Consider the following 461,373-nt stretch of genomic DNA (forward strand, 5'->3'; position numbering starts at 1 on the left):
GATGTGAGATCTCTTCCCCGTCAAGATGAATGGTGCCCGTGGTGGGGGCGTCGAGACCCGCCAGCAGGCCCAGCAGGGTGGATTTGCCCGAGCCGGAGGCGCCCATGATGGCTACGAACTCGCCTTCCTGGATATCCAACTCGATGCCGCGCAGGATCTGGACGCGGTGCGTTCCGGTGTCGATGGACTTGGTCACGCCGCGGAGGGAGAGGATGGATTTTGCCATGCTTGCAGGTACTTCCCTTATGATTGCAGTTGAGGGCCTTTCATTCTTGAAAATCCGATCTGGGATGCGCTTCCATTGGAGAATCTACTGGGTAGCAGTGGTGTTGTGTGTGGCTGCCTGTTCGAAGCCGGAGGCCAAACCGGAGCCCGCGGCCGGTCCCGCGCCAGCCGCTGCGGCCCAGCCCGCGGCGCAGCCCGTCGAGACCGACACACGGCCTGTGATCGTGGCCTTCGGCGATAGTCTCACTGCCGGATATGGCCTGGAGCCTGGGCTCAGCTACGCCGATTTCCTGCAGAAGCAGCTCGACGCCAAAGGGTACCGCTACCGGGTGGTGAACCAGGGCATCAGCGGCGATACGACGGATGGCGGGGTCACGCGGGTCGCTGAGGCTCTGCGGCTGAAGCCGGCCGTGGTGATTCTGGAACTGGGCGCCAACGACGGGCTGCGCGGGCTTCCGGTGGAGTCGACCGGAGCGAACCTGACCGAGATGGTGGATTCGTTCCAGAAGGCCGGAGCGAAGGTCGTTCTGTGCGGCATGACGCTGCCCCGCAACTACGGGCAGGATTACATCCGGAACTTTGAGAAAGTGTTCCAAGAGCTCACCAGGACCAGGAAGCTGACGACGATCCCCTTCTTTCTGGATGGTGTGGCGACCAGGCCGGAACTGATGCAGAGAGACGGGATGCACCCCACGGCGAAGGGAACTGAGAAGGTGGCGGGGACGGTGATGAAGTATCTCGAGCCGTTGCTGAGGAAGTAGGGCCGGTGGTTGAGGCCGGCCCTGAGTCGGACTAGCGGTTGAGAGTGGCCGCCGGATGCGGGTTGATCTCATCGCGAGACACCTTGCCGTCACGGATGGTGATGATGCGGTGGGCGTACTCGGCGATGTCGCGCTCGTGGGTGACCAGGACAATGGTGTTGCCCTGGGAGTGGAGCCGCTCGAACAGCGCCATGATTTCCACGCTGGTGGCGGAGTCCAGGTTGCCCGTAGGTTCGTCGGCAAGCAGGATCGAGGGGTCGTTAACCAGTGCGCGGGCGATGGCGACGCGCTGGCGCTGACCGCCGGAGAGCTCGTTCGGCTTGTGGTACATGCGCCGTTCCAGGTCAGTGATGCGCAGGGCGTGCTTGGCGCGCTCCAGCCGCTCTTCGGCCGGGATGCCGGAGTAGATGAGCGGCAGTTCGACGTTGTGCAGCGCGGTGGCGCGCGGCAGCAGGTTGAACGTCTGGAAGACGAAGCCGATTTCCTTGTTGCGGATGCGGGCGAGTTCGTCGTCCGACATATCGCTCACCAGGTTGCCGTTGATGTAATAGTCGCCCTTGCTGGGTGTGTCGAGGCAGCCGATTAGATTCATCAGTGTGGACTTGCCGGAGCCGGAAGGTCCCATGATGGCGACGTACTCGCCGCGCTTGATCTCGACATCGCAACCCGAAACAGCGTGGATCTCCTGGTCGCCCATGACATAGGTTTTCCAGAGGTCATACGTCCGGATAACGATGTTGTTCTGCTTCAGCTCCGCGCCGCGGGCATTCTTTTCCTTGATGATCGCACTAGCCATTGGGATCTCGTTCCTTCTTTGTTCCGTTCGGCGCTCCGGCCTGCTTTAGGTATCGGCCTTAACTGGAGCTTTGTTGTCGACCTTCACCTTCGCCTGGTTGCGCAGGGTCCGGATGATCTTGTAGCTGCCGGTGATGATCTCTTCGCCATCTTTCAGTCCGCTGAGCACCTCGATGTCGGTTGCGCCGGTGATGCCGGTCTTCACCTCGCGGAACTCGGCGGCGCCGTTTTTGACGACGAACACCCCCTGCAGCTCTTCCTTCATCTTTTTCTGCTTATCAGGATCGGCGTTGGTTGCGGCCTGAACGTTACCCGGTTTCGCTTCGGGTTCGAGATCGCCACGCTGGCGCACGGTGAGCGCCTGGATCGGAATAGCCAATGCTTTCTGTCTGGTAGCGGTGATTACCTTGGCCGTACAGGACAAGCCGGGACGGATTTCCGTGGGCGGATTGTCGAGGGCGATCACCACCTTGAAGTCCTTCGCCTCCTGGCTGGAGACGGCGCTCTGGCTGGCGGCGAGGCCGGTGGAGCGCAGAATCGCGGTGTTGCCGATCTCGATCACGTGGCCCTTGAACGTCTGGTTCGGGATGGCGTCGATTGTCACATCGGCCAGTTGTTCCAGCTTCACGTTCACGATGTCGGTCTCGTCCACCTTGACCTCGGCCGTGATGAGACTCATGTCGGCGATGGTCATGATGAGCGAAGCAGCCGAATTCTGGACGCCGGGCACCACGGTTTCGCCAACCCGGACAGGCAGGTTGGTGACGATTCCGTCGATGGGCGTCACGGCATTGTGCTTCTGCAGGACGTCGGAGAAGCGGCTGAGGGTGGCGCGCGACTGGGTGACACGGCGCTGGCTGCCGGACAATTGGGCGGCGGTCTGCTCGCGTTGCGCCTTCATCTGGCTGAGCTTGGCCTCGGATTCCCGCAAGGTCGCGGCGGCCGAGTCGTAGGCGGCCTTCTTGGAGTCGAACTCCTGCTTGGCCACCAGCTTCTCGTTGAAGAGTTGGCGGGCGCGCTCGTAGTCCAGGCGCGCACGTTCCAGTTCGGACTTGGAACGGTCGATGCCGGCTTGTGAGGTCCGCAGGTTCTCGTCCATGGCCTTCAGGCCAGCTTCCGAGGCGGAAGAATCAGCGAGCGCGGAGTTCAATCCAGCCTGCTGGGCCTGGACATCCGCTTGAGCCTGCACGGCTTCCAGGCGTGCCAACACCTGGTCGCGGTGAACCCGGTCGCCTTCCTTCACGTTAATGTCGACAATCCGGCCCATTACGTTTGCGCCAATATTGACGTAGTTCTTGGGCTTGATTTCGCCCGACGCAGTCACCAGACTCGTCAGGTCCTGTTTTGCCGCCTTGCCGGTTTGCACGGAAACGATACCGCGCTGACTCATCTTGACGCTGGCAATCGTGCCGCCGCCGACCACGAGAACGGCACCCACTCCTATGATCCATTTCCACTTGCTCTTCACGAGTTCACAGCTCCTGTCGAATAAAGACGCTAACCGTCGCCAATTTGTTCTCTTCTTTAATGCCCGAGGTGACTTTGTTGGTGTACGGCTTGGCGCCCGATAGTTCTCGCGTCAGCCGGTTTGCGGTCACTAACATTATAGACGGGCCGGACGGTGCGAATATTCCGGTCTTGCGCGGATCCTGCAGAAATTCCTTGGCGGGCACCCGGCACTGGCAGTACCGGTATTGATGCGATTGAAGTGCCCCAGGATAGACCTTACATTGGAAGGGCGGTGGCGGCTGCGGCCCGTTGGGAGTGTTTCATACGCTCGGAGGAGTCCGGGTCCCCCCACCGCATTTTTGTCCGCCAGCCCTAAGCATTTCCCTGATTCCTAAAGTAAGTAATCCATAGGACCGATAGGACTCTTGTGAAGGCAGTGGAGCATCCCGAAGTTCTGGCCGAAGCCGCGGCGGGGCTCAGTCATCAGTTGCAGGCTCACCTGCAATGGATGGCGGAGCTGCTGGCGCCGCATCTCGCCGGGCTCGAGCGTAAGTTCCTGGTCCAATTGAAGAAACAGAAGCTGGACCCCAGTCAGAGGGAGTCGCTGGCTTCGATCACGCCGGGTGCGGCGGCGCAATGCCTGGCAGCGGGTGAGCCGCTGAGCCGCTTCCTGGAAAAGGTTCAATACCGAGGGCGAAGACTGGCCAAATTGGGCCTTACGCCCTCGTCGGTTGTTTCGGCCCTGGGTGAGTATGACAAACTGCTCAGCGCCGAACTCCAGAAACGGTGTGCCGATCAGGCCGCCAACCTGGGTTGGGTCCGCAATCAACTCCACTTCCTGGTGATCCTCAGCCTCAACAGCGCCTTCTACCAGGTGCGCGAGGGCGAGAGCCAGGCGTTCTACGAACTCTTTCGGGTTGAAGTGGAATCACGCACCCTGGACGAGATGCTGCCGCGGTTCCTGGCGGCCCTCTTGACCTATACGGGCGCCGACGAAGGACGCCTCTACCTGCTGGAGGACGGCCAGGAGAGCTGGATCTCCCGAGGGACCCTGCCGGGCGAGCCGCAGATCGTCTCTCTGTGCACCACTCCTAAGGTCAGGCGGGACTTGGCGCGGCCGCGCTGCATCGAGATTGGGACCGACACGAAGCCGATGGTGCTGGACAAGAAGTGGCACCGGTCGTTTCACACCTGCTGGTCGGTGCCTTTGCGAGCGGATGGGAAACTGCGTGGTGTGCTGCAGTTCGCTTTCCGGAAATCCTACGAATGGATGCCGCGGGAGGTGGAACTCCTCTCGGCGGCGGCGGAACGCTGCTGGCTGGCAGCCGAGAAGGCGCGCCTGCTGGAAGATCTCGCGCGGCGCGAGGAGCAGGTCCGGCGATTGGCTGAGCACATGGTGGAAGTGGAAGAGTCGGAACGGCGGCGCATCAGCCGCGAGCTGCATGACGAGGCCGGCCAATCCCTGCTTTGCGTGCGGCTCCAGTTGGAAATGATCGAGCAGGAACTGCCGCCGGAGTTCGAACCCTGGCGGAAGCGCATGGGCGAAGTGCGCGAGATGACGGAGCACACGATCATTGAGATCCGCCGTCTGATTGCCGCCCTGAGTCCGGCGATTCTCGACCAGATGGGATTGGCCCCGGCGCTGCGTCAGTTGATCGGGCGCTTCCGCAATCTTCACTCGGCGGAGGTAAGGTTGCAATTACCTCGGAGACTGGACCTCCCTAAGAAGATGTCCATCATCCTCTACCGGCTGGTCCAGGAGATTTTCAACAACATCGCTAAGTATTCTCTGGCCACTCGCGTAAACCTTTCCGTGGATTCCGCCGATGGATGTCTGAGAATGCAAGTCGAGGACGATGGTATCGGCTTCGACGTGGAAGAGGCTTTCTCCCGCCGGGATTGCTTCGGTTTATCGGGCCTTAGAGAGCGAGTTGCTCTGCTGGGAGGCGCCCTGGAAGTGCGCAGCCTCCGCAAGGCGAAAACCGCAGAATCGGCCGGTTGGTCGGACCTCAACCAGCGACGGGAAAAAGCACATAGCGGAAGGATCGGCATCGACCGGAGCGGGACGATGATCCGCGTGGTCCTTCCCCTGCCACCACGAAATGATGGGGCGGAGCGGTCGAAACGAACAGTGCAAGTTGGTTAGCCGGCCATGGCCCCCGCGAAATGCGGTGAGGCCGGACCGAACTTAAAAGGCTCTTGGAGTTGACTTATGGCGAAGATCCGCATCTTGTTGGCCGACGATCATACCCTCTTCCGTCAGGGCATCCGGCAGCTCATCTCGAACGAACCTGACATGGAAGTCATCGGGGAAGCCGCCAATGGCAGCGACGCTGTGGACAAAGCGGCGGAGTTGCGCCCGGACCTCGTCCTGATGGATATCGGCATGCCTGGCTTGAGCAGTTTCGAAGCGACTCGCCAGATGAAGAAGAACCGGCCGGAAACCAAGGTCTTAATCCTCACCATGTATGACGACGAGGACTACCTTGTCGAAGGCATGGAAGTTGGGGCAAACGGTTATGTCCTGAAGGACAGCCCGGCCAACCAGCTTACGTCCGCCATTCGCGACGTTTGCCGCGGCGGCAGCTACCTCAGCCCGAGGATGCTGTCCCAGCTCGTCGACGACTTCCGGTCCCGCATCAAGTCGGCCAACCGCCTGCCGCGGTTCGCCACGCTCACCACGCGTGAACGCGAAGTGCTGAAGTTGCTGGCGGAAGGCAACTCTGTGAAGGAGATCGCGTGCGATCTCAACCTCAGCGTCAAGACTGTGGAAGCCCACAAGTTCAACCTGATGCGGAAGCTGGACATCCACAACAAGGCCCAACTGGTCCAATACGCCATTCAGAAGAAGATCATCAAAATCCCCAATCTGGCCTGAGGGGAGGAGGGAATACCGCGGGGTAACCCCTGCGGTGTTCAGCAGGCACAGCGGCGCACCTGCGCCGTCACCCGCGCCTTTGCGGATTCCGGGCATCGAGGAGATGTACAATCGACTTCGAGCCGGTACCGCGAAGCGCGGGCTTTTTTTATGAACAGAAGAGAACTCATTTCCATGACCGCCGCGGCCGTCGCGGCACCCTCCCTCCAAGCGCAATCAGGCTCCAAACGCCTGCCCATCCGTAAGGCTGTCCTGCTTGGGATGCTGCCCAAGTCGCTGACCATCGCAGATAAATTCGCCCTCGCCAAGGATTGCGGATTTGAAGCGATGGAGTGCGGCACCGAGGACAACCAGGCCACGGCGGAGGAGATCAAGGCGGCCAGCGACAAGGTCAAGCTGCCGATCCACTCCGTCATGAATAGGGATCACTGGCAGTATCCGCTGTCCAGCCCGGATCCGACCGTGGTCGCCAAGAGCGTAAAAGGCATGGAGACCAGCATCGCCAACGCCAAACTGTGGGGCGCCCAGACGGTCTTGCTGGTGCCGGCCGTGGTCAATCCCGAAGTCAGCTACAAACAGGCCTGGGATCGCTCCACCGCGGAGATCAAGAAGATGATCCCGCTCGCCGCCAAGAGCAAGGTGATCATCGCGATTGAAGAGGTCTGGAACAAATTCCTGCTCAGCCCGATCGAGTTTGCCAACTACGTCGACCAGTTCAAGAGTCCCTGGGTGAAAGCCTACTTCGATGTGGGTAATGTCGTCCTCTACGGCTACCCGCAGGATTGGATCCGCACGCTGGGCCCGCGTATCGCCAAGCTCCACCTGAAGGATTTCAAGTTCGCAAAGCGGCAGGCCGAGTTTGTCAATCTGCGCGACGGTGAGATCAACTGGAAAGAGATCTACAAGGCTCTGGAAGAGATCGGCTACAAGGGTGATGCGACCGTCGAGCTTTCGGGCGGTGACGCCGATTACCTGAAGGATGTCAGTAAGCGCGTGGACATGATTCTGGAAAGCGCATGAAGAAATTCCTTCTTGGGATTCTCGCCGGGCTCGTGATCGCCGTGGTCACGGGCATCGTCCTGACGTTCGCGGCGGTGAAGTTCGCTCGCAGGCCTCCGGAACCGCCGAAAGAGGCCTGGCTCTCTCTCCGCTTGGAGGGTGATCTGCCTGAGGCGCCGGAGGTGGGTGCGCCCATTCCGGCGTTGGAAGACAAATCTCCCATGACGGTGGCCGAAGTGTGGAGCGTCCTGCGCCGCGCCGCGCGCGATCCCAAGATCAAGGGTGTTCTGTTCAAGCCGCGCGGTCTCACCGTCGGCTGGGGCAAGATCGAAGAGATCCGGCAGGGGCTCGAGCTGGTGCGGAAGGCGGGGAAACCGGTCTACGCCTGGCTCGCGTCCCCTGGCACCAAGGAATACTATGCGGCTACGGCGGCGGACCGGATCTTCCTCTCGCCAGAGGACTTAGTCGACCTGAAGGGCCTGCGTATCGAGGCTGCCTACTACAAAGGCACGCTCGATAAGCTGGGCGTCGAGGTCGAGGTTGAGCACATCGGCAAATACAAGGACGCCGGCGACAGCTACTCCCGCACCTCGATGAGCCCGGAGACGAAGGAATCGCTCAACGCGGTTCTGGATGAGCTCTTCTTCCGGCTGTGCTCCACCATTGGACAGTCGCGCCACATGACTCCGGAGCAGGTGCGCGCCCTGTTGGATGACGGCCCGTTCCTGGCGCCGAATGCCAAGAGCCGCGGGCTGGTGGACGAGCTGAACTACGAGTCGACCGTCCAGCAGCAATTGGCTTCGGCCGCCCATTTGAGTGAAAGCCAATCGATCGCCGCCCGGGACTATCTGAAAACCATGCCTGAGCTGGGCGGCCGGAAGACGAAGAACATCGCTTACCTGGTGGCGCAGGGCGATATCGTGCGCGGACCCATCGCCAGCCTGCTGGGCGACGAGCGCGGCATCAATCCCCAAACGATGGGCCGGCAGCTCCGCCAGATCGGGAACGATCCGACGATTCGCGGCGTGATCCTGCGCATCGATTCGCCAGGCGGGGACGCGATTGCGTCCGACGAGATCCTGGATGAAGTGAAGAAGCTTTCCAGGAAGAAGCCGATGGTCATCTCGATGTCCGACTTGGCGGCCTCCGGCGGTTACTACATCGCCATGAGCGGCGATCCGGTGGTGGCCTATCCGGGTACACTGACCGGTTCGATTGGGGTGATCTACGGTAAGGTCAATCTGAAAGGGCTCTACACGAAGATCGGGGTGTCGAAGGAGATCCTGAAGCGGGGGCGCTTTGCCGATATCGATTCCGATTTCCAGTCGCTGACTCCGGAAGGCCGCGCGAAGCTGCGCGAGTCGCTGCAGTTTATCTATGACGGATTCCTCAAGAAAGTCGGTGAGGGGCGCCATAAGAAACCGTCCGAGATTGACCCGGTGGCCCAGGGGCGAGTCTGGCTGGGCGTGCACGCCCAGCAGAAGGGGTTGGTCGACGAACTTGGCGGTCTCGATAAAGCAATCGCACTACTGAAAAAGAAGGCTGACTTGGCGGAGACGGATGGAATCCGGCTGGTGCCCTTCCCGGCCCGCCGTACCTGGTGGGATGAGCTCTTCACCAAACGAGACGCTTCCGGGCATGGGTGGGGCGGCGGCGAAGGCGAGGCTTCCATGCTGTTACGCCAGTTGCCTGTTGGGGTTGCACCCTGGCTGCAGGGTGGCGTACTCCGCGTGATGCCGTTCAGCCTGCAAATCCGTTAGCCGGCTATCCAACAGAAACAAAAAGACCGCGGCACGGGAAACCGGCCGCGGTCTTTATTGTACTCGTCAGTATCTTAGAAGGCGTGGCTGGAGTTGATGCCGCTGCTTTGCAGCACGACGGCCATTTTCTCGAGGGCGGACTTGTGGATCTGGGAAACGCGGCTCTCGTTGATGCCGAGGACGCCGCCGATCTCCTTCATCGTCATCTCGTTGGTGTAATAGAGGACGACGACCTTCTTGTACCGCTCCGGCAGGACGGCCATGGCGATTTCCAGCTTTTCCTTCATCTGCTCACGTGCGCACATGGAGTCAGGTTGAGTTTCGGGCTTGCTGGGGAATTCGGGGGCGGGCAGGTCTTCATTCTCAGGAGCGCGGGTGGAGGCGGAAACGAGGCCGACGTTGCGAAGGTCGAGAGCCATCTGCCGCCAGCGGGAGACTTCGACGCCCATCTTGGCGGCGAGTTCATCTTCCGTGGGTTGGCGCTGCAGGGTGGCGCAGAGGTCGCGAGTGATCTGTTCCACTTGCTTGTGGCGGCGGCGGAGGTCGCGGGAGGCCCAGTCTAACTGGCGAAGGCTATCCAGGATTGCACCCTTGATCCGGTGCTTGGCGTAGCTGGAGAACACGACCTTCTTCTCGGGGTTGTATTTGGTGGCTGCATCGAACAGCCCGAGAATCCCGGCATGCACCAGGTCGTCGAGTTCCACATGGACGGGCAGGCTCTCGTGAACGCGAACCGCAATCGCCTTCACTAGAGGAAGATGTTCCATTACTACACGATCCCGCCGCTCTTGCCGCGATTCCCTGATCAGGACAGGTCTCGCGGATCTTCTCCTCACGGGTTCGGGGCCGGAATCTTTCGCCAAAACCACAGCAGTCGCTCTTGCAGCCATGACCTTCTCCTTCACCTTCTCGCCAAAAATCGGTCCCACTTGAGCCTCTCTTTTGGAAGCCTTTTCGTGTTTTTTCTGGACCTTCGGGCACGTCCGGTTTCGGATGTCATCGCCCGACATACTTACATATGCAATCGGGCGACCACTCTGGCTGCTACTCAGGGATTCACTGCAGTTCCCCTGATTATCGGCTGCAAACCCAAGATTCCTTAGGCTCTCGCGAAATTCCGCCGCCTCACCCTCGAAGAGCGCCGTTGGACGCCCTGCGCTGGAATGAGACGCACCCGATTTCGCTCTGGCCTGCCTGGATGCCAACACGACCGTTGATGCCCTCAACATGAAACAGCCAGTTCCATTCCGGAACAAATATCCCGTCTACAGACCGAGGAATATTCGCTACTACCTCGACCTGTGGCCGATCGTACCGTGTTTCTGAGGATTTCCCACTAGACGACACCCCTCAGGGTGACACCCAGAATGTACTTATATGGAACTAGGGAGGGATCGGGCGGAAATGAGGAGATGCCTTAGCCGAGCTCGTCGCGGCGGACGACCACCCAGCTTCTGATCGCGAACACACCCAATAGAATCAATATGATCAGCCGGAGCTGCCCATCGAGCGTGAACCATGCGGCTACCCCAATAGTGCCATAGGCGGCTAGGGCCCACTTAAAGCGTTTGCGGATGGGTATCATTCTTAAATCACCTTAATTGTCTCATTAAGTGTCACTGACGTCAGATCGTCTCAATCTGTCACACCCGGTAGCACCTAATGCTCTCATCTGGGCATGTTGTACGTAAAAACGAGTTGGAGCCGGATCTCGGTGCCCGTGAACTCCGCCGGCAGGGGCGGGAAGGGGTTTGAGGCGCTGATGCCAGCAACCGCCGCCCGATCTAGCGCTTCCGTACCAGAAGGGAACGCAATGACTAGTTTCGGTACACCACCAACCCTATTGATTGAGAACTGTATGGCCGTCCGGCCCTGCCGCCCGAGCCGTGCACTCTCCGGGAGCACCGCCTGCCAGTTCCTCTTCACCGCGGCCAGCACCTGAATCAGGTAAGGCCTGAAGTCGACGCCCTTGGGATCGCTAAGTAACTCCAGGCTACTGCCGTGGCGGCCGGGCGTTGGATTCTGGATACGGCCCTCGCTCAGGCTCCCCAGGCCGCCGCCCCCGATATCCCCTACCATGACACCGTGTCCACCGCCGCCCTGGGCGACTGCCCGGATCGCCTCTTCCACTCCGGTCTTGGGCGGCGCGATGGCGACTCGGCCCACTCCCTGTGTGGCGCTGGTGCCCGGTTGGGGTCCGCCTACTCTTTCGAACGGATTGGTCTTTGGAGGCTCGGCTGCCGGGGGCGGAGTGGTGGGCAGCTTCGGCGTGAGGCCGGCCGGGACGTTTGGCGGAGCCTGTTGTTCCGCGACTTCAATCTTTGGAGCCTCGACCGCCTGCGGGCGCGGCACGGGAGCGGCGGCCGGCCCCGGCGGAGGGGTGAACGGCTTTCCCGGCGGAGTGCTCTGCGGCTGGATGATCGCTTTCTTTGGCATCAGCGCGGCCATGTCCACTTCGGTGGCCGGCTTCTTGTGCTGCTCTTCCTTTTGAGTGACCTTGAACTCGGGCAGGTTCCTGGGCGCGATCAACGGGGTGGAGCGCCGGACGTCGACGTGGACTTCCGCACCGCTATGGAACCGCATCGCACCGCCCGGTGCGTTCAAAGCAAAGAGGATCACCGCCAACTGGTAGAGCACGGCCCCGCACGCGGCCAGGCGGCGGCGCCGGGTTTGCTCCTGGTCACCGTAGTCCAGAAGCAGTTCTAGCTGCTCCTGGTCGCCGTGCCAGTACCGTTGGAATGACTCGAGCATGGAATCGGGAAAGAACGGGCTCTTATGAGATAGACGTGGAAGCGAGCGATCGGGCTACTACAACGCCGTGTTCTTCGATCTTTGCCTCAATCATTCGAGCCAGTTCCAGGGCCAGGGTCGCGGCTTCGCCATCCACGTCCGGCTTGGCCCGGGTCACGATGCAGTCGAGGAAGGAAGCAAACTGACGCTTGAGCGGCTCCTGCTTGGTGACCAACTGCGGCATCAGCTTCACCTGCCGGTTGTCGTCGACACCTATGGCGAAACACTCCTGTTTCGCATAGTCTACGGACACATACTGCCTGGGCTGGAAGAACCGCATCTTGCGGACCCGCTCAGTGGAGACCCGTGAGGCCGTGAGGTTGGCGATGCAGCCGCTGGGGAACTCCAGGCGCACGTTGGCGATATCCGCCTTGCCGGAGAGGACGGGGATGCCGGCGGCACGGATTTCGCTGGGCATGGTGCCGGTCATGGCCAGCAGGATATCCAGATCGTGGATCATCAAGTCCAGAACGACGTCGACATCGAGGCTGCGCGGGGAAAACACGCTGAGGCGGTGGATCTCGAAGAACAGGGGCACGGTCACCAGGGCCCTGGCGGCCGCGACCGCAGGATTAAACCGTTCCAGGTGACCCACTTGCAGGATACGTCCGCGCTGCCTGGCGGTCACGATCATCTGATGGGCCTCTTCCAGGGAAGAGGCGATGGGCTTCTCGACCAGGACGTCGAGTCCGGAGTCGAGCAACTGGCAGGCGACCTTGCAGTGGGCTGAGGTGGGAACGGCGACAATGGCGGCCTGGGCATGACCCGCCAGATCCTGTAGGGAGTCGTAGGCGCGGCAGCCGAACTCCCTGGCCGCGGCCTGGGCGCGCTCCGGATCGAGGTCGTAGACTCCGGCCAGCTCCACGTGGGACTCGCGAATGACACGCAAGTGATTCTTTCCAAACGCTCCTGCGCCGGCGACGGCGACAAGGACTGCTGGTTCGCTCATGATTCCTCCGGCGGGTAGCCGACGATCGAGATGTCGTGCTGGGCGGCCAGGGCGAGCATCTCGTCCTTGTCCAGCAGCAGGGTTCGGCCGGCGTCCACGGCGAGAGCGGTGGTTCCGGTCTCGGCCATGGTGAGAATGGTGCCCGGCCCGGCCACGGGCACGTCGAACAGGAGATGTTTGCGGCGGTTGGACGCCTTGACCAGCCGCAGCGGGCGGCCATTCACCAGCGACGCCGCCCGGCGCAGCATGGCATCCGTGCCTTCCATGGCCTCCACGGCAACGCAGGCGCGTTCCGAGATGGCGACGCTCTGGCCGATGTCGAAGCCGGAGACAGCGCCCGCGACACGACGGCCGTAGTGGATGTCTTTCCGTTCGTCTTCGGTCAGTTTCCGCCTGGAGATCTGGCCTTCGGCGGCCAGCAGCGGTTTCAGCAGCAGGGTGGAATCCGCCAGAGTGATCCCCTCTTTCTCCAGCTCCTTCTGGACGCCGCCGATCAGGGCATCGGTATTCCGGGAAGGCAGGGAGAACAGGAGTTTGGCCAGCCGCCAGTCGGGCCGCAAGGTGCTGAAAAGAGAGGTGTGCCGCACCTGCCCGGCCATAATGACCTGAGTGATCTTCTCCTTCTGGAGGATGTCGATCAACTTACCGAGTTCGGCGATGGTGATCCAGTAGCAGCGGTCGGCCAGGGCTTCCACTTCCGGAGGGGCGTTGTCCTTCAGGGCAATCACCACCACCTCGTGTCCCAGTTGGCGGGCCGTTTGCAGGGCGAGGATGGGAAAGCGGCTGGAGCCGGCGATGAGACCGTATCTCACTTGATGAAACCACGCTTGGCGGTCCGGATGAACTCAGTCAACTCGTCCACCTCGGCACAGGGCGCGACTTCCGCCTGGATCTGTTCCAACGCCTGCGAAGTGTTCAACTTATCGCTGACGAGCAACCGGAAGGCCTTGTGCAGCCCGGCGATGGAATCCGCCGGGAAGCCGCGCCGCTGCAGCCCGATCTTGTTCTCGCCGTAGACTTTCGACTGCCGCGGAGTCACCGTCTGCGAATAGGGCAGGACGTCCTGGGTGACCACGCTATAGCCGCCGGTGAACGAGTGCCGACCGATGCGGCAGAACTGGTGGACACCGGAGAACGCCTCGACGATGGCCCAGTCGCCGATGCTCACATGCCCGGCGAGCGTAACCGCATTGCCCAGTATGATATGGCTGCCGATCTGGGCATCGTGGGCGATGTGCGTGTAGGCCATCAGCAGGTTGTCGTCGCCGATGGTGGTCAGTGAACCGCCACCTTCCGTACCGCGGTGGATGGTGACGAACTCGCGGATCTTGTTGCGCGAGCCGATGCGGGTCTCGGTCCGTTCGCCGTGGTACTTCAGATCCTGGGACGCGACCCCGACGCTGCCGTACGGATAGAAGATGTTATCTTCCCCGATCCAGGTTGGTCCCTCTATATAGAGGTTGGCCATGAGCCGGGTGCGGGCTCCGATTTCGACTTCGGCGCCGATCACGCAGAACGGGCCGATGTCGGCGTCCGGGTGGATCCGAGCCGCGGGATCGATGATCGCGGTCGGGTGAATCGCCATGGAATTACGCCTGTGGTGCTGCGGCGCTGCCGGGCCGGTCGATTACCTTACACATGACGATCGCCTCGGCGACCACCTGGCCGTCAACGGTCGCGGTGCCCTGCATCTTGACGACAGTGGACTTGCGCTTCAGAGTCTTCAACTCCAGGCGCAGCGTGTCGCCGGGCAGCACGGGTTTGCGGAACTTGGCCTCTTCAATGGACGCGAAGAGGACGAGCTTGGACTTGCGGTCGGGCAGATCCTTGAGGACCAGCGTGCCGCCTACCTGGGCCATGGCTTCGATGATGAGCACGCCGGGCATGACCGGAAAGTCCGGAAAATGACCGAGGAAGAACGGCTCGTTGGCGGTGACGTTTTTGATGCCGACGATATAGTCTTCACCAAATTCGACGATCCGGTCCACCAGCAACATGGGGTAGCGGTGGGGCAGGACGTCGCGGATGTCGATGTTTTCTAGGACTGCCATCGGAAACAGTTATTCTAACAAACGATGGACTCAATCCTTCCTCACGCACTGGCGCAACAGCCCGCAATCGTCAATTTTCTCAAAGACTTGGTGGAGTGTGAGTCGCCCAGCGACGATGCCGCCGCCGTCAACCGATTTGTGGACCTAGTGGCGGCGCGAGTCGAGGGACTGGCCCGCGTCAAGACCTTTCCCGGCGGCCGGTTCGGCCGTAACCTATTGTTGACATTTGATTTGCCGGGGCCGAGGAAGAAGAAGCCGGGGCGTATCCTGGGGGTCGGTCACAGCGATACGGTGTGGCCGCTGGGCAGCTTAAAGTCGATGCCGTGGCGGGAAGCCGACGGCCGTTTGTGGGGGCCCGGGGTCTTGGATATGAAATCCGGACTGGCCTTCTTTCTTTCGGCCATGAAGCTGTTGCAGGCCCTGGACCTGCCGGTTTCCCGCCAAGTCGCGCTGTGGATCGTCTCCGATGAGGAGGTGGGCAGTGAAGTCTCCCGCCCCCTGACCGAGAACCTGGCGAAAGAGAGCTCCGCTGTATTGGTGGCGGAGCCGGGCACTGGACTGGCCGGTAAACTCAAGACGGCGCGCAAGGGCGTCGGCGACTATACGGTTGCAGTCCGCGGCATGGCGTCGCATGCCGGAGTCGATTTCGCCGCGGGCGCCAGCGCGATTGTGGAACTGGCCCGGCAGATCGAAAAGATAGCCGGATTCACGAACCTGGCCAAAGGGCTGACGGTGAACCCGGGCGTGATCGCCGGTGGCACGCGGACGAACGTCATTGCCGCGGAGGCGCGGGTCGAGGTGGACATACGCATCGCGAAGATGGCGGATTATGCCGGGCTGGACCGCAAGTTCCGTGGCTTGAAACCGGTCGACAAGCGCTGCAGCCTGGAGGTCACCGGCGGGTTGAACCGTCCGCCCATGGAGCGGACGAAGGGCGTGGCGGCGCTGTACAAGGCAGCCTCCGAGCTGGCCGGCAAGTATTTAGGCCTGAAGCTGGAAGAGTCAGCCACGGGCGGCGGATCTGACGGCAACTTTACGGCCGGGTTGGGCGTCCCTACCCTCGATGGCATCGGCGGGGTTGGGGAAGGAGCGCATGCGGCGAACGAGAGCATCCTGGTGGACCGGATTGCCGATCGAACAGCACTGCTCGCCCTTCTCGTCCGGCATTTGGGACAATAAGAAGATCACGGTTCACGCATGGTAGTCACCGGAATCTATTACGCATTATTTCTGACGGGGGCCGGAGCCCTGCTCGGCTACTTCACGAAGGGTTGGGCGGGCATCCCGTTCTATATTCTGGCCGTGTTCTGCCTATGGTTCTTCCGTGATCCTGAACGGCAGGTGCCGCCGGGTCCGGTGGCCGTCTCGCCGGGCGACGGCAAGGTGGTGCTGATCCGGCGCGGGCCCGACTCGACGCGCGTGAGCATCTTCCTGAATGTGTTCGACGTTCACGTGAACCGGGCGCCGATCGCCGGCAAAGTGATTGACGTTCACTACAAGGCGGGCAAGTTCCTGGTGGCGAGCAAAGAAGAAGCTTCCGTTGATAACGAGATGAACACCATCACGATCGACGGCAGCGTGGGCGGGCAGCGCACTCTGGTGACGTTTTCGCAGATTGCGGGGCTGATTGCCCGCCGCATTGTGTGCACGAAGAAGCCCGGCGATTTTGTGACCGCCGGTGAGCGCGTGGGTCTCATCAAGTTCGGCTCGCGCGTCGATGTGACATTTGGACCCGAATGGGAGATCGATGTGCGTGAAGGCCAGCGCGTCGCCGCCGGCTCCAGCGTGCTGGCTCACATCGGTGCCGGTAGGAACAAACCATGACTCCGCGCTTGTCTCTTCGAGAAAGACTGATCGATCCCAATTCTCCGGACCGCCGGCCGCGGCGCGCGGCTTACGCGCTGCCAACTCTGTTTACGGCAGGGAACCTCTTTATGGGTTACCTGGCGATTCTGAAGGCTGTGGAAGGCGCACTCTGGGCCGCGGCGGGCAACTATGGCCCGAATCGCGCATGGGAGACGGCCGCCATGGTGATTGGACTTTCGGTGTTTTTTGATGGGTTGGACGGCCGCATCGCGCGGCTGACGAACACCACCAGCGATTTTGGCCGCGAGTTGGATTCGCTGGCCGACGTCATCAGCTTCGGCATTGCCCCGGCTGTCCTTGCGTTTGTGTGGGGGTTCCAGTTTCTCGATCCGTATACCCCGCCGGAGATCCGCAAGTATGTGATGCAGGCCGGCTACTTCATTCTGTTCATGTTCGTGTGCTGCGGCTCGATGCGGCTGGCGCGCTTCAACATCACGGTGAATCCGGTTCCGCGCAATCCCGGCCGTCCGGACCGTAAGTATTTCGTCGGCCTCCCCATCCCGGCCGCAGCCGGAATGGTGGCCGCGGTGATCTATGCTGTCGATTCGGTTCCTCTGCGCGGCTGGCCCATCATTACCGCCTGGGCCGCGTTGATGGCCCTGCTCGCGTTCCTCATGGTGAGTACCTGGCGCTATCGCAGCTTCAAGGACTTCAGCTTGGTGAGCCCGCGCAGTCCCAAGAGCGTCATCGTGCTCTGCATGGTGATCTATCTGTTCTGGAACTTCTCGAAACCCGCGCTGCTGGTATTGGCCACAGTTTACGTGACCAGCGGCATTCTGGTGCGGCTGGGCGGTCTGATCCGGCGCTGGTTCAAACCCTCGCCTCCGCCCGCGCAACCCGAACATCAGGCCAGTTAGGTGACATCCATGACCAAGCCCAAGTGGCTTCTGCTGGGCGGCGAGACGCTGCTCGGCAAGGAGATTCGTGAACTCGTCGAGGAAGGCAAGCTCCCGGTGACTTTGAGCCTGGCCAGCGCCCACCCCGATGACATTGTGCTGGCGCCGGGCGAGGAAGATCTCCTCGTGATGCAGCCATTGGACAAGAATACGATCGAAGATGCGGACGTCGTGCTGCTGGCCGGCACGATGGAAGCGCACAAAAGGGCCCTGGCTCTCGCCCACGCGCTGCCGCAACGGCCCGCGATTGTCGACGCCGTGTGCGATTTCGAAGACCTGCCCGAGTCCGTCCTGCGGGCTCCTATTCTGGAAAAAGAACCGGTTGTGGCGCAGGAGTATTCGATCCACGGGTTGGCGCATCCGGCCGCCATTGCCCTGGCCCGGCTGATGTCGCTGCTGCATACGCAGCGCCCACTGCGGAGCTCCGTGGTGACCATCCTTGAACCCGCCAGCGAGCGTGGCAAGGAAGGCGTCGATGAACTGCACCAGCAGACCCTGACGCTATTCAACTTCCAGCAGATGCCGCGCAAGCTTTTCGATGCCCAGGTGAGCTTCAATCTTCTGCCCCGGTTGGGCGCTGAGGCGCAAGTGAGCCTGGAAGTGGCGGAGCACCGCATTGAGCGTCACCTGGCTTCCCTGTTGGGCCCGCTGGCCGTACCGCTGCCTTCGATGCGGGTGGTGCAGGCGCCGGTCTTTCACGGCTACTGCCTGAACATCTGGCTGGAGTTCGAATCGCGACCGAGTGTAGACGAGATTAGCGGCTGGTTGAAGGATGCTGGTTTGGATGTTCGCGGCGCCGATCTGGAGCCGGGCTCCAACATGGGCGTAGCCGGGCAGAGCGGCATCACTGTGAGCGACATCGTGGAAGATCGCGGCAATGCCCGTGGAATCTGGCTCTGGCTGGCGCTGGACAACATGCGGACGCGCGCTGAGACGGCTTTGCTCACGGCGGGTCTATTGTCCCGCAAGGAGGCTCGATGAGGCCTGCGCTGCTGGTGTTGGCTGCCGTGTTGGGCCTGGGAGGCTGCGGGTATCACGTGGGCGGCCACAGCGATCTGCTGCCGGCCACGCTGCAGTCCATTGCGATTCCGGCGTTCGGCAATACCACTACGCGCTACAAACTCACTGAGCAGTTGCCGGGTGCGATCGGCCGGGAGTTCCTTTCCCGCACGCGCTATCGCGTGATTCCCACTGTGGATCAGGCCGATGCCGTGTTGACCGGCGCGGTCGTGAACTTCTACACGGCCCCGACCATTTTCGACCAGAAGACCGGACGCGCGGCCGGCATTCAGGTGTCGGTGATCATGAATATTTCGCTCACTGAACGCAAGACCGGCAAGGTGATTTACAAGCGCGACAACATGGAGGTCCGCCAGCGGTATGAAGTGGCGACCGACCAGTTGCAGTACTTCGACGAGAGCGCGGTGGCGTTGCAGCGCCTGAGCCAGGAAGTGGCGCGGCAGGTGGTGAGTAGTGTGCTGGAGGCTTTCTAGCCAGGTATGACGCCGGACCAGTTCCTACGCACATTGTCGAAGCAGGAGCCGGAGCCCGTCTATCTGTTCGTGGGTCCGGAAGGCTACCGGCGGGCGCCGTGCCGCAAGGCGCTGCTCGAAAAGGTGCTTAGCGAAGAGGATCGCGAAGAGGGTTATGCCCGTCACGATCTGGACGAGTTGTCGATCAATGAAGTCCTGGACGATGCCCGCTCGATGTCGCTGTTTGCGCGTAACCGGGTGATCTGGGTGGCGTCGGCGGAATCGGCACTGCCGCGCGGGCGGGCCGCGGCCAGCGAAGAAGAGGAAGGCTCCGGCAAGTCGGCCGTCGGGCCCGAAGCGCTCGCGGCCTATTGCAAGGATCCGACGCCCGGGGTCGTGGTGGTTTTCGACGCCCGCAAGTGGGACTTCGACGGCGAGGACAAGACGAAGATGGACCGTCTGGCGAAGTACTACGGAGCAATTCGCGCCGTGGTGGAGTTCGCCAAGTTCACGCCGCAGGACGCGCGCGCCTTCGTGCAGTCGCATGCGGCGGAACGCGGGCTGCGATTGGGTTCGAACGAGATCGACCTGCTGGTGGAAGCCACGGCGGCTGACGCGTCGCGCCTCGCGAACGAAGTGGAGAAGTTGGCCCTGTTCGCCGAGGTGAACGGCGGCAAGGTGACGGCAGCCGATATCGCCAACATGGTGCCCAATGCACAGGAGACCACGGTGTTCAACCTGGTCAATGCGTTAGCGCGCCGCAGCCGTGTGGAGGCGATGCAACTGCTGGACACGCTGGTGCGCGAAGGCGAGTATCTGCCGCTGGCCTTGACGTTCCTGGGCGGCATCTTCCGCCTGGCGCTGGCTGCGCGCGAACAGGGGCTGCGTTCCTCCAGCGAAGTCCAGAGTTTCTTCCAGCGGCAGGGCACTCCGATGTGGCGGTCGCGCGCGGATCAGATCCACACGGCCAGTTCCAAGTTCACGAAAGAGAAGCTGGAAGAGGCGATCCAACTGGTCTTCCGCGCCGATCGCGACATGAAGAGTTCGCGTGTCGACGACCGCATCGTGATGGAAGACTTCGTGCTTCGCCTCACGCGTTAGACGCCCGGGTGTTTGTACGGAGCCCGGTAGGCGCGCGCCAGCAGCTTGTTGGCCGCTGGATCGTTCAGCAGTTTCCCGGACGCCATATCCCACTGCAAGGTGCGGCCCGTCTTGTACGAAATCATGCCCAACTGCACCGTGGCGGTGGAGCGGAAGGCTTCCTCAGGTGAGACGGAGGGCTGCGTGCCGGCGCGTACGGCCTTGACCCATTCGGAGACGTGCCGCTGGCTGAGTTCATTGGCGGACTTGACCTCGGTCACGCGCCGCTCGGCGTTCCTGCCCTTGGGCATCACGATCCAACGGCCGTCAGTGACGAAGATGGTCTCTTTCTCGCCGTAGAAGGTCACGCCGTTGTAGAATTCAGGATCGCGTTCCACCGCGCCCCACAGGCGGTGGCGCCACACCACCGGGCATTTGTCGAACTCGAAGTGGGCCGTGAGTGTATCCGGCGTGGTGATGCGGCCCTTGTACTCGTAGAGCCCGCCCACCGCGGTGATGCGCTTGGGCATGGACTCCGCCAGCATTTTGCGCGTGGCGTCGATCAGGTGGATGCCCCAGTCAACCATGTGGCCGTTGCCCGTAGTCTCCTCCAGGCGCCAGGACTTGTGGCCGATGTTGGGGGAGTACGGCAGCTTGGGCGCGGGCCCGCACCAGAGGTCCCAATCGAGAGTGGCCGGCGGATCCTGCGGCTTGTTGTCGAGCGGCTGGGCGGTGTAGTGGATATTGACGTCCACCTGGATGATGGGGCCGGGCGCTCCGGAGGCGATGTAGTCCTTGACTGACTGATAGGCCTCGCTCTGGCGGCGCTGGAAACCGATCTGGACGATGTTGCCGGCCTTTTTCCAGGCGTTGACCATCGCGCGGCCCTCCCGGATGTCGTAGGCCAGGGGCTTCTCGCAATATATGGGCAGCTTCCGTTCGCAGGCGGCGATGAACGGCAGGGCATGCCAGTGCGGAGGCGTGGCGATGAGCAGTCCGTCCAGGCCGTCCATGGCGAGCAAGTCCTTATAGTGCTTGAAGCCTTTCGGCTTGGAGCCCTGCTGCTTCTCGATGGCGGCGCTCATTTCGTCGAGGTGGGCGGAATCGACGTCGCAGAGGCCGATGAACTCGACTCCGCCGGCCGCAATGGCCGCGGTGGAATCGACTCCACCGAACCAGCCGCAGCCGATCAGGCCGAGCTTCAGCTTCTTCTCCTGCGCCAACGCGTTGGACGCAGCGGCAGCCGCACCCAGAAACTCACGGCGGTTGATGATGGTCATGGCCACTCCTGAAACAGCTAACATATCACCGTGCGGGACTACATACTGTCGCTGCCTGAACGGATTCTCCGTTCGGCCACGGCGCTGGCCGGCGGGTTAGTGAATCAACTCGGCGAGGCGGCGCTGCCCGTTGCCCTGCGCCGCACGCGGCTGTACCGGTCTCTCGTGGAAGCGACGCTGCGGTTTTTCATCGAACAGGTTGGCGAGGTGGAAGGTGTGTTTCCCGTGGAAGGGAAGCTTGCCGAGGATTTCCTGATGAGGCGCACGGCGGGCAACGGGATCGAACTGATCGGAATTCTCACGTTTCGCGCTTCACCGGTTTGGGTGCTGGCGGCGCTGGCGGATCTGAGCGGTGCGGGCCGAAGCCTGATTGCTGAAATTGCGGAGAGCCTGAAGCAGGAGGGACTCATCCGTCCGGAGACCCATCCGCACTCGATGGACCAGGTTCTGGACGCGCTGGAGGATACGGCCGGCCGCGCGGCGGAGACGCTGAACACTCCGCCACTGGATACCGCGAGCCTGCGCAAGGAATGGGCAGCCCTGCAGCAGAGTGCGCGCGGGTTGGCGCCCACGCGGTTTCCAGGGATCGACCTGCTGGAGCGCAATTGGCGCGACCTGCGGTCGACGGCGCAAAGGGAGCGGCGAGGAGTGTTTGAGCTCTCGGCCCTGCTGGCTCTGGATGCGGTCACGCGATTGCCCTCGAACATGGCCTGGCTGGGACGTAGTTCCCTGGTGGCTGCCCGGACGACTGGCGGAATGGTGGCCGAGAATATCCTGGAGCACTACAGCGACACGCTGGAGTCGATTCGAACCCAGGGGGTGGCGCAGTGGTGGATGCTGCAGTTCCGGCCCTACCTGCGGGCTGCGGCGGGCCAGTTCTCTACGGGCAAAAGCTCATGGACTCAACGAGTTCTGCAGGGTCGAAAAAAGGCCCGGTCCCGGCTTTAGGTCTGGGGACCGGGCTGCGTTCGGAAAATCGAGATTCTATTTCCCGCGGCGGCGAGCCGACCATGCCAGGACCGCGAGCCCTGCGGCGACCAAGCCGTATGTGGACGGCTCAGGAATCGGGTTCGGCGGCGGAATCACCGGCGGTGGTTCCACGGGCGGCGGATTCACCGGTGGCGGCTCGACCGGGGGTGGCCCGACTGGAGGAGGCGTCACAGGCGGCGGCCCTACCGGCGGTGTGAGCGGCGGGGGTGTCACCGGAGGCGGCGTCACCGGAGGCGGATTGACCGGAGGCGGATTCACAGGTGGCGGCGTCACCGGCGGAGGATTCACCGGAGGTGGGTTCACTGGTGGTGGATTCACCGGCGGCGGGTTGACCGGAGGTGGATTCACTGGTGGCGGATTGACTGGCGGCGGGTTGACCGGCGGCGGATTCACTGGAGGTGGATTCACCGGGGGCGGATTGACAGGTGGAGGGTTCACCGGCGGTGTCGTCGGCGGAGGGGTCACCGGCGGCGGCGTGACCGGTGGAGGCGTCACGGGCGGCGGCGTCACAGGTGGCGGTGGAATCACCGGCGGTGTGGTGGGCGGCGGAACCGTGCCCGGCGGAGGCGGAACAAACCAGCCGCAGCAAGGCACGGGTGGGATGATGAAACCTCCGCCGGTGGGACCGGTCGGATAGGGACCGGGCGGATAGAAGTCGGGTGGCACAGCGCCGGGCGGGACACCGGCGGGCGTCTCCGAGGGCGGGGCCATTTCCGGCGGCGGTCCGGGATAGGGCATGGTCAGGGCCAGGATCGGCAATTCGGGCGTATTCAGGACGTCTTCCGGCGGCTCCAGGAGACTGAATTGCGTCTGTGGGGCGTCGATCAGGCGGTTGCCGCAGCGGCTGCGGATATAGTTGGTGCCGTCAGTGATCACGCGTTCGCCGGCTGCGATGGTGAGCTTCTTCCTGGTCCAGTAGATCTTGCCGTTCAGGCGGTAGGAGACGTAGGCGAGGCGCGGCTCGTGCAACGTGGTGACCAACGCCCGTTCGAAATCGAAGCCGCGGTAGTGCGCCGCGACGAGGGGGTCGCGCTGGGCGGCGGAGAGAACCTCCTCCGGTGTCTCCACGCCGCCAGGCACAACGGAGTAGGGGAACACCAGGCGATCAGGGATTTCCTGCCGCTGCGTCCACATCTGCTCCAAGAGCGAGAAACCGCCGGGATTGAGAGCTGAAACAGCGTCCGGGTCATGGCGCTGCTGCAGCGTCAGGCTTCCGGCAACAACTACTATGGCGACGGCCAACAGGATGACCAGTGGCCGGGCACTGGCCCAGTCCCTCTGGCGCCTGCGGGGCCTCCGCGGTAGTACTTTTGAGTTCACTCCGTACTCTCGTTTCTTCCGGCCTACGTCCGCGTGCCCAGAAGGGCGGCGGCGTTGACTCTGTCGTGAGAACTCTGTCCCCCTCGACTGGAACCAGAGTAACGGTGGGGCCCAGTGAAAGAAAGACCTTATGGTACTGGAGAAAGGCGGTAAGTACCTGCGTGACCAATGTGGCGCGCGGCTCTTTGGATCGTGCGTAAGTTATTGTTGGGAAATGCCCTTAGCTTCCGTGATGAGGTAGCGCCGACCGGCCGTGAGGGCATGGTACTCTTCCGTTAACCCATTTGGCCATAGGACCTGAAGCCTATCCACCTTCTCGCGGCGGCCTAGTCCAAGAGTTAGCACCATCTCTGATTGGGATAGGTAGCTGGATCCTGACTTTACGGTACGCGAGCCCCTCAGATCGCCCGCTTCGAACTTCACCAGGGCGCCTATGGCGTCGCGGTTCGACTTGGTTCCGGTGAGTTTGATGCGGACCCAACGATTGCCGGTCGACTGTTCGTTGCGGTAGAGGTAGGCGGGCCCGTTGTTGGTGGTGATGAGCACGTCCTGGGCGCCGTCGTTGTGGATATCGCCGAAGGCGGCTCCGCGGGCGACTTTGGGGATGGAGAACTCGGGGCCGATCAGGCTGGCCACATCACGGAAGCTGCCGTTGCCTTCATTCAGGAAGAGGTGGGGCGACTGGGCGTAAGTGACGTCGTGGCGCGCTCTGGAGATAGTCTCGTCGATGTGGCCGTTCACCACCAGCAGGTCGAGTTGCCCGTCGAGGTTGGCGTCGAAGAAGAAGCAGCCGAAGCCGAGGGAGCGGCGCGTCGCCAGCCCCATGTTGGTTTTGGGGGCCTGGTCGACGAAGGCGCCGGACTTGGTGGCCCGGTAGAGGCCCAGCATCTCATTGTCGAAATTGGTGACGACGATCGAAGCCAGGCCGGAATCTTCCAGGTAGGCGACATCCACACCCATACCGGCACGGGCGCGGCCGTCTTCACTGAATGCGAGTCCGGCTTTGACGCCGACCTCACTGAAGGTGCCGTTGCGCTGATTCCGATAGAGTTTATTGGGCTGAGTGTCGTTGGCGACGAAGAGGTCGGGCCAACCGTCGTTGTCATAAGACAGCGCGGCGACGCCCAGCGATTTGGAGGAGGTATCGAGCAGGCCGGCTTTGGCGGTGACGTCCTCAAAGGTGCCGTCGCCGCGATTGCGGAAGAGCCAGCAGGTGGCGCCCCTGTAGGCCTCGGGCGTGCAGTAGGACTTCTGCTTGCCGTCGAACGAGCAGAAGACGTCGCTGCTCTCAGACCACCGCACATAGTTCGTCACGAAGAGGTCGAGGTGGCCGTCGCGGTCGTAGTCGAACCACATGGCCGAGGTGGAGAAGCCATCATGACCGCCGAGTCCGGACCGGGCGGTGACATCGACAAAGGAGCCGCGGCCAGTGTTCTGGAAGAGGCGGCTCTGGCCGACGCAGGTGATGTAGAGGTCGGCGAAGCCGTCGTTGTTGAAATCGCCGACGGCGACACCCAACCCGTAGAGTTCCACGTCGAGGCCGGCGGCACGGGTGACGTCGGTGAACGTGCCGTTGCGGTTGTTGCGATAGAGCTTGAGGGTGGACCGGCGGCGCTTGTGGCCGGGCCAGTCCATGGAATTGACCAGCAGAATGTCCTGCCAGCCGTCGTTGTCGTAGTCGAGGAAGGCGCAGCCCGGGCCCATGGTCTCCGGTAGATACTTTTTGCCGAAGGCGCCGGAGTTGTGGACAAAGTCGATGCCCGCGGCCCGGGTTACATCGCGCAGGCGGAAGCCGGGGTCCGGATTGTTAGTGGGCGGGGCCATGGCGGCCAGGGCGCCCAGGAAATCGCGCCGTCGCACGCCTTTTTCACTCCGGTCCAGGGGGTTCCGGAAGAGCCACGAGGCCCTTGCGGATGGCATAGACCACGAGATCCGCCGTGCGGTGGATGCCGAGCGCCTGCATGAGGTTGGCGCGGTGGACGCTTACGGTGTTCACACTGAGTCCAAGGATGCCGGCGATCTCCTTGTTCGATTTGCCCTGCACGATGTAGCGCAGCACTTCGCGTTCGCGCTGGGTGAGTTTGCTTTCCTCGCTGGCCGGTTCCTGCGTCGGCAGGTTCAAACCCGGCGCGACCACGGTGCGGCCGGCCGCCACCTCCTTGATGGCGTAGGGGAGATCGACCTCTAGGGCGTTCTTCAGCAGGTAGCCGCGCGCACCGGCCGCGAAGGCGTTGCGCACGTACGTATCTTCGGAATACATCGAGAGGATGAGGATTCCGGTGTTGGGCAACTGCTTGAGAATCTGGGCCGTGGCCTGAATTCCATCGAGCTCCGGCATGGCCAGATCCATCACGATGACCGCGGGCTTCAGCCGCAGCGCCATTTCGATGGCCTGCGGGCCGTTGGCCGCCTCACCCACAACCTGCACGGCTTCGTCGTCTTCCAGCATGCGCCGGAAGCCTTTCCGCACCAGGGAATGATCGTCGGCGAGCAAAACTGTGATCGCCTCACTCATGCACACCTCCCGCGGGCAGCGGTACAACCAGCTTCACACGGGTTCCGCCCTCTGCCGGCCGTTGAAACTCGATCTGCCCGCCCAACAGCTCGGCGCGTTCGCGCATGCCGATGAGCCCAAGGCCCTTGCGGGCGGGCTTGCCTTCCAGTCCGGCGCCGTGATCCTCCACATCCAGGCAGAGAGTGGCGGGCGAATAAGCCACCTTCACCCAAGCCTCGGTTGTTCCGGAGTGGCGCACGATGTTGTTCAAGGACTCCTGCAAGATCCGGTAAACGTGGATCGCGACGGTGTCCCCGATCCACGGGCCTATGCCGATCTTCTCATAGTGGACCTGAAAGCCGGTCTGTTTCTCGAACTGGCGGAGATACCACTCGATACTGTTCTCCAGGCCGTAGTCGTCGAGGACGGGCGGATGGAGCATTTGTGACATGCTGCGGACGCGCTCCAGGGTCTGGTTAGCGATCTCCCGCACCTCATGGATGTCCTCGCGCTGCCTGGAGGCTTCCGGCAGTTTCTTCTCGACACGCTGCAGCATGACGCCGACCGCGGTCAACACCTGTCCGAACTCGTCGTGCAGCTCACGGGCGAGGTTGCGGAAGACATCTTCCTGGACGGAGATGACCTGGCCAGCCAGTTCCTTACGCTCTTCCGATAGGCGCGTGAGCTGCGCGAAGACACGCCGGTCATGGCGGATCACCAGGGCACTGGTGATGGAGATCGCCGCCACAACGGCGGCCAACAACATGTAGAGGTTCTTCTCCACGCGCCCGTAGATGGCCGTGATCTGTTGGACGGCCGCGCCTTCCGCCTCGCTGTTCTGGACGAGGAGCCGGGCGATGACGGTGGTCATCGTGGAGCGCTCGGACTCCAGCCGGGTGCGGATGAGCGCGCGCGCCTCGTTCGTCTGGTCTTGCCCGGCGACGGTCCAGAGATGGTCCACCTCGCCCCAGAACCGCGAAAACGTGCTGTTGAGCATCTCCTGCTGGGCGGGTGTGCGGGTGGCGGGCATCAACTGCGCCTCAACGGAGAGGGCGTCCTGCAGGTCGCCGCGCATGCGGTCGAACTCCGGTTTGTAGCCCGTAATGGGATAGGGTTCGGTACCTTCCGCCATGTCGCGCAGGGCCAGGCCGAGCTGGGTCAGATTGTTCTGGATGCGAATGAGTTGCAGGGAATCGCGGCGGCTGCGATCGACGCTGTCGGACTCCAGGCGGCGCAAGCCGTCCAATTGCTTCAGGGTGAAGATGGAAAAGACCGCCACTGCCCCCAGCGTGACGCCGAGGCCGACCAATTGAATGACAGTGGGTGTCCGCGCCGGCATATCGCTATCCTAGTGTATGTGAGCGAAGCAAACCCCCTGCTGGGCATACGTCTGCCCCTCCCATTCGATGAAGTTCGACCGGAGCATGTGAAGCCGGCGATCGAGGCACTCATCCAACAGGCGCGCGCCCAATTGGACGATCTGGCGTCCTTGCCGGGACCCCGGACCTACGAGAATACGATGGCCGCACTGGATATGGCGGCTGAGCCGCTGGATGTGGCGGTGAGCGTGGTGCGCCACCTGGAGGGCGTGGTGATGACCGCGGAGTTGCGGGCGGCCTGGAACGAAGTCCAGCCCGAGGTGAGCGCGTTCTACTCCTCCATCCCCCTGCACGAGGGTTTGTGGAAGGCCCTGCAGGCCTATGCCGCGACAGAGGATGCAAAGCAGTTGCAGGGTGTGAAGGCTCGCTTCCTGAAGAAGACCGTGGAAGCGTTCCGGCGTCATGGCGCGGAGTTGGATGAGGAGGGCAAGCGCAAGCTGGAGGCCCTGGACATCGAACTGGCCGTCATCACCACGAAGTTCGCCCAGAACGTGCTGGATGCGACGGCGGCCTACGAGTATTTCATTGAAGACGAGGCACTGCTGGCCGGATTGCCGGCCTCGGCCGTAGCGGGGGCGCGTCAGGCGGCCGAAGCACGTGGGAAGCAGGGCTGGCGGTTCTCGCTACAGGCACCCAGCTATCTGGCCGTGATGACCTATCTCGATGCCCGCGAGATTCGCGAGAAGTTCTATCGTGCCTACAGCCGCAGGGCCGCGGAACCGAACAGCGAGCTCATCGCGAAGATCCTGGATCTGCGCCGGGCCAAGGCGCGCCTGCTGGGCTTCTCCACCTTTGCCGACTTCAATCTGGTGGAGCGCATGGCGAAGAACGGGGCCACGGCGCAGGCGTTCGTCCGGGATCTGCGCTCGAAGACCGAGACCGCCTTCCATCATGAGAACGACGCGCTGCTTGCGTTTGCCAGGGAACTCTCCGGCGGGGCGTTGACAGCGCTGGAACCGTGGGATGTCGCCTATTACTCAGAGAAGCAGCGGGCGTCCCAGTACGCTTTTGAGGAAGAGGATCTGCGGCCGTACTTCCCGTTGGAGAAGGTGGTCGCGGGCATGTTCGATGTGGTGCACCGGCTGTACGGCATCACTGTCGTTGAAGGGCCGAAGGTTCCGGTGTGGCACCCCGAGGTGAAGTATTACGAGATCCGCGACGAGGACGGTTCTCTGCTGGGCTCGTTCTATGCCGACTGGTTCCCACGCGACACCAAACGCGGCGGAGCCTGGATGGATGCCTTCATGACCGGCAGTTGGGCGGGCAGCGAGTGGCGCCCGCACATCGGGTTGATGTGTGGCAACGTGACGCCCCCGCTGGGAGATGCTCCGGCGCTGTTGACGCACCGCGAGGTCGAGACGGTGTTCCACGAGTTCGGCCACCTGCTGCATCACAGCCTGAGCCGCGTGGAGGTGAAGAGCCTCTCCGGCACCAACGTGGCCTGGGACTTTGTCGAACTGCCCAGCCAGATCATGGAGAACTGGTGCTGGGAGCGCGAGTCGCTGGACATGTTCGCACGCCACTGGCAGACGGGTGAGACGATTCCCGACGAGTTGCTGCAGAAGATGCGCGCGGCCCGCACCTTCCGGGCGGCCAATGCACAGATGCGCCAACTTGGCTTTGCCACAGTGGACCTGGCGCTCCATATCGACTTCAAGCCTGAGACGGATGGCGATCCGGTAAAGTACGGCAACCGGCTGCTGGCCGCGTTCGCGCCGGCGCCGTTCCCCGAGGACTATGCCATGCTGGCCGGGTTCACGCACCTGTTTGCGGATCCGACCGGCTATGGAGCGGGCTACTACAGCTACAAGTGGGCGGAGGTGCTCGATGCCGATGCGTTCACCCGCTTCAAGCACGAGGGCCTGTTCTCCCGGGAGACGGGCCGTTCGTTCCGCGACAATATCCTCTCGCGTGGCGACAGTGAAGATCCGGCGGTCCTGTTCCGCGGCTTCATGGGCCGCGATCCGGACCCTGGCGCCCTGCTGACGAGGCTGGGGCTCGTATGACCTTTGAGGTCAGGATCATCAATCTCGAGGACGGCCGGGTCGAACAGGGCATGTTCGACACCGTGCCCACCCTTGAGCAGGCCGTAAAGGTAGTCGGCCTGATGCGCGAGTTTCTCTCGACGATGCCGGCGCAGTTCCGGGGTCCGCTGCCTTTCCTGAAGCGCGGGTCGGTGGAGCTGGAATGGGCCTCGGCCACTGGGGCGGTTGCCTTCGCCACACTCTATGAGTCGGGTCAGGCGGCTACGCTTGCTGTGATGGCCTGCGACCCGAAGGGCGAAGCCGGCCAGGGTGTGCTGGGCGGGCTGCAGCAGAGCCTCGGCCTGGGACCGGAGGAGTTCGCGCCGACGGACGGGCCGCTGATGGTGGTTGCCGCGCTGCCGGGCGCTCCAGAGTGGCAGCCCATGCTGCACCTGCTCAATACTTCGCTGGCCGCGGTCTATTTTGCCGCCGTCCTGAAGGACCAGGCCTAACTTCCGATATCGGTGGTGACTTTCCAACTGCCGTCCCGTTGCCTGCGCCAGACGGTGAGATAGCGGCCCTCGTGTTTCACGAGTTCGCCTTGGTCGTCCCGGAAGCTGATCTGGCTGACGCCATAGGTGAAGCCGAGCGTGCCGTCCATTGAAGCTTCAGCGTGGATCGGTTGCCAGCGGATGGAAAACTCCTTGCGCGCGAACATCCCGGAGTAGAACTCGCGCAGTGCGGCTTTGCCGACAATCTCAGTGGGCCGCTGGTTCAACCGGGCGTCGTCGGCGAAGAAGCTCATCCAGCCGTCGAGCCCCCGGGCGAGGGTGGCGGAGTCGAAGGCCCGATCGGCCTCCATCAGTTGCTGGGGCACATCGGCCGCCAGCAGCGGCGCCGCACACAACAACAGGGAGAGAACAATAAACTTCATGACTACCTCTGACGTTTCAGGTTGGCGGATGTCACAGCCAGCCGCGCTGCCGGGCAATGCGCGCCGCATCCACGCGGTTGGCGGCGCCCAGCTTGCTGATGGCCTCGGACAGATAGTTGCGTACAGTGCCCTCGGACAGGCTGAGTTTGAGCGCAATGTCGGCGGACGAACTACCTTCCCCGGCCAGGCGCAGCACCTGCCGTTCGCGTTCGGTGAGTAGATCCTGCTCAGTCCACGCCTCCGCGGCCAGATCGGGGTCGATGGAGCGGCCCCCTGCGTATACGCGGCGGATGGCCGCGGCCAGCGTCGCGGCCGGCGAGTCCTTCAAGAGGTATCCGCTGACACCGGCCTCAAGAGCGCGGCGCAGGTAGCCAGGCCGTGCAAAGGTCGTCAGGATGATCACCTTCGCGGCACGCTTCTGCCGGCGGATCTCGGCGGCGAGCTCGAGCCCGGTCATATTGGGCATTTCGATATCGGACAACACCACGTCGGGCTGAGCCGTCTCGAGCAGCGACAGGGCCTCGGCGCCATCGCGCGCCTGCCCGGTGACTTCCAGATCATGCTCAGTGGAGAGCAGCGCAGCCAGTGCGCCTAGCACCATGGCCTGGTCTTCGGCGATGAGAATCCGGATGCTCAAACGGCCTCCAGGGGCAATCGGAGCAGTAGGCGCATACCGCTGGATCCGTCGTGTTCCAGGGTGCCGCCCAACGCCTCGACGCGTTCGCGCATGCCGCTGAGTCCGGCTCCTTCGTTGGCCGTGCCGCCCTGCCCGTCGTCGGCGATCTCCAGTTCGTATTGACGCGGGCCCCGGCGCAGAGCCATGCGGCAGCGCGTGGCCCGGGCGTGACGAACAACGTTCGTGCAGGCTTCGCGAATGGCCAATGCCAGCACACCTTCCTGCGCGGCGGGCAGGGGGCCGCTGCCCAGATCGCACTCCAGTTCGATCCCTGCGGAGCGCAGCGCCTGCCGCGCGCTCTCCACCTCAGCCATCAGGCCCGCCGACCGGTAACCCCGAACTGCCGCGCGCACCTCAGCCAGCGCTTCCCGTGAAATCCGCTCGACGTCCCGGATCTCGGCGATCGCCCGTTTCGTATCGTTCTCGGCCAACCGCGAAGCCAGTTCGGACTTCAGCACGATGACCGATAATGTGTGCCCCAGTAGGTCGTGCAGATCGCGGGCGATGCGTTCCCGTTCGGCGATCTGGGCCATCCGCGCCAACTCTCCCTGGGTCTGCATCAGGCGCAGCGTCAGGCGCCGCCGCTGGGTGTAGTGCATCACCATCAGTCCGACCAGTGGGGTGAAGATGGCGGGAGCCGCCCATCTTTGCCAGTGCATTCCGAGCAAGGTGACGGTTGCCAGTTCGATGGCCATCACGATGCCCAGCCCCATCCAGCCTTTGCGCGGCTCTCCTAATTCCGGCGTGAATGAGGCGGCGTAGACGAAGAACACCAACGCCGCGGAATTCTCCTTCGCGAACACAATGGCCAACAGGCAGAAGACTCCGATGATTGCCGGCAGTTGCCAGCCGCGCACCCAGAAGCCGCGGAAGTAGGCAGCCAGGAAGACCGCATAAGCCGACAGGGTGGTGACCCAATCCCACAAGCCATTGCCGCGAAACGCCGGAGTCAGGAGGAATGGCAGCGAGTACACCAGCCACAAGTAGGGCATCCAGCCCTCCGGAGAATCCGGCGGCAGAAACGGCGCTTTGAGAGACCTGGGCATATTTGTTATTGGCGCTGGCGGCGCCACGCTCCGGCAGTCAAAGCCAGGAACAGCAGGGCAAATCCCAGCAGGACCACCAGATGCCACTCAACGGGCCATGTGGCGCGTCTGCCCACGATTGTACGACCGATCTGCAGCGCATGATAGGTGGGCAGGAAAATGGCCGCCTGCTGCATCTGCGCGGGCAGGAAGTCGATGGGGAGCCAGAGGCCGGAGCAGATCGCCATGGGCATGCTGATCAGGTTGACCACCGCCGGCGTGGCACTGGCGCTGGTGAGAGTACCCACCAGCAGGCCCATGCCGCACAAAGGAATGCTGGCGACCAGGACGCAGACGGCTAGCTGCAGCCACTGAGTAGCGCTGAGGCCAACGTGCCCCAGATACTGGGCCAGCAGCCCGAGCAGCAGCAGAATCGTGAGCGAGAAGGCCATGGCGGCGGCAATCTTGGATACGAAGTACGAGCCCAGCGGCATGGGGCTAGCCCGTTTCACCTCTAACCAGCCCAAATTGCGCTCCGTAGAGAGGGTGACGGCGACACCCCACATCGATGCAGCGAGCGCCCCGAACACGGCGTAGCCGACGAGAATCGACTGCGCCAGGCTCACCGGCGGGACGCGGCCGGTGTTCATGAGGATGCCGAAAAACAGATAGAACAGCGGCGGCAGCAGCAGCGTGGGTACGGCGAAGCGCGGCGTGCGCAGCAGGGATAGAAATTGGAACTTGGCTTCCAGCCAGTAGGTATTCATTGGGCCACCTCCGTCAATGCAAGAAACGCTTCTTCCAGGCCGGCGCCCTGGATTTCCACTTCACGAACCCGGGGATCGGCTGTGAGCAGCCTGTGGAGCACGGTGTCGCTGTCGACCGCGGTAAGGGTGACGCGTCCGCCGGCGCGGGTCACTGATTGCACTCCTTCCAAAGCCCGCAACCGGTCGTCTGCCAGCTCCGTGATGCAGGAGATGCGGCGGGCGCAGATGGAGCGCTTGATCTCGGCCGGAGACCCCTCGGCGATGCGGCGGCCCTTGTCGATCACAGCCACATGGTCCGCCAGCACGTCGGCTTCCTCCAGATAGTGGGTCGTCAACAGCACGCTGCCTCCGCCTGCAACAAAGTGGCGAATGTGCTTCCACAGGCCGCGGCGGCTGTCCACATCCAGGCCGACTGTCGGTTCGTCCAGCAGCAGCAGGTCCGGCCGGCCGCAAATGGCGAGGGCGAACAATACCCGTTGCCGCTGACCGCCGGAGAGCGAGCCGTACATGCGCCGCTCCAGGCCCTCCAGCCCAGCCGCCCGGATCGCTTCGCCGGCCGGCAGGGGCTTGGGGTAATAGCTGGAGAAGAGCTCGATGTGCTCGGCCACACGCAGCGTTTCGGGTACCTGTCCAGCCTGTAGCATGGCGCCGGTACGCAAACGGCCGGCGCACTGGCGGGGGTCGTGGCCGAAGACGCGTGCCGCGCCCTCGTCAGCCGAAGTCAGGCCCAGCAGCAGCTTGGTGGCGGTGGTCTTGCCTGCGCCGTTCCGTCCCAGCAGCGCCAGCAGTTGTCCCTGTTCGATTTGGAGATCGAAGCCATCCAGCGCCGTTACCGGGCCGAATCGCTTCCTGATGTTCCGCAGTTCCGCAATGATCATGACCCATCGTGCGGCGTCCCGCGTGTCCCGGCCAGTGCCGAGTGTCACCCCCGGCAGGTGACAAATGTCAGAACGCAATAAGGGCCGGAGCGTTGGCCCCGGCCCTTTCCCTGTCAGTCTTCGCTGCCTAGAACGAGTAGCGCAGGCTGAACTGCAACTGGCGTTGGCTGTCCGCCTTGCTGGTGATCATGCCGAAGGTGGAACTCGTTGGCGTATAGTCCGCGCCGTTCCAGTTCGGGTGATTCAGCCAGCTGAAGGCTTCGCCGCGCAGCAGCACCCGGTGGCGCTCGTTGATCTGGAAGGTCTTGAAGATGCCGAGATTCCAGTTCTGCACACCCGGGTTGTAGATGATGTCACGGTTGGACTGCGTGGTGAACGTGCCCTGGGTGGGCTTGGTGAACATGGCCGCACCGCCGGTGGTGGTGGCGCGGAACCAGTAGATCTTGTCGCCCGAGTTGAGACGGATGCCCTTCTGGTCGTTAGGTAGGATGGGATCACCATTGACGTCCCAGATCTGCGAACCGCTGCCGCTGCCGACGCCGGCGATGTCGTCGCCGGTGGCGACCGTGTTCGGAGTGCCGGTCTGGAACTGGGTGACGCCGCTGATCTGCCAACCGCCCGCGATGCCCTTCACCAGACCCCGGCTGTTCTTGAAGAACGGCAGGGCGTAGATGTAGTTGATCACGGCCAGGTGGCGGGTATCGTTGGTGCAGGGGCCCCACAGGTTGTGGGCATCATAAGTGTTCGGAACGATGTCGCGCTGGGCGCTGCCGTCGTCCATGCACTTTGAATACGTGTAGGCCAGGCCGAAGCTGAGCCCATTGGCGAAGCGCCGGTTCACGTTGATCTGGGCGCTGTTGTAGGTCATGTTGGCGTCGTTGAACGTCTCACGGATCGCGCCATAACCGAGATAGGGCCGCTTGGCGTTGATGTTCACGCTGGTGTTGGTGTAGAGGGAGTTGAGCGGAGCCTGGTTGATGTTCTTCTCCCGCTGGCCGAAGTTGGACCGGCGGCCGACGTAGGCGAGCTCAAGGACCGTGTTGAAGCCGACTTCCCGCTCGTAGTTGACGTTCCACGTGTAGCTCTGAGGCATGTGGAACTCCTTGGCCTGGGTGGTGACGCTGAGCGGGAAACTTGCCGCCGTACCACCGCCAGGGCTATCCACCGAACCGTAGGACACAGAGGCCATCGGCTGCAGCGGCGGGTTGCCGCCCAGGAAGACCGAGTCGCTCACACCCAGTGGCGTGACGAACTTGCCGGCGCCCGCGCGCAGAACCTGCTTGGAGGAGATCTGGTAGGCCATGCCGAGGCGGGGCTGGAAGTTGAGGTAATCGATGTTCGAGTAGTAACGGGGCTCCTGGCCGCCGCGGAACAGATAGTCGTAGGCGGAGTTGCCGGCGATGTTCACACGACCCTTGGCCGCGTCCGGCCAGCCGTTGCCTGGGATCACGATGCCGTTGTAGAGATCGCCGGTGCCGGCTACGGGATTGCCGCTGGCATCGATCGTGACGGCCTTCGAGGTGTCGTAATACTTCGGGTCGAAGATCGTCATGTTGTTCCACAGCGAGTAGTAAGGCTGGATGATCGAATGGCGGATGCCGTACTCGATCTTCAACTTCGCGTTGACCTTCCAGCTGTCCTGGACGAACCACTCCACCATGTGGTGGCGATACGGCGTGAAGCTGCGCTGTCCAATCTCGGCGTAGGTGTCGAAGAGGCCCAGGGCCGCGTTGCCCAATGCGAGGCCGCTACCGCCTGTGCGGGTGTGGGTGAAGACGAAACGGCCATTCTGATTGTCGGTGCCTCCGGGGACGCCGTTCACGTTGATCTGGTCGTAGTCGTTCTGGCCGGAGCGTTCAAACATGAAGCCGGCTTTCAGGATGTGGTTGCCGCGAATGTTCGTGATGTTGTTGCTGATGGTGTAGATAGGGCCGGTCGATTGCGAGGGATAGGGGCTGCCCGTATAAGTGGAGAAGCCGGTCATATCGATGGCTGGCAGCTTGTTGGGGCGGTCTTTCCCATTCGGATAGATGTAGGCATAGTTGATGCCGTAGGTCGTCCGGTTGAAGGAGGGCACGTCCTCCATCGCCAGATACACCTGGTCTCGGCTGGCGGTGACCTGGAACTCGTTGACCAGCGTGGGGCTGAGGGTGCGTGTCCAGTTGATCGAAGAAGTCTGGTTGGGGCGCGTGGTGGTCTTTTTCGTCAACAGCAGGTTTGTGCCCCAAGGATCCGTATCGACGTAGTGGAACAGCAGGGCGCGGAACTTGATCGAGTCCTTTGAAGTTGGCAGATAGTCGAGGCTCATGCTGTCCTTGCGCTGCTCCGTGGTGGCCAGGGCGACGCTGTAGAAGTTGGTGCTCGTGCCGACATCGTAATTGGGCAGCGGGAAGACTTGCAGCAGGCCCATGCCGTTGGCGCTCTGCCGGCTCTTGGGGATGATGTTCCCCGCGAACGGGGCACCGTTGGTGGGGTCATTGATCACACCGACGGTTTTGTAGTTGTAAAACACGTTCGATGAAAGCAGTTCGCTGAAGTCGCCGCCACGCATTGCTGCTGTCGGGACGGTCTTGGAACCCGCGCTGTCGCGATGGTGGGTAACCCATTCCTGCGACCAGACGAAGAACAGCTTGCTTTTGTCTTCGTTCCACTTTTTCGGGATGTAGACCGGGCCGCTCAGATTGTAGCCGTACTGGTTGTAGTGGATCGATGGCGCGAAATTCGTGGAGGCGCTGCGGTTGCGGCTCCAGGTGTTGGCGTCGAATGCCTGGTTGCGGACGTACTCATAAAGCGTGCCGTGAAACTGGTTGGTGCCGCTCTTGCTGACCACGCGCACCTGGCCGCCCGCTCCGCGGCCGTACTCAGCCGAGTAGGAGGCCGTGAGGATCTGGACCTCTGCAGTCATGTCGAGATCGGCGGAACCGATGGAAGTGCCGTTCGAACGGGTGCGGACGGCGGGCGCGCCGTCGTACATGATGGCGACATCCTGTGTGCGCGAACCGTTGATCGAGAGGCCCGCCTGGCTCATGCCATAGCTGAAGCTCGACAGCATGCTGCCGCTGCGGACACCCGGTTTCAACAGGGCCAGGAAGATCGGGTTGCGGCCGTTGAGCTGCAGATCGCTCAACTGCTTGCCTTCGATCAGCCGGCCTACCGCGCCGGACTCTGTCTGCAGGGCTGCGGCCGTGGCGGAAACTTCCACAACTTCTGTAGCCGAGCCTACTTGCAGCGTTACGTCGAAACTGGCCGGCAGGCTGGCGTCGATCTTGTTGTCCTTGGACTCATACTTCTTGAAACCCGCCAGTTCGATAGTCAGTGTGTACATACCTGACGGAATAGTCGGGACTACAAAGTTACCTGATTCGTTCGTTTTCGACTCGCGGGTCAAGCCATTAGCTTGATTCTTGAGTACAACTTTCGCGTTAGGAACAACCGCGGATGATGGATCTCTGACAACTCCACTTGCTGTCGAGTTGTCTGACTGGGGGAATGCACATTGAAGCAGGGTGCAGAGGAGTATGGACGCCATCGCTCCTGAACGTACTCTGTTCATTCTAAACCTCCTGAAGCTAGGGCTCCCTAGCTGTTAGGATTATACATTCGCCACTTATTTCCACAAGATGCGGTCTCCCTGTAGTTCTTTCGTTATGTGTGTAGTTTGTAATAGAAGCCACTGTGGAACCTGCTGAAAACATTCAGTGGATGCCTTCTTTTGGTTAGCAGGGATTTGCATTATTAACAGATGGCAAACATTCATAGCAAAGATTTGATGTGGGCTTACAATCGGGGTGAGCGATTTGTAGGAAACTTCAAACAAGACAGCGTAGGCGGGAGCACGCGCCGCCCCGGTTGAGCGAGATGGGAGTTGCTCGCCTCCGGAATGTAATGCGTGCTACTGAGAGGTCTGCCCAGCGGATCTTGGAAGGGAATCGAGGAACTTGAGGAGGTACGATCCGCACCTTACGTGTGGGGAGTGCTCACCGAGGTTGGAAAGAACGGCGGAGAGTGTGCCTCAACTGCCGCCTAAGGGCTGGCCGGTAAGAGTTAGTGCTACAGATGCCCGGCCTCCAGAAGACGAATTGAAGCAATCGCGGACTGGAGTCTTGTTCATACCGTAGCAACCGGCCAACAAAAAGGGCCGGAGCGTTGGCTCCGGCCCTTTTCGCAACAACTGAACGGTGCGCTTAGAAGCTGTACCGCAGGCTGATCTGCATGTTGCGGCGGTCATCGGTCTTGCCGGTGATCTTGCCGAACGTGCCGCTGGTCGGGTTGTAATCAGCACCGCCCCAGTTGGGGTGGTTGATGAAGTTGAAGCCTTCCGCGCGGATGAGGAAGCTCTGCTTCTCCGTGATGGCGAACGACTTGAACACGCCGATGTTCCAGAACTGGATACCGGGGTTGTAGATGAGGCTGCGGAAGTTGCCGGAGACGAACGTCTTGTCGCCGGGCTTGGCGAAGGCCAGCAGATTGCCGGCGGCGTCGCGTTTGCCGTTGAACCAATAGTTCGGATCACCGGCGTTGGCCATGAATGCCTTCTCACCGTTGCCGAGCTGCGGGTTGCCAGTGACGTTCCAGATTTGGCTGCCGGAACCAGGGCCGACGCCTGCGAAGTCGTCGCCGGTGGCAACGGTGTTCGGGGTACCGGTCTGGAACTGGGTGACGCCGCTGATCTTCCAGCCGCCCGCGATGGTCTTGAGGGCGCGGCCGGAGTTCTTGAAGAACGGCAGGTCGTAGATGTAGTTGAGCACCCAGACGTGGCGGGTGTCGTTCGTGCAGGGGCCCCAGAGATTGTGGGCGTCGTAAGCGTTGGGCACGATGTCGCGCTGCGCGCTGCCGTCGTCCATGCACTTGGAGAGCGTGTAGCCCAAGCCGTAGCTGAGGCCATTGCTGAAGCGGCGGTTGACGCCAATCTGAAGACTGTTGTACTTCATGTTGGCATCGTTGAAGGTCTCGCGGATGGGGCCGTAGCCGAGGTACGGACGGAGGGCGTTGACGTTGATGCCCACGTTGTTCTGAACAGCGCCCAGGGCGGCCTGGTTGATGTTCTTTTCACGCTGGCCAAACAGACCACGACGGCCGACGTAAGAAACGTCGAGAACCGTGTTGAAGCCGATTTCGCGCTCCACGGTCAGGTTCCACGTGTAGGACTGAGGCATATGGAACACCTTGGCCTGCGTCGTGACGCTGATCGGGAAGCTCGCCAGGGAGCCGCCGCCCGGGTTGTCCACCAGGCCGGTGGGAATCGAGGCGATGGGCTGCAGCGGGGGGTTGCCACCGAGGAACACCGAGTCGCTGACGCCGAGGCGCGTCGTATACTTGCCGGCGCCGCCGCGGATCACGGTCTTGGGGTTCAGCGAGTAAGCGACACCAATGCGGGGCTGGAAGTTGCCGTAGTCGATATTGGAGTAGTACTTCGGCTCCTGACCGCCACGGAACAGGTATTGCAGCGACGCGTCGGTCGCGGCGGGCACACGGCCCTTGGCGGAATCCGGCCAGCTGCTGCCCGGAATCACGATGCCGTTGTAGGGATCGCCGCTGCCGGCAATCGGGTTGCCCGTCCTCAGATCGACAGTGACAGCCTTCGACTTGTCGTAGTACTTGGGGTCGAACACCGTCATGTTGCCCCACAGTGAGGAGTAGGGGATCACGATGGTGTGGCGGACGCCCAACTCGATCTTCAACTTGTCGGTGGCTTTCCAGGAATCCTGGACGAACCATTCGTACATGTTGCCGCGGTAGGGAGTGAAGCTGCGGGTGCCGATTTCAGCGTAGTTGTTGAACAGGCCGAGAGCCGCGTCGCCGAGGCCCACGCCGGAGCCGCCGGAACGGGTATTGCTGAACTCGAAGCGGCCATTCTGATTGTTGGTTCCGCCAGGGACGCCGTTGACGTTGATCTGGTCGTAATCGTTCTGACCCGCACGTTCAAACGCGAAGCCCGCTTTGATGGTGTGGTTGTTCAGAATCTTCGTGATGTTGTTGCTGATCGAGTAGATCGGGCCCGTGGAGTTCGAGGGGTACGGGGTACCGGTGTACTCGCTGAAGCCAGGGATGGCCACGGCGGGCAGCTTGTTGGGACGGTCCTTGCCGGCGGGGTAGACGTACGGATAGTTGATGCCGTAGGTCGTACGGTTGAAGGCCGGCGTGTCCGTCATGCGGATGAACACCTGGTCGCGGCTGGCCGTGATCAGGGTTTCGTTGATCAGCGTCGGGCTGAAGCTATGCGTCCAGTTCAGCGAAGACGTCTGGTTGGGACGATCGAAGGTCTGCTGGGCCAGTGCGAAGCCCGTGGGGAAGGGGGAGACATCCAGGTAGTGGAAGAGCATTCCACGGAACTTGATGGAGTCCTTCTGGGTAGGCAGGAAGTCGATCCCGATGCTGTCCTTGCGCTGGTCGGTGGGGTGGCCGCCGACGCCATACCAGTTGTTGGCGCCCTGGGGCACCGCGAGGTTGGCGGCCGGGAACACCGCGAGCAGCGCCATGCCGTTCGCGCTCTGCCGGTTCTTGGGGACGATGTTGCCGGCAAATGGAGCGTTGCCGTTGGCGGGGTCCTTAACGATCTGTGCGGAGCCGAAGAAGGCCGTGGGCACCAGCAGTTCGCTGAAGTCGCCAGCCTTCATCTTAGCGGTCGGCACAACCTTCAGGGTTGTGTCTTCGCGGCGATGCTTGGTCCATTCTTGCGACCAGGTGAAGAACAGCTTGCTGCGGTCCTTATTCAGTTTTCCGGGGACGAAGACCGGTCCGCTGGTGTTGTAACCAAACTGGTTGAAGCGCAGCGGCGCCACGACGTTCGTGGAGGGGTTGCGATTCCGGGACCAGGTGTTGGCATCGATGGCGGAGTTGCGGAAGTACTCGTAGGCGGAACCATGGAACTGGCTGGTGCCGCTCTTGCTGACAACGCGGATCTGGCCGCCGGCCGCACGGCCATATTCGGCGGTGAACGACGCGGTCATGATCTGCACTTCAGCGGTCGTGTCGAGATCGGCGGAACCGATGGACGTGCCGTTCGAGCGGGTGCGGACAGCGACAGCGCCATCATAAGTGATGAGGTTGTCCTGGGTACGCGAACCGTTGATCGAAAGGCCGGCTTGATCCATACCGTAGCTGAAGCCACCCAGGTTAGTGCCGCGCACGCCGGGTTTCAACAGAGCCAGGAAGATGGGGTTGCGGCCATTCAACTGGAGATCCGCCAGTTGTCTGCCTTCCACGATGCGGCCGACAGCGCCGGATTCCGTCTGCAGAGCAGCCGCCGTGGCGGTTACTTCGACGACTTCCGAAGCCTGGCCAACTTGCAGCGCCACATCAAAGCTGGCGGGCAGGTTGGGGTCGACCTTGTTGTCCTTGGATTCATACTTCTTGAAACCGGCCGCCTCGACGGTGAGGGTGTACATGCCGGAAGGGATGGTCGGGATGACGAAGTTGCCGGACTCGTTAGTCTTGACTTCACGAGTCAGGCCGTTGGCTTGGTTCTTGAGGGTGATCTTGGCGTTAGGTACTACTGCCGAAGATGGGTCGCGGACAACACCGTTTGCGGTGGAGTTGTCCGATTGTGCGAATGCGCCCAAACTGAGAACGCAAAGAAGCAGTGTCACCACTGCCACAGAACGCACATGGTTCATAAAGCTAACCTCCAGAAGACGAAATTGAAGCTTGCTAAGTATATCCTTTGGAACTGTCATATAAGGGGAGTGCAATCGCTACCATATCCAAAGATAGATATCAAAGGATATGTCTGAATCTGTAACTCAAATCGGAATTGACCGTTTCATTCTTCTGGCGGAGTCCTGCCAGACGCCGCCTGCCGCACGCCAGGAAGCCGCTTTCGCTGAATCGTGGCACGTGCTGCGATCTGGCTCGAAATCTGGACACATGTGAACCGCTTCCAATCTAGGCTTTGCCGTGTCGCTTGACTTTCGCTGCGCCGCTGGCATACCTTAGCGATTTCCCAGCCACTCCACGAGAACGCCATGAGCAACCTGGAGAATCCTAAAAACGTGATCGTGGACGAGTACCTCGAATCGAGCTTGGACAGCGTCGATTCCAGCGAGGAACGGGCCAAGGTCGCCGCCGAGCAAGTTGGCTTGCCGGAGGACGACGCATATCAGGTTGGTTACGCTGTCAGGGAAGCCATGGTCAACGCAATCGTCCATGGCAACCGTTACAGCGCAAACAAGCGTGTGCACTTCGTACTAAGCCGTACGGAATCCTCCATCCAGGTTCTGATTGAGGACGAGGGAACGGGCTTCCTGCCCGAACGCCAGGCCGATCCGCTGGCGGAAGAGAACTTGCTTAGCCAATCAGGCCGCGGCATCATGATCATCCGTTCCTTTGTGGACGAGTTCGTGATTGAGAAGGCGGAGCACGGCGGTACCCGGGTTGTGCTCCGGAAAACGATTCCTCCGGGAACTTAATTGCTGTTTGGGACTCCAATTGACGAGGGGGTATTAGAGAAGTGAGTGTAAAACTGACCACGCGCCAGGTTGGTGATGTAACTGTCATCGACGCCGCCGGCCGCATTACGTTGGGTGAGGGATCCTCCACCTTCCGTGACTCCATCAAGGATCTGACGACCAAGGGGCACAAGAAGGTGCTGCTCAACCTCGCCGATGTGAGCTACATCGACAGCTCCGGAATCGGTGAGCTGGTGAGCGGCTTCACGACCGTCTCCAACGCCGGTGGCAACCTGAAGCTGCTGAATCTGACCAAACGAATCCACGATCTTCTGCAGATCACCAAGTTGTACACGATTTTCGAAGTGTTCGACGACGAAGCAAAGGGACTGGCGAGCTTTAATTAGCCAAGGCACAGGCCCTCGCTGAGCCGAATCCGGCAATGCCTGCCGCCAAGATCCGCAGTGTCATCATCGCCGAGGAGCTCGCGCTGTTTCGCGACGGCATCGCCGCGCTGTGCGAGCTCTCCGGCCGTTTTCACGTGGTAGGCTGCACCTCGGACGGCGAGCAGGCCTGGAAGCTGCTCGAAGAGAAAACCCCCGACGTCGTCCTTGTTGACCTTCAGATTCCCCAGCTCCATTCCCTCGAAATTGCAAAGCGGCTGACTGAGCCGGGTGACGGCATGCGCCCGGTACCGACTCGTTGCGTGATCCTGGCAATGCGCCGCGACCGCAAGACCGTGCTTGAGGTGCTGCGAGCCGGCGCGCAGGGTTATCTGCTGAAAACGAGCACCGGTGCCCAACTCGTCGATTGCCTCGAACAGGTCATTGAAGGGGGCATTTATGTCTCCCCCGCGGTGGATGTTCAAAGCCTGTTCGCACCCGAAAAACGTGGCATGGTGGAGGACCCCATCTCACGCCTGAGCGCCAGGGAGTTTCAGGTCTTCTCCCTTCTCGTGGAAGGGGTTCGCGCCAAAGAAATTGCGGCGCGGCTCCAGCTGAGTCCCAAAACCGTGGATACCTATCGGTCTAATCTGATGAAAAAATTAGACATCCACGACATTCCGGGCTTGGTCAAGTTTGCCATTCAGCATCAGATCATCCCCGCCTGACCTGAACTGCAGGTTCCGTTGGAAGGTGGAGCCCGGCGGGTTTGGACCTGCGTGCTAAAATAAGAGTTTTGCTTACTGGAGTAATCTGTGGACCGCGTCACCAGACATGATTTGAAGACCGACAAGTTCGTTGAGGAAGTCGGTCAAACTGTACATTACGTTGATGAGCACCGCTCCGAGATGATCCGCTACGGCGGCATCGCCTTGGCCGTCATTGTGCTCGCGGCAGGTGGCTGGTTCTTTTACCAGAGCCGCAAGGCGGAACGCCAGGTTGCCCTGATGCACGCGGTGGAAACCTACAACGCGCCCATCATGCCCACTCCCAGGGATGGCGTCAAGTCGTTCACTGTGCAGGCGGATAAGGACAAGGCCCTGAGCCAGGAACTGAACGATCTGGCCACGAAATACTCCGGTTCTGAAGAGGCTGCCGCCGCAGTCTACATGCTCGGCTTGAATGCCGCTGACGCCGCCAAACTCGACGAAGCAGAACGCTACCTGAAGCGCGCGTCTGAAGAGGGCGGCGCCGAGTACGGTTCCCTGGCTAAGTTGTCACTGGCCCAGTTGTACGCCGGCACCGGCAAGCAGGCTGATGCCGAGAAACTGCTGCGCGGGCTCATCGAGAACCCCACCATGTTCGTCGCCAAGGATCAGGCGACCCTGGTGCTGGCCCGCATCATCGCGAAAACCAAGCCGGAAGAAGCCAAGAAGCTGCTGGAGCCCCTGCGTACCGTAAATGGCCCGATCAGCCGCATTGCCATTCAGGCGATCGCCGAAATCTCTTCGGGGAAGTAAGCTGGAAGGGTGAGCCTGGAACGGCTAAGGTACCCGATTGACGCCCTGAGGGGCCGCAAGTATCCCGAAGCGCCGCATCGCTACCGCAACGAGTTCCAGCGCGACCGCGACCGCATTGTCCATGCCCGCGCCTTTCGCCGCCTAGAGGACAAAACCCAGGTCTTCGGCGAACGGCTCAGCGATCATTTTCGCAATCGCCTCACACATACGATCGAAGTCTCCCAGATCGCCCGTACCCTTGCTGTTTCCCTGGGCTTGGCAGAGGACTTTACAGAGGCTCTCGCCCTCGCCCACGACATCGGCCATCCCCCCTTTGCCCATGCCGGAGAAGAGGCCCTGGATCGCTGCATGCGCGCGTTTGGCGACTCCTTCGATCACAACGTCCACGCCCTCCACATCGTAGAGAGCTTCGAAGTCCGGTATGCCCGGTTCCCCGGTCTCAACCTGACCTTCGAGGTACGGGAAGGCATGGTGAAACACTCCCGCGACTTCGCCCCTGGCGAACGTGTTGAGTTCGACGAATACCTGCCCGGCCTGCGGCCGCCCCTCGAGGCGCAACTCATTGATCTGGCTGACGAAGTTGCCTATAACAGTGCCGATCTCGATGACGGGTTCTCGGCCGGTCTCTTCAACATGGAGGAGATCGGCGCCGCCCTGCCGCACTACGCCGAACTGGCAGCGGAAATCCTATACCAGTTTCCCGGCGCACCGGAGAAAGTACGGTTTCAGGAGGTCCTGCGCCGCCTCATCGACCTGCTGGTGTCGGGTCTCATTGAGGGGACTGCACAGTCTGTGCAGTCGAGCGGCGTTGATTCCGTCGAGGATGTTCGCCGCTACCCTCATCGCCTGGTCACCATGACGCAGGCCGCCGCTGACACCAATCGCGGGCTCAAGACGTTCCTTTACGGCCACGTATACTCTTCCCCGGCGCTGGTGGAAGAACGAGTCCGCGCCTGCGAAGGCATTGAGCGAATGTTCCGGTTCTTCCTCGATCATCCCGATGAGATGCCGGATGGCCATGCCGAGCGCATCGGCCTGATGCCAGCGCACCGCGTCGTCTGCGACTACATCGCCGGCATGACCGATGGGTTCTTCCGCCGTACCGCGGCCCGCCTGCTGGCCTGAGGCTCTGGGGCCGCCCCCGCGCGGGCGGCCAGGCTGCCGTCCGTTTACACTCCGTTTACCTGACTGCGCTATTCCTCATACTAGGCGCCCTGCTGTGCCGCCGCTTCCGATCCGATGAGCAAAATCCTGGTAGTCGACGACGATCCGAATATCCGAGAGCTGGTCAGGATCTTCCTGGAGCCGGAAGGCCTCGATGTCTTCGAAGCCTGTGATGGCTACGATGCCCTCGCCCGGCTCGAAACCGTCAAGGCCGACATGGTCATCCTGGATGTCATGATGCCCAACATGGATGGTTGGGAGCTATGCCGCCGCCTGCGCCTGGCTGGCGACTTTCCCCTGCTGATCATCACGGCCAAGGGCGAAACCAGCCAGAAGGTGAAGGGCTTTCAGCTGGGCACCGACGACTACCTTGTGAAACCCTTCGAACCCGTGGAACTCGTGGCCCGTGTCAAGGCTCTACTGAAGCGCTACCGGGTGGCCAGTTCCCAGACGGTGCAGGTCGGCGGCCTGACCATGGATCGCAAGACCCACGAGGCAGCGATCGCGGGCCGGCCGCTCAACCTACCGCTGAAGGAATTCGAACTTCTGTTCGAGCTGGCGAGCTACGCGGGCAAGACGCTTTCCCGGTCGAAGCTCATCGAGGATATCTGGGGCTACGACTTCGAGGGCAATGAACGCACCCTCGATGTTCACATCAACCGCCTCCGGGAACGCTTTCCCGAAGCCCAGGCGCCCTTCCGCATCAAGACCATCCGAGGACTCGGCTACCGCCTGGAGGCAGCCTGATGAGAAACCGGCTGGCATTCCGCCATTGGTTTCGCGCCTTCGCTTCCCTGGCGTTCTTCGCCCTCGTTCTGTGCCTGGCCTTCTACATCACCGCCTTCGTCTATGCCCGCACCGGCTGGAAGCCTCACGCCGTGCTGGCCCTGCTGGTCAATGCCTTCCTCGGAATCATCCTCATGGTCGCCTTGGTGGCCATCGCCGGCACCGTGATTCACAGGCGCCACCGGACGAAGAATCCCCTCTCCGTCATTACAGAAGCGCTCGAGCGAATCGCCACGGGCGATTTCACTACCCGGCTGGACGAGAACCTGCGCTCGCACGGAGTGGTGGGCGAGCTGGTGCAGAGCGTGAACCACATGGCCACTCGTCTCGACGAGATGGAAAAGCTGCGTCAGGAGTTTGTCTCAAATGTGTCGCACGAAATTCAGTCGCCCCTCACCTCCATCCGGGGCTTTGCGGCTGCCCTGCAGCGGGATAATGTGAGCCTGGAGGACCGTCTCCACTACCTCGAGATCATCGAAGCGGAGAGCCTCCGGCTGTCCAGGTTGAGTGAGAACCTGCTCAAGCTCGCGTCCCTCGACTCGGAACAGACCCGGCTGGCCCCCACGACCTACCGGCTCGATGTGCAGCTCCGGAACCTGATTCTGGCCTGCGAAACCCAATGGACCGCCAAGGACATTGAGATGGAGGTAGCGCTCGACGAGGCCGCCATCTCGGCCGACGAAGACCTGCTCAGCCAGGTCTGGATCAACCTGATCCACAACAGCATCAAGTTCACCCCGCCCGGAGGCACCATTCACGTCGGCCTGCACCGGAAAGGCGATCGCTGGGAGGTGAGTGTTGCCGATACCGGGATCGGCATCGCCGAAGAAGACCTGCCGCGGATCTTCGAGCGGTTCTACAAAGCCGATCCTTCGCGCCGCCACTCCGCCGGAGGCAATGGACTGGGCCTCGCCATCGCCCAGCGCGTCGTCGAGATCCACAGCGGAGCGATCGCGGTGCGCAGCCAGCCCGGCGCGGGCGCGGAATTCACCGTCAGTCTGCCTGCCGTGTAACATCCCGGCCTTGTTTAAATTCAGTTTATGCGCCGCCGCTAATCTGGTTCGCGGAGACCAAACATGCTGCATCGACCAGGCGCACACCATCCAAACCGCTTCGCCGCGCCATCCGAAAATGAACCACCTGTCCAGCTCTCGACTCTTCCGTGGAAACGCCTGCTCGCTTACTTGCAGCCCTATCGGGGACGCATGGCCGTAGCCATCCTCGCGCTGCTGGGTTCGTCCGCGCTGGGGCTCGCTTTCCCCATGGTGATCGTCCGCCTGCTCGACTCCGCCACACGCACCCACAGCCTCTCTTCCCTCAACGGACTGGCCCTGCTGCTGCTGGGCATCTTCCTCACCCAGGCCGCGCTGTCGTTCCTCCAGTCCATCATGCTGGCCGTCATCGGCGAGAACATCGTCTGCGACCTGCGCACCACCCTATACACCCACCTGCACCGCCAGTCACTCGACTTCTACTCGGGACGGCGTGTCGGCGAAATCGTATCCCGACTCTCCAGTGACGTGACGCAGATGCGCACCGTTCTGACAAGCAACATCACCTCCCTGCTCAGCCAGAGCGTGTCCCTCATCGGAGCGCTTGTCATCGTTCTCTCCATCAACATTCAGCTCTCACTGTTCATCCTGGCGCTGGTTCCGCCGCTGGTCCTGCTCGTGGCGTTCTTTGGACGCCGGATCCAGAAGTCCAGCACGGGCCTCCAGGATCACCTCGCCGACGCCACCACCGTCGCGGAAGAGGCTCTGCAGGGCATCCGCGTCGTGAAGAGCTTCGGCCAGGAGCAGCACGAGACCACCCGTTACGGGGCAGCCGCCCGGAAGGCGCTCTCGGCCTCCCTGCGCATGGCCTTCCTTCACTCTTCCTTCTCCTCGGTGATGATGTTCCTGGGCTTCGGCACCATCTCCGCCATCATGTGGTACGGCGGGCGCGAAGTGATCGCCGGACGCCTCTCCCTCGCTATGATCAACGGCTTCCTGATGTACGGCATCATGATCGCCGGCAGTCTCGGCGGCCTCGCCGGTCTCTACGCCCAGTTCCGTGCGGCCATCGGCGGTGTCCAGCGTGTCTTTGAAATCCTCGACCTCCATCCCACCGTGCAGGACACGCCGGGCGCCGTAACCCTCACCGGCACGCAGGGCCACCTCCGCTTCGACAACGTGACGTTCCACTACGAACCCAATGTGCCGGTCATCAAGGGCATTATGCTCGATATCCAACCGGGCGAGATCCTGGCTCTGGTCGGCCCCAGCGGAGCAGGCAAGAGCACGCTGTTCAACCTCATCCCGCGCTTCTACGATCCAGCCGGCGGCAGCGTCCAGCTCGATGGCCGCGACCTGCGCTCCGTCACCCAGCACAGCCTGCGCGAACAGATGGCCCTGGTACCGCAGGAGACCATGCTCTTTGGCGGGACCATCCGCGAGAACATTCTGTACGGACGGCTGGGCGCCACGGAAGAGCAGATGATCGCGGCGGCCCGCTCCGCCAACGCCCACGATTTCATCATGGAGTTCCCCCAGCAGTACGAAACGGTGGTCGGCGAACGCGGAGCCAAACTCAGCGGCGGCCAGCGCCAACGCATCGCCGTGGCCCGTGCCCTTCTCAAGAACCCCCGCATCCTGCTGTTGGACGAGGCAACCAGCTCGCTCGACAACGACTCGGAAGGCCTCGTGCAGCAGGCGCTCAATCACCTGATGCAGGGGCGCACCACCGTGATCATCGCCCATCGCCTCAGCACCATCAAGGTGGCCCATCGCATCGCCGTCATGGACGGCGGCCGCATCGTGGAGCTAGGCACCCACCGCGAACTCATGGCCCTCGATGGTCTGTACGCCCACCTCTACTCGATGCAGTTTCCGGACAGTTCCGTGGCCACCCCGCCCCATCACTCAGAAGTCCGCAGGATGCCGCCAGCCAGCATTCTGGCCCCCGCCGCAGCCGATTAAAGGCGGCAGCCCGGCTTCTCGCAGGATCTTACCCTTGAAAACCCACAAGATTCTGCTTCAGGTGCTCGACCGATCGCGTCCCCGCCAGAATCGCCCCGTCAAAGGGTGTCGCCTGGATGGCCGCGAAACACTCACGGATCGCCTGGTTCCGGTCCTCCGCCTGCAGCAGTTCCCCTTCCGCGAATGGGCGGTTGGTGAACAGCAGACGCCCGGTTTCCCGAGCCCGTGCAATCGCCGGCCGCATCGCCTGGTTCCGCCGGTTGTAAGGAATCTGCAGGATCTGGAACAACTCGTTCGTGCAGGCGATCTCCACCGACTCCAGATCCTTCACGCTGGCGCCCACCACCTTGACCCCTGCTGCCTTGGCCGCTTCCAGGGCCTTGATCGTGCCGGGCGCCCGCAGCACCTCCGGAGTGCTCCGGTGCACCTGCAGGATGTCGATCCGCCCCAGCCGCCGGAAACTCTCTTCCAGGCTCGCCATCAGCGCATCGTAGCTGTGGTCGAGCACTGTCTGGTTTGTCTCGAAGTCCCAGGACTCTCCGAACTTCGTGGCCACCACCAGCGAATCGCGCTGCTCCGCCGTCAACTGCATCAGAAACGCGCCGAACCTGGGTTCGCTCCACGCGTACGAGGGTGCTGTGTCGAAGATCCGGACCCCGGCTTCATACGCACCGTTCAGGAACTCCTCCGCCTGTTCATCGTCCGGCACGGGCGATGGTTTGAAGCCCCAGGCCCGGCCGATCTCCAGCAAGCCCAGCCCGAACTGCAACCCTGTCCACGGCACACTCATTCGGCCGTATGCTCCAGCAGATTCGAGACTTCCGCTTTCCTTACGCCATACACGCGTTTCAGCACGCGGCACAGCTCCTCGGCAAAGCGCTGCGGGTGTTCGCTCTCGTCCAGATCGACTTCGATCTTGATGTAGACATCGATGTTCTTCATCATTCGGATGGTACGATAAATCGGACGGATGGAACGCGTAACCTGCCATTTGTGCGAGTCGCGGCCCCCGCGCCGGTCCTGCCCCGCCTTGATGAAAGACATCTGCGCGGTCTGCTGTGGGACTGAGCGGGAGCAGACGATCGACTGCCCCCTGGATTGCGAGTATCTGCGTGAGGCGCGCAGCCACGAGAAACCGCCTGAGGTCGATCCCAAGACTCTGCCCCACCCTGAGATCGAACTCACCGATAAGTTCATGGAAGAGCAGCAGCCCCTGGCCATCGTCACCGGCCGCCTGCTGCTGGTTTCCGCCCTGGAAACCCCTGGCGCCAACGACTTTGACATGCGCGACGCCCTCGACGCCCTGGTCCGCACCTACAAGATCGCCGATAGCGGCCTAGTCTACGAGACCCGGCCCGTCAACGGCATCGCTGCCGCCTTGTCTGACCGGTTCCAGCGCGAAGTCCACGAATTCCGCGAACACGTAGCCGAGCGTGGCGGCTCGCATACCGTCCGCGACAAGGATCTGCTGGGCGTGCTGGTCTTCTGGCAGCGCACCGAATGGCAGACGAACAATGGGCGCCGCAAGAGCCGCGCTTTCATCGAGTCGCTCTACGGCCTGCTGCCCCCACCCCCGGAGGAAGCGCAAGCTTGAAAGCCCGTCTTGTCGAGTCCGTTGAAATCGCGCCGGAGGTCCGCCACTTCACCTTCGCCGTCGATCTGTTGGAAACGCTGGACTTCACCCCCGGACAGTTCGTCAGCTTCAGCCGCGACGTCCTGGGTAAGTCCATTACCCGGGCCTATTCCATCGCCTCGGCGCCCTCCGGCAACCGCTTCGAATTGTGCCTGAATCGTGTCCAGGACGGCCGCCTCTCGCCGTGGCTGTTCGAGATGAAGCCGGACGACACCATTGAGATGAGCGGCCCGCTCGGCTACTTCGTACCGAAAGCCCCGCTGCGCGACGCCGTCTTTGTCGCCACCGGAACCGGCGTGGCTCCGTTTCGTTCGTTCCTCCGCTGGCCGCCCGTCTTCGCCGCTTCCACCAGCCTGGCGCTTCTCTTTGGAACCCGCTCGGAAGAGGGCATCCTGTACCGCCGGGAGTTCGAGGAACTTACCGCCAACCGGCCTGGATTCCGTTACTTGCCGACGCTTACACGCCCCGGGACGGGCTGGGCTGGCCGCGCCGGCCGCGTCCAGGCGCATCTGGATGAAGCGCTGGGCGGGCGGAATGACATTGATGTCTACGTTTGCGGCCTCAAGGCCATGGTCGACGATGTCCGCACCCTCCTCAAATCGAAAGGATTTGACCGGAAGCAGATCATCGTCGAGAAATACGATTAAAATCAATCTCATGGAATCCCCTGCAACCAGGTGGGCGATGCTGCTGACCGGTGCGGCCATCGTCTTCGGAGTCACGGTCGCAATCGGTCTGCGTCTGCTGCCTGAGCCGCGTTCGGAAACCGACTACCTCGTCGTTGGATCCATCGCCACTTTTGTGTCCCTGGGCGTCCTCTTCGCGGTCCTCATCGCGACCTGGGTTAAGTCCCCTGAAATCTTCTTCAAGCGCCGCAAAAAGGAGCCAGACGACCTCCAACCGCCGGCCGACTCCACTCCCGACGCCTAATCTTTACTTTGTTGATAGGCTTTGTGGCCATATGCTAGCCTGAGGCTAGTTCCTGCATGAGCACCATCCACATCGTCGGAGCCGGACCCGGTCGCGCCGACCTCCTCACGGTCCGCGCTGCCCGCATCCTTGCCCGCGCCGACGCCGTGCTCTACGACCGGTTGGTTTCCCGCGAAGTTCTCGAACTGATCAGCCCCGCCGCGGAACTCCATGATGTCGGAAAGGCAGAGGGCCGCCAGGAAGAGATCCAGGGCCACATTCTGGACCTGCTGGAAGACTGCGGCCGCCGCCACGAAACCGTGGTCCGCCTGAAGGGCGGCGACCCCATGGTCTTCGGCCGGGGTGGAGAGGAATGGCGCTGGCTGGTCGCCCGCGGTTGGAACGTGGAAGTCACGCCCGGCCTCAGTTCCGCCATCTCTGTCCCCGAACTGGCTGGAATTCCAGTCACTTACCGCGGCATCGCCGGCGGCTTCGCGGTCGTCACCGGACACCGCCACCCCGCCGCGTGTCAGGAGTGGGCGGCCTATGCCCATGTCGACACCCTGGTCGTGCTGATGGGTGTCGGGCGCCGCGCTGAGATCGCGGACTGCCTCATTGCCGCCGGACGCGACGGCGATACTCCGGTCGCTTTTGTGGAGAATGGCTCCACGGCCAGGCAGCGGGTCGTGGTGACAACGCTGCGCGAGGCCGGTACCTGCGAGGTCAATTCTCCCGCCGTGATGGTGATTGGAGAAGTGGTGAACCTGCGCGGCCAGCTAATTCAACCGGCGCACTTCAACGCGGCCGTAGATCTCACGAGTCTGCTGCAGGTTGGCGAAGCTCACACCCGGCAGTCTTGCTGACGCCGTACCAGCCGCCACGCCCCACCTCAGCGCATCCATGGCTTCCTTGCCATCGTGTGCAGCCCAGGCGTAGGCTGCGGCCAGCGCATCGCCCGCGCCGATAGGACACAGCGCGTCGATCCGCGGCGGCACCGCCTCCCAGATGGACCCATCCTCGAACGCGCCCAGCGCACCACGCGCACCCAGGGACAGAATCACGTTCTTCGCGCCCATGCCCCGGATCCGCTCAGCAGCTTCCTGGAAGTGGTTGCGCGTCAGCAAAGCGCGATTCAGCAACCGCTCCGCTTCCGGTTGATTCGGAGTCACTACGGTCGGTCCCTGCTCCAGCGCCGCTTCCACCGCTTCGCCATCCGTGTCCAGCAGCGTCTTCACGCCCAACTTCGAAGCTGCTTGGATCAGCCTCGCATAAAATTCAGCAGGCACCCCGGGCGGCACGCTGCCGCACAGCAGCAGCCAGGTCGCCTCTTTCATCCTGTGCCGCACGGTCTTTTCCAGCCTGGACAACTCCGGCTGGCTCAGCGCCGGACCGTGTTCATTCAATTTGATCGCCAGACCGTTCTTATCCGCGATCGTGAAATTCGTCCGGATCTCGTGCCGTACCCGCACGAACTCGCACGGAAACTCGGCCTGGCTCAGGAACCCTTCCAGTAGCTTGCCCGACTTGCCGCCACAGATCGCAATGGCCAGCGTCGGCCCACCATAGCTGTGGATCACGCTGGACGCGTTAATGCCTCGGCCTCCGGCCGATTCCCGGGTCGACAGGATGTAGGCCCGGTCTTCGAAGACCAGGCGATCGACGGCAACGTTGCGGTCTATAGCTGGATTCGCGGTGAGGGTGAGGATCAAACCATCAGTTTATCGGAGTCTGACATCCGGATGCTACGCTAACTATTTGAGGAATCACCCCCAGTTCACTGCCTACGCCGCTCTTGCGTCCGTATGCTTTTTCTGGGGCACCACCTACCTCGGCATCCGCATGGCGCTGGAGACTTTTCCGCCCGCCTTGCTGGTCGCCGTGCGCTTCACCCTCTCCGGCTCCATCCTGCTCATCGGAGCCCTGTTCATGGGCGCGCACATCCCGCGCGGCCGCGAACTGGCCCGCAGCGCCGGCAACGGGATCCTGCTGGTAGGCCTGGGCACCGGCGGCCTGGTTTGGGCCGAAACGATGATCCCCAGCGGCCTCGCCGCCCTCATCATCACCATTTCGCCCTTCTGGATGGTCGGTCTCGACGCCCTGATGCCGCCCCGCACGCCGCTGCACGGGCCTACCCTCGCCGGTATGGCCATCGGCTTAGGCGGAGCCGCGCTACTGGTCGGGCCCGGCGCCATGGCCGGCGGAGCCGCGGGCCAGCATCTCATCCTGGGCTTCTGCATCCTCCAGGTCGGCTGCCTGTCGTGGTCTTTGGGTTCGATGCTGCAGCGCCGCCAGGAGACCAAGGCTCATCCCATCGTGTCCGGAGGCGTACAGCAACTCGCCGCCGGCTTAGCCTTCATCCCGGTGGCTTTGTTCCTGCAAGGACCCGTGCACTGGTCGACCCGAGGGATCTCGGCCACACTCTACCTGGTGACCTTCGGGTCCATCATCGGCTACTCCAGCTACGTGTTCGCGCTCGACCGCCTACCCGTCGCGATGGTCTCGCTTTACAACTATTTGAATCCGCTGGTGGCCGTCTTCCTGGGTTGGGTCTTTTACCGCGAGTCCTTCGGCCTCCGTGAAGCCGCGGCGATGCTCATCATTTTCACAGGCGTGGCAGTAGTGAAACACGCCGAGGCGCGGCGCAGGAAACTGGCTTAGGCTTTCCGGTTCTGGCCGAACTTGGCACACAATGCGCCGCCGACGGAACACAGCACGGTGAGCAGGAAGAACTGCAGAATCAGCGTGAACACGATGGACAAGCCGAAGGTGGCCGGATCGTTCATCACCTTTTGAAGTTGGTTTGCGGCGTCGGGCGACAGGCCCAACCCGGCGGCGCTGTCCTTGTAGGCCTTCATGAGCTCATCGCTGCCGGCCAGGGCCGCCATGCCCAGCGTGAAGAATACGGTCGTGATGACAAAGGTGAACACGCCGGTGATCCAGCCCATCCGCGCGCCATTGGCGACCGTGATGCCCGCGCCGGTTCTACGCCGGTAGAGAAACACCGCGTAGTATCCGCCGCCACACAAAACAAGCGGCATCATGATCGGCCCCGCAACCACTGCGGAAAGCGTCATCAGCAGCTGAACGATGGCCGCCGCCAGAAACCCGACGCGCACGGCAATCCCGTTGTGAAAGTTGATTTCAGCCGGGCCTGTGGGCGCAAGCGGAACGACAATCTCGGGCTGGACAGCAGGCGCTTCTTCGGCCTGGACCTCGCCAGCAGCCGGTTCCGGCGCTTCCGCCACACCGATGTCGTCTCGCAGCGGGCGGCCACAGCGGTGACAAAATTGAGATTCCGGCAGGAGCTTCGCTCCGCAGGTGCAGTAGCCTTCCACATTATCAGTGTCCCGTAGTATCGATAGCAGCCGCAAGGCGGGCTTTATACTGAGGCTAGGCCCGGCCCATGCCGGGGCTCAATCCCTGGGAATGGAGAGTTGATGGCTGGACATACGATCCTGGTTCTGAATAGCCCAACAGCCCGGCATCTGACGCTGCTGGACCGCCTGCCGCCCGGTTGCCGCATCGTGGCCGGCGACAGCGCCGAAGCGTTCGTCAATGCCACTCCGGAGGCCGACATCCTGCTGGTCGGGGCGGTCAGCCGTGAGCTCGTCGAACAGGTCTGGTCCATGGCGCCGCGCGTCCAGTGGGTTCATTCCTTGTGGGCCGGCCTCGAGACCCTGCTCTTCCCGGCTCTCATCGAGAGCGACGTCAGCCTCACCAATGGCCGCGGCGTCTTTGCCCGCTCCCTGGGCGAGTTCGCCATCGCCGGCATGCTCTGGTTCGCCAAGGATATCCGCCGTATGCGGCGCCAGCAGCGGGAACGCCGCTGGGAGAAGTTCACCATCACGGAACTCCATGGCGCATCGCTCGGCATCATCGGCCACGGTTCCATCGGCCGCGCTGTCGCTTCCCTCGCCAACGCCTTCGGCATGCACGTTCACGGTATCGGCCGCCGTCACACCCGCGAGGAGTTCGAAAACATCCTCCAACGGTCTGACTATCTGCTGGTCGGGGCGCCGCTGACACCCGACACCCGCGGCATGATCGGCGAAACCGAGCTGCGCATGATGCAGCCGGAATCCGTGCTCATCAATCTGGGTCGCGGACCCGTCATTGAAGAACCCGCCCTGCTCCACGCCCTGCGCGAAAACTGGATCCGCGGCGCTGTCCTCGACGTGTTCGACGAGGAGCCGCTCCCCGAGGACCACCCGCTCTGGGCACTGGACAATGTCCTGCTCTCCCCGCACTGCTCCGACAACACAGCCACCTGGCTCAACGATGCGATGGAGCTCTTCCTCGAGAACTACACACTCTTTGCCCAAGGCGAACCATTGAAGAACATCAGCGACAAGAAGGCGGGCTACTGATGTCCGCCATCACCATCGACGACATCCGCGCGGCCTCGGCCCGCATCGCGCCGATCGCGCAGAAGACCCCCATCTGGACCTCGCGCAGCTTCGACGAGCGCGCTGGAGCCGAGGTCTTCTTCAAGTGCGAGAACCTCCAGAAAGGCGGCGCCTTCAAGATCCGCGGCGCGGCCAACTTCCTCTATTCGATGACGCCCGAGCAGCGCGCCAAGGGCGTGGTGGGCTTCTCGTCCGGCAACCATGCCCAGGCCGTGGCCATCGCCGCCCGCATCCTGGGCGTGCAGGCCACGCTCATCATGCCCGACGATGCGCCCAAGTCCAAACTGGCGGCCACGCGAGCCAATGGCGCCACCGTCATCACCTACGACCGTCTCAAGGAATCCCGCGAAGCCATCGGCCGCAGAATCTCCGAGGAGACCGGAGCCATGCTCGTGCCGCCCTTCGATCACCCCTGGATCGTCGCCGGAGCCGGCACATGCGCCCTGGAGATCATGGAGCAGGTCCCGTCGCTGGACGCCCTGGTCGTCTGTCTCGGAGGCGGCGGCCTCCTGTCCGGCTCCGCGGTAGCCGCCAAGGCGATCAACCCCTCCATTCGCGTCTTCGGAGTGGAGCCCGAGTTGGGCAACGACTACTGGCTGTCGCGCCGTGAAGGCAAACCCGTGGAAATCTCTTCGCCCCTCACCATCGCCGACGGCCTGCGCACCACCAAGCCCGGAGCGTTGAACTTCCCCATCATCCAGGAGCTGGTGGAAGACGTCCTCCTCGTCACGGAAGACGAGATCAAGGAGACCACGAAGTTCGTGATGACGAGAATGAAGCTGGTAGTGGAACCCAGCGGCGTAGTGGGCGCCTCGGCCGTCCTCCACAAGAAGCTGCCCCCCGGCCTGAACCGAGTAGCCGTGATCCTCAGCGGCGGTAATGTAGATCTGGAGGTGCTCGCCACGTTATGAAAGTCCGTCCCCCGGTGACGGCCGCCGTCCGCTTCCGCGAAAAGGCCGCCGAACTCAAGGAGCTTCCACTCGACCAGGTCTTCACCACCATCCACGACACCAATCTCTGGGGCGCGGAAGAGTCCGTCTCTGGGCTAGGCTCGGAGGATTCGGCTACACTGCGCTTGCGCACCGAACTCCCTAAGCTTCTGGCGGAGCTTCGAGCCGGGACCTTCCTCGACATCCCCTGCGGCGACTTCGGCTGGCTCAGCAAAGCCGACCTGCCCGTCCAGCGCTATATCGGAGCGGATCTTGTCGAAACCCTCGTCCAGGCCAACCGCACAAAGTTTGCCGGCCAGCCCGGCAGGGAGTTCTACAAACTCGACCTGTGCAGCGACCCGCTCCCGCAAGTCGACGTCGTCTTCTGCCGCGACTGCCTGGTTCACCTCTCGCTCGCGAACATCCGGCACGCCATCGACAACCTCAAGCGCAGCGGCTCCACCTGGCTGCTAACCACCACGTTTCTGGAATGCGAGCGCAACGAGGACATTCAGAACGGCGACTGGCGCATGTTGAATTTCGAGGTGGCCCCTTTCCATTGGCCGGCTCCGGCCAGGTTTCTTGTGGAAGGTTGCACGGAGGCAGGCGGCGGCTACGAGGACAAGGCGCTCGGTCTCTGGAAACTGGCCGATCTCCAAAGCGCCTGACGGCATCGATCGGTAGACACACGAAAGGGCCGGTCCTGGAACCGGCCCTGACAAACCAACGTGTATCGATCTACTTCTTCTTTGCGGGCGCCGCGGCCGGGGCCCCACCCATCGCCTTGTCGATCACGGCATACAGCCCGTCACCTTCAAAGATCGCCTTCAGTGACTCATCATAGACGAGGTCTGACCGGACGATGCCCTGCGCATCCACCACCAGCAGCGTAGGCAGGTTGATGCTCGGATTCTGCGGAGTGATCTTCAGCATCGCCGCCGTCGCCTGGCCGAAGTCGAACAGCACCGGATTCGTCACCTTGTACTTGGCAATGTAGGCCGAGACGCGCGTCGGATCGTCTGGCGGATTCACGATGGATAGCACGGCAATCTTGTCGCCATACTTCGCCTTCACCCGCTCCAGCGTCCGCGACAGCGTCTGGCAGTGCGGACAATCGGTCTTCATGATGTCGATCAGCAGTACCTTGCCGCGGAAATCGAGCACGTCGTAGTACTTGCCCGTCGCATCGGCGAGCGTGAAGCTGGCCACCCGCTTGCCGCTCAAAGGCCCGGCGAGGGCGCTCACCGCGAGCACGAAGAAGAGTAGAAGTTTTTTCATGTGTTATTCCTGGGCCAGCCTCGGCAGGCTCTCCTCATAGGGTGGACGTGCGACGCCCTTTTCTGTGATGATCCCCGTCACATATCGATTCGGAGTCACGTCAAAGGCCGGATTCTCAACCTGCGTATTCTCGGGCGCCACCGGCACGCCGAACACTTCCGTCACTTCCGTCGAAGGCCGCTGTTCAATTGGAATCTGGTCGCCGTGGTCCAAGGTCAGGTCCAGTGTCGAGATCGGGGCCGCCACATAGAACGGGACGCCGTTCTCCTTCGCCAGCACCGCCACGCCGTAGGTGCCCACCTTGTTCGCCACGTCGCCGTTGCGCGCGATGCGGTCGGCGCCCACCACGACACAGCCGATGCGGCCGCTCTTCAGGAAGTGGCCCGCCATGTTGTCCGTGATCAGCTTCACCGGGATGTTGTCCTGCTGCAACTCCCACACCGTCAGCCGCGCGCCCTGCAGGAACGGCCGCGTCTCGTCGGCGAAGACGTCGATGTTCTTGCCCGCGTTCACCGCCGCCCGGATCACACCCAGCGCCGTGCCGAAGCCCGCTGTTGCCAGCGCACCGGCATTGCAGTGCGTCAGCACCGTCTTCCCGTCCGGAACCAGCGGAGCCCCATGCGCGCCAATCGCCTCGTTGATCGCGATGTCCTCGAGGTAGACCAGCTTCGCCTCTTTCACCATCGCCTCGCGCAGCGCCTCGATCGGCTGGCCCTGCATCGATGTGTAGAGCTTCTTCATCCGGTCAATCGCCCAGAACAGATTCACAGCCGTGGGCCGCGTCGCCGCCAGGGTCGAGCAGATGACTTCGAACTCAGCGTCCAACTGCGCCGGATCGGCTTTGAGCACGCCCAGGGCGACACCCATGGCCGCCGCCACGCCAATCGCCGGAGCGCCGCGGATCACCATCGTCTTGATGGCGTGCGCCATCTCTTCGTACGTGGTGCAGGTGACAAACTCCTCCACCCTCGGCAGCCGCGTCTGGTCAATCATCACCACGCCGGCATCGGTCCATTGAATGGTCTCGACCATTAGGAGAACAGTTCCTTCCTTTGAAGCAGGAATCCCGCGAAAAACGTAAGGTTGTAGGTGGCATGGACGAGAGTCGACGCAGCCGTCGAGCCCGTGCGTTGCCGCGTGTAACCAAAAACTGAGGATGCGAGCACCAGCAGCGCGATGTGCTGCCAGGTCCACGAATACTGCGGCCCGTGCAGCAGCGCGAACGGCAGGCTGCTCAGCACAATCCCCGCGGCCACCCCAAAGGTCCGCACCATCAGCGGCTGCAGGAACCCACGGAAGATCAGCTCTTCCGCCAGCGGACCCAGGGTGGTGGCAAAGAATCCCACAAGCAGGATCGACATCCGCCCATGCAGCAGCTTCTCAATCGAATTGTCGGTGACGGGAGTGTTCAACACCTGGCCCAGCACGGCAACCATGACTACCAGCAGCGGACCGGCAAGAATCGTGAGACCCATGCGCGGCCAGGGGACTTTCCACCCCAGCGAACGCCAGAAGGGTTCGTCGTACCGCGTCTTCAGCAGCAGGATCAGCACTCCAAACCACAGCGCGTAAGCCACAAACTGCAGCGTGATCGCCTTCACCGCATCGCTGGGCGGAGCGGAGGCCAGCGAAAACAAGCCCTTGCTCAGCAGCGCAGACAGAAAGAGACACGGCACGGCCAGAGTGAATATCAGCGCTGCGTCGATCCACGACCAGAACGGATGCTTGGGGCGCGGGCCGTCTTCCGCGAAAATGGAGCCCGGCTGCGTCATGACTGCTTCTCGATCAACAGCGCAGCCAGCAGAGGGATCATGATCTCGTGATGCCCCGTAATGGCATACCCTTGCCCGCCTCTTTGCGCGTGCGGCCGGCTCACGACGTTGACGCGCGGCCGGTAGTGCTGCAGAAAATCGAAGTTCGCCGTCGTGAACTCGCCCAGCGGATAACCGAGGTTCCGCACCACCGAAACGGCTTTCAGGAACACTTCGGGCAGCACCACCGCGCTGCCGATGTTCAGGTACGCGCCGCCGTCATTCAGCGTCCGTACCAGTGAACAGAACAGCCGGAAGTCGTGATGCGTGGCCGCCCCGATCGCGGCTCCATCCGCCGCCGGATGGGTATGCGGAGTGTCCGTTCCCACGGCCACATGCACCGTCACGGGAATCGACCGCTTCCACGCCTGGTACAGCAGGCACGCATCGGCATATTGCGATTTGACGATATGTTCCAGGTGCGCGCCCAGCGCCTCGCCCATCCCAATGCCCTGCTCGGCCGCCGCCCGGATTGCCAGGTTCATCTCGCGGCCGGTCTCTTCAGCCGACCCGAACCGCCCGTCCGGCAGCACGTCTTCCACCTCTTCCGACGTGCACCCGGCAATGCCGATTTCGAAGTCATGAATCGACGCCGCGCCATTCATGACGATGCCGCTCACAAAGCCACGATCCATCAAATCAATGAAAACAGGCGCCAGGCCGCACTTGATGACGTGCCCGCCAATACCCCACAGGATGCCGCGTTCGCGCACCCGCGCCTGTTCCAGCGCCGCCACGACACCGCGTAGCGAGTCTGCTGCCAGCAGCTTCGGCAACCGGTCCAACCAGGCGTTCAGCCCGCTGCCCGCCATGTGCGGCACGGCCATATGCTCGTGGCGCACCTTGCCGCCGCGCGCTTCAATCGGTACGGTGGAAAGTCCTTGGAACTCTAAGGGTTGGTGGCTGTATTTCGTCAATTCGGGTACTTCAACCAGCTTTGCCGTTTTTCAGCACTTTTTCAAGCGCTCGCGCCGTGTGGCTACGGCGGTTCTTCACCACCTGCTCCGGAGTCCCCGTCGCCACAATCGTCCCGCCCTTTTCGCCGCCCTCCGGACCCAGATCGATGATCCAGTCGGCCGACTTGATCACATCCGTATGGTGTTCAATGACCAGCACCGTATTGCCCAGGTCGACGAGCTGGTTCAACACATCCAGCAGCCGCCGGACGTCCTCGAAGTGCAGCCCTGTCGTCGGTTCGTCCAGGATGTACAGCGTTTTGCCCGTCTGCCGCCGGGACAGCTCCCGGCCCAGCTTGATGCGCTGCGCCTCGCCGCCCGACAGCGTGGTCGAGCTCTGGCCCAGGTGCAGATACCCTAGACCGACATCCACCAGCGTCTGCAGCTTTTGCTTGATCTGCGGGATGTTCTGCAGCAGCACCAGCGCGTCTTCCACCGTCGTTTCCAGCAGATCGGCGATGGACACGCCGTTGAACTTCACCTGCAGCGTCTCGGAGTTATACCTCCGCCCGCGGCACACATCGCAGGGCACAAACACGTCCGGCAGGAAGTTCATCTCGATCCGCTTCATACCGTCGCCCTGGCAGGCTTCGCAGCGCCCGCCCTTGACGTTGAAGCTGAACCGGCCCGGCTTGTACCCGCGTTCCCGCGATTCCGGCAGCATGGCGAAGATTTCGCGAATCGGCGTGAACACACCCGTGTACGTCGCAGGATTCGAGCGCGGCGACCGTCCGATGGGCGACTGGTCGATCTCCACCACCTTGTCGATATGCGCCAGCCCTTCCAGCTTGTCGTAGTTCCCCGGCTTCGCCTTGCTGTTGTACAGGAACTGCGAGATCGACCGGTACAGCAGGTCGTGGATCAGCGTCGACTTCCCGCTGCCGCTCACGCCCGTGATCACCATCAGCGTGCCCAGCGGAAACTCGACGTCGAGTTCCTTCAGGTTGTGCTCGCGCGCCCCGCGCAGCACCAGCTTGTTGCCATTGCCCGGCCGCCGGAACTCGGGAATCTCCACCGCCCGCTTACCACTCATGTACTGCCCGGTGAGCGAATCCTTGTTGGCCGCGATCTGCTTCGGAGTCCCCGCCGCCACCAGATATCCGCCCAGCCGGCCAGCGCCGGGACCCAGGTCGATCACATAGTCGGCCCGCTCGATCGTCTCCTGGTCGTGCTCCACCACCAGCACCGTGTTGCCAAGATCCCGCAGCCGGCCCAGCGTATCCAGCAGCTTCTCGTTGTCCCGCGGATGCAGCCCGATGGACGGCTCGTCCAGTACATACAAGACGCCGCGCAGTTTCGACCCGATCTGCGTGGCCAGCCGGATCCGCTGCGCCTCGCCGCCCGACAGCGTCGCAGCCGACCGCTCCAGCGACAGGTAGTCCAGCCCCACGGCGGTCAGGAACTCCAGACGGTTCCGGATCTCTTCCACGATCCGCGCGCCAATCTGCTCTTCCCTGGGCGTCAACACCCATTCCCGGGCCGCCGGCAGCGCCCGCGCAATCGGCATGCCGGTGAACTCGGCGATCCCCATGCCCTTCACCCGCACAGCCAGGCTCGAAGGCCGCAACCGCTGGCCGTGGCAGGTTGCGCACGGCGTAGCCGACATGTACTCCATCAGGTACTCGCGGTAGCCCTCGCTGTAATCCTCAAAGGCCCGCTCCAGGATCTTGATGATGCCCGGGAAGCCGGTTGCTCCGTAGAGCAGCGCCTGCTGGTTCTTCGGCGTCAACTCGTCGAAGGGCTTCGTGATATTGATCTTAAGCTTCTTCGCGGCCTCGCTCACCGATTGCTGCATCAGCGCCGAACTGCCGCCCGGGCCGAGTCCGCCGTCGAACAGCGGCTTCGACGAATCCACAATCACCTTGATGGGGTCGAAGCTCCACGAACTGCCCAGCCCGTGACAGGTCTCGCACGCGCCATAGGGGCTGTTGAACGAGAACGAGCGAGGCTCGATCTCGGGCACCGATTCTCCGCAGTCCGGACAGGCCATCTTCTGCGAATAAAGCCGTTCGCTCTCACCCGATGGACCGTTCACCACCACCACCGTCACCAGCCCGTTCGCCAGCTTGGTGGCCGTCTCGATGGATGCCTCCAGCCGCTTCTCCAAACCGGGCTTCAGCAGCAGACGGTCGACCACCACTTCGATCGTGTGATTCTTCCGTTTGTCCAGTGCGATCTCTTCGTCCAGCGACCGCAGAACGCCGTCGATCCGCGCCCGAACGAACCCAGCCCGGGCGTACTTCTCCAGTTCTTTCTTGTACTCGCCCTTCCGGCCGCGAGCCACCGGAGCCAGGATCATAATCCGGTCGTCCTGCCGCAGCGCCAGGATGTTCTCGAGGATCTGCTGCGTCGTCTGCTTGGAAATCGGGATCCCGCAGTTCGGGCAGTGCGGCACACCGATCGAAGACCACAGCAGGCGCAGGTAGTCGTAGATCTCGGTGATCGTCCCGACAGTAGACCGGGGGCTGCGATTGGTCGTCTTCTGCTCGATGGAGATGGCCGGGCTCAGCCCGTCGATGGAATCCACCTCAGGCCGTTCCATCTGGTCCAAGAATTGGCGAGCATACGGCGAAAGTGTCTCGACGTACCTCCGCTGTCCCTCGGCATAGATCGTGTCGAAGGCCAGCGAAGATTTGCCGGAACCGCTCAGTCCGGTAATCACCGTCAGCGTGTTACGGGGAATCTCGACGCTGATGTTCTTCAGATTGTGCATCCGCGCCCCATGCACGGTTATGCTCTTGATCATTGCGGAGTCTTACTATTGTCCCGCATACGGCCGGTCTGCTGTTCGAACTTCCTTTTGGCCCAATTGAGCAGCCGCCGGATGGGAGGGAAGTAGTCGGCGAGGATCACCAGGCCCGGGATCAGGAACACCCACCCCGGCATAATGGGCAGGATCAGCCCGAGAATGCCAAGCAGGACTAATCCAAACCCGGAGAGGATGCGCAGGAGTTTGGCCAAGGAAGCAGTTTCAGTTTAGCATCCACCTGTCGAAAGATCGCCGAATTGGAATAAGTTTGCATCCGCCGCGGCTCAATGCGCGCGCGGCAAAACATACAACCACACCGCCACGAAGTGGCATGCGCTGCCCGCCAGCACGAACAGGTGCCACACGGCGTGGGCGTACTTCCGGCGCCAGGTATAGAACACGACGCCCAGCGTGTACGACAAGCCTCCGGCCAGCAACCAGAGGAACCCGCCCCACGGCAGCGCCGCCAGCAGCGGCTTGATCGCCACCACTGCCACCCAGCCCATCAGCAGGTAGACCGAGGTGGAGAGGATCTCCATCCTGCCGGTGAAGAAGCATTTGAACCCGATGCCCAGCACCGCCAGGCCCCAAACCACGCCAAACAAAGCCCAGCCCCAGGGCCCGCGCAGTGTGACCAGCAGAAACGGCGTGTAGGTCCCCGCGATGAGCAGGTAAATCGAGATGTGGTCGAAAACGCGGAAGATCCGCTTGGCCCGGCCGTTGGTCAGCGCGTGGTAGAGGGTGGAAGACAGGTAAAGCAGAATCAGGCTGGAGCCGTACACGGCGCAGGCCACCACCTGCCGCCCGGTGCCGCGGCTCGCCGCCGCCGCCACCATCATTACGAGAGCCGCCACACTCAGCAGGGCGCCCAGCCCGTGCGTCAGGCTGTTGGCGATCTCCTCGCCTGCCGTGAGAACCGCGTCCTCTCCTGTTCGAGAGATGCTTGCCTCCCCGGGGCCTCACGCCCCTGTCTCTATCATCCCTCTCCTGAGGCCCTCGGGAACCGGTTCTCCCCTCGGGGAGCACTCATATCGCCTGTTTCTTCCACCGGCCCCGCCGGAACACCATCACCCCCACCACCGCGAGGACAGATTCCGCGGCCGGCACTGCCCAAAACGCGCCTACCGCGCCGAATTGCAGGTGGATCGCCAGGAACCACGCCAGGGGGATCTGAAACATCCAGTAGCAGGCCAGATTCACGATCGTCGGGGTTACGGTGTCGCCTGCCCCATTCAGCGCCTGGACCATGACCATTCCGTACGCATAGAACACGTATCCGTAGCTGATGATGCGCAGGCACTGCGCCCCATATCGCACCACGTCCGGCTCTGTGGAAAAGAATCGGATCATCGGTTCCGGGAAGAGGATGCAGGCCAGGCCCACCAACCCCAGGAAACACATGTTGTAGAGCCCGGTACGCCACACAGCCTGCTCCGCCCGGTCCGGTTCGCGGGCCCCCAGGTTCTGGCCCACCAGGGTCGCTGCCGCATTGGCCAGGCCCCACGATGGCAAGAGTGTGAAGACGATCACCCGGATGGCGATCGTATACCCGGCCAGCGCCGCGCTGCCCGACTTCGCGATCACCGTCACCAGCCCCACCCAGCTTGCATGGGCAATGAGGAACTGCAGCATGCCCGTGGCGGAGATCCGCGACAGGCGCCGCAGAATCGCGAAGTCCACTCGCACCTGCGCCCAGGTCACCGCGACCCGGCCGCGCCCGCGGAAGAGCACGATCAACTGCAGCACGACGCCGAACGACCGGCTGATGGACGTCGCCACCGAAGCGCCCGTGATGCCCAACTCCGGAAATGGGCCCAGCCCGTAAATCAGGCAGGGATCCAGCACCATGTTCAACAGGTTCGCCGCCCACAGCACGCGCATCGCGATAGCCGCATCGCCCGCTCCGCGGAAGATTGCGTTCATCAGGAACAGCAGCATGATGCTTGGCGAAGAGCCCAGCATGATCGCTGTGTAACGGTGCGTCGACTCCACCACGATCGGCTCTCCGCCAATCAGGCGCAGCAGGTTGCTGGAATAGAGGATGCCCGGCACCGCCGTGAGCAGGGACAGAAACAGCCCCAGAATGATCGCCTGGACGGCCGCCACCGCCGCGCCATCCGGATCCTTCTCTCCGGTCCGCCGGGCGACCATGGCCGTGGTGGCCATGCCCACCCCCATCGCCACGGCATACAGCACGGTGAGCATCGTCTCAGTGAGACCGACACCCGCCACGGCATGCTCGCCCAGCCGCGCCACCCAGAAGATGTTCACGATGCCGAAGAGCGACTCCATGCACATCTCCAGCACCATGGGCACGGCCAGAAGGAGAATAGCGCGCGAAAGCGGCTCGCTGGTATAGTCGCGCTCCGCGCCGGCTACGGCGTCGCGGATGTCACGCCACAGCGAATTGGACCCCTGGGCCATCCTTCCAGTCTACCGGCCGGGCACCGCGAAAATACTACATCTCGGTAAATTGCCAGGTCATCTCTTACTTCATCAGGAGTTCGGCCCACAGAAGCCCCTGCGCTCAGGCGTGCCCGCCGTCAGGTCCACGACCGCTCCGGCAACGAACGTCATTTCCATGAGGAGACCCGCGACATGCATCGGTTCCACTGGCTCGATACGCTGTTCCGGGACCTCCGCCATGCCGCGCGTGGCCTCCGGCGCCGGCCGGCGTTTGTCGCCACGGCGCTTGCCTCCCTGGCTCTGGGCATCGGCGTAAATAGCGCCATCTTCAGCGTGGTGGACGCGGCCCTTCTCCAACCCCTGCCCATTCCGGACTCCGGCCGCCTGGTGATGGTCAAGGAGTTCAAAGGCTCGGAAAGCTCAGGCGGCAACCCGCGGCGTCTGCACGACTGGGCCACCCAGGTGGACGCCTTCTCGGCCGCGGCCGCCTTCTACGGTGAAACGGGCATCTGGCAATCGAACGGCGGCCCGGTGCGCCTGCAGCTGGTGCGGACCTTCGGCGACATCTTCCCGGTGCTGTCGGTCACTCCGGCCCTGGGCCGGGCGTTCACACCCGACGAATCCAAGGGCTTGGGCGCTCCGGTCGCCCTGCTGAGCGATGCCGCCTGGCGCCGCCACTTCAGCGCGGATCGCAAAATGCTAAACCGCTCTATCACACTGAGCGGTACGCAGTTCACCATCATCGGCGTGATGCCGCCCGGCCTCCAGTACCCGGAAGATGCCGACTTCTGGGCGCCCGGTCCGGTTGACGTGCAGAATGCCAGCCGGCAGGCGGGTTTCCTCGATACCATTGGCCGCCTGAAGGCCGGAGTATCGCTGCAACTCGCACAAAGTACGGTAGATGTTGTATCGGAACGGCTTCGTCAACAATATCCTGCCACCGACAAGGATCTACACGCCCGAGTCGTGTTTCTCCAGGATGAAGTGGCCGGTGAAGCGCGAACCCCCTTGCTGGTCCTTCTGGGCGCCGCAGGATTCGTCCTGCTGCTCACCTGCGTCAATCTGGCGAACCTGCTGCTGGCCCGGGCGGGGGAACGCGCCCGCGAAGCTTCCATCCGGGCCGCCCTGGGCGCCGGCCGCGCCGGCCTGGTCAGGCTCTTCCTGTTGGAAAGCGGACTACTCGCGGTCGCCGGAGCCGGCCTGTCCCTGCTGGCTGCCATGTTCGGTATCGATATCCTCAAAACCCTGCTGCCCCAGGACTTGCCGCGCCTCGCCGGCGCCTCCCTCGATGCTCGCGTCCTCGCCTTCACCGCCCTGCTGGCCCTGACCTGCGCCCTGTTCTTTGGACTCGCTCCGGCCTGGCGCGCCTCGCGCATCAACTTCGCCGCCGGCCTGAAGGAAGGCGGACCCGGCGGCGCCGCCGTGCGCCGCGACTCCTGGTTCCGCGGCCTGCTGGTTGTGGTGCAGGTGAGCCTGTCCGTCATCCTGGTTGTGGGCGCGGCCCTGCTGACCATCACCTTCCGCGAACTGCGCCAGACACCCCTCGGTTTCCGGCCCGATCACGTCCTCACCGTGATGGTCGAACAGCCTTGGAACACCGCCAAGCCGGAGATCGACCGCTTCCAGAACGCGCTGCTGGAAAGGTTTCGCGCGCTGCCCGGCGTCCGCATTGCCGGCTTTGCAGACCGCCTGCCCCTGGAGGGCGGATCCCAGACCGGCCCCGTCCAGATCCAGGGCCGCACCCTGCCGCCCACCCTCGCCTCGGCTCCGGCCGGCCATCGCGCCTATGGCGGAGATTACTTTCAGGCCATGAACATCCCCCTGCTGCAGGGCTCCTGGCCGGCCCGCAAAGACCAGGTGCTGATCAACCGCACCTTTGCCGCGCGCTACCTGGCGGGTGTCGATCCCATCGGTCAACACGTCACGTTCGACCGCAAGAACCCGAAGTGGCTGGAAGTGGCCGGTGTGGTCGGCGATATCCGCAAGAACGTGGAGAAAAGCCCCGACGCCGAGGTCTATGCCGACATGTCCACCGTCTACTGGCCCATGGCGCGCTATGCCCTGCGCGCTCAAGGGGATCCGGCGGCATTGGCGAGGGCCGTCCGCGGTCAGATCTACGCTGTCGATCTGTCCTTCATCCCTTCGGCCATCCGGACGATGGACGAGGGCATCGACCGCTCGGTCGCCAGCCAGCGGACCCGGGCTTCGCTCATCGGCGGATTCGCCCTGGCCGCCCTGCTGCTGGCTTGTGTAGGCATTTACGGGCTGCTGGCCGGCGAAGTCGCCCAGCGCCGGCAGGAGTTCGGGCTGCGCATCGCGCTGGGCGCGCGGCCGGCGGATATCTTTTCGCTTACCATGTGGCGCGGCCTGCGGCTGGCCGTGATCGGGCTGGTGCTAGGGCTGGGCGGAGCCTACGCCCTCAGCGGGGCACTGAGTTCCATGCTCTACGGTGTGCAACCCGGGAACCCCCTGGTCTACGCGGCTGGCTGCGGCGCCGCCCTGGCTGCGGCTACCCTCGCCTGCCTATTGCCCGCGCGCCGGGCGGTCCGCACCGACCCCATTTCTTCGCTGCGTCACGAATAGGACCAGAGCGCTCGCTACAATGGAGATTCCTCCATTTCCTATGCGCATCGCTCTCTGCCAGATCAATAACACCGTCGGTGATCTTGCTGGCAACTCGGCGCTGATCCAGCGCTTCGCCCGCCAGGCCGCCGAGGCGGGCGCCGAATTGGCTGTCTTTCCGGAACTCGCCCTCACCGGCTACCCGCCTCGCGATCTGGTGGAGAAGCCTTCCTTTCTCGAACGCACCGCCGAAGCGCTGACGGAACTCGTCGACGCCACACGCCATCTGCCGCTGGGCCTCATCGTCGGCTATGTCGGCCGTGCCCCGGCCGGTTCCGCGCGCCGCGCCACCAACTCGGCTGCCCTCATCGAAGGCGGCCGCGTCCTCTTCCGGCAGACCAAGATGCTGCTGCCCACCTACGACGTCTTCGACGAGTGGCGCAATTTTCAGCCGGCCGAGAAGCAGGAAATCGTTGAGTTCCGCGGCACGCGCATCGCCCTCACCATCTGTGAGGACGCCTGGAACGACAAGCAGTTCTGGGAGCGGCCGCTTTATAAGAACGATCCCGTCGAGGCGCTGGTCCGCCAGGGTGCGCAGATCGTCATCTCGATCAACGGCTCGCCCTACGACACCGCCAAACGCGCGGTGCGCCGCCAGATGTTCTCCGCCATGGCCCTGCGCTACGGCCTGCCGCACGTCTACGTAAACATGGTGGGCGGCAATGATCAACTGGTCTTCGACGGCTCCAGCTTTGCGATGGACTCCGCCGGCGCCGTGATCTCCTCGCTGAAGTCGTTCGAGGAAGACATGGTCCTCTTTGAAAGCGAGGGCTGCACCGGCGAACTCCACGATACGCACCCCAGCGAGACCAGCGCGGTCTACGACGCCCTGGTGCTGGGCACGCGCGACTATCTGCGCAAGTGCGGTTTTAAAGGAGTCCTGCTGGGCCTCAGCGGCGGCATCGACTCCACGCTGGTGGCCTGCGTCGCCGCCGATGCCGTGGGTAAGGAGAACGTCGTGGGTGTGGGCATGCCCGGCCCGTACTCCTCCGATCACAGCGTGAAGGACGCCCGCGACCTCGCCGAAAACCTCGGCATCCGCTTCGAGATGGCGCCCATCACCAGCGCCTACGACGAGGTGCTGCGTTCGCTCGATCCCATCTTCCAGGGCGCACGCCGCGACGTGACGGAAGAGAACGTCCAGGCCCGCCTCCGCGGCCTGACGCTGATGGCGCTTTCGAACAAGTGGGGCGCGCTGGTGCTGACGACGGGCAACAAGAGCGAGATCGCTGTAGGCTACTGCACGCTCTATGGCGACATGTGCGGCGGCTTGGCCGTGATCAGCGACGTCCCCAAAACGATGGTCTACGAGCTGTGCCGCGAAGTGAACCGGCGCAAGGGGCCCGTAATCCCGGAGAGCGTCTTTACCAAGCCGCCTTCGGCCGAACTGCGGCCCGACCAGAAGGACTCCGATTCGCTGCCCGAATACGATGTGCTCGACCGCATTCTCAAGGCCTATGTCGAGGAGTTGAAGCCGCCCGCGCTCATCGCCTCCGAACAGAACGTGCCGATGGAGCTGGTGCGCGACATCGTCAACAAAGTCGACCGCAACGAGTACAAACGCCAGCAGGCCGCGCCCGGCTTGAGGGTCACGTCAAAAGCCTTCGGCATCGGGCGCCGGTTCCCCATCGCACAGAGGTTTTTCGAATGAGAATGCCCATCCGCATCGCCGTGTTCGCAGGTGCGCTGGCCGCCGCCGGAGCGCTGATCTCGCAGACCGGTGATCCGCGCCGCGTGGGCCCCACCATGAATGGCGGCTTCCTGCTGAACACCGGCTGGCTGCTGAAGCCCGCGGGCCGCCAGGTGCCGCTCCAGACGCTGCCCATGGCCTCGGCACTGTCGCCCAGCGGCAAATTTCTCGTCATCCTGCAGGCCGGCGCGCAGCCGCCTTCGGTGAGCCTGCATGACCCCGCCACGCTGGCTGAACTCGATCGCCTCGCGCTGCCCGACGCCTGGCTGGGCCTCAGCTTCGCGCCCGTGGGCGATGTCTTTTATGTGAGCGGCGGCTCCACCGCCACGGTGTTCGAGATCGGCATCAGCCCGACGGCGAAGCTCGAGATGCGGCGCCAGTTCGCGCTGGTGCCCGAGGACAAACGGAAGGCGACAGATCTGATCGGCGATGTCACGCTCTCGCCGAATGGCCGGCTCATCTACGCCGCCGCGGTGCTGCGCAACTCGATCTTCGTGATCAACCCGCAGTCCGGCATGGTGATCGAGGAGTGGAAGACGGGCCAACGCCCCTACCGCATTCTGTTCCACTCCGACGGCGCCTCTTTCTACGTCTCGGGTTGGGGCGACGGCTCCATTTATCATCACAACGCGACCAGCGGCGAGATCCTGGCGCGCTACCCTGTTGGCCCGCAGCCCATGGACATGGTGTGGCGCGACAAGGCTCCGGAGGTCGAGCAGGGCGAGGCGCCGCCACAGTTCAAATCGCGCCTCTTCGTGGCCCTGGCCGGCGCGAACAACGTGGCCGTCTTCGGAGTCACTGAGAACAAGACCATGTTCCGCGTGGATTCCATCTACGCCGCCCTGGCGCCCAACAACCAGCCCATCGGCATGACGCCCAGTGCGCTCGCTCTTTCCGAGGACGAGGATAGGCTGTACATCGTCTGCTCAGACGCCAACGTCGTGGCGCAGGTGGCCATCGCCGGCAAACGCGGCATGGTGGAAGGTCTTATCCCAACGGGTGCGTACCCCACCTCGGCGCGCGTGTTGAAAGACCGGAATCTGCTGGTGTTGAACGGACGCGCCCCGCGCGGCGGCGGCAGCGCTTCGATCATGCCCGACCCCACGCCCGAGCAGATGGAAGCCTACGGCAAGACGGCGCTCGAGTCCTCCGCCTATCACGTGCAGGATGAGTTCCGGAACCCGCTGCCCATGGGCCACGCGCTGTTCCGCAACGAGACGGTGAAGCCGCCCATCCAGCATGTGATCTACGTGCTGAAAGAGGGCCGGACCTATGACGAGATCCTGGGCGACGTCGACGGCGGCAAGGGCAATCCGGCCAACGCCGTCTTTGGGGAAGACGTAACACCGAACCATCACAAGCTGGCGCGAGAGTACGCGCTGCTGGACAACTTCTATGTCACCGGCGACAGCGCCGCGGCGGGCTTGAGTTGGAGCACCGCCGCGCTGGCTCCGCCATTCCTGCAATTGCTGGGACCCGGCGCCGATGCGGGCCGCCGCAAACTGGACGCGTTGGAGGGCGGCGAACGCGCGGCCCAGCCGCCGGCCGGCTATCTGTGGTCGAACGCCATGCAACGGCGTCTCTCGGTCCGCAACTACGGCATGTCGGTTACGAACATCGAGCCGGCGCCCGCCAGTGGGGTCCAGGTTTCCGCCGTGAAGGAGCCTTCGCTGATGCAGGCCACCAACAAGGCCTATCGCGGCGCCGATGCCCGCTACCGCGACACCGAGCGAGTCAAGGTCTTCCTGAAGGATCTCGCCGAGGCGGAGACCACGAGCACCCTGCCGGAGTTGATGATCCTGCGTTTGAACAACGACCGCACCGCCGGCTCGGCTTCGAAGCTGCCCACGCCCAAGGCCGCCGTGGCCGACAACGACGCCGCGCTGGGTCAACTGGTGGCGGCCGTGAGCCGCAGCCGCTTCTGGGCGTCCACCGTGATCTTCGTGGTCGAGACCTCAACGCAGGGTGGCCCGGATCATATCGATCCGCACCGCGCTCCGGCGTTCGTCATCTCGCCCTATACGCGCAACCGCGGCATCGATTCGACGATGTATAACTCCATGTCCGTGCTGCGCTCCATTGAGGCCGTACTGGGCATGGTTCCAATGACCATGCACGACGCGGGCGGACCGGTGATGCGCGCTCCCTTCCTGGCGTCGCCGGATACCGCGGCCTACGGAGCCGTCGGGCCCAGGCAGAACCTGGAAGAGCGCAACCCCTAGCCGTTTCGGAAGTATCGATGCCGCACACCTACCTCGTCTTCGTCTGGCACATGCACCAGCCCTTCTACAAGGATCTGGCCACGGGCGAATACCAGTTGCCGTGGACGCGCATGCATGCGTTGAAGGACTACTACGGCATGGTGGAGATGCTGGAGGAGTTCCCGTCGATCCGCCAGACATTCAACCTGGTGCCGTCGATGATGGTGCAGATCGAGGAGTACGCCAAGGGCGAGGCGCTGGACCCGTTCCTGCATCGCGCGCTCAAGCCGGCCGAGGAGCTGACGGACAGCGAGCAGGAGTTCATCCTCAAGTATTTCTTCCAGGCCAACCCGTCGCGCATGGTCTACCGTTATAGCCGCTACGGCGAGCTCTACGATGCGTGGCGCGCGGCCGAAGGCAATGTGGAGCGCCTGCGGCGCAGCCTGGGCGCTCCGGGCATGCGCGACCTGCAGGTGCTGTCGCAGCTGGCCTGGTTCGACGAGATCTTCCAGGAGAACGATCCCGAGGTCCGGCAACTGAACGAGAAAGGCCGCGACTTCACATTGGAAGACCAGGCCCTGATGGGCCGCAAGCAGTTGGAGATCATCGGCCACGTGCTGCCGGCTTACCGGCGCATGGCGCTGAAGGGCCAGGTGGAGCTCTCCGTCACGCCCTACTATCACCCCATCCTGCCGCTGCTGTGCGATTCGAACATCGCGCTGCAGTCGCACCCCGGAGTGCCGCTGCCGCGGCGCTTCCAATATCCCGGCGACGCGCGCCTGCAGGTTCATAAGGCTCTCGATTACGCCGAAGAGAAGCTCGGTTTCCGCCCGCAGGGCATGTGGCCGTCCGAAGGCTCAGTCTCCGACGAAGTGCTGGCCCTCGCCTACGACGAAGGTGTCCGCTGGATGGCCACCGACAACGGCGTGCTGGGCGCGACCCTGAGTTCGCTGGCCGGGGTCCGCGAGACCTACCGGCCCTATGTCTGGAAGCAGGATGGCCGCGAGATGCGGATGATCTTCCGCGACCACTTCCTCAGCGACCTGATTGGCTTCGTCTATTCGCGCATGGACGCCCGCGCGGCCGCGCATCACTTCCTGGACCGCATCCGCGAGAATGCCCGCGTGCTGCACAACGAGGGGCGTGACGCGATGGTGCCGGTCATCCTCGACGGCGAGAACGCGTGGGAGCACTTCGATCACAATGGCCGGCCCTTCCTGAAAGAGCTCTACCGGCTGATCTCGGAGGATCCCGGCCTCTCCGCCGTCACGGTGAGTGAAGCGCTGGAGCGGATTCCAGCCACCGAATTGCCACGCATCCACCCGGGCTCGTGGATCAATGCGAACTACGACATCTGGATCGGCGCCGAGGAAGACAACCAGGCCTGGGAGTATCTGCTGGATGCGCGCCAGACCTACGACCGCGTAGTCAACGGCCCGGAGGGCGCCGCTCTCAGTGAGGCCGGCAAGGCGATGGCGCTGGAAGAGTTGCTGATCGCCGAGGGCAGCGACTGGTGCTGGTGGTATGGTCCGCAGCACCATTCCGAGAACCGCCCCGAGTTCGACAAGTTGTTCCGCGACCACCTGGCGCACGTTTACCGGGCCTTGGAACTGTCGCCGCCGGAGCATCTGTCGCGCACGATCCTGCGCATCGCCACGCCTGCCTATCAGCAGCCGCCCAGCGGCCTGATCTCCCCGCGCATCGACGGCGAAATCTCGTCTTACTTCGAGTGGATGGGCTCCGGCATCTACAGCCCGGATCACCGCCAGGGGGCCATGCACGGGCGCGACAACGCCGTGCGCGAGGTCCGTTATGGAAGCGACGGGCAAAAACTGTTCCTGCGTGTGGATCTCGAGCAGCAGAAGCCGGGCGCGCTGGCCGGGCTGGAGGTCCGTGTCATTGTGAAGTCGGTTCGCCATGAGAGTGAACTCCACGCCACGCTGCTGGAGAACGGCGCAAAGGGCACCGTGGTCAGGTCGACGCGCAAACGGACCCTGGGCGCTGAAGTATCCTGTGCCTATTCGCAGATTTTTGAGATGAGTGTGGACCTGCTGAGCATGGGCGGCCGGTCCGCCGAGATGATCCAGTTGCAGATGTCGCTCTGGCGCGACGGGCTGCCGCTGGAAGCCGCACCGGCGCAGGGCTGGCTGGAATTAGTTCCTTCCGAGCCGTCTGACTGGGAGTAACCTTCAATCCGTTTGCCGTCTGGAAAGTGAGGAGCCCGATGAGATTTTCCGCTCTCGTTGCGTTGGCGTGCGCGCCGGTTTGGGGCCAGGCGATCACACCGCGCCTGCCGGAAGCGCTGGATGCCCAGTTGAAGCGCATTTTCCTGAAGGACGACTTCAGCGCGAAGACGTTCCGCCAGGCCCGCTGGGTGGAGAGCGGAGCCGCCTACACCACGCTGGAAGGGGGTGGCGGCGAGGACGACAGCAAGACCGGGCCCCGGGACATTGTGCGCTACGACACCGCGACCGGGGAACGCAGCATCCTGGTGGCGGCCACCGCCCTGAAGCCCGCTCCGGATGCCGCGCCGCTCTCGATTCGCGACTACACCTGGTCGGCCGACGGTCAGCGGCTGCTCATCTTTACCAACACCAAGCGCGTCTGGCGGCAGAATACACGGGGCGACTATTGGGTGTGGGAGCGGGCCAGCGGAGCGCTGCGGAAGCTGGGCGGCGCCGTGGCTCCGTCGTCGTTGATGTTCGCGAAGTTCTCGCCCGACGGCGGGCGCGTCGCCTATGTCCACAACAACAACATCTATGTGGAGGACCTGCGCACCAGCGCGGCGACACAATTGACGTCGGATGGTTCGGCCACGACGATCAACGGCACGTCGGATTGGGTCTATGAGGAAGAGTTCGCCGTGCGCGACGGCTTCCGCTGGAGCCCGGATGGCAAGTCGATCGCCTACTGGCAGTTCGACACCACCGGCGTCGGCGAGTTCACGCTGATCAACAACACCGACGGGCTATACCCGCGGCTGATCCGCATCCCTTATCCCAAGTCCGGCACAAAGAACTCGGCCGTGCGTGTGGGCGTGGTGCCCGCCAAGGGCGGCGCAACGAAATGGATGGATGTGCCCGGCGATTCACGCGAGCAGTACATCGCCCGCGTGGAGTGGAGCCCTGATTCGAAGCAGGTGGCCCTGCAGCACCTGAACCGGCAGCAGAACCGCAACGACCTGCTGCTGGCCGATGCGGCGACGGGCAAGACCGAGCGGGCCTTTCGGGATGAGGACCAGGCCTGGGTGGATGTCGTTGACGATTTTCACTGGGTGGATGGCGGCGGGCAGTTCACGTGGCTGAGCGAGCGCGGCGGTTGGCGGCAGGCGTGGATCGTGTCGCGCGATGGGCAGTCGAGCCGGGCCGTGACTCCGGTGGGCGCCGACGTGGTGCGTTTCCTGCGGCTGGATGACCAGGAGCAGTGGATCTACTACATCGCCTCGCCCGACAACGCCACGCAGCGCTATCTGTGGCGGATGCGGCTGAACGGGCAAGGCAAGCCGGAGCGCCTGACGCCGGCCAATCAGCCCGGCACGCATAGTTACTCCATCGCGCCGAACGGCCGCTGGGCGTTCCATACGTGGTCTTCCTTCGACCGGCCGCCGCTGACGGAGCTGGTCAGCCTGCCCGAGCATAAGGCGGTACGCACATTGGAGGACAACGCGGAGTTGCGGCAGGCCGTCGCGCCCACGCTGGAGAACCGCTCGGAGTTCTTCGAGGTGAAGGGCGCCAACGGAGTCGCGATGAACGGCTGGATGATCAAGCCGCGCGGGTTCGACGCGTCGAAGAAGTATCCCGTGCTGGTGCACGTGTATGGCGAGCCGGCCGGCACCACCGTGAATGACGCCTGGAGCGGGAGCCGCGAGATGTTCCACCGCGCGCTGGCGGAGGCGGGCTACGTCGTCGTGAGCTTCGACAACCGGGGTACGCCGGCGCCCAAGGGGCGTGATTGGCGCAAGGTGGTCTACGGCGAGGTGGGTGTGGCGTCGTCGGAAGACCAGACCGCGGCGTTGCGCGCCCTGATGGCCGAGCGGCGCTACTTGGATCCCGAACGGACCGCCGTGTGGGGCTGGAGCGGCGGAGGTTCGAACACGCTGAACCTGATGTTCCGTTCGCCGGATGTCTACAAGACGGGCATGTCCGTGGCGCCGGTGCCCGACCAGGAGCTCTACGACACCATCTACCAGGAACGCTACATGGGTGTGCCGCAGACGAACAAGGCGGGCTACGACCGGGGGTCGCCCATCCGTTTCGCCGAAGGGCTGAAGGGGAACCTGCTGATCGTCCACGGGACGGGCGACGACAACGTGCACTATCAGGGGTTGGAGCGGCTCATCAACCGGCTGGTGGAGTTGGGGAAGCCGTTCGACATGATGGCCTACCCGAACCGGTCACACGCGATTTCGGAAGGCGAAGGTACGTCGTACCACATCTACGGCCTGCTGGCCCGGTATCTGTGGCAGCACGTGCCGGCGGGCGGCAAGTAGGCGGGTGCGTTGACGGTCCTCACCGCGCAGCGAACCGCGACTGGCAAGGAGCGGGCCACGGACGCCAGCGCATCTTCAATGGAGTCCCCACGACCGTGCCGGCCGCCAAACCGAAGGAACCCGCAAATTGAGCCGCGAATGTAAATGAGCGGATAGCCGCCGACAAGCCCCCCACCGGCACTCTCACGACCCTTCGCCAGCGTACCCTTCAGCGGGGCGGAGGAGCGTCAACAGAGCTTGGTTTTGCATCGCCGGTGCCACGATGGCATGGATCGCCTTCGCGGATGCCTTCCCGTTGGAGGCTCTCTGCGGCGTGGAAGAAGGTCCTGTCGCCGGCCTACCCGCCAATTCGCTGGTTGCTAATACGCGCCGTCTTCCATCAGGCGACGGATCTCCCCAGCGTCCCGGGTGCGGCCGAGCGCGAGCATGAGCTTGATGCGGGCTTTCGCCGGGTTCAGGGTGCCGGCCAGTAGGACTCCGCGTTGGCGCAGATCGTGGCCGCTTCCGCTATAGGCGTAGGTGTCGAGGATTCTGCCGTGGGCGCAGCGCGAGGCGACGACAACCGGGAGTCCCCCATCCAATGCCCGCTGGATGCCGGGCACTGCGGCAGGCGGTACGTTGCCTCGGCCGGTTCCCTCGATCACCAGGCCCTGGGCGCCTTGTTCGCGCGCGTAGTCGACGAAGCGGCTGTCCGCGCCGGCATACATGGTGACGATGTCCACGCGGGTCTCCCAGGCAGGAGTCGCGATGGTGGGGCGTATGGCCAGTTGGCGCCCGAACAGGACGCGGTCGTCGTCGACCATTCCCAGCGGGCCGAAGAGCGGGCTCTGGAACGTATCCAGCTGCTGCGTACTGGTTTTGGTCACCTCGGACGCGGCGTGAATCATCTGGTTCAGCACCACGAAGACACCCTGATTGCGGGCCTGCGGTTGGAGGACCGTGCGCTGCGCGGCGCGCAGATTCGCCGGACCGTCGTAGCCGAGCTCCGAACTGTTCCGGATGGCGCCGACAAAGGCCACGGGCTTCGGGCTGGTATGGCGCAGGTCCAGCAGGTAGGCGGTCTCTTCCAGGGTGTCCGTGCCGTGCGTGACGACGATGCCGTCGATCTCCGGACGGGCGATTTGCTGGGCGATCAGCTCGGACAATGCCCACATGCGGTCCGGTGTCATGTGCGGCCCGGGAAAGCGCCCGAAGTCGATCACTTCCAGGTCGGCGAAGGTGCGGAGACCAGGATCGTAGGCCAGGATCTCTTCGCCGCTGAGAGCCGGCACCGCCCCGCCGGTTGCGGGGTCGAAGCGCATGGAGATGGTCCCACCTGTGAAGACAAACAGAACGCGTGGCATTACTGTTTATTGTGGAGGAGAAGCGGAGAAGGCTGCGAGGCTGCTGCTGGCGGGCACTCTGTTCCTCCGTGGGAGGAGAATGACGCTGAGATGTCTGAACTCAACGCCGAACTCACGGCTCTGTTCCGGAAAGCCCTGTTTGACGAGTACCCGGAATGGCTCACGTATCTGAAGGATCCGCCCCAGGGTGCGGCGAATGAGACGCTCGAAGTCGAGATCCCTCAAGCCGGCACCGGCCGGGCCCTGCTTCTGATGACAGGCGGCGAGGAGATTACGCTTGGCTTCGATGCCTGGCACACGCACCTTGGCCCGTTCCTGGGGCTGAGCATCGAGGAGTCGGTGGAAGACGCGATGATGATGATCCGCGCCTTCGTGAACGAAGAAACGGTTGTCGCCATCAGCTACCTGGATGGAGTGTGGCAAGAATCTAGCTTCCACTACCGCGTCGCGCCGGGCGAACGAAACCCGCTCTGGATCACCAAGGTCTTTTCGTGGCGGCAAACCTACGATGCGGCAGTTGAACCCGCGTGAGTCGTGGGCGGGTGACTTCCTTCCTTGGGCCAACGGGTTCGCAGGCACAGGCGCGCCGGCGGAGTTGTGCCGCCGGGCACCCATGCTGATTTGAGAGGATCAGCGGCTGATCGCGCCGAGACTGACGCCGGCTGCGGCTACGGCTCCGCCCACCACAGCCAGTCCGATCTTTGTGCCGTGGCTGATGCCCGAGGCCGCTTTGGCCGTTGTGGACGATCCCGCGGCTCCTTCCAGGCGCGTGGCCTGCGTCACATCCAGGATTTGATGGTCGGAACCTTGTTTTGGCATGCCCGCCACGCTGATGCGATGACCGACATCCCCGGCCAGATTCCTGCCAACCAACTCCACCTGGACGTTCGTCACTTCATCGGTGAGAAAGAACCGGTCACCGCGCTTCTCCAGCTTGCCGGTCACTTTTGAAAGGGGATCCGCGGCAGGAGCCGGCTCAAACGACAGTGCGGCGCCAGGATTGACGCGCGCTAACAGGATGCCTTCTTGATTGGAAACAGAAACCACTCCGTTGGTAGCTCCGACCGCCACCTGGCCCTGCCTCACTTCCACTTTGGCTTGCGCACCCGCGGCCGGTGCTACGGTGTAGCCCGCAGCCTGTACACGGTAGCCCGCTCCGGCTGAGATTGCCGCCTGGCCAGACTGCAGCACCAACCGGTCTGCATAGACTTCGGCCAGGCTGGCTGGTCCCAGCGAGCCACGCATGCCGTTTTGCAGCACGATGCGGCCCGGCGTTTCCGCGGTCTTGACGACCGATCCGCTGGAAAGCGGTGCGATGCCCGCCGCCAACGCGTGGTCTACGTCCATGCTGCCCTGTGAGATCGCCTGCCCGATCACCGCCTCCGCCGCCTGTGCGCCCAGCGCCAGAAGCAGCGTCATCCCGATCGATCCAAATGCTTGTTTCCCGTTCACTTTCTCGAGCCTTCCTACACAAAGAGGTGGATTTCCGCGAAAGATTTTCTCAGCCGCGCCCACTACACATATCGGCGAGCTATGAACAAAGTGAGTCGATTTGCGCCGTTCTTGCTGCTGCTGGTGTTTGCGGCGGCCGCGGAGCTACATGTCCAGCGCGCCTGGGCGGAGTGGCAGTGGCGGCGGGCCCACTCCTCTCGAGCGGCGGAGCAATCCTGCCACTTCGTGGACGGGAATCCTGATTGCTGGCGGGCCGCTGCTCGGCTCCGCGAACAGGAGGGCGGCGACGCGCTGCCGTTGTGGCTGCGCAGCCTGGAGCTCGACCCGCGCAACGCCGAGGCGGCCATCGCTTCAGCATTGCCTTTGGAATCAGCGGGAAAGGCGCCAGAAGCGGAGAGCCTGCTGCTGCGTGGCGCGGAGCTGAACCATCTCTGGCAGCCTCGTTGGAGCCTGGCCCTGTTCTACGCGCGGCAAGGGAGGAGACCGGAGTTTTGGCGCTGGACCAGCGAGGCCTTTGACCGTTCGTATTGGGACCACACGGCGATGTTCCGGCAGTGCTCGGCTCAGGGTGGGACGGCCGCCTTCCTGTTGCGGGAAATCCTGCCGGCCCGGCTCGATCTGCGGCTGGCCCTGCTGAGCTATCAGGCCAGTCAACCGGCGGACGGCCAGCTTCGCCCGGTGGCGGAGGCGGTGGTGGAATGCGCACGGCCGGACGAGGCGGGCGAGGCGCTTCCCGTGTTGGTCGATGCGATCGGCGGACTGGCCGGATCGGGCCGGCCCGAGGATGCGTTCCGCGTCTGGATGTCCATGTGCCGAAAGAACCTGGTTCGGTATGCAGCGCCGACGGTGGACGCTCCGGTGACGAATCCGGAGCTGCGGGCCCCGTTTCTCGGCAGCGGGTTCGACTGGCAGGCGCCGGCGGCCAACGGTATCTCGAGCCTCGTGTTGACCGGCGGACATGGCATGCGATTTACCTTGACGGGCTCACAGCCGCGGGAGACCGTCCTACTACAGCAGTGGTTGTTCCTGCGCGGGGGCAGGACCTGGTGCCTGACTGTGGACGCGCGCACGCAAGGCATTGATTCGGCGGACTCGGCGCTGTATTGGCGGATCCTTGACGCCGAAACGTCGCTGCCTTACGAAGCCGACAGGGTGCCTCTCCATGGGGACGAGTGGGCGACCACGCGGCTCCGCTATCGGGGTCCGCCAGGTGACAGGCTGGTGCGGCTGGCCCTGGTGGCGGCATGCAGGCCGGGCCGCATCCGGATGCAGGGCGACGTCTCGTTGCGGCGCGTGGAGCTGCGAGCGGAGCCCCAGCCATGAGTACAGCCCTATTCCTTTGTTTGGCTTGGGGGATCCTCACGCTATGGGTGCGCGACCGGTGGGCGGTGGCGTCGTTCCAGAGCTTGGCCTTGCTGCTGGCGGCGGCCTGTCTTGTCGACGCGTGGAAGGCCGGCCGGCAACCGCGTTGGCATCCGCTGCTTTGGCCGTTGGCGGCGGTGCCCTGCTGGGGGCTCTGTCAGCTGGCCGCCGGTTGGAGCGTGGATCCATGGAATACGTCGGAAGCCGTACTGATCTGGACCGGACACCTGGCCGTGGCGTTCGTAGCCGTACAATTGGCCGGCGAAACGCGGCGCTTCCGGTTACTCTTTGCGGTCTTCGGGACCGTGCTGGCCCTGGAGGCAATGCTGCAGTGCTGGACTGCCGGCGGCACGGTATTCTGGCTGTTCGACAGCGGCTACACCGAGCGCGTCTTTGGACCCTTTGTCTATCACAACAAGTTTGCACAGTTTGTCGAACTGGTCCTGCCGGTAGTCCTGTTTCAGTCGCTGAAGGATCGCAATCGGGCGCCGCTATGGTTTGCAGCGGCGGCCCTGTTGTTCGGCGGGATCCTGGCGAGCGCCTCGCGGTCGGGCCTGTTGATGGGTTTGTTGGAATTGGGTTTGTTGTTGGCTACGGCTTACATCTCCGGCACCGCACGTGGCAAGGTGCTGGTTTGGTCCGGTGTTTCGCTGGCTTTGCTGGCGGTAGCAGGGGGGCTTCTGGCTGGTTGGTCGGGGATGCTGGAGCGGGTGACCGGACTGGATCCGCGGATGGACTTAAGGCTGCCCATCTGGAAGTCGACGCTGGCGATGATTCGTGAGCGGCCGGCCACCGGATTTGGCCTCGGCAGTTTTCCGATTGCTTATCCCGCCTATGCCGATATGGATATCGGGTTGATCGTGAACACGGCGCATCAGGACTGGCTGCAATGGGCCGCCGAAGGCGGAGTGCCCATGCTGCTGGCGATGCTCTGGTTCACAGGGATGGCGGCGCCGCGGCTGCTGCGGTCGCTGTGGGGCGTCGGCGCCCTGGTGGTGCTCGTGCACGGGTTGATGGACTATCCCATGCATCAGAATCCGGCCTTCGCCTCGCTGCTGATTGCCGTGGTTGTGCTGGCCGTCACCTCCAATGATTAGAAGGGGTTGCGGATATGCTGTCGATTCCGGTTTCGGCCTGGGTGGCGCGCGTTCTCAGGCTATGCTGCCCGCAGTGCGGCGGGCTTGATATCCGCAGGATGCACCGCAGGGGCGTCCTGGATCAGGTCTTCACCGCCCTGGGCGGCCGGCCCTACCGCTGCCGGGACTGTGACCGCCACTTCCACGGGTGGCCATCTATCCGCGCCCTATCACCCCAAACCAGCGTGCGCTTCTCTCAGTAAGCACCTTCACCGGTGAGGACCACCTTGACGGTTCGGCACAGGATGTAGAGGTCCAGCCAGACCGACCAGTTCCGGACGTAGTACTCAACGTAGCCCAGGCGTTGGGCGTAGGTTGTGTTGTTGCGGCCGGAGACCTGCCACAGCCCGGTGAGGCCAGGGCGGGTCCTCTTATACAGTTGATAGCAAGCGCCATAGCGAGGCATCTCGTGCTCAAGAATGGGGCGCGGGCCCACCAGGCTCATCTCTCCGCGGATGACGTTCCAAAGTTGAGGAAGTTCGTCGAGGCTGGTGCGGCGGAGCCAGCGGCCCATCCAGGTGATGCGGGGGTCGTTCCTTAGTTTGCTTTCCCGTTCATATTCGGCCCGGAGTTCCGGTGACTGGTCCAGATGTTGACGCAGGACCTCGGTCGCGCCGACCACCATGGTGCGGAATTTCCAGGCGCGGAAGCGGCGGCCATTCTCACCGATCCTTGGGCTGGCGTAGAAGACCGGGCCCGAGGAACCGAGACAGATGGCCACCACGACCAGGACGAGCAAGGGAAGTATCAGAAGCCCGCCGCCTATGGCCAGAGTCAGGTCGCAGATGCGCTTAAAGAGACGAGGGGCCGGGCACATCAGGCGGTGGCTGACTTCGACCCCGAGCACGCCGGCCAGATCCCGGGTGGCGGCGTCGAGGCTGGAGATGCCAAATAGGCCCGGCAGAATCAGGACGTGCCGGTACGGCCAGAGGTAGCGCTCAATGAGGGCGGTCAGTTCCGAGCCCGAAGCCTGGGGCATGGCCAGGATGGCGTAGGTTGCTCCGGTTTCGGCGGCGAGGGCCGGAGCCAACTCCAGCCCGCCTGTGATCTGCGACGGAACATCGGTTGAGGCCCCTGGGGCCGCATCGAGCACGGCTACCACCTTGAAGCCGAGAGACGGCCGGTTGGCGAGGGCGACAGCCAGGTTTCGGCCTGCATCACCGGAGCCGAGGATCACCGCGCGAGCGCCCAGGCAGCCCGCCTTACCCAGCAGGTAGCGCGCCAACTGACGCAGCAAGGGACTGACCAACATGGTGAGGATCCAGGCCAGCAGCAAGGCCAGGCGGGAGTACGAGACCGCATCGCGCTGGAAGAAGGTTGCCGCGGCCAGGCACAGAAACGTGAACGTGGCCGCCTGGCAGAGGCCGCGCAGTTCGGCGACCGGATTGAGCCCGCGGGCAGGGTACATTCCGGCCATTCCAAGTGAGAGCGGGTGCAGCAGCGCCATGGGGATGAGCTTCAGGTAGAAGCCTAAGTCGTAGGGGCCGGCGATCCAGTAGCGGAGCAGGATGGCCAGGCTGGCCGCGGACAGGATCGCTGCGATGTCGAGCAGGATCATGGCGCAGTCGGCGGCCCAGAGAGAATCGGGGCGCCGCGCGGCGGCCGGCCGGTCGAAGGCGAGGATGGTGCTGCTCATGAGCCCACCTGCAGCGGGCCGCATTCCTCCTCCGGCGCGTGTGTTGCCGAGTGGAACACCTGGAGAAAGTTGTCCCGGAAGGACTGGATGCTGAAGCGGAGGGCGTTGCGGCGGATGTGGTGCGAATCCCAGCGGGCCGTACGAGCCTCAAAGCGGCCAACGGTTTCGCGGAGCGACTCCGCCGTCGGCTGGCGGAAGAAGAGTCCTGTTTGCTCGTCGACGACGATATCGAGCGCTCCGCCGCGGCCGTAACAGATGGCCGGTGTTCCACACGCCTGCGCTTCGGCCAGGACGATTCCAAAGTCCTCTTCGGCCGCAAACACGAACGCACGGGCATGTTGCATCAACTGCCGCAGCGATGACCGGGGCACCGGTCCCAACAGTTCCACGTTGGTGGGTGCAGCCCGGCGATAGCGGTCCAGATCCGGACCATCACCAGCAACCAGCAGGCGGCGTCCGGGCATTTGACGAAAGGCATCGAGCAGCAGGCCGATGCGCTTATAGGGGACCAGGCGGGAAGCCGTGAAGTAATAACTGCGCTTATCGTCCGAGAGGGTGTAGTACTCCGTATCCACTGGGGGGTAGACAACAACGGAATCGCGGCTATAGACACGCCGGATGCGGCCGGCGATGAAGTTGGAGTTGGCGACGAAGCGGTCGACTCCATGGGCCGTGCGGACGTCCCAGAGGCGGAGGTAGTGCAGGATGCCGATGGCGGCCGCTCGACGAATCCCGTGGGTGAGGCCGGCCTCGCGGAGGTATTCGTGCTGAAGGTCCCAGGCGTAGCGCAGCGGAGTGTGGCAGTAGCAGATGTGAATTTGACCGGGGGCGCTCAGGACGCCCTTCGCCACGGCGTGCGAGCTGGAAAGGATGACGTCATAGCCGGAGAGGTCGATGGTCTCCACAGCCATAGGCATGAGCGGCAGATAGTGGCGAACCAGGCGGCGGGCCCAGGGCAGGTTCTGGATGAATGTCGTGGTGGGCGTCTTTCCGGCGAGGAAGGCGCGCTGTGCGTCGGGTATGAAGTCGGCGACAAAGTGGAGGTCCGCCTGTGGGAATAGGGCGATGAGCTGCTCGACTACGCGTTCCGAGCCGGCGTAGCCGACTGACCAGTCGTGCACGATGGCGACCTTCACGGGTGGACCTCAGCAGACAGCCGCGCGGGCTGCTCGATCGCCGTCAGTTCCCGATAGAGCGCGGCATAAGCGCCGATGGTGCCGGAGACGGGGAACCGGCGGGCGATGGCGGCATGCGCCTGAAGAGCAAGCCGGGTCCGCCGGGATTCATCCTGCGCGAGGAGCCGGATCGACTCGGCGGCGGCGGCCAGATCTCCTGGCGCGAATAGAACCCCATTCACTCCGTCCTCTACGACATCGACATTGCCCATCACTCGCGAGACGACGGGGATGACTCCGTGGGCCATTGCCTCAAGCAAGGCGAGCGACATTCCCTCCCAGCGGGCAGTGGAGAGGAAGAGCGAGGCTACGGAGAGTTCCTGGCGGCAGTCCGGCAAGGTGCCCAGCAGCCGGACTTCGGAGTTCAGGCCCCGGCGGCGGATCTCGGCTTCGACCGCGGGGCGCAGGGGGCCGTCGCCCACAATGCGTAGTTGAAAACCGGCGTGACCCATGCGGCGGGCGCAAAGGTCGGCCACCCGGATCAGGGCCAGCGGGTTCTTCTGCGGCTCCAGGCGGTTGATGGCGACGATGCGGAGCGGGCCACCCGTGGCGCGGGCGGGCGGAGCCTGCGGGCACAGTACACCATTGGGAACAACGCTGAGACGGCCGCGGAGCAGCGGGACTCCGATTCCAATACGGGCGGCCTCAGATGCAGAAACGGCGATCCCGGCTGTGGTGAACGGAGCGAGCAGGTTTTCGATGCCCCGGTGGATCAGGCCCGAGCAGCCGCGCGGATAGTAGCCATGGAACGTGTGGAGGCATGGCCTGCCAAGCCAGACAGCAAGCAGGCGGGCGTAGAGGCCGCCGCCAAAGCCGTGGGCATGGATCAGATGGATGGACGCCTGCCCGGCGAAGCGAACGAGACTGGTGAGGACCTGGGGGTGGAAGCTCCGTCTGGGGATGGCGATCAGCGACCCGGCGCCGAGCAACGTGCGCCAGCGGTCCCAATAGGGCGGGTCCGCCGGGCAGGCGACGTAGTGACGAAGATCCGGTGGGCTGCCGGCGATCAACTGCCGAATCACTTCCGGGCCGCCGCCGGTATCGGCACGGGCCGTGATGTGGAGGATGTTCAGCGGCTCATTGAGCGGCGGCATGAGGAACTCCGTAGAGCAATTCGAGGTGGCGGACGCTCTGCTCGATGGCCAGCGGCGTCTTCTTCAAGCTGGCCACGCGCTGTGCGGGGCCTTCTGCGACGACGAACTCACGCAGTTGCAGGATCCGGGCGGCCCACTCCGCCGGAGTACGGTCCAGGGATAGCACCTCGTTCGAGTGGGGGAATAAGTTGGCTTCGCGTGTGATCGTGCCGGAGAAAACGCAGGGCAAGCCGGCGGCCTGCGCTTCGATGAGTGCCAGCGGTAGCCCTTCGTGCAGGGATGGGAAGAGAAAGCAGTCCATGACGTTGGTGAGAAGTTCGGGCACATCGGGCCGGCTGCGTAAGATAGTGGTCCGGTTCGCCAGGCCATACCTGGCGATCGCGGATTCGACAGCCGTGCGCAGTTTCCCGTCGCCCACAAAGAGGAAGTGGCAGCGAGGGTCGAGGTCTCTCAAGCTGGCCGCGATCTGGAGCAGGAAGCTGTGGTTTTTCTGGGGCTCCATCCTGCCCACATGGCCGATGACCCATCGATCGGAAGGAATACCCAGCTCCGCGCGCAGGGAGGGGTTTGAACGGGCGCAGTCGAAACGATCGAAGTCGAAACCGTAGGGCAGGATCTGGAAGCGCGAGTCGCGGCGCCAGGCGGGGCCGAAGAGAGAGGGCGCGGCGAGCTCGCTGCAGGACAGTCCGCGCGTGGCGTGGAGGCGAATGAGGCGGCGCATCACGGCGCGGTATGTGAAGCGTGGCAGGTTGGGGAGGCTGTCGTTGCCGGAGGTGTCGTTGTGGCAATGCGCGATGCGCGCCGGAATGCCCAGTGAGCGGGCGACGGCGAGGATGACCCCGCTGATCTGATGTTCGTGGCTATGGATCACGTCGAACGGGCCGGCCTGCTGAAGACAGCGCGCCAAGGCGAGCGGATAGGCCGGCGAAAGCTTCGAGCAGCCGATGCGCACCATCCGGCAGCCGCGGTCCAGCAGTTCACGATCGTAGTCGGCCTCGTGTTCGGCATGGACGCAGAAGGTGAACTCGAAGCGGCGCGGGTCCAGGCGGCGCACGACATTCATGAGCCAGGTTTCTATGCCGGCGCGGCGCATGCAGCCGACGACTTGGGCGATGGCTATGGGCCGCATTGCGTTTTAGGCGGGTTGACGGAGCAGATCCCAGGAGTTGCGGAAGACGCGTTTAACGGCGTTTTCCGACCACCACAAGCGCAGGGCTGCTTGCGCGGCAGGCGCCGGCAGGGCGAGCAGCAGCCGCCAGGCCTGACGCTGTACTGACGAAGGCAAGGCGGAGAGGTAATCCGCCGCACCGGGTTCCCGGGTGAAGAGCCGGTGGGCCAATTGGAGATGGGCGGACTCAATGTCGCGCCAGGGCGCACTATCCGGCAGGAAGCCATGCTGCGCCAGGACAAAGGCACGGCGATCGGCCCAGAGCTGTTCGAGGAACTCGAAGTTGCTCTCCAGGGCGGCCAGCGTGCAGGGGCCGCTGAGGCCGGTCAGGTTGGCGCCATGAATACGGTAGAGCGAAAGCGGCCAGTGGATAGCGGACACGGGCGCCAGCAGGGCGGCGCGGTCCTGGGCAATCTTGTCGGCGCAGCGCCGGAAGTGGACAGGCAGGGGGAAGATGCGGCGCGCCACTTCAGCATGGAAGGTGAGGCCCGAACAGGGCGGCAGGCCAGGTTCGCGGCCGGACAGGATCGAGGGTGCAAGCCAGCCGGAATCGAGACGCCGCGGGTGGATAGGCTTCAGCAATTGTCCGCCGGCATGGACGGCGCGAACCAGGTGGGTAACCATCCCCACCTGCTGAGTGACATAGAAGCGGTCGACGACGGCTTGCAGACGGCCAGGCAGCCACTCGTCATCGGAGTCCAACAGTGCGACGAGCTCGCCGCGCACGCCGCCGAATGCTGTGTTTAAGGCCGATGCCATACCCGCATTGGCCTGGGTGACGAGCCGAATGCGCGCATGCCGGCTTGCATAGGCGGCGATGATCGCCCGTGAGTCGTCGCTGGAACCGTCGTCGCAGACGATGGCCTCCCAGTGCGGATATGTCTGCGCGAGCAAGCTCTCCAGGGCACGGCCCAGCCAGCGCTCGTAGTTGTGATTGGCCACCAGCACGGACACCAAGGGCCGGGCGTGCAGGCGCGAAACGGTGAACGGATTCATCTGTAACATCCAAGACCGAGGGGCCCGGAGGCCGCTCTGGAAGGTAGTGGTTTGAGGAGGAGATTTCGCTCCGGGAAGTTACGGAATCAGAAGTTCGAGTCAGCCTTCACGAGTTCCTTATGGGTCCCATAGGAGTTCCTGATGACTTCCTAACGCGTTGCAGGACAGTATGAAAGGGTGCTTTGCAGTGGACGGGACAAGTCAAACGATGGGCTGCTGCGAATGGAGAAGGTTGGTTCGTTCATGAGTCCCTCATGAGAGGAATGAATCGACACCATTGATAGCTCTCATAAAAAGTCTCGATTTGTCACAGGGGTGGAAAGCCGACATACTCACTAAAACCCGGTTGATTCCTGTCTTTCGCGCGGCCACGACCTACCGCCGCGGTGGCACCCGGGACAGCGCACGGCTTCATCTCCCTCGTCAGGAATGCCGGTGTGGCATCGATCCGCAAGCACATCAAGAAACAACATAGCCATGCGTAACTACGGAATTCTCTGCTCACTGACTCTCTGCCTGAGCACCTATGCCTTCGCTCAAGACCAAGGCGCTCAAGCCCCGACAACGCCTCCGGCAGCGGCGCCGGCGGATGCACCACCGCCCACGGCGTGGACCTACAAGGGGTTCAGCGCAAGCGGTTATGTGGACGTTTACTACAACCAGAATGAGAACAACCCCTCCTCGCGCTTCTCGCAGGTTCAGGCGTTGAACATCACTGCGAACAAGTTCAGCTTGAACAGCGCGACAGCATCTTTCAGTTATGATGCGAATCCGATCGGATTCCGTGTGGATGTCGGCGACGGGCGGACGTACGATTCGTTCTACCTGAGCGAGCCAAAGCACACTGACTGGTCCCGGCACCTGCTGAATGCCTATGTCACCTTGAAGCCGAAGGGCTGGAAAGGCGTCACGGTGGACTTCGGAAAGTTCGTTACTTCGGCAGGCGCTGAGGTGACGGAGAGTCACCTGAATTGGAATTATTCGCGTTCGCTGCTGTTCGCGTTCGGCCCCTACTATCACACGGGCCTTCGGGTGACGGTGCCGGTGACACCGACGTGGTCGGTGGGCGGACAGGCCGTGACTGGCTGGAACCTGATGCGCGATAACAACTCGGGCAAGACGTACGGCTTTACCAGCCTAAATACCCTCAAGAAGGTGGTAGTTGCCAACAACTACTACACCGGGCCGGAGAACAACAACACGAACAAGGGTTGGCGGAATTTCTACGATCTGGCCGTGACGGTGACGGCGACGGACAAGATTTCGGCCTACTACAACCTGGACATCGGCAACAGCAAGTACGCAGGTGGCGGTTCGGGCACGTTCTGGGGCATGGCGTCGGCCGCGCGGTTTGCACTGACGAAGCACCTCGCTGTGTCGCCTCGCATTGAGTATTACAGCGACAAGGACGGTTTCTGGACGGGCACTCCGCAGGCGTTCAAGGAGTTCACTGGCACTGGGGAATGGAAGTTCAACGAGAGCTTTATCGCGAGGATCGAGTACCGCAGGGACTGGTCGGATCAACCGTTCTTCCAGGTGGGGCAGATCCCCGGGGCGTCGAAGCATCAGACGATGATCACGGCTGGATTCATGATGGTGCTGAAGCCGGGTATGTTCAGCTTCTCGAAGTAAGCAGCCTGATACCTACGTGCGAGCGCCGGTGATATAGGCCGGCGGACAGGGCTCCCGTCCCAGAGGGAGCCCTGTTTCTTGTGGGGAAGCCCAGTGTGGGCTGGCCGGCCATTTGGCGCTGCATTTGTAGCGAGTCTTACGTGAGACAGCGCCGTGAGGCTTCTGTTTGGCGTCAGACCGCGAGCCAGGACAGTTAGCGAACCAACATTGAGGGCGGTTTGCCTGAGCCCTCCTGAACCGGATGGAAGCGGTTTTTTGCCGCTTTGTTCCAATTACTATGGAACAGAATGCGAATTGGGTCATGCTGCTCGATAGTGTTGTGCGTACTGGTGTGCGGATTCCCGGTTGCCGCTGAGCCGGGGTCGAAGGGTTCGTCCCGCTCTTCCCTCTTGCCGTTAGCGTTTGAGCCTGAGCCCCACCAGGTGGGCGGAGCCTCCGGATTCGTCACGCGCGCGGGTGAACAGGTGATTCGGGTTTCCGGTTGGGAGCTGGAGATCAATTCAGGGGTGAAGGAGCCCGTTCGCATCCAGTTTGCAGGCGCCCGGCGGACGGCACGGCCTGAAGCGCTGCAGCCTCTGCCCGGCAAAGTGAACTACCTGTTGGGGGTGGATCGAGCGAAGTGGCGCACGAATGTGCCCACCTGGCAACGCGTCCGTTATCGCGACGTGTATCCGGGCATCGATCTCGAATACTACGGAAACCAGCGAAACGTCGAGTACGATCTGGTGCTGCAGCCCGGGGCGGATCCGAAACAACTGCGGATTCGGGTTGATGGGGCTTCGTCGACGCGGGTGTCCAAATCAGGCGACCTGCTGATCGGGACAGAGCACGGCGAGATGGTCCAGCACCGTCCGGTGGTCTACCAGGAATATGGCGGAGCGAGAAGGCCGGTGAAGGCGGAGTACCGGCGTGTGGCCAACCACGAGTATGCATTTGCGGTGAGTGACTATGATGCGCGCCGGAAGCTGGTCATCGACCCCGTGGTGACCTTCACGGCGTCGTTCGGCACGTCGGGCGCGACGCCCGTGGCTGTGGGGCGGGATGCGCAGGGGAATGCGTATCTTTCAGGGAACACGAGCTCGAGCTCATTCCCGCTGACGCCCGGAGCCTACCAGACGGTTTCCGGTTTTCGACTCACCGGCTTCGTCACCAAGCTGAACCCGGGCGGGGATGTGATGCTGTATTCCACCTACGTGAGCGGGCGCATAGACGGGATGGCTGTGGATGCGGCCGGACACGCGTACGTGACGGGCAGGCTCCAGGATCGATCCGCGCCGGGCTATGCCGGCTGCGGCCCGGAGCCGAACGGATTCGTGGTGAAGTTGGGCCGGCGCGGGGATTCGGCGGAGTATGCGTCCTGTCTTCCGGAAATGACGCCCACCGCCATCGCGTTGGACGAAACAGGGGCCGCGTATGTGGCCGGCTCTACCACCTCGCCGCGACTGGCTGTGACGCCGGGTGCGGCGCAAGCGCGATCCGGGAATGGGGCGACCCTGGGGTCGGATGGATTTGCCGGGAAGCTGAAAGCGGACGGTCAGCAGTTCGAGTACCTGACGTATCTCGGCGGAAGTGCCGATGACGCGATCCAGGCCATTGCCGTCGACAAAGCCGGGCAAGCTTACGTGACAGGCTGGACCAAGTCGCCTGACTTTCCCGTGGCGCAGGCCCGGCAGTGGGAACCTGGCGGCGGGGTGTTGATGCGAAGCGAGGATGCCGCTGCCAACTGGCGGAGAGCGGAGAGCGGCTTGCCGGTGGCACCGTCGCTCCTGGTAGCTCACCCTAACGCGGCGGGTGTGGTGCTGGCGGTTCTCCAGGATCCCGGCGACGGAATCTACCGGTTGTATAAGACGGTGGATGGCGGTGCGGCCTGGTTTCCGTATGCGCCCATTCCGGTCCAGCCGGCGGCCGTTCTCTTCGACACCAAGGACGATTCCATCCTCTATCTGGTTGCCGCGGGCACACTCTACAGAACCACGAACGGCGGCGCGAACTGGCAGCCGATCCGGCTGCCGAACTCGAGTGCGGACGTGAGCCTGACAGCCGGCCGGCAGGGCTCTACTCTTTACTTCCTGGCGCTGGGTACGCTGTGGCGCAGCCGGGACGCCGGAGATACGTGGTCCGCCCTGAATGCCCTGGGGCATGGCGTGAATCAGGTGGCGGTGGATGCGGTGAACGAGCAGGGTTTGTACGTGCTTGGCGGCGACACTTTGCTCAAGAGCGCAGATAGCGGTACGACCTGGGCTGAGGTTGGCAAGGATGCGCGCATCGCGGGTTCAAAGCTGCTGGTTGCGGCCGGAAATCCATCGATCCTTTACGCGTCCGGCGCGTCGACTTACCTCAGTGAGGACGGCGGGAAGAACTGGACACTGGCGCTGAATGCCGGGGTTTCCGCCATCGACTCAGGGGATCCTCATACGGCGTACCAGATCACCTCGCAGGGCCTCTACCGGATCCGGTTCGAGGGGGGCGCGGCCACTTCGAGCCTTGTGCTGTCCGGCAAGATACGGTCGCTGCAAATGGACGCAGGCACTTCGTCCCGTGTGTATGTATCGGCGCCGCCCGCATGGGATGCGTTTCTGACCAAGATCAACTCTGACGGCTCGGCTTGGGTTTATTCCACCTATTTCGGAGGGACCGGGTTCGATGTGGGCCGGTCGCTGGCCGTGGATGTGGATGGGAACGTGACGATGGTTGGCTCGACAAACTCGACGAACCTGCCTACGACCGAATCCGGGCCGCAGAGAATTTTCGGCGGTGCTCTTTCTGCGTGGAGCGAGGCGGGCGCTGACCTTGGTGCGGGCGCGGCTCCGGATGCGTTCGTGGCGCAGTTTGACAGCTCAGGCCAGACTCTGCGGTTCGGCACGTATCTGGGTGGGACGCTGCAGGAGGACGGCCTGGGTGTCACGATGGACTGGCAAGGCACGATCTACGCGATGGGCACGGCGCGATCAGCGGAGTTCCCTTTCAGCGCGGATAGTGCAAAGCCACGCGGAGAGCCCGGACTGGCCGGGAGCATCGCCGGGACATTCCTGGCGCGTATCGACGGATCGGAACCAGCGATGGACTACCGCGGGTACTTCGAGAACTTTGCATCGGCTCTTGCCGTGGATGCGGCGGATCAGGTGCTGTTGGCCAGCTTGACACGGACCTTCGAACAGGGCCAGGCCACGTCCGCGGAGGACCTCGAGTTCAAGATCATTCGATTCGGAGAGAGCCTGGTGCGGCCCCAGGTGGCCACCGGCGGTCTGGTGGATCCATTTACGCAGCGGACAGGGCGAGCGGTGCCGGGCTCAGTGCAATGGCTTTCCGGATCGCATCTGGCGTCCGGTACGGCCGAGGCGGCCGGTACACCACTGCCGCTGGAACTGTTGGGAACCCGTGTGCTGATAGATGGGCGGCCGGCTCCGCTGCTGAAGGTGGGTCCGGAGAGGATCGAGTTCCAGGTGCCGTACGAGACGCCGGCGGACACGGTGGTCGAAATCGTAGTGCGCACTGCGGAGGGCGACAGCCTGCCGGCGGCGTTGCGGATCCTGAAAGCGGCGCCGAACGTCCGGGTGGATCTGGAGACGGCGCGCGCGGTGGCGACGAACGAGGACGGCAGCGTGAATGGGCCGGAACATCCCGCGGCGGCAGGGTCGGTTGTGACGGTGTCTCTGACGGGTGTGGGGCCGCTGGAGAATGGTCCGGTGACGGGTGAGGCGGCGGCGGGCAAAGCACGGGCTGTGTTGCCGTCCAGTGTGAGGATCGGCAAGAAGGATGGAGCGGTGGTGTACCTGGGCGCGGCTCCCGGGCAGGTGGGCGTGGGGCAGGCGGAGATCCGGATTCCGATGCTGGTTTCCAGCGAGTACCCGATGGTGTTGACGGTGGGCGGTGTGGCCGGCAACCGTTGTCTGATTTCGGTGGTGGCGCAATGAAGACGTCGAGCGTTCTGGGGGCGGCCTGGCTGGCGGCCACGATGGCGGCGGGTATGCTGCCGGGCCAGCAGGAGGCGCAGTTCCATTACTTCCTGGGAAAAGATCCGGCGCAATGGCGGCGCGGAGAGACGCTGAGATTGAGGAACCGGGACCGGATCCGGGCGGCCTCCCTGAGTTACTCCACCTTCCTCGGTGGCGGGTCGAACGAGCACGCGTCGGCCGTGGTGACCGATGACCAGGGGAACATCTACATGACCGGCTACACCATGTCGGCCGACTTTCCGGTAACGGAAGACGCCTATCAGGGTTCGCTGGGCTATAGCGGTTACAGCACGGACGCGTTTGTCGCCAAGTTCGATGCGAATGGCCGGCTGGTGTACTGCACGTTTCTGGGCGGCGCCTCCGATGACAAGGCCAACGCGATCGCTGTGGACCGGTATGGCAATGCGTACATCACGGGGAGCACGATTTCGCGGGATTTTCCCACGACGGAAGGCGCGATTGTCACAACATTGGGGACTGCCGCCGGCGCGGCAGCCGGGGTCTTCGTCACGAAGCTGAATGCCGCGGGCAACTCGATACTCTACTCGACGCTGTTGGCCCGCGGGGTTGCCTCAGACAGCGGCAACGCGATCGCCGTGGACGCGGCGGGCTACGCATTGGTGGCCGGCAAGACTTCGGCCGTTCAGCTTCGCGTGACAACCGGCGCGATGGCGGCCTTGGGTACGGGCAGCGGTTTCCTGGTGAAGCTGAATCCGGCGGGCTCACGTTTTGTCTTCGTCACTTCCATGTCGAGGCTGACCGATCAGGTCAATGCCTTGACGACGGACCGGGACGGGAATGTGTATGTCACGGGCAGCACCAATGACCTCGAGCCGCGCGACGGCGGCGCCCAGAGATCGAATGCCGGGCGGACCCTGTTTCTCACCTCGGACGCCGGAGCGCACTGGGCGCTGCCCGGGCCCGGACTGGAGGACATGCGTGTGGCGAGCGTGACTTTTGATCCGCGGAATGCCGCAGTGGTCTATGCTGCCGGGACCAGGGGGCTGTTCCGCAGCACCGATGGCGGCGGCTCGTGGTCCCTTTTCTATAGCGGAGAGAATATTGCGAAGGTTGTGCTGGATCCCAGCGACTCAAGCCATATGGTGGTCTTTGCATTTACTTCCGTAGTGTTCCGGTATACCCAGCTGAGCAGCAGGGACGGTGGCCTGAGTTGGACGTCTCAGGTGACGAACTTCGGAGACATGGTGTGCGACCCGGCGGATGCCCGGAGGTGCTCAGCAGGGGGCAGCGCGGGCTTCTACTTCAGCGCGGACGGCGGCGACACGTGGGGGATGACGACGATCGTTGGCGAAAACAACTTCTCCGCTCCGGTGATCGATCGGGGCAACCCCGGCACATTGTATTCGACGAACAACCACGGAGTTTGGCGCAGCCAGAACTTCGGCGTAACGTGGTCCTCAGTGAACCGTGCAGTCCCGATCGCCGGGCTGGTGGTCCACCCTGACGGCAATGGTGTGCTGTACGGGGCTTATGCCTCTTTCCTGCTGAAGAGCGTGGATGGCGGAGTGAACTGGACACAGATCGGCTATGCCCTGAGTTCGAGATTGTTCTTCGATCCGGTGGATCGCAGGACCCTTTACCAGGCGGGTTCGCAAGGGCTGCTTCGCAGTACGGACGATGGCAGGAGTTTTGAAGCGGTGGCCTCCCAGCCGCTGAATTCCAATGTCTTCGGGCTGGAGTTCGCACCCAACCAACCCGGCGTCTGGTTTGCCCTGAGCGGTGCCGCCACCGACGCCTTCCTCACCAAGGTGAGCGCTGACGGAAGTACTCAGTTGTTCTCCACTTACTTCGGCGGCGCCAGCGCCGACACCGCCAACCGGATCGCCTTGGATGGGAGTGGCAATATCTACATCGCGGGTTCCACGAATTCGAGCGATTTGAATGGGGCAGTGAATGCGTATGGCGGCGGCCGGGGCGATGCCTTTGTGGCGAAGTTCAGCGCCGACGGATCGCGACTGCTTTATTCACGGCTGGTGGGCGGGCAGGACTTTGAAAGCGGGTTGGGCCTGGCTGTGGATGCGGCGGGGCGCGCGGTGCTGACCGGCGCCACCTACTCGGCCGACTTTCCCCGGACCGTGGACGCCCTGCCTGGCGCGGCGTCCGGCCTCTATTCCATCGGCTACTACCTGCAACTGGATCCGGATGGAGCCGTGGTCTCCGCGTCCTATCTGGGCGGACCGAACGAGGACAGCGCCACGGCGGCGGCGATCTCCACCAGTGGCAAGGTGTGTATTGTCGGTGACACCAACTCGCCCGAGATGGCCACGACACCGGGCGCGGCGCAGCCGGTGCGGAACGGATTCGCCGACACGTTTTTGATGATCCTGGATCTGGTGCGGTGAAGGCGCGGAGAGTCTCGCGGGCAAAGTCATTGCCAAAAGCAACTACTTTCAGGTAGCCTGTTGTCGATGGCCAACGGCGCTATATCGAGCACGCAGGCAGACCAGATTGCCGTGGTCCGCGACTTCAATCGTTTCTATACGGCGCGATTGGGGTTGCTGCGGAAACGGCACCTGGACGGAGAGTTTTCGCTGACGGAGGCCCGGATCCTTTACGAGATCGGGACCACTCCGCGGACTACCGCCGCGACGTTGCGTGGCAGGCTGGGGCTCGATGCCGGCTACCTCAGCCGCTTGCTCGCGCTGCTGACGAAGCGGAAGCTGATCCGTCAAACGGCGTCCAGGGAAGATGGGCGCGAGAAGCTGCTCACGCTGGCAGCAGCGGGTGAGGCGGCGGTGGCCCGGCTCAATGAACAATCCTCGCTCCAGATCAGCGACCTGCTCGCGGGCCTCGGCGCCGAAGAGCGCGGACTGCTGGTGCAGTCGTTGTCCAAGGTTCGCTCGCTTCTCAGCCAGAGCGACGAAGAGCCCGTGCAGGTGGTACGGCTGACGGAGTCCAGTGAGGATGCGATCGGCCTGCTGCACGAGTATTACGAAGCCGTCCATGTGGTGCGGCGCGACACTCCACGGAGCATTGAGAAGATGATCCATGGCGCCTCGTCGGGCCTCTGGCTGGCGTATCTCGAAGGCGAGGCGGTCGGCTGTGTAGCGCTGAAGAGTCTGCCTTCCATTGCCTCCGCCGTCGAATGCAAACGGCTTTACGTGCGGCCTTCGGCGCGCGGACGCCACATCGCCGAAAAGCTGTTGGATGCGCAGGAGGAGTTTGCCCGTAGCCAGGGCCTGCAATGGATCTACCTGGACAGCTATGACGACCTCAAGGCGGCCATCGCCCTATACCGGAAACGGGGCTACGTCGCCTGCGAGCGCTACAACGACAATCCGCAGGCAACGGTGTTTCTCCGGAAGTACATCGGGGCTGGCCGGTAGCCATCGCCGTGATGCCCACCGGGCTGAGGGCACATCGAATCTGGCGGGGTGGTGGGCGGTGAGGGACTTGAACCCCCGACTTCCTGCTTGTAAGGGATCAGCGCCCCTTCCAATGGCTCCTTGACATACGTCTGAATCTCAATATTTACAATAACTTGGGGAATCTGCTTCTTCGCTCGAGACAACCCAAGTGGAATCAACAGGTCGAGTTTTGGCGCAGTTCTGACACAGCGAGGTCGGTCAGATCGTTCCGATGGAACTCGTCCTGGGTATTGAGGGTCCAGGCGTGGAACTTCACTCGATGCGCGACCGGAGCTCGCGCGGTCCGAACAGTCCAAGAGACGGTGGGTTCGAGCGGGTTGGGGAAGCTCTGCGGCTGGGATATCCCGAACTACTTGTCTCCAAGCGACGGCTCCGGCAGGTAGAGTCCATCCAGTTGGTTCGAGAACGACGGGAGACCGAGACTCAGAATCTCGGATTCTCGTCGCGCCCCTTTGTTCTCTGTGGGCTGCCGGTGAAGCGCCCTCCCACGGGGTGCCTCCTCCATGAGCGCCGCAATGGACGGTTCGTCCTCCAGGTGACCGGGCATCCGAGCTATGGATTGCCCTGGGGGCAGGACCGACTGATTCCCATCTTCTTGGCGACCCTCGCGATTCGACAAAAGTCACCACGGATCCAATTCAGTAGCGCAGCGCAGATGCTTGACGCCTTCGGGCTTCAGCAAGGGGGCTCACAGTACCGCCGGCTAATTGCCTCATTCCAGAGGATCTTTGGTGCAACGATCTTCTTCGGCACAGACACGCAACTTGAACGTACAGCCGTCGTCCACTGCGCCCGGTTCAACTTCATGACTGAGGCGAGGATCTGGTACTCGAGGTACTCCAATGAGCAGCTGCTGCCTGGGGACTGCCAGAACGTGATCCTGCTGAGCGATCAGTTCTATCGAGAGATTCTGGACCACCCGATTCCCACAGATCTAGACGCAGCCAAAGCTCTGTCTTCCTGTCCGGCGGCTCTGGACCTGTTCATGTGGCTTTCCTATCGCTGCTTTACGGCAACGCGGCAAGAATGGATACCTCTTTTCGGGCGCTTCGGTCTGGCGAGCCAGTTGGGGAGTGCCGAATACGCGCGGCCGCGCAAGTTCAGGGAGAAGTTGGAGGGCTGGCTCGGAATTGTTCGAGCGATGTGGCCGATGTGTCCGGCGGTCATTGACGAGCATGGGACGGGACTGATGCTGGATCGTGCATATGCGGTTTCGCCGAAAGATCAAGCGCGGCCTGCGTGAGGTCTACTAGGCTTGTGAGGCCCAAGAGTCCTGAATTATGACATAGGTCAGTTGCCTATCGGGTTTCGGCATTGAACCGCAGTGCTTCCCGGGGACCGTGAAACCGGCCGCCCCTCATCCGCACTGCATCGAAGCGGCCAATCTCCGTGCAGGTCGGGGGTAACTTTTCCTTCGCGTGACGGCCCCTATTACTCTCGGTTTGCCTTCAGCCCGTATGCACGAAGCAGGCGGTGTAGGTACTTCACGTTGATGCCGAGTCGAGCCGCTGCCTGCGTGTAGTTTCCTGAAGCAGCTTCCATGGCACTTGTGAGTAGCTGCCGTTTTGACTGCAAGACGCCGGAGTGGTAACCGGTGGCGGCCATGATCCCGGCCGGTATCACGCCGGCAATCTCGTCCGGCAGATCTTCGAACTCGATCCAGTCGCTCTGTCCGAGCACGACCGCGCGCTCAACCGTGTTCTGGAGTTCACGGACATTGCCCGGCCATGTGTACTGAAGGAGAGCGGCGCGCGCGGCGGATGAGAAGCCTCTGATGAGACGCCCCGCCTTGCGGGCGAAGCGCTCGAGAAAGAGATCGGCCAGAACCAGAATATCCTTCTCCCTGTCGCGGAGCGCAGGCATTCGCAGCGCCACCACATTCAGTCGGTAATACAGGTCATCACGGAACTTTCCCTGTTCTACGAGTTCTGCGAGATCGCGATTGGTAGCGGCCACCAAACGAAAATCGACTTTGATTGGCCTCGACCCTCCGACTCTCTCGAGCTCCTTTTCCTGCAGCGCACGAAGGAGTTTGGACTGCGAGGGAGCCGGCAGTTCGCCGATTTCGTCTAGGAACAGCGTTCCACCGTCCGCAAGCTCCAGTTTCCCGCGTTTCTGCGAGATCGCGCCCGTGAAAGCACCACGTTCGTGGCCAAATAGTTCACTTTCCAGTAAGTTCTCGGCAATGGCGGCGCAATTGACGGCCACCCAGGCCTCCTTCCGGCGCGGGCTGTTCGCATGGATCGCCCGTGCAGCCAGTTCCTTGCCCGTGCCGCTCTCCCCCAACAGCAGCACTGTCGCATCGGATGGCGCAGCTCTCAGGATTGAGTCATAGATCTTCCGCATCTTCGGGCTGTCGCCAGTCATGTTCAAGGTCTGCCCAAGATCGGAACGCAGCCGACGAACTTCACTATCGAGCCGTTCAATCCGGAGCGCACTCTCCAGGGGTTGCGAGGCCATGCCCGCGATCGCCGCCAGCAGGGTCACCTCTGCTTGGCCGAATAGGCAGGAAGGGTCGGAAGTCTCCAGGTAGATCAAGCCGAGCGGGCGTCCCGCGATGAGCAGCGGCGCGGCAGCGATGGAGGCTATGCGCGTGGAGCGAATGCTTGCCGCGCCATCGAGTCGTGGATCTGAACCCGGAGCACCGGCGAAGGCGCATTTGTCATCCATCACCATGCGGATCAACGTACGACTTACGCGAATGTCAGCGGGCTCAGTCCCCCCTATGCCACGTTCCCAGCCATAGCTGGCGACAGGGGTCTCAGTGCCCGGGTCAAGAAGCAGAATCGCCGCGCGTTCAGGCGGCAGTAAGGACATGATTGATTCCAGCAATTGCCGCTGCAGCCCGTTGAGGCTCCGCCACGAATTCAGGGAAAGGCCAATTCTGGTCAGCAATTGGACACTCTGCTCAGCCGTGATAAGCGGCGTCGCTGTCGACCTGCCGCCCGTTTCCGCGACCGGGAGACGGATGGTGGCGAGCAGGTCCTGTCCTTCTTCGTCGATTGATACCCGGTCGGGCCCCTCGGTTTCCCCCCCCAGAAATAGAAACGCACTATCTCCGATCGATAGGTGGTCGCCAGCGACAAGTGCTCTCGCCATTATCCTTTCGCCATTGACGAAAGTTCCATTTGCACTGCTCAGATCTTCGACAATCCAGATCGAATCCTGGAAGCGCAAAAGGCAGTGCTGACGCGAGACGAGCAGATCTTCCAATTTGATGTGGTTCGACCCATCTCTGCCGAGTTGCACGAGCGGGATCGGCAGCGGCACCACGATTCCCTTCATGGGGCCCTGAATTCCAACCAGTCTGTCGTTCATCTAGATTGATTCCTACAAAAGATTAGGTTGAAAACCAACCGCTTTGAGTTATACTCATCAAACCTCGGGCTGCATGATCTCCCTGATTCAGACATTTCGAAGGTTAACACTGCGCATCGGCACTCGCACAGAGACCGCAGTGGACAGCCCGGTCTGTCGTGATCCGGCTGCGGCCGTCGAGGTGGAAGCCCTGGGTAAATGGGGCAATTTCGTCATTCGGGAGCAAATCGCGCAGGGCGCTTTTGGGCAAGTATATCGCGCATGGGATCCAGCGCTAGCCCGGGAAGTGGCGTTGAAGCTCTACCCGACAGTTGACAACACGCTCAGCTCAGAAGTCGTAGAGGAGGGCCGTATGTTGGCGCGACTGCGGCATCAGAACATCGCCACAGTCTACGGCGCGGCTATTCAAGACGGTCGTGTCGGACTTTGGATGGAGCTCATCAAGGGGCAGTCGCTGGCCGAACTGCTTGCCTCACAAGGACCGATGAGTTCCAGGGAAGCCGCAGTTATTGGAACTGACCTATGTCACGCATTGGCGACGGTTCACGCTGTGGGCCTGTTGCATCGTGACATTAAGGCTCAGAACCTGATGAGAGAAAGTGGCGGACGTATTGTCCTGATCGACTTCGGCCTCGGCGAGGACAGGAAGAAGGCGGACTTCAAGGGACAGGCCGAACTTGCCGGCACACCCTTCTATATGGCCCCAGAGCTCTTCGACGGGGAGCGCGCGAGTGTGCGCTCGGAGGTCTATTCCGTCGGCGTTCTGCTCTTCCATCTGGTATCTGGCCGTTTCCCGATTGAAGCTGACAACATCGACGAACTGCGGAACGCCCAACGGCTGCAGCTCGTTCAGGATCTGGCGGAGCTTCGGCCTGAGCTGCCCGCGGCGTTCGTATCACTGGTCCGGCGCGCAACGGCTCTTGATCCTACGGACCGATTTTCCAGTGTGGCTGAGCTCGCGCGACCTCTTCGAGACCTGCTCTCCGGTGAGAATCGTTTCGAGGCGGGACGTCTGCTGACCCGCCGAACCGCGATCCTCACAGCTGCCGCGGTCACGTCGGCGCTCGCCGGGATCACAGTTTGGCGTTCAAAATGGCAGGGAAGTCCGTTTCGCACCAACCCCGGCGAGGCCCTCCTGATCAGCCCAATAGAGAACCTAACGGGCGACGCAGAACTCGATGGATTCGGAACCGCGCTGCATCAGTTCGTTTCACAGTCCGGGTTCTTCAATCTCCTGGGGGCCGACGAGATCAACAGTTCCATTGAGCGGATGGACCGGACCAAATCAGAATCTTCTCATCCCGATGTTGCGCGGGAACTAGCGCTGCGCAACGGTGCCCATATCATCGTATTCGGAAACCTGTCCCGGATTGGAGATGAGTTTGCGCTCATGCTTCGGGTGGAGAAGCTCGGCGAAGACCCGAATGCTGTTGAATCGAAACGCGACACGCGCTGGAATGCGTCGGGGAAACGGGAATTGTTCGGGGTGATCCGGGACGCGGGCAATTGGATCCGCTCCGAGTGTGGTGAAGGCGCGGATAGCATTGCCGAACGGGAGCGCGCACCGGAGGATGTCACAACCAGTTCCTGGCAAGCGCTCAAGCTCTTCGGCGTGGCGGAGAGCCTCAAGATGGCAGACAGAGGAGAGGACGCGATTGGGATTCTGAAGCAGGCCGTGCAATTTGATCCAGAGTTCACTTTGGCATACATGCGAATTGGAGACATCCGCCTGGGTCAAGGCAACTATGATGAAGGTGAACAGTGGTGGGCGAAGGCGGTGGGCATTCTCGGGCGGCGCAGGCTTTCTGAGCGCGAGGATTTCCGCATCAAAGCAATGCTGGCTGGAGATTCCACGCAATATGCCGAGTGCGAACGCATTTATCGTGCCTATGTGGTTCGATTTCCAAACGACTGGTATGCCCATTGGCGGCATGGCAGCGTCCTGGATCACTTCGACTCCAGCAAGGAGGCCGCAGAGGAACTGAAGACCGCTGACCGGCTGCGCCCCAATACCTGGCGGATTCACGCTCAGCTCTGCGCTACCTATCTTGCCAATAGTGATTTCGGCTCGGCCATGTCTGCAGCCCAGACGCTCAGGAAGCTGAAGCAGCCGGAATGGGCTAAGTTGTATGAAGCGCCATGCGCTCTTCTCCGGGGAGACATCCCGGCGGCGGAGCGGCTATACCTGGAACTTTACCGGTCCGAGGCAGCACAACGTTTGGCCGTAGCGCCTATCCTGTTGGCAAGCTTCTATACCGAACTTGGCCGCCTCGAAGAGGCCATCCTGGTTCTGGACGAGAGCTTGAAGCGCGATCAAGGAGCCGTCGGGGTATCTGATATAGCCGCGCGAATGCTCTGCAAAGCCTGGATCGAACAATCCGCTGGGCGTTCCGGCGATGCCGTTCTCACGCTCCAGGCCGCGCTCGCCCGATCGGATTCCGCCGACACGCGCTTCAACGCAGGACTCCTGTACGCCCGACTCGGCCACATTTCCGAGGCTGAACGGCTGAAAGGCACTTTCAACCCCGCACACAGATTCCAGATCAACGCGGTTGCTCCGCATCGTCTGGCTGGGGAAATTGCATTGGCACGTGGAGCCTTCGAGCGGGCCTACAGCAGTTTCGAGGCCGCGGCCGCCCACGAACCGCCCGCACATCACAAAGAGCCGCTGGCGCGCGCTTATGCAAAGGCCGGCCGTTGGGGGCGAAGTATGGCTCTTTACGATTCGATGCTGAGCCGGCCCGGCAGAATCTGCCGTTACCTGGATCAGGAAGCGCCAGGCCTCTGGATGGATAGTACTTTGCAGCACGCTTGTGTTGCCGCAGAGGCGGGAAGTATTGAGGCTGCTCGCAAATCCGTTGGTCGTTATCGTGCGGTGCGTGGAAATAAGACCACAGTTTTGACCGATCAGCTGGCCCAACGACGAGCCGAAGAATTGATTCAATCTGACACAGAAAGGTTGCGATGATGAGTGACATAACAATAACTGGAAGCGACGCAGGCGGATCTGGCATCGATTCCTCCGCCAAGGCGGCGTTCCTATTGGCGCTGCTCGCAGATCCAGATGCCCTAAATGATCTAAAAATTCGATCAAAGTCCCAGGATGACACCCTTATGTCCGGAGCGTATATTTTCCAGGCATACAAGGGAACCCTCCCTCAAGACTGGGAGGAAAGTTATTATAATATCGCATTTGACGAAGTTAAGCTACTGTGGCTTGCAGTCCTTAACAAGCCCGGCCTTGTAGATGCGCTCGTCACCCTCTCAGGCGCGATTACCGGCTGTAACACGCGACCAGTCTGCAAGATGCTTGTGCGTGATTGTATTGTCCCAATGCTTGTAGGAGCCGGATTTGACTCCAAGATAAAAGAGGTCTACTATAATCGGGTTGAGCTGGCACATGGTCCATATCCCACAACAATCCGATCAAAATAACTGCATTGGCATAATGTCTTTGGTTCTGTAGGTAGCGCAGCCTACTTGCTCTAGCGATGACATTGGTCACTAGTAGTGTGAGGCGGGGCATCTGGGACGGGGTCAAGGAAAGTCAGCTACCTTGCCTATCGTGGCAATAATCTAAGGCAGCAACTCGTGCGGATCCTATTCTCCCTGGATGCCCTCCGCCAATTATTCCGTTTTCTTTCGGAGTCTTGATTACGCCACCAAGCCCCCAATCCTTTGATGGCGCAACCTACACCCACACTCTTAACCTCAATAGACTCGCGAACCTCGAATGGGGGTCAGACGGACGGGGGAGAGACGTGCTCCCTACAATTAGGCTTCGGCGCCGTTTTGTTTTCGCACCGGGATCGCGCCCGCACCACACCCAAGTAGGCCAAGACTTGCCTGTGGGAGGTGTGCCCTGCCTCGGACAGCCGTGCCGCAATCATGAAGTTAGTTGGGTTGGCGAGTTTGCGCGATCTCGACTGCACGTGGATGGCAGCGCTGGGTTGGACGACTGGCTTGCGCCTTGTGTGCGTCCCTGCGCGGTTGCGACTCGTCGAGACAAGCCTAAGTTGCGAAATTATGAGAGGACTTAGGCAAGGCATATCCGTCTGGAACGAAGTAGAAGGAATCTAGCCTTTGGCCTTTCTCCATGGGATTCTGGTAAGGGTCAGTAATGTATCGACCTCTTGATGTATCTCGGGTCGGAGGCGAGTCAATGTTCTTAGAAGACCAATATCCATCGCTGTCGAGCCTCGTGAAATGATATACACTCATTCCCTTTAGATACAGGGCGATATAATGACCGCGCCCAGAAGGGCGCATATCAACATCCCACGGGATAAGCTTGAATTCTTTCAAGCCACACTTATAACGCTCACCGGCATCACCCTGTTTACACTTGGAAGCGATGGAGCCTATCGGATTGATACTTCTATTTATCTTTAGGTTGAGAGCATAAACAAAGCAATTCGCACGGGGAAAACCTTTCCACTCGTCCGGCTCAAAATCAGGCGCACCGACAACGCTTTTCGGATATTCCGGCGAAAGAAGTCCTAGCAAGTCGACTCTCGTCGCTTTCAGGGATGTAAATATCTCCGACGGGGCCGAATGCAGGATGGCGCTTTCAAGGCCTGCCGCGATCCGGATGGTATCATCCTCGCTGGATAGGAATCCGAAGCGCAGGATGTAGGATTTTTGACCAAAATGGATCTTCAGTCCGTTATAGCCAAGACTCTTGCATCCACGGATCGGGGTACGGGCATACGAAGGCACACAGTTCGACAGTCGGAGTATTTCCTCCAGCCGAGAAAGATTGCCTTGTGACAGCTCCCACGAGACACCTGAGTAGAGGTTTTTGTCGAGTAATGCAGCGGTCCCTTTTTTCATAGTCAAATATCTTAGCACGATTTCTCTGTGCCATCGCAGGAAAATCAAGTAAAACCTCAAGTACTTGGTGCGTGCGCGTGCGACCTCCGAAGAAGAGCCTGTCTCGTATCTGATCGCGGCGTTTGGATAAAGCGACCACAGGGGCTTTGCGGGAGTATCCGCTCGAGCATCACTGGTATCTGTTTAGATACCACCACACTCGCCTTATGACCTGTAGCAGATTGAAAACAAACTGAAAGCGATTCGGCGCATCACCTGCACCAGTTGCTCCTGTAATCGGAGGGCCGAAGGTGATTGGATCTGCCCAATCGCAGGGCCGGTGCCAGTTCGGTACTGTGCCCAACACTCCTCCGATTGCCGGGACCACAACGGTACCCGAATCCGAACGCAGGAGCTGACGTCATGTTCAAACTGCTGTCCATTTCTGTGCTGACTCTCGTGCTGCCACTCGCGGCTCAACCCCGAGGTTCAGTAAACAACGGAAAGACAGGGACCAACCCAAACTGCAAAGGAAGAGACGTGTGCATTGATGCCGCCACGGGTGCCAGTTTCGGCGAGTCAATATTTCGGCGATACGACAACGTCACGATTCTTCTTTATAACAAGAACCCATTTTGTTGCACCTACAGACTCTCACAAAGTACTAAGGTCATCGGTGAATCAACTGCCCCGGACTTCCTCCGAACCTTCTTCCCAGTGGTCGCCAAAGAGGACGACAAGAAAGAGGCCACCGCTAGTCTCAACACCCTGAGAACGGAGATGCTGGAGGTGAAAGAACTACAAAGAGATGACCCCGGCAAGGCGCAGAAGTTGTTGAACCTCTATAAAGACACGACAGAACGACTGGAGGCAGCCAGCAGAGACGCATTCACCAACATGGAGAAGGCGGACGATGCAATGAGGACCTACACCGATCAGTTGGCGCTCCTTCGGCGACCTGATCTCGGGCAAACCGCAGCGACCTGCTCAGCGCGGATCGTGCAGAGGATGGCCGCCCATAACCTTTTGCCCCAATGCTCTCCTAACGTTCAGCCAGCTCCGCCGGTTGTGGACCTCCAAGTGAGCTGCGACAAATTGAACTCTGCTGTACGTGACATTGACTCAAACTATGGGCGTCTTAACAGCGAAATCAAGCAGTTACTAGGAGGCCCTGCAGTAACATCGCAACCAGAACAGACTGCTACCATTCGTGCGCTTACCGGATGGCAAGCGAAACTACCTAACGACCTCGCCGAAAGAAAGGCGGCGGCAGAGAAGCTACTAAAAGCGCTTGAGCGCACTCTAGCTAACTACAAAAAGGCGCATTCTGAGATGGTTGCCAATAGTCAGATCTTTGCCGCCTTTCTCAGCGACGAGACCTCGTTCGCCCAGGAGGCGACGATCTCACGCGACGACACCCATGGCCGGATGGTAACCGTCACTCTCGAGGTTGCCGCACCCGACGACAAAGGCAAGCTGGGCGACCTAACCAAGAAGCTGACGCTCAACATCCAGATGGGCTACCAAGTGATGACAGTGTCCGCCGGACTCGCCGGCTCGCCCATGAAGAAGGCCCAGTATAACGCCGTCACCACCACCGTCAAGGACGCCAATGGCCAATCCACTACCACGAACACCGTCGGCATTCAGTCGAATTCGCCCCGGCTGCTTCCCATGATTCAACTCAACGCCGACCTCTTCGATTTCTCGTCGCGTCGGTTGCCCGTGTCTCTCAACGCCAGTCTCGGGCTGACTGGCAAGGTCGACAACCAGGGCACCGATGTCGAGTTCCTTCTCGGTCCCTCGCTCGGATTTCTCGGAAATCAGCTCTTCGTCACTGTCGGCGCCTATGGCGGCCGCCAGCAGGTCCTCCAGGGCGGTCTGAGTGCCGGCAGCATAATCCCATCCACGACGGTACCGGTTGCCAAGAACCTCCAATGGGGTCTCGGCTGGTCCCTGACCTGGAAGATCAAGTAACCGCGGAACCTTTCCCTAACTCCACCACGAGGCCACATGCTCCGCGACTCTCGCTTTCACATCGCGGGCTGCGCATCCGCCCTGCCCCGGACCGCGGTCCCCAATGCCGTTCTCGCTCGCGAACTTGAAACCGATGAAGATTGGATCGAGTCGCGATGCGGAATCCGCAACCGATATCGCACCTCTCCTGAGGAGACAACGCTCTCCCTGGCTGTCAGCGCCGGCCGAGCTCTCCTTGACGAGCAGCCGGACTTCTGGCCGGATCTGCTGCTCTGCAGCACGTTCACGCCGGAGCACCTTCTTTGCCCGACGGCCCCAGCCATTGCGGAACAGCTCCGCCTGGGGCCCATCGGGGCCTTCGACCTCAACGCGGCCTGCACCGGAGCCGCGTTCGGGTTCCTAACGGCCTTCGGCTTTCTCGCCTCCGGACTGGCCAGCAAGGTCCTCCTGGTCGCGAGCGATACGCCCACCAAGTACCTGGCCCAAGATGATCGGAGCACGCGGATCCTGATGGGCGATGGAGCCGCGGCCGTAGCCCTGGAGCAAGGCGGCGCCGCCGGCTCCCGTGTGCTGAGCTGGCTGACCGGCAGCGATGGTTCAGGCGCTCAAAACTTCTTTGTGCCCCACGGTGGCTCCCGCTACCCGCAATCCATTCAGCATGGCGCGACCCGGAGTTTGGCGGTCCAGATGGACGGAAGGGCCATCTTCCGTTTTGCCGTCAGCGCGGGTGCTGCGATGCTGAAACGGCTCTGTGAGCTGGCTGGCGTCACCCCTGCAGAGGTGACCTGGGTGATTCCGCATCAAGCGAACCTGCGCATTCTCGACGCGCTCCAGCAGCAGTCCGGCATCCCACCCGACCGGTGGGTGATCAATATCGGGGCCGTGGGCAACACGGCCTCAGCGTCAATCCCAATCGCCCTGGCCGAGTGTATGGCCAGCGGGCAATTCCGTAAGGGCGATCTCGTTTTGATCGCTGGATTCGGAGCCGGTCTCACCTGGGCCGGCTTCCTACTGGAGTGGTGAGAGGAACAACTCGATGGTTCAGAAACAGACACAAGCCCGCACTGCGCGCGCTCCCTGGCGCAAGGCCGCGTTTGCCGCGATCTCCCTGCTTTACTTGTCGCTAATCTACGGCGCTCCAGCCCTCCTATTGAGTCTGCTACTTCGTGCCTGGCCGGGATCATTCTGGCGGTTGGGGTGTGCTTTCGCTGGTCCCGTCCTCTATAGTGTCGGATTCCTCGTAACGGCCGGCTGCTTGAGCCTGTACCACCAGCCCGCGATCGTGCCGGGGCGCTTCCCTCGCGACACCGCCCATCCAGTCTATTTCCACAGGCGGCTCTACGGACTCTGTTGGACCACATTGTTCTACTGCAAACCGGTCTATTCGCTCTGCCTGGCCGTACCCTTACTGAAACGACTGATGTTCCGCCTGTTCGGTTATCGCGGGGGCATGAACTTCACCGTGTATCCCGATAGCTGGATTCGAGATCTGCCGCTATTGCGTTTCGGCGACGGCGTCTATATCTCGAACCGCGCCACCTTGGGCACGAACATCGCACTGGCCAGCGGCCACATCCTGGTCGACCGCATCGAACTGGAGGACGGCGCGATGGTGGGCCACCTCGCCATGCTCGCCCCTGGAGTGCGGCTGGGCCGGCGAGCCGAGATTGCAGTTGGCTGTGCCATCGGAATTGGCTCCGTCATTGGCGACGGCGCCAAGGTGCTTCCGACCTGCACCGTCGAGCACGGTGTTGTGATGTCGGCTCGCGCCGTTGCGGGCACGATGAGCTACCTAGGCAACAAAGCCTTCATCGGGCAGGGTGTGCAACTGGCACCTGGCACGTTGCTGACACGTCGAAGCATCGTTACCAGCAGGCACGATGCTGACGCCTACATCTCTTCCACAACTCGAATTAGCGGCACGCTCGCTTCCGCGGAGGCTCTCGATGACGAATAGTGCGTTGTGTTCGGAACTGGGATCCGAGGAGGAGCCGATGCTCACTTTGACGGGCGAGCTGTTACGGCCAGACGAACTGTGGCGATTCTGCAGGGAGGCGGCTTCCGCGGAAAGCCTATCCATTGAACTGAGCCCCGCCGCCTGGTCTCGCATCGAAGCGGCGGGTGCGTTCGTCGACCGGTTAGTGGAGTCCGGTGAACGCATTTATGGCGTGAATACCGGCGTGGGCTTTCTACGGAACGTTGTCATTGATCGAGACCGGCTGTCGGAACTGCAGAAGAATCTGATCCGGTCGCATTGCTGTGGCGTGGGTGAGGAGCTGCCCCGTGCGCTCGTCCTAGCCATGTGGGTCATCGTACTGAACTCGGCTTGTCGCGGGCACCGGGGGCTGCGGCGACCAACGGTGGAGGCGGCGTTGAAACTACTACAGCATGGGATCTTGGGGTGCGTGCCAGCGCGCGGCAGCGTCGGCGCTTCCGGTGATCTGGCTCCTTCCGCGCACGCGGCCCTCGCCTTGATCGGGGAAGGGCCATGCACCGTGGTGCGTCAAGGAGAGACCCTTCGAATCCCGGCTGCACAGGCCCTCGCCGAAGAAGGCTTGCTACCTGCGGACCTCCAACCAAAGGAGGGACTCAGCCTCATGAACGGTACGCAGATGACGACGGCTATGGCGGTGTCCGTCTGGTCTGAGGCGAAGAATCTGCTGGAGACTGCCAATCTGGCGACGGCGCTCTCTCTCCTTGGTGTCAAGGGATTCCCATCCGTGTCGCCAGAGGAGCTATTGATTGCCCACGGCCACCCAGGAACCTTGGAGTGTGGGCGGATGATTCGGGAGTGGCTCCACGATCCCGTACGCCCGATTCACGAGCCGGATCATCAGCAGGATCCCTACTGCCTCCGCTGCGCGCCGCAAGTTCATGGCGCAGTCCTCGAAGAAGTGGAAGCTACGGAGACGATCCTGGTGAGGGAGTTGAACTCCTCGGCCGACAACCCCTTGGTCTTCGCAGATCTCGGCAAGGTAGCGCATGGCGGGAACTTCCATGCAATCCAGCCGGCACGCGTCTGTGATCGCCTGGCCTCAGCGCTGACGACGCTGGCCGCGATCTCGGAGCGACGCGTCAATCTTGCAATGAATGGCGACCGCACCGGCCTGCCGCATTTCCTGATCTCTGAGGGTGGACTGAACTCGGGCTTAATGATGGTGCAAACCACCGCGGCGGCTCTCGTAAGCGAGTGCCGGTCATTGAGCTTCCCTGCCAGCACAGACAGCATCCCCACGAACTGCGACCAGGAAGACCATGTGTCTATGGGACCCATTGCGGCGTTGAAGGCAATGCGAGTTGCTGAAAATGTCCGGTACGTGCTGGCCATAGAGCTCCTCACCGCCATCCAGGCGATCGACCTGCGGAAGGTGGAACATCTGCCGCCACGGACCGCGGCCGCCCACCGGATGCTGCGCGAATGTGCGGACTTTTTGGCTCAGGATCGGGTGAACTCGCACGACATCGAGGCCATTGCAGCCCTAATAGAGTCAGGCAAACTCTCTCGGTGCTAACGGGATCAGTGACGCTCCGGGGGCTGCATCAAAACCACGGCAATACCCATAAGAGCCCACCTAAGTCCAACCAGGTGACCGAGTGTTTATGCGCCTGATCCGGTTATTTTCACGCAGTGCAGGAGAGGCTGCGAAGTAGAATGAGCAGCACTGCATCTTGGCGGAGCTTGGCACTCTTGAATTGGGGTTGGCCCGCCGAATCGGAGTCTCCCGGACTCACTGGGCAGTGGAGCAATGGCGATTCCGGAGAGCGGCCCTCAAAAGCTGCCAACAGTCGGAGTCTGATAGACGGAAACTCACAGATTCGTTGGCGTCTTCCGGCGCTATTCCCATTCCAGACCGAATTGCAGGTTTGTGCCACAGGATCGAGTTCCATTTGCGTTGTGACACAGTGAACTACCGGATCCAGTGGTGGCAGAGGCATGTAGAAGGGCCAACTCGTCTGGAATCCGATCTTTGGGGTCGGAATCTGCAAGCGTCGATTGTTTGACCTCCTGCTATGAGGGCATGCGGTCGCGGGCAGGATTCCATGATCGACTGCACGGACAAAGCGAGGTCGGTTCGCGCGCCGTATTGCATTTATTCTATTGGCTTTACCCGCGGCTCTCATAGCATCAAAGCCACGGTCCAGAGCTTTTCTGTTGTCACAGTTGTAACGAGCAACGGCTGACAAACTGGCCCAAGCACCGTGTTTTTGAGGGGTTTTGACACAGTCCTGCTGTGCCCGGGAGAGAGCCTCGAACGACTAACAGGTGTAGAATCAACCAGTTATGGTGGGCGGTGAGGGACTTGAACCCCCGACTTCCTGCTTGTAAGGCAGGCGCTCTAACCAGCTGAGCTAACCGCCCGCAACTTTTATCTTACCGCGTACGGGCCCGGCGGCCAATCAGTTGCCGATGTAGCGGGAATACAGGCTGCGGGCCAGGCCTGGATCCTGCGTCCCCTTGATGATCGCCCGTCCGTCCGGGAAAATCGTCATCTCATACGGCTGCACGACAAAGCGGAGTGCGAAGCCGTTCGACCGGACCTGCCCCAACGGCGACAGGCTGGCGGCAAGCGCATCGAGGTCCAGCGGGCGGCGGCGGTCGTGGATCTGCACCGCGTTGCGGCCGCAGAGGCTGATGGGTACACGGTCTTCGCCGTGCAGATGGCGGCAGGTGCGCGCTCCTCCGCACGCGGGACAGGCGGGATCCGCTGAGGGCATGGCTACCTGGCGGATGACACCGGTCCAGGCATCGAAGGTCGAGATGCGGGGCTCCACTTCCTGGCCGCAGAGCAGGCGCAGGGCCAGCGAGACCTGCCAGGACGCCACCAGACTTGTGATGGTATTCAGCACACCGGCGGTGTCGCAGGTGGGTTGGGCTCCGCTGGGCGGTTCCGGGTAGATGCACTCGAAACAGGCGGATCGACCGGGCAGGATCGGCATGGCGAGGCCATAGGTCCCCACGGCTCCACCATAAATCCACGGTATGGCGCGGTCGACGGCGTAGTCGTTGAGCAGATACCGGGTTTCGAAGTTGTCGGTACCGTCCAGGATGAGCGAGGCGGGCTGCAACAGGTCGTGGATGTTGCCCGCGGTCAGGTCGTCCACCAGGGCCTCGGCTCGGACGCCGGAGTTGATCCGGCCAATGGCACGGGCGGCGGCCACCGCTTTGGGTAGAGCTTCGCGGGCATCGGCTTCCTCATAGAGCCATTGGCGCTGCAGGTTGCTGAGTTCGACGAAGTCGCGGTCAACCAGCAGGATGCGGCCGACGCCAGCGCGGGCCAGGGCGCCGGCGTGGAAGGCGCCCAGCGCTCCACAGCCGACGACGGCAACACAGGCGTCGAGCAGAAGCTGTTGGCCTGGTGCGCCGATGCCGGGCAAAAGGATCTGGCGGCTGTAGCGGTCGCGCTCGGAATCAGTCATCAGTCAAAATCGTAGCAACCAAGGCTGTTAAGATGACAGTGTGTGACTCAGCCTAGGCTCTGGACGGCATTGCTGACGTGTCTGTTGGCGGGTGCGGCTCCAATGTGGGGCGGTGAAGACCTGTCGCCTTTTTACGGCAAAACGATTGAGTCGATCCGGTTCGAGCCTGAGAAACAACCTCTTTCCAACGAACAACTTGCGCTGTTGATTGGGCTGAAGGCCGGCGACACGCTGGCCGAACTGCCACTCAGCAAGGCCATTGAACGGCTGTGGACGAGCGGCCGCTACGTTGATATTGTGGCCGAAGGCGAGGCGAAGGGCGCCGGAGTTGAGCTTACCTTCGTCACAACCTGGGCCTCCTTCGTCAGCCGCGTGACCGTTGAGGGTGTGCCCGAACCGCCCAATCCGGCTCAGTTGACCAACGCCACAAAGCTGGGTCTCGGCGACCCCTTCGAGGACAGCTTGCTGCCGGGCGCGGAGAGCAGCCTCCAGGATGTGCTGCGCAACAACGGCTTCTACACCGCGACGATCCGGCATGAGACCAGCTCGCGGCCCGAGACGGAGGAGACCGACATCCGGTTCTACATCCAGCCGGGTCCTCGCGCCAAACTGACCAGGCCGGTCTTTGAAGGTGAGCCGGCGATGAGCGAAAAAAAGCTTATCCGGCTGACGAACTTCCAGCGCTGGTACGGCTTGCGCGGCTGGAAAGACATGGACGGCCGGCGGGTGCAGCGCGCGGTGGAGAAGATGCGCGACGCGTATCTGAAGACAGAGCACCTGGAAGCCACCATCCGCATCGCCTCGGTAGACTACGATCCAAAATCCATCACCGTCACGCCGCACTTCCTGATTCATGCGGGCCCCAGCGTGTTCGTGAAGACGGAGGGAGCGAAGATTTCCAAGGGCCAGTTGCGCAGACTGCTGCCGATCTATCAGGAGCGCACGGTGGACCGCGAATTGCTTCTGGAAGGACAGATGAATCTGGAGCGCTACTTCGAGGCCCAGGGCTTCTACGACGCGAAGGTCACATACTCGCTGGCCGACCCGACGCCCGAAGGCGCGCAAACCATCCAGTTCCGCATCCAGAAGGGCCCACGGTACCGCCTGGTTCACTTGGATGTCGGCGGCAACAAGTACTTCGACCAACAGACCATCCGCGAGCGTCTGGGGATGATCCCAGCCCGTTTTCCGCGCTACCGCCGCGGCCAGTTCAGCCAGCAACTGATGGAACAGGATGAAGCCTCGATCCTGGATCTCTATCGCTCGAACGGCTTCCGCGATGCGGAAGTGAAGTCGGTCGTGGAACGCGGCTTCAAGGGGAAAGCGACTGACCTGGGCGTGACCCTGGCGATCACCGAAGGCGCCCAGTGGTTCGTCACGGACCTGGAATTGACTGGCGTCGATCTTCAACTTCTGGACGTCATCAAGGCATTTCTCGCCTCCACACCGGGGCAGCCCTACTCCGTGGCGAGCGTAGCCGCCGATCGGGACAACGTTCTCAATTGGTACTTCAACAACGGCTACCCGGACGCCACCTTCGACGCGTCGGTGGTGGTGGCCGACGAACCCAATCGAATCATCTTGAAATACGCCGTGACGGAAGGCCGCCGCAATTTTGTGCGCGACATCCTGGTCAGCGGCTTGAAGGCCACACGCCCGGACCTCGTGAACCATCGGTTGGCGGTGGCGCCAGGGCAGCCGCTGTCGCAGGGCAGCATCGTCGAGACACAGCGGCGGTTGTACGATCTCGGTATCTTCGCCAAGGTCGACGTCGCCGTTCAGAACCCGGACGGCCGTGAGCGCGACAAGTATGTCCTGCTGCAGGTGGAAGAGGCCAAGAAGTACTCGCTGAATCTCGGCTTCGGCGCCGAGTTCGGGCGCATCGGCGGCGGCAGCAATAGTTTCGATTCGCCGGCCGGAGCTTCCGGCTTCTCACCGCGAGGGCAGATCGGCCTGACGCGCTCGAACATCTTCGGGCTGGCGCATACCGCCAGCGCCACCATCCGAGTGTCCAGCATCCAGCAGCGCCTGTTGGCCAGCTACCTGGCTCCGCAGTTCCTGGGAAACGAGAATTTCAATCTCACCTTCAGTTCGCTGGTTGACCGTTCGCGTGACGTGCGCACCTACACTTCAAACCGTTCGGAGAGCTCGGTTCAGTTGGGCCAGAAGGTGAGCCGCGGCATTACGATGCAGTATCGTGCGACGGCGCGCTTTGTCTTCATCGACAGGAATTCCCTGAAGATTGACCCGACCCTGATTCCCATCTACTCTCAGCCGGTGAAGACGATCGCCGCCTCCGCTTCCTTCATCCAGGACCATCGTGACGATCCGCTGGACGCGCGCCGCGGCTTCTACAACACGCTGGACGCGGGCTATGCCGTGCCGTTCTCCGGAACAAGCACCAACTACTTCCGCCTGGTGGCGAAGAATTCGACCTACCATCCGCTGCGCCGTGAAGTCGTGATCGCCCGGACCACCTCGTTCGGCTGGCTGCACAACCTGGACAATGAACCCGTGCCGCTGCCCGAAAACTTCTATGCCGGCGGCGCCTCCACCCATCGCGGCTTCCCTGATAACCAGGCCGGCCCGCGCGATCTGGTTACCGGCTACCCCATCGGCGGGGCGGCTTTCCTGTTCTTCCAGCACGAACTGCGCTTCCCGCTGGTTGGCACCAATCTGACCGGCGTGCTCTTCCACGACATGGGCAACGTGTTCTCGTCCTTCGATAACATCTCGTTCCGCTACCGTCAGAAGAACCAGCAGGATTTCGACTACACAGTGCAGGCGATGGGCTTCGGCTTCCGCATCAAAACGCCGGTGGGCCCCCTGCGGCTGGATTTGGCCTATGCTCCGAACACTCCGCGATTCGTGGGTTTCGTGGGCAGCCGCGACGATCTGATCAACGGCACGGGGCAATATAACGTGCCGCAACGGGTGAGCCGCTTCCAGTGGCATTTCTCCATCGGGCAGGCCTTCTAACGCCATGCTGAGACGCGCGCTAACGATACTGGTGCTGGCCGGCAGCCTGCGGGCTGAAAAGGTCGTGCTCGACCGCGTGGCGGCGGCGGCCGGGCAGCAGGTAGTGACGCTCAGCGCCATCCGGCGGCACCTGCGCATCCTGGCGCTGGTCGACAACAGCCCGCTGGAAGATACACCCGAGGCGCGCCGCAAAGCGGCCGACCGGCTCATCGACCAGGCGCTCATCCATCGCGAAATCGAGCTCAGCCGGTATGCCGCGCCCACGCGAGCTGAAGCCGAGGCGCGCATCCAGGATTTCATCAAGCAGCGCAACGTGACACAGCAGCAGTATGAGGCCCTGCTGGCTCGCTACGGTTTCAACGAGGACGACTTCACGGCGGAAGTGCTGTGGCGTATCAGTGTGACGCGCTTCATCGACTTCCGGTTCTCACCGGGCGTCCAGATCTCCGACGACGAGATCAAGAAATACTACACCAGCGAATTCGTGCCGCAGTTCCGTCGGCGGGCCCCCGACGCGCCCACACCACCGCTGGACGACGTGCGCGATCAGGTTGCCCAGGTGCTGATGCTCCGCAAGACCAACTTAGCTGTGGATCAGTGGCTGGCACAGATGCGGGCGACCGTGAAGGTGCGTTACTTCGACGCCGTGCTGGGCGCGGAGGCGAGTAAATGAGCCGGCGCCTGAAGTGGATCCTGGCGACGGTGGTGCTGCTCCTGGCCGGGCTGTCCGCAGGAATCGTGCTCGTATTGCGCAGCGATTGGCTGCGTGAGAAGCTGCGGGCTTCCATCGTCGAGGAGGTGGAGCGCGCGTCAGGCGGCCAGGCGACCCTGAAGTCATTCGACTTTGATTGGGGTACGATGACCGCCCGTACCGGTGAGTTCACCCTGCGCGGGAAAGAAGCGCAGGAGCAGGCTCCTCTCTTCCAGGCCGACCGGATTCAGCTGGGTCTCACCGTCCTTTCGTGGATTGGACGCGACGTCCGGCTAAACGACCTGACGGTGGAGAAGCCGCGCATCCACATCTATGTGGCCCAGGATGGCACCACGAACCTGCCCGAGCCCAAGCTGAAGAAGACCGGCGGCAATGCCGTCCAGGATCTCATCGCCCTCAAGATCGGCAAGCTGAACGTACGCGATGGGTTGTTGGAGTTCGACTCCAAGGCCATTCCCTTCTCTGTGGTGGCGGAAGGATTGAATGCGACCCTGACCTACGACATGGTGAAGCCGCGCTACAAGGCCGCAATTTCGGCCCGCGCGCTGCGCCTGCCGGATGGCCTGGCTCCGCAGTTGGAAGCGACCGCTCTGCTGGAGGCCAACCAACTGGAGATCGAACGGGCACGGTTGAGCCTGGGCGACTCCTGGCTGGAAGCATCCGGGCCGCTCAAGGACTTCAAGAACCTCTCGGGTGATCTGAAGTTCAAAGGGTCCGTGCTGATGCGGGACATACCCGGCAGCCCCGTCCAGGAAGGCTTTGCTGTGGCCGAAGGTACGGCGCTCTTCGGCCCCGATCGCACCCCCTTGGTACAAGGCACTATCCGGCTGGAACAGGCCGGCTACACGGCGAAGGGCGTCAGGCTGAGAAACGTCAGCGCGGCGTCGAAGTTTGAACTCACTCCGTCGCTGTTGATCCTCACCGGACTGGGTGTCAGAAGCCCTTACGGTGCCTGGAATGGCGCCGGAGAACTGCGCGACTGGAAGCTCTTCCATCTGAAGGGAGACTTGACGGCGGTAGCGCTGGATCTGGTGCAGGCCGCGGTTCTGGACCAGCCCTATGCCTGGGACGGCAGCTTGCGCGGACCGGTCGAGGTGTCGGGAGAGATCACCTCCGCCGGCGTCGCCCATTTATTGGCGAAGGTGGCATTGGATGTCGCGCCGAAGGAGGGCGACCTGCCGGTTTCGGGCCGCATCGAGGCCGCGTGGAATCAGGATAGCGGCAAGTTGGACCTGGGCGCCTCACACCTCGAAACGCAATCGGCTCGAGTGAACTTCCAGGGGACGTTGGGCGAGCGGTTGGAAGTGGGTTTGTTCGCATCCCGGCTGCACGATCTGGATCCCGTCATCGGGCTGCTGCTCAGGGAAGACGGTTACCGGTTGCCCATCAGTCTGGAAGATGGCGAAGCACGCGTGAATGCGGTGGTGAGCGGCGACCTGAAGGATCCGCGCCTTCAGGGCCACGTTTCGATGACGAATGCTGTCTACGAGTCCGTCCTGTTCCAGCGCGTCGCCGCCGAGTTCCAGCTTTCCCGCGGCCGTCTGGAACTGACCGCGATGGAGCTGCGGCGCAACGAGGCGGCCACCAGCGGCCATCTGGCGCTCGGCCTGAAGAATTGGGTGCCCGGCTCGGACAGTGTGCTCGATGGCGCCTTTGACCTGAAAAACGCCAAATTGATTGACCTGTTGCAGGTCGCCAAAATCACCGCGCCCATCCAGGGCGGGCTGGCCGGTGCGGTCACCCTGGGCGGAACCCTGGGCCAACCCGTGGGGTCGTTGAACTTCACGTTGACCGGGGTCGACTGGCAGGAAGAGAAGTTCGACCGCATCGCCGGCAATCTCCAGCTGAAACCGGGCGGCGCGCTGCAGGGCGCGGCGGACCTCGACCAGATGCACTTGTCCCTGGCCGGCCAGTATCAGCACCCCAACGGCAATTTCCGGGCCGGTGAACTGAACCTGACGATGCAGTCCAGTGGGCTGCAACTCCGCGACTCGGAACGGGCGATGACGATCCGGCCCGGTCTGGACGGCGACGTCAAGGCTGAGTTGCGCACCCGCGTCAGCATTGAGGACGGAACGCCGCTCCTGCGTGCCCTCGACGGCGCGCTGGCCATTCGCGGGCTCCGCATCGGAGGCCGCCAGCTCGGCGAACTGCTAGTGAACGGCACCACTTCCAGTGGACAACTGACTGTCACGGCCAGCCTCAATCTGCCCGGCAGCAAAGTGGAAGGAGATGCGACCATACAGCTCTCCGGCGACTATGCGTCGAAGGGCACATTCCGCTCCCCACGCCTGCCGTTCCGCCTTATCAAGGATCTCACCTCCAGTTCGGCCGACCCGTCAAAGGACGAGCCCTGGCCGGCGCGTGGTTTCATCGAAGGATCCGTCGCCTGGCAGGCGCCGCTGACCGACCCGCGCAAGGGCTCGGCCGTCATTACAGTGAAGACCCTGCAGGTGCGCCCACGCGACGCCCAGCCATTGGAAACGCAGGTCGACACTAACGATATGACACTGCGGAACGACGGCCCGCTGGTGATCGAGGTGGATGCGAACTCGGCCCGTTTCAAGTCGGCCAAGGTGACCGCGCTGGACACCAGCCTGGCGCTCTCCGGGGCGTATCTTTTCCCGGCTAAGAATCCGTGGAACCTGAACGTCAAGGGCTCGGCGAACCTGGCGATTCTGGGCAGCTTCCGGCCCGATCTCATATCCACCGGCGTGGCGGAGATTGACGCCTCCGTGCGTGGCACGGCCGCCGATCCCCAGTTGAGCGGCCGCATGACCATCCAAAAGGCCTCATTCTTCCTCAAGGATCTGCCCAACGGGATTGAGAATGCGAGCGGCACCGTCTACTTCGAGAAGAATCGCGCCAACATCGAACAGCTCACCGGCCAGACCGGCGGCGGCAAGTTCTCTGTAAACGGGTTTCTCGGCGTGTCGGGCCAGGAGCTCACCTACCGCCTGCAGGCCAACGCTTCCAACATTCGCGTGCGCTACCCCGAAGGCGTGAGCACGACTCTGGACGCGGCATTGACGCTGACCGGTTCGACCTTCCGCAGCCTGCTGGCCGGCTCGATCACTATCCAGCGCTCCGGCTTCAGCAGCGGCAGCGATCTGGCGAGCATGGTCGGCGGCTCCGGCAACCCCATTCCGTCGGCGGCTTCGCAACACGAGTTCCTGCGCAACCTGCAGTTCGATGTACGCATCCGCACGACGCCTGACGCTGTCTTCCAGAGCAGCTACACCCAGGATCTGCAGACTGAGGCGGATTTGCGGCTGCGGGGCAGCCCGGCGAAGCCCATCCTTCTGGGCAGCGTGAAATCCAGCCAGGGCGGCATCCAGTTCTTCGGCAACCGCTACACCGTCTCACGCGGTGAGATCCTCTTTTACAACACGGCCGTCGTCCAGCCGCAAATCGACCTGGACCTGGAAACGAGGGTCCGCGGCATCACGGTCTACATCAACGTCAACGGCCCGTTGAGCCGCCTGAACTTCACATACCGGTCCGAACCGCCGCTGCAGTCGTCCGAAATTGTGGCGCTGCTCACCGTCGGCCGCCAGCCCGAATCCACTTCCAGTTCCGTCACTGCCTCCCAGAGCATCCGCAATCAGAACGTGATGGAGAACACGCCGAACTCCCTGCTGGGCGGAGCCTTGAGCGCCGGAGTCTCCAGCCGCGTCGAGCGCTTCTTCGGCTCCAGCCGGATCCGCATCGATCCCAACTTCACCGGAGTGGAAAACCTCCCACAGGCGCGCCTCTCCGTCGAACAGTCCATTTCGCGCGACATCACGCTCACCTACATCACGAACCTCAGCCGGTCGCAGCAGCAGATCGTACGCGTCGAGTGGGATTTGAACAAACAGTGGTCCGTTGTCGCGGTCAAGGATGAAAACGGCACCTTTGCCATGGACTTCCTCTACCGCAAGAGGTTTAAGTAAGCCAGATGCGCCTGCGAGCCAGCCAGAACAAGCTCAAAATCGAGCACAGCATTATCGATGGTCTGCGGCCTGTGCTTGAGCGCCTGCTCGTCCACGACGACATCCGCAGCATCATCCCGGGCGTGATCAAGCCCGTACGGGATGCGCGCGGCGCTGTGAAGATCCGCGTGACCGTGCCGACGCAGAATGGCTGGAAGGCGATCGCGCTTTCGGCCGGCGCCCGGCAGGAGCTTTTCGTGAGTACGGCGATCCCGCAGGAGGAGTTGGAGAGGCGCATCGCCGCCGCCCTGGTCGAGTAGCCTCCTTGGCTCGGTTTCCGGCTCACTGTAAGCTGGTAGAGCTATGAGTAATCCCATCGTCCCCTTCACGCTGGAAGGCGCGTCCGTCCTGCACCAGACGTTTCACGTTCGTTGGGACGAGTGGCGCGCCCTGGACGGGCAGTCGCGGACCGCCATTGTGCACGAGTGGTCCGAATGGCTGACCATGCAGGAGGGTGCCGAGGGTGGCGAGCAGTCGGCCGCCTACGCGCTGCTGGGGCACAAGGGCGACCTGATGCTGCTCCACTACCGCGCGGATTTTGTCGGGCTGCTGGAAGCGCAGTCGCAAGTCCAGCACCTGCGGCTCAGCGAGTTTCTCGACGTCTCGAACTCCTACCTCAGCATTGTGGAACTGGGCCTCTACGAGTCGACACGCAAGATTCACGACGATCTCAACGAGCGCGGCATCGAGCCGGGCAGCCCCGAGTGGGAATCGGCCTCGGCCGAAGTTCTCGACCGCCAGCGCCGCGCCATGGCCGGCCGCCTGGCGCCCGAAATCCCCGAATCGCGCTATCTCTGCTTCTACCCGATGGACCGCAAACGCGGCGAAGACAAGAACTGGTACCAAGTGCCGTTCGCCGACCGTCAGAAGATGATGCACGAGCACGGCATGATCGGCCGCAAATACGGCGGCGTGGTGAAACAGGTGATTTCCGGCTCCATCGGCCTCGACAACTGGGAATGGGCCGTCGACCTGTTCGCGGACTCCCCCGTGCCCTTCAAGCAGTTGATCTACGAGATGCGCTTCGACGAAGTCAGCGCGGTGTATGCCCTGTTCGGCGAATTCTGCATCGGCCTGCGCGTGCCGTCCGAGAAGTTCGGCTCTTTCATGAAGGGCGAGATTCGAAACGCCGTAGAATAGGGTTCCACTGCCATCCGGTGCCCCGCGGCGCCGCGCCGTCCAGCACCCGGAAGAACGACCAGTCGCCCATCCAGATCGCCTGCTCCTGCCGGCTGAAGGCGCCGAACAACTCGCTACGATCGGTCAAACCCTGCCGCTGAAGCTCGCGGATGACCCGCTGTGTCCGTGACAGCCCGTCGGTGGTCCAGGGGTACTCTTCACAAAGGCGGGCCAGTGCCGGAGCCAGGAACGGCAACGCCGCATTCGGCACCAGGAATGGCTCCAGGTCGGCGGGATCAGCCGACCGGAAGGCTCTCCAGGCGGCTGACGCGAGGCCCAGTTGTGCCGCCGAGACGGCCCTGCGGGCAGGAAAGAGTTCAGCGAACCGGGCCCGGCTCATGCGGCCCAGGTAGTCGTCCGCCTGGATCAGCCGCAGATTGGCGGTGTCCGGGGCCTGTGTTTGGAACCAGTCGAGAATCTGGATGAGCTGGAGCTGGTCGTACAGGTCGTGTTCGAACCAGAGAACGACCTCCTCGAACTCCGCGTACCGGGCCAAAAGACCGTCACGGGCGTGGAAGTCGGCCAGCACCCGCTCCACGGGCCGCCCGGATTCGGCTGACAGGAATTGGGCGCGCACTTCAGAAAGTTCGGGGAGTGGAAGCTCTGGCGGGACGGGTCCTTCGTGCAGGACATCACGCCAGGGAAGAACCGTGTCACCCGGAAACAGTTCCTGGAACGAACCAACGACACTGTCTCCGTTGGTGATGTGGAGCCTCACGGTTCCTCCCCTGGCTAACTTGTTATTCGCTGACGGACGCCTTCTTGATGGCGTCCAGCTTGGGGAAGTTGGCGTCGAGATACTCGTTGCCATACATCCGCACCCGGCCCTGGTCGGGACCATTGCCGTGCGGCGCGCCCTCGCCGTAGCCGGAGTACAGCTGCTCGACGATGTCCATGCCCTCGGTGACCTTTCCGAATGGAGCGAAGCCCATGCCGTCCAGGCGCGGATTGTCGCCCAGATTGATGAAGACCTGCGTGGTGCGGGTGTTGGGACCGGCCGTGGCGAAGGTGATGGTGCCCTTCGTGTTGGAGGCGCTCACCGGATCGTCCTTGATGCTCGCGGTGGGAATCGACTTGGCTGCCTGCGGATCGGCGGCAAGACCGAACTGGACCACAAAGCCGGGCAGGACGCGGAAGAACTTGGCCCCGTCGAAGTAGCCGGAGGTGACGAGTGAGTGGAACCGCTCCACGCCGAGGGGAGCCCATTCCTTGTTCACCTGGATGACAAAGTCACCCTTGGTGGTTTCGAATTTTACGTTGAATGTGTCTTGCATGGGACACCTTCATTGTCGCACTGGCGCGTATCCGGCGCGCCGGCGGGTCTACAATAGCGGCGTGCGGACCCTTCTGTTTCTGGCCATTTTTGCCGCGGCTCTGCCTGCCCAGACCGCGCGGGTCGTTTTGGAGACCGAATTGGGCTCCATCGAGGTCCAGCTGGACTTGAAGAACGCGCCCGTCACCAGCGCCAACTTCCTCAAGTATGTCGATGCCGGCGCCTACGATGGCGGAGTTTTTCACCGCACGGTCCGGCTGGACAACCAGCCGCGCAATAGGATCCGCATTGAGGTGATCCAGGGCGGCATCCAGCCTGGCCGCCGGGGTCCGGACGCGGATCCGATCCCCCTCGAGCGCACAAACAAGTCCGGTTTGAAGCACGTCGACGGCACCATCTCCATGGCGCGCGACCGCCCGGATACCGCCACCTCCGATTTCTTCGTCTGCATCGGAGACCAGCCCGCCCTCGACTTCGGCGGCATGCGCAACCCCGACGGCCAGGGCTTCGCCGCCTTCGGCCGCGTCGTTTCAGGCATGGACGTCGTTCGCAAGATTCAACAGGCGCCGGCCGAGGGGCAGACCCTCAAACCGCCCGTGAAGATCCTGCGCGTGCGGCGCGCCGCCCCATGAATGTGTACAAACTCGTAAGGAATAAGCCGGTTGCTACAATGGTAGTGTGCAGCCGTGGTTCCCTCGATCTTTTCAATGCCTGAAGGATTACAACGCAAGTAAGTTTGTGTCCGACCTGATCGCCGGTGTGACGGTCGGTTTAGTGGCTCTACCCCTGGCCATGGCGTTCTCCATCGCCTCGGGATTATCGCCGCAGGCAGGCATTTACTGCGCGGTCGTGACCGGATTCCTCATCTCCCTGCTGGGCGGATCCAACACCCAAATTGGTGGTCCCACCGGCGCGTTCGTTGTCGTCGTGGCCGGCATCGTCGGCAAGTACGGGGTGGACGGACTGTTCACCTGCACCATGATGGCTGGAGTCCTGCTCGTCATCCTCGGCGTCACCGGCATGGGCACGGCGGTGAAGTTCATCCCCCGCCCGATTGTCGTAGGCTTCACCAACGGCATCGCCCTGCTGATTGCCAGCACTCAGATCAAGGATTTCTTCGGGCTGAAACTCGACAAGGTCCCTGGCGAGTTCATCGAGAAGATGGAGGCGTTGGCCACCCACGCCAGCACGTTCTCAGTGGAAGAGACCGCCATCGGCGTGATCTCCCTCTGCGTGATTCTGCTCTTCGTCAAGTTTGTACCCAAGGTCCCCGGCACCATCGTTGCGCTCTTCGGAGCGACGGTTGCCGTCACATTCCTGAATCTGAATGTGGAGACGATTGGTACCCGTTTCGGCGGAATCCCCAGCGGCCTGCCGACCCTGCACATTCCGGAATTCCACTGGAAGTATGTGCGGCAACTCCTGAGCCCCGCGATCACCGTCGCCATGCTCGGTTCCATTGAGAGCCTGCTCTCCGCCGTCGTGGCGGACCGTATGACGAAGGACAAGCACAATCCGAACACGGAACTGTTCGCGCAGGGCGTGGCCAACATCATCTCGCCGCTCTTCGGCGGCCTGCCGGCCACGGGCGCCATCGCCCGCACCGCCACCAGTATCCGCAGCGGCGCGAAAACTCCCGTTGCGGGCATGATCCACGCCCTCACCCTGCTGATGGTGCTGCTGGTGGCGGCGCCGCTGGCCAAGAACATTCCGCTGGCCGCCCTGGCCGCGATCCTGTTCATCGTTGCCTACAACATGGGCGAGTGGGGCGAGATCCCGGAGATCCTGAAGCTCGGCAAACGGGACGTCTCGGTTTGGGCCCTGACTTTCCTGCTCACCGTGTTCGCCGATCTGACCGTCGCCGTCGAGTTTGGCATGATCCTCGCCGCGCTGGTCTTCATCAGCCGCGTGGCGCTCACCACCACGGTGTCGAAGGTCACCGCCGACTACCTCAAACAGGGCTGGCAGCACATCCTCCAGGACAAGGAAATCCCATCCTATGCCGCGATCTTCCGCATCCACGGACCCTTCCTGTTTGGTAGCACCGACAAGCTGGACGAGGTCACCTCGCCCATCGAGGATCTCCCGCCAGTCGTCATCCTGCGCCTGCGCAATATGACCGCCATCGACGCTACCGGACTGCAGGCATTGGAGATGTTCGCCGACAAGCTGAAGGACAGCGGCCGTGTGCTGATTCTCTGCGGCGCCCCCTGGCAACCCCAGCGGATGATCAAGCGCGCGGAGTTCGAACGCCACGTCGGGGAAGAAAACATCTGCGAGAACGTCGAAACGGCGCTTACTCGTGCCGAGGCCGTTTACCGGACTCTACCTGCGTCGGCTCAGCGGAATTTGGCGTAGCCGAGATGGCCGTGAAGCCGGAGCCCCGGATGGGCGCCGGGCAGCAGTCCTGACGGCACGGGTCGGCACTGGGTAGCCCGGCGGCGCGCTCGGCGACCAGTTCCCGAATCATTCCAATGAATTGCGGATGTGTGCCCACGGTGGCCGCCCGCACCATCTTTAAGCCCAGTTCGCCGGCCCGCGCCTTTGCCTCGTAATCGAGATCGTAGATCACCTCCATGTGATCGGAGATGAACCCGATGGGCGCGACGACGACGCTCTCCGTTCCGGACGCCTTCTCCTCATTGAGAGCCTCCAGGATGTCGGGCCCGAGCCAGGGCTGGTGCGGAGCTCCGCTGCGACTTTGATAAACGAGCCGGTAATCGGGGTTGCCCGCCTGCTCCGCGACAAGCCTGGCCGCTTCCTCCAACTGCGCGACGTACTTCGATGTCCGCGCCATCTCCATCGGAATCGAATGAGCCGTGAACAAAACCCGCGATCCCGGCAACTGGTCGAGGGCCGTCCTCAAATTCTCCGCGTTCGGCCCAATGAAGCCCGGCTGGTTGTTGAAGTGGCGCAGCTTATCGCAAAGGGGGGCCTTGTCACCCACGGCCTGGCGCGCCCGCTCGATATCTTCCATATACTGCCGGCACGCCGAATACGAACTGTACGCCGACGTAATGAAGACGATGGCCCGCTGGATGCCATCCTCCGCCATCTGGCGCATCGTATCTTCCAGCATCGGGTGCCAGTTCCGATTGCCCCAATAAATCGGAAGCTGCGGCCCATGCGCGTCGAGTTCGGTACGCAATGCGGCAATCAGCGCCCGGCACTGGTCATTGATCGGACTGCGCCCGCCGAACTGGTAGTAGTGCTCAGCCACCTGCAGCAGCCGCGGCCGGGGTACATTCCGGCCGCGCAGGACGTTCTCCAGAAATGGCATAACGTCTTCCGGCTTTTCAGGACCGCCGAAGCTGAGCACGAGAATGGCGTCGTAGTGGGGCATCGCTCTCTTAGGATGCCTGAGAGTCAGGCCCGGTGCACTGGTTGTGCGACAATGCGTGTTTTCTCCCCATGCACAGAAGAACCTTTCTTTCCCTCACTCCGGCGATAGCTGCATTCGCGCAAGGGCGGCCCAACCTGACCGAACTCTATGGCAGCGCGGCGGCCCGCCTCATCGCAGCCGCTCAGGCCGACGATGGCGGCTGGAAGAAGATGATGTACCTCTGTGACCGCATTGGGAACCGCTTGGCCGGATCCTCTTCGCTGAACCGCGCCGTCGAGTGGAGCGCCGCCGAGATGAAGCGCGAAGGGCTCCAGAACGTGAAGACCCCGCTCGTGAAAGTCCCCCACTGGGTGCGCGGGGAAGAGAGTGCCTGGATGGTCGAGCCGCTGGAGTCGAAGATCGTCATGCTCGGCCTGGGCGGCAGCGTCGCCACTCCGCCGGAAGGCATCACGGCCGAGGTTGTCGTGGTTTCCACCTTCGAGGAACTGGAGCAACTCGGCGCCGAAAAGGTTCGCGGCAAGATCGTCCTCTACAACGAAGCCTGGCAGGGCTACGGGCGGTCAGTGGCCTATCGCGCCGCCGGAGCCTCCCGCGCGGCGAAACTGGGCGCGGTGGCCGCCCTCGTCCGCAGCGTCACCCCAGTGAGCCTGCGCTCCCCGCACACCGGCCAAATGATCTATACGGAAGGCGTCGAGAAGATTCCAACGGCTGCGGTCACCATCGAAGACGCGCTCCGTATGCACCGCCTCTACCAGCAGGGCGTGAAGATTCGCGTCCGGCTCAAAATGGAGGCCAAGACTCTGGCCGACGCCGACTCCGCCAACATCATCGGCGAGATTCCCGGGCGCGAGAAACCGGAAGAGATCGTCGTGATGGGTGGCCACATCGACTCCTGGGACGTCGGCCAGGGCGCGCAGGACGATGGCAGCGGCTGCGTGGCGTGCTGGCAGGCCATTATGCTCGCTCACCAGTTGGGTTTGAAACCCCGCCGCACCCTGCGCGTCTGCCTCTGGACCAACGAGGAAAACGGCACGCGCGGCGGCCAGGCTTACCGCGAATGGGCCGGCGCCACCGTGAAGAACCACGTGGCGGCCGTCGAGATGGACGGCGGAGCCGAGAAACCAGCCGGCTTCGGCCTCTCCATCCAGGGCGCCAGTGAGGAAGTGATGGTCCGTGCGATGGAGCGCATGCAGCAGATCGGAGCCCTGCTCAAGCCTGTGGGCGCCGACAATATGATCCGCGGCGGCGGCGGAGCCGACATCGGTCCCATCATGCGCGACGGCGTGCCCGGCATCGCCCACCGCTCCTCTGGGCAGCGCTACTTCGAGTGGCATCACACCGATGCCGACACGCTCGACAAAATCGATCCTCAGGAATTCCGGCAGAACATCGCGGCCCTGGCCGTCGTCGGCTACGTCCTGGCCGACATGCCGGAAAAGCTCACCGACTAGTCCGGGAATAAACGCCGAATTAGCATCGCCTCCGCGGCAGTGTACTATTCGTACAGTTGGGAGCGGCCGTTATGGCAGTCGCGGGCAGAGACCCGTTTGCCGGCCGCCTTCCCAGGCTGTACTGACCGTACGCATAGGAGGAATACACCCGTGGCAGATGGAAAGCCTGACCCGATTGATGCCGCCAACCAGGTAATCGTTCTGGCCTTCGACCTGGTCGATGCCGAGCTACCGAAACTCCCCAGCCAACTTGCGCAGGCCCTGCAGAGCCCGCCTGTGCAGGATGCGATCAAGAAGACCCTGCTCGACTTCGCCAAGGGCAAGCAGGCTTCCGGCGGCGTGGCCCTCAAGCCCGCTGACGGACAGAAACTCCTGGAAGCACTCGGGACCGGCGTCAAGGATGCCGCCACCGCAGACCTGCTCGACCAGATCAAGAAGACCTCCGAGTACAAAAAGCTGGAAGCCAGCGTCGAGGGCTTCAAAACAGCCGCCGGGTCTTCGACACTGGGCGTCTGGGTCGACAAGAACAAGAAGATCCTGTATGTCGTCGGCGCTGCCCTGATCGTCGGCACCGCCAGCGTCCTCTACATCACCAAGACCGGCGGCCCCATGGTCAACATGGCCCTCGATCCGCTCCAGGGCAAGGAGTTCGAGGTTCTCCAGATCGGCTCCCTGAACCTGAAAGCCGGCCTCTGGAAGTTCCAGCCGGATGCCCGCATCCTGGGCGCGCGCATCTCCGCCGGCAAGAAGTGGGAGAAGGTCAGCGTCGACCTCAAGATCGGAGTGCTGGCCAAGGCTCAGTTGGTGCAGGAGATCGAAGGCTCGGCTGTGGTGAAGTCGGGTCCGGTCAGCGTCACCCTGTCCGGCAACGGCAAGCCGCAGACGCATGAGGTGAACCTGGGGCTGAAGGTGGGCTATGACGGCACCATCGGCAACGGTAAGTTCAACATCGGGGTCGGCGCGATGTACCAGGACAAGGCGTTGAGCGGAACCCTGGGCGCGAGCTACCAGATGAAGAACGCCACCCTCGGCCTGCAGGGCAATGTAGGGCCCCAAAAGGGCGGCGGCGTCCAGTATGGCGGGCTGCTCACTCTGACCATTCCGCTCTAATCGCGCGCGGGCTCGCAACGGCCGGCGGGTCGCAAATCGGATATGATGATCGGCGACATGCTGAAAAACATCCTGGTTTCCCTCGTCCTGCTGGCCGTGCCCGCCTTCTGCGCCGACGACGCGGCCAAGGCCGTGGAAGCGGCTGAGCGCGCCTGGGCCAAAGGCGTAACCACCAACGATTACGCCCTGCTCGAGAAGACGCTCGGCGACGATCTCACCTACACCCACTCCACCGGAGCCGTCGATACCAAGGCCACCTACATCGGCAAGCTGAAGACCGGCGAAGCGAAGTATGTGAAGGTCGACCACGACCAGCTCAAGGTCCAGGTCCTGTCCAAGGACACGGCCATCACCATCTGCCGCGCACAGGTTCTGACCATCTCCGCCGGCAAGGAAAACCCGGCTCACCTCTCGTTCCTGCACATCTTCCAGAAGCGCGGCGCCAATTGGCAACTGGTCGCCCACCAGAGCGCGAAACTGCCCAACTAGCAGCTACTCGTAGTGCAGCGCTTCGATCGGATCGAGTTTCGAGGCCTTGATCGCCGGCACCAGCCCGGCGATCAGGCCCACCACCAGCAGCACGCCCGTTGAGATGAGAATCGACGAACCGCTGATGTGGAGATAGATATCGCCTGCCCCCGTGGTGTCCTTGAAAGCCGGCCCCAGGAAGGGCATCGACCCGATCACTTTCGTGGCTATGATCCCCAGGCTGATCCCCAGCGCGCCGCCCGCCGCCACAATCAGGCAAGCCTCCACCAGAAACTGCTTCAGCACCATCGACCGTAGTCCGCCCAGCGCCTTGATCATGCCGATCTCCCGCGTCCGGTCGATCACCGAGGCGAGCATGATGTTCGCCAACCCCACGCCCCCGATCGCCAGCGTCAATGCTCCGACAAAGCCCAGCAGCAGTTGGACCGCCAGCGACATACCCGTGACGATGGACATGAACTTGGAGAACGCGAGAATCTCCACGGCCTTCTCATCGGTCGGCGAGAATCGATGGATCTCGGCCAGTTTGGCGCGGACCATCTTGATCGCCCGTTCCCGCGAATCCGGAGTGGCCGGCTTCCAGACCAGGAACCACGGGTACTTCGTATCCCCGAAAACATTGAAGCTGTCGTACGGAATGAAGATGCACTGATTGTCGCTGCGGTTGTAGTTCGCAATCTGTAGCTTGTTGTCCATCACCCCGATCACTGTGAAGTGGATGCCGTTCAGGATCACGTCCTCATTCACGGCCGGAGCCCCGCCGAACAGCTCGGTCGCGACCTTGGCCCCGAGAATCGCCACGCGGTACTGATGCTGCCGGTCGTCTTCGTTCAGCCAGCGCCCGTCGGTGATCTTGATGTTGCGGACGATATCGTACTCGGGCCAGACCGCGCGAATCGAAACTTCTTTCTCCCGCCCGCGATACTGAGCCTTCACCCCATTGCGCATGATCTCCGGCGACAGGTTCTCCACCAGCGGGACAGCCTCTTTCACCGCGGCCGCGTCGGACAGCTCCAGCCGCACCCGCCGGCCCGTCCTCATCCCGCCTGCCTGCTCGCTCGTCTGTCCGCCCATGGTCAGCACGAGGTCCTGGCCCACCGCCTGGAACGCCTTGACCAGCGCCTGCTCAAACCCCTTGCCGTAGCTGATGAGAATCACAAAGCAGGTGACACCCCACGCCAGGCTCAGCGTCGTAAACATCGTCCGCTGGCGATGGAAGCGCAAAGCGGCCCAGGCTTCTGTGAAGATGAATCGCCAAGTCATGGCTTACCTCTCGTGGCGGAGCGCTTCCACCGGAGTCATCGCAGCCGCCCGCCGCGCCGGCGGCAGGGACGATCCCACGGCCACCAGGCCCAGCGACAGGGTGGCGAAAGCCAGCACGCGCCAGTGAATCGGGAGCCCCGAGAACATCGCCGGCATGGGCAGGGAATTCACCAGGCTCGAAAGCCCCCACACCAGCAGCAGGCCGCCCACTCCGCTCAGGATGGCCAGGAACAGGCCCTCCAGGAAGAAATCCAGCAGGATGCGCTGGCTGGTCGCGCCCAGGGCCTTTTTGAGGCCGATCTCGTTCGTGCGTTCCGACACCGCCATCATCATCGTGTTCATGACGCCGACCCCGCCCAACGACAGCGTGACCAGCGAGACCACGGCCAGGAAGATCTCTCCAGCGTTGAAGATGGAATCGAACATCTGGGCGCTCTCAATCGAGTCGAAGATCCGCAGGGCGCCCTTGTCGGTGGGTTCGAATTTGTACAACCGGCCCAGTGTGCCGCGCACCTGCGCCTGCGCCTCTTCCCAACGCGCCACATCCATGGGGCGATAGAGGAACCCGTCCACACGGCCCTCCGCGTAGACCTGCCGGTTCGGCGGCATGTCGCGCAACAACGCACTCGTCGGGATGAGGATCTTGTCGTTGTCCCAGCCGTCGTACGAGCTGTTCTGGTCCTTCTCGCTCATCACCCCAATCACTTCGTACGGATAGTCGTTCAGGTAGAAGCGCTCACCCAGCGGCGCCTTGTTCTTCTCGAACAGTTGCTTGCGGACGCTGGAGCCCAGCACCGCCACCCTGCGGCCATCGTCGACATCCGCCTGGCCGACGGTCCTGCCGATTTCCACCGGTAGATTGCGCAGCTTGAGGTAGTCGGGATTCACGCCCAGCGAAAGGAATCGGCCGGAGTTGGTCGTCGTGCGGGCCGGCACCTGGTAGGTCTTGTGCTCCGCCGAGAGCACCTGGACCGAAGGGCAATTCTGGCGCAGGATGTCCAGATCCCGCTGGTACAGCGATATGCGGCGTCCGGCGCGCTGTCCGCCGGCCTGCTCCTCGGTCACTCCGCCATACACAAAGACAATGTTGTCGCCGATCTGAGCCATATTCTTGCGCTGGCCCTGGCGGAAGCCGTCGCCCAACGCGGACATCAGCACCAGCGAGGCGATGCCCCATGCAATGCCAAAGAGGGTGAGAAAGCTGCGCAGCTTGTTGCGCCGCAGGTTGGCGAAAGTCTGTGCCGCAAGATCGGCCAGAAACTCGCCCGGATGCATCGTCCGGCCGGCTCGCCGCCGCTGCGGTTTCGCCTTCGCCCTGTCGAGGGCCGCCTGCACTTCCGGTTCAAGTACTGCGCTCACAGCCGATTCTGCCTTCCTGTCTTTCATACGTGCGGCGGGGCAGCGTTGTTCCCGGTGAGGGCGAAGAATTATTCAGACGTGTACGTCCGCAATTCAGCCGCCGCCGCCCTTGATGCGGCAACCCGCCGTTCTGGGAGAATGAGGTCTATGCCTCTTCAGGGACAGGACGAGCCCCCTTCCACCGGGCTCGTATTTGACTCCGCCTTCCAGTTGCACGATCCCGGACCCGCCCATCCCGAGTCGCCCGATCGCTACCGCGCTTTGAAGAAAGCCCTCCAACAGGGAGAACTGGCCGGCCGCCTCAAGCACCTGCCCGCCCGGATGGTCGAGGAAGAGGATCTGCTGCTCTGCCATACCCGCGCTTACCTCTCCACCGTGAGGCACGACATCGCACGGCACTCGCCGGCCCTCAGCACCGGCGATACCGGCCTGTGTGAGAAGTCGCTCGACGTGGCCATGCTGGCCGTCGGCGCGGCCTTCGCCGCCGTCGATGCGGTGATGCTGGGCCAGGTGTCCAACGCTTTCGCCGCGGTACGGCCGCCCGGCCACCACGCCACGGCCTCGCGCGGCATGGGCTTCTGCATCTTCAACAACGTGGCCCTCGCCGCTCGCCATGCGCGCAAGGTCCACGGCGTCGACCGCGTACTGATCGTTGACTGGGACGTACACCATGGCAACGGCACGCAGGATATCTTCTATCAGGATCCCAGCGTCTTCTTCTTCAGCACGCACCAGACCCCCTGGTATCCGGGCACGGGCGCCTTTGATGAGGTCGGCAGCGGTTCCGGCAAAGGGACCACAATGAACTGCCCGTTCCATGCCGGCGCGGGCCATGCGGAGATCGTTGGAGCCTTCCGCCGCAAACTGGTGCCCGCCATGGCAGCCTACAAGCCCGACCTCGTGCTCATCTCCGCCGGCTTCGATTCGCGGAAAGGCGATCCGCTTGGCCGCTTCCTGCTCAAGGACGACGACTTTCGAGAACTCACCGCGATCACCATGGAAGTCGCCGCCGAATCCGCACACGGACGTGTAGTCAGCCTGCTGGAGGGCGGTTACAGCCTGGCCGGACTCGCGGCGGCCGTGACGGCGCACGTGGAAGCCCTGTTGGGATTGGGGTAGGTCCAAAAACAAAAGAGCCGGCCACTGTTTGGCGCAGTGGCCGGCGGCTAGAAGAAGATGAGGCGGAGTGGGCCCCTATCTAGGAGAATATACGGAAAAGAGCGGTAAAGTACTACTCAACATCCCCATCTTACGCGCTCCCTGTCGGGAGTGCAAACAAAAAATGCGCAAAATGTTTTAGTGTGCGCAAGGGCCGAAAAAAGGCCCGCCTCCCTGTTATGGGGAAGCGGGCCGGAGGAGCGGTGTACGCAGCTATGACTACTGAGCGTGCACCTTGCTAACAGAAAATTCAGACGTCGCGCCGTGGCACACTGAGCAGCTCTCGCCGAGAGCCGTGGTGTTGGCCTGCGTGTGCGACCACGCTGCCGTCGTGTTGTGGCACGAGTTGCAGGCGTTGGCCGTCGGCGGCGCCGGGTTCACCGGAGCCAGCCCGTTCTTTACGTTCTGCAGCCCGTCGTCGAGAGCGGGGATCTGCGAGTTGTTCACATGGCACTGGGCGCAATCGCGGATGTTGCCCGGATAGCGAACCTTCTCAGCATGGAACGTATGGATCATGTTGGTCAGGTTGTAGCTCTCCGCCGTCGTACCCACCGTGAGGGTCGGATTGTGGCAGAAAGTGCACATCGCGGCTTCGTTGCGGTTGCCGCCATGGAACTCGAGCGAGTAGTGGCACCGGTTGCAGGTGGCGCTGGTCACCACCGTGCGGCGCGGCGTGGCCGTGCCTCCGCTCAGCGAGGCATAGAACACTTTGTTCATGCCGTAGTCGCGGATCGAGCGCTGCTTCTGCGTGCCGGCCAGGACGATCGTCGTGCGATAGCCTTCAATGCCGAACTGCCAGCTACCCGTAGGATCGGCGGTGGCCGGAATCGTGGCGGCAAAGGTCCAGTTATACGTGCCGTTGGATCCGACAGCCTTCAGCCCGTCCTCACGCACATAGGTGGCAATGTCCGTTGCCGGCCCGCCCATGTAGAGCCGCAGATTGTTCAGGGTGCTGGCTTCCACCGGATTGCCCTGCTTGTCTTTTACCGTGAAGGTGAGGGTGGGGTGCTTGCCGGGCGCTACATCCTTGGCGCCCTCGATCGTGAAAACTACGCCGGGAATCAGCGAGGACTCCACGGGGATCATGTGCGCACCCGTGATGGAGGCATCGAAGTCGATCTCGCCCTTTTGGGTGTGGCAGGTCGCACACTGGTTGTCGCTGAACTGCGGCAGCCCGACGTGGTTCTCGCCCGTGGCGAAATTCACGTTGTCGTGGCAGGACCCGCAAGCCGCGCGCGACGGCTTCGTCGACCAATTGTCCGCCTGGGTGGCGCCGGTCACGGTCTTCGGCTCGTGGCAGACCTTGCAAGCCATCGCCGGAGCCGGGAAGCCAACATCGGAGTAATCCTGGCTCGCAACCTTGTAAGGAGTGCCCGCCTTCACACTAGGCAGATTCGCCGCGTAGTGAATCTTGTGAATGAAGACCTTCATGTCCACCGGATTGCCCGTCGCGGAATCCGTCGTCTGCGGGGTGTGGCACATGTTGCAGACTTCCACGCTACGCCGTGAACCGCCATGCAGCCCCAGGGGATCGTGGCAACGGTTGCAGCTCGCCGTCCGGATGACGTCGCGAACCTTGGTCACCGCGCCGCCCGCCGGCACAAAGCTATACGTGGCATCGGAGTAGAACCGGCCCATCTCAAATTCGTCCAGATTGCGCGAGCCGTAGGCGCCCACAGTATGGGTCAGAGTGCGATCCGCTGAAGCCGGAACCTTGTTGGCGAAGGTGTAGGTATACTCACCATCCGCAACCGGCGTCCACGTGCCGTTACTTTCACCCGTGGCTTGGGTGAACGTGCCCGCCGCGCCCGTGCGGCTGCGCGTGATGTAAGAGATGTACTGCGACTGATCAGCCGGAATGTAGCCGGATAGGAAGCTGACGCTCACCGTGCCCGGTGTGACCAGCCCCGCGCGGTCCAGCCCGGCGCCCTTGGAGTCGGTCAATTTGACCCAGGCCTTCAGCGTGCCGTCAGCAGCCAGCTCCGCCTTGGTGATGGCCACGTTGAATCCGGGCCGGACGAAGTTCACCATGGCCTGATCGGCATAAAAGGCCTTGTCGGTGGGGCGGAGCGCTTGAGGACGATCCGCGGATAGGGCGGCGGCGACGAGGACTACGCTGCCCAGGGAAAAGATGATCTTCTTGCGAGAGTTTGAAAGCATACTAAGCTTCCCTTCCGCTAAACGTTCCAGGAAAAGGAAAGTATCAGCCGTAGGGCAGTTTATCATAATAAGGTCTGAAAAGGCGATAGAAAACCATTAAGACTCATTCGTACTGTCCAGGTTCTCCACACCCCCATCGACTGATCGTAGTGTTCTGCTACAGCGCCTATGTCTCTGAAAACAAAAAGCCCGCAGTCTCCGTGAGGAGCTGCGGGCCTTTTGAGGCTCGATTTTGAGCGGCTACTGTTTAGTAGTCCATCTCGGGGCCGTGACCGCCGCCGGGAGCCGGGGCAGCCTTCTTTTCGGGAATCTCGCAGATCAGGGCTTCGGTCGTCAGCATCAGGCCGCTGACGGAAGCCGCGTTCTGCAGAGCGGTGCGCGTGACCTTAGCCGGGTCGATGACGCCGGCTTCCACCAGATCCTGGTACTCACCGGTGGCGGCGTTGAAGCCGTAGTTCACATCGCTGACCGAGTTGATCTTGCCAACCACGATCGCGCCTTCAAAACCGGCGTTGCCGGTGATCTGGCGGACGGGCTCTTCCGTCGCCCGGCGGATGATGTTGATGCCGATCTGCTCGTCACCGTCACCCTTCAGGCCGTCCAGAACCTTACCGGCGCGGAGCAGAGCCACGCCGCCGCCGGCGACGATGCCCTCTTCCACAGCGGCGCGCGTGGCGTGGAGTGCGTCCTCGACACGGGCCTTCTTTTCCTTCATTTCGGTCTCAGTGGCCGCGCCGACCTTGATCACGGCAACGCCGCCGGCGAGCTTCGCCAGGCGTTCCTGGAGCTTCTCGCGGTCGTAGTCGGACGTGGTCTCTTCGATCTGCGCACGCAGCTGCTTGATCCGGCCTTCGATGCTCTTCTGGTCGCCGGCGCCGTCAACGATGGTCGTGTTGTCCTTGTCCACGGTGATGCGCTTCGCACGGCCGAGGTCTTCCAGACGAACGCCTTCCAGCTTGATGCCGGTCTCTTCCATGATCGCCTTGCCGCCCGTGAGGATCGCGATGTCCTCGAGCATCGCCTTGCGGCGATCGCCGAAGCCAGGGGCCTTCACAGCGCAGACGTTCAGGGTGCCGCGGAGCTTGTTCACCACCAGGGTGGCCAGCGCTTCGCCTTCCACTTCCTCGGCAATGATGATCAGCGGACGGCCGCCGCGGGCAATCTGCTCGAGAACGGGCAGCAGGTCCTTCATGTTGCTGATCTTCTTCTCGTGGATCAGGATGAACGGATCCTCGAGGACAGCTTCCATGCGGTCCGGGTCGGTGATGAAGTAGGGCGAGAGGTAGCCGCGGTCGAACTGCATGCCGTCCACGGTGAGCAGTTCCGTGTGCATGGTCTTCGACTCTTCAACGGTGATGACACCGTCCTTGCCGACCTTCTGCATCGCTTCCGCGATCTTTTCGCCGATTTCCGTGTCGCCGTTCGCCGAGATCGTGCCCACCTGGGCAATCATCGCGCCGGAGATGGGCTTGGCCTGCGCCAGCACCTGACCGACAACCGCTTCCACAGCCTTTTCGATGCCGCGCTTGAGAGCCATCGGGTTCGCGCCGGCCGCAACGGCCTTCACGCCTTCCCGGAAAATCGACTGGGCCAGGATCGTCGCCGTCGTCGTGCCGTCACCGGCCACGTCCGACGTCTTCGACGCCACTTCGCGCACCATCTGCGCGCCCATGTTCTCCAGCGGATCCTTGAGCTCGATCTCCTTCGCGACGGTCACGCCGTCCTTGGTGATCGTCGGACCGCCGAACTTCTTCTCCAGGACCACGTTACGGCCCTTCGGACCGAGCGTCACCTTGACTGCGTCGGCCAACTGGTTAACGCCGCGCAGGATCGCCTGGCGCGCATTCTCGCTATATACAACCTGTTTCGCTGCCATTCTTCAATCTCCTTGTAGGGTTACCCTGTGGATCCAGCTTGACTTGCGAACCGCTTACGCGGTCACCGCGACCGGGTCGAGAATGCCCAGTACTTCGTCTTCGCGAAGGATCAGATATTCCTGGCCGTCAATCTTGATGTCGCTTCCGGAGTACTTGCCAAAGAGGATCCGGTCGCCGACCTTCACGTCCAACGGCACAACAGTGCCGTCTTCCAGACGCTTGCCACGGCCCGCTGCCATGACTTCCGCTTCCTGAGGCTTTTCTTTGGCCGAGTCCGGGATGATGATCCCGTTCAGTACCGTTTCCTGATTCTCGATCCGGCGCACAACCAGCCGGTCATAGAGGGGACGGATTTGCATAGCTCTCAAAACCTCCGTTGGTTTCGACTCAATAGGGAGTATTGGATTTGCCGATCCGAGGTGGATCGATCACCGAGACTATTATTAGCACAATCCGCCGAAGAGTGACAATAACTTTGTGTAAATATATGAAAACAAATGAAATAAAATTGCATCGTCACCTAGTAAAAACGTTGATCGAGCTCATAACGCGAAGGGATCGGAAGAAAATCTGAGCGCTATGGACTCATATCTGGAGATTGGCCCCCTGCCCGTTTCCACCGCCCCCTAAATGCTATGCTGAAGGCATGCTCCGGCGGGCCCGCTGGCTGATCCTGCTCGCCATCTTCTCCATCATTGGCGTCGTCTCCTCCATCTTCATAACTCAGCGGAAGGTCAATCGCAAAAAGCGCCCCCACATCTCCGCGCCCCTCCCTGCCAATACCGCCTTCGATTCCCCCACCTGGGAATGGGAGAAAACCTCCGGCGACAAAACCCGCCTCAAGATCCGCTCCAAACACATGCAGCAGATCAAGGATCCACCGGCCATCCTCTTCGAGGACCTCGAGATGGAGATCCACGACAAAACCGGAGCCAAGTACGATCTCGTCAAGAGCAAGCGCGCCTCGCTCGACCAGCAGGGCGGCCTCATGTACTCCGAAGGCGACGTGGAGATCACCACCAACCTCGGCGTCGACGGTGCTCCCTCCGGCCGCCTCCTCAAGATCAGGACCTCCGGCGTCACCCTGGACGTGAAGTCCTCCAAGGTCAGCACCGAACGCGCCGCGTCCTTCGAGTTCGACCAGGGGAACGGCGAATGTGTCGGGGCCACCTACGATCCCTCAAACCGCGTCCTCTTCATGAAGTCCGAGGTAAAACTAGACTGGCGCGGCAAGGATGAGAAGAAGCCGCCCATGCACCTCGAGTCCGGCACCCTCACTTATAACGAGGTGACCACTGAGATCTTCCTCTCCCCCTACGCCAAGCTCCAGCGCGCCGGCTTTACCCTCGACGCGAAGGACACCGTCGTCATTCTCAAACACGGCCTGCTCGATCACGTCGAGGCCAAGTCCGCCGTGGGCCGCGACCAGATGCCCGCCCGGCTCGTCGAGTACCAGGCCGACTTCCTGAACATGTTCTTCACGCCCAAGGCGGAGATCCAGAAGCTCGACGCGTCGGAGCACGCCAAGCTCGTCTCCACCACCCCCGCCGGCAAGACCACCGTCACCGCCAACCGGTTCGACATGGACTTCGATGTGCCGGGCGAGGAGAGCAAGAACAAGGAGGATGGCAGCACGTTGAAGCACGTGCTCGCGCGCGGCCAGTCCCGCGTCGAATCCCAGGCCGCGCAGAAGCCCGGCGCACCGCCCAAAGGTGCTCGCATCCTCTCCAGCGAAGCCATCGAACTCAATATGCGGCCCGGCGGCAAGGAGATCGACAAGGTGGTGACCCTCGCTCCCGGCCAGGTGGAGTTCCTCGCCGCCAAGAAGGGCGACCGCCACCGCATCATGAACGGCGAGCGCATCTGGATCGACTACGGGGCCGACAACGCCATCGAGAAGTTCCGCTCCGTCAAGGTGAACACGCGCACCGAGTCCGATCCCAAACCGAACGACAAACTGAAGAAACCCGTCATCACCCTGACGAAGAGCCAGGACCTCCAGGCCGAGTTTGATCCCAAGACCGGCCAGATGTCCCGCCTCGAGCAGTGGAACAATTTCGAATACGAAGAAGGAACCCGCCGCGCCACCGCCGACAAGGCCTTCATGGACTCCGACAAGGAGCTCATCACCCTCACCGGACGCGGCCGCATGTGGGACGAGACCGGCTCCACCTCCGCCGACGAGATCCTGCTCGACCAGAAAACCGGCGACATGACCGCCACGGGCAACGTCTCCTCCACCCGCCAGCCGGACAAGAAGGACACCAGCGAGGGCATGCTCTCGTCCAAGGAGCCTCTCCAGGCCCGCGCCGCCAAAATGACCACGCAGGAGAAGAATCAGAAGATCCACTACTCCGGCAACGCCATCATGTGGCAGGCCAGCAGCCGCCTCCAGGCGCGCGAGATCTTCATCGACAAGACCGCCAAGACCCTCGAAGCCACCGGCGACGTCATCAGTGAACTGCCGGACCAGCGCGACAAACCCGAAGCCGCGCCCGCCGCCGGCGCCAGGAAGAAGAAGGCCAATGTCTTCACTGTGGTCAAGGCTCCGGCGATGGTCTACAACGACAAGACGAAACTCGCCACCTACACCGGCGGAGTCGTCCTCGACCGCCCCGACCTCAACGTCAAATCCAGCCAGCTCCGTGCCTGGTTCGAAGTCGAACCCAGCAAGGACGGCGGCGACGAGACCAAGCTCGACCACATGTTCGCTGACGGTAAGGTCGAGATGGTGCAGCGGAGTCCGGGCCGCTCCCGCACCGGCAACGGTGAACATGCCGAGTACTACCTCGACGAAGACAAGATCATCCTGAATGGCGGATCCCCGGTCGTCGTCGACTCCAAGAAGGGCACCACCCGCGGCAACGAGATCATCTGGTACTCCCGCCAGGACAAGCTGACCGTCGACAACACCGGCTCCGGCCAATCCGTCAGCCGCGTCAACCGCGCCGAAAAGAAGAAGTAATGGCTCCGCGCGGGTGCCCATCCGTCAATGGGATGAGTCTTTTGGCGGACCTTCGTGGATAATACAGGTAGTGGGCAATAACGGAAACGGCGACCTGCGCCGCACGCTTCGCACCGAAGAGATCTCGAAGACCTACCGTGGCCGCCGGGTCGTTGATAGTGTCTCGGTATCGGTCGAAATGGGCGAAGTCGTAGGCCTGCTGGGACCCAACGGCGCCGGCAAAACCACCTCGTTCTACATGATTGTTGGCTTGGTGAGCCCAGACTCCGGCCGCATCTACCTGGAAAATCAGGAGATCACCCCCCTGGCCATGTATGAGCGGGCGCGCGTCGGCATCAGCTACCTGCCGCAGGAACCCTCGGTCTTCCGCAAGCTCTCCGTCGAAGAGAACCTGCTCGCCATCCTCGAAACCCTGCCCATCTCCGGCCGCGAACGGCGCGAGCGCCTCGAACTCCTGCTGGAGCAGATGGGCCTTGAGCATGTCCGCAAGAACAAGGGCTACATGCTCTCCGGTGGTGAGCGCCGCCGCGTCGAAATCGCACGCTCCCTCGCCATCAATCCACAATTTCTACTGCTCGATGAACCGTTTTCAGGCATCGATCCCATTCAGGTTCTCGAACTCCAGCGCATCATCTCCGATCTCAGGACGAACGGAATCGGCATCCTGATTACTGACCATAACGTGCGGGAAACGCTGGCCGTCACTGACCGTGCCTACATCATCAACAACGGCCGCATCTTCCGCGCCGGCACCCCCTCTGCCCTCGCCATGGATCCCGACGTCCGCCGCATCTACCTCGGCGAAGGTTTTGAACTCGGCTCGTAGCGGTCCGCCCTACCGGGCGAAAAGGCTGGACTTGCCGGGTCTCTGCGCTATGATGAGGTTCAGATGAGCCTGCTCTCTCCGAGACTTCAGCTCGCGGTCAAGCAGAAACAGATCCTCACTCCTGGGCTTGTCCAGATGGTGACGGTACTCCAGTTGAACCGGCTGGAGCTGCGTGAAATGATCGCCCAGGAAATCGCCGAAAACCCCGTGTTGGAAGACACAGGGGAGATCGGGGAAGACCTGACCCCTGCCGAAGTGCAGTCGCTGCTGGAACTGGAACGCGATCCGGCCCCCTCCGACGCGGCCGTGCTCCAGGTGACCAAGGACGCCGCCGCCGCCACCTACGAAGGCGACTCCGACGGCTTCGACGCGCCTGAAAGCGCCGAACCGGCCGCCCAGGCCGCCTCCGACTACGACACGCAGGTCTCCACCGACGCCGCCCAGGCCGTCGATCCCTTCGAACAGATCGACTTTGGCAACTACTTCGACGAGTGGATGGACCCGGGCTTCCGTTCGCCCGCCTCCGAGGATTCCGACAAACCCTCGTTCGAAACGTTTCTCTCCTCGCCCGTCACCCTGACTGAGCACCTGCGCCAGCAACTGGCTCTGCTCGTCATGGATCCCGAAGTCCGTGATGCGGCCGACGCCATCATCGGAAATCTTGACGACACAGGCTACCTTTGCATCTCGCTGGACGAAATCGCCGAGACTGAAGGCTACACGATGGACAACCTCGAGGCTGCCCTCGAGGAGGTTCAGTGCCTGGAGCCCGCCGGCATCGCCGCCCGCTCGCTGCAGGAGTGCCTGCTGCTCCAGATCGAAAGCCGCAACGGCAAGGACGGCGTCGCCTGGCAGATCGTTAAGGACCACCTGAAACTGGTCGAGTCCAAGAGCGTCAAGGAACTCGCCCGCCTCCTGGGCCGGCCCATGGAGCACATCCAGATCGCGCTCGAGGTCATCCGCCACCTCGATCCGAAGCCCGGCATCCGCTACTCGGGTCCCGGCGCCCGCCAGGTCGAACCGGATGTCTATATCTTTAAGGATGGCGACGACTACGTCATCCAGATCAGCGACGAGGACCTGCCCCAACTCCGGTTGAACGGCGGCTACCGCCGTCTGCTCGACCGCGAGCAGGAACCCGATAAGGATACGCGCAATTACATCAAGGAGCGCTTCCAGTCGGCCCTGCAGCTCATCCGCAACATCGAACAACGCAAGCAGACCATCCTGAAGGTCTGCCAAAGCATCGTACGCCGCCAGGGCGAGTTCCTCGAAGAAGGAATCGACGAGCTGCGGCCCATGATGATCAAGGACGTCGCCGAAGAGATCGGCGTCCATCCCTCGACGGTCAGCCGCGCGGTTGCCGGCAAGTACGCCCACACCCCGCAAGGTGTCTTTGAACTGCGATTCTTCTTTTCAGAGGCAGTGCAGGGACCTTCGGGCGGCGGCATCCCGCTACAAACCTTGAAGCGCATGGTGAAGAAAATGATTGAGGAAGAAGACTCCGCCAAACCTCTCACCGACGACCAGATTGCCGCCAAGCTCCAGGCCCAGGGCATCCAGGTCACGCGCCGCACGGTGGCCAAATACCGCGAGGATATGAAGATTCCCTCCACCCACCATCGCCGGGTCCGGAACTAAGCTACAGTTTCTTCCTCCCGCGATCGATGAATGGGCGAAGGAGAAAGGCACGGCCATGAAAATCACTTTTACTGGCAAGCAGGACAAGCTGAATCCGTCGCAGGAGCGTAAGCTCGCTATGGCGTTCTCACGGCTCTCCAAGCTTTTGGAACGCCGTGGAGAGAAGGAAGCTCAAGTCATCTTGAGCGTCCAGCGCCATCTGCAGCACGCGGAGGTACGTGTCAACTTCTATGACCACACGCTGGTCGGCGCCGGTGCGGCGACCGATCAGTTCGCGGCCACCATGGAAGCTGTAGACAAGGTCGAGAAACAGGCCTTGAAGAATCGCGAGAAGTGGCGCGACACCAAGCGCGACGGCACCAAGCGCACCGCGGCCGAGATCGCTGAGCCGCTCGTCGCCGTACCCGCCGCCAAGCCCGCGAAAGCCAGCAAGGCCAAGCCGGTGAAGTCCAAGCCCGCCAAGGTAGTGAAGGCCAACGGCAAATCCAGCGGCAAGCCAATGACCGTGGACGAGGCGATGATCGCCATGGAAGAGGATCGCGACTACATGGTTTTTCGCGATTGCGAGACCGACAAGGTGAGTGTGCTCATACGCCGCCGCGACGGGAAGGTGGATTTGGTCGAGGCCTAGGCCTTAGAAACAAGGGGTTAAGTAAGGACGAGTGGGAGAGCAACCGAAGCGGGATCAACAGCCCGAACTGGTGATCATCACCGGTCTCAGCGGCTCGGGTAAGGGGACTGTCCTCAAAACGCTGGAGGATCACGGCTACTATTCCGTCGACAATCTCCCCCTCGGCCTCATACCCAAATTTGCGGAACTCACGCGCGACTCGCCCAACATCCGGCGCGCCGCGCTCGTCGTCGACATCCGGGAACGCGAGCAACTGGAGCAGTTCCCGGATGTCTTCGCCAAAATCCGGCGCAGCATCTCCACGCGCCTCATCTTCCTCGACGCCGATGACGATTCTCTCGTCCGGCGCTACAGCGAGACCCGCCGCCCCCACCCGCTAGGCGGCGACCGCAGCGTCCTGCGCAACGTGCGCTCCGAACGCCGCACGCTCGAACCCATCCGAGCCCTGGCCGATCACGTCATCAATACCACCGAACTCAACGTCCACCAGCTCAGGAAGCGCATCATCGAGAACTTCGGAGCCTCGGACGAAGCCAAGCTCCGCGTCTATGTGATGAGCTTCGGCTTTCGCCACGGCGTCCCGCCGGAAAGCGATCTGGTCTTCGACGTCCGGTTTCTGCCGAACCCCAACTACATCCCGGAGTTCAAGAATCTCACCGGCAAGAACGCCGGAGTCGCCCGCTATATCCGCAGCTTTCCCCAGACGGTGGAGTTCATGGAGCGTATCTCCAGCCTCCTGCTCTACCTGATGCCGCACTACACGGCGGAGGGCAAGAGTTACCTGACGATCTCGATCGGTTGTACAGGAGGCCAGCACCGGTCGGTGATGATGGCTGAGGAGATCAACAAGCGTCTGGCCAAGGCGGGTTACGCCACCAAAGTCGCCCACCGCGACATCGAGAAGCACTGACCCCACCCGGAGCCGCTCCACAAACGGAGCCGCCCGGCAAACGGAGCCGCGAACGTCAGTGAGCGGATACCCAACCGAACTACCCCAACCCAATCCGCAACCGGAAAGCCCTACCCCGCCGCCGCCAAACTAACTTCCCCCGCCACCCCGTCCACCTCCACCCCGTGCACCTTCGGAGTCCCGCAGAAGTCAGTAGCCATCTTCCTGACTGCCAGGGCCAGCGCGCTCTCGCCCGTCAGTCCCAACTGTCCCGCCGCCTGCAAGCTAAAGTAATCGTTCGGCAGAATCCACGACAGGTGCATCTTCAACGCCGCCGATATCGCATCCGGCTGCAGCGGATCCCGCTTCGACGTCCGGTTCAATGCGACATGCAGCGAAGCCGGTTCGACCCCCGCCGCGTACAACAGCTCCGTATTTCGATGTAGCGTGTTCAGGCTGGCCAGTTCCGGAGTCGTCACCACCACAACATCATCCATCAGCGCCGCGGCCGCCAGCGTCTCCGGAGCGGCGGTGCATGGTAGATCCACCACCACCCAGTCGAAACACTGCCGCGCCATCTGCAGCAACGAACGCAGCTCTTCCTCCGGCACCGAATCCGTCTCCGGAATCGCCGGGGCCGGCAGCATGCTGATGCCATTGAATTGAATGGCTTCGCTAAAACAACGCGCACCCGCCGGCAGCGCCGCTACCGCGTCCACTACGTCGAACGGATGCACCATCGCCTCGGCCCAACCCGAAGTCGTACCCGAAAGCAAATTCAAATCGATCGACAACACCCGCCGCCCGCTCATCCTCCGCAACGCGAAGGCGGCCTGGGTAGCAAGGGTCGTGGCGCCTGAGCCGGGCTTACTACTCGTAAAACCCACAACCCGGGCGCCACACTGGAGAAAACTCTCTGAGTTTCGTGGAGCACGGCTCTCCACACGCTGCGCCACTTCGCGAAAGGAGAATTCGTCGAAGGGCAGATGCAGGTAGTCAAAAGCGCCGCCGCGCAGCAGGTCGATCACCGCATCCGGCTGGTGCCGCATCGCACACGCCACCACCGGCCCGCGGAACTCCATCTGGTGCAGGGTCTGCAGCAATTTCATCGAGGCGGGCAGATCGTCGCACTGCAGGTACAGGCAATCCGGCTGGAAATGCGCCAGCGTCAGTCTCAACCGCTCCGCACCCGGATAGGATGCAAGGACAGTGACGACCTCGAATCCTACCTCCTCTAAAAATCGGGCGCGAAGTTCCGAGGCCATCGCCGCATGCGGAGCAACCACGACAACTCGCAAAGGACCGGCACTCATGCAGGAGTTATCGCACGTTCCTGGCCAAGTGGCCCTATCTCCAGATGGATGTAAGTTATTGATTTATATGTATAGTACTCGCCGCAGGCAGGATCTAGACACGGGCAGTGTGGACAGAATGTCCCGCCTTCAGGACACGCATGTCCTTGCAGTACTTGGGGCTTGGCCGATCCATCCGCCCCGCTCTTGTGGAAAACGGTTGATACAATAAGGTCAGATTACGCCCATGCTGGCAACCAACACCATTGCGGAAGAGATCCTGGACCTGAAGCGCGACCGCAAGGCAATCCTCCTCGCGCATCACTACCAGGAGTCCGAGATCCAGGAACTGGCCGACTCCATCGGCGATAGCCTGGAACTCGCCCGGAAAGCTCAGCAGTTCGAAGGCGACGTCATCGTCTTCTGCGGCGTCTGGTTCATGGCGGAGACCGCGAAGGTCCTCAACCCGGACCGCATCGTCGTCGTGCCTGACCGTGAGGCCGGCTGCAGTCTGGTCGACTCCTGCCCCGCCGATCAGCTCAAGGCCTGGAAACACCGCCATCCGGACCATGCCATCGTCAGCTACATCAACACCTCCGTCGAGGTGAAGGCCGAGAGCGACATCCTCTGCACCTCGCGCAACGCCGTCCAGGTGGTCAATTCGATCCCGGCCGGCCAGCCCATCCTCTTCCTGCCCGACATCAACCTCGGCAACTACGTGAAGCAGCAGACCGGCCGCGAGAACATGAAGATCTGGCAGGGCGCCTGCATCGTCCACGCCACCTTCCCCGCGCGCCGTGTCACCTCCGCCAAGGCGGAGCACCCCACCGCGCTCGTCGCCGCCCACCCCGAGTGCCCGGCCGACGTCCTCCGCCTGGCCGATTTCATTGGCTCTACTTCGGCCATCATCGACTGGTGCGTCAAACACCCGCACAACGAATTCATCATCATGACCGAGAGCGGCGTCCGCCACTCGCTCGAACGCCTTGCGCCGGAAAAGACTTTCCACTTCGTGGCCAACGAGCAGTGCAACTGCAGCGAATGCCCGTACATGAAGCGCAATACCCTCGAGAAACTGCGCGACTGCCTGCGCGACCTCACCCCGCGCGTGGAACTCACCGCCGAACTGATGGATCGCGCCCGGCGCCCCGTCGAACGCATGCTCGCCCTGCGCTAAGCGAAAGGGACCCCTGATGACGCCCGCGTCCACACCTCTCATCGATACCTTCGGGCGCGTCCACGACAACCTGCGCATCAGCGTCACAGACCGCTGCAACATCCGCTGCTTCTACTGCATGCCCGAGGACGGCGTCCAGTTCATGCAGCGCTCCGAGATCCTCACCTTCGAGGAAATCGAGCACTTCGCCCGCGTCGCCGTTTCCCTGGGCGTCAATAAGATCCGCATTACCGGCGGTGAACCCCTGGTCCGCAAGGATCTTCCAGTTCTCGTAGAGAAACTCACCGCCATCGAAGGCGTCAAGGACATCGCCCTCACCACCAACGGCGTCCTGCTGGCCGAACAGGCCGAGGCCCTCTACGCCGCCGGGCTGCGCCGCTTGAACGTCCACCTCGACACCCTCGATCGCGAGCGCTTCCACCAGATCACGCGCCGCGACGACCTGCCGCGCGTCCTGGCCGGCATCGACCGCGCCCAGCAGTTGGGCTTCGGACCCATCAAAATCAATGCCGTCGCCGTCAAGAATCTGGTCGAGCCCGACATCGTGCCCCTCGCCCGCTTCGGTCGCGAGCGTGGCATCGAGATCCGCTACATCGAATTCATGCCCCTGGACGCCCAGGGCCTGTGGGACCACCGCAAGGTGCTCCTCACCGACGAGATGATCGGCCTGCTGGAAGCCGGCATCGGGCCGCTGGAAGTCATGCCGGACCCCGACCCCCGCGCTCCGGCGCTCGAGTATCGCTGGAAAGATGGCGGCGGCGCCATCGGCTTCATCGCCTCCGTCAGCCGCCCCTTCTGCCTCAACTGCAACCGTCTCCGCATTACCTCGGATGGAAAGCTGCGATACTGCCTGTTTGCGATTGAAGAGACTGACGTGAAGGGCCTGTTGCGCGGAAACGCCGGAGACGATGCCATCCGGCAGGTCATCCGGGACGTGGTGTGGGCCAAGTGGCAGGGCCACGAGATCAACACCGCGAAGTTCGTCGCTCCGCCTCGGCCCATGTATTCCATCGGCGGGTAGTAATGTTTCAACGATCTTTGCCTTATCTGGCCGGGCTCCTCGCCTGCGGGCTATTCCTGGCCTTGGGCCTCATCTTCCTCCCCTATCCGGGCGCACAGTACGACGAGACGCTCTTCGTCATGTCGATCCACAGCCCGCAATATGTCGAGTACGCCATGAAGTTCGGCGCCGTGAAGGTGCCCATCATGCTCATGACGTACATCGGCTCGCTCAAGGCCGCCATCTACGCCCCAATCCTGTACTTCTTCGGCGCCGGCAACGCCACCCTCCGCATCCCCGTGCTGCTCATGGGCGGAGCCTCCGTCTTCCTGCTCTACCTCATCCTCAAACGGCTCAGCGGCTGGAAGACCGCCTTCCTCCTCGCCCTCCTGCTCGCGACCGACGCGCTCTTCCTGCTCACCGATGTCTTCGATTGGGGACCCGTCGCGCTCCAGCACATCCTCTTCACCGGAGCTGTCTACTGCTTCGTGCGCTTCAGCACCGATCAACGCCGCCGCTGGCTGTTCATCGGCTCCCTCTGCGCCGGCCTCGCCCTCTGGGACAAAGCACTCTTCATCTGGCTGCTGGGCGGATTCTCCGTCGCGCTGCTGGCTGTCTTCCCGCGACAACTCCTCGCCCTGGCGAAGAATCGCCGCCATCTCGCCGCCGTCGTGCTCGGCTTTGTCCTCGGCGCCGCGCCGTTCCTCTACTACAACAAGATCCACAAGCTGCGCACCATCACCGCCAATACCGAGATGGACGAGCAGCACCCGCTCGACAAGCTCGTCATGCTCGACCGCACCCTCGACGGCAGCGGTCTCATGGGCTACATTGTGCGGGAAGACCCCGAAGGCGCGGTCCTCAACCTCAAGTCGTGGGAGAAGATCCCGCTCTTCCTCAACGGCAAACTCGGCAACCCGCGCAATAGCCTGCAGCACATCCTGCTCGTCCTGGCGCTGTTCATCGCGCCCGTCCTCTGCTGGAGCGGTCCCAATCGCAAAGCCGCCCTGTTATTCGTGCTCGGCGGGCTTTTCACCTACATCCTCATGCTGCTCACGAAGAGTGCCGGAGGCTCCGCCCACCACACCGTCCTCCTGTGGCCCATCCCGCAGATCCTGGCCGGGCTGATGGTCGGTGAGATCTATCGCCGCTGGCCGCGCCGCGGCTTCCGCATCGCCTCCGCCATCGTCCTCCTCTGCGTCGTCTCGAACCTGACCGTCCTCAACACCTATCTCGCCCACTTCATCGCCTGCGGACCCACCGTCATCTGGAGCGACGCCATCCGCCCGCTCGTCGCCGAGATCGGCAGCCGCCCCGGCAAGCTCTTCTTCGGCACGGATTGGGGCATCACCCAGCAGGTGGAGTTCTATGGCAACGGCAAAATCGGCTTCCATCGCACCAGCGACGCCATCGTCATCGGCCTGCCTGAGCCGCTGAACGTCCAGCACCTCGAAGGCTATATGGCCGACCCCTCCACCGTCTTCGTCACCCACACCGAAGGCCACGAAGCCTTCGTCGGAGTCCGTAAAAAACTGCTCGATTTCGCCGCCGAACGCGGCTATCGCGACGAGCTCTACAAAGTGATCAGCGACCGCCACGGCGTGCCCATCTTCGAGATCCATGAATTCCGAAAATGAGCCTGTCGAGGTTCCAATCACCGATGTCTTCGACCTCCACCCCTTCGCACCCCGGGATGTGAAGGCGGCCGTCGAAGCCTATCTCGAAGAGGCGCACGCCCGCGGCTTCACCGCCTTGCGCATCATCCACGGCCGCGGCATCGGCGTGCAGCGTGAGATGGTCCGCAAGACCCTGGCGCGCACACCCTATGTGTTGGAGTTTCGCGACGCGCCCGAAGGCGCCGGCGGCTGGGGCGCTACGCTCGTAACGCTGCGGCAGCCCTGACCAGCAGCCACGCACCCGCCACCACCAGCAGCGGAGCCGACAGCACCCCCGGCAGCATCCTCTGGAAGTAAAGAGAACCCGCAATGTGCACGCAGCCGTTCAGCAGCAGGATCAGCCCATAGGGCAACGAGGCCCATTGAATCCACCGTGCCCCGCGGAACGCCGCCCGTGAGGCGATCAGCAGCAGCACCACCGCCGCAATCAATCCGGCCAGCCACTCCCCAAATTCGTAGGTGGGCAGCCACTGGATCAGCAGCACGTCCCGCAGCATCATCACGAAGGGATTGTAGAAACCGAGAAAATCGTGCACGGCCTCATCCGCCACGTGCACCGCCAGCACCAGCGTCAGTGCGACCCAAGCCATCGCATGACGCCGTACCACTGAGTTCATTGCAAAGGCCTTTCGACGAGATTCTACCGCGCCTTCACCACCCCAGCATCTTCCTCAGGAACTCGATCGCCGCCGGACCATCCACCCGGTGCGGCCCGTTGAAGAACGCAATCCTCGTCTGCTCGCCGAGGCCGGCCTCTTCGTAGAACCGCCTCACCTTGGCATACTCATACGCTACCCACTCGTCTTTCCCCACACCGTCGCGATGCCCCCGCTCCACCAGGAACGCCCGCGGAGCCATTATCATCGCCAGCTCCGCATGGCTCGCCACATGCCCCATGTTCCACTCGAGAATCTCGTACTCCTTCGTGAACATGTAGCTGTAGCGCTCGTCCACCGTGGTCAGCTTCCTGATCCACTCGTTGAAGTCCCCGCCGCACACCACCACGCGATACCGCTCATCGAACACCGGTACGCGCAGCGCCGTCTTGCCGCCGTAGCTCAACCCATAGAACCCCAGCCGCGTGGCATCCACCTCGGGCAGCGTCACCAGCCAGTCCGTCAGCGTCTCATACTGCGCCCGGATCAACGAGTACAGCGACAGGCCCAGCGGATTGGCCAGCCGCGCCAGATGCCGGAACTCGCCGACCGTCGGATTCTGCGCCGAGTACACAATGAAGCCAAGATCCGCCAACTGTGCCCCCAGATTGCGATACACCTCCAACCCGCGGCCTTCCTTCTGCCCGAAGTACACATCCGCCAGCCCGTTCAACCCATGCTGCACCACCACCAGGGGCCGCTTCTCGCCGGGCTTCAGGTCCTTCGGCACCAGCAGGTAGCCCGAGCCAAATACCTCGGGCCGCACATCGAACTGAATCGAGTACGCCACCCACTGCCCGCCATCCTGATGGAACGCGCGCCGCACATTCGAAGCGCTCGCCGGACCCGGCAGCCGCCCGATCACTTCATCCAGAAATTTCTCGGCGACCTTCTTCGGCCCCGCGTCCTTCCACAACGCCGCCCGGACATTCTCTGAAGCCGCCACCAGCCGTTGCGTGTAGTCCACCAGTTCCCAAACCTGCTGCCGCATGTGGATCTCCGGCTCCATGTTATCGGGCAGCACAGCGGCCACAGGCAGTTGCCCCGCCCGGGCGCCCAGCAGCGCGGCGAATTCCGCATCGCCGAAGTCGCGCAGCAGTCCGAACACATTGCGGTAGATCGGCTGCTGCCACAGCGCCGGCGATTCGATCGAGAAGCCGCGCGCCTCGATCTTCGCGATCCTTGCATCCAACACGCCCGCGAACACCGCCTCCGCCGCGCCCTCTCCCTCTCCGTACACCGCAATCGGCATCGCCGGCTGCTTCGAGGCGAACCAGTCCACCGCCGCCAGCGCCTTCTCCACCTCATACCCGTAGATATGGCGGCCCACGGGGAACGCCATGCGGTAGATCCACTCCCGGTGCGGCTGCTCCGTCTGCAAACCCAGCGCCGGATTCCCGCTATAGGTCGATTTCGTATCGATGAGAACCGGAGCCAGCACCTCGCAGCCGGCCGCCGCCAGTGCCCGGGCCCGCGTGACATTGTCAGACAGCACGACAACCCGCATCCGGGCGCCGGTCTTCGGCTGATAGTAGAGCCCCTCCGCCGTCACCCCGTCCAGCACCGGCCAGCGCGCCGCGAAGACACGGTAAACCGCCGTCTCTCCGCGCAGCCGCAGGTCCGGCTCCTGGAAGGGCACCCGCTCATCCACCGCGCCGATCATCCGCCGCAGCTTCTCGGGCGTTGGCTTGCGCCCCGCAGCCGATTCTGCCGTCAGCTTCTGCAGATAGCGCGTCATGCCCGCCACCATCTCCTCTACCGGCGCCGGCGCGGACGCAGGCCCTTGCGCCGCGGCGGTGGCGGCCAGGACGAACCACAGATACACGGTCTTCATTTGGTCTCCGGAGGAAGGATCCTGCCCACCAGATCCTGAAACGGCGCGAAGCCGTGCAGCGGCGCAAAGATGGGATCGACCCGCAGCATGATCAGCCACGGCTCGTGCTCGGCCGTAGCCTCCACCAGCAGCCGGCAGGCCTCGTCATGCTGCCCCAGGCCCAGATGGATCAGCGCCCGGTCATAGGCGGACACATAAGAATCCGCCGAAAGGGCCGCCAGCGACTCCAGGATCTGTGTCGCCTTCTCCACATGGCCCAGCCGGCCTTGGACGTAGCCTTGCGTCGCCAGCAGCCTTGGATCGCCGGCCGCCAGCGGCTCCGCCAGTTCCAGTGACCGCAGCGCTTCATCCCCGCGCCCCAGCGCGAGCAGGGCGTACGCCATCAGCCGGTGCGCGCCATAGAACGACGAGTTCAACTCAATCGCTCGCCGGTAGTGCTCCAGCGCCGCTTCATAATCGCCCGAGAAGTACTCGGTCATGCCCGTGGCCGCGCTCAGCATCACTGAGGCCGGATCCAGCAGCGCCGCGGCCCCCAGGTGGGCTCGCGCTTCCAGAAACCGGCCCTGCGGATTCATCACCGTCGCCGCGTAGAAGAGCCGCGCCTGCACCAGGCTGGGATTCAGTTCCAGCGCCCGTTCGTAATCCACTTCGGCCTCGACCCAGTTCCACAGCAGGGCGGCGTTCAGGAAGCCCCGCCACAGGTGGCCCGCGGCGAGGTCGGGGCTCAGCGTCAACGCCCGGTAGATCACCAGCCCTGCATCCGTCATCACCACCGAGGGCGAAATATTGCCGAAGAGCGCCAACTGGAGAATCGAGCCGCCCACCGCCGCATACGCCGCGGCAAACTGCGGATCCAGGTGAATCGCCCGCTGGAAACACTCGATGCTTCGCCGCAAGTGCGCGGGGGTCATGCGGTTGGCGAAATGACGTCCCTCCAGCAGCAGTTGGTAGGCGTCGCCGGTAATGATGTGCGGCGCGTTCGGGTCTGCCTTGGCCGGGGGTGGCAGTGCGGGAGGCCCGCCCGTCGCAAACGTCGGCGCGTAGGTGCCCTCCTGCAAATTGATCCGTACGAAATCGCTTTTGCCTTCGCTCTCGTAATACTCATTGAGCTTCCGGCGCAGACGGCGGGCCTCGACGCGAACAATCGAGTCGATTCGAGGGTCAAAGTCGTCCGGCCGGTCGAATACTGCCATGCCGACCGTATACTCTTTCAGCGCCTCGCTGTCCCCATCCAGAGCCCGTTCCACCACGAAACGCAGAAACCGGCGCATCCGCTCCGACTGCCGGAACGGCTTCGACTTATCGATCTTCGCCAGTGCTGCTTCGACGCTATCCCTTTGCATTCCTTGGGCTTCCCCTGCCGGATTCCCCGATTGTAGCGCGAGACTTCTCACCGTGAGATCACCACTTCTCACTCTGCCCGCCACCCCGCTGTCGTGCATTCTGGACATGCACAGGAGGAATCAGTAATGACCACCACGCAAACTACCAGGCTGACCGGAGAGCACGAACTGATCCTCCGCGCACAAAATGGCGACCGCACCGCGTTCGACGAGTTGACGAAAGAGTACTGGCCGCGCATGCTGCGCACCGCCCTCCGCGTCGTTCGCAGCCCCGAAGATGCCGAGGACGCCACTCAGCAGGCCTTTGTCGCCGCCTTCACCAAACTCGACCGTTTCCGCGGCGACGCGTCCTTCTCCACCTGGATCACGCGCATCACCCTCAACGAGTCCCTGACGCTGCTGCGCCGCCGCAAGCACGACTTCCGGCCCATTGAGGACGTGCCTGACAACAACGGCGAGCCCCTTCGGATCGAACTGCCCGACACCACCAGCAACCCGGAAGAGCTCTACCTGCGCGACGAGACCTCGAACCTCATCCAGATGAGCCTGCGCGCCGTAAAACCGGCCTACCGCAAGGCCATGAAACTGCGCCTCAGTGAGGATCTCAGCATCGAAGAGATCGCCGGACGCCTCAAGATCCCGGTCAACACCATCAAGGTGCACCTCTACCGCGGCCGCCAGGCCATGAAGAACTTCCTCGAAGAGCGGATGACCCTGCCGCAAGCGGCCTGATTCACGCCGCTGGGCGGATTTCCTGCGAACAAAGGGCGGCAGTCCCGAAGAGCTGCCGCCCGCTTCTTTACCAACGACCGGACTAGACCGACGGTTCTTTCCGCGGGCCGCCCGGATTGTTCTTGCCGTCGCCCTCGAACCCTTCCCGCGTCGCGGCCTTCTTGCCCCGCTTCTGCGTGCTGGGATCGAACAGCTTCATCTCGCCCGTCCGCCAGCTCTCACAGCCCAGCATCACCGAGACCATGATCTGGTGCGCCAGTTCCGGTCCAAGCACCGGGGTCTGCCTCGTCCGCATGCACGAGAAGAAGTTGTCGCTATGCCGCCGCGCCATGTCGCGCACAGCCGTCGGGAAGTCGAAGGTCTTGACCTCCGTGGGCCGGTTCAGGGCCTTGGCGATGCGCTCCGGAGTCACGGTGACCTTGTCGTTCTCCACCAGGATGGTGCCCGAGTGGCCGTAAACCACCTCTGGCAGGTACTTGTTGGCCGACATGTTCGCCATCGAGCCGGCCACCACGATCATGAACTTGCCGTACTCGGCCATGATCCCCAGCGTATCCGGTACTTCGCGGTCTTTCTGTACATAGATGCCGCCCGCGCCCGACACCCGCGTCGGGAACTGCGCGCCCATCGCAAACAACATCGGACCCACGCGGTGATAGAACAGATCCGACGCGATGCCGTTCGAATACTCCCAATACTTGCGCCACCGGAAGAACCGCTCGGCGCTGAACGGCCGCTTCTTGGCGGAGCCCAGCCAGCGCGTCCAGTCGATGTTCTCGGGCGTGGCTTCCTCGTCGACGTAGTAGTTCCACTCACCCACAATCGAGTTGCGGCTGTAAGTCGTCTGGCCCCAGAGGACCTCGCCGATCGCGCCTTCCCCGATCAACTCCTTCACCTTGTGCCACCGCGCGTCGGACAGGAACTGGCTGCCCACCTGCAAAACACGCTTGTACTTCGCCGCCGCCGCAATCACCTGCGCCGACTCATCCACCGTCAGCGTGATCGGCTTCTGCAGGTACACGTCCTTGCCCGCCGCAAACGCGTCGATCGCCATCTGCGCATGCCAGTGGTCCGGCGTCGCTATCAGCACGCAATCCACGTCATCGCGCTTCAGCACGTCGCGGTAGTCCACCACGATGTTCTTGGCGTCGATCTTCGAAATCGCCTGCGCGCGCTCGCGGTGACGCTTGTAAACATCCGAGATCGCGGTGATCTCGATATCTTTATCGGCCTCGGCCTGCCGCGCGAACGCCCGCAGGTGCCCCGTACCCATGATGCCGACACCGATCATGCCGACGCGGATACGGTCGTTGGCGCCCAGCGTGCGCGAAGCGCTCTTGGCCGTGATTCCGGGCTTGATGTTCTTCTCTGCGCGCGCCGTCATGGCCGACGCGGCAGCCGCCGCGGTAGCCAGGAACGCACGGCGCGAATTCAATCGATCCTCGGGCATTTCAGAAGTCCTCTCACTCTAGGTTTCCACGCGCCGGGTTTCGGCGTTCCACTTCAATCGGCGGCCGCTCCGCAGGGAGTCCAGGGTCATGCACAGTACGATCGCGGTCGCCAGTCCGGCTTCCACGGGCGCATTCGGGTCCTTACGGCTCTTCGTGCATTCCAGGAAATTGCGGATGTGCTGGCGCGTGGCCGGCACGAAGGAACCCGGTTGGATGTCTTCCTTCACCGCCTTCAACTCTAATCCTGTCTGTTCCGGGAACAACCGGAAGCCTTCCCGGCCTACATCCAGTCTCGCCTTGGAGCCATGGAACTGCTTCATCTGATCCAGCGACGTGGAGTATCGCATGGCCTTGTACCCTAGCGTGAAGGTGGCCATGTAATTCTCAGGGTACTCGATGATGATGCTGGCCGTCTCCGGGATCTCCGCCCCAGCCAGGTTCACCCGCCCGCCCGAACATGTCACCGCCGCCGGATGCTTCGAATTCATGAACCACTGGATCGCATCCACCACATGCGCCGCCTGGCCAATCAGCAGCCCGCCGGAGTAATCCCAGTAGTAATACCAGTTGAAGAACCGCTGCGAGCTCATCTCGCGCGCCGGCGCCGTGCCCAGCCACTGTTTCCAGTCCAGCGGACCCTGCAGCGTCGCGCTGCTCAGGCCGTCCTGCCGGTTCAGCCACCACGACGTCACCAGCCGCACATCGCCCAGCACGCCGGAGTTCGCCACATTCCTCGCTTCGATGAACAAGGGGGAGCTGCGCCGCTGCATGCCCACCTGCACCACTCGCTTCGTGCGCCGCACGGCGTCCACAATCTCGAAGCCTTCGTCGATCTTGTGGCACAGCGGCTTCTCAACGTACACGTCCTTGCCCGCGTTGACGGCATCGATCACCATCCGCGCATGCCAGTGGTCCGGCGTCGCCACAATCACCGCATCCAGCGACTTGTCCTCCAGCATCCGCCGGTAGTCGCTATACCCCGTCGCGCCCGTGTTCGCCGCCTTCAGGCCCGCCTCGAGATTCGGCTGGTAGACATCGCACACCGCCGCCATCTCGGCGCCCACTTCCTTGAACTCCGCCGTCAGCAGCCGCCCGCGCCCGCCGCTGCCGATAATCCCGGCGCGCACGCGGTCGTTCGCGCCCATCGCCGCGCTGGAGGCGGCGGCCGTACCCGCCGTGAGGACAAAGCTTCTGCGATTCATCGTGCTGCCAGTCTATGTGACTAGACGATAGGGAGGAAGCCTCTAGTTACCCGCCAAAACAAAACGGCGGCCAGGGAACGCCCCAGCCGCCGTCTTATTCAACCCGTTCGAACCCCTTACCGCTGGTTCGCCTTCAGGATCTTCTTCCGCAGGCGGATCGACTTCGGCGTCACTTCCACCCACTCGTCTTCGTTGATGAACTCAATCGCCTGCTCCAGGTTCAGCAGCCGCGGCGGCACCAGGCGGATCGCTTCATCCGCGCTCGACGACCGCATGTTCGTCAGCTTCTTCTCCTTGACGATGTTCACCACCAGGTCGTCCGTGCGCGAATTCTCGCCCACCAGCATGCCCTCATACACGTCGGTGCCCGGCGCGATGAACATCTCGCCGCGCTCCTGCAGGTTGAAGATCGCATAGCCCGTCGTCGAACCCGCGCGGTCGGCCACCAGCGCGCCCGTCGGACGCATCGGGATGTCGCCCTGCCACTCCATGTAGCCCTGGAACAACGAGTTCATGATCGCCGTACCCTTGGTGTCGGTCAGCATCTCGCTGCGCAGCCCGATCAAGCCTCGCGACGGCACCTGGAACTCCAGCCGCACGCGGCCAGACCCGTGGTTGACCATCTTGGACATCTTGCCCTTGCGCATGCCCATCTTCTCAATCACCACGCCCACATACTGCTCGGGCACGTCGACCACGAGCAACTCCAGCGGCTCATGGACCTTGCCGTCGATCTCCTTGGTCAGGATCTGCGGCTTGCCCACCATCAGCTCAAACCCTTCACGGCGCATCATCTCGATCAGGATCGCCAGCTGCAGCTCGCCGCGGCCCATCACCTGGAACGCGTCCGGACCGCCTTCCACCTTCAACGAGACGTTCGTCAGCAGTTCCTTGTCCAGGCGGTCGCGCAGGTTCCGCGACGTCACCCACTGGCCTTCCCGGCCCGCGAATGGTGAAGTGTTGATCGTGAACACCATGCCGATCGTCGGCTCGTCGATGCGGATCTTCGGCATCGCCTTCGGCGTGTCCGGATGGCTCACCGTCTCACCAATCGTGATACCTTCGACACCCGAGATCGCCAGAATGTCGCCCGGCGTCGCCACCGTCTCGTCCACGCGCTTCAGCCCCTCGAAGGAGTACATGCGCGTAATCTTCGTCTTGTGCACCTGCCCGTCCAGGCGGCACACGCTCACTTCATCGCCCTGGCGCAGCGTGCCCTGGAAGACACGGCCAATGGCAATGCGCCCCAGATAGTCCGAGTAGTCGAGATTCGCCACCTGGAACTGCAGAATCCCGTCGGGATCCCCCTCCGGCGGCGGAATGTACTTCACAATCGCCTCGAACAACGGCTCCAGCGTCTCGGAAGGATCCTCCGGCGATAGCTTCGCGATGCCGTCGCGCGCGATCGTGTACACGATCGGGAACTCCAACTGCTCTTCCGCCGCATCCAGGTCGATGAACAGGTCGAATACCTCGTTCAGCACTTCCTGGATACGCGCGTCCGGACGGTCGATCTTGTTGATGACGACGATGGGCGTCAGGCCCTGCTCCAGCGCCTTCGACAACACATAGCGCGTCTGCGGCAGCGGACCCTCGCTGGCATCCACCAGCAGCATCACGCCGTCCACCAGTTTCAGTGCACGCTCCACCTCGCCTCCGAAATCGGAGTGGCCCGGAGTGTCGACAATGTTGATCTTGACGCCGTGATACCGGACGCCGGTGGTCTTCGACAGAATGGTAATGCCGCGTTCGCGTTCCAGCTCGTTGGAGTCCATCGCGCGGTCTTGAACCGTCTCGTTGCTGCGATAGATGCCGCTCTGCTTGAACATGGAGTCCACCAGCGTCGTCTTGCCATGGTCGACGTGCGCAATGATGGCGATATTGCGAAGATTTGGGTTCGAAACGTTCATTGGGAAATCGGAAGGGGAACTTTCATTGTCCCATGTATCCCCCTCTTCGCGCTCGGAATCGCACGACAGGTGTGGTTCTCCCTGGCCTGTCCTACGATCCACCATTGAAATCAATCACTTGCCGCCCGCCTGCCCGCTTCTTCTCCACCCCTTCCAGAGAAATTAGGACCAGATGCTAAACTATTAAGAGTCATGCCGCAAGCCACTGGGCTCCCCACGGTCGTTATCGTGGGTCGTCCCAACGTGGGTAAATCCACTCTCTTCAACGCGATTCTCGGTCAACGCAAGTCGATCACCGGCGACGAGCCCGGCATCACGCGCGACCGCATCATCGGCGACGCCGTTCACTTCAACCGCCCGTTCCAGCTCATCGACACCGGCGGCATCGTGCCGGAAGACGCCGAGTGGATCCCCGCCCAGATTCTCAAACAGGCCCGCGTCGCCCTCGACGTGGCCGACCAGATCATCTTCCTCATCGACGGCCGCACCGAAATCACCTCGGCCGATCGCGACCTCGCCCAGATCCTCCGCCGCCTCGGCAAGCCCGTCACCCTGGCCGTCAACAAGATCGACGTGGCCAAGCGCGAGTCGCTCACCACCGCCTTCTTCGAGCTCGGCTTCAAGGACGTCATGTCCGTCTCCGCCGAACACCGCCTCGGCCTCGAGGAACTGCTCGATCACGTCACCCGCGACTTCACTGAAGTGGAGCCCGTCGACCCCGAAGAGCAGGCCGGCAAACTCCGCCCCATCCGCGTCTCCATCATCGGCCGCCCCAACGTGGGCAAGTCCACGCTGCTCAACGCCATGGTCGGCGGCGAACGCGCCATCGTCTCACCCATCGCCGGCACCACCCGCGATTCCGTCGACGAACACACCATCATCGAAGGCCGCGAATACGTCTTCGTCGACACCGCCGGCATCCGCCGCAAGGGCAAGACGCATCTCATGGCCGAGAAGCTCAGCGTCGTCATGGCCCGCCGCAACATCCGCATGGCCCACATCGCCCTGCTGGTCATCGACGCCACGGAAGGCCCCGTCGGCAGCGACGCCACCATCGGCGGCTATGCCCACGAGGAAGGCCGCGCCCTCGTCATCTGCGTCAACAAGTGGGATCTCCTGCCGGAGAACAAGCGCAAGGAGTTCGAACAGAACATCCGCGACGAGTTCAAGTTCCTCGACTACGCGCCCATCGTCTTCCTCTCCGCCAAGGAGAAGAAGGGTATCAACAGCCTCTTCCGCCACATCGCCACCGTCTACGAGAACTTCGACAAGCGCGTCTCCACCGGAGAACTCAACCGCTTCGTCGACATGCTCAAGCTCGAGCGCGACCGCCGCATCTTCTTCATGACGCAGCCTTCCGTGCGTCCGCCCACGTTCGTGCTCTTCATGGATCGCGGCGAGCCTCTCCACTTCTCCACGGAACGCCAGGTCATCAACCGCATCCGCAAGAAGTTCGGCTTCGACGGCACGCCCATCGTACTCAAGATCAAAGCGCGCCGCGGCCCGAAAGACGCCCGCGCTTAGTCTTTCACGGCCTCTCGCCCTACCACCCAGTGGATGTGGTCGAACTCCCGCATCCTGATCTGCTGCTTCAGCCCGTCGAACTTCAGCAGGTCCGTGTCTTTCTTCAACTGCTCACACGCCTCCGCGGAGAGTTCCACCCGATAGTGGTCCGCCCGGTCGCGATACGAGTAGGTGAGATACCGAGCCTCCCCCGATGCCTCCAGCAGGCACTGCCAGAAGCTGCGCCTGCGCAGGAACCGCCGCGGCTCCGCTGCTTCCCTTGGTACATCAATGCGCGATGTCGCGCTCGCCAGCGTCGCCTTCCGGCAGCACGCGGCATCCAGGCGCCGGCGCGGCTCCGGCTTCGGCAGCAGCGCTACCGCGGCCTCTGCATCGGCCTCGTCACAGACCCAACCTTCCCACCGGAACCGGGAGGCTCCGCTCACCAGTGTCCCGCGCTTCAGAATCTCTCTCACCCGCGTGGCATCGGTACCCGAAGCAGTCGCGACGTGCTGCATCAGCTCCGCGAACGGCAGGTCCTGCACCACCACCGGCGTCAGCGCGACATACTCCGCCGCCTCACTCGAGAGCTTCACACGAACCTGCTGCGGCAACGCCATACTCCCAGTCTACTGCCCCATTTTGAGTCACAATCGGAGGCAGTGACTCCCATCGAACGCGTCCGTGCCGAACTCGCGCGCTATCAGCATCTCCTGCTCACCTTCGAAGCCGGGCTCGACTCCTCCGGCGGCGTCGAACTCGTCATCCGCCTCAAGACCGAAGTGCCCGGCGCTCACGTCTATCACGCCCCCATCCACCCGCGCGACATCCAGCACGCACAGTTCCCCTGGACCTTTCAGAAGTACCTCTACGATTGCCTCCACGACTACCTTTGCGAAATGTTCATCTCCAATCCGCAGGAACGGGAGCCGCGCGCATGACCGCCGCCGGTCACCTGCTCGCCGCCGGCATCGGCGCTCAAGGTCCCATTCTCTTTTCCCGCTTCATGGAAGTCGCGCTCTACCATCCCGAACACGGCTACTACCGCCGCGCCCGCCGGGAACAGGGCGCCGATCCCTTCGGCATGCACGGCGACTTCTATACCGCCACACAGCTCCAACCCGTCTTCGGCCGCCTCATTGCCGCGCAGTGCGCGCACTGGCAACAGCAGCTCGGCGCCGGCGAAGCATTCCATGTCGTGGAATGGGGCGCCGGCCGTGGTGAGATGGCCGAGCACCTGAGCTCCTTCCGCTACAGCGCCGTCGATGTCGATGGCGGTGAAGTCCCCGCGGCCTTTGAAGGCGTCATCTTCTGCAACGAGCTCTTCGATGCCTTGCCCGTTGAAGCCGTCCGCGTGTGCCGTCGTGAGGCGCGCATGATGCGCGTCGGCCTCAGTGACGGCAGGTTCGTATGGGTCGAAGGGGAGCCCCTCACAGGTCCATGGTTGCCCTATGCCGTGAATCTGTGTGCCCGCATAGCCGAAATCAGGGAAGAAGAAGAGGTGTGGCTCGAACTGCCCGTGGGCCTCGAATCACTGCTCGCGCGCATGACCCGGCCGCTCACGCGCGGCTTCGTCCTCGCCATCGACTACGGCTACACCGAGCGTGAGATCATCCGCTTCCCGCGCGGCACGCTCATGGCCTATCGCCGTCACCAGGCGCTCGACGATGTGCTGCTCAATCCCGGTGAACAGGACATCACCGCGCATGTGCCCTTCACTCATTTGGAGCACTGCGCGCAAGCCCTGGGCCTCCTCACCACGCCCCTCCGCTCACTCACTCAACTGCTCATGTCCGCCGGTGAAGCAGACCAGTTCGCCGGGGCTCTCGCAGCCCCCGATGATGCGGCCGCGCTGCGCCTGCGCATGCAGCTCAAGAGCCTGTTATTCGGGCTCGGCGAGACCTTTCGATGTCTGGTGATGGAGAAGAGAAGCGGGTAGGAAGGAAGCCGGGCGGGCCCTGAAACACCGACGGCCCCGGTTGCCCGGGGCCGCTTCGTTGATCCCTGTTGCCGCGTTCGTTGGAACGCTGCGTTCTTACTTCTTCTTCGCGGCCTTCTTGGCGGCTTTCTTTACGGCCTTCTTGGCCGCTTTCTTGGTTGCGTTCTTCATTGATCGATTCTCCGTGACATCAGATTTTGCGATCGCATGCGATCGCATTGTGATCTCTTTATAAACTTGGTCTCTTCCCAAAGTCAAGGAAAAAAGTGTCCTTACGGCCCTTCGCGTGCAACTCCATCATCATGCCTCTACGATTGAAACAATCGCGCGCGGAAACGTTCCTGCTGCCATGCTTGTGGAAACCATCCGCGCATCGATAGCATCATTGTTGTCATGCGCCGCGAAGCTGCTCTCTTATGCTCCTGCGCACTCCTCGCGCTCGCTGGTTGCTCCAGGCACAAACACACTGCGCGCACGCCGGCCGCGCCCGCTCCAGGCTGGTCCGAGATCGGCATCGCCAGCTGGTACGGCAATCCCTATCACGGCCGTCCCACCTCCAGCGGCGAGATCTATGACATGGAGCAGATGACCGCCGCGCATCGCACCCTGCCCTTCGGCGCCATCGTGCGCGTCACCAATCTCACCAACAACAAGAAGATCGAGGTACGCATCAACGATCGCGGTCCCTTCGCCGCCGGACGCATCGTCGACATCTCCCGCGCCGCCGCGCGCAACATCAACATGATCGGCCCGGGCACCGCGCGCGTCCGCCTCGAACTCCTCTCGTACGCAGGCACACCCACCACCTCCGCCACCTACACCGTGCAGGTGGGCCGCTTCTTCTCTGAACACGAAGGCGCCAGGCTGCGTAAGAACCTCATGAAGAAATACCAATCCGTCGACCTCATCGAACGGCCCGCCACGCCCGGCAGCTACCTCCTCCGCGTCGGCCGCACCAGCACGCAGGACGAAGCCCAGGTCATCGCTGACGAGATCAGCAAGGATGTCGGCATCGGCTACGTCGTGCGCCTGGAACTGCGGACCCATCAGTAGAGAGTGCCTTCTCGCTTGGCCGTCCCCGCGTAGAATAATAGATGCCTCGCAATCTAGCGAAGAGATTTCCCGCTGTGCGGACACTACCTCTATGAGGTCGTATGCCAGCTCAGCTCGAACAGCACTTTGGGACACCAGACTGGATGACAGTGGATTCGTCACAGAAGACTTATGAGTTAGTAGGCCAGTCTGCGCGCCTGCGCCAGGTCCTGAGGCTCGCGGCCAAGCTCGGTAAAGGTCATTGGCCCGTCCTGTTGCTCGGCGAGACCGGCACCGGCAAGGAGCTGGTCGCCCGCACCATTCACCGCAACTCACCCAGCGGCCCCTTCGTCACCATCGACTGCTCGGCCATGGTCGGCCCGCTCATGGAGAGCGAACTCTTCGGCCACGCCAAAGGCGCCTTCACCGGCGCTCATACGCAGAAGATCGGCCTCATCGAACAGGCCGATGGCGGCACCGCGTTCTTCGACGAAATTGGAGAACTGCCGCTCGACCTCCAGTCCAAGCTCCTGCGCGTCCTTCAGGAAAAGGAGTTCCGCCCCGTCGGCTCCCTGCAGGTGCGCAAGTCCAGCTTCCGCATCGTCGCCGCCACCAATCGCGATCTGGCTGAAGAAGTACACAAAGGCACCTTCCGCCAGGATCTCTACTACCGCCTCAATGTCGTCACCCTGCGCCTCGCACCCCTGCGCGAACGCAAGGACGATCTGCCCTCCCTCATCGCTCACTTCCTCGAGAACTACGGCAGCGGCCATCGCCTCAGCGGTGAACTGCTGGAGCTCATGATGTCCTACGACTGGCCGGGCAATGTGCGCGAGCTGGAGAACTGTATCCAGCACATGGTGGCCGTCAACAGCGGCCCGCTGCTGCACGGTGGCGATGCGCCCTCCAATCTCCTCAACTTCGCGCAGAAGCGCCGCTTCGCCGCCGCTGGTCAATCACCCGCCGGCAACCTTGCTTACCTGCCCGCCCACGGTGCCGGCAGCCCCGCCCCTTCACCGGAGTCCACCTTCGTCATGCCCGTGCTGCCTCTCTCCGAGATGGAGAAGCGCGCCATCATTCAGGCGCTGCAGTACACTAAGGGCGATCGCGTCATGGCCGCTCACCTGCTCGGCATCGGCCGCACCACTCTCTACCGCAAGCTGAAGGAATACGGGATCCAGGATTGAACATCGCTCTCGACGCCACCTACAGCCTGGGAGAGAACCTGTCTGGTGTCGGCGTCTATAGCCGCGAGATCCTCTTCGGCCTCGCGGCCAGTCATCCGCAACAGCGCTTCGCCTGGTGCTACCGTCTCCACCGCTATCTGCGCGGCCGCCGCGAAGCCCTGCCCCTCAACGTGGCGGCCCGCCCTCTCCTCGACACGCTCCCGCTCTTCCGCAACGGCCTCTTCCACGGTCTCAACCAGCGCCTGCCCCACCGCTCCGCCGGCCCGGCCGTCTGCACCTTTCACGATCTCTTTGTTCTCACCTCGGACTACTCTTCCCCCGACTTTCGCGCCCGCTTCGCCGGACAGGCCCGCCACGCCGCCCAACGTGCCGATCTCATCATCTGTGTCTCGCGCTTCACCGCCAATCAGGTGCGCGACTTGTTGGGCGTTCCCGAAGCCCGCCTGCGCGTCATCCCCCACGGCACACACCTTCCACCCGCTGCCCCCGCCGCCCGGCGCGGCCCCGTCATCCTCCACGTCGGTGCCGTTCAACTGCGAAAGAACCTCCTGCGCCTCGTCTCCGCCTTTGAACGCAACGCGCCGCCGCCCTGGCAGTTGGTACTCGCCGGCTCGGATGGCTATGGCGCTGCCGCCATTCATGAGCGCATTGCCGCCAGCCCCGCTCGCGATCGCATCTCCGTCACCGGTTGGGTCGACAACCAGCGTCTCGACGCGCTCTACGCTTCGGCCGCCATCTTCGCGTTTCCCTCGCTCGACGAAGGCTTCGGCATTCCGGTCCTGGAGGCCATGGCCCACGGCCTGCCCGTCATCTCGTCCAATCGCTCCGCTCTGCCGGAAGCTTGCGGAGACGCGGCTCTCCTGGTGGATCCCACACAGGAAGAGGAGATCGGCCTCGCCCTGCGCCGCCTCATCCAGGACGAGGACCTGCGGAATATGTTGGTTCGTTTGGGGCACTCGCGCGCCGCGGAGTTCTCATGGCAGCGCGCTGTGGACCTTACCTGGAAGGTCTATCAGGAGTTGCGTGCGTAGGCAGGAGTTATGCGGGTAGGGCGCCTGGCCGGCCGCTCAGCGGCCGTCTTCGTCCACGGCGATCTTCAAGGCTCGCAGAAACTTCTGGTCCTGCGAAGTCCACTTCAAACGGGCCGTGTTCTCGTTCTTGCCCGTACTCGTGTACTCTTCCTCGAAATCGGTTTCCAGCCGTGTTTCCAGTACCGCACCGTCATCTTCCTCACCGTCCGCTTCATCGCGCTTGTTAAACCCGATGGTCGCTTCCAGTACCAGGAACACGTCGTACCCCGCTCGCTTGATTTCGCCAATCGCCGCGGCGATCCGATCCGAGTCGGAGAGTGACTCGTTGATCGCATTGCCGAGCTCCTGCATCAGGTCTTTCAGTCGATCGTCCAAGGTAAGCCTCGTGTGCGGCCACTTTCAGAATACCATCCGGATGCATTCGCGGCTCCGGACCGCTTCCATTCCCTTTATCGGCCGTTTCCCGCCCCCGCTTGAGTCATCCCACCCACGGGATCCCGTTTCGCCCGCCTGATACTATGTGTAGGGACCCGCGCCGTCCAACTCGAGTAATGTTCAAAAAGTTCCTGCAAGCCTTCCTGCCCGGCATCGTCAAACCCCTCCACTCGCTGTGGAACGAGATCCTCGGCTTCCTGTTCATCGCCATCGCGGTCCTCATGATCCGCGCTCTCTGGCGCGGCTACACCGAGATCGGTCTCGGGTTTGCCCACATGGTCAAGTTCGCCCTCGGCGCCTTCTTCTTCGCCGTCATGCTCGGCTTCGGCATCCATGCCTTCTGGCGCGCCCGCCGCATCTCGAAATCCTGAACCCTGCCCGCCCGAAAACAGAAAGAGCGCCCGGCCACCTGGCCCTGACGCTCTTGTCATCCATCCTGCCTAAGCGGATCTACTGCTTCTCCGGCGCCGGCGTTGTCGACGCACCCTGGGCCGTCGACTTCACACCCGTCACCCGCTCCAGTTCCGCCACCTGCTTCCGCACCGACTCCACATCCGGAGCGTTCGGAGCAAAGCTCAAATACCCCTTCATCTGCTCCAGCGCCCCCGGATAGTCGCCTTTGTCCGCCAGGATCGCGCCCAACAACTGCGCCGACCTGGGATTGCGGTGGTCCGGATCCAGCTTCACCGCTTCCCGCGCGCTCTTTTCCGCCTCGTCCATCTTCTTCAGGTTGTACTTGGCGGCGGCGTTGATGAACCACGCCTGCGAGTAGGAATACGGGTCCAGCTTCAGGACCGTGTCGCTACGGCTCGCAATCAGGCCCCAGTCCTTGCTCGACAGCGATAGCTGCATCAGTTGCAGATGCGGCTTCACGAACTTCGCATCCGCCCCAACCGACTGCTCCCATGCCTTTTGCGCTTCGTCCGCCTTCTTCTGGCCCATTAGGCTGTTGCCCAGCTCAAACCAGGCCAGGGCGTACTTCGGATAGATCTCCACTGCCTTCTGCAGTTGAACTTCGGCTTCCGGATACTTCTTCTTCTTCACCAGGTCCAGGCCCTTTTCGTACGCCTTCTTCGCGTCCTTCGGAGCCAGGCCCGTCGTCGCACTGAAGACGAAGCCTTCCACGTTGGCCATTCTGTGCAGCACCAGCGTCCCCACTTCCGGGTTGTCCAGCAGCCGCCGGCCCGAGAGTTGGATCACGTCGCTGCGGAACCCCGGCAGGTCCGCCTTGAACTCGCAGCCCATCATCTCTCGCTCCGTCATGCCATTCCGGCCCATGCCCGGAGCGCTCGACTTCGACACCGAGCCTGTGCTGAACGGTTCGTTCGGGTTGCCGATGCTCGCGTCCGCGAACACCCCCTGGTTTTGTCCCAGACTGATGCTGAAACGCCCCTTCATGTCTGCGTAGCCCTGCGGACGCGGCTGCCCATTGCACACCAGCAGCATCACTACGGGCTCCGGCGGCGCCGAGCCGTCATCCATCATCAGGCGGCCGCTTAGATAGATTGGCCGCTGGATGTCCATCATCGACGGGGTCGTGTTCTGCTGGCCGGTGGTGCCTGTCGAGGTGCCCGTCGAAGGACGGGTTGGCGTGGTTGGCGTACCCGACCCGCCGCCCGCGGAACCGCCGCCGCCGGTGGATCCACCACCACCTCCGCCGCCTGCCGGTGTCTGCGCGAACGCGCCAAACGCTCCACAGGCTGCCAAAACACCCACCATTGCGGCCTTGGTCCACCCGGCCGGAAGCATTTGTTTAGGACTCATATCACCCTCCGCTGGTGTAACTGAGCTCAGAGTGTAGGTATTATGGCACAGGAACCCTCCGGCAGCGCTCCTCGATTTGTTCCCCTTCTTCGCCTCTCCTTCAGCAGTTCCTGAATCCCCGCCACCAGCCGGCCCCACCACCCGCCTGCTCCACGGCTCACCAGCGCCGGCGCTCTCGCCCGTCCGGTCTTTACTGAACTATGATGATTACTAGAGACGCAAAAACCACATGAATCGCACCTTTTTATCCATTTCCGCCCTGGGCCTGCTTGTTGTGGCTCTCACAGGCTGCTCTGACTCAGCTCCGCCGCCCAAGCAGGCCGAAGTCGCCAAAAAGCCTGTCGAACCGGTCTCCGGTCAATCCGGACTGTTTCAGATGTTTCAGATCGCCCGCCCTTGGGCCTCCGACGTCATGATTCTCAAGCTGGAAAACGGCGACATCCCCGAAGCCAAGGCCCAGCCCGGCAAGTACGGCCTCTGGCGAGCCACCTTCGTATCTCCGTCCAAGAAGACCAAACGCGAGTATTCCTTCGCCGTGTCCGACTCTGACGGCGGCGTCATCAAAGGCGCCCGCGCCGGAGCCGAATCCCCTTACTCCGTCAGCCCGCTCGTCCACCCCATCGCCATCCAGGACGTGCACACCGACACGACCGCCGCGCTCGAAACTGCACTCAAGGAAGTAGCCAAGGATAAGGTGATGTCGAAAGCCCTGGCCGACAACAAGGATCTACCAGTCCAGTACATTCTTGACTGGACCGGCACCAATCCCAAGCCCTACTGGCGCGTTGTCTTCGGAGCCTCGGTCTCGCAGAGCCTGTTTTCCATCCTGATCGACGCCGGCACCGGCGAGTTCGTCAAGAAAATGCACTAAACGCCGCGGCTTCGTTTCTTCACAGGTGCGGGTGGAGCCGGCTCCACTCGCACTACCCGCATCAGCATGTTCTTCTGCTCCGGCTCCACCGGCCGCATGTTGCGCGTAATCTCCACATTCAACGACGCCACAAACTGCTCGATCTGTGTCTGCATCGCCGACATCTTCTCGCGCATGTTCAGGATGATCTCGACCCCCGCCAGATTCACACCCAGCTCCCGGGTCAGCTCCAGAATCACTTCCAGCCGCACCAGGTCGTCGTCCGTGTACAACCGTGTGTTCCCGTCGGAACGCGACGGCTTCAGCAGGCCTTCCCGTTCATACATCCGCAGGGTCTGCGGATGTACGCCGTACTTATCGGCGACGGCTGAGATCATGTAAGCGGCTTTGGATCGTTGCTTCGACACTTCTCACACCTTCGACCACAGCTCCGACCGCGGATCCCGCGGGTCCAGCCTGGATAGCTCCTTCAACAACTCGCGCGTCTTCTCATCGCGAATGTCCGGCGCTTGAATGGAAATCTCCACAATCTGGTCGCCGCGCGAGTTCTTTCTAGAATTGTAAACGCCCTTCTCGCGCAAACGGAACTTCTGCCCATTTTGTGTGCCCTGCGGGATCTTCAGCAGCGCCCGCCCATCCACAGTGGGCACCTCGATCTTCGCCCCCAGCCCCGCTTCCCACACCGTCACCGGCAGCACAATCGACACATCGTCGCCCTCTCGCGAGAACACCGGATGCGGCTCTACCCGCACCGTGATGTATAGATCGCCCGCCGCCGCACCCATCGTGCCCGAATTGCCCTTGCCGCCCACCCGCAGCCGCGAACCCGTCGCCGCGCCCGGAGGGATCCTCACTTCCACTGACTCGCTCTTCTGCGACCGCCCCTCGCCATGGCACACCGGACACGCATTCCTCAGCCGGCCCGTACCCTGGCACTGCGGGCACGTCAGCGAGAACTTCATCGCCCCCGCCATCTGGTTCACATTGCCCGTACCCTGGCATTGCGGACACGTCACCGACGCTCCGCCGCCCTGGCCCGACCCGTGACACGCCCCGCACTGGTCCAGGCGCGTAATGTTCAGGCGGACCTGTGTCCCCTTGATCGCCTGCCAGAAATCGATGCCCAGCGAGTACTCGAGATCGCTGCCCTTCTCCGCCGGCGCATGCTGCTGCTCCCCGCGCTTGTTCCCAAAGAACTGGCTGAACAGGTCCGAGAAACTGCCGCCGCCGAAGCCGCCCGCACCCGGCCCGCCAGCCGCGCCGGCTCCCGCATTCCCCGCTTCCGTGAAATCGAAGCCGCCGAAGCCAAACCCGGCGTTGGCGCCCGGTTGCGGACCCCCGCCCGGATAGCCGTTCTCCGAATAGAACCCATACTGGTCGAACATCTTGCGCTTCTTCGCGTCCGACAGAATATCGTACGACTCCTGCACCTGCTTGAAGCGCTCTTCCGCCGCCTTGTCGCCTGGATTCAGATCCGGATGGTATTTGCGGGCGAGGCGACGGTACGCCTTGCGGACTTCATCCGCCGATGCGTCCCGTTTGACTCCGAGTGTTTGATAGTAATCTTTCGTCGAAGGCATTCTTCACCCGCCTCATTTCAGGAAAGCCCCTCCATGACGGAGGGGCTCCCAGTTCCATCAGACTCAGGCGTGCTTAGGCGCCCGGCTTCTTATCGTCGACGTCCACGAACTCGGCATCCACCACATCGTCTTTCTTCGACTCCGTGTGGCCCGCCGAAGCACCAGGACCGGCGGCGTCGCCACCCTGAGGAGGCTGTTGCGCGCCCGCTGCCTTGTACATCGCCTCGGCCAGCTTGTGGCTGGACGTCAGCAGCTTCTCCTGCGCGGCCTTCATGGCCTCCAGGTTGCCGCCTTCCACCGCCTTCTTCGCTTCCGCGATCGCCTCTTCCACGGCCTTCGCGTCCGCTTCCGAAACCTTATCGCGATGATCCTTCAGCGTCTTCTCGGCGCTGTAGACCGCACTGTCGAGATGGTTCTTCACCTCGATCTCTTCCCGCCGCTTCTCGTCTTCCGCCTTGTGCGAATCGGCGTCCCGAGCCATCTTCTCAACCTCTTCCTTCGACAGTCCGGAGGAAGACGTGATCGTGATCTTCTGCTCGTTGCTCGTCGCCCGGTCCTTCGCCGTCACATGCAGAATGCCGTTCGCGTCGATGTCGAACGTCACTTCCACCTGCGGCACCCCGCGCGGAGCCGGCGGAATCCCCACCAGCTGGAACACACCCAGCATCCGGTTGTCCCGCGCCAGCGAACGCTCACCCTGGTAAACCTTGATCTCCACGCTCGTCTGGCTGTCGCTCGCCGTCGAGAAGACCTCAGACTTGCGCGTCGGAATCGTCGTGTTGCGCTCAATCAGCTTCGTGAACACGCCGCCCAGGGTCTCAATGCCCAGCGACAGCGGAGTCACGTCCAGCAGCAGCACATCCTTCACTTCGCCGCCCAGCACGCCGCCCTGCACCGCCGCACCCACCGCGACAACTTCATCCGGATTGACGGTCTTGTTCGGATCCTTGCCGAACAGCTCCTTCACGATCTGCGTCACTCGCGGGATACGCGTCGAGCCGCCCACCATCACCACTTCGTCGATCTGCGACGTGGACATGCCGGCATCCGTCAAAGCCTGCTTGCACGGACCCACCGAACGCTGCAGGATGTCTTCGATCATCTGCTCGAACCGCGCACGCGTCAGCGTCTTGACCAGGTGCTTCGGCCCGGTCTGCGGATCGCCGTAGATGAACGGCAGGTTGATCTCCGTCTCCATCGCCGAAGACAGCTCGATTTTGGCCTTCTCCGCCGATTCCTTCAGGCGCTGCAACGCCATCCGGTCCTTCGAGAGATCGACCGACTCTTCCTTCTTGAACTCCTCGATGAGCCAGTCCACCAGCCGCTGGTCGATGTTGTCGCCGCCCAGGTGCGTATCGCCATTCGTCGACTTCACTTCCACCACGCCGTCGCCCACTTCGAGGATCGAAATGTCGAACGTGCCGCCGCCGAAGTCGTAAACCGCGATCCGCTCTTCCTTCTTCTTGTCCAGCCCGTACGCCAGCGCGGCCGCCGTCGGCTCATTAATGATACGCAGCACTTCCAGGCCGGCCACCTGGCCCGCATCCTTCGTCGCCTGGCGCTGGGCATCGTTGAAGTACGCGGGCACCGTGATCACGGCCTGCTTCACCGTCTCGCCCAGGTAAGCCTCGGCGGCTTCCTTCAGCTTCGTCAGGATCATCGCCGAAATCTCCGGCGCCGACATCTTCTTGCCGCCCGACTCCACACGCGCATCGCCCGAATCGCCGCGTACCACGTGATACGGCACCAGCTTCATCTCTTGCGAGACTTCGTCAAAACGCCGACCCATGAACCGCTTGATCGAGTAAATGGTATTTTCAGGATTGGTGACAGCCTGGCGCTTGGCCACCTGTCCAACTAACCGGTCGCCCGACTTCGCGAAACCGACCACGGAGGGGGTTGTCCGCCCACCCTCCTGGTTCGGGATCACAACCGGTTGCCCGCCTTCCATGACCGCCACTACAGAGTTGGTGGTCCCAAGGTCGATGCCAATGATTTTGCTCATGTCGCTCCCATCCTTCCAGGGTTTAAATCTCGCGGCGTTCCAGGCGTCCATCCGCTCGCCTTTACTGCGCCTGTTCGTATTATGTAAGTTTAGTGTGTTGCTGTCAAGTTCTATTGCAGCGCAAAACTTGACCATCGCCGCCGCAGCCGACCTAACGCCCCTCGAATCTGCTCTTTCCGCTCAATCCTCCACTCCCGTCACCTGGTCCTTCGGTTCCTCCGGCCTCTTAGCCCGCCAAATCCGCGCCGGAGCCCCATTTGACCTCTATCTCTCTGCAAATGAAGCCTTTGTCCAGGATTTAGCGAAATCAGACCTGCTACTGCCCGGCTCAGTCCGCACCTACGCCACCGGCCGCCTCGGCCTCTGGTCGCTCTCCGGTCACATCAGGACGCTCAAGGACCTCACCCTCCCCGAAGTCCGCCACATCGCACTGCCCAACCCTCAACACGCCCCCTATGGAGCCGCCGCCCGCGAGCTCCTGGAGAAGGCCGGCCTTTGGAAACAGCTCCAGTCCAAGATCGTCCTGGCCGAAAACGTCCGCCAGGCCTACGAGTTCGGCCGCACCGGCAACGCCGACGCCGTCCTCACCTCCTGGACCCTCCTCCACGATCAGGGCGGCCTCCTCCTCAATGACAAGGACCACGCCCCCATCCGCCAATCCGGAGGAGTCGTCAAAGGAGCCAAAAACACGAAAGCGGCCCAAGCCTTTCTGGACTTCCTACTAAGTCCCGCCGGCCAAAAAATCCTCCTCCGCTTCGGCCTAACCCCAGCCGCCGCCACCCCGCCATTACCGCCCCACCACCCCTAAACCCCCCAGCGCCGTCCCCCCAGCGCCGTCAAAGTTCCCCCCAAGCATTCCCCCCGGCATCGCCGGGGGCCCGCCGCAACCCGCCAAAGGCCCGCAGGCCAATCGACACCCCCACCCCAAGCTCACCGCCCCAGCGCCGTAACCCCTCCCCCCCCAGCATTACCCCCGGCGCCAGCCGGGGGCCCGCCGCAACCCGCCAAACTCCACCAGGACGACCGACATCTCGCAACCTCAAAGCCCCCACCTCCGCCAACCCTCCCCCCCACCCCCACAAAAAATCCACCTCACCCCCTAACACCGCGTTGAAAACACGGTCCAATGGGCAGATGAAAGAAAGTGATGGCGCAGCCATCCAGCGGGTTCTCGCTGGTGACGGCGACGGGTTCCAAGTACTCGTCGAACGCTACAGCCATGCCCTCTTTCGTCTGGCGTACCGCATGACCGGCAATGAAGCGGACGCCGATGACGTAGTCCAGGAGACATTCTTGAGAGCCTATCGCAGCCTCGCCAATTACGACGGTCGAGCCGCCTTCAGCACCTGGCTCTATCGCATCGCCTCCAACTACACCCTGGACCGCATCGCTGCCACCAAACGCCGCGCCGAAATCCTCCACCCCCTCGACCAGAAACCCGAAGGCGAGGAAGACGGCCGCGCCTGGCAGCCCGTCGAGCAGGCCCCCGGCCCCGATCGCCTCCTGCTCAGCGGAGAAATTCAGGTCCGCCTCGCGGCAGCCATGGAAGAGCTCACCCCCCAGGAACGCACAGCCTTCACGCTCCGCCACTTCGAGGACCTCTCCATCGAGGAAATCGGCGCCGCCCTCCAACTGGGCTCCAACGCCACTCGCAACAGCATCTTCCGCGCAGTCCAGAAACTGCGCCGCAACCTGGCCGGCTGGGCCGGAGTCGCATCATGACGCATCTGACTGAAGAACAACTCGTCCTCTACTACCTGGGTGAATCCGAAGATCTCAAGGATGCCCGCGCCCATCTCGATGACTGTGCCGCCTGCCGCGCCGATCTTGCCGCCGTGCAGCGCACCCTCAACCTGATGAACACCTGGGAAACCCCCGAGCGCGGCCCCGAATACGGCACCCAGGTCTGGAATCAGCTCCGCCCGCGCCTGGGCCTCCGCGCTCGCTTCTTCTCCTTCCAGTGGTTCAGCTGGGCCCGCGCCGCCTCCACCGCCGCCGTCGCCCTGCTCGTCATCGGAGCCTACTTCCTCGGTCGCGTCTCCCCCCGGCCCACCCCGGGGCCCCGCACCGTCGCCCACAACCAGTTGACCGATGGCGCCGACCGTATGCTCCTCGTCAGCGTCGGCGACCACCTCGAACAGTCCCAGCGCGTACTCCTCGAACTGGCCAACACCGGCACCGACGAACTCCCCATGGAGCGCGACTCCGCTGAACAGCTTCTGCTCGACAACCGTCTCATGCGCCAGTCGCTCCAACGCGCCGGCGATCGCAACATGGCCTCCGTCCTCGAAAAACTGGAACGCTTCCTCACAGAAGCCGCCAACGCCAGGCCGGAAGAGCTCCCCGAAATCCAACGCCGCATGGCCGACGAAGGAGTACTGTTCCAGCTCCGTGTCGCCAACGCGAAAATCCGCGAACGGCAGCGCAAATTCTTGCCTACCGCCAGCAATTAGCCGGAGCCCCCGCCGGCATGCGGCCCGGTCTTTCCATTAACGAACTGATTACACGAAGGGATGAACTACCTATGAGTCCGAAACGCTATTGCTCCGTCCTGGCGCTGCTGCTCTGCGCCGCCGTCCCGGGACGCGCCCAATCCCCCGCCTCTGCCACAAGCTCCATCGACGCCATTGAGGCCAAGGCCCCGCGCGGCGAAGCCAGCGCCCCACTGGAACAGATAAAGGCCAAAGCCGCCGCCATGGCCTACGCCTTCGATGCCATGGAAGCCAAATCCCTGGCCGCCGACCCTGCCCAACTCGAAAACCTCAAGGCGCTCTCCGGCATGGACGCCATGGGTAGCAAACTACAGGACCTGGCCGAGCGCTTCCAGTACAGCGGTGACTTTGCCGCCGCCAAAGCCTTTAGCCCCATGGCCAAGATGATGCCGATGGGCGACGGCTTCTACGCCATGGGCATGGCTCAGGCCGCAGCCAGCAGCTCCAACTTCAATCAGAACATGAAGAACGCCAAACTCGATCGTGCCTACTCCCAGGCCCAGCGCGCCCTCGACCAGCGCAAGTGGGAAGAAGCCGTCAACGAGTTCCGCACCGCTTCCAACGACCCCGCCCGCGCCGACGCCTGCCTCTACTGGATTGCCTACGCCCAGGGCAAGCTCGGCCATCGCGACGAAGCCCTTGGCACCCTCGGCGAACTCAAAAAGGCCCATCCCAACAGCCGCTGGAACAATGACGCCCGCGCCCTCGAAGTCGAACTCCGCCAGGCCTCCGGCCAGTCCGTCTCGCCCGACCTCGGCGACGACGAGATCAAGCTGATGGCCATCAACGGCCTCATGCACAGCGACCCGGAACGCGCTCTCCCCATCCTCCAGAAGATCCTCACCGGCAGCGCCAGCCCGAGGCTCAAAGAGCGCGCCCTCTTCGTCCTCAGCCAGAGCGACTCGCCCAAGGCCCGCGAAATCTCACTCCAACTCGCCAAGGGCGCCGGCAACCCCGACATCCAGCGCATGGCCATCCGCAATCTGGCCATCCGCGGCGGCGCCGACAACCTCAAGGTGCTCTCTGAGGTCTACGCCTCCAGCCCCGACCTCTCCGTCCGCCGCGAAGTCCTTCGCAGCTACATGATCAGCGGAGCCAAGGATCAGATCGCCGCCGCGGCCAAGGGCGAGAAAGACGCCACCCTGCGCCGCGAAGCCATCCGCCAACTGGGCGCCCTGGGCGACCAGAAGCTGCTCGGTGAACTCTACGGCCTGGAAAGCGATGCCCCCATGCGCGGCGAGATCCTCAGCTCCCTCATGGTCTCCGGAGCCACCGGCAAGCTCATCGAACTCGCCAACACCGAGAAGGATCCCACCGCCCGCCGCAAGGCCATCCAGCTTCTGGGCGTGATGGATCGCGAAAAGACCGGCCCGGCCCTGCTCGAGCTCTACAACAAGGAGTCCGAGAAGGATCTCAAGAAGAAGATCGTCTCCGCCCTCTTCACCCAGGGCAATGTGAAGCCCCTCATCGACCTGGCCCGTGCGGAGAAAGACCCCGAGTTGAAGCGCGAAGCGGTCCGCATGCTCTCGATGATGAAGTCCAAGGAAGCGTCCGACTACATGCTCGAGGTGCTGAACCAGTGAAACCCTTCATCCTCCTCTTAGCCACCCTGCCGCTGCTGGCCCAGCAGCCCCGGATCGTCAACGCCAAGTTCGAGAACAAGGCATCCTCTAACCTGAAGGCGGACGTGGATGCCGCCACGGCCCGAGGCGGCCCGCTCTGGATCGGCTGGTCTGTCCCGCAGGTCGCCGGAGCCGGCAACTCCTGCTGCAGCACCTCCCGCGACGGCCAGGTCATCACCCAGGGCTGCGCGCTGGAACCGAACACCAACGTGACGCAGGTCTCTTCCGGCCCCATCCATCTGGAAGGCGCCAGCCACTCGGCCATCCTGCTGCGCGTGGAAGGCGGCACCCTCGACAAGGTGCGCCTCTTCGGCTCCGACTGCAGCCTGGATGCCGGCGGCCTGCCCGTCGTCTGGCTGACCGGAGTGAAGCCCGCCGATAGCGTCAACTTCCTCGCGGCCTACACCAGGCAGCACTTCGAGGAGCACCGCAAAGGCGGAGCCATCGCGGCCATAGCCGTGCACGACGACCCCCAGGCCGACCGCGTCCTGAACGAATTCGTCCAGCCCAGCCAGCCCGAGGAGCTCCGCCGCAGCACGGTCTTCTGGCTCGGCAACACGAGAGGCAAATCCGGCTTCGAGACCCTGCAGCGCCTCCTGAAAGACGACCCCAGCCCAGGGGTGAAGGAGCAGGTGGTCTTCGCCCTGACATTGACGAAGGACCCGCGCGGCATGGACACCATCATCCAGGCCGCGAAATCGGATCCCAACCCGGAAGTCCGCTCGAAAGCGCTCTTCTGGATGGCGCAAAAGGCGGGTCGCAAGGCCTTGGGCCCCATCACCAGCGCGGTCGAAAACGACCCCGACACCAAGGTAAAGCGCCAGGCCGTCTTCGCCCTGACGCAGATGCCCTCCAACGAAGGCGTTCCGGCCCTGATCGAGGTAGCAAAGAACAACAAGAACCAGGCCGTCCGCAAGCAGGCCTTCTTCTGGCTGGGCCAGAGCAAGGACGAACGCGCCACCCGCTTCCTGGAGCAGGTCCTGACGGCCAAGCAGTAGCCGCACCACGAACTGGGATCCTCGATGCTAGGGGAGGATCCCAGTCCCAGAGCGTAAGCGACGGGCTAAGCGGAAACCCAGTCCCAGAGCGTAAGCGACGGGCTAAGCGGAACCCCAGTCCCAGAGCGTAAGCGACGGGCTAAGCGGAAGCCCAGTCCCAGAGCGTAAGCGACGGGCTAAGCGGAACCCCAGTCCCAGAGCGTGAGCGACGGGCTAAGCGGAACCCCAGTCCCAGAGCGTAAGCGACGGGCTAAGCGGAACCCCAGTCCCAGAGCGTGAGCGACGGGCTAAGCGGAAACCCAGTCGCAGAGCGTAAGTGACGGGCTAAGCGGAAGCCCAGTCCCAGAGCGTAAGCGACGGGCTAAGCGGAAACCCAGTCGCAGAGCGTAAGTGACGGGCTAAGCGGAAGCCCAGTCCCAGAGCGTAAGCGACGGGCTAAGCGGAAATCCAGTCCCAGAGCGTAAGCGACGGGCTGCCCGCCAATAGGCAGAGAGAAACCGCTACTCCACCACACTGCAATCCCGTGATTTGGTTTTTGACTTGGCACACGTACGGAACCTACTACGAGGGTCCACCGCCTCTGAAAACCTGGAGGCAAGCAGCTACGCTCGACCCTCCCTACGTGATGGACGGACCCAGGCGCCGGATTGTGCTGGAAGCCGTAAAAGAAGGTTGCGCCACAAGAGGCTGGGAACTGACCGCGGTGCATGTTCGAACCAACCATGTCCACGCGATGGTGGCAGGTACAGCCGAGGCACTCGGAATGCTACGCGATCTAAAGGGAGTGGCGACACGCAATCTCCGGGCCGCCGGGCTAGGCGCGGAGCGCATCTGGGCGCACCGCGGAAGCTACCGCCGTGTACCGGAAGAGGCCATGAGACAGCAAATCATCAACTACATCATGGAAGGCCAAGGGGAAGCCATGGAAGTCTGGGTAAGCGACGGGCCAGCCCGGCCAATCCCCAGTCCCGGAGCGTAAGCGACGGGCTAAGCCCGGCCCCGCGCGCCCTACCCAAGTCGCCCTAAGCATCGAACGCGAGAAGCGCTCACACTCCCCCTGGCCGGCTCCGCCCCTCACTCATACCGGATCGAGCGCACCGCATCCATGCCCGCCGCCCGTCGCGCCGGCAGCAGCACCGCCGCCATCGCCACACCGAACAGCAGCACCGAAACGCCCGCGAACGTCAGCCCGTCCCGCGCACTCACTCCATACAGAAAGGCCGTCGCCACCCGGCTGACGGAATACGCCAGCCCCAGTCCAATCACCAGCCCCACACCCACCAGCCAGGCGCCCTGGCGCACCAGCATCCGCAGCACATCGCCCGGCCGGGCGCCGATCGCCAGGCGAATGCCAATCTCCCTCGTCCGCTGCCGCACGGAATAGCTCATCACTCCATACAGGCCCACCGCCGCCAGCGCGAGCGCAATCCCGCCAAAAACGCCGAACAGCGCGCCGCACACGCGCGGCAGCAGCAGCGCCCGGTCCACGTGGTCGGCCATGGTCTCCACCTCATAAACCGGCAGGGCCGGATCCATCTCGCGCAGCAGGCCGCGAACCGGCTCCGCCAGCCCGGTGGCCGCGCCGTCGCTCTTCACGCTCAGCACCACGCCCGCCATGCCCCAGAAGTAGGAGTACTCTTTCTCCAACGACACAAAGATCTGCGGCCGCGGCTTCTCCGCCAGCGTTCTCGACTTTGCGTTCCGGGTGATGCCGATCACCTGGTGCGGCATACCCTCCCAGTTCACCGTATGGCCCACCGGATCCACGCCTGGGAAGACTCGCTCCGCCAGCGCCTCGTTCACAATAGCCGCCGGCAGCCCGGCCGGCTCGCTACGCGCGAAGTCCCGGCCACGCGTCAGTCCGATCCCCAGCGTGCCGAAGTACTGCGACGTCACTCCATAGATATCCGCCAGCACCGCAGCCCGCTCACCAGGCTGGGACACGCCAACCGCATTCGGAGCCAGGCTCAGCGGCGGCGTATCCACCAGCCCGGCGGACCTCACATGCGGTAGCGCCCGCACCCCCTCCAACACCCTGCCAAACAGGACCTCCGCCCGCTCATTCGTGTAGCCCGCAGCGCGCGGATCGAAGCTCACCAGCAGCACGTCCTTCGGGTCCATCCCCAGCGGAACCGAGGCCGCATTGCGCAGGCTCCGCAGAAACAACCCCGAGGCCACCAGCAACACCAGGGACAAGGCCACCTGCGCCACCACCAGGCTGTTCTTCAATCCAAAGCGGCGCAGCGCCGCAAAACCAGACCCGTCGCCCTTCAGCGCGAAGCTCAACCCGGCGCGCGTGCCCTTCAGGGCCGGAGCCAATCCAAACACCAGCGCCGTGACGATCGCCAGCGCCGCCGTAAACAGCAGCACCCGCCCATCCAGCGTGAGATCCAGGGCAATCGGATACGGCACGCTGCTCTGCAACCGGCCCAGCGTGTTCGTCGCCAGCCAGGCCAGCACGGCGCCCAGCAAAGCGCCCGCCATCGAGAGGAAGAGGCTCTCCGTCAGCAACTGCCGCACCAGCCTCGACCGGCCGGCCCCGATCGCCAACCGGATGCCGAACTCCTGCTGCCGCGCCGCCGCGCGCGCCAACAACAGATTGGCCACATTTGCGCACGCCACCAGCAGCACCAGCGCCACCACCACCATCAGCGTGCTCAACAACGATTTCGCCTGGGGCAGGCCCATTGCCAGCGCATCCGCCGCTTCCAGCCGCAACCGCCGCTTCTCCCGCCCTCTGGGATACGCCTCATCCAGGCGGCCCGCCACTGCCTGCAGCGCGGCCTCGGCGCTCGCGGGCGACAACCCTTCTTTCAACCGGGCCGTCACATACAGCCAGCGCTGATTCCGATCCTGCTCCAACCGCCCCCGAGCGCCCTGCTGCAACTGCGGCACCGCTTGCTCATGCAGCCCAAGTGGGATCCAGAAGTCCGTCACCAGCCCCCGGATATGGCCCGAGAAACGCGGCGGCGCCACACCCACCACCACATAGCCCTGCCCGCCCAACCGGATCGTCCTGCCCACAATCCCCCGGTCTGCTCCGAACCGCCGCTTCCAGATCGAGTCCGAGATCACCACCACGGCGGAGTGGAACTCTTCGGTCGTGAAGCCACGGCCCAACGGCGGTTCCGCGCCCAGCACAGGGAAGTAGTTCGTGGTCACCAGTTGGCCCCACAGCCGCTCCGCGTCATCCTGCGCGTTCAGCGACCGCGGCACGGCCGGATACGCCGCCGCGACATCTTCAAAGGACGTCACCTGCCGCCGATAGTCTTCATAGTCCGGATAAGACAGGCGCGCCGCCCCGCTCGGTTGATGCAGCGAGACCAGGCGGGCCGGAGCCCGCACTGGCAAACCACCCAGCAGGATCGCCTTCACCAGGCTGAACACCGTCGTGTTGGCGCCGATCCCCAGCGCCAGCGAGACAATCGCCGCGGCCGCAAAACCCGGGCTGCGCCGGAACGCCCGGCCGCAGTAGCGGACATCCCGAGCGAGATCTTCCACCCACCCGAACTGCCAGGCCGCCCGAGTCTCCTCTTTCGCGCGGGCACCGGATCCGAACTCGCGCCGAGCCCGGGCCAGGGCCTCTGCCCGCACCAGGCCGCCCGCCTCCAACTCATCCGCTCGTGTCTCGATGTGGAACTCGATCTCCTCATCCAGTTCCCTGTCGAATTGGCCGCGCCGCAGCAGGTAGGAAAGCCTGTTCAGCAATTCACTTTTGAGCGACATGGAGTACTCCTCACGCCGACTTCATGACTAATTGGATGGCCCGCACCAGCCGGTCAAACTCGCCCGCCTCCCGCTCCAGTTGCTTGGCCCCCTCGGTAGTCAACTGGTAGAAGCGTGCCTTCCGGTTGTTCTCCGAAACACCCCACTCCGCTGTCAGCCAGCCCTTGACCACCATCCGGTTCAAGGCCGGATACAGCGAGCCCTCTTCCACTACCAGGCCTTCCCTGGAAGCTTCCTTGATCCGCTTAGCGATCGCATAGCCGTGCAGCGGACCACGCGTCAGAGTCCGCAGCACCATCATGTAGAGCGTGCCGGGCAGCAGTTCCGGATATTCCGGTTGTTTCATGCGATTCTTCCCTTGTCCAAGCTATGCATAGCATGGAACAGGGAGACGGGCAAGGAAAATTTGAGTTGTGGCGGGCGGAAATCGAGACTGAGTCTGGGCGGAAGTCCGCGTGGGTTCCGCTACAGCCCCAACTCCCACGTCTCCGAAATCATCGATTGCCCGAAGCTCTCATGCGCCTCCTGGCCCACCTTCTGATACCCGGCCTTGGCGTAAATATGCCTGGCCGCCAATAAAACATTGTTGGTCCAGAGCGTGATCTTGGTATACCCGGCCTGCCGCGCAAACTTCGTGCACTCATCCACCAGCCGCTGTCCCAACCCCAACCCGCGCGCCGACGGCTCGATCAACAACAGCCGCAGCTTCGCCACGCCCACCTGTTCCGGATCCTGCACCAGAAACACCGACCCCACGGTCTCCCCAGCCCGCTCCGCAATCCAACAGCGCTCTTTCTTGGGTTGGAAGTGGTCGATGAAGTCCGCCGCGATGCGCGCCACCAGCGCCTCGAACCGCTCGTCCCACCCATACTCCTGCGCGTACAGCACCCCATGCCGGTGCACCACCCAGCCCATATCGCCGGGCTGATGATTCCGCAACAAATAGGGCTCTTTCTGTTCCGGCACCGATTCCAGCACGGCCTCGATGTTTCGCATCGAATCCACCAGCAGCCGCTGCTTCTGCTCATTCAACCGGCTCAACATCGTGCCCACCTCGGCGTTTGCCAGAAACGTCAGGTTGGTGAACTCCGTCCGCCCGGCCGGCGTCAGCCGCAGATGACTTGCCCGGCCATCCTCCTCCGAGGTCATCCGCTCAATCATGCCGGCCTTGTCCAGTTTGACCAGCAGCCGGCTCAGATACCCCGGATCCATCCTCAGCTCCCGCCCGATTTCGGTCGCCGTCGGGCTCTCCCGGTTCGCGACCTCGTACAGAATTCGAACCTCGGTCAACGAAAATTTACTCTTCAGTAGACCTTGTTGGAGCGTGCCAATTTCGCGCGTGTAAAACCGGTTAAACCGACGGACGGCCGCCACGCGATGATCCAGAATCGACGGTGTACGCATAGCTAAAATTATTTGACAGTGTCAATTATATTACTTGCTTCTGTCAAGTAAATAGCCGTCGCGAATCTCCACGAGGCTGCAGGGGCTTGAAATATCAGCCCTGAACTCGATATGGTTATAGGTGTTTCCTCTCTTCCTATGAAAGCCAGCAACAGCCAGTGGAAAGACCACCTCGTCGGCAAGATTGAGCCGGGCTTGGCGAGCGAGATTGACGCCTTCGACAGCGAGATCGCCCTCAAGAAGCAGGGCAAGATGGAAGACAAGGTCTTCGCCGAGACGCGCCTGCGCCGCGGAGCCTATGGTCAGCGCTACGACAATGGCCAGCGCCACGACGGTTTGGAAAGCCGCAGACTCGCCTACGCCAACCCCAACACCAAGGGCCCCACCACCCTCTGGGACGCGCCCGGCATGCAGCGCATCAAGATCCCCTTCGGCGGCCTGAATGCCACGCAACTCGAAGTAATGGCGGAACTTGCGGAAGAGTACTCAGACGGCATCGCGCACGTCACCACACGCCAGGACATCCAGCTCCACTTCATCCATATTGAGGACACGCCGGCCATCATGCGGCGGCTGGGCGCGGCCGGCATCACTACCCGCGAAGCCTGCGGCAACACCGTCCGCAACGTCACCGCCTGCCCCCTCAGCGGCGTCTGCCGCGACCAGGCCTTCGACGTCACCCCCTACGCCAAAGCCGCGGCCTATTTCCTTCTGGGTCATCCGGATACGCAGGATTTCGGCCGCAAGTTCAAGATCGCCTTCTCCGGTTGCGGCGACAATCCCTGCGCCCTGGTCCGCATTCACGACCTGGGCTGCGTGGCCAAGGTCAAAGACGGTCAGCGTGGCTTCGAAGTCTATGTAGGCGGAGGACTTGGCACCGTTCCCTACGTCGCCAAGCTGTACACTGATTTCCTGCCCCAGGAAGAACTGCTGCCCCTGGCCCAGGCCATGACGCGCGTCTTTGCGCGCCTCGGCGAGAAGAAGAACCGCAACACGGCGCGCATGAAGTTCCTGGTCGTGAAGCTCGGCCTGGACGAGTTCAAGCGCCTGGTGGAGGAGGAGCGCAAGCTGCTAACTCCCGATCCCCGTTGGACTTCCTACCTCGACGGCATCGAGAACGAGCAGGAGACGCCGCTCCGCGATCCGGGCCTGCTGCAGATCGAAAACGCCCAGCCGGAAGACTTCCGCGCGTGGCGCGAAACCAACGTCTATGCCCAGCGCCAGGCGGGCTATGCCACTGTTACCGTGGCACTTCCGCTCGGCGACCTGACGGCCGACCAGCTCCGCGCCCTGGCCGACATCGCCCGCAACTACGTCAACGAAACCGTCCGCACAACGGTGGAGCAGAACATCGTCCTGCGCTGGGTGAGCGAGAGCGATCTGCCCTCTGTTTACAATGACTTGAAGGCAGTCGGCCTGCATCATGCCGGCGCCGGCACCATCACCGACACGGTTGCGTGCCCCGGCACCGACACCTGCAAACTGGGCATCTCCTCCTCGCGCGGCCTGGCCGGCGAACTGCGGATGCACATGGCCGAGAACGGAGCCGCCGGCAACGAGGCGATCAAGAACCTCCGGATTAAGGTCAGCGGCTGCTTTAACTCCTGTGGACAGCACCACATAGCGGACCTGGGCTTCTACGGAGTCAGCCGCAACAAGGGCGGTTTCGCGGCCCCCCACTTCCAGGTGGTCCTGGGTGGACAGTGGACCGAAAACGCCGGCTCCTACGGCCTGGCGATCGGCGCGGTCCCCTCCAAGCGGGTGCCCGAAGCGGCCGACCGCATCCTCGCCCGCTATACCAAGGAGCGCACGGAAGGCGAGAGTTTTCAGGCATTTATCCGCCGCATCGGCAAGGCCGAGTGCAAGAAGATGTTGGAAGACCTGATGGTGATGCCGCTGCACAGCGAGGACACTTCGCTCTATTCGGACTGGCATGACCCGAGGGAATACACCACCGGCGACATGGGCATCGGCGAGTGCGCCGGCGAGGTAGTCTCCCCGCTCGAGTTCCAGATGACGGCCAGCGAACGCGAGGTCTTCGAAGCCCAACTGGCCTTTGAAGCCGGCGACATTCCCAAGGCTTCGAAACTGGCTTACGATTCCATGGCGCGCGCCGCCACGGCCCTGCTCGTGTGGCACAAGTCGTTCTATATCAACAGCCCGGACGGGGTGGTGGAGGCTTTCCGCAAGGAGTTCCACGACACCCAGTTGTTCTTCGATCCGTTCGCGGGCGGCAAGTTCGCCCACTACTACTTCCACGCCCACGAGCTGCTGGGCCAGGAGCGGACCGCCGAGTCGGCCCACCGCCTGATCGAGGAAGCGCAGTTGTTCATCGAAGCCTGCCATAGCTGCGTGGGCCGCATGACAGCCGCTCCGGTGAAGGGATAACCAGATGGAGCACGTAAACATCAAGATTTTCGCCGAGCCCGGCGCCCAGATCTCCCTGGATGAAGCCATTCCCGTGTTTCACCGCTGGATTCAGAAGCGCGACCTGCCGGAATTGCTGATCGACGTGACGGATTATTCGCATGTGATCGCAGGGCCGGGCGTACTGCTGATCGGGCACGAGGCGAACTACAGTTTGGACAATGCCCGCAACGAGTTAGGTGTTCTCTACAACCGTAAAGCCAAGGTCGAGGGCGACAGCCTGAAGCAGGCCTACGACGCGGCGCTGACGGCTGCTCAGCGCCTGGAGCAGGAGTTCGACGGCAAGCTGAAGTTCCGCCACGACGAAGTGGAAGTGACGCTCAACGACAGGATGCTCCACCCCAACACGGAAGCGGGCTGGAATGCAGTCCGCGGCGAGTTGGAGCAGTTCTTCGACGGCCTGTTCGAGGCCGGGCACTACAGCGTCCAGCGACCCACCGATCCGCGCGAACGGCTGTGGGTTCGAGCTCGCCGAACCAATTGATTTTACTGGGCTTACAATGCGCTGGGGCTTGCGCCGCGGCGTTGATCGGGGCTGAAGTACAACCTGCCGGGATGCACGGAGACGGCCACCATGCTTGCCAGTCCAGCCATACTGCCGCCCTTGCGCGGCCAACACCTTCTGGCTTTGATCGGCCATACGCCGCTGGTGCGCCTGGACCAGTCGACGGCCGATTTGCCGGGCATCGAGATCTGGCTGAAGCTCGAATTCGTCAATCCAGGCGGCTCCGTTAAGGATAGGCCGGCCCGCAATATCATCCTGGATGGCGAGCGGACTGGTCGCCTGAATCCGGATAAGATCATCCTGGATGCAACCAGCGGGAATACCGGCATCGCCTACGCCATGATCGGTGCGGCGCGGGGCTACAAAGTGAAACTGTGCCTGCCCGCGAACGCCAGTGAAGAGCGGAAACGCATCCTGAATGTCCTGGGCGCCGAGCTGGTGCTGACCGATCCGGGCGAGGGCTCGGACGGCGCGTTCCGCAAGGTTCGCGAGCTGTATGCTGCTGATCCTGAACGGTATTTCTATGCCGACCAGTACAACAACGACGCCAACTGGAAGGCCCATTTCCACACCACGGCGCCCGAGATCATGGAGCAGACCCACGGCCGATTGACCCACTTCGTCGCCCTGCTCGGCACGACCGGGACCTTCACCGGCACGTCCAGAAGGCTCAAGCGCGACCTGCCGCATGTGGAGTGCTGGTCGGCCCAACCAGCGACTCCGTTTCATGGCGTGGAAGGCACGAAGCACCTGCCTTCCGCGATCGTGCCGGGCATCTATGACGAAACCGTAGCGGATGGCAACCTGTGGATTGAGACCGAGGACGCTTACGCGATGGCGCGCAAGATGGCTCGGGAAGAAGGCCTGCTACTGGGCATCTCGGCCGCCGGTAACATTGTGGCAGCACGCAAGTTAGGCCAGCGCCTGGTGCAAGAAGGCAAACGCGGCGTGATCGTGACCATAGCCTGTGACGGCGCTTCGAAGTATCTAAGCGACGGCTTCTGGAACGAAAATGATTAAATGCCGCGAGTACCGTTCCAGGAGCTGCACGAGACGCTCACCCGGGTCCTGCTGAATCAGGGGTTCACGCCGGAGCGAGCCGAGCTGTGCGCCCGCATCTTCGCCGAGACGACCCGGGATGGCGTGTACACGCACGGCCTGAATCGCTTCCCCCGCTTTATCAATAACATACGAGATGGGATCGTGCGCGTGCACGAATCGCCGGAACGCCTGAGTGCGTTCGGCGTGCTGGAGCGTTGGAGCGGCCGGCGCGGTCCGGGGATCCTGAATGCCTATGCCTCGATGGGCCGCGCGATCGAGATCGCACGCGAGCACGGGGTCGGCTGTGTCGCGCTATCTCAAACAAATCATTGGATGAGGGCTGGGACGTACGGCTGGCAGGCCGCCGAAGCTGGCATGATTGGGCTGTGCTGGACGAACACCATGCCGAACCTGCCGCCCTGGGGCAGCAAGGTCCGGAAGCTGGGCAACAACCCGCTGGTGATCGCCGTGCCGAGAGCCGGCGGGCATGTGGTGCTGGACATGGCGATGTCCCAGTTTTCCTATGGCACGCTCGCAGCTTATAGAAAACGCAATGAGTTACTGCCCGTGGACGGCGGCTTCGATAGCGAGGGCCAGTTGACGAGGGACCCGGCGGCGATCGAGCAGTCCTGGCGTCCGCTCCCGATCGGGTATTGGAAGGGATCGGGCCTGTCGATGGTGTTGGACCTGATGGCGGCCCTGTTATCGGGCGGCCTGGCGACGCACCAGATCAGCGACAGCATGGACAGGGAGACAGGCATCTCCCAGGTTTTCTTAGCCTTACACCCCGGAGGCCTAGCCGCGGCGGAAGAGCTGACGAGGATGGCCGACGGCGTAGTGGAGTCGCTGCGAATGGGCGAAGAGGGCGCCGTCCGGTATCCCGGGGAGCAGACCTTACGCATCCGGGAGGAGAACCTGAAGCTTGGGGTGCCGGTGGAGGAGGATGTGTGGGCCGCCGTTCGGGCGCTGGACGCCGCTTGATTCATATGCATCAGGCATGCATACTGATGCATATGAGAACCACTCTGATCATTGATGATCACCTGTTGGAGCGCGCCCGGGAGCTGACCGGTATTGAGGAAAAGACCGCCCTGGTGCGGGCTGGCCTGGAGGCACTGATCGCGCGTGAAGCCGGCAGGCGGCTCGCAGCGCTCGGGGGATCTCAACCCAAACTGGCCAGTATTCCGCGGCGGCGTTCCTCATAATGGTCCTGGTTGATACGTCGGTGTGGATTCAGCACCTCCGCGCCGGCGAACCCAAACTATCAGCGTTGCTGGCCGACGGGCTCGTGGTCATGCATCCGTTCGTGCTTGGCGAATTGGCGTGTGGAAACCTCAAGGATCGGGCAACGATCCTCTCCAGCCTGGGCTCCCTACCAGCGGCGCAACTGGCAACGCACGCGGAAGTGCTTTGGTTAATTGAAGATAGCAAGCTCTCCGGCCGGGGGCTCGGGTGGACCGATGTTCATCTCCTGGCTTCATCGCTGCTTTCACCTTGCGAGTTCTGGACGTTGGACAAGCGGCTCTTTGCTGCTGCCTCGGAGTTGGGTCTGACCCGCTAAGAGCGCCTAAGCATTCGTCAAAACAAAAAGGCCCACCGGCTGCGGGAGCCGGCGGGCCTTTTCTCTTTGTGGGTCTGGGTTTACTGGTTTTCCGGGGCCGCTTCGCGCATCTTGATGGTCATCTTTTTGCGCATGTTGTCGCCGCTGAAGTCGTTCAGCTTGTAGTCGGCTGGGACTTCGAAGAGCGAGCGGGGCTGCTCGCCTCTTACGATGTTCGTCAGCTTGTAGGTCGTTTCGCCGTTGCGCGGGTCGGAGTGTTTGCGGAGGACGTCGAAGCCGAGGTCGGGGGAACTCCAGCGCTCGGTCACCATCTCCAGGGGGCGTTCGTTGCCGATCTGGCCGGCCGAGATCGTGACGGTGGTGCGGATGCCTATGCATTCCACACCTTCCACCACCTGCTTGCCCAACTCTTCTGTTTTCACATTGTTGCCAGTATCCGGGCGGGCCGTGGCCAGGCCATCGACGCGGCGTTCGAAGGTCATGAGGGCCGGGCCCTCGGCGGCGGCATCGCTGGTGATCATGGCTCCGGAGACACCCGCTCCACTCGCGGCGCTGCCGGACTCAAAGTGGACCGTGGTGGAGGCTTCGTGAGTGCGCATCATCTTGCCCATCGCCATCCCCATCTTCGGAATGCTCATTTTCGTGGCGACCTTCTCCGCGGAATTGAGCGTATAGGATTCTCCACTCACGGGATCCATGATGTTGATGAAGGTCATGCTCTTGTTTTCCGGGACCCACATGGCGTTGGCGGCCATGGTGGTCTCTGTCCGGGTGCGGCCTTCGCTGTCGCGGTACTGCTTGCTGGACTGCCTGCTGGTGATGCGGTTGCCGTCAGCGAGTGTCTGCACGCTTTCCGTCACGGCTTCGGCTGAGTAGGGTGCGCCCTTCATCGCCTTATCGGCCAGGAACTGGGTGGCCACCAGCGGCCCTGGGCCGTTCATGACGAAGACATGGTCACTGGTGGGTGCGGCCATGGCGACGCCGCCCACGACGGCTTGCGGTTCGTCTGAAGTGAGAACCAGGTCGACGCTGGCGGACGGTTGCCTGTGTTTCACTTCCTGGGCGAAGGCGAGCGTAGCGGCTGCCGCTGCCAGGATGATGAGTTTGCTGTTCATGGTCACCTCTTCTATTTTCTGAAAATTCGGCCGTCGCAACGGCGCGGCTGGTACGAGAGCTGGTTAACGAATGAAGCGGATGGCGCGGGCTACGCCGTCATCGCCGATGAAGACCTGAGCGGGGACCGCATTGGATTCGGCCACAATGCCGAACTGGGCGGCGGTCTCATTGCTGACGCGGATGCGGACGACCTGGCCGCGTGTGGAGACGGGCAGTCCGGTGTAGAAATACCAGGGCGTCAACGGGCGGACCGTGCCGGAAACGGGCTGTTCTTCGGCGGGCTCCGGAGTCTGGCGGACCCGTGGAGGACGGGCGTATGCGGCGGTGGCGCGGGTGACGGCCGGAGTGGGCGCAGGCTGCGAGATTTCGCGGTCGGTGCCGATCTCGGGGGCGCGCGGCTGGGCGGGTTCCGGATCGGTCACGGCGACGAGGGGCGGCTGATGCTGCACCGCTTTGCGCGGCATACCCAGCCAGATTCCGATGATGAGGGCTGCGGCGGCCGCGGCCGGCCACCATGTGGAGATGCGGCGGCGGCGGGCCCGGGACCGGAGTTCGGCGCGGAGCGCGTCGCGGACGTGGGCCGACGCCTGGGCTCCGCTGGTTTCGCCGGCCAGCGTCTTGAGCGCGGTTTGCAGGTTGTCGTTTTCGCCACTCATGCCGGGCATCCTTTCTCTGAAATTCATGCGCCGCACCGTTCCTGGCTGAGCCGTTCGAGCAGGAGTCCGCGGGCCCGGTGGAGGCGGGAGCGGACCGTGCCTACGGCGACGCCGAGCAGTTCAGCGACGGCGGAATAACTCATCTCTTCCATGTCACAGAGGACGACGGCCTCGCGGTAGTGGGCCGGCATGGCGGCCAGGGCCTGGCGGACGCGCTCGATCTGTTCGGAGCGGGCCAGGCCGTCGAGGGGGTCGTGTTCCGTGATCATGGAATCTTCTTCCAACTCCTCCATGGGTTTCGCGCCGAGCTGGCGGAAGAGCAGGTTGCGCGCCATGCCATAGAGATAACTGCCCAGCGGACCAGCGGCTGGATCGTAGCCGCGGGCTCCGCGGATGAGGCCGAGAAAGACCTCCTGGACGATGTCGTCGGCCAATTCGCGCGAGCTGGACATGCGCAAGGCATAACGGAAAATGCGCGGCTGATAGCGCTCATAGAGCAACTCGAAGGCGAGGTCTTCACCGGCCTGCAGCCGGCGCAAGAGCGAAGCTTCATTCAAAGTGCTGGAAGGGCTCAGCAACGTGTCTCCGTTTGGAATTGCGGCTGGCTGGGTGGATAGTTCCAATTTCTTTTCGCGCGGTGGACGGGCACCCCTAGGATAGACGGGGTTGGGGTGGGTTTCGATGGGGTAGCAGTGGTTGGGGCCTTTCGGGTGGGGGACGTTCACGCTCTGTCAACCTGGGGGCGCTCCTTCGTTGGGGTTTGACGTTGTCTTGTGACAGAGATGAACGTCCCCATGCGGTGGCGTCCCATGACAGGGGCACCGCGCTGGGGGATTACAATGATTGTTTATGGCTGCTGTCGCACCCGCCCTGGGCACTCCTGAACAGATCGCGAAATATGAGCCGGTGATCGGGCTCGAGGTTCACGTTCAACTTGGTACCAATACCAAGATCTTCTGCTCCTGCCCGAATGAGTTCGGCTCGGCGCCGAATACCAATGTGTGCCCGGTTTGCCTGGGCATGCCGGGGGCGCTGCCGGTGCTCAACCACCACGCTGTCGAGCTGGCCATCCAGGCGTCGTATGCGCTGCACTGCGAGGTTCGCAATAAGTCGATCTTCGCGCGGAAGAATTACTTCTACCCGGATCTGCCCAAGGGCTACCAGATCTCGCAGTTCGATAAGCCGCTGTCCGAGTTCGGCTGGGTCGACATCGTGCTGGAAGACGGGTCGGCCAAGCGGATCGGGATCACGCGCATCCACATGGAAGACGACGCCGGGAAGAATACGCATGACGGGTATAAAGACAGCGATACCTACTCGTATGTCGATTTGAACCGGTGCGGGTCGCCGCTGACCGAGATCGTGAGCGAGCCGGATATGCGGAGCTCGGAAGAGGCATTCCAGTATCTGACGGAGTTGAAGCTGGCGCTGCAGTTTGTCGGGGTGTCGAGCTGTGACATGGAGAAGGGCCACCTGCGCTGCGACGCCAATGTGAGCGTGCGGCTGAAGGGGACTGAGCCGTTCGGGACGAAGGTCGAGATCAAGAACCTGAACTCGTTCCGGTTCCTGCGGCAGGCGATCGATTTCGAGATTGCGCGGCAGGTGGGGGTGCTGGAGTCGGGCGGCCGGATTCTCCAGGAGACGCGGCTGTATAACGCCGACCTGGGGGAGACGTTCGGGATGCGCAGCAAGGAACAGGCGCACGATTACCGGTATTTCCCTGAGCCGGACCTGGTGCCGCTGCAGATCAGTGAAGAGTGGAAGGCGCGGGTGAAGGCGGCCATGCCGGAGCTGCCGGCGAACATGCGGAAGCGGTTCATCCAGGATTACGGCCTGAAGAAGTATGACGCCGAGGTGTTGACGGCGACGCGGGCGGTGGCTGAGTTCTACGAGGCGGCGGCAGCCGCTTCCGGTGATCCCAAGCTGGCGGCGAACTGGGTGACCAGCGATCTGTTTGGGCTGCTGAAGGCCGATGGGAAAGAAATTGAAGAATCGCCGGTGACGGGTGAGCGGCTGGGCGAACTGGTGGCGCTGGTGGCCAAAGGTGAGCTGACGGGTAAGCTGGCCAAGGAAGTTCTGCCGAAGATGTTCACGACGGGGGATTCCGCGCGGGCCATCATGGAGCGCGAGGGTCTGAAGGCGATGAACGATACGGGCGAGATTGAGCGGATCATCGACCAGATTGTGGCCGCGAATCCGAAGCAGGTGGAGCAGTATAAGGGCGGCAAGACGACGGTGATCGGGTTCTTCGTGGGCCAGGTGATGAAGGCGTCGCGGGGGCAGGCGAATCCGGCTACCGTGACGGAGATTTTGTCGAAGAAGCTGGCCTGAGGGGGTTGAGAGGAGCCTTCCGGTGACTCCCCCGCTCCTTTTAGTCGCGGCTCTGTTACTTTGCGGCGGATTTGGCGGTGGTGAAGTGGGTCCAGGCTAAGCGGGCGAAGGCGGCTATGGCGCGCTCGCGGGTGTCCTGGGAGAGCGGCGAGTCCATGACGAAGACCGCGATCGCCAGGTGCTGGCCGTTGGGGAGTGTAATGAGGCCTACATCGTTGGTGGCCACCGTGACTCCGTTCACCGTGTATGAGGTCCCGGTTTTGTGGGCGACTACCGTACCCGGCGGCAGGTTGCCCTTCAGGCGTTTCAGGCCGGTTTCGGTTTCTGTCATCCACTGCATGAGCAGGGCGCGGCTGGACTTCGAGAGGCCCTGGCCCTGTTGGAAGAGTTTCAACAGGCGGACCATTGCTTCCGGCTGAGCCCAGTTGCGGTATTGGACCTGGTTGTCACCGCCGATGGATTTTTCCGTGTCCACCACCTTGATGCCCTGAATGCCCAGGCGCTTGAGCATGGCCTGGACCTTGGAGGGCCCGCCGACGACTCGCAACAGGACGTCCGAGGCTGAGCCATCACTTTCCGAGACCGCGTAGCGGAGCAGCTCGCGGAGCGGCATGTTGAAACCGCCATCGGGGTGCATGTCGCGGATGGGGCTGCGCTGGCGGCCGCCGACGAGGTCGGACTTTTCCACCCGGATTGTCTGGTCGAGGCGGAGTTTGCCCTGGTCCACCAATTGGAGCGCGGCCATGGCGATGGGGAACTTGTAGACGCTCTGCATGGGAAAACGGTCGGCCGGATGGAAGTCGAGGCGTGCTCCGGTTTCGACGACTTCGGCGGACATGCCGATCTTTCCCTCTGTTTGCCGGGTAATGTGCTCGAAGTCAGAGGGACTCTGCAGCATTAGCAGGAACAGCAGCAAACCCATGTGCATCACTCGCGAGAGTAGCATGGGGCAAGTGACTAGTCGAATTCTAGTACTGCTACTTGCCGCGGCGGCGGGCGCGCAGACGATGCCGGAGATCCGGTGGTCGTTTGGGCCGGCTCCGGTGGTGCTGGGCGGGGTGGCGAGCATTCGGGCCGGGAAGGATCAGATCTACGTTCAGGGTGCGGAGCTGGGGCGGTTCCTGGAGGCGAGCGGAAATCCGCCCACGGGGCACGAGTTGGCGGTGGTGGGGCCGGCGGACCTGCACTGGTTCGCGGTGCTTGGACGGGAGGACCGGATTGGCGTGGAGGAGTTGCGGAAGGCGATCGTGGATGGGACCGACGCGGCGAACCTGATCCGGGCGCGGCAGGGGCGGGCGACGCTGGATGTGCTGGGATACCGCGAGCGGCCGCGGTTTGATGCGGAGCGGCAGGTGCTGGGCTGGAGCCTGGATTCGGCGGAGAGCGGCGGGCGGGCGGTGGTCAACCGGTTTGTGTACTTTATGGGGCGGGATGCCGTGATCGGCGTGGAGATGGTGACGGAACGGGCTGGAGCCGAGGCGGCGCAAAGGGAGTTCGACTCGTGGGTGACGGAGTTCCGGTTCGCGGCCGGGCACGAGCCGGCGCCTCCCACGGACTGGGGGCTGTGGGTGGTGTTGGGCGTGTCGGGGTTGTCGGCGGCGGTATTGATGTGGAGATGGAGGCGGAGACGGGCGTGACCGGGGGCGTCGTTTGAAGGCAGCCCGGCCAATTTACCCAGATTTGTAACCCGTTTGGGCTTGGGCGGCGTCAACTTCAGTACGGCCGCTGCGTGCTTTCCGCCGCGGAGGGTCTGAGGAGGTTTTCCAGAATGTCAGTTTTTTCCACCCGCAAGGCCTTCGGACGCCTGGCCATGATCGTGTTGGTTGGCGCGCTTGCCGCCCCGCTCACGTTTGCCGATACGGCCTGTGACGCCACGTCCCTGAAGGGCGCCTTTTCCTTCCGCCTGAGCGGGACGAATTTTGATAGCCAGGGGTATCTGTACTTCCACAACGTGGTGGGCCGGCTGGTGAGCGACGGTACCGGCGCCCTGACCGGTAGCGACACGTATAACTACGACGGCCAGATCTTCCGGCAGACGCTGACGGGTTCTTATACGGTCAGCGACGACTGCACCGGCACGATTACGATCACCGGCGCTTCGTCGGGCACGAGCCACTTCGACATCGTCATCAACAACAACGGGTTGGAAGCGGATATCGTGCAGACCGATTCCGGGGTTTCGCTGAGCGGCAGCATGAAGATGCAGAAGCCGCCGGTGGCGGCCACCACGACCACGACGCCCACGACCCCGACGGATCCCGCCGCGCAGAACAAGAGGTAGCTTTCCCGGCACTCGCGCGGCGCCGGGCGGGCGCGGTTTGTCCCCGTATGGTCCAGGCTCATGAGCCATACTGGAAGCTCATCCATGCGAGTTTTAGTCACTGGCGGGGCCGGCTTTATCGGCTCCCACCTCTGTTCCCGGCTGCTGCGCGGCGGTCACGCGGCCGCTATTCTCGACGACCTCAACGACTACTATGACCCGGCGCTGAAGCAGCGCAATCTGGAAGAGGTGCGGGCCTGCGGGCCGGTGCTGTTCCAGGCCGGGGAGATCTGCGATCTGGCGGCGGTCGAGCGGCTGATGGGCGAATTCCGGCCGGAGGCGGTGGTCCACCTGGCGGCCCGGGTGGGCGTGCGGCCTTCGTTGACTGAGCCTTTGCTGTACCAGCGAGTGAATGTAGAAGGCACGGCGGTGGTGCTGGAGTGCGCGCGGCGGTGCGGTGTCGAACGTTTCATCTTTGCGTCGTCGAGTTCGGTGTACGGGACGGCCAACCGAGTGCCTTTCTCGGAAGACGACACGCTGCTGCGGCCGATGTCACCTTACGCGGCTACCAAGATCGCGGGCGAAGCGTTGTGCCACTCCTACGCGCACCTTTACGGGCTGAAGACGACGTGCCTGCGGTTCTTTACCGTCTATGGACCCCGGCAGCGGCCCGACCTGGCGATCCGGCGGTTTGTGGAGAACATCTCGGCGGGGCGGCCGATACCTGTATTTGGCGATGGCGGCACGGGGCGCGACTACACGTATGTCGATGACATTGTCGACGGGATTGTGCGGGCGCTGGGTCACGATCACGGGTTCGAGATCTACAACCTGGGGAACTCGCAGCCGGTGCTGCTGCGGGACATGATTGCGACGTTGGAGCGCGTGCTGGGGCGTGAGGCCTTGATCGACCGGCAGCCGATGCAGCCGGGGGACATGCTGGTGACGTGCGCGTCGATTGAAAAGGCGCGGCGCGACCTGGGGTATGAGCCGGCGACGACGTTTGAGGCAGGGATTCGGGCTACGGCCGAGTGGTTGTGCGGCGCTTCAGCATCGTGAGCACGGGCGGAACAAAGCGGCCTGAGGATTGCAGGTAGGCGTCGTAGCCGCGCAGGCTGCTTCTGAGCAGCGCCTCTTCCTGGGCAGCTTTCCGCAACACGAACCCGATCAAGGGAAGCACCAGGAGTACGCCCCAGGAGTTGAGGGCGAGCTCATAGCCCGCTACCAGCAGGATGTCGCCGAGGTAGATGGGGTGGCGGACGTAGCGGTAGAGGCCCTGGGCGACGAGTTCCTGTTGGGGCAGGACCGTGGCCGATTCCACATCCGACCAATTGCGGCCGAGCTGGAAGCGGGCGGCTACGGCGACCGCGAGTCCCATGGTAAAGAGGCAGAGGCCGGCGGCCTGGAGCGGGAAGGGATCCGCCGCGATGGGCAGGATCTCGGGCAGGAAGCACTGAAGCAGCAGCCCGGCGAGGACCGCGATCTTGACCGCCTTGATCAGGCGGAAGGGTGGGCGGGGTCCGCTGCCGGCGTGGCGTTTGAGCACTTCCCACACCAGTTTGTGGGCCACCATGCCCGTCAGGAGGTAAGCCCGCAGCAGCATTATTTCTCGGGGCCGCCGAGCTCTTCCACCGTGACGCTGCTGGGCGCGGCCTGGCTCATGCGGCCGAGGCGGGTGGCGATGGCGTCGCCCACCATGCCGATGAGCAGGATCTGGAGGGCGGAGACGAAGGCGAGCAGGGCCGAGGCGGAGATGTTGGGCTGGTGCGTGAGGTCGATGGACATCTTCACGATGCCGTAGACGAGGCAGAGCAGGACGATGGGCAGGAAGACGCGCAGGGGCCGGAAGAGCATGGCGGTGCGGAGGATGAGCACGAGGAAGCTGGCCGCGTCCCAGGGCACGATTTTGGATTTGCCTTTGCGGGGCAGGTAGTCGATGGGCAGGTAGACGACGGAGTACTTGTCGCAGTGCATCGCCAGCGTGATGGTGGTGGTGAAGCTGAACTGGTTGGGGAGGATGCCGAAGTACTGGGCGGCGATTTCGCGGCGGAAGGCGCGGAGGCCGCTGTTGAGGTCGGGGATCTTTGAGGTGGAGAGGTAGTTGGCCAGGCGGTTGAGGACCCACTTGGCGGGGCGGCGGACGAGGGGGATGTTGACGTTGGCTCCGGTGCGGGCGCCCACGGCCATGTCGGCGCGTTCGAGCATGCGGAGGAGCTCGGGGATATAGACGGCGGGGTAAGTGCCGTCGGCATCGATGATGACGATGAACGAGTGTTTGGCGGCGACGATGCCGGTTTTGAGGGCGGCGCCGTAGCCGCGGTTGCTGCGATGGCGCAGGACGCGGGCTCCGGTGGTGGCGGCGGCTTCGGCGGAACCGTCGGAGGAGCCGTCGTCGACCACCAGGATTTCGCCTTCGATCGCGTTGTGTGCAAGCACCGCGCGGATCTCTTCCACCACAGCGCGGATCCCGTTGACCTCGTTGTAGCAGGGGATGATGACTGTTGCCGGATTCGCCATGACTCAGGTTCGGACAAACTGCAAAAACAGCCAGAACTGGCTGGCCAGCGGCCGGATTTCCCCCTTCATGAGGCGGGCCCAGACGTAGGAGGGCCTCAGGTAGTAAGACAGGTAAGCCTTGCGCGTCATGGCCTTGAGTTCCGGCAGGGTAAAGCGGCCTTCGATGGCCTCGGGGAAGAGGGAGCCGTCGCTGAAGCGGATGTTGGGGTCGTTCTTCACCTGCTCATAGAGGCGGGTGCCGGGGTAGGGCGCGGCGATGTGGAAGAGGGCGTATGTGGGACTGAGGCGTTTGGCGAGGCTGACGATGTTGCCCATCTCGTCCTTGCCGGATTCGGGGAAGCCCATGATGAAGAAACAGGCGGTCTCGATGCCGGCCTGGTGGATGAGGCGCATGCCCTTTTCGATCTGGGGCATGGTGATGCCTTTGTCGACGATGCGCAGCACCTCTTCGCTGCCGGCTTCGACGCCGGTGTGGATGAGGCGGCAGCCGGCCTTCTTCATGAGGGCCAGCAGTTCTTCGTCGACGAGGTCGAGGCGGGTCTGGCAGCACCAGGTGAAGTCGAGCTTCTTCTCGATCAGGATCTTGCAGAACTCGACCACCTGCTTGCGCAGGACAGTGAACTCGAGATCCATGAAGTAGGCGGTTTTGATGCCGAAGTTCTTTACGCCGTACTCGACTTCGGCCACCAGGCGTTCGACGCTCTTCTTGCGGACGCCGACGCCGTAGGTCTTGAGCAGGCAGAAGGTGCACTTGGAGGCGCAGCCGCGGGACATCTCGAAGAGGGTGAAATTGCCGCCCAGCATCTCGTAGTGGTACTGGTGCATGGGGAGCAGGTGGAAGGCCGGCATGGGGAGCTGTTCCATCTGCACGGGCTTCTGGTCCTGGTTGTGGACGACCTTGCCGCCGTCGCGCCAGGTGATGCCGCGGACCTCGCTGAAGGGCAGGCCGGCGCAGAGCTCGCGGACCGTGGTTTCGGGTTCACCGCGGAGGACGGCGCGGGCGCGGGTCTCTTCCAGCATCTCCTCGGGTTTGACGGTGCCGTGGCTGCCCATCACATAGACTTCGGGCACGACGGCGTTGAGGGCGTGGACAGTTTTGAGGAAGGGGTGGATGTCCAGATGGGGGCACTGCCAGCGATCGAGGCTGGTGGAGGTGATGAACACCTTGTCGTAGCCTTTGGCCCGGGCGGCCACTTCCTGCGGGCCGAGCTGTTCGGCGTTGGCGTCGAGGATGGCGACTTCGATGCCGTCCTGCTCGAGGATGGCGCCGCAGTAGGCGAGATCGAGCGGGGTCCAGGTACGGTTGTAGATCCGGCCCTTCTTCTGGACCAGGTCGACCTGGAATGGATTGACGAGCAAGACCTTCACGGACGCCTCCCTGCGCTCAGGGCCGAGACTTCCGGCCGGACTTGTCTAAGAACTTTCCGCACGCGCCAGATGCCCTTGATGTCATCCCAGGCGGTACGGAGGATTTTCACACGGCTGTCGTCGTCCTCGTTCCACTCCACCGGGATGTCGGCGATGCGGAGGCCCTGCTTTTCAGCGAGGGTGAGCATCTCGGTGTCGAAGAACCAGGATTCGTCGCGGACCTGCGGCACGATGGCCTGGACGGCGGCGCGGCTCATGGCTTTGAAGCCGCACTGGGCGTCGCTGAACTGCGTGCCGAGAGCGGTGCGGACGAGGAGATTGTAGATGCGCGAGACGGTCTCGCGGAAGAAAGAGCGGCGAGTCCGGGAGTCCGGCAGCAGGCGGGAGCCGGTGGCGACGTCGTAGCCGTGTTTCAGGATGGAGTCGATGAGCAGGTTCAAATAGCGGAGTTCGGTACTGAGGTCGACATCCATGTAGCAGACGGCGTCGGCGTCGCTCTGCATCCAGCACTGGCGGAGGGCGCGTCCGCGGCCCTTCTGGCGCAGGCTCATGCAACGGACGTCGGAGTGAGCGTCACAGAGTTCGCGGGCGACCACGCCGGTGCCGTCGATGGAGCCATTGTCGACAATGACGATGCGCCAGTCGTAGTCGAGGTTCGCCTGCAGATAGGCGCGGACGGTGGACACGCTGCGCGCCAGGACATGCGCCTCGTTGAGGACAGGAATGACGATGTCGACGCGGGCTGAACTCATCCCGCCACCTGGCCGGCCAGCAGGGATTGACGGATGCGTTCGAGGGTTTCGTCCAGGCCGATTTGCGGGCGGCAGCCGGTGAGGGCGACCACCTTGCTGATGTCGGGGACGCGGCGGGCGATGTCCTCGAAGCCGTGCTCGTAGGCCTGCGTGTAAGGGACGTACTCGATTTCGGACCGGGAGCCGGTGATGGCGAGGACGCGCTGGGCGAGTTCGGTGATCGAGATCTCGACGATGTTGCCGAGGTTGATGACCTGGCCGACGGCGGCGTCGATGGTGATGAGGCGGGTGAGCCACTCGACGACATCGTTGACGTCGGTGAATGAGCGGGACTGCTGGCCGTTGCCGAACACCTGGAGGGGCTGGCTCCTGAGCGCCTGTTTGACGAAGCGCGGGACGACCATGCCGTACTCGCCGGTTTGGCGGGGTCCGATGGTGTTGAAGAGACGGGTGACGACGGTGGGTACACCGAATTCCCGCCAGAAGGCGAGGGCGAGGAACTCGTCGATGATCTTGCTGGCGGCATAGCTCCAGCGGCCTTTGCTGGTGGGGCCGAGGACGAGGTCGTCGTCTTCGGCGAAAGGAGCGTGCTCGCTCTTGCCGTAGACCTCGGAGGTCGACGTGAGCAGGACCTTGGTTTTGTTGGCCGCGGCGGCGCGCAGGACGGCCTGGGTGCCGTCGATGTTGTTGCCGATGGTCTCGACGGGGCTCCTGATGATGTTGAAGACGCCGACGGTGGCGGCCAGGTGGAAGACGGCATCGGCGGAGGCGACGAGTTCACCGAGCGCGGCGCACTGGAGTACGGACGACTCGACAAAGCGGAAGCGGCTCTCATCGAGCAGGTGCGCGATGTTGAGGCGCGACCCGCTGGAGAGGTCGTCCAGCGCCGTTACCGTGTGTCCCGCGGCCAGTAGTTTCTCGGAGAGATGCGAGCCTATAAAGCCCGCACCGCCGGTGATGAGATAGTTTGCCATTCTTCCCTGGTTCCGTATCTTCTTCGACGGGCTTCCGCGATGAAGGCGAAGTACCGCTCGAAGTGCGCTGGCCGGGTCCATTGCCGGACAAACGCCTCATATCCACGAGCTCCCAAATCCGCGCTGAGGCCGGGGCTGGAGCCCATTCTGCGAACCGCGGCCAGCAGTTCCTCGTTGTCGCGATAGATCATGCCGCCGCCGGAATCGGCTACGACCTCCGGCAGGGCGCCCAGGTCCCTGACAATGACGGGCCGCTGGCGCGCGAAGGATTCGATGATGATGATGCCGAAGGTCTCATACGTCACGGAAGGCACGATGGTGGCGACGGCGTGCGCGTAGAGTCCGGCGAGTTGCTCTTGTGACTGGCAGCCGACGAAGCGGATGCGCGGGTTGGCGGCCGCCTGGGCGCGGAGCTGCGCCTCTTCGGCTCCGGTGCCGGCGACGATGAGATCCCAGTCGCGCACCTTGGCCCAGGCGTCGATCAGGGTGTGGAGGCCCTTGATGCGCTCCAGGCGTCCGACGAAGAGGAAGTAAGGACGTTCCTGCGGACGGGGCGAGGGGGTTTGCCAGTCGGCGTCCTGGCGCTCCATGAAATAGGGGAGGTGCTCGACCGGGTAAGGAAAGCCGCGATCGGCGTGCATCTGCCCACAGAAGCGGCTGGGGCTGAGGAACTGGTCGACGTGGCGGGCGGCCTTTTCGAGATAGCCGGTGTAGCGCCAGAGCTGGGGCGGACGGTGGCCGCGGACGGTGCACTTCAGGCAGTCGGCCGATTCGCAGGCGTGGGAGTCGAACTTCCACAGGACGTGCATGGGGCAGACGAGCCAGTGTTCGTGGGCGGTGTAGAGCTTGACGAAGTCTTTGCCGGCGGGGTCGAGTTCGAGGACTCCGGGCCCCAGCAGCGAGATGTTGTGGTAGTGGACGACGTCGAAGGGCTTCGATTTGGCGATATCGTTCAGCCGCTTCATCGTCAGCAACGGGCGGCCGGTCTGGTGCGTCACCAGGGGGGAGAGCCAGCCGAACGGGCTGCGGAGTTCGTGGCGGGTGACGTTGGGATGTTCGGCCCAGCGGACCTCGGGTTCAGCCGGGTGTTGCAGATGATACGAGTCGACACAATGGACGACATCCACCGTATGACCGGCGTCACCAAGGGCATGTGCCATGCGGTGCAGGTACACCGCATCGCCTCCGAAGCTATAGGGCGGGTAAAAGGTCGTGAAATAGAGGAACTTCAAGGCGCAAGTCCCCCCGATGACCACGATCTTGAACCCACCGACTGAGCCGCCAGCCTTCCGAGGGAAGGCCGGAGAACAGGCACCAGCACGGCCTCCTCCAATACAAACCTGTTACGGTTGAATCCAGTATTTTAGCATGTGGCTCAAGGGATTCTTACGCGCGGCGTCGCTTTGGGTACCATACCAGCATTAAAAATACTACAGATGTAAATGCGAGGGCGAAGGGGAGCCAAAAGGACTGGGTGGCCCAGCCCATGTAGCGGAGGCGGTCGAGCCAGGCGAGGCTCGGTCCGTTGGTGAGGATGGCGAGCGGGGCTTTGAGGGCGTGCAGTTCGTAGGACGCGGCGATGGACCAGCTATGGGCGGCGCTGAGGGCGAGGAGGGTCCAGGCGAGCCAGCGGGGCCAGGTCTGGAGGACCTGGAGGCTGAGGAGGAGCAGTCCGGGGACGACGGGCACGAGGTAGCGCATGCCGGTATTCCACTGGAGCCAGGAGTATTGATTGGCCGCGCAGAAGAGGACGAAGGCCGCGAAGTAGGCGTAGATCCACTTGGCCAGGACGGCCGGGACGCGCCATTTTCCGGACTGGACGAAGGGGGCGGCGCAGGCGAGCAGCAGCAGGGGGCAATAGGCAAAGAGGCCGAAGGACGGGTGGAAGAAGTTCGCCCAGGCGAGGTCGGGAGAGGGCCAACTGAAGCCGCGGTAACCCTGCGACGTGGGTCCGGTGGGCGGCATGTAGTGCTGGGAGGGCAGCAGGGGGTTGCCGAAGGAAAGTGCCTGGTAGGCGGCGAGGCCAAGGACTCCGGGCAGGGTGCCTAGTGTAAAGGGGATGGCCGATTGCCAGCGCGTGGTGAGCAGGTAGAGGCCGGCGATGCCGGCGAGCAGGAGTCCGGTGAAGTCGCAGAGCACGGCGTAACCGCTGAGGAGGCCGGCGAGCAGCAGGCGGTTGCGGGTCCAGGTTCGATTCCAGAGTAAGAGCGCCACGAAGAGGCCCAGGTGGCCGACCAGCAGGTTGTGGTTGAGGTAGAGGGTGCGGAAGAAGACGGGCGTGCCGAAGGCGAGGGTGAGGGCGGCGGTGGCGGCGTATGTGGTCTCGATGCCGGCTTCCGCCAGCCGGCGCGCGAGCAGGGCGGCGGCCAGGGCGGAGACGGGCGCCATGACTCCGGCGACGGTGAGGAAGGCGGCGACGAGGAGGTAAGCGAGCAGGCCCTGGCGGGCGGCGATCACCTCCGCCTTTTCATCGGTCCGGATGCGCGGGGTGGGCAGGTGTTTTTCCCACTCGATGGCCTGATGCAGGAGGGGCCGGCCGAGCAGAAGGGGCAAGGCTCCGGCGATGGAGGCGCCCGGATTGTTGTTGATGTAGGCGCCGCCGTGCGGTCCGCGAAAGATGTCCTCGATGAAGCCGTCAAAGCGGGCCACATTGAGTGTGCCTTCCTCAGCGAGGGAGAGGGCTGGAAACTGCTCGCGGATGATCCAGGGGGCCCAATAGACCGTGTAGACGATCCAGCAGGTGAAGAAGATCCGCCAGGCGAGGGCCTTCGGGGTCATGGCCGGTTAGTCCTCAACCACGAACTCTTCGAACGCGCGGCGGTGCTGCTGCCAGCGATCGAGATCGACGCGGCCGGCGGGGTCGATGCACTCGGCGGCGGCGTAGGCCATGGCCAGGGTGTGGTGGGTGTTGTCGTGGGCGAAGAGGCCCTGGCGGCCGAGGGTCAGGATGCCGTCGAGCTGGCTGACCCATTCGTCCAACGGGTCGAAGTGGCGGCGGAAGCCGGTTTCGTAGACGGGGTAGGCCTGGCCGAGGCGGCGGGCGGTGGTGCCCAGGACGCGGCCTTCATAGGGGATGCCGGCTTGGCGGAGGGCATCCAGGACCAGCTTCTGCAGATCCGTGTCGGAGGCTTGCCAGACGGGATCGGCGGGATCGCAGGGGAGTTCGGCGCAGAGGACGGTGGTGGCGGCGGGGCCGTGGAGGCCGTAGTTCTTGGGTTCGGAGAGGCGGGTGATGGCGATGTGGGCGGCGGGGAAGTAGTGGGCGTCGTACTCAGTGAACTGCGGGGTGTCGAGGGTGACGTAGATGAGGATCATGGCGCGATAGCGCAGGGCGCCACCGGCGGTGAGGATCGCCCCTGGCGCGGCTGGCTGCAGCATGCGGGCGAGTTGGGGGATGGGGATGGTGGAGAGGACGAGACCGGGCTCCAGGGTGCGTTCGCCGGCAGCGTCGCGCACCTCGACGGCGGCGCGGCTGTTGCCCTGGAGGGCGATGCCGGTGACGGAGGTGTTGAGGAGGATTTGCGCTCCGGCCTGTTCCGCGGCGGCGGCGTAGGCTTCACTGATCTGACCGAAGCCCTGGCGGGGGTAGTAGAAGCGGCCCTTTTTCGACGGCGCGAGCACCTTGCGGACCATCTTGGTGAGGGAACCGGCGGAGACGCGGCGGCGGGCCTGCTCGGCGTCGAGGCGCTGGGGGTCCATGCCCCAGATTTTGACGGCGTAGGGGAAGTAGAAGTCGTGGCAGATGGTGGGGCCGAGTCCGGCGGCCAGGACGGAGGCGAAGTTCTCCGGGCCGTGGGGGGTGGGTTTCCAGAGGGCGTCGCGGAGGACTCCGGCGGCAAAGGCGGGCGGCGCGTGGAGGACGAGGTCAGCGGGCTTGAGGGGGAAGTGGAGCCAGCGTCCGCAGAGGTGGATGCGGCCGTGGCGCGGGCGGTCGAGGAGGTCGTCGCCGAGGAAGTTGCGGATGTCGGACAGGATGCCGGGGTCGCAGGAGGGGTGCAGGCGATGGCTGCCGAAGTCGACGCGCTGGCCATCGACGGTGAGGCTGCCGGCGTTGCCGCCGACGGCGGGGCCGCGTTCGACGACGGTGACGGCGAAGCCCCGGCGGGCCAGTTGCCAGGCGGCGCCCAGGCCGGCGGGTCCGCCGCCCAAGACGATGACGGAGGTCCGGCGGGTAGACAAATCAGACATCCCGACTATTGTCGCGCGGCGGCGGTATGTGTCCCCTGCGGCGCCGATGAATTTTCTGGCCGAGTTTGCGAGATTATTACGCAACTACCAGTAAAAGGAGTCCTGCAATGCCGTCCCCATGGAAACCTCTCAGCGCGGTGGTCTTTCTCTGCGCGATGTCTCTGCCCCAGTTGTTGGCCGCCGACGTGCCTCTGAAGGTGTTCTGGCGGCGCGACAGCAAAACGACGAGCGCAGAGTCCGGAGACCCGAAGCAACCCGGGTTCCTGATTCTGGTGCCGACGGATAAAGGGGCGAAACTCTCGGTAGTGCCCGGGCAACTACGGGCGACGCTCATGTTCCCCAAGGCGAACCGCCGGCAGCTCGACGGCCGCCCGGTGCAGGTGCGCCTGGTGAACAAGAACGCCATCATCTCCACCACGCACTTCCAGATCGATCTCACTCCCGAGGATGAGCTCGAGATTGACGAGTATCTGGACACCCTCCCCGAGGGGCACCGATTTGAACCCGCTTTGGAGATCCGAGGCTTCAAGGTCGGGGAAGCTCCTTCCACGGCGGCTGTCATTGTCCCGACGATGCTTGACTTGGAGATCGACAGCAAAGCGACAGACACGGAAGAGGATTCCGTTGTCTTCCGCGCCATCTATCTGCCCAACGAGCTTCGGATTCACATTGTAGAGCCGGGCTTATGGGCTACCAAGCCGGTGGTCGACCCTCCGCCGATGAAGCCGTGCCAGATTGCGCTGAACCCGAAGACCGATACCTTGACCTTCCACTTCCTGAATCGCCTGAATCTCACCAACGTTCTGCAAAGCAAGGAAGTGGAGGATAAAGGCCTGCAGTTCGAGTTCACTCCTCCACAGGCACCGAAGACGTCATCCGAAATGAGTTCCATGCAGTCGAAGAACCGCACGGGAGACCTCAGTTCGAAAGAGAAGGCCGAGTACCGGATGTTGCAGCGCCTGCCCCTGGAACGGCGCACCACCCGGGACGATAGCGGGCGGCCGGCGGCTGGCCAACCGGTGACGAAGTATGCGGCCGTTGCCCGGCCCAGGGAGTTGCCGGCCCCTGCGAAACCCTATAACCGCCGGTTCAGCTACTTTGCTCCGGCGAGCAACCGCGAGATGCCGCTTTACCTTTCTGGCAGTTTTACACACAGTTCCACTGCTGCCGGAAAGTCCAAGGACATTGCCAACTTCGAGGTCAGCTTCAATCCCGACAGCAAGATCTGGAACGGCCTGAACTTCCTCCATCTCGGATCGTTCACCAGCATCGCTCCGTCCCTGTACGCCAAGATGAACACCAACGGTGTCGTGAACGACGAAAACGTCTTCCGTTACCAGCTCCCAATCCGCCTCGATTACTACAAGCCGGCGTGCTGCCAAAAGGACGACGACGGCCTGGACAAGATCTTCCACCTCTCCACACTCCGCCGGATCTCCTGGTACACGGGCTTCCTCGGCGAAGCAACGCGCATCACCAACAAACGCACCTACGGCGGCGTCTCCGAGTTCCGTTTCTTCTTCAGCAAGGTCAAGTCGGACGACTTCTCTTACACACTGCAGCCCTTGCTCGGCTACGAGGTGGGCCGGTATCGCGAGCAGACCTCGAACACCTTCACCGAAGCCGATGCGACTGGCGTGATCAAGGGTGCCGACGGCAAGCCCGTCTCTGAGATTCAACTGGTCGAACGGAGGGGCACGTTCTCGCGCCTGCACGGCTCGGTGCACTCAACGCTCACCATCGCTTCGAAGTCCTCGCTGAACATCAACTACGACATGTTCCGGCTGCTGCGGCCGGAGAGCTACTTCGATGACAAGGCCAGCGCCGCCGGGTACTTCACGCCTTACAAGAGCGGAACGCTGCCTGCCACCTATGCCGCGGTCGACACCACGTATTCGTTCATCGCGGCAGGACGGTTGGAAAAGGGGACGCGGCGCTACCTGGAGATCACCTACAACCAGGAGTTCACGAAGTTCTTTGATGTGAAGTTCTCGTATACGCGCGGGGAACTGGCTCCGGCGTTCCAGTTTGTGAACAAGTTCGAGGTCGGTCTTGCCCTCAAGATTCTGGGCAAGGATTCGGCCAATCCACGCTAAAGCAGGTGAGCCGCCGGGTGAGGATGCTGCATGCCCCGCCAATTCCCGTAGAATTGGACCAAGGAGATCCTATCGATGACAACTCGTTCCATCCTGGCCGCTACGACGGCCCTGGCGCTCTCCGCATTCACCCTGGCCGGGGCTCAGGGCGATCGGAAGGCCGCCACCGCGGAAGTCAAAGACGCGCAAGGCAAGGTAGTTGCCACCGCGAAGTTCAAGCAGGTGAAGGGCGGCGTGCAGCTCGCCGTCAAGGCCACCGGACTGCCGGCTGGATCCCATGCGATCCACGTCCACACGGTGGGCAAGTGCGAAGGCCCCGGCTTCACGACGGCCGGCGGCCACTTCAATCCGGCTCACAAACAGCACGGCATTATGAACCCCGAAGGCCACCACGCTGGCGATATGCCCAATTTCACCATCAACGCCAAGGGCGCGGGTACGTTCAAGACCATCATCCAAGGCATCACGCTGGTAGGGGACGGCGAGACCTCGCTGTTCCATGCGGGCGGCACGGCCCTGGTCATCCATGAGAAGGCAGACGACATGAAGAGCGATCCGGCGGGCAATGCCGGTGCGCGGCTGGCTTGTGGCGTAGTTCAGTAGTTTGTATTCCGGGGCCGTGCTTACGGGCGCGGCCCCGCGTTTCTCCTGCCTGCCTGGTACTCCTTCCCGCTTGTCTCCCACCGGGCCCGCTCCGCCGCCCGTCCCTACAGAATTCGACTCCCTTCGGAGCGGCTTCGAAATCACCCTTGAGGGTCCATTCCATCAGCCAGCGGCGGCGCGAACGCGGTGGTGCGGCTTTTGTCGCGGGCTGCCAGGTTGACGCGCTGGCCGCTTGGCCCGGTGCGGTGATCTGTTGCATTCTGGGCGTGACCCCTCGCGCATGGAACTCAAACAGATCGCCTCCTTCGTTGCTGTCGCGGAACGGCTGAGCTTCGTGCGTGCGGCTGAGGCGCTGCATCTCTCGCAACCCGCGCTCTCGGCGCAGATTCAGCAACTGGAGGAGGATCTCGGGGTGCGGCTGCTGGAGCGGAACCGGCGGGTAGTGCGGCTGACGGACGCGGGGTCTGTCTTCCTGCTGGAAGCGCGCGACCTGCTGGCTCGGGCCCAGGCGGCGGGCGACCGGGCGCGCAAAGCCGCCCACGGCGAGGTGGGCCGGCTGCGCATCGCGTTTGTCTTCTCCGCCGCGCTGGAAGTGGTGCCGCAGATCGTGGCCGAGTTCCGGAAGAAGCATCCCGGCGTGCGCCTGGATCTGGTGAACCTGCGCACGGTGAACCAGGTGCAAGGGCTGCTGGATGAGTCGCTGGATATCGGTTTCCTGCGGCTGCCGACGTCGCACCCGCAGCTCAAAATCACGATTATTCATCGGGAGCCGTTTGCGGCGATCCTGCCGCCCGGGCATCCGCTGGGCGCGGTGCGGCGGTTCTCCCTGGCGCGGCTGCGGGACGAGCCGTTCGTGTCGTATGGGCGGGAGTGGGCTCCGGGGTACTTCGACGCCACGATGCGCATGTGCGCGCAGGCCGGGTTCAGCCCGCATGTCGTGCAGGAGACCAGCGAGATGTACACGGCCATTGCGCTGACGGCGGTGGGCGTCGGAGTGGCGATTGTGCCGCGGTCGGTGCTCTCGGCGCATGCGCACAACGTGGTGGTGCGGCCGCTGCCTCCGTCGCTGGGCGTTTCGGAGATCGGGGTGGCGACGCGCGCGGCCGAGCCGTCCGCGCTGGTGCGCGCCTTCGTGGAACTGGCCCAGGCTCACGGCGGGTTGGGCGGCTCCGGTCAGTAATCGAAGATTTCGATCACAGAGTGCCAATCATACGATTGGACAACATACAGAGTGGGGCCCTTTACTGGAAGTAGAGGACGGAAGGCTCTCTCCCGCATGCCAGCCCCAGAGTTCACATTGACGGTGTTCCTGATCTCGATCGCAGCCGGTCTCATCGGCGCCCTGACGGGGCTGGGCGGCGGCATTGTCGTAACCCCGGCCCTCACGCTGCTGCTGGGCGTGGACCTGCGTTACGCCATCGGCGCCAGCCTGGTTTCCGTCATCGCGACGTCGTCGGGCGCGGCAGCGGCCTATGTGCGCGACGGGCTGTCCAACATCCGGATCGCGATGTTCCTGGAGATCGCCACGACCATCGGAGCGATCTGCGGAGCGCTGCTGGCGGGCAGGACACCGACGCAGGCATTGGCGCTGCTGTTTGGCGTGGTGCTGCTGCACTCGGCCTGGCAGGTGACCCGGATTCAGGGCGACCACGCGTCGACGGCGGCTCCGGACTCCTTCTCGGCGCGCCTGCGCCTGGGCGGCGTCTATCACGCCAGGGAAGGCTCCATCTCCTATGAGGTGGGCCGCGCCAAACTGGGCTTCGCGCTGATGTACGTGGCCGGGGCGCTCTCGGGGCTGCTGGGGATCGGCTCGGGCGCTTTGAAGGTCATCGCGATGGACCGGATCATGGGGATTCCGTTCAAGGTCTCCACGGCGACCAGCAGCTTCATGATCGGCGTCACGGCGGTGGCCAGTGCGGCCATCTACCTGAAGCGCGGGTACATTCAGCCGGCGATCGCCCTGCCGGTGATGCTGGGCGTGTTGAGCGGATCCCTGTTGGGCGCGCGTTTGCTGCCGCGCCTGCCGGTGCTCACGTTGCGCCGGATCTTCGCCGTCGTTGTCGCGGTGATCGCCCTGGAAATGATTCGCAGCGCCCTGTCGGGGAGGATTTAAGCCATGGCCCCTTCTGACCACAAACTCCAACAGATCATCTCCACCACCCTGCGCGGAGGCGTCATCGTGGCGGCCGCCGTCGGGCTGACCGGTGGAGCGCTTTACCTGTTCTCGCAGCCGCCGGTGCCGACGTTTGCGGTTTTCGGGGGCTCGGGCACGCCGTATGCCTCCCCTACGCAGGTGATGCGGCTGGCGTTCGCGGCGCATGGGGAAGGGCTGCAGGCGCGCGGCCTGGCGATCGCGCAGTTGGGGATCCTCTGCCTGCTGCTCACACCCATCCTGCGGGTGGCGTTTTCCATCGTCGGTTTCGCGCTGGAGCGGGACTGGGCCTACGTGATGATCACGGCGGCTGTGCTGCTGGCGCTGACCGGCAGCATCCTGCTGCGCTAACGGCCGTCAGGCGACGCGCCGGAACCAGGCTTTCACGTGGCGGGCCGCGGCCAGTTTGCGGCCTTCCTCCTCGCCGATGATGCGCAGGGCGGTGTCCAGGCCGTCGGCCTCGAGACCCGTTTTGGCCAGGACCGAAACCAGCCAGACCTGCTCCACCAGTTGGCCCGTGCGGGCGTCGCGGATGTGGCGGCGGCCGGTGTCACCGGCGGTGGAGACGGCGGAGTTCTTCAGCTTGAAGGTCTGCTGGGCGGCCTCGATCATGACGTGCCAGGCGCCTTCGCCGACGACGATGTCGCCACTGAGGGCGACCATCGAATGGGGACAGCCGTGGGCGCGCAGGACGCGCAGCATCTCGTCGCCGGCGTAGCCTTTGCCGATCGCTCCTAAATCCAGCTTCATGTTGGGTTTACGTAGGGTGACGGTGCGGGTTTTGGCGTCCAGCTCGACATCGCGGAAGGTGGACGAGCGGGTGCGGTCGCCGATGGTGATGTCGAAGGCTCCGTGGGTGGCGACGGCGAGGCTTTGGGCGGCTTCGATATTGCGGAAGAGGTCGACGGAGACCTGGGCGCTGCCGGCGCGGCAGAGACGGTTTAGCTCGCTGTCGGGCTTGTAGTCAGAGAGGGTCGCGTCGAGTTCGCGGAGCCGGCCGAAGGCGGCGCGCAGGGCGTGGTCGGCCCGGTCCCGTTCGCGGGTTTCGATGACCACGCGAACGAGGGTGCCCATGGAGGGCTCCACGAGCTCGAAGCGTTCGGGTTTACGGATCGACTTCTACTCCATTGTTCCAGAAGGAGTTCATCTCGACCACCGAGGGCACCTTCAGGGGCCGCACCAGGCGGAAGCCGAGCCACTGGGCATCGGTGAGGTACCAGATGCTCTTGGGGAGTTGAGGATCCTGCTGTTTCCAACTGGCGTCGGAGGCGACGCGGGCTCCGCAGCGGAGGCTGGACGCGGGGTCGTTCCAGGAGCCGCCGCGGGCGACCTGCGGGTAGGAGGTCTTGGACTTCACCCAGGGATTGACGGCATCGCCGGCCGGGTAAGGGGCGTATGCGTCAAGGGTCCACTCCATGACGTTGCCCAGCATGTCATAGAGCCCCCAGGCATTAGGCTTCTTCGTGCCCACCAGTTGATACTTGCCGTTGGCGTTGGCGTCGTACCAGGCCGAGGCGGCGAGATCGACCGGGGCGTTGCCGGCGCGGCAGGCGTACTCCCACTCTGCTTCGGTAGGCAGGCGGTAGAACTGGCCGGTTTTGGCGCTGAGCCACTGGGCGTACTTGTTGGCCGCGTGCTGGGTCATGCTGATGGCCGGAAAGCCGTTCAGGCCCATGCCGAAGCTCATTTCGACGTAGGGCCGGGTCGGGTGGGACACGGCGTCGACGTCCGGCATTTTGCCCTCGACATGGGAGAACTGGAAGAGACGGTACTCGTCCCAGGTGACTTCGCGGGCGGCCATCCAGAAGGGATCGAGCCGGACCTTGTGCTGGGGGCCCTCGTCCTTCTGGCGGCCGGCTTCCCCCGCGGGGGTACCCATGGTGAATTCGCCGCCCGGGATGGGGACCATCTCGAAGCTGACATCGGTGCCGGGGATGGTGGATTTGTAGGGCTTCATGTCGGAAGCCTTCTTTTCCTTGGTCCCGGAGGCGATGCGGCGCTGCAGGCCCTGGACGAGTTTGAGGTCGTCGGCGGGCGGTTTGGCCGGGGCCGCTGTTTGGGCGGCCGCCGGCAGAGCTAATAGAAAGAAGAACTTACGCAATTTCCGCATGGTTCGGGCTAAATGAACTTGGTCTTGCCCGGCAGCGGCAGCGGCGGAACGGCGAGGCTGCCCTTCCAGTCGATGGTGTCGGGGACAAGGCGTTCCTGGGAGTTGAGAGCCTGTTCCCAGGTGATCTGCTGGCCGGTGTAGGCGGCCATGCGGCCCATCATGGCGAGCAGCGTGGAGGTGGCCATGCGCTTGCCGTCGTTGATCGGCTGGCCCTTGCGGATGGAGGCGAACAGCACGTCGTGCTCGTGCTGGTACATGTCGTTCTTCTGGCCTTCAAAGCTCCAGGGATTCTGGCCTTCGATGCGCGGATTGGGGCCGCGGCCGATGGTGCAGGTACCCTTGGTGCCGAGGATGTAGTCGGAGTTCTCGTTGTAGCAGTTCTCGGTCTGGCGGTTGGCTACGAAGGCACGGACGCCGTTGGGATACAGGTAGTTGACGGCGAAGTGGTCGTAGATATTGCCGCCGTTGGCGGGGATCTGGCGGCCGCCGACAGCCACGCAACTGATGGGGGGCTGGTCCTTCATGGCCCAGGCCACCTTGTCGACGCTATGCACGGCCTGTTCCACCAGGCTGTCGCCGCAGAGCCACTGGAAGTTGTACCAGTTACGGATCTGCCATTCCGTGTCGCTCATGCCGGCCGGGCGGGTGCTCTCGGGGGGCATGGGCTTGACGGGGCTGGTGTAGTAGGTGGCGTAGTAGGCGACGATGTCACCGATGGCGCCGCTACCGATCTTGTCGAACGTCTCCGCAATGTAGTTGGAATAACGCCAGCAGAAGCCGGCGACGAGCGAGACGTTCTTCTTGGTGGCGATGTCGACGGTCTCCAGGACGTGGCGGACGCCGGGTCCGTCGGTGGCCACGGGCTTCTCGCAGAAGACGTGCTTGCCGGCCTCGATGGCGTAGCGCAGGTGCTGCGGGCGGAAGCCGGGCGGTGTGGCCAGCAGGACCACGTCCACGCCGCTGTCGATCACCTTCTGGAAGGCGTCGAGGCCGATGAATTTCTTATCGCTGGCGACCTTGATCTTGGGGCCGGCCGCACGTTGGAGGCGGGCCAGGCTCTTGTCGATCGTATCCATGTCGATGTCGGCAACGGCCGTCAGTTCGGCGTAGTCGTCAGCCTTGAGGGCCTGGGCGGCTGCACCGCTGCCACGGCCGCCTGCACCGACGAGTCCAACCTTGATTGCATTCGCGCTCTGCGCGGCGGAAAGTATGGCGGGGAAACCCACGGCGCCGGCTTTTAGGAAGCCGCGGCGGCCGGGCAGCCCCTCAGCTGATTGGTTCATGTGGCTATTTTACAGCCGCAGGCGCAGGACGGTAGAGAAGTAAATCTAATAAGAACCAAGTAGTGTGATTTAGATATTGGCAAACGGATCCGTTTACCCTAGACTGGCTTAGGTTTGCTAGCTTCAGGTTCTATACTCCTTAATCCGGTAAGTATGATTGTGCGCGGCATGGTGCTCACCGCGGCCATGACGGCTGCGTGGGGCGCTGATGGCGCCCTGGCGGCGGCTGGAGCGATGGCTCCAGGGTCGGCCGGACTGGTGGTGACGCAGGCCCGGGCGGGCCACGGCGAACGGCTCTACCTGCTGGAATGGACGGGCCGGGGGCGTGTCCTGAGCGACGGATTCGCGGCGGCGGCCGATCCGGACGTATCTTTCGACGGAAAGCGCATTTTATTTGCGGGCCGGCGCGCGGCGGGCGAGCCCTGGCAGGTGTTCGAAATGAACGCGGACGGCGGCGGCGTGCGGCAGATCAGCCACGAGAAGGGCGGGTGCCGCCAGCCGGTGTATCAGTCGCGGATCTTTTCGCTGGATATTCCCGAGCCCTGGCCGCAGGTGGCGTTTGTATGCGGCGGGGCCCTGTATTCGTCGAAGCTGGACGGCTCGGATGTCCAGCGGCTGACGTATGCGGGGCAGAGCGACACGGGTCCGGCGATGCTGCCGGAAGGCCGGATGATCTACTCGTCGGGCGGCCGGCTGTTTGGAATCAACCTGGACGGGACGGATTACGCGTTGTTCACCGGTGGGCTGAATGCGCGCACGGCGGCGGCGGTGGGCCGGAAAGTCGTGTTTGTGGAAGCGGCCGGGCAGTTGTCGATGGTCACGCAGGAGCGGCCGCTCCACTCCCATTCCGCGCTGACGGCGGCGGCCGACGGCGTGTTCGCAGCCCCCGCGGCGTTGGGCGAAGGCTCCGTGGTGGTGGCGAAGAAGGGCCCGGCGGGCTGGGGGCTCTGGCGGCTGGAGCTGGCGACGCGGAAGCAGACTCCGCTGTACGACAGTCCGGAGTTTGATGAGCTCCAGGCGAAGGTGGTGGGTCCGCATGAGCAGCCGGATGGGCGCGGCACGGTGGTGGAGACCGAGGCGCCGAGCGGCCATTTGTACTGCCTCAGCGTATATACCAGCGACCGGCCGGCCGCGGCGGGCTCGATCCGGAAGGTCCGGGTTTTGACGGGACCCGAGGCGGCTCCGGTGCGGCTGGGCGAGTTGGCGGTGGAGGCGGACGGGTCGTTCCACCTCGAAATTCCGGCCAACACGAAAGTGAAGCTGCAGACGCTGGATGCGGCTGGGCAGGTGATGCGCAGCAGCGGCTGGGTGTGGGTGCGGAACAAGGAAAACCGGGGCTGCATCGGCTGCCACGAGGATCCCGAACTCGCGCCGGAGAACGTGGAAGCGCAGGCCGTGATCAAAAAGCCCGTGCGGTTGGGATTGGGGGACAAGAAATGAAGCTCGGCCGGCTGGTGATTCTGATGGCGGCGACCGTGTGGGCGGCCGACGAAGGCACGCTGCCGGTATTCACGGACATCACCAAGGCGGCGGGCATCACGTTCCGGCACAGCTACGGCGACCACCACCTGGACAACATCGTGGAAGGCACGGGCGCCGGCGCCTGTTTCTTCGACTACAACAACGACGGCTTCCAGGACATCTACTTCGTCACCGGCGTGTGGACCAAGAGCGTCAGCGACAACGAGGGCCGCGAGCTGCGCGGCAAGCTGTCGGGCAAGCTCTACAGGAACAACGGCAACGGCACGTTTACCGATGTGACGGCGCAGGCGGGCGTGGCCAGCATGACCTTCGGGTCGGGCTGTTCGGCCGCGGATTACGACAATGATGGCCGGGTCGACCTCTACCTGCTGAACTACGGCGCGAATACGCTGTATCACAACAACGGCGACGGAACGTTCACCGATGTCTCCGAGAAGTCCGGTCTGGCGGATCCGCGCTGGAGCGTGTCGGCCGTGTGGCTCGACTACAACAACGACGGCTGGCTGGATGTCTTCGTCGGAAACTACCTGCACTATGACGACGGCAAGTTCCGCGACTTCTATCCGGCCCAGGGGTATCCGGGGCCGCTCAGCTATAGCGGGCAGGCGAATGCGCTCTACCGGAACAATGGCGACGGCACCTTCACGGAAGTGACGAAGGAAGCCGGCGTCTACAAGCCCAACGGGCGGGCGATGAGCGTCACCGGGGCCGACTTCAACAACGACGGCTTCCTCGACATCTTCGTGGCGAACGACGCCATGGAGAACTACTTCTTCGAAAACACCGGCAAAGGCACGTTCGTGGAGAAGGCCCTGGACCTCGACATTGCCTACAGCGAGCACGGGCAGGGCGTGTCGTCGATGGGCCCGTTCTTTGGCGATGTGAACCGTGACGGCTGGCTGGACATCTTCGTGCCGAACCTGAACTACGTCAGCCTGTTCGTCTACAACCCGAAGGAAAAGCACTTCGACAACCAGGCAAATGCGGCCGGCCTGTCCGCGATGCTGGGGCAGTATGCGGGCTGGGGTTCGGTGGTCTTCGACTACGACCACGACGGCTGGCCGGACCTGTTCACGGTGCATGGCAATGCGCACCACGAGTACGTCCAGGAAGACACGCTGGTGCGGAACAGGCATGACGGCACGTTTGAGGACGTGTCGCGGCGCTCGGGCAGCTATTTCAACGAAAAATACGTGGGCCGCGGTGCGGCGTGGGCGGATATCGACAACGACGGCGACATCGACCTGCTGGTGGTGAACCTGAACGACGCGGCGAAGCTGCTGCGGAATGACGGCGGCAATGCAAAGCCCTGGCTGATGGTGGATGCGCGGCTGAAGTTCCCCACCGGGTCGCGCACCGCGATTGGCGCGCGCGTGACCGTGACGGCCGCCGGGCTGAAGATGATCGACGACGTGAATCCGGTGCGGGGCTACCTGTCGCAGGGCGATGCGCGGCTGCACTTCGGGCTGGCCGGCGCGAAGGAAGCCGACACGGTGGAGATCCGCTGGCCGGACGGTCAGGTGGAGCGGCTGGAACACGTGAAGGCCAACCAGATTCTGAAGCTGGAACACGCGGCCACGGCAAAGGCGGCACGCTGAGCGATGAGACCACGGACCATTGCGGTGTTGGCGGCCGGGCTGGTGGCCCTGCTCGGCATGGGCGGCGCGGCTCCGAAGAAGCCGGTGTATGTGGGCGCGCGGGCCTGTGGCCAGTGCCACGACGGCGCCGGCATGGGCAACCAGTACAGCAAGTGGCTCACGACGAAGCACTCCAAGGCCTATGCGGTGCTGTCGCTGCCGGAGTCGGTGGAGATCACCAAGCGCAGCGGCCTGCGCGGGCAGCCGTGGAAAGAGCCCATCTGCCTGGGGTGCCATTCGACGGCCTCGACGGCGGAAGACTGGGAAAAGGACGACGCGTTCCGGCCGGAAGACGGGCTGCAGTGCGAGTCGTGCCACGGTCCGGGCAGCGAGTACATGAGCGAAGAGGTGATGCGCAACCGGGCCGAAGCGATGAAGGCCGGGCTGCGGCTGCCCAACGAGGATACCTGCCTGGGCTGCCATATGGAGAAGGGGTCGCACACGGCGGTGAACCCGAACTCGACCGTGGACATCAAGCAGGCGATTCCACGCATTGCGCATCCGCTGATGAAGCCGTCGCAGTTGCGCGCCGCGCCGGCTCCGCGGGGCGGCGATTTCATCGGCTCATCGGCGTGCGGCGCGTGCCACAAGGGTCCGGAGTCCGGCCATCAATGGGACGTGTGGCGGCGCAGCGATCATGCGCGGGCCTGGGCTGTGCTGTCGACGGCGGATGGGCGGCGGATCGCGGATGAGATGAAGGTGACGGGCGATCCGCAGTTGAGCAAGCAGTGCCTGGGCTGCCATGCGGTGGGCGCTGAAGCCAATGAGGGCGTGGGCTGCGAAGCGTGTCACGGCGCGGGCAAGAAGTACGCGACCGAGGCCGTGATGAAGGACCCGGCGGCGGCGAAGGCCGCGGGCTTGCGGATTCCGTCCACTACGGGCTGCAATCACTGCCATCGGGAGACACATGGCAAGACCTTCGACGCGGCCAAGGCGTGGACGAAGATCGCGCACCCCACGAAGGTGCCGCCGCCTCCGGCCGAGATCCGGTACAAGACCCCGCTGAACCTGACGTTCCGGCCGCATACGGCGGAGCTCTGGGTGACCTGCGAGTCCGGCAACGTGGTGGCGATTGTCGACACGGTGTCACGGCAGAAGCAGGCGGAGATCGTGGTGGGCAATGCGCCCACGGATGTGGCGTTTACTCCGGACGGCAAGCGGGCGTTCGTTTCGAATCGCGAAAGCGACACGGTGAGCGTCATCGATACCGAGACGCGCAAGGTGACGTCGACGCTGAAGGTGGGCGACGAGCCGCATGGCGTGCTGACCGATGCCCAGGGGCGGCGTCTGTACGTGTTGAACACTTCGTCGAACGACATCTGGGTGTTTGACGTGGCCACGCTGCAGTTTGTGAAGACGCTCTCGGGTGGCGTCGGGCCGTGGTCGCTGGCCTTGTCTCCGAATGGCAAGTCCATCGCGGTCACCAGCACGTTCTCGAACCTGACGGGCTTCCGCAAGCCGCTGAAGTCGGAGATCACGCTGATCGACACAGAGCGGGCCGCCGTCGTCGATCGCCCCATGGTGCCCGGTACGAATTTGATGGCGGGCATCGCGTGGCATCCCAGCGGCCGCTTTGCCCTGGCCACGATGAACCGGACGAAGAACCTGGTTCCGATGACGCGCCTGATGCAGGGTTGGACCATTACGAACGGGCTGGCCGTGCTCTGGGCGGACGGCACGGTGGACCAGGTGATGCTGGACCAGCCGGGCTCCGGCTTCTCGGATGCGACCGATGTGGCCATCACGAACGATGGGCGCTACGCGCTGGTGACGAGCTCGGGCACAGACCGTGTGGCGGTGGTCGACTGCGCCAAACTCGAGCGGATGCTGAAGGCGGCCACGCCGAAAGACCGCGAGACCGTGATCCCGAATCATCTGGGCAAGTCAGCCGAATTCCTGGCCGGGTTTGTACCCACGTCGACCAGTCCGCGCGGTGTGACGATGGGGCCGGACGGGCGGTATGCCTATGTGGCCGGATCCCTGGACGATGAGTTGACGGTGATCGATCTCAAGACACTGCAGCCGGCCGGCCGCATCAGCCTGGGCGGGCCGAAAGAGATCACACTGCAGCGCAAGGGCGAGCGGCTGTTCCACAACGCGAAGATCTCGTTCCGGCAGCAGTTCGCGTGTCACAGTTGCCATCCGGACGGGCACGTGGACGGGCTGGCATACGACATCGAGGCGGATGGCATCGGCGTGAGTCCGGTGGACAACCGGACGCTGCGCGGCATCTACGACACGGCTCCGTTCAAGTGGGAAGGCACGAATGCCACGCTGCGGCGGCAGTGCGGTCCGCGGCTCTCAGTGTTCTTCACGCGCACTCTCCCGTTCACGAACGAGGAGCTGGATGCGCTGGATTACTACATCACGACGATCCAGCGGCCGCCCAACCGCCACCACACACCGGGTGAGCCGTACACACCCGCGCAGAAGCGCGGCAAGGCGATCTTTGAACGGGGTACGGCCAACGACGGGCGCGTGATCCCCCTGGAGAACCGCTGCGTGACCTGTCACATGCCGCCCTACTACACCAGCCGCAAGAAGTTCGATGTCGGGACCAAGCAGGCGCTGGACCGGCAGGGCACCTTCGACGTGCCGCACCTCAACAACATCTATGATTCGGCCCCGTACCTGCACAACGGCATGGCCAACACGCTGGAAGAGATCTGGACCGTGTTCAACCCTTACGACAAGCACGGCGTGACCAATGACATGACCAAGGATCAGCTCAACGATCTGATTGAGTTCGTGAAGACACTATGAAGTACCTACTCGCAGCAGCAATGTTGGCGGCGTGCGCCGCTCCGGCGCAGACGGTGGGCAGCGGGAGCAAGCTGCCTTTCGTATACACGAAGTGGAAGCAGTTCACCACGGAGAATGGTCTGCCGAATGACCATATCTTCGCGGTGAAGTCGGACGGGCCGCGCATCTGGCTGGGCACGGAGAACGGCCTGGCCCTGATCGACAAAGCTTCGGGCAAGGTGAAGAGCTGGACTGAGAAGGACGGCCTGCCGTGGCGTGTTGTGACGGGCATCGATGTCGACAAAAAGACGGGCGATGTTTGGCTGGCGCTGTTCGGCGGCGGCCTGGCGCGCTTCAGCGGCGGCCGCTTTGAACACTGGCACCAGATGAACAGCGGCCTGGTGAACGACGTGGCGTACGGCGTGGCAGTGGAGAACGACAACGTGTGGGTGGCGACGACGGCCGGCGCGTCGCGCTACAACACAGTGACCCGCGAGTGGTCTGTGTTCACTGAGAAGAACGCGCCGATGGAAGAGATCTGGAACTACGGTGTGAACTACCGGGACGGCAAAGTCCACCTGGCCGTGTGGGGCAGCGGTGTCCTGGAATACGATGTGGCCACCGGCCGTTGGAAGGATTACCTGGATCCGGATGGGGAGATGGAGATCGACCTCTACCGCGACGACGGCATTGTGCACGTCATCACGACGCAGGCCAACTACATCGACAAGGTCCTGTGGGTGTCGACGTATTTTGGCGTGTGCCGCTACGACGGGCGCAACTGGCGCGGATACTACAACAAGGACTCCGGCAATCCCAGCGACTTCAATAACAACCTGAAGGCGCGCAGCGGGAACGAAGCTTGGTTCGCCACCGACAAGGGCGTGGGCGCCATCATGGACGCTGCCACGAACACCTGGGTCGCCTACACCCGCGATCCCAAATCGAAGACCGGCAAGGCCGTGGTGACGCGCGACAAGACCGTTCTGGAAACGGTGGAGATGGGTCTCAACCTGACGCACAACTACATCCTGGCCATCGACGTGGAAGACAACGACGTATTCATCGCCACATCGAAGGGTTTGGCCTGGGGCGTCGGAGATGGATACTATGGCGGGTTGCGCGAGCGGCCCAAGGCTTTGGCTTCGAACGGGAGGGCGTCGAAATGAAGCGCCTGCTGCTGGCAATGGTGTGTCTGTTCGCGGCGATGGGGCAGGAAGCGAAGAAGGCGGCCCCGGCCGCTGATCCGGAGACGCAGGAGGTGCTGCGCCGCATCAACGGGTTGACCCCCTATGAAGTGCCGGACCTGAAGCTGCGAACCGAGCAGAACTACGCCCACACGTCGACCGACGTGGAACCCTTCGGCTCCGTGAAACCGTATAAGGAGCATTTCCTGGTCCAGATGGAGTACACAGGCCCTGGGCGAGCCGCGCCGGAGCCTGTCGGCTTGAAGAGCGTGCGCATCGGCTTCATCGGGCCCATTGAGTCCACGGTGTCCATTGCCACGGGCGGCAAGAGCCACGAGGAAGTGCTGGGCAAGATGATGCTGAAGGGCGCCCAGTTGGCCGTGGAACAGGCCAACGCGAAGGGCGGGTATCTGAAGGGGAAGATCCCGTTTGAGCTGGCCGTGGCGAATGACAACGGGTTATGGGGCTCCACCGGCAATGAAGTGGTGAAGATGGCGTACGAAAACCCGGTCTGGGCGATCCTGGGCACCATCGATAGTGCGAACTCCCACATTGCGATCCGCGTGGCGCTGAAGGCCGAAGTGGTGATGATCAACACCGGCGACACGGATCCGACGTTCATCGAGACGAACATCCCGTGGGTGGCGCGCAACATCGGCGACGACCGGCAACAGGGCTACCTGCTGGTGGATTACATGATCCGCAAGATGGGCTACAAGCGCATCGGGATCATCCGGTCGAGCAATCGCTATGGACGCTTCGGCGTGCGCGAGATCAAGGACAGTTCCCGCCGGTTGGGCCATCCGGTCGCGATCGAGATGGCGTACAAAGTCGGCGGCGACGATTTCTCGCTGCAACTGGACCGCATCCAGGAGATGAACGTCGACGCCATTGTCCATTGGGGCGATGCGCGGGAGAGCGCCCTGATCCTGAACCAGATGCGGGCGCGCGGCATGAAGCAGCCTTACTTCTGTTCCGACCGCAGCGTGTCGCCGGAGTTCGAGAAAGCAGCTGGCGCGAATGCGGAAGGCGTGATCTGCGGCTATCCCTGGGATCCCGATCGCAAGGACCCCAAGCTGGACGAGTTCCGCAAGGCCTTCAAGGCGCGCTTCCAGGTGGATGCGGAGACCTATGCCGCGCATGCCTACGACGGAATGAATATGCTGATCTGGGCCGTGCAGCAGGGCGGCCTGAACCGGGCGAAGATCAGGGACCTGATCGCGACACGGTCGAAGCCGTGGCCGGGCGTGACGGGCGCCATCCCGTTGAGCGCGGTGATGGACGATGCGGGCGAGGTGTTTCTGGCTCGCTTCGGCCAGGGACGTTGGAAGTATGAGTCGCGGGAGTCGTTGCAGATTCCACGCGGCTTTGTGCCGGTGCGGGACCGGACGAGCCGGGGCCTGGAGACAGCGAGCCGATAACTATGACCCGCGGAAGAGACACCTGGAGCCGCCGCGCCTTTCTGGCGTTGGGCGGCGCTGCGTGTCTCTCCGCGCAGGATCCATACCTCGACAAGCGGTCGACGCCGCTGCAGTATGAAGGGCCGGGCCGGGAGAGCGGCGGGAAGCGCGGTGTCGAGGTGGTGCGCATCGGCTTCTTCGGTCCCAGCGAAGCGGCGCACCCGAAGGCGGGGTCCATCTGGATGGGCGCGATGCTGGCGCTGGAAGATGCGAATCGCGCGGGCGGCTATCACGGGAAGCCGTTCGAACTGGTGGAGCGCTGGTCGGACGATGTGTGGCGCAGCGGCGCGTCGGCGGTGGTCCGGTTGGCATACACCGATGAGGTTTGGGCGATCCTCGGCGGCATCGATGGAGCGACGACTCATCTGGCGGAACAGGTGGTGACCAAGGCGCTGCTGCCGCTGGTCGATCCGGTGAGTACGGACCAGACCGTGAATCACGCCAACATCCCGTGGATGTTCTCGTGCGCGCCCGGTGATCCCTCGATTGCGGCCTACCTGGCCGGGCAGTTGCCGGAAGGCGATTTCACGGTGGTGGCGGGCACCGATCACGATTCCAGGAATCTGGCGAAGGAGTTTCTCAAGGCGGCGGCGGGGATGCACCGGCTGCCGGCACAGCGGCACGACATCGGCGCGGGGCCCCTGCAGTTGCCGCCGCTGGATGGCGCGGCCTGCGTGATCCTCGCTCCGCCGGCAGACACCGCGGCAGTGATGGCGGCGGCGCCTGCGGGCATGCGGCTGCTGGCGGGGCCGGCGGCGCGCAGCCGGGGTTTTTCGTCGGAGCGCCACGTGGTGACTCCGAGACTGCATACGGCGGACAACGCCCGGATCCAGCGGCTGGTGAGCCGCTTCGGGCGGCCCGCCGACGATTTTTCACTACTCGCCTACGACGCGGCCCAGTTCGTCGTCGAGGCCATCCGCGAAGCCGGACTCAACCGCGCCTTGATTCGCGACCGGCTTGCGCCCCACTTTGGCCCCCGGGGCCGGAGAATCCAGGAGGTTTCCTCATGACACTCGACGACGCCCTGGCCGAGATCGCCAGCGCCACGACCATCGAAAAGAAGAAGATCACGAACCACAATGTGCTGAACGAGGCGTACGCGTATGCCAAGCCGAGCTCGTTCTCGCGCGGCCTCCGCCTGGACTTCGGCAACATCGCGGTGCTGCTGATTTCCGGTACGGCCAGCATCGACGAGTACGGCAAAACCGTACACGTGGGCGACTTCCGCGCGCAGCAGCGGCGGACGTATCAGAACATCACGGGACTGCTGGAGAGCGAGGGCGCCACCTGGAAAGACATCGTGCGGACCACGTGCTACCTGCGCGACATGGAGCGCGACTACGAGGCCTTCAACGAAGAGCGGACGGCGTTTTTCGCGGAGCAGGGTCTCGATCCGCTGCCGGCCTCGACGGGCATCCAGGCGATTCTGTGCCGTTCGGACCTGCTCATCGAGATCGAGGCGATTGCGGTGTTCCGCAAGCCCTCGGCCGAGTAGAGGCTCTACCCAGGATCGGGGAAGGGATCGTGCCCGCGGTGGTCCCGCTGGCGCGACAATGGAGAGGTGCGCAATGTTGCTTTCTTCTCCCTCCTGGTCTCCGCCCTTGGGCTGATTCCGGCTGCTCCGGCTCAGGACTGGCGTCCGCTGTTGAATGGCAAGAACCTGGACGGCTGGCAGGCCCGCGGTGAGGGCGTCTGGACCGTCATGCCGGACGGTTCCCTGCTGGGCCAGCGGCGGCACGACAAGCCCGACGATCCGTTTGGCAAGCCGTGGCCCATCGACAGCAAGCAGTATGAATCGTGGCTCTACCGTCAGGCGTGGCTCTACACGACGGCGGCCTATGGCCAGTTCGACCTGCACGTCGAGTATTTCCTGCCGGCGCGGACCAATAGCGGCATCTCGATTCGGGACGTGTCGCGGGCGCACTATGCCATCGGCGACGCGGGCAAGGCCGATCCGCCCCTGCAGACGACGCTGAAGGGTACGCCGGCGCACATTGGCTATGAGATCCAGCTCATCGATGGCGATGCGGACAAGTACTCGACCGGCAGCATCTACACGTTCGTCGCGGCGAAGAAGGGCGTGCAGAAGCGCGACGAGTGGAACTCGATGGATATCGAGTCGCGCACAAACCTGATCCGGGTAAAGGTGAACGGCGAGGTGGTAGCCGAGTATGCGGGCGATCCGGCGCGATCAAAGACGGGCCCCATCGGCCTCCAACTGCACGACCAGTTCACGTTCGTGATGTTCCGGAATATCCGGATTCGCGAGATCAAGTAGGCCTCCCGCGGCAGCCGAAACCGAGGCAGCCACAACGAACCACGACCGTCAGGGACTGTGAAAAAATCCCCTTTCGCGAAAATGGGCAAAATTGAGAGTGAGAATGGCCTCGCCAGAGGCCCTAGGAGCGATCGCAGCGGGCTGCCCAGTGGTTTGCGTACTCCCCTGCGGGGGGCTTGATTGCGCGTTTTTGATTTTTTCACAGTCCCGTCAGGGAGTGGTCCCCACCCCGTTGCGAACCGCGACTGGGAAGGAGCGGGCCACGGTCGTTCGGGCACCTTCAATCGAGTCGCACCACAGCCCTCCGTGCCGCCAAAGCGGAGTAACCCGCAAATTGAGCCGCGACCGTCAGGGAGCGGAGGAGCCACCGAAAGGCTCCACTCAAATCAGCAGCGCAACCCTTTGCCGGGGCGTCTTCAACGGACCACTGACAGGTTGCCGCCAGCCGGACCCACTCAGGCCCTGCTCCCCCTCCACTGAATTCCTAATCTTTGATCTCTCTTGCTTCCCGGTTCTCCACGGGCAGGGGCCCGGCCAGTAAGCGGCATCGTGCTGCCGCGGGCCCACGTCGAGATATTGTTCCCGCAACGATACACCAGAAAATGCCTGGGTTGGCTAAAGGTGCCCAACGCCCTGCGGGGTCGTTTGCGGACGAGGTGGTACGTCCGAACCCCGCGCGCCAGTTCCGGCCGCCCCCTGCTTCCGGCTCGATCGGGAACGGCCGCGACGTCACGCAAAGCCTGCTAGATGAAGCCGCGATAGCGTTCCGCCGCGCGTTCGCCGAAGGGCTCCAGGCTGATCCACCGTGGTGCTTCGACGCAAGCGCGGCCTTGGCTTCCTGCCCCAACTGGTAGATGTGCTCTTCGAGGTCCTTGATTCGCTGGAATGCGACGACTTCCCCCGCGCCAGTTCACCCAGTCCAGCGCGCACTGCGCCGCGCAGCCACTTCAGCCTCGCCTGATTCTCCCGATTCCGCTGCTCCGTCAGGCGTAGAGCTTCGCACACCACGTCGCTGGCGTGGCCATAGCGCCCGGAATCCACCTCGGGCGCGATGAGCCGGTTGAGGTGGCCGGCGAGATTGATGTTTCTGGTTGGCATCGGCCCGCACTCGTCATCCCGCTAGTACAGGCAAAGATTGCCAATCGCGAGGCAGCCGGCGAATAGGGGATCATGCGTCCTTTCAAAGCCACAGTGGGTGCCCAATGCGTCTTCGGGGCCGCCGTTGCTGCAGATGCACCGTTGCAGGCGGAACTCAAGGGTACGCCAGGGCCCATTGGCTATGGGATCCAACCGGGCAGCAGGGAGAAGGCGGCGCAGGTTGGGTGGGCGGAAACGAGTTGGCTCGCCGCGCGAGTTTGGACATAGCCAATGGCATCGGCCGGTATCCGGCGGCGCACAGGTCACAAGCACGAATCTCGATCAATGGACGCTGGAGATCGGCCGGATCCCCGTGCACTATTCTCAGTGCTGCCGCAGATTGCGCGCGCACAAAGCATGCGGCAGTTGGAGCCATGGTACTACCGGAGCGGAGGCGTCAGATGTTTTGGCGACCCAATTCGTACAACCGGTGGATTCCAAGACTCGCGCTGGGATGGGTCAGTCCTCGTGGCATCCAGCCGCACGTCCAGCCCTTCACCTGAGGCCCGCACCAAAGCGCGTTCAGCACCCCATCATCCGGCAGTCCCTCCACCGCGATACACTCGAACTGAAATTGGAAATTGCCGTATGCCTCAACCCCAGAAGTCCACCAAAAAGGCCGCCCGCAGCAGGAACGGCGGCGGAGGGGAAATTGAGTTGAGTGCCAACAAACCCTCGGACGACTTTCTGCTGACGAGGATTCCACCGGATTTTGACGTTGCTCCTATCGGCTCCTGCGACGGCCACGCCCTCTTCGGCGCGGAGCGCAGAGGTCTCTTCCACTTCGTCTCCTATCAGTCCGGAACTGGCCTGTCTCAGTATCATGTGCCTCACTTCCGGATTGCCGATGCAATTAGCGCGGCGGCCGAGAGCTCCGAAGAGGCGCTGAACTTCCCGCTGGCTGAAGGACTGGAACTTCTTGCCCGCCGGGGCGAGCCGTTTGGTTTGCTCAACGGGGAGATCTGCTTTCTCCTGAACGGTGCCTCTGGCGCGGTTCTGGCTCGGCGCATGACGGAAGCGGCCCAGCTTTTGAAATCCGCCAGGAAGCGAGTGATCCGTGAGAATGACATGTACGTCGTTGCTCGAGCGATAACCCAGGCCGGCAATCCCGTATCATCCCGCGCCCGTCTCCTCATGGACGGCATCGCTTTCGAGCGATCGCTGCTCCGCCGCCTTTCCGCCAAGTCCTTTGGCCTCTATTCAGCTTTCTGCACGCACCGCGATTTCCGTTGCGCATTGGGAAAGAAATCCTGCCTCAAGGAGATGCTGAAGGTTCACTTCGATTACTACGCCGCCGAACCAGCCGCCGAAGACTTCGTGAAATTGGTGCTGGCCGTTCAGGACGACTTCATCGGCTGCCGTATCTGGCAACCGGGTGCCCACCTGCCCATGGCTGAGGCCGTCAGCGCCCTGGCGTCTGCCTTGTCAAAGCTGGACGAGAGCCAACGCACCCAAATGGTCCTGTTGAACGGAATGCACGGAGGGAGTGTCTTTCTTCACCTGGGAGTGCTGCTGAGGATGATCTCATTTGCCGATTACGCCGACTTCCTCACTGCCCCCTATCAGCCCGATTCCGAAGAGGAGCAGTGGATTCGCAGCTCGACCTGTTATACAGAGCTCTTCGGAGAGGCCAGTCGCGTCTGACGTTCACTCGCGACGAAATTCCACGGTTCTGCGGCCAGTGCCGGCTCAACGATGCCGGCCGCGCGTTCGTTTCAGATCACGAGAACACACATTGGGGGACCATTCCACATGTCGATCACGGTAGTTAACATCAAATTGGAAGATTGGGACGCGACAGACATCCACTGCCCTGCCTGCGGCGCAGGTGTCTCCCGGATCGATTCAGGACTTGAGCCCTGCGAACACGTCGACTTTGTCTCTTTTCCGATGGGAGACCTGGAGTACATCCGGAAGGAACTGGAACCAGTCGTAGAAGAATGGCGGGAGGTCGCGGAACGAAGAGACAGGGAGTTCGTGCTGGCCGATGTCCTCTCCCGGAAACTGGAGGGGGCGACGTCCTTCATCTTCGCCATCACCTGGGAGGGCCTGTTCGACGCTCTTTGGATCGGCTTCACTTTGGGCCATATCGAGCCGGATGAGGATTCTGAGGACGACGATGAATCTTCAATCGAGGCCGCCGATGGAGCCACTGGCATCGTAGACAGTCGTCCGAAACTTAAACCAAGAATGCCGCAGGTCAGTGCAGCGAAGGCTCCGCGTAAGCGCGTCGAATCGAGAGACTAATAGTTCAGACCAATGCACCGGGGTCGGCAAAGGTGCCCCAGTCCCCGCCTACCTCTCGGACGCACATCAGTTGCTCACCTTGGCGCCCGTCGTTTCGGCGCCTGCTCCTAGCTGCACGCCTTCCCGGAGTGGGCGCGACGGCTAGAGCTAAATCATCGTTCTAAAGCTCTATTATTTCGTCAAATTGTGGATACTACCCTATAGAGTTTTTCGCTGTAGCCCGATATCCAAATGGCCCTCATTCCATGAACTTCTACGACACCCTCGCTGAAACCAGAAAAGACTCCTCTGAGTTGCGCGCCAGCGTTGAACGCGTGGCTGAGTTGTTGGACAGACCCGATACCACAACAGTCAGCCGGCCCGGCATTCTCCTGGGCAAAATCCAAAGCGGAAAGACCCGCGGCTTCCTCGGCATCATCGCTCGCGCCTTCGATCGCGGCTTCGACATGTCCATCATCCTGACCAAAGGGACGAAATCCCTGGCCCAGCAGACCGTCGCTCGACTCAACCAGGACTACCGGCAGTTCATCCAGGCCGACCAGATGAAGGTATTCGACATCATGAACATGCCTGCAAACCTAGCGGGCTATGAGTTGCGGCAGAAACTGATCATCGTCGTCAAGAAAGAGGACGACAACCTTCGCAGGTTGCTGGAGGCCTTCCGGACCACTTATCCCAACTGGAAGGACAAACGCGTACTGATTGTGGACGACGAGGCCGACTACGCCTCCGTCACCTTCCGCAAAAAGAACGGCAACACCGGGCCGGGCGTCGTGGCCGCCATGATCGATGAGTTGCAGCGGCTCGTCCCTAAATCCGACTACCTTCAGGTCACCGCGACACCCTACGCCCTCTACCTCCAACCTGAGGACGAAATCGTCTCCGCTTCGGGCGAGCAGATCTTCCTCCCAAAACGTCCGGCATTCACGGAACTTCTCCCAGTCCATCCGGCCTATGTGGGTGGCGAGTATTACTTTGAACTCGCGCAAGATCCCGAATCTCCGGCCTATTACTTCTACCGCCCCGTCCCTGATCGCGAGCGCGAAGCCCTCAAGCGCCCCGACGGCCGCCGGATGAACCTCAAGGATGTTCTCACCCAGAACAGCACGGAGGTTATCCGCGAAGCCTTCATGACCTTCCTGGTGGGTGGCGCCATTCGCCGGTGGCAGGAGAAAGCGGCGGGAAAACCGGAGCCAAAATACAGCTTTCTCTTCCATACCGAAACCAGCATGAAGTCGCACCAGTGGCAGGAGTCCGTCCTCAGCGCCATCAATAAGGACTTCACCGAGGAAGCGAGTCAGGACTCATCCCTGTTCAACCGGATTCTCAATTTGGCAATGGATGATCTACGCCGCTCGCTGGAGCTCGAAAGCCTGCCCATCCCACCCCAAGAGGTTGTTAAGGAGGACATCCGGAAAGCTCTGATGGAAGGCTCAGTCGTCATCTCGCGGGTGAACTCTGAGAACGATGTGGATCAGTTGCTGGATGAAGAAGGTCAGTTGAAGCTGCGTACGCCATTCAACGTCTTCATCGGCGGCCAGATTCTCGATCGCGGCATCACGATCGCCAATCTGATCGGCTTCTACTATGGGCGCAGCCCGAAGCGCCTCCAGCAGGACACGGTTCTGCAGCATTGCCGTATGTATGGCGCCCGGCCTAAGCCGGACCTGCCCGTAACGCGATTCTACGCTCCGCAACTGGTCTACGAAGCCATGTGTAAGATTCACCAGTTCGATACCGGTCTTCGCGAAGCATTTGAATCTGGAGCGCACGACAAAGGCGTCTATTTCATACAACGCGACCCCAAGGGCCGCGTGATCCCCTGCTCACCCAACAAGTTGGGATTCTCTGACCTGAATGCCGTCCGTCCCGGAAGCAGGATCCTCTCATCAGGCTTTGAGACCGTGGCCAGGACTGCCGGAGAGAGAAAGCTCCGACAACTGGATGCAAGCTTGGATGCGTTGTGTCCAGCCGATGGCGCCCCTGTAACCGTCAGCTCTGAGGAGGCCATCGAAATCCTCAATCGCTGCTACGATCTCCTTGACCCGTCCTCCTATCCGGAATCCGAACGCACGGACTATGCGGCCGCCATCCATCACTTCGCCCGCCTTTGCCGTACAGACATCGATCGGGACCGAGTCAGAATCCTCGCTTGGCGCAACCGCAGCTTGGTCCGCATCCGCGAATCGGGACGCTTTTCGAACGCGCCCGACACGAAACAACAGCAGGACCTGGCTCATGCTCTCGCCCAGGACGCCCCTGTAATGCTCCTCTTCCGTCAGGACGGGACACTGGAACTGGGCTGGAAGGGCCTGCCATTCTGGTGGCCAGTCATCATCACGCCGCTGAACTCCGCGCCCGTGATTTTCGCCGACGCCGAACGCTCGGACATTCCCGCTGTCCCCACGGATACTCAGCGTCGGCCCAGAAAGCGCGCCCAGACGAAAAAGCGTGGGGCAAAGCGCAAGCGGGCCTGAACCCAATCCAGGCAATGCGCCATCTTTCCTGCTTACCCTTCCGGTGCACCTCGGTGAGGAATCAGGATGCATCCGGATACTGCTGCCTAAGCGGCAAACGGTACAATGCCGTTTACAGATTAAGAGAACGTGAAAGTGACCAAGTCGCTGGTGCCGCGCCCACCAATCGTGCGCTCCACCAGCTGTGTCTGGAGTTTCAGCTACCCTGTGCCGATCAAAAAATCCGACCTCTACTCCTCCCTTTGGGCCTCATGTGATGAACTGCGCGGCGGAATGGATGCCAGCCAGTACAAGGACTACGTCCTTTTCATGCTGTTCATCAAGTACATCAGCGACAAGTACGGCAACAGTACCGACTTTGCGCCTCCGGTCATCATCCCAAAGGGAGCCAGCTTCCAGGACATGATCGCCCTCAAGGGCAAGAGCGACATCGGCGACAAGATCAACACCCAGGTCATCCAGCGGCTGATCAACGCCAACACTCGGCTCGCCCGCACCGACTTTCCTGACTTCAACGACCCCAACAAGCTCGGCGAGGGCAAAGCGATGGTGGAGCGCCTCACGAACCTCATCGGCATCTTTCAAAAACCTGAGCTCGATTTCTCGCAGAATCGCGCCGATCACGACGACATCCTCGGTGACGCCTACGAGTACCTCATGCGGCACTTCGCCACCGAAAGCGGTAAGAGCAAGGGACAGTTCTACACGCCCGCCGAAGTAAGCCGGGTCATCGCCAAGGTCATCGGCATCTCGCCTCAAAATACAAAGGCATCCACCACCGCCTATGACCCCACCTGCGGCTCTGGTTCGCTGCTGCTGAAAGTCGCAGCCGAGGCCGGCAAACGCATTACCCTCGAAGGGCAGGAGAAGGACGTGACCACCGCCGGTCTGGCGCGCATGAACATGATCCTGCACGACTTCCCCACGGCAACGATCCTCCCTGGCAACACGTTGGCCGCGCCCAAGTTCAAAGTCGGCCAGTGGCTGAGTACCTACGACTATGTCGTTGCCAATCCACCCTTCTCCGATAAAACATGGACCACCGGGCTCACCCCGTCCGAGGACCCCTACGAGCGTTTCGAGTGGGGCGTTCCTCCTGCCAAGCAAGGCGACTATGCCTACCTGCTGCATATCATCCGTTCCATGCGTAGCGCGGGCAAAGGCGCCTGCATCCTGCCGCATGGCGTTCTCTTTCGCGGCAATGCCGAAGCGACCATTCGCAAGGAACTCGTGATGTCCGGCTACTTGAAGGGCATCATCGGTCTGCCCGCCAATCTCTTCTATGGCACCGGCATCCCGGCCTGCATCGTGGTACTCGACAAGCAGAACGCCGTGGGCCGCAAGGGCGTGTTCATGATCGACGCCTCCAAGGGCTTCATCAAGGATGGCAACAAGAACCGGCTGCGCGAGCAGGATATCCACCGCATCGTCGACACCTTCACTAAACTGACCGAGGTGCCGGGCTACGCGCGCATGGTGCCGGTCGGCGAGATCTCCGACCCGAGGAACGATTTCAACCTCAACCTTCCTCGCTACATCGACAGCACCGAACCCGAAGACCTGCAGGACATCGATGGGCACCTGCGCGGCGGCATTCCGGATCGCGATCTGGACGCGCTTGGCGCTTACTGGAAGGTCTTGCCCACCGTGCGAGCCGAGTTGTTCGAATCCGCCGACCGGGCGGGTTACTCCGCGCTCAAGCTGCCGATCGCTGAGGTGAAATCCGCCATTCTGGGCCACGCCGAATTCACTGCCTTTCAGCGGAGAGCGACCCAGGTCTTCAGCGGCTGGCGCAAGGCGACGACTCCGAGTCTGACCGGGTTCCGCCAGAACGGGCACCCCAAGGCGCTGATCACGACTATTGCAGAGGACCTTTTGGAACGGTTCCGGAAGGCGCCGCTCCTCGATGCCTACGACCTGTACCAGCACCTGATGGACTATTGGGCAGGGACCATGCAGGACGACGCCTACCTGATCGCCGCCGAAGGCTGGCTGAAGGGGGCCCAGCCTCGGGAGATTATCCAGATTGAGAATAGGGACAAGAAACTCATCTGGCCGGAGGCGCACGACTACTTGAAAGGCAGGCGCCGCTTCAAGTCGGACCTCGTACCCGCCTCGATTCTCGTCGACCGCTACTTTGTGGCCGAGCGGGATGCCATCGAAGCACTCGACAGTCAACTCGCCACGCTCGAGCAGCAACTCGACGAGATGCGCGAGGAGAATAGCGGAGAGGATGGGTTGTTGGCCGAGGTGATTGAGGGTGAGGGGGATAAGCAGAAGATTGCCCCCAAGGTGGTAAAGGCTCGGCTCAAGGAGATCGACGAAGACCCTCTCTACTCGGAGGAGCGAGCAGCGCTCGAAGCCTATACGGAACTGCTGGAGCAGCAGGCCGAGCGGAAGGCCCGACGCAAGGCCGCGCAGGAGGATCTCGATAGGAAGATTGACGCCAAGTATCCTAAGCTCACTGAGGCCGAAATTAAGACCCTCGTGGTGGACGACAAGTGGATGGCCCGGCTGTCTGCCGCTGTGCAGGGTGAATTGGACCGAGTTTCTCAGACGCTCACTGGACGGATCCGCCAGTTGGCTGAACGGTATGCCTCCCCCCTGCCGAAGCTTTGTGAAGAGGTCGAGGCGCTCTCGGCGCGAGTCGAGGAGCACATCAAGCGCATGGGGGCATCACGGCAATGACGCCGGGATTCAAGCAGACCAACGCGGGATCTGTGCCAGAGCAATGGGATGTCCAGCGTTTATCGTCACTTGTTGCCAACGGGCCCAAGAACGGTTATTCGGGCCGATGTTCAAAGGACGCCAGAGGTACCCCAACGCTCAGCCTTGGGGCGACATCATCTGGAAGCTTGGTTTTGAACGACGAGACAATCAAATACCTTGAGGAGACAATCGACGCGAGTTCGGATTTGTTTCTGCTACAAGGTGACGTGCTAGTCCAACGCGCCAACACCACAGACCTTGTCGGCACAACAGCTGTTTTCGACGGCCCATCTGGTATCTATGTTTACCCAGACTTAATGATGCGGATGCGGTTTCGCGAGTTAGCAACTGCCCATTGGTTCTGGCGGTATGCGTCTGGCGCAGATGGTAGACGTTACTTCATGGGTATTGCCGCCGGCTCCTCCGGGAGTATGCCCAAGATCACCGGAGATAACTTGCGTCGGATGCCGTTGCCAGTTCCACCCCTTGCGGAGCAACGCGCCGTCGCGAAGGCGCTTGCCGACGTGGATGCGCTGCTTGCCGGACTGGACGGGCTCCTCGCTAAGAAACGTGACCTCAAACAGGCCGCCATGCAGCAACTCCTGACTGGTCAGACCCGGCTGCCGGGGTTCCGCCGCAAATGGGCGGTCAAAACACTCGAAGAAATCGCCGAATGTCTTGATGATCTTCGCGTGCCGCTCAACGAGGCCCAACGGTCGCGGATGAGAGGAGATTACCCATACTGTGGTGCCAACGGAGTGCTGGACTACATCGACAGATACATCATCGACGACGACATAATCCTAATGGCCGAGGACGGTGGCTACTTCGACGAATACAAGACGCGTCCAATTGCCTATCGTTTGAAGGGTAAGTGTTGGGTTAACAATCATGCGCACATTTTGAAGGCTAAGCTCGGATTTGACCAAGTGTTCGTGTACTACTCGCTTGTTCACAAGAACATCCTTCCCTTCCTTGCAAACGGAACACGCGCAAAACTGAATAAATCAGAAATGAAGAAGATTGAAATCGAAACCCCGGGTGAGGAGTCAGAGCAAGCCGCCATCGCCAACATCCTCTCCGACATGGACGCCGAGATTTTCGCGCTGGAAGCCCGCCGCGAAAAAACCCGCCTCCTCAAGCAAGCCATGATGCAGGAACTCCTCACCGGCAAAACACGCCTCGTCCCCACCGGAGAGCCCGATGCCTGATACGCCGCGCTCCGAGCGCACCACGCAGAACCGCGTCGTCGACCTGTTCACCAACCCGGCCCGGCCCGACTACCTCGGCTTCCGCTACCTCGGCGACTGGAAGAAGCGCGACAACAACCGCGCCGTCGAAACCGCCCTCCTCCGCGACAACCTGACCGCCCGCGGCTACTCGCCCGCCCACATCTCCGCTGCCCTCCATAAACTCGAAGCCGCCGCCGACTCCACCGGCATCACGCCGTACGAGGCGAACCTCCGCACCTACCAGCTCCTGCGCTACGGCGTGCCCGTCCAGATCGCCATGGGCCAGGCCCACGAAACTGTACATCTCATCGACTGGGCGCACCCGGAAAACAACGACTTCGCCCTGGCCGAAGAGGTGACGCTCAAAGGTGGTTACGAACGCCGGCCGGACATTGTCCTCTACCTGAACGGCCTCGCCATCGTCGTCATCGAGCTCAAGCGCAGTTCCGTGGAACTGGCCGACGGCGTGCGCCAACTCATCACCAATCAGGAAGAAATCTTCAACCAGAACTTCTTCAGTACGGTGCAACTCCTGCTGGCCGGCAGCGACTCGAAAGGGCTCCGTTATGGCACCACCGGCACACAGGAACAGTTCTTTGTTCAATGGAAAGACGAAGCGCCCACCGGCGCCGCCCCTGTCGCCGGGGCGCTGCTCGACCGGCCTCTCGCTCAACTCTGCAACAAGGTCCGGCTGCTCGACCTCGTCTACAACTTCATCATCTTCGATGCCGGCCGCAAGAAAGTGCCGCGGCCTCATCAGTTCTTCGGCGTGAAAGCCGCCCAAGCACGCATCGCGAAGCGCGAAGGCGGTGTCATCTGGCACACACAGGGCAGCGGCAAGAGCATCCTGATGGTGCTCATCGCCAAATGGCTGCTGGAGCACGATCCGCACGCCCGCATCCTGGTTATCACCGACCGCGACGAACTCGACAAGCAGATCGAGGGCGTGATGAAGAACGCCGGGGTCATCGGCGCCGAGTCGCCTTCTCCACGTATCACCTCGCGCGCCCAGATGGTGGAGAAACTCGCGGCAGCTACCCCGCGTCTTCTGTGCGCGCTCATCCACAAGTTCGACGTAGCCGATCTCACCGGCGAACGTCCCCGCGTCGACGGCCAGTTCTACGTCTTCGTGGACGAATGCCACCGCACCCAGGGCGGCGACATGAACAAGCAAATGAAGCGCTGGCTGCAGAACGCCATCTTCATCGGCTTCACCGGTACGCCCCTGCTGCGCAAGGACAAACTCCTCACCCGGGACGTTTTCGGAACGTATATCCACACCTACAAGTTCCACGAGGGCGTGGCCGACGGCGTCATTCTCGATCTCAAGTATGAGCCGCGCGATGTACCGCAGCGGCTCACCGCCCCGGCTGCCATCGACGCCTGGTTCGAGAAGAAGACGCAGGGTCTCAATAAGTTCAAGAAGGCCGTCTTGCGCAAACGCTGGGCCACGCTGGAGGAGTTGATGAGCGCCAGCGAGCGCAAGCAGCGCATCATCGCCGACATCATCCAGGACTTCAGCCTCAAGCCGCGCTTGAACAACGACCGTGGCACCGCCATCCTGGTCGCTGCCTCCATCTACGACGCCTGTCACTACTTCCGCTTGCTACAGGAAACAAACTTCCGTCCATACTGCGGGCTCATCACCTCCTACGAGCCCAACCACAACGCAATCTCGCGCGAGCCGGCACAGAGTGACGAACGCTATAAGTTCGACACCTACACCCGTCACGTCCTCAAAAGAGGCCAGACGACCACGCAGTACGAAGACGGGATCAAACGCCGCTTCCTCAAGGAACCGGCGAACATGAAGCTGCTGATCGTCGTCAGCAAGTTGCTCACCGGCTTCGATGCGCCCAGTTGCACCTACATCTACCTCGACAACGAACTCCACGACCATAGCCTGTTCCAGGCGATCTGCCGCACCAATCGCCTGGATGGCGACGACAAGGACTACGGCCATATCGTGGATTACAAGGAGCTGCTCGAAGACGTCCAGCAGGCCATCGCCGTTTACAGCTCCGACGAACTGGACATCGACGATGGTGGCGGCGGTGATAACAACGTCCACCTCAAGGACTGGCGGGTAGAAGGCAAGAAGAAACTGGACGAGGCGCGCGAGAGCTTATGTTACCTCTGTGAACCGGTAGCTCTGCCGCGTGAGGTGGAGCAGTACCTGCATTATTTCTGCGGTGACGCCGCCAACCCGAACGCGCTGGATGAGACCGAGGCTCTTCGTGTCTCCTTCTACAAGACCGTTTCCAGTTTCGTGCGCGCGTTTGCGTCTGTCGCGCAGGATCTCGCGGAAGTGGGCTACTCCGCTGCCGAGGCAGCGGCCCTGCAGGGCGAGGTCGAGTTTTATGCGGAGATCCGTTCCGCCATCAAGATGCACGCGGAGGAAGAGCTCGACATCAAGCCCTATGAGGCGGACATGCGCCACCTCCTCAACACCTACATTCAAGCCGACCCGGCGACCACCCTCGGCGAACTGGGCGAGATGTCCCTGATGGAGCTCATCGTCAAGACGGGCATCCACGACGCCATTGCCCAAAAGTTGAACCAGAAGGGCAAGCTCTCCAGGAACGCCATCGCCGAAGGCATCATCAACAACATCCGCAAGACCGTCATCCGCGGCCAACTGACTGATCCTCGGTTTTACGAACAGATGTCCAAGCTGCTGGAGGACCTAATCAAACAGAGTCGCGAGGATACCAGGGAGTATGAGGAGTTCCTTCGGCAGGCCGAGGCGCTGGTCCGGCGATTGGCTGCGAATCAATCCGACGACGGCGTGCCCCCGGCGCTGCGAGGCCATCGCGAAGCAATCGTGATCTTCAACAACCTGCCGCAAATCCTAGCCGCTGGAAGACCGGACTCCGCCGATGAGTCCGAGCCCGGCCCGGATGACGAAACGGAGCGCGCCACCCTGGCGCTCGAAATCGACCGTGTGATACGTGAGCACGCGCCCGCGGGCTGGAAGGGCGATCAGGCGAAAGAGGCGCAGGTGAAGAATGCGCTGTTCCCAGCAATGAAACGGAACCGCGAGGCCACACTCGCACTCTTCGAGCTCATTAAGAACCAGCCGGGCTACTGATGCCAGAGACCATTCAGATCGGCGAGATCAACATTGCCGTGACGCGCAAGGATATCCGAAATGTCCACCTGTCGGTACACCCGCCCAACGGCCGCGTAACCATGGTTGCTCCGACGGCCACGCGCCCCGAGGTAGCCCGCGCGTATGCCCTGTCCAAGCTCGGCTGGATTCGCGCCCAGCAGGCGCAACTCCGTGCGCAGGCCAGGGAAACGCCGCGGGCCTTCGTCGAGCGGGAGAGCCACTACCTCTGGGGCAGGCGCCATCTGCTCTCGGTCCGGGAGGTAGACGCGAAGCCCTCCATCCGCCTCGATCACCGCAGGATCACGCTCACGGTGCGGCCAGGGACGAACGTGCAGAAGCGCGAAGCAATCATGCACGACTGGCACAAGTCGCTCCTCCATGCCGCGCTCCCCGAAATGATTCAGAAGTGGGAATCGAAGCTAGGTGTCAAAGTAGCAGCCTATTTCCTCCAGCGCATGAAGACCAAGTGGGGCAGTTGCAACCACCGCGCCGGGAACATCCGCCTGAACACCGAACTGGTGAAGAAGCCCAAGGACCTGCTGGAGTATGTGGTGGTCCACGAGATGATTCACCTTCTCGAACCTACCCACAGCGAGAGATTCCTCAAGCTGATAAACAAGCACTATCCGGGATGGCGGGAAGCCAGAGCGGAACTGAACGAGCTGCCTCTGTCAGCGGAGGTTTGGAGAGAATAGCGTGAACTCGAGTGTCTCGGGCCACAAGACCATCTAAGCTGAATTCAGCCCGCCGATTCGCCCTCATCTTGAACTGCCAAAAAATCTTTCATAGTTGCCTCCCGGTGTACCTCTCAGCAATCAACGATGGCTTTGAGGTGGTTATCGATCACCGTCATCGATGTTCCTGCCAGTTCGCCGATCCGGTCCGCGTGCAACCCGCCCACGGATTCAGTCGCCCGTTCGAATCAGACCATTCTGATTCGAGCCTCCTGTGCCATCAAACCATTCAGAGTTTCCGGATAGTTGCCGACCGGCCGATTCGGACTAGTAAGAACTGCTTCCAAGTTCCTGTCCGCGGCCGGGCGTGATAGTTCTCCCCAAAAACCCCGGGGCGAAGAAAAAGCGGTAACCGCCGGCCAAAGTATCTTTATCGTTTATTTCCATTGCCTTACGGAGCCGCTCACCCTCCACGCCCAGTCCGTGCATGTATCATCCCCCCGGAGCGCGAACTATGACGAGAGACGACGCCCGATTCGATGCGATGGCCGCTGCTGCCCTCGCTCGCAACATCCGGATTGCGGATGACCAACTCAGCCTCACTGCCGCCGCCGAGGCCGGCGTGTGTTCCTACGAAGACCCCGCCCGTTTCCACGGCTCCTATTGCGATGTGCTCCAGGAGTTCCAGCCCCACTCCCTCCACGAACACATCGTCGCCAACTCGCTCGCCGCTAACCTCTGGAGCCAGCGGCGCTATCGCGGCGTCGAAAGCGGCCTCCTCGATTCCTGCCTCCGCGAAGCATCGGTTACAGCCGCACCCGGGGAGTCCGGTGCCACCCCAGCCCGGCGGCTCTACCAGGCCTTCCGGCCCCTGTCGCCCGCTGAACTCACCACCCTGGCTACGCTGGATCAGCTCCACGACGCCCTCCACCGCTCTACCCGCGCCAATGCCGATCGCCTTGCCAAGGCGCGCCGCCGCCGCGAAGCCGCCGCCAAAAAGGAAGCGGCCCAGGGACGCTAGCCATGTCAGCCAGCACTGCTCCAGCCACCCTCTCTCCGCGCCGCCTGGCCGCCAACCGCGACAACGCCCGCCACTCGACAGGACCTCGCACCGAAGCCGGTAAGCGCATCTCGTCGCAGAACGCCCGCAAGGCGCCGCCCTGCCCCATCGACTTCAACCTGCCCAGGCCGTTCGCCGTCGAGTGGTTCCAGGAGGCGCTCCGCCGCACCGCCGCCTGCCCGTGTGAACACGCCCGGCTCCTGCTGATCAACCGCTGCATGCTGCAGGCACACGAGATCCGCTGGCGCGCCCTCGAACGGACCCTGTTCGACACCGCCTGCGCCGAAGCCGGCGGCGACCACGAGGAAGCCGCCCGCTTCATCGCCCATCAGCCGTCCTTCGTCAAGGGGCTCAAGACCTACTACCACTGGATCGCCCGCCGCATCCTGCACGTCGAACGGCAACTCGCCGCCATCGCCGGCTCAGCCACCGCCCCCGCTACGGTCAAGGTCATGGCCGCGGGTTCTTCCTTCGAGGCCACGGCCGTCCAGCCGGATGGCTCCTTCGTCATCTCCTGGAATCGAACCCACCTCAGCGGCGCTCCGCGGCCGGTTCCACCTGTACCGCCCGTCCCCGCCGTCGGGCCTGTGCGGCCCGTAGCCCCCATTCGCGGGCGCTACCGCCTGTATCCCCACTGTCCGTCCGGCCCGCTCCACCTCTCCACTGGCCTGCGGCCTCTCGCTGCCTCCAGGCAAAGCGAAGCCGCGCCCAGCATCGTGCGGCGCGGCGAAAATCGAACCCAACTGCCTATCTTGATTCGCGAAACGGAAACGGCGGTCGTGGATCGTGCGTCCTCCCGCCCCATCGAACCCAACGCCGCGTCGAACGGCATCAGGACAACGGATGTCCCCAAGGAAAACGAAGCCGTGCCAGCCTGCCGTGGATCCCCGTCACACTCAGTTCGATAACGGACGAGATGCCGCCGGAACCCGGCTGTTAGTGGGCCTGCTGCTTGAGCAGGACGTCCTCGATCTCGACGATCTTCTTCTTCACCCAGGCCGCTTCCGGCCACTGCTTGGCGGCCTCGCGATACGATTCGCCGGCGTCGTAGAGCAGGCCGGCCTTTTCCAGGGCGGCGGCGCGGGCGACCACGGCCACGGGATCGGTGCCCGGGGCGGAGGCGAGCAGCGGTTCCAGCTCGTGGCGCTTGTCGTCAGGCAGGGCCTTGATGCGGTCCGCCAGCGTACCCTTGGGGGCGGCGGCGGCGCTGCCGCGGGTCATCATCACTCCGTAGTGCTGCTGGCTGGCGACCGAGAGCTTCTGGACTTCCGGCAGATAGCAGGCGGCCACGGTCTTGCGGCCCACCAGTTCACCAGACTTCACCTGGACCTGCGATTCCGTGAGGGCGGCTTCGCCGTTGGCCGACAGGGCGGCGGAGTACTTCTCGGGACAGAACAGGAAGGCGGCCGAGGCGGAGCCGGCCTTCAATACGTCACCGGCAAACAGGATCTCGCCCGGCTTCACGGCTGCCGCTGGAGCCTTGCCGCGCGACACCGTGGCTCCGGCGCCCATCACCAGGCCCACGGGTTGTGTTTTTCTCACCTGGGCCGGCAGCACCGGCAACAGCAGTGCCAATGATGCCCATGCCAAACGACTGCCTTGCATCTCAAACCTCCGCAACGGTGTAGATCGACTGTTCCACGCTTTTGCCCCGCACCGGAACCTGGCCCAGGCGCCGCGCCTCGACGGAGCCTTTCACTCGGTCCCATGTGGCCGCACTCATGAGAATGCGGGTTTGGAACTCCTTGTTCAAGCCCTCGAGCCGGGCGGCCAGATTGACGGTGTCACCCAGAGCCGTGTAATCCATCTTATCGCCTGAGCCCACGTTGCCGACGATGGCGTCGCCGGTGTGGATGCCGGCGCCGGTGCGGAACTCCAGCGGCTGGCCGACCATCTCCACCGCGCAACGGACGGCCCGCAGGGCGTGGTCGCCCAGGGCGGCGCCTTCCGCATCGCTGAAAATGGCCATGATTCCGTCACCGATGAACTTGTTCACCTGCCCGCCGTGGCGGACGATGCAGGCGGTCATCACGGCGAAGTACTCGTTGAGACGGGCGACCACGGTTTCCGGTTCCTGCGTATCGCACCAGGCCGTAAAGCCGCGGATGTCCGTAAACAGGATGGTGACCGCCTCGCGGCGTCCGCTGAGGGCGATTTTCCCGGAGGCGTCCAGCGCCTCGGCCACCTGTTTTCCAACGAAGACCCGCACGGCGTTGCGGAAGGTGTCGCGGCCGCGGGCCGCGAAGAAGTAGCCGTAAACCAGCGAGAGCAGGCCGGAGATGAGCAGCGGCAGCAGGATTTCCGAGGGGGCGACCAGCAGGCCGCGGCCAAACAGCAGGAAGCCGATGCTGGTGCTCAAGGCGGCCAGCAGGACCAGGTAGCCGAAGAGGGGCCAGCCGGCGACCAACAGGGTGACCAGCGCGGCGCCCAGGCTGACGGCGGCGGTGAGCGTCACCTTGACCGGCTCGCTGAGGGGCACGATGTGGCGGCCGCTCAACAGCGTCCAGACCGCGTTGGCGTGGATCTCGACACCCGCCGTGTTGGCGGGCGTGCCGGCGCGGAAGGCGTAAAACGGTGTCGCGTGCCGGTCCGTAATGAGGTCCGGGCCCAGCAGGACGGCCTTGCCGCTCACCCAATCCCGCAACTGCTGCTTGCGGCCCGCGCGGGCCGCATCGATGAAGTCGCAGAGCGAAACACGCGGGAACGTGCCCGCCGGGCCGACATAGTGGATCAGCATGTTGTGCTGGGGATAGCTGACCGGGCGGCCCAGAAAGCGCTCCGAGACGGCCAGCGACATGCTGCGGGAGCCCTCGGCTTCCGCGAGTTCAATCGAGCGGATGAAATCGTCCTCGTCGGCGCGCAGGTTCACATAGGCCATCTGGCCCATCGCCGCGGCGGCCATATTCATCGGCACCGGCCACTTCCTCTGCTGGGATAGCGTGGAAGCGGCATATCCGCACATCACCGGCATGCGGGTGGAGGTCGAAATCACGGCCTGCGCCATGCGTTCGTCGAAGCCGGCGGCCCACTGGTTGACGGGAATGGGGAAAGCGACGTCGAGACCCAGGACCTTGGCGCCGGCATCGGCTGCCGCCTCGATGGCTGCTTCGTAGTAGCCGTGCCAGAGCAGCAGGGGTTCCGGGAAGCGGTCGAGCGACTTCTGGTCGACTACGATCAGGACAATGTCCTTGGGCTGCTCGGGCTGGGCGGCGACGAAGTAGAGATCGCCGGATTTCAGGTGCAGCAGCCGGATGATGCGGGTTTCGCCCAGGGCGAAGGCGAAGACGGTCGCGGCCATCGCGATGAATAGAACCGCTGAAATCAACCGCCACTTGCCGCCCGGCACGCCACCCTTCCTTTCGACTCAAACCCAGTTTAGACGAAGTGCCCGCAGGCTCCAGCCATGGTATAAGCTCAAGCCCATGAGGTCACTTTTCCTGCTCTTCGCGGCTCCGGTCTTGTTCGCCCAGCCGGATCAGAGGTTCGCTGAACTGAAGGATCTGAAGCTGGAGGGCGGGCAGACGCTGGCGTCGTGCAAGGTGGGCTATCGGACCTACGGCAAGCTGAACGCCGCCGGCACGAACGCGATCTTATGGCCGACGTGGTTCTCGGGCAAGAGCTCCGATCTGGCCGGGTTCATCGGAGCGGGCCGGATGGTGGATCCGGGCCGGTTCTACGTGATCACGGTGGACGCGCTGGGCAATGGAGTGAGTTGCTCGCCGTCGAACGCCGGAGGCGCGTTTCCCGCCATCACCATCGGCGATATGGTGAATGCGGAGTACCGGCTGCTGACCGAGCACCTCGGGGTGAAGAGCCTGCATGCGGTGATGGGCATCTCGATGGGCGGCATGCAGACGTTTGAGTGGATGGTGGCGTATCCGTCCTTCCTGCGGCGGGCGGTGCCCATCGTCGGGTCGGCCAAACTGACCTCAGCGGACCTGCTGCTGTGGCAGGCGGAACTCTCGGCCATCGAAGCGGTGCAGAAGGCGGGTGGGGATCCGCGGACGGCCATGCCCGCCGTGCTGGCGATGCACGAGTTCGCCTTGAGCACCCCGGAGCATGTGGTCGCCAAGACCTCAGCGGCGGAGTTCCCGGCCTTGAAGAGCCGGCTCGACGAGAATGCCAGGACGGGCATGGACCCACGCGACTGGGCCGCCCAACTGCGCGCGATGATGGCCCACGACGTGTCGCGGAAGTTCGGCGGCTCGATGGAGAAGGCCGGCGCGGCCGTGCAGGCCAAGGTGCTGGAAGTAGTGGCGCTGCAGGACCACATGGTGAACCCGGCTTCGGCGCTGCGGATGGCGGAGACGGCCGGCTTCGAAGTCCTGCGCCTGGCAGGGGATTGCGGACACGGCGCGCCGGGCTGTGAAGAAGCGAAGGTGAACGCGGCGGTGGCGGAGTTCCTCGGCCGCCCTTAACGGACGGTGCCGTGGATCAGGGGGCCCGCCAGGCCTTGCAGGCCGTTCCAGGCGATCTGGACGCCGATGCAGAAGAGAATGAAGCTGGACAGCCGCATCACGACGCTCATCCCGGTCGGGCCCAGCGCGCGGCTCATCCGTTCGGCCGAGGCATAGCAGAGCCAGATCAGGATGCAGATGGAGCCGGCGCCGAAGATCGACGCCACCAGTGCTTCCAGTGACAGCAGCGAAGAGGTGTCCAGCCGCTTGGGCAGGTTGGCGCCCAGGGTGATGGCCACCGAGATGGAGCCGGGTCCGACAGTGAGCGGCAGCGTGAACGGGTAGAACGAACGGGTCAACAGATCGACATCCGTCACGCTCTGCTGGTCTTTGTTGGGCCGGTCCGGCTGGTTGAGCAACGCCCAACCGGCCGCGGCGACCACGATGCCGCCACCCAGTTGGACAGCCGGCAGGGAGATCCCGAAGAAGGCCAGCACTTGAGCGCCGATGAACAGCGATGCCATCAGCAGCGCGAAGCTGTTCATCGCGATCTTGCGGGCGAGCCGGTGCTGGACCTCGTGCGAGTGGCTCCCGGTCAGAGTAAGAAAGATGGGCGCTCCACCCAGCGGATTGACGATGGGGAACAGGGTCGCGGCTATGAAGACCGCGGCCTTGGCGACCTCGGGGGCGGAGAACTGGATGAGCATGAGCCTACATCCAGTCTATGCCGCGCGCGCCTTAGTTCTGGCCGTAAGTGGCGCCGGGCCCGTGTTTCCGCAGGAAGTGTTCGTCGTGCAGGGCTTGGCCGATGGCGGTCAGCGCGGGGTTCAGCCCGACGGTGATGGAGGCCATGCGGGCGATCTCTTCCAGCAGGACGGCGTTCATGGCGGCCTTTGACGGCGAAGCGCCCCAGGCGAAGGGGCCGTGGCTGGAGACGAGGACCCCGGGCCGGGTGAGCGGGTCGATGCCTTCAAACCGGCGGATGATCGCCTTGCCGGTGTTCAATTCGTACTTCGACTGGATCTCTTCGTCGGAGAGCGGTTCGGTGACGGGCACGGAAGCGTAGAAGTAGTCGGCGTGAGTGGTGCCGAAGCAGGGGATTTCGCGTTTGGCCTGGGCCCAGGAGACAGCGTAGGTGGAGTGGGTATGCACGACGCCCTTCACTTCCGGGAAGTGGCGGTAGATCTCGAGGTGCGTATCGACGTCGGAGGAGGGGCGGAGGGAGCCCTCGACGATCTTGCCGTCGAGGTCGGTGACAACCATGTCTTCGGGCCGCAGCTTCTCGAAGGGGACGCCGCTCGGTTTGATCGCCATGAGGCCCTCAGCGGGTGAGAAACCGCTTGCATTTCCAAAGGTATACATCACCAGTCCGCGGCGTACGATCTCCAGATTCGCTTCCAGGACTTCAACTCTGAGTGACTCGAGCAGCATGAATTCTCCTCCCTCCAGCGTATGCGATAAGATCCTCTAGACGGAAGGAGCATTCATTACATGGCCATCGTAGCCGGAGTCGATTTCGGAACCCAAAGCGTCCGCGTGTCCTTGTTTGACAGCGAACGCGGCCGGCTGGGCGCAGCCGCGGCGGAGTATCCCGTGCTGAGGAAGCGGGAGGATCCGGACTATGCGATGCAACGTCATACCGACCACATGAATGCGCTTGCAGAGGCGACCCGAAATGCGCTGGCGGCGGCGGGGGTCTCAGGTGACAAAGTGGGCGCTATCGCGTTGGATACCACGGGCTCCACCGTGATCCCGCTGGGTGAGGGCTTGCAGCCCTTGGACGACTACTATTTGTGGTGCGATCACCGTGCCAAGGACGAGGCCGCGGAGATCACCCGGCATGCCCGCGAATCCAGCCTGGAGGCGTTGAACTGGTGCGGCGGCGTCTACTCGTCCGAGTGGGGTTTCTCGAAGCTGCTGCACTGGCTGCGGCACAATCCGGAGAAGCGCGGCGCCATGGTGACGGCCATGGAACACTGCGATCTGGTGGCCGCCGACCTGTGCGGGATCACTGATCCGGCAGAAGCGCCCCGCAGTATCTGCGCCATGGGCCACAAGTGGATGTGGAACGCCTCGCTGGGCGGACTGCCGCCGGAAGAGTTCCTGACCGGGGTGGATCCGCTGCTGGCCGGCGTGCGGGCGAAGCTGAATGGCCGGTATGAGACTTCCGAGGTTCTGGCCGGATACCTCTCGGCGCCTTGGGCTGAGCGTTTGGGCCTGGCCGCCGGCATCCCGGTGCCGGTGGGCGCCTTCGACGCGCATTGGGACGCGATCGGCGCGGGCATTCGCGAAGGCGATGTGGTGAACGTGGTGGGCACCTCCACCTGCATGATGGCCATCGCCAGGGAAGTGGGCCTGATTCCGGGTGTATGCGGCGTGGTGAAGGGGTCGATTCATCCGGACTACTACGGCATCGAGGCCGGCCTTTCGGCGGTGGGCGACATCTTCGAGGCGATCGCGCGGCGCGCCGGAGCTACCGTAGCGGAGCTTTCACAAGGACTGGAGTCGTACAAGGCCGGCTCGACCGGCCTGTTGCGAATGACCTGGGACAACGGCGACCGGACCGTGCTGGTGAATCCTGAACTGGGCGGCGTGACGCTCGGCTGGACCTTGGGCACGACGGCTGCCGATGAACTCTTTGCCGCGATTGAGGGCACGGCGTTCCACACGCGGATCATTCTCGAGCGCATGGCGGGCCATGGGGTCACCATTCACCGCGTGATCAACGGCGGCGGCATCCCGCAGAAGAACGCCGCGCTGAACAGGGTTTACGCGAACGTATTCAATAAGCCGGTGCTGGTGCCCGCGCAGGAAGTGACCAGCCTTGGGTCGGCTATCTTCGCCTTCATGGCGGCAGGCACCTTTGCGACGATCGATGAAGCGCAGGCGGCCTTGTGCCCGACTTACCACGTGATTGAGCCGGATCCGGCGGAAGCGGCCGTTTACGAGCAGCTCTTCCAGTGCTACCAAAAGATCTACTTCGCACTCGGCCAGCCGGGATCGGCGGCGGTGCCGATTGGTGAAGTGTTGCCGACCTTACGCAAGTTGCGTGGTAAGTCAGCGGGCGCCTAGACTGGATTACTCCCATTGGCGTGCCGGAACCACCGGCACGCCCCCAATTTTCAACTCCTGCTGAAAACGCACGGCATTCGCCATCCTTCCACGATTCCATCCCTCCGGGAATAAACGGAACCCGGAATGGGATGTTCCGGGCAGTGGCTCATCCACAGAGTGAATCGCAGGCTCGACGCGGCCCTTGGCTGCGGGTCCGGTTGCTTCATTAATCACGGCGCGCGCTGGAACCACGGCCACCGTAACTGCATCAGAAACATGGAAGAGGGGTCGAGATGATCATCAAGTCCAGACAATCGAGCGATCTTCGCTACTCGCAGGTGACGCCGAAGGGGGAGTACCTGAACCGCCGCCGTTTCCTTTCGGCCGGTTCGCTGGCACTGGGTGCGCTGACGCTGCCGGCCCAGCCGGCCCAGGCGGGCACTAAGCTCGAGGGCGTGGTCAAGAGCAGCTACACGGTCAGCGACAAGGCTACGCCGTACAAGGATGTGACCACCTACAACAACTTCTACGAGTTCGGGGTGGACAAGGAAGACCCGGCGGTGAACGCCAAAAACTTCCGCACCTCGCCCTGGACGATCTCAGTGGAAGGGGATGTGGCCAAGCCCAGGAAGTTTGATATCAGCGAGATCCTCAAGATCGCTCCGCTGGAGGAGCGCATCTACCGGCACCGCTGCGTCGAGGCGTGGTCGATGGTGGTGCCGTGGATCGGCATCCCGCTCAACGCCCTACTCAAGCTGGTAGAGCCCACGGCCAAGGCGAAGTATGTCGCCTTCCAAAGCCTGTACGACCCCCGCCAGATGCCCAAGGCCGGCGCGCTCGACTTCCCTTACATGGAGGGGCTGCGCCTGGATGAGGCCATGCACCCGCTCACCATGCTCACCGTGGGCCTCTACGGAGAGGTGCTGCCCAACCAGAACGGTGCGCCGCTCCGCCTGACGGTGCCGTGGAAGTACGGCTTCAAGGGGATCAAGTCGATCAACCGCATCCGGCTGGTGGGCAGCCAGCCTTCCACGAGTTGGAACACGATGGCCGCCCGGGAGTACGGGTTCTATTCGAACGTGAATCCGAACGTGGATCACCCCCGCTGGTCGCAGGCCAAGGAACGCCGCATCGGAGAGTTCTTCAAGCGCGACACGCTGATGTTCAACGGCTATGGCGATCAGGTGGCCGGGCTGTATTCCGGCCTGGATCTGAAGAAGAACTACTAGTCCCCATGAAGCGCATTCTCTCCAGCCGCTGGGTAAAGCCAGTGGTGTTCCTAGCGGCCCTCGCTCCGCTACTGCTGCTCGTCTGGCAGTTCTTCCATGACGGACTGGGTGCGAATCCGCTGCAGTTCATTACGCACGCCACAGGCGACTGGACGCTGCGTTTCCTGGTCTTTACCCTGGCGGTCACTCCGCTGCGCAAGCTGCTCAACCTGCCGGATCTCATTCGTTTCCGGCGCATGCTGGGGCTCTATGCGTTCTTCTACGGCTGCCTGCACCTGATGACCTATCTGTGGTTCGACAAGTTCTTCGATTGGGCGGACATCGTGAAGGACATCGCGAAGCGGCCCTACATCACGATCGGGACCCTCGGTTTGGTGCTGATGATCCCGCTGGCGATCACCTCCACCGTGGGTTGGATCCGCCGGATGGGCGGCAAGCGCTGGCAGATGCTGCACCGGCTTACCTATGTGAGCATCGTGGCCGGGGTGATCCACTACTACTGGCTGGTGAAACTGGATGTGAGCCGGCCGTTGTTCTACGGCGGGCTGACCGCCATTCTGCTGCTCTACCGTGTGGCCGTCTGGTTCATGAAATCGCGTGCGCGGCGGGTGCCGGCTCCGGTCGCGGCCTGAGTCCTCAATCCCCGGCTGGCCGGCGGCATTAGGAAATTTTTACCAGCCGTGTCGTGTTGGGGGCGTCCCGTGAGGCCACGGCCTGCCGTAAATCATTCATTTTAAAAAACTCCGCCTCTGGCACACGACGTGCACTCTGCTGAAGAGTGTCATACATAGTCACACGCGGAGTAGACGCGTGACAGCTCCAATTATGGGAGAACCGTCCAGCGTCAACCAGTCAGGAAAGGCCCTAGCCTGCCCACGCTGCGGCTGGAACAGCGTACGCGCATCCATGCAGCAAGGCGCCGGGGATACTTTCCTCGCTCTCCTCTGTCTTGAGCCCAAACGGTGTGGAAAGTGCCTGCACAGGTTCTTTCGCTTCAACCGGTACGCTAAATACGTGCTGCCGCTGATGATCTGTTTCGTCCTCGGAGGCCTGCAACTGAGGCGTGAGATCCGTCAGTACCGGATCGACCAGGCCCGGGCGAACGCAGTCCAAACCATGGCCATGCCGGGTGGTTCGTCAGGCAACTCCCCGTCGACCGTGCCGGCCAAGCGGGACTCGAGGCCGGGGCGTTAACCCGGATTTGGGCGGCGGACGCGCATCCGCTGTTCCCTCGATCTTCCCCCTAATGTGGGGACTCAGCCTAAGAGGTAAATATTTCCGACCTAGGGACCAGTTCGCACATATCTACCGGTACCTTAGTACCTATAGAGAGGCTATCTCCCTAGTTTTCAGTGGAGGCGACTTTGGCCGATGAACTGCTTATAATCTCAGCGATGCCTATCACAAACGCGTTCTCCACGGATGTGAAATCGCGCCGCAGTGTTGCCGTAAAGGACACCGCTAGGCCGCTCTCCACGAAACAGCGCCCTCACCGGTGCAGCAGCGCGGAGCGGCTCGCCGACAAGCTCCTGCAGAGCCCGAAGTTCCTGACTGATCTGCGGATTGTGATGCAGCGCCTGGAAGCGGGCGAGTAGCCCGCACGCGAGAACTCTAGTCCGATCTCTCTCCTCCCTACCGGGCGGTTCGTCGACCTTACCAGGAAATCGAACCGTCCGGCCTCCCTTTCCCGGCTCAGGCCCTTGAGCGACCCGCCTTCTTCAACTTCTCCAGCGTCTCCAGCATCTGCTTCACCCTGTCCGCAAACTGTGTGGCCAGGTTGTGCTGCTCGCCCGGATCTTCCGAAAGATGGAACAACTGAGGATTAGGGTCGTTCCCCAGCTCAATGTGTGTTTCGTTGGTCTTCGGGCCGGGTCTTGCCTCAATCACCTTCCAGTCGCCCACGATCAAAGACAGCGCGCCGGCGTGCTCCACCAGCGAGTCCCGCCCCTTCTTTGTCTGACCTAACAGCACGGGCAGCATATCCAGGCTATCCGGAGCGGCTTCGGCGGGCAGGCTTTGCCCTGTCAGGTTCGCGAATGAATTCAGCAGATCCACCTGGCAGAACATCGCATCCGAGACCATGGGCTTCACATGGCCTGGCCAGCGCAGCAGGAACGGTACGCGGGTGCCGCCGTCATAGGAACTGTACTTCCCTCCCCGCCAGGGGCCGGCCGGCTTGTGCCCGCCCAGTTTCTCCACCGCCTGGTCCTGGTAGCCATCGTCCACCACCGGCCCGTTGTCGCTGGTGAAGATGATCATCGTGTTGTCGGTCAGCTTGTTCCGGTCGAGGGCGTCCATCACCTGCCCGACCGTCCAATCGAGCTCCGCGATCACGTCGCCGCGCGGCCCCATGGGCGTCTTCCCCACAAAGCGTTTGTTCGGCATTCTCGGCACGTGGATGTCGTGCGTCGCGAAGTAGAGGAAGAACGGATTCGCCTTGTATTTCTCGATGAATGATACGGCCTTGCCAGTGATGGTGTCGGCAATGTCCTCGTCCACCCAGCGCGCCGACTTGCCGCCGCTCATGTACCCGATGCGGCTGACTCCGTTCACGATCGTCATGTCGTGGCCGTGGCTGGGGTGCATCTTCAGCAGTTCCGGATGCGCCTTGCCCGTGGGTTCATTGCCCACCAGCTTCTCGTAGTTCACGACGATCGGGTCTTTCGGGTCCAGGCCGACTACCCGGTGATTCTCGACGTACACGCACGGCACACGGTCGCCCGTGGCCGGCAGCAGGAAGGAATAGTCGAAGCCCACCTCGAGCGGTCCCGGCTTGATCTCGCCGTTCCAATCCACATTGCCTTTGCCCAGTCCCAGGTGCCACTTGCCGACAGCCCCGGTTGCGTACCCGCTCTTTTTGAGCATCGCGGGCAGCGTGTAGCGGCCCGGCTCGATGATCAGGGAGGCGTCGCCGGGCAGGATGCCCGTTCCTTTGCGCCGCCAGGCGTATTCCCCGGTGAGCAGCGCATAGCGGGAGGGCGTGCAGGTGGCGGAGGGGGAATGCGCGTTGGTGAAGCGCACTCCGCTGCCGGCCAGGCGGTCGAGATTGGGCGTCTTCACCCGGGTCGCCCCGTAGCAGCTCAGGTCGCCATAGCCGCAATCGTCCGCATAGATATAGACGATGTTCGGTCTTTGCGCCGCCGCCTTCGCCCGCGCCTGCGAAAGCAGCGGCAGGGCGGAATAGAGGAACTGGGAACGCGTCATCTGCATGGGGTCACCTCTCGAACCCTTCCAAAAGATCGCATTTCGATGCGGCCCGTCAAGCGCGGCGCGTCTAGAATATAGTCAAACCACACAGGCGGTTCGCGCCGTCAGAGGAGTGGAGTGGTTCCGAAGAGAGGCGGATTCATGCGGGCAGGCTGGGTCACCGCTGCAGTGTTGCTTTGCGCCGCCGCCGGCTTGGCGCAGCGCTTCTTCCAGTTCTCACACAGGGAACAAGGCCCGCGTCCGGTGTTCGAGACGAAGACCGAGTTCCACTTCGTCCGGCTCGAGTACACCGATCTGCCCCAATACCACCGGCGCTTCGGCTACTCCTCCCGCAGCGGCAGCGGCAACGGCTGGTGGATGATGGACTGGCCCGACGCCGATGAACATTTCACGCAGGGCATCCAGCGCCTCACCCGCATCCACACTGGCGATCCGCACCACTTCAGCCTCACCGACAAGCAGCTCTACGACCACCCGTGGATCTACGCCACGCAGGTGGGCTGGTGGGCACTCTCCGACACGGAAACCGCCAACCTGCGCGAGTACCTGCTGCGCGGCGGCTTCCTGGTGGTCGACGACTTCTGGGGCGACGAGCAGTATGAGACGTTCCGCCGCACCATGGCACGCGTCCTGCCTGGCGAGCCCATCGCCGATATCGAAGAGACCGACTCCGTGATGCATGTCCTCTACGACATCCGCGAGAAAGACCGCACCATCATCCCCGGCACGCGCCATCTGCGCCCGGGTCCTAACGGCACCGCCAGCGCCCAATACCCGCCCGGCGCCGTGCCTGCCTGGCGTGCCATGACCGATGGGAAGAAGCGCATGGTGGTCGCGGTCAACTTCAATACGGACGTGGGCGACGCCTGGGAGTACGCCGATGCGCCGGAATACCCCGAAGCCATGACCACGCTCGCTTACCGCTACGGCATCAACTACATCGTTTATGCGATGACGCACTAACGGCCGGCCTGGATCCACCCTTCGTCCAGCACCGCGTGCACGATCACCGTGCGGCCCTTCGTCGTGTACACCAGGTGGATCTTGCCGTCCTTGGTCTGGATGGCCACCGGATATGCGAAGCCGTCCTTGCCCGTGCCCACGTCACGCTTCCACGGCCAGGTCTTGTCCTTGTCGGCCGACAGCGCCACCGTCAGCGGCGTCCGGTCTTCCATCGAATTGTTGTAGACGAGGAACAGCTTTCCGCTCTGCAGCTTGATGAAGTCCACGGCCGCATTCGGATTGGGGAACTGCGAGTCCTGCCCTTCCGTCCAGGTCTTGCCTCCATCCTGAGACTCGGCCCGGATCACATAGCCGTCCTTCACCGGCCCGTAGCCGCCGCCGCGCCGGCAGTAGGCGATCAGGTGGCCGGGCGCGATCTCCGCCGCCGCCGGCTGGATGTTGCCTTTCTTTGACCGCACCTGGCCGCTCTCGATCCACTGCCGCTTCTTGACGTCCCAACGCAGGAACCACGAGGTCGAATCCGGCCCCACGTTCTCGGTATCGCGGCCGGTCTCGTGATAGGCCGGCAGCAGATACTCGCCCGACGCCAGGACGATGGGCCGGCCGCGCACCATCATGCCTTCGCGCTCCGACACCACGAAGCTCTCCGACCACGTCTTCGCCTGGTCGTGCGACACCTTGGCCTGGATCCGCGACGTCGACCATGTCTCGCCCCAGCGCACCACGTAGAACAGCCACACCACGCCATCGGGCGCCTGCCAAATCACCCCATTGCCCACCGAGCGGAACGGGTCAGAGGCAATCAACTGCGGAGCCGACCACTTCCTCGTGGCCTGCTCGAAGCGCGACCCGAAGACGCCCGTCTTCACCGCATACTCATCCGCCCCGCCGTAGTAGACGAGGTAGAGATCGCCGTTCGACAGCTCCGTGATGGACGCGGGGTGTTTGTAGGGCCCGGTCTTCACCTCGGGGCCGAAGACGCGCTCCGTCACGAGTTCGCCGGACCACCCCAGCGCCAGGAAAAGAAAGAAAGCTGCAATGAGTCTCATAGGCCCTTATCCGCACTCCAGATGGTTGCCGCGATCACGCGCTCAGTCTGCGCCTGCTCGGGGAAGTAGTACACCGTCACCAGCTTTCCGTCCGGCCGCTGGACCGTCCGTGTGTAGCCCAGGTCCCAGGCCGCGCCATCCTGCCGCAGGATGATGTCCTTGCTCCAGGTCATGCCGTCGTCGTCGCTGAGCACCGCGCGGATGCCGTAGGGCTCACCGCGATACCCGTAGGTCAGGCAGAGCCGCCCGTCCTTCAGCCGCAGCATCGACGGCGGATTCCCGCTGAACCCGCCCGTGAACTGCACCGGCCGCGTTACCAGGGTCCAGTTCTTGCCAAGATCGTCCGACGCCCACAGCTCGATCCAATCCGTCTTGTCGTCTTTCTTGACGCGCACCGACGTCAATAGCCGTCCGCCGGGCAACCGCACCGTCGAAGGCATGATGGAGAACAACGGCGGTTCCGGACCGATCCAGCCCTGGACGTTCCAGGTCACGCCGCCATCCTGGGTGCGGATGCAGAGCGGCCGCCCCTCGCGCCCGTTCTCCTTCGCCGCGGTGACGAACGCCAGCGCGTCCCGGCGGCCCAGCACCACGTAATCTGTGCGCGCCGCGATCCCCTTGCGCCCGAACATGGGCAACTCAAACGGACCTGCCCAATCCTTGCCCCGATTCTCCGTATGCCACAGCCGCGACGGCCCGGTATGCACGCCGCTGAACCGCAGCGTCATCGCAAAGCCAGGAGCGGTGAAATCCATCGGCTGGGTCAAGGGCACCGCGGCGCCGCCGCCCTGCTCCGGCGGCAGCAGGCTCTTCGGAGCCTCGATCGCCCACGTCTCGCCGCCATCCAGGCTGCGGGCCAGGCGCGGCTCTTCCGGCTTGCTGCTGTCGTACTGATGGCGGTCCATCGGCATCTTCTTGAAGTAGGCCGCGCTGAAGCCCACCAGGATCTCCTGGCCCCAGCTCCAGATGCCGTGATTCGCGGGCCAGCCGCCAAAGCGGCCGCCCTCCCGGTAAACCACCTTATGCCGCGGAGCCTGAACTGGAGCCGCCCACAACGTGCTGCCCATTCCGGCGAGTACGGTTCGACGTGTCAATCGCAAAGCCATGGACCTCCACTCTATATAAAAAAATGCCCCCGGACACGAGGTACGGGGGCATGGAGAAGCGATCTGCAAACAGACTTCTGTGAGATCCGCCCCGGCTAGAAGATGATCTTCATCACCAGGGAGATGATCCTCGTTTCGTTGTTCATGTCAGCCTTCAGCTGGCCGAAGCGCGAGTTGGTGACGTCCACCGACTGCGGCTGTCCGAACCAGGGGTGATTGAAGGCGTTGTAGGCGTCGGCACGGATCTGCCACTTCACGCGTTCCTTGATGAGGAACTGCTTGTACACCGAGATCTCGGCCGACTTCACACCCTGTGCCCGCACGTCGGAGAACCGCGTGGGGAAGTCGCGGACGGTGTAGGCCGCCTGCGCCTTCTTCGGGAACAGGGTCACATCGAACCACTTGTCGTAGGACGGATCCCAGTAGCTGCGGCCGTTGGCCTTTGCCAGTTCGGTGCGCTGATCGTTCGTCAGCTTCGCGCTGCGAGGCGCGATGTTGGCGGCGTTCGGGAAGTCCATGATGAAGCCGGACTGCAGCGCGTATTGCGCGCTGAGGTTCCAGCCGCCCACGATGCCGTTCACCAGGGCATTCGAGTGGCCCAGCACCGGCTTGCCCTTGCCGAACGGAAGTTCATAGATCGCCTGGATCGTGAACTTGTGGGGGATGTCGTACTGCACCAGACGCTTCTCCAGCTTGGTGGAGAGCAGGTCGTTGGTGTTGGTATCGGTCTGGTCGAGGACACTCACCTGCTCCAGGGTCTTTGACCAGGTGTAGGCCGCCTGCATCATGAAGCCCTTGGAGAAGCGGCGCGTGAGGCGCGATTGCAGCGAGTGGTAGTTCTGCTTCCCGATCGGTACGTCCGTGATGGTCACCTGCGAGAACTGCGGGAAGGCGTACAGCAACTGGGCGCGGGGAATGGTGGCGCCGTTCAACCCCGAGTTCGGCAGCAGGCCGGCCATCGGGTTGTCCACCTTGGCGGTGAAATAGGCCGTCCGCTGATCCACGGGAATCTTCGCCAGTTCGCTGGCCGGGATGAAGTTCTGGTTCAGGTTGACGGGCAAGCGGTTGGTCAGGTTGCCGACATAGGAGATGTCGGTCACCATGTTGAACGGCAGTTCGCGCTGGAAGCCGATGCTGAACTGGTGCGAGTAAGGCAGAGGCCGGTTGGTGTACTGTCCGGTGACCGACTGCCCCAGGTTAGTGGCCAGGCCCTGCGAGTTGCCGATGGGCTGCAGCAGGCCGCCCGCGTAGATCGAGGTGGGGTACGGATCGTTCAAGCTCACGGCCGGCGTGATATTGCCGTCGAGCGAGGTGACGAGAGGAGTCGGCCGGCTGAAGCCCGTGGTCTGGCCCAGCGCCGATTGTCCCAGCATGCTCAAGCCGTAGCCGCCGCGGATGACCCACTTCGGCATCACGTTCCAGGCAAAGCCGACGCGCGGCTGGAAGTTGGCGCGCTTCGGCTGGAAGGCCTGGGCGCTGACACCGTTCACGCCCGCATAGACCAGGCCGCCTTTCAGGGTCAGGCCCTGCACCTTGCTCGCAATGGGGCTGACCGCTGACGTGTCGAACGTCCGGATCATGCGGTTGTACCGCTCCTGCACCGGCGCTTCGTAGTCCCAGCGGAGTCCGATGTTCACGGTCAGTTTGGACGTCAGTTTGAAGTCGTCCTGGATGAACATGCCGTAGTAGTGGCTGCGATAGGCGACGTCGATGTTGCGATCGACATAGCCGCCCGTGCCGCTGGGGTAGCCCAGCAGGAACGTCGCGAAGTCGTTGCCGGACAGATCGTCCGCCTGCGTCGGGTTCTGCTGGGTCCAGTTCGGCTGGAAGTCATACCGGCCGCTGGCCAGGCCCGGCTGCACCTGATTGCGGTTATACCGCCGCAGGTCGCCGCCGAACTTGATGATGTGACGGCCGCGTACCCAGTTCACCGTGGGCGTGATGCTCCAGGTGTCGTGGACTTCATAGCTCTTCACGGTGTTGGCGCCGATTTCGGTGGAGTTGCTGAAGTTGAAGCGCGGGAACTGAATGGTGGTGAACTGGCTCACCAGCGCATCGGAGAAGCCCAGCTTGCGCGGATCGAAGTTCTCCGCGTAGGTGTTGCCGCCGAAGCCTTCATAGCGGGCCAGGCCGCCGCGCAGGCTCAGCACCATCGAAGGGCTGAGGGTGTAGGTCCAGTCGGCGCCCCAGTTGCGGGACACGCGGGTGGACGGCCACTCGCCGCTCGGCTCGGCCGCGTTGGTACCCCACACTCGGCCGGCATGGTTGATCCACGGCGTTTCGCCGTAGCGGAAGGCCACGCTGCTCTTCTGGGTCAGTTTGAGATCCATGCGCCCCAGCCAGCTGTTGTAGCCGTTCATGTCCGGCGTGAAGCTGCTGTAGTTGTCGCTGTGCGCCAGGTCGCTGCCGGTGCTGGTGGGCAGCGGGATGTACGACGTCACGTTCTTCGAGATCGCGTTCATGCGCGAGGCCGGAATGATATTGCCCGCGAACGGCACGCGCACGCTCTTCCCGGCGGCGTCCACGGTCGTGTTGAAGGGGTCGTAGATCTTCACCAGGTCGCCGTCGCCGTTCAGCGTCTTCGAGAAGTCGCCGCCGCGCTCGGCCGCGGTCGGCACCGTCCGGATCTCGCCCGAGGTATTGTGCTCGCGCAGTCCTTCCAGCGAGAGCATGAAGAACGCCTTGTTGCGCCCGTCGAATACCTTCGGCAGGATCACCGGACCGTCGACCTCAAAGCCATAGGTGTTGTTGCGCATCGGCGACCGGCCTTCGCCCTGGGCATTTGCAATCCAATCGGCCGAGTTGAGTTTGTCGTTCTTGAAGAACTCAAACAACTGGCCGTGGAGGTCGTTGGTGCCGGACTTGGTGGTGATCAGCGTGACGCCGCCGCCCACGCGGCCAAACTGCGCGTCGTAGGAGTTGGTCTGCACGGTGACTTCCTGGGTGCCGTTCAGCGCCGGCGCATAGGCTACGCCACGGTCCAGGCGGGTATTCGACACGCCGTCGATCAGCGTCTCGTTTTCGCCGCTGCGGCCGCCGCCGATGGATACGCCATTGATATTGCCGAAGGCGTAGAGCTCCATCGAGCCCCAATAGCGGCTGTTCTTGATGACGCCGGGCAGGGTGTACTGAAACTGGTACAGGTTGCGGCCCGCCGTCGGGATGTCTTCAATGGCCTTGGTTTCGATCGTTGCCGACCGGGTGGAGGTTTCCGTCTGCAGCAGGCTGAGGTCGCCTGTCACGGTGACGGAGTCGCTGGTCTGGCCGATCTCCATGCGGAGATCCAGGGCCGGGTGATCGGCGGCCGCCAGGTTGATGTCCGACTTCAACATCTTCTTGAACCCGGTTTTGTCGGCCGACAATTGATATTTGCCGGGCAGAAGGAACTGAATGAGATAGAACCCTGACTCGTTGGATACTGCTTCGGTCGTGGTGCCACGTTCGACGCTGGTGACTCGAATCTGGACGCCAGGGACGATGGCGCCAGTGGGATCGGTCACAATGCCAGACAGAGACGCGCGCACATCCTGGGCCACCAGGCCCAATCCGGATGCGCTCAACAATATACACAGGGAGAGAAGTCGCTTCACAAGACCTCCGGAAGCATGATGGGTGGTTCTTTACGCTACGCAGGAAAATATTCGACCTACGTATCAAAATTCTGTATTGAAGTATAGAACCCGAGCTAAATTTGTGTCAAATGACTTTTGTGTATCATTTTCCGGTATTCGCTTACATGAAGTGCAAATAATCGGAAACCATCAAAAGGTAGGGAGGAGCCTCCGCGCCGGCTGTCCGGCGCAGTGCAAATTGTGGAGAAAAACCACACAGCGCCCGAAAACAGCGAGCGCCGGCGGAGGGCTGAACACCAATTGGAGCGACGGTATTAGCTGTGGCGCAGGCTCAGCGTACCCGCTGCCGGCACACCCAGCAACTCGCTCGCGCCCGGCCACCATTCACAGAACCACGCCTGGAACTCCGCGCATTGCTGCTGCCGCACCGCTGAAGAGGGCAGCGCAAACGTCGCCGTCCCGAATCCACGCACAGCGGAGACCAGCTTGATGCCCCACGGAATGGGAAATGGCTCCAACTGAGCCAAAAGTTCGTCCAACAGTCCGGAAATTTGCTCGAACAGCTCGGTCTTGCCCGCGACGCCCGCTTTCCACAGGCCGATGGTCAGTTCCGGCAGCACTCCAGCCACTCCGGAGATGCTTCCGTCACAGATTTGCCGCCGCATCGCTTCAGCGAGCACGGTGTCGTTGCCCACCAGGCGCACTCCGGTTGATCCTTCAGGAGTGGTCAGCGAGGTCAGAATATCCAACTGTCCACTGCTATCTTTTATCCCGGCCAGGCCGGGCAGCTGGTGGATGAGATCCAGGCAGAGGGAGGAGTCCAGCCGCGCCGTGAACGACGGCAGGTTGTACAGCAGGGCCGGAACGCGCAGCGCGCCGACGGCCTGCCGGTAGAACTCGGCCAGATCCTCCTGGGCATAACGGAAGAAGTGCGGCGGAGGGATGAGGATGACGTCAGCGCCCTCCTCCTGAGACACATGCGCGAGGGCAATGGTTTCACGCAGGCTGGCCGCGCCGACGGCGCTGACAATCAGACCGCGATTGCCGGCAACCCGCCTGGCCCGGACCACTGCTTCGATCCGCTCAGATTCCGAAGCGGCGACATACTCACCCGTCGCTCCGTTGACGCACAAGCCCACTCCGCCGGCACTCATCAACAGCTCCGCATTGCGTTCGAAAAGGTCCCACGCGGGTCCACCTTCGGCATCGCGCGGCAGTAGCAACGCGGGAATAATTCCACCTATCTGTTGATTCCGTAGCATAATACTGAACGGGTACCCCCACGGCCGGTGATTCATCGGCGGGAGTGTTCCCGAAATTGTATAATAGATTCAATTGTTGTGATCGTCAAACAATAAAATGAAACGACGTTCCATCGCCAAGCCGGCTCCCGTCGAAGCCGTACAGGAATCCAGGTCGTTGGCCAAGGGTCTGCAGATCCTCGAAACCCTCGCCCGCAAGGGCAACCCCATGAATCTACGGGACATTTCCGAATTCGCGGGGCTGGGCAAGGCCTCCACGCTGCGCCTGCTCAGAACCTTGCAGGCGACCGGCTATCTTGCCCGGGACGCCAACGACAATTACGAACTTGGCCGCGACTGGCCCTCGATCCAGCAGCAGAACCGGCTGCGGTCGGTGAGGGAGTTAGCCGTGCCGTTCCTGCAGGGCCTCAACGCCGAACTGGGCGAGACGGTCGCGCTGGCCTTTCTCTTCGAGGACGTAATCCGCGTCATCGAGGTGATGGACGGGACGCATCACATCCGGATGTCCAACTACCGCGGCGGCATCCTGCAACCCTATGCCTCGTCGCTGGGTAAGTCCATCACGGCCTATCAGACGCCGGATGTGGCACAGCGGCTGCTGTATACCTACGGGATCTTCTCCCTGACCCCCAACACGCTCACGGACTTCCGCGCCATCCAGGACGACCTCACCATGGTTCGCCAGCGCGGCTATGCGTGGGACCGCGAGGAAACCGTTCCTGGCGGAACCTGCATTGGAGCGCCCATCATCTGCGGCAATGGGGAGGTATTCTCCTCGGTGTCGATGTCGATGCCCAAGGCGCGCTTCAACAAACAACTGGAAGAACTTCTGCCGGGCATGATCACGGATTATGCTTCCGGTATCGCGAAAGCGCTGAAGCAGGCAGGTGTGTGCGAAGGCGCCCCGGCCAAGCCAGCCGCAACCGCGCACGCTCCGGCAAAGAGCGGCGCCTGAACCCTGTCTGTCCAAACAATGAACCCTACTCTTCCGCAATCATTAGAAATCCTGCCCGGCGCCGGCTCAGCCTCAGGCGCCAAAGTCGCACTCTTTGATTTCGACGGTACGCTCTCGCTCATCCGGGCCGGCTGGGCCGACGTCATGGTGCCGATGATGGTGGAGGAACTCGCCTCCACGAAGACCGGCGAAAGCGAGGCGGAGCTTTCCGCCATCGTCCGCGATTTCGTCGACCGTCTCACGGGCAAGCAAACCATTTATCAGATGTTCGAGCTGGCCAGCCAGGTGGAAAAGCGCGGCGGCACGCCGGCTGAACCGCTCGTCTACAAGCGCCGCTATCTCGACCTGCTTCAGGAGCGCATTGCCGATCGCCTGAAGGAGCTCAAAGAGGGCGGTTCGAAGGAAAAGCACATGGTGCCCGGCTCGATTGAGCTGCTGGAACTGCTGCGCAGCCGTGGCATGACGCTGTATCTTGCCAGCGGCACGGACGAGAGCTACATGAAGGCGGAAGCCGACCTGCTGGGGGTCACGCCTTACTTCAACGGCGGCGTCTTCGGCGCCCTTGACGACTACAAGAGCTTCTCCAAGAAGATCCTGATTGAGCGCATCATCGCCGGCGCCGAGTGCGACGGCCATGAGATCCTCGGCTTCGGCGATGGCTATGTCGAGATCGAGAACGTGAAATCGGTGGGCGGCGTAGCCGTTGGTGTCGCTACCGACGAAGGCGAGTGCCTGGTGATCGACGGCTGGAAACGCAACCGCCTGGCCGGCGTCGGTGCGGACTATATCGTGCCGAACTACCTCGGCCTGTCCGAGCTGAGCCGCCATCTCTTCCCCGCCTAGCCGGGAGAGTTCGTTCCGTCATGATAAAAAGAATGGGGCGCCCGGCCGTCTCGGGCCGCCCTTTGAGTACAGGACAATTCATGAGCCCCGCTGACATACTTCAAGCTCTGTCCGGTCTGTCCGCCCTCGTCGTGGGCGATGTTTGCCTTGATCGCTGGTGCCGCTACGACCCCGCTCTGTCCGATCCTTCCCGTGAAACCGGCATTCCCCGCATCGCTGTCATCTCCCGCGAAACCACGCCCGGCGCCGCCGGCACGGTTGCCTCGAATCTCAAGGCTCTGGGCGTGGGCCGCGTGTCGATCCTCGGCGTTCGCGGGGATGACGGCAATGGCTACGAACTCATGCAGGCGCTGGCCCGCCGCGACATCGATGCCTCCGCCGTCCTGCAGGCCGCCGAACTGCCCACGTTCACCTACACCAAGCTCATCAACGACACCAACTCCGTCGAGGATCGGCCCCGCGTCGATTTCGTCTACACCGGCGACATCCCGCCGGCTGTGGAATCGGCGGTGGTGCAGAGGCTCAACCAGCTCGCGCCCGAATTCGACGTGATCATCGTTTCGGACCAGGCGGAAACCGAGTCCGGCGGGCTGGTCACCGCCAAGGTGCGGGAAGCCCTCACCGCCATCGCCGCAACAGACCCGGCCAAGATCATCTGGGTCGACTCGCGCCGCCGCGGCGCGCTCTATCGCAAGGTCCTCGTCAAGCTGAATGAGCAGGAGGCCGAGGAGTCGTGCCTCGCCTACTTCGGCCAACTGGACTACCAGGCCTTGCGGCAGCGCATCGGCCACTCCACGCTCATCGTCACCCAGGGTCCCAAGGGCGCCGTCATTGTCGGCGAGGGATCCACGCAAACCATCCAAACCCGTCCTGTCGAGCATCCAGTGGATATCTGTGGAGCGGGCGACAGTTTCAATGCCGGCGCCTCCGTGGCTCTGGCTCTTACGCGCGACCCCGCCAAGGCAGTCGAATTCGGCAACCTGGTCGCGTCCATCACGATTATGAAACCCGGCACCGGGACCGCGTCGCCGGAAGAAGTTCTGGCCGCCTCGGCGGCTCTACAGAAATAGCGAAACCATGGAATTCTTCACCACCTATCGGAACACTCTCGAAGCCACGCTGAACAAGCTGGATCTCGCCAAGGTTGAACAGGCGGCCGACTGGCTGCGCGAAGCGCGCGACGAAGGCCGCCAGATCTTCGTCTGCGGCAACGGCGGCAGCGCCATGACGGCGTCGCACTTCGTCACCGACATTGTGAAAGGCGCCAGCTTCGGCCGCGACAAGCGGTTTCGCGCCATGGCGCTGACCGACTCGCTGGGCACGCTCACCGCCTATTCGAACGACGTGTCGTACGAGTGTGTCTTCGTCGAGCAGCTCAAGAACTTCGCCAACCCGGGCGATGTGGTCATCGCCATCAGCGGTTCAGGCAATTCGCCCAACGTGCTGCGCGCGCTGGAGTATGCCAACTCCATCGGGTGCAAGACCATCGCCATGACGGGCCGTGACGGCGGCAAACTGGCCCCGCTCGCGCAGGTCAACATCCTGGCCGCGGAGCCGCACATGGGCCGCATCGAGGACGTCCACATGATCGTGTGCCACATGCTGGGGTATTCGTTCATGGACCGGGAAATGGCCAAGGCCTAACCTGGCTCACCAGTTCCAAACCAAAGGGCGTACCTCGGATGCGAGGTACGCCCTAAGTGTTTGAAAGCCGGGAGGAGGCGGTTATCGCCTGTCCCGTGTTACCCGTCTATGCCCCGTGCGTGTCTTCGAGGTACGTATACCCGTACAGGCCGTCCTCGTAGAACTTCAGCAGCCGGCCCGATTCCTCATAGCCGATCTTGCCGCGCAGCACGGCCGTCTCGAGATCCTGCCGGAACTGTTCCAGCAGGTCTCTCGCGTTGAACTGCACGTAGTCGAGAACTTCCTTCACCGTATCCCCGCGGATCACGGCCTCCAGCACAGGCTGGTTCTGGTCGTTCACCCGCACATGCACGGCGTGTGTGTCGCCCAGCAGGTTGTGCAGGTCGCCCAGGATCTCCTGGTACGCGCCCACCAGGAACGTGCCCAGATAATAGGCCTCCCCGTTCACCGCATGCAGCGGCAGCGTCTTCTTGACGTCGCGCCGGTCGATGAACTGGTCCACCTTGCCGTCGCTGTCGCAGGAAATATCGCCCAGCACGGCGCTGCGCGTCGGCTGCTGATTCAGCCGGTGGATCGGCATGATCGGGAACAGTTGCTTCACGGCCCAGCTATCCGGCATGCTCTGGAATAGCGAGAAGTTGCAGAAGTACGTGTCCGACAGCATGGCGTCGAGCCCTTCCAGATCCTCCGGAAAGACGTCCAACTGCTTCGCCATCGAGAGGATCCGCCGGCAGATCAGCCAGTAGAGATTCTCAGCGACGCAGCGCTGCTTCAACGGCAGGTAGCCCAGGCTGAAGAGGTTCAAAGCTGAGTCGAGAGCCTGCTGGGCGTCGTGGAACGACTCCAGCAGATTCTTCGAGCTCATGTTCTTGTAGCTCTCCATCAGGTCGATCAGCGGCTGCTCGGATTCGTCCGGCAACTCCACCGGAACCTCTTCCTCGCCGAAGCCGCTCACGCCCAGGACGTTGAACACCAGCACGCTGTGATAGGCCGCAATCGCGCGGCCGCTCTCCGTGACGATGGTCGGGTGCTGCACCTCGGCTTCATCGCACACGTTCTGGATGTGATAGACGATGTCGTTGGCGTACTCCTGCAGCGTGTAGTTCACGCTGGACTCGAAGTCCGTCTGCGAGCCGTCGTAGTCGATGCCCAGCCCGCCGCCGACGTCCAGGAACTCCAGCCCCGCGCCCTGCTTTTTGAGGTCGACATACACGCGGGCCGCTTCGATCACCGCGCCCTTGATGTGGCGGATGTTCGTGATCTGGCTGCCCAGGTGGAAATGGAGCAGCTTGACGCAATCCTCCATGCCCACGGCCTTCAGCGTCTCCAGCGCGCGCACGGCCTCGGTCACGGTGAGGCCGAACTTCGAACGGTAGCCGCCCGAAGACTTCCAGCGCCCCGCACCGCGGCTGGCCAGCTTCACGCGCAGGCCGATGGCCGGCCGCACGCCCATCGCGGCGGCGTGCTTCAGGATCAGTTCCAGCTCAGTAAACTTTTCGACGACGGGGGTGATGTCGCGGCCCACTTTGCGGGCCAGCATGCACATCTCGATGTACTCGTCGTCCTTGAAGCCGTTGCAGATGATCGGCGTCTCGTTGTCGGCGATTGCGGCCACGGCCAGCAGTTCCGGCTTCGAGCCGGCTTCCAGGCCGAAGCCGTACTGGCGGCCGCACTTGTTGATCTCTTCCACTACCTGCCGCTGCTGGTTCACCTTGATGGGGTACACGCAGCGGTACTGGCCCTGGTAGTTGTGTTCGCTGATCGCCGAAAGGAAAACCTTGTTCAGCTCGGAGAGCTGGTTGGCGAGGATCTCCGGGAAGCGCAGCAGAATGGGCGGGTCAATGCCGCGCAGCACCAGGGTGTCCACCAGTTTCTTGAGGTCGACGAATTTGTGCGGCTCGGCCGTTGGGTGCACCAGCACGTGACCTTCGTCGTTGATCGAGAAGTAGCCCTTCCCCCAACGATCGATGTCATAAAGTTCCTTGGCGTTGACAACAGTCCAGCGGTCGGACGGCTCCCACACGGGGGGCGAGTCTGGCAGTTTCAGGTTCAAATTCGTTCGAAGGCCTCTCTCACCACCAAGTGTGAATAAAAACAGAGGAGGGGGCAACTGGAAAGTGGTTACATTCGTGCCTTCTGTATTCTTACGGTTGTCGTCGTTGGCCCGGCTGGCCACGCCGAGTGCCTGATCGAAGTAGAATCGACAGGGTATGGGCAACCCACTGGAAGGCAAATTCGCGCTGGTCACCGGAGCCAGCAAAGGCGTCGGCAAAGGCATCGCACTGGAATTGGCGCGGCAGGGCTGCGCGGTCGCCGTCAACTACAACAGCGACGAGGCAGGCGCCCAGGCCACGGTCGAAGAGGCCACTGCAATCGGCGCCACTGCCTTCGCCATCAAGGCCAATGTCGGCCTCAAAACCGAGATCGATGCCATGTTCGACAAGGTCTTTGAACGGTTCCCCAAACTCGATGTTCATGTGAACAACGCAGGCGTTCAAACCTGGAAACCATTGCTGGAATTGACCGAAGCCGAGTGGGATCGCGTGCTGGCCGTGAATTTGAAGGGCTGTTTCCTGTGTACACAGCGCGCCGCGCTCAACATGAAGGAGACCGGCGGCGGCTCGATCATCAACATCGGTTCCGGCTGTAACAAGTGGGCCTTCCCCAACCTGGTGGACTACACCGCCAGCAAGGGCGGCATCGAGCAGTTCACCAAAGTGGCGGCGGTGGAACTGGGCAAATACAAGATCCGGGTGAACTGCGTGGCGCCCGGGGCTATCGAGATCGAGCGCACCAAGCACGAAGCCGGAGACTACGGCGCCACCTGGTCGAAGCTGACGCCGCTGGCGCGGGTAGGTCTGCCTGTGGATATCGGCCACACGGTAGCCTATCTGGCGTCGAGCCACGCCGATTTCGTCACCGGCCAGACCATCTGGGTCGACGGCGGCCTATTTACGCGCCCTGCCTGGCCGTACGAGTGAGGCCTGTTTCCGGCGCGGATTTGTTATAGACTGCGCTCCAACAGGAGACTCCCTATGCACTCCACGCCCTCCCGCCGGGCTCTGTTCCAGTCTGCCGGCCTGCTTGGCTTGCCGCTGGCCGCCGCGCCCTCCAAGTCCTGGCCTATCCAGGAATCCGCCTCGACGCCCAAGCTGTGCCTGCCTTCCGCGCTGGACGAGAAATCGATGCGCCGCGTCACGCAGTTGGGGGTGTCGCACATCCTGGGCGGCGGTCCTCGATCGCCCTGGACCGAGGCGGAGATGAGGCACCGCATGGACGCCTACAAGGCCGGCGGGCTCACCCTCTACAACCAGATGATCGGCGGCTTCAACAACGCCATCTACGGGCGTCCCGGCCGCGATGAAGAGATCGAGAACGTGCGGACGTCCATCCGGGTGGCCGGCAAGGTGGGGCTCGCCGTGGTGGAGTACAACTGGTATGCCCATCGCGCCATGGAGGGCTACTACGAGGAGACAGGCCGCGCCGGAGCGGGCTACACCGCGTTCGACTACGACCGCATGAAGGACCTGCCCCCGCTGCCCGAGGAGGGCGCCCATACGCTCGACGAGATGTGGGCGACGATCACTTACTTCCTGAAAGCCGTCATTCCCGTGGCGGAAGAAGCAGGCGTCAAACTGGCACTGCATCCCAACGACCCGCCGTCGCCCATGAGCCGGGGCTCGCAGCAGATCATGGGCACGGTCGCGGGCTGGAAGAAGCTGATCAGCATCGTCGACAACCCGGCCAACGGCATTACCTTCGACTGCGGAGTGACCCGTGAAATGGGCGAGGATCCGATCGAAGTGGGGCGCTACTTCCTGAGCCGCAAGCGTGTGAACCACATCCACTTCCGGAACGTGGAGGTCCGCAAACCCTACGAGAAATACGCAGAGGTATTCATTGATGCCGGCCAGGTGGACATGTTCGGAGTGATGCGCGAAATCGTGAACAACAAATACACCGGCACCGTCTATCCGGAACACCCGAGAGCCCTGGACTACGACCGCGAACGCGGCCCCATCAAGGGCTACCCGGGCGGTGGCGGCTACACCGGCGATGTCTATGATGTAGCGTATACGCGGGCCATGTTGCAGGCCGCGTTGTCGCTCTAGGGATGCGGAAGAAGGAATCGATTCTCGACCACGTGAGCAGGCTTTGCCTGGACATGCCGGAAGCTGTCCGCGAGATACACGGCAGCCATGCCAGCTTCCTGGTTCGAAAGAAGACGTTTGCGTACTACCTGGACAACCACCACGGTGACGGGATCGTCGGCATCAACTGCAAGGCCTTGCCGGGCGACAACTTAGCGTTGATCGCCGCCGATCCGAAGCGCTTCTATATGCCGGCCTATATAGGGTCCAGGGGCTGGGTGGGCGTGCGGCTCGACACCGGTGAAATCGATTGGGACGAAGTCAGCGAGACGCTCAAGTTGAGCTACAAGCTGACTGCGCCCAAGAAACTTGCCGCGTTGGTCCAGATCAGCGAAGCTTAGCCGGCTTGAGGGTCCAGGCCTGCAGGCGCGCGAGTTCCAGCAGATTCTCCGGTGCGAAGCCTTCGGGGTGAATGACCCAGTTGTACAGTTTGGCGGCGTCGGTGCCGATGTGGCTCTCGATGGTCAGTTGACCCTTTCGAACCATCACGTTGGCAGTGCCGGTGTCCCCCGCCAGAGTGGCCGCGAAGTCGGGCAAGGACAGTTCCTGGCTGCCGATCCAGACGGAATCGGGCAGGCGGCCCTGCTGGGTGATGGCCCGCACGGCGTCCTGCTTGGCGCGGTCGAACGCGGGGCGCGAGATCTCCTGTGCTTTCAATGTGGTAGCAACGCGGCGCAGGGGTCCGTCGACATGCCGGGCCGGCAAGCCCAGCAACGCAAGGACCTGGTCGGCCGGCGAGAATCCGTCGTGAACATCAATGTTTTCAGCGAGTTTGCGGGCGGCCTCGAGGGGGACGGACTGCTCGCGCGGCTGGAACACGTCAACGGCTTCCCGGGCCGTGATGAACTTGATGCCCGGCGTCTTTTGGACGTGGTCGACAAACGCGAGAAACAGCTTGAAGGCCTGCTCAGTGGACTCCGGTGTCCGGCGCTTGGGCAGTTTCCACTCCGACCGCTCGGGGTTGGCGCCGCGACGGAGATTCACGCCGTCCCAAAACTCGGTGGTGACGAACTCGGTGGGGTGGTAGTAGGTCTGGATCGTGCCGCCGGTCGCACGGAGACGGTCGACCGCGCGGTCAAATGCACGGTAAGCGTCCGGTAAAAGCTCCGGTTTGTCGAGGTTCGCGCGCATGGTGTTGGGACCGAGGCCGAAAATGTAGAGCAGCGACCCGTACCAGAACGGCTGCTGCTCGTAGCCCACCTGGCCGCCCTCGTCCATGTAGACGCGGGTGCCCCACTGCCGCAAAATCTTGTTCGCCTGCGGCGCCCACGAGTTGCCGGGCTGGCCGTAGCAACTGGGCCGCATTCCGAACACCTTCTCAACCGCTTGAAAACCGGAGAGTTCCCGCATGGCGAACTCCTGCTCGCCATCCATCATTCCCTTGCCGGCCATATACTCGGCGGAAGCGGGATGGATGCTGTGGTAGTTGGAGTGGTAGCCGATGTCGTGCAGTTTGAGGGCAGCTACGACATCTGTGCGATTTCGTTGTTCCAGCACTCGGGCTTTCTCGCCGACGACTTTGAAAGTGGCTTTGATGCCTCGTTTGGTGAGCTCCTGGGCGATGCGGAGGGCGGCATCGTCCGCGGCCGGCTCGACGTAATCTTCGGTGTCGAACCACAGGAGATAGTAGATGGGCGGTGTGGCCGCCTGCGCGCCGAGCGCTGCTAATAGGAGAAGTATCAGTAGTTTACGCATTTAATTAGCCAGCCAGACCGGGCACGCCGCCTATGGATTTTGCCGCCTTGACGGCGCGCACGATCGCCTCGGCCACCGCTTCCGCGGCGGCGACACTGACTGCGTCAACCGAGGCTGTCAATTTCCCGTAGGAAAGACATATCGTCATATCGCCGTCCATCGATGTGTGGACTGGCGAAATCGCCTTCACCAACCCGTGGTGAGCGTGGCGCGCGATGGCCGTCGATTCCACTTTGGTGAACTTCGCATTGGTAGCGACCACGGCCAAAGTTGTGTTCCCGCGGCTGAGTCCGCCGGTGGGGCCAAGCTGTTTCATGAGGGCCGAAGAACCGGCGAATTCGCGCGACCCGGGCTGCTTGCGGGCTCCGGCCAAGATCCGGCCGGTGGCGGGGTCGACGACGTCGCCCAGGGCGTTGACGGCTACCAGGGCGGAAACCTTGACGCCATTTGGCAGATTAACGGTGGCGGAGCCCAGGCCGCCTTTCATGGCGTTCTTCATGCCAAGGGCCTTGCCGATGGTCGCGCCGGTGCCGGCCCCGAGGTTGCCCTCTTTGACAGCGTCAGCAGTCGCGGCGGAGGCGGCGGCTTCGCCCATTTCCCGGGTGGGGCGGATATTCGCCTTTCCTATGCCGAGGTCGTAGAGAATCGCGGCCGGCACGATGGGGACGATGGCGGCTCCGGTGGGGAAGCCGACGCCTTTGTGCTCGAGGAAACGGCGGACTCCGCTGGCGGCTTCGAGGCCGAAGGCGCTGCCGCCGGCCAGTACGACGGCATGAACGACGGGCGCTATGTGGAACGGGCTCATCACTTCGGCCTCTTCGGTACCCGAGGCTCCGCCACGGATATCGTAGCCGGCGACCGCCCCTTGTTCGCAGAGAATGACGGTGCAACCGGTGAGCGCTTCGTAGTCGGAAGCGTGCCCGACGAGGATGCCGTCGATGTCGGTGAGACCCTTCATATCCTTTTCCAATTGTTACAGAAAGAGCCGTTCACGCCCCGTATGGTAGCATCAGATTTCAAGGGGATCGCTGCGCTTTGCTGGAATTCCTGAAAGCTCCTGTCCTTACATTCCAGGAGTTCGTCCAGTTGTCGGCGCGCGCCTCGCGCGGCATCGTCCGAAAGCCGTACTACTGGGACGATGTTTTCACGCAGATGGACCTCATTGGCGTCGGCAGCCTGCCGGTCGTCATCCTCACCGGATTCTTCAGCGGCGCCGTCATGGCCCTGCAGATGTCCCGCGCCTTGCAGACCTACGGTGCGACCAGCCAGGTAGGCATGATTGTCGCCATCACCCTGGTGCGCGAGATGGGACCGGTGCTGACCGCGCTGATGGTGGCCGGGCGCAATTCCTCGGGCATGGCCAGCGAGCTGGGGTCGATGAAGGTGACCGAGCAGATCGACGCCATGCGGGCGTTGGGCACCGACCCGGTGATGAAGCTGGTGAAGCCGCGTTTGATCGCGACCGCGGTGGTCCTGCCGCTGCTCACTGTGCTGGCGGACTTCGTGGGGCTGGTGGGCGGCTACATCGTCGCCTGCGTCATGCTGCCGCTGACCACTGGCGCGCAGTACTGGAACACGGCGTGGCGCGCGCTGGGGTATGACGACATCGGCCAGGGCCTGCTCAAACCGTTCATTTTCGCGATTGTCCTCTCGCTGGTGGGCTGTTTCTATGGCATGCGCACGACGGGTGGAACACAGGGCGTAGGCCGCGCGACGACACAAGCCGTGGTGGTGGCGTCGGTGTGGGTGGTGGTGCTGACCTTCATCATCGGCCGGATCTTCGTTTCGATGTGACGACCCTATGAGCACGCCACAGGAAGCGCCGATCCTGGTTTTTGACGACGTCAGCTTCGGCTTCGACGACAATCTGGCCCTGCGCCACGTCAGCTTCGAGCTGATGCGCGGAGAGACCCTGATCATTCATGGGGCGGCCGGCAGCGGCAAGACGCTGCTGCTGAAGCTGGCCCTGGGGCTGCTGCCTGCCACCTCGGGCCGGATCCACCTGTTTGGGCAGGATGTGACGCGGCTGCCGGAACGCGACTGGTTCGACGTCCGCAGCCGGATCGGGGTCCTGTTCCAGGAGGGCGGGCTGTTCGATTCCTTCACGATTGAGGAAAACGTCGGGTATCCGTTGGTCAACCAGAGGCTGCTGCAGGTTCCGCCGGAGCAGATTCGGCCTAAAGTGGAGCAATCGTTGGAGTTCGTGGAGCTGGGGCACACCCTGGACAAGTTTCCCAGCGAGCTTTCGGGCGGCATGCGGCGGCGTGTCGGGATTGCGCGCGCGATTGTGACGCAACCTGAGCTGCTGCTGTACGATTCGCCGACGGCGGGCCTCGACCCGATTACGGCGAACAACATCATCGCGCTGATCGTAAAAGGGAGAGACGTGCGGGGTGCGACGACGGTGATTGTGACGCATCGCCACCAGGATGGAGAAATCCTGGAACGGTACCGATATAACGAAAAAGGTGGCGGGCTGCGGCCCGTGGGCGCGAACGGAGATTCCACCCGGACCCGCTACATGGTGATGAAGGAGGGGGCCATTGCATTTTTGGGGGCTTCGCTTGAATTCGACTGCTGCCAGGATCCCTATGTCGCCAAGTTCGCCAGCCGCTGAGCCGTGGGCTGCTTTCGTGGGAAGCTAAGGAGGAGGAATGCCGGCGTCCAATAAAGTTGCCTGGTCACAGCTGAGGGTGGGCATCATGTCGTTGATTGCCCTGGTGCTGTTGGCTGTCCTGATCTTCCTGATGACGGGTGCGGATAATCCGTTCGAAGAGAAGGCATCGCTGTACACCTTCATGCAGGATTCGGGCGCGATGAGCGAAGGCGCGGCTATCCGGCTGAACGGCATTCTCATCGGCAAGCTCAAGAAGATCGACCTGACGGGTGACAAGAACAACGACCGTGCGATCCGGATGACCATGGCCATCGACCAGCGGTTCATGGCGATGATTCCGGACGATTCGATCGTGGGCTTCAGTGCGGAGAACGTGCTGGGCGCGAAGTTCCTGAACATCAGGCGTGGCTCGAGCCCAGTGCCGGTGAAGCCGGGCAGCGAACTGAAGGCGCGGGACGAGAAGGACTTCCTGGAGATCATGCAGTCGGCGATGCCGCTGCTGGATTCCGTGCAGTCGATCCTGAAGCGCATCGACAAGGTCGTCTCCCAGGTGGAATCGGGCAAGGGCAGCATCGGCAAGCTGCTGTATGATTCCGAGATCTACGACAAGGTGAACGGGATCATGGGCGACGCCCAGAAGATCACGAAGGCCATGAGCGAGGGCAAGGGTACCATTGGCCACCTGCTCTACGACGAAGGGCTCTACAACGATCTGCGCCAGACGCTCACCCGTATGGACAATCTGGTGGCGGGCCTGGAGCGGGGCGAGGGCACAGCCGGCAAGCTGCTGAAGGACCCGGCCCTGTTCGACGAGTTGAAGAAATCGACGGCGGACCTCCACGTGATGCTCTCGGACCTGAACGCAGGCAAGGGCACGGCCGGCAAGCTGTTGAAGGACGAGGCGCTGCACAACAAGCTGGTGGCGACCCTGGACAAGATCAACAACACGATCGACAGCGTGAATTCGGGCCGCGGGACGATTGGGCAGTTGATGGTGAATCCGGCGCTGTACCAGAACCTGACCGCCACCACGGCGGAGATCCAGGCCATGATGAAGGACTTCCGGGCGAACCCGAAGAAGTTCCTCACCATTCAACTGAAGCTGTTCTGATGGGCCCTAGACTTCTCGCCGTCAACGCCGATGATTTCGGCTTCACCCGCGACGTCAATGCGGGCATCGTGGAGGCCCATACCAAGGGCATTCTCACCTCGACGACGCTGATGGCGAACGGCGCGGCCTTTGAGGACGCCGTGCGGCTGGCGGGCGAAGTGCCCAGCCTCGACATCGGGGTGCACCTGGTGCTGGTGGGCGGAGAGTCGCTGCTGGCCCCGCGGCGCAGTTTTCCCAAAACCGTCTCGCAACTGATGAAGGCCGTGGTGCTGCGAGAGATCCGCGTCTACGACGAATTGCGTGCGCAGATGGTGAAGATCCTCGACGCGGGTGTGCGGCCCACGCATCTGGATACCCACAAGCACACGCATCTCTTCCCGCCGGTCCTGGACGCCGTGGTCCGCCTGTCGGAGGAGTTTGGCGTGCGTTGGGTGCGGCGTCCTTTCGACCTGCCGATCACGGGTTCGCCGTCCGCCGTGCCGCTGCCTAAGCGCGCCATCAGCCGCATGTTCGGCTCAGTGCGCGGACAATTCCATAAGAAGCTGGCGAAGCACGGGTGCAGGACAACGGACTGGTTTGCCGGCTTCCAGATCACGGGCCGCTTTCACGCGGAAGATGTCGTCCACCTGCTGGAGAACCTGCCGGAGGGGTCGACCGAGTTCATGGTCCATCCGGGCTTCTGCACGGACGAACTGCGGGCCGCGCGCACCAGGCTCAAGGAGAGCCGGGAAGCGGAGTTGCGAGCGCTGGTCGACCCGCGGGTCACCGCGGCGGTGGAACGGCTGGGCATCCGGCTGTGCGGCTATGGAGATGTGCTGGGCGGAGACCCGGCGTCCACGGCGTGACGGGCCTCTCCGGCAGACGGGCCTTTACTTCTTCACCCAGTCTTTGTCGAATGCAACGTGCTTGATTGTCTGCAGTTCCTTCTCGCCCTTGGCGTGCGGGCCGGTGAAGCTGTAGGTGGCGTGGACCTTTCCGTCGCGTGTCTGAATGACGGAAGGGTAAGAGTAGCCGCCGGTTTCCGTGTTCTCCAGGCTTTTCTTCCACGGCCAGGTTCTGCCTTCGTCCGGCGACATCCAGACTGAGATGCGATTGCGGCCCTTTTCGGTGTCGTTCAGGACCATCACCCATTCGCCGGTCTTCAACGCGATGACTTCGACGCTGGAGCCGGGGTTGGGGATCTCGGAGTCGGTGACGGCGCTCCAGTTCACTCCGTCGTCCCTGGATTCACTCACCAGCACGCGCTGCGGCGGCGGGCCGTTGTCACGCATGTACGCCACCACCGTGCCGTCCTTCTTCCTCACCAGCGACGGCTGGACTCCGCCGAGGCTGACCAGGGGTTCACTGGGACGCCAGGTCTTGCCGCCATCGTCCGTGATCGCCACCAGTGACAGGTTGTAGGTGTCTGAGTAGAGCGGGAGGAGGACGCGGCCCGAGGGCAGTTCCAGAGGGTGAATGCGCGGCATCCAGCCGAGCCGGTTCAGCAGCTTGTCTGTGGAGCGGACGATGGCCGTGAAGGCCTCGTTGCGGTCGCGCTGGACGGTAACGGGCTCCACCAGTTCGCGGAGCCTGGGGCTGACCTTGCCGGCGAAGCCCTCGGGGATGAGCAGGACGTTGTCAGAGAGCGACCACTTGGGCATGGGCGCGCGTAAGGCGGGCTCCGAGATGCGCAGTTTGAGTAGCGCGGTCTCCCAGCGGTTGTCGAGGATCGCGGTCCAGAGGAACCAGAGGCGCTGTTTGCTGTCGACGAACAGGAGGGGGTTGGTATCGGGGAAGCCGGGCGTGTCGTCGAGCGTGAAGGGAGCGTCCCACTCCTTCGCACCCTTCTTCAGGAAGGCGGCCTGCACCTTCACGTCGTCGGCCGTGCGCTCGCCGGAGCCGATGTACCAGCAGGTCATCAGGCGGCCGTCGGCCAGTTCGACGATGGAGGACGAATGGGCGTGCAGCTTCTGGGGCGCGAAGATGAACTGCTGCTGGAAGGCGGGCTCCGCCGCAAAGGCCGCGCCGGCCAGCAGCGCGAGGACGGTCAGTTTCGTGGTCATTGATTACTCCCGGATGAAGCCGTGATAGAGGCCCATGTAGTAGGGCAGCAGGTAGACGCCGCCATCGCCGAGAGAACGGCCGCCGCAGCCCTGGTCGAGGGTCCACGGATCGTGGTTCCAGTGGCCGACGTAACGTTCGTCGATGGGCAGGACTCTGCCGTTGACGCGATAGCCTGTCGCGCGCTTGCCTTCGTCGCGAACCGGCTCCGCCAGGTGGATGATGTCCTTGCGCTGGCTGTTGGAGACGCGCCAGTCGACACGGTCGAGGGGTAGCCGCTTCAGCGTGTCGACGCTCTCAGCCTGCCAGTCGCCGGTGGGGGAGAGGTCCTTTATGCCGTAGGCATCGCTGTACTTCTGGCCCGCCGCAACGGCCGCGTAGAGGAAGTTGAAGACGGGATTGAGCTCCGGCACTTCGTTCTCCCAATGGTTGCGGAAGGACAGCAGCAGCTTCTGGCGCAGGTCGGGATCGGTCTCGTACTTCAGCAGGCTGTAGAAGTTCATGAAGATCATCTCGTCGTCGCTCTGGTTGCCGGCGCCCATGCCCAGGTGCGTCTTGGTGATGAGGACGTTCATGTCGTAGGCATGCTGCCCGATGAGGTAGCGGGAGGCCTTCTCATACTTCGCGTCGCCGGTGATGTGTGAGGCGACCTTGAGATAGGCGAGGATGCTGAGCGAGTTCATGCCGCGCTCCTGCCACCAGTCGCGGTTGTTGTTGATCTCCTCGGGGTTGAAGATGGACCAGCGGGTGGGCTTGCCGTCGTGGTCGACGAGTTGGAAGTTGTGCTGCACCAGATGATCGGTCAAGGCGGCGACATGGTCGCGAACGCGCTGCTTCTCAGCGTCGGTTTTGGCCACCAGGTCGTAGTAGAGGGCGTAGAAGAAGTAGTGGCCGTCGAGCTCATCGGAGCTGGTGTCGGTTTTCCAGTACCACTGGCCGTCGGCGCTTTTGGGCCAGCGCGGGGTGATCACCTTCCAGCGCTTGTCGCGGGTCTGCTGGTTCCGCAGGTCGTGTTCGGGTGAATCGTGCAGGTTCGGATCTGGGCCGCTGACGGGCAGGATGGAGCGCGCCACGAAGCCCCTGGGGGCCGGATGGTCGCCGCCCTGGGTGACTGTGCCGAGGAAGCGCAGGGCCTCGAAAGCGGCCTTGGCGCGGCGGGCGGCGTCGGGACTACCCGTGGCTCCAAAGGCAAAGCATTCGCCCGCGCCGTACATGGAGGTCCACAGGCCATCGTTGTCGCTATCGGTCTGGGTCCATGCGCTGAGGTCGCCGGGCTGTTTCAGGACGACAGGATGGACATAGCCGTAGGGCGTGCGGCGGTGGCGCTTGTCGATCTCTGATTCGAAGATGCGCGCCTTCTCGGCGAGGGTCATGGGCTTGCGCTCGATGACGGTGAGACCCTTGGGGGTGGCGATCCAGGCGTCTCCGTTGGTGTTCACCGCGATGGCGCGGACGTCGTCGTTGGGCAGCCAGCGCAGGCCCTGGCGGTACTCCCACACCTGGCCGTCGAAGCGGATGGCGCCCTTGTGCGTGCCGAACCAGACCACGCCATTCTCACCGGCGGCGACGGTGGTGAAGTCGTCGTAGGGCAAGCCCTCGCGGCCGGTATAGAGGGTCCAGGTGGTGCCGTCCAGGACTCCGGCGCCTTGCGGGCCGGCGAACCACAGGCGGTCTTTCGAATCGAAGGCAACGCCGCGGACATCGACGGGCGCCCAGCTCTGGGTAGCGGTTCTCGGGAAGAGGCGCTGCCAGGGGCCGGCGCTGGTCTTGAGGTAGAGGCCATCGGCGCGGGCCTCGGCGACGCGTCCATCCTTAGCTCGGGCGGTATTCGGAGAAGCAGGCGCCTTCTGTTGGGAGGCGGCCCATTTGCCGTTACTGAGGGTCACCGCGCCGGCGCTGGTGAAGACCGAGACGGCTCCGGCGGCATCGACGCGCACCGAGAGTACGTCATCGGCGGGCAGGCCTTGCGCCTTGCCGTAGAAGGTTCGGGTCTCGGCGGCGAACTTGCCGACGGTCAACGGCTCGGCCGCCGCGCTGAGCGCGAGGATGCACAGGAACAGTGATCTCATTCAATCCCTTTCGTTCACGGCGCTACCGCGAACTCAAACACGTTTTCGGAGATGACCTTGCCGGCGGAATCGACGATCTCCGCCTTCAATTCGTAGGGGCCCGGTTTGGCGGGGGCGGTGAACTCCGCCGCACCGAGGCGGATGACAGAGTCGGCGGCGAGGGACACGGGATACTCTCCGGTTTTCCCTGCAAAGCGCCAGCGCAGCTTCGCGCCGGGCACGGCGGTCCAGCGGTCGTTCACGGCCCACAGGCCGCAACGGACGGTTTCGCCGGGCTTCCACTGGTCGCGATCGTATTCGAAGAGCGCGGCGACGGGTTCGAAGCTGCGGCGGACGGTGTCGTAGACCTTGGTGGGGACGCGGTTGAAGTCGATGGCGGCCATGGTGACGGAGGGCCAGATGTCGATGGCGTGGAAGTGGAGGACGCCGCCCGCGCCTTCGTTCTTGCGGCGGCGCATGCGCTCCAGCGCGATCTGGAAGAGGCGCGCGACGTAGGCCTGCGTCTGGGGGATGTACTCTTTCAGCGAGAGGGCTCCGGGATCGCCCCAGGCTTTCATGGCCTGCGGGATCTGCAGGCGGCGCCAGATCCACTCGTCCTCGTGATCCTTGATGGGCCACTGGTTGGGCATGAACTGGATGAGCGTCTCATAGTTCGGCAGGCTGGTGGCGCCGAGCTCGGAGACGAACTGCTCCTGCATCTGTGTGTACTCCCAGAGCGTGCCGTTGTACCAGCCGTGATAGACATGCGAGTCGCCAAAGCGGCCGGTGGAGCGGATGACGGCGCGGCGTTGGGGGTCGAGAGTGGAAGGGCGCGGGTAGAGGTGCTTGGTGATCTCGCGGTAGTTCTCGAAGTCCTCTTCATCGCTGGTGGCCCACAGGGCGATGCTGGGGTGGTTGCGCGCGTAGCGGACGTGGTTGTCGTAGAGCATGGCGGCGCGCTGCGCGAAGCCGCGGTCGTGCGGATACCAGGCTTCCAGGAAGTCCTGCCAGATGAGCAGGCCGTATTCGTCCGCCAGGTCGTAGAACTCGCGGTTGCTGAAGTGGCAGTGCAGCCGGATCATGTTGATGTTCATGCCGGCCATCAGCTTGACGTCGCGCTCGTACTTCGCGCGGTCCATCTCGGACATGTACAGGTGGTAGTAGTAATTCGTGCCGCGGATGAACAGCCGCTTGCCGTTCAGGTAGAAGTCCCAGCCGATCTTCTCGATCTCGCGGATGCCCACGGCCAGGCTCTGGCCATCGACGGCACGGCCGCTGGCATCGAGCAGGCGGACGTCGAGGGTGTAGAGATTCGGCTTGCCGTGATCGCGGGTCCACCAGAGCTGCGGCTGGGCGACGGGGATGGTCAAGGTCTGCTTCGTGCGGGCCGCGGCTTTCACCTGAATGCGTCCGGCGCCGGGGAAATTGCGCGGCGACAAGGTCAGTTCCCAGGTGTAACCGCGATCGACGGCCGCGGCCTCCAACTGGACGCTCACCTCGGCCGCCGCGCCCTTCAGACGGGTATCCACGGCGACGTCGCGGATCTGGGCCTCGGTCGAGGCCGCCAGGCGGACGCTACGCGTGATGCCCAGGGCCGTGATGTCGTCGGGCTTCTGGTCGACGGCTCCGTACGCGCCCTTGATCGTGTAGGGACGGTGCTTCCAGTAGTAGTCGACCGGCGTCCAGACGCGGACCAGGATTTCGTTCTGCCCGGGGCGCGCCTGCTCCGTCACATCGAACTCATAGGGATCGATGTAGCCTTCGTGACGGCCAATGTAGGCGCCGTTCAGGTAGGTGTCGGCGTAGTAGTCGGTGGCCTCGAACTGGAGCCGCAGGCGTTTGCCCTGGAAGCGCTCAGGTACGGTGAAGGTGCGTTTGTACCACCACTCCTTGTAGCTGACCCATTCGGCGTCGCGGCTGTAGATCTTCGACGGGTCGAGCCACTGGACGTGGACGGAACCGGGCACCTGAACGGTCTTCCAGCCGGAGGCAGGCGGACCCTCGCCCTTCTCGACGAACGCGAGTTGCCAGGCTCCGTCCAGGGGGAGGGCGTCCTGCTGGAATGCAGTAGTGGGGCCGGCGCCGACGGTCGCGGCGGCCAGGCGCTCGGCCGGCTCCTGGATGGCGACGGCGGTGGAGGTGGCCGGGCTCACGTGCACCAGCAGGGGCTGGCGCAGCATGCGGTTCTCCTGGCGGGCCGCGACGGCGGTCATGGAGCCCTGCCACTCCGGGAACGTCACCGCGATTTCCGTGGCGCCTTCTGGCTTGCGGGCCTCGAAGCGGCGGGTGCCGGCTCCGGTCCAGCGGAGGGTGGAATCGAGCGCGACGATGCCCAGGGCTCCATAGTTCTCGGCGCCCTGGTAGTAGACCATGTGGCCGCCCGGCAGAGTGGGCCAGTTGCGCGGACCGACGTCGCGCGGCAGGGGCTCCTCCTCACCGGGTCCGCCGGGAAACTCGTACTCGGAGCCGTCCTTGCAGCGGTCGAAGGGGACGTACGGGGTGGCCGAGATGGCGGCGAACCGGAAGCCGCGCGCGGCTTTCCAGCGGAACCAGGCGTTGCCGGAGGTCCAGGTGATCTCCCAGGCTTCGTTGGCGCGGGTCAGCTTGAGGCGGCCGCGCAGGGGACCGGCTTCCAGGAGTTCCACAGAGGTGAAACTGCCCTGCCCGCCCAGTGTGGTCCAGCCGGTGTTCTGGCCTCCGACTCCGGTGACGGGGGCCGGGGAGAAACGCTCGGCTTCGGGGGTGGTTTCGTGGACGTCGCCTTTCAGGGCTTCGCCGCCTTCCGGCGTGGTTTCGACCAGGTTCAGGGACTTCTGCGGACCGGCTCGCAGCGTATAGGCTTCCACGATGGCCGCCGCCTTGAGGTCGATGACGGCACGGAAGAAGGCGTTGCCGAACTCGACGCGGTTCAGGCCCAGGCGGCGCAGGAGGATGGGATTCACGAAGGGCGTGGAGGGCTTCGCGTCGCAGCACGACACGCTGTAGACCGGAAGTTCTCCCGGGATCAACGAAGCAGGAAAGAGCAGTTGCCCGGCGCTGACCTGCCAGGGGAGCTCCTTGCCCTCGGCATTCGTGACGGTGAAGCCCGCGGTGTGCCCGCCGAGCTTGGCCAGAGGAACGGCCACCGCTTCATTGGTCCGGCGGTAGAGCCCGGTAGGCTCCTCTACACGGACGGTCCACACCTGCGCGGCCTGCGAGACAGCGGCCAGCAGCAGCAACGAACTAGACAACCGCATGGCGATTACTCCCCGGCGAACAGCTTCTGATAGCGGCCAAACCAGTAAGGCAGCAGGAACGCGGCGCCGTCGTCCTCGCCGTGACCCGCGCTATTGGAATCGATGATGAACGGATTCGCGTTCCACTTCATCACAGGACGTTCATCCGGCGGCAGCAAGGTGGCGGCTTCGGGCTTCTGGAAACGGTCTTTGGTGCCGCTCATGACGACGTCGGCGCGATGCGAGTTCTTTACTGACCAGGTGATGAGGTCGATGGGCTGGCGGTAGAGCGTGCGCACGGCGCCGTGCAGATCCACTGTCCCCTGGGGGCGGCCCATCAGGTAGATGAGGGTCCACAGGGGATTGTCCTCGCGCTGGATGTTGGCCCACCACTGGTCGAGCGCCGGCCGGTAGTACTTGTCGAGGAGCGCCGCGTCCTTCTCATAGAGGAACAGGCAGTAGAACGGCAGCATCGCCAGCTCCTCGTCGGAGTAATTGATCTCCTCGTGGAGTTCGCGGTAACGGGCCGTCTGCTCGGCGTACTTCAGGTCGATGGCCGCCTTGCGGTATTCGCGCTCGTACTTCGCGTCGCCGGTGATGTGGGCGGCGGTCTTGAGGAAGCTCAGCAGTTCCAGGCTGTTCAGGGCCGAGTCGCCGGGCGCTTCGTCGAAGTACTGGCGGGACCACTTGCCCCAGCGCGTCGGCTTGCCGTCGAGGTCGATCAGGTAGTAGCCGTTGGCCAGGATGTGATCCATGATGCGGCGGGTGGTGGCCGCGATGCGCTTCTTCAGGGCCGGATCGGGCAGCAGGTCGTAGGCGATGGCGTAGGCGTACATGTGGCCGACGATCTCGTCGGAGCTGGTGTCGCCCTTCCAGTAATACTTGCCGTCGTCCGTCCAGTGCCATTCCCCGTCGGTGGGCATGGGTTCACCCTTCTCGATGTACGAGCGGGCCGGGAAGCCGCGCGAGCCCGCCACCTGTTCCAGGAACAGCATGGCTTCGATGGCCTTCTTTGCGCGCGCCTGGGCTTCGGCCGAGCCGGTGACCGCGAAACGGTAGCACTCGGCCGCGGCGTAGATGCCGGTCCACAGGCCGTCGTTGTCGTCGTCGCGGGTGCGGCTGCTCTTGAGGTCGCCGGGCACCGTCAGGCGGGAGGGCGAGACCATGCCGTGACGGTCGTGGCGCTGGCGGATGCGTTCTTCAAAGAGAGCGGCCTTCTGCAGCAGCGTCATGCGGCGGAGTTCGATGTGGGCGATACCGGCCGGGGTGCGGACCCAGACGCCGCCCTGGGTGTCGGGGACGACGCGCTCGACTGTATCGGAGGGCAGATAGCGCTGGCCGGCAAAGTACTGGTAGCGGTCGCGCGGGCCGGCGGCTGCGTCCCAGCGGACGAGGCCTTGCGGCGTGCCGTACCAGACGGCTCCGTCGGTGGCGGTGGCGAGGTCCGTCACGCCCTCGAGGGGCGCTTTCAGGGCCGGGGTCTTCAAGGCAGCGGGCGCTTCGGCGGCGCCGACGGCATGGAAGGTCCGGAACTTCTGCGGGGTAGGCGTCAGCTTGACGGGTTCAGCTCCCCAGGCCAAGGCCGCGCTCAACGCAATCAACAAAAACCGCATGCAACCCTCCCGAATGGGGACGAAACTGGTGGACAAATTCCAGGCTGGAGAGACACTCAAGAGAGGCGGACCCAAGCCTGGACCATAGCTGGATTTTTCTCTCCAGGAGACCGGCTCCACCCATTGCTACACAGCTCAATATATCGTAAGCTTATTGAAAAAGTGAAATAGTGATTCAACTTTTTTATAGAGCGTTCAATAATGCTCCTGCCCGCAGAAGGAAGTCCACATGAGCCAACTCGCCATCCTTGGCGGCGACCCGGTCCGCCGCAAACCCTTCGCTCCCTGGCCCCAATACCAGCCTTCCGACATCGCGCGCATTGTCCGCACGGTGGAGAGCCGCCATTGGGGTGGATATCCCCTGCCCACGGCTCTGGCTTCCGGCTTCTGCAAGGACTTCGCGGCCATGCACGGCGCCGAGTACGCGCTGCCTGTCGCGAACGGCACGGTTTCCTTGTCCATCGCGCTGCAGGCGGCGGGTGTTGGCTTCGGCGATGAAGTGATCGTGCCCGCCTACACCTGGGACGGCACGGCGACGGCGGTTCTGGCCATGGGCGCGGTGCCCGTGTTCGCCGACATCGACCCTGATACCTACTGTCTGTGCGTGGAGTCGGTGCGGCAGGCGATCACGCCGCGCACGAAGGCGATCATCCCGGTCCATCTGGCCATGCGGTTCACCGAGATGGGTGACCTGATGACGCTGGCGCACTTCCACAATCTGAAGGTGATTGAGGACGCGGCCCACGCGCATGGCGGCGCTTACCACGGAAAGGGCGCCGGCTCCATCGGCGACATGGGTTCGTTCAGCCTGCAGGAGAGCAAACTGATGACCGCCGGCGAAGGCGGGATGCTCACCACGAACAGCCTGGAGTACTACGAGGCGATGCAGACCGTGGTCAATTGTGGCCGCGCCAGCCTCACGGATAAGTTTGGCCAGCGCCTGCTGGGGTTGAACTACCGCATGACGGACCTGCAGATCGCGCTGCTGATCGGGCAGTTGGAGACGCTGCCGGCGTTGCGGGCCTTGCGCGCCGAACGCGCGCATTTGCTGGGGTCGCTGCTGCAGGGTGTGCCTGGGATTCGGGTGCTGCCGGAACAACCGGGGATCACTGCGCCGACAAACTACTGCTATGTGCTGCAGTACCGGCCCGAGCCGGGGCAGCCGGCGCCCCATCGCGACCTGTTCGTCGCCGCCCTGGAAAAAGAAGGGATCCCCTGCGACGGCCGTTTCTACGAGGCGGTCTACAAGAGCGATCTTTTCTACGCGACGCCGAAGAAGTGCCCGCAATTGGCGTACGAGCGCGAGACTCCGGTCGACTACTCGCAGGACCACTGCCCGGTGTCGGAGCGCGCCGCCTACGATGAGTCCATCTGGCTCTTCCAGTTCTGCCTGATCGGCGAGGAAGAGGACGTGCGCGACGTGGCGCGGGCGATCGAAAAAGTCGCGTCGAATCTGGAGACGCTGTCGAAGCAGGACCCGGCGCTGGCCGGAGTCAAAGCCATGGGCCGGGCGCAGCGGGCCCGCTTCGAGCGGCAGAAGAACTACTAGATCCCGAGGCTCGACCAATCCCAGGCCGGGCCCATATCGGTCTTGTCCGCACGGTAGTTCTGGTGCGAGGCGATGCCCTTGTAAGCGCTGAAGAACACGGGGTCGAACTCCGTCCGCTTGGCGGCCGGCGGCAACGTCTTGGCGATGCTGAACTTGTCGGCCAGGTGGTGGACCAGGTCGTGGACGGCCGTTACCTGGATGCTGGGGAAGGACGCGAAGTAGTTGATGCCGCGGTAGGTCGATTTCACGTAACGATCCTTCTCGGACTTGGCGCACCAGCGGGTCTTGTAGTTGTTCGGCCACCAGTTCAATTGATCCTTGTTGGCCGCGTCCTCCTGCAGTCCGCCTACGTTCACGATTTCGATGGCCACGGCGCGGCGGTCGTTCACGGAGTTGGGATTGTTGCCGGTCATGCCCAGGTGCCAGGCCCACTTCTCGGGCGGGAAGAACTCATAGATCTTGCCGTCGCGATCGACGACATAAGCCGTCGCGACGCGATAGGGCTTGCCGTTCACGGGGGCCATCCAGGCGTTGAAAACGCTCTGGGCGTTGGAACTGGCCGTGAAGTGGAGCATGATCAGGTCCTTGGCCGAGGTCTCGTTGGCGAACTCGGTGGTGGGCAGGCGGAAGGTGGTGCGGTCGATCACGGGCTCGTGTGCGACATTGGCCTCAACCGCCAGGCCCTGTAGGTCGGTGGTCAGATTCGGGATGACCAGCGATTTACCGACGGAGATCTTGTTGGGATCCCTGATGGCATTCACCTGGGCCAGGGCTTTGACGTCGACTCCGAATTGGGCGGCGATCTTGGCGAGTGTGTCGCCGGCTTTCACTACGTAGGTATTCATGGCTCCTCCTGATGCTTCGGCCGGGCGCGCCGGACAAAGCGCTATCGCTGATTGTTTGGGGCAGCGCGGGTGAAAAGCAACAGGAATCTTCTCGTGTGGCGCCCTGATCGAGGGGCTCCGAATTCGGGAGAATAGGAAAGTGGCTCCTCGTGTTGGTTTGACCTATCGACTTGAGCAGAAGGCCGTCCCCTATCGTGCCGCGTTGCAGGCGGTGGGGCTGGAAGCGGTGAACCTGACGCCCGAGGCTCCGGCGTCGCTGGCTGGCTTGTCCGGGCTTATGCTGACCGGCGGCTCGGACATTGAGCCGTGGCGCTATGGCCAGGATGACATCGCGGCGCGGAGTCCGGATGGACCCCGGGACGAAATGGAACTGCGGCTGGCGGGCGAGGCGATCGAGCTGGGCATGCCGTTGTTCGCGATCTGCCGCGGCATGCAGGTGCTGAACGTGCTGCGCGGCGGGAAGTTGCTGCAGCATATTGGCGAAGAGCATACGGGCGTAATGCACGGCGTGAAGATCTCCGATGGCTCGCTGCTGCGCGGGATTCTGGGCTGTGAATACCAGGTGAATTCGCGGCACCACCAGGCGGCGGCGCGGCTGGGCGACGGGCTGATCGCGACCGCGGTCTCGGAAGACGGACATGTTGAGGCGCTGGAACTGCCCTCCGCGCGCGGGTTCGTGCTGGGTGTACAGTGGCATCCCGAGGATCTGTACGAAAGCGACGCGGGACACCTGCGTCTGTTCGAAGCGTTCCGGGACGCCGTCATACACTGGAAGCGGTAACTTTGGCCCGTCCCTTCTCCATTCGCCAGTTCTTCTCACGCAACGGCCCCCTTGCGCAGGCTCATCCCAACTATGAGTTCCGCAAGGGGCAGTTGGATATGGCGCTGGCGGTGGAGTCGGCCCTGGAAGACAAGCGCCACCAGGTTGTCGAGGCTGGCACGGGTACCGGCAAGACGCTGGCTTACCTGATTCCCGCCATTCTCTCCGGCAAGCGCGTGGTGGTCTCCACGGGTACCAAGAACCTGCAGGAACAGCTGTTTTTCAAGGACATCCCGTTCCTCAACCAGTTCTTCCCGAACGGCATCAAGGCCTGCTACATGAAGGGCCGCAACAACTATGCCTGCCGGCAGAAGATCTATGACGCCGAGCGCGAGCCGATCCTCAATGGGCTGGAAGAGGTGTCGGACTTCGCGATCATCCGTGAGTGGGAGAAAACGACTGAGAGCGGCGACCGCTCGTCGATTCCGAACCTGCCCGATGGGACCTCGGTATGGTCAAAGCTCGATGCGCGCAGCGACTTGTGTACCGGCCAGAAGTGCGCGTCGTTCGAGCGCTGCTTCATCACGCTGATGCACCAGCGGGCGATGGAGTCCGACATCATCATCGTGAACCACCACCTCTTCTTCGCCGACCTGGCGGTGAAGGAGGAGGAGCACGCCGCCATCCTGCCGGACTACTCCGCGGTGATCTTCGACGAAGCGCACGAGTTGGAGGATGTGGCCGGGCAGTATTTCGGGTTGTCCATTTCGTCGCACCAGGTGGAGGATCTGCGGCGGGACATCCTGGCGACGGCGCGGCGCAAGGAATTCTTCACACACGACCTGGAGCAGATCCTGACGCTTCTGGTGGATCACGGCGACCGGTTCTTTGCCATGTTTCCGCAGCAGGAGGGGCGGTCGGGCTTCAACGAGCACCAGAGTTTCCTGGCGCAGAATCAGGAGCAGTTCGGCAACTTCCTGAGTGTGCTGGAGTTGCTGGCGGCGCACCTGTCGCTGGTGAAGAACGCTCCGGAGGAGTTGGTGCCGCTGCACCGCCGGACCATTACGCTGCTGGGGAATCTGAAGCAGTGGATGTCAGGTGAGGATCACAGCAATGTCTATTGGATTGAGCGGAGGGGACGGGGTACGTACCTGCAGGCGACGCCGATCGACGTGTCCGGGCTATTGCGGGATAAGCTGTTCGCCGTGGTGTCGCCGGCCATCTTGACCTCGGCCACGCTGGCGGTGGAGGAGAAGTTCGATTACCTGCGGGAGCGGCTGGGGCTGGATGGAGCTCGGGAGCTGATTGTGCCCAGCCACTTCGACTATGAGAAGCAGGCTCTGCTGTATGTGCCGCACCATCTGCCCGATGTCCGGGCTTCGGATTTCCTGCGGCAGGCCGGCGAAGAGGTGCGGGTGATCCTGCGGCACAGCCGCGGGCGGGCGTTTGTCCTGTTCACCAGCTACCAGCAGATGCGGCTGATTCACGACCTGGTGACCCCGGATCTCGACTATCCCGTTCTGATGCAAGGGGATGCGCCTCAGCGAGTGCTCATCGAGCAGTTCCGGTCGACACCGCATTGCGTGCTGTTTGCGACGTCGTCCTTCTGGCAGGGAGTGGATGTGCAGGGTGAGGCGCTGTCGTGCGTGATCATCGACAAGTTGCCGTTTGCCGTGCCGAGCGATCCGGTGGTGGAAGCAAGAGTGCGGGCGATCAAGCTGGCGGGCGGGAATCCGTTCTACGACTATCAGGTGCCGCAGGCGGCCATCGCGCTGAAGCAGGGGTTTGGGCGGCTGATCCGGGCGAAGACGGATCGGGGGGTGCTGGTTCTGCTGGACAACCGCATTACGCGGAACCGATATGGGCAGGTGTTCTTCGATTCGCTGCCGCCGTACCGGTTTACGACCGGACTGAGCGAGGTGGAGAAGTTCTTCGACGAGGCCGCCGAGTAAACACTTGTAGTATTACTACAAGAAGAGTTATTTGCCGATGCAGAACGTCGAGAAGATGTGGTTGAGGATGTCGTCGGCGGTGGTGGCCCCGGTGAGGGCGTCGAGGGGGCGGAGGGCGGAGTAGCAGTCGAGCAGGAGCATCTCGTGCGGGAGGCCGAAAGACACTGCATTTGCAGTGCGTTGCAGGGACTCCAGGCTCTCCTTCAAAAGTAGTTCGTGACGCAGGCTGGTAATGAGGCCGGACTGAGGCGAGGCGAAGCCGTCGGGGGCGATGAGGGCGACGAGACGACGTCGCAGTTCCTCGATTCCGTCTCCGGTCTTTGCGGATACCATCAGCAGATCCGACGCACCCCAGAGGAGGTCCGACTTGTTCCCCACGATCAGGTGCAGGCCCTGTTCAACGGCCCGCTCCATCAACTGGAGGTCGTCTTCCTCCACTCCGACGGAGAGATCAATTACCACGATTGTAATATCAGCATCGGCCATGGCCTGGAAGCTGCGCTCGATGCCGAGCTTCTCGACGACATCGGAGCTGGCGCGGATGCCGGCGGTGTCCACCAGGCGGACAGGGATGCCTTCCAGGGAGAACGTCTCGGAGACCGTGTCGCGGGTGGTGCCCGGGATGTTGGTGACGATGGCCCGGTCACGCTGAAGCAAGGCGTTGAAAAGACTGCTCTTGCCCACGTTGGGACGGCCGGCGATGGCGAGGGTCAGGCCGTCGTGGACGAGTTTGCCGAAGCGGAAGCTTTCGATCAGGCGGGTGAGGCCGACGGAGATCGGCCGGATGCGGTCCAGGATGTGGTCGCTGGAGGCGACGCTGACATCGTCCTCGGCGAAGTCGATGCCGGCCTCCAGCAGGGCGATCAGCTCAACTAGTTGCGCTTTCAGCGGGGCAATGGCTCGGGAAACGGAGCCTTCCATCTGCTGGGCGGCGATGCGGGCCTGGTGGAGGGTGGTGGCGGTGATGAGGTCGTGGACGGCTTCGGCCTGGGGTAAGTCGATGCGGCCGTTGAGGTAAGCACGGAGAGTGAACTCCCCGGGTTCGGCTGGCCGGGCTCCCCCTTGGAGGGCGCGGGCTACACAGTGGCGGAGGACGACCGGTGAGCCGTGGCAGGCAATCTCGACGACGTCCTCGGCGGTATAGGAGCGAGGCGCGGCGAAGTAGGTGACGACAACCTGGTCGACGGTGTTGCCGGATTCGTCCAGGAGTTCAGCGAGGGAGGCGGTCCAGGGTTTCCACTCGGGTGCGGCCGGGAAGCGAAGGAGTCCTTCGGCGACACGGCGCGCTTCGGCGCCGGACAGGCGCACGACTCCGAGGCCACCGGCGCCGGGCGGCGTCGAGATGGCGACAATCGTATCCTGGGTAGACACTCGACAGTTGTAGGATTAGCGGCGCGGTCCGCGCCGTGGTCCACGATCGCGGTCGCGGCCACCGCCCCCGCCACGCCGGTCTCCGCCGCGATCGCCACCGCGGCGATCACCGCCAGGACCACCCGGGCGCCGTGGCGGAAGTGCCGCCATGGGAGGAGGATCGGGCAAGGAAGCCATGCCTGCCGGATAGATGACTACGTGGCGGCCCGGCCCGACGCCGGCACTCTCGCTACGCAGGTCTGTCTGGTCGCGCATCGCGAGGTGAATCAGCCGCCGTTCGCGGCTGCTCATCGGGTTGAACCGGTAAGGCACCTTCGATTCACGCACGCGTTCGGCCACCGTCAGTGCGCTGAGGCGCAGCTCTTCCTGCCGCAGCAGCCGGTAGTCGTTGGCGTCAAAACACAGGAGAGCATGCTCGTCAGGGGCCATTTTCAGGACCTCCTGCGTCAACTGCTCCAGAGCGAGCAACGACTCGCCCTTGTTGTTCATCAGGAATTCGAGGTCGGGCCCTGAGAACTTAACCACGAGAGTGGGCTTCTCAAAGTAGTTGCCCGCCTCATGGCCGTCCAGGATCTCGTATTCGACGTCGAAGTCCGCGGCATCCAGGACAGCGTCCAGGAAGTCGGCGACATCATCGCCCACCGTTTCAACTGTGTAATTCCGGTTGCTCATGAGCCAAACCGTAGCTGCTTTCTATTTCTTCTTAGGAATAATGACCTGGGCGGGCGCAGGCTTCGCCGCGGCTTTGTTAAAGAAGTATTGCTGAGCTATGCCTACCACGTTGCCAGTGAGCCAGTATAACACCAGCCCACTGGACGCGCCGTAGAACATGAAAGTCATCATGATAGGCATCATATACATCATCAGCTTCTGCTGCTGGGGATCGGCGCCCGCCGCGGGCGTCATCTTCTGCATGCCTACCTGGGTGATCAACATCGTCACCGGCAAAATACGGATCGGCAGCGTCTCGGGCTGCGAGAGATCCGTCACCCACAACCATTGAGCGCCGCGCAGTTCAATGGCCACTGACAATACCTTAAAAAAAGCAATGAAGAAGGGCATCTGCAACAGCAGCGGCACGCAGCCGCCCACCGGGTTGATGCCGTGCTTCTGGTAGAGCGCCATGGTCTCCTCGTTTTGCTTCTGCTTGCGAGGATCCTTCATGGGCACATCTTTATAGCGCGCCTGAATGGCTTGAAGTTCGGGCTGGAGCTTGGCCATCTTCTGCGAGCTGCGCAGCTGCGAAAAGCGCATGGGCAGCATCAGCAGGTTGATGATCACGGTGGCGAAGACAATCGCCCAGCCCCAGTTATTCGTCAGGTTGTCGTTGGCCCAGTGGAGAGCGAGGAAGAGCGGCTTGGCGATAAACCAGAACCAGCCCCAGTCGATCATCGTTTCCAGGTTCTTGTCGGTGGCGCGCAGGACATCCGTATCCTTGGGCCCGACGAACAGAATGGCTTCGTTGACGTCCTTGCCGCCAATGGAGATGCCGACGTGCGGTTTCTCCTCGGCGCCCAGCACCGGCACCACATGGTCCTGCCAGGTGGTCATCTCGGTGGTGGTGCCCGGCTGGGGCAGGACCACGGCGGCGAAGAACGTATCCTCGATGCCGGCGAAGTGGAACGACCCGGAGACCGTCACAGGCCCCTTCGAGGCCGAACCGGAGCCTTCTTCCACCAGCTTGGACTTGATGGCGTCGTAATGAACGCTCTTCTGGATGTCCGGAGCGTTGTGGACCGTGCGGTCACCGAAGCCGCCGCGCCATGCGAGCTGGTGGGCGATGCCCTTGCCGCCGCTGGTCACATCGGAGTGGAAGACCGACTTGTAAGTCTTGGGATCGAACTGGAAAGACTTTTTCGCGGTGGTGGTGCCGTCGGCGTACTCGAACTCTACGGTGGAGGGATCCGGCTGTTTCACCGAGAACAGAACGCCGTTGAGATCGACGGCCGGCTTCTGGCCCAGGAACATGTAGCTGAACGGCCAGCCCACCTTGGGAGCCGCGGTGCTGCTGACGAGCTCCACCGGCTTACCCTGGATGTCTTTGTATTTCTTGAGGATCCAGCTATGGACGCAGGCGCCGCGATTGGTGAAGACGATGCGGTAGTTCTCGGTCTCGACGACGTGCAGCTCTTCCTTTTCACCAATGACGGTGGCAGGGGCTGCCACAGCCTTGGTGTCGCCCGGTTTGCCGGGCTTGGCGGGCGCTGCTGTGGTCTTTGCGGCGGCCGGCGGCTCGACGGGCTTCTGCGCGGGCGCGGGTTGAGCCGTCTGCGCTACCTGCTGCTTCTCCGGCGGCTTGGGAGCCTGCTTCGGCATCAGGTACTGCGTGACGAACAGCACTATCCCCATCAAGCCAAACGCCAGCAGGAGTCTCATCTCCATGCTGAGTTCTTTTTTCTCTCCGGTGCTCGGCTTCTTGGAAGCGCCGTTGGTATCGTCGGCCATTCGTCTCTCTTTCTCAGCTGCTGCTCAGACTACGGGATCCAACCCGCCCGGGTTCCACGGATGACAGCGAACCAGCCGCCGTAAGCCCATCCACACGCCACGCGCGACGCCATACTTTCCAACGGCTTGCATCATGTATTCACTACAGGTGGGATGAAATCGGCAGGCGGCGGGCAGCAAGGGGGATATCCAGCTTTTGTAGCCGGAGAGCAGCGCAAGGATCAGGCGTTGCATCGCGCAAATACCTTCTCTACTTCGCTGTCCAGTTGGGATTGGGGCGCGGTCAAACTCGTACGCCGCAGATTCACCACGATGTGCCAGTGCGCATCCATCAGGGGAAGTCTGCGGCGAATTGTCTCTCGGACCCGGCGCTTCATTCGGTTGCGAACTGTCGCTTTGCCCAGTGCTCGAGGCGCCGTGAACCCGATCTTTGGTCCATCCGGCTGCGAACTCTTCCAGCAAAAGGCCACGAAACAAGGGCAGGGTACTTTGAATCCGTTGTCGTATACCTGCCGGAACTCGACCGACTTCAACAACCGCCGGCTTTTGGGCAGAGTCAGTCGGGTCCCGTCAGGACGACTGGAATTAACGTTCGTTGTAGCGGATGGCGCGTTCGTCACTGACAGTCAGCTTGTGACGGCCCCGGGCGCGGCGGCGGGCCAGCACGGCGCGGCCGTTCTTGGTCTTCATGCGAGCTCGGAAGCCATGCGCCTTCGCACGCTTAAAATTGTTCGGCTGAAATGTTCTCTTCGGCATTCTGCTACCTTTGGGTGTCCCAGCGGGCTCGGCGGGGATGGCCCGTGCTCAAGCACAAAGATATCCCTAGCCCTTGCAGGCTGAACCTCCAGTATAGGTTTTGTACCTCGCAACTGTCAAACGTGCCACTTGCAACTCGAAAGTATTGAAGGCATAAATAGATATGACGTTTCGCCGCATCCTCGCTCTCTCCGCGCTCGCCGCTGTACCCTGTTTTCTCTCCCTGGGCGCCCAGGAGAAGAAGAAAGAAGACGGGCCCCTCGTCAAAGGCGCAGCCGCCACTGAAAAGGCAGCGAAGGCCACAGCCAACGCGACAACTGACGCCGCTAAAGCCACTGGACGCACCACCAAGAAGGTAGCGGGCGCCACGGCTGATGCCACCTCGGATGCCGCTCACGCCACCGCGTCCGGTACCAAAAAAGCCGCCACTGCCACCACCGACGCCGCCAAAGCCACCGGCCGCAAGACCAAGGAAGTAGCCGGAGCTACGGCTGACGCCACCTCCGACGCCGGACATGCCACCGCCTCCGGAGCCAAGAAAGCGACCAATGCCACCACGGATGCCGCCAAAGCCACCGGCCGCAAAACCAAGGAAGTAGCCGGCGCCACGGCGGATGCCACGACGGATGCCGCCAAGGCGACGGGCCGCGGGATCAAAAAGGGTGTCGGTGCAGTGGGCAAGGGTCTGGAAAAGACGGGCGAAGGCATCGAAAAAGCAGGCAAGAAGCTGAACTAGGCTGTCGCCTAAGCTTCGCGGTTGAAAGCTCGTCGCAGGACGCCCGGTGCGATATCCAGGGTCTGCACCGGGTAGGGGATCGAGATCCCTTCCTTCTGGAACCGTTTGAAAACACGGCGCCGCAGGGCGTCCTGCACGGCGAACTGGCGCTCGAACTTGGCCACGTGAACCGATAAGGTGAAGTCCAGCGACGAAGGGCTGAAACCCGGGTTCAGGCGCACCACCGGGCCGGGTTCCGGCAACAGGCCGTCGACTTCCCCGACGGTGGCCCGCGCCTCCTCCAGGAGGATCTCCGACACACGGTCGATGTCGCTGGAATAGCTGACGCCGACTACTATAGATGTCGACATTCGTGGTTCGGGGTAAGTGAAGTTGGTGACCACGGCCTCAGCGAGCTTGGCGTTGGGAATGATGACGAGGTTGTTGGAGAGCGCACGCAAGGTGGTGATGCGCCAGCGGATATCCTCGACGTAGCCCTCCTGCCCATTGTCCAGCCGGATGAAGTCTCCGCGATGGATGTTGCCCGCCATGCTGACGTAAAAGCCTGAGAACAGATTGGCGAGGGTGCCCTGCAGGGCCAAACTGACCGCCAAACCGCCCACGCCCAAGGCTGTCAGAGCCGGCGCCAGGTTGATCTTCAGCATGTTGAGAATCAACAGGGCGGACGGAATCAGCCAAAGGACCCGAATGACGGTGCGGGTGAGGGTGGTGACCTGTTGGCTCGACCCGCTACGACTCAAGTAGTACTGAAGGAGCAGGGCGGAGACGCGGGAGGCGGCCATGGTGAAGGAGACCGCCACCAGCACGATCATCGCGCCGGAGATCAGTTCCTGGAAGGACTTGGGCAGGTCGCGTTCGTCGAGATCGCGAACGGCCGTGATGAGAGCGGCGAGGACGGTCCAGAACCGGACGGGCCACGCGAGGGCCGCTACGACCTGGTCGTCAACTTTGGTTTCCGTGCGGGCGGCGGCGCGGCGGATGTAGCGGAAGGCTAAATTCTTGATGAGCCAGAAAATGCAGGTGATGCTGAGCCAAACCACCAGGAAACGGCCGGCGCCGTGCCATTCGGTGTAAAGGCGAAGAAACTCCTGCATGCTCTCGCTCCGATTCCTAGGGTTGGCGCAGGCGGATGCGGTTCATGCCTGCCCTGCACTAATCCACGCGGCGCAGCGGCAGACCGGCCTGGCGGAGCTGGCTTTCCACGTCGGTGATTTTCAGGCGTGAGGCGTCGAACCCGACCTTGAGGCGATCCAGGCCGGGTGCGAGCTGGATCAACTGCATGCCGTAGATGCCGTGGAGCCTTTCGATCGCTCCGGTCCAGGCCTCCTCGAAGGGGGCCGTAAACTCGTAGTTAACCTCGACCTTGGTCATAGCACTTTACAGAGTAACATTGGCCCTGCGGGGCAGAGTAGCATCAGCCTTGCGGATGCTTCAGCTTCCACAGCACCTGGCGGAGCATGCCGGTGAGGACGGCGGCGTCCTTGACTCGGAGATGCATGCGGCGCACGAGACGATGAGTTTTGTCCCGTCCATTCTTCGCCATGCTGTAATCGGTGTATTCCGACGCCTGTAGCACATTCTCCAGGAGATCTGTAAACCGTTCCACCTCTTCACCTTCCGCCAGTTCGGCGGCCTCGGGCATATGGCGGGCGGTGGAAGGCTGGCGGATGAGCTCATAGAGGCAGACGGCGACGGCCTGGGCGAGGTTCATCGAGTCGTGCTGGGCCCGGGTGGGGATGTGGGTGAGCCAGTGGCAGTGGCTGACGTCGCTGTTGCCGAGGCCGAACTTCTCGCTGCCGAAGAGGAGGGCGACGTTGGAGGCGGTCATGTGGCGGCGGAGCAGGCGGGCCCCCTTCTCCAGGCGATGCATGGGGTGCTGGGGTTGGCGGTGGCCCAGGCCGGTGGCTCCCACGACGAGGGTGCAGTCGGCTACGGCTTCGGCGACGGTCTCGAAGACACGGGCGTCCTTCATGACCTGGGCGGCGCCGACGGCGCTGACGGCTTCGCGGAATGCGACTTCGTAGGGATGGACGAGCCGCAGGTCGAAGAACCCGAAATTGCTCATGGCGCGGGCCACGGCCCCGATATTCAAGGGGTTACGGGTGTCGATGAGGACGACTTTGAGGCGTTGATTTCGTTCCGGATCCATGTCAGGCGGGTCATGACCAGCATAGCGCCCCGCCCGAACATGGCTCCACAGACAGTTGAAAGCTACTTCGAAAGGGACTTGGTCCAGGCGCTGTACGCGCCTTCCAGTTTGGCGTCGTCGGTATCGCCGGGATGGATGACGACGCGGTAGCGGAAGCGCAGCGACTGGCCCTTCTCGAGGGTATGGCTGCCGTTCTTCGTCTTGTCGTTGTAGAAGTCGTGCAGGCCGAAGGGGTTGGCGGCGAAGAGGCCGTAGTCGCGGGCGTGCCAGTAGGTGGGGTGGCGGATGTTGGAAGGTGCGTCGAAGATGGCCACGCCGACCTTCTTGCCCTCCAGGGTGCCGGAGTAGTCGACCCAGGGGAACTGTTTGCCCCAGATCTGTTTCATCCCCATCTTGCCGTCGGAGCTGACGAGTTTGCCGGTGCCGCGCGTTTCTGAGAGTTCGTCGCGCAGGCGGATGGCGAAGAAGCCTTCCTTGGTGTCACCGAAGGTGGCCTTGTCGAGCGCGGTGAAGTTGACGTCGAAGTCGATGATGCGGAGGACGGGGTCGGCCACAAAGGTCATGGTGCGGTCTTCGCGCAGCAGCGGCGTGCCGGTGTCGCCGATCCAGGTGAAGGTGGCTCGAATCGTGCCCTGCTTCCTGCCGCCTTTGGCCGCTTCAATTTTGTCGAGTTTGATGGTGCCGTGGCGGCCTTTGGCTCCGGGTTCGTTCATCCAGAAATCGATGCCGTTGATATCGCCGTGGGTAAACCAGAGGCCGCGATGGTGCGGGTGGTCCTTCGTCTCTCCGGCTACCGCTTCCATGGGGTAGCGGCGGGTGATGACCAGGCCGTCGGCCGAGCGGAGCGGCGCGAGGTAGGGCTTGGGCGCGTCGCCGCCCGCGAAGAAGGTGGTGAACGGCTTGCCGTTGACCTCGACTTCGATCTTGCCGGGGGTCTGAGCGAACTTCACCTGCGCGCACAAGGGCAGGGCCAGGGCCAGCAGCAATATGTGAGGCTTCATCGCATTCAGTACATCACACGGGCTGGTGGCGCTCAACTACAAGCATGCCAGTGGGATCGCGCCGAACGTTCCAGCCAGGCGGGATGAGCGTGGTGGAGCCATAGTCGACGACGAGGGCGGGCCCGGAGACGGGCTCCTGGCTGAGTTGGGCGCGGTTATAGACGGGGCCGCGCACCCATTTGCCTCCGGCGTAGAAGCGGCGGGTTTGCGGAGGCGTCGCGTCGGCGGGTGTTTTGTCGAGCAGGCGGGGTTTGCGGACGGCGATGCGGGCGCGGACGCGGAGAGTGACGATCTCGATCTCGCGTTGCGGGTTGGAGTAACCGTAAGTCTTCTTGTGGAGCGCATGGAAGGGGCGGGCTGGTGATTTGGCGTTCCAGGGGACGGTGAGTTCGTAGCTCTGGCCGAGATAGCGGAGGTCAGCGAAACGCTCGAGCTGGGCTCCAGGCATTTCGGCCTGGGCTTGCTGTTCCAGGTGCTGGAAGGCCTGGTCCGGATTGGCGAGGCCGAGGGCTCCGGCGGAGTAGTCGCGGATGCGGTCGGCGAGGAGCATGCCGAGGGCGGAGAGGGCTCCGGCGAGGGCGGGCACGAGGACGGTGTGGATGCCGAGGTCCTCGGCCAGTTCGCAGGCGTGGAGGCCGCCGCAGCCGCCGAAGGCGAGCAGGGCGAAGTCGCGGGGATCGTAGCCGCGTTCGATGGAGACGACGCGAATGGCACGGCCCATGGTGGCGTTGGCGACGCGGAGGATGCCGGCGGCGGCTTCGGTTTCCGGGAGGCTCAACTGGACGGCGAGTTCCTGGATGGCCTGGCGGGCGCGCTCGGGCTGGAGGGTCATGGCTCCTCCGACGAGCTGATCGGCGGCGATGCGGCCCAGGACGACGTGGGCGTCGGTGGTGGTGGCGCGGGTTCCAGAGCCGTAGCAGGCGGGGCCGGGATCGGCTCCGGCGGATTCGGGGCCGACGCGGAGCAGGCCGCCGGAGTCGACATAGGCGATGGAGCCGCCTCCGGCGCCGACGGTGTGGATCTCGAGCATGGGCAGTTTGACGGGCAGGCCGTCGACGGAGGCTTCGAGGGTTTCGCGGGGGGCGCCGTCGCAAAGGGAGACGTCAGTGGAGGTGCCGCCCATGTCGAAGCCGAGGACTTTGCGGAAGCCGCTGGCGCGGGCGGTTTCGGCGGCTCCGGTGACGCCGCCGGCGGGTCCGGACAGGATGGTGCGGACGGCCTGGTCGCCGGCTTCGCCGACGGTGATGGAGCCGCCGTTGGATTGCACGATCCAGACGCGGTGGTGGGTGGCGCGGCCGAGTTGGGAGAGGTAGTTGCGCATCAACGGGCCGACGTAGGCGTTGAGGGCGGTGGTGGAGGCGCGTTCGAACTCGCGGAACTCGGGGCAGATGCGATGGGAGATGGAGAGGTAGAACTCGTCGCCCAGAGCTTCAGCCACGGCCTGTTCATTGGCGGGGGTCCGGTAGGAGTGCAGGAAGCCGACGGAAACGCTTTCGACGCCCGCGCGGCGGAGCTTGCCGCGCAGTGTGGCTAAACCCGAAGGTACGGATTCGATGGAGCCGTCGGCGAGGGTGCGCTCCTTCACTCCGAAGCAGAGTTCGGGCGGGATGAGCAGGCGTTTGGGGCCGGGCGTGAGGTTGTAGAGCTGGGCTCGGTTCTGGCGTCCGATTTCGAGCAGATCCTCGAAGCCGGCGGTGGTGAGGAAGGCGGTGCGGGCGCCCTTGCGCTCGAGCAGGGCGTTGGTGGCGACGGTGGAGCCGTGGATGACGTCGCAGGGTTCGGGGTTGGCGATGCGGGCGAGTCCGGCGAGGATGACTTCGTGGGGCGCTTTGGGGTTGGAGCGGAGCTTGAAGGTTTCCATGCGGCCGCCGTCGTGCAGGACCACGAAGTCTGTGAACGTGCCGCCCGCGTCGATGCCGATTCTCACGCTATTTGGCCTTCCTGGGGAAGAGGTATTGGAGCATGGACGGGACGCGTTCGGCCCAGGCGCGTTCGCTGTGATCGGCCCCTTCGGCTTCGAGGTAGGCGAGGCTGCGGCCTTCGCGCCAGCCCTTACTGACGAGGGTCGCCTTGAGCAGTCGGACGTCGCGGGTGGAGCCGAAGGGGGCGTTGCCCTCTTCGGTGCCGATGTCGAGCCACATGCGCTGCCGCTCGGGATGCTGGACGGTCTGGAGCATTTTGAGGATGACGCGGTGGTCCCACCAGACCGAGGGGGACATGACGCCGAGGCGGCCGAAGACCTGGGGGTGGGTGAGGCCGAGGTAGAGCGTGGCGAGTCCGCCCAGGGAGGAGCCGCAGAGGGCGTTGTGGCGGGCCTGGGGCAGGATGCGGTAGCGATCGCGCAGCCAGGGGCGGAGCTCTTCGACGAGCATCCAGGCGTGGAGGTTGGCTCCGCCGCCACCGAGTTTGCGGGTCTTGGTGGGGGTGTATTCGTGGATGCGCTTTTCGCCGCCGTGATAGACGGCGACCATGATGAGCGGCTCGATCAGGCGGTTGGCGAGCAGGTCGTCGGCCGACTCCTTGGCGCGCCAGTACTGTCCGGGGACGTAGGAGGTCCGTCCGTCGAAGACGTTTTGCCCGTCGTGGAAGAAGAGCACGGGGTACTGGCGGCGGGTGTCGCGGCCGTAGCCGGGCGGCAGGTAGACCACCAGCGTGCGCTGGCAGCCGAGCGCCTCGGAGTAGAAATCATCGTGTACGAGCAGTTGTCCGGGCAATACAGGCTAGCGTAGCCCTTTTGCCTGCAGGTGCTCAATCAGGGCGGCGGGATCGTCGGTAATGATGGCGTCGACACCGGCGGCGATGAGGGTATCCCAGATCTCGGGTTTGTTGGCGGTCCAGGGGACCACCTGGAGGCCGGCGGCGTGGGCTTCGCGAACCGCCTCGGGTTTGGCGAGGGAGAGGTAAGGGGCGACGATTTCGGCGTTGGCGGCCTCTTTGGAGATCTCGACGAAGCTCTTGGCGGGGCCGAAGTAGAGGGCGGAGATGCGGATCTTGGGCGCGATTTTGCGCAGTTCGACGAGGGTGCGGAAGTCGAAGCTCTGGACGACGACACGGTTCTCCAGCTTGTGTTTATGAATGGCGGCGGCGACGAGCTTGGCGAACTCGGCGGGTTCTACGGAGAGTTCAGTCTTCTTGGGGTCGCTCTTCATCTCGACGTTGTAGGAGAACTTGCCCTGGGAGGAGAGAGCGAGGACTTCGTCGAAGGTGGGGATCTTCTCACCGGGAACGGGCTGTTGCGTTGCGAACTCAGGGTTCTTGAGGGTGCCGCAGTCCCATTGGCGCACCTGGGCCAGGGTGAGCTTATGAATGGCGGTTTCGCCTTCGGGGGCCTTGCAGATCTTGGGGTTGAGCTGGGGGTCGTGGGAGACGACGAGGACGCCGTCCTTGGTCACGGCGAGGTCGAGTTCGAGGAAGTCGGCGCCGGCCTTGATGGCGTATTCGAAGGCGGCGATGGTGTTCTCTGGGCGCATGGCGCGCGCGCCGCGATGGCCATGGACGAGGATCTTCGGTGCGGCTTCGGCTAGCATCAGGGTGCCGAGTAACATTACAGCAAGCTTGGCAGTCATCAAACTCAGGATATATTGAGGATGATTTCAAAGCTGTGAAGACACTTACCCTCACCACCCTCCTGCTCGCCGCCAGTGCGAGTGCCGTTCACGCAGGCAAGCCGTCGCTGGCAGAGCCTTCTTTGTGTCCGACGAGGCCGGAAATCGCCTTTGTCTCAGGCGGCGATATCTGGACCGTGCCCGCGAAGGGCGGCGAAGCGCAGTTGCTGGTGTCGAACCCGGCGACGGAGTCGCGGCCCATGTGGTCGCCCGACGGGACGAAGCTGGCCTTCGTATCGACGCGCACGGGCGGCGGGGATATTTACGTTTTGACCGTGGCCAGCGGGCAGGTGAAGAGGGTGACGTTCGACGACGGCGCGGAGATGCTGGACAACTGGTCGCGTGACGGGAAGTGGCTCTATTTTCACGCGAACAAGTCCGTGCAGCTGGCGGATGTCTATCGGGTGAGTGCCGAAGGTGGGACGCCGATGGAGGTGGTGGCGGACCAGATGATGACCGAGTTCCACGCGGCGCCGTCTCCGGATGGGCAGAGCGTGGCGTTCGCGGCGCGCGGCATCGGCTACAACCAGTGGTGGCGTCACGGGCACAGCCATCTGGACGAGAGCGAGATCTGGCTGTGGAAAGAGGGTGCGGCGGCGCCGTTCACGAAGCTGGTGGAGATGGGCGCGCGGAACGAGTGGCCGATGTGGAGTGCCGATGGAAAGTCGCTCTACTATGTGTCGGATCGCGGTGGCGCCGAGAATCTGTGGGCGTGGCAGGGCGGCGCGACGAAGCCGGTAACGAAGTTCAAGGACGGGCGCGTGTTGTGGGCGTCGATTGGCTATGACGGCAAGACGATCGTGTTTGAGCGCGACTTCGGGATCTGGCAGTGCGACACGAAGAGCGGTCAGGCGGCGCAGGTGCCGATTACGCTGCGAGGCACGCCTTCGGGCACCGGATTCTCCCGGCAGCCGCTGGCGTCGTTCGGCGGCTTGGCGTTGTCGCCGGACGGCAAGAAGATCGCGGTGACGGCGCATGGAGAGATCTGGGCGGCGCCCACGAAGGATGGTGGGGAGGCGATCCGTGTGACGACGAGTCCGGCGGCGGAATCGGGCGTGGTGTGGGCCCCGGACAGCAAGCGGATCGCTTATCTGTCGGATCGCAGCGGTCACTCGAATCTGTATCTGTACGACTTTTCCACGCGGACGGAGAAGCAGTTGACGAAGGCGGACCTGAATGACGTGGGTCCGAAGTTCTCTCCGGATGGGAAGCAGATCGCCTTTGTGCGGGACCGCAAGGAGCTGCGGCTGTGCACGTTGGAGAGCGGGCAGGAGCAGGTGCTGGCGTCGGGTTCGATCACGGGTCCCATCTCGTGGTCGGGCGACGGGCAGTGGATCGCGTTCTCGCCGGCCGGCGAGAAGTCGTTCCGGAACATTTCGGTGGTGCCGGCGGCGGGCGGGGCGGCCAAGCCGCTGAGCTTCCTGGCGAATGTGTCGACGTTTGACGCGCTGTGGAGCCCGGACGGGAAGTTCCTGCTGTTCTCGACGACGCAGCGGACCGAGAACACGCAGATCGGCCGCGTGGAGCTGGTACCGAAGGCTCCGAAGTTCAGGGAGGACGAGTTCCGCGACCTGTTCAAGGAAGAGGCCAAGAAGCCCGAGGGTCCGAAGCCGGATGCGGCGAAGCCTCCGGCGGCGGGCGCCAAACCCGAGGTGGCCAAGCCGGAGGAAAAGAAGAAAACTCCGGTGGAGATCACGTTTGAAGGGATCCGGCAGAGACTGTCTCTGCTGCCGGTGGGGTTGGATGCACAGGCGTCGGCGATCAGTCCGGATGGCAAGTGGCTATTGGTGGAGGCCGAGGTAGCGGGCCAGGGGAACCTGTATCTATGGCCGCTGGACGAACTCGCGCGCGAGGCTCCGGTGGCGAAGCAGTTGACGTCGACTCCCGCGCCGAAGGGCAATCCGCAGTGGGCCTCGGATTCAAAGACGGTGTGGTACACCGAGGGCGGCCGCGTGATGAGCATCAACATCGACTCGCGGCAGACGAAGCCGTTGGCGCTGACGGCCGAGATGGACGTCGACTTCGACAACGAGAAGGTGCAGGTGTTCCGCCAGGCGTGGGGCGTGATGCGCGATATCTTCTACGACGACAAGTTCCACGGCACGGATTGGAATGCGGTGAAGACACGCTTCGAGCCGCAGATCGAGGGCGCGCAGACGTCGGATGAGATGCGGCGGCTGATCTCACTGATGCTGGGCGAGTTGAACGCATCGCACTCGGGGATTTCGGCGCCGGGCCGGCCGGCTCCGGGTCCGGTAGGCAAGTTGGGGCTGCGATTTGATCGCGCGGCGTATGAGAAAAACGGGCAGCTGAAGGTATCGGAAGTAATCACTCTGGGTCCGGCGGACGTGATGAAGATCAAAGCCGGTGACGTGGTTGCCGCCATTGATGGCACGGCTGTGGACGGGCATGTGAACGTGGATGACCTGCTGCGCGGCACGGTGAACAAGCGCGTGGAGCTCAAGGTGAGCAATGGCACGGAGACGCGCGAAGTGGTGGTGCGGCCGATCACGACGGCGGCCGAGGGTTTGCTGCGTTACCGGCAGTGGGTGGAAGGCCGGCGGGCGTACGTCGAGAAGGTGAGTGGCGGAAAGCTGGGCTATGTCCACATGCGGGACATGGGCGACGAGTCGCTGCGGCAGCTGTATATCGACCTCGATACGGAGAACCAGACGAAGCAGGGTGTGGTGATTGATATCCGCAACAACAATGGCGGGTTTGTGAACGCGTACGCGCTGGATGTGTTCGCGCGGCGGCCGTATCTGCGCATGGAGCAGCGGGGGATGCCGCAGGGTCCGGCGCGGTCGATTCTGGGGCAGAGGGCATTGGAGTTGCCGACGATCCTGGTGACGAACCAGTTTTCGCTGTCAGATGCGGAAGACTTCACTGAAGGGTATCGCACGCTGAAGCTGGGCAAGGTGGTGGGCGAACCGACGGCCGGCTGGATCATCTACACGGGCGGCGCCCAACTGCTGGACGGCAGCCTGTTGCGTACGCCGGGCACCAAGATTTTCGACCATGAAGGCAAAGTGATGGAGTTGAATCCGCGGCCGGTGGACATTGCGGTCACCAGGCCCGTGGGCGAGACCTATACCGACAAAGACACGCAGCTCGACACAGCGGTGCGGGAGCTGTTGAGTGAGATCAAGAAATAATCATGCCTGATACGACTAGACGCATTTTTACCAAGACCGCGATGGCGGCTACGGCCCTGAGCTATGGGCGCATTCTCGGCGCCAACGCGAAGATCCAGATGGGGTACATCGGCCTGGGGAACCGGGGCGATCAGGTGCACGACGCGTTTCTGGAACACGGCGACCAGGAGACGGTGGCCGTGTGCGACCTGCGCGACGACTACATGGATTTCGCGATCAAGAAGTCACGTGCGACTCCGAAGAAGTACACCGAGTACAAGAAGCTGCTGGAAGACAAGAACGTGGATGCCGTGGTGGTGGCGGCTCCGGATCACTGGCACGCGCTGATGTTCGTGGATGCCTGTCACGCGGGCAAGGACGTGTATTGCGAGAAGCCGCTGTCGCTCACCATCTGGGAAGGGCGGCGCATGGTGCAGGTGGCGGCTGAGACGAAGCGGGTGTCGCAGATCGGGATTCACCGGCGCAGCGTGGAGTCGCTGCGGCAGGCGGCGGAGTTTGTGCGGAATGGCGGCATCGGGCACGTGACAGTGGCCAAGGGCTACCACGTACAGAACGAGTGGCCGAACGGGATCGGCGATGCTCCGAATTCGGCGCCTCCGAATGCGGAAGCGTGGGACAAGTGGCTGGGGCCGGCCCCGAAGGTGCCGTATAACAAGAACCGCACGTTCTACAATTTCCGCTGGTTTTACGACTACTCGGGCGGGCAGATCACGAACTTCGGCGTGCACTACATGGACTGGATCCGGTGGGCGCTGGGCAAGGATGCTCCGAAGTCGGTTGTGGCGATGGGCGGCAAGTATGTGATCAAGGACAACCGCGAGATTCCCGATACCGCCGAAGTGCTGTGGGATTACGGCGACACGATGGTGGTGTTCAGCCAGTACAACGCCAACGGCGCGCCGACGAACGCGAAGAACAGCGAACTGGAGATTCGCGGCACCAAGGGTACGATGTACCTGCAGAGCGGCAAGTGGGAAGTGGTGCCGGAGAAGACCACGGAGGTGCTGTTCGGTCAGCGCACGCCGCTGGACCGGAATCTGGAGAAGGGCTACGGTCCTTCGAAGAAGCCGGCGATGGAGCCGGTGTCGAACGGGTCGGGTTTTGCCGAGACGTATCCGCATGCGCGCAACTTCCTGGATTGCGTGAAGAGCCGCAAGAAGTGCAACTGCGACGTGCTGGACGGGCATCTGTCCACCTCGGCGTGCATTCTGGGGCACATCGCCCTGCGAACGAAGGGCTATCTGGAATGGGACGCGAAGGCGGAGAAGTTTACCAACAACGCGGCCGCCAACAAGCTGTTGAGCTATCAGTACCGGGCTCCTTACAAGCTGGGGTAAAACGACATGACACGACGCGATTTCGTAATGGCTACGGCGGCGCTGCCGCTGGCCGCTCAACCGGCGAAGGTGAAGCCGGTGCTGTGCATCTTCTCGAAGCACATGTCCGAATTCCAGTGGGACGAACTGGGCGCGAAGGCGAAGGAGGTGGGCTTCGACGGCGTGGATCTGACGGTGCGGCCCAAGGGGCATGTGCTGCCGGAGCGCGTGGCCGAGGATCTGCCCAAGGCGGTGGACGCCATCCGCAAACACGGGCTAAGCGTGCCGATGATCACGACGGATCTGAAGGATGCCAGCGATCCGGCGGCGAAGCCGACCTTCGAGGCGATGAAGAAGGCTGGGATTTCGCTGTACAAGGTGGGCTACTGGACCGCGAAGAAGGGCCAGGGGGTGATGGCGGCGGCGCAGGAGAACAAGCGGAAGCTGGATGGCCTGCTGACGCTGTCGAAGCAGTATGGCCTGACCGCCGGGCTGCACAACCATTCGGGCCCCTACTTCGGCTGCGCCGTGTGGGATTATCGCGAGCTGATCAAGGATGTCAGTCCACGGGATGCCGGGTATTACTTTGATCCGGGGCATGCCACGGTGGAGGGCGGACTGAACGGCTGGCGGGTGTCGCTGGACCTGGTGCTGCCGCGGCTGAAGATGTCGGCTATCAAGGACTTCTACTGGGAGAAGTCGAACGGGCAGTGGAAGAATCACTGGTGCCCGCTGGGGGAAGGAATGGTGAATTGGCAGGCTGTGTTCGCGGAGTACGCCAAGGCTGAATTTGGCGGTCCGCTGTCGCTGCACCTGGAGTATCCGGGCGGCGACGACCTGCCTTCGATTCGCAAGGATCTGGAGTATATGAAGAAGCAGGTGAGCGCGGCCTACGCGTAAATTGCGTCGCCGGTTTGCGGTGGTTGGTAGGATGGAGGCTTCATCATGAAACTCCAGTCGTACACTATCACCCAGGGACGGGACCGCGCCCCGGCGCGCGCCCAGCTGAAGGGTATCGGCTTCACCGATGAGGACTTGAAGAAGCCCATCATCGGTATCGCCAACACCTGGATTGGAACCATGCCGTGCAATTTCCTGTTGCGCGACCTGGCGGTAGACGTAGCCCGCGGTATCCGTGAGGCCGGCGGAACGCCGATGGAGTTCAACACCATCGCGATCTCCGACGGCATCACGATGGGTACGCAGGGCATGAAGGCCTCGTTGATTTCGCGCGAGGTGGTGGCCGACTCCATCGAGCTCGTTACGCGCGGGCACATGTTCGACGGCCTGGTCTGCCTGGTGGCGTGCGACAAGACGATTCCCGGGGCGGCGCTGGCGCTGCTGCGGCTCAACATCCCGGGCGTCATCCTGTACGGCGGCTCGATCCTGCCCGGGCAGTATAAGGGCAAGGACGTCACCATCCAGGAAGTGTTCGAGGCGGTGGGTGCGAACGCAGCCGGCAAGATCACTGACCAGGAACTGCTGGATATCGAGAACGTGGCGTCGCCGGGTCCGGGCGCGTGCGGCGGCCAGTTCACGGCCAACACGATGGCGACGGTGATGGAGATCATCGGTCTGTCGCCCATGAATACGGCGATGGTGCCGCAGGTGGACAACCGCAAGCATGCGGTGGCGGCCTATTGCGGCCAGGTGATTCTGGATGCGGTGAAGAACAATCGGCTGCCGCGCGAGATCTGTACGCGGGCGGCATTTGAGAACGCGATTGCGAGCGTGGCGGCGACGGGCGGCTCCACCAATGCCGTGTTACACCTGCTGGCCATGGCGCGCGAGGCGGGTGTCGATCTGGTGATCGACGACTTCCAGAAGGTGAGCGAGCGGACTCCGCTGCTGCTCAGCCTGAAGCCGGCTGGCCAATATGTGGCGGCGGACGTGGACAAGGCGGGCGGCATCGGAGTGGTCGCGAAGCGGCTGGTGGATGGCAAGTTTGCTGATCCATCGGCGCTGACGATTACCGGCAGGACGCTGGGGGAAGAGGCTGAGCGCTCGGCGGAGACTCCGGGGCAGTTGGTGGTGCGCGCGCTCGACAACCCGATCAAGAAGAGCGGCGGGCTGGTGATCCTGAAGGGCTCGCTGGCTCCGGAAGGCTGCGTGATCAAGGTGACGGGCATCGACCGCAAGCTCCACCAGGGTCCGGCGCGCGTATTCGATTGCGAAGAAGACGCCATGGCGGCGGTGACGCACGGCAAGATCCAGCATGGCGACGTGCTGGTGATCCGTTATGAAGGACCCAAGGGCGGGCCGGGCATGCGCGAGATGCTGGGCGTGACCTCGGCCATCATGGGCGCGGGCTTCGGCGACACGGTGGCGCTGATGACGGACGGGCGGTTCTCGGGCGCGACGCGCGGATTCATGGTGGGGCATGTGGCTCCGGAAGCGGCGGTCGGCGGACCCATCGCGTTTGTCGAGGAAGGCGACCCGATCACCATCGACATCGAGCACCAGAAGATCTCGCTCGACGTGGATGAGGCGACCCTGGCGGCGCGCCGCGCGAAGTGGGTGGCTCCGCCGCCCGCGCGGAAGACCGGCGTGATGGCGAAGTACATCAAGCTGGTGAGTTCGGCTTCCGAGGGCGCGATCACTTCGAACGTCTACTAGGCCGCGTCTGCGATTGCGATGGATGGAAGGGCTCCCGCCATGGGGGCCTTTTCCTTTTTGCCGTGATGGTACGGGCCATTGTAAAGAGCTTGTCAAAGCGAATTGGATCATGTACTCCTGCAAACCGGTGCGGGCATCCGTGGGGACGAGATATTCGAGCTGGTTGGGCGGCATGCGTATCCGCTGCGAGCGGCGGCCGGTGTGCCTGACCCGGGGTGATGCCTGTTTCCTCCTGGCGCGATCTCGGCATTTGTGACGGAGGCGACACACCTGGTAATGGACATCAACGGGTTCTTTGCTCCGTAATCGCAACGGCCAATAGGCTGGTATTGCCTTTCTTTTGAGCCTCGGTGAGTCCGCTTGTGGTGTGAATGCGCTGACTGAAGCATGGGCGACCGCAAGATGAACTTTGCCGAGTGCACGCAGTGCACGAAGAACAACCGGGAGGACGGGCTGCCACCGCCTTGCTTCCGGGCGGCGGAGGCGGCGGCCAGCCGCAACAGGCCTCAGATGGTCGCGGTGAAGCCGACCCGGCTCGGTTCACCGTGTCCGATGAGCGCGGACTGGGACGACCTGATTGCGGTCCTGATGTCGCGCAAAGCGTACGACGTGAATCAGGAAGGCAAGTCCAGGCTGTACACCATCAAGTCCGAACTCGACCGGTACCCGCGCGGCACCAACTTCACGAAGAGCGAAGCCAACCGGAAGACGATCGGCGCGGCCGTCGGCTACGTCGCGACAGCCGCGCGCGGAGGCGGAGAGCTGTGGTTGTCCTACAGCAAGGACTACCCGACTCTCGGGTTTGTACGGGGACTTCCGTCCGACTCCGTGTGGGCGCAGGTGCTGGAGAACTACTACCGCGATGTCGGCATCGATCCGGCCAGGACCTATGTGGGCGGAGCCGTCAAACTGGCCTTGACGCCCGGCATCTATCCCGAGGGTGTGGATGGCGTGGCCGGCGTGGTGATGAACCTGAAGACCATGAAGCGGTTCGCCGTCACGGCTACGGTGAAGAAGGTGGCCGGCGGCGGAGGTGTGTCCAGCGCCGTCCAGGTGGTAGTTGCGTCGAATGTGGCCGAACCCGCCAAGCTCAAGGGGATGAAGTTCAAAGGAGGGTTCGACATCAATGTGACTGTCGGTCTAAAAAACTGGGCCAAAGCGGCTGGAGCCGTGAAAGACGCCAAGAAACTCGGCGTGCTGGTAAAGATTGCCCAAGCCCTTCACAACAGCAAGGGCATCGTGAAGATAGACAGCATGGGCGATGTGATGGCGGCCGTGAAAGCGTTGATCGCCGGGAACGGCGGGCTGACCACCTACCGTTCAGGGCAGCCCGACTTTATCGTCGCCGATTTGCCGCTGCTGCCGAGTGTCGGATTCGAGCTGAGCCTCACTTTCCAGTCGGAAACCACAATCACCAGCGTGAAGCCCCTGTAGATTTCGTTACCGTTCGGTGGTGATGGTTTCGACGTGGTGTTGGAGATGCTGGATATAGTCGTCGATCCAGGCTTCCAGTCTCATCGGTGCGCCGCCGCCCAGGATCACCTGAGCCGATAGCCGCTCTTCTGGTATGCGGGCGATCAGCCGTCCCAGCATCCAGTTGCGCTCTTCCCAATGCCGCAGCAGGTGCGACCAGGGCATTTCCGCATAGCCATGCAGGTCGACCCAGGCGTTCTGGGCGTAGGTGGGGCCTTCGTAGCGCCCTTCGAGGGCTGCGATCGCGATGCGCTGATGGTTGTTCTGGGCGGAATCGAGCAGGTGGCCGAGTTCCTGCTTCTTCAGCCAGCCGCCGGGACAGGAAGGCTGGCTTGCTGTCTCCTCGGTGATCACGCGCAGCTGGCCGGCTGCTGTGGCGACGGCCTCGTGAAACCGCGCCGCTACCTCTCGAGTGGTCATGATCGCAGGGCTCCCCGGTCTATGGTTTGACGCGCCACACGCAGAATCGCTTCCAGCGAGCGCGCAACGTCCTCGCCGGTGGTCGCCCACGACGACACGCTGATGCGCATGGCGGTGTGGCCCTGCCATTGGGTGGATCCGCACCAGCAGGTCCCGTCTTCCTGGATGGCCGCGATGACCGCTTTCGTCTGCTCCGAGGTGCCAAAGGAGACCATCACCTGGTTCAGGACGACTTCGTTGAGGATTTCGAAGCCACTTTGCCCCAGGCCTTCGGCGAAGCGGGCAGCGTGCCGGCAGCAGCGCTCCACCAGGTCGGCTAAACCCTGCTTTCCGAGTGATTTGAGGGCGGCCCAGACGGGCACGCCGCGCGCGCGGCGGGACGATTCCGGCGTGTAGTGCATGGGCTGGCGCTGGCTGCCATGACTCAAATACGCGGCGGGCGCATCCAGGGCGTCGCGCAAGGGGGCCGCGTCCTTCAGCAGCGCGATGCCGCAGTCGTAGCCGGCGTTGAGCCACTTGTGCGCGTCGGTGGTCCAGGAGTCGGCCTGATCGTAGCCGGCCATGAGGTGAGCCCGGGCGGGGGCGGCGGCCGCCCAAAGGCCGAAAGCTCCATCGATGTGGACCCAGGAGTTGGAGGCCTTGGCTAGCGGGATGAGCTCAACGGCGGGGTCGAAGGCGCCGGTGTTGACGTTGCCAGCTTGCAGGCAGACGATGGCCGGTTGGTTCAAGGTGGGGAACGCGTCGGGGCGCATGCGGCCCTGCCCGTCGACGGGCACCTGGATCACGCGGTCCTTGCCGAGTCCGAGAAGGGAAAGCGCTTTGCGCATGGAGGCGTGTACCTCACCGCCGACCACGACCGGGATGGGCGGGGCTCCGAAGAGTCCTTGCGACGAGACGTTCCAGCCCTGGCGGGCGAGTAGGGTCTCCCGGGCGGCGGCGAGGCCTGTAAAGTTCGCCATGGTGGCGCCGGTGACCAGGGCGCCGCCGGTGGCGGGCAGGTGCAGGGCTTCGCCGATCCAGCGCAGGGCGATCTCCTCGAGGCGGGCGGCGATGGGCGACATGACGTCCATGGCGGCGTTCTGGCCCCAGACGGCAGCCAGCCAGTCGGCGCCGAGGGCGGCGGGCAGGACCCCGCCGGTGACGAAGCCGAAGTAGCGGCCGCCGGTGGCCGCCATGGTGGCGGGGCTGCCGATCTCGTCGAGCTCGGCGAGGATGCCGGCCGGGGCGGTTGGTGCCTCGGGGAACGGTTGTTCCAGCCGCTGCAAGGCCGCGATGGCGGCGTCATCGGGCCGTACCAGGCGGCCGTCGAGGGAGGCCTGGTAGCGCCTGGCGCGGCCGGCCAAATCGTCGAAGTCGATCATGAATTATCCCCTGAAATACAAAAAGGGCGGGCCATGAGGCCCGCCCTATGCTCCGCTTTGGGGAGCCGCTTATCCCAGATGCGGCTCCACCATCTTCACGAGTTCGGATTTGCCCACGGCGCCGACGCGTTGATCCACCACCTTGCCGCCCTTGAAGAGCAACAGGGCAGGAATGCCGCGAATCATGAAACGGGCTGCCGTGCCATTGTTGAAGTCCACGTTAACCTTGCCCACCTTCACCTTGCCGGCATACTCCTCGGCAAAGGCGTCGACGGTCGGCGCGATCATTTTACAGGGGCCGCACCACTCTGCCCAGAAGTCCACCAAGACGGGGACATCGGCGTTGAGCACGTCCTGATCGAAACTCGCGTCGCTAAATTCCACTGTGTTCTTGCCAGCCATGATCGAATTTCCTTCTCCAGTCGGATCAGATGAGAGCCGGGGCGTTTTAGATTCAACCTCGCCCCAACAAGCGTTGATACAAAGCAGAGTACTCGCGGGCAGAGGCGGTCCAGGAGTAGTCTTTCGCCATGCCTCGACGCATCCGGGCCGTCCAGGAATCGCGATTCTCAAAAGCTCCTAGTGCTGAACGCAGGGTGTCGTACAGCGCGCCCACGGAGTACCAACTGAACTTAAAACCGGTATCTTCCTGAATGGTATCATCCAGCCCGCCGGTGGCGCGGACCACGGGCACCGTGCCGTAGCGCAGGCTGTAGATCTGATTGAGTCCGCAGGGCTCGTAGAGGCTCGGCATCAGGAAGATGTCGGAGCCGGCCTCGATGCGGTGGGCCAGGGCGTTGTTGTAACCGGTATATAAACCAACGCGGTGCGGCAGCCAGCGGCGCCAGTCCTGGAAGATGCGCTCGAACCGGGGCTCGCCACTGCCCAGGATGACGAGCTGGACGTCGCGCTCCGCCACCAGATTGGCGATACCGGCAATCAGGTCGAAGCCTTTCTGCTCGGCGAAGCGGGACACGATGCCGATGAGCGGCCGGTCAAGATTGTCCGAGGGCAGGCCGAACTCCTCCAGCAGGGCTCGTTTGCAGATGCGTTTCCCGGAAAGATCCCCGCTGGAGTAGTTGGCGGGCAGGAACTTGTCGGTTTCGGGGTTCCACTCGTTATAGTCGACGCCGTTCAGGATGCCGGAGAGTGCCATGGAGCGGGAGCGGAGGACGCCATCGAGTCCGAAGCCGCCCTCCGGCTGCTGGATTTCGCGCGCGTAGGTCGGGCTGACGGTGGTCACCCAGTCTGAGGTCTGGATGCCTGCTTTCAACAGGTTAATGTCACCGAAGTGCTCAAGTTTGTCGGAGGTGAACCAGCCCCAGTTCAGTCCCAGGTCGGAAAATGCGGCTTTGCCGAAGATCCCCTGGTAGCCCATGTTGTGGATGGTCATCACGGTTTTGACGTTGGCAAACCGCGGATTCGAATGCTGCTGGTCGGCCAGGTAGACCGGGGTGAGGGCGGCCTGCCAGTCGTGGCAGTGCAGGATGTCGCACTCGAAGACGGTCTGGGCGATGCCGATGGCCGCCAGGGACAAGACCGCAAAGCGCTTGTGGTTGTCGGTGTAGTCGCGATTGTTGACGTTGTAGATGCCTTCGCGGTCAAAGAAGTAGGGCGCCTCCACGAAGAAGAAGCGCACGCCATTGTGGACCTGGGTCCGGATATCCACGCGGTAGGGCGTCGATCCGGCGAAGACCACCATGTTGTCGAAGGCGCTTTCCGTCTCGTGATAGGGGATCTGGCGGTAGCGCGGCATCACGACGGCTACTTCATCGCCGACCTCCTGCAGGGCGGCCGGCAGGGCTCCGGTGACGTCGGCGAGTCCTCCCGTCTTGGCGAAAGGGGTAGCTTCGGGGCTGACCATCAGGACGCGACTCATGCCAATCATCATGGCATGTCAACCGGCTGGCGTGAGTCTCCGTCTTAGGGGGCATGAGAATCTGGCGATTTATTTCCGTGATCTTGCCGTTGGCGGCGGTGCTGGCGGCGGCTCCACAGAAGGGCGGCGGACAGCAGGCGCAGCGGATGGCGCAGGAGTTGGGTCTCAATGACGACCAGAAGGCGAAGATCCAGCCGATTCTGGCGGAAGAGGCTGGCAAGTTGAAGTCGTTGCGCGCTGACACGACACAGTCAAAGCGGGACAGGCGGCAGAAGATGATGGCGCTGCGCGAGGATTACGATAAGCAGTTGAAGACGATCCTGACGGAAGACCAGTTCAGGAAACTGCAGGAGATGCGGGCAGAGCGGAAGCAGCAGGCGCGGAAGCGGGGGAAGAACTGAGGGTAGGGAAAACAGGAACGCCGGCAGGAGTCCCGTTGGGGAGCACTGCCGGCGTTCACGATCTGGACTTAAGCCCGGTTAGGCGCGGCGGCGGGCGGCAGGGCCGAAGCTTCTGCGGCCGCGAGGAGCCGAGCTCTCGGGGCGGGCCGTTTGATGATGATGGTGGGCGACGGGCAGCACCACGACGGGCGCCATCTTCATGTTCTGCTCGAATTCGATCTCGGGCCCGACGGGACGGCGCGTGAGCGTGATCTTGATCGTGCGCTCAATACGGCGGATGTCGGAGCGTTCGTTGCGCGTGCTGAAGGTGGAGGCGACGCCACGGGCACCGGCGCGGCCGGTACGGCCGACACGGTGGATGAAGTCTTCCGGCACCTGGGGCAGGTCGTAGTTGACGACGTGGGCGATGCCGTCGACGTGGATGCCGCGGGCGGCAACGTCGGTGGCGACCAGGACGCGGTAGTGACCCTGCTGGAAGCCCTTGAGAGCTTCATTGCGCTGATTCTGCGTGCGGTCGCCGTGGATACGGGCGGCCTTGACGCCGAGCGCGCTGAGCTTGCGGGCCAGACGGTCTGTACCGTGCTTGGTGCGGGCAAAAACGAGCACTGAGCCGGGTTCGGCCTTCAGCAGCGAGTGCAGCAGGCCGAGCTTGCGGTCCTGTTCCACTTCGTAGACATGGAGGTCCACCATTTCGGCCGGCTTGGTAGCGGAGCCGATGGCGATGCGAACGGGGTTCTTCAGGTGCTCGTTGATGAGGTGGGCCACCGACTGTTCGATGGTCGCGGAGAAGAACAGGGTCTGGCGCTCGGCCGGCATCGCAGCGAGGATCATTTTGAGAGCGGGCATGAAGCCCATGTCCAGCATGCGGTCGGCTTCGTCGAGCACGAGGTGCCGGACGGTGCCGAGACGGACGAGACGGCGATCGAGGAAATCACAGAGACGGCCGGGCGTGGCGATGATCACCTGTGCGCCGCGGCGAATATCATGCAGTTGACGCTGCTCGTTCAAGCCGCCCACAACGACGGCGGCGCGCAAGCCGCTACCTGCGGCGAGACGCTGGAACGTTTCCTGGATCTGGATGGCGAGCTCGCGTGTGGGGCTCAGGATGAGAGCGCCCACGCCGGACTTGATAGGTGTCCGGAGCAGAGACTCAAGCACAGGCAGAATAAAGGCAAGGGTCTTTCCAGTGCCGGTCTGCGCCGTGGCAACTACGTCGCGGCCCTCGAGGGCCGGCGGAATGGCTTCCGCCTGAACCGGAGTCGGTTCGACGAAGCAGTTTTTGACAAGGTTCTCCTTGAGGACAGGAGACAGAGAGAGTTCAGAAAAGTTGTTCATTCAGACTTTGTGGGAAGGCAATCGGCAGGTTCCGGCTAGCGGAAAAAAACAGGGGGGTGCAGATTAACTTCTACTCGAGGTTAAGTATAGCACGAAGCTAACGTATAATTCAGACGGCCAGAGCCGGGCACGGCGTGACAGGGGGTCCAGTCCGCACGGCGTCCTCCGGCCTGGCCAGTCGAAACGAGCCAAGATGGTGCCCACGATCGTTGGTGAGCGTTCTTTTATGTGGCCCGCATCTGTCTAGACGATAGCTTGGGGGCCACGGTTACGCGCGTTAAGTATTGTGAAATCAACTAATCAAAGTGGAAACCGGATGGTAACTTCCAAGCCGGGGTTCGCATTGCGCGCGACGATGTCGCCATGATGAAGCCGGACAGCCCTTTGGGCGATGGCCAGGCCCAGTCCGACGCCTCCGGAATCGCGGGAGCGATGCACTTCCACACGGAAAAATGGGCGGAACAGATCTTCGAGTGTCGCCTCAGGCACGCCGGGGCCGAAATCGCGGATACGCACCACGGCATGACCGTTCTCCATCGCGGCACTGAGCCTCGTCTTTTCCTCGGCCGGCGCATAGCGCTGAGCGTTTTGCAGGACGTTCTCCACCGCCCGCCGCAGCAGGGCCGGGCGGCCGTGGCAGGTCAGGCCGGGCTGGATATCCAGGTTGAGATCGTAGCTCGCGGCAATTTCGGTCAGGAGACCTGAGAGATCGAAGGGTTCGCGGGCGTGGGCCGCGGGATCGCCTTCAGCGCGCGTCATTTCCGTTAGTTCTCCAATGAGCGCGGACATGCGCGCGATCTCCTGCTTTGACTGTTCGGGGCGTCCGAGTTGGACGGCGAGCGAGAGCCGCGAGAGGGGCGTGCGTAACTCGTGCGACACATCCTGCAGCAGGCGCCGTTCCGCGGTCAGGAGTGTTTCGATGCGATCGGCCATGGCGTCGAAGTCGCGGGCGAGATCGCCCAGTTCATCGCGCCGCGTGGAGCGGGCACGCATGGTGAGATCGCCGCCGCCGAAGCGCCGGACCGTCTCGCGCAGGGCACGCAGAGGTTGGCCGAAGTGGCGAGCAAAGGCCCAGGCCATGAGCGCAACCAGCAGGGCGATCCAGAAGTAGTAAGGCAGGAACGACATGAGGTCGGGCCGCGGCATCAGCGCGGCCAGCATCGTATAGTGCTTGTCGCTGGTGCTGTGCGCGATCATGCTCATGCCGGGGCCGGAATTGGCGACCTCCGCGGAATGATCCCTACCGGTGAGCAGGTCGTGTCCCGTGGCATCCAGGAGGTAATGCGAACCGGGGAACAGGCTGTCGACGCGCTGCATGTAGCGCGCGAGCTCCGGCTTGCCGCCGCGTTCGTAGGCATCGACGGCGGACTCGAGTTGTAGCCGGTGGGTGGAGCGGAACATTCTCCCTGGTTCAAAAACACGCGGGGTGAAGTAGCGGTTCGTGATGAAGAAGGCGAGCAGCGAGAGTGCGAGCGTGGCGAGGAACCAGAGCGTCAATTTGGTGAAGATGGATCTCATTCGACTGTCTCCCCTGCCTTATCCAGAGCAAACAGATAGCCGGCTCCGCGAATGGTGCGAATCATGGCGCCGCTCTCGCCCAGCTTGCGGCGGATGTGGCTCAGGTGGACGTCGATCGAGCGGTCAAAGGGCGAGGCTTCCCGCTGATAAAGCCGCAGGGAGATCTCGTCCCGGGATACGGGCCGGCCGGCGGCGCGCATCAGTTGCTCGAGAATCTCGTACTCCGCGGCCGTGAGGTCGACTGGCTGATCATTACAGGTGACGGCGCGGGCTGAAGGGTTGAGCCGCACGCCCGCGATCTCGATATTCGGCGAACTTTCACGCACGGTGACACCGGTGACGCGGCGCAGGATGGCCTGGATGCGGGCCAGGAGCTCGTCCGGGTCGAACGGTTTGGGTAGATAGTCGTCCGCGCCGAGGCGGAGCCCGGCGATGCGGTCGGCCGGTTCCCCCCGCGCGGTGAGCATGACGACCGGGGTATCACTGAAGCGGCGCAACTCGGCGAGCACGGCGAAGCCGTCCATGCCGGGCATCATGACGTCGAGCAGGATGAGGTCGTAGCGGCGGATGCCGGCCGCACGCAGGCACGCCGGGCCATCGTGAGCCATCTCCACGGCCAGGCCATTGCTGGTGAGAAAGTCACTGATCAGCGAGCAGAGGTCCCGGTCGTCGTCGACCAAGAGCAATTGGGTCATCGAACATCCTTCCAGCCGGGCAGGGACACCGTCGTCCTATAGTTGGACTCGTTGAAGTCGGGATTGCGTTTCGGCGCATAGAGGCGGGTACCGCTAAAGGGGCGGTCCTGGGTATAGATCCAGATGCCAGACTGGTCCCAGAGCATGATTTCGTCGCGGGCGTCGCCTGTGAGGTCGGCCACCATGGAGGCGAGGTCCGGATGGCCGTCGTCTGGGAACATCACGGCGCGGCGGAGCTGGCCGTCGATGAGACCGCCTTCGCGAACGTTGCCGGAGAGCAGCGCCAATTCCTGACCGTCTCCGCGCCAGTTCACGGGCAGAAGCGGGCTGCCGGAGTGAATAGGCTCCTCCTGCGCCAAGATGTTGCCCTGGGCGTCAAACAAGGTGATGATGCCCGGGTTTCGCCAGTAGTTGATGGTCATCAACTGTAGGCCGGGTACGTCCTGCCGGTATTTGGCGACGCTGGGGCTTTGCGCGTGGCCGATGAGCAGGTGCTTGACGATGCGCCCCTCGCGATCGAACAGGATGAAGCCTTCGTCGCTGCCGCACGCATAGACCATGGGTTGCGCCTTGGGATCTCCCGAGAAGTTGCCGATGGCGATGCCGTCGGCGTGGTCTTTGAGCTCGCTGTCTCGCGACCACAGCTTGCGGCCGTCGTGGGACCAGAGGCTGTAGCCGAGCATGAACTCTTCCTTGCCATCGCCGTCGGCATCGAAGGCATAAGGATAGTGGCCGGTCTGTCCGTCGCCGCTCCACAACAGCTTCAGCTCGTTGTCGTAGATCCAGAAGTGCGCATAGCGGTCCTTGACGAGGATCTCACGCGGCTCCTTGTGCCCGGACAGGTTGAGGAACGCGATGGAGTCGCCGGAGTTCAGCTCATACGGCCGCTCTTTCATGTCGTCGCCCATGCGCGGCATCCAGACGGAGCGTTTCTGCTGGCCGGTGCGGCCGTCGAGGATCTGGAGTTGGAAGTCGCGGACAAGGACGACTTCGCTGCGTCCGTCGCCGTCGACATCGTGGATCTGGAACGGCGTGTCGTTGGTGAGCAGGCCGTTGCGTGGATCCGGGCGGCCCTGCTGCCAGAGCACCTTGCCTTCGAGCGTGATGGCGGTGAGGCAGGAGAGATGGTCGAAGGCGTCGCCGCGAACGCGCGGGATGTTCTGGCCGATCAGGATATCGGTTTTGCCGTCTCCATCGAGGTCGCCGAGACGGATGTTGCGGCCGGCTCCGAAGGCTGGGGTCGAGATCTTCTTCCAGAGAACCGGCTTGGGGTTGGAGGCTTGGAGGGTGGCGAGTTCCTGGTTGCGCTTGTCGATCTGGGCGCGGATAGCCTGGATCTGGGCGTCGGCCGCGGTAACGGCGAAGTCAGTGAACCGGGCCGGACGGTTGGCGGTAATGCCGGCCTTGCCGGAGAGGATCTCCGTGTCATCGGCTTCGAGCACCAGTTGGCCGTCGATGTATGCACGCATGCGCGGACCCTGGTTCTCGACCTTCAGCGTGTAGTAGCGGCGGACCTCGTAGCTGAACTTGAACGTACCCAGGTCCCGCCAGGCGGCGGTGCGGAGCTTCTCGTCGAGGGGCAGGCGCAAGCGCAGGACGGCCTTGTCGCCATCGCGGAGCCCGAAGACATAGTAATGACGGTTGGTGTGATAGCGGAAGACAATGCCGGCCACGTCACCGAAGGAGAGCGGCTTTACGCGAGCCTCTACCGTGTAGTTCTTCCATTCGGGTTCACCGGTGACGAGCATGGCGTTGAACCATGCGGGGCGATCGGTGAGACCCTGCTGCTCGACGTAGGACTTACCGTTCTCGTCGCTGGCGATCCAGGCGTCCTGATGGACGATGGGGTTGAACCACGGCTCCAGGGGCACCCCGCGGTGCGGCAGGTAGTGATACTCCTGGATGGCGGCGTTCAACTGTCCGACGGGTTGGGAGAGCCAACCGGGCGGAAAGCGCGAGAAGTCGTCGCGAATCAGATCGCCGGCCAGCAGGGGCAGGCAGAGCGCGAGCAGGGCAGGAGTGCGCATGCGCGCCCATTTTACAGGGCCGGGCCTGCGAGTTGTAGAGGCGGCCGGTTATTCGCCGCCGCTCACGGCCAGGCCGACGGGCACGAAGTAGACCTTTTGCGCGTTGGTGTCCAGAACCTGGGCGGGCTGCTCTCCGGCGATGCCGTTGCGCAGCAGGAAGAGCGAGTTGGAGCCCATGCGGTCGAGACCGCTGGGCACGAAGTCCAGGTCGAGGGCGCCTTTCAGCGAGTTGGAGCCAAGGTCGTAGGCCAGGATCTGGCGGGATTCGGCATTCGCCACATACAGCAGCTTGCCGTCCTGGGAGAGGGCGACGCCCACGGGGTCGGCTACGCCGCTGCCGGCGGAAGCCACATTGGCCAGATTCGGATTCTGAGCCCAGTTCGTCACGCGGGTGACGGTACTCAGTCCGCGGTCAGCCACATAGAGAGCATTTCCAGCGAGCAACAAGGCGCCTGCCTGGGTGAGCGGCATGAGCATCCGGGGCTCCGCGCCAGCGGTCAGGAGATAGAGGGTGCCGGACGACTGTCCCTGTGTGGCAGCGAAGGCGAAGCCGGCATTCTTATCCACGGCCAGGGACACGATGCGTTCCGTGATGCCGGACACGCTGACAGAACCGGCGAGCTTGGGTTCGGAGGCCAGCCCGGACCAGAGGTCGAGCTGCGTCGCGTCGGCGTTCAGGAGTCCGACGGATTCGGCGCCATCGCTCCAGACCACGCGCGAGGGAACGGCGGCCTGCTTGGCGAACTCGCGCCACACGGGCGCGCCGCCATCTAGCCGTCGCACGAGGTACAGGGACTGGTCCTTGGCCACGAGGGCGTTGCGGCCGTCGGGTGCGGTGGACGCGAAATCGAACGAGCGGACGAGCGGGCTGCCGGCGTAGGCCGAGCCGGGCATACCAATGATGGGGCGCACCGAGCGGGATTGTTCATCGATCAACAGGCCGGAAACCGGACCGCTGAGGGCAGATTCTTGAGCTGCGGCGGATCCTGCAGCCAGAGCCAAACAGAGAACAGCGCGTGTGGCTTTATTCAACATAAATCGGCCTCCAGAATGTCCCAGTGATCTAACTCTTATAGCAGATTCGCCTTGAGGCAGAAAGGTTGCGCGAACCTTTGGGATCGGAGGACAGGCCTCTCGAAGATGATTGGCTTCGTTTCGGCGAGGGGCTTCAGCCGACGAACTGGGCCAGTGGTTTGCCGGAATCGGCGTGCTGGACAAACCGGTTGGAGAGGCCTTGGCTGTACTCGATGGCGATGGGGATGCCACCCTCAAACCTCAGTTTGGCGAGGATCTGCTCGTGCAGGGGACCGGAGAAGCGCTCGTCCACGAGTGGTTGGAGGCGGGTGACATCGGCGAGGGGCGCATTTTCGGCGAAGGACTGGATGGCGGGGGCGCGTTGGAGGAGAAGCGCGGAGCGTTCGGTCTGGAGTTTGCGGAGTTCGTTCAGAGCGCGGTAGAGGGAGCGCTCGAGGTCGCGACGATAGCGGGCGTAGCGATCCAGGTTGGCGGCCTCGGGGCCCGGCTCGGCCAATGGGTTCGTTTCGGCGAGGATGAGGGACTCGAAGGTTTCGATGCGGCGGAGGTTCCAGGAGTGGGAGAGGATGCGGTGGAAGAGTTCTTCCTCGAGGCAGCCGGTGGGGCGGGTTTGGAGGCGCAATTCGGCTGCGAGGGTGTCGAACTCGATTCGTTCGTATTCGCCGATCTTCAGGGCGAGCGAGGTGAGGCCGTGTTTGCGGGCGTTCTGGGCGGATTGGGCTTTGCCTTCAGCGGAGGCGGGTCCGGTGGAAAGGCGAGCGTTTGCCTGATTGGCAGTGACCTGAGCGGCGGAAGCCATGATGGAAGTCTCCTTAGAAATAGAAAAAGCCGGCGTGGTGGCCGGCTGCGATTCCACGATAGCTGGTGAGGTCAAGGGCGATTCGCCTTTTGTTCTGTGAGGGCTGTTGAAAATAAAGGACAAATATATCGCAAACCCCTGTGACTCCCGTTCAGAAGCCACGGATCTGGAGATGGTTGCGATAGAGAACGCGCTATCGACACCGTTGAGCAGCGGCACGCCGGCCATGCGGAATGGCAGACTTAGCCTCATTCGGGGGCTTGCAGGCGCCCCAGAGAAACGAGAGACTGGCTCTTGTTGATGTCGTCGAAAATCAGGTAAACATGCCGTTTTATCGTAAATTGTTCATGCTTTCAGTGATCAACCTGTCCTGGCAGGCGGCGTCAATGGAGGCGGCGCCCCAGAAGGTAGCCGCGTCAGCAATCAGCTTCGAGCAAAACGTGGGACAGATGAGCAGCCAAGCCCGCTTCGCGGTGCGAGGGGCATCCGAAGCGCTGTTCCTGGCGGCGGGAGAGGCAGTTTATGTGCGGGGGCCGCGCCTGACGGCCGCTCCCCCCGCGCGCAAGGCGATGGTGTCGGGAGAACGGCCGGATCTCACCCAGATTCTGGCCGCGGGCGTCCCGTCCAAGCCCGGGGCAGCCACTGCCAGAGCGGACGATTCCGACCCGGCTGTGGTGCGGATGCAATTTGCCGGCTCGCAGGCGGCGCCCATCGTGGGGCGCGAGGCGCTGCCGACTACGGGCAACTGGTTTTACGGCAACGACAAATCGCGCTGGCGAGCCAATATCCCGCGTTTCGGACGAGTACGCTACGAGGGTCTGTATCCGGGCATTGACCTGGAGTTTCGTGGAGACGACGAGCGGCTGGAGTACGATTTCGTGCTTGGGCCGAATGCCGATCCCGATCGGATCCGGTTGCGCTTCCAGGGGGCGCGGTCGCAGCGAATCAATGCCGAAGGAGACCTGGTGCTGGAGACGCATCAGGGGCCGCTGGTGCATCGCAAACCGGTGCTGTACCAGACAACGGCCACGGGGCGAAGGCAGGTGGACGGCCAATTCGCGCTGCTCGCTTCGGGCGAGGTGGCTTTCCGGGTGGGCGACTACGACCGAAGCCGGGCGTTGGTGATCGATCCCGTGGTGTACAACACCCGACTGGGCGGCGCCAGCGCCGGGGCCGACTATGGGACGAGCGCCCCCTCGCATGTGACCTGGTATACGCCGCGCTACACGGCTGTGGACTCCTCGGGCAAAGTTTATGTCATCGGCTACACCACTGCCTGGGATTTTCCGGTAGTGAACGGGCCCCGCGTCACTCCCACGGGTGGGCTGTACCTGGCGAAATTCGACCCGGCGCTTTCTGGCCCTGCCTCGCTGCTGTACTCGGCCGTGCTGGGTCCTGTGTTACCCGACTTTTTCACAGGGCGGCATCAGCCGTTTCTGGCAGCGGACGATACGGGCAATGCCTATGTGACCTTCGCGGCAAAATCGGGCTTTCCCATCGTGGGCGGCTTCGACTCGAGCGCGGGCGGCCTGGAGGCGGCGTTGGTGCGCGTGGACACGACCAAGAGCGGAATGCAGTCACTTGCGTACTCGACCTACATCGGCGGATCGAGAGACGACACGGTGTGGGGCATGGATCTCGACGCAGCCGGAAACGTGTATGTCTCCGGGCACACCTCCAGTTGGGACCTGCCCGTCACGCAGAACGCTTACGACATGACTTGCGGCACGAATGGCACTTGCGATGTGGCGTTGACGCCGACCAACACGGACGCGTTCTTCATGAAAATCAACACGCGGCTGAGCGGGCAAAGCAGCCTGGTGTACGGTAGCTTTTTCGGCGGGTCGCTGTTCGAAGTCCAGCCAACCATCAAGGTGAGCAAGTCAGGCCTGGTGTACCTGGTGGGACACACTCAGTCGGCTGATCTGCCCACCCGAAATGCGTACGATACAAATTGCGGCGTCTCCAACTGCAACGGAGGCAAGTCCGGGGATATCTTCATCGCCAAGTTCGACCTCTCCGTGGCGGGCTCCAACGGGCTGCTTTATTCGACCTACTTCGGCGGCGATGGGACTATCGATGGGCACGATCCGTTTACTTCCGGCCGGAGCTGGACAGGAGCCGAGTATGCGATCGCTATCGCGGTGGACGAGACTGGGAATCTCTTCCTGTACGGGATCTCGTTCCCCGACTCGCTGGGCAACTTCCCCTTGAAACTGCCTTTCAACGCTAAATCGCACTGGTCTGACTTCTTCTTCGCCCGCTTCGACACGACGCTCTCGGGCGAGTCCTCGCTGGTCTTCAGCACCTATGTGATGGGACAAACGTTAACTGCCTTCGGTTTCGGTGAGATGGCACGAGACGCCGAGGGCATGGTGTATCTTACGGGTCTCTCCGATGACGCAACCACGCCGACCGCGAACGGGGCGCAGACCGCGCCGCGAGGGGCAGGCGACGCGTTCCTGGTGAAGCTGGACCCCTACGCTACGGGACCGGCGGCGTTGAAATACTCCAGTTATCTGGGTGGGAGCGGATCTGAGTTGACGTTTGGTGTGGAAGCGTTGGGCGCGGGCGTGGCTGTTGTCGCAGGCACGACGGATTCGGCCGATTTCCCGATGGTGAAGGCCTCGCAGTCCTTCGGAGGAGGGACGGACCTGTTCCTGGCACGCTTCGACACCACCAAGTCCGGAGCGGCATCCCTGCTCGAAGCCACTGCCATCGGAGGGGAATCGGACGAAGGGGTTCAGCTTTGGGGTGGATTCTTCTCTGTCTCCCTGGCCACGGACGCCGCCGGGAACGCATACATCCATTCCTGGACCGACTCGTCGGCGTACCCAGCAACCTCAAATGCGTGGCAAACCGGCCAGAATCCTGATTCGGCGGGCCAGGACCAGTTCCAGGAGTATCTGGTGACGGCTGTGCTGGCAAAGCTCGCTCCGCGCAATTCGAGCTGCGAATACAAAGTGAGCCCGGGCTCCCGCCTGATTCCGTACGCGGGCGGCCACGTTTCGTTCAGCGTCGAGACTTCGGCAGGGTGCCCATGGACGGCCTCGACGAATGCCTCTTTTCTGAGCTTTCCCTCCACCAACGTATTTAACGGCCCCGGCACGGTGGAGGTGCAAGTGGCTCCTTACGCCCGGACCGATTACCCGCGGCTGGGCTTTCTGACCATCGCCGGCAAGGTGGTCTCCATGGAGCAGAGTAACGCGCCATGCACCCCAGCGTTGTTGACTACGAACTATATGGAGTTTCCAGTGGGAGGTGGTGCCGCGCTCGTCCAGTGGAGTGGGGACTGTCCGGCTTCCCCGTCCCGAATTGAATCCTGGATCGACAAAGACTATTCCGCCACCACGGCGAACAGCCAGAAATTCACGGTGGCCTCTAACAGCTACGGGCCGGCGGGATTTGTGCGGCAGGGCCGGATCAAGCTGAACGAGCAGGATCTGGTGATCCGACAGGCCGGTCCGTCCTGCCCTAAGTATCTGGCCAATGGCTTAGTTTTGAAGGTGGGTGCGGCCGGCGTTCTCAATTTCCCTACACCAGGAAGCACGTCCGCGGCGTGCCCGATCACATTCTCCAGCTCCGCGCCGTGGATTGGGCTGACAGCCGGGATCACCGTGGCCGGTGGGGGGAACCATACGCTGCTGACGGTGCAACCGAACCCGGGTACGGCGACGAGAACGGGTCAGATCACTGTCTTCGACCAAGTGTATAACGTGGAACAGTCGGGCACGGGCTGCACCTACACGGTGACGCCGTCCCCGCTGGCGCTGAGCGCGACGGACACGGTGGGGACACTGACGGTGAATACGGCGACCGGGTGTCACTGGACGGCCACATCACTGGCTCCCTGGCTCCGAACCTCCGCTTACGGCGCAGCGGGTTCCGGACCGGGCACCTTCCAGGTTTATCCCAATTACAACCAGACGCGGAACTTGAGGATGGGCACCGTCTCGGTGGCCGGCACCGCGGTGACGGTGAACCAGGCCGGGTTGAGCTGCGACTACACGGTCACACCGGCTGAGGTGACCATTCCCTATCGGATGAGCGCGAGTAATTCTGCGCAGGCGGTGCCCATCACCGTCACCACAGCGGCGGGCTGCCTGTGGGCGGGAGAGTCCAGCGCGGACTGGGCGCCGTTCGGCGATGCGGCCACCAGCTACAGCACCACTGGCGTCAAGGGTGGTTCGGGTTCAGTGAGCCTGTGGATCGATCTGAATCCGGGGCCGCCGCGCCGGAGCGCCACGGTCACAGTGGCGGGCAAGACGGTGACGGTGACGCAGGAGGCCGATCCGAAGTGCACAGCCGTGCAGTTGCAGCAGCCGGCGATTACGATCGGGTCGGAGGTAACTGCCTGGGAGTCCAGTGCCGACGTCACCGGCGTGTGCACGCTATTGATCAGCACGGCGAGCCCATGGCTTTCCGTGGCTAACCGGTTCGTCTCGGCGGACGGCGGGTATGGCCCCGCCGCGGTGGGGCTTACAGCGGCTCGCAATCCCGGTGCGGCGCGCACGGCCACGGTACAAGTGTCCGACCAAGTGCTCACCGTGACGCAGGAGGCCGCTGGCACTACCCCGTCGGTGACCTTCACCAGTTCCGTGGCGGGCCTGCCGTTCATGATCGACGGTGTACGGGTGGTGGCGCCGGCTGTGTTCAATTGGAGTCCCGGCACGTCCCACATTGCGGATCCGCCCGTCTTCTTCCAGGCCGACGCCTCGGCGCGTAGCCGCTACACCTTTGCCACCTGGAAGGAGGGCTCGCTGCGCGTGATGAATCTCACTGCGCCCTCCGCATCGCGCACCTTCACGGCCGTCTATTCAGCCGAGCATCTGCTGAAGGTCTCCTACAATCCGCCCGAGGCGTGCAACCATGCCGCACCGGCCGATATGTGGCGCGCAGCGGGCAGTTCGGCCTATGGGGAATGCGACGACGTGGTGGCGCCCTATATGTTGCAGTCGGCGGTGGTGGATTCCGTGCCCGGCGGCAGCACGTTGATGACCGGGCCCCACACTATTCAATACAACTATGTCAAGGGAGTCACGGTGACGGTGAACACCGCCCCGGCGGGCCTGCAGATCTACCTGTCCGACGACGAGGAGTCAATCTGGAGCACGCCGTTTGTCCACCGAATGCTGCCCGGGGCCACGCTGCCCATTGGCATCGCCGTGATGCAGCCGGGCCAGAAGGGCATGCGTTACCGCTTCCTGTCGTGGAGCGACGGCGGAGCGATCAGCCACGTGGTGACGGTACCGGCGACGCCTGGTAGCTCGTTCCAAGTCACCGCGCAAATGGAGGCACAGGCGCAACTGATACTGACGCCCTATCCGGCCTCGGGCGGGACGTTGAAGGCCGAGCCTGCTTCGGCGGACGGCTACTACGTGGCCGGCACGCCGGTGAGTGTTACCGCCACTCCGGCCGCGGGGCAGAACTTCATGGGCTTCTCAGGAGGGCTGCAAGGATTGGCCAACCCCCAGACCGTTACCGTGACCGTTCCGGCTTATGTGGGAGCGACTTTCGGGAGTGGCTGCTGGACTACGGTTTCTCCAACCGCGGTGGATGCCGGGCCCTTGGGCGGCGGGCAAACACTGAACGTAGAGGCGCCGGCCGGGTGCCCGTGGACGGTGCAGGCAGGCGCTGGGTGGTTTGGCATCGCAGGAGTGACATCGGGAAGCGGCCCGATGATGCTGACGGCGACCGTGGCCGCCAACTCCGGTGGAGCGCGTCAGGGCGTGTTAAAAATCGGCTCAGTCGATGTGCCGGTGAGGCAGCAAGCAGCCTACCAGATCCGCACTGTGGCCGGGGGCGGACCGGCCCAACTGCCGAAACTGACGACGGCCACTGGAAACACCCCGGTGGTTGCTCCCGACGGGGCGGTGTTCCTTTCGGAAACCTTGCCGTACAAAGGCGCGAGAGTGCTGCGCGTCTCGGCGGCGGGCCTGGTGAGCGTCTACGCCGGCAATGGCACTTCTGACGATAGCGGTGACGGAGGACCGGCCCTACTGGCTGGAATTCATACGATTCAGAACATGGCGGTAGATCGCGCCGGCAATCTCTATTTGAGCGAGTGGACGTCCTACAGAATCAGGAGGATCGACGCCGGCACCGGCATCATCACCACCGTGGCGGGGAACGGATTACAGAACGGCCTTTCGACGGATGGAACACCGGCAGTGGCCGCGGCCGTCCTTCCCACTGCAATTGCCGTTGATGCAAGTGGGGTGCTGCATTTTGTGGACCGAGGTTCTCGAGTCCGCAAGATCGAGCCGGTGGGCGGCACGTTGATGACGGTGGCCGGCAGCGCGCAGTCCGGATTTGGGGGAGACCAAGGCCCAGCCAGCGCTGCACTGTTCAGCAACATCTACGGGCTGGCGTTCGCCCCGAATGGAGACCTGTATCTCAGCGATTCGGGCAACCACCGGGTGCGCAGGATCCGGGCGGTGGATGGCATGGTGCAGACGGTCGCCGGATCGGCCGTTGTGGGCGCCTTTGCCGGAGAGAACGGGCCGGCAACCAGCGCCATCCTGAAGTTGCCCTACGGCATCGCCCTCGATGGCGGCGGACACTTGATCTTCTCTGATATGGACGCCAATCGCATTCTGCGTGTGGACGCCGTCAGCGGCACGCTGACAAGGGTGGCCGGCACGGGCGCGACGGGCACGACTACCAATGGCGGGCAGGCGACTGAAACGCCCTTCTCGAGCCCGTCCCGAATTGCCCTCCTGGGCAACAGCCTGATTGTGGACGGCTATCCCCAGACCCATTCCGTCGACCTCGGCACAGGCCTGGTGAGCGGCTTCGCCGGGCAGACCACGGCTTCCTTCACCGCCACCAGCGAGGCCACCAGGGCGGATCTGGCCGTCGGCCCAATGGCTTACGATCCAGCCGCCGGCGCGCTCTACCTGCTCTCCCACTACCAAGTGCTGCGGCTGAATCTGGCGACTGGAGCCCTGGAGCCTTACGCCGGCACGGGTGTGAGCACTTACAGCAAGGCGCAGGGACCCGCTCTGTCGCTGCCACTGTACCAGCCTGTCAGCCTGGCCGTGGACGGATCAGGAAACCTCTACATCGCCGACGGCAACCAGGTAAGGAAAGTGGACGGCGCCACCCGGGTGATTTCGAGCTTTGCCGGCGCTTCGGGGCTGTACTGCGGCGGAGTGTATCCACAAATGCTCACCGCTGGTGACGGTGGACCGGCGGCCAACGCCGGCTTCTGTGCTGTGAGTTCGCTGGCCTACGATGGAGCCGGCAGCCTGTATATCTCGGACCTCTACAGGATCAGGAAGGTGGACCTGAACACCGGCATCATCACGGCGTTCGCGGGAGCGGGCTACATTTCCGGCGCCTGGAACGTGCTGCGCACCGACATCTACTTCCAGGGGATACCGAGACCGATTGCCGCGGATAGCACCGGTGGGGTCTATTTCCTGGACCGGACCTGGATGCCTTCCTGCCAGGCGGGCGTCTACCGGATCGACCCGGCCACCAGCAAGAGCAGTTGTTACGTGAGCGCGTTGAAGTTCGTACCCGCGGCGCCGACCACTTTTGCGCTGGGCACCGATGGCTCCATCGCCCTATTCGGCAGCAATGTGGTGTTGCGCGCCAGCGGTCCGCAGGCCGATGTCGCCGGCATCGCGGGCCAGGAGGGCTCGCCCGGCTTGGGCGGCCAGAGCGGGCCGGCCTCAGAGGCCCTTTTCGGCGGTACCGCCACGCTGTCTCCCGGTCCTGGAGGCACGTTCTTCGTGGCCGACAGCGACAATGGGCGCATCCGGCAACTGTCGCCGGTCGCGGACGGCATGAAGGTGCATCACGTGGAAACGGCTCCGACGGGGCTGTGGATCACGGTGGATGGAGCGACTTATGCGGGCAGCCAGTCGTTTGTCTGGCAGGATGGCAGCACGCACACACTTACGGTGGAAGCAGCGCAGGAAGGATCCTCCACTGCCTATTCATTCAAAAGTTGGAGTGACGGAGGGGGCAGTTCTCACTCGATCACTGCCGCGAGCACCGCCACAACCTACACGGCCTCCTTCAAGACACGCTACCGCGTGGAGGGAAGCGCCATTCCAGCGGCATCCGGAACCGTGACACTGACCCCCGCCTCCATCGATGGTTATTACGATTCCGGGTCGAACGTGCGGTTCCAGGCCAATCCCGCCAGTGCCCAAGCCGCGTTTCAAAGCTGGGGCGGATCCCTGAGCGGTACCGCAAATCCGGTGTTGGCGACAGTCGTCGCGCCGTTGAGTGGAGTGGCGAGTTTTACCACCGCGACCACCGGTTACACGATCAGTGGAAATGCCGGCGTGGCGGGGGCGTCCATCACGCTGACCGGCAGCAAAAGCGCCACCACGCTGGCTGACGCGGCCGGCCGGTTCACATTCCAGAATCTGCCAGCAGGGGGGAGCTACACGGTCACTCCTTCATTAGCCAAGTACACCTTCACTCCGTCAATTTCGACGAGGACCAATCTCCAGAGCAACCAGACCGTTAACTTCACGGCTTTTTCGTCCGGAAGCCCGGTGCAGGCCTCGGCCATGGCCCGCTTGAATTGGAGCCTGAAGCTGAATGTGGATGGCACGTTATGGTCCTGGGGGGCCAACCTCGAAGGTGAACTGGGAGACGGGACCTTGCGGTCGCGCAGCCTGCCCGCACAGGTGAGCGGGCTTACTTCCGTCGTGACAGCGGCGACGGGGTCGAACCACGGCTTAGCTGCCAGGAGCGATGGCACGGCATGGGCGTGGGGCCTAAACAGCAGTGGTCAACTAGGGGACGGCAGCGTTCAACTCCGTCCCAGCCCGGTGCAAGTTACCGGCATCACCGGCGTCATCGGGTTGAGCGGCGGCGCCCGGCACAGTCTTGCGGTCAAGTCCGATGGCACGGTATGGGCTTGGGGCAGCAACACCTATGGGCAATTGGGCGATGGCGGCACGACAAACCGCACGGCTCCAGTGAAGGTTATAGGATTGTCGGGGATCGCAGCCGTTGCAGCGGGAGACTACTTCAGCCTGGCTTTGAAGAGCGATGGCTCCGTCTGGTCTTGGGGCTACAACAATAACGGGCAGTTGGGCGACGGCACGACAACGACGCGCCTGGCGCCAGTGCAGGTTCCCGGGCTATCGGAGATCCTGGCGCTGCGAGGAGGCAGTTCATCCGCATATGCCTTGAGATCCGATGGCAGCGTCTGGTCCTGGGGCGACAACAACTACGCCCAATTGGGGGACGCAATCGGAACCCAGAGGAGTTCTCCGGCGGTCGTGAGCGGGGTCTCCAGCGTTGTGGGCATAGGGGCCGGCAGCTACTCCTGTTTGGCGGTGAAGAGTGACGGAACTGTCTGGGCCTGGGGCATGAATGACTACGGTCAGTTGGGGATTGCGCCTACCAGCAATAGCCCAGTGCCGTTGCAGGTTGCCGGCGTCAGCGGTGCGGTCGCCGTGGCCGCCGGACTCGCTCACGGGCTGGCCCTGAGGTCTGACGGTTCCGTGATGGCTTGGGGTTATGGCGGTTACGGCGAGTTGGGCAATGGCGCCGCGATCCTGCAAGCCGTGCCGTTCGCATCGCCCCTGATCTCCAATGTGGCCCGCGTTGCACTTGGCAGCAGTCATGCAGCGGCGGCCAGGGCGGACGGCACTGTATGGACCTGGGGTGGAAATGAGTATGGTCAGCTCGGCGATGGTACGATGCTGCCCCACGCCGCCCCGGCGGCCGTCAGCGGCATCAGCGGGTTCAGCCACGTTGCCTCGGGCAATGCACACGTACTTGCGCTGAAGATTGACGGCACGGTTTGGGCGTGGGGTTATGGAGGCATGGGCGCGCTGGGCAACGGAGCCACGGCAAATGTCACTGCTCCCATTCAGGTGCAAGGAATAACAGGGGCGATTGCGATTGCCGCCGGGTATCACTTTAGCCTTGCGCTGAAGAGTGACGGGACGGTGTGGGCCTGGGGCTCGAATGGGGTGGGCCAACTCGGCGACGGCAGCACAACAGATAGAACCACGCCCATCCGGGTGAGCGGACTTTCCGGAATTGTGAGTATCGCCGCCGGCCTATCCCACGGGCTCGCGGCAAAGGGCGATGGAACGGTGTGGGCGTGGGGTAGCAACGATTACGCACAGCTTGGCGATGGCTCCACCACCGGACGGAAGCTGCCTGTTCAAGTCATGGGGCTGACAGGAATCAGCCGTGTCGCTTCGAGCTACTCCGCCAACTCTTCGTACGCCGTGAAGAGTGACGGCACTGTATGGGCTTGGGGTGATAACGCACTTGGGCAGTTGGGCAATGGAGCCTCTGGCGTGGGCGTGGCGACGCCGGTCCAGGTAGCCGGCCTAGCGGGCATCTCAGCCGTGGCGGCGGGCTCGTCTCATGTATTGGCGCTTAAGAGTTACGGAACCGTGTGGGCATGGGGGCACAACGCCCACGGCCAACTGGGAGACGGCACCACAACCGACAGGACCACACCCGCACAGATTGGCGGACTCTCCGGGATTGTGTCGGTTGCTGCCGGATCCGACCAGAGCGTGGCCGTGAAAGCGGATGGGACTCTCTGGGGCTGGGGGGCGACTGGCTATGGTCAACTCGGCACCGGAGTCTCGATGTTGAGGCCGACCCCCGGGCCGCTGACCGCGCCCCTGCCGATGGACTTGGCCATCGCAGTGACAGCCGGCGGGATGTTCAGTGTAGGGAGCCAGGTTACGTTCAACCTGGCTGTTACGAATTTCGGGGGCCTGCCTTCGACCGGAGCTGTGACGGTTTCGGACCAGTTGCCGGCGGGGCTCACCTACGTTTCGGCTACGGGCGCAGGGTGGACGTGTGGGGCGGCCGGCCAAGCGGTGACATGCACGAGCTCGAATCCCATCTTCCCGTCGATGACCAGCACAATCGTGGTTACCGTAAACGTGACCGGGGCGGCGCATCCTTCCACTTCCAATACAGCGAGCGTGGCGGTGGCGGGCGACGCAAACGCGGCGAACAACTCAGCAACGGTGGTGTTGACGGCGCCAATTACAGCGGCAGTCGGTGTCGCGCCATCCGCCGGCACGGGTGCGCAGCAGGTGTTCAAAGCGACCTTCACTGGCGCCAAGGGCTATCAAAGCCTGAAGTGGGTGCAGGTGCTGTTCGCAACGGCTCCGGACGGGGGCGGACAGCCCTTCTGTTTCCTGCACTACGATGTGACCGGGAACGGATTCTGGCTGTACTCCGACGTGCTGGGATTCTTCGTGGGGCCGATCGTCCCCGGCATGACCTCAGCGGTGCTGCAAGGCGCACATTGCGCGCTCAACACCGCTGGATCCTCAGCCGCTGGGAACGGCGCGACCCTGGAACTCAACCTCGCCGTTGTGTTCAAGGCGGCAGCGAACCGCAATGTTTACCTGCGGGCCTTCGACGCCGACAACTTCGACACCAACACGGTTCAGCGCGGGACGTGGACCCAGGCCGCGGCGCCGCTGGTCGTGCCGGTGGTGACACCCGGAAGCGGAGCCGGGTCCAATCCAACATTCAATCTACGGTTCCCTGACCCGCAGGGGTTCGGGGGAGCCGCGCTGGGCTGGGAGGAATTCCTGGTCGCGGCCGCAACGGATGGAGGTGGACAGCCGTTCTGCTTTGTTCACTACGACCGTGCCGGCAACGGGCTCTGGATGTACTCCTCCGACGTTGGATTCTTCACAGGACCGGTTACGCCCGGGGTGGCGTCGAGTGTATTGAGCAGTTCCGCCTGCTCAGTGAACACGGCGGGTACGACGGTACAGAATTCGGCCGGCAACCTCGTGCTCAACGTGCCGGTGACCCTGAAGCCGCCAATGAGCGGGGCGAAGTTCACCTATATGAGAACGCAGGACGCACTGAACAGAGATACAGGCTGGCTCCAGAAGGGGACCTGGGCCATTCCATAGGTCATTGGTCCTGGGGCTGCGCAGTCTGCCATACGCGAGCGGCGGGGTGGCGGCCGTGTCGCAGAACTTAGCGCAAATGGATTGGGCGTGTGTCCGCAGGCCATGCAAGCAGAGTCACTGTCCCACCGCCAGCTTGTTCCCCAGCGGCGTGAAGGCACCCTGAAAGCTGCATAGCAGCGCATGGTCTCCCGCCGGTGCGCTGGCCGGGATGCGCATGTCCATCACTGTCAGGCCAGGACTGATGAGCGCCGGAGTCACCCGGATGGTGTACTCCCCAAAGAAACATGACGCGGGTCTCAGGTACGTCCCTACCTGCTTCGCTGACCCCTCCGTCAACGCCTCAGTCGGCAGCCCAAACCCCGTAGCCCACAGCCGCACCGTCTCGCCCGGCTTCGCCGGAGTCGTGCACCCGGAAGGGCATAGCTCTCGTGAGCCCACCAGGCTTCCGTCAAGGCGCGTCGCCACCACGTCGCCCCGCGCACTGAACAACGCCAGCGACGGAGCCAGCGACTCCTTTGTCACGAAATACGGCCAGCTCGTCAGGGTGCCGTTCGTCACCGTCAGCGGAAGCGTCGCCGCAGAATTGTCAAGAGTGGTGAGCACATCGATCTGGTCCTGGCCGCACTCCGGTGTCGTGGCCACGCTGCACATCGACCACACGTAGAGCGGCCGGAAGTTCAGGTTCACGCTCACGTTGCCCAGTTTCACCGGCATCGACCCGGCGGCGATCTCAGGCGAATCCACCCAGGTGAGGCCGCCCGCCTGCGTTGTCGCCGGTACCAGATTCTCGCCCCTGATCTGCAGCCATGCGTTGGTGCCTACGCGGTCCGGGCGGCCCACCATTTCCACACTGGTGATCACGGGTGCGTTCTTCGGCGGTGTCGTGGGCTGCACGACCCGGCCACTCACCACCCACTGATAGCCCCCGCCCGCTGTCTCGGTGACATTGATTGTCAGGTAACCGGTGGCGTGAGCGAACGCTCCGCCCGCTCCGGTCAGGTTCGTCCCCACCTGGGCCGGTGCTTTGGCGCCCACAAAGGCTGCGGTCGTGTTGAAGCTATCCTTGTCGTTGAGAACCCAGGTAGCGGCGTATTGTTGCAGGTCAGTCGAATCGCGCCACCGTGTCAGGTTCACAGTGACGTTCCCGAACGGAGCGAAGGTTCCAGTGCCCGTCAGCCGGTTCCCGTTCCTGAACTTGGCGGCCGGCACCTGCAGGTTGGAGTTCTTCAACTGGATGGTCCGGACGTTGCCGCCGGCCGAGATGTCCAGGCCGGCCGTCAGGGTCCAGTTCTCTGTCCCCGAATCCTGGCTCAGGCGGACCTGCGCCGTGCCCCGCGCGTCCTGGTAGGCGCCTGTACCGCCTGTTATCACGGCTGGTCCGGCATATTGCAGCGGCGTCAACTCCGCCGAATCGAACTGAAACACCAACCGGTCCTGCCGGTTGAACGCCATTGTCACCGTCCCGCGTCCCGGTCCCGAACCCGTCCCCACCGTGCCGCGCGGCGCGCTGGTGAACTGCGAGATATCCATTTGGAGCGAGACTGTGCCCAGTTGTTCCACCCGCCCGGCCCCGACGTAGGTTCGCGGAGCCTCCTCCGGACCAGCCGGAGCCGCGAAGTCGATCGTCCCCGAAACATCCGTGAGCTTTGTCTGCCCCTGCGCCGCAATGCCCACAACTGCGGCGAAGACCAAAACTGTCCTTCGCTCGAACCTCATTCGCCTCCGCACTGTCCTACTCCGAGCCGTCCCCGATGCGCCCGATCCTGTCTGTAAACCGGCCGTTGAACCTGCCGCCGTTCATGGATCCGCAGATGAGGCTGTCCGCCCCTACCCGTGCCCCCAGCGCACGACAGCAGCCGCAGAATGTAACGAACCGCACAGATCAGGAATGGGCTCCTCGAGTTGAGATGAATTCTAGCATTCCGGCGCCCGCCCGGATTTCCCGAGTGATGTCTTTGGGGCCCGAAGATAGCTGCAGTGCCCTGGTTCGCCGCTGGCGCGCATGCTCACCGGCCGAGGGCTCCTTCATGACGAGCGGTTGTCGATGGACATCCCCCATTGGTATCGGAGCGGCGGGCTGCGTGTAACAACCGTGACGCGCATCGCCATGTGGGAGCGGTGGAGGAAGGCGACGCGCGTGTGTCCTTCTCCAGGAAATTTTGTTGCCGGGAATGAGCCGCATCGCTGGCCCAAGAGGTGGTGTGTATGGATAATTGCATAATCACCATGAATCGCGAATCCTCCTGGGATGAAGTAGAAGCGATCTTCGCTGCGGCATTGGAGCGACCGGACACAGAACGGGAGGCATTCCTCGCCGACCGTTGCGGGGCAGACTCTGACACCGCATCCGCGGTGCGGAAGTTGTTGAAGGCCCGGGACCGGATGGGCGACTTTCTGCAGGCGCCGATGCTGGACTTCCGCGGCCAGCTCTTTGGCGCATACCGGGCGATCGAGGAGATCGGCCGCGGCGGCATGAGCGTAGTTTACCGGGGCGAGAGGGCCGATGGGCATTTTGAGAAGCCGACGGCGATCAAGGTGCTGCTCGTTCAAGCCACCTCCGCGCCGGAGACGAGGATTCTGGCCTCGCTGGAACACCCGCACATCGCCCGGTTGCTGGATGCCGGGATCACGGCGATTGGGTTCCGCTACCTGGTGATGGAACTGGTGCATGGGGTCCCGCTCACCGAGTACCAGGGGGCGGCCACCGTGGCTGAGAAGCTGCGACTGTTCCTGCAGGCCTGCAGCGGCGTGCAGGCCGCCCATCAGGCCCTGATCGTCCACCGCGACCTGAAGCCCGCCAATATCCTGGTGACGGCGGAAGGCACCGTCAAACTGCTCGACTTCGGCATCGGCAAAGTGTTGCAGCCGGCCGCCGAGGAGCAGACGTCGGGGCCGCGCGCTTACACCATGGACTATGCCAGCCCGGAGCAGATTCTCGGGTATCCGGCCAGCACCACCAACGATGTTTATTCCTTGGGCGTGCTGCTCTGCGAACTGGTGGGGGGACGGCTGCCGCGCCAGTTGTCTGAGTTGCCGTTGGACGAGGCCTTGCGCCGGCTGAAGGATGAAAACCCGCCGCTGCCACTAGAGGGAGACCTGGCGTTGATTGCAAGGAAAGCAATGCGCGCCGAGCCTGCCGAAAGGTATGAGTCGGCTGGGGCGCTGGCGCGCGATGTGGAGCGGTATCTGCAAGGACAGCCGGTGGAAGCCCGGGCCGCCACATGGAGCTACCGGGCCGGCAAGTTCGTCAAACGGCACCGCTACGCCGTGGCCGGGGTGAGCCTGACGCTTGTGTCGCTGGGCGCAAGCACAGCCTACGCGCTACGTCAGGCGGAATTGGCGGAGACGCGATTTGAACAGGTCCGCAGCCTGTCACGCTCAGTGCTGTTTGACTTGCACGATGCCGTGAGCCCCCTGCCCGGTTCACTGGCAGCGCGCAAGCAGATTGTGGACAGCAGCCTGAAGTACCTGGACGCGCTCGCCAGCGACGGCAGCGCCAAGGAGGATGTCCAACTCGATGTGGCCCGGGGCTACCTGAGGCTCTCGGATATCGAGGGCAAGGATCTGGGCGGCTTCAGCCTGGGGCGCTCGGCCGAGGCTTCACTTCACGCGCAGAAAGCGGTGGAGATCGCCCGCCGGGCGGTGGCGCAGCACGGCGCCAGCATCCAGGCCCGCGCCGTGTTGGTGGATGCGCTGGATTTCTCCACCACGGCATTCCTGCTCAGAGGGGAGGCGGAAAAGGCCATTCCCCTGGCGGAGGAGGGCGTCCGGCAAGCCGAGCATCTTCTGGCCGCGGCGCCACAGTGGGTGGAAGCCCAGTTGAGGCTGGCGACGGCGACCAAGCAACTGGCCAACGCCTATCAACGAGGCGGCAAGAAGGAGCAGGCTGTCGCACTGTTCCGCCGTTCGATTGAGATGCGGAAGCGGCTGCTGGATGACGCACCAAATGATCTCCACCGGATGCAGCGCTACGGCGAGGCGAACAACTGGCTGGCGGCTGCGCTGTTTGAGGGCAAGGACTATGCAGGGGCCGAGGTAGCCGTCCGGGAGGCACTGCGGATGAGTGAGCAGCTCGCTTCGAAGGATCGCAGGCAATACGGAGCCAATCTGTCGAGCGATGCCCTGCTGTTGTCGAATCTGCACCTCCGGGCAAAACGGTACGGAGAGGCTGTGGAACTGATGAAGCGTGTCCTGGCCATCCGGGAGGAGGTTGCCGCGGCGGAGCCGAACAGCGTCCTGGCGGCTATGCGGGTGGCTGCGGCCTTTGACCGGATCCAGAACGCCTACCGCAAATGGGGGCGCCTCCCCGAGGCCCTGGAAGCGGGCGAGACGGCGCTGAGCAGGGTGCGAAAGATCCGCGAGATCGATCCAGCCAACGCGTCCGCCAACCAGGAACTGGTCTACGCCATGGTCGACCTGGCGCTGACCCGGAAAGCCGCGGGCCAGGAGCAGAAAGCCTGCGAGCTGGCGCAGGAGGCGCTCCGTTTCATGAAGACGCCGCCCAAGGGCATGAGCTCGTCGGTGGGCGCCAGCGTGAAGGAAGCGGAGAAGATTGCGGAGAAGTGCGGCGGATCACTCGCCAGGGGTAAGCGTTGAGGACAGCCGGGCGAACAGCCAGGTGCGGGCAAACTCCCAATCGCGTTTGACTGTGGCCAGGGACACTTCAAGCACCTCGGCAACCTCCTGCAATTCCAAGCCGCCGAAGAAACGCATTTCCACGACCCTGGCTTTGCGCTCGTCGTGCAGGGCCAATTCCCGCAGGGCGCGATCGATGTCGATGACGCGATCAAGGGCCATGGAGCCGTCGGGGCCGCTGAATTCTTCATCGCCGCTGAGGGAGAGCTGATCGCCACCGCCCCGGCGTTCAGCCATGCGGGCGCGGACGGCGTCGATGAGCAACATGCGCATGGTGCGGGACGCGAGGGCCAGGAAGTGGGTGCGGCTTTTCCACTCTTTACTGGAGAGGCGCAGCCAGGCCTCATGCACGAGTTGCGTGGCCTGCAGGCTGGGACGGCGGACGGAACGGCTGAGATGGACAACGGCGATCTGGCGCAGTTCGGAGTAAACCACGTCGATGTCGGACTGCTCGGACATCCTCCTATTATGCGCAGGGCGAACGACGGGCTACGGGCCCCGCCTGATAATCCGCAACGGCGCTTCGAGGAAGACGCCCATCCGTTGGTGAGCGTCCAGCATACGAAGGAGTTCCTGAAGAATCTCCGGCTCCTGTGCGCTGCGCTCAGCCACGAAAACGGACCGAGCCTCCTCCGGTTGCTCCAGCGCCTGGGCGAAAAGTATTTCGACGCGATGCCAGGTTTCATCAGAGTGCATGGCCCGGTCCTTTGCGGATTCTCCCCGCCGGAGACGGCCTCCGAGGTCCGTCTCCGGCGGCTCTCCTCCGGAGTCGAAACGGGTTTACGGTGCGTTGGCCGAGATCCAGCTGTTCGCCAGAGACTGGCCGCAGCCCAACCCGCCCGCCTGGAAGCCCAGGATCGACGGCGCCTTGGGCTGGATACTGAAGCCGTTGGGGCCAATGGTCGGTTGGAACCCGAGGCCGCCGACACCGTTGAGTTGAGGAGCATTGCCGAAGCCTGGGGGCAGGACGTTGTTGGCCCCGGGTGCCGTCACGCCGCAGCCCGCCGGATTCCCCGCCTGGATCCCATTGATGAAGCCGTCAGCGAAGGGCAGGTCTTCGGTGTCAAAGTAACTGGCGACTTTGTTCACGGCCTCGCCGTAGTTGGATGCCGCCTTGGCCGACTGGCTCCATGCGGTCGCCAGGTCGAACCCGGACGGACTCACTTTCCCGAGGAAGTCACCCAGGAAGTAGAGGATGTTGCCGCTAAACCCGAGTCCCGTTCCAGCGACAGCGCCGGAGGCCTTGAGCATGTGATTCTCCTTGATCATCAGCATGTACTCCACCGCGGCGACGCGCCCGCTGGGATCGGTGTAGTTGAGCGGATTATTCAAGGCATAGGCGTAGGGGTGCTGCGACTTCGGATCATAGAACGAGCCCAGCACCGGATCCTTCTGCAGGAAGCGGCCGAGGGTGGGATCGTAGTCGCGAGCCTGCATGTGGTAGGTTCCGGTTTCGATATCCAGGTAAGCGCCCGTGTAGGTGAACGGATTGTAGCGGACGGCGGAGAAGAGGAAGTTGCCGTTGTTCTGCAGCATCTCGCCCCAGGCGTCGTAAGCATAGTTCTGGACCACGGTACCGGAGGCATCGGTGATGGCCCAGATGGAGCGCATCAACCCGGGTATATAGAAGAAGGCGTTGGCGCCCTGCGTCAGGAACAGCGGTTCGCCGGTATCCGGATGCAAGGTGAAGCGTTCGAACACGGTGCCGAAGTTGTACATCTGCACGAGGTTCAGTCCGTCGTAGACGTGGTCGAGGTCAGCGGAGCGTTTGATGCGGCGGCCGAACATGTCGTTGTTGGCGAAGATGTTCGCTCCGGTCTTCATCTGGTTCATGACATCGAAGGTGAAATTGGTGGCTCCGCGGGCGGTCTGGTTGCCCGAGGCGTCGTATGTGAAGGCGTTGGCAGCGTTCTGCACCAGGCGGTGATCGGTGCCGAACACGGCGCCGGAATCCAGGCGGTTGCCCGCCGCGTCGTAGGACCAAGTCCGGCTGCGGTTGCCCAAGCCCGCCGAGGTGATGGTCTCGCCCGTCAGGCGGTTGAGTGAATCGTAGGTCCAGGCGATGGTGCCGTCGTTCATGACCGCGCCGGTCTTACGGCCGACCGCGTCGTAGCTGAGCAGCCACGAGCGAATGACCCCGCCCGAGCCATTTCGTAGGATCAGGCTGGTCAACTGCCCGCGGCCGTTGTAGGCGTAGGCGACGGAAGCCCCGTTGCTGTGCGTCATCAAAGTGCGGCGCCCGTTGCCGTCGTACGTGAAACTGGTGGAGTTCACGCCGGTGGCGATCAGTGACAACCGGCCGTCTGTGTCGTAGGAGTAATTGGTGATGCTGCCGTCGGGGGCGGTGAGCGAAGTCCGTCGGCCGGACTGGTCGTAGGCGACACTTACCGTGCGGCCGCCGGTCTGCGTGGAAGTGACAAGACGGTTGGCCGCATTCCAGGTCATTGCGGTCTGCAGCGTGGTGAGGCCATGCACCTCTGTGCCCTGCAAGAGGCGTGAGAGGTTATCGAAGGTGTAGGTGATGTTGCGGTCCGGGCGGGTTTCGGTAGCGATACGGCCGTAGCCGTCGTAGCTGGTCTGAATGACGCCACCGGTGGGCCGCGTGAGGGAGGACAGCATGGAGTCGGGCGACCAGACGGAGGAGGTAGCGCCGCCGTCCGGTGTTGTGTGGGCTGTTTCGCGGCCCGCTCCGTCGTAGAGGAAAGAGGTCTGGCGGCTGAGCATGTCGATGCTGGCCGAAACCTGGCTGCGAGAGTTGCGGGTGTACTGGTGGGTATGGCCCTGGGCGTCGGTGACCGACACCAGTTCGGCCGCGCAGTTGTAGCCGTAGGTAGTGGCCTGGTTGAGTCCGTCGATCGCGGAGGCCAGCTTGCCGAATTCATTCCAGCTATACCTGGCCAGCGTGACGCCGTTCTGCTTCACGGCGGTGACCTTGTTGTAGTTGTCGAACTCAATCTGGGTCTGGACGCCGTTGGCGTCGAACCAGCTCACCAGGTTGCCGGCCGAGTCATAGGAGTAATTCCACGTTGCGCCGCTGGGCCACCGTTCCGAGATCATGTCTGAAGTTGCGTTGTAGGCAAACGTCTTCGTGACGCCGCCGGAGGTGCGGGTAATGCGCCGCGCCTGCGCATCCCAGGTGGACGACTCCGACTCCACCAGGACGTTGGCGGCGTTGCGCACCTCGCGGGTGAGCAGGTTTCCGGTGGCATCGTAGATGTGACGAACCGTGTCGCCATTCGGCTTGGTGATGGTATCGATGAGGTTCTGGGCCGTGTACTGGTAGCTGGTGACGAGGGGGCTGCCCACCAGCGGGGTATTCGCCTCGGAGAGCAGATTGCCGGCGGCGTCATAAGTGAAGACCGCGCGCCGGCCGGAGGGCAGTTGGATGCTGGTCAGATGGTTGCCGGCATCGTAGGTGTAGGTGGTGGTGCGGCCGGTGCCATCGTTGCGCGACAGCAGGTTGCCCTGGGCGTCATAGGCTTCCGTCACGATGGTGCCGCCGGGCAGGGTCACGGTGCGGGTGCGGCCCGTCACATCGTAGGCGATGGATGTCTTCTGGCCGGCCGCATCGGTGGAGGAGATGACGCGGCCAGTAGCGTCATATTCCTCTTTAATCCCCGTGCAGTTGTTGGGCGAATGGATTTCCGTCAGGTAGTGCGTCGAGCCGAGGTAAACGAAGGTGGTGACCTTGCTGAGCTGATCGGTGACGCTGAGCAGGCGGCCTAATGAGTCGTAGGTGTAGCGCAGGCGGGCGCCGCGGGTGTCGGCCATTTCGGTGATGCGGCCCGAGCCGTCGCGGGTGATGACGACACTGCGTCCGGTCCACGAAGTCACGCCATTGGGGGCGACCTGGGTCCTGTTGCCGGCCCGGTCCTGGATTTCGGTGACCAGGCCATTGGACAGCAGGAACGTCAGCCCTTCGCGTGTCTTCAGCCGGAAGTTGCGGGGATTGTAGGGCTGGAACGCGGCATTGCCGCCGAGACAGACCATGCCCTGGGCACCGCCGAAGAACTGCGGGCAGTCGAGATTGACGAGCTCGTCTCCAGAGCCGGCCGGAGCCACGTAGTTGTTGTCCAGAGTCGGGAAGAGGGGATTGCTCTGGATGGGCGCGAAGGCGAATTTGGCGCGGCGCCCGCTGGGCAGCGTGACGAAGACATTGAACGAAGCATCGGACCGGAGGTCGAACTCTCCGTAGCCGAGAGACCAGCCACGGCCGAAGTCGTTGGCATAGGGTTTGGTGGAGTTATAGATGCGCCGCATGACGATGGGCATGCCGGCTGTGGCCACGGTCATGTCGTTGAAGGTGACCGAGAAGGCCCCCGGTTTGTATTCACCGGAGCTGACGATGATTTCCTGGAACGCCGTTGCCACCTGGGTCTGGTCGCGGCCCACCAGCCGGATGAGATAGGGATTGTCGGCGAGCAACGAGCTGGGCAGAACGGCCAGCGCCGCATTGGTCACATTGGTGGTGCCCTCAGCGAGGCGAGTCCAGGAGGCATCGCCCTTCACCTGGTATTCGAGTTCCCAGGACTTGAGATTGGCATCGATCACCGAACCACGCACGGTGACGTCGCCGGAGACCGTGGTGCTGGGTGCGGGCGAGAGGATGGTGACGGTGGGGGGCGTGGTGTCGGCGCCGCTGACGGTGACGACGAAGCTCTGCGTCACGCCATTGCCGAAGGTGTCGCCCACACGCACTGTTACGCTATTGGCGCCCGTCTGGTTGGCCGCCGGGGTCCACTGGATCTTGCCCAGGTTTGAGACGGTCATGCCGGTGGGGGCGGTGAGCAGGTTGTAGAGCAGGCCGTCGTTCTCAGGGTCGGTGGCAGTGACCTGGTAAATGTAGAGTCCATTCACCTGCGATTGTGTGGGCGCCGTGGAGGTGATGACGGGTGGACCGTTCACCACGGCCGAGACGGTGATGTTCCAGGTTTGAGTCGCAATCGCGCCGATGATGTCGCGCACTTCCAGCGTGACCGGGTTGCTCCCGATTTGGGCGACGGCGGCATTCCAGAGCAGGACGCCGGTGAGCGGGTTGATGGTCATGCCATTCGGCGCCGCCCGGAGGGACCACGTCAGCACATCGCCGGCATCGGCGTCGGTCGCCTTGGGGGCATAGCTGTAGGTCTGGCCCACGCGGCCGGTGGGCGGTGGGGTGGTGGTGATCACGGGGCCGTGGTTCTGGTTCACCACCAGCAGCGACCAGGACTGATTGGCTGTGGCGCCAGCTATGTCACTGACCCGGACGGATACCGGAAATGTTCCGGCGGAGGACGGGGTCCACTGCAGCAGGCCGGTGGAAGGGTTGACGGTCATGCCGCCGGGCCCGCTGACGAGGGCGAAGGTCAGCACCTCGCCCGCATCGGGGTCGGTGGCTTTCAACGTATAGGCATAGACGCGGCCTACGTTGCCGCTGGTGGGCGGCCGGGAGCTGAAGAGTGGTGCATTGTTGATGACCTGGGTTTCGACAAACAGGTTGAAGGCTTGAAGGGCTTCACGGCCCTTCGAATCGCGAACACGCAGTTGAATGCGATAGGCGCCGCCCTGCCCCGCACCGGGCGTCCAATCGAGGCGGCCGGTGGAGGAGTTGATGGTCATGCCCTGGGGCGGCGCGGTGAGCAGCCAGGTGAGCACTTCGCCGGCATCGGGATCGGCTGCCACGGGCATGTATTGGTAGGCAACACCGGTACGGACCCGTGTGATGGGGCTGCTGGTGATGGTGGGGGGTGTATCGCCGCGCTGGGTGCGAGGGATGGGGGTGGCGGAGGATTCCGTGCCCAGCGGCGACTCCAGTCCTTTCGCGTCGACCCAGCGGACGTTGTAGAAGTAGGTTGTACCGTTGGTGAGGCCCTGGTCTGAGTAAGAGCCCAGGGTGGTCACCAGCCCATTCCGGATGGACGTCGCTCCGGCAGCGCCGCTACGCCGGTAGATGTTGTAGGAAGCCGCGCCCGGCACGGGTGTCCACTTGAGATCGGCGCCGGAGTCCTTAAACCGGGAGATCAGGTCGTCGACCGCGGTGGTGGGGCCAAGCCCGATCAGCAGTTGTGCAGCGGCGACGTTATTGGTTTCGTCGCCTTCCGTCACCGCGGCCGCCGTATCGGCGGTGACGACGAGGTTCAACGCCCCCGCCGGCGGGTTCAGCCATACCACCTGGACGTCCTCGAACTCGCCCGGAGCCAGCGGGTGCGAAGTGTTCACCGCACCCAGCAGCGGCCCGCCGGAACCATTGCGGAACTCCACGCGGTGGACGCCGGCTGGGCTCGATCCCCCGTTGCCGATGCGGGCGAGCAGCAGCGTCTGGGCCGGGAAGTTGCTGTCGATGCGACGCAGCAGCGACGGGACGAGATCCGGTGCGGAGTTGGGCGCAGTCAATGAAGTGGGCAGTAGTCCGTTCACGCGGAAGTTGTTCAGGCCGGGTGTCAGCCAGTTGGGGGTGACAACGCGGGGAACTGTCAGGTCGTCGTTGATGTTGGTGATGGAGTAAGCGTGCTGATTCCATAGCTTGCGCGAGTTGGCCCAGTTACCGTTTGCGCCGGAATAGACGCGTACGCCGAGTTGGGGCGTGGCTCCGCCGGGCACCGCCGGGACCACGATGTCGGCATGCCCGTCGCCATCCACATCGGCCACTACGGGCATCTCCAAAGCGGTGCTCGACGAGCGTGGAAACTGATTCAGGATGGCGCCGTCGGTGCCGCGGAAGATGTAGAAGAACTGTTCATCGGCGAACACGACCTCGGCACTCCCATCGCTGTTGAAGTCGAAGACAGAGGCGGAGGTGACGCCGGAGCTGCCATCCAGGATGGGCACGCTCCATTTCATGGCGCCATCGGTCTCATAGACGATGAAATGCGCATTGTCGGCCACGCCGATCTCGGGCTGCCCGTCGTTGTCGAAATCGGCGATCACCGGGGGGCCGCCGCGCGCGAATGCGCCGGGGGCGTCGGAGACCCATTTGAGGGAGCCGTCGTGTTCCAGCAGGTAGAGGCTGAAGCTGCCGTTGGGCCGGACGACAACCTCCGGGTAGGGGTCGGCGTCGAAGTTGCCGACTGCTACGAAGCCGTCAAAGAGCCCCCAGCCGCCATAGGCGGCGCCGGTTTTGTCCCAGTAGATGGTGCCGTCCGCGCGGTAAGCGGTGGGGCCGGCGATAACTTCCAGCTTGCCGTCCAAGTCGAGATCGGCCACCACGGAGGCGCGTGCCGTGGCGCCGAAGCCGCCGGTGCTGCCGGCGCCGGTCCAGAGCAGTGTGCCGTTGGCGTTGAATACCATGTTGCCGACCACCAGGTTGATGGTGCCGTTGGCGTTCAGGTCGGCGGCCGAGATTCCCACCCAGCAGTTCGTCTGCGCCAGGGGGCCCGCTAGTTGCTGGATGCCGCGCCACTTCAAACCGCCGTCGTGCTCAAAGGCGATGAGACGGCACGATTCGTCCGCCGTGATGATCTCCGGACGGCCATCGCCATCAATATCGGCCAGCGTCACCCCGGCTCCGGGATGCACGCGGAGCGCGGGGTCCGTGATCGACAGCAGGGGTGAGCCCGTATCACCGGAAACCACGCGCAGCACGCCGTTCTGGAATTCGCCGGTGATGAGTTCAAAGGTCGTGAACACGACATCCGGTACGCCGTCGCCATTCACGTCTCCGACGACGGGCGTGTTAGTGACGGCGCGGCTGGCGGGGACGTCGAAGAAGGTGTCGCGCAGCCACTTTACCTGCGGGTTGAGGGCGGTGGAGGCAGGCGGAGTGAACTTGCTGTTCTGGCCCGTGTGGCGCACGTTGTTCTCTTCGTTCTGCTCAGCAATCGCAGAAGCGGAGTCGGCGAGGACGTAGAGAATATTGCCTTTGAATTGAAGAGTTCCGCCCAGCGTGATGCTGACGGGCGTGCCGGCATTGACGGCCAGTGCCGAGTTCACTGTAGCCGTGCCCAGGGACTGGTCTGTGCCGCTGTCGTATTTGCCATTGGCATTGCGATCCTCAAACGCGCGCACCTGGAACGAACCGGCCGTTGCGGCCGAGCCCTGGTTCTTCACCGTGGCGCTGAGAGTGCCGGTGGTGACCAGGGTCTGGGCGTCCGTAGTGACGGAGCCCGTGATGGCGGTGACGACGAGGTCCGGTGTGGCCTGTGACCAGAGCCACCCGGCGGCGGCCAGTGGAAGTACGCAAAGAGATAGGGTGCGGGTGTTCATGATTTCCTCCGGGCAGCGGCCTAGCGGCGGCGGGAAAAGGCCGAGGTCCAAATGCGGCGGGACAGGCAGACACTCAGGCCCGAGGCGAGTAGCAGCGCAGTGCCTGGTTCCGGGACGCCCGTGGGCGGTGGAGGCGGCGGAGGGGGCGGACCGGTGTAGGGACCGAGTTGCGCATAGGCGTTGAAGTACAAGGCGATGTTGGAGTCGGGATCGACGAGCTGCAGCCCGGCGGCGTCCGTGAGGCTGAGAGTGCCGAAGACATACAGGGACTGGCCCTGGTGCATCGTTTGAATCAGAAACTGGATGGCCGCTGATACGTCATCGGGTGTGCTGGAAGGGACACCGATGGTCTCGTCGAGTGCTCCGGTGAGGGTGTGGGTGTAGATGTTGCCGAAAACATATTCGGGTTCGTCGATCTCCCAACTGGTGAATGGGAGCGCGCCTACCGGCGCCAGGACGGGCAGAGCGTTGGAGATGTAGTCACCGTATTCATTGAAGAAGGAGTTGGTGTCGCGGTCGATGTCTGGGTCCAGGAAGAGCGTGAAGCGCAGATTCGAGATATCCGCGCCCGTGAGATTGGTCCAGGTGAAGCTGAAGCTGCCCAGATTCTCCGCATCGAGCGCGGAAGTGAACTGCGGCGATGCGCTGGTGAAGCTGGCCTTCGGGACGGAGCTGCCGCCGTAGTGGATGTAGGCTTCCAGGCTTTGGAGCTGGATGATGGCGGCCGCGGAAGCGATGCTTTGGCAGGCGAGCAGTCCCAGGACGACGCCCAGTCGAGAAATGAACATTTGCAGGTCCCCTCGCCTCTAACCCGCAACGCGAAGACGGGAAGGCTCACGGGAAGAGAGAATTTTTCGGCGAGCGGGCTGTGCCTGGCGAATCGTGTCGCGGTGCGAGCGGCGGGGCCATTAAGGCTATACTGACCCCTATCCGTGCGGTTTTTTGAAGGTGTCTTCTCCACACCCCGCTGGCTGGCGTTGTGGGCCGCCCAACTGGGTTTCATGCTCGACGCGATGGACGTACTGTTGTACGTCTTCGCCCTGACGACCCTGAAAGCGGAGTTCGGCTGGACGAACGCGCAGGCCGGGTTGGTCTCGTCGGTGACGCTGATTTCATCCGCGGCCGGCGGCATCGTCGCGGGCGTTGTCTCCGACAGGATCGGGCGGCGGCGCACGTTGATCTACACCATCCTGCTTTACTCGCTGGCATCGGCGGGCACGGCGACGTCGCGCGGGATCGTCGACCTGATTTTCTGGCGGGCGCTGGTGGGCCTGGGGCTCGGAGGGGAATGGTCGGCTGGCGCAACGCTGGTGGCGGAGTCGTGGCCGGCGGAACATCGGGCAAAGGCCGTGAGCTTCATGCAATCGGGCTGGGCGCTGGGGTATATGGCGGCGGCGGGGCTGTCGGCGTGGATCCTGCCGGCGTATGGCTGGCGGGCTTTGTTTCTGGCGGGTGTGTTGCCCGCGCTGGTGACTGTGTTTATCCGGCGCAAGGTAGAAGAGCCGGAGATCTGGGTGAAGTCGACCGGGAAGGCCAGCTTTATGGGCATCTTCCGGCCGCCGGTGGGGCGCAGGACCTTGTTCGCGACGATCCTCGCCACCAGCGTGTTGTTTGCCTACTGGGGCCTGTTCACTTGGCTGCCCGGGTTCCTCTCATCGCCCACTGAGCAGGGCGGAGCCGGCATGAGCATCCTGAAGACGAGCGGATTTGTGTTCGCGGTCCAGATGGGCGCGTTTTATGGATACCTGTGTTTTGGAGTCCTGGCGGACAAGTTCGGTCGGCGGCCGGCCTTTGCGTTCTATGTGGGCGTGGCGGCATTACTGACGCCGCTGTATGGACTGGCCCCGCGGATCTCCCCCATGCTGCTGCTGTTGTTGGGACCGTGCATCGGGTTCTTCGGCACGGGTTTCTTTTCGCTATTTGGGACGATGCTGGCGGAGTTGTACCCGACGGCCATCCGCGGTGCGGGACAGGGCTTTGTGTACAACTTTGGAAGGGGCTTGAGCGCCTTGGCGCCGTATGCAGTTGGGTCCCTGGCCGATCACTTTGGGCTAGGCGCGGCGCTGGGACTCAACTCCGCATTCTTCCTTGCGGCTTCGCTGCTGGTCTTCCTGCTGCCGGAGACCCGGCAAACCCAACTCGAGACTGTTTAGACGACCACCCGGGCCGCCGAGGTTAGCGGGCTCAGGTAAAGCGTCCGGTGGGGATGCAGCCGCCGCCTTTGCCGCCGGAGGACGAGGAGCCGACGGCGCAGGCTGAGACGCGCCGCTCCACGTGCTGCGAGGCGCAACGAGGACAGACCAGGTGCCTATCCGCCTCGGACATGCGGCGGAGCTGTTCATACAGATGGCCGCATTCGGTGCAACGGTACTCGTACATAGGCATAGTTATTCCCAATGATGCCAGATGGCGGAAAGGGTGACACTAGACAGGCACGGTGATCTTTTGGATCTTGCCCATGAACACCTGGGTGCAAGTCCAGGCGATGAGATGGAACGTGCCCATCATCACAAAGACAGGTGTGTAGCCGTAGTGGGTGACCAGGTAGCCGGGCAGAAGGGCCGTAAAGATCACGCCTCCGATGCCGCCCATGAAGCCGCCGATGCCAATGACCGAAGCGACCGCGCTCTTGGGAAAGACATCGCTGACTGTGGTGTACAGATTGGCCGAATAGCCTTGATGAGCGGCCGTGGCCAAGCTGATGAGGGCAATGGCGAGGATCGTCGACTCGACAGCCACGGCGGTGGCGGCCAGGGGCATACACAGGGCGAAAAGGGCCATGGTGGCTTTGCGGGCTTTGCCGCTCTCCCAGCCGCGCCCGATGAGGAAACCGCTGACCCAGCCTCCAGCCACGCTGCCGAAGCTGGCGGTGAAGTAGATGACGGGGACGGCCCAGCCAATTTCCTGGAGGCTGAGACCGCGTGCGCGCTTGAAGTAGAGGGCGAGCCAGGTGAGATAGAACCACCAGACAGGATCGCTGAAGAACTTGGCCAGGCCGAAGCCGTAGGTTTCGCGGATGCGAAGCGCCTGGCTCCAGGTGATTTGGGTCTCGATCTTCTCGTCCGGATCGCTCTCGATGATGGCCAGTTCGGCTTCGTTTACCCATTTGTGCTGGCGGGGCTGGCGGTAGATCCACCACCAGAGAATGAGGCAGATGAAACCCGTGGAGGCGGTGATGAGGAAACAGGCTCGCCAGCCGTAATGGAAGTTCATCCAGACAAAGACGGGTGGTCCGCAAACTGAAGCGATATTGGTGCCGGAGTTAAAGATGCCGGTGGCGAGAGCACGATCCTTCTTGGGGAACCACTCGGATACGGCTTTGATGGCGGCGGGGAAGTTGCCGCTTTCTCCCAGGCCCAGGAGGCCTCGCCAGAAGCTGAGGTCGACGAAGCTGCGCGCGAGGGAGTGGAGGCCGGCGGCCACACTCCAGAAGACGATGGCCACGGAGTAGCCCCAGCGAGTCCCTTTGCTGTCAATCACTTTGCCCATGATGAGGAAGCCCACGGCATAGGCGAACTGGAAGGCGCTGTTGACGTAGCCGAACTCCAGCTCCGAGAAATGGAGGTCGTCGAGAATGACCGGACTGAGGATCGTGAGCATGATCCGGTCCAGGTAATTATTGGTGGTGACTATAAAGAGGATGGCGAGAATGAGCCAGCGGATCGACGAGGGTCTGGGATTCACGTGTCCGATTATACTGAAATGTCAATCGAAAGTGAGGCAGGGGGGGAGGCGGAGGCAAAAGAAAAGCGGCGCACTGAGTGCGCCGCGGTTGAAATTGAGGCTGGTTGGACTTCTGCTACGCCGCGGCCGGAGCGCTGGTGAGCGACTTCAGGCGGTTGTGGAGGCGGGACTTATACCGCGAGGCGGTATTGTCCTTGATGATGCCCCACTTGGCGGCGCGATCGACAAGAGAGAAGGTCTGCGGCAGGAGTGCCGTGGCAGCAGCCACGTCTTTCTTTTCAACAGCCCGGCGCATGGCGCGAATGGCATGGCGCAGGCGGCTCTTCCGCATCCGGTTAACTTCCGTGCGACGCTCAGTGATGCGCACACGCTTCAGCGATGAAAAATGATTCGCCATTGATTCTACTTACAGACCCTTACCCAAAGTTGTACATGGTCAGGATAGCGCATTGAGAGGCGAGGCGTCAAAGCCGAGCTTCGGATGAGTGCACTGCAAACCAGCCACCTGTAAATCTTTCGGATATTTTGACTATCCTACGATAAGTCTTATGAGAGAATAACGGTAGATCGTTCGGCTAGGCGTGCCGACTCGACGCGATCCATGCCGTTGGATAGACCAATCATGTAGCTCCTCGAATTGCCGGCATCTCTGGAATTGCCGGGCGAGCCTCCCTCTGCTGGATCACCCAGTGCTGGCTGAGTGTTTGAACCAAACCATGCATTTACTGACCGGTCCCACCTTCCGCCACAACTCTCTGCTCTGGAGGATCCTGGCTGCCGGGGTGCTGCTGGCGCCTCGAGCGTGGCCCCAAGCTGCTCATTCCACGACAGAAGCCTCCGTTGGGCGAGCCGCGCAGCAGAGCGTCCGTCCGCCTATCGGCACGGTGTCGACGGAGCCGGCGGAATCCCTGACCCTGGAGAAGGCCCTGGCCCTGGCTGAGGAGCACAATCCGCAGTTGAAGGCGGCCGCGGCGATGGCTCGGGGCGCCAAAGCCTCCATTACTACTGCGTCCGCTTACCCGAATCCGGAATTCACAACATTTGCCGGACGGCAATACCGGCGTTTGCCCGGCGCGGAACCGGGCTTATTGCAACATTACAGCGTCGAGCAGCAGGTGGAATTGCCGTCGGTCCGCAAGTCGCGGATTCTGACCGCGGAGTTGGGCCGCCAAAGCAGCCGGTTTGGCCTGGAAGAGGCCCGGCTGGGTGTGCGGGCCGGTGTGAAACGGGCGTTCTACCTGGTTTTGCGGCGGCGCGCCGAGCTGGAACTGGCGCGGGAGAATCTGCGGCTGGTGGAAGATCTGCGCCGAAGGATCCAGATTCAGGTCGAAGTGGGCGAGGCGGCGAAGCTGGAGTTGGTCCGCTCGGATGCGGAAACGGCGACGGCGCGGGTGCTGGCGAATAGTGCGCAGCTGCGGCTGCTGAATGCGACGACGGCGCTGCGGACGGCGATTGGGGCTCCGGTGGCGGGGGAGGTTGCTCCGCAGGGTTCGCTGACGCCACAGATCACGTTGCCTCCCTGGCAGACGCTGCTGGGTGTCGTCCTGAATGAGCATCCGATGCTGGCGCAGGCGGGTTCGGAGATCGAGCGTGCGAAGGCCCGTCTGTCGAATGAGTTGGCCCTCAGGAAGCCGCAACCGTCGCTGCGGGCCGAGTATGAGAACCAGCCGGACCTGGGGTTTTTCCGGTTCGGCGTCACTCTGCCGGTGCCGGTCTGGAACAAGCGGGAAGGGCCCATTGCGGAGGCCGAAGCGGCGTTGGAGCACCTGCGGGCCACGGCGGAGATGAGGCGGTTGGAGCTCACGGCGGAACTGGAACGCGCCTACGGCCAATATGAGGTGGCGAGCCAGCAGGTGGCTTCGTTTGAGCTGGGCGTGCTGAAGGAGGCGACCGCGGCTGTGGACGCAGCCGAAGCGGCGTTCCGCTTCGGGGAGCGAGGGATTATTGAGGTCCTGGACGCGCAAAGGGTGCTGCGCACCGTCAGGCAGGATTTCCTGACGGCGCAATACGACGTGCAGGACGCGCTGATCAATCTGGAACAACTGCGAGCGATTGCCCCGGAGAACCATCCATGAAACTTGCCCACCGAATCCTATTACCGGCCTGCGCCGTGGGTGCGCTCTTACTGACAGGGTGCAAGGGCGCCGCTAGCGTGAGCGAGGCGAAGGCGAAAGAAGCGAAGCCGTGGGACGCGATGTCGATCCGCGTAACGGCCGACGTCGCGCGGCACATCCGGACGGGCAAGCCGCAAATGTCGCCCGTGGCGGCGATCCTGGATGTCGCCGGGCGGGTTGAGGCCGACGAGAACCGCATTGCCCGCGTGAACTCACCGGTTTCCGGCCGGATTGTGGACCTCGAAGTAGTGGAAGGGCAGACGGTGAAGCGCGGCCAGGTGGTGGCGGTGATCCGCAGTACGGAACTGACGAGCGCGCAAACCGAGTTCCTGAAGGCCCATTCCCAGCGGCGCCTGGCGGAAAAGGCGGTAGACCGGGCGAAGAGGCTGCTGGACGCCGGCGTGATCGGCGAGGCGGAGTTGCAGCGGCGCGAGGCGGAACTGGTGCAGGCGACGGCGGAGGTCTCTTCGTCACGTGACCAACTGGCCGTGCTGGGCATGACGGAGGAGGCGTTGGACAAGCTGCAGACGAGCCGGACGATCAACTCGCTGTTCCAGGTGCAGGCGACTATAGACGGAACCGTCCTGGAGCGCAAGGCGACCATCGGCCAGGTGGTGCAGGACGCCGAGGTGGTTTGCGTGTTGTCGGATCTATCGAAGGTGTGGCTGGTGGCTGATCTGCCGGAGCAGTCGGCCGGCACGATTGATGTGGGGAAGAGCGTGGAGGCGCAGATTCCGGCGCTGCCGGGGCAGACGTTCCACGGGAAGCTCACATTCGTCAGCGCGACGGTGAACCCGGAGACGCGCACCGTGCGGATCCGCATGGATGTGCCGAATCCGAGGGGCAAGTTGAAGCCGGCGATGCTGGCCACGATGCTGCTGAAGGACGAGTCGCAGAAGCAGATGCTGGTGCCGTCGACGGCGGTCGTGCGCGAGGGGAATCAGGATCACCTCTACGTGGAGGCGGCGCAAGGCGTGTTTGCGATGCGGCCGGTACAACTGGCCGGCGAGTTTGAGAAGTCACGCGTGGTGGTGAGCGGGTTGACCGGCGACGAGACGATCGTCCTGGACGGGGCATTCCATCTGAACAACGAGCGCAAGCGGCTTGCGCTGCAAGGGGAATAGCGGCCCATGCTGGACACTCTGGTTCAATTCGCGCTGAAGCAGCGTGTAGTGGTGGCCGTGGCGGCGCTGGCGCTGATGGGCTTTGGGCTGGACGCGACGCGGCGGCTGTCGGTGGACGCGTTTCCGGACGTGACGAACGTGCAGGTGCAGATCGCTACGGAAGCGCGCGGGCGTTCGCCGGAAGAGGTGGAGCGCTTCGTGACCGTGCCGGTGGAGATCGCGATGACGGGCCTGCCCGGCCTGGACGAGATGCGTTCACTGAACAAGCCCGGCCTGTCGATTGTGACGCTGGTCTTCACCGATGAAACGAACGTCTATTTCGCGCGACAACTGGTGATGGAGCGGCTGGTGGAGGCGCGGGAGAAGTTTCCGGAAGGCGTCATGCCGGTGCTGGGGCCGGTGTCTTCCGCCCTGGGCGAAGTGTATCAGTACACGCTGGAAAGCCCGAACGACGGTGATAAGGTCCTGACGAAGGAAGAGCTGGTGGAGCGGCGCATCGTGCAGGACTGGGTGGCGCGGCCGCTGCTGCGGTCGATTCCCGGCGTCGCCGAGATCAACTCGACGGGCGGCTATGTGCGGCAGTACCAGGTGCTGGTGGATCCGGCGAAGCTGCGGTACTACAGCGTATCCATCCAGGATGTGGTGCAGGCGCTGGCGCGAAACAATGCGAATTCGGGCGGCGGGATTCTGCCCCAAAGCTCCGAACAGTACCTGATTCGAGGCGTGGGCCTCATCCAGTCGTTGGATGATATCCGGTTGATTGTGTTGAAGGAGGTTGGCTCGACTCCGGTGTATGTGAGGGACGTGGCGGAGGTGCGGTTCGGGGAAGAGGTCCGGTATGGCGCGATGATCAAGGGCGGCTATACCGAGGCCGTGGGTGGCATCGTGATGATGATCGCGGGCGGGAACGCCAAGCAGATTGTCAGCAAGGTGAAGGAGCGGGTGGAGGAGATCAACGGCAAGAACATGCTGCCGGGCGGACTGCGGATCGTTCCTTACTACGACCGGTCGCAACTGGTGGATGCCGCGATTCACACGGTAGTGAAGGTGCTGATCGAGGGTATCGTGCTGGTGGTGATCATCCTGTTCCTGTTCCTGGGCGATCTGCGGTCGAGCCTGGTGGTGATTGCGACGCTGATCCTGACACCGCTGCTGACGTTCCTGGTCATGAACAAGATCCACCTGTCGGCGAACCTGATGTCGCTGGGTGGGCTTGCCATTGCGATTGGCCTGATGGTGGACGCGTCGGTGGTGGTGGTGGAGAACATCTTTGCCAAGCTGAGCCACAACAAGCACGCGGACCGCACGGCCACGATGGTGGAGGCGGTGCGCGAGGTGAGCACTCCGGTGATCTTTGGAATTGGCGTGATCATCCTCGTGTTCCTGCCGCTGATGACGCTGGAGGGCATGGAAGGCAAGATGTTCGCGCCCCTGGCGTATACGATCGCCATTGCGCTGGCTATCTCGCTGGTGATCTCGCTGACGCTCTCACCGGTGCTGTCGTTCTTCCTGCTGAAGAGCAGCAACGAGCACGATACGATTCTGGTGCGGGTGCTGAAGCGGATGTACGGGGCCGTGCTGCAGCACAGTCTGAAGCATGAGCTGCGGACCGTGGTGATCACCGTGGGAATGCTGGTGGGCGCGGTGCTGCTGTTCCCCTACCTGGGCACGTCGTTCATTCCGGAAATGAAGGAAGGATCGATCTCGCCCAATATCGACAGGGTCCCGAATATCTCGCTGGATGAGTCGATCGCGATGGAGAAAGAGGCGCTCCGCATGGTGCGGGCAGTGCCTGGCGTGGAGAAGGTGGTGTCGAGGTTGGGCCGCGGAGAGTCGCCCGCCGATGCGGCGGGTCCGAATGAAGCGGACGTGATCACGACGCTGAAGCCGCGCGACCAGTGGCCGAAGGGCTGGACGCAGGATACGATCGCGGAGCAGATCTCGAAAAAGATCCAGACGCTGCCGGGCATCAACTTTGTCATGGCGCAGCCGATCTCGGATCGTGTGGACGAGATGGTGACCGGTGTGCGCGCCGATGTGGCCGTGAAGGTGTTCGGCGACGACCTGGAGCAGTTGGTGGCCAAGGCGAACGAGATCTCGAAGATAGCGGCGACGATTCGCGGACTGCGGGACAGCCGCATCGATCGTGTAGGCGGGCAGCAGTACCTGAACATCACGATCGACCGCCAGGCGATTGCCCGCTTCGGTTTGAATGCGTCGGATATTCACGACATGATCGAGACCGCGATCGGCGGCAAGGCGGCCACCGAGATCTATGAGGGCGAGCGGCGGTTCCAGGCGGTGGTGCGGTATCCGGAGTGGCTGCGGCACAACGTGGAAGAGATCCGGCGGATCGTGATCCACACGCCGGACAACGGCAAGGTCCTGCTGGAGAACCTGGCGAAGATCGATGTGGTGGAAGGGCCGGCGCAGATCAACCGGGATACGGCGAAGAGGCGGATTGTCGTTGGACTCAACGTGCAGGATCGCGATCTGGGCGGGTTTGTGGCGGAACTCAAAGAGAAGGTCGGCAAACAGGTGCAGTTGCCGCCGGGCTACTTCATCGTGTGGGGCGGCCAGTTCCAGAACATGGAGCGCGCGTTGGAGCATCTGAAACTGATCGTGCCCATCACGATCGGGGCGATCTTCTTCCTGCTGTTCCTGCTGTTCGGCTCGCTGCGGTTTGCGGCGCTGATCATCACGGTGCTGCCGTTTGCATCGATTGGTGGTGTTGTGGCGCTGTTCGCCACGGGCGAGTATCTGTCCGTACCCGCTTCAGTAGGGTTCATTGCGCTGTGGGGCATCGCTGTTTTGAACGGTGTGGTGCTGGTGTCGTATATCCGCAAGCTGCGGGAATCCGGGCTGGAGCAGAAGGAAGCGATTGCGCAGGGTGCGATGCTGCGGTTTCGTCCGGTGATGATGACGGCGACGGTGGCCGCGCTGGGACTGGTGCCCTTCCTGTTTGCGACGGGGCCGGGCTCTGAGGTACAGCGGCCGCTGGCGATTGTGCTGATTGGCGGGCTGTTCACTTCGACGCCGCTGACGCTTGTGGTGGTGCCGGTGTTGTACCGGTTCTTCGAGGCGCGGGATCCGCAGCCGCCAGCGGCGGGTCCGGTGGCCGAGCAGGAGCCGGTTCCGCAGCACGCATAGAGGCCGCCTACTCGCTGCGGAGCGAGGTCATCGGGTCGATGCGCGCCGCGCGCCGGGCCGGCACGTAGGTGGCGAAGAAGGCAATGGCAGAGAGCAGCGCCGCGATGGTGGAAAAGGTTGCTGAATCCGTGGCCTGCACGCCGTAGAGCAGGCTGCTCATGACTCGTGTGAGGGCCGCGGCACCGAGCAGGCCCGCCCCTACGCCGCAGGCCGCAACGAGCATACCGCGCGCGACGACGAAGCCGGTGATCGAGTTCGGAGTGGCGCCCAGGGCCATGCGGATGCCGATTTCGCGCGTCCCTTGATCGACGAGGTACGACATGACGCCGTAGACTCCGATGGCTGCCAGGGCGAGGGCCAGGGAGGCAAAGAGCGTCAGGAGGGTCATCGAGAATCGGCGGCGGGCCATGGATTCCTCGACGCGCTGCTGCATGGTGCGGACGCGGTAGATGGGCAACTCCGGATCCAGTGCCCGGATCTCTTTCCTGACGGCGGAGACGAGGGTGGCGGGGTCAGAGTCCGTGTGGAGAGTGACGTACAGGGCGCGTGTGGGGTACTGCGTATGGGGCAGGTAGAACGCAATGCGCGAGGTGGCGTCCAGGCCGTATTGCTTCACTTGCCTCACGACTCCAATCACCGTGTGCCAGGGCGCATCGGACCTGGCTCCGCTGGTTCGGATTCGTTTGCCGATGGGATCCTGATTGGGCCAAAGCTGCTGGGCCATGTACTCGTCGATCACGATGACGCGGGGCGCATCGAGTTTGTCCTGCTGCTGGAATAGACGGCCTCGCAGCAAGGGGATGCCCAGGGTTTCGAAATACCGGCCGCCCGCGATGCGCTGGTCGGCGTTGATGAATTCCTCGCCTGGTTGTGGCGTGCGGCCTTCCACCGTGATGGGGCCCCACGAGAAGTAGTTGGAGAGCGGCAGGGCACTGACTCCGCCGGAGGAGGTGACGCCGGGGAGGCGATCGAGGCGCTGCCAGAGATCGCGATAGGCACTGAGGACGTTCTCGGATTTCGCGTACCCGCGGCCGGTCATCGTCAGTTCGAGGGTGAGCACGCCTTTGGGGTTGAAGCCGGGCGGTACGTTCTGGAGCCGGGCGAAACTGCGAATGAGAAGGCCCGCACCGATCAGAAGCACAACGGAAAGGGCGAGTTCAGAGACGACCAGCAGGCGGCGCAGGTGATTGCCGCGGCCCCAGATGCTGTTGGCTCCGGCGGCTCCGCGGCCCTCTTCCTTGAGGCGGCCGGCGGGATGGGTGCCGGCCATGCGGAAGGCCGGGGCGAGTCCGAAGAGCAGGCCGGAGAGAAGGCTGATGACGAAGGTGAAGAGCAGCACTTCGCTGGTGACGGAGATGCTGGAAAGGCGCGGCACGTTGCGCGGCTGGATGGCGTGGATCCAATCGATGCCGGCCATGGCGAAGACGACACCCAGCGCGCCGCCGCCCAGCGAGAGCAGGATGCTCTCCGTCAGCAACTGGCGCAGGATCTGGCCGCGCCCGGCGCCGAGTGCGACGCGGATGGCGATCTCCTTCTGGCGGCTCATTGCGCGGGCCAGCAGGAGGTTGGCGACGTTGGCGCAGGCGATGAGCAGCACGAACGCCACCGCGCCCAGCAGGATCAGCAGGGGGCGGCGGACATCGCCGACAACCTGTTCCTGCAAGGGTACGACGCTGAAGGTGAGGCCCGAGTTGGGTGGGTAGTAATCAGGGAACGAGCGGACGAGGCGGGTGGTGATGCCGCTCATCTCCGCCTGGGCCTGGGCGGGGGTGACGCCCGGCTTCAGGCGGCCAAGGATGTTGTAGTCCTCGCGAGTCCTGGTGGACGCGGCTTCGGCGCCGAGAGGCAGCGGGAGAAAGATCTCGCCGTCTTCGGCGACACCGAGCGTAGGCAGCACTTCGCGCGGAAGCGAGAACTGTTGCGGCAGGACGCCGACGATCTGGTAGCTTTGCCCGTTGAGGGTGATGGAGCGCCCGACGACGCGCGGGTCGCTGCCATAGCGGCGAATCCATGTCGCGTGGCTGAGGATGGCGGTGCCGCCTCGGCCTGGGTGGTCCTCTTCGGCCAGAAACAGGCGGCCCAGCGCGGCCTGGGCGCCCAGCATGGGCAGCAGGTTGGAGGAGACCCGGATGGTGCCGATGCGTTCGGGTTCGCCGTCGCCTGTGAGGTTGTAGTTGGCTCCGATGGCGATGGCGAGTTGCTCAAAGCCGCTATGGCCGTTGCGGATGTCGAAGTACTGAGCCGTGGAGAACCAGTCTTCCGCGATGTTGAGGCCGGGCGAGCGGTTCCAGAGGATGACGAGTCGATCGGGATTCCGGTAGGGCAGCGGCTGCAGCAGGAGTGCGTTGGCGACGCTGAAGATGGCGGAGTTGGCGCCAATGCCGATGGCCAGGGAGAGCACTGCGGCGAGGGTGAATCCTGGGCTTCTGGCGAAGCCTCGCAAGGCGTGCCGGAGATCCTGAAGCAGCGTATTCATTCGAAATTGTAGGCATCCTACCATGGGCACTCAGGGTTGGAGCCATGCTTCGGCGTAAACTCCTACGGATGCCCGGGGCAAACATAACAATTTTGATGTAAACCGGCCGTTCGGGGGGATCGTCTGGAAGAGCATCCGGGACAGCGATGGGCGCCATCAACCTGAAGGCGCTGCCGGGTCTCTCTGGAGTGGCTGGTGCGCGGGGCCGGGGCAGGATTTCGACACAGGGTACGGCGATTTCCGTGTTGGGTCTGCGCTTCGGCACGCAGGCATTCACTTCGATTCCGGTCGCCAACGGTTAGGTGGTGAGCGGCAGGGCGTGGGGACGAACGCCCGTTGCCGCGTATAACGCGTTGGCCAATGCGGGAGCGGGCAGGGCAATGGACGACTCGCCCGCTCCGGCGGCCGGAATCTCGCGGCGGTCGATGATCTCCACGCGCAGATCCGGCACATCCTGAAAACGCGGGACACGGTATTGGGAGAGCCGCCGGGTAAGCTGGCGGCTGCCGTCGAAGCGCAACTGTTCCCAGAGCGCGCCGCCCAGGCCTTGAATGATGGCGCCCTGCATCTGGTTCTTCAGATTGTCGGGATTGAGCGCCGCGCCGAAGTCGCCGACGGCGACCAGGCGGACAACGCGCAGTTGCTTCGCCGCGCCTTCGGTTTCCACGAAGAGCGCCAGGCGGGCCAGTTTCTCGAGATTACAGGCCAGGCCGAAGCCGCGGCCGTTACCGAGCTTGCGGCGGCCCCAGCCGAAGAGCGCGGCGCCCTTCTCCAGTGCTTCCTTCAGGCGCGCGTCGTCGATGTTGGCGAGCCGGAATTCCAAGGGGTCTTGCTTCAACTCGTGCGCCCATTCGTCGACGTGCGATTCGCGGGCGAAGTTGTTGGCGGTGGCGGCCAGCGCGCGATAGGAGCCCTGGCGGAGAGGCGTCTCAGACCGCCAGAACTCGTTGGACATGTCGGCAATGACATAGGGCGGTTTGATGCCGGGCGCTCCGGCGTTGTAGTTGCGGAAGCGCCAGGCGGAGAGCCGGCCGGCGGCATCCACTCCGCTTTCCACGTCGACCAGGGCGGCGGGGCGCGAGTATGCCACCCAGAATTCCTCCTCGCGTGTCCAGGCCAGGCGGACCGGCGCTTGCGCGGCCTTGGCCAGCCGAGCGGCTTCGAGTTCGCATTCGCCGCGTTGTTTGCCGCCGAAGCCGCCCCCGGGCATGGTCACGATGATTCGTACCTTGGATTCCGGCACTCCGAAGGCCTTCGCCAATTCCGCGCGGACCAGGAAGGGCGCCTGCTTGCCGCAGCGGACGACCAGGGTTCCGTCGCGCCACTCGGCGATGGCGGCGCGAGGTTCCAGGGCCACGTGGGCGATGGGCGGTAGCCAGTAGGTGGAATGGAGACGGCGGTGGGCCTTGGCTAAAGCGGCTTCGGTGTCGCCCTGGCGGATGAGCGGCGGGTAGCGGGTGTCCTTTACCTCGACGGGTTCGATGCTCTTGGTGCGGAAGGTCTCGCGCATTTCGTCGAGGGAGGGCAGGGGTTCCGGCTTCCACTTGGCCTGGACCAGGCGCGCGGCCTCCAGGGCGGTCTGGCGATCGGGCGCGACGACGCCGAGGAGATCGCCATCGCGGACGACTTGAACTCCGGGTATGGCGCGAGCTGCCGAATCGTCGAAGGATTCGAGCCGGGCGCGGTAGGCGTCCGGACGGACAATGCAGCCATGGCGCATATTTTCGACGTGCAGGTCTCCGCAATACTGCAGCGAGCCGGTGACGGCCGCGCGCCCGTGAAGCGGGGGTACCGACTGTCCCAGGACCTTCCAGTCCCTCGGCTCCGTCAAGGAGTGGCCCGCGAAGGCGGCGGCGTCCTTGCGCACGGCAGGCACGGTTTCCGGCGAGGTCAGGGAGGCCCAGGTGCCGCCGTCATCGGGGACGAGGTCCGTGTCAGCCATGGTCAGGCGGATTCTCTCGACCGGCAGGCGCAGTTCTTCGGCGATGGCCTGGGCCAACAGTGTCCGCGCACCCTGGCCCATTTCGATCTTGCCGGTGAAGGCGTCGACCAGGCCATCGGGCGCCATGCGTAGGCGGACGGGCGGCTCGGCACCCTGTATGGAGAGGGTGAGCAGGCTGCCGGAGCCCAGCAACTTGAGGAAGTCGCGCCGCTTGTACTCGGCCAGGAGGAGGTCGTTTTCAGCCACGACGATCCTCCTTGCCCAGCGAGGCGACAGCCCGAACGGCGGCGACGATGCGAGGGTAAGTCCCACAACGGCAGATGTGGCTTTGCAGGCCCGCGCGGATGTCTGCTTCGGAAGGGTGTGAATGTTGGGCGAGGAACGAGACGGCTCCCGTGATCATGCCGGGCGTGCAGAAGCCGCACTGAAATGCGGAGTGGTCGAGAAATGCCTGCTGGACCGGATGCAGTTTGCCGTCCACGGCCAGGCCTTCGATGGTGGTGACTTCCTTCCCCTGGGCGGAGGCGGCGGGCAGGATGCAGGATTTCACAGCCTGTCCGTCCAGCAGGACTGTGCACGCGCCGCACTGGCCTTCGCCGCAGCCGTACTTGGTGCCCGTCAGGCCGGCGTAGTCCCGGATTGCGTCGAGCAGCGTCAATCTGGGCGGGACTTGCAGACTCCGGTCCGCGCCGTTCAGCCGGAATTTCAGTTCCATGGGCGTGTCTGTCAAATCTTACGCCCATTCGAGGGGCTGGACCTACTGCTTGAGGAGATCCTGCCCTTTGGACTCGGGCAATGAGACGCCCAGCAGGACACTCGTTGTGGTGGCAACGTCGGCCAGATTGCCGTGGGGCAATGCGCGGGCGGCGATACCGGGTCCGTATACGAGGAAGGTACAGTCGAGCTCGGCGGGGCCGGGCACGAAACCGTGCATGCCGCGGGTGGCTCCAGAGGACGTGATCCAGGCGCCGCTACGATTGCTGCCCACGGTGAAGCCGCGGCGCATGCTGACGGCGGCGAAGGCGTGCGAGTAGGATTTGCGCTCGGCAAGTTGAGTCTTGTCCAGGACGTGTTCCACGCCCCAGCGCTCGTTGGCCTGCAGGGTGGCCAGGGCCTTCATGACGATTTGCTGGGCTTCTGTGTCCTTTGGGTCTTTGACGACGAAGGCGACGGAGCCGCCGTTGGCGTGGGTGGCGACGCGCCACTCCGCGGGCTTGCCTTCGGGTGCGGCCAGGCCGAGGCTCGACAGGAACGCCTGGGGTTGGAAGGCCTGAGAGACCGGCCAGAAGCCGTGGTCGCTCAGGATGACCCAATGAGTGGAACTTTCGATGCCGGCTTCGCGGACAGCCGCACGGATCGAGCCGATGGCCTTGTCGATCTCTTCCAGCGCGTGATGGGCCTCAGGGCTGCCGGGGCCGAAGCCGTGTTCCTCATGATCCAGGTCAATCAGGTGGATCAGCATGAGGTGCGGCTTGCGGGTGCGGAGGATGTAGGCGGCCTGGGCGGCGCGCAGGGCATCGGTTTGGGGTGCGTCCCATGTGTTCTTGCCGAGCGCCTTTTCGCATTCCTCATAGAGGCCGGGGGTGCTGATGGACCGTTGCAGCAGCAGCGAGTCTTCTCCGTGGAAGACGGCATACTCGGGAATGTTGTAGTCGATCCTGGCGCCGACGGTGACGGGCCAGGCGACGGCTCCAACGGTCTTGCCCGCAGATTTGGCGGCGTCCCAGAGCGTGGGCTTTTTGATGAGTTCGGAGAACCAGTACCAGGCCCCGTGCGTGCGGCTTTCAGGGTCGAACAGGTTGTTTCCGAGGATGCCGTGCTCGGCGGGCTGGACCCCGGTCATCATCGTTGTGTGGCTGGGATAGGTCACCGTGGGGAAGACTCCAGTGAGACCGGCGGAAACTGCACCTTTGTCTCGCATTTCCGCGAGGTTAGGGATCTTTAGCCCCAGCTTCGCCGAGTCGCGGAGCGTCTCGGCTTTTAGGCCGTCGACCGAGATCACAATCACACGCCGGTCAGCCGTCTGGGCGAACAGGGCGGTTGACAAGAGGGCAGTGGCCAGGAGGTTCTTCCACATAAGCTACGACTCTATCAGGGCAAGGTTGCATAATCGTGACTGCTCGTTAGCCAGGGAGGGCTATGCCATTTACACTTCTTCAGATGAAGGACCGTCATCCGCCGTGAACAGAGGGCGTCTTTACGAGTGGAAGGGCACTAAAATGAGTCGCACAAAATCGACAGGTTGGGCCACGGTGGCGGCTGCCCTGGTGATCGCCGCCGCGGCTGGTTCGTATTCGTTGATGCGTGGCCGGAATACTGAGCACTACCGCACGACAGTCATCTCGCGCGGTGACCTGCTCCAGACCGTGTCGGCCACCGGCAACCCGAATGCCGTGGTCACGGTGCAGGTGGGTACGCAGGTCTCCGGCAACATCCAGGCCCTTTACGCTGACTTCAACAGTCATGTGACGAAGGGCCAGTTGATCGCCCGGATTGACCCGACTTTGTTCGAAGCCAGGGTCCAGCAGGCGCAGGCGGCGTTGGACGCGTCCAAGGTGGCGGTGGTGAACGCGCAGGCGCAGATCCAGGCCCGGCAGGCGGACATCCTGACGGCGAAGGCAAATCTGGCTGCCGCGACGGCCAACGTGCTGAAGGCGCAGGCGGCTGTCATCGATGCGAAGAGCAAGTATGAGCGCCGCCACGCGATGGAGGACGACAAGATCTTCTCCAAAGAGGACATCGAAACAGCCAAGGCCACGTTGGACACCGCCAATGGCAGCCTGACCGCTGCGAAGGCCCAGGAAGACGCGGCCCGTCAGGGCATTGCTTCGGCCGAGGCGCAACTGGCAGTGGCCAAGGCAGGTCTCGACTCCGCCAATGCGCAGGTGAGGCAGAGTGCCGCGAACCTGGTCCAGAGCCAGATCGATCTGGACCATACGGTCATCCGTGCCCCCGTCGATGGGACCGTGGTGGCGCGCCACGTCGATGTCGGACAGACCGTCGCCGCGAGCTTGCAGGCGCCCACCATCTTTGAGATCGCCGAGGATCTGACGAAAATGCAGGTGGACACCAACGTTTCGGAAGCCGATATCGGCAAGGTGGAAGTTGGGCAGGAGTCCAGTTTCAGCGTGGATGCCTACCCCGGCCGCATCTTCCGCGGAGCGGTTCGTGAGATTCGCAAAGCGCCCATCAACGTTCAGAACGTCATCACCTACGACGTGGTGATCGGTGTGAACAATGAGGATCTGAAGCTATTCCCGGGCATGACCGCTACGGTCAAGATCGTTACCGGCCGCCGCGAGGGCGTGCTGAAGGTGCCGAATGCCGCACTGCGATTCCGCCCGGATGGCTCCGCTCCAGTTCCCGCGATGGCCTCACGCCGGGGGCCGGCCGCTTCCGCGGTCTGGACGATGGGGCCCGATGGGAAGCCGCGGCGGCAGACAGTTGCTACAGGTGCAACGGATGGAAACTTCACGGAAGTGTCGGGGAATGGTGTAGCGGAAGGAACGCCGGTGATCGTCGCTGCCACTGTCGGCTCTGGTGCAGCGGCGAAGAACGCGGCGCCGTTCGGCGGCTCCGGCAACCGAGGGCCCAGGATTTGAGCGGCGGCCCGTATAAGGGAGGGCAAAGCCATGAAGAACCTTCTGGAAAGTGCGCGGATGGCCCTGGCCGCCCTGTCGGCCAACCGGATGCGGTCGTTGCTGACGATGCTGGGCATCATCATCGGCGTGGCGGCTGTGATTGCCATGGTCTCCGTCGGGTCGGGTGCGACGGAGCGGATCAGTGAACAGATCGCCAGCATGGGCAGCAATCTGATCATCGTCATGCCCGGCAGTTTGACCAGCGGCGGCATGCGCATGGGCAGTGGCGCCTCGCTGACGTTGACCGAAGAGGATGCGACGGCGATTGCCGTGGAATGTCCGTCAGTGTCGGTTGCTGCTCCCATGGTCCGCAGCGGAGCGCAGGTGATCTACGGCAACAATAACTGGGCCACCTCGGTGATCGGCACGGTCCCGTCCTATCTCGAAGTCCGCGACCTGACGCTGGACCGTGGTGAGCCGTTCACTACACAGGACATCGACTCGTCCGCACGCGTCGCCCTCTTGGGGCAGACCGTGGTCCAGAACCTGTTCGGCGGCGCGGATCCCGTGGGGCAGACGTTTCGAATCAAAAACGTCCCCTTCACGGTAACCGGTGTACTGACGCCGAAGGGGCAAAACCCGATGGGGCAGGACCAGGATGACGTGATCCTGATCCCGATCTCCACCGCGAAGAAGCGGGTCCTGGGCACAAGCCAGGCCAGTTCGCATTCGATTGGCAATGTCCTCGTGGAAGCGATCGGCCCGTCTCAGATGGACCCGGCGATCGAACAGATGACCCAGTTGCTGCGGCAGCGGCATCACATCCAGCCGGGCTCCGATGATGATTTCTCGGTCCGCAACCTGTCTGAGGTCTTCTCGGCGCAGGAAGAGTCGGCCAACGTGATGGCGATCCTGCTGGGCGCCATCGCGTCGGTTTCGCTGATCGTGGGCGGCATCGGGATCATGAACATCATGCTGGTCTCTGTGACGGAGCGCACGAAGGAGATCGGCATCCGCAAGGCAATTGGAGCTCGCATGGGCGACATCCTCTCGCAGTTCCTGGTGGAGGCAGTGACTCTTTCACTGGTTGGCGGTGTGGCCGGGATTGTCCTGGGCCTGGGTGGATCGTGGGCGATCAGTGCGATTGCACACTGGTCCACGCAGATCAGCCTCTCGGCGATTGCCCTGGCCTTCGTATTCTCGGCGCTGGTGGGAGTCTTCTTCGGCTACTACCCGGCGCGGCAGGCGGCCCGCCTGGATCCGATCCTGGCGCTGAGGTTTGAGTAGCCGCTAAATGTAATACATCAGGGATTCGGCTTCGCTGGCCTGTTCGCGGGCGCCTTCCACCCGGCGAATCACGTCAGCGATGGAGGTGTTGTCCAGGATGCCGGCGATGGCGTCGCGCACCTGGCGCATCACGATGCGCGTCCCGCAGGTGGCGATGTCGACGCATTCGTCGCACTTGCGGAAGGCCGTTTCACTGGCGCAGGGCAAGGGCGCCAGGGGCCCCTCGATGCTGCGGATCACCGCGCCCACGGTGATCTGCTCGGGGGAACGGGCCAGCAGGTAACCCCCGCGGCGCCCCTTCCGGCTGTCCAGGAAGCCAGCGTTCTTGAGATCCAGTAGCAGCTTCTCCAGGAACTCGAGCGGGATCACTTCTTCCTGCGCAATTTTCGCGATCAACACCGGCCCATTCCCGTAGTGGCGGCCCAGGGCGTACAAAGCACGCAGGCTGTATTGGGTCTTCTTCGAGAGGTTCCGCATGTGCTGCCCGGATGTTACACCTCCAGTGTCCCACACGGGTTTGCGCTTCGCGGGCGAAGAGGATTGCGCGCTGGAGCAAAGGCTAGAGCAGTACGGATTCCACACGGCGCGCGTGCACCATGCCGTCGCACTCCGACCACCAGAAAACAGTGAACCGGCCGTCCTGCGAAGCCACCATGGCCACGGCATCTTGTTGATCCTGGATGAATTGCGCCGCGGATAGATGGCGTGTGCCCCCCAGTTGGGAGGGCTCGATCACCGAGGCAAGTGAGCCCTCGATGGGCTCGCTCAGCGTGACTTGCGCGACAGGCGGCGCGCCGCGGCGGCGGATGATCTTGGCGCCAAACGCCAGCACCTCAAAGCGGTCGTTCAGAATCGTAGCGCCGTCCACCGCCGTCAGTCCCGCGACGCTCTCGATCTTTCGCCGCAGTTCTTCGATCGGTGCGGCGCCTGGCCCGGCGGATTCACCAGCCGGCACGGCTGAATAGGCAGGGGAGACCACATAGCCGGGGGGCGACAGGATGGATTCCTGCCAGGATTCTGAAGCGGCCGGAACCAACAGCAGGGCGCCCCCGCGTTGGTGTGCCCGCATGGAGACGGCAAACTGCAGCAGCACGCCGGGCGCATCCTGGGAACGGAACTGCATCTCAATGCCGAGCAGCGGAGTCAGCCTGGAAGGGCATTCCGGCAGGCTGGTCCCGCTGGGGTCGATCATCTTGAGCTGATCACCTTCGATCACCGCGATATTCACGAACTTTCCGGCATCCTCGCCGCGTGTGTACTTGATGACCATCAGGCCCGGCGCCACCACGTCCAGGATCGCGGTCAGGGGCGGCAAATGGTGTGTGGCTCCCCAAGCGGTCAGGACCCCGTTCTCGTGCCAAACCCCAACATGGATGCCGGGACGGTCGACGGCCGGAGCCACCCGGGTCAGCGACTGGGGGGTGAGCACCAGGGGCGGCGCCAGTGTAAGCGGGCTCGGCGTGGAATCGGGTCGCAGGAAGGCCAGGGAGACATGCGGCGCATAACCCTCCTCGCGGCGCAGACTGGCCCAGAAGGCGACATCGATGGCTGCTTCAAGGGTGGCGAGGTCCACACAGGAACTTCGCTGCGGCTCCGCCAGTTTTGAAGTCGCAAACAAACGTTGAAACCGCTCGTGAATTCGCAGGGCAGCGGCTCGGGCCATGGGGTACGCCGATTCAGGCATCACTCTCAGTGTCCGATAGTTGACAAGATTGTGGTGAATTGAGCAAGAGAAAGATGAGCGACAGCAGACAGTCCGGTCGGGCCGCCCGGATATGAACCCGGGACCTCTTGCACCCCAAGATGCCCGCGCAACCCGGCGCCCCTCTCCACACTAAGGACGAAGCTCAAGTACTGGCCAGATCCTCGATCGTCGCGCTTTCCTGTCCGGCGGTTTTGGGCCCAGCTTCAGTTCTTGACCCGGCCGCCAGCCCCAGCACCCATGCCGCCGCCATTGAGTTGGCTGGAACATACAGATTGAAATCGACGAGCGAATGCAGCCAGATCGCCGTCAGCGACCCGCAGCAAGCCATGGCCACATACCGCGCCGGCGAGTCCCCCGCCATCCTCGCGTTGCGAACAGCGCTCCAACTCACGCAAAGCCCCGCGCCCACTACCAGCACAAACCCCAGGACGCCCAACTCCGCCAGCACCTGCAGATAGTCGTTGTGGGCGAAGTTCACAGTTTGCATCGGTGAACCTCGCTGGTATCGGACGAATGTCGGTTCATATGCGCCCAGCCCGCACCCCGCCACCCCATAGTCGGCCACCAACTGGCGTGTATCCTGCCAGATCCGCACCCGGTCGTCCTTCGAGAGATCCTCCCGCACCGCAATGCTCGCAAAGCGGCCAATCAACGCGTCCGTAGGCAGGAATACGGCACCAGCCATGACGGTTGCGGCCGCGGCTATGACCACCGCCCCCTTTAGGCGTCGGCCCTCCACCCGGGCCCATAGGATGAGCAGTCCGGTCGTCCCCAGCGCAGCCAGGGCAGACAGGAAACCCATGCGGGAAAGCGATAGCAGCGTTGCGCACAGAATTCCTGCCGCGAGCCCCAGCAGTAGACACGCCGCCACTGTCGCTCCAACCGCAGGGCGCCGCTTCCGATGACCCTCAACTGGCCGGAGCCTCCACGCCGCCAGTGCGACTAGGAATGGGAGGCTCATCGCCAACAAACCCGCGAAGTGATTCCGGTTCGCGTAGGTGCCCGTCACCACCTCGCCACCTTCAGTCATTCCGTACTGCACCAGCCCGAGCACGGCCTCCGCCAGAGCCATCAGCATCAGGGGCGCCGCCGCCCGCCAAATCCCGAGGTGCCGTTCGCGGACCACGGTTCTCACAACCAGCAGTGTGAGCACGCAGCCCAGCAATTGGAGCCACCTCTGCCAGGTGGCACTCACCTGATTCGAGAGGGGCGCCCAACTGGCCGCATCCGTCACCGGTGCCAGCGCCTGCAGCAGCTCAGCTCTCGCCGGAGATAGGTGGCTCATCAGCCCGAGAGGCAGCGGAACCATCTGCCCGGCGGCAATCAGCAACAACGCCACCGGCAGCACCACCGCCGGTGCTCGCCAGTTGTCCTCACGCGCCCGCCAGCCCACGCAGCAGGCCGCCAGTCCAATCAGGGCCAACGCGAGATTCGAATCCCTCGCCTCCACTCCGGCGAAATTCAAGAGCATCCAGCCCAGCGCCGCACTGAGCAGCCCGATGGCCACCGCCTTTGTCACCTGGGCTCCAGTCTGAGTGCCCGCACCCACGCCACGCCCCGAACACGGTTGTCGAGCTTTTCCGACGAGTGTCGGACCAGGCCCAGTTCCAACACGCGAGTGCCCATCGGTACATCCAGATCGTAGACCCAGCTCTCCCACGCGTTGGTCCCACTCAACTGCCTGCTCTCAAATGAGAATCGTTGGGGCCTCTCCGGGTCCCTCACCCGCAGAAGCAGCCCTTCATTCGTTGAGAGGCCGTCGGACTTCACACGCGCCTTCATCCGCCATCGCCCCGCCCCCACCGGGATCGTCTGGGTCACGTGCTGGAACTCGACATTCTCCGCCCCCAGGAATTCGACCTGTATCGTTCCTTCTTCCTCAAATCCAATCCGCACACCCGCACACACCCCCACGTGCCAGTCAAAGGGCCCCGGTAGGAAAGGCTGTAGGAACTTCGGATTGAACACCAGGTTCCCTGGCTCTCTCCTTTCCGCCTGGTTCACTTGCCCATCCCAGATTCGGCGCGCCTCCTCGATGCGGCCCCACTTCACCAAAGCGCTGGTGTAGGTGCTCAGCGCCTCCCTCGTAATCAGTCCCCGTCCGGACAACCAGGCCCAGGCCGCGCCAGCCCCCGCTTCGTGATCATTGCCCGCCTCGTCGGCCAGCCAGGCGGCACCCGCCCCCGCATCCTCCGGAACACCGCTCCGCTTCAACTCTTCCAGGCTGGTCCCGGACTCGCGGTAGTAGCGAAAGACGACCGCGTCATACTCCCGCGAGATCGCCAACAGTCTCGCCCCCGTCCGCAATACCCCGTCTTTACTCTCACGCCCCATCCAGTAATTCAGCGCCCTCGCCTGCACCGGCCCTACCCACGGCCCCAACTGCTCGGCGCGGCGCACGCAGTATGCCCCGGATTCCATCTGGCCCTGCGCCGCCAAATGGAGCCCCCTGCTCATCCAGGCATAGGGTGATGCCGCGTCCAGTCGCAAAAGGTCTCGATCCATCCCTGGCCGGTTCTCCGCAGGCTCCGCGGCCCGCAGTATTTCCAGTTCGCATCCGCCCAGGCGGCAGGCCACCCAGGCCCGGCGCCACCCGGCCAGCTCATTCAGCCACAGACTTGCGCCACCGCCGGCCACCGCTGCCAACCCCAGCATCACCATCAGAATTCGCAACTGGCTCTCCTCCACAAAAAAGGCGCCTACTCGCGGAGGCAGTTCTCAGCAAGTACGCGCCTTCATTCCTCTTCCCGGCACGCAGGCCGTCAAGGTCCGCGTGCCTACCGGCACTCGCCCCGGCTCAGTTTAGTGCCAGGCGTCACGGTTGGGCGGTCTCGGCGGCTCCGGGTGCCGCGGCAGCTGCGGGTGCCCGTGATACCTGCTGACCGGATCCGGACAATTGGTCCACGTGCCACCCCACGGCGCCTCTCCATACATCCGCTCCACCAGCGCGGCGGACGACGCCCCATTCTGGGATCCGAAGTAACCGGCGTCAACCACTGTCGAAACGGCGCCCTTCTCGTTCCTCGTCACACCCACCAGCGCCGGTGCCCGCTCCACTCCGTAGAGCCCGACCGAATCCGCGGCCTTCAGGCGGAACGACGCCTCCCCTTTCACCACCTTCAGGGAAACCCGGCCGGCCTTCTCCACCAGCTGGATCGTTGACTCCTTCGCTACCAGCACATTGCTCCCGTCCTTGAACGTCAGCAGGGCCGCCCCTTCCTGTGTCGCCAGGCTATCGCCTGGGAATACCGCCCAACCGCCTGCGCCGGAAACCGGAACCACCTTGCCCCGCAAGGTGAAGGCAATCCCGCTGTCCACCGTTGCCACTGGCTGTGACGCCATCAACGCGCCACCGAACGCAATCATGACTATCAGACTTCGCATCGTACTCGACTCCTCTCACTTTGCCCACGCCGCGATCCACTGTTGTGCGCTGCCGGCAGTACCTGCTTCGTCAGTCAATACTACTGCCGCCATCTACCTCAGGCAAGGCATAAGATGTTGAAACGAAACACCTTGTATAACATCTGCTAGCGCTCGGTATAACACCTTGCACAGCCCGGCCCTTCCTCGAGCCGCCCGCGCGCTCTATGAACAGCCATCACTTGCCGCCGGCAGCCGCGGCTGCAGCGCGTGCCGGCTCCGGCTTGATCTGCCCGGCAATCTCCACCAGGCTGCCGCCCATTGCCATTCGGGTATGCAGGATCGTCGCGAGCGGCACCAGGGCTCCGCCCGGCACGGACTCTTCCGTAAAGCGGTGCCGCAACTCCACCAGCCCGTTGCCCTCCAAGGGAACCTGCATCGTCCAGACGCCGGGACACGATCCAACGCCCCCGCATTCCGTAGGGCAGCGGGATTCCCACAGTCGCCCTCTTTGCTCCACTCTGACCTTGCAGAAGCCGAGTTCCCGGTACGCGGCCTCCAGTGCGACCAACCGCCCCGTCATGCCGCCGGCCGCGCTCATCGCTTCGTCCATCTGCTGTAGCGCCAGTTGGGTCTGCAAGGTCCTTCGAAACGCACCGTGGAACACCATCCGGCTCGCCATGCCGATCTCGACATAACCCAGGCTCTGCACGCCAGCCCACGCGCCCACCCCAAAAATCACGAGCACCAGGCCGGAGGATGCACCCTGCCCTGCACCCAGCAGCAGCGACAGCACGGCCACCACGCCGGAAACTCCATACAGCACCAGCACCGCTCGCCTCGGAGTCATGCCCATGTCCAGCAGCTTGTGATGGATGTGCCCGCGGTCCGCCCCGAACACCGGTTTGCTGCGCAGGAACCTCCGGATCACCGCCACTGCCGTATCCATCAAGGGCACCGCAAACGCCATCAGCGGCGCGGTCATACCCAGTAGAGTCGCTGACTTGTGGCTCCACAGAACCCCATAGCAGCCCAGCAGGAAGCCAATCGTATAACTCCCGCTGTCACCCAGGAAGATGGATGCTGGATTGAAGTTGTAGCGCAAGAAGCCCAACAGCGCCGCTGCTAGCGGGACCGTGGCCAGTACCAGGGGATAGTTCTCACCGATCAGCCCCGCCACCAGGACGGTCAGGGTGGCAAACAAGCCCACCCCCGTCGCCAGGCCATCCACGCCGTCTATCAAATTGAACGCGTTCGTGCACAAGAGCAGCCAGAACACCGTCACCGGCACGGCTACCCAGGAAGCCAGTGGGTGGCCCCCGACGCTGCCGACGCACACTCCGCAGAGAACGGCCGTCACGGCGGCCAGGCACTGTACGCCGAACTTGGTCCAGGGCCGCAGTGTTTTCAAATCGTCCAGCAGGCCAACCAGGAAGACCATCCCGACGGCTGGAGCCAGCCGCCACACCAACCCCAGGTCTCCGGCGACAATCCGGCCACCCTGCGTGCCCATCGCCAGCAGCACCCCGTACGCCATCGTGCACGAAACCGCAATCGCAATCCCGCCCACCCGCGGAATCGCCCCCGCATGCGTCTTCCGGACACCATCCGCCGCGTCGGTCATGCCCCATCGCCGGAACAGGTTCCGCACTAATGGAGTCGCCACCATCACTGTCGCAAAAGCTACCACCGCTAATAAGATGATCGAATACATAATTGCCTCAGGATCGTTATTGCCTCAGGATCGTTCTCGATAGGAGACGCAAGACCCGAATCACGCTCAATAATCGCTATAGATGAATTGACTGTTGGGGGTCACTCGTGCCGTGCTGGCGCATTGCCTGCAAACCGGCCAATATTAGTAACTCAACATGAATGGAACGGGCCTTTCGCTACCGTGTTCGCCGGGCCGGCACGGCCAGGCGTGCCATTCTCCGCAGGTGCGACAGGACCCGGGAAAGGGGAGTTTCCTCATTCAGGCCGCGTTGACTACGTTCAACGGTCGGCGCCGCAAATCGCCACACCTCTCGCACGCCATAAGCGGAAACTGTCCAATCCGGTTCACTCTCACATCGTGCAACCACCCTCTGCCCTTCCTCTCACGCCCGGCGGGTACAGTAAGAGGATGAATCCACTCGTCAACGTGACAATGCGGATCCCGCTCGACAGAGTCTTCGGAGATCGAAGTTGCGCGCCACGCAGCGCCAATTATTCTTAATCCATTTGAGTGAAGGTAAGGCCGGCTAGGAATACAGCACTCACTCGTACTATTGGCATTCCGATGTCATCGCTAACAACCTGCCTGCCGCCACGCGGTACAAAGAAGGCTGAAAAGCACCCAGTGAAGATTCCGCTCGCCGCATGCCTCGAAGAGCCTTCAGGAAGCAGTATTGAGCTGACGATGCAGGGCAATCTCCCAAGCAAATAGGGGAGAACATCCGTACGTGCTAGTGCCTTCCGCTCCTCCCGGCAGCTTGTCTATCAAGCGATAAGGAAATCATGAGGTAGACGGCTGGGTAGCGCTCAGTACCATGACCGCGTTAGCCCTCGCCGTCGCTATCAATCAATGATCTTAAGTAACAAGTCCAAGCCCGCCACCGCAGTACCAGGGGGCCCTTCATTCCAGTCCATCTCAAGATGGATCTCCGGAGGTGCAATCCTTACCGCACGCATAGCCGCCCACCTTGCCGTACTTTCAGCGATCATCCTTCTTCGCGGTGCAGAGCCCTCATCAGGGCTTGTCATCAACGTGGATGGTGTCCAGCAGACACTGCAGAGCGCACTGCTGGCTTCTCGATCCGCCGCTCCTGGCACACCTCGCACAATCGTCCTGCGTGGTGGGCGCTACTTGCTGTCAAGCCCGCTCATTCTCACGCCGCAAGACTCAAACCTCGCGATCCAATCGGCGTCCGGAGAGCGTGCCGAACTCTGCGGCGGTCGACGAATCACCGGATGGCGTCAGGAAGGGAGCGGTCCGGTCTGGGTGGCAAGCCTGCCCGACTTGAACCACCAGCCCTGGAGGTTCCGTGTCCTCATCGTGGGTGGTCAGTTGTCAACTCGCGCCCGCCTGCCGGAGAGTGGATACTTCAAGGATCTTGGACCAGACTTCCAGGTCGGGAGTCGAATAGCGACAAGCGCCGAACTAACCACCTTGAACTACAGCGCTGCGGATCTTGGGCCATGGCTAAACCTGCAAAGCGCAGAAGTCCGCGTCTATCGCGTCTGGGATGAGTCCTTGTCCAAAGTGGCGTGGCTCAATGATGTCAATCATACAATCGGCCTCTCCACGCCGCTCCGCTTCCCACCAGGCGCTTACGGCATACATAAGTATGAAGTCCTGAATGTCAGGGAAGGCCTGCGCGCTCCCGGCCAATGGTTCCTTAACTATGCAACGAACGAGGTTTTTTACTGGCCTAGGTCAGGCGAAGACATGACAACTACTGAGGTCTGGGCGCCAGTCACGGAAGTGCTCCTGCGTATTGAGGGAACGAATGTGCCGGTGAAGAACATCACGCTAAGCAATCTCGATTTCTCAATTACCGATGCACCTCCCAGGTCCAGTGGCTTCTCAGGGGCTGGTTATGATGGCGCTGTAAGCATGTCGGACGTGGATACAATCACCCTCTCTGGCGTTAGGATAAGACGAGTAGGCGCCAGCGGTATACAAGCAAGCAACACACAGAATATGCGTGTCCTTGCCTCGGAGTTCACTGAGACTGGGGCTTGCGCCATCTCCACGTATAACAGCAATGATCTCGAGATCGCCGACTCACGCGTTCAACTCGCCGGGCACTCGACACCTGCCGCGGCCGGTATGGTCCTGCTGGGAGACAGGATGCATGTCCACCACAATGAGATCCGCGGGGTCCCCTATTCTGGCATCTCCGTCGGAGGGCAATCTCCACTAGTCGAATACAATCATGTCTTTAACGTAATGCAGTTGATGTCCGACGGAGCGGCCTATTATGTGGACGGAGGCCGTGCCGGTACCATCCGCAACAACTGGGCAAATGATGTTGGCGTAGGCATCGCCAGCCAGGCGCCAGCCTACTATCTGGACGAAGAGACCAGCGGCTTCTTGATTGAGCACAATGTTGCCATGGTGACGAACTGGATGCTGCACGTGCATATGGCCATCTCGAACACCGTGCACGACAACAGCTTCATCAGCTCCGGAGATGCCCGCCTGACCTTCCAGGGATCCAAGGCAACTCTCCTTACTCGGAACGTAGTCTATGCGGCTGGACAGCTGAGCTATGAGGCCGCTCCGGATGCCATTTCGTCACAGTCGGGCAGCATCCTGTTTAGTGGTACTCACAAAATGGAACTGGTTCGAGTGGATGCTAATTTCCAGAGAACTCCCCTTGACTCCACTGGAAATCTGATTGCGGATCCAGTTTTTCGAGATATGCCGCGCAATGATCTATATCTGATGCCGGCATCACCCGCCTTGGCCATTGGTGTGTCGCAACCCCTCACGCTTTCGGATGTCGGGCCGCGGACGTTGCCCACCATCGATGCACCCGCCACGCCGCCGGTGTTGTCGTATACCTTGACTCCTCAATCACTGAGCTTCGGCAATCAGCTCGTCGCGACAACAAGCACGCCTCAGATCGCAAGACTCTCCAATACCGGCACATTGCCGATAACGATAGGGAAAGTCCAGCTGGCAGGCACAGCGCCAGGTAACTTCAATCTGTCAACGAGTTGCCCAACCATCGTGCCAGCACGTTCTAGCTGCGATATCGCAATCACTTTCAAGCCGACGAACGCCAACCCGAGCCTGAAAAATGCAGCGCTGGACGTATACTTGACGACCCCTGCCGTGAAACTGTCGGTAGCGCTCAGCGGGGCAGGAATCGTCCCCACTTTCTCACTCTCTCCTGCGTCCTTGGTCTTTCCCTTGCAGAAGGTAGGGACAGCCAGCGCGGCTCAGGCTGTGACCATGCGTAACACGGGTAGTCTGCCAGTGACGATGACAAGTATATCCCTCACTGGCGTGGCGCCCGGCAACTTTGCCCAGTCGAATAACTGCGGTACAACACTGAAGGTTGCCTCGACTTGCACCATTAACGTCACGTTCAAGCCAACCAATGCGGCGCCAAGCGTCAAGACCGCATCCTTGACAATTAGTGCTCCAGCGCCGGCAGCTTCGCAATCTATCACTTTAAGCGGAGCCGGGAAGTAGCTCTGCCGCGCATCGGCGCCAGTCGCGTCGCGCAACATTTAGGGATTTGCATATGATTGCTCCTGACGTGGCGGAATATCCATCGTGATCATGTGAGCTAGCTATATGCTCTCCTGTCATCGGGTTGCGGAGCTATCCGTGACTGGCATTCTCGCTGATTCGTTGTGCAATAATTCTCGCAACGAAGATCGGGCTATCCAGGTTCCTTCGCCAAAGACGCCGAGGTTCATGAGCCAGCCGAAAGGCCCATTCGAGACCCGCTCGTCGAATCCAGTAAGGCGCCCAGGGGACGGTACCGGCATGAAAGTCGAATGCCGCCCCCACGCCTACTAGGGCAGCAGCCCGAACACGCCCTACGTGGCTCTCCATCCACTTCTCCTGCCTTCCCGTCCCGAGCCCCACCCAGACTACGTCTGGATTGGCCGCATTGATCTGTTCGACGAGGTCTGCGTCCTCCAGCGGCGTCAGTTCACGAAACGGGGGGCAGATGGTGCCACAAACATTGAGACCGGAGAATCTCTCCCTTAGTCGTGACACCAGGGAATCGGCGACTCCCTCCCCGCCCCCATAAAAGAAATGACGCAGCCCTGCCGATCTTCCTCCATCGCAGATATCCAGCACCAATGACGGCCCAGCTACTCTCTGTATGTGCCTATGCCCGAGCAGATACCCGCCTACCGTAATGCCGACTCCGTCTGCCAGGATAAGGTCTGAACCAGTTATGGCAGAGCGGACCTGCTCTTCGCGGTGACACACTAGAACGCTGTGCGGATTGACACAGGATATGTATCCACGATGCTTCGCAATACGCCACTGGATCAACTTCGCTAGGACCTCAGCCGGGGAGACCATGTCAATCGACACCCCCAGCATATCGACTCTTCTGTCATTTTCCATCTAGGTTGCTCATTTCATTCCACTTGCCTGATCGGAGTGCGCTCCTGCTTCTCAGTTGGCAATTCAAGATGTCCGCATCCTCGGTGGCTAGCCCATGCGCCACCCGGCCAGGAGTTGATCGATTGGCCTGAGGCTCCTCCGGCACATGCCGGCGACTCGCGCTGCTGGATCCCAATCGAGTTCTGCTCAGTGAACTTTGGCGGCCGATACGGAGTTCGCTTTTCCCTGGGAGGCTTGGCGCGCCCGCCGGTGTTCCATCGCCATCGCATAGACCCTGGAAGTGATGCGCAGGTGAGCCGCCTCCGTGTACGAACGCTCAAAGCTAATGCGCCCACAGGCGCCGAGGGATTGCGCCCGCTTATCGTCCCCCCAGAGTTGCTCGATGATGTTGGCCAATTCGGCGGCATCTCCAGGCCTCACCAGCAGACCGTTCTCCCCGTCTTGGATGATCGACGCAATCGATCCAATTTGGGACGCAACCACGGGAACGCCATGCGCGAAGGCTTCCCGTATGACCATCGGGAACCCTTCAAACGACAGGGAAGGGACAACGAGCAGGCGTGATTTGCGAATGCGATCCTGGACATCGTCGAAAGAGAGTTGGCCGAGGAACGTGATTGGCAGCTTGGCCTCCTCCGCATCCCGCATCAGGCTGCACAGCTCACGTCCGGAACCGATAACTTCAAGCCGAGGTGCTTTCTCTCTCATTTGCTTCCAGGCCGAAAGCAGCACTTGCACACCCTTTTCCGATGTCAACCGGCCGACAAAGATTGCTTTGGGTTCCCGAGCATCCCAAGGCAGCGGTTGGGGTGCATTCGGATAACAATTAGGTTTGACGTGGATTCGATCCGCTGGCAGGCCGCCCCTGACTAGCAAGTCACGTTGAAACTCGCTCAGTGCAATAAAGGCATCTACGTGCCTGCACCACGTACCCAGGGCTCGATGCACGGCAATCATCGATGCCACTGGCGCTGTCGATGCCAAGCTTGACCTATAGCAGCGAAATCTGAGCGCCGAACGAACGGAGTGCTCGTCAATACAGCGCATGCATGGGGCGCCATCGCGAAAACACAGCCCATTGGCGCAAAACATTCTGGAGTTGTGCACAGTCAGGACAGTCGCGGTGGGAGTGCCTCTAGCTGCCAGGAACACCGCTGGAGAGAACTGGGGAAAGGTATTGTGAACGTGCAGTATGTTGGGGGCAGCGTTCTGGATTGTCGCTCTAACTTCGCCGACAGCGGCTGCATTCCATGTGGCGCGGATTCCAATGCCTAGCTTCCGGCATCCACTCCAGTCCGTAATATCGTCGTTGTATCGTACGATCTCCGTCACGTCCCACGGTGTCGACGTTTTGAGGATCTTGCGCTCAGTATCAAAGACTTCGTTCTCGCCCGACGGGGCCGTGGTGCAATAGTAATTATGCAGCAATAGAACTTTCATATGCCTAACTACACTCCTCGGCGCTTTTGAGTCACACGTTCGATGGCTGCTGAAAACGCATCTACCATTTGCTCCTGTCCCCAGGTCGCAATTCGGCTTCGGGCATTCGCTGAGAGCTTGCCGCGTAGCGCCTGATCGTCTACAACACGCGACACTGCAGCCGCAATTGCATGCGCATCCCTTTCGGGAACGATGAATCCGTTCTCACCGTCACGCACCAGGCCGCCATCGGCCGCGCCTACGGCATTCGTAGCAATGACCGGAACACCTTGATTGAACGCTTCGTTGACCACCAGGCCCCATGACTCTTTCCATCCGTGGCTCGTAACACTTGCGATCACGAAGACGGTCGCCGCGGCGTAGTAGCGGACAGTATCGTACGGCGACATATAACCGGCGAATCGAACACGTTCAGCTATCTTGAGCTCTTTGGCCAGAGCTTCAATTTGCTCCCGCTCAGGGCCCGTTCCCACTAAGACAAGGATGAGGTTGCGCGCGGTCGCCGCTTCAGCGAAGCCTCTGATCAGGTATTGCAGCCCTTTTATTTCAACAAGTCTTCCGACAGATAGAACTATGCGGGCATCGTCCGGGATCTGAAGGGAACTTCTCAGTTCTTCAACCTCCTGCAAGCTGACCGGCCTGGAGTAAAAGGCGTTTGTCACGGCATGCTGGCTTGTGATGATGTTTTCAGATGGCACGCCATTTGCTATCAAATACCTGCTGACATGCTCGCCATAGGTGACAACGGCATCTGCGTGACGGCACACCGCGTTGTTGAGCTTTGCAAATAAACGGCTGAGTCGCGTATCTAGCACACTCCAATCGCCGGTCCAGATGATGAAAGGGTGACGGCGCGCCATGCAGGCCAATGCCACCACGGGAAGGGCGAATTTGCCATTCAGGCATTTGACTGTCACATCGCTATTGTCAAGCCATGCGATTGGTATGAGACCCGGCGCAATACGCACGCCGCCAAAGCGAAATCCTTTCAGGTATGTATATTGAAAATGCCCGCTTGCGGTTCCGTTCTCCTGCAGCCAGTTCTTCTCCCTTCCATCCGAGAACAAGACAAAGCGTGTCTGGTATCGCTGCGCTAACAACCTAAAAGTCTCAACTCGATAATGTGGTATGAAATTGGTGATAAAAGTGAGTCGAAGAGACGTCATGCTTGCATTCATACTCAGTAGTCCTATGGGTGTACCCTTGGTCGCTGGGTCGCACTTGCCCTCCAGTTGCGCGCGGTGCGCCGTACTTGCCAAAGACCGCGTCAACGCCGCCAGAAAAAGACCACGGGGGGAGTGCCCTCCTGCCCGGCAGTTCCCTCATCCCCAATGCCGGCGGTGGCTCCGTCGGGCTGTCTAGGGCCGAGGAGCCCCGGGTCAGGGTGGATCCTGCCTTCGGGGCGGCTTGTCCGCAATGCTCACCGCCGCAATTGCTGCTACCAGGAGCAAGACGCCGGCACGCTGTTCGCACGCTCGCGCCACAGTGCTAAGCAGGAATGAGATCACCTATCGTGTGAGCTGCCAGCCATGATTTGCGGCTGTAGAGTTGGTGCCTGCGGGAATAGTTTCAACGAAGTTGATCGTAGCCAATCAAATGATGCTTCACCGCCATGGAGCGCCATTGCTGGGATGCTAACAACACATCATCTTCATGGTGATCCGGGTGGCCCGGGTGAACCATGATCTCAAGACTTCTGATCTTCTCCTTCAGGCGCGAATGAGCACTCAGAAAGGTCGGAAGATCCGTGAAGGCGTCGGTTGCTATGCCATTGGTGCCAACCATAAGTCCTAAATGACATGCTACACGCCAGGCAAGAACGCAGTAATTATAGCAGCTGTCGAATGCGTAAACATTCTTCCCGCGTCGAACTCGCCTGATGCCGAAGTCTTTCTGTAGTGCTCGTATAACAGGGTAGAGCTGAGGCAAGGTATGGATATGATGGTGTGAATCTAGATGGGTAGGTTGAATCCCGCTTCGGATAACTTCTCGTATCTGGGCAGACCACTCAAGATAGACAGCGTGAACGAGCATTCGAGTTGGATAAATACGCCTGATCTTTCCATTGAACGCGCCGTCTGCATTCAGCAATGGTTTAAGCGCCGCGTCGCTTGTAAGCGGAAAGAACTCCGTCGCATTCAGGTGCACTCCGACGGAGCTCGGTGCCCGGCGCTGAAGCTGCGAGATGGCATCGCGAAATGCCGGTGCATTTGCCATCACCGTTGTGGACGTGATTCGATTGGAATCCAGTGCTTGCAGAATGGCAGCATTGGTCTGCTCGTCCCTGCCTAGGTCATCTGCATTTACGATGATGTACATGGGAGTGTTTGTGTAGTCAGGTTCCAGGGCTCGTACAATGACTCGATCTGGTGATGCCCGGCTTTACTGCTGATCCACTGTTTACCTTGTTGCATCGTGGGGGAGGTGGCCAGGAGGCAACGCAGAAGCCGAAAAGTATACTGGATCCGCGCAAATCATAGGTGATATTGGCTATGCACAAACAGTAGATAACAAGAGGTAGCACTGACTCTCGAGTCATCATGCGCAAAGGGGAAACGAGTGAGCGCAAACGAAAGCCGGCGATGACCGGAGGACCTAGTATGAACAGTGTGCCGAGGCCTCCGGTTTCCACCAGCAACTCCAGGAGTACATTGTGCGGCGAGGAGCCAAATGGGCTCTCTATGTACGACTCGCTGCCCGGCAGTGACAATCCGTCGATGTAATAACCGCCCAGGCCATGACCTGCAACCGGCCCCTCTTTGATGCGCTGTATTGCTGCGGTCCAGTTGACTGAGCGGTTAAGGCGTTCGGATGTAGACGCCCCGTCGTGCACCACTTGCGTCAGCAACGGGTTGTTAGTCGCCAGCCCTCCGGCCGCCACGCCAAAGATGATGAGTGTTGCGGCTCCAGCAAGGCCAATGGTTGCGCGGCTGCGGGTTGCCCTAAAGAGGACTAGCGAAACAATTGAAATGAACAAGGCGGCAAGAGCCGCGCGCTGCCCCGCGGAACTGACGACAACGAGCGAAACTAGTGCGGTTGCTGTGAGTAGGCAGACGGCCGGTTTCGTTCGCATACCTGGGGCCATGCCCGGCACGCTGCCGAATATCATCGCCAGGCTCCATCCTGCCAATTGCGCTATTGGGCGGGAACCAACGAAATCTCCACCGGGTGTGAGCGCCATTCCAGCCAGCCTCACCCCTCCAAAAGACAGCAGACTGGAAGGCCGAACCGCGGGCTGGGTGTAGAAGAGCACGCTTAGACAGAAGACTGATGCGGCACATGCGATAACGGCCAGGTCGGATAGGGACATCTTGCGGCCTCTTATCATCACGGAGCCCGCAAGTGCTGAGGCTACAATTCCTAGCGCAAACCCCGTGATCTTGTCACGTGCATATTCCGTCTGCGGACCGAATAGATAAGCTGTCAAAACAACAATGGCGACCACAGAAAGCCAGGAGAGAGCCGCAGGCTGGATCCTGAACGCAGCGCGTCGCTGGCGAGTGGACCAACTTGCCAGTAGTAATGCACCTGCCGCTCCTGCGAGTGGAGCTCCAACTGGCGGCAGATTGAAGAGCTCCAGGCCGGCCCGGAAAACATAGGGGCCGAGGAGGAATGATGCGGCTGCAAGCGTGTGGGAAGAAGCACCAACGCACGACAGCAGCACTCCTCCCATTGCCGCCGCTGGGCCAAGGAGTCCTCCTGGCTGAGCAGCCATGTACATTACCGAGATGCCAATGGCAACCGCCTGCGCAAGCCGTGCGCCGGAAACGGTATTCCTGCGGATTGTGTGGACGCTGCGCCATGTATTGCTTGGGAGCATGGTTCGATCACCCACTACGGCGACTGTGACTCTACACTTCTCTGACGAGATCACGGCCAGCTTGCATCAATTGCAGTTCTCCGGATGAAGCCGGGTCTGGGGCGGCGGGTTTCGCAAAGCCGAGGAGATAGATCGTAGAGGCGAGGAAACTGGCCGCAACTGCAATTGCAAGGTGAGTGACGCTAAATGCTGAAGCAAGGAGCACCATAACCACAACACACATCACATTGATGCTCGCTGCAATAACATTGGCAATGAAGACTCTTGAGACGCGGCCCTTTGCCAGCAGAAGATAGTATGTGGGAATAGAAGCAACTTCGATTAGCACTCCCGCCAGGATAATGCGTAATGTGTTGGGTAGCAGCATGTGAAAGCGTGAGCCCAGCCAGATTCGTAGAAGGGGGCCGCAGCAAACGCTGGCTGAGCCGTAGATAACCAGGCCAAGAAGAATCGCTGAGCGCGTTGCCCGCCTGCTAAGTGACTGAATCCGCTTCAGCGAGATACTTGTGCCACTGGCCTGCAGACGGCAGATCTCAGGCATAATGGCACTCACTCCCGTGTCCACTATCGACCTGAGCTGCATCGAGAGACTCCAGGAGAGATCGAATACTGGCACCAGGGCCACCCCGCCATATCGCGCCAGCATCACTTTGTTGAAGGGAGCGATGAGGATGTTCACCAATGATGCGGCGAAAACTCCTGATCCGAAATCAAGCAACGTGCGGAGGCGCCGGATGTTGAATGCCGGTAAGCTGAGGCACCCGCAACCAGTGATACGACGAACCGCGACCAATGTTGACACATGTACGAATAGGTACGCGATAGCATTCGACCATAGGAGACTAGTGATGCCAATCCCATTTGCGAGCAGCACGACTGCAATGGAAAGGCTGATGATCCTGGCAATAACTTGCAGCAGGCTGGCCACGTCCATGCGGCCCAGTCCCGCCAGAACGCCGTTTAGTGCTTCCACTTGGAGCACGTAGATGGAGAGCCCTGCGATCCAAGGCATCAACCGGAGAGCTTGCGCCGCATTCTCGGGGCTGAGATGCATTGTCGAGACAAAGAGGCCGCGTAGCGCCATCACCAGGCCGAACATTGCGGTTCCAGTAATGGCAAGTGCCAGGAGGCCAGTGGTTGCATAGGAACGGATCGCCAGGATGTCGCGGCGACTGTATTCTTCCGCCACATGTTTGGTCATGGCGGGAACCAAGCCAATCTTCCCGAACTGCGCAAATGCTAGAACGACTCCGAGCGTCAGCCACACTCCGTAGAGTTCATATCCCAGGTAGCCTAAGTACACCGGATACGATATACATGCAATCGCAGCCGTGACAATGACTTGGCTCGAACCGGCGGCCGCGTTACGGTGAACTTGAGACGAACGTAAACGGCTTAGGACGGACGCCATGCCTGCTGGCGGCTTGAGCTGGCGGACGTGAAATGCGAATGATCCTGGCATCTTTCACCGATAGAGGAGTCTGAGCGGCCGGCGGCATCGCGCTGGTCGGTCAATGGGGGATGTCATCACAGAACCGGCGAGATTATTTCCTATGTCGCTACAACAACATCCGAAACATGCCCGCCACTACGGCAAAACTCTCGTGGTACAACTTTGGCGCGACAGGTGTAGATCCCGTTCGCGCGGATCCGGACTCTTCCTAGGAGCCGGTCCACAGGTTCTTTGAAATCCGCACCGCCGCCCTACCACCACTCGCGCTCCAGTTCTCTGGGTCACTGAGCCTGGAGCGCCGGCCCGAGGGTCCGCAGTCTCGTCAATCTCGGTGCATGGAGGCTAGCTTTGAACTGGCACGGCCATCCAAATTCTCCCGGTTTGAGGGAACAAACCCATCTTTGCGAGCCGGATCATCCGTAGGCCTGCCCCATCCACGAGACGGCCCAGGGCCTTACGGAATTCGCTGAAACAAACCCATCGATTGCCCCCGGGTCACTCCAGGGCATGCACTCGCTCACCCTGGGTCTGGACCATGTTCTTACTTTTGAGGGAACAAACCCATCATTGCGAGCCGGATCATCCGTAGGCCTGCCCCATCCACGAGACGGCCCAGGGCCTTACGGAATTCGCTGAAACAAACCCATCGATTGCCCCCGGGTCACTCCAGGGCACGCACTCACTCACCCTGGATTTGGAACATGTCCTTACTTTTGAGGGAACAAACCCATCCTGGGCCGATTGCCCCCGCGGCCTCAGTCGCTATCGCTCGGTTGGCCCCGAAACCACGGATTGTGAGGGATCAAACCCATTCGGAGCTCAGATCGCGTGCTAGGAGGAATGATACTCGTACTTCTGACGGTATTTCGAGTACCCGTCATAGTAGCCCGATGCCCCGCCCCGGCCTCGCTTCGGATTCCAGTCGTTCATGATCGTCCCAAGAACCCTGATTCCGTCCTCTCTCAGCCTCGTTCGCGCCGAAATCGCCGAATCCCGCGTCGTCTTCCCAGCTCGTACTACGAGAATTACCCCGCTGGCCAGCCTTCCGATCACACGGGCATCCGGGATCTGGAGCATCGGCGGAGTGTCCACAAAAACAACGTCATACTCCCGCGCAAAGCGTTCCATGGCATCCGCCAGCCACTGGGAGTACAGCAGGTTCGTCGCGCCCGCCACCGGCGGACCGCTCGTCATCAGGCTCAGCCCGGGTACTTGCGTCGCCTGGATCATAGCGAGGCCGCTCCAGTGTCCGCCGCGATTGTCGCCCCCCAGGGTCACCGGTTCCCCCAGCGCATCTCGCCCTTGCAGCACCGTCGTCAGCCCGGCTTCATTACTCTTTTCGAATATTTCGTGCAAACGTGGTTTCCGCGTATCCGCATCCACTAGCAGGACGCGTTGACCGGTCTCCGCCATCGCGATCGCCAGATTGCTGGCCACCGTCGTCTTCCCCTCGCCAGGGCTTGGACTCGTCACCACCAGCACCTTTGGGCGCACCGCCCCACTCCGCGCAATCGCCCCCTGCCCGGTGAATAGGATGCTCGTCAGGGAGGACCGGAAGCTCTCAGCCAGAGCCGACGGCTTCTGGGCGAACGTCACCAGTTCCATCGGCTGGCGAGGTTCCGCCACCTTTCCCCTCGGCAGCAGTTTGCCTGCGCGGCCATTCAGCCGGCCGTAAATCCCACTGGACGAATCCTCACTGGGAATCATGCCTAGTTCCGGAACGTTCAGGTAGTAGCCGATGTCGGACGGATCGTGGAGCGTCCGGTCAGTTCGTTCTGTCATTACCACCAGGACAACCCCTGCGAAGAGCCCGCAGATCAGGCCGAGCGCCGCATTGATCGGCAGGTTGGGCTTATATGGCCTCTTCGGCGCCATCGCGGCGTCCACCACTCGCACATTGCTCGCCCGCAGCGCGGAGGCCAGGCTCGCCTCCTTCAGTTTCTGCAGCATGCTGTCGTACAGCGCCCGGTTTGTATCCACCTCTCGCTTCAATATGTTGTACTGGATTGCCTTCTCACTCTGATCCGTCACCACGCCCGTCTGTTCCTTGAAAGACCCCAGCAACAGCTTCTCCCGGCGCGCAGCCTCTTCGTATTCGTTCTTGATCCTTGCCAGGATGTCGCCTCGCTGGCGAGCCAGGCTCTGCTCCACCGACGCGAGTTGGGCCTCCACCTTCTTCAGCTTCGGATGGCCCGCCTCGTAGGTCTCGTTTAGCTCCGCCTTCTGCCGCTGCAAATCGGAAACGCGCGTCTGAAACTCTTGCAGGATCTTGTCGTTCAGGATGTCCGGCAGGCTGCCGATGGCCGCACTGCTCGCCATTTCCCACCGGCTCTGCTTCTGAACGCGCTCGCTCTGCGCCCTCGTCAACTCGGTCTGCAGTTGGCTTAACTTCTCCTCGCTGACGTTCTTCTTCTCCTCGTCCCCTGTCAGCAGCAGACCGGTCCGCCGCGCATATGCCTGCAGCCCATCCTCGCTCTTCTCCAGGCGCCCACGCATGTCCGCAATCTGCTTGCCCAGAAACTGGCTCGTGCGCTCAGTCATCTGGAAACGGGCGTCCATGTTCATCGTGATGTACTGCTCCGTGAGCCGGTTGGCGAACTCAGCCGCCACCTGCTTGTCTGTTGAATCCACCAGCACTTCGATGATCTTCGTTTGCCCGTTCGCCCTCGCCTTCAAGGTCTTCGCCGCCATCTTTACCGCCGCCGTCCGCGCGTCCACTTTGACAACGTCCGGCAGATTCAGCGCTCGCCGCCATGCTGAGATCCGCCCCGTCGCCGTCCCGGAATCCCTGTCTACATCCTTCACCTGCATCTCTTCCAGCACGCGCCGCGTCAGGCTCTCACTTTGGAGAATCTGGATCTGCGTCTGAATGTCCGTCACCAGGCTCGAGTTCCCGCCCTCACTCAATGGCTGCACGCTGCCCATGTTCATGAAGTTCTGGTTCATTTCCAGAACTTCCAGCGTCGTCTTGGCCTGATACACAGGTGTCTGCGGCAACGTAACCAGTACGGCCAGCAGGAAACCCGCGCCAGCCAGCAGGATGAGCGTCCCCATCCGCCGCCGTAGAATCTGCCAGTACTCCACCAACCCGCCACCTTCGTCGGGATCGTCCTGGAATTCCTGCGGATAGCCCCCCTGGACCGAATACGCCGGTGGTGCATATGCCTGCGCGTCGAAAGTGATGCCCTGCTTCCGGGCCGGCACCAAATCCCCTTGTTCGTCGTTCATTGTCATTTACCGCCGGCCGTAAATCACCACTCCGGTACCCATCGAAATCATGGCATCCAACGTCCGTGCCATCGCTTTCTTCGACCCACTGACGGGAACGTATAGGATGTCGTCGCTCTGCATGGGTACATCTTTGTTGGTGCCTTTCAGGATCTCCGCGAGATTCACCGTGATCTCTGCCCGGATCTCGGGATTCGCTGTTCTGCGGAGGATCTTGGCCTCTCTGTTGTTTGCGTAGTTATCCACGCCTTCCGCCATCGACAGCGCCTGCAGTACCGTTGTCTTCTCCCGTTCACCCAGCACAAAGCCCCCGCTCTTCTTCACTGCGCCCATCACATACACCACCTGCCCTTTGGGCACAGTGATCACATCGTTCGGCTTCACTTGAATATTCTGCGCCGGAGACCGGGCCTCCATAATGTCCCTCACGCCCACTTCCGCCACATAGAACTGCCCACTCTCATCGAATCTTGCGCCCTCGACCGGAATCTCGCCCCATGCCTTCTGGCGCGCAATCCTGATGGCATAGCCCGCATCGGGGTTCAAACCGCCGGCCAGGCTCACCATCTCGAGCAGGGTCTTCTGTCCTTGCACCTGGAACACCCCAGGATTCTTCACACTCCCCAATACACTCACCGGCTGGCTTCGCATCTCCAGCACGCTCACCGTCACCTCGGGCTTTTTCAGGTACGGCATCAATCGCTCGCCAATAGCCGCTTCAAACTCTTCCAGGGTTCGGCCCGACGCTCTCACGCGCCCAGCCATCGGCAGATTCACGTTTCCGCGTATGTCAATCTGGTATGGATCTTTTCCGATCTCCTCCAGGTCGAGCACCCGCACCACGATCTGATCACCCGGTCCTAAGACGTAGGTCGATCGTGCCCCTGACTCCTGCCCCGGCAGCGTCGCCGCCATCAGCACAAGCAGGAATGCCCTGGTCATTCGTGCGCCTCCCCGACAATCGACGACAGCCGCAGCAGTTCCTTCTGCATCAGTGTCATCCTGCGATTCAGATCTTCCAGTCGCACACAGATGTCGTCGTCGGGCAGGTCAGCGTAGCCCCCCTGCGCCACCACGCTGTTCATCGCATCCCGCGCCAGGTCGCTGATGCTCCTTGCCCCGATCGTTGCGCAAGCTTCGTGCAGCTTGCGGAATTCATCGTCAGACAACCGGATGCACACCATCTTGGTTCGCTTTCTAGTCAGCGTCATTTAGGTCAAGGCCTCGACTGATTCCGCATCTACCTCCACTTGTACACTTCGCTGCAGCAGATGCACCGAAAGCACAAGCACATACCGGTTCTTCACTTTATCCAGGACGCCGCTCACGCCTTTCAGCGGCCCACTCCTCACCCGCACAGTCATTCCTTCCCTCAAATAAGGGCATGGCGACGCCGTTAGATTGCCCGCGGCCAGCCGCCTGACTCCCTCAATCTCTGCCTCCGAAATATGCCCCCAGACAATCTGCAGCACGCCAGGTGTACTTTTGATCGGCACCCATTTGAGCGGATCAAATCTTACAAACACGTATCCGTCAAATAGCGGCAAGTCCACAAACTTAATCCGGTCGGTCCACTTCCTTCGCGAACGGTAAGATGGAAAGAAGTCTTCATACCCCTTGGCTCTTAGTCCTTCTGCGACTATCTGCTCTTGGTGTGGTTTGGTACGGATGGCGTGCCACGGATACTGCTGCATAAGAAATGGCTTACGTTTGGGCAGACTTCGTCCCCATCGGTCCCATCCGGGACTCAGGGCGAGAATGCACACATTGGGATAGTGATCGATTTCAGACCATGTAACCGAGGTGTCTGATATTGACCGAGTTCAATTGTGGGAGTATGTATCACGTCTGTCAATCATTAGTTTTCCAGCCGGGCATTAAAGTTGTTCTCTGGTACTCGTAGTAAATACTATGATGGCTAATTCAAATTAGTGGCTTCTGATCGCCTTCCCCTTATCTGTCCTTTGGTGCCCTGGATGATTTGATACAGGATACTGGTGCACCTCGAGGGTGTTCACAGCAAAGCCGGAATGCCATGTTGGGATTGAACCTGGCGAATAACTCGAAGGCTGGCAAGGGTTTGGCGGCGTCAGAGCCGCGCCTGGCCTTCCACTCAGATGCTTGCTCCCTCGCCGCATCGCACTCGTGCCACGCCTCCAGGGCAATGTCCAGATGGACTTTCCGGCGGACGATAGATTACTGACATGTCCGCATGTTTAAAAGACGAAATGCCAGTGACTAGTACAATCTCGCATTTTCAGATTTGTGAGACAGAATACTGCGGCAGAAATCAAGATAGAGAGGCGAGCCCCATGTTGATCTGCAGGCCTAGTGTGTGGTGGAGCAGTCGGATGAAACGTACACCGAAATAGGGGGTGCCAGCTAATGCCAGAATCGTGCCGCCCAGGTCGAAATCCTATGCCTCGCAGCAGGCAGCAGGGTCGCCAAGTTGATGGTGTGAGTCCCGCGATCAGCATGCCGGCGGGACGCCTGCAAGCAAACAAAAATGTATGACGGGAGACACTACAAACGGAGCCTGCACCACGGTCATCACCTGGCCGGGTATCTTCCAGTGGCCGGGGTTTGGCAGGTTCGAGCTCTAGGCGTCCATGGCCGGTCTCGAGTCAATTCCGGCCCATCCGACCTTCTGCCTGGACATTGACCAGGGCAGCGTGAGTTTGCATCAGCCGAGGAAAGCGCTGGTGGGGCCCAGTGAGCAAACTCCACGCAATCTGGGCAAACGCCAGTGCACACTCTGGACCGCGAGGGGAATGGATACTGAGGAGGTTAGTTGGTCGGGCCGCCGAGATTTGAACTCGGGACCTCTTGCACCCCAAGCAAGCGCGCTAGCCAGGCTGCGCCACGGCCCGACACCGTGAACGAACAACCCTATTCTCGCACACCCTTGCGTTTCGCACCAGCGCCGCGCTGTCCGGGGGATTTGCGACAGGGGGCCGACGCACCGATGCCAGGCTGGAATCGCCCCGGCTCCGCTTGTTGAGAACTCCAAAATAAACACAACTAACGCATCCAGTTTCGTAGGAAATGCTGTCACGAGATATTATCCGGGTCGAGTTGACTTATGCATTCCAGCACGGTAGGTTCGACGGTGAGGTCGTCTTGCGTTCCATTATTCGTCCCGCACTTTCCCTGGCATTGTGTCTTTTCCCGATCAGCCAGTTTACGATGGCGGCTGCAGGCGCAGCACCCGATCTGTCCATCAAGGTGGCGCGGGCCACCGTCTTTATCCAGGGTCAAATCAACGCCTATTACCTGATACGGAGCGTCAACGCGGGCAGCGCCCCGACCGCGGGGCCCATTACTGTTACAGAAAGCCTGCCCACTGGACTGGCTATGACTTCGATGTCCGGACCCGGTTGGTTGTGCCAGCTGAATACCTGCACGAGAAGCGATGTTTTTGCCGCAGGCCAGATGCTGCCTGCCATTCGCGTGCTGGTTTCGGTAGCGCCCAATGCGCCCACAATGGTTAGCAATTCGGCGACCATTTCCGGCGGCGGCGATTCGGATCCGACAAATAATACCGGCAGCGACCTGACGCCGATCAATTTCGGCGGGTATCCAATGAATTGGGGCGACCGGCTGGCAATCAACAGCCGCGTCCCGTACAACGTCTCAGATGTGGTTGCCGTGACAACGGGAGACCGGCATGCCCTTGCCCTTCAGAAAGATGGAAACCTGCTGTTGTGGAACTACGGTGGGCAGCTTCAGTCGATTACAGCCTCGAGCCAGACAGGCGCGGTGTCTATCGCCGCTGGCCGCGATGCCAGCTACGTGCTGAAAAGCGACGGCACGGTCGCGGCATGGGGGCTGTCGTCCCCCGATCCCGTGGTCCCGGCGACTCTCTCCAATATTGTTGCAATCGCCGCAGCCGGAGATCACTGTCTCGCCTTGAAGGCAGACGGAACGGTGACGGGGTTCGGTTCGACGACCCGCGGCGAGTTGGGCGTTCCGGCGAACCTAACCGGGGTTATCGGCATTTCGACCACCGTCGGCCAGGTAATCGCGCTGAAGTGGGATGGCAGTGTTGTCACCTGGGGCGAGACGGCTCCCGCTATACCTGGCAATCTTCCCAAACTGGTTCGTGTGACTTCTGTGGGAGCGGGAACAATGGCGGGCATCCGAACCGATGGCACTGTCACGGCCTGGAACGCCCAGGGAGGCGGCCTGGCGGCGGTCCCGGCGAATCTGAACCATGTGGTGGATCTGGCTGGCGACGGCTATGTCCTTGCAATCAAGGACGACGGGACAGTCGTGGCGTGGGGGGATGACACTTACGGGCAGGTCTCTAGAGCACCGCAACTGGCCCATGTGGTCGCCGCAATGGGGGCGAGCACGCACGCGCTCGCCATCCTCTCCACTTCATTGGTGAACGTCACTGTTGATTCAAAGCTGTTTGGAAAGGGCGGCCCGATATCCACCAGCTACGAGGCGCCGGCAGTGATGTTCGACGGTGTTCCTTGCGGAGCAACCTGCTCGATCGCCGTAATCCCGGGCACGCGCCATGAGATCTCGACAACTGCAACCCAGACTTTCCCGCCCTTTATCCGTCATTTCTTCACCGGGTGGAATATTGGCGGGTCGATGACCCAGACAGTGTATCCGACTGCGGACGTGACTTATTCGGCCGCCTTTCGGACACAGTTCCAACTCGCCACCACGGCGAGTTCGGGCGGCGCCATCACCCCCGGTTCCCAGTTTTTGGACGCCGGCACCGAGGTGCTGGTCCGAGCTACTCCGCAGGCGGGCTACCAGTTCAGCGGATTCACGCTTGGTTTGGGTTCGGAAGGAAACAACCCGCTGCGGGTGACGATGGATGCGCCATGGGACATCACGGCCAATTTCGTGCAGCCCTCGAGTGCGGTGATGGTGGTCAGCCTGCAGCAGGCCCGGCCGCTCGTACAAGGCCAACAGAATGCGGAATTCGTGGCGCGTATCGTGAATACCGGGGCGGCAGCGGTGAACGGTGTCACCGTCCAGGCCCAGGGTATGGGCGTGACCATCGCACGTACTTGGGGGAGCGGCTGGATCTGCGTCGGCGCGCTCTGTACTCGAACCGACGCGCTACCACCGGGTGGGCAGTATCCGGCCCTGGTACTCATCGCCGCCGTGGATGCGAATGCCACCTCGGCCAAAGTGTGGGTGTCTGTTACGCCCAGCGGGTCGAGCCAGGCGAAAGCGGCGTCCGTCGTGTCCAAAGTCAGCAGCGCGGGCAACGGGTTGGTTGCCTGGGGCGACAACACCTACACCCAGCGGAGCGTGCCTTCGGGGCTCAGCAACCTTGTGGATGTATCCGCCGGAGCCCGCCACAGCCTGGCCTTGAAGGGCGACGGAAGCATGGCGGCCTGGGGCGACAACACGAAGCAGCAATCGGTCGTTCCGGGCGGTGCCGGCATTGTCATCGCCACGGCCAGCGGCGCTTACCACAACCTGGCGCTGAACCGGAGCGGTGGCGTCACTGCCTGGGGCGACAACTCCAGCGGCCAGACCACGGTGCCGGCAGCGGCGGCGCTGGTGGTGGCGGTCGCCGCGGGTGCGAACCATAGCCTGGCCCTCACCAGTGGCGGAACCGTCGTGGCCTGGGGTGCGAACGGCAGCGGCCAGTGCAACGTGCCGGCCAGTGTGGTGAACGCCACAGCCATCGCCGCGGGGGGCGATCATTCCCTGGCCGTGCTCAGCGACGGCAGCGTGGTGGCGTGGGGGAACAACTCCGCAGGCGAGAGCGCCGTACCGGCGAACCTTTCGCGGGTCGTCGCAGTCGCCGCCGGATCCAAGTTCAGCCTGGCTGTGCAGGACGATGGCGCCGTGGTGGTGTGGGGCAACACGCCCGCGTCCATCCTGTCCGGCATTCCTTCCGGATTGTCGAACGTCCGGACCGTGGCCGCCGGCAGCGGTCATGCGATCACACTCGGCTGGGATGGGACGGTGCAGAGCTGGGGAGATAACGGCAGCGGCCAGACGACCATTCCCACCAATCTGCTGGAGGTGGCCGCCGTGGCAGGCGGTGCGGCGCACAGCCTTGCGATCACGGCAGTGGTCGCGCCGATCACTGTGACCCTGTCAACAAAGGTGCCGGGCACGGTCTACCGGGTGGATGGCGTACCTTTTTCGACGGGCCATAGTTTTGTCTGGCCAGCCGGAAGTGTGCATGCACTTGCCGTCGAACCGGTGCAGGAGAGTACCACGCCGGGTGTGAGGTACTCCTTCAGCGGGTGGAGTGACATTGCCGCACCAGCTTCCAGGACGCTTCAGGTCTGGAGCGACTATAACCTGATCATCGATATGTATCCCCAGTATATGGTCACTACCTCGGCCATCGGGGGAGGCGCCATTACTCCTTCCACCGGCTATGTCGATGCAGGCACGGCGCTGACGTTCAGAGCTTCGCCCAATGCGGGTTACGCCTTCACCGGGTTCAGCGGCGACATGCAGGGGCTTTCCTATCCCCGTGACATCCAGTTGTCCCGCCCGATCTCCGTGACTGCGAACTTTAGCGCGATTCTGACGAAGCCCTCGCTCAGCATGGATGTCCGCCACACCAGTGCCTTCCTGCGCGGGCAGACCAACGCCGTCTACCTGCTCCGGGTGAGCAACAGCCCCCTGGGTACCGCTACCTCGGGAAATGTGCAGTTGAGCCTCAACATTCCGGCTGGGCTCCAGATCCTCTCGATGCGCGGCCCGGGCTGGCTCTGCGGGAGCACTTCCTGCAGCCGGAGTGACGCGCTGGCCGGCGGCGACAACTATCCGGCCGTCCTCGTGCTGGCGCAGATCGATGCGAATGCGCCGTCCTCCCTGGCGCTGCAGGCGACCGTCAGCGGCGGCGGCGATCCGGCGAATCACACCGCCATTGACACTGCCGCGGTGAACTCAACGGCGGTACCAGTGGGTTGGACTTCGCCCAGCGTCGTCGCCACCGCGCCCTTTCCACAGAACCTGACAGACGTGGTCTCGGTATCGGTGGGCGACTACCATTTTGTGGCCCTCCGCAAGGACGGCACCGTGGTGGCCTGGGGCAACAATGATCAGCACCAATGCGATGTCCCCCAAGGGCTCACCGGCGTGATCGCCGTGGCCGCAGGCGGCCTGTCCACCTTTGTGTTGAAATCGGACGGCACCGTGCTGGGATGGGGCTACGGGCCGGCCGTATCCAGTGTGCCCGCCGGCGTGACCGATTTTGTGGATATCAAGAATGGTTCCACCACGGCTGTCGGAGTGAAGGCGGACGGGACGATCCAGTATTGGGGGTCGGGTATCGAGATCCATACGGTGATGGCGGGCAGAGCCAGGAACGTGGTGGAGGTCGCGATCCGCTATTGGAGCATGGCGCTGACCGCCGATGGGTCGCTCCTCACGCTGAACGTGGATTACAGAAGCATGCCTCCGGCCGGCACTCCGAAAGGCGTAACCATCTCCACTTTTGGGGGCACCGAAGCGGCGCTCACCAGCGATGGCACCATGGTGAACTGGTCAGAAACAGGCCTGCAGACCTGGCCCAACTGGACCAATCTGATCCGGTTCGACCTGGGTGGGTACTGCAGCGTAGGGCAGAAGCAGACTGGCAGCGTCGTGGCTATCTGCAGTGACGATGCGCTCACCAGACTCCGGCCGCAGGATCTCACCAATGTGACCGCTATCGCCTCCGGCGGCGCGGGCGCGACCGTGCTGACCTCCACGCTGCCGACTGTGACTTACCAGTTGAAGTCCGCGGTGGGCGGCGTTCGAGTGGATGGGGTGGCGTATCCTTCGGGCCAGACGTTCGACTGGACGTACGGGAGCAGCCACGTCATTTCGGTGGATTCGCCCACCGCGGGCTCAAACGGCCAGCGCTCGGCGTTCCTGATGTGGACGGACAATGGAGCGATCACCCACACCGTTACCGCCTCCACACTCAGCCCGAATGTGATTGAAGCCTATTTCACCGACCAGTACTACCTCACAACGTCCGCCACGACCGGTGGCACCATCACGCCGCCCAGCGGCTGGTATAACAAATCGTACATCCAGGTGGTGGCGAAGGCGGACCCCGGCTATGTCTTCAAAGACTTCAGCGGGATCCTGGCGGGCAGCAGTCCCACGACGAGTTTCTACCTGTACCAACCGTCCAGCATCACCGCTTATTTCGAGCCCAACGGCAAAGCGCCGGTTCTCTCGGTGACCAGCACGCACATTGGCGACTTCACGCAGGGTCAGCAGGATTCGTACTACACGGTGGTAGTCCGAAACGCCACAGGCGCCGGTCCCACCTCGGGCACCGTGACTGTGACGGACACGCTGCCTGCCGGACTGGCCGCGGTCTCCATGGGGGGCAGCGGTTGGACATGCACCACCCCAACCAGTTGTACCCGCGGGGATGCCCTGGCCGCGGGCGCCAGCTACCAGCCGATTATTGTGAAGGCCACCGTCTCCTCGAACGCAACATCGCCACAGGTGAACCAGGTTACTGTCAGCGGCGGCGGTTCCGCTACCGCCAACGGCTCCGACTCGACGAATATTCTCACTCTCGTCACCCTGGTCACCAATCCGCCCGGGCTGAACGTCATCGCGGACGGGGTTTCCTACACAGCACCCAAGTCCCTGGGCTGGGCAGCGGGCTCCAGCCACACCCTCAACGTCCCTTCGCCACAGGGATCCGGAGGCGCCCGCCGGGTCTTCACCGGTTGGAGTGACAGCGGGGCTCAAACGCATTCGGTAACGGCCGGAACCAGCCCCGTGACTCTCACCGCAAACTTCAAGGCGCAATACTTTCTGACCACCAGCGTCCTACCGGCCGGTGCGGGTTCCATCTTGATCACGCCTTCGTCCGCCGATGGCTGGTTCGACGAGGGGCAGACGCTGCAGGTCACCGCCAACCCGGCTTACAGCTACTCCTTCGCCTCATTCACGAATGGCCTGAGCGGTGCCGTGAATCCGCAGTCGATGACCATGTCCTCGGCGAAGACGGTCGTGGCCAACTTCGCCGCGATCGATCCACATCCCAGCGCCGTCGGTGTCAGTCCCGCTTCCGGTTCGGGCTCGCCCGCATCCTTGATCGCAGACTACTCGGCCGGCCTCGGTTATCAGAATCTGGCCTGGGTACAGTTGCTGGTGGCGGCCGCTCCGGACGGCGGCGGGCAGCCTTTCTGTTTCATTCATTTCGACGTACAGGGCGACTCATTCTGGGTCTATGGCGACGGAGGGTTTTTCGTCGGTCCGGTGAAACGCGGCACGCCGAGCGCCCTATTGCAGAATTCCTTCTGCGGCTTCAATACAAAAACTTCGACAGTCACCGGGAATGGCACCGGGCTTTCATTGAAGGCCGACATTCTTTTCAAGGCGGCGGCGGCGCGAAACATCTACCTGCGCGCCTACACGGTGGGCGAACTTGATACAGGCTGGCAGCTCAAGGGGACGTGGGCCACCTCGGCCGCAGTTCCCGGTGGGATGAACTCTTTGCCGAACTCCGGCTCAGGCGCCCAGCAGACCTTCGCGGCAACCTACACCGACCCAGCCGGCTTCGAGGGGGCGCCACTGGGTTGGATGCAGTTCCTTGTTGCGAAAGCCACCGATGGCGGAGGGCAGCCGTTCTGTTTTGTCCACTACGACAGGGCTGGCAACGGGCTGTGGATGTATTCCAGCGATGTGGGGTTCTTCCTGGGTCCGGTGGCGCCCGGTACCGCCTCAAACGCACTCGACAGCAGCGCATGTTCAATCAATACGGGCACCGCATCCGCCAGCAGCCAAGCGGGCGTTCTCACCCTGAGCGTGCCCGTTACCCTGAAAACGCCGATGGTGGGATCCAAGGACCTCTATCAACGCATGCTCGATCCGCTGAATCGCGATTCCGGGTGGGTCAAGACCGGGGCCTGGACCATTCCGTAGAAGCTCAATTCACTGCTGCCTTCCGATGGTTGCCTGTGGAATCGACCACGGCAACCATCCGCCGGGCAACGCATCACACCCGGTTGAATCTTTTGATGGGAGAATACCTACCGGATAAGCAGCCTAAGTTGACTCAACCAGGGCTCCGCTGTAAGTTTATGCAGGGGCTTCTTGCGTATCACTTATAGCTGTATCCTCCACTGCGGTTTCGCACTATTTATTCTGAATTCGTTTGGGTGTATCGCCCAGTCTTCCGTTGTGCAGGCCAGCGCCGCGGATTCCCGCGCAATTGACGTCATCCACGGTACGCAGGATGCGGGCCTCCAACAGGCTGCCGTGCCGGCCAACGCCGGTTCTCCAGCCGCGCTGAAGATCAGCCTTTCCCGGATGAGCACCTTTCTGCGCGGCCAGACGAACGCTGCCTACTTAATCCGGGTCGGTAATGACGCACTGGCGGGTCCTACCGTGGGACAAGTGCAGGTGACGGTGCCCGCTCCGGTTGGACTTCAGATTTCGAAACTGAGGGGCCCGGGTTGGTCATGCAATGCCACATCCTGTGTCCGGACCGACGTTCTTGCCGCGGGAAAGAACTATCCGGCCATCACGGTGCTTGCCTCGGTCGACCTCAATGCGCCGGACCCGCTGACGTTGCAGGTATCCGTGGCCGGTGGTGGTGACCCTGCTGCGAAGTCCGCCAGTGATGTCGCCACGGTCCGGGACACCGCCGTGCCTGTCGTTTTCACGACGGTCATCAACTATCCATATGTACCTATGCCTGGCAATCTCACCGACGTGGTTTCCGTGTCGGCTACCGGCGAGATGTTGGCCTTGCGAAAAAACGGCACCGTGGCGGCCTGGGGCTGCCCGGACGACTACCAATGTGCTGTCCCGGCCGGCCTCAACAACCTCATCGCCGTGGCGGCTGGTGCGTCCTTTGGAGTCGGACTTCGATCGGATGGGACTGTTGTGGCCTGGGGGCCCGGCCCTGGCGGAACAGGTGTACCTGCCGGCTTAACTGATGTCGTCAAGATCGCAGCGAACAACCATGTCGGTTTGGCCCTCAGGGCGGATGGAACAGTCAGCGCCTGGGGAGACACGCAATACATCTTCACGACGACAGTGAAGAATGCCACGGATATTGTCGACGTGTCGGCCGGCTCGAATGTGATTGCCCTGAGGTCCAATGGCGTGCCGGTGGCGTTCAATAACTTTTACTCCCCCATGCCCGCAGGCATCACAGATGCAGTCTCAGTAGTTGCCGGTACCTACATGACCGCCGTGATTCATGCGGACCATAGCATCACAATGTGGGCTGACTATGGCTTGCCGGACCTGACCGGCTGGACCAACGTCGACAGCATGGGGCTTGGCGCCGGGTACTGCGGAGTGGCACTGAAGAGGGATGGGTCCCTGGCCATGTACGGCTGCGAACCGGACCACGGTCACGCGGTGCCCACTGACCTTCAGAATGTGACGGCGGTGGCCGGCGGTGGGATCACCGTTGTACTGCTGACCTCTACTCCCCCGATGGTTGCCGTGCAGATTTACTCCGGCGACCTGCCATTTTATGTGGATGGGTTCCTCTACCAGGCGGCCCAGAATTTCAGTTGGGTGTACGGCAGCAGCCATAGTGTGCTGGCCCTTGATTTCATCGGTGGTGGAACAGGATCCCGCTACCGTTTTGACAGTTGGAGCGATGGTTATGGCCCCGCCCATGCAATATCGGCCAACTCCCTTCGGCCGTCCAGCCTGAGCGTTTTCTACAAGCCTCAGTACTTCCTGACCACCATCGCTACCCAGGGCGGCTCGATCTCTCCAGCCAGCGGCTGGTATGACCGCGGCCAGGTGATGATTTCCGCCGGCGCTATCGGCAACAACACATTCACGACCTTTGCCGGTGCTTATTATGGCAGTCAGCCCGTTTTCGGCCTCTTCCTGCAAAATCCAGCCACGGTCTACGCCATCTTTAGCGGATTGCCACTTCCACTCAGTAAGCTGTCGGTGACACCTGCATCCGGCTCAGGCTCTGGCGTAGCCCTGAGTTCCACTTACACAGCCGCCGCCGGATTCAATGACCTGGCCTGGTATGAACTGCTGATCGCCGCCGCCCCTGACGGCGGAGGCCAGCCATACTGCTTCGTCCATTACGATGTCCAGGGCAACGGGTTCTGGGTGTATGGCGACGGAGGCTTCTTTGTGGGCCCTGTCCAGCCGGGCACGGCCAGTGCCGAGCTTCAGAACTCAGTGTGCGGATTGAATACGAAGACTTCGTCCGTCACCAGTTCCGGCGCTACCGTCACCTTAAACGCCAATCTGGTATTCAAGTCGGCCGCCGCGTATAACGTATATGTCCGGTCCTACACGCTCAGTGAGACCGACAGCCACTGGACCCAGAAGGGGACCTGGAATCCGGCAGCGGCGCCCATGGCTGTCATGAGCCAGGCCCTCAATTCCAGCGCCGGCAGCCAGAGAACCTACACCTTGACCTACCCGGACCCGGCCGGCTTTGGGGGCACGAACAAAGGCTGGTCGCAATTCCTCATCGCCACGGCCACGGATGGCGGGGGCCAGCCCTTCTGTTTCCTGCACTATGATCGTGCCGGCAACGGGCTTTGGATGTATTCGAGCGATGTAGGCTTCTTCCTTGGGCCGGTTGCCCTCGGGGCCAGTTCCAACCTGCTGAACAGCAGCGCGTGTTCCATCGATACAGGCACTGCCCAGGTCACGAATCTGGCCAGCGGCTTCACGCTCAAGGCGACCCTCAACGCCAAGCCGCCCATGTCCGGCAATAAGTTGGTGTTTCAGCGTACTCTCGATCCCCTGGGCCGCGATTCGGGTTGGGTTCAGACCGGCACCGCGGTCATTCCCTAGCTACCTGGCCAGTGTGCCGCCGCCTATGCGCTGCCGATGAACATACCAGCCAGGAACACCAGCACTCCGCCCAGGACCACCTGCAGCGTCGCCGAAACGACGGGCGTGTCCATGTAGCGATGCCGCACCCAACTGATCACCGCCAGCTCCACCGCCACCACGGCCACAGCCGAGGTCATCGCGAGGTGGAAGTTCGGGATCAGGAAGGGCAGCGTATGGCCGATTCCGCCCGCTGTCGTCATCAGGCCGCAGACCAGGCCTCGAATCCAGGGATGGCCGCGCCCCGTCAACGAACCGTCGTCCGAAAGGGCCTCCGCAAAGCCCATGGAGATGCCTGCACCTACCGACGCGGCCAGCCCGACCAGAAACGCATTCCAACTGCTGTGCGTGGAATAGGCGGCCGCGAATAGAGGCGCCAGCGTCGAAACGGAGCCGTCCATCAACCCGGCCAGGCCCGGCTGCACGATCTGCAGTACGAACAACCGGCGGTGCGCGGCATCTTCCTTCTCGCGCTCACCGTGGGAGAGATGCTCCTCTTCCAACGATTCTGCCGCGGCGGAGTGCTTGCGCTCCTCCTCGGCCAGATCGCCCAGCAACTTGCGGATGGAGGCATCGGAGACCTGCTGCGCTGCTTTTTCGTAGAAGCGCCGGGTCTCCAGTTCCATGATCTCCGCCTGTTTGCGCACCACGTTGATACCCAGTGGGCGCACCAGCCATACGGGCCGGCGCTGCACAAACCCCTTCACATCGGTGCGCCGGATGAGTGGAATGTGCTCTCCGAACTTGTGCTGGAAAAGTTCAATCAGGCGCGCACGATGGTTGGATTCCTCGCCGCGGATCCCATCGAAGATCGCTGCCGTAGCCGGGTAGGTGTCTCGCAGGCCGTCCGAGAAATCGGCGTAAATGCGGCCGTCTTCCTCTTCCAGAGCGATCGCCAGGGCGAGGATCTCGCGCTCGTGCAGATCCTTGAAATTGCGGGCCATGTCAGAGAGTATCCTCCACCAGACGGCGCTCCACTCGCTCGACCTTATCCTGCATCGTCTGCGCCTTGTCGGTGCGGGTTCCGATGCGGATGTTGGTGGAGATGCGCGGCACACCCATTTCGTGAAGGGCTTCGTGGCAGCGTTTGATGGCCGCCATCACGTCGTCCCATTCTCCCTCCACATTCGTGCCATAGGCGTGGAGCATCGTCTTGAGGCCGGACTCCCGCAGGATCCTCTCGCAGACGGTCACCTCGCGGGACACCGAGGTCCCGACACCCAGGGGAATTACGCAAATGTCGGCAATGGTATGCATGGCGGTAGGCTCGCTACCGCCATTGTATCGGGGTGGGTGTGCCGGCTACCTGCCGGCGGCGATCTTCGCTACGGCCACGCGGGCCTGGGCGCGTTTCAGGGCGTTCAGGGCGCGGGCGACATCCAGATCGGCTGTCGGGTGCAGCAGGCGTTCGTTGGCACGCTGCAGGGCGGTTTCGGCGCGCTTGGCGTCGATCTCGCTTGCGTTCTCGGCCTGCGCGGCCAGTACTCGGACATGGTCGGGCAGCACTTCCACATAACCGCCGCAGATGGAGATGTACTTCTTCTGCCCGTTCTCCAGCTCAAAGGAGAGCGGCCCGCAGCCCAGTTCGGAAAGCAGCGGAGCATGCTCGGGGAGAATGCCCAACTCGCCGTCCAGGCCGGGTACGGTCACGCCTTTCACCTGCTCTTTCAACAGCATGCGCTCCGGCGTCGCAACTTCCAGCGTCAACTGTCCGGACATGGCCTAGTTCGCCTTCTTGATCTGTTCGGAGCGCTCCAACACTTCCTCGATCGTGCCCTGCATGTAGAAGGCCTGCTCGGGGACGTCGTCGTGCTTCCCGTCAACGATTTCCTTGAAGCCCTTGATCGTGTCGGCCAGCTTCACATACTTGCCCTTGAAGCCGGTGAACTGCTCGGCCACGTGGAACGGCTGCGAGAAGAATCGCTGGATCTTGCGGGCGCGCGAGACGCTGAGCTTGTCCTCTTCCGACAGTTCGTCCATGCCCAGAATCGCGATGATGTCCTGCAGGTCCTTGTAGCGCTGCAGCACACCCTTCACGCGCTGTGCCGTGGAGTAGTGCTCGTCGCCGACAACTAGCGGATCGAGAATGCGCGAGGTGGAGGTGAGCGGATCGACGGCCGGGTAGATGCCCAGGGCCGCGATGTCGCGCGAAAGCTGCGTGGTGGCGTCGAGGTGGGCGAAGGTCGTCGCCGGAGCCGGGTCGGTGTAGTCGTCGGCGGGCACATAGATGGCCTGCACCGACGTGATCGAGCCCTTCTTCGTCGAAGTGATACGCTCCTGCAGTTCGCCCATTTCCGTAGCCAGGTTCGGCTGGTAACCCACGGCGGAGGGCATGCGGCCCAGCAATGCGGATACTTCCGAGCCGGCCTGGGTGAAGCGGAAAATGTTGTCGATGAAGAGAAGCACGTCCTGGCCCTCTTCGTCGCGGAAATACTCGGCGACCGTCAGGCCGGTGAGGCCGACGCGCAGCCGGGCCCCTGGGGGCTCGGTCATCTGGCCGTAGATCAACGCCACCTTCGACTTCGTCCAGTCCGTGGGGTCAAGTACGCCCGATTCCTGCATTTCCAGCCACAGATCGTTGCCTTCGCGGGTGCGCTCGCCCACGCCGGCGAACACCGACACACCGCCGTGCTTCATGGCGATGTTGTTGATCAGCTCCATGATGACGACCGTCTTGCCGACACCGGCGCCGCCGAACAGGCCGATCTTGCCGCCGCGGAGGTAGGGTTCGAGAAGATCGATGACCTTGATGCCCGTTTCGAACATCTGCAGGCCGGTCGACTGCTCGTCGAACATCGGCGCTTCGCGGTGAATCGGGAACCGCTTCTCCGTGGTCACCGGACCCTGCTGGTCCACCGGTTCACCCAGCACGTTCAGAACACGGCCCAGGGTCTGCTTACCCACCGGAACGGTGATGGGCGCGCCCGTGGAGATCGCCTTCATGCCGCGTACGAGACCGTCAGTGGGTTGCAGAGCGACGCAGCGCACCCGGCCTTCGCCGATGTGCTGCATGACTTCCACCATGATGTTGATGGGCTCAGGCACCGTGAACCCTTCACTGGTGATCTTCACCGCCGTGTAAATGACGGGGATCTGCCCTTCAGGGAACTGCAGGTCGACGGCTGGTCCGGATACCTGAATTACTTTTCCAAGAACTTCCTGTTGCGCTGCTGTGGACATGATGGAATTCCTATTCGAGGGCGCTGGCCCCGCTGACAACTTCGATAATTTCGCGTGTAATGCTGGCCTGCCGCACCCGGTTCATATACAGGGTCAGCTTGTTGATAACGTCGTTCGCGTTGGTGGAAGCCGCGTCCATGGCCGTCATGCGGGCTGCATGCTCCGCGGCCGCCGATTCCAGAAACGCTTCCAGGATCTGCAGGAGGATGTAGTTCGGCAGCAACCGTCCCAGCATCTCGGCAGGAGGCTGTTCGAAGATGTAGTCCCGCTGTGGCGAGCCTTCTGCCTGCACAGCCATCGGCAGCATCTTCTTCAACGTGACCTTTTGCGTCAGAACGCTCTTGAACTCGTTGTAGAGCAGGTAAACCGCATCCACTTCCTCGTTCTTGAAGCGGTCGATCATCTTGTCGGCCAGCGCTTTGGCGTCGGCCAATGACGGAGACTGCGAAATGCCCGTCACTTCGCCGCTGACTCTGGCAGCACGCCGGGTGAAGAAGTCGCGGGCCTTCCGGCCGTAGAGTTCCATCTCCACCTGCTTGTCCGCATTCTCAGCCAGAAACTGCTGTGCCGCCTTGATGAGATTGGAGTTGAAACCGCCGGCCAGGCCGCGGTCCGACGTGACCAGGATGAACTGGATCCGCTTCTCTTCACGAACCGCCAGCAGCGGATTCTCGCTTACCCGCTCGTCGCCGGCGGCCGCGGCCGCCACGTTGCGCAGAATCTCGCCGGCCATGCGCGAATAGGGACGCGCATTGATCACGCGCTCCTGCGCGCGGCGCAGGCGGGCCGTGGCCACCATCTTCATGGCCTTCGTGATCTGCTGGGTGTTCTTAACCGAGCGGATCCGGCGGCGTATGTCGATCAAACTGGGCATGAAAACCTCGCTGGATCGGGCCTACTTGCCGGCCTTGCGCTCGGCCAGGAAGCGCTGCTTGAATTCCTTCAGGACCGCTTCGATGCGCGCCTTGATGCCATCATCCAGGGCGGCCTTCTCGCGGATGTCCGTCAGCAGGTCGGCGTGGCCATTCTCGACGAAACGGTACAAGCCGGCTTCGAAGGGCAGGCACCACTCGACTTCCATGTCATCCAGCCAGCCGTTCGTGCCGGCGTAGATGATGAGGATCTGCTTTTCGACGGGCAGGGGCTGGTATTGGCCCTGCTTGAGGATCTCGGTCAGGCGGCGGCCGCGATTCAGCTGGGCCTGCGATGCCTTATCGAGATCGGAACCGAACTGGGCGAACGCAGCCAACGCGCGATACTGCGCCAGGTCGAGACGCAGCGAACCGGCCACCTGCTTCATGGCTTTCGTCTGCGCGTTGCCGCCCACGCGGCTCACTGAGATGCCGACGTCCACGGCCGGACGCAGGTTCGAGTTGAACATGTCCGACTGCAGGAAGATCTGGCCGTCCGTGATCGAAATCACGTTGGTTGGAATGTACGCCGAAACGTCGCCTGCCTGCGTTTCGATGAACGGCAGGGCGGTAAGCGATCCGCCGCCGAGCTTGTCGCTCAGCTTCGCGGCGCGCTCCAGCAAGCGGGAGTGAAGATAGAACACGTCGCCGGGGAACGCTTCGCGGCCCGGAGGACGGCGCAGCAGCAGCGAAATCTCGCGGTACGCCGCGGCGTGCTTCGACAGATCGTCGTACACGCAGAGGGCGTGGCCGGAGTTGTCACGGAAGTATTCGCCCATCGCGCAGCCGGAGTAGGGGGCGATGTACTGCAGGGCGGCCGATTCCGACGCCGTGGCGGCCACGACGATGGTGTAATCCATGGCGCCGTAGTCCTGCAGGGTCTTCACCACCTGGGCCACCGTCGAGCGCTTCTGGCCGATGGCGACATAGATACAAATGACGCCTTTGCCCTTCTGGTTGATGATCGTGTCCAGCGCAATGGCCGTCTTGCCGGTCTGGCGGTCGCCGATGATCAACTCGCGCTGCCCGCGGCCTACCGGAATCATGGCGTCGATCGCCTTGAGGCCGGTCTGCAACGGTTCCTTCACGGGCTTGCGGTCAATGACGCCCGGCGCGATTCGCTCGATCGCGAAGAATTCCTTGGTGTCGATCGGGCCCTTGTCGTCGATGGGCTGGCCCAGTGCATTCACGACACGGCCGATCATCGCCTCGCCGACCGGAACCGACATGATGCGGCCCGTGCGGCGGACTTCGTCGCCTTCGCGAATGGCATACGCTTCGCCCAGCAGCACCGCGCCGACTTCGTCCTCGTCGAGGTTGAGGGCGATACCCGAAACGCCGTGCGGGAACTCGATGAGTTCACCGGCCATGACCTTGTCCAGGCCATGGACGCGGGCAATTCCGTCTCCGACCGTCACTACATAACCGGTCTCGGAGACCTGAACCGCTTTGTCGTAATTTTCAATCTCTTCGCGAAGTACGCGAGCGATTTCATCGGCACGAATCTGAGCCATACTTTCAGTTCCTTGTCAGGCCTCACTCGTGAGGCGGCGGCGAAGGCTATCGAGCTGCCCCCTCACCGATCCGTCATACATCGTCGAACCCACGCGAACGGCCAGGCCGCCCACTAGTGTGTCGTCTACTTCATAGCCGCAACGCATCTGCTTGCCCGTCACTTGGGACAGCGCCGCTTCCAACGCCGTCATCTGCTCCGGAGTCAAGGGAGCCGCCGTGGAAACCCGGGCCCTCAGCAGGCCGAGCGTCTCGTCCAGCAGCGCCTGATAGCGCTCGCGGATTTCACCCAGCAGGTTCAGCCGCCGGTGACGCGTCACCACAAACAGGAAATTGCGGACAAATCCATGCAGGCCCAGCAGTTCGGCCAACCGGCCAAGGACTTTCTGCTTCTGGGCATGAGCCACGGCAGGGGAGAGGAGGATCGTGTGGAGGTCGTGCGAACTCTTCAGGAGGGAATCAAACTGCTCCAGCTGGGTGAGCGCTTCCTCTGAGGTCGCCCCACTGCCGGGCTGTGAGATGGATTCAAGCAGCGCTTTAGCGTATTGGTTGGCGATCGCGAGCGTCGACATGGTGCTCTTCCCTATCCTCGCAGCTCACTCGAGTCGCCGAGATGCTGCGTAAAGCGGTCCACCAGGACGCCCTGCGTCCCCGCGGTCATGCGCGAACGAATCTTCTGGCTGGCCAGATCCAGCGCCAGTTTGGCGGCTGTGGCCTTCAGTTGCTGGGTGGCGAATTTGGCCGAGGACGCAATCTCCTGCTCCGCCGTCTGTTCCACCTTGGCCAGCAATTGTTCCGTCTCTTTTTCCAGCCGGGCCGCCTCGGCTGCCAGTTCCGTGGCCGCCTTCTTGCGAATCGCGTCCACTTCCACCTGGAGCCCCGAGATGCGCTTGTCCATCTCGTCCGCCTGCACCTTCGCGGCTTCCGCGCGGCGCGAGGCCTGGCTCATCTTGTCGAGAATCTGCTGCTGCTGGCCCTTCAGGGCAGGTCCGCCAAACTTGATCGCCAGGAACCCGAGACCAGAGGCCAGAATCGCGAAGTTCACCCACTTGGCAGGCAGGGTCGGATCCGAGCCTTCGTGTGCGGCTGCTTCGTGGCCTTCCTTGGCGGGTTCGGCGTGTTCCTGGGCCCAAACCGTGGTGCCGGCCAACATCAGGAGGAGGGCAATGCGCTTCATGGGCCTACTGTACCTTTCCGGCAAGAACCAAGCCGGCAATCTCTTCCGCCAGCCGGTCCGACTCGGCGGCCAGGGTGGCTGTGGCCTTGTCGACTTCCAGTGCCAGCTCCGCTTTCACTGCGGCAACACGCTCGCCTGCCTTGATCCGGGCGGCTTCAACCGCCTTGGCCTGCTGGTCGGCCAGACGTTTCCGTCCGGCTTCCTGCTCTTTGTAGATCTCGGCACGGGCATCGGCCAGGGAGTTCTCGTAGGTGGCCAACTTCTCGTTCACCAAGGCAAGTGTGGCCTCGCTGGCTTCCACGGCGCCTTCGGTCTTCTTGCGCCGTTCCTCAAGGACCTTTTCCATCGGCTGGAACAGGACTTTCTTCAGGAACCAATGAAGAAGAATGACGAGTGCGAACGTAGGCAGGGCTCGGACGATGATCCCTTTAAGGGTTTCGAAAATCTGTTCCATGCTATCGGCGCCTTACCGGAGGATGTCTCGGTAATTCCGGGGGTGTGGAGGCGGGGGAGTGACTCTTAACCCCAAGCTTGTAGGCTAACACAACAATTTTAGGGGGGTCAAACTCGCAAGCGATTGAAATTGAACCAGTGACATGCCAATTCGTAGGATTTGCGGATACGTTCCTCTGAACTGAATCTGAATCAATATGCCATGGATGCTAAGGATATCCAAAGATAGCACTTTGAAGCAGAAAGTCCCGCTGTCTGGACAAAAAAGGGCCCCACGCCGCGAACCGGCGTGGGGCGTGAGAGTGTCGCGACGGACTGAACTAGAAGTTCAGCCGCAGTGAGAGTTGGATCTGACGGCTTGCGCCCAGGCCAACGTCCTTGGTGACGGTGGAGTTGGCGATGCCGAAGGTGCCGCCGGCCGCCGCCGCTGAGAAGGACTGGCCGGGTTGCAACTGATTCGCTCCGGTACCCAGCGCATTGTTCAGGCGCGCCGAGGGGCTGGCGAAGTTGGTTTTGTTGAAGAGGTTATACAGTTCGCCGCGGAACTCCATGTTCATCCGTTCGGTGAGCCGGAACCGCTTCTGGAGTGTCATGTCGAACTGGGTCAGGCTGGGGCCGTGCAACGCCCAGCGGCCCAGGTTGCCGAACGTGCCGGGCGTCGGGAAGGCGAAGGCGGCGGGATTCAGGAAGTAGCGGCTGTCGCTGCCGTGCAGGAAGGGATCGACGCCGGCCACGACATCCGGACGCCGGTTGTTGCGGAAGGCGCCGCCGTAGGGATTGTTGATCACCGGTGTGGTGAGTACCGTGGTCCCGGAAACGATCGGATTGGAGACAATCTGGCCCGTTGAGTTCACCTGGTAGGCGATGTCGTTGCGGGCGATGGTGAGGTCAATCGGCAGACCGGTGCGAGCGTTCAGGACGCCGCCCAGTTGCCAGCCGCCGGCCAGCAGGTTCACCAGCTTGCTGGAGTTGGCCAGATACTTCCGGCCGGTGCCGACAGGCAATTCATACAGCGCCGTGGCGTTGACGCTATGGCGGATGTCGAAGGCGTTGTTGCCGCGATCGGCATTGAAATTAAAGGGGTTCTGGGCTGTTTGGGCTTCGTTGGAGCCGCCGGTGTTGCCCAGCGAGTGGGCGTAGGTCCACTGGCCGCCGATCGTCAGGCCCTGATTGAAACGGCGCTGAACGGAAGTCTGCAGGGAGTTGTAGTTATCCGTGCCGCCGCTGGTCTTGTAATCGATCTGGCCAAACCGGGAGCCGAACTGGAGTTGCGGATTCCCAACCCCTGTCGTCGGGTTCATGGTGAGGCCGACGATACCGTTGGTCCAGGACCGCAGGAAGAGGTTGCGCCCCTGGCTGCCCACGTAGGCGACGGTCATGACGGTGTTGCCCGGCAGTTGCTGCTGAATGGAAGCGGTGTAGCTGAGGACCTTCTCCGGCAGGGTGTAGTTCGCCGAGTAAGCGCGGGGGGTGAAGCCGGACAGATTGCTCGGGTTGGTATTGGCGATGATCTGCTGGCTGTTGACGGGGAAGGCGGAACCCGCGGGCGCATTGACGGTAATGCGGTCGCTATCAATGGGTTGGACCTGATCTTCGGTCTGGCCCGGGCCGAAGAAGTAGCCGGCGCCGACGCGCAGAACCGTCTTGTTGTTGAAGCGGCTGGGTGACCAGCTCAGGCCCAGGCGGGGCCCCCAGTTGTTCTTCGAGCTCTTGTACCACGGCGTGCCGGCCGGGGCGATGTCCCCGCGCTCCACCTGGAACAGGGTGTAAAGGTTTTGGTCCTCATGCATGACCGAATAGTATTCGTAGCGCAACCCATAGTTAATGGTGAGGTTGGGCCGGAGGCGCCACTCGTCCTGAGCGTAGAACACATAGTAGGCCTGCTTCAGGAAGCGGTTGGTGGCGATGCCGTTATGCAGCGGGTTGGGGGCGCTGACGTCACCCAGGATCTGGATGGTGGTTGGCTTGTTAGCCAGCAGGTCGGTCAGATTCGAAAAAGTGTAAGTGGTGCCGCCCAGGCGATCGGTGTAGAGGCGGATCGGCCGGACCTCCGCTCCAAACTTGAAGGTGTGGTTGCCTTTCAGGTAGGAGAGGTTGTCGATGAACGACATGGTGTAGTTGGTGTAGGGCTGCGCACGGCCGTTCTGCGAGCTGTTTGAGCGGATGAGTCCGCCCAGGCGGGCCGCGCCGGCCGAGGCGCCCTGGCCGCCAATGCCCGGGATGGCTACGGCGCCGGTGAAATCGATCGAGATCGGCGAGAAATCGATGCCGTTCACGGTCGGGGCGATGCCGTTCAGGCGAGTCTTGGAGCCGTTGTAGCCGAGCTTGGTTTCATTGATCAGATTGGAGGTCAGCACCTGCTGCAGGCTGATCATGCCGTTCTGAGGCACGGCCGTAGTCCGCTGTTGGCTGCCCGTAACATCCATGGGGCTAGTGAGATAGCCTTGGTCGCGGACATAGCGCGCGGAGAGCGAATACTTTGGACTGAAGGCGTAGTCAAACCGGATGCTGCCCGAATACTCATCCAGGCTGGTGGACGCGTTCAGTTGGGCCAGGTCCAGATCCGGGTTGGCGGTAGTCTGGGTGCCGACGGGGAAAGCGTTCACGACAGGGGCGATGGTTGGGACGGCCCGCTGCCGGGCTGCGGCGCTGGGTACAGAACCCAGCAGGTTGATGCCGGCTCGCTGGCGCAGCGTCTCCATGCTGGCGAAGAAGAACGCCTTGTCCTTCTTAATAGGACCGCCCAGGGAACCGCCGAACTGATTCAGGCGGAGCGGCGATTTGGTGGTGTCGAAGAAGTTGCGAGCGTCGAACGAGTTGTTGCGGACGTACTCGAAGAGGGAGCCGTGGATCTGATTGGAGCCGGACTTGGTGACGACCGAGATCTGGCCGCCGGTGCCGGTTCCGAACTCAGCCGGATAGTTGCTGGACTCTACACGAAACTCCTGGACGGTCTCCAGGCTCGCCTGCAGGCGGAAGCCGGTAGAGGACTCGCCGTTCAGGTTTCCAGGGGAGGCATCAATAATAGATGAGGCTTCGACGCCGTCAAACCGCACTGCATTCTGCTGATTGGCGCGGCCGCTGAACCGGATGTTGTCGTAGCTGCCGCCGCCGGCGGTCTGGGCGCCGGGCACCATTAAATAAAGTTGGGAGAGCTGGCGGCCGTTCAGGGGCATGTTGGCCACTTCCCGCTCATTGATATTGGCGCCGACGCGAGCAGAGCTGGTATCGATCACCACCAAATCGCCGCTGGCAACTGTAACAGACTGTTGCATTTCCGCCGGCGCGAGGATGATGGCGAGGGTACGCTCCTGGCCAGCGGTGAGGGTGACTTGGCGATACTGAGCGGACGCCATGCCATTCGCCGAGGCATCGATGGTGTAGACGGAGGGAGTGAGATTCGAGGCGACAAATGAGCCGTTGTCGGCCACGGTGACTTCACGGACTGCTGCCGTTTTCTCGTTTTTAATCTTGATGATAGCGCCAGGAATGACAGCGCCGGACGCGTCGGTCACCGTACCGGTGATGCGAGCTGCGTCGCCTTGAGCGAACAACATACTGGCAGACAGTGCCAGAGTGAAAAGAAACCTCATGCTGACAAGCCTTACAGGCTTGCGTTACGATTCCATAAATCTTGAGTGAACGTTGTGCAACCCGGGCAAGAATAATTCGATAGCTTTACAATTCGAAGAATAGCCCTCGCAACCACGTGTAGGTGGGGGCGGAAGGGCAAGCACCAGCCATCTGGGAAGATTCAACAGAATCTAGGGGTTGGCTGCAGCCCAAGGTGCATGTTTTGAAGATTTTGTGCTTCCAGTTGACAGCAATTCATTAGGGTGTGTATCCTGGGAAGGTTTGAGGAGTTAGCTCTTCCTCTCTCAGCTACCCTTCCTGTGCCTGGCTAGTCCGGGCGAAACGGCGGGAAGCCGGCTGAGAGGCCGCCCCGAGGTTCCTTCAGACATAGCGCTGAACGGAGCATGGGCGTGTCCGAAGTGACCCTCTTGATTGGCGGGCACAGTGCCCGCTGCAACGGTTGATTTTTCGAGGTTTTCGCCGGTTGACCTCTTCCGCGAGCAGGATCTGCGCGCGGATATTTGTTGTGTTCGCCGGTTGAGACTACGCTTCACATAGCTGCCCAAAGAGGATAGTTCGTGCCCACTTTCAATCAGCTTGTCCGTAAGGGACGCAGGCCCACCCGATATAAGACTGCCAGCCCCGCGCTGCAATCTTGCCCGCAGCGCCGCGGCGTTTGCACCCGTGTTTACACCACCACCCCTAAGAAGCCGAACTCGGCTCTCCGCAAAGTGGCCCGTGTGCGCCTGACCAATGGAATTGAAGTTACGACCTATATTCCCGGTGTCGGCCACAACTTGCAGGAGCACTCGATCGTGCTGATTCGCGGCGGCCGCGTGAAGGATCTGCCCGGTGTGCGTTATCACGTAGTTCGCGGAACGCTGGACACGGCTGGTGTGACCGGCCGTATGCAGAGCCGCTCGAAGTACGGTGCCAAGCGCCCCAAGGCGGGTGCCGCCAAAACCGCACCTAAGAAGAAGTAGTAGTAAGGATCTGAAGAGGAACGTATGCCCCGCAGAAGACGCGCTGAGATCCGCGAAATTCAGCCCGACGGCGTTTACAACTCGACGCTGGCCGAGAAGTTCATCAACTCGATGATGTGGGAAGGCAAGAAGACCACGTCCCAACGGATCTTCTATACCGCCATGGAAACGATCAAGGACCGGTCGAATGACGATCCCTTGAAGCTGTTCAAGAAGGCGGTAGAGAACTGCAAGCCTTTGCTGGAAGTTAAGACCCGCCGCGTCGGTGGTGCCAACTACCAGGTCCCGATCGAGGTTCCGAACAATCGCCGCACTTCGCTGGCGATCCGCTGGATCCTCACCGGAGCCCGCGCGCGGACTGACAAGAGCATGGCCGAGAAGTTGGCCAATGAACTGATGGATGCCGCCAGCCTTCGCGGCGCCGCGATCAAGAAGAAGGACGACGTTCACCGCATGGCGGAAGCCAACAAGGCCTTCGCTCACTACCGCTGGTAACTAAAAGGAGAATCGTAAGCTCAGCCGCCGCCGGAGCGACGACTAAATATGCCTCGCACCATCGCACTCGAGAAGATGAGAAATATCGGCATCATGGCCCACATTGATGCCGGTAAGACCACCACGACCGAGCGCATCCTCTATTACACCGGCCGCACCTATAAGATCGGTGAAGTTCATGAAGGCACCGCCACCATGGACTGGATGGTGCAAGAGCAGGAGCGTGGTATCACCATCACCTCCGCCGCGACGACCTGCTCCTGGAACGATTACCAGATCAACATCATCGATACACCCGGCCACGTGGATTTCACGGCTGAAGTGGAGCGTTCGCTCCGTGTGCTCGATGGCGCCGTGGCGGTATTCGACGCCGTGGCTGGTGTGCAGCCGCAGTCGGAAACGGTTTGGCGGCAGGCGGACAAGTACGCCGTTCCGCGCGTGTGCTTCATCAATAAGATGGACCGCGTGGGCGCTGACTTCTTCCACGCCGTCGCCACGATTGAAGATCGCCTCCATGCTCGTGCGGTGCCGATCCAATTGCCGGTCGGTGCTGAGGACCAGTTCAAAGGCATCATCGACCTGGTCACGATGAAAGCGCGCATCTGGCGGGATGAAACCCTCGGGGCCGCATTCGACGACGTCGACATTCCTGCCGACCTGCTGGATCAGGCCAAGGAATACCGCGAAAAGATGGTGGAAGCGGCTGCTGAAGCCGACGACATCCTCATGGAGAAGTACCTGAACGGTGAGACGCTTACGACCACGGAGATCATCTCCGGGTTGCGCAAGGCGACCATCGCGCAGACGATCTTCCCTGTGATCTGCGGCACGGCTTTCAAGAACAAAGGCGTCCAGAATATGCTGGACTCCGTGGTGGACCTCCTGCCCTCGCCGCTCGACATCCCGCCCATCAAGGGTTACGACGTCGACGACCGGAGCATTGAGCTGGTCCGTCATGCGGATGACAGCGAACCATTCTCGGCGTTGATCTTCAAGATCATGACCGATTCGTTCGTCGGGCAGTTGGCCTTTATCCGGGTTTACTCGGGCAAGCTCAACACGGGCGACACGATTCTCAACGTCAGCAAGGGTCGGCGTGAACGCATTGGCCGCCTGGTGAAAATGCACGCCAACAAGCGTGAAGAGATCACCGAGATCTACGCCGGCGACATTGCTGCCTGCGTGGGCCTCAAATCGGTGATCACGAGCGATACGATTTGCAGTGAAGAGCATCCGATCTCACTGGAAGCAATTGAGTTTGCCGCCCCGGTGATCCAGTTGGCCATCGAACCCAAAACGAAGGCCGATCAGGAAAAGCTCGGTATGGCGATTGCGAAGCTGGTGCAGGAAGATCCGACGCTGAAGGTGAACACTGACCCCGAGACGGGACAGACGATTCTGTCCGGTATGGGTGAGTTGCACCTGGAAATCATTGTCGACCGCCTTCAGCGCGAATTCAACGTGGGCGCCAATGTCGGCAAGCCGCAGGTTGCTTACCGCGAAACGATTCGCAAGAAGAGTGATGGCGAAGGCCGGTTCGTGCGCCAGACAGGTGGGCGTGGCCAGTACGGTCACATCAAGCTGCACCTCGAGCCGAATCCGGAAAAAGAGTACGAGTTTGTCAACGGAATCGTTGGCGGCACGGTTCCGAAGGAATATATCGGACCGGCTGAAAAGGGTATTGTCGAGGCCCTCGAGGGCGGCATTCTGGCGGGCTTCCCGATGGCCAATGTCAAAGTGACGATCTACGACGGTAGCTACCACGACGTCGACTCCTCGGAAATGGCTTTCAAGATCGCCGGATCGATGGCATTAAAAGATGCCGCTCACAAGGCGAAGCCGGTTCTTCTGGAGCCGGTCATGAGCGTGGAAGTGGTCGTTCCGGACGAGTACATGGGTTCGGTGAATGGTGACCTGATCAGCCGCCGCGGGCGTCTGGAAGGCATGGAGCTGAAGGGCAACACGCAGATCATCAAGGCGATGGTGCCGCTGTCTGAAATGTTCGGCTACGCGACGGAAATCCGTTCGCGGACGCAGGGCAGGGGTAGCTTCACGATGCACTTCGGTCGCTATGAAGAGGCTCCTCAGTCAGTTACCGAGGAAGTAATCAACAAGATGAAGGGGCAGAGCCCCAGCTAGTTTTGAGCGCGCAGGAGACAGAAGGTCATGGCGAAAGAGAAATTTGATCGCAGCAAACCGCACGTGAATGTTGGCACGATTGGCCACATCGACCACGGCAAGACCACGCTCACGGCAGCAATCACGAAGACGCTGGCCAAGCATAACCCGAAGGTGCAGTTCCGCAGCTTCGATTCGATCGACAACGCGCCCGAAGAAAAGGCACGAGGTATCACGATCGCGGCGGCGCACGTGGAGTACGAGACGGCGAATCGTCACTACGCGCACGTGGACTGCCCGGGCCACGCGGATTACATCAAGAACATGATCACCGGTGCGGCGCAGATGGACGGCGCGATCCTGGTGGTGGCGGCTCCTGACGGACCGATGCCCCAGACTCGTGAGCACGTACTGCTGGCCCGCCAGGTGGGTGTGCCGTACATCGTCGTTGCCCTGAACAAGGTCGACATGATGGACGACGCCGAACTGCTGGAACTGGTGGAGATGGAGCTGCGCGAGCTGCTTTCGAGCTACGGGTTCCCCGGCGACGACCTGCCGATCTGCCGTGTGAGCGCGCTGGGCGCATTGAACGGCGAGCCGGAGTGGGAAAAGTCGGTGGACGACCTGATGGAAGCGGTGGACCGCTACATTCCGATTCCTCCGCGCGATGTGGACAAGCCGTTCCTGATGCCGATCGAAGACATCTTCTCGATCCAGGGCCGCGGGACGGTGGTGACGGGCCGTATTGAAAAGGGCCAGGTCAAGGTGGGCGAGGAAGTCGAGATTGTGGGCTTCCGCGACACGCGCAAGACGGTAGTCACGGGCGTGGAAATGTTCAAGAAGCTGCTGGACAGTGGCATGGCGGGCGACAATGTCGGCCTGTTGCTGCGCGGCATCGACAAGGACGACGTGGAGCGTGGTCAGGTGCTGGCGAAGCCGGGCTCGATCAAGCCGCACGCGAAGTTCCGGGGCGAAGTGTACGTCCTGTCGAAGGAAGAAGGCGGCCGCCATACCCCGTTCTTCAAGGGCTATCGTCCGCAGTTCTACTTCCGGACGACGGACGTGACGGGTGTGATGGAGTTGCCGGAAGGCACCGAGATGGTGATGCCTGGCGACAACGTCACGGTGGGTGTGGAACTGATCACCCCGGTGGCGATGGACAAGGGTTTGCGCTTCGCGATTCGTGAAGGTGGCCGCACGGTTGGCGCCGGCACGGTGTCGGAAGTGGTTCTCGACTAGTTAGCCCGATAGGCGGCGGGCCGGCAAACGCGCCCGCCGCCAGGGAAATAAAGAAGATGCTCACGAAACGTATTCGAATTCGGTTGAAGGCCTACGATCACCGCTTGCTCGATCAGAGCACGACCGAGATCGTGGAAACGGCCAAGCGGGCTGGTGCCCGCGTGGCGGGGCCCATTCCACTGCCCACAGTGCGGAACAGTTACACCGTGAACCGTTCGCCGCACGTGGATAAAAAGTCCCGCGAACAGTTTGAGATCCGGACGCATAAGCGTCTGCTGGACATTCTCGAGCCGACGCAGGACACCGTGGACGCGCTGAGCAAGCTGGATCTGCCGGCGGGCGTGGACGTGGAAATCAAGGCCTACCACAAAGGGGCGAAGTAAGCGATCGTCGCTTACCCAGCCTGAGTGAGGACGCGAGATTAGACCGCTGGACCGGGCCGAAGCTGCAAGCAGCGGCCGCTGGAGGCGGGTGCAGGGAACTGAGGGAATATGAGCCCAGGAATTATCGGCAAAAAGATTGGGATGACACAGGTCTTCCGGCCCGACGGGCAGGTGGTGCCCGTGACTTTGCTCAAAGCGGGACCCTGTGTGGTGGTTCAGCGCAAGACGCCGGCCACCGACGGTTATGACGCCGTTCAATTGGGTCTGGTCGAATTCGCGAAGAAGCCGAACAAGCCGACGGCCGGCCACCTGAAGAAGGCCAATGCCGAAGGCGTGAAGTACACTCGCGAATTCAAGCTCCGGCCTGGTTCGGGCGACCCGAAGCTGGGCGACCGCGTCCTGGTGGATCAGTTTAAACCCACGGACAAAGTGGACGTGACCGGCGTAAGCAAGGGCCGTGGATTCGCCGGCGTCATGAAGCGCCACGGATTCGGCGGCGGCGACAACACGCACGGTTCGATGTTTCACCGCGCACCGGGTTCAATCGGCGCGTCGAGCTTCCCGTCCCGCGTTTTCCCCGGCACCCGGATGGGCGGCCAGATGGGCGACGTGAACGTGACGGTGCGGAATCTCGAAGTGATCGATGTCGACACCGAGGACAACGTACTGATGGTCAAGGGGGCGGTGCCCGGACCGAATGGCGCTTACGTCATTGTGCGCCGCGCGAAGAGGTAACGAGCCATGCCAAAAGTTGACGTTGTTGATCTGAAAAATACGAAGGTGGGCGAGCTCGAACTGGCTGATGCTGTGTTCGGCGCCCCCGTCAACGAGAATCTTATTTACGAGAGCGTGCGCCATCATCTGGCGGGCGTCCGCAGCGGCACGGCCAAGACGAAGGTTCGTCGTGAAGTGGCAGGCTCCGGTAAGAAGCTGTGGCGGCAGAAGGGTACCGGTCGCGCTCGCGTCGGTTCCGTCCGTTCTCCGCTGTGGCGCCATGGTGGTACGACGCACGGCCCGGTGCCGCGCGACTACTCCTACCGGCTGAACAAGAAGATGGTGCAGGGCGCGCTGCGCTCGGCCCTGACGGCCAAGCTGCGCGACGGCGAATTGAAGGTTGTGTCCGAGTGGAATCTTGCCGACGCCAAGACGAAGGTCATGGCGGAAGCGCTGAAGAATCTGCAGGCCGACCGCAAGGTTCTGCTGGTGAGCACGAACGACGCGAACCGCAACCTGGAGCTCGGCAGCCGCAATCTGCCCGGGGTCAAACTGGTGGCGACGCAGGACGTGACCACTTACGACCTGCTGGCGCATAAACACGTTGTTTTAAGCGAGGCAGCCGCGAAAAAGCTGTCGGAGGCGTTGGCCTAATGAACCGCTACGAAGTCATTGTGCGCCCCATTGTTACGGAAAAGGGCGTCGGGAAGAAGGACACGGAGAGCACTCTGTGTTTCCAGGTTCATCCCGAAGCGACCAAGACAGACATCAAGGGTGCGGTGGAATCCCTCTTCAAAGTGAAGGTGGAAGACGTCCGGACCGCAACGTTTGAAGGCAAACTGCGCCGCCGGGGCCGTTACGCCGGCTACCGCGGCGATTGGAAGAAGGCCTATATCCGCCTGAAGCCGGGCCAGAAGATGCCGGAGTACGCGGAGCTCTAAAGGGAGGCCGAATCAACCATGCCGATTAAATCATTTCGTCCTACCACTCCCACCAAGCGTTTCCAGACCGTCGTCACCCGTGACGAAGTTACGAAGCAGACTCCCGAGAAGTCGCTGACCACGGGTACGGTTGCAAAGTCCGGCGGCCGCAATAACAAGGGTCACCTGGTGATCCGGTTCCGTGGCGGCGGACATAAGCAGACCTACCGCATCATCGATTTCAAGCGGAGCAAGCACGGCATTCCGGCGAAGGTTGCTGCGATCGAGTACGATCCCAACCGGACCGCGCGCATCGCACTGCTGCACTATGTGGATGGCGAGAAGCGCTACATCCTGTGCCCCGTGGGCCTGGAAGTGGGCCGCACCATTATGTCCGGCCCGGCGGCTGACATCCTGGTAGGCAACGCACTGCCGCTAGAGAACATCCCGGCCGGTACCGTGGTTCACAACATTGAACTGCGGCCGGGCAAGGGCGGCCAGATGGCGCGCTCGGCTGGTGCATCCGCTCAGTTGGTCTCCCGCGAAGGCGGAATGGCGCTACTGAAGCTGCCTTCGGGCGAAGTGCGCCGGGTGATGACCTCCTGCTACGCGACGATCGGCCAGGTGGGCAACCTGGATCACGAGAACGAGTCGCTGGGCAAAGCCGGCCGCAACCGTTGGAAGGGCGTAAAGCCTCACAACCGCGGCGTCTCGATGAACCCGGTGGATCACCCCCATGGTGGTGGTGAGGGCCGTACCTCCGGTGGCCGTCACCCTGTGACGCCCTGGGGCCAGCCGACACGTGGTTTCAAGACGCGCAACAACAAGCGGACGGATCAGTACATTGCCACGCCGCGGTCGAAGAACAAGTAAGCGATAGGGATTTAAGACCATGAGCCGTTCACTGAAAAAAGGGCCGTTCACCGATGGGCACCTCCTGACGAAGGTGGTGGCGATGAACGAGAAGAACGAGAAGAAGGTTGTCCGGACCTGGTCTCGGCGTTCGACGATCAGACCGGAATTCATCGGCCACACCCTCGCCGTTCACAACGGCAAGAAGTTCATCCCCGTGTACGTCACGGAAAACATGGTGGGGCACAAGCTGGGCGAGTTCTCCCCCACCCGCACCTTTAAGGGGCATGCCGCGAAGGCCGACAAGTCCGGCAAGCCGTCCTAAAGAGCGCCGCGGGAAGGGAAAGGAATCAAGGATATGGAAGCGAGAGCGGAAGCCAGATTCATTCGAGTGTCGGCGCAGAAGGCGCGGCTCGTAATCGACCTGATCCGCGGCCGAAAGGCCGGGGACGCGATTACGATCCTGCGGACCACCAACAAGCGCATTGCGCCAACGGTGGAAAAGGTTCTGCGGTCGGCCATTGCCAATGCGGAAAACCGCAATACTGACCTCGATGTCGACACCCTGTTTGTCACCGAGGCCTATGTCAACGAAGGGCCGCGCCAGAAGAGGGTGCGCCCGGCACCGATGGGCCGCGCCTACCGGTATCAACGCCGGACTTCCCACATTGTGGTGAAGGTTGGCGAAAAGAACGCCGAAGCGGCGCTGAGTCAGAAATAAGCGGAGATACGAGAAGCGCATGGGTCAGAAAGTTCATCCCTACGGTTTCCGGTTGGGCGTCACCAAAAACTGGCGCTCTCGCTGGTTCGCCACCCAAGATTACGCAAAGCTCCTCCATGAGGACCTCGAGCTGAAGGAGTCGCTCCGCGAGCGGCTGAAGGCTGCGGGCGTCAGCTCGGTGGAAGTGGAGCGCCCCGGCGGCTCCAAACTCCGCATCACGATCCACACGTCCCGACCTGGCCTGATCATCGGCCGCAAGGGCGCGGAGATTGAGAAGTTGAAGACGGAGCTGGCTCAGAAGACGAAGCGCGAAGTCTTCATTGATATCCAGGAAGTTCACAAGCCTGAGATGGACGCGCAGCTGGTGGCGGAGTCGATCTCCCTGCAGCTCGAAAAGCGCGTAGCGTTCCGGCGTGCGATGCGTAAGGCGGTTGAAAGCGCCCTGCGTTTCGGCTGCAAGGGTATCAAGGTTCGCGTCTCCGGCCGCCTGAACGGCGCTGAGATTGCACGCAGTGAGTGGTATCTGCAGGGGCAACTGCCGCTGCACACCCTGCGCGCCGACATCGATTACGGATTTGCCCAGGCTTACACGACCTACGGTGTGATTGGTGTAAAGTGCTGGGTCTACAAGGGTGAGGTTTCGACCGATGGGTTCTCGCGCCGTACGCGGACGGATGAGCCCCGGCGGAATCCGCGCGGCGACCGTGGGGATCGTGGTGACCGCGGCGATCGGCGTGAACGTCGGCCGTCCGGTGATCGTGGCGACCGCGTGGAGCGGAACAACGCTCCGGCGCCGATCACGGTGAGTGCGGATGCGGCTCCGGTGCAAGCGGCACCGCCTGTTGCGAGCAGTGTCGTGCCCCCGGTGGCGCAGCCCACGGCTCCCAGCTGGAAGCCGGAACCTGAGGCCCAGACCCCGGCTGCCGACACCGCGGCCGAGTAAGGGACACGAGTTTAGTCAGGGAGATTACGACCCATGTTGATGCCGAAGAAGGTTAAGTATAGGAAGCAGCAGCGCGGCCGTCGCGCCGGCAAGGCGTGGCGCGGCTCAACGCTGTCATTCGGCGATTTCGGCCTGAAGGCCATGACGGTGGGCTGGGTGACGGACCGGCAGATTGAAGCGGCTCGTATTGCAATGACACGCTTTATCAAGCGTGGCGGCAAAGTATGGATTCGCCTCTTCCCGGACAAGCCAATCACGAAGAAGCCTGCTGAAACGCGTATGGGTAAGGGCAAGGGCGCACCGGAGCAGTGGGTGTGCGTCGTTCGCCCTGGCAAAATCATGTTCGAGATGGAAGGCGTGACGCAGGAACTGGCCGCCGAAGCAATGCGTCTTGCGGCAATGAAGCTGCCCATCCGTACGAAGCTGATTACCCGCGAGGACACGGTTGGTTAATCCGGGTGAAAGGCTAAGCCGGAACAAGGAACTATCGCTATGAAAGCGGAAAAGATTCGGGAACTCGACGAGAAGGAATTGGCCTCCAAGGTCAAGGAAATGGAAGAGCAGCTCTTCCGGCTCAAGTTCCAGATGTCCATGGGGCAGATGGAAGGCCTGAAGAAGTACCGCGAGCTGAAGAAGGACCGGGCACGCATCAACACGGTGCAGCGCCAGCGCCAACTGAAAGCCGCCGGGGAGGCAAAGTAACTCATGGCCGAAGTGCAAGCCAACCACAAAAACGAGAAGGTGGGCGAGGTCGTTTCGACCAAGATGGCCAAGACCATCGTGGTGCAAGTGACTCGACGTGTGCCGCACCCCCTGTACAAGCGAATTGTGTCGAAGCGCAACAAGTTCTACGCGCACGACGAGAACGGGACGGCGAAGGTGGGCGACGTGGTGCGCATCATCGAGAGCCGGCCGTTGAGCAAGTTGAAGCGCTGGACCCTGGGCGAGATCGTTCGCCGCGCGGTGGACACCAGTGTTGCGGGACTGGCGGAGTAGCCGCAGGCCGGCAAGGTTTTAAAAGGGAAACGAGGATACTGCCATGATTGGAATGAGAACAATCCTCGAGGTGGCCGACAACAGCGGCGCCCGCAGGCTGAGCTGCATTCTGCCCCGCGGTGGCGATAAGGGCCTGCAAGCGGGCCTGGGTGACGTAATCACCGCGGCTGTTAAAGAGGCCGCCCCGGACTCCAACATCAAGAAGGGGAAGGTCGTCCGTTGCGTAATCGTACGCATGCGCAAGGAAACACGGCGCAAGGACGGCACCTATATTCGCTTCGATTCGAACGCGGCTGTGCTGGTCAACGACCTCGGCGAGCCTGTCGGCACCCGCGTCTTCGGTCCCGTCGCGCGTGAGTTGCGTGACAAGAAGTTCATGAAGATTGTTTCGCTCGCTCCGGAGGTAATCTAACCATGGCGGGCCGTCTGGCAAACCGGCATAACGAGCCGAAAGAAGTAGTTAAGATCCGCATCCGCAAGAACGACACCGTGAAGGTGATTGCGGGGCGTGACAAGGGCAAGGTTGGCCGTGTTCTGGAAGTGAACCGTGAGACCGGCCGGATTCTGGTGGAAGGTGTGCAGATGTCCAAGAAGCACATCAAGCCGAATCCGGGCCAGGGCATCAAGGGTGGCATTGCCGAGCGCGAAGCGCCCATTCATGCTTCGAACGTCATGATCGTAACCAACGACGGGCATACGTCCCGGATTGGGGTCAAGGTGGAGACGGTTGGCGGCAAAACCCGTCGTGTTCGCATCGCACGCAAGACCGGCGAGACCCTCGACAAGAAGTAGGGCGAGGAAACGCTGAGAGGAAGCTTCAAGCAATGGCAACGAAGGCGAGACTGAGAGAATTATACGTGACCACTGTGGTCCCGGCACTGACGAAGGAGTTTAACTACTCCAACGTGATGGCCGTCCCGAAGCTGGAAAAAGTCACGGTGAACATCGGGCTGGGCGAGGCAACGCAGAATCCCAAGATGGTTGACGGCACCGTCAACGAACTGGGCGCGATTGTTGGTCAGAAGCCGGTAATCACCAAGGCACGCAAGTCCATCGCAGCGTTCAAGTTGCGCGAGGGCATGTCGATTGGGACCATGGTGACGCTGCGCGGCGACCGGATGTACGAATTTCTGGACAGGTTGCTCAATGTGGCACTGCCCCGCGTTCGCGATTTCCGGGGCGTGTCAACGAAGAGTTTCGATGGCCGCGGCAACTACACGCTTGGGATCAAGGACCAGTTGATCTTTCCTGAGATCGACTACAACAAGGTCGAGAAGACCAAGGGTATGAACATCTGCATCACGACCACGGCAAAGACCGATGCCGAGGCCAAGGCGCTGCTGAAGTTGCTGGGGATGCCGTTCCGGCAAAACTAGGCCAGGCGAATAAGGAGCTAGATAAGAATGGCGACCACGGCGAAAATTGCCAAGGATAACAAGAAGCCGAAGTTTGCGATCCGGCACCGCAATCGCTGCAAGCGCTGCGGCCGGCCCCGGGGCTACATGCGCAAGTTCGAACTTTGCCGCATCTGCTTCCGCCTGCTTTCGCTCGCCGGGGAAGTCCCGGGCGTGACGAAGTCGAGCTGGTAGGCGCCCTCCGTTGGATCCAATCGGCGCAGCTGGCTGGTAGAGAACCCGCCAAAGCACGCCGGAGTGAAAGCAATAGCTAAGGACGACAGGAAGAGTTTAAGTCATGGTTTCCGATCCCATCGCCGACATGCTCACGCGCATCCGGAACGGCATGAAAGCTAAGTTCCCGAAGGTGGACGTACCGGCCTCGAAGCTGAAGACCGAGATTGCCCGCATTCTTAAGGATGAAGGCTACATCCTCAACTACAAGATTGTGGATGAAGGCAATCACAAGGCGATCCGCGTGTACCTGAAGTACACTGCGGCCAATCAGCCGGTGATTTCCATCATCGAGCGGGTTTCCCGCCCCGGCTGCCGCGTGTACGTCGGTAGTGACGAGATTCCGAAGGTGCTAGGTGGTCTGGGTATCAACATCCTGACCACGCCGAAAGGCCTCCTGACGGGTAAGGCCGCGCGCAAGGAAGGCGTGGGCGGCGAAATTCTCTGCCAGGTCTACTAGGCCGGCCGGATTTATTCAAGTCTGGAAATCTACAGGTTTCCTGGAAAGCGGACTGGAGTTAAGGAATGTCACGAGTTGGAAAAAAGCCTATCCCGCTGCCAACCGGCGTCAAAGTGACGCTGGGCGCGGAGATGAAGGTGGAAGGTCCGAAGGGTAAGCTCACGGTACCGATTCCGCACGGCGTGCGCATCGAGAAGAACGATGCGGTGCTGGATATCAAGCGGGACGGGGACCAATACGCTGCCCTCCATGGTTTGACGAGGGCATTGGCTTCGAATGCGGTAACCGGCGTGAGCGCTGGATTTACCCGCGAGCTGGACATCGTCGGCATCGGCTACCGCGCTGAAGTAAAAGGTAGCGTTATTGTATTCGTGCTGGGCTATTCGCATCCGATCGAATTCCTGTTGCCGCCCGGCATCGACTGCAAAGTGGACAAGAATACGCACCTGGTGCTGACCAGCATCGACAAGCAGGCACTGGGCCAGGTTGCGGCAAACATCCGCGCGTTGCGCCCACCGGAGCCCTACAAGCAGAAGGGTATCCGTTACACGGGTGAGGCTGTTCGCAAGAAGGTCGGCAAGACCGGCGCGGGCGGAAAGTAGTCGCGGGAGGGTATTGAGAAATGAAGCGCTCCATCGATAAAGATTCGCGCCGCCGGCGGATTCACGTCCGGATCCGCGAAAGGGTGAAGGGTACGCAGGAGCGGCCCCGCCTAGCGGTATTCCGCAGCATCAAAAACATCTACGCGCAGGTGATCGACGACCGCGCTGGCCGCACCATCGTCTCGGCGTCAAGCTCCGAAACGAATGCGACCGCGACTGGCGGCAACCTCGCCGGAGCCAAGGAGATCGGCAAGCTCGTCGCCGAGCGCGCCAAGGCACAAGGCGTCAGCAAAGTGGTCTTCGACCGCGGCGGTTATCTGTACCACGGGCGCATCAAGGCTTTGGCCGATGCTGCCCGGGAAGCCGGACTGGAGTTCTAACCATGGCAGCCGTTCCTGTTAAGAAAATCGATCCGAAGGCGTTCAACCTGAAAGAACAGGTTGTCAGCATCAACCGCGTGACTAAAGTGGTCAAGGGCGGTAAGAACCTCAGCTTCTCGGCCTTGGTGGTGGTGGGCGATCCGGACCAGCGGGTGGTTGGATTCGGCACCGGCAAAGCGAAGGAAGTTCCTTCGGCCATCAAGAAGGGTATCGAGGCGGCCAAGAAGAATCTGCACCACGTCAACACCGTGGGCAGCAGCATCCCCCACGTTGTGCTGGGCAAGTTCGGCTCGGGCGCTGTACTGCTCAAGCCGGCTCCCGAAGGTACTGGTGTCATTGCGGGCGGCCCTGTCCGCGCCGTCATCCAGGCAGCCGGAATTCACAACGTGCTCACCAAGTCACTCGGCACGCACAACCCTCATAATGTTGTGAAGGCGACCATCGCTGCTCTGGACCAGCTCCGCGACAAAGCGGCCGTCGCCGAGTTGCGTGGCTTGGCCGTGGAGAATCTCTAACATGGCTGCCACTATTAAAATCATGCTGATTTCCAGCCCGATCGGTAGCCCCGAAAAGCACAAGCGGATTGTGCGGGCGATCGGACTGCACAAGATCAACCAAGTGGTCGAAAAGCCGGATACGCCGAGCTTTCGCGGGATGGCGATCAAGGTGCCCCATCTGCTGAAAGTCGTCTCCGAGTAAGGGAATAGGATTGCCATGAACCTCAGCGAAGTTAGACCGCCAAAGGGGCAAGTCAAGACCCAGCGCCGCGTCGGGCGCGGTATGGGCAGTGGTCGCGGTAAGTACTCCGGCCGCGGTGCCAAAGGCGCCAAGTCGATCAGCGGCTACTCCAAGATGCGCGGTTTTGAAGGCGGCCAGATGCCGCTTCACCGCCGTCTGCCGAAGCGTGGCTTCTCGAATGCCATCTTCAAGAAGGATTTTGCCGTCATCAACGTGGGAACCCTCGAGAAGCTGGAAGGCGACAGCTTTACGCCTGCCAGTCTCAAGGCCTCCGGCATCATCAAGAAGTTGGGCGATGGTTTGAAGGTCCTGGCTAATGGGGAATTGAAGCGCGCCATCACGGTGGAAGCGCACCTCTTCTCGGAAGCAGCCCAGGAGAAGATCAAAGCCGCCGGCGGCACCGTCACGGTGATCCCCCCCAAGGTCCGCCAGGAAAAGCCCGCTAAGTAATCGTTTCGGGAAGCGCCGCGTGCCGGGAGCATGGCGGCGCATTCGCATCAGCAAGGCAGCCCATGCAAAAGTTTTTCGAAGCTCTGGCCAACATCTTCCGGGTACCCGATCTGCGGAACCGCGTGTTGTTTACGCTCGGCCTGCTCGCAGTCTACCGGTTGGGAGCGGCGATCCCGATCCCAGGCGTGGACGCGATCAAGTTCGAAGAGTTCTTCCGGCGCAATCAGGGGACACTCTTCGGATTCCTGGATTTGTTTTCCGGCGGTCAGTTCCGTAAACTGACGATCTTCGCTCTCGGCATCATGCCGTACATCACGTCCTCGATCGTCCTGCAATTGCTGACGATCGTGGTGCCTACTCTGGAGAAGCTCCAGAAGGAAGGCGAACTGGGACGCCGGAAGATCACGCAGTGGACTCGTTACCTGACCGTTGGCTTGGGCCTGATGCAGTCGCTGTTCATCGCGACGGCTCTCCAGGGGCAGGGCAATTTCGTTGTGAATCCCGGCTTCGGGTTCATTTCCCTGACGATGTTGACGCTGACCACGGGTACGGCTTTCATCATGTGGCTGGGTGAGCAGATCACTGAGCGCGGTGTCGGCAACGGCATGTCGCTCATCATCTTCGCCGGCATCGTGGCCGGTTTGCCCGCCGCCATCGGCAACGTTTATCAGAATACGTTCGTCACGAACACCTGGCACCCGCTGCAGTTGCTCATCATTCTCATCATGATGGTGGCCGTGGTTGCCTTCATCGTCCTTGTGGAGCGTGGTGAAAGGCGCATCCCGGTTCAGTACGCCAAGCGCGTGGTCGGGCGGCGCATGATGGGTGGCCAGTCCACCCACCTGCCCCTGAAGGTGAATGCCGGCGGTGTGATCCCTGTCATCTTTGCGAGTTCGCTGCTGGCGTTCCCGCTGACGATGCTGAACATCCCGTTCATCGCAAACAACAAGTGGCTGTCCGGTTTCCTGAGTTCGATCCGCAGTGGTGAACCGCTGTACATCATCCTGTTCATCACGCTGATCATCTTCTTCTCGTTCTTCTACGTCAGCATCATCTTCAACCCGAACGAAGCAGCCGACAATATGCGTAAGTACGGCGGCTTCATCCCGGGTATCCGGCCGGGCAAGAACACGGCCGACTACATGAACAAGATCCTGACTCGCATCACTGTCGTTGGCGGTCTGTACCTTGCTATCCTGTCGCTCATCCCGGAACTGATGATTGGCGGCATCAAGCTGCAGCACCTGCCCCCTGCCATTCTCGGGAACTGGATTGATGCCAATTTCCCGCGCTGGTTGCTGGATGGCCTGGGCGTCACGTTCGTGTTCGGCGGCACCTCGCTGCTGATCGTCGTGGGCGTCGCCATGGACACGGTGAATCAGGTGGAAGCGCAGTTGATCATGCGCCATTATGAAGGGTTTACTCCGCGCGCGGGCCGCATTCGTGGCCGGCGTAGCGGGACGTAGTCATGGAATTCGTTTCGGGCTCCTCCCAGTTTGAGGAGAGCGCCCGCCGAGGCGTTCAGCAATAGGGTGCGTATGCGGCAAACGGGCGGGAAACTCCCGAAGGCATTGATTTTGTTCGGACCTCCGGGATCGGGGAAAGGCACCCAGGCGGCTCTTTTGAAAGAGCAGCTTAAGGTACCCCATATCTCCACGGGGGATATGCTCCGAGAACGGATCGCCACCGGTGACCCCCTGGGGTTGCAGGTGAAGGATCTGATGCAGGCAGGCCGGCTGGTGCCAGACGAAGTCGTCAACCGGCTGGTGAACGACCGGATCTCTTTGCCGGATTGTGCTGGCGGATTCATCCTGGATGGATACCCCCGGACGATTCAGCAGGCAGAAGTTTTGGACGGTGAATTGCGGGCACGCGGATTTGAGCCGGTGGTGATCCACCTGAAAGTGGATTACAATAGGATAATCGCGCGGATAGCGGGCCGCCGGCAGTGTCCTGTCTGTGGCGCATTGTACAGCCTCACTTCGCACCCGCCCAAGTCCCCCGATGTCTGTGACAACGAGGGCAGCCGGTTGGTGGTTCGAGAGGACGACAGGGAAAGCGTGATTCGCGAGCGGTTAGAGGCTTACGACCGCCAGACCAGCCCATTGTTGGCGTACTTCGCCGCATCTGGTGATGCGTTCTACGAGGTGGATGGCAGCGTAGGGAGTCCGCAGGTGATCCTGTCGGGTGTTTGTGCGGTATTGAGTTTGGAATGATTATCCGGAAGAGTCCAGCTGAACTTGAAAAGATGAGGCGCGCCGGCCTGCTGGTGCACGCGATCCTTCAACAGGTTTCTGGAATGGCCCAGGTGGGCGTTTCGACGCACGACCTGGAGGTCGTGGCCGAAAAAATGATGAAGGACGCAGGGGCAAAGCCTGCGTTCAAAGGTTATTACGTGCCTGCGGCGGGGAGTAAGTTCCCCTTTGTTCTGTGTACTTCAGTCAATGATGAAGTTGTGCACGGGATGCCTTCTGCCAAGCGGGTATTGAAGTCGGGCGACATCGTTTCGATCGACACAGGGGTCAGCCTGGAAGGGTACTTCGGTGATTCGGCGGTGACGGTTCCGGTAGGTGATGTGAGTGACGAGGTGAAGAAGCTGTTGCGGGTGACCGAGGAGTCGCTGCAACTGGCCATTGGGCAGATGAAGGCCGGTAACCGGCTGTTTGACGTCTGCAGTGCCGTCGAGCGGCACGTCACTTCGAACGGATTTTCGATCGTTCGCGAGTTTGTGGGGCATGGGATCGGGACTTCGCTGCATGAGGAGCCGCAAGTGCCGAACTATGTGGACCGCCGCAACGAGAATCCGAGACTGAAAGAGGGCATGGTGCTGGCCATCGAGCCGATGGTCAATGCGGGCCGGCCCGAAACCAAGGTTTTGTCCGACCGCTGGACTGCGGTTACGAAGGATGGCAGCAATGCGGCCCACTTCGAACACTGTGTAGCGGTCACCGCCAACGGCCCATGGGTTCTGACCCGTCCGTAAGTGCGGTCCGCGGGCCTGGCGCCAGCGGTGAAGTGGTGGGGATTTTGCCGGCTTCGACTTATCTGGTGGAGCTGGCGGATCGTCGGCGGGTGGTTGCCCATCTGGCTTCGGCGGTTCAGCGTGGGTTTGTGCGGCTCCGGCTGCGGGATCGAGTCGAAGTGGAATTGACCTTCAGCGACCCAAACCGTGGACGGATCGTAAAAGTTCTGAAGAACGACTAGAAGAGGCACGAGATGAAAGTTCGGGCGTCGGTCAAAAAAATGTGCGATAAGTGCAAGATTATCAACCGCGAAGGTGTGGTTCGGGTGATTTGCACGAACCCCAAGCATAAGCAGCGGCAGGGCTAGTAGGAGAATCGAGGAAAGCTATGGCGCGTATCGCAGGTGTGGATCTGCCGGCTCGCAAGCGGGCTGAAATTGGCCTTACTTACATTTATGGGATCGGGCGCACCCGTGCGAAGTCGATCCTGCACCGGGCTCATATCGACCCGAACAAGAAGATCGCGGATTTGTCTGAAGAAGAAGTAGCCCACATCCGTCAGATCCTGGAAGACGAAGGGGCCGTGGAAGGCGATCTCCGCAAGGAGATCTCGATGAACATCAAGCGGCTCATCGAGATGGGTTCCTACCGAGGCCTGCGCCACCGCCGCAGCCTGCCGGTGCGCGGTCAGCGCAGCCACACGAATGCCAGAACGCGGAAGGGTCCGCGCCGTGGCACTGTGGCCAACAAGAAGAAAGCCGGAGTGAAGTAAGCGGAGCTCGAGCGCAGGATAGGAGTGGACGTTCAAGATGGCGAAACAGCAAGCTAAGGCCAGTAAGAAGAAATCCTTCAAGAAGAAGGAGAAAAAGAGCGTACCGGTTGGCTACTGCCACATCCAGGCCACGTTCAATAACACGATCGTCACGTTCACCGACCCCATCGGCAACACGCTGGCTTGGTCCAGTTCTGGTTCCCTCGGGTTCCGTGGTTCGCGCAAAGGCACGCCTTTCGCCGCTCAGCAGGCTTCCCTCACCGCCGCCAATAAGGCGAAGGAAAGCGGTCTTCGCCAAGTGGAAGTGCGGGTTGCCGGTCCCGGCTCCGGCCGTGAGTCCGCGATTCGCGCCCTGGCTACCGCCGGCATTGAAGTTCGCACCATCCGCGACACAACGCCTATCCCGCACAACGGCTGCCGCCCGCCCAAGAAGCGCCGCGTCTGATCGTGGAGTGTCTTCGGGCTGCTGTGTTTCCCGCAGTTGGCGAGAAACGTGCAGGCGGCGCATGAAGGGTGTAATATTGTAGATGGCCTTCATATGGCCAGGAATTGAGGACCGGGCCTTGCGCCCGGCGTCCTCATGTTAAGCAGGATGAAGGAGTGCTTCCCCAGCATTCCGTAAACTGCACCTCATCCGCAGGTAGTTCGAAGGAGGTCCTTTGGCTCGTTACATTGGTCCCGTTTGCCGGCAGTGCCGGCGCGAGGGCATGAAACTCTTCCTAAAAGGCGCACGTTGTTTCAGTGAAAAGTGTGCCATCGAAAAGCGCAATTTCCCTCCAGGACAGCATGGTAAAGACCGTAAGCCGAAGATCGTCGGCTATGGCCTGCAGCTTCGCGAAAAGCAGAAGGCGAAGCGGTTCTACGGCGTCGGAGAAATCCAGTTCCGCAATCTGTTTGAGAAGGCCGTCCGCCAAAAGGGCGTTACCGGCGAGAACTTGCTCAGCATGCTGGAACGCCGTTTGGACAACATCGTCCATAAGATTGGTTTTGGCACGTCGCGGGCGATGGCCCGCCAGTTTGTCCGTCACGGACACATTGCCGTCAATGGCCACAAAGTTGACATCCCTTCGTATATCTTGAGGCCCAACGACGTTGTTGAGGTGCGCGAGAAGTCGAAGCAGAACTCGGCTATCCAGGGTGCCATCGAGGCAACTGCCCACCTGCCCGCCCCCAACTGGATCGAGGTAGATCGTGAGAATCTGAAGGCGCGCGTGTTATCCCAACCGAAGCGCGAAGATCTCGTCCAGATCAAGCTCGAAGAACAGCTGATCGTCGAGTTGTACTCGAAGTAAGAGGAGCGTGCGATGTTCAAAGGATTCCAGAAACCCAAGCGGCTGGTCGCAAATACCGAAACTCTGACCGAACGGTATGGCATGTTCACCGCGCAGCCGTTCGAGCGCGGTTTCGGGACGACCATCGGCAACGCGCTGCGCCGCATCCTGCTGAGCTCCATCGAGGGGGCCGCGATTACCGCGGTCCGCATCGACGGCGTCGAGCATGAGTTCAGCCCGATCCCCGGCGTGGTGGAAGACGCCACGGACATCATCCTGAACCTGAAGCAGGTTCCGTTCAAGATGATGGACGATAGTGTCAAGACCATCACTCTGCGCGTTGATCAGCCCGGCGAAGTTACGTCGGCGATGATTGAAACGGGACCCGACATGGAGGTCCTTGACCGGAACCTCCATATTGCAACTGTCTCGGCCGCTGGCAAGCTCCACATCGAAATGCGCATGAAGCAGGGTCGTGGCTACATCAGCCGGGACCGCAACTTCGATGAAGACCTGCCCGTCGGCTATATCCCCATCGACTCCGTTCACTCTCCTGTCCGCAAGGTAAAGTACACCGTCGAGGCAGCTCGTCTAGGCCAGATGACGGACTACGACAAGCTGATCCTCGAGTTGTGGACGAACGGCGCAGTTTCTCCCCAGGATGCGGTTGGCATGGCCGCCAAGCTCCTGAAGGACCACATGGCGATCTTCATCAACTTCGAGGAAACCCCCGATGTGGTGGAAGAGCCGGTGGAACGCGCCGCTGGCCATATGAACGAGATTCTGAACCGCTCTGTTGAAGAGCTCGAGTTGAGTGTCCGTTCGTACAACTGCCTGAAAAACGCGAATATCCAAACGATCGGCGATCTTGTCCAGAAGACGGAAGCCGAAATGTTGCGGACGAAGAACTTCGGCCGCAAGTCGTTGAATGAAATCAAGGAGATCCTCGCCGGGCTCGGACTCTCCTTCGGCATGAAAATCGACGCGTCCGGCCGTCTGATCGGGCCCAGCGGTTCGCCTAGCCCGATTACCGGCGACGACGAAGAAGACGAGAATGCCCAGTTGGCGGGTGAGTAACACTCGCAGGAGAGCCAAGGAGAAGCGAAATGAGACACAAGAGAGCTGGTTTTAAGTTAAAGCGGGACACGAGCGCCCGCCGTGCCCTCCTGCGCGGGTTGGTCACCAGTGTGATTGAGAGCGAAGGCGAGCGGATTGTTACTACCATTCCCAAGGCCAAAGCGGCCAAGCCGTTGCTTGAAAAGATGATCACTCTTGCCAAGCAGGACACGCTTCATACCCGTCGCCAGGCTGCATCGTTCCTGATGACGCCGGCTTCGGTCAAGAAACTGTTCGACAAGCTGGGGCCCCGTTTTGCCCAGCGCAACGGGGGCTATTCGCAGATCGTTCGTGTGGGTTGGCGCAAGGGCGATGGTGCGGAGCAGGCTATCCTGCAGCTCGTCGGTTCGCAGCTGATCAAACGTGCCGAAGATCGGGCCAAGCGCCGCGAAGAACGCCTCAAGGCTATGCGCGAAGGGCGCGAAGCTGAAGAGGGCGGCGAAGCAGCCGAGTAGTTTCAACCACTTACAAATAGTTCGAGCATGAAGCGGGCGCTCTTCGGAGCGCCCGCTTTTTTTGTATATGCAGGACGTTGACTTGGCCTCCGGCGAAGGCGTCCAGGAATATGAGCGAAAGGGACTAATATAGTATTGACAGGAACTGCAATAGATCGTATATTTGGATTGTAAGAAGTTCTTGATAGGAGATCAGTAGATATGAGCAACCTCACTCGTCGTAACCCCTTCGCCGCTTTCGAGACCTTCCCCGCGGCTGGTCTCTCCCTCTTCGAGGACACCCTCAATCGATTCCTCTCCGAGTCGCCTACGTCGCGCCCCTGGTCGCCCGCTGTCGATATCGCTGAGAATGAGAATGAGCTCACCCTCACCGCCGATATCCCGGGCGTCAAGCTCGAGGAGATCGACATCAAGATCGAGGACGGTACCCTCAGCCTCAGTGGCAAGCGGGAGTTTGAGAAGAAACAGGAGAAGGGCGGCTACCACCGCATCGAGCGGAGTTACGGAGCCTTCCAGCGCGTCTTCAGCCTGCCTGAGACCGTCGACGTCGACAAGGTTTCCGCGCAGTTCGACAGCGGCGTCCTGAAAGTCACCCTGCCGAAGAAGGAAGTGGCTAAGCCGAAGAGCGTCAAGATCTCAGTCGGCACCGCCAACTAAGTTGACCCTGATTCTGTACTTTCCGGTAGCCGGTTGCCTCTCGCGGGGCAACCGGCTTATTATCATTGAGCCATGCCCCAACTCATCGCCGCGCCCACTCGCATTGAATCCGCCGGAACTCTGCCCAAGCTGATTGATGAGTATGTTGGATGCGTGAACTCGGGTGACCCTGCAGTCTCGGTCGCGCACATGCGTTCACCGGGCGGTTGGCTGGAACCTGGACAGCGGCCCGATTTCGACGAGTTCACCGTCGTACTGAAAGGTATGCTGCGGGTTGAGTTTGAAGGCGGAGCGCTCGATGTGGAGGCCGGCCAGGCCGTACACACGAGGGTGGGTGAATGGATCCGCTATTCCACGCCAAGGCCGGAGGGCGCCGAATACATCGCCGTCTGTCTCCCTGCCTTCACGCCGGACACAGTCCACCGCGACCAGTAGGTCCCCCTGGGCTCATTGGCGGAAAGTGATCTCGACCTTGGCGCGGACCGGGACCAGTTGCCCGTCCTTCCTGGCGGGCCGAAATCTCCACTGACCCACCGCGCCGATAGCGGCCTGATCCAGTCCCATCGGATCGGAAACGAGTTTGCCTCCGCGTTTCTTCTTCAGCTGCCACCGTTCGACCTTGATCTGCGCAGGGACGCCGGTCTCATCCACGACCAACGTGAGGAAGACCGTACCATTGATGCGGGCCGCACGGGCAGCCTGGGTGTACACGGGTTCCTCCCGGACGATGGGAATGGGAGTCGAAACATCGCCTCCAACTTTGCAAGGCTGCTGCACTGAGGCTGCATTGCCCCAGGTCAATAAGGCAAACAAAGGAAGAATGATTCGCACCACGGAGACCTCCACCGTCAATCCTAACTTTAGACCTCCGTCGGCCGTTCCTCCACTCACCCCTCATTTCTCACCATTCAGCCGGGCCGATCCCCCTTTACTCCCCGGTCATTGACGCTATTGAAATTCGTCCGCTAGACTGGCTGTGGAACCCCGAAACGCCCGTGGCCTGCTTCGCAGAGCCCCCGGGAGCAAACTGACATTCCCAGGAGGGATTTGCATTGGCCGACGTCAGCCGACACATATTTACGTCGGAGTCCGTCACTGAAGGACACCCCGATAAGATTGCCGATCAGGTAAGCGACGCAGTTCTCGACGCGATCCTGAAGGAAGATCCTACCGGGCGGGTGGCCTGCGAGACTCTGGTGACCACGGGCACTTGTATCGTGGCCGGTGAGATCACCACCACGAACCTGAAGTTCTTCAGAGATATCCCGGACTTGGCCCGTGAAGTCATCAAGGATATCGGCTTTACCAGCTCAGAGTACGGGTTTGACTATAAGTCCTGTTCCGTCATTAACTTGCTGCACGGCCAGTCGCCGCACATCGCGATGGGCGTGGATACCGGCGGCGCCGGCGACCAGGGCCTGATGTTCGGCTATGCCTGCGACGAGACCGCGGAACTAATGCCGCTGCCCATCATGTTGGCGCACAAGCTGGTTCATCGCCTCTCCGACGCCCGCAACAACAAGGAAGTCGCCTTCCTCCGCCCCGACGGCAAGAGCCAGGTGAGCGTGGAGTATGTGAACGGCAAGCCTACCCGCATCGACGCCATCGTCGTCTCCACCCAGCACGACCCCAACCCCAATAAGCCGAATGCCATGCCCGACGGGCTGGTGGAAGCCATCAAGTCCGACATCATCGGCAAGGTGGTTCCGGCCGACATGGTGGACGCCAACACCAAGTACCACATCAATCCCACAGGCTGCTTCGAAGTGGGTGGTCCGCATGGCGATACCGGCCTCACCGGCCGCAAGATCATCGTCGACACCTACGGCGGCATGGGCCGTCACGGCGGCGGCGCCTTCTCCGGTAAGGATCCGACGAAGGTCGACCGTTCAGCCTGCTATATGGCCCGCTACATCGCCAAGAACATCGTCGCCGCCGGCCTCGCCTCGCGCGCCGAAGTTCAGCTCGCCTACGCCATCGGCGTGGCCGATCCGGTGAGCGTCCTGGTGAACACCTTCGGTACCGGCCTCATCGACGAAGAGCGCCTCACCGAGCTCGTTCGCGCCCACTTCCCGCTGACGCCCAAGGGCATCATCGAGCATCTCAAGCTGCGGCGTCCCATCTACCGGGCCACTGCCGCGTTCGGCCACTTCGGCCGTACCGGCGAAGGCTTTACCTGGGAACTCACCGACAAGGCCGATGGCCTGCGGGAAGATGCGCGCATTGCGGCAGCAGCGCGTAGCTAAACCGTGCGAAACTATTAGTTCAGGCTCATTCGCGCCGAAACGATCAACTGGCAAATTCAGCCACTACTGGGCGGGCCTTTGAGGCCCGCCTTTTGGTGTGTGGAGGTTCTTGGAAATTGGCACTCATCGAAGGTTGTAAGCACTCTCTTGACATCCATATCCCGGCCGACGCCGTCGCCGCGGAGATCGAGAAGGTAGTCGAGAAGGTTCGCGCCAAAGCGCACATTCAAGGTTTCCGTCCGGGCAAAGCTCCGGCGTCGATCATCCGCTCCAAGTTCATGGGCGACATCCGGCAGGAGGCTCTCGAGAACCTCATCCCGAAGTACCTGGACAAGGAATGCGAGAAGGAGAACCTCCACGTCGTCAGCCGGCCAAACGTCAAGGATCTTCACTTCCACGAAGGCGAAGCGGTCCACTTCAAGGCTGAGTTCGAAGTCGCGCCCGAGTTTGAGCTGAAGGAAACGCGCGGGCTGACCGTCGAATACGCTGAGCCCGTCGTCGAAGAAGCCGACATCGACGCCCGCATCGAAGAGATCCGTGAGAGCAAGGCCGAGTTCGTCAACGTCGACCCCCGCCCCGCTCAGGATGGCGACCACTGCCTGGTTTCGCTCCGCTCCATTGAAGGCATCGACGGCGAACCCATGACGCAGGACGACATCAATATTGAAATCGGCGGCAAGGACACGTTCCAGGCCTTCAGCGACGCCCTGCGCGGTGCTGAGCCCGGCGATGTGAACGACGCCGAGATCACCTACCCGGCCGATTACGCGGCCGAGCGCCTGGCCGGCAAGACGGTCAAGTTCGCTGTCACCTTGAACCAGATCCGGCTCAAGGAAGCACCCGAGCTCAACGACGACTTTGCGAAGGACCTGGGCGACTTCCAGAACATCGCCGAACTACGCGAAGAGATCCGCAAGGCCATCTTCCGCGAGCGCGAGTTCGCCGCCCAAAACGAAGCCAAGAACAAGCTCATCGACAAGCTTGTCGACATGCACGACTTCCCGGTGCCCGACGCGTACGTCGACAATCAGATCGAAAACACGGTGGAGAGCCAGATGCGCCAATGGCAGGCGCAGGGCATCGATACCAGCAAGATCAAGCTCGATTGGACCAAGCTCAAGGACACGCAGAAGGATAAGGCCCGCCGCGACGTGATGGCCTCCCTGCTGCTGGGCAAGCTGGCCACCACCGAGAGCATTGGTGTGACCAACGAAGAGATGGATGCAGAAGTCCAGCGCATTGCCCGCCAGAAGCGCGAACCCGTCGCCGCGGCCCGTATGCGCATGGAGAAGGACGGCTCCCTCTCCCGGATCGCCAATCGCATCATCACGGAGAAGACGCTGAACTTCCTCTTTGAACACGCCGTGAAGGAAGCCCCGACAACCCCTCCGGAGCCCGCACCGGCCGAGTAGCATGCTGCCGGCCGCCCGCCATCTTTTGGAAACGGAAGCCCGCGCCATCGCGCGGGCTTCCGAACGTCTGGGCGACGATTTCGAACGTGCCGCCGGCCTCATCCTCGAGGCCGAAGGCCGAGTCATCACCACGGGCATGGGCAAGAGCGGCTACGTGGCCCGCAAACTCGCCGCAACCCTCTGCGCCACCGGTACGCCCGCCTCATTCCTGCACCCCGCGGAGGCCGTCCACGGCGACCTCGGCCTCGTACAATCCGGCGATGTCCTCATCCTCATCTCCAAGAGCGGCGCGACGGAGGAATTAATCCGCCTCGTGCCCCGCCTCCAGCAGGCCGGTGTGGCCTGCATCGGTATCCTCGGCAAGACCGACAGCCCGCTGGCTCGTGTCTGCCAGGCCGTGCTCGACGCCCAGGTCGATCAGGAAGGCGACCTTCATAATCTCGTGCCTGCCGCCAGCGCGATTGTCGCCGCAGCCCTGGGTGATGCCCTGGCCGTCTCGCTGATGAAGGCCCGCCAGTTCGGTCCGGAGGACTTCGGCGTCTTTCACCCGGCAGGCCAGTTGGGCCGCAACCTTCGCCTTCACGTGCGCGACGCCATGCACACCGGCGATGCAGTTGCTTGGGTGACGCCCGAAACCACCGTGCGCGAGGTCGTCATCGCCATGACCCAGCGATCGCTTGGCGCCGCCTGCGTGCTGAATCCAGACCGGTCGCTAGCCGGCCTCATCACCGATGGCGATCTGCGCCGTGCCCTGGAACATCACGACGACATCCGGACCCTGCGTGCCGCCGACGTCATGACAGCCCGTCCGCTCACCGTGCAGCCCGCGGCCACCCTCCGCGAGGCGCTGGTGCTGATGGAGAGGCGTCCACGCCAGCTTTCCCTCCTGCCTGTGGTCGACCCCCATGGCTGCGCCCTGGGCATCCTGCGCCTGCACGATGTCTATCAGGCCGGGCTCGGCAAATCCCAGCCCTAACCGATTATCTGGATCCGGCCCACACAATCGACCGGTGCAGCAGATTCCGGAACCACGGGCTCTCGTGCGCTTCGCGTCCATGCCCCAGCAGGATCACCGCCACACGCGACTTCTCGTACGGGCTGATCCACGCCAGTTCCCTGTCCGATGTCTTCTCGTCGGTCGTCAATAGCGGCTGGATGCCCGGGGCATGCCACACGTTCTTGTACGTTTCATCGAACACGCGCATCTGCGGCAGGCCCTTTGTGATTGCGTGCGTGCCCACCGGGGTCGCCACCATCTCCACGTCATGGAGGTAAGAAGAGGCCGGATACTCACCCGCTGCTTTCTCGAAATAGTGGCCGCCCACGACGTCTTTCCACCACCATTGCCAGGACTGGAAGCTCACCACCGCATGGTGCAGCACAATCAACCCTTTGCCTGATTCCACATAGTCCTGCAGGTTCTTTCGTTGCGCCTCCGGCAGGTCCTGGATCATGTCGTAAAGCACCACCACGTCGTACCGCTTCCGCAGATCGCCTCGGAATGCCGCCGGATGCGGATCCACGTTGACCTTCACATCGCGCCAGCCCTCGAACGCACCGTACAGCGACGTTTCGTGATCGTGCCCGCCCGCCACCAGCAGCACGCGTAGCGCGTCCTTGTTGACCGGATGCAGATTCAACTGCGCAGGCAGCGTCACTGCCCTTGTTGCGGCCCATTCCACGCCGCGCGCATAGCTGGCGGTGAAGCCTGGCGACTGCATCGCATCCAGATCGTGGCCCAGCGCCGTATGGAAGACACGGCCGGCGCCGTAGGCGTTGGTCCACAGCAGCGGCTCCTCCTTGCCATTGCCACCGATGGTGGGCGAATCGAAAGCCGTAGCCAGAATGTGTACGGCCGGCTTCAATCGGAAGTTGTGGTACAGCTCATCGCTCAGCAGGAATGTGGGCGCCATCCCCGCCGCGACCGGATGCCCCGCATCCTGCCACTTCACCTGGTAAGCATGCCGCTGGGCATGGCCGGTCTTCGGATCCTTGTCCGACCATACGGCTCCGACCATCGCGCCCCAGGCGGTCCACGCCGGCTGGTAGACATCGGTCCGGCCCATCTTCTCGCTCAGGACCGCCGTCTCGCCAAAGGGATAGCTGCCCGCATGCACCACCACCAGGCCCTTGCCGCCCTTTACGAACTCTTCCACGGCCTTTTCGGCCTGCACGCCCCAGCGTGGTCCGCAGTAGTTGGACACCAGCACGTCGTAGGGTCGCAGTGTCTCAGCCGTCAGGCCCGATGGCTCTTCCGTCACGCGGACATCGAAACGGCCCGTGACCTCTAAAACCTGCCTCAGATACGGAGTGGTTGTCCGCCAATCGTGGTTGTTCCGTCCCGTCAGGATCAGGACACGGATCTTGCCCTCTTCGAAAAAGAACTTGTCGGGAACCTGAGGAACCTGCGCCACGGCAGTCAGGCAGAGAAGGAACAAAACGGCACGGAACATGGTCGGACCTCGATACTGCTCTTAATCAATCCTCTCCAGCATACGCGCGTGCCAACGCCTCCGCCTCCAGGGCTCTTTTTGCCGATAACCTCGGGCTCGTCCGCGCGTCCAACTCTGGGAACGAATGAACCCGAAATTTTGGCGAACTCGCCCGGCCAAGGCGCGAGTGGCTCAGGTTAGACTGTAGGCTATGCTCTCGTCAGACGTGACTCAACTGCTGAGAAGTTGGCGCGACGGCAATAAGCAGGCCCTCGACGAACTCCTGCCCCTCGTCTACACGGAGCTCCGCGGGTTGGCTGAGCGCGCGCTGCGCCACGAGCGGCCCGGCCATACCCTCCAGAGCACGGCGCTCGTCCATGAGGCCTACCTCCGCCTAGTCCAGCAGGACAATGCGGAGTGGCAGAATCGGGCGCACTTCTTTGCCATGGCGGCCCGCATGATTCGCCGCATCCTGGTTGATCATGCCCGCGCCCGCCACGCCGCCAAACGGGGCTCCGGCATGCCGAAACTGGCGCTGGATGAGGCGCTCGGCGTCGCCGAAAAGAACGATTGGGAAGTACTCGCGCTCGACGACGCCCTGAACCGCCTGGCCCAGATGGACGAGCAGCAGGCGCAGGTCGTCGAGATGCGCTTCTTTGCCGGACTCACGGTGGAGGAGACCGCTGAAGCCCTCGGCATCTCCACCGCCACCGTTAAGCGGGATTGGGCCACGGCCAAGGCATGGCTCTTCCGGGAGGTCAGCCGCGCCGGGGCATGAAGAGCGAGCAGTGGGCCGTCGTCAAAGAGATCCTGTACGAAGCGCTTGAGCGGCCCTGCGAAGCGCGCCGCGAGTATGTCCTGCAGGCCTGCGGACCCCAGACCGAACTGGCCGAAGAAGTCTTCTCCCTGTTGAATGCGCAGGACGAGAATGCGGGTTTCCTTACCGTCCATCCCCCCGCTGAAATCGTCCCCGTGCCCGACCTCGAACCGGGTGACCGCATCGGTCCCTACCGCATCGTGGAGGAGATCGGTCGCGGCGGCATGGGCAGCGTCTATCTCGCCGTACGCGACGACGGCGCGTACGAGCAGCAGGTCGCCATCAAGCTCGTCAAACGCGGCATGGACACCGACTTTGTCCTGCAGCGCTTCCGCTATGAGCGCCAGTTGCTGGCCTTCCTCAGCCATCCCTACATAGCCCGCCTGCTCGAAGGTGGTAGCACCTCCGAGGGCCGGCCGTACTTCGTCATGGAGTTCGTGCCCGGCCGGCCGATCATGCACTACTGCAGCGAGGCGCGCGTCGATCTCCAGGGCCGCCTGCGCATCTTCCGCCAGGTGTGCGAGGCGGTCGACCACGCCCACCGCAATCTCATCGTCCATCGCGATTTGAAGCCGGCCAACATCCTCATCACCGAGGACGGCATTCCGCGCCTGCTCGACTTCGGCATCGCCACCCTGCTGCTGCCGGACGCTCCCGAAATGGCCGCCGCCCGCACGGGCGAAACGCGCATGTTGACGCCGGATTACTGTAGTCCGGAACAGTTCCGCGGCGAGCCTGTCACCACCGCCGCCGATGTCTACTCCCTCGGCACGGTGCTCTACGAACTGCTCACCGGCCACAAAGCGCACAAGTTCCAGTCGAAGGTCCACTCCGAGCTCGAGCGCGTCATCTGCCTCGAGGATCCGGTGAAGCCCAGCGACATTCTCACCGACGAGGTGGTGCACGCCACCATCCAGCCCAAGGCGTTGCGCGGTGACCTCGACCGCATCGTCCTCAAGGCCATGCACAAGGAGCCCGCCCGACGCTATTCGTCGGTCGAGCAACTGTCCGAGGATCTGCGCCGCTACCTGGAGGGCCGGCCCGTCCTCGCCCAGCCCGACTCTTTGTCCTACCGCTGGTGCAAATTTGCCGCGCGGAACAAAGCCAGTGTCGCGGCCGGAGCCCTGGCCGTGCTGAGCCTGATCGGCGGCATCGTGGCTACCTCGTGGCAGGCCCACATCGCCCGGGTTCAGCGGGATCGGGCGGAGCGCCGTTTTGAAGACGTGCGCCGCCTGGCGACCTCGTTTCTCGTCGAGAACGACACGCTCGCCACGCTGCCTGGCGGCACCGGCATCCGCGGCAAGCTGATTCAGCGCTCGCTCGAGTATCTCGACGGGCTGGCCAAGGAAGCGGCTGGAGACCTGGGCCTGCAGCGTGAACTTGCCATGGCCTACGAGAAGATGGGCGACGTCCAGGGCCGTGCCGACGGCCCCAATGTCGGGGACACCGCCGCCGCCCTCAGCAGCTACCGCAAGGCCTTGGCCATCCGCGAGTCCATGCAGGCGGCCGATCCCGGCAACGTCGACAATCAACGCCACCTGGCGGTCTCGCTCTCGCGCATGAGCGGCGTACTCAAGATCGCCGGTGAATACCAGGCCGGTCTCGAGTTGGACCGGCGCTCCCTCGGCATCCGCGAACGCCTGCTGGCCGGCGACCCCGCCAATCGCGGCCTCCAGCGCGAAGTGGCCGCCAGCTACACCACGCTTGGCGGCAGCCTGTTCCAGGTGGGCCAGTGGGCCGGCGTCCTGCCCGCCCGCCGGAACGCCCTGAAGCTCTACAGCGCGCTCACGCAGCAGAAGGATGCGGCCTCGGAGGACTGGCATGGCCTGGCTCTCGCGAACCTGCGCATGGGCAGCATCCTGCGCCATTCCAAGGAGCCTGTCGAGTCCGAACGCCACTACCTGGATGCCCTGAAGGCGGCTCGTGTCGGCCTCAAGTTGTGGCCCTCCAACCTCGGCCTGCGCCAGATGGAGGCTTCGGCCGCCAGCGGCCTGGGCAGTCTCCAGCTCGAACAGGGCCACCTCAATGCGGCCCTCCGCAACTATCAGACAGCACAGGGGATCTACGAGGATTTGGAGCGCGCTGACCCGGACGATGTGCGCCTCCGCAGCCTCACCGCCACCGAGCACTATCACATCGGCCGCGCCTTGCTGAAGCAGCATCAGGCCAGCCAGGCGATGGAGGAGTTCCGGCAGTCGCTCTCGCTGCGCGAATCCGTCGCCGCCAGGAACCCGCTCAACGCCGGAGCCAAGGGCGAGGTGGCTGAGTCGCTGGCCGGGCTCGGCGACACGCATGCCGCCGCCGGCAACCGGAGCGAGGCGATGATCTGGTACGGTCGCGCCCTGACGGTGCTCGACGACCTCAACAGACAGAAACGGGCCAACTCAGCGAGCTTGACTGAGTTGGCCCGTGTCACGGCGGAGATGGCGAAATTGACCGCCAACGGCCGTTAGGCCGCCGGCCGGGTGTACAGTTCCACGGCGGCCGAAGACGCGAACTTCGGCCCGTCGCCGGTTGTCAGCCAGGCCTCGATCGTATACATCCCATCCTCCAGGCCGGCCGCCGCCGCGGCGTCGATTTCGCCCTCGATCAGATAAGTTCTGCGGCCCCCGATGGTCTCTTCCGCCACCGCATCCGTGAATCCCTTGCCGTCGGACCAGCGGTATACAACTGCGCCGGCCGGATTCCGAAACACCATCTCATACCGCTGGGAAGTGGGGAACCGGACCGCCACGCCCACGGCCGACACCGTGTCGATATGCAAACGCGCCTGCAGGTGCAGGGCTTCCGCGGCCGTGTTGCGCTGGAACGAGTTCTCCGGCACGCTCACCCGGACAATCACACTCGGCCCGGCGCTGAACGTGAACTTTCCGACTCGCGCTGCGACCAGATCGTACTGCACCGGGCCGGCCAGGGTGTTGACCACCCGGCGCACCAACCCGATGTTCTCGATGTAGGTCTCCTCCGAGAAACCGGAGTCGGCGCACGCCCCCGGTCCGTAGTGGACCGTCTGCGCCGCCGGGAAGATTCCAACCGGCCCGGCATACTCACCGCGCTTGGCTGACGCCTCACCGGTCTGTTGGCAGCCGCTGAGTGGGGATTCCCACTGCTTGCCTGGTTCGAAGCTGGTAACCGGCGACTCGATGCCCGTTTCCAAATCCACCTGGACAAGATTCCCTTCGGCCGTCCTCCGCAGGAAGTTCCGCGCCGTGCCGTAGCCCTTCACAGAGTAGTAGATCTGACTATTTAGCTGGTAGGGTGTCCCGACGGCGATCGTGAATGTTTCCGCGGATTTGTCCGACCGGTAAGTCCAATAGTTGCCATCGCCCAGGGGGAGGTAGTCCTGGGCGAATAACGACGGGCACAACAGTACCGCGAACAGGGCCGTAGTGGTTCTCATGCCCTACACGCGGACAATGGCAGGGAGAAAGATCAAACTCTTGCAATAAGTTACAACTGGAACCGAAGAACGGGCGGGGTACCGGGGGCCTTGGCGGCGTCGACAGCCACCTGGAGGAGGAGGAAGCCAGCGGATGCCGCTCGGCCCCCGCCAGTGGAGGCGTATGGAGCCACGGGTAAGAGTCGGCCAGAACTCAACCAGTGGGCTACGCAGTGTTTCTAGGTTCCGAAGTCCCGCGAGCCAAACCATGCAACCAGAACAACGGCCGCAGATTCCACAGGCGGCCGGCGATGGAGCACCTCCCTGCAGAGAGTGTAGGCCTACCCGCGAGGATTGGGAAGCATAATTTGCGATTTCTAACTGCCCGATTTTGGTAGGTTTTCCAGCGAATTAACGGAGAAGTACACTTCCGTCCAGCATTCCGGGCGGTGGGTGTCGTACACACCGTGGGGCGTCCAGCACCAGGCAGGGTGGGGCTGGACTTCCCTGCCTCCCGTCATCAGTTTTTCGAACCGCCCGAAGAACATCCGCCAAAGATCGCCGTCTTGCGGCGGCAGCGTCCGTCCGTTCGCCAGATGCCGCATGCCCTGCCACGGTAGGGATACCTCGGCCCACCAGCCCCGGGAGATCCGGGTGGTGTCGTTCAGCCGCCCCTCGATCTGGACGGACGTGCGCAGCCCTGGGAAGTCCCAATCCAGAAACGCCCAACGGATGCCGCGCGGATGCGTGCCGCGCCAGAACGACGCTCCGGTCCGGTCGTAGTCGCCTCCAAAGGTGAGGGCCCTCCGGCGGTGGACGTCAAACTCTTCGGACCGATACTTTTCGTACGAATCCCGCCAGATGAAGAACACCTCGTAAATGGTGCCCAAAGCGTTCATTTCGAATTCGTAGTAGCAGTCCCCGCCGTCGATAAAGACTTCGATATCGCTCTCCAGGAAGATGAGCGAATCGCGTTCTGTCAGCCCGGCCTCGATAAAGGGCTCCTCGCTCCAGAAGCGGATGTGCAGCGCCTCATCGTCCCAGACCGCAGCGGCGCGGGTGTCGAACAGTCCCGGTTCGCCCGAAACCATATCGACAAAACGCGGCGAAACGGGCACGCGGCTCCAGTCGACGGGGCTGTCCGCGCGGTAGCAGGTGTAGCTCACGGCTCTAGTTCCAGCATCACCAGGCCTGAGCCCATCTTCGGGTAGAAGTAAGTCGATTTCTGCGGCAGCACCTGGCCGCCGAACGAGACCCTGGCCATCCCGTCGATGGGCAGGTCTTCCAGCAGAAAGGTGATCTGTGCCCGGCCTTCCTTCACCTCGGCCAGCGCCTCTTCCCGGGTCCGCTTGTAGCGCAGGTTCGTGCCCGCCGTCACTACCTCGGGCGTAATGCCCAGCAGCGGGGTGAGAATGGAATCCTGGAGCACGGCGACGTTCAACGCTCCTTCGTTTGCCGGCACATCGCAGTGGAAGGCGCCGTTCTCCATGACCACTCCGAAGCGGATGGCGCCCGCGGGCGAAACCAGGGGCTCGATCCCGTCGCCCACGTTCGGCAACTTGGCGAGGAAGGCCTCCGGCTGGAAGTCTTTCAATGAATGTACGATGCGGTGCGTTGCAAAGCAGCGCAGGCCCGGCGAGTCCAGGCTGACGAAGGTCATCAGCGTCCTGGGCTGTCCCATGCGCAGAGCCGTTTCATAGCGGTGGTGGCCGTCCGCGATCAGCAGCGGCCGGTCGCTCATCAACGCCTGCATCGACGAGCTCCAGGCCGCATCCGCCACGCGCCACAGCTTGTGCTGGGTCTGTTCATGGTCGGAGTAGACCAGATCGGGTTCCGTCGCGCAGACCGCGGCCAGCTTCGCTTCCACCGTGCCGCTGGGATCCGGGAACAGCATGAAGATCGAATCGAACTGAACCTGCGTGGCCTGCAGCAGGCGGAAACGGTCTTCCTTGGGTCCGCTCATGGTCCACTCATGGCGGAAGACGTTCGTCCCGTAATCCTCGGTGTCGCCCAGCCCGACGAAGCCGCGGCGGGTCAGGATCTCACCCGTACCTGGAGCCGGAAACGTCTGCTCGTACACGAAGAAGGCCTCTTCCGGATCCCGGGCCACGATCCCCTCTTGCTTCCATGCCGAGAGCCTGGCGGCGGCGCCCGCATAGTCGCCCTGCGGCAGGATCAGGTGCGCGAAGTTATACGGGCTGCGCGACTTATAGTCCGCCTCCAGCGCTGGGGGGATCACGTCGTAGGGCAGGGTTGCCAGTTCCGCGATATCTCCGGCGGCAGGCGTATAGCGCAGGGCGTGCAGAGGATGAATGTTGGCCATGGTAAGCGGCGAAGCCTTCCCGCTAGTGTATCGACCCGCCGCTAGTATTGCGAGCGCGTGGCCGGGTTTGGCGCCGAGATCCCAACCGAGTCCAGCAACTGCCTTGCGCCGGCTTCCATGAGTCCGATCTCCGTCGGCAACTGGAACAACAGAAAGCCCTTCTGCTGGAACGCCTCCACTTGCGCCGCATTGCCGGCGGGCCGGCCCAGGAACTTACCGTGCTTCTGTGCGGCGGCGGCAATCTTGTCGATCGCCTCCAGTAGTTCGGGCGCATCCTGGCGGCCGCGCAGCCCCAGTGAGAACGACAGGTCGCTGGTTCCGATGAAGATGATGTCGACGCCTGGCGTCGCGCAGATCTCGTCGATATGCTCCAGCGCGGCCGCCTCTTCCACCACGCACATCACGGCTACGTTGCGGTCGGCTGAATCGTAGTAGTTGCCCGGCTCCGGCCACGTGCGGACCGCATTGCCGGCGCCCGATCCACGCCGTCCCAGCGGCGGATAGTGGCATGCGTCGGCCGCGCGTTGAGAGAGTTCCGGCGTCGTCGTAAACGGGAAGATCACCCCGGTCACACCCTGATCCAGCACCCGCTTGGCCGTCCAGTATTCGATGACAGGCACACGGGCAAAGACCTGCGCCGGCAGGCCGCGCGTACCCAACACCATGACTCGCAAAGTCTCCAGGGTAATGGGCGAATGCTCCATCTCGATCCAGAGGAAATGGAAGCCAAGGTTGGCCAGATGGGCCGCGGCCTCGACCGATGGAGTAGTGATGGTGGCCGCAAAAACGGGCTGGCCCGCACGAAGGCGGGCCAGTACGGGAAATGGATGAGAAGAAGACGTCACAGCAACGATTGTAAATCGGTGCAGGGGATGTTCTGGCTTTCGGCGACACCAGGATACGTGACATGCCCCTTGTAGGTGTTCACACCCAACGCGAGGGCGGGGTTCTCCGCAATCGCTTTGGCGACGCCCTTGTTCGCCAACTGCAGCAAATACGGTAGCGTGGCGTTATTCAGGCCATAGGTGGACGTGTGGGGCACGGCCGCCGGCATGTTCGACACGCAGTAGTGCAGCACGTTGTCGACGTAGTAGACCGGGTCGGTGTGCGTCGTCGCATGGGAGGTTTCGCAGCAACCGCCCTGGTCGATCGCGACGTCGACAATCACCGCGCCGCGCTTCATGAGCGGCAGCATGTCGCGCCGCACGAGGCGCGGAGCGGAGGCGCCGGGGATCAGCACAGCGCCGATGACCAGGTCAGCCGTGCGCAGGGACTCGCGGATCGTCCAAAGGTTCGAAGCCAGCGTGATGACGCCGCCATTATAGATGTCGTCCAGCTCGCGCAGCCGGTTCAGGTTGCGGTCGATGATGGTCACGTTCGCGCCCAGGCCGAAAGCCATCTTGGCCGCGTTATGGCCGACGATGCCGCCGCCCAGTACCACAACATTGGCGGGAGCCACGCCCGGGATGCCGCCCAGCAGCACGCCGCGGCCTCCGTTCGGTGCTTCCAGATACTGCGCGCCGATTTGCACGGACATGCGGCCGGCCACTTCGCTCATCGGCGTCAGCAGCGGCAGCGAGCCGTCCTTTTCCTGGATGGTTTCATACGCGACGCCGGTGACCTTGGTCTCCACCAGTTTCTGCGTAAGATCCGGCAGCGGAGCCAGATGCAAGTATGTGAAGAGCGTCAGCCCTTCGCGGAAAAAGCCGTATTCCGAGCTCTGCGGCTCCTTCACTTTGGTGACAATGTCCGCCTGGTTCCAGACATCGGCCGCGGTGGGCACAATGCGTGCCCCGGCTTCCACATACTCTTCGTCGGTAATCGACGAGAGGTGTCCGGCGCGGGTTTGAACGATCACCTGATGACCCGATTCCAGCAACGCGGTAACGCCGTGAGGAACCAGGCCGACCCGGGATTCATGGTCTTTTACTTCACGAGGAACGCCAATGATCATGGGAGTTTTCCTTCTGTTGCCGCCTTGGGCTGAACCGGAGCCGCGGTCTGTGGCGGAGGTTCCCGTTTTGGACCGAGCCCCAAGGCGATTAGCGTGAGCGAATCAAGCTTGCCCCGTCCGGACATATTGTTGATGTTCTGGTCTTCCTGGAACTTCTTCAATGCTTCCGTGGATTCAGGACCCCAAACGCCGTTTACATCGACGTTGTAGCCCTTCTCCGTCAGTGCCTGTTGAATCTCCCGGACGCGGTCTTCACCGGGCTGCTGCTGCGTCATCCGTCTAGGTGCGACGGCCTTGCGCTGGGCCAGCGTCCCTTTCTTGCCGGAGGCAGACTTCGTGGCAGCCGACTTCGATGCGCCGCTCTTGGCCGCCGGAGCTTTGGAAGCAGCGGACTTCGACGGTGCAGTCTTACCGGCCGCAGCCTTGCCCGCCGGCGTTTTGGAGGCCGGAGCCTTGGCTACTGGTTTCTTCTGCGCGAGGGAGAAATCCGGAAAGCTGATGGAGAGAAGCAACGCAAATGGGATGAACAGCAAACGAGGCGGCTTCACGATTGAAGGATAGCAAAGAGAATCGAGCATGGACACCACAAAGAAAGCATCCCCTGCCGCGGGTGCCAGGAGTTTAGGGGGAGCGGGAGGGGGGCGGATGGGGGAATATCCCTCCCGCTCCTGGCGGGTGGTGGAGCCTCTATTATACGCAGATCGATATCGCTCTGAAAGAGTCAAAATGAGACGAAAGTGATAAAAAACTCCCGAATTCCTGGCTCACGACGGAATGGCCGTACCAAAACGTACGGTATTGGTCCTGGCCGGCCCTTCGCTAGTTTTCTGGCGAAGGCATACCGGGCAGAGGGAGCGTCGGATCGGCCACAAATCTCATGTAGGCCGCGCATGCTTCTTGTGCTGGAGCATCCATCAACAACTGGCCGTGGTGCAGCCAGATCGCCCGGTCGCAAAACTCCAGAACCGTCTCCGGGCTGTGCGACACGCAAAGCAGGGTTTTGCCCTCGTCCCGGAGTTCGGCGATGCGCGTATGGCATTTGCGCTGGAACGCGGCGTCGCCCACTCCTAACACCTCGTCAATGATGACGATAGCCGGATCGCAGTGCACGGCGATGGAGAACGCCAGGCGCAGCGACATGCCCATGGAGTAGGTGCGCAACGGCTCGTGGATGAACTCGGCAATCTCAGAGAACTCGAGGATGGAATCGTAACGCTGGCGCACCTGGGCTTTGGTCATGCCCAGCATAGCGGAGTTCAGATACAAGTTCTCATGGCCCGTCAGGTCCATATGGAAGCCGGACCCGAGTTCGAGCAGGGGCGCAATGGATCCATGAACTTCGACGGAGCCTTCGTCGGGTTGGGCGAGACCGCAGACCAGGCTGAGCAGCGTGCTCTTGCCCGCGCCGTTGGCACCGATCAGCGCAATGCTCTCTCGCGCCTCGACTTCGAATGAGACATTTCGCAGTGCATAGAAGCCCTCTTTGCCGGGCTTCGAGGTGAACTGGCGAAGCCGGTCCCTCAGCACCATGCGCGGTTTGCGGTGCTGGAAGATCTTCGATGCGTTCTTGATGCTGATCAGGCTCATGCTACAGGTACTCGTAGAAACGCTTCTCCGCCCGCCGGAAGATGGTGAAGCCCAGCCCCATCGAGACGGCGGAGACCAACGCGAGCTTGATGAGCAACCGCGCGGAAGGGGCGGCGCCGCCCAGAATGATTGTCTGGGTCGCCAGGATCAGGGCGGCCACCGGGTTGTACTGATAGAGATCCCGGAAGTCGACAGGCACGTTATCGAAGGTGTAGACGATGGGCACAATCCAGAAGAGCAATAAGTTGATTGATTCCACTACGTAGCGGACGTCGCGCACGAACAGGTTCATCGCCGACGAGGCCAGCCCCAGGCCGATGAGGAACATGATCTCCAGCCCCCACACCACGGGCAGCCAGAGCCAGTTGATGTTCACGGACAGGCCGGAAATGAGCACGAAGAATAACAGCAACCCCAACTGAATCAATAGATGCGTCAGGTTGGAGAGGATCGAGGCGATGGGGATGATCTCGCGCTTCATGGGGATGCGCTTGATGATGGCCACATTCTCGATCAGCGAGTTGGTCGCCGAGAGCCAGGCTATCGTGAAGAAATTGAACGGGATGAGCCCGCATAGGAGATGGACGCTGAAGTGTGGCAGCGGCCTTGCCAGAATGCGGGTGAACACATACGTGTACACCGCCATCATCACCAGCGGGTTCAGCAGCGACCAGAAAACGCCCAGCGACATGTTGCGGTAGCGGACCTTGAAGTCCTTCGCCACCAGCTCACGCAGCAGAAATAGGTAGTCGCCGTTCCACATGAAGTTACAAGAGGTTGCCGAATTCAGGTTAGCGCAGGCAAGCAGCGGCCAGCTATCCGAAGCTGGCCGCTGCCTCTTTACGCCAACTGCCTGGGCAGATGCTGGTGCTGCCAGGCCCAGGCGCTTCCGACGATCTGCTCCAGCGATGAGAGCTGCGGTTTCCAGCCCAGCAGGTGGGCGGCGCTGCTGGCGTCGGCCACCAGGGCGGCTGGATCACCGTCCCGGCGAGGCGCCATGCGGACCGGCACCCGCAGTCCCGAGACCTGCTCCACCATATCCACCATCTGGCGGACGCTGAGCCCGCAGCCGGTGCCGAGGTTCAGTTTCATCGAGCCGTTGCCGCTCCCCAGTTTGTGCAGGGCCAGCACATGCGCCCGGGCCAGGTCGCTCACATGGACATAGTCGCGCAGGCAAGTGCCATCCGGAGTGGGGAAGTCATCGCCGAAGACATGCAGGGCCTCGCGCTGGCCCATGGCCGCCTCGATGATGCTGGGGATGAGGTGCGTCTCGGGCGTGTGAAACTCACCCGTCTCGCCGTCGGGATCGCAGCCGGCGGCGTTGAAGTAGCGCAGGGCGGCGTAGCGAAAGCCGTGGCAAGCCGCAAACCAGTGCAGCGCGAGCTCGACCATCTTCTTCGACTCGCCATACGGACTCATCGGGTTCTGGGGCGCGTCCTCCCGGATGGGGAGGCTGTCCGGAGTCCCGTAAGTCGCACAGGAAGAAGAAAAAACTATGTCCTTGACGCCGTGATCCAGCATCACGCGCAGGAGATTCAGGCTGCCTTCCACGTTGTTGCGGAAGTAGCGCACAGGTTCGGTCATGGACTCGCCGACGTAGGCAAGCGCCGCGAAATGCATGACGGCCTGAGGTTGATGTGACCGGAAGACCCGGCGAAGCGCCGCTTCGTCAGTGAGGTCTGCGACCTCCAGCGGGCCCCATTTGGCGGCCCAATCGTGTCCCCGGAAGAGATTGTCCACGACTACGACTTCATGCCCCGCCTGACTGAGGGCCTTGGCGGCGTGGGAACCAACGTACCCCGCGCCCCCCGTTAGAAGTACTTTCATCGGCGAGAAGACTCTACGCACCCATGGTAACCCGAAGGGGGCGTTCCGTTACGCCCATCTGTCCACAAAACAAAGGCCGCCGCATCCCGCGGGAGATGCGGCGGCCTTTTCTGCGTCGGCTGGAAAAGCCTAGTTCTGGGGGACAGTGCCCGGCAGGTAGATGCCTGCCCAGCTGATATCCGTTCGGTTGCCCGGAGCGGAAGTGGGCCTCATTACCCGGAAAGCGACCGGAGCGCCCGGTTTCAGACTGCTGAGAATCGCCTTCACGTCTTCGAAGCTGGACACCGGCCGGCGATTGATGCTGGCCAGGACGTCCTTCTCCTTGATCCCGATCTCCTCGGCGGCCGAACCGTCTTCCACGGTGGTGACCATGACGCCGCTGGGGAAGTCGTACTTCATCTCCTTGCGCTCAGCCGGGGTGAGGGATCTCACACCGAAACCAAAGCGAGGCGTGGTCATGGAGGGTTTTTCGGCGCCAGGTTCGGTCATCTCACGACGCAGGCCGGCGAGTTGCGGGTCGTCCTTGAAGACCTCCTCTCGGTCGCCAATGACCACTTTCTTGTCCATCTTCTGGCCTTCGCGGTCGAGACCGATGGTCACTTCCGTGCCGGCCGGCATCTCGGAAACGCGGCTCACCAGGTCGTCGCCATCCTTGATCGGGTGGCCGTTCAGCGAGAGCAGCACATCTTCACCCTTCAGTCCGGCTTTCTGCGCCGGGCCGTTGGTGGTGACGGACTCGATAATGACGCCGTTCTTGAAGCCCAGAGCCTTCAGCGTCATTTCCATGGACGTCTGGTTGCGCGGGAACTTGATGCCGATGGAGCCGCGCGAAACTTTACCAGACTGGATGATCTGGTTGTAGCTGCGGACAGCCGTATTCACAGGCAGGGCGAAACCAATGCCCTGGTAGCCGCCCGAGGAGGTGGCGATCATCGTATTGATGCCGATGACGTCGCCGTTGATGTTCACCAGCGGGCCGCCGGAGTTGCCGGGGTTGATCGCCGCGTCGGTCTGGATAAATCGTTGGAACTGCTGGGGTGAGATGTCGCGGCCGGTGGCCGATACGATGCCGGCGGTCACCGAGGTCTCGAGCCCGAACGGAGCTCCGATGGCCACGGCCCAATCGCCTACCTGGACGCTCTCTGAGTTGCCGACCTTGATGGCCTGCAGCGGCCGGCCGGCGTCGATCTTCAAAACCGCGATGTCGATTTCCGGATCGGAGCCGATGAGCTTCGCCTTGTAATCCGTCTTATCGCCGGTGAGGCGAACCTTGATGTGATCGGCCTGCTCCACGACGTGCAGGTTCGTCATGATGTAGCCGTTCTTGTCGACGATGAAACCGGAGCCGGAGCCTTCCCGCTTGCGCGGCGCTTCGCCTCCGAAGGGGGAGCCGAAGAAGCGCTGCAACGGATCGGCCTGGCTGTTGCTGTCTTCATCATCGTCCTGCGGCGCGACATGGGGATTGCGGCGCTTATTGGATGTTTGCGTCTGCTTTGGCGTGTAATCGGTGGCGATGAAGACCACCGACGGCTCTAGCATCTGCGCCAGTTTGGTGAATTCATTGGACAACTTCTTCACCGGGGGCAGAGCGAGCGGAGTCGCGTCCGGCGCCACGGCCTGTCCCTTGGCGGCGCTGACGCCAACGGTCAGCGCATTGCCGACAAGGACGAGGGCGGCGACGGCAAGCAGTGCCATGTTCATCGTAAAGAGCTTTTGCTGGCGGAACTTGTCAAACCAACGCATAGAACTTCCTTGTTGAATCTTTCCAGTGGTGCGACCGTTACCCCTCTTGATGTCTGGAGGGTGGCGCGGGTTTCACTTCTACCAATACGATACCTGACAAGATCAGGCCTGCACCGGTCAACGACCGCACCGTCCAGGCTTCGCCGGCCGCTACCCAGGCCGTGAGGCCCGCGAAAACGGGTTCCAGGGCAAAGATCAGTGCGGCGCGGGTGGCCGATGTATGCTGCTGAGCCCAAGTATAAAGCAGAAACGAGAGCGCAGTCGCCAGGACGGCCGTGACGATGACGCCGAATAGCAGCCGGGGCGACCAGGCAATATGGGGTGTCTCCATGGTGGCGGCGGCCAGCCAGGAGAAAGCGGCCACGCCGGCGACCTGAAAGAGACTCAAACGCTCGTAGTCCATCTTCCTCGTATAGTGCGCCACCGATAGCATGTGCGCCGTGAAGGCCACCGCGCAGCCTACCGTGAGAATATCTCCTGCATTTAGATGGAGATCCCAGTCGCCGGACGTCATCAGGGCCGTGCCGGCGGTAGCCGCGGCCGCGCCGGCGATCTCCGCCAACCGCGGCATACTCCTATTGACGAGAGAAGCGCCCAAAGGTACCAGCACGATGTACAACCCGGTGATGAAGGCCGACTTGGAGGCGGTGGTCAGGCGCAGGCCCGCCGTTTGCAGGGCATAGCCGAGAAAGAGCAGGAAGGCGCATTGCACCCCGCCCACCCAGTTGACGGGCTGCTTGCGGGTGAGCCGGCCGCGCAACACGGCGGCCAGGATGATGCCGGCGAGACTGAAGCGCAACGCCAGGAAAAGAAAAGTCGAAGAGTCCAGCAGTGCCTCTTTGACAACGACAAACGTAGCGCCCCAAATGAATGCGATGCCGGCTAATGCCAAATCGGCCCGCACATGGCGGGCTGGTCCGGACTTGGCGGTCTTCATGCGGCAGGGGCGCTATCGGCCAACAAGAGGCACATCAAGAGGAAAGCGCGGCGCAATCCGAGGTCGCGGCCTTCCGGCGAGTACCATTCATTGACGGTGTGGGCGCCGCCGCCCTGGCCGCCGGCGCCGATCGAGATGGCCTGTAAGCCCATGGAAAGGGGGATGTTGGCGTCGGTGGAGGCGCAATCGAGATGCGATTTGATGCCGAGATGGGCGTCCACTGCCTCGACAAACCCGCAGATGGGGGATCCTTCGGCGAGGCGGCCGCCGGGCCGGGCTCCGGTTTCCTTCAGGCGGCCGGTGACGCGGCCGGAGACAGCGCGTTCGTTCTCGGCACGCAAAGCCCGCTCCAGGATGGCGGCCAGCGACTCGGAGAGCTCATCGAGGTCGCGGGCGGCTTCGGCCCGCAAGTCAACCTTTACCCGTGCGCTGGCGGGAATCGCATTGACGGTGGAGCCGCCTTCGATGACCCCGAAATTCCAGGAGGACGGGCGCTGGCGCGGCGGCTCCTCCAGCCGGGTATCCGCATACCAGGTGATGGCGCGGGCCAGGGCGTGGATGGGATTGGCCGCACCGTGGTCCGACCACGAATGCCCGCCCGGGCCGGTGACCGTAATCTCAAACCGGCGGCAGGCCAGGGCTTCCACTGTGATGTGGTTGGTGCTGGGGCCGTCGAGCACCAACACGGCCCGCAGGCGCGAGGCGAATGGCGACTGGCGGCAAAGGAAACGCATCCCGCTGAGGTTGCCCTCGCCCTCTTCACCGACGTTGGCGACCAGCAGCAGGTTGCCGAGCGGCAACTGGGGCTTGGGCTCCGTGGCGAGCGCTTTCGCGATGGCCAGCAGGGCGGTGAGGCCCGTTCCGTTGTCGGCGACACCGGGACCGCAGAAACGATCGCGGGCCTCGACGCGGATGTCTTCCGGGGTGCGCGGCGCGAGAACGGTATCCAGATGGGCTGTGACCGCGACCAGGGGCGTGTTCTTTTCCGCCGGGCCCAGTTGGGCGGTGACGTTGCCGGCGCGGTCGATCTTCGCCTCCCAGCCGAGGGCATTGAACTGGGCGGCCATCCACTCGGCGCGTTTCTGTTCCTGGAAGGTGGGCGCCGCGATTCGGCAAAGGGTGAGGTGCTGTTCGTCGATCCAGCGGCGTTCGCGCGCGAAGAAACGGAGCACTTCCCGCACGCCGGGACTGTTGGCCAGCCATTCGAGGGATTCGACGGCAGGGGGCAGGGCGTGGGTCTTTGCCGCCGGATTGCGCTTGCGCGCCAAGTCGATGGGACCCAGCATTCCATTCCAGTGTACATTGCCTGCTCAAACGCGCCTGAATGCGGCTTGAGAATGCGCGGTCCGGCGGGTTCAAGATCGGCGGGAACGGGCCGATACGGTTACCGGAAGCCCGCCCAGAGGGGGCCCAAATCACATATGTTTGTACTCATTGGAGTCGCGATCGTAATCGGCGCGATCATCGGCGGCTACCTCATGGAGCACGGCAAGCTGATGGTGCTCATGCAGCCGGCGGAACTGGTGATTATTGGAGGCGCTGCACTGGGCACGATCTTTGTCGGCAACCCGCTGCACACCATCATTGGAATGGCAAAGGCGGTACTTGGTGCGCTCAAAGGCTCTCCATTCACCAAAGCCTTTTATTTGGAGCAGTTGAGGATGCTGAACGACATCTTCGTCTACGCCCGCAAGAACGGCATGGCGAAGCTGGAGTCCGACCTGGACGAGCCCGAGAAGAGCGCAATCTTTACGAAGTATCCGAGTTTCCTGAAGAACCACCATGCCCTGGATTTCTTCTGCGACACGGTGCGCATGTCCATCTCAGGTGGTGTGGGTCCCTTTGAGCTCGACCAGTTGATGGAACTGGACATGGAGGTGCAGCATCACGAAGGCTCTGAGCCGGCATCGTCCTTGACGACTGTCGCGGACGCGCTGCCCGGCCTGGGCATTGTGGCGGCGGTCTTGGGCGTGGTGATCACGATGGGGGCCCTGGGCGGGCCGCCTGAAGAGATCGGCCACAAGGTGGCCGCGGCCTTGGTGGGCACATTCCTGGGCATCCTGCTCTGCTACGGGTTCCTGGGGCCGCTGGCGTCCAACATTTCAAAGATCAATGACGGGCACGCGCAGTATATGGGTTTCCTGCGTATGGCCATTCTGGCGTTTGTGAAGGGGACGGCTCCTTCCCTGGCGGTGGAGTTTGCGCGACGGGCGATTCCGACCCATCTGCGTCCTGGCTTCAAAGAGACCGAGGCGATCATCAAGGGCGGTGCGGCCAAGCCCGCTTAGCGGCGGCATGGACGGGAGGGAATGGCATGGGTAGCACAACAACTCCGCCGCCGATCATTGTGGTCCGCAAGAAGAAGGGCCACGGCGGCCATCACGGGGGCGCCTGGAAGGTCGCCTATGCGGACTTCGTCACGGCCATGATGGCTTTGTTCATAGTCCTCTGGCTGCTCTCCAGCGACGAAAAGGTCAAGAAGGCAGTAGGCGGATACTTCATGGACCCGACTGGAAACGGGCGCATGGTGGGTTCCAACATGGCGGGTGCCGGGACGGGTATCGAGCTGACCACGGAAAACATGAGCAAGCTGAAGGAGAAGATCGAAGCGGCCATGAAAGAGCTGCCGAAGTTCGAGCAGATGAAGAACAACGTGCAGGTGACGGTTACGAATGAAGGTCTTCGCATTGAACTACTGGAAAAAGAGAGTGGGATGTTCTTCGAGAGCGGAAATGCGAAGCCATCGCCACAGGGCACGGAACTGATCAGGATGTTGGGGGAGCAACTGAGCCAGTTGCCGAACAAGCTTCTGATTGAAGGGCACACGGACGCAAAGCCTTACGCCTCCGAGGCGGGTTATACGAATTGGGAGCTGTCCGCCGACCGGGCGAACTGTGCGCGGCGCGTGTTGCAGGAATCCGGCATCGCGGTGGACCGGGTGGCCCAGATCCGTGGTTTTGCCGATCAGCACCTGCGCAACAAAACCGACCCGTTCGACCCTGCCAACCGGAGGGTGTCCGTGCTCGTCCAATACCGCGAGGTCCCGGCAGCGCCAAAACCCGCAGCCGAGCCGGCTAAAAGCGAAGCAGCGCAGCCTAAGGCCGCGGAGCCTCACCACTGAGAAACCGGGCGATCTCTGACCAGCGGCGAAATGGGTGAAATGACACACCGCTCCGCTTGAGGTTGTTCGCCAGCCACCCGGTGGCAAAGCGCAATTCGGCGTCGACCAGCAGGGCGGGCTTCTCATCGGGGGGGCCATTGCCGGCGAAGGCTACACGGTCGTAGTGCTTCAATGCAGTGCGAACAACGGCCGACTTGTCAATTCCGTACTCGGGACTGTAAAAGGGCGATCCGACAGGCGGCTGCAGCACCAGGCCGGAGCCTTCCACATAATGGCCCGGGTTCGAGTGGACCTCCAGGTGGCCCAGCCCCAGGCCGGAGAGAAGTTGGTCGATGTACCAATTGGAGCCGTTGGACACGATCACGACATCCCAGCCGGAATCATGGAGTTGCGCCACAGCTGCGGGCAGTCCCGGATCTACTTCCATCAGCGGCAGCAGGGCTTGCAGTTCCGCTTCGGAACAACGGATCTGTCCGAAAATGCCGGCCATCGCTTCAAAGTGCGTCAGGCGGCCGGTGGAGTAGCCTTGCCAGAAGTCGGGCACCGAGCCTTTGGAGCAATGCGGCAGGGCCAGTTCGTAGAAATCCAGACGCGAAATCGTGCCGTCGAAGTCAGTGATGAGAACCGAGGAGGGCATGGGGCGATCCGGTGAGGGTGAAATTGCCCCCGCCCTTGAATGATAATTTATCTAGGAAACACGCGTTTATGTCACAGGTTCAACACATTGCACTGGCGCCGGAACGGCAGGCGCTGCGGGAAGCGAATCAGCTCAGAATCGTCACCGCCCAGGAAGAGGGGACAGCCATCCGGCATCTGCCGAATGGAGTTTACGGTTTCACCGGCGCTCCGGCCACCAACGAGATCCCGTTGTTCATCAAGCCCATTTTTGAGTGCTTTGAGGTACACAAACGAGCCGACGGCGAAGTGATCTTCATCGGCTATGTCACTGAAAAAGAAAAGCAGTTGATCGAACAGGGGCTGGAGCCAGTGGTGGCTGATCTCTACCCGGAACCGCATGGCGAGGCCTTGACACTGGTGGCGATCTCCGGCACCCGCGTGGACCGGCGCCGCCCGCCGACGCGCGACAATGGCAACTCGATGAAGGTCGATATCGGCCCGCGCTAGTTGAGCAGCCCGAGGCGCAACAGTTCCAGCTTGAGCCGCATGCGGCTCATCCATCCCATGACCCGGCCGTCCTCCACCATGGCGGGAGCGGCCTGGCAGCGGTGGAGGCATTTCGACTCGCTGATGCGCAGGTCGCCAGTGGCGTGTTCGTGGTGGTGCTTCAAGTCGTGGAGTAGTTCCGCGGCGCCGGCGTTCTTGCAGGATTCCCCGGTACAGACCACCATCACGTGGCGGTTGCGGCAGATATGGGGCGTTGGTTGATGGAGGGCTAGGCTTGCCATGGTGCTCCGATGGCCTCCTTCCGCTGGGGATTCGGCTCGTAGATGCAGAAGGGCTCTTCGGCGTGATAGTCGCCGGTGACGCCGAACGCGCGCGCCCGGCAACCCATACAAACCTGTTTAAATTCGCAATAGCCGCACTTCCCGTCCAGATTGTTCAGGTCGCGCAGGTCCTTGAAGAGTTCGGAACCGCTCCAGACCTCCTCAAAAGTCTGGCGGCGGAGGTCGCCGGCCTCCAGGGGCAAGTAGCCGCAGGGCTGGACGGAGCCGCGGTGCGAGATGAAACAGACGCCGGAGGCGGCGAGGCAGCCGCGGGTCATCTGATTCAGATCTGTGGGGTGGCCGCCCTTTTGGGGATGTCCGGCGTGCTGGGGGTGCGGCATCTGGGCGGGTACGGCCTCCCCGGCGCGGCGGGATTCGGCCCGGCGCTGGCGGGCGATGCGGTAATACTGCGGAGCGCAGGTCGCCTTCATCTCCATGCCGGAGTCCAGATTGCGATCGTAGAACCAATTCAGAATGCGCTCGGCGTCGGCGCCGGTGACCGACTGGTCTTCCGCGATGGTGAGCCCGCAACCCACGGGAACCAGCAGGAAGAGGTGGAAGGCGTCGACCTTCAGGCTCTTGGCCAGTTCAACCATCTCGGGCAGTTGGTGGGCATTGTGTTTGGAGACAGTGGTGTTGATCTGGGTGGAAATCCCCAGGTTCTGCAGGTGCTTGATGCCGCGGATTGCTGCGTCATAAGCCCCATCGTGACCACGAAAGGCGTCGTGGGTGCCCTGGTCGGCCCCGTCGAGACTGATGGCGACGCGAACGATGCCGGCATCCTTGATGCGATCGGCCATGGCTTCGTCAACGAGGGTGCCGTTGGTGGCGAGGGCTACGCGGATGCCGTGGGAGACCGCTCGCTTAGCAATATCAAAGACATCGCGGCGCCAGAGGGGTTCACCGCCGCTGAGGACCAGGATGAATGGGGCATATGCCGCAAGTTGGTCGACGATGTCCAAACATTCCTTGGTGGAGAGGTCGTCTGGGCTCATCAATTCAGTAGCACTGGCGCGGCAATGGATGCAGCGGAGGTTGCATCCGGTGGTGAGTTCCCAGAAGACCAGCCTTGGATTCGCGATGGAGGGGATGGCTGGCGCGGTCATACAGTTTTGTATGCAATTCGGGGACCACGCAACAGCCATTTAAATTCAATAGTTTAGCGGCATAGGGAGCGCGAGTGGGGGATTACCCCCACCTCAGCAGTGCGTCTGACAGTGTCGTCCCACCCACTCCACCTCTCAAACGAAAAACGGGATACCCCCGGTGAGGGGTATCCCGCAAGTGAAGGGGCCAGTGTTGAATCAGAAGTCGTAGCGGAGTGCCATCTGATAAATACGAGGACTCCCCGTGGTGGCGCTGATCCTGCCGAAGTTGGCCAGTGCGGTCAGGGACACACTGGGGTTGGCGAAGTTGACGTTATTGAGCGTGTTGTAGCCTTCGGCACGGAACGTGACCACGTGGGTTTCAGAGATCCTGAACCGCTTCACCAGGGACATGTCTATGTTGAAGTAGCGAGGCCCGCGGAAGGCGTTTCTGCCGCTGCTGCCGAGTTCGCCGGCGACGGGGAAGGAGAAGCGCCCCGCTTCCTCACTGGTGAGGAAGAAGACACCTCCTCCGCGCCGGTCGATGCTGCCGATGTTCCGGCTGCCGGTGTAGTTGGCCCAGGTGTTGACTGCGCCGTTGGTTGTCGTGCGGGCGGAGCTAACGGTATAGACCGAGCCGCTTTGCCAGATCATCAGGCCACCCAGCTCCCAGCCACCGACGGCGGTATCGAGCCACCGGGGCATGTCGGTGCCGAAGCGCTTGCCCTTGCCGAACGGGACGATGAAAGTGGCGGAGGCATTGAACGAGTGGGGCCGGTCGAAGTCGCTGCGGGCGCGATTGAGCGCCAGGTTAAAGCTGTCGATCGGAGCGGTGTAGCCATTCCCTTCAGCGGAACCGTTGTCGATGCTCTTGCTGAAAGTGTAGTTGGCGAACACCTGCAGGGCGCTCATCTTGCGGCGCACGCTGAATTGGAAGGAGTTGTAATAGGAGCGGCCGTTGTTGGTGCCTTGCCGGAGTTCGATGTACTGCGGGTAGTTGCGCAGGTAGAAGTCTGACACACCGGCGGCGCTGTAGCGGTTATTGAAGTTGCGGTCCAGGTTGCTCGCAGCGGTGCCGACGAGGCCCTGAGTGAAATTGGCGGCACCCAGGCTGGAGATTGCGGAGGCGGGGGTGCCGAAAATCCTGACCAGTGTGTTGTTGGCCGAGATCGGCGCGGACGAATTGGTTTGGAATGCCTGCAGCTCCTTGAAGGCGCTGAGGAAGTCACCGTACACCCGCTGCTGATTCTGGTTTACGTTCATGAACAGCTTGATGCCGCTGCTGCCCACGTACGCGACTTCGACGATGGTGTTGCGCATCAGTTCACGCTGCACATTCAGACTGAACTGGCTGGTGTATCCGGTGCGCAGATTGGGATCGAAAACTGAGATCGTGTTCTGGCGGTTATTGGGGAGCACGAGATCCGGGGCGGAGGGCTGGGTGGCCAGCGGGATTCCGTCCGCCAGGCGAACGTCTGTGCCGTTTGCATTCGGGGTGGTCAGCCCAGTCTGCGAGAAGCCGGGTGTGGCCCCGTCGACCGAACTGGTGGTGGCGCCGATGATGCGATCAAAGAAGATGCCGTAGCTGCCGCGAACGGCGGTCTTGCCATCGCCCTTCACGTCCCAGGCGAAACCGAAGCGGGGTGCGAAGTTATTGAAATCGTTGTTGTACCAGGCGCCCGACTTGGCCACGGCGAAGTTGGCGATCTGGCTGACCGAGTTGATTTTGGCTGCCTGATCGATAATTCCCTGCTGGCCGTTGGCCTCCGACGGAACGCTGGAGTATTCCCAACGCAAGCCGAAGTTGAGGGTCAGGTTGCGGCGAATCTTCCAATCGTCCTGGGCGAAGTAGCCCTGTTCGTTGAAGTTGAAGGTGCGGACCCGGGGCGTGCCAGGCTTCTGGAAGGTGGTCAGATCGCTATAGTACGTCTGAATGACCTGATTCATCCGGCCCAGGACGTCGTTGTAGAGACTCTCGAAGGTCTGGCGGTTGCCCGAGGAGATGGCGCCGCTGGCGACTGTCGGTCCAATGTTGGCGGGCACCGTATTGCCGAGGGTGGTCGCGGTGGTGACATTCGGGTAGATGCCCTGGTCGTTGTAACCCCACTGCTTGGTACGGCGGTATTGGCCGCCGAACTTGAAGGTGTGGTTGCCCATCACCTTGGTCAGGTTGTCGGTGACCTCATCCACGGGGGCATTGCGGCCCTGGGCAAAGCCGGCGTTATAGGGATCCGTGAACAGGTTGGAGATGATGGTAGGACCCTGAAGACGCCCGGGCCGCAGAAAGTCGGAGTTGGCGCTCTGATGGCCGACGCGCAACTCGTTCACCAGTGTCGGGGTCAGCACCCAATCCGAACCGGCCGAGAAGCCCCACCGCACGCCGCCCTGGGCGCCCTGGGGGAAGCCGGGAAATGTGGCGTCCGCGGAGTTCAGGGAGTCGATGGAGTAGGTGCGAAACCAGCTATAGCGGAAGAAGAGGTGGTGATTCTCCGTCAGGTTGTGGTCCACCTTACCGGTGTAGGCATTGTTGCGGCTGCCGGCAGGATTATTGAACCGGAATCCCGCGGTGTTTAGGCCGTCACCGGTATCAAAGTTGTTCGGGTCGGGCAATATCTTGAAGATCTTAGCCATCTCAGAGTCGACGCCCTTGCCGCGCGGGTCGTTCTGGGCGATGTTGAAGGACGAGATCGCAGTGCTGTTGGGGGCGCGCCAACGGAAAATGCCGGCCTTGGCTTCAGGAGTGAGGACCGTGCGGTTGCGGACTACTTCCTGGGAGACGCGGCTGCCCTGGTAGTTGAAGAAGAAGAACGTTTTGCCCTTCTTGACCGGTCCGCCGAAGGAGCCACCGAACAGATTCTGGATGTACTTCGGCCGCGCGACGCCGGATGTGTTGTTAAAGAAATTGTTGGCGTTGAGCTTGGTGTTGCGGAGGTAGTCGAACAAGTTGCCATGGAACTGGTTGTTGCCGGAGCGGGTGATGAGTTCCACCTGGCCACCGGCGTTGCGGCCATACTCAGCCTTGGCGCCGTTTGTGATGACACGGAATTCGCCGACGGAGTCGGTATTGTTCGCCGTCATGGATAAGCCAAGACGCGGCGTCACGGCGTCGTTTACGTCGATGCCGTCCAAGGTGGTGTTGTTGCTGCCTTGGCGCGTGCCGTTGACACGGGAAAACGTCGTGTCGCTGGGATCGATCTGGACGCCGGGCTGAAAGACTGCGAGAGCCACCGGGCTGCGGCCCAATTGGGGCAGTGTGTCAATGTCGCGCATGGTGATGGAGCGACCCATCTGCGCATCTGTTGTCTGGACACGGGCGGCTTCAGCCTCCACGACCACGCTCTCGGTCACCTGGCCGACTTCAAGTTTGAAGCGCTGGGTGGTGGCCACAGAGACGTTCAGCTCGACACCGCTGGCGACCGCCTTGCGGAAGCCGGGGGCCTCGACGCTGATGGTGTAGATTCCGGGCTGGAGTGAAGGGAAGATGAACAGACCGTCGGGACTGGTGACCCCATCGGCGCGCACCTGCGTCTTCTCGTTAAGAACGACGATTTTCGCACCGGGAACCACGGCCCCACTCTCGTCCTGGACAGATCCGTCCAGTCGAGAAGTTGCCACCTGTGCGGAGCTCAGCACTGCGCAGAGCGCTAGAGACAGAAATACCCTCAGTGTTGACATAACCTAAGTCCCCTCTGAAGCCAAGGTAATCGATAGATCCCTGGCTACCTTTTGATAGGTAATACTCTACGAAGATCTGTGACTTCTGTCAATACTTTTTGGTGCAGTTGTAGACTCCCGCAGACATAGACGTTGCTTGTTAATAGGCTGTAAGTGAATGAGTAATCTGAATTTAGGAGCGCTACTGGGATTCAGGTGATTCGCAGTGAAGCAAGTTAGCTGTAAACGCCGACGGCTCAGGCTGACGACTCTCTTGCATTCATGCTTGATGGGCAGGTCCCTCCATTCAACCGGTCCACCAGAATCGAACCATTCACCCGGAGTCCATCCGGTTGAACAGTCAGGCTTTCGCGCCTTGGGTCGGGTGTGCCTCGGCGGTATCGAAATCCGGATATGATGCTTACGACAACAATGAAGCGGCGCACACTCCTCCTCTCTTCCGCGGCTCTGGCGGCGGCTCAGCAGATTCCGGCCCTTGCTGCTCCCGCGGCTAAGAAGCTGCCTATGCTGATGAAGCTGGGGACCCAGAACAACTCGGATCCGGCTTATCTGCGGATGATTGCTCCGCTGGGGATCACTCATATCTGCAGTACGCTGCCGTCGCGGAAGCTCGACGAGAAGTGGAGCGTGGATTCGCTCAAACGGCTCAAGGAGAGTGTTGAGGCTACCGGCATTCAATTGGCCATGGTGCCGCTGCCGCTCAGTTCCAGCGTCATCGAGAAGGCGGAGTACCCCAGCCTCCTGCTGGGGCAGTCCCCTGCCCGCGAGAAGGCCGTGGATGAGATTTGCCAGATGATCCGCAATTGCGCACTGGCCGGCATCCCCTCTGTGAAATACAACATGAGTATTCTCGGCGTGGTGCGGACCGCGCCTACTACCGGCCGGGGCGGGGCGCAGTACAGCACCTTCAAGTACTCGGAGGGGAAACAGGATCCTCCCAGCGCGGCGGCTCCGATGTCGGCCGATCTGTATTGGGAGAGGATTACCTGGTTCCTCGACCGCGTGGTGCCGGTCGCGGCGGAGCACAAGGTCAAGATCGCCTGCCATCCCCACGATCCCGGGATGCCGAAGGGCAAGGGCTTCAAGGGCGTCGAGACTGTGCTGGGTTCCGTGGATGGTCTGAAACGGTTTGTCTCGATCCGCGAGAATCCGTATCATGGCCTGAACTTCTGCCAGGGTACGGTGACTGAGATGCTCGAAGACCCCAATCGCGAGATCGGCGACGTCATTAAGTACTTCGGTACCCGCAAGAAGATCTTCAACGTGCACTTCAGGAACATCCAAGGCAAGTTCCTGGACTTCCGCGAGACCTTCCCGGATAACGGCGACGTGAACTTCCTGAATGCGATCCGGGCCTATCGGGATGTGGGCTACGACGGGATGCTGATGCCGGATCACGTACCGCACATCGAGGGGGACACGGGCGGGTTGATGGCGTTCGCGTTCTGCTATGGGTATATCCGCGCACTGATGCAGGTGCTGGAGCGGGAGGGTTGAGGGTTGGCGCGCCTGTAGAAGCTGAATGGGGACGCATCAAGGCTATCCGCTCACTCACGTTCGCGGCTCTGTATGCTAGAGCGACTTCACGACGTTGACCACGAATTCAGCGCAGTACTGACCGGCGATCTTCTCGAAGGTGGGGTGTTCCCATTCGGTGTCGGAGATGATGCGGATGGCCAGGAAGGGTACGCCCATGGCGAGGGCGGCTCCAGCGGAGTAGGCGCTTTCCATGTCCTCTGAGTCGGTGCCGTAGGTTCTGTGCAGCCAGTCGATGTGGTCGATCTGGCGATTGAACTGATAGGCGGAACCGACGTTGCCTCGGACGACCCGGCCGCGCGGGTTCTGGATTCTCTCCGCCACGGAAAGCAGGCGGGCGTCGCCGATGAATGAGGGGAACGCGACGGGGTCGCCGCCGTTGGCCCGGATGCGGTGCGGGACGGGCTTCCAGTTGGCCGGATTTTGGCCTTGGCCGGGGTCGGCGTGCACGGCGCTGAAAGCCGCATAGTCGGTGGTCTTCTCGCCCAAGACGATGTCCCAGAGCTTGAGGCTGCGATTGTGGCCGCCGGCCGTGCCCTGGTTGATGATGGCGCGAGGCTGGAACTCGCGGATCCCCAGCGTGGTGACGGCGGCAGCGTTGATGGGTCCCATATCGGTGCGCGAAAGGACGAGGTTCTGGCGGCCGATGCGGCCGGTCCAGAAGGTCCAGGCATGTAGGCGGACCTCCCTGCGGCCCACAAGGGATTCGAGCAGGGGGCCGAGCTCGCTGTCGAGCGCGCCCTGGATGAGCAGGTCCGGCGAGGACTTGGCGGAGGCGGCGGCGCCGCCGGCCAGCGCGGCCAGCAGGGTGCGGCGAGTGACTGTCATGGTTATCCCTTTCCGAGATAGAAGAACCGCAGCAGAAACAGAGCCGTCAGGACGTAGACGAGCCAGTTGACCTTGCGCCACTCGCCGGCGATGACGCGCAGCAGGGTATGCGAGGTAAAGCCGAAGGCGAGACCGTTGGCGATGCTGAACGTGAGCGGAATGGCGGCCAGCGTGAGGAAGGCGGGGATGGCCACGACGGGTTTGTTCCACTCGATGTCTTCTGTGTGGGTGAGCATGAGCGCGCCGACGATGATGAGCGCCGGGGCGGTGGCCTGGGCCGGGATGACGCCGAACAGCGGCGCGATGAAGAGGGCGACCAGGAAGAGGAGGCCGCAGACGACGGCCGTAAAACCGCTGCGGCCTCCAGCCACGACTCCGGCCGCGCTCTCGATGTAGCTGACGACGGTGGAGGTGCCGCAGAGGGCTCCGGCGGTGGAGGCGATGGCATCGGCGGTGAGGATGCGATTGACGCGGGGGATGTGGCCGTCGCGATCAAAGAGACCGGCGCGTGTCCCGACGGCGACGAGGGTGCCAATGTTGTCGAAGAGGTCGACGAACAGAAAGACAAACACAATCTCGAGGAGGCCGAGTTTCATGGTGCCGGCGAGGTCGAGTTGGAAGAACGTCGCGGAGAGGTCGGCCGGCGAGTAGGCCTGCGGGTTCCAGCGGACCAATCCGGTGAGGGCGCCCAGCAGGGTGGTGGCCAGGATCCCGATGAGCATGGCGGCGCGCACGCCCCACGTCATGAGTCCGGCGATGAGGATGAGTCCGAAGAGGGCGACGAGGGTGCCGGGGTCGCGGAGGTTGCCGAGACTCACGAGGGTGGCCGGATCGGCCTTGATGATGCCTGCGTTGCGGAAGCCGATGAAGGCGATGAAGAGGCCGATGCCGACGGCGACGGCTGCGTAGAGTTCGCGTGGGATCGATTCGAGGATCAGTTGCCGGATGCCCAGCGCGGTGAGCAGCAGGAAGATGATGCCGGAGAGGAAGACCGCGCCGAGGGCGACCTGCCAGGGCACGTGCATGCCGAGGCAGACGGTGTAAGTGAAGTAGGCGTTGAGGCCCATGCCGGGTGCGAGGGCGATGGGATAGCGGGCGACGATGCCCATCAGCAGGCAGCCGATGGCGGCAGCAAGGCAGGTGGCTGCGGTGACAGCCGTGGCGGGCATGCCGGTCTCATGCAGGATGGAGGGGTTGACGAAGATGATGTAGGCCATAGTGACGAAGGTCGTCACACCGGCCAGGATCTCGGTGCGCCAGTTCGTACCGAGTTCCTGAAATTGGAAGTATTGCTCCAGGCGGGCCCGCATCGAGTAAACAGGATACCAATGTCGGGTGGCTAAGGATTACTCGGGCAGGACGATGTACGCGCGGACCGGGAAGGTGGCTCCGCCTTTCCAGGCAATGGGCACGGCGTGGAGGCGGCCTTCGTTGGTGGCGACGGCTTCCAGATTGGTCATGTGTTCGCAGATGGGGATGCCATTGCCGAGCAGGACCGTGTGGGCGGGGCGGCGCAGATCGCCCATGTCGTCGATGTTGACGGAGTCGATTCCGACGAAGACTGCTCCGGCCTCGACCAGGTAGAGGCACGCATCCTCGTTGAGGAAGGGATTGGGCTCGAAGTATTCTTCCTTGTTCCAGTGCTGGTCCCAGCCGGTCTGCACGAGGACGGCCTTGCCTTGCAGATCGAGATCCTGAAACAGGTGGGGGCCGATGCCGCGGCCCAGGTTCTGGCGTGCGTCGACTTTGACGATTTCGAGGTCGGCCAGACGGTCGAGCGGCAGTTCGGAGAGGTCCGGCGCATCGGGAAAGCGGTGGTAAGGGGAGTCGACGTAGGTGCCGGTGTTGCCGCAGAGGTGCAGGGAGGCGATGAGGAACTCCGACTGATTCTTGTACTTGCGGCGCGAGCCGGCGTGGTCGAAGAGGAGGACGGCCTGCGGGCCCGGCAGGCCGGGAAAGGTCTTCATCCCTTCGATGATGGGATGGCTGAGTTCGATAAATCGGGGCATGAGCCGGTTAGGTCTTTAATTTTTGCAGTTCTTCGTCGAGAAAGGCTAACTCACGCTCCAGTTGCATGCGAAAACGTGTGTTGCAGGCGGTGATCATCTCCTGCTGGATACGGG

383 protein-coding genes, 2 tRNA genes and 1 pseudogene (2 of these 386 only partly in view) are annotated in these 461,373 nt (G+C 62.6%); 200 read left to right on the forward strand and 186 right to left on the reverse strand.

The window, feature by feature from the left end; genetic code table 11:
- On the reverse strand, positions 1-226 hold the beginning of the coding sequence (locus IRI77_RS24580; protein WP_194447643.1) for an ABC transporter ATP-binding protein. The gene continues 473 nt to the left of window position 1, outside the view; 226 of the gene's 699 nt are visible here — the first part of the coding sequence; the start codon lies at positions 224-226; its stop codon lies off the left edge, out of view.
- A gap of 64 nt (positions 227-290) precedes the next feature.
- Here IRI77_RS24580 and IRI77_RS24585 point away from each other — a divergent pair, with 64 nt between their 5' ends.
- The gene (locus tag IRI77_RS24585) at positions 291-986 is read left to right on the forward strand and encodes an arylesterase (protein WP_194447644.1); all 696 of its coding nucleotides are present in this window, start codon (positions 291-293) and stop codon (positions 984-986) included.
- Positions 987-1,017: 31 nt separating this feature from the next.
- Here IRI77_RS24585 and IRI77_RS24590 read toward each other — a convergent pair whose 3' ends face one another.
- The gene (locus IRI77_RS24590) at positions 1,018-1,782 is read right to left on the reverse strand and encodes an ABC transporter ATP-binding protein (RefSeq protein WP_194447645.1); all 765 of its coding nucleotides are present in this window, start codon (positions 1,780-1,782) and stop codon (positions 1,018-1,020) included.
- A 45-nt stretch (positions 1,783-1,827) separates the two neighbouring features.
- The gene (locus tag IRI77_RS24595) at positions 1,828-3,219 is read right to left on the reverse strand and encodes an efflux RND transporter periplasmic adaptor subunit (protein WP_228486301.1); all 1,392 of its coding nucleotides are present in this window, start codon (positions 3,217-3,219) and stop codon (positions 1,828-1,830) included.
- 438 nt (positions 3,220-3,657) lie between these two features.
- Here IRI77_RS24595 and IRI77_RS24600 point away from each other — a divergent pair, with 438 nt between their 5' ends.
- The 4 genes from IRI77_RS24600 (at position 3,658) to sppA (ending at position 8,867) form a co-directional block, all read left to right on the forward strand.
- Positions 3,658-5,376: a GAF domain-containing sensor histidine kinase gene (locus tag IRI77_RS24600; protein WP_194447647.1), complete on the forward strand. Its 1,719-nt coding sequence runs from the start codon at positions 3,658-3,660 to the stop codon at positions 5,374-5,376.
- A 66-nt stretch (positions 5,377-5,442) separates the two neighbouring features.
- Positions 5,443-6,108, forward strand: coding sequence for a response regulator (locus tag IRI77_RS24605; protein ID WP_194447648.1), 666 nt, complete (start codon positions 5,443-5,445; stop codon positions 6,106-6,108).
- Positions 6,109-6,258: 150 nt separating this feature from the next.
- The gene (locus IRI77_RS24610; RefSeq protein ID WP_228486302.1) at positions 6,259-7,128 is read left to right on the forward strand and encodes a sugar phosphate isomerase/epimerase family protein; all 870 of its coding nucleotides are present in this window, start codon (positions 6,259-6,261) and stop codon (positions 7,126-7,128) included.
- The gene (gene sppA, locus IRI77_RS24615) at positions 7,125-8,867 is read left to right on the forward strand and encodes a signal peptide peptidase SppA (RefSeq protein ID WP_194447649.1); all 1,743 of its coding nucleotides are present in this window, start codon (positions 7,125-7,127) and stop codon (positions 8,865-8,867) included. The genes IRI77_RS24610 and sppA overlap by 4 nt, the downstream gene beginning before the upstream one ends.
- Positions 8,868-8,941: 74 nt before the next feature.
- Here sppA and IRI77_RS24620 read toward each other — a convergent pair whose 3' ends face one another.
- From IRI77_RS24620 to fabZ, 6 genes are all read right to left on the reverse strand, one after another.
- Positions 8,942-9,703: a sigma-70 family RNA polymerase sigma factor gene (locus IRI77_RS24620; RefSeq protein ID WP_267239330.1), complete on the reverse strand. Its 762-nt coding sequence runs from the start codon at positions 9,701-9,703 to the stop codon at positions 8,942-8,944.
- 832 nt (positions 9,704-10,535) lie between these two features.
- Positions 10,536-11,618 (reverse strand): energy transducer TonB family protein, encoded by a 1,083-nt coding sequence (locus IRI77_RS24625; protein WP_194447651.1) that lies wholly within the window; start codon positions 11,616-11,618, stop codon positions 10,536-10,538.
- Between the two features lie 22 nt (positions 11,619-11,640).
- Positions 11,641-12,606 carry a Gfo/Idh/MocA family protein gene (locus tag IRI77_RS24630; RefSeq protein ID WP_194447652.1) on the reverse strand — a complete coding sequence of 322 codons (966 nt, stop codon included), beginning with the start codon at positions 12,604-12,606 and terminating at the stop codon, positions 11,641-11,643.
- The gene (locus tag IRI77_RS24635) at positions 12,603-13,418 is read right to left on the reverse strand and encodes an LpxI family protein (protein ID WP_194447653.1); all 816 of its coding nucleotides are present in this window, start codon (positions 13,416-13,418) and stop codon (positions 12,603-12,605) included. Before IRI77_RS24635 ends, IRI77_RS24630 begins: the two co-directional genes overlap by 4 nt.
- Positions 13,415-14,191, reverse strand: coding sequence for an acyl-ACP--UDP-N-acetylglucosamine O-acyltransferase (lpxA, locus tag IRI77_RS24640; protein ID WP_194447654.1), 777 nt, complete (start codon positions 14,189-14,191; stop codon positions 13,415-13,417). The genes IRI77_RS24635 and lpxA overlap by 4 nt, the downstream gene beginning before the upstream one ends.
- A 4-nt stretch (positions 14,192-14,195) precedes the next feature.
- Positions 14,196-14,657 carry a 3-hydroxyacyl-ACP dehydratase FabZ gene (gene fabZ / locus IRI77_RS24645; protein WP_194447655.1) on the reverse strand — a complete coding sequence of 154 codons (462 nt, stop codon included), beginning with the start codon at positions 14,655-14,657 and terminating at the stop codon, positions 14,196-14,198.
- 24 nt (positions 14,658-14,681) lie between these two features.
- Here fabZ and IRI77_RS24650 point away from each other — a divergent pair, with 24 nt between their 5' ends.
- From IRI77_RS24650 to holA, 6 genes are read left to right on the forward strand one after another with little or no spacing between them, the layout of a single operon-like run.
- Positions 14,682-15,836 carry a M20 family metallopeptidase gene (locus tag IRI77_RS24650; RefSeq protein ID WP_194447656.1) on the forward strand — a complete coding sequence of 385 codons (1,155 nt, stop codon included), beginning with the start codon at positions 14,682-14,684 and terminating at the stop codon, positions 15,834-15,836.
- An 18-nt stretch (positions 15,837-15,854) separates the two neighbouring features.
- Positions 15,855-16,481, forward strand: a complete 627-nt coding sequence (locus IRI77_RS24655; RefSeq protein ID WP_194447657.1) for a phosphatidylserine decarboxylase — start codon at positions 15,855-15,857, stop codon at positions 16,479-16,481.
- Positions 16,478-17,380, forward strand: coding sequence for a CDP-diacylglycerol--serine O-phosphatidyltransferase (pssA, locus tag IRI77_RS24660; protein ID WP_194447658.1), 903 nt, complete (start codon positions 16,478-16,480; stop codon positions 17,378-17,380). The genes IRI77_RS24655 and pssA overlap by 4 nt, the downstream gene beginning before the upstream one ends.
- Positions 17,381-17,389: 9 nt before the next feature.
- Positions 17,390-18,400 (forward strand): Asd/ArgC dimerization domain-containing protein, encoded by a 1,011-nt coding sequence (locus IRI77_RS24665; RefSeq protein ID WP_194447659.1) that lies wholly within the window; start codon positions 17,390-17,392, stop codon positions 18,398-18,400.
- A complete protein-coding gene (gene lptE, locus IRI77_RS24670; RefSeq protein WP_194447660.1) occupies positions 18,397-18,912 on the forward strand; it encodes an LPS assembly lipoprotein LptE in 516 nt (171 codons plus the stop codon). Before IRI77_RS24665 ends, lptE begins: the two co-directional genes overlap by 4 nt.
- A 6-nt stretch (positions 18,913-18,918) precedes the next feature.
- On the forward strand, positions 18,919-19,992 hold the full coding sequence (gene holA / locus IRI77_RS24675) for a DNA polymerase III subunit delta (protein ID WP_194447661.1): 1,074 nt from the start codon (positions 18,919-18,921) through the stop codon (positions 19,990-19,992).
- Here holA and IRI77_RS24680 read toward each other — a convergent pair.
- Positions 19,989-21,251: a Gfo/Idh/MocA family protein gene (locus IRI77_RS24680; protein WP_194447662.1), complete on the reverse strand. Its 1,263-nt coding sequence runs from the start codon at positions 21,249-21,251 to the stop codon at positions 19,989-19,991. The two genes, holA and IRI77_RS24680, sit on opposite strands and share 4 nt — an antisense overlap.
- A gap of 30 nt (positions 21,252-21,281) precedes the next feature.
- Between IRI77_RS24680 and IRI77_RS24685 the strand changes: the two genes are divergently transcribed.
- On the forward strand, positions 21,282-22,199 hold the full coding sequence (locus IRI77_RS24685; RefSeq protein WP_194447663.1) for a hypothetical protein: 918 nt from the start codon (positions 21,282-21,284) through the stop codon (positions 22,197-22,199).
- Positions 22,200-22,235: 36 nt separating this feature from the next.
- Here the strand turns inward: IRI77_RS24685 and IRI77_RS24690 are convergent, their stop codons facing one another.
- From IRI77_RS24690 to IRI77_RS24705, 4 genes are all read right to left on the reverse strand, one after another.
- Positions 22,236-23,375, reverse strand: a complete 1,140-nt coding sequence (locus IRI77_RS24690; protein ID WP_194447664.1) for a PEP-CTERM sorting domain-containing protein — start codon at positions 23,373-23,375, stop codon at positions 22,236-22,238.
- 387 nt (positions 23,376-23,762) lie between these two features.
- The gene (locus IRI77_RS24695) at positions 23,763-25,421 is read right to left on the reverse strand and encodes a CRTAC1 family protein (protein WP_228486303.1); all 1,659 of its coding nucleotides are present in this window, start codon (positions 25,419-25,421) and stop codon (positions 23,763-23,765) included.
- 7 nt (positions 25,422-25,428) lie between these two features.
- Entirely contained in the window at positions 25,429-26,076 is a 648-nt protein-coding gene (locus tag IRI77_RS24700; protein ID WP_194447665.1) for a response regulator, read from the reverse strand.
- Positions 26,069-27,394: a sensor histidine kinase gene (locus tag IRI77_RS24705; protein ID WP_228486304.1), complete on the reverse strand. Its 1,326-nt coding sequence runs from the start codon at positions 27,392-27,394 to the stop codon at positions 26,069-26,071. The genes IRI77_RS24700 and IRI77_RS24705 overlap by 8 nt, the downstream gene beginning before the upstream one ends.
- An 18-nt stretch (positions 27,395-27,412) precedes the next feature.
- Here IRI77_RS24705 and IRI77_RS24710 point away from each other — a divergent pair, with 18 nt between their 5' ends.
- Positions 27,413-29,440 (forward strand): M3 family metallopeptidase, encoded by a 2,028-nt coding sequence (locus IRI77_RS24710; protein WP_228486305.1) that lies wholly within the window; start codon positions 27,413-27,415, stop codon positions 29,438-29,440.
- The gene (locus IRI77_RS24715) at positions 29,437-29,910 is read left to right on the forward strand and encodes a hypothetical protein (protein ID WP_194447668.1); all 474 of its coding nucleotides are present in this window, start codon (positions 29,437-29,439) and stop codon (positions 29,908-29,910) included. Before IRI77_RS24710 ends, IRI77_RS24715 begins: the two co-directional genes overlap by 4 nt.
- On the opposite strand, the gene IRI77_RS24720 is transcribed toward IRI77_RS24715, so the two are convergent.
- The 7 genes from IRI77_RS24720 to IRI77_RS24750 all read right to left on the reverse strand — a co-directional run bounded on the left by IRI77_RS24720 (position 29,907) and on the right by IRI77_RS24750 (position 41,294).
- Complete coding sequence (locus IRI77_RS24720; protein ID WP_194447669.1) at positions 29,907-30,332, reverse strand: YybH family protein; 426 nt, start codon at positions 30,330-30,332, stop codon at positions 29,907-29,909. The two genes, IRI77_RS24715 and IRI77_RS24720, sit on opposite strands and share 4 nt — an antisense overlap.
- Positions 30,333-30,363: 31 nt before the next feature.
- A complete protein-coding gene (locus tag IRI77_RS24725) occupies positions 30,364-30,969 on the reverse strand; it encodes a response regulator transcription factor (protein WP_228486306.1) in 606 nt (201 codons plus the stop codon).
- Complete coding sequence (locus tag IRI77_RS24730; RefSeq protein WP_228486307.1) at positions 30,966-32,000, reverse strand: sensor histidine kinase; 1,035 nt, start codon at positions 31,998-32,000, stop codon at positions 30,966-30,968. Before IRI77_RS24730 ends, IRI77_RS24725 begins: the two co-directional genes overlap by 4 nt.
- A 59-nt stretch (positions 32,001-32,059) precedes the next feature.
- The gene (locus tag IRI77_RS24735) at positions 32,060-32,800 is read right to left on the reverse strand and encodes an ABC transporter permease (protein WP_194447671.1); all 741 of its coding nucleotides are present in this window, start codon (positions 32,798-32,800) and stop codon (positions 32,060-32,062) included.
- Positions 32,797-33,678, reverse strand: coding sequence for an ABC transporter ATP-binding protein (locus IRI77_RS24740; protein WP_194447672.1), 882 nt, complete (start codon positions 33,676-33,678; stop codon positions 32,797-32,799). Before IRI77_RS24740 ends, IRI77_RS24735 begins: the two co-directional genes overlap by 4 nt.
- A 127-nt stretch (positions 33,679-33,805) precedes the next feature.
- Positions 33,806-37,231: a TonB-dependent receptor gene (locus tag IRI77_RS24745; protein ID WP_194447673.1), complete on the reverse strand. Its 3,426-nt coding sequence runs from the start codon at positions 37,229-37,231 to the stop codon at positions 33,806-33,808.
- A gap of 631 nt (positions 37,232-37,862) precedes the next feature.
- The gene (locus IRI77_RS24750; protein ID WP_194447674.1) at positions 37,863-41,294 is read right to left on the reverse strand and encodes a TonB-dependent receptor; all 3,432 of its coding nucleotides are present in this window, start codon (positions 41,292-41,294) and stop codon (positions 37,863-37,865) included.
- Between the two features lie 348 nt (positions 41,295-41,642).
- On the opposite strand from IRI77_RS24750, the gene IRI77_RS24755 reads away from it, so the two are divergent.
- The 8 genes from IRI77_RS24755 (at position 41,643) to IRI77_RS24790 (ending at position 48,875) form a co-directional block, all read left to right on the forward strand.
- Positions 41,643-42,086 carry an ATP-binding protein gene (locus tag IRI77_RS24755; RefSeq protein ID WP_194447675.1) on the forward strand — a complete coding sequence of 148 codons (444 nt, stop codon included), beginning with the start codon at positions 41,643-41,645 and terminating at the stop codon, positions 42,084-42,086.
- A 41-nt stretch (positions 42,087-42,127) separates the two neighbouring features.
- Positions 42,128-42,472 (forward strand): STAS domain-containing protein, encoded by a 345-nt coding sequence (locus IRI77_RS24760; RefSeq protein ID WP_194447676.1) that lies wholly within the window; start codon positions 42,128-42,130, stop codon positions 42,470-42,472.
- Between the two features lie 35 nt (positions 42,473-42,507).
- A complete protein-coding gene (locus IRI77_RS24765; protein WP_194447677.1) occupies positions 42,508-43,176 on the forward strand; it encodes a response regulator in 669 nt (222 codons plus the stop codon).
- 87 nt (positions 43,177-43,263) lie between these two features.
- Entirely contained in the window at positions 43,264-43,968 is a 705-nt protein-coding gene (locus tag IRI77_RS24770; RefSeq protein WP_194447678.1) for a tetratricopeptide repeat protein, read from the forward strand.
- Between the two features lie 9 nt (positions 43,969-43,977).
- A complete protein-coding gene (gene dgt, locus IRI77_RS24775; RefSeq protein ID WP_228486308.1) occupies positions 43,978-45,093 on the forward strand; it encodes a dGTP triphosphohydrolase in 1,116 nt (371 codons plus the stop codon).
- A gap of 114 nt (positions 45,094-45,207) precedes the next feature.
- The gene (locus IRI77_RS24780; RefSeq protein ID WP_194447679.1) at positions 45,208-45,879 is read left to right on the forward strand and encodes a response regulator transcription factor; all 672 of its coding nucleotides are present in this window, start codon (positions 45,208-45,210) and stop codon (positions 45,877-45,879) included.
- Complete coding sequence (locus IRI77_RS24785) at positions 45,879-46,931, forward strand: sensor histidine kinase (RefSeq protein WP_194447680.1); 1,053 nt, start codon at positions 45,879-45,881, stop codon at positions 46,929-46,931. The genes IRI77_RS24780 and IRI77_RS24785 overlap by 1 nt, the downstream gene beginning before the upstream one ends.
- A gap of 63 nt (positions 46,932-46,994) precedes the next feature.
- Complete coding sequence (locus IRI77_RS24790; RefSeq protein ID WP_194447681.1) at positions 46,995-48,875, forward strand: ABC transporter ATP-binding protein; 1,881 nt, start codon at positions 46,995-46,997, stop codon at positions 48,873-48,875.
- A gap of 28 nt (positions 48,876-48,903) precedes the next feature.
- Here IRI77_RS24790 and IRI77_RS24795 read toward each other — a convergent pair whose 3' ends face one another.
- Positions 48,904-49,665 (reverse strand): aldo/keto reductase, encoded by a 762-nt coding sequence (locus IRI77_RS24795; RefSeq protein ID WP_194447682.1) that lies wholly within the window; start codon positions 49,663-49,665, stop codon positions 48,904-48,906.
- A complete protein-coding gene (locus IRI77_RS24800) occupies positions 49,662-49,919 on the reverse strand; it encodes a hypothetical protein (protein ID WP_194447683.1) in 258 nt (85 codons plus the stop codon). The genes IRI77_RS24795 and IRI77_RS24800 overlap by 4 nt, the downstream gene beginning before the upstream one ends.
- Here IRI77_RS24800 and IRI77_RS24805 point away from each other — a divergent pair.
- The 4 genes from IRI77_RS24805 to cobA are packed head-to-tail and all read left to right on the forward strand — an operon-like array spanning position 49,909 to position 52,280.
- Entirely contained in the window at positions 49,909-50,469 is a 561-nt protein-coding gene (locus tag IRI77_RS24805; protein ID WP_194447684.1) for a hypothetical protein, read from the forward strand. The two genes, IRI77_RS24800 and IRI77_RS24805, sit on opposite strands and share 11 nt — an antisense overlap.
- Positions 50,466-51,155 carry a ferredoxin--NADP reductase gene (locus tag IRI77_RS24810; RefSeq protein WP_194447685.1) on the forward strand — a complete coding sequence of 230 codons (690 nt, stop codon included), beginning with the start codon at positions 50,466-50,468 and terminating at the stop codon, positions 51,153-51,155. The genes IRI77_RS24805 and IRI77_RS24810 overlap by 4 nt, the downstream gene beginning before the upstream one ends.
- A 10-nt stretch (positions 51,156-51,165) precedes the next feature.
- On the forward strand, positions 51,166-51,438 hold the full coding sequence (locus IRI77_RS24815; protein ID WP_194447686.1) for a hypothetical protein: 273 nt from the start codon (positions 51,166-51,168) through the stop codon (positions 51,436-51,438).
- A gap of 56 nt (positions 51,439-51,494) precedes the next feature.
- Positions 51,495-52,280: a uroporphyrinogen-III C-methyltransferase gene (gene cobA, locus IRI77_RS24820; RefSeq protein WP_194447687.1), complete on the forward strand. Its 786-nt coding sequence runs from the start codon at positions 51,495-51,497 to the stop codon at positions 52,278-52,280.
- Here the strand turns inward: cobA and IRI77_RS24825 are convergent.
- Positions 52,194-53,126 carry a 1-phosphofructokinase family hexose kinase gene (locus tag IRI77_RS24825; RefSeq protein WP_194447688.1) on the reverse strand — a complete coding sequence of 311 codons (933 nt, stop codon included), beginning with the start codon at positions 53,124-53,126 and terminating at the stop codon, positions 52,194-52,196. The two genes, cobA and IRI77_RS24825, sit on opposite strands and share 87 nt — an antisense overlap.
- Before the next feature lie 46 nt (positions 53,127-53,172).
- On the opposite strand from IRI77_RS24825, the gene IRI77_RS24830 reads away from it, so the two are divergent.
- The gene (locus tag IRI77_RS24830) at positions 53,173-54,075 is read left to right on the forward strand and encodes a DMT family transporter (RefSeq protein WP_194447689.1); all 903 of its coding nucleotides are present in this window, start codon (positions 53,173-53,175) and stop codon (positions 54,073-54,075) included.
- Here IRI77_RS24830 and IRI77_RS24835 read toward each other — a convergent pair.
- The gene (locus IRI77_RS24835; protein ID WP_194447690.1) at positions 54,072-54,662 is read right to left on the reverse strand and encodes a hypothetical protein; all 591 of its coding nucleotides are present in this window, start codon (positions 54,660-54,662) and stop codon (positions 54,072-54,074) included. The genes IRI77_RS24830 and IRI77_RS24835 overlap by 4 nt on opposite strands.
- 192 nt (positions 54,663-54,854) lie before the next feature.
- On the opposite strand from IRI77_RS24835, the gene IRI77_RS24840 reads away from it, so the two are divergent.
- Genes IRI77_RS24840 through IRI77_RS24850 form a run of 3 tightly spaced genes read left to right on the forward strand, consistent with a single transcriptional unit; the run spans position 54,855 to position 57,420 of the window.
- Positions 54,855-55,784, forward strand: coding sequence for a D-2-hydroxyacid dehydrogenase (locus IRI77_RS24840; RefSeq protein WP_194447691.1), 930 nt, complete (start codon positions 54,855-54,857; stop codon positions 55,782-55,784).
- Complete coding sequence (locus IRI77_RS24845) at positions 55,784-56,734, forward strand: pyridoxal-phosphate dependent enzyme (RefSeq protein ID WP_194447692.1); 951 nt, start codon at positions 55,784-55,786, stop codon at positions 56,732-56,734. Before IRI77_RS24840 ends, IRI77_RS24845 begins: the two co-directional genes overlap by 1 nt.
- The gene (locus IRI77_RS24850) at positions 56,731-57,420 is read left to right on the forward strand and encodes a class I SAM-dependent methyltransferase (protein ID WP_194447693.1); all 690 of its coding nucleotides are present in this window, start codon (positions 56,731-56,733) and stop codon (positions 57,418-57,420) included. The genes IRI77_RS24845 and IRI77_RS24850 overlap by 4 nt, the downstream gene beginning before the upstream one ends.
- 70 nt (positions 57,421-57,490) lie before the next feature.
- On the opposite strand, the gene IRI77_RS24855 is transcribed toward IRI77_RS24850, so the two are convergent.
- The 8 genes from IRI77_RS24855 to IRI77_RS24890 all read right to left on the reverse strand — a co-directional run bounded on the left by IRI77_RS24855 (position 57,491) and on the right by IRI77_RS24890 (position 65,970).
- Positions 57,491-58,030 (reverse strand): TlpA family protein disulfide reductase, encoded by a 540-nt coding sequence (locus IRI77_RS24855; RefSeq protein WP_194447694.1) that lies wholly within the window; start codon positions 58,028-58,030, stop codon positions 57,491-57,493.
- Between the two features lie 3 nt (positions 58,031-58,033).
- Positions 58,034-59,062 (reverse strand): S-methyl-5-thioribose-1-phosphate isomerase, encoded by a 1,029-nt coding sequence (gene mtnA / locus IRI77_RS24860; RefSeq protein WP_194447695.1) that lies wholly within the window; start codon positions 59,060-59,062, stop codon positions 58,034-58,036.
- Positions 59,062-59,802, reverse strand: coding sequence for a CPBP family intramembrane glutamic endopeptidase (locus tag IRI77_RS24865; protein WP_194447696.1), 741 nt, complete (start codon positions 59,800-59,802; stop codon positions 59,062-59,064). The genes mtnA and IRI77_RS24865 overlap by 1 nt, the downstream gene beginning before the upstream one ends.
- On the reverse strand, positions 59,799-60,758 hold the full coding sequence (locus IRI77_RS24870; protein WP_194447697.1) for a hypothetical protein: 960 nt from the start codon (positions 60,756-60,758) through the stop codon (positions 59,799-59,801). The genes IRI77_RS24865 and IRI77_RS24870 overlap by 4 nt, the downstream gene beginning before the upstream one ends.
- Positions 60,759-60,768: 10 nt before the next feature.
- On the reverse strand, positions 60,769-63,543 hold the full coding sequence (gene uvrA, locus IRI77_RS24875; RefSeq protein WP_194447698.1) for an excinuclease ABC subunit UvrA: 2,775 nt from the start codon (positions 63,541-63,543) through the stop codon (positions 60,769-60,771).
- On the reverse strand, positions 63,540-63,758 hold the full coding sequence (locus IRI77_RS24880) for a PGPGW domain-containing protein (protein WP_194447699.1): 219 nt from the start codon (positions 63,756-63,758) through the stop codon (positions 63,540-63,542). Before IRI77_RS24880 ends, uvrA begins: the two co-directional genes overlap by 4 nt.
- A 72-nt stretch (positions 63,759-63,830) precedes the next feature.
- Positions 63,831-64,487, reverse strand: a complete 657-nt coding sequence (gene trhA, locus IRI77_RS24885; RefSeq protein WP_194453785.1) for a PAQR family membrane homeostasis protein TrhA — start codon at positions 64,485-64,487, stop codon at positions 63,831-63,833.
- Positions 64,488-64,572: 85 nt separating this feature from the next.
- A complete protein-coding gene (locus IRI77_RS24890; protein ID WP_194447700.1) occupies positions 64,573-65,970 on the reverse strand; it encodes an MATE family efflux transporter in 1,398 nt (465 codons plus the stop codon).
- Between the two features lie 174 nt (positions 65,971-66,144).
- Here IRI77_RS24890 and IRI77_RS24895 point away from each other — a divergent pair, with 174 nt between their 5' ends.
- From IRI77_RS24895 to IRI77_RS24915, 5 genes are read left to right on the forward strand one after another with little or no spacing between them, the layout of a single operon-like run.
- Complete coding sequence (locus IRI77_RS24895; RefSeq protein ID WP_194447701.1) at positions 66,145-68,535, forward strand: ABC transporter permease; 2,391 nt, start codon at positions 66,145-66,147, stop codon at positions 68,533-68,535.
- Between the two features lie 40 nt (positions 68,536-68,575).
- Entirely contained in the window at positions 68,576-70,225 is a 1,650-nt protein-coding gene (locus IRI77_RS24900; protein ID WP_194447702.1) for an NAD+ synthase, read from the forward strand.
- Positions 70,222-72,486 (forward strand): bifunctional YncE family protein/alkaline phosphatase family protein, encoded by a 2,265-nt coding sequence (locus IRI77_RS24905; protein ID WP_194447703.1) that lies wholly within the window; start codon positions 70,222-70,224, stop codon positions 72,484-72,486. The genes IRI77_RS24900 and IRI77_RS24905 overlap by 4 nt, the downstream gene beginning before the upstream one ends.
- A 17-nt stretch (positions 72,487-72,503) precedes the next feature.
- Entirely contained in the window at positions 72,504-74,651 is a 2,148-nt protein-coding gene (locus tag IRI77_RS24910) for a glycoside hydrolase family 57 protein (protein WP_194447704.1), read from the forward strand.
- Between the two features lie 38 nt (positions 74,652-74,689).
- A complete protein-coding gene (locus IRI77_RS24915; protein WP_194447705.1) occupies positions 74,690-76,954 on the forward strand; it encodes a S9 family peptidase in 2,265 nt (754 codons plus the stop codon).
- A 359-nt stretch (positions 76,955-77,313) separates the two neighbouring features.
- On the opposite strand, the gene IRI77_RS24920 is transcribed toward IRI77_RS24915, so the two are convergent.
- Entirely contained in the window at positions 77,314-78,297 is a 984-nt protein-coding gene (locus IRI77_RS24920; RefSeq protein ID WP_194447706.1) for an asparaginase, read from the reverse strand.
- 90 nt (positions 78,298-78,387) lie between these two features.
- On the opposite strand from IRI77_RS24920, the gene IRI77_RS24925 reads away from it, so the two are divergent.
- Positions 78,388-78,828, forward strand: coding sequence for a hypothetical protein (locus IRI77_RS24925; protein WP_194447707.1), 441 nt, complete (start codon positions 78,388-78,390; stop codon positions 78,826-78,828).
- 99 nt (positions 78,829-78,927) lie between these two features.
- Here IRI77_RS24925 and IRI77_RS24930 read toward each other — a convergent pair whose 3' ends face one another.
- Positions 78,928-79,716 (reverse strand): hypothetical protein, encoded by a 789-nt coding sequence (locus IRI77_RS24930; protein WP_194447708.1) that lies wholly within the window; start codon positions 79,714-79,716, stop codon positions 78,928-78,930.
- A gap of 114 nt (positions 79,717-79,830) precedes the next feature.
- On the opposite strand from IRI77_RS24930, the gene IRI77_RS24935 reads away from it, so the two are divergent.
- Positions 79,831-81,072 (forward strand): hypothetical protein, encoded by a 1,242-nt coding sequence (locus tag IRI77_RS24935; RefSeq protein WP_194447709.1) that lies wholly within the window; start codon positions 79,831-79,833, stop codon positions 81,070-81,072.
- Positions 81,069-82,208, forward strand: a complete 1,140-nt coding sequence (locus IRI77_RS24940) for an O-antigen ligase family protein (RefSeq protein ID WP_194447710.1) — start codon at positions 81,069-81,071, stop codon at positions 82,206-82,208. Before IRI77_RS24935 ends, IRI77_RS24940 begins: the two co-directional genes overlap by 4 nt.
- Before the next feature lie 235 nt (positions 82,209-82,443).
- Here IRI77_RS24940 and wbaP read toward each other — a convergent pair whose 3' ends face one another.
- From wbaP to IRI77_RS24965, 5 genes are read right to left on the reverse strand one after another with little or no spacing between them, the layout of a single operon-like run.
- Positions 82,444-83,883, reverse strand: a complete 1,440-nt coding sequence (gene wbaP / locus IRI77_RS24945) for an undecaprenyl-phosphate galactose phosphotransferase WbaP (RefSeq protein ID WP_194447711.1) — start codon at positions 83,881-83,883, stop codon at positions 82,444-82,446.
- Positions 83,880-85,019 (reverse strand): glycosyltransferase, encoded by a 1,140-nt coding sequence (locus tag IRI77_RS24950; RefSeq protein ID WP_194447712.1) that lies wholly within the window; start codon positions 85,017-85,019, stop codon positions 83,880-83,882. Before IRI77_RS24950 ends, wbaP begins: the two co-directional genes overlap by 4 nt.
- Positions 85,016-86,152 carry a glycosyltransferase family 4 protein gene (locus IRI77_RS24955; RefSeq protein WP_194447713.1) on the reverse strand — a complete coding sequence of 379 codons (1,137 nt, stop codon included), beginning with the start codon at positions 86,150-86,152 and terminating at the stop codon, positions 85,016-85,018. The genes IRI77_RS24950 and IRI77_RS24955 overlap by 4 nt, the downstream gene beginning before the upstream one ends.
- Positions 86,136-87,281 (reverse strand): glycosyltransferase, encoded by a 1,146-nt coding sequence (locus IRI77_RS24960; RefSeq protein ID WP_194447714.1) that lies wholly within the window; start codon positions 87,279-87,281, stop codon positions 86,136-86,138. Before IRI77_RS24960 ends, IRI77_RS24955 begins: the two co-directional genes overlap by 17 nt.
- Positions 87,282-87,287: 6 nt before the next feature.
- Positions 87,288-88,316 carry a glycosyltransferase family 2 protein gene (locus IRI77_RS24965; protein ID WP_194447715.1) on the reverse strand — a complete coding sequence of 343 codons (1,029 nt, stop codon included), beginning with the start codon at positions 88,314-88,316 and terminating at the stop codon, positions 87,288-87,290.
- 477 nt (positions 88,317-88,793) lie between these two features.
- Here IRI77_RS24965 and IRI77_RS24970 point away from each other — a divergent pair, with 477 nt between their 5' ends.
- The 5 genes from IRI77_RS24970 to IRI77_RS24990 all read left to right on the forward strand — a co-directional run bounded on the left by IRI77_RS24970 (position 88,794) and on the right by IRI77_RS24990 (position 98,536).
- The gene (locus IRI77_RS24970; RefSeq protein WP_194447716.1) at positions 88,794-89,948 is read left to right on the forward strand and encodes a porin; all 1,155 of its coding nucleotides are present in this window, start codon (positions 88,794-88,796) and stop codon (positions 89,946-89,948) included.
- Positions 89,949-90,235: 287 nt separating this feature from the next.
- Positions 90,236-93,862 carry a DUF7948 domain-containing protein gene (locus tag IRI77_RS24975; protein ID WP_194447717.1) on the forward strand — a complete coding sequence of 1,209 codons (3,627 nt, stop codon included), beginning with the start codon at positions 90,236-90,238 and terminating at the stop codon, positions 93,860-93,862.
- On the forward strand, positions 93,859-96,267 hold the full coding sequence (locus IRI77_RS24980; protein ID WP_194447718.1) for an SBBP repeat-containing protein: 2,409 nt from the start codon (positions 93,859-93,861) through the stop codon (positions 96,265-96,267). Before IRI77_RS24975 ends, IRI77_RS24980 begins: the two co-directional genes overlap by 4 nt.
- 66 nt (positions 96,268-96,333) lie before the next feature.
- Positions 96,334-97,251 (forward strand): bifunctional helix-turn-helix transcriptional regulator/GNAT family N-acetyltransferase, encoded by a 918-nt coding sequence (locus tag IRI77_RS24985; RefSeq protein ID WP_194447719.1) that lies wholly within the window; start codon positions 96,334-96,336, stop codon positions 97,249-97,251.
- Between the two features lie 301 nt (positions 97,252-97,552).
- Positions 97,553-98,536 carry a replication protein RepA gene (locus IRI77_RS24990; protein ID WP_194453786.1) on the forward strand — a complete coding sequence of 328 codons (984 nt, stop codon included), beginning with the start codon at positions 97,553-97,555 and terminating at the stop codon, positions 98,534-98,536.
- A 188-nt stretch (positions 98,537-98,724) separates the two neighbouring features.
- Here the strand turns inward: IRI77_RS24990 and IRI77_RS24995 are convergent, their stop codons facing one another.
- Positions 98,725-100,611: a sigma 54-interacting transcriptional regulator gene (locus IRI77_RS24995; RefSeq protein ID WP_194447720.1), complete on the reverse strand. Its 1,887-nt coding sequence runs from the start codon at positions 100,609-100,611 to the stop codon at positions 98,725-98,727.
- A gap of 73 nt (positions 100,612-100,684) precedes the next feature.
- Here IRI77_RS24995 and IRI77_RS25000 point away from each other — a divergent pair, with 73 nt between their 5' ends.
- Positions 100,685-103,579, forward strand: a complete 2,895-nt coding sequence (locus tag IRI77_RS25000; RefSeq protein ID WP_194447721.1) for a serine/threonine-protein kinase — start codon at positions 100,685-100,687, stop codon at positions 103,577-103,579.
- Entirely contained in the window at positions 103,576-104,046 is a 471-nt protein-coding gene (locus IRI77_RS25005; RefSeq protein WP_194447722.1) for a hypothetical protein, read from the forward strand. The genes IRI77_RS25000 and IRI77_RS25005 overlap by 4 nt, the downstream gene beginning before the upstream one ends.
- A 576-nt stretch (positions 104,047-104,622) precedes the next feature.
- Here the strand turns inward: IRI77_RS25005 and IRI77_RS25010 are convergent.
- The gene (locus tag IRI77_RS25010) at positions 104,623-105,444 is read right to left on the reverse strand and encodes a hypothetical protein (protein WP_194447723.1); all 822 of its coding nucleotides are present in this window, start codon (positions 105,442-105,444) and stop codon (positions 104,623-104,625) included.
- A 402-nt stretch (positions 105,445-105,846) separates the two neighbouring features.
- Here IRI77_RS25010 and IRI77_RS25015 point away from each other — a divergent pair, with 402 nt between their 5' ends.
- Genes IRI77_RS25015 through IRI77_RS25030 form a run of 4 tightly spaced genes read left to right on the forward strand, consistent with a single transcriptional unit; the run spans position 105,847 to position 110,912 of the window.
- The gene (locus IRI77_RS25015) at positions 105,847-107,400 is read left to right on the forward strand and encodes a hypothetical protein (RefSeq protein WP_194447724.1); all 1,554 of its coding nucleotides are present in this window, start codon (positions 105,847-105,849) and stop codon (positions 107,398-107,400) included.
- A gap of 36 nt (positions 107,401-107,436) precedes the next feature.
- A complete protein-coding gene (locus IRI77_RS25020; protein ID WP_194447725.1) occupies positions 107,437-108,423 on the forward strand; it encodes a 3-oxoacyl-ACP synthase III family protein in 987 nt (328 codons plus the stop codon).
- Positions 108,424-108,436: 13 nt separating this feature from the next.
- Positions 108,437-109,357: a hypothetical protein gene (locus IRI77_RS25025; protein ID WP_194447726.1), complete on the forward strand. Its 921-nt coding sequence runs from the start codon at positions 108,437-108,439 to the stop codon at positions 109,355-109,357.
- 37 nt (positions 109,358-109,394) lie between these two features.
- On the forward strand, positions 109,395-110,912 hold the full coding sequence (locus tag IRI77_RS25030; RefSeq protein WP_194447727.1) for an HAL/PAL/TAL family ammonia-lyase: 1,518 nt from the start codon (positions 109,395-109,397) through the stop codon (positions 110,910-110,912).
- A gap of 771 nt (positions 110,913-111,683) precedes the next feature.
- Here the strand turns inward: IRI77_RS25030 and IRI77_RS25035 are convergent.
- Together IRI77_RS25035 and IRI77_RS25040 are read right to left on the reverse strand one after the other, a co-directional pair.
- Positions 111,684-111,760 (reverse strand) — tRNA-Val (locus IRI77_RS25035).
- A 38-nt stretch (positions 111,761-111,798) separates the two neighbouring features.
- Positions 111,799-112,818 (reverse strand): ThiF family adenylyltransferase, encoded by a 1,020-nt coding sequence (locus tag IRI77_RS25040; protein ID WP_194447728.1) that lies wholly within the window; start codon positions 112,816-112,818, stop codon positions 111,799-111,801.
- Positions 112,819-112,860: 42 nt separating this feature from the next.
- On the opposite strand from IRI77_RS25040, the gene IRI77_RS25045 reads away from it, so the two are divergent.
- The 5 genes from IRI77_RS25045 to hemQ are packed head-to-tail and all read left to right on the forward strand — an operon-like array spanning position 112,861 to position 121,623.
- Positions 112,861-115,797, forward strand: a complete 2,937-nt coding sequence (locus IRI77_RS25045) for an outer membrane protein assembly factor (protein WP_194447729.1) — start codon at positions 112,861-112,863, stop codon at positions 115,795-115,797.
- A 4-nt stretch (positions 115,798-115,801) separates the two neighbouring features.
- Positions 115,802-116,470: a hypothetical protein gene (locus tag IRI77_RS25050; protein ID WP_194447730.1), complete on the forward strand. Its 669-nt coding sequence runs from the start codon at positions 115,802-115,804 to the stop codon at positions 116,468-116,470.
- Positions 116,467-120,444, forward strand: coding sequence for a translocation/assembly module TamB domain-containing protein (locus IRI77_RS25055; protein WP_194447731.1), 3,978 nt, complete (start codon positions 116,467-116,469; stop codon positions 120,442-120,444). The genes IRI77_RS25050 and IRI77_RS25055 overlap by 4 nt, the downstream gene beginning before the upstream one ends.
- A gap of 5 nt (positions 120,445-120,449) precedes the next feature.
- A complete protein-coding gene (locus tag IRI77_RS25060) occupies positions 120,450-120,743 on the forward strand; it encodes a DUF2103 domain-containing protein (protein ID WP_194447732.1) in 294 nt (97 codons plus the stop codon).
- A 43-nt stretch (positions 120,744-120,786) separates the two neighbouring features.
- Positions 120,787-121,623: a hydrogen peroxide-dependent heme synthase gene (gene hemQ, locus IRI77_RS25065; RefSeq protein WP_194447733.1), complete on the forward strand. Its 837-nt coding sequence runs from the start codon at positions 120,787-120,789 to the stop codon at positions 121,621-121,623.
- On the opposite strand, the gene IRI77_RS25070 is transcribed toward hemQ, so the two are convergent.
- Both IRI77_RS25070 and IRI77_RS25075 read right to left on the reverse strand, forming a co-directional pair.
- On the reverse strand, positions 121,589-122,380 hold the full coding sequence (locus tag IRI77_RS25070) for a DUF1835 domain-containing protein (protein ID WP_194447734.1): 792 nt from the start codon (positions 122,378-122,380) through the stop codon (positions 121,589-121,591). The two genes, hemQ and IRI77_RS25070, sit on opposite strands and share 35 nt — an antisense overlap.
- A 22-nt stretch (positions 122,381-122,402) precedes the next feature.
- Positions 122,403-122,936, reverse strand: coding sequence for a peptidylprolyl isomerase (locus IRI77_RS25075; RefSeq protein WP_194447735.1), 534 nt, complete (start codon positions 122,934-122,936; stop codon positions 122,403-122,405).
- 61 nt (positions 122,937-122,997) lie between these two features.
- Between IRI77_RS25075 and IRI77_RS25080 the strand changes: the two genes are divergently transcribed.
- Together IRI77_RS25080 and IRI77_RS25085 are read left to right on the forward strand one after the other, a co-directional pair.
- Positions 122,998-123,567, forward strand: coding sequence for a peptidylprolyl isomerase (locus tag IRI77_RS25080; protein ID WP_228486309.1), 570 nt, complete (start codon positions 122,998-123,000; stop codon positions 123,565-123,567).
- Positions 123,568-123,673: 106 nt separating this feature from the next.
- Positions 123,674-125,293, forward strand: coding sequence for a SulP family inorganic anion transporter (locus IRI77_RS25085; protein ID WP_228486310.1), 1,620 nt, complete (start codon positions 123,674-123,676; stop codon positions 125,291-125,293).
- Here IRI77_RS25085 and IRI77_RS25090 read toward each other — a convergent pair.
- Positions 125,232-126,278 (reverse strand): ferrochelatase, encoded by a 1,047-nt coding sequence (locus IRI77_RS25090; RefSeq protein WP_194447738.1) that lies wholly within the window; start codon positions 126,276-126,278, stop codon positions 125,232-125,234. The two genes, IRI77_RS25085 and IRI77_RS25090, sit on opposite strands and share 62 nt — an antisense overlap.
- 68 nt (positions 126,279-126,346) lie before the next feature.
- Here IRI77_RS25090 and IRI77_RS25095 point away from each other — a divergent pair, with 68 nt between their 5' ends.
- The 3 genes from IRI77_RS25095 to IRI77_RS25105 all read left to right on the forward strand — a co-directional run bounded on the left by IRI77_RS25095 (position 126,347) and on the right by IRI77_RS25105 (position 129,328).
- A complete protein-coding gene (locus IRI77_RS25095; RefSeq protein ID WP_194447739.1) occupies positions 126,347-127,729 on the forward strand; it encodes a M28 family peptidase in 1,383 nt (460 codons plus the stop codon).
- Positions 127,730-127,879: 150 nt separating this feature from the next.
- A complete protein-coding gene (locus IRI77_RS25100) occupies positions 127,880-128,839 on the forward strand; it encodes a hypothetical protein (RefSeq protein WP_194447740.1) in 960 nt (319 codons plus the stop codon).
- A 57-nt stretch (positions 128,840-128,896) separates the two neighbouring features.
- A complete protein-coding gene (locus IRI77_RS25105; protein ID WP_194447741.1) occupies positions 128,897-129,328 on the forward strand; it encodes a nuclear transport factor 2 family protein in 432 nt (143 codons plus the stop codon).
- Positions 129,329-129,331: 3 nt separating this feature from the next.
- Here the strand turns inward: IRI77_RS25105 and IRI77_RS25110 are convergent, their stop codons facing one another.
- On the reverse strand, positions 129,332-130,591 hold the full coding sequence (locus IRI77_RS25110) for an ABC transporter permease (RefSeq protein ID WP_194447742.1): 1,260 nt from the start codon (positions 130,589-130,591) through the stop codon (positions 129,332-129,334).
- A 3-nt stretch (positions 130,592-130,594) separates the two neighbouring features.
- Positions 130,595-131,950 carry an ABC transporter permease gene (locus tag IRI77_RS25115; protein WP_194447743.1) on the reverse strand — a complete coding sequence of 452 codons (1,356 nt, stop codon included), beginning with the start codon at positions 131,948-131,950 and terminating at the stop codon, positions 130,595-130,597.
- 147 nt (positions 131,951-132,097) lie between these two features.
- On the opposite strand from IRI77_RS25115, the gene IRI77_RS25120 reads away from it, so the two are divergent.
- The gene (locus IRI77_RS25120; RefSeq protein WP_194447744.1) at positions 132,098-133,069 is read left to right on the forward strand and encodes a histone deacetylase family protein; all 972 of its coding nucleotides are present in this window, start codon (positions 132,098-132,100) and stop codon (positions 133,067-133,069) included.
- 258 nt (positions 133,070-133,327) lie between these two features.
- On the opposite strand, the gene IRI77_RS25125 is transcribed toward IRI77_RS25120, so the two are convergent.
- The 3 genes from IRI77_RS25125 to IRI77_RS25135 form a co-directional block, all read right to left on the reverse strand.
- Positions 133,328-135,268 carry an OmcA/MtrC family decaheme c-type cytochrome gene (locus IRI77_RS25125; protein ID WP_194447745.1) on the reverse strand — a complete coding sequence of 647 codons (1,941 nt, stop codon included), beginning with the start codon at positions 135,266-135,268 and terminating at the stop codon, positions 133,328-133,330.
- A gap of 247 nt (positions 135,269-135,515) precedes the next feature.
- Entirely contained in the window at positions 135,516-137,144 is a 1,629-nt protein-coding gene (groL, locus tag IRI77_RS25130; RefSeq protein WP_194447746.1) for a chaperonin GroEL, read from the reverse strand.
- A 54-nt stretch (positions 137,145-137,198) separates the two neighbouring features.
- Complete coding sequence (locus tag IRI77_RS25135; protein WP_194447747.1) at positions 137,199-137,504, reverse strand: co-chaperone GroES; 306 nt, start codon at positions 137,502-137,504, stop codon at positions 137,199-137,201.
- A gap of 287 nt (positions 137,505-137,791) precedes the next feature.
- Between IRI77_RS25135 and lptC the strand changes: the two genes are divergently transcribed.
- The 5 genes from lptC to rapZ all read left to right on the forward strand — a co-directional run bounded on the left by lptC (position 137,792) and on the right by rapZ (position 144,118).
- Positions 137,792-140,110 (forward strand): LPS export ABC transporter periplasmic protein LptC, encoded by a 2,319-nt coding sequence (gene lptC / locus IRI77_RS25140; RefSeq protein ID WP_194447748.1) that lies wholly within the window; start codon positions 137,792-137,794, stop codon positions 140,108-140,110.
- 70 nt (positions 140,111-140,180) lie between these two features.
- The gene (gene lptB, locus IRI77_RS25145; RefSeq protein ID WP_228486311.1) at positions 140,181-140,936 is read left to right on the forward strand and encodes an LPS export ABC transporter ATP-binding protein; all 756 of its coding nucleotides are present in this window, start codon (positions 140,181-140,183) and stop codon (positions 140,934-140,936) included.
- A gap of 63 nt (positions 140,937-140,999) precedes the next feature.
- Positions 141,000-142,577 (forward strand): RNA polymerase factor sigma-54, encoded by a 1,578-nt coding sequence (gene rpoN, locus IRI77_RS25150; protein ID WP_194447749.1) that lies wholly within the window; start codon positions 141,000-141,002, stop codon positions 142,575-142,577.
- A 55-nt stretch (positions 142,578-142,632) separates the two neighbouring features.
- A complete protein-coding gene (locus IRI77_RS25155; protein WP_194447750.1) occupies positions 142,633-143,208 on the forward strand; it encodes a ribosome hibernation promotion factor in 576 nt (191 codons plus the stop codon).
- Between the two features lie 31 nt (positions 143,209-143,239).
- On the forward strand, positions 143,240-144,118 hold the full coding sequence (gene rapZ / locus IRI77_RS25160) for an RNase adapter RapZ (protein WP_194447751.1): 879 nt from the start codon (positions 143,240-143,242) through the stop codon (positions 144,116-144,118).
- A 110-nt stretch (positions 144,119-144,228) separates the two neighbouring features.
- Here rapZ and IRI77_RS25165 read toward each other — a convergent pair whose 3' ends face one another.
- Positions 144,229-145,410, reverse strand: coding sequence for an AAA family ATPase (locus IRI77_RS25165; RefSeq protein ID WP_194447752.1), 1,182 nt, complete (start codon positions 145,408-145,410; stop codon positions 144,229-144,231).
- A 226-nt stretch (positions 145,411-145,636) separates the two neighbouring features.
- Between IRI77_RS25165 and nadA the strand changes: the two genes are divergently transcribed.
- Genes nadA through IRI77_RS25185 form a run of 4 tightly spaced genes read left to right on the forward strand, consistent with a single transcriptional unit; the run spans position 145,637 to position 149,468 of the window.
- Positions 145,637-146,566 (forward strand): quinolinate synthase NadA, encoded by a 930-nt coding sequence (gene nadA, locus IRI77_RS25170; RefSeq protein ID WP_194447753.1) that lies wholly within the window; start codon positions 145,637-145,639, stop codon positions 146,564-146,566.
- Between the two features lie 16 nt (positions 146,567-146,582).
- On the forward strand, positions 146,583-147,587 hold the full coding sequence (gene moaA / locus IRI77_RS25175; RefSeq protein WP_194447754.1) for a GTP 3',8-cyclase MoaA: 1,005 nt from the start codon (positions 146,583-146,585) through the stop codon (positions 147,585-147,587).
- 2 nt (positions 147,588-147,589) lie between these two features.
- Positions 147,590-149,203 carry an ArnT family glycosyltransferase gene (locus IRI77_RS25180; RefSeq protein WP_194447755.1) on the forward strand — a complete coding sequence of 538 codons (1,614 nt, stop codon included), beginning with the start codon at positions 147,590-147,592 and terminating at the stop codon, positions 149,201-149,203.
- Complete coding sequence (locus tag IRI77_RS25185; RefSeq protein WP_194447756.1) at positions 149,187-149,468, forward strand: Smr/MutS family protein; 282 nt, start codon at positions 149,187-149,189, stop codon at positions 149,466-149,468. Before IRI77_RS25180 ends, IRI77_RS25185 begins: the two co-directional genes overlap by 17 nt.
- On the opposite strand, the gene IRI77_RS25190 is transcribed toward IRI77_RS25185, so the two are convergent.
- Genes IRI77_RS25190 through IRI77_RS25200 form a run of 3 tightly spaced genes read right to left on the reverse strand, consistent with a single transcriptional unit; the run spans position 149,440 to position 153,075 of the window.
- Positions 149,440-149,859 carry a hypothetical protein gene (locus IRI77_RS25190; protein ID WP_194447757.1) on the reverse strand — a complete coding sequence of 140 codons (420 nt, stop codon included), beginning with the start codon at positions 149,857-149,859 and terminating at the stop codon, positions 149,440-149,442. The genes IRI77_RS25185 and IRI77_RS25190 overlap by 29 nt on opposite strands.
- Before the next feature lie 34 nt (positions 149,860-149,893).
- On the reverse strand, positions 149,894-151,732 hold the full coding sequence (locus IRI77_RS25195) for an alpha/beta hydrolase family protein (protein WP_194447758.1): 1,839 nt from the start codon (positions 151,730-151,732) through the stop codon (positions 149,894-149,896).
- Positions 151,729-153,075, reverse strand: a complete 1,347-nt coding sequence (locus IRI77_RS25200) for a tetratricopeptide repeat protein (protein WP_194447759.1) — start codon at positions 153,073-153,075, stop codon at positions 151,729-151,731. The genes IRI77_RS25195 and IRI77_RS25200 overlap by 4 nt, the downstream gene beginning before the upstream one ends.
- A 126-nt stretch (positions 153,076-153,201) precedes the next feature.
- Between IRI77_RS25200 and IRI77_RS25205 the strand changes: the two genes are divergently transcribed.
- On the forward strand, positions 153,202-153,807 hold the full coding sequence (locus IRI77_RS25205; protein ID WP_194447760.1) for an RNA polymerase sigma factor: 606 nt from the start codon (positions 153,202-153,204) through the stop codon (positions 153,805-153,807).
- A gap of 82 nt (positions 153,808-153,889) precedes the next feature.
- Here IRI77_RS25205 and IRI77_RS25210 read toward each other — a convergent pair whose 3' ends face one another.
- The 3 genes from IRI77_RS25210 to typA all read right to left on the reverse strand — a co-directional run bounded on the left by IRI77_RS25210 (position 153,890) and on the right by typA (position 158,370).
- The gene (locus IRI77_RS25210) at positions 153,890-155,257 is read right to left on the reverse strand and encodes a Gfo/Idh/MocA family protein (RefSeq protein WP_194447761.1); all 1,368 of its coding nucleotides are present in this window, start codon (positions 155,255-155,257) and stop codon (positions 153,890-153,892) included.
- An 18-nt stretch (positions 155,258-155,275) separates the two neighbouring features.
- A complete protein-coding gene (locus IRI77_RS25215) occupies positions 155,276-156,460 on the reverse strand; it encodes a Gfo/Idh/MocA family protein (protein ID WP_194447762.1) in 1,185 nt (394 codons plus the stop codon).
- A 116-nt stretch (positions 156,461-156,576) separates the two neighbouring features.
- The gene (typA, locus tag IRI77_RS25220; protein ID WP_194447763.1) at positions 156,577-158,370 is read right to left on the reverse strand and encodes a translational GTPase TypA; all 1,794 of its coding nucleotides are present in this window, start codon (positions 158,368-158,370) and stop codon (positions 156,577-156,579) included.
- 192 nt (positions 158,371-158,562) lie between these two features.
- On the opposite strand from typA, the gene der reads away from it, so the two are divergent.
- On the forward strand, positions 158,563-159,894 hold the full coding sequence (gene der / locus IRI77_RS25225; RefSeq protein WP_194447764.1) for a ribosome biogenesis GTPase Der: 1,332 nt from the start codon (positions 158,563-158,565) through the stop codon (positions 159,892-159,894).
- Here der and IRI77_RS25230 read toward each other — a convergent pair.
- Positions 159,891-160,493, reverse strand: a complete 603-nt coding sequence (locus IRI77_RS25230) for a hypothetical protein (protein ID WP_194447765.1) — start codon at positions 160,491-160,493, stop codon at positions 159,891-159,893. The two genes, der and IRI77_RS25230, sit on opposite strands and share 4 nt — an antisense overlap.
- 42 nt (positions 160,494-160,535) lie before the next feature.
- Here IRI77_RS25230 and IRI77_RS25235 point away from each other — a divergent pair, with 42 nt between their 5' ends.
- Together IRI77_RS25235 and IRI77_RS25240 are read left to right on the forward strand one after the other, a co-directional pair.
- Complete coding sequence (locus tag IRI77_RS25235; protein WP_194447766.1) at positions 160,536-160,814, forward strand: hypothetical protein; 279 nt, start codon at positions 160,536-160,538, stop codon at positions 160,812-160,814.
- The gene (locus IRI77_RS25240; RefSeq protein ID WP_194447767.1) at positions 160,811-161,812 is read left to right on the forward strand and encodes an SAM-dependent methyltransferase; all 1,002 of its coding nucleotides are present in this window, start codon (positions 160,811-160,813) and stop codon (positions 161,810-161,812) included. The genes IRI77_RS25235 and IRI77_RS25240 overlap by 4 nt, the downstream gene beginning before the upstream one ends.
- 96 nt (positions 161,813-161,908) lie before the next feature.
- On the opposite strand, the gene IRI77_RS38415 is transcribed toward IRI77_RS25240, so the two are convergent.
- Positions 161,909-162,031, reverse strand: a complete 123-nt coding sequence (locus tag IRI77_RS38415) for a hypothetical protein (RefSeq protein WP_267239331.1) — start codon at positions 162,029-162,031, stop codon at positions 161,909-161,911.
- Between the two features lie 174 nt (positions 162,032-162,205).
- On the opposite strand from IRI77_RS38415, the gene IRI77_RS25250 reads away from it, so the two are divergent.
- The 3 genes from IRI77_RS25250 (at position 162,206) to IRI77_RS25260 (ending at position 165,062) form a co-directional block, all read left to right on the forward strand.
- Positions 162,206-162,865 carry a septal ring lytic transglycosylase RlpA family protein gene (locus tag IRI77_RS25250; RefSeq protein ID WP_194447768.1) on the forward strand — a complete coding sequence of 220 codons (660 nt, stop codon included), beginning with the start codon at positions 162,206-162,208 and terminating at the stop codon, positions 162,863-162,865.
- 101 nt (positions 162,866-162,966) lie between these two features.
- Entirely contained in the window at positions 162,967-164,031 is a 1,065-nt protein-coding gene (locus tag IRI77_RS25255; protein ID WP_194447769.1) for a sigma-54 interaction domain-containing protein, read from the forward strand.
- On the forward strand, positions 164,028-165,062 hold the full coding sequence (locus IRI77_RS25260) for a glycosyltransferase family 4 protein (protein ID WP_194447770.1): 1,035 nt from the start codon (positions 164,028-164,030) through the stop codon (positions 165,060-165,062). The genes IRI77_RS25255 and IRI77_RS25260 overlap by 4 nt, the downstream gene beginning before the upstream one ends.
- A gap of 36 nt (positions 165,063-165,098) precedes the next feature.
- On the opposite strand, the gene IRI77_RS25265 is transcribed toward IRI77_RS25260, so the two are convergent.
- A complete protein-coding gene (locus tag IRI77_RS25265; RefSeq protein ID WP_228486312.1) occupies positions 165,099-165,437 on the reverse strand; it encodes a hypothetical protein in 339 nt (112 codons plus the stop codon).
- 176 nt (positions 165,438-165,613) lie between these two features.
- Here IRI77_RS25265 and IRI77_RS25270 point away from each other — a divergent pair, with 176 nt between their 5' ends.
- Positions 165,614-165,868 carry a hypothetical protein gene (locus IRI77_RS25270; RefSeq protein ID WP_194447771.1) on the forward strand — a complete coding sequence of 85 codons (255 nt, stop codon included), beginning with the start codon at positions 165,614-165,616 and terminating at the stop codon, positions 165,866-165,868.
- 79 nt (positions 165,869-165,947) lie between these two features.
- On the opposite strand, the gene IRI77_RS25275 is transcribed toward IRI77_RS25270, so the two are convergent.
- Positions 165,948-167,261 (reverse strand): tetratricopeptide repeat protein, encoded by a 1,314-nt coding sequence (locus IRI77_RS25275; RefSeq protein ID WP_194447772.1) that lies wholly within the window; start codon positions 167,259-167,261, stop codon positions 165,948-165,950.
- A 229-nt stretch (positions 167,262-167,490) separates the two neighbouring features.
- Between IRI77_RS25275 and IRI77_RS25280 the strand changes: the two genes are divergently transcribed.
- On the forward strand, positions 167,491-168,132 hold the full coding sequence (locus tag IRI77_RS25280) for a hypothetical protein (RefSeq protein WP_194447773.1): 642 nt from the start codon (positions 167,491-167,493) through the stop codon (positions 168,130-168,132).
- On the opposite strand, the gene IRI77_RS25285 is transcribed toward IRI77_RS25280, so the two are convergent.
- From IRI77_RS25285 to dnaK, 3 genes are all read right to left on the reverse strand, one after another.
- A complete protein-coding gene (locus tag IRI77_RS25285) occupies positions 168,129-168,539 on the reverse strand; it encodes a MerR family transcriptional regulator (protein ID WP_228486313.1) in 411 nt (136 codons plus the stop codon). The two genes, IRI77_RS25280 and IRI77_RS25285, sit on opposite strands and share 4 nt — an antisense overlap.
- A gap of 3 nt (positions 168,540-168,542) precedes the next feature.
- Entirely contained in the window at positions 168,543-169,712 is a 1,170-nt protein-coding gene (gene dnaJ, locus IRI77_RS25290) for a molecular chaperone DnaJ (RefSeq protein ID WP_194447774.1), read from the reverse strand.
- 73 nt (positions 169,713-169,785) lie between these two features.
- Positions 169,786-171,717: a molecular chaperone DnaK gene (dnaK, locus tag IRI77_RS25295; protein WP_194447775.1), complete on the reverse strand. Its 1,932-nt coding sequence runs from the start codon at positions 171,715-171,717 to the stop codon at positions 169,786-169,788.
- Positions 171,718-171,844: 127 nt separating this feature from the next.
- Here dnaK and modA point away from each other — a divergent pair, with 127 nt between their 5' ends.
- The 5 genes from modA to IRI77_RS25320 all read left to right on the forward strand — a co-directional run bounded on the left by modA (position 171,845) and on the right by IRI77_RS25320 (position 176,829).
- Positions 171,845-172,525: a molybdate ABC transporter substrate-binding protein gene (modA, locus tag IRI77_RS25300; protein ID WP_194447776.1), complete on the forward strand. Its 681-nt coding sequence runs from the start codon at positions 171,845-171,847 to the stop codon at positions 172,523-172,525.
- Positions 172,526-172,851: 326 nt separating this feature from the next.
- Complete coding sequence (locus IRI77_RS25305) at positions 172,852-173,439, forward strand: RNA polymerase sigma factor (protein ID WP_194447777.1); 588 nt, start codon at positions 172,852-172,854, stop codon at positions 173,437-173,439.
- Complete coding sequence (locus IRI77_RS25310) at positions 173,436-174,170, forward strand: hypothetical protein (protein ID WP_194447778.1); 735 nt, start codon at positions 173,436-173,438, stop codon at positions 174,168-174,170. The genes IRI77_RS25305 and IRI77_RS25310 overlap by 4 nt, the downstream gene beginning before the upstream one ends.
- A gap of 71 nt (positions 174,171-174,241) precedes the next feature.
- A complete protein-coding gene (locus tag IRI77_RS25315) occupies positions 174,242-175,792 on the forward strand; it encodes a HEAT repeat domain-containing protein (protein ID WP_194447779.1) in 1,551 nt (516 codons plus the stop codon).
- A complete protein-coding gene (locus IRI77_RS25320) occupies positions 175,789-176,829 on the forward strand; it encodes a HEAT repeat domain-containing protein (RefSeq protein ID WP_194447780.1) in 1,041 nt (346 codons plus the stop codon). Before IRI77_RS25315 ends, IRI77_RS25320 begins: the two co-directional genes overlap by 4 nt.
- Before the next feature lie 1,074 nt (positions 176,830-177,903).
- On the opposite strand, the gene IRI77_RS25325 is transcribed toward IRI77_RS25320, so the two are convergent.
- From IRI77_RS25325 to IRI77_RS25335, 3 genes are all read right to left on the reverse strand, one after another.
- Complete coding sequence (locus IRI77_RS25325; RefSeq protein WP_194447781.1) at positions 177,904-180,555, reverse strand: ABC transporter permease; 2,652 nt, start codon at positions 180,553-180,555, stop codon at positions 177,904-177,906.
- Between the two features lie 10 nt (positions 180,556-180,565).
- A complete protein-coding gene (locus tag IRI77_RS25330) occupies positions 180,566-180,901 on the reverse strand; it encodes a PadR family transcriptional regulator (protein WP_194447782.1) in 336 nt (111 codons plus the stop codon).
- A 119-nt stretch (positions 180,902-181,020) separates the two neighbouring features.
- Positions 181,021-181,845 (reverse strand): bifunctional helix-turn-helix transcriptional regulator/GNAT family N-acetyltransferase, encoded by an 825-nt coding sequence (locus IRI77_RS25335; protein ID WP_267239332.1) that lies wholly within the window; start codon positions 181,843-181,845, stop codon positions 181,021-181,023.
- A gap of 252 nt (positions 181,846-182,097) precedes the next feature.
- On the opposite strand from IRI77_RS25335, the gene IRI77_RS25340 reads away from it, so the two are divergent.
- The 6 genes from IRI77_RS25340 (at position 182,098) to IRI77_RS25365 (ending at position 187,493) form a co-directional block, all read left to right on the forward strand.
- Positions 182,098-184,347, forward strand: a complete 2,250-nt coding sequence (locus IRI77_RS25340; RefSeq protein WP_194447784.1) for a nitrite/sulfite reductase — start codon at positions 182,098-182,100, stop codon at positions 184,345-184,347.
- A gap of 4 nt (positions 184,348-184,351) precedes the next feature.
- Positions 184,352-184,870 carry a hypothetical protein gene (locus tag IRI77_RS25345; RefSeq protein ID WP_194447785.1) on the forward strand — a complete coding sequence of 173 codons (519 nt, stop codon included), beginning with the start codon at positions 184,352-184,354 and terminating at the stop codon, positions 184,868-184,870.
- A gap of 90 nt (positions 184,871-184,960) precedes the next feature.
- Positions 184,961-185,911 carry a PLP-dependent cysteine synthase family protein gene (locus IRI77_RS25350; RefSeq protein WP_194447786.1) on the forward strand — a complete coding sequence of 317 codons (951 nt, stop codon included), beginning with the start codon at positions 184,961-184,963 and terminating at the stop codon, positions 185,909-185,911.
- Positions 185,912-186,913 (forward strand): 3-dehydro-L-gulonate 2-dehydrogenase, encoded by a 1,002-nt coding sequence (gene yiaK, locus IRI77_RS25355; RefSeq protein ID WP_194447787.1) that lies wholly within the window; start codon positions 185,912-185,914, stop codon positions 186,911-186,913. It begins immediately after the preceding gene.
- Between the two features lie 32 nt (positions 186,914-186,945).
- Entirely contained in the window at positions 186,946-187,137 is a 192-nt protein-coding gene (locus IRI77_RS25360) for a type II toxin-antitoxin system VapB family antitoxin (RefSeq protein ID WP_194447788.1), read from the forward strand.
- Positions 187,137-187,493 (forward strand): type II toxin-antitoxin system VapC family toxin, encoded by a 357-nt coding sequence (locus IRI77_RS25365; protein WP_194447789.1) that lies wholly within the window; start codon positions 187,137-187,139, stop codon positions 187,491-187,493. The genes IRI77_RS25360 and IRI77_RS25365 overlap by 1 nt, the downstream gene beginning before the upstream one ends.
- A gap of 80 nt (positions 187,494-187,573) precedes the next feature.
- Here IRI77_RS25365 and IRI77_RS25370 read toward each other — a convergent pair whose 3' ends face one another.
- The 3 genes from IRI77_RS25370 to IRI77_RS25380 all read right to left on the reverse strand — a co-directional run bounded on the left by IRI77_RS25370 (position 187,574) and on the right by IRI77_RS25380 (position 189,804).
- Complete coding sequence (locus IRI77_RS25370) at positions 187,574-188,608, reverse strand: hypothetical protein (RefSeq protein WP_194447790.1); 1,035 nt, start codon at positions 188,606-188,608, stop codon at positions 187,574-187,576.
- 63 nt (positions 188,609-188,671) lie between these two features.
- Positions 188,672-189,265: a hypothetical protein gene (locus tag IRI77_RS25375; protein ID WP_194447791.1), complete on the reverse strand. Its 594-nt coding sequence runs from the start codon at positions 189,263-189,265 to the stop codon at positions 188,672-188,674.
- Positions 189,266-189,288: 23 nt separating this feature from the next.
- Positions 189,289-189,804: an RNA polymerase sigma factor gene (locus tag IRI77_RS25380; RefSeq protein WP_194447792.1), complete on the reverse strand. Its 516-nt coding sequence runs from the start codon at positions 189,802-189,804 to the stop codon at positions 189,289-189,291.
- Positions 189,805-190,114: 310 nt separating this feature from the next.
- Between IRI77_RS25380 and gatB the strand changes: the two genes are divergently transcribed.
- Positions 190,115-191,596 carry an Asp-tRNA(Asn)/Glu-tRNA(Gln) amidotransferase subunit GatB gene (gene gatB / locus IRI77_RS25385; protein ID WP_194447793.1) on the forward strand — a complete coding sequence of 494 codons (1,482 nt, stop codon included), beginning with the start codon at positions 190,115-190,117 and terminating at the stop codon, positions 191,594-191,596.
- A 55-nt stretch (positions 191,597-191,651) separates the two neighbouring features.
- On the opposite strand, the gene bla is transcribed toward gatB, so the two are convergent.
- A complete protein-coding gene (gene bla, locus IRI77_RS25390; RefSeq protein WP_194447794.1) occupies positions 191,652-192,542 on the reverse strand; it encodes a class A beta-lactamase in 891 nt (296 codons plus the stop codon).
- Between the two features lie 7 nt (positions 192,543-192,549).
- Here bla and IRI77_RS25395 point away from each other — a divergent pair, with 7 nt between their 5' ends.
- The 3 genes from IRI77_RS25395 to IRI77_RS25405 all read left to right on the forward strand — a co-directional run bounded on the left by IRI77_RS25395 (position 192,550) and on the right by IRI77_RS25405 (position 194,915).
- On the forward strand, positions 192,550-193,233 hold the full coding sequence (locus IRI77_RS25395) for a DUF2167 domain-containing protein (RefSeq protein ID WP_194447795.1): 684 nt from the start codon (positions 192,550-192,552) through the stop codon (positions 193,231-193,233).
- Positions 193,234-193,364: 131 nt separating this feature from the next.
- Positions 193,365-193,877, forward strand: a complete 513-nt coding sequence (locus IRI77_RS25400; RefSeq protein ID WP_194447796.1) for a hypothetical protein — start codon at positions 193,365-193,367, stop codon at positions 193,875-193,877.
- A gap of 84 nt (positions 193,878-193,961) precedes the next feature.
- A complete protein-coding gene (locus IRI77_RS25405; RefSeq protein ID WP_194447797.1) occupies positions 193,962-194,915 on the forward strand; it encodes an NAD-dependent epimerase/dehydratase family protein in 954 nt (317 codons plus the stop codon).
- On the opposite strand, the gene IRI77_RS25410 is transcribed toward IRI77_RS25405, so the two are convergent.
- From IRI77_RS25410 to IRI77_RS25445, 8 genes are all read right to left on the reverse strand, one after another.
- Positions 194,878-195,459, reverse strand: a complete 582-nt coding sequence (locus tag IRI77_RS25410; RefSeq protein ID WP_194447798.1) for a methyltransferase family protein — start codon at positions 195,457-195,459, stop codon at positions 194,878-194,880. The genes IRI77_RS25405 and IRI77_RS25410 overlap by 38 nt on opposite strands.
- On the reverse strand, positions 195,459-196,373 hold the full coding sequence (locus IRI77_RS25415; RefSeq protein WP_194447799.1) for a glycosyltransferase family 2 protein: 915 nt from the start codon (positions 196,371-196,373) through the stop codon (positions 195,459-195,461). The genes IRI77_RS25410 and IRI77_RS25415 overlap by 1 nt, the downstream gene beginning before the upstream one ends.
- A 3-nt stretch (positions 196,374-196,376) precedes the next feature.
- Positions 196,377-197,741 carry a B12-binding domain-containing radical SAM protein gene (locus IRI77_RS25420; RefSeq protein ID WP_194447800.1) on the reverse strand — a complete coding sequence of 455 codons (1,365 nt, stop codon included), beginning with the start codon at positions 197,739-197,741 and terminating at the stop codon, positions 196,377-196,379.
- Positions 197,738-198,493 (reverse strand): dolichyl-phosphate beta-glucosyltransferase, encoded by a 756-nt coding sequence (locus IRI77_RS25425; protein ID WP_194447801.1) that lies wholly within the window; start codon positions 198,491-198,493, stop codon positions 197,738-197,740. Before IRI77_RS25425 ends, IRI77_RS25420 begins: the two co-directional genes overlap by 4 nt.
- Positions 198,490-199,467: an NAD-dependent epimerase/dehydratase family protein gene (locus tag IRI77_RS25430; RefSeq protein ID WP_194447802.1), complete on the reverse strand. Its 978-nt coding sequence runs from the start codon at positions 199,465-199,467 to the stop codon at positions 198,490-198,492. Before IRI77_RS25430 ends, IRI77_RS25425 begins: the two co-directional genes overlap by 4 nt.
- A complete protein-coding gene (locus IRI77_RS25435) occupies positions 199,428-200,699 on the reverse strand; it encodes a glycosyltransferase family 4 protein (RefSeq protein WP_194447803.1) in 1,272 nt (423 codons plus the stop codon). The genes IRI77_RS25430 and IRI77_RS25435 overlap by 40 nt, the downstream gene beginning before the upstream one ends.
- Positions 200,700-200,853: 154 nt before the next feature.
- Positions 200,854-202,245: a hypothetical protein gene (locus IRI77_RS25440; protein ID WP_194447804.1), complete on the reverse strand. Its 1,392-nt coding sequence runs from the start codon at positions 202,243-202,245 to the stop codon at positions 200,854-200,856.
- A gap of 6 nt (positions 202,246-202,251) precedes the next feature.
- A complete protein-coding gene (locus IRI77_RS25445) occupies positions 202,252-203,655 on the reverse strand; it encodes an FAD-dependent oxidoreductase (RefSeq protein ID WP_194447805.1) in 1,404 nt (467 codons plus the stop codon).
- A 107-nt stretch (positions 203,656-203,762) separates the two neighbouring features.
- Between IRI77_RS25445 and IRI77_RS25450 the strand changes: the two genes are divergently transcribed.
- The 5 genes from IRI77_RS25450 (at position 203,763) to IRI77_RS25470 (ending at position 208,857) form a co-directional block, all read left to right on the forward strand.
- A complete protein-coding gene (locus tag IRI77_RS25450; RefSeq protein WP_194447806.1) occupies positions 203,763-205,751 on the forward strand; it encodes a hypothetical protein in 1,989 nt (662 codons plus the stop codon).
- 75 nt (positions 205,752-205,826) lie between these two features.
- On the forward strand, positions 205,827-206,354 hold the full coding sequence (locus tag IRI77_RS25455; protein WP_194447807.1) for a superoxide dismutase family protein: 528 nt from the start codon (positions 205,827-205,829) through the stop codon (positions 206,352-206,354).
- A gap of 280 nt (positions 206,355-206,634) precedes the next feature.
- Entirely contained in the window at positions 206,635-207,534 is a 900-nt protein-coding gene (locus IRI77_RS25460; RefSeq protein WP_194447808.1) for a LysR substrate-binding domain-containing protein, read from the forward strand.
- 96 nt (positions 207,535-207,630) lie between these two features.
- On the forward strand, positions 207,631-208,467 hold the full coding sequence (locus IRI77_RS25465) for a sulfite exporter TauE/SafE family protein (protein ID WP_194447809.1): 837 nt from the start codon (positions 207,631-207,633) through the stop codon (positions 208,465-208,467).
- A gap of 3 nt (positions 208,468-208,470) precedes the next feature.
- Positions 208,471-208,857: a DUF1634 domain-containing protein gene (locus IRI77_RS25470; RefSeq protein WP_194447810.1), complete on the forward strand. Its 387-nt coding sequence runs from the start codon at positions 208,471-208,473 to the stop codon at positions 208,855-208,857.
- Positions 208,858-208,863: 6 nt separating this feature from the next.
- Here the strand turns inward: IRI77_RS25470 and IRI77_RS25475 are convergent, their stop codons facing one another.
- Genes IRI77_RS25475 through IRI77_RS25485 form a run of 3 tightly spaced genes read right to left on the reverse strand, consistent with a single transcriptional unit; the run spans position 208,864 to position 211,899 of the window.
- Complete coding sequence (locus IRI77_RS25475) at positions 208,864-209,580, reverse strand: FAD:protein FMN transferase (RefSeq protein ID WP_194447811.1); 717 nt, start codon at positions 209,578-209,580, stop codon at positions 208,864-208,866.
- Positions 209,581-209,611: 31 nt separating this feature from the next.
- Positions 209,612-210,616: a formylglycine-generating enzyme family protein gene (locus IRI77_RS25480; RefSeq protein ID WP_194447812.1), complete on the reverse strand. Its 1,005-nt coding sequence runs from the start codon at positions 210,614-210,616 to the stop codon at positions 209,612-209,614.
- 8 nt (positions 210,617-210,624) lie between these two features.
- Positions 210,625-211,899, reverse strand: a complete 1,275-nt coding sequence (locus IRI77_RS25485) for a Gfo/Idh/MocA family protein (RefSeq protein WP_194447813.1) — start codon at positions 211,897-211,899, stop codon at positions 210,625-210,627.
- A 153-nt stretch (positions 211,900-212,052) separates the two neighbouring features.
- Between IRI77_RS25485 and IRI77_RS25490 the strand changes: the two genes are divergently transcribed.
- The 8 genes from IRI77_RS25490 to IRI77_RS25525 all read left to right on the forward strand — a co-directional run bounded on the left by IRI77_RS25490 (position 212,053) and on the right by IRI77_RS25525 (position 222,685).
- Positions 212,053-213,339 (forward strand): HzsA-related protein, encoded by a 1,287-nt coding sequence (locus IRI77_RS25490; protein ID WP_194447814.1) that lies wholly within the window; start codon positions 212,053-212,055, stop codon positions 213,337-213,339.
- Positions 213,336-214,979: a CRTAC1 family protein gene (locus IRI77_RS25495; protein WP_194447815.1), complete on the forward strand. Its 1,644-nt coding sequence runs from the start codon at positions 213,336-213,338 to the stop codon at positions 214,977-214,979. Before IRI77_RS25490 ends, IRI77_RS25495 begins: the two co-directional genes overlap by 4 nt.
- A 3-nt stretch (positions 214,980-214,982) precedes the next feature.
- Positions 214,983-217,781, forward strand: coding sequence for a multiheme c-type cytochrome (locus IRI77_RS25500; protein ID WP_194447816.1), 2,799 nt, complete (start codon positions 214,983-214,985; stop codon positions 217,779-217,781).
- Positions 217,778-218,929 carry a ligand-binding sensor domain-containing protein gene (locus IRI77_RS25505; protein WP_194447817.1) on the forward strand — a complete coding sequence of 384 codons (1,152 nt, stop codon included), beginning with the start codon at positions 217,778-217,780 and terminating at the stop codon, positions 218,927-218,929. Before IRI77_RS25500 ends, IRI77_RS25505 begins: the two co-directional genes overlap by 4 nt.
- The gene (locus IRI77_RS25510; RefSeq protein WP_194447818.1) at positions 218,926-220,368 is read left to right on the forward strand and encodes an ABC transporter substrate-binding protein; all 1,443 of its coding nucleotides are present in this window, start codon (positions 218,926-218,928) and stop codon (positions 220,366-220,368) included. The genes IRI77_RS25505 and IRI77_RS25510 overlap by 4 nt, the downstream gene beginning before the upstream one ends.
- Before the next feature lie 2 nt (positions 220,369-220,370).
- Positions 220,371-221,417 (forward strand): ABC transporter substrate-binding protein, encoded by a 1,047-nt coding sequence (locus IRI77_RS25515; protein WP_194447819.1) that lies wholly within the window; start codon positions 220,371-220,373, stop codon positions 221,415-221,417.
- Positions 221,414-221,902 (forward strand): Rid family hydrolase, encoded by a 489-nt coding sequence (locus IRI77_RS25520; RefSeq protein ID WP_194447820.1) that lies wholly within the window; start codon positions 221,414-221,416, stop codon positions 221,900-221,902. Before IRI77_RS25515 ends, IRI77_RS25520 begins: the two co-directional genes overlap by 4 nt.
- A gap of 66 nt (positions 221,903-221,968) precedes the next feature.
- On the forward strand, positions 221,969-222,685 hold the full coding sequence (locus tag IRI77_RS25525) for a 3-keto-disaccharide hydrolase (protein ID WP_194447821.1): 717 nt from the start codon (positions 221,969-221,971) through the stop codon (positions 222,683-222,685).
- Between the two features lie 729 nt (positions 222,686-223,414).
- Here the strand turns inward: IRI77_RS25525 and IRI77_RS25530 are convergent.
- A complete protein-coding gene (locus IRI77_RS25530) occupies positions 223,415-223,783 on the reverse strand; it encodes a ribbon-helix-helix domain-containing protein (RefSeq protein WP_194447822.1) in 369 nt (122 codons plus the stop codon).
- Positions 223,784-224,410: 627 nt separating this feature from the next.
- On the opposite strand from IRI77_RS25530, the gene IRI77_RS25535 reads away from it, so the two are divergent.
- The 9 genes from IRI77_RS25535 to IRI77_RS25575 all read left to right on the forward strand — a co-directional run bounded on the left by IRI77_RS25535 (position 224,411) and on the right by IRI77_RS25575 (position 238,241).
- Complete coding sequence (locus IRI77_RS25535; RefSeq protein WP_194447823.1) at positions 224,411-225,466, forward strand: hypothetical protein; 1,056 nt, start codon at positions 224,411-224,413, stop codon at positions 225,464-225,466.
- 108 nt (positions 225,467-225,574) lie between these two features.
- On the forward strand, positions 225,575-226,069 hold the full coding sequence (locus IRI77_RS25540) for a hypothetical protein (RefSeq protein WP_194447824.1): 495 nt from the start codon (positions 225,575-225,577) through the stop codon (positions 226,067-226,069).
- Between the two features lie 245 nt (positions 226,070-226,314).
- Positions 226,315-228,546, forward strand: coding sequence for a Z1 domain-containing protein (locus IRI77_RS25545; RefSeq protein WP_194447825.1), 2,232 nt, complete (start codon positions 226,315-226,317; stop codon positions 228,544-228,546).
- A gap of 207 nt (positions 228,547-228,753) precedes the next feature.
- Entirely contained in the window at positions 228,754-231,234 is a 2,481-nt protein-coding gene (locus IRI77_RS25550; protein ID WP_194447826.1) for a type I restriction-modification system subunit M, read from the forward strand.
- A 173-nt stretch (positions 231,235-231,407) separates the two neighbouring features.
- Positions 231,408-232,466, forward strand: a complete 1,059-nt coding sequence (locus tag IRI77_RS25555; protein ID WP_194447827.1) for a restriction endonuclease subunit S — start codon at positions 231,408-231,410, stop codon at positions 232,464-232,466.
- A complete protein-coding gene (locus IRI77_RS25560) occupies positions 232,459-235,578 on the forward strand; it encodes a type I restriction endonuclease subunit R (RefSeq protein WP_194447828.1) in 3,120 nt (1,039 codons plus the stop codon). The genes IRI77_RS25555 and IRI77_RS25560 overlap by 8 nt, the downstream gene beginning before the upstream one ends.
- Entirely contained in the window at positions 235,578-236,294 is a 717-nt protein-coding gene (locus tag IRI77_RS25565) for a M48 family metallopeptidase (protein ID WP_194447829.1), read from the forward strand. The genes IRI77_RS25560 and IRI77_RS25565 overlap by 1 nt, the downstream gene beginning before the upstream one ends.
- Positions 236,295-236,787: 493 nt before the next feature.
- Positions 236,788-237,294: a hypothetical protein gene (locus IRI77_RS25570; RefSeq protein ID WP_194447830.1), complete on the forward strand. Its 507-nt coding sequence runs from the start codon at positions 236,788-236,790 to the stop codon at positions 237,292-237,294.
- Between the two features lie 2 nt (positions 237,295-237,296).
- Entirely contained in the window at positions 237,297-238,241 is a 945-nt protein-coding gene (locus IRI77_RS25575) for a hypothetical protein (RefSeq protein WP_194447831.1), read from the forward strand.
- A 28-nt stretch (positions 238,242-238,269) separates the two neighbouring features.
- Here the strand turns inward: IRI77_RS25575 and IRI77_RS25580 are convergent, their stop codons facing one another.
- A complete protein-coding gene (locus tag IRI77_RS25580) occupies positions 238,270-238,908 on the reverse strand; it encodes a hypothetical protein (RefSeq protein ID WP_194447832.1) in 639 nt (212 codons plus the stop codon).
- 31 nt (positions 238,909-238,939) lie between these two features.
- Positions 238,940-240,679 (reverse strand): adenylate/guanylate cyclase domain-containing protein, encoded by a 1,740-nt coding sequence (locus tag IRI77_RS25585; protein WP_194447833.1) that lies wholly within the window; start codon positions 240,677-240,679, stop codon positions 238,940-238,942.
- Positions 240,680-240,755: 76 nt separating this feature from the next.
- Here IRI77_RS25585 and IRI77_RS25590 point away from each other — a divergent pair, with 76 nt between their 5' ends.
- Positions 240,756-241,751, forward strand: coding sequence for an alpha/beta fold hydrolase (locus IRI77_RS25590; protein WP_194447834.1), 996 nt, complete (start codon positions 240,756-240,758; stop codon positions 241,749-241,751).
- Here IRI77_RS25590 and IRI77_RS25595 read toward each other — a convergent pair.
- Together IRI77_RS25595 and araD are read right to left on the reverse strand one after the other, a co-directional pair.
- Positions 241,748-242,437: a MarC family protein gene (locus tag IRI77_RS25595; RefSeq protein ID WP_194447835.1), complete on the reverse strand. Its 690-nt coding sequence runs from the start codon at positions 242,435-242,437 to the stop codon at positions 241,748-241,750. The genes IRI77_RS25590 and IRI77_RS25595 overlap by 4 nt on opposite strands.
- A gap of 31 nt (positions 242,438-242,468) precedes the next feature.
- On the reverse strand, positions 242,469-243,161 hold the full coding sequence (araD, locus tag IRI77_RS25600; protein WP_194447836.1) for an L-ribulose-5-phosphate 4-epimerase AraD: 693 nt from the start codon (positions 243,159-243,161) through the stop codon (positions 242,469-242,471).
- 60 nt (positions 243,162-243,221) lie between these two features.
- On the opposite strand from araD, the gene IRI77_RS25605 reads away from it, so the two are divergent.
- The 4 genes from IRI77_RS25605 (at position 243,222) to IRI77_RS25620 (ending at position 247,608) form a co-directional block, all read left to right on the forward strand.
- The gene (locus tag IRI77_RS25605) at positions 243,222-244,802 is read left to right on the forward strand and encodes a ribulokinase (protein ID WP_194447837.1); all 1,581 of its coding nucleotides are present in this window, start codon (positions 243,222-243,224) and stop codon (positions 244,800-244,802) included.
- 275 nt (positions 244,803-245,077) lie between these two features.
- A complete protein-coding gene (gene msrP / locus IRI77_RS25610) occupies positions 245,078-246,013 on the forward strand; it encodes a protein-methionine-sulfoxide reductase catalytic subunit MsrP (RefSeq protein WP_194447838.1) in 936 nt (311 codons plus the stop codon).
- 5 nt (positions 246,014-246,018) lie between these two features.
- Positions 246,019-246,645 (forward strand): protein-methionine-sulfoxide reductase heme-binding subunit MsrQ, encoded by a 627-nt coding sequence (locus IRI77_RS25615; RefSeq protein WP_194447839.1) that lies wholly within the window; start codon positions 246,019-246,021, stop codon positions 246,643-246,645.
- 762 nt (positions 246,646-247,407) lie between these two features.
- Positions 247,408-247,608: a hypothetical protein gene (locus IRI77_RS25620; RefSeq protein WP_194447840.1), complete on the forward strand. Its 201-nt coding sequence runs from the start codon at positions 247,408-247,410 to the stop codon at positions 247,606-247,608.
- A gap of 97 nt (positions 247,609-247,705) precedes the next feature.
- Here the strand turns inward: IRI77_RS25620 and IRI77_RS25625 are convergent, their stop codons facing one another.
- The gene (locus IRI77_RS25625; RefSeq protein ID WP_194453790.1) at positions 247,706-249,217 is read right to left on the reverse strand and encodes a sulfatase family protein; all 1,512 of its coding nucleotides are present in this window, start codon (positions 249,215-249,217) and stop codon (positions 247,706-247,708) included.
- A 144-nt stretch (positions 249,218-249,361) separates the two neighbouring features.
- Between IRI77_RS25625 and IRI77_RS25630 the strand changes: the two genes are divergently transcribed.
- Complete coding sequence (locus IRI77_RS25630) at positions 249,362-250,183, forward strand: DUF4159 domain-containing protein (RefSeq protein ID WP_194447841.1); 822 nt, start codon at positions 249,362-249,364, stop codon at positions 250,181-250,183.
- On the opposite strand, the gene IRI77_RS25635 is transcribed toward IRI77_RS25630, so the two are convergent.
- The 4 genes from IRI77_RS25635 to IRI77_RS25650 form a co-directional block, all read right to left on the reverse strand.
- A complete protein-coding gene (locus IRI77_RS25635) occupies positions 250,180-251,232 on the reverse strand; it encodes a sialidase family protein (RefSeq protein WP_194447842.1) in 1,053 nt (350 codons plus the stop codon). The two genes, IRI77_RS25630 and IRI77_RS25635, sit on opposite strands and share 4 nt — an antisense overlap.
- Positions 251,229-252,338 carry a sialidase family protein gene (locus tag IRI77_RS25640; RefSeq protein ID WP_194447843.1) on the reverse strand — a complete coding sequence of 370 codons (1,110 nt, stop codon included), beginning with the start codon at positions 252,336-252,338 and terminating at the stop codon, positions 251,229-251,231. Before IRI77_RS25640 ends, IRI77_RS25635 begins: the two co-directional genes overlap by 4 nt.
- 95 nt (positions 252,339-252,433) lie before the next feature.
- Entirely contained in the window at positions 252,434-255,928 is a 3,495-nt protein-coding gene (locus tag IRI77_RS25645; RefSeq protein ID WP_194447844.1) for a TonB-dependent receptor, read from the reverse strand.
- A gap of 296 nt (positions 255,929-256,224) precedes the next feature.
- Positions 256,225-257,208, reverse strand: coding sequence for a dihydrodipicolinate synthase family protein (locus IRI77_RS25650; RefSeq protein WP_323745166.1), 984 nt, complete (start codon positions 257,206-257,208; stop codon positions 256,225-256,227).
- A gap of 61 nt (positions 257,209-257,269) precedes the next feature.
- Here IRI77_RS25650 and IRI77_RS25655 point away from each other — a divergent pair, with 61 nt between their 5' ends.
- The 4 genes from IRI77_RS25655 to IRI77_RS25670 all read left to right on the forward strand — a co-directional run bounded on the left by IRI77_RS25655 (position 257,270) and on the right by IRI77_RS25670 (position 260,614).
- Entirely contained in the window at positions 257,270-258,127 is an 858-nt protein-coding gene (locus IRI77_RS25655) for an IclR family transcriptional regulator (RefSeq protein WP_194447846.1), read from the forward strand.
- 18 nt (positions 258,128-258,145) lie between these two features.
- The gene (locus IRI77_RS25660; protein WP_228486316.1) at positions 258,146-258,970 is read left to right on the forward strand and encodes an HAD family hydrolase; all 825 of its coding nucleotides are present in this window, start codon (positions 258,146-258,148) and stop codon (positions 258,968-258,970) included.
- Between the two features lie 80 nt (positions 258,971-259,050).
- A complete protein-coding gene (locus IRI77_RS25665; protein WP_194447847.1) occupies positions 259,051-260,040 on the forward strand; it encodes a bifunctional heptose 7-phosphate kinase/heptose 1-phosphate adenyltransferase in 990 nt (329 codons plus the stop codon).
- A gap of 7 nt (positions 260,041-260,047) precedes the next feature.
- Positions 260,048-260,614 carry an SIS domain-containing protein gene (locus tag IRI77_RS25670; RefSeq protein ID WP_194447848.1) on the forward strand — a complete coding sequence of 189 codons (567 nt, stop codon included), beginning with the start codon at positions 260,048-260,050 and terminating at the stop codon, positions 260,612-260,614.
- A 106-nt stretch (positions 260,615-260,720) separates the two neighbouring features.
- On the opposite strand, the gene speA is transcribed toward IRI77_RS25670, so the two are convergent.
- Entirely contained in the window at positions 260,721-262,667 is a 1,947-nt protein-coding gene (speA, locus tag IRI77_RS25675; RefSeq protein ID WP_228486317.1) for a biosynthetic arginine decarboxylase, read from the reverse strand.
- Between the two features lie 157 nt (positions 262,668-262,824).
- Here speA and IRI77_RS25680 point away from each other — a divergent pair, with 157 nt between their 5' ends.
- The 3 genes from IRI77_RS25680 to IRI77_RS25690 are packed head-to-tail and all read left to right on the forward strand — an operon-like array spanning position 262,825 to position 265,106.
- Entirely contained in the window at positions 262,825-263,595 is a 771-nt protein-coding gene (locus IRI77_RS25680; RefSeq protein WP_194447850.1) for an SDR family NAD(P)-dependent oxidoreductase, read from the forward strand.
- A gap of 54 nt (positions 263,596-263,649) precedes the next feature.
- Positions 263,650-264,726 carry a mannonate dehydratase gene (locus IRI77_RS25685; protein ID WP_194447851.1) on the forward strand — a complete coding sequence of 359 codons (1,077 nt, stop codon included), beginning with the start codon at positions 263,650-263,652 and terminating at the stop codon, positions 264,724-264,726.
- A gap of 2 nt (positions 264,727-264,728) precedes the next feature.
- The gene (locus tag IRI77_RS25690; RefSeq protein ID WP_194447852.1) at positions 264,729-265,106 is read left to right on the forward strand and encodes an MmcQ/YjbR family DNA-binding protein; all 378 of its coding nucleotides are present in this window, start codon (positions 264,729-264,731) and stop codon (positions 265,104-265,106) included.
- Here IRI77_RS25690 and IRI77_RS25695 read toward each other — a convergent pair.
- The gene (locus IRI77_RS25695; protein WP_194447853.1) at positions 265,093-266,460 is read right to left on the reverse strand and encodes a polysaccharide deacetylase family protein; all 1,368 of its coding nucleotides are present in this window, start codon (positions 266,458-266,460) and stop codon (positions 265,093-265,095) included. The genes IRI77_RS25690 and IRI77_RS25695 overlap by 14 nt on opposite strands.
- Before the next feature lie 4 nt (positions 266,461-266,464).
- Complete coding sequence (locus tag IRI77_RS25700) at positions 266,465-267,418, reverse strand: P1 family peptidase (protein ID WP_194447854.1); 954 nt, start codon at positions 267,416-267,418, stop codon at positions 266,465-266,467.
- 77 nt (positions 267,419-267,495) lie between these two features.
- Between IRI77_RS25700 and IRI77_RS25705 the strand changes: the two genes are divergently transcribed.
- Genes IRI77_RS25705 through IRI77_RS25720 form a run of 4 tightly spaced genes read left to right on the forward strand, consistent with a single transcriptional unit; the run spans position 267,496 to position 271,033 of the window.
- Positions 267,496-268,254, forward strand: a complete 759-nt coding sequence (locus IRI77_RS25705) for an MlaE family ABC transporter permease (RefSeq protein ID WP_194447855.1) — start codon at positions 267,496-267,498, stop codon at positions 268,252-268,254.
- 7 nt (positions 268,255-268,261) lie between these two features.
- Positions 268,262-269,077: an ABC transporter ATP-binding protein gene (locus IRI77_RS25710; RefSeq protein WP_194447856.1), complete on the forward strand. Its 816-nt coding sequence runs from the start codon at positions 268,262-268,264 to the stop codon at positions 269,075-269,077.
- A 37-nt stretch (positions 269,078-269,114) separates the two neighbouring features.
- Positions 269,115-270,188, forward strand: coding sequence for an MlaD family protein (locus tag IRI77_RS25715; RefSeq protein WP_194447857.1), 1,074 nt, complete (start codon positions 269,115-269,117; stop codon positions 270,186-270,188).
- Positions 270,188-271,033 carry a ChbG/HpnK family deacetylase gene (locus tag IRI77_RS25720; RefSeq protein WP_194447858.1) on the forward strand — a complete coding sequence of 282 codons (846 nt, stop codon included), beginning with the start codon at positions 270,188-270,190 and terminating at the stop codon, positions 271,031-271,033. The genes IRI77_RS25715 and IRI77_RS25720 overlap by 1 nt, the downstream gene beginning before the upstream one ends.
- A 24-nt stretch (positions 271,034-271,057) precedes the next feature.
- Here the strand turns inward: IRI77_RS25720 and IRI77_RS25725 are convergent, their stop codons facing one another.
- From IRI77_RS25725 to IRI77_RS25740, 4 genes are read right to left on the reverse strand one after another with little or no spacing between them, the layout of a single operon-like run.
- Positions 271,058-272,230: a sialidase family protein gene (locus IRI77_RS25725; RefSeq protein ID WP_194447859.1), complete on the reverse strand. Its 1,173-nt coding sequence runs from the start codon at positions 272,228-272,230 to the stop codon at positions 271,058-271,060.
- A gap of 3 nt (positions 272,231-272,233) precedes the next feature.
- Entirely contained in the window at positions 272,234-274,297 is a 2,064-nt protein-coding gene (locus tag IRI77_RS25730; protein WP_194447860.1) for a hypothetical protein, read from the reverse strand.
- 14 nt (positions 274,298-274,311) lie between these two features.
- Positions 274,312-277,512, reverse strand: coding sequence for a glycoside hydrolase family 2 protein (locus IRI77_RS25735; protein WP_194447861.1), 3,201 nt, complete (start codon positions 277,510-277,512; stop codon positions 274,312-274,314).
- Between the two features lie 5 nt (positions 277,513-277,517).
- On the reverse strand, positions 277,518-279,104 hold the full coding sequence (locus tag IRI77_RS25740; protein ID WP_194447862.1) for a hypothetical protein: 1,587 nt from the start codon (positions 279,102-279,104) through the stop codon (positions 277,518-277,520).
- Between the two features lie 229 nt (positions 279,105-279,333).
- Here IRI77_RS25740 and IRI77_RS25745 point away from each other — a divergent pair, with 229 nt between their 5' ends.
- Entirely contained in the window at positions 279,334-280,653 is a 1,320-nt protein-coding gene (locus tag IRI77_RS25745) for a DegT/DnrJ/EryC1/StrS family aminotransferase (protein WP_194447863.1), read from the forward strand.
- Here IRI77_RS25745 and IRI77_RS25750 read toward each other — a convergent pair.
- Positions 280,650-281,498, reverse strand: coding sequence for a LysM peptidoglycan-binding domain-containing protein (locus IRI77_RS25750; protein ID WP_194447864.1), 849 nt, complete (start codon positions 281,496-281,498; stop codon positions 280,650-280,652). The genes IRI77_RS25745 and IRI77_RS25750 overlap by 4 nt on opposite strands.
- Positions 281,499-281,637: 139 nt before the next feature.
- Here IRI77_RS25750 and IRI77_RS25755 point away from each other — a divergent pair, with 139 nt between their 5' ends.
- On the forward strand, positions 281,638-282,279 hold the full coding sequence (locus tag IRI77_RS25755) for a gamma-glutamyl-gamma-aminobutyrate hydrolase family protein (RefSeq protein ID WP_194447865.1): 642 nt from the start codon (positions 281,638-281,640) through the stop codon (positions 282,277-282,279).
- Between the two features lie 2 nt (positions 282,280-282,281).
- Complete coding sequence (locus IRI77_RS25760) at positions 282,282-284,210, forward strand: ATP-dependent DNA helicase (protein WP_194447866.1); 1,929 nt, start codon at positions 282,282-282,284, stop codon at positions 284,208-284,210.
- Between the two features lie 27 nt (positions 284,211-284,237).
- On the opposite strand, the gene mnmE is transcribed toward IRI77_RS25760, so the two are convergent.
- Genes mnmE through rpmH form a run of 6 tightly spaced genes read right to left on the reverse strand, consistent with a single transcriptional unit; the run spans position 284,238 to position 288,782 of the window.
- Positions 284,238-285,581 carry a tRNA uridine-5-carboxymethylaminomethyl(34) synthesis GTPase MnmE gene (mnmE, locus tag IRI77_RS25765; protein WP_194447867.1) on the reverse strand — a complete coding sequence of 448 codons (1,344 nt, stop codon included), beginning with the start codon at positions 285,579-285,581 and terminating at the stop codon, positions 284,238-284,240.
- A 15-nt stretch (positions 285,582-285,596) separates the two neighbouring features.
- Positions 285,597-286,253, reverse strand: a complete 657-nt coding sequence (locus IRI77_RS25770) for a Jag family protein (protein ID WP_194447868.1) — start codon at positions 286,251-286,253, stop codon at positions 285,597-285,599.
- 21 nt (positions 286,254-286,274) lie between these two features.
- Positions 286,275-288,026, reverse strand: coding sequence for a membrane protein insertase YidC (gene yidC / locus IRI77_RS25775; protein WP_194447869.1), 1,752 nt, complete (start codon positions 288,024-288,026; stop codon positions 286,275-286,277).
- Between the two features lie 24 nt (positions 288,027-288,050).
- A complete protein-coding gene (gene yidD, locus IRI77_RS25780) occupies positions 288,051-288,260 on the reverse strand; it encodes a membrane protein insertion efficiency factor YidD (RefSeq protein WP_194447870.1) in 210 nt (69 codons plus the stop codon).
- On the reverse strand, positions 288,248-288,646 hold the full coding sequence (rnpA, locus tag IRI77_RS38710; protein ID WP_407673999.1) for a ribonuclease P protein component: 399 nt from the start codon (positions 288,644-288,646) through the stop codon (positions 288,248-288,250). Before rnpA ends, yidD begins: the two co-directional genes overlap by 13 nt.
- The gene (gene rpmH / locus IRI77_RS25790) at positions 288,612-288,782 is read right to left on the reverse strand and encodes a 50S ribosomal protein L34 (RefSeq protein ID WP_194447872.1); all 171 of its coding nucleotides are present in this window, start codon (positions 288,780-288,782) and stop codon (positions 288,612-288,614) included. Before rpmH ends, rnpA begins: the two co-directional genes overlap by 35 nt.
- Positions 288,783-288,945: 163 nt before the next feature.
- Between rpmH and IRI77_RS25795 the strand changes: the two genes are divergently transcribed.
- Positions 288,946-289,518 carry a hypothetical protein gene (locus tag IRI77_RS25795; RefSeq protein ID WP_194447873.1) on the forward strand — a complete coding sequence of 191 codons (573 nt, stop codon included), beginning with the start codon at positions 288,946-288,948 and terminating at the stop codon, positions 289,516-289,518.
- An 8-nt stretch (positions 289,519-289,526) separates the two neighbouring features.
- Here IRI77_RS25795 and IRI77_RS25800 read toward each other — a convergent pair whose 3' ends face one another.
- From IRI77_RS25800 to IRI77_RS25830, 7 genes are all read right to left on the reverse strand, one after another.
- Positions 289,527-290,612, reverse strand: a complete 1,086-nt coding sequence (locus tag IRI77_RS25800; RefSeq protein ID WP_194447874.1) for a mechanosensitive ion channel family protein — start codon at positions 290,610-290,612, stop codon at positions 289,527-289,529.
- A 58-nt stretch (positions 290,613-290,670) separates the two neighbouring features.
- Positions 290,671-290,889 (reverse strand): hypothetical protein, encoded by a 219-nt coding sequence (locus tag IRI77_RS25805; protein ID WP_194447875.1) that lies wholly within the window; start codon positions 290,887-290,889, stop codon positions 290,671-290,673.
- A gap of 43 nt (positions 290,890-290,932) precedes the next feature.
- On the reverse strand, positions 290,933-291,667 hold the full coding sequence (locus IRI77_RS25810; RefSeq protein ID WP_194447876.1) for an RNA methyltransferase: 735 nt from the start codon (positions 291,665-291,667) through the stop codon (positions 290,933-290,935).
- Between the two features lie 62 nt (positions 291,668-291,729).
- Positions 291,730-292,668, reverse strand: coding sequence for a DUF6807 domain-containing protein (locus IRI77_RS25815; protein ID WP_194447877.1), 939 nt, complete (start codon positions 292,666-292,668; stop codon positions 291,730-291,732).
- A 13-nt stretch (positions 292,669-292,681) separates the two neighbouring features.
- On the reverse strand, positions 292,682-294,595 hold the full coding sequence (locus IRI77_RS25820) for a hydantoinase/oxoprolinase family protein (protein WP_194447878.1): 1,914 nt from the start codon (positions 294,593-294,595) through the stop codon (positions 292,682-292,684).
- Position 294,596: 1 nt separating this feature from the next.
- Entirely contained in the window at positions 294,597-295,382 is a 786-nt protein-coding gene (locus IRI77_RS25825; RefSeq protein WP_194447879.1) for an alpha/beta hydrolase, read from the reverse strand.
- 6 nt (positions 295,383-295,388) lie between these two features.
- On the reverse strand, positions 295,389-296,213 hold the full coding sequence (locus IRI77_RS25830; RefSeq protein ID WP_228486318.1) for a glycerophosphodiester phosphodiesterase: 825 nt from the start codon (positions 296,211-296,213) through the stop codon (positions 295,389-295,391).
- 56 nt (positions 296,214-296,269) lie between these two features.
- Here IRI77_RS25830 and IRI77_RS25835 point away from each other — a divergent pair, with 56 nt between their 5' ends.
- The 5 genes from IRI77_RS25835 (at position 296,270) to IRI77_RS25855 (ending at position 304,794) form a co-directional block, all read left to right on the forward strand.
- On the forward strand, positions 296,270-299,428 hold the full coding sequence (locus IRI77_RS25835; protein WP_194447881.1) for a S41 family peptidase: 3,159 nt from the start codon (positions 296,270-296,272) through the stop codon (positions 299,426-299,428).
- Between the two features lie 2 nt (positions 299,429-299,430).
- Entirely contained in the window at positions 299,431-300,765 is a 1,335-nt protein-coding gene (locus IRI77_RS25840) for a Gfo/Idh/MocA family protein (RefSeq protein WP_194447882.1), read from the forward strand.
- Between the two features lie 6 nt (positions 300,766-300,771).
- Positions 300,772-301,644, forward strand: a complete 873-nt coding sequence (locus IRI77_RS25845) for a sugar phosphate isomerase/epimerase family protein (RefSeq protein ID WP_194447883.1) — start codon at positions 300,772-300,774, stop codon at positions 301,642-301,644.
- Positions 301,645-301,689: 45 nt separating this feature from the next.
- Complete coding sequence (gene ilvD, locus IRI77_RS25850; protein ID WP_194447884.1) at positions 301,690-303,360, forward strand: dihydroxy-acid dehydratase; 1,671 nt, start codon at positions 301,690-301,692, stop codon at positions 303,358-303,360.
- A gap of 387 nt (positions 303,361-303,747) precedes the next feature.
- On the forward strand, positions 303,748-304,794 hold the full coding sequence (locus IRI77_RS25855; protein ID WP_194447885.1) for a hypothetical protein: 1,047 nt from the start codon (positions 303,748-303,750) through the stop codon (positions 304,792-304,794).
- A 6-nt stretch (positions 304,795-304,800) separates the two neighbouring features.
- Here IRI77_RS25855 and IRI77_RS25860 read toward each other — a convergent pair whose 3' ends face one another.
- From IRI77_RS25860 to glgA, 4 genes are all read right to left on the reverse strand, one after another.
- Complete coding sequence (locus IRI77_RS25860; protein ID WP_194447886.1) at positions 304,801-305,253, reverse strand: DinB family protein; 453 nt, start codon at positions 305,251-305,253, stop codon at positions 304,801-304,803.
- On the reverse strand, positions 305,250-306,614 hold the full coding sequence (locus IRI77_RS25865) for a pyridoxal phosphate-dependent decarboxylase family protein (protein WP_194447887.1): 1,365 nt from the start codon (positions 306,612-306,614) through the stop codon (positions 305,250-305,252). Before IRI77_RS25865 ends, IRI77_RS25860 begins: the two co-directional genes overlap by 4 nt.
- 69 nt (positions 306,615-306,683) lie before the next feature.
- Entirely contained in the window at positions 306,684-307,016 is a 333-nt protein-coding gene (trxA, locus tag IRI77_RS25870) for a thioredoxin (protein ID WP_194447888.1), read from the reverse strand.
- A 52-nt stretch (positions 307,017-307,068) separates the two neighbouring features.
- A complete protein-coding gene (gene glgA, locus IRI77_RS25875; protein ID WP_228486319.1) occupies positions 307,069-308,493 on the reverse strand; it encodes a glycogen synthase GlgA in 1,425 nt (474 codons plus the stop codon).
- 53 nt (positions 308,494-308,546) lie between these two features.
- On the opposite strand from glgA, the gene IRI77_RS25880 reads away from it, so the two are divergent.
- Positions 308,547-308,894, forward strand: a complete 348-nt coding sequence (locus IRI77_RS25880; protein WP_194447889.1) for a hypothetical protein — start codon at positions 308,547-308,549, stop codon at positions 308,892-308,894.
- A gap of 78 nt (positions 308,895-308,972) precedes the next feature.
- Here IRI77_RS25880 and IRI77_RS25885 read toward each other — a convergent pair whose 3' ends face one another.
- From IRI77_RS25885 to IRI77_RS25910, 6 genes are all read right to left on the reverse strand, one after another.
- A complete protein-coding gene (locus tag IRI77_RS25885) occupies positions 308,973-310,229 on the reverse strand; it encodes a DEAD/DEAH box helicase (RefSeq protein ID WP_194447890.1) in 1,257 nt (418 codons plus the stop codon).
- Positions 310,230-310,529: 300 nt separating this feature from the next.
- The gene (locus IRI77_RS25890) at positions 310,530-311,747 is read right to left on the reverse strand and encodes a sensor histidine kinase (RefSeq protein ID WP_194447891.1); all 1,218 of its coding nucleotides are present in this window, start codon (positions 311,745-311,747) and stop codon (positions 310,530-310,532) included.
- Positions 311,744-312,442, reverse strand: a complete 699-nt coding sequence (locus tag IRI77_RS25895) for a response regulator transcription factor (protein WP_194447892.1) — start codon at positions 312,440-312,442, stop codon at positions 311,744-311,746. Before IRI77_RS25895 ends, IRI77_RS25890 begins: the two co-directional genes overlap by 4 nt.
- Positions 312,439-314,469 (reverse strand): hypothetical protein, encoded by a 2,031-nt coding sequence (locus IRI77_RS25900; RefSeq protein ID WP_194447893.1) that lies wholly within the window; start codon positions 314,467-314,469, stop codon positions 312,439-312,441. The genes IRI77_RS25895 and IRI77_RS25900 overlap by 4 nt, the downstream gene beginning before the upstream one ends.
- Positions 314,470-314,517: 48 nt before the next feature.
- Positions 314,518-315,381, reverse strand: coding sequence for a YncE family protein (locus IRI77_RS25905; protein WP_194447894.1), 864 nt, complete (start codon positions 315,379-315,381; stop codon positions 314,518-314,520).
- 256 nt (positions 315,382-315,637) lie between these two features.
- Positions 315,638-316,303, reverse strand: coding sequence for a hypothetical protein (locus tag IRI77_RS25910; RefSeq protein WP_194447895.1), 666 nt, complete (start codon positions 316,301-316,303; stop codon positions 315,638-315,640).
- Positions 316,304-316,650: 347 nt separating this feature from the next.
- On the opposite strand from IRI77_RS25910, the gene IRI77_RS25915 reads away from it, so the two are divergent.
- Positions 316,651-328,188 carry an RCC1 domain-containing protein gene (locus IRI77_RS25915; RefSeq protein WP_194447896.1) on the forward strand — a complete coding sequence of 3,846 codons (11,538 nt, stop codon included), beginning with the start codon at positions 316,651-316,653 and terminating at the stop codon, positions 328,186-328,188.
- 114 nt (positions 328,189-328,302) lie between these two features.
- On the opposite strand, the gene IRI77_RS25920 is transcribed toward IRI77_RS25915, so the two are convergent.
- The gene (locus tag IRI77_RS25920) at positions 328,303-329,904 is read right to left on the reverse strand and encodes a hypothetical protein (protein WP_194447897.1); all 1,602 of its coding nucleotides are present in this window, start codon (positions 329,902-329,904) and stop codon (positions 328,303-328,305) included.
- Positions 329,905-330,393: 489 nt separating this feature from the next.
- On the opposite strand from IRI77_RS25920, the gene IRI77_RS25925 reads away from it, so the two are divergent.
- Positions 330,394-332,784, forward strand: coding sequence for a serine/threonine-protein kinase (locus IRI77_RS25925; protein ID WP_194447898.1), 2,391 nt, complete (start codon positions 330,394-330,396; stop codon positions 332,782-332,784).
- Here the strand turns inward: IRI77_RS25925 and IRI77_RS25930 are convergent.
- From IRI77_RS25930 to IRI77_RS25945, 4 genes are all read right to left on the reverse strand, one after another.
- Positions 332,761-333,282, reverse strand: a complete 522-nt coding sequence (locus tag IRI77_RS25930) for an ECF-type sigma factor (protein ID WP_194447899.1) — start codon at positions 333,280-333,282, stop codon at positions 332,761-332,763. The two genes, IRI77_RS25925 and IRI77_RS25930, sit on opposite strands and share 24 nt — an antisense overlap.
- Positions 333,283-333,312: 30 nt before the next feature.
- Positions 333,313-333,519 (reverse strand): hypothetical protein, encoded by a 207-nt coding sequence (locus IRI77_RS25935; RefSeq protein ID WP_194447900.1) that lies wholly within the window; start codon positions 333,517-333,519, stop codon positions 333,313-333,315.
- 84 nt (positions 333,520-333,603) lie between these two features.
- The gene (locus IRI77_RS25940) at positions 333,604-341,004 is read right to left on the reverse strand and encodes a putative Ig domain-containing protein (RefSeq protein ID WP_194447901.1); all 7,401 of its coding nucleotides are present in this window, start codon (positions 341,002-341,004) and stop codon (positions 333,604-333,606) included.
- 20 nt (positions 341,005-341,024) lie between these two features.
- Positions 341,025-341,792 (reverse strand): PEP-CTERM sorting domain-containing protein, encoded by a 768-nt coding sequence (locus IRI77_RS25945; RefSeq protein WP_194447902.1) that lies wholly within the window; start codon positions 341,790-341,792, stop codon positions 341,025-341,027.
- Between the two features lie 144 nt (positions 341,793-341,936).
- On the opposite strand from IRI77_RS25945, the gene IRI77_RS25950 reads away from it, so the two are divergent.
- Positions 341,937-343,157: an MFS transporter gene (locus tag IRI77_RS25950; RefSeq protein WP_228486320.1), complete on the forward strand. Its 1,221-nt coding sequence runs from the start codon at positions 341,937-341,939 to the stop codon at positions 343,155-343,157.
- 31 nt (positions 343,158-343,188) lie between these two features.
- Here the strand turns inward: IRI77_RS25950 and IRI77_RS25955 are convergent, their stop codons facing one another.
- From IRI77_RS25955 to rpsT, 3 genes are all read right to left on the reverse strand, one after another.
- On the reverse strand, positions 343,189-343,383 hold the full coding sequence (locus IRI77_RS25955; RefSeq protein ID WP_194447903.1) for an FmdB family zinc ribbon protein: 195 nt from the start codon (positions 343,381-343,383) through the stop codon (positions 343,189-343,191).
- Between the two features lie 45 nt (positions 343,384-343,428).
- Positions 343,429-344,688 carry an MFS transporter gene (locus IRI77_RS25960; RefSeq protein ID WP_194447904.1) on the reverse strand — a complete coding sequence of 420 codons (1,260 nt, stop codon included), beginning with the start codon at positions 344,686-344,688 and terminating at the stop codon, positions 343,429-343,431.
- Positions 344,689-344,803: 115 nt separating this feature from the next.
- On the reverse strand, positions 344,804-345,085 hold the full coding sequence (gene rpsT / locus IRI77_RS25965) for a 30S ribosomal protein S20 (RefSeq protein WP_194447905.1): 282 nt from the start codon (positions 345,083-345,085) through the stop codon (positions 344,804-344,806).
- Positions 345,086-345,404: 319 nt separating this feature from the next.
- Between rpsT and IRI77_RS25970 the strand changes: the two genes are divergently transcribed.
- The 3 genes from IRI77_RS25970 to IRI77_RS25980 are packed head-to-tail and all read left to right on the forward strand — an operon-like array spanning position 345,405 to position 351,076.
- Positions 345,405-346,763, forward strand: a complete 1,359-nt coding sequence (locus tag IRI77_RS25970; protein ID WP_194447906.1) for a TolC family protein — start codon at positions 345,405-345,407, stop codon at positions 346,761-346,763.
- A complete protein-coding gene (locus IRI77_RS25975) occupies positions 346,760-347,926 on the forward strand; it encodes an efflux RND transporter periplasmic adaptor subunit (RefSeq protein ID WP_194447907.1) in 1,167 nt (388 codons plus the stop codon). The genes IRI77_RS25970 and IRI77_RS25975 overlap by 4 nt, the downstream gene beginning before the upstream one ends.
- Positions 347,927-347,932: 6 nt before the next feature.
- Positions 347,933-351,076: an efflux RND transporter permease subunit gene (locus tag IRI77_RS25980; RefSeq protein ID WP_194447908.1), complete on the forward strand. Its 3,144-nt coding sequence runs from the start codon at positions 347,933-347,935 to the stop codon at positions 351,074-351,076.
- Positions 351,077-351,083: 7 nt separating this feature from the next.
- On the opposite strand, the gene IRI77_RS25985 is transcribed toward IRI77_RS25980, so the two are convergent.
- Positions 351,084-353,552, reverse strand: coding sequence for an ABC transporter permease (locus IRI77_RS25985; protein WP_194447909.1), 2,469 nt, complete (start codon positions 353,550-353,552; stop codon positions 351,084-351,086).
- Positions 353,553-353,698: 146 nt separating this feature from the next.
- Between IRI77_RS25985 and IRI77_RS25990 the strand changes: the two genes are divergently transcribed.
- Complete coding sequence (locus IRI77_RS25990; protein ID WP_194447910.1) at positions 353,699-353,854, forward strand: hypothetical protein; 156 nt, start codon at positions 353,699-353,701, stop codon at positions 353,852-353,854.
- Here IRI77_RS25990 and IRI77_RS25995 read toward each other — a convergent pair.
- The 3 genes from IRI77_RS25995 to IRI77_RS26005 are packed head-to-tail and all read right to left on the reverse strand — an operon-like array spanning position 353,851 to position 357,571.
- A complete protein-coding gene (locus IRI77_RS25995; RefSeq protein ID WP_194447911.1) occupies positions 353,851-355,740 on the reverse strand; it encodes a xanthine dehydrogenase family protein molybdopterin-binding subunit in 1,890 nt (629 codons plus the stop codon). The genes IRI77_RS25990 and IRI77_RS25995 overlap by 4 nt on opposite strands.
- Positions 355,733-356,209 (reverse strand): (2Fe-2S)-binding protein, encoded by a 477-nt coding sequence (locus IRI77_RS26000; RefSeq protein WP_194447912.1) that lies wholly within the window; start codon positions 356,207-356,209, stop codon positions 355,733-355,735. The genes IRI77_RS25995 and IRI77_RS26000 overlap by 8 nt, the downstream gene beginning before the upstream one ends.
- A gap of 42 nt (positions 356,210-356,251) precedes the next feature.
- On the reverse strand, positions 356,252-357,571 hold the full coding sequence (locus IRI77_RS26005; protein ID WP_194447913.1) for an alkaline phosphatase family protein: 1,320 nt from the start codon (positions 357,569-357,571) through the stop codon (positions 356,252-356,254).
- 142 nt (positions 357,572-357,713) lie between these two features.
- Between IRI77_RS26005 and IRI77_RS26010 the strand changes: the two genes are divergently transcribed.
- Both IRI77_RS26010 and IRI77_RS26015 read left to right on the forward strand, forming a co-directional pair.
- Positions 357,714-359,096 carry an efflux RND transporter periplasmic adaptor subunit gene (locus IRI77_RS26010; RefSeq protein WP_194447914.1) on the forward strand — a complete coding sequence of 461 codons (1,383 nt, stop codon included), beginning with the start codon at positions 357,714-357,716 and terminating at the stop codon, positions 359,094-359,096.
- 30 nt (positions 359,097-359,126) lie between these two features.
- The gene (locus tag IRI77_RS26015; RefSeq protein WP_194447915.1) at positions 359,127-360,362 is read left to right on the forward strand and encodes an ABC transporter permease; all 1,236 of its coding nucleotides are present in this window, start codon (positions 359,127-359,129) and stop codon (positions 360,360-360,362) included.
- Between the two features lie 3 nt (positions 360,363-360,365).
- Here the strand turns inward: IRI77_RS26015 and IRI77_RS26020 are convergent, their stop codons facing one another.
- The 6 genes from IRI77_RS26020 to IRI77_RS26045 all read right to left on the reverse strand — a co-directional run bounded on the left by IRI77_RS26020 (position 360,366) and on the right by IRI77_RS26045 (position 367,081).
- Positions 360,366-360,839, reverse strand: a complete 474-nt coding sequence (locus IRI77_RS26020) for an RrF2 family transcriptional regulator (protein ID WP_194447916.1) — start codon at positions 360,837-360,839, stop codon at positions 360,366-360,368.
- A gap of 82 nt (positions 360,840-360,921) precedes the next feature.
- On the reverse strand, positions 360,922-362,025 hold the full coding sequence (locus IRI77_RS26025) for a putative sensor domain DACNV-containing protein (RefSeq protein ID WP_228486322.1): 1,104 nt from the start codon (positions 362,023-362,025) through the stop codon (positions 360,922-360,924).
- 184 nt (positions 362,026-362,209) lie between these two features.
- A complete protein-coding gene (locus tag IRI77_RS26030; RefSeq protein ID WP_194447918.1) occupies positions 362,210-363,586 on the reverse strand; it encodes an O-antigen ligase family protein in 1,377 nt (458 codons plus the stop codon).
- Complete coding sequence (locus IRI77_RS26035; protein ID WP_194447919.1) at positions 363,583-364,740, reverse strand: hypothetical protein; 1,158 nt, start codon at positions 364,738-364,740, stop codon at positions 363,583-363,585. The genes IRI77_RS26030 and IRI77_RS26035 overlap by 4 nt, the downstream gene beginning before the upstream one ends.
- A gap of 129 nt (positions 364,741-364,869) precedes the next feature.
- Positions 364,870-365,451, reverse strand: coding sequence for a FecR domain-containing protein (locus tag IRI77_RS26040; RefSeq protein WP_194447920.1), 582 nt, complete (start codon positions 365,449-365,451; stop codon positions 364,870-364,872).
- Between the two features lie 217 nt (positions 365,452-365,668).
- On the reverse strand, positions 365,669-367,081 hold the full coding sequence (locus IRI77_RS26045) for an MraY family glycosyltransferase (protein ID WP_194447921.1): 1,413 nt from the start codon (positions 367,079-367,081) through the stop codon (positions 365,669-365,671).
- A 1,197-nt stretch (positions 367,082-368,278) separates the two neighbouring features.
- Between IRI77_RS26045 and IRI77_RS26050 the strand changes: the two genes are divergently transcribed.
- On the forward strand, positions 368,279-370,618 hold the full coding sequence (locus tag IRI77_RS26050; RefSeq protein ID WP_194447922.1) for a choice-of-anchor D domain-containing protein: 2,340 nt from the start codon (positions 368,279-368,281) through the stop codon (positions 370,616-370,618).
- A gap of 132 nt (positions 370,619-370,750) precedes the next feature.
- On the opposite strand, the gene IRI77_RS38715 is transcribed toward IRI77_RS26050, so the two are convergent.
- The 11 genes from IRI77_RS38715 to IRI77_RS26105 form a co-directional block, all read right to left on the reverse strand.
- Positions 370,751-371,515: a WecB/TagA/CpsF family glycosyltransferase gene (locus IRI77_RS38715; RefSeq protein WP_194447923.1), complete on the reverse strand. Its 765-nt coding sequence runs from the start codon at positions 371,513-371,515 to the stop codon at positions 370,751-370,753.
- A gap of 186 nt (positions 371,516-371,701) precedes the next feature.
- Positions 371,702-372,955, reverse strand: a complete 1,254-nt coding sequence (locus IRI77_RS26060; protein WP_194447924.1) for a glycosyltransferase family 4 protein — start codon at positions 372,953-372,955, stop codon at positions 371,702-371,704.
- An 8-nt stretch (positions 372,956-372,963) separates the two neighbouring features.
- Positions 372,964-374,121, reverse strand: coding sequence for a glycosyltransferase family 4 protein (locus tag IRI77_RS26065; RefSeq protein ID WP_194447925.1), 1,158 nt, complete (start codon positions 374,119-374,121; stop codon positions 372,964-372,966).
- Positions 374,122-374,524: 403 nt separating this feature from the next.
- On the reverse strand, positions 374,525-375,274 hold the full coding sequence (locus tag IRI77_RS26070; protein WP_194447926.1) for a carbohydrate deacetylase: 750 nt from the start codon (positions 375,272-375,274) through the stop codon (positions 374,525-374,527).
- Between the two features lie 16 nt (positions 375,275-375,290).
- A complete protein-coding gene (locus IRI77_RS38720; protein ID WP_194447927.1) occupies positions 375,291-376,775 on the reverse strand; it encodes an O-antigen ligase family protein in 1,485 nt (494 codons plus the stop codon).
- Positions 376,776-376,806: 31 nt separating this feature from the next.
- Positions 376,807-378,078: an oligosaccharide flippase family protein gene (locus IRI77_RS26080; RefSeq protein WP_194447928.1), complete on the reverse strand. Its 1,272-nt coding sequence runs from the start codon at positions 378,076-378,078 to the stop codon at positions 376,807-376,809.
- A 981-nt stretch (positions 378,079-379,059) separates the two neighbouring features.
- Positions 379,060-381,456: a GumC family protein gene (locus tag IRI77_RS26085; RefSeq protein ID WP_194447929.1), complete on the reverse strand. Its 2,397-nt coding sequence runs from the start codon at positions 381,454-381,456 to the stop codon at positions 379,060-379,062.
- 6 nt (positions 381,457-381,462) lie between these two features.
- Positions 381,463-382,398: a polysaccharide biosynthesis/export family protein gene (locus tag IRI77_RS26090; RefSeq protein WP_194447930.1), complete on the reverse strand. Its 936-nt coding sequence runs from the start codon at positions 382,396-382,398 to the stop codon at positions 381,463-381,465.
- On the reverse strand, positions 382,395-382,667 hold the full coding sequence (locus tag IRI77_RS26095; RefSeq protein ID WP_194447931.1) for a hypothetical protein: 273 nt from the start codon (positions 382,665-382,667) through the stop codon (positions 382,395-382,397). The genes IRI77_RS26090 and IRI77_RS26095 overlap by 4 nt, the downstream gene beginning before the upstream one ends.
- On the reverse strand, positions 382,668-383,150 hold the full coding sequence (nusG, locus tag IRI77_RS26100; protein ID WP_194447932.1) for a transcription termination/antitermination protein NusG: 483 nt from the start codon (positions 383,148-383,150) through the stop codon (positions 382,668-382,670).
- A gap of 1,098 nt (positions 383,151-384,248) precedes the next feature.
- Positions 384,249-384,326: transfer RNA gene (locus IRI77_RS26105), tRNA-Pro, on the reverse strand.
- 250 nt (positions 384,327-384,576) lie between these two features.
- Between IRI77_RS26105 and IRI77_RS26110 the strand changes: the two genes are divergently transcribed.
- Both IRI77_RS26110 and IRI77_RS26115 read left to right on the forward strand, forming a co-directional pair.
- A complete protein-coding gene (locus tag IRI77_RS26110) occupies positions 384,577-391,332 on the forward strand; it encodes an InlB B-repeat-containing protein (protein ID WP_194447933.1) in 6,756 nt (2,251 codons plus the stop codon).
- Between the two features lie 258 nt (positions 391,333-391,590).
- Positions 391,591-394,203, forward strand: a complete 2,613-nt coding sequence (locus IRI77_RS26115; protein ID WP_194447934.1) for an RCC1 domain-containing protein — start codon at positions 391,591-391,593, stop codon at positions 394,201-394,203.
- A 23-nt stretch (positions 394,204-394,226) separates the two neighbouring features.
- Here the strand turns inward: IRI77_RS26115 and mbfA are convergent, their stop codons facing one another.
- From mbfA to IRI77_RS26165, 10 genes are all read right to left on the reverse strand, one after another.
- Positions 394,227-395,186 carry an iron exporter MbfA gene (mbfA, locus tag IRI77_RS26120; RefSeq protein WP_194447935.1) on the reverse strand — a complete coding sequence of 320 codons (960 nt, stop codon included), beginning with the start codon at positions 395,184-395,186 and terminating at the stop codon, positions 394,227-394,229.
- Between the two features lies 1 nt (position 395,187).
- Positions 395,188-395,499 (reverse strand): MTH1187 family thiamine-binding protein, encoded by a 312-nt coding sequence (locus IRI77_RS26125; RefSeq protein ID WP_194447936.1) that lies wholly within the window; start codon positions 395,497-395,499, stop codon positions 395,188-395,190.
- Positions 395,500-395,544: 45 nt separating this feature from the next.
- Complete coding sequence (locus IRI77_RS26130) at positions 395,545-395,961, reverse strand: F0F1 ATP synthase subunit epsilon (RefSeq protein ID WP_194447937.1); 417 nt, start codon at positions 395,959-395,961, stop codon at positions 395,545-395,547.
- A gap of 3 nt (positions 395,962-395,964) precedes the next feature.
- Positions 395,965-397,422: a F0F1 ATP synthase subunit beta gene (gene atpD, locus IRI77_RS26135; RefSeq protein ID WP_194447938.1), complete on the reverse strand. Its 1,458-nt coding sequence runs from the start codon at positions 397,420-397,422 to the stop codon at positions 395,965-395,967.
- 10 nt (positions 397,423-397,432) lie between these two features.
- Positions 397,433-398,296, reverse strand: a complete 864-nt coding sequence (gene atpG, locus IRI77_RS26140; protein ID WP_194447939.1) for an ATP synthase F1 subunit gamma — start codon at positions 398,294-398,296, stop codon at positions 397,433-397,435.
- A gap of 21 nt (positions 398,297-398,317) precedes the next feature.
- Positions 398,318-399,847 (reverse strand): F0F1 ATP synthase subunit alpha, encoded by a 1,530-nt coding sequence (gene atpA / locus IRI77_RS26145; protein ID WP_194447940.1) that lies wholly within the window; start codon positions 399,845-399,847, stop codon positions 398,318-398,320.
- Between the two features lie 15 nt (positions 399,848-399,862).
- Positions 399,863-400,417 (reverse strand): ATP synthase F1 subunit delta, encoded by a 555-nt coding sequence (atpH, locus tag IRI77_RS26150; RefSeq protein ID WP_194447941.1) that lies wholly within the window; start codon positions 400,415-400,417, stop codon positions 399,863-399,865.
- 11 nt (positions 400,418-400,428) lie between these two features.
- Complete coding sequence (locus tag IRI77_RS26155) at positions 400,429-401,022, reverse strand: F0F1 ATP synthase subunit B family protein (protein WP_194447942.1); 594 nt, start codon at positions 401,020-401,022, stop codon at positions 400,429-400,431.
- A gap of 4 nt (positions 401,023-401,026) precedes the next feature.
- Positions 401,027-401,476 carry an ATP synthase F0 subunit B gene (locus tag IRI77_RS26160; RefSeq protein ID WP_194447943.1) on the reverse strand — a complete coding sequence of 150 codons (450 nt, stop codon included), beginning with the start codon at positions 401,474-401,476 and terminating at the stop codon, positions 401,027-401,029.
- Between the two features lie 319 nt (positions 401,477-401,795).
- Entirely contained in the window at positions 401,796-405,032 is a 3,237-nt protein-coding gene (locus IRI77_RS26165; protein ID WP_228486323.1) for a TonB-dependent receptor, read from the reverse strand.
- A 594-nt stretch (positions 405,033-405,626) separates the two neighbouring features.
- Between IRI77_RS26165 and rpsL the strand changes: the two genes are divergently transcribed.
- The 37 genes and pseudogenes from rpsL to IRI77_RS26350 all read left to right on the forward strand — a co-directional run bounded on the left by rpsL (position 405,627) and on the right by IRI77_RS26350 (position 427,338).
- Positions 405,627-406,031: a 30S ribosomal protein S12 gene (gene rpsL, locus IRI77_RS26170; RefSeq protein ID WP_194447944.1), complete on the forward strand. Its 405-nt coding sequence runs from the start codon at positions 405,627-405,629 to the stop codon at positions 406,029-406,031.
- Between the two features lie 24 nt (positions 406,032-406,055).
- Entirely contained in the window at positions 406,056-406,526 is a 471-nt protein-coding gene (rpsG, locus tag IRI77_RS26175; RefSeq protein WP_194447945.1) for a 30S ribosomal protein S7, read from the forward strand.
- Positions 406,527-406,574: 48 nt separating this feature from the next.
- Positions 406,575-408,665 (forward strand): elongation factor G, encoded by a 2,091-nt coding sequence (fusA, locus tag IRI77_RS26180; RefSeq protein WP_194447946.1) that lies wholly within the window; start codon positions 406,575-406,577, stop codon positions 408,663-408,665.
- A gap of 27 nt (positions 408,666-408,692) precedes the next feature.
- The gene (gene tuf, locus IRI77_RS26185) at positions 408,693-409,883 is read left to right on the forward strand and encodes an elongation factor Tu (protein WP_194447947.1); all 1,191 of its coding nucleotides are present in this window, start codon (positions 408,693-408,695) and stop codon (positions 409,881-409,883) included.
- A 56-nt stretch (positions 409,884-409,939) separates the two neighbouring features.
- On the forward strand, positions 409,940-410,266 hold the full coding sequence (rpsJ, locus tag IRI77_RS26190; RefSeq protein WP_194447948.1) for a 30S ribosomal protein S10: 327 nt from the start codon (positions 409,940-409,942) through the stop codon (positions 410,264-410,266).
- Between the two features lie 108 nt (positions 410,267-410,374).
- A complete protein-coding gene (gene rplC, locus IRI77_RS26195) occupies positions 410,375-411,001 on the forward strand; it encodes a 50S ribosomal protein L3 (protein WP_194447949.1) in 627 nt (208 codons plus the stop codon).
- Positions 411,002-411,007: 6 nt separating this feature from the next.
- Complete coding sequence (rplD, locus tag IRI77_RS26200) at positions 411,008-411,634, forward strand: 50S ribosomal protein L4 (RefSeq protein WP_194447950.1); 627 nt, start codon at positions 411,008-411,010, stop codon at positions 411,632-411,634.
- On the forward strand, positions 411,634-411,921 hold the full coding sequence (locus tag IRI77_RS26205) for a 50S ribosomal protein L23 (RefSeq protein WP_194447951.1): 288 nt from the start codon (positions 411,634-411,636) through the stop codon (positions 411,919-411,921). The genes rplD and IRI77_RS26205 overlap by 1 nt, the downstream gene beginning before the upstream one ends.
- A gap of 18 nt (positions 411,922-411,939) precedes the next feature.
- A complete protein-coding gene (gene rplB, locus IRI77_RS26210; protein WP_194447952.1) occupies positions 411,940-412,773 on the forward strand; it encodes a 50S ribosomal protein L2 in 834 nt (277 codons plus the stop codon).
- 19 nt (positions 412,774-412,792) lie between these two features.
- Complete coding sequence (gene rpsS / locus IRI77_RS26215) at positions 412,793-413,077, forward strand: 30S ribosomal protein S19 (RefSeq protein WP_194447953.1); 285 nt, start codon at positions 412,793-412,795, stop codon at positions 413,075-413,077.
- 33 nt (positions 413,078-413,110) lie between these two features.
- The gene (gene rplV / locus IRI77_RS26220) at positions 413,111-413,473 is read left to right on the forward strand and encodes a 50S ribosomal protein L22 (RefSeq protein ID WP_194447954.1); all 363 of its coding nucleotides are present in this window, start codon (positions 413,111-413,113) and stop codon (positions 413,471-413,473) included.
- A gap of 19 nt (positions 413,474-413,492) precedes the next feature.
- Positions 413,493-414,113 (forward strand): annotated as a pseudogene (rpsC, locus tag IRI77_RS26225) (30S ribosomal protein S3); the annotation flags it as partial.
- Positions 414,114-414,449: 336 nt separating this feature from the next.
- Entirely contained in the window at positions 414,450-414,869 is a 420-nt protein-coding gene (gene rplP, locus IRI77_RS26230) for a 50S ribosomal protein L16 (protein ID WP_194447956.1), read from the forward strand.
- Between the two features lie 39 nt (positions 414,870-414,908).
- Positions 414,909-415,118, forward strand: coding sequence for a 50S ribosomal protein L29 (rpmC, locus tag IRI77_RS26235; protein ID WP_194447957.1), 210 nt, complete (start codon positions 414,909-414,911; stop codon positions 415,116-415,118).
- 3 nt (positions 415,119-415,121) lie between these two features.
- Positions 415,122-415,412 (forward strand): 30S ribosomal protein S17, encoded by a 291-nt coding sequence (gene rpsQ, locus IRI77_RS26240; protein ID WP_194447958.1) that lies wholly within the window; start codon positions 415,122-415,124, stop codon positions 415,410-415,412.
- A gap of 43 nt (positions 415,413-415,455) precedes the next feature.
- Positions 415,456-415,824: a 50S ribosomal protein L14 gene (gene rplN / locus IRI77_RS26245; RefSeq protein WP_194447959.1), complete on the forward strand. Its 369-nt coding sequence runs from the start codon at positions 415,456-415,458 to the stop codon at positions 415,822-415,824.
- Between the two features lie 2 nt (positions 415,825-415,826).
- Entirely contained in the window at positions 415,827-416,204 is a 378-nt protein-coding gene (rplX, locus tag IRI77_RS26250) for a 50S ribosomal protein L24 (RefSeq protein WP_228486324.1), read from the forward strand.
- A 32-nt stretch (positions 416,205-416,236) separates the two neighbouring features.
- Positions 416,237-416,788 (forward strand): 50S ribosomal protein L5, encoded by a 552-nt coding sequence (rplE, locus tag IRI77_RS26255; RefSeq protein WP_194447960.1) that lies wholly within the window; start codon positions 416,237-416,239, stop codon positions 416,786-416,788.
- A gap of 27 nt (positions 416,789-416,815) precedes the next feature.
- Entirely contained in the window at positions 416,816-417,001 is a 186-nt protein-coding gene (locus IRI77_RS26260; RefSeq protein ID WP_194447961.1) for a type Z 30S ribosomal protein S14, read from the forward strand.
- A 103-nt stretch (positions 417,002-417,104) separates the two neighbouring features.
- Positions 417,105-417,500 carry a 30S ribosomal protein S8 gene (gene rpsH / locus IRI77_RS26265; protein ID WP_194447962.1) on the forward strand — a complete coding sequence of 132 codons (396 nt, stop codon included), beginning with the start codon at positions 417,105-417,107 and terminating at the stop codon, positions 417,498-417,500.
- A 65-nt stretch (positions 417,501-417,565) separates the two neighbouring features.
- Positions 417,566-418,102: a 50S ribosomal protein L6 gene (rplF, locus tag IRI77_RS26270; RefSeq protein ID WP_194447963.1), complete on the forward strand. Its 537-nt coding sequence runs from the start codon at positions 417,566-417,568 to the stop codon at positions 418,100-418,102.
- A 20-nt stretch (positions 418,103-418,122) separates the two neighbouring features.
- Positions 418,123-418,482: a 50S ribosomal protein L18 gene (gene rplR, locus IRI77_RS26275; RefSeq protein ID WP_194447964.1), complete on the forward strand. Its 360-nt coding sequence runs from the start codon at positions 418,123-418,125 to the stop codon at positions 418,480-418,482.
- A 2-nt stretch (positions 418,483-418,484) separates the two neighbouring features.
- Positions 418,485-418,997, forward strand: coding sequence for a 30S ribosomal protein S5 (gene rpsE, locus IRI77_RS26280; RefSeq protein ID WP_194447965.1), 513 nt, complete (start codon positions 418,485-418,487; stop codon positions 418,995-418,997).
- 1 nt (position 418,998) lies between these two features.
- On the forward strand, positions 418,999-419,181 hold the full coding sequence (gene rpmD, locus IRI77_RS26285) for a 50S ribosomal protein L30 (protein ID WP_194447966.1): 183 nt from the start codon (positions 418,999-419,001) through the stop codon (positions 419,179-419,181).
- Positions 419,182-419,196: 15 nt separating this feature from the next.
- The gene (rplO, locus tag IRI77_RS26290) at positions 419,197-419,670 is read left to right on the forward strand and encodes a 50S ribosomal protein L15 (protein ID WP_194447967.1); all 474 of its coding nucleotides are present in this window, start codon (positions 419,197-419,199) and stop codon (positions 419,668-419,670) included.
- A gap of 62 nt (positions 419,671-419,732) precedes the next feature.
- Positions 419,733-421,136, forward strand: a complete 1,404-nt coding sequence (gene secY / locus IRI77_RS26295; RefSeq protein WP_194447968.1) for a preprotein translocase subunit SecY — start codon at positions 419,733-419,735, stop codon at positions 421,134-421,136.
- Positions 421,137-421,208: 72 nt separating this feature from the next.
- On the forward strand, positions 421,209-421,886 hold the full coding sequence (locus IRI77_RS26300) for an adenylate kinase (RefSeq protein WP_194447969.1): 678 nt from the start codon (positions 421,209-421,211) through the stop codon (positions 421,884-421,886).
- On the forward strand, positions 421,883-422,653 hold the full coding sequence (map, locus tag IRI77_RS26305; protein ID WP_194447970.1) for a type I methionyl aminopeptidase: 771 nt from the start codon (positions 421,883-421,885) through the stop codon (positions 422,651-422,653). The genes IRI77_RS26300 and map overlap by 4 nt, the downstream gene beginning before the upstream one ends.
- Positions 422,632-422,874 carry a S1 domain-containing protein gene (gene infA, locus IRI77_RS38725; protein ID WP_407674000.1) on the forward strand — a complete coding sequence of 81 codons (243 nt, stop codon included), beginning with the start codon at positions 422,632-422,634 and terminating at the stop codon, positions 422,872-422,874. Before map ends, infA begins: the two co-directional genes overlap by 22 nt.
- 12 nt (positions 422,875-422,886) lie before the next feature.
- Positions 422,887-423,000, forward strand: a complete 114-nt coding sequence (gene rpmJ, locus IRI77_RS26315) for a 50S ribosomal protein L36 (RefSeq protein WP_194447972.1) — start codon at positions 422,887-422,889, stop codon at positions 422,998-423,000.
- A 20-nt stretch (positions 423,001-423,020) separates the two neighbouring features.
- Positions 423,021-423,404: a 30S ribosomal protein S13 gene (rpsM, locus tag IRI77_RS26320; protein WP_194447973.1), complete on the forward strand. Its 384-nt coding sequence runs from the start codon at positions 423,021-423,023 to the stop codon at positions 423,402-423,404.
- A gap of 37 nt (positions 423,405-423,441) precedes the next feature.
- Positions 423,442-423,849: a 30S ribosomal protein S11 gene (rpsK, locus tag IRI77_RS26325; RefSeq protein WP_194447974.1), complete on the forward strand. Its 408-nt coding sequence runs from the start codon at positions 423,442-423,444 to the stop codon at positions 423,847-423,849.
- A 214-nt stretch (positions 423,850-424,063) separates the two neighbouring features.
- Positions 424,064-424,696 carry a 30S ribosomal protein S4 gene (rpsD, locus tag IRI77_RS26330; protein ID WP_194447975.1) on the forward strand — a complete coding sequence of 211 codons (633 nt, stop codon included), beginning with the start codon at positions 424,064-424,066 and terminating at the stop codon, positions 424,694-424,696.
- Between the two features lie 12 nt (positions 424,697-424,708).
- Positions 424,709-425,752 (forward strand): DNA-directed RNA polymerase subunit alpha, encoded by a 1,044-nt coding sequence (locus IRI77_RS26335; RefSeq protein ID WP_194447976.1) that lies wholly within the window; start codon positions 424,709-424,711, stop codon positions 425,750-425,752.
- 29 nt (positions 425,753-425,781) lie between these two features.
- Positions 425,782-426,246, forward strand: a complete 465-nt coding sequence (rplQ, locus tag IRI77_RS26340) for a 50S ribosomal protein L17 (RefSeq protein WP_194447977.1) — start codon at positions 425,782-425,784, stop codon at positions 426,244-426,246.
- 201 nt (positions 426,247-426,447) lie between these two features.
- The gene (locus tag IRI77_RS26345; RefSeq protein ID WP_194447978.1) at positions 426,448-426,903 is read left to right on the forward strand and encodes an Hsp20/alpha crystallin family protein; all 456 of its coding nucleotides are present in this window, start codon (positions 426,448-426,450) and stop codon (positions 426,901-426,903) included.
- Positions 426,904-426,975: 72 nt separating this feature from the next.
- A complete protein-coding gene (locus IRI77_RS26350; protein ID WP_194447979.1) occupies positions 426,976-427,338 on the forward strand; it encodes a cupin domain-containing protein in 363 nt (120 codons plus the stop codon).
- Between the two features lie 12 nt (positions 427,339-427,350).
- On the opposite strand, the gene IRI77_RS26355 is transcribed toward IRI77_RS26350, so the two are convergent.
- Positions 427,351-427,734 carry an energy transducer TonB gene (locus tag IRI77_RS26355; RefSeq protein ID WP_194447980.1) on the reverse strand — a complete coding sequence of 128 codons (384 nt, stop codon included), beginning with the start codon at positions 427,732-427,734 and terminating at the stop codon, positions 427,351-427,353.
- 221 nt (positions 427,735-427,955) lie between these two features.
- Here IRI77_RS26355 and metK point away from each other — a divergent pair, with 221 nt between their 5' ends.
- The 3 genes from metK (at position 427,956) to IRI77_RS26370 (ending at position 431,537) form a co-directional block, all read left to right on the forward strand.
- The gene (metK, locus tag IRI77_RS26360) at positions 427,956-429,149 is read left to right on the forward strand and encodes a methionine adenosyltransferase (protein ID WP_194447981.1); all 1,194 of its coding nucleotides are present in this window, start codon (positions 427,956-427,958) and stop codon (positions 429,147-429,149) included.
- A 116-nt stretch (positions 429,150-429,265) separates the two neighbouring features.
- Positions 429,266-430,561: a trigger factor gene (tig, locus tag IRI77_RS26365; protein ID WP_194447982.1), complete on the forward strand. Its 1,296-nt coding sequence runs from the start codon at positions 429,266-429,268 to the stop codon at positions 430,559-430,561.
- A gap of 1 nt (position 430,562) precedes the next feature.
- Positions 430,563-431,537, forward strand: coding sequence for a KpsF/GutQ family sugar-phosphate isomerase (locus IRI77_RS26370; RefSeq protein WP_194447983.1), 975 nt, complete (start codon positions 430,563-430,565; stop codon positions 431,535-431,537).
- A 4-nt stretch (positions 431,538-431,541) separates the two neighbouring features.
- Here IRI77_RS26370 and IRI77_RS26375 read toward each other — a convergent pair whose 3' ends face one another.
- On the reverse strand, positions 431,542-433,014 hold the full coding sequence (locus IRI77_RS26375; protein WP_194447984.1) for a ThuA domain-containing protein: 1,473 nt from the start codon (positions 433,012-433,014) through the stop codon (positions 431,542-431,544).
- A 190-nt stretch (positions 433,015-433,204) separates the two neighbouring features.
- On the opposite strand from IRI77_RS26375, the gene IRI77_RS26380 reads away from it, so the two are divergent.
- Together IRI77_RS26380 and IRI77_RS26385 are read left to right on the forward strand one after the other, a co-directional pair.
- Positions 433,205-433,771: a sigma-70 family RNA polymerase sigma factor gene (locus IRI77_RS26380; RefSeq protein WP_194447985.1), complete on the forward strand. Its 567-nt coding sequence runs from the start codon at positions 433,205-433,207 to the stop codon at positions 433,769-433,771.
- Positions 433,768-436,263, forward strand: a complete 2,496-nt coding sequence (locus IRI77_RS26385) for a protein kinase domain-containing protein (RefSeq protein WP_194447986.1) — start codon at positions 433,768-433,770, stop codon at positions 436,261-436,263. Before IRI77_RS26380 ends, IRI77_RS26385 begins: the two co-directional genes overlap by 4 nt.
- Here IRI77_RS26385 and IRI77_RS26390 read toward each other — a convergent pair.
- From IRI77_RS26390 to IRI77_RS26445, 12 genes are all read right to left on the reverse strand, one after another.
- Positions 436,260-437,210: a BsuPI-related putative proteinase inhibitor gene (locus IRI77_RS26390; RefSeq protein WP_194447987.1), complete on the reverse strand. Its 951-nt coding sequence runs from the start codon at positions 437,208-437,210 to the stop codon at positions 436,260-436,262. The genes IRI77_RS26385 and IRI77_RS26390 overlap by 4 nt on opposite strands.
- A 356-nt stretch (positions 437,211-437,566) precedes the next feature.
- Positions 437,567-438,355 (reverse strand): carbohydrate-binding family 9-like protein, encoded by a 789-nt coding sequence (locus tag IRI77_RS26395; protein WP_194447988.1) that lies wholly within the window; start codon positions 438,353-438,355, stop codon positions 437,567-437,569.
- Complete coding sequence (locus tag IRI77_RS26400; protein WP_194447989.1) at positions 438,352-439,512, reverse strand: DUF1015 domain-containing protein; 1,161 nt, start codon at positions 439,510-439,512, stop codon at positions 438,352-438,354. Before IRI77_RS26400 ends, IRI77_RS26395 begins: the two co-directional genes overlap by 4 nt.
- 41 nt (positions 439,513-439,553) lie before the next feature.
- Positions 439,554-440,357 carry an HpcH/HpaI aldolase family protein gene (locus IRI77_RS26405; RefSeq protein WP_194447990.1) on the reverse strand — a complete coding sequence of 268 codons (804 nt, stop codon included), beginning with the start codon at positions 440,355-440,357 and terminating at the stop codon, positions 439,554-439,556.
- Positions 440,354-441,466 carry an alanine dehydrogenase gene (gene ald, locus IRI77_RS26410; protein ID WP_194447991.1) on the reverse strand — a complete coding sequence of 371 codons (1,113 nt, stop codon included), beginning with the start codon at positions 441,464-441,466 and terminating at the stop codon, positions 440,354-440,356. The genes IRI77_RS26405 and ald overlap by 4 nt, the downstream gene beginning before the upstream one ends.
- Complete coding sequence (locus tag IRI77_RS26415) at positions 441,463-441,999, reverse strand: peptidoglycan-binding domain-containing protein (protein WP_194447992.1); 537 nt, start codon at positions 441,997-441,999, stop codon at positions 441,463-441,465. Before IRI77_RS26415 ends, ald begins: the two co-directional genes overlap by 4 nt.
- Before the next feature lie 286 nt (positions 442,000-442,285).
- Positions 442,286-443,053, reverse strand: coding sequence for an ABC transporter ATP-binding protein (locus IRI77_RS26420; protein ID WP_194447993.1), 768 nt, complete (start codon positions 443,051-443,053; stop codon positions 442,286-442,288).
- A gap of 1 nt (position 443,054) precedes the next feature.
- On the reverse strand, positions 443,055-443,816 hold the full coding sequence (locus IRI77_RS26425; protein ID WP_194447994.1) for an ABC transporter permease: 762 nt from the start codon (positions 443,814-443,816) through the stop codon (positions 443,055-443,057).
- A gap of 77 nt (positions 443,817-443,893) precedes the next feature.
- Positions 443,894-444,880: a UDP-glucose 4-epimerase GalE gene (gene galE / locus IRI77_RS26430; RefSeq protein WP_194447995.1), complete on the reverse strand. Its 987-nt coding sequence runs from the start codon at positions 444,878-444,880 to the stop codon at positions 443,894-443,896.
- Between the two features lie 129 nt (positions 444,881-445,009).
- Positions 445,010-446,623 carry a Do family serine endopeptidase gene (locus IRI77_RS26435; RefSeq protein ID WP_194447996.1) on the reverse strand — a complete coding sequence of 538 codons (1,614 nt, stop codon included), beginning with the start codon at positions 446,621-446,623 and terminating at the stop codon, positions 445,010-445,012.
- A gap of 37 nt (positions 446,624-446,660) precedes the next feature.
- Positions 446,661-447,560: a DMT family transporter gene (locus IRI77_RS26440; protein ID WP_194447997.1), complete on the reverse strand. Its 900-nt coding sequence runs from the start codon at positions 447,558-447,560 to the stop codon at positions 446,661-446,663.
- The gene (locus IRI77_RS26445) at positions 447,557-448,846 is read right to left on the reverse strand and encodes a M20/M25/M40 family metallo-hydrolase (protein ID WP_194447998.1); all 1,290 of its coding nucleotides are present in this window, start codon (positions 448,844-448,846) and stop codon (positions 447,557-447,559) included. Before IRI77_RS26445 ends, IRI77_RS26440 begins: the two co-directional genes overlap by 4 nt.
- 135 nt (positions 448,847-448,981) lie before the next feature.
- On the opposite strand from IRI77_RS26445, the gene motA reads away from it, so the two are divergent.
- Together motA and IRI77_RS26455 are read left to right on the forward strand one after the other, a co-directional pair.
- Entirely contained in the window at positions 448,982-449,848 is an 867-nt protein-coding gene (gene motA / locus IRI77_RS26450; protein ID WP_194447999.1) for a flagellar motor stator protein MotA, read from the forward strand.
- A gap of 26 nt (positions 449,849-449,874) precedes the next feature.
- The gene (locus tag IRI77_RS26455) at positions 449,875-450,681 is read left to right on the forward strand and encodes a flagellar motor protein MotB (RefSeq protein ID WP_194448000.1); all 807 of its coding nucleotides are present in this window, start codon (positions 449,875-449,877) and stop codon (positions 450,679-450,681) included.
- Here the strand turns inward: IRI77_RS26455 and IRI77_RS26460 are convergent.
- Positions 450,656-451,318: an HAD-IB family phosphatase gene (locus IRI77_RS26460; RefSeq protein ID WP_194448001.1), complete on the reverse strand. Its 663-nt coding sequence runs from the start codon at positions 451,316-451,318 to the stop codon at positions 450,656-450,658. The two genes, IRI77_RS26455 and IRI77_RS26460, sit on opposite strands and share 26 nt — an antisense overlap.
- A 68-nt stretch (positions 451,319-451,386) precedes the next feature.
- Here IRI77_RS26460 and IRI77_RS26465 point away from each other — a divergent pair, with 68 nt between their 5' ends.
- The gene (locus IRI77_RS26465; protein ID WP_194448002.1) at positions 451,387-451,806 is read left to right on the forward strand and encodes a hypothetical protein; all 420 of its coding nucleotides are present in this window, start codon (positions 451,387-451,389) and stop codon (positions 451,804-451,806) included.
- Here the strand turns inward: IRI77_RS26465 and IRI77_RS26470 are convergent.
- The 3 genes from IRI77_RS26470 to IRI77_RS26480 all read right to left on the reverse strand — a co-directional run bounded on the left by IRI77_RS26470 (position 451,803) and on the right by IRI77_RS26480 (position 456,826).
- A complete protein-coding gene (locus IRI77_RS26470; protein ID WP_194448003.1) occupies positions 451,803-452,087 on the reverse strand; it encodes an NAD(P)H-dependent oxidoreductase subunit E in 285 nt (94 codons plus the stop codon). The two genes, IRI77_RS26465 and IRI77_RS26470, sit on opposite strands and share 4 nt — an antisense overlap.
- Positions 452,075-453,232: a radical SAM/SPASM domain-containing protein gene (locus tag IRI77_RS26475; protein ID WP_194448004.1), complete on the reverse strand. Its 1,158-nt coding sequence runs from the start codon at positions 453,230-453,232 to the stop codon at positions 452,075-452,077. The genes IRI77_RS26470 and IRI77_RS26475 overlap by 13 nt, the downstream gene beginning before the upstream one ends.
- Positions 453,233-453,430: 198 nt before the next feature.
- A complete protein-coding gene (locus IRI77_RS26480) occupies positions 453,431-456,826 on the reverse strand; it encodes a TonB-dependent receptor (protein WP_194448005.1) in 3,396 nt (1,131 codons plus the stop codon).
- A gap of 570 nt (positions 456,827-457,396) precedes the next feature.
- On the opposite strand from IRI77_RS26480, the gene IRI77_RS26485 reads away from it, so the two are divergent.
- Positions 457,397-458,383 (forward strand): mannonate dehydratase, encoded by a 987-nt coding sequence (locus tag IRI77_RS26485; RefSeq protein ID WP_194453796.1) that lies wholly within the window; start codon positions 457,397-457,399, stop codon positions 458,381-458,383.
- A 75-nt stretch (positions 458,384-458,458) separates the two neighbouring features.
- Here the strand turns inward: IRI77_RS26485 and IRI77_RS26490 are convergent, their stop codons facing one another.
- The 4 genes in view from IRI77_RS26490 to IRI77_RS26505 are tightly spaced (at most 36 nt apart) and all read right to left on the reverse strand, a layout consistent with a single transcriptional unit that may run on beyond the window.
- Positions 458,459-459,250 (reverse strand): 5'-methylthioadenosine/S-adenosylhomocysteine nucleosidase, encoded by a 792-nt coding sequence (locus IRI77_RS26490; RefSeq protein WP_194448006.1) that lies wholly within the window; start codon positions 459,248-459,250, stop codon positions 458,459-458,461.
- Between the two features lie 2 nt (positions 459,251-459,252).
- A complete protein-coding gene (locus IRI77_RS26495; protein ID WP_194448007.1) occupies positions 459,253-460,560 on the reverse strand; it encodes an NCS2 family permease in 1,308 nt (435 codons plus the stop codon).
- Between the two features lie 36 nt (positions 460,561-460,596).
- The gene (locus IRI77_RS26500; RefSeq protein ID WP_194448008.1) at positions 460,597-461,259 is read right to left on the reverse strand and encodes a cyclase family protein; all 663 of its coding nucleotides are present in this window, start codon (positions 461,257-461,259) and stop codon (positions 460,597-460,599) included.
- 7 nt (positions 461,260-461,266) lie between these two features.
- Positions 461,267-461,373 carry the 3' end of a hypothetical protein gene (locus tag IRI77_RS26505; protein WP_194448009.1) on the reverse strand. 145 nt of this gene lie beyond the right edge of the window, so only the last 107 of its 252 coding nucleotides appear in the window; the start codon falls outside the window, past its right edge; its stop codon occupies positions 461,267-461,269.

Origin of the sequence: Paludibaculum fermentans (assembly GCF_015277775.1) — a bacterium.
GTDB lineage: Bacteria > Acidobacteriota > Terriglobia > Bryobacterales > Bryobacteraceae > Paludibaculum > Paludibaculum fermentans.

Coding starts and splice junctions, on each gene's coding strand:
- IRI77_RS24650 (WP_194447656.1), top strand. CDS start 14,682: ATGGACTCAATCCTTCCTCACGCACTGGCGCAACAGCCCGCAATCGTC.
- IRI77_RS26335 (WP_194447976.1), top strand. CDS start 424,709: ATGTTCAAAGGATTCCAGAAACCCAAGCGGCTGGTCGCAAATACCGAA.
- IRI77_RS25000 (WP_194447721.1), top strand. CDS start 100,685: ATGATCTCCCTGATTCAGACATTTCGAAGGTTAACACTGCGCATCGGC.
- IRI77_RS26440 (WP_194447997.1), bottom strand. CDS start 447,560: ATGAAGACCGCCAAGTCCGGACCAGCCCGCCATGTGCGGGCCGATTTG.
- IRI77_RS25430 (WP_194447802.1), bottom strand. CDS start 199,467: ATGGCAAACTATCTCATCACCGGCGGTGCGGGCTTTATAGGCTCGCAT.
- IRI77_RS25015 (WP_194447724.1), top strand. CDS start 105,847: ATGTTCAAACTGCTGTCCATTTCTGTGCTGACTCTCGTGCTGCCACTC.
- IRI77_RS25465 (WP_194447809.1), top strand. CDS start 207,631: ATGCCAGCCCCAGAGTTCACATTGACGGTGTTCCTGATCTCGATCGCA.
- araD (WP_194447836.1), bottom strand. CDS start 243,161: ATGCTGCTCGAGTCACTCAGAGTTGAAGTCCTGGAAGCGAATCTGGAG.
- IRI77_RS25275 (WP_194447772.1), bottom strand. CDS start 167,261: ATGAGTCCTAAACAAATGCTTCCGGCCGGGTGGACCAAGGCCGCAATG.
- groL (WP_194447746.1), bottom strand. CDS start 137,144: ATGGCAGCGAAACAGGTTGTATATAGCGAGAATGCGCGCCAGGCGATC.
- IRI77_RS25915 (WP_194447896.1), top strand. CDS start 316,651: ATGCTTTCAGTGATCAACCTGTCCTGGCAGGCGGCGTCAATGGAGGCG.
- IRI77_RS26260 (WP_194447961.1), top strand. CDS start 416,816: ATGGCGACCACGGCGAAAATTGCCAAGGATAACAAGAAGCCGAAGTTT.
- IRI77_RS24605 (WP_194447648.1), top strand. CDS start 5,443: ATGGCGAAGATCCGCATCTTGTTGGCCGACGATCATACCCTCTTCCGT.
- IRI77_RS25155 (WP_194447750.1), top strand. CDS start 142,633: ATGAAAATCACTTTTACTGGCAAGCAGGACAAGCTGAATCCGTCGCAG.
- lptE (WP_194447660.1), top strand. CDS start 18,397: ATGAGGCCTGCGCTGCTGGTGTTGGCTGCCGTGTTGGGCCTGGGAGGC.
- IRI77_RS25810 (WP_194447876.1), bottom strand. CDS start 291,667: ATGGATCCGGAACGAAATCAACGCCTCAAAGTCGTCCTCATCGACACC.
- IRI77_RS24840 (WP_194447691.1), top strand. CDS start 54,855: ATGGCTGGACATACGATCCTGGTTCTGAATAGCCCAACAGCCCGGCAT.
- IRI77_RS25090 (WP_194447738.1), bottom strand. CDS start 126,278: ATGCCCCACTACGACGCCATTCTCGTGCTCAGCTTCGGCGGTCCTGAA.
- IRI77_RS25900 (WP_194447893.1), bottom strand. CDS start 314,469: ATGCGCACTCCTGCCCTGCTCGCGCTCTGCCTGCCCCTGCTGGCCGGC.
- IRI77_RS25880 (WP_194447889.1), top strand. CDS start 308,547: ATGAGAATCTGGCGATTTATTTCCGTGATCTTGCCGTTGGCGGCGGTG.
- IRI77_RS24965 (WP_194447715.1), bottom strand. CDS start 88,316: ATGAATCCGTTCACCGTTTCGCGCCTGCACGCCCGGCCCTTGGTGTCC.
- IRI77_RS26370 (WP_194447983.1), top strand. CDS start 430,563: ATGCTGCCGGCCGCCCGCCATCTTTTGGAAACGGAAGCCCGCGCCATC.
- IRI77_RS26380 (WP_194447985.1), top strand. CDS start 433,205: ATGCTCTCGTCAGACGTGACTCAACTGCTGAGAAGTTGGCGCGACGGC.
- IRI77_RS25570 (WP_194447830.1), top strand. CDS start 236,788: ATGACGAGAGACGACGCCCGATTCGATGCGATGGCCGCTGCTGCCCTC.
- IRI77_RS25425 (WP_194447801.1), bottom strand. CDS start 198,493: ATGAGTTCAGCCCGCGTCGACATCGTCATTCCTGTCCTCAACGAGGCG.
- IRI77_RS26435 (WP_194447996.1), bottom strand. CDS start 446,623: ATGCGTTGGTTTGACAAGTTCCGCCAGCAAAAGCTCTTTACGATGAAC.
- IRI77_RS25655 (WP_194447846.1), top strand. CDS start 257,270: ATGAAACGACGTTCCATCGCCAAGCCGGCTCCCGTCGAAGCCGTACAG.
- IRI77_RS25125 (WP_194447745.1), bottom strand. CDS start 135,268: ATGCTTTCAAACTCTCGCAAGAAGATCATCTTTTCCCTGGGCAGCGTA.
- IRI77_RS26015 (WP_194447915.1), top strand. CDS start 359,127: ATGAAGAACCTTCTGGAAAGTGCGCGGATGGCCCTGGCCGCCCTGTCG.
- IRI77_RS25710 (WP_194447856.1), top strand. CDS start 268,262: ATGAGCACGCCACAGGAAGCGCCGATCCTGGTTTTTGACGACGTCAGC.
- rplC (WP_194447949.1), top strand. CDS start 410,375: ATGAGCCCAGGAATTATCGGCAAAAAGATTGGGATGACACAGGTCTTC.
- rplR (WP_194447964.1), top strand. CDS start 418,123: ATGAAGCGCTCCATCGATAAAGATTCGCGCCGCCGGCGGATTCACGTC.
- IRI77_RS25910 (WP_194447895.1), bottom strand. CDS start 316,303: ATGGCTTCCGCCGCTCAGGTCACTGCCAATCAGGCAAACGCTCGCCTT.
- IRI77_RS25020 (WP_194447725.1), top strand. CDS start 107,437: ATGCTCCGCGACTCTCGCTTTCACATCGCGGGCTGCGCATCCGCCCTG.
- IRI77_RS26420 (WP_194447993.1), bottom strand. CDS start 443,053: ATGAGCCTGATCAGCATCAAGAACGCATCGAAGATCTTCCAGCACCGC.
- IRI77_RS25210 (WP_194447761.1), bottom strand. CDS start 155,257: ATGCCCGAGGATCGATTGAATTCGCGCCGTGCGTTCCTGGCTACCGCG.
- IRI77_RS25540 (WP_194447824.1), top strand. CDS start 225,575: ATGTCGATCACGGTAGTTAACATCAAATTGGAAGATTGGGACGCGACA.
- secY (WP_194447968.1), top strand. CDS start 419,733: ATGCAAAAGTTTTTCGAAGCTCTGGCCAACATCTTCCGGGTACCCGAT.
- rplN (WP_194447959.1), top strand. CDS start 415,456: ATGATTGGAATGAGAACAATCCTCGAGGTGGCCGACAACAGCGGCGCC.
- IRI77_RS25190 (WP_194447757.1), bottom strand. CDS start 149,859: ATGAACTCAGTGGTACGGCGTCATGCGATGGCTTGGGTCGCACTGACG.
- map (WP_194447970.1), top strand. CDS start 421,883: ATGATTATCCGGAAGAGTCCAGCTGAACTTGAAAAGATGAGGCGCGCC.
- IRI77_RS26345 (WP_194447978.1), top strand. CDS start 426,448: ATGAGCAACCTCACTCGTCGTAACCCCTTCGCCGCTTTCGAGACCTTC.
- IRI77_RS25240 (WP_194447767.1), top strand. CDS start 160,811: ATGACCGCCGCCGGTCACCTGCTCGCCGCCGGCATCGGCGCTCAAGGT.
- IRI77_RS26125 (WP_194447936.1), bottom strand. CDS start 395,499: ATGCATACCATTGCCGACATTTGCGTAATTCCCCTGGGTGTCGGGACC.
- IRI77_RS24715 (WP_194447668.1), top strand. CDS start 29,437: ATGACCTTTGAGGTCAGGATCATCAATCTCGAGGACGGCCGGGTCGAA.
- IRI77_RS25975 (WP_194447907.1), top strand. CDS start 346,760: ATGAAACTTGCCCACCGAATCCTATTACCGGCCTGCGCCGTGGGTGCG.
- IRI77_RS26065 (WP_194447925.1), bottom strand. CDS start 374,121: ATGACGTCTCTTCGACTCACTTTTATCACCAATTTCATACCACATTAT.
- IRI77_RS25485 (WP_194447813.1), bottom strand. CDS start 211,899: ATGAACCAATCAGCTGAGGGGCTGCCCGGCCGCCGCGGCTTCCTAAAA.
- IRI77_RS38720 (WP_194447927.1), bottom strand. CDS start 376,775: ATGCTCCCAAGCAATACATGGCGCAGCGTCCACACAATCCGCAGGAAT.
- IRI77_RS24800 (WP_194447683.1), bottom strand. CDS start 49,919: ATGTCTTTCATCAAGGCGGGGCAGGACCGGCGCGGGGGCCGCGACTCG.
- rpsQ (WP_194447958.1), top strand. CDS start 415,122: ATGGCCGAAGTGCAAGCCAACCACAAAAACGAGAAGGTGGGCGAGGTC.
- rpmD (WP_194447966.1), top strand. CDS start 418,999: ATGGCTGCCACTATTAAAATCATGCTGATTTCCAGCCCGATCGGTAGC.
- IRI77_RS25730 (WP_194447860.1), bottom strand. CDS start 274,297: ATGAGATCACTGTTCCTGTGCATCCTCGCGCTCAGCGCGGCGGCCGAG.
- IRI77_RS25105 (WP_194447741.1), top strand. CDS start 128,897: ATGCTGAAAAACATCCTGGTTTCCCTCGTCCTGCTGGCCGTGCCCGCC.
- IRI77_RS25370 (WP_194447790.1), bottom strand. CDS start 188,608: ATGAACAGCAAACTCATCATCCTGGCAGCGGCAGCCGCTACGCTCGCC.
- fusA (WP_194447946.1), top strand. CDS start 406,575: ATGCCTCGCACCATCGCACTCGAGAAGATGAGAAATATCGGCATCATG.
- tuf (WP_194447947.1), top strand. CDS start 408,693: ATGGCGAAAGAGAAATTTGATCGCAGCAAACCGCACGTGAATGTTGGC.
- IRI77_RS26485 (WP_194453796.1), top strand. CDS start 457,397: ATGAAGCTGGGGACCCAGAACAACTCGGATCCGGCTTATCTGCGGATG.
- IRI77_RS24590 (WP_194447645.1), bottom strand. CDS start 1,782: ATGGCTAGTGCGATCATCAAGGAAAAGAATGCCCGCGGCGCGGAGCTG.
- IRI77_RS25180 (WP_194447755.1), top strand. CDS start 147,590: ATGTTTCAACGATCTTTGCCTTATCTGGCCGGGCTCCTCGCCTGCGGG.
- IRI77_RS25925 (WP_194447898.1), top strand. CDS start 330,394: ATGGATAATTGCATAATCACCATGAATCGCGAATCCTCCTGGGATGAA.
- IRI77_RS25625 (WP_194453790.1), bottom strand. CDS start 249,217: ATGACGCGTTCCCAGTTCCTCTATTCCGCCCTGCCGCTGCTTTCGCAG.
- IRI77_RS25805 (WP_194447875.1), bottom strand. CDS start 290,889: ATGACCAAGGTCGAGGTTAACTACGAGTTTACGGCCCCCTTCGAGGAG.
- mtnA (WP_194447695.1), bottom strand. CDS start 59,062: ATGGTCGAGACCATTCAATGGACCGATGCCGGCGTGGTGATGATTGAC.
- rplV (WP_194447954.1), top strand. CDS start 413,111: ATGGAAGCGAGAGCGGAAGCCAGATTCATTCGAGTGTCGGCGCAGAAG.
- IRI77_RS24905 (WP_194447703.1), top strand. CDS start 70,222: ATGAGAATGCCCATCCGCATCGCCGTGTTCGCAGGTGCGCTGGCCGCC.
- IRI77_RS25700 (WP_194447854.1), bottom strand. CDS start 267,418: ATGAAGGGTCTCACCGACATCGACGGCATCCTCGTCGGGCACGCTTCC.
- IRI77_RS24900 (WP_194447702.1), top strand. CDS start 68,576: ATGCGCATCGCTCTCTGCCAGATCAATAACACCGTCGGTGATCTTGCT.
- IRI77_RS26090 (WP_194447930.1), bottom strand. CDS start 382,398: ATGACCAGGGCATTCCTGCTTGTGCTGATGGCGGCGACGCTGCCGGGG.
- IRI77_RS25605 (WP_194447837.1), top strand. CDS start 243,222: ATGGCCATCGTAGCCGGAGTCGATTTCGGAACCCAAAGCGTCCGCGTG.
- IRI77_RS25060 (WP_194447732.1), top strand. CDS start 120,450: ATGCGCCTGCGAGCCAGCCAGAACAAGCTCAAAATCGAGCACAGCATT.
- IRI77_RS25735 (WP_194447861.1), bottom strand. CDS start 277,512: ATGCGGTTGTCTAGTTCGTTGCTGCTGCTGGCCGCTGTCTCGCAGGCC.
- IRI77_RS24815 (WP_194447686.1), top strand. CDS start 51,166: ATGGAATCCCCTGCAACCAGGTGGGCGATGCTGCTGACCGGTGCGGCC.
- trxA (WP_194447888.1), bottom strand. CDS start 307,016: ATGGCTGGCAAGAACACAGTGGAATTTAGCGACGCGAGTTTCGATCAG.
- IRI77_RS26400 (WP_194447989.1), bottom strand. CDS start 439,512: ATGGCCAACATTCATCCTCTGCACGCCCTGCGCTATACGCCTGCCGCC.
- IRI77_RS25445 (WP_194447805.1), bottom strand. CDS start 203,655: ATGTCTGATTTGTCTACCCGCCGGACCTCCGTCATCGTCTTGGGCGGC.
- IRI77_RS25470 (WP_194447810.1), top strand. CDS start 208,471: ATGGCCCCTTCTGACCACAAACTCCAACAGATCATCTCCACCACCCTG.
- IRI77_RS25930 (WP_194447899.1), bottom strand. CDS start 333,282: ATGTCCGAGCAGTCCGACATCGACGTGGTTTACTCCGAACTGCGCCAG.
- IRI77_RS24990 (WP_194453786.1), top strand. CDS start 97,553: ATGCGCGACCGGAGCTCGCGCGGTCCGAACAGTCCAAGAGACGGTGGG.
- IRI77_RS24845 (WP_194447692.1), top strand. CDS start 55,784: ATGTCCGCCATCACCATCGACGACATCCGCGCGGCCTCGGCCCGCATC.
- IRI77_RS24930 (WP_194447708.1), bottom strand. CDS start 79,716: ATGACGCTGCTTCTGGCGCTGGGCGCACAGGCGGCGGAGGCGGTGATC.
- IRI77_RS25405 (WP_194447797.1), top strand. CDS start 193,962: ATGCGAGTTTTAGTCACTGGCGGGGCCGGCTTTATCGGCTCCCACCTC.
- IRI77_RS24745 (WP_194447673.1), bottom strand. CDS start 37,231: ATGAACAGAGTACGTTCAGGAGCGATGGCGTCCATACTCCTCTGCACC.
- IRI77_RS25560 (WP_194447828.1), top strand. CDS start 232,459: ATGCCTGATACGCCGCGCTCCGAGCGCACCACGCAGAACCGCGTCGTC.
- lptC (WP_194447748.1), top strand. CDS start 137,792: ATGCTCCGGCGGGCCCGCTGGCTGATCCTGCTCGCCATCTTCTCCATC.
- fabZ (WP_194447655.1), bottom strand. CDS start 14,657: ATGGCAGTCCTAGAAAACATCGACATCCGCGACGTCCTGCCCCACCGC.
- rpmC (WP_194447957.1), top strand. CDS start 414,909: ATGAAAGCGGAAAAGATTCGGGAACTCGACGAGAAGGAATTGGCCTCC.
- IRI77_RS24720 (WP_194447669.1), bottom strand. CDS start 30,332: ATGAAGTTTATTGTTCTCTCCCTGTTGTTGTGTGCGGCGCCGCTGCTG.
- IRI77_RS25740 (WP_194447862.1), bottom strand. CDS start 279,104: ATGCGGTTTTTGTTGATTGCGTTGAGCGCGGCCTTGGCCTGGGGAGCT.
- IRI77_RS25895 (WP_194447892.1), bottom strand. CDS start 312,442: ATGACCCAATTGCTCTTGGTCGACGACGACCGGGACCTCTGCTCGCTG.
- rplE (WP_194447960.1), top strand. CDS start 416,237: ATGGCAACGAAGGCGAGACTGAGAGAATTATACGTGACCACTGTGGTC.
- IRI77_RS25365 (WP_194447789.1), top strand. CDS start 187,137: ATGGTCCTGGTTGATACGTCGGTGTGGATTCAGCACCTCCGCGCCGGC.
- IRI77_RS25165 (WP_194447752.1), bottom strand. CDS start 145,410: ATGAGTGCCGGTCCTTTGCGAGTTGTCGTGGTTGCTCCGCATGCGGCG.
- rpmJ (WP_194447972.1), top strand. CDS start 422,887: ATGAAAGTTCGGGCGTCGGTCAAAAAAATGTGCGATAAGTGCAAGATT.
- IRI77_RS25055 (WP_194447731.1), top strand. CDS start 116,467: ATGAGCCGGCGCCTGAAGTGGATCCTGGCGACGGTGGTGCTGCTCCTG.
- IRI77_RS25545 (WP_194447825.1), top strand. CDS start 226,315: ATGAACTTCTACGACACCCTCGCTGAAACCAGAAAAGACTCCTCTGAG.
- IRI77_RS25110 (WP_194447742.1), bottom strand. CDS start 130,591: ATGACTTGGCGATTCATCTTCACAGAAGCCTGGGCCGCTTTGCGCTTC.
- IRI77_RS25270 (WP_194447771.1), top strand. CDS start 165,614: ATGTTCAAAAAGTTCCTGCAAGCCTTCCTGCCCGGCATCGTCAAACCC.
- infA (WP_407674000.1), top strand. CDS start 422,632: ATGGGTTCTGACCCGTCCGTAAGTGCGGTCCGCGGGCCTGGCGCCAGC.
- IRI77_RS25515 (WP_194447819.1), top strand. CDS start 220,371: ATGACCCGCGGAAGAGACACCTGGAGCCGCCGCGCCTTTCTGGCGTTG.
- IRI77_RS25945 (WP_194447902.1), bottom strand. CDS start 341,792: ATGTTCATTTCTCGACTGGGCGTCGTCCTGGGACTGCTCGCCTGCCAA.
- atpD (WP_194447938.1), bottom strand. CDS start 397,422: ATGTCCACAGCAGCGCAACAGGAAGTTCTTGGAAAAGTAATTCAGGTA.
- IRI77_RS24765 (WP_194447677.1), top strand. CDS start 42,508: ATGCCTGCCGCCAAGATCCGCAGTGTCATCATCGCCGAGGAGCTCGCG.
- IRI77_RS24735 (WP_194447671.1), bottom strand. CDS start 32,800: ATGAATACCTACTGGCTGGAAGCCAAGTTCCAATTTCTATCCCTGCTG.
- IRI77_RS25640 (WP_194447843.1), bottom strand. CDS start 252,338: ATGGCTTTGCGATTGACACGTCGAACCGTACTCGCCGGAATGGGCAGC.
- hemQ (WP_194447733.1), top strand. CDS start 120,787: ATGAGTAATCCCATCGTCCCCTTCACGCTGGAAGGCGCGTCCGTCCTG.
- IRI77_RS25120 (WP_194447744.1), top strand. CDS start 132,098: ATGCCTCTTCAGGGACAGGACGAGCCCCCTTCCACCGGGCTCGTATTT.
- IRI77_RS25535 (WP_194447823.1), top strand. CDS start 224,411: ATGCCTCAACCCCAGAAGTCCACCAAAAAGGCCGCCCGCAGCAGGAAC.
- IRI77_RS25980 (WP_194447908.1), top strand. CDS start 347,933: ATGCTGGACACTCTGGTTCAATTCGCGCTGAAGCAGCGTGTAGTGGTG.
- IRI77_RS26475 (WP_194448004.1), bottom strand. CDS start 453,232: ATGACCGCGCCAGCCATCCCCTCCATCGCGAATCCAAGGCTGGTCTTC.
- IRI77_RS24970 (WP_194447716.1), top strand. CDS start 88,794: ATGCGTAACTACGGAATTCTCTGCTCACTGACTCTCTGCCTGAGCACC.
- IRI77_RS24610 (WP_228486302.1), top strand. CDS start 6,259: ATGAACAGAAGAGAACTCATTTCCATGACCGCCGCGGCCGTCGCGGCA.
- IRI77_RS25440 (WP_194447804.1), bottom strand. CDS start 202,245: ATGACCCCGAAGGCCCTCGCCTGGCGGATCTTCTTCACCTGCTGGATC.
- IRI77_RS25255 (WP_194447769.1), top strand. CDS start 162,967: ATGCCAGCTCAGCTCGAACAGCACTTTGGGACACCAGACTGGATGACA.
- IRI77_RS25205 (WP_194447760.1), top strand. CDS start 153,202: ATGACCACCACGCAAACTACCAGGCTGACCGGAGAGCACGAACTGATC.
- IRI77_RS26495 (WP_194448007.1), bottom strand. CDS start 460,560: ATGCGGGCCCGCCTGGAGCAATACTTCCAATTTCAGGAACTCGGTACG.
- IRI77_RS24850 (WP_194447693.1), top strand. CDS start 56,731: ATGAAAGTCCGTCCCCCGGTGACGGCCGCCGTCCGCTTCCGCGAAAAG.
- IRI77_RS25940 (WP_194447901.1), bottom strand. CDS start 341,004: ATGAACACCCGCACCCTATCTCTTTGCGTACTTCCACTGGCCGCCGCC.
- yidC (WP_194447869.1), bottom strand. CDS start 288,026: ATGGCCGACGATACCAACGGCGCTTCCAAGAAGCCGAGCACCGGAGAG.
- IRI77_RS24935 (WP_194447709.1), top strand. CDS start 79,831: ATGAACAAAGTGAGTCGATTTGCGCCGTTCTTGCTGCTGCTGGTGTTT.
- IRI77_RS24960 (WP_194447714.1), bottom strand. CDS start 87,281: ATGCGGCCCATAGCCATCGCCCAAGTCGTCGGCTGCATGCGCCGCGCC.
- atpH (WP_194447941.1), bottom strand. CDS start 400,417: ATGTCGACGCTCGCGATCGCCAACCAATACGCTAAAGCGCTGCTTGAA.
- IRI77_RS25040 (WP_194447728.1), bottom strand. CDS start 112,818: ATGACTGATTCCGAGCGCGACCGCTACAGCCGCCAGATCCTTTTGCCC.
- IRI77_RS25455 (WP_194447807.1), top strand. CDS start 205,827: ATGACAACTCGTTCCATCCTGGCCGCTACGACGGCCCTGGCGCTCTCC.
- rplO (WP_194447967.1), top strand. CDS start 419,197: ATGAACCTCAGCGAAGTTAGACCGCCAAAGGGGCAAGTCAAGACCCAG.
- IRI77_RS26205 (WP_194447951.1), top strand. CDS start 411,634: ATGAACCGCTACGAAGTCATTGTGCGCCCCATTGTTACGGAAAAGGGC.
- IRI77_RS25050 (WP_194447730.1), top strand. CDS start 115,802: ATGCTGAGACGCGCGCTAACGATACTGGTGCTGGCCGGCAGCCTGCGG.
- msrP (WP_194447838.1), top strand. CDS start 245,078: ATGATCATCAAGTCCAGACAATCGAGCGATCTTCGCTACTCGCAGGTG.
- IRI77_RS24925 (WP_194447707.1), top strand. CDS start 78,388: ATGTCTGAACTCAACGCCGAACTCACGGCTCTGTTCCGGAAAGCCCTG.
- bla (WP_194447794.1), bottom strand. CDS start 192,542: ATGCTACTCTCGCGAGTGATGCACATGGGTTTGCTGCTGTTCCTGCTA.
- IRI77_RS25075 (WP_194447735.1), bottom strand. CDS start 122,936: ATGCAAGACACATTCAACGTAAAATTCGAAACCACCAAGGGTGACTTT.
- rplD (WP_194447950.1), top strand. CDS start 411,008: ATGCCAAAAGTTGACGTTGTTGATCTGAAAAATACGAAGGTGGGCGAG.
- IRI77_RS25025 (WP_194447726.1), top strand. CDS start 108,437: ATGGTTCAGAAACAGACACAAGCCCGCACTGCGCGCGCTCCCTGGCGC.
- IRI77_RS24680 (WP_194447662.1), bottom strand. CDS start 21,251: ATGACCATCATCAACCGCCGTGAGTTTCTGGGTGCGGCTGCCGCTGCG.
- IRI77_RS25630 (WP_194447841.1), top strand. CDS start 249,362: ATGCGGGCAGGCTGGGTCACCGCTGCAGTGTTGCTTTGCGCCGCCGCC.
- IRI77_RS26350 (WP_194447979.1), top strand. CDS start 426,976: ATGCCCCAACTCATCGCCGCGCCCACTCGCATTGAATCCGCCGGAACT.
- IRI77_RS24865 (WP_194447696.1), bottom strand. CDS start 59,802: ATGACGCAGCCGGGCTCCATTTTCGCGGAAGACGGCCCGCGCCCCAAG.
- rpsJ (WP_194447948.1), top strand. CDS start 409,940: ATGCTCACGAAACGTATTCGAATTCGGTTGAAGGCCTACGATCACCGC.
- IRI77_RS24730 (WP_228486307.1), bottom strand. CDS start 32,000: ATGCCCTACTTGTGGCTGGTGTACTCGCTGCCATTCCTCCTGACTCCG.
- IRI77_RS38715 (WP_194447923.1), bottom strand. CDS start 371,515: ATGGAAAATGACAGAAGAGTCGATATGCTGGGGGTGTCGATTGACATG.
- IRI77_RS26040 (WP_194447920.1), bottom strand. CDS start 365,451: ATGCGAAGTCTGATAGTCATGATTGCGTTCGGTGGCGCGTTGATGGCG.
- IRI77_RS25750 (WP_194447864.1), bottom strand. CDS start 281,498: ATGAATACCTACGTAGTGAAAGCCGGCGACACACTCGCCAAGATCGCC.
- IRI77_RS24665 (WP_194447659.1), top strand. CDS start 17,390: ATGACCAAGCCCAAGTGGCTTCTGCTGGGCGGCGAGACGCTGCTCGGC.
- IRI77_RS25770 (WP_194447868.1), bottom strand. CDS start 286,253: ATGAGCAACCGGAATTACACAGTTGAAACGGTGGGCGATGATGTCGCC.
- moaA (WP_194447754.1), top strand. CDS start 146,583: ATGACGCCCGCGTCCACACCTCTCATCGATACCTTCGGGCGCGTCCAC.
- IRI77_RS26490 (WP_194448006.1), bottom strand. CDS start 459,250: ATGACAGTCACTCGCCGCACCCTGCTGGCCGCGCTGGCCGGCGGCGCC.
- rpsH (WP_194447962.1), top strand. CDS start 417,105: ATGGTTTCCGATCCCATCGCCGACATGCTCACGCGCATCCGGAACGGC.
- IRI77_RS25475 (WP_194447811.1), bottom strand. CDS start 209,580: ATGGGCACCCTCGTTCGCGTGGTCATCGAAACCCGCGAACGGGACCGG.
- IRI77_RS24920 (WP_194447706.1), bottom strand. CDS start 78,297: ATGCCACGCGTTCTGTTTGTCTTCACAGGTGGGACCATCTCCATGCGC.
- IRI77_RS25305 (WP_194447777.1), top strand. CDS start 172,852: ATGAAAGAAAGTGATGGCGCAGCCATCCAGCGGGTTCTCGCTGGTGAC.
- IRI77_RS25450 (WP_194447806.1), top strand. CDS start 203,763: ATGCCGTCCCCATGGAAACCTCTCAGCGCGGTGGTCTTTCTCTGCGCG.
- IRI77_RS24785 (WP_194447680.1), top strand. CDS start 45,879: ATGAGAAACCGGCTGGCATTCCGCCATTGGTTTCGCGCCTTCGCTTCC.
- IRI77_RS25415 (WP_194447799.1), bottom strand. CDS start 196,373: ATGGCGAATCCGGCAACAGTCATCATCCCCTGCTACAACGAGGTCAAC.
- mbfA (WP_194447935.1), bottom strand. CDS start 395,186: ATGGCCCGCAATTTCAAGGATCTGCACGAGCGCGAGATCCTCGCCCTG.
- IRI77_RS26070 (WP_194447926.1), bottom strand. CDS start 375,274: ATGTACATCATCGTAAATGCAGATGACCTAGGCAGGGACGAGCAGACC.
- motA (WP_194447999.1), top strand. CDS start 448,982: ATGTTTGTACTCATTGGAGTCGCGATCGTAATCGGCGCGATCATCGGC.
- IRI77_RS26500 (WP_194448008.1), bottom strand. CDS start 461,259: ATGCCCCGATTTATCGAACTCAGCCATCCCATCATCGAAGGGATGAAG.
- IRI77_RS25620 (WP_194447840.1), top strand. CDS start 247,408: ATGCCTATCACAAACGCGTTCTCCACGGATGTGAAATCGCGCCGCAGT.
- IRI77_RS25250 (WP_194447768.1), top strand. CDS start 162,206: ATGCGCCGCGAAGCTGCTCTCTTATGCTCCTGCGCACTCCTCGCGCTC.
- IRI77_RS25885 (WP_194447890.1), bottom strand. CDS start 310,229: ATGAACAACTTTTCTGAACTCTCTCTGTCTCCTGTCCTCAAGGAGAAC.
- rpoN (WP_194447749.1), top strand. CDS start 141,000: ATGAGCCTGCTCTCTCCGAGACTTCAGCTCGCGGTCAAGCAGAAACAG.
- IRI77_RS25215 (WP_194447762.1), bottom strand. CDS start 156,460: ATGAATCGCAGAAGCTTTGTCCTCACGGCGGGTACGGCCGCCGCCTCC.
- rplP (WP_194447956.1), top strand. CDS start 414,450: ATGTTGATGCCGAAGAAGGTTAAGTATAGGAAGCAGCAGCGCGGCCGT.
- IRI77_RS25230 (WP_194447765.1), bottom strand. CDS start 160,493: ATGGCGTTGCCGCAGCAGGTTCGTGTGAAGCTCTCGAGTGAGGCGGCG.
- pssA (WP_194447658.1), top strand. CDS start 16,478: ATGACTCCGCGCTTGTCTCTTCGAGAAAGACTGATCGATCCCAATTCT.
- IRI77_RS25685 (WP_194447851.1), top strand. CDS start 263,650: ATGCACTCCACGCCCTCCCGCCGGGCTCTGTTCCAGTCTGCCGGCCTG.
- IRI77_RS24790 (WP_194447681.1), top strand. CDS start 46,995: ATGCTGCATCGACCAGGCGCACACCATCCAAACCGCTTCGCCGCGCCA.
- IRI77_RS26460 (WP_194448001.1), bottom strand. CDS start 451,318: ATGCCCTCCTCGGTTCTCATCACTGACTTCGACGGCACGATTTCGCGT.
- IRI77_RS25520 (WP_194447820.1), top strand. CDS start 221,414: ATGACACTCGACGACGCCCTGGCCGAGATCGCCAGCGCCACGACCATC.
- IRI77_RS25195 (WP_194447758.1), bottom strand. CDS start 151,732: ATGAAGACCGTGTATCTGTGGTTCGTCCTGGCCGCCACCGCCGCGGCG.
- IRI77_RS24750 (WP_194447674.1), bottom strand. CDS start 41,294: ATGAACCATGTGCGTTCTGTGGCAGTGGTGACACTGCTTCTTTGCGTT.
- IRI77_RS26155 (WP_194447942.1), bottom strand. CDS start 401,022: ATGAAGCGCATTGCCCTCCTCCTGATGTTGGCCGGCACCACGGTTTGG.
- IRI77_RS24995 (WP_194447720.1), bottom strand. CDS start 100,611: ATGAACGACAGACTGGTTGGAATTCAGGGCCCCATGAAGGGAATCGTG.
- IRI77_RS24805 (WP_194447684.1), top strand. CDS start 49,909: ATGAAAGACATCTGCGCGGTCTGCTGTGGGACTGAGCGGGAGCAGACG.
- IRI77_RS25005 (WP_194447722.1), top strand. CDS start 103,576: ATGATGAGTGACATAACAATAACTGGAAGCGACGCAGGCGGATCTGGC.
- IRI77_RS26085 (WP_194447929.1), bottom strand. CDS start 381,456: ATGAACGACGAACAAGGGGATTTGGTGCCGGCCCGGAAGCAGGGCATC.
- IRI77_RS25185 (WP_194447756.1), top strand. CDS start 149,187: ATGAATTCCGAAAATGAGCCTGTCGAGGTTCCAATCACCGATGTCTTC.
- IRI77_RS26300 (WP_194447969.1), top strand. CDS start 421,209: ATGCGGCAAACGGGCGGGAAACTCCCGAAGGCATTGATTTTGTTCGGA.
- IRI77_RS24655 (WP_194447657.1), top strand. CDS start 15,855: ATGGTAGTCACCGGAATCTATTACGCATTATTTCTGACGGGGGCCGGA.
- IRI77_RS25595 (WP_194447835.1), bottom strand. CDS start 242,437: ATGCTCATCCAGTTCTCCGCCCCCGAGGTCGCCAAGGCCGCGGTCTTC.
- IRI77_RS24795 (WP_194447682.1), bottom strand. CDS start 49,665: ATGAGTGTGCCGTGGACAGGGTTGCAGTTCGGGCTGGGCTTGCTGGAG.
- IRI77_RS25350 (WP_194447786.1), top strand. CDS start 184,961: ATGCTTGCCAGTCCAGCCATACTGCCGCCCTTGCGCGGCCAACACCTT.
- IRI77_RS25650 (WP_323745166.1), bottom strand. CDS start 257,208: ATGAATCACCGGCCGTGGGGGTACCCGTTCAGTATTATGCTACGGAAT.
- IRI77_RS26160 (WP_194447943.1), bottom strand. CDS start 401,476: ATGGAACAGATTTTCGAAACCCTTAAAGGGATCATCGTCCGAGCCCTG.
- IRI77_RS25840 (WP_194447882.1), top strand. CDS start 299,431: ATGCCTGATACGACTAGACGCATTTTTACCAAGACCGCGATGGCGGCT.
- IRI77_RS25310 (WP_194447778.1), top strand. CDS start 173,436: ATGACGCATCTGACTGAAGAACAACTCGTCCTCTACTACCTGGGTGAA.
- IRI77_RS25920 (WP_194447897.1), bottom strand. CDS start 329,904: ATGAGGTTCGAGCGAAGGACAGTTTTGGTCTTCGCCGCAGTTGTGGGC.
- gatB (WP_194447793.1), top strand. CDS start 190,115: ATGGCTGCTGTCGCACCCGCCCTGGGCACTCCTGAACAGATCGCGAAA.
- IRI77_RS25375 (WP_194447791.1), bottom strand. CDS start 189,265: ATGAGTGGCGAAAACGACAACCTGCAAACCGCGCTCAAGACGCTGGCC.
- IRI77_RS25495 (WP_194447815.1), top strand. CDS start 213,336: ATGAAGCTCGGCCGGCTGGTGATTCTGATGGCGGCGACCGTGTGGGCG.
- ald (WP_194447991.1), bottom strand. CDS start 441,466: ATGATCATTGGCGTTCCTCGTGAAGTAAAAGACCATGAATCCCGGGTC.
- IRI77_RS26010 (WP_194447914.1), top strand. CDS start 357,714: ATGAGTCGCACAAAATCGACAGGTTGGGCCACGGTGGCGGCTGCCCTG.
- IRI77_RS24980 (WP_194447718.1), top strand. CDS start 93,859: ATGAAGACGTCGAGCGTTCTGGGGGCGGCCTGGCTGGCGGCCACGATG.
- dnaJ (WP_194447774.1), bottom strand. CDS start 169,712: ATGCCTTCGACGAAAGATTACTATCAAACACTCGGAGTCAAACGGGAC.
- uvrA (WP_194447698.1), bottom strand. CDS start 63,543: ATGATCAAGAGCATAACCGTGCATGGGGCGCGGATGCACAATCTGAAG.
- nadA (WP_194447753.1), top strand. CDS start 145,637: ATGCTGGCAACCAACACCATTGCGGAAGAGATCCTGGACCTGAAGCGC.
- IRI77_RS24690 (WP_194447664.1), bottom strand. CDS start 23,375: ATGTGGACGCAGCGGCAGGAAATCCCTGATCGCCTGGTGTTCCCCTAC.
- IRI77_RS25340 (WP_194447784.1), top strand. CDS start 182,098: ATGAAAGCCAGCAACAGCCAGTGGAAAGACCACCTCGTCGGCAAGATT.
- IRI77_RS25695 (WP_194447853.1), bottom strand. CDS start 266,460: ATGCGTAAACTACTGATACTTCTCCTATTAGCAGCGCTCGGCGCGCAG.
- IRI77_RS25590 (WP_194447834.1), top strand. CDS start 240,756: ATGAGGTCACTTTTCCTGCTCTTCGCGGCTCCGGTCTTGTTCGCCCAG.
- IRI77_RS25490 (WP_194447814.1), top strand. CDS start 212,053: ATGATTGTGCGCGGCATGGTGCTCACCGCGGCCATGACGGCTGCGTGG.
- rplB (WP_194447952.1), top strand. CDS start 411,940: ATGCCGATTAAATCATTTCGTCCTACCACTCCCACCAAGCGTTTCCAG.
- IRI77_RS24700 (WP_194447665.1), bottom strand. CDS start 26,076: ATGAGTGAGGCGATCACAGTTTTGCTCGCCGACGATCATTCCCTGGTG.
- dnaK (WP_194447775.1), bottom strand. CDS start 171,717: ATGAGCAAAATCATTGGCATCGACCTTGGGACCACCAACTCTGTAGTG.
- IRI77_RS25505 (WP_194447817.1), top strand. CDS start 217,778: ATGAAGTACCTACTCGCAGCAGCAATGTTGGCGGCGTGCGCCGCTCCG.
- IRI77_RS24740 (WP_194447672.1), bottom strand. CDS start 33,678: ATGATCATTGCGGAACTGCGGAACATCAGGAAGCGATTCGGCCCGGTA.
- IRI77_RS24585 (WP_194447644.1), top strand. CDS start 291: ATGCGCTTCCATTGGAGAATCTACTGGGTAGCAGTGGTGTTGTGTGTG.
- glgA (WP_228486319.1), bottom strand. CDS start 308,493: ATGAGTCGCGTCCTGATGGTCAGCCCCGAAGCTACCCCTTTCGCCAAG.
- IRI77_RS25670 (WP_194447848.1), top strand. CDS start 260,048: ATGGAATTCTTCACCACCTATCGGAACACTCTCGAAGCCACGCTGAAC.
- IRI77_RS26165 (WP_228486323.1), bottom strand. CDS start 405,032: ATGTTGTTCGCTCAAGGCGACGCAGCTCGCATCACCGGTACGGTGACC.
- IRI77_RS26095 (WP_194447931.1), bottom strand. CDS start 382,667: ATGACGCTGACTAGAAAGCGAACCAAGATGGTGTGCATCCGGTTGTCT.
- IRI77_RS25865 (WP_194447887.1), bottom strand. CDS start 306,614: ATGATCGACTTCGACGATTTGGCCGGCCGCGCCAGGCGCTACCAGGCC.
- IRI77_RS25095 (WP_194447739.1), top strand. CDS start 126,347: ATGCACAGAAGAACCTTTCTTTCCCTCACTCCGGCGATAGCTGCATTC.
- IRI77_RS26130 (WP_194447937.1), bottom strand. CDS start 395,961: ATGTCCGGACAGTTGACGCTGGAAGTTGCGACGCCGGAGCGCATGCTG.
- IRI77_RS25720 (WP_194447858.1), top strand. CDS start 270,188: ATGGGCCCTAGACTTCTCGCCGTCAACGCCGATGATTTCGGCTTCACC.
- IRI77_RS25990 (WP_194447910.1), top strand. CDS start 353,699: ATGGGCGCCATCAACCTGAAGGCGCTGCCGGGTCTCTCTGGAGTGGCT.
- IRI77_RS25030 (WP_194447727.1), top strand. CDS start 109,395: ATGCTCACTTTGACGGGCGAGCTGTTACGGCCAGACGAACTGTGGCGA.
- IRI77_RS26375 (WP_194447984.1), bottom strand. CDS start 433,014: ATGTTCCGTGCCGTTTTGTTCCTTCTCTGCCTGACTGCCGTGGCGCAG.
- IRI77_RS26390 (WP_194447987.1), bottom strand. CDS start 437,210: ATGAGAACCACTACGGCCCTGTTCGCGGTACTGTTGTGCCCGTCGTTA.
- IRI77_RS24915 (WP_194447705.1), top strand. CDS start 74,690: ATGAGATTTTCCGCTCTCGTTGCGTTGGCGTGCGCGCCGGTTTGGGGC.
- IRI77_RS24940 (WP_194447710.1), top strand. CDS start 81,069: ATGAGTACAGCCCTATTCCTTTGTTTGGCTTGGGGGATCCTCACGCTA.
- IRI77_RS25280 (WP_194447773.1), top strand. CDS start 167,491: ATGAATCGCACCTTTTTATCCATTTCCGCCCTGGGCCTGCTTGTTGTG.
- IRI77_RS24855 (WP_194447694.1), bottom strand. CDS start 58,030: ATGAAAAAACTTCTACTCTTCTTCGTGCTCGCGGTGAGCGCCCTCGCC.
- IRI77_RS26020 (WP_194447916.1), bottom strand. CDS start 360,839: ATGCGGAACCTCTCGAAGAAGACCCAATACAGCCTGCGTGCTTTGTAC.
- yidD (WP_194447870.1), bottom strand. CDS start 288,260: ATGCAACGCCTGATCCTTGCGCTGCTCTCCGGCTACAAAAGCTGGATA.
- IRI77_RS26385 (WP_194447986.1), top strand. CDS start 433,768: ATGAAGAGCGAGCAGTGGGCCGTCGTCAAAGAGATCCTGTACGAAGCG.
- atpG (WP_194447939.1), bottom strand. CDS start 398,296: ATGCCCAGTTTGATCGACATACGCCGCCGGATCCGCTCGGTTAAGAAC.
- rplF (WP_194447963.1), top strand. CDS start 417,566: ATGTCACGAGTTGGAAAAAAGCCTATCCCGCTGCCAACCGGCGTCAAA.
- IRI77_RS24755 (WP_194447675.1), top strand. CDS start 41,643: ATGAGCAACCTGGAGAATCCTAAAAACGTGATCGTGGACGAGTACCTC.
- IRI77_RS26465 (WP_194448002.1), top strand. CDS start 451,387: ATGTCACAGGTTCAACACATTGCACTGGCGCCGGAACGGCAGGCGCTG.
- IRI77_RS25725 (WP_194447859.1), bottom strand. CDS start 272,230: ATGACCACGAAACTGACCGTCCTCGCGCTGCTGGCCGGCGCGGCCTTT.
- IRI77_RS25345 (WP_194447785.1), top strand. CDS start 184,352: ATGGAGCACGTAAACATCAAGATTTTCGCCGAGCCCGGCGCCCAGATC.
- rpsE (WP_194447965.1), top strand. CDS start 418,485: ATGGCAGCCGTTCCTGTTAAGAAAATCGATCCGAAGGCGTTCAACCTG.
- IRI77_RS25635 (WP_194447842.1), bottom strand. CDS start 251,232: ATGAGACTCATTGCAGCTTTCTTTCTTTTCCTGGCGCTGGGGTGGTCC.
- IRI77_RS25615 (WP_194447839.1), top strand. CDS start 246,019: ATGAAGCGCATTCTCTCCAGCCGCTGGGTAAAGCCAGTGGTGTTCCTA.
- IRI77_RS25480 (WP_194447812.1), bottom strand. CDS start 210,616: ATGCGGAAATTGCGTAAGTTCTTCTTTCTATTAGCTCTGCCGGCGGCC.
- IRI77_RS26445 (WP_194447998.1), bottom strand. CDS start 448,846: ATGCTGGGTCCCATCGACTTGGCGCGCAAGCGCAATCCGGCGGCAAAG.
- IRI77_RS26060 (WP_194447924.1), bottom strand. CDS start 372,955: ATGAAAGTTCTATTGCTGCATAATTACTATTGCACCACGGCCCCGTCG.
- rpsT (WP_194447905.1), bottom strand. CDS start 345,085: ATGGCGAATCATTTTTCATCGCTGAAGCGTGTGCGCATCACTGAGCGT.
- IRI77_RS25800 (WP_194447874.1), bottom strand. CDS start 290,612: ATGCAGGAGTTTCTTCGCCTTTACACCGAATGGCACGGCGCCGGCCGT.
- IRI77_RS26425 (WP_194447994.1), bottom strand. CDS start 443,816: ATGTGGAACGGCGACTACCTATTTCTGCTGCGTGAGCTGGTGGCGAAG.
- rplX (WP_228486324.1), top strand. CDS start 415,827: ATGGCGGGCCGTCTGGCAAACCGGCATAACGAGCCGAAAGAAGTAGTT.
- IRI77_RS25665 (WP_194447847.1), top strand. CDS start 259,051: ATGAGCCCCGCTGACATACTTCAAGCTCTGTCCGGTCTGTCCGCCCTC.
- IRI77_RS25845 (WP_194447883.1), top strand. CDS start 300,772: ATGACACGACGCGATTTCGTAATGGCTACGGCGGCGCTGCCGCTGGCC.
- IRI77_RS25500 (WP_194447816.1), top strand. CDS start 214,983: ATGAGACCACGGACCATTGCGGTGTTGGCGGCCGGGCTGGTGGCCCTG.
- IRI77_RS25830 (WP_228486318.1), bottom strand. CDS start 296,213: ATGTTACTCGGCACCCTGATGCTAGCCGAAGCCGCACCGAAGATCCTC.
- sppA (WP_194447649.1), top strand. CDS start 7,125: ATGAAGAAATTCCTTCTTGGGATTCTCGCCGGGCTCGTGATCGCCGTG.
- yiaK (WP_194447787.1), top strand. CDS start 185,912: ATGCCGCGAGTACCGTTCCAGGAGCTGCACGAGACGCTCACCCGGGTC.
- IRI77_RS25715 (WP_194447857.1), top strand. CDS start 269,115: ATGCCGGCGTCCAATAAAGTTGCCTGGTCACAGCTGAGGGTGGGCATC.
- rpmH (WP_194447872.1), bottom strand. CDS start 288,782: ATGCCGAAGAGAACATTTCAGCCGAACAATTTTAAGCGTGCGAAGGCG.
- atpA (WP_194447940.1), bottom strand. CDS start 399,847: ATGGCTCAGATTCGTGCCGATGAAATCGCTCGCGTACTTCGCGAAGAG.
- IRI77_RS24955 (WP_194447713.1), bottom strand. CDS start 86,152: ATGCCGCCGCTCAATGAGCCGCTGAACATCCTCCACATCACGGCCCGT.
- IRI77_RS25530 (WP_194447822.1), bottom strand. CDS start 223,783: ATGCCAACCAGAAACATCAATCTCGCCGGCCACCTCAACCGGCTCATC.
- IRI77_RS25680 (WP_194447850.1), top strand. CDS start 262,825: ATGGGCAACCCACTGGAAGGCAAATTCGCGCTGGTCACCGGAGCCAGC.
- galE (WP_194447995.1), bottom strand. CDS start 444,880: ATGAAAGTACTTCTAACGGGGGGCGCGGGGTACGTTGGTTCCCACGCC.
- cobA (WP_194447687.1), top strand. CDS start 51,495: ATGAGCACCATCCACATCGTCGGAGCCGGACCCGGTCGCGCCGACCTC.
- IRI77_RS24975 (WP_194447717.1), top strand. CDS start 90,236: ATGCGAATTGGGTCATGCTGCTCGATAGTGTTGTGCGTACTGGTGTGC.
- IRI77_RS26470 (WP_194448003.1), bottom strand. CDS start 452,087: ATGGCAAGCCTAGCCCTCCATCAACCAACGCCCCATATCTGCCGCAAC.
- IRI77_RS25660 (WP_228486316.1), top strand. CDS start 258,146: ATGAACCCTACTCTTCCGCAATCATTAGAAATCCTGCCCGGCGCCGGC.
- IRI77_RS24890 (WP_194447700.1), bottom strand. CDS start 65,970: ATGGCCCAGGGGTCCAATTCGCTGTGGCGTGACATCCGCGACGCCGTA.
- IRI77_RS24625 (WP_194447651.1), bottom strand. CDS start 11,618: ATGCTCGAGTCATTCCAACGGTACTGGCACGGCGACCAGGAGCAGCTA.
- IRI77_RS26455 (WP_194448000.1), top strand. CDS start 449,875: ATGGGTAGCACAACAACTCCGCCGCCGATCATTGTGGTCCGCAAGAAG.
- IRI77_RS24985 (WP_194447719.1), top strand. CDS start 96,334: ATGGCCAACGGCGCTATATCGAGCACGCAGGCAGACCAGATTGCCGTG.
- holA (WP_194447661.1), top strand. CDS start 18,919: ATGACGCCGGACCAGTTCCTACGCACATTGTCGAAGCAGGAGCCGGAG.
- IRI77_RS38415 (WP_267239331.1), bottom strand. CDS start 162,031: ATGCGATCGCATGCGATCGCAAAATCTGATGTCACGGAGAATCGATCA.
- IRI77_RS24630 (WP_194447652.1), bottom strand. CDS start 12,606: ATGAGCGAACCAGCAGTCCTTGTCGCCGTCGCCGGCGCAGGAGCGTTT.
- IRI77_RS25690 (WP_194447852.1), top strand. CDS start 264,729: ATGCGGAAGAAGGAATCGATTCTCGACCACGTGAGCAGGCTTTGCCTG.
- rpsM (WP_194447973.1), top strand. CDS start 423,021: ATGGCGCGTATCGCAGGTGTGGATCTGCCGGCTCGCAAGCGGGCTGAA.
- IRI77_RS25410 (WP_194447798.1), bottom strand. CDS start 195,459: ATGCTGCTGCGGGCTTACCTCCTGACGGGCATGGTGGCCCACAAACTG.
- IRI77_RS25400 (WP_194447796.1), top strand. CDS start 193,365: ATGTCAGTTTTTTCCACCCGCAAGGCCTTCGGACGCCTGGCCATGATC.
- IRI77_RS25815 (WP_194447877.1), bottom strand. CDS start 292,668: ATGAAGCCTCACATATTGCTGCTGGCCCTGGCCCTGCCCTTGTGCGCG.
- IRI77_RS25955 (WP_194447903.1), bottom strand. CDS start 343,383: ATGTACGAGTACCGTTGCACCGAATGCGGCCATCTGTATGAACAGCTC.
- typA (WP_194447763.1), bottom strand. CDS start 158,370: ATGAACGTTTCGAACCCAAATCTTCGCAATATCGCCATCATTGCGCAC.
- IRI77_RS25795 (WP_194447873.1), top strand. CDS start 288,946: ATGACGTTTCGCCGCATCCTCGCTCTCTCCGCGCTCGCCGCTGTACCC.
- IRI77_RS25510 (WP_194447818.1), top strand. CDS start 218,926: ATGAAGCGCCTGCTGCTGGCAATGGTGTGTCTGTTCGCGGCGATGGGG.
- IRI77_RS24895 (WP_194447701.1), top strand. CDS start 66,145: ATGCATCGGTTCCACTGGCTCGATACGCTGTTCCGGGACCTCCGCCAT.
- IRI77_RS25575 (WP_194447831.1), top strand. CDS start 237,297: ATGTCAGCCAGCACTGCTCCAGCCACCCTCTCTCCGCGCCGCCTGGCC.
- wbaP (WP_194447711.1), bottom strand. CDS start 83,883: ATGAGCAGCACCATCCTCGCCTTCGACCGGCCGGCCGCCGCGCGGCGC.
- IRI77_RS25855 (WP_194447885.1), top strand. CDS start 303,748: ATGGGCGACCGCAAGATGAACTTTGCCGAGTGCACGCAGTGCACGAAG.
- IRI77_RS25745 (WP_194447863.1), top strand. CDS start 279,334: ATGAGCCAACTCGCCATCCTTGGCGGCGACCCGGTCCGCCGCAAACCC.
- IRI77_RS25985 (WP_194447909.1), bottom strand. CDS start 353,552: ATGAATACGCTGCTTCAGGATCTCCGGCACGCCTTGCGAGGCTTCGCC.
- IRI77_RS25360 (WP_194447788.1), top strand. CDS start 186,946: ATGAGAACCACTCTGATCATTGATGATCACCTGTTGGAGCGCGCCCGG.
- IRI77_RS25200 (WP_194447759.1), bottom strand. CDS start 153,075: ATGCAAAGGGATAGCGTCGAAGCAGCACTGGCGAAGATCGATAAGTCG.
- IRI77_RS25970 (WP_194447906.1), top strand. CDS start 345,405: ATGCATTTACTGACCGGTCCCACCTTCCGCCACAACTCTCTGCTCTGG.
- ilvD (WP_194447884.1), top strand. CDS start 301,690: ATGAAACTCCAGTCGTACACTATCACCCAGGGACGGGACCGCGCCCCG.
- IRI77_RS24780 (WP_194447679.1), top strand. CDS start 45,208: ATGAGCAAAATCCTGGTAGTCGACGACGATCCGAATATCCGAGAGCTG.
- IRI77_RS25010 (WP_194447723.1), bottom strand. CDS start 105,444: ATGAAAAAAGGGACCGCTGCATTACTCGACAAAAACCTCTACTCAGGT.
- lpxA (WP_194447654.1), bottom strand. CDS start 14,191: ATGGCGATTCACCCGACCGCGATCATCGATCCCGCGGCTCGGATCCAC.
- nusG (WP_194447932.1), bottom strand. CDS start 383,150: ATGCAGCAGTATCCGTGGCACGCCATCCGTACCAAACCACACCAAGAG.
- IRI77_RS26005 (WP_194447913.1), bottom strand. CDS start 357,571: ATGTGGAAGAACCTCCTGGCCACTGCCCTCTTGTCAACCGCCCTGTTC.
- IRI77_RS25315 (WP_194447779.1), top strand. CDS start 174,242: ATGAGTCCGAAACGCTATTGCTCCGTCCTGGCGCTGCTGCTCTGCGCC.
- IRI77_RS25325 (WP_194447781.1), bottom strand. CDS start 180,555: ATGTCGCTCAAAAGTGAATTGCTGAACAGGCTTTCCTACCTGCTGCGG.
- IRI77_RS25565 (WP_194447829.1), top strand. CDS start 235,578: ATGCCAGAGACCATTCAGATCGGCGAGATCAACATTGCCGTGACGCGC.
- IRI77_RS25935 (WP_194447900.1), bottom strand. CDS start 333,519: ATGCACTCTGATGAAACCTGGCATCGCGTCGAAATACTTTTCGCCCAG.
- IRI77_RS25860 (WP_194447886.1), bottom strand. CDS start 305,253: ATGACCACTCGAGAGGTAGCGGCGCGGTTTCACGAGGCCGTCGCCACA.
- IRI77_RS25135 (WP_194447747.1), bottom strand. CDS start 137,504: ATGCAAATCCGTCCCCTCTATGACCGGCTGGTTGTGCGCCGGATCGAG.
- rpsS (WP_194447953.1), top strand. CDS start 412,793: ATGAGCCGTTCACTGAAAAAAGGGCCGTTCACCGATGGGCACCTCCTG.
- IRI77_RS25890 (WP_194447891.1), bottom strand. CDS start 311,747: ATGAGATCCATCTTCACCAAATTGACGCTCTGGTTCCTCGCCACGCTC.
- rpsK (WP_194447974.1), top strand. CDS start 423,442: ATGGCGAAACAGCAAGCTAAGGCCAGTAAGAAGAAATCCTTCAAGAAG.
- IRI77_RS24705 (WP_228486304.1), bottom strand. CDS start 27,394: ATGCCGGCGCGGACACCCACTGTCATTCAATTGGTCGGCCTCGGCGTC.
- rplQ (WP_194447977.1), top strand. CDS start 425,782: ATGAGACACAAGAGAGCTGGTTTTAAGTTAAAGCGGGACACGAGCGCC.
- IRI77_RS26025 (WP_228486322.1), bottom strand. CDS start 362,025: ATGGCCCGAGCCGCTGCCCTGCGAATTCACGAGCGGTTTCAACGTTTG.
- IRI77_RS24910 (WP_194447704.1), top strand. CDS start 72,504: ATGCCGCACACCTACCTCGTCTTCGTCTGGCACATGCACCAGCCCTTC.
- IRI77_RS25330 (WP_194447782.1), bottom strand. CDS start 180,901: ATGAAACAACCGGAATATCCGGAACTGCTGCCCGGCACGCTCTACATG.
- IRI77_RS26000 (WP_194447912.1), bottom strand. CDS start 356,209: ATGGAACTGAAATTCCGGCTGAACGGCGCGGACCGGAGTCTGCAAGTC.
- IRI77_RS25460 (WP_194447808.1), top strand. CDS start 206,635: ATGGAACTCAAACAGATCGCCTCCTTCGTTGCTGTCGCGGAACGGCTG.
- der (WP_194447764.1), top strand. CDS start 158,563: ATGCCGCAAGCCACTGGGCTCCCCACGGTCGTTATCGTGGGTCGTCCC.
- rpsG (WP_194447945.1), top strand. CDS start 406,056: ATGCCCCGCAGAAGACGCGCTGAGATCCGCGAAATTCAGCCCGACGGC.